Here is a 461,373-nt window from a genome sequence, read left to right as displayed (position 1 = left end):
AATGGCTATGCGTCACCGGTAAATCATCTGCGAGCAACAGACAAGCAGTAATTGCAGCTGCTGCTGATTTTAATTGTATTGAAGGTTTAGGCAATCCATAAACAGAGGCAAGTTTAAGATGTTCGTTGTAATGAAGACTCCAGACAGAGTCTTGTTCTTGAATCGAAAATTGTTGTCCAAGAAGATAAGCGGGTGCAGTAAGATGCTTTGCGACATTAATGATTGAGGTAGGTGGACTAATATCCCCATAAATAAACGGTTTACCAGGGCGGAGTATCCCTGCCTTCTCATAACCAATCGCGTCAAGCGTAGTACCTAAATAATCTTGATGGTCAAAATCAATTGTAGTGACGATAGACAATTCCGCATCAACGATATTAGTAGCATCCAAGCGCCCCCCTAATCCAACTTCAAGAATTACGATATCTAAATCCATTTTTTTGAAATACCACAATGCAGCCAAAGTAGTCATTTCAAAGTAAGTTAGAAGAGTTTCTCCACGAATTTCTTCAATAACACCAAAAGCCTGGCATAAATCATCATCAGAAATGGGAGTTAAATTAACACGAATACGTTCATTAAATTCAATAAGATGAGGTGAGGTATAGGCACCTACTTTATATCCTGCAACATGATAAATTGTCTCAAGAGATGTTACCGTTGAACCTTTTCCATTAGTCCCCGCAACAGTAATAACTGGACAACCTGGAAGTTGCAGGCTTAATTTTTTCGCAACTTCCATAATACGTGTTAAACCGAGTTGTATCTCTTGTGTATTTCTAGTTTCTAAATCATATAACCACTCGTCGATGGATTTCTTTTGAAACGCTGTGAGAGGTCTAATATGAGATAGCTTTGGCAACTGAATCACCTGCGCCTTTGCGCGTTAATTTAGATATCAGCTCTGCAACGACTGGACGGATATCCTTCCGTTCAAGAATCATGTCAATATGTCCATGTTCTAACAAGAACTCACTTCGCTGAAACCCTTCAGGTAATGTTTGTCTTACGGTCTGCTCAATAACCCGTGGACCAGCAAAACCAATTAATGCATTAGGTTCAGCAATGATTACATCACCAAGACTTGCAAAACTTGCAGAAACCCCTCCCATTGTTGGATCAGTCAGAACCACAATAAAAGGCAATCCAAGCTCAGCAAATTTCGCTAGAGCTGCTGAAGTTTTAGCCATTTGCATTAAAGAAAAAAGTCCTTCTTGCATTCGTGCGCCGCCACTTGCGGTAAAGCAAACATAAGGTCTTTGTTCTGCTGTTGCGACTTGAATTGCACGAACAAATTTCTCCCCTACTGTAGCTCCCATGGAGCCCCCCATAAAATTGAATTCAAAAGAACCAACAACTACAGGCTGCTGCAACAAGGTTCCTTTGACAATGATCAAAGCTTCTTTCTCACCAGTTGTTTTTTGAGCTTGTGAAATTCTATCTTTATATTTTTTTGAATCCCTAAATTTTAAGCGGTCTTGTGGTTCCAATGATGCAGCGATTTCTTCTTGACCACCCTCATCGAGAAATTGTTGGATTCGGACACGTGCGGAAATCCTGTGATGGAAGTTACAGGATGGGCAGACCATTAAATTTCTTTCTAATTCAGTGCTATAGAGAACTTCATTGCAACCTGAACATTTAAGCCATAAACCCTCAGGAACTCCTTTCTTTTGAGAAGAGTCTGTACTCACTCTTGAAGGCAATAATTTTTTAAACCAACTCATAATTGGAACCCAATATTATAGAATCACAGTATTATACACAGAAAAAAATATTCTTAAATCCATATCAAGTATGCCGGCTTCTTTTCTTAAAAAATGGATGATGGGTGGCCTATTATCAAGCGTCCATCTTCAAATCGCTCTGAGAAAAACAAAATAACTCAATAATAGAAATAAAAACGAATTGAACAAAAATACAACTCTTTCATTTTAATCAACAAATTTTCCATTTTTTTGAAAAAAAATAGGTATAAGCCTAAAGTTTTTTGCATTGTGTCCGATAACCTTTTTGCGTACGGTGAATTTGCATTTAAAAAGGAATTTACCAAATAACAAACGTCCCAAACCAGGGATTTAGGTCTGAGGAGACTATAATTATGGCTCAAATTATTAATACCAACGTACCGTCGTTACTTGCGCAGCGTAACTTATCTAAATCCAGTAGTGCTATGGCTACTGCGATTCAAAGATTATCATCTGGACTAAAAATTAATAGTGCTAAAGATGATGCTGCAGGATTGGCAATTTCAACAAATATGACCTCACAAATCCGCGGTATGGATCAAGCAGTGAAAAATGCTAATGACGGTATTTCACTCGCTCAGGTAGCTGAAGGTGCGATGCAAGAATCAACTGACCTCTTACAACGCATGAGAGAGTTAGCACTTCAATCTGCAAACGGAACCTATAGCCAAGCAAACCGTGAGGCATTACAAAACGAAGTGAACAACCTTTTGAGTGAGATGGATGATATCGCTCACAACACCCAATTTAACGGCCAAACCATATTGAATGGATCATACACGAATGCTTCTCTTCAAATTGGTGCTAACTCGGGTGAAACAATCACATTTTCGATAAACAGTATTGCATCTGCAGATATAGGCCATATTGCTTATCAAACAGGAAACACAGTAAGCGCCAGTGCTGCAAGTGATATTACTATAGCTCTTGGCTCTAGTGCAGCAGTGAGTATTGGTTCTTCTGCAAACTATGTTGGAGCAGCAAACGGACAAGACAGCTCTTCAGCATATGCCAAAGCAGCTGCGCTGAACGCAGCAGGCATCTCTGGGCTGACAGTAACTGCTTCTACAGCAGGTAGCGCAACTGTAGGTGCAATCGGTGGTGCAGCCGGTGATACTTATAACCTGAGTATTAATGGAGTGAACATCTTTATTAACCAAGACGTATCTACTGCATTAAGCAACAACGCCCTTTTGGACGCAATCAATGCATCTAGCGATCAAACTGGTGTTGTGGCCACACTCAATGGTTCAAGTATGACTTTAACTGCAGCAGATGGAAGAAATATTGCGGTCACAGAGAGTGGTACTGGATTCACTGCAGGTACTAATGGATTAAGCGTCACCGGTGGTTCATTTGCCTCAACTTTACGAGGAAATATCACTATGAGTGCTCCTGAAGCCATTACTGTGGGTGGAACAACAGCAGATATCGGTTTAGCAAGTATTAGTTTGGATACTAGTGGTGTGAATATAATCGATATTACTACTCAAGCTGGCGCAGAAAAAGCCATATTAAGAATTGGTGCTGCCTTGGACAGTATTACCACCAACCGTTCTTCATTAGGTGCTTTGCAAAACCGACTTGATGCAACAGTAACTAACCTGGAAAACGTATCCGATAATATGTCTGCCGCACGTAGCCGTATTCAAGATACTGATTATGCAGCAGAAATGGCTAATTTAACTAAAAACCAAATCCTGCAACAAGCTGGAACAGCGATGTTGGCTCAAGCAAATGCAATGCCACAATCTGTTCTATCCTTGTTAGGATAGTTGTAAAAAAAGAAGTAAAAACCGAAATGCGGCTTTTGCCGCTTTCGGCTTATTTGTATCCCAATGATTAATGGTACCAATCAAGGGAAAGGAGTTAAAAAATGACTATGGAATCGATTCCTCCAGCAAATAATAAATTGCTACAGACAGATTCAGTCAAACTAAAGGATAAAAACATTAGACCTGTGACCAAATGCGCCACATCGGATCTCAATTTGGATACTGATTCGAAGCAAGCTATAGACCATGCCACAGGGCTTCTGCAAACTATAGTCACTGACAAAATCTCGGATAAGATAATTCGCAAAATACCCTCAGACGAATATTTGCATTTACTACACTTGCTTGATGGGATAATAAGTGGTTCTATAGATAAACATGTTTAATGCGATTTATGGATAAAGTAATTTCATAAGAAATTACCCAATAGATAAGGGAATATTATGGGTCTATCAACGCCAGGTATTGGATCAGGTTTAGACATTAAATCAATGGTTGAAGGCCTGGTAAAAGCTGATCTCATGCCATTACAACTAAAACATGATAAAAAATTAAATTCTGTTAATACCGAGTTGTCTGCTTTTGGTCAATTGAAAAGCGCTATATCAACTTTTCAATCAACACTTAATTCTCTATCTTTTATTAGCGAATTTAATCAAATGAATTGCCTAATAAACGAACCTGGATATGTCTCTGCATCCATTACGGGTTCAGGACTGGCAGTTGAAGGATTATATCAAATACAAGTCCAACAATTAGCCCAAGCACAAAGCCTCGCCAGTGGTTATTTCACCAACAGCAGTACTTCAGTAGGTAGTGGCAGTATGACCATTAACTTCGGAACATACAGTAATAATAACACAACGTTCACACAAAATACTGCAGCCTCCCCAGTAACAATTAATATTACCTCAGGAAACGATAGCCTAACTGCAATTTGTGATGCAATTAATGCCACAAATTCAGGTGTAACAGCATCGATTGTACAAGATAGTCTAGGTTCAAGATTAACCTTGACCTCATCAGAAACAGGTGAAAATTACGCGATGCAAATTACAGGCAGCCTCACTGCGCTTAATTATGATCCTACAACAAATAATGTTCCTTTAACCCAGACGATGGCAGCTCAAAATAGTTTAGTAAAAATTAATGGATTACTACTCAATGAGAGCAGCAACCAAATTGAAGGTGCTATAACAGGCGTCACCCTCGATCTACAACAAGCAGATCCAGCAACGACTATCACGTTAACTTTGGAAAAAGATGTCGAGCATGCGAAGGGTTTAATTAATGATTTCGTCAAAAAATATAATGATTTTATGAAATTCATCACCAACTTAACTGGTTTCGATATGGAGACCAGAAAAAAAGGGGTGCTGCAAGGGGACAGTAAACTTAGAGAATTGAAAACCAACCTATATAACTTGGCCACCACCCCATTAACTGCAGTTGGACCAATCCAAAGCCTCGCCGACTTGGGGATTACCACGGATAAGCATGGCTTATTAGAAATCGACCCAGAAATGTTGGATAAGGCTATTGATACCAATTATCAATCAGTAGGTAATCTATTTGCAAAAAAAATTACAGCTACTGATCCAAACATCAAAATCAATTCCATGGATACTGAGGTCGCAGCAGGAGCATATGATGTTGTGTTAGGTGAATATACTCCTGGAGTGAGTATGTCAGGGACTATAGGTGGCATTTTAGCTAATTCAACCGATGGAATTACTCTGAATGGTACAGGCGATTACAGTACCTTATCGATTGATGTGCTTTCAGGACAAGCTGGAAATAGAGGCCAAATTATCATTAGTGATGGTTTGGCCTCGTTGATTGATGGCTATTTGGAGTCCTTAGTGGACGAAGATGGGGAAATTGAAGAAAGAATAGACCGATTAAATAGTCAAGCAAAACAATTAGATGAAATGCAAGAACGCATTAATGATCGGAGTATTACTCTTGAAAAAAGATATTATAAACAATGGAACGCCGTCGATCTCTTAATTTCACAGATGCAAAACACCAGCAATACGCTGACTCAAATTTTGTCGAACCTCCCCAAATTGAATACCAACAAATAAATTGGAGCATGATTAATGAAAAAACCTTATCAACAAGTTATAAATCAATATAAAACAATTGAACTACAGACTCGTATTGATGCTGCTTCCCCCCATGAATTAATTAATTTGTTGTTACAAGGCGCCCGAACTCATATTGCTACGGCACAAGGTAATATTGAACGCAAGGAAATACAAGAAAAGGGAGAGCATATCAGTAAAGCGTTAAGTATCATTGAAGGTTTAAAAAACAGCTTAAACCGTGATCAAGGTGGGGAAATAGCAGATAACTTACTCCAATTATATGGACATATCGAATTTTTGTTATTAAAAGCCAATCTTAATAATGACAAAGAACTGTTAGCACAATCGAATTCATTGCTTGCGCAATTGCATGATGCGTGGCAAAAAGTTAGCCCTGCTCATCCAGAATCGGATTCATCACGCCCGTCTTGACCGACAATCAATCCAGCCAGAAACAGCGTAGAGAAAACAGCCCGAGCACAACAAGGAGCTGTTCGTGTTGTAGCTACGGTATTACGATGGGGAGATACCCCATCGCTATATTGAAGATGACGAGCGCTTCAACTTTTTTCAAACAAGCGCCATTATTCGACATTGAATCAAGGTATGTCTGATCTCATTTCAATTAATTGTCAACTCACTGAAATAATTGAAAAAACTTTATTTTGAAAATCACTACAGATTTGCAATTTTATGCTAGACTTTACCACGAGTGGTTGCAGTATATTCCACGTTTTGTTGTTTAATCATTAATCAAAGGAAGAATATTTAAATGGAACAATTAAAACATACATTTTTAAAATCTACCCTTGCAGTTGCCTTATTCGCATCAAGCTCCGCTTTTGCGGCTGGGGTTACCAGTGGACAACTCGTCATCATTAATGGCCTTGGTAATGTGGACTCCACTTCAGGCAACGCTGGAAGTACGGCTTCAAGTATATCTGTTGTAGTATCAGACAGTACTGGACCATGCTCAACTACTGCAACCGTTGCTTATAATGGTACTGTAACTGTCAAATGGGCTGCTTCAAATACACACAGCTCAACTTCATGTACTGGTATCAGTTCTGTAGCAATAACACCACTTAAAACATCAATTGGAACTGTTTCAACAGTAGTTTATGACTCTGTAACCACAACAACAGTCCCTGCAACTACAGCAACAGCTACAACTTTTACACCTCCAACTACTGCTTATGCTAACTTAGCACTTATTGTCACTGGAACTGGAAATCCGAGTTCTGCTGTTACAGCCTCTGCAACAACATGGGGTGTAGGTGCAGCATCAGCTCCAGTTTTTGACACTGCAAATGGGGCTCTAACGACTGTAGGTGTTCCTGGTGCTTCAGGTACATATGGAGTCAGAGCAGAAGAAATCATGAGACACTTTGCAATTCTACCCTTTCTAGGTTAGCAAATAATTAAAAACACAGATCCTCATATAAATTGTTAGTCAAACGCTGCAGCTCGCTGGCTCAAGAATTTACGAGGATTTGTGTTTTTATGAAACTTCACTGCTTCTCTGTCATCTTAGCGCCGTTTTAATCTTAAGTAACTTTTCCCTTTTTTTCACTAAGGATTATCCTTAATATTCCTCCTTATAAATACCAGGTCCATTTGCCCAATGTTTTTTCTACTTAATTTATTCGCAACAAATAGAGGCTTATTTCATTTTAAAGTTATTTTTTAAAGTGCCGCTATAGAGATCACAATGACCCTAATTGAGATCATTCATGAAGAATATGATATCAATGACCGTCTCAATCGCTTTACTAACATTTAGTCAACTCGCTCTTGCCTACACACGGTACGGTGAGACTTTATGCAATTCACCGGATTATTTCTGCATGAAAATTAAAAATGGCGAAACTTGGGAAAAACTATTTCCGAATGCCGAAGAGCAAGATATGGTACGACGAATTAACCGCATGAATACCTCATTGCGTCCAGGAATGACTATTGCTGTCCCCAAAAACATCGATCGACTCACAATATATGACGTTTCTCCTTTTCCAAGATATATTGAATCTACAGGAGAAAAAGCAATTTATGTGAGTCAAAAAAAATTAGCTTGGGCTGCCTATGATCAAGATGGAGAGCTACTCTGGTGGGGACCAATTTCTTCAGGGATAGGAAAATGTCCTGGAGTTATAGGGGGGTGTAGTACTCCCACCGGCTCATTTCGAATTATTCGCAAACAAGATATAGACTGCGTGTCCACTGTATTTCCAAGAAGAGCTGATGGTAATGACGGCGGGGCTTTAATGCCCTATTGCATGCATTTTTTTAGAGGCTATGCCTTGCATGGAAGTTACGATGTACCTGGTTTCAGAGCAAGTCACGGCTGTGTCAGAATGTTTATTGAAGATGCACGTTGGCTTAACGAAGAGTTTATCGATCTTCCTGGTGATGGCATGAAAGGTACTCGTGTAGTCATTGAGCCCCCTGATGATCCAAACGAACAGTAGACAAATAATGTACAAAATGTTAACATTTTATATGGTGAATTTTATATATTTGTGTGTTAACGTTGCGGGTTGACTTTGTAATTTAAAAAACTGCATTTAGAAGTGACGCGAGGTTTCAACAATCGAACCTACGGAGCTATTCCCAGTTTTTATTCAAAATACATACTTCGCATACTCACAAAGTAAAATTTTAGAGTACGCTATGGTCTAAAAAGTAAGGTGGAGTAAGCCTACCGATGAGCTTCTTTGAATTGAAGAATCCCTCAGTATAATTGACCAAAGTCAGACTCAATCCTTACTTTATGATTGAAGTGGTAGATACAAAATCAATTTCATATCAATGAATTTGGAGAATGATAAAAGCATGGAACAATACAATACACGGTCCGAATCAGTAATTAATTTTGGGATTCAATCGATAATGCCTTGGATGGTATGGGGTTTAGGTTGTTTATTTTATTTTTACGAATGTCTTTTACAAGTATCACCCAGCGTTATGAGTAATGAACTAATGAGGGATTTTGCAGTTACCAGCCAAACATTAGGAATTCTATCGGGTGTCTATTTCTATTCCTATGCCGCAATGCAATTACCTGGTGGTGTATTAATGGACTATTTCGGTCCGCAACGATTATTAACCCTGGCGACTATTGTTTGTGCTGTAAGTACTATTGCCTTTGGCATGACCAATAACTTTTTTATGGCCTGTGTCGCCCGATTGATGATAGGTTTTGGTTCGGCTTTTGCGGCCGTAGGTACCATGAAACTCGCTGCAAATTGGTTTTCTTCACAACGGTTCGCCTTGCTAACAGGTCTAATGGTTACCATAGGAATGTTAGGAGCGATTGGCGGTGAAGCACCTTTAGCATTATTGATTGATGGTTTTGGCTGGCGTCAAAGCATGCTCATTATGGGAACTATTGGTCTTGTTCTTGCGATCCTAATTAGTGTGATTGCTAAGGATACTCCTAAAAATCATGAGATCACTCACCATCATCCTATTGAAGAAGAACCTTTAATACCCAGTTTATTGTCGCTAATCAAAAATAAACAACTTTGGTTAGTTGCTTGCTATGGCGGCCTCATGTACATGGCAACCCCAGTTTTTTGCGGCTTATGGGGTGTTCCCTTCCTGATGACTAAAATGGAGATCACCAAAACGGCTGCTGCAAATTATATTTCATTAGTGTTTATTGGTTGGGCGATTGCCAGCCCCTTATGGGGAATTTTTTCAAATCGTATTGGCTTACGCAAACCACCTATGTACATTGGATGCATCGGTGCACTTATCTGTTCCACGATTTTCATTTTTGCTCCCATTAATAATGAAATCTATATGGAACTGTTATTGTTCGCATTTGGCATATTTTCCGCAGGTTTTTTGCCCGCATTTACTGTAGCAAAAGAATTGTGCAATAAAAAATATGTGGCTACGGGCTTAAGCTTTATGAACATGATGAATATGATAGGTATTGCACTGGCACAACCCCTGATTGGTTTTATTCTTGATCGAATGTGGAAAGGTGAACTGAATGGGAATGTTCGGGTATATCCATTGGAAGCGTACTATACCGGACTTGCTATTCTTCCAATAGGAATGCTTATTGCCTTAATTATTTTACCAAAAATTAAAGAAACTTATTGCCAAAGTGTACATTAATGAAATAATACGACACTTCCTGGAATAAAGTAGCCTGGGCACAGCAAAGCAGTCTTTTATTCATTTTAAAATCCCATCTCCGGTTTCGGGAAAGGGTTAGGATTGAGGTTAATCCTAGTTATTCGCTAATCCGCCCTATTGGGCTCCTTTTTCTCGTGTGAGAAAAAGGATAAGCAAGACTGCTTTGCTACACTCAGATACATTTTTAAAGTAGATTTGATATGGCTAAAAAACTATACATCAAAACCAACGGCTGCCAGATGAATGAATACGATTCAACTAAGATGGCAGAAGTTTTGTTGCAATCACATGGCTTAGTTAAAACGGAGCACGTTGAAGAAGCCGATGTGATATTACTCAACACATGCTCTATTCGTGAAAAAGCACAAGAGAAAGTTTTTTCTCAATTAGGGCAATGGCGTGAATATAAAGCCAAAAATCCTCACGTAGTGATTGGTGTAGGTGGCTGTGTTGCGAGTCAAGAAGGTGAAGACATCATTAAAAGAGCTCCTTTTGTCGATATCGTTTTTGGCCCACAAACATTACACCGACTTCCCGCATTACTCAATGAGCGCGCGGAAAAGAAAAAACCGGTAGTTGATATCAGTTTCCCGGAAATTGAGAAATTTGACCACCTGCCAGCACCAAGAGCTGAAGGTCCAACTGCATTTGTTTCGATTATGGAGGGTTGCAGCAAATACTGCAGCTTCTGTGTTGTCCCCTATACCCGTGGTACTGAAATAAGTCGTCCTTTTGATGATGTACTGGCTGAATGTTATCAATTAGCAACCCAAGGCGTGAGAGAAATCAATTTATTAGGACAAAATGTCAATGATTACCGTGGCATGATGGAAAATGGTGATATCGCTGACTTGGCTCTTTTAATTCATTATCTTGCTGCTATAGAAGGAATAGGGAGAATTCGTTTTACCACGTCACATCCTTTAGCGTTCTCAGATAATTTGATTAATGCTTATGCAGAAGTACCAGAATTGGCGAATCATCTCCATCTACCGGTACAAAGTGGTTCTGATCGTATTTTAGGGTTAATGAAACGCGGTTATACTGCTTTGGAATTTAAATCTAAAATCAGAAAATTGCGTAAGGTACGCCCCGACATTCGTTTATCTACCGACATTATTGTTGGTTTCCCAGGAGAAACAGATAAAGATTTCCAAGACACTATGGATTTGGTTCATGAAATAGGTTTTGATACTTCTTTTAGTTTCATCTATAGCCCAAGACCGGGTACTCCTGCAGCGAATTTGCCAGATGACACGCCGATGGAAGTGAAAAAGCAAAGACTGCAAATATTGCAAAATAGACTACTGCTCAACGCTTCTCGTTACAGCCAATCCATGGTTGGAAGTACACAAAAAATATTAGTTACTGGTCATGCTAAAAAAGATGCCCAGCAACTTTCCGGCCGGACTGAATGCAATCGAGTCGTTAATTTTGACGGTCCAGCTCATTTAATAGGCCAGTTCGTCAATGTGCAAATTAATGATGCATTACCTAATTCATTAAGAGGGCGTCTCATTGAAGTTGAGATTGAAACAATTTGATGATTGAGCATATTCATAGACAATTAAAGGTTCCACGCGAGTACCATAATCAACGAATTGACAGTGTGCTCGCACACTTACTTCCTGATTATTCGCGCTCACAAATCAGCAGTTGGATTAAAAATGGTGCAATAACACTCAATCAGAGATCCTGTAAACCTAAAGACAAAACTTTAGATGGAGATTTGATTGAGATAAATGTTAACTTCACTTTGTTGGATAAGGATTTTAATCAGTGCACCCCGGAAAAAATTCCTTTAAATATTGTTCATGAAGACGAAGACATTTTAGTACTCAACAAACCTGCTAATATGGTCGTTCACCCTGGAGCAGGAAACAAAAATCATACTTTGGTGAATGCCTTGTTACATCATGCCCCATCCTTACAACACTTACCTAGAGCAGGCATCATCCATCGATTAGATAAAGATACAACCGGTCTGTTAATTGTAGCAAAAACGTTACCCGCTCATACTTCTCTAATACGTCAAATGCAAGCCCGGGAGATACAACGTCATTACATTACTTTAGTGCAAGGCCATATTATTTCAGGGGGCATCATTGATACAGGGTTTGGCCGACATCCACGAAATCGATTAAAAATGGCCGTGCAAGAACAAGGAAGACAAGCAATAACTCATTATTCAATAAACAAACAATATCAGGACTTTACCTTACTGGATGTTCAGCTAATGACCGGACGAACTCATCAAATTAGAGTTCATTTATCCTACATCAATCACCCTGTTGTCGGGGATCCGCTGTATGGAGGTCGAATGCGGTTTCCAGCCCATGCAAAAGAACAGTTACGAACTGTACTCCAAGAATTTAAACGACAGGCACTGCATGCGCGTACGCTCTCATTGTATCATCCAAAAACAGAAAATGAGTTGACGTTTACAGCTCCAATACCTGATGACTTTCAATTTCTTCTTAACACATTGGACGAGCATTATGAAGAATAACCTAGCAAATTGGCCAGCGCCAAAGAACATCACTGCTTTAAGCACAACACGTCTATACGGCTATAGCCAGGCCCCCTATGACAGCAATAATATGGGTTTGAATGTGGGGGATAATGAACAGCACGTGTTGCAAAACAGACAACAACTGGTGGAATTGTTGCACCTACCGGGCGAACCCCAATGGTTACATCAAACGCATAGTACGCTTTGTGTTATTGCTGAAGAAGATGCCAATAGAAACGCAGATGCCTCTGTAACCCGCTCCATGAATCATCCTTTAGCAATTCTTACCGCCGATTGTCTGCCGATCATGCTTTGTAACGTACAAGGTACCGAAATAGCCGCAATTCACGCTGGTTGGAAAGGACTAGCTTATGGTATTATTGAAAATACATTGGATAAGATGAACAGCTTGACATCCGATGTACTCGCCTGGATAGGACCATCAATCTGTCAAAAATGTTATGAAGTGGGTGAAGAGGTATACCAAACGTTTACCGATACTTATCCTTTAAGTAGACAAGCATTCAAGCCTGTTAATGGAAAATGGCTCGCTAATTTACCCCTAATCGCTGAAATTATTTTGACTTCAAGGGGTATAAAAGCAGTGTATCAGTCTGAATTATGCACTTTTGAGTTAAAAAATGAGTTGTATTCCTATCGAAGAACATCACAAACAGGTAGAATAGCTACCTTAATCTGGTTTAATGATCAACCTCAGGACTAATAATTATGATAAAACATATCAAGTTCATTATAAGTACCCTGCTTCTTATCTCAGCCTCATTCACTTATGCGGCCAATGAAGCAGCCCCAACGGCAATGCCCAGTTTAGCCCCAGCATTGAAAAACATCATGCCGGCCATTGTAAATGTTGCAGTACAAGGCTATCTGCCTGCAAATACAACACCCCCTGGCACTGATGATGAAGCGCAAAACAACAAAAAACGTCAGCAACCGAATGCCGAAAAAGGACGTAAATTTGAAAGCATAGGTTCTGGTGTCATAGTGGATGCGCAAAACGGGATCATTATTACGAATGATCACGTCATCCGTCATGCAGAGCTGGTCACAATTACGTTGCAAGATGGTCGACGTTTAAAAGCAAAACTGATTGGCAGTGACAGCGAAACTGATTTAGCTATACTAAAAATTAATGCTACCAATTTAAAATCCTTACCTATAGGTGATTCTGATCAGCTGCAAGTGGGTGATTTTGTAGTGGCAATTGGTAATCCTTTTGGTTTAAACAGTTTTGGTAACAGTCAGTCTGCAACATTTGGTATTGTCAGTGCCTTAAAACGCAGTGATTTAAATATCGAAGGTGTAGAAAACTTCATTCAAACTGACGCGGCAATTAACCCAGGTAATTCTGGTGGTGCATTAGTTAACACAAAAGGAGAATTGATTGGGATTAATACTGCAATTCTTTCTCCTTATGGTGGCAATGTGGGAATTGGTTTTGCAATCCCCATTAACATGGCCAAAGATGTTGCCCAACAAATAATCAAATTTGGCTCAATTCATCGAGGTTTAATGGGTATATTTGTTCAACATTTAACCCCAGAGCTTGCTCATTCATTAGGATATCCTGAGGATTTTCAAGGTGCCTTGGTATCACAAGTTAATCCAAACTCCCCTGCTGAACGTGCTGGTTTAAAATCAGGTGATATAATTACCCAAATTAACAACACAAAAATCACACAGGCAACTCAGGTAAAGACTACCATTAGTCTATTACGTGTCGGTTCCAATGTGAAAATGGTTGTTCAGCGGGATGGAAAGACAATCACTCTGGATGCAGTCGTCACTGACATTAAGTCTCATGAACAAAAAATGCAATCAGAGAATCCGTTCCTTTATGGACTGGCATTAAGAAACTTTGAGCAAGAGACCCCTCCTCATGGAAACGTGGTTGGTGTCCAAGTTGTCGGTGCTTCAGAAACAAGTGCAGGATGGCGTGCTGGTTTAAGACCCGGAGACATCATTATCTCTGCAAACAAAGCTCCTGTTAAAGACGTTAAAACGTTGCAACAAATTGCTCAACAGAAAAAACAAGAGTTATTGGTTCAAGTATTACGTGGACCAGGTGCTATGTACTTACTCATCATCTAACTTTCTCAAAGCTAGCCTGGGTGAAGCGCAGCTGAGCCCAGGATTTCACCCTAAGTGCTCCTCAAATAATCTTTCCTGCCCAATAAGCTGATATAGAATGTACCGATTCTATTTGTTCTATTTCTTATGACCTTGTCTCTATTATGGATACAGCGAACAGGCCTAAGCACGTATTTATTCCTTATTCTTTTGTTTTATAATCATTCAATTGCATTATTTCTAATTAAGTGAATTTATGAAATGTAGAGGTAGAAAATATAAAAGCTTAGAGAGAATATGAAAAAAATCCAAAAAAATAGAATAACAGTATTGACAATTTTCCATTAAAACGACAAAATCACGCGTCTTGTGGCTATGTAGCTCAGCCGGTTAGAGCGCGGCACTCATAATGCTGAGGTCGGTGGTTCGAGTCCACCCATAGCCACCATTAAATCAAATAGTTACGTAAAATATGCTTCCCCTTAGTTGGTTAAGAACCAATAAATTAAAATCAACAGCTCCTTTATTTTTCAAATAAAAAATAGTAGTAAATCCCGATTTTCAGGCTTTATTGAGAACTTATAAAACGAGATCAGCATGGGAATGAGTAATGGCCTCCAGACAAAGTACCGTTGACTTTATCATCGATCAAACCGCTAAAGCCGGAAGTGTTTATGCGAAAAAGATGTTTGGTGAATATGCTATTTACTGCGATAACAAGGTCATTGCTTTAGTTTGCGATGATCAATTATTCGTGAAACCGACTCATGCGGGCAAAGCATTTATCAATAACTATGATGAAGGCATTCCCTATCCAGGTGCAAAGCCCTATTTAGCCATCTCAGCAGAGCTATGGGAAGAAAGCGAATGGTTGACTCATCTCTTTAAAATTACAACACTAGAAGTGCCTATGTCGCAAAAGAAGCGCGTCATTAAGAAATAAACTTATAAAATAGAATATTATGAATCCTCGCGAATCACTCCATTTTAAGCCCCTATGTGAACAGGATATCAACCGTCTTTACTCTTGGTTCCAGGAACCTATCATTAATCAATGGTACGCTCGAGGAACAATTTGGTCACTTGAAGCAATAAAAAGGAAATACTTACCGAGAATTCAGGGTCAAGATAATGTTCCTAGTTTTATAATTAACTTAGATAAACAAGCCATAGGCTTTATTCAATATTATTGTTTCAAAGATCATTTCCCTGAAGGTGTTTTGCATCCTAATAATTCCTTATTTGATATCTATCGACTGAATGAATTGGTCGGCTTGGATCTCTTTATTGCCTCAAATGAACATCGCGGTAAAGGATTAGGTAGACACATCTTAGATAGGTTTACAGAGAACCTGGCGAATACTTTTTTTGCTGCTGTCGTTGACCCTGAGATTAATAATTACCAAGCGATTCACTGTTATGAAAAAGCGGGATTTAAGCGCACTGAGTATAGTGAGGATAAACATCATCTGCCTCTGCTGAAAACGTTACGATAAGGGGCGATACATATGAGTATACAACAAACAATCAATCCAGTAATACTGCAAAAAGTCACCCAAATGCTTCAACACTTTTTTATGGCAGAAATTGAAATTGATTCTTTACAGTTTTTAAGTGAACCAGATCGTCGAAATATTGTGTTACGGATTATGCTGAACAGCAACCTGAGCACCATCCCCAAAAGCATCATTTTCAAACAATCATTACCTGAGAAATCAGCGACGGATGACCAAGATGCCTATGCGCGTTTTGCCCGCGACTGGGCCGGACTGGAGTTTGCCAATCAAATTCACCAAAACATGCATAATGTTCCACATTTTTATGGTGGTGATAAAGAACATCGATTTATTCTTATCGAAGATTTAGGAAAACGGCATATCAGTTTAGTTGACACATTAACACTTCCGTATAGAGATAGGGCGATTCTTGCATTAAGACGTTTTATGAAAGCATTAGGAAGCTTCCATGCGGCAGGTTTTGCTAAAACAGCACGCTACGAAGCGATTTTAAGTCAAATTCATGGGAGCGCCGAAACGCATCACGAAGAGTTAGATTTCACTCGTACTGATTTACTCGAGAAACTACGCACAACGACTAAAAATCTCAATCTGACTTTAACAACAGAATGCATCAATGAATCTACTTCACTGATTGAATCATTACTTAAACCGGGTCCATTTACTGTTTTAACTCATGGGGATATTTGTCCCGATAATGTTTTCGACCATGAAGAAACAGGTGATTTACAACTGATTGATTTTGAATGGGCCTTTGTACGCAATGCCCTACTGGATGGTACGTATCTTAGAATGAGCATGCCGACATGTTGGTGTGCTCAAGCGATCCCCGAGGATGTCATATCCCCTCTCGAGATTATTTATCGAGAAGAACTGAAACGAACTATTCCTGCGGCATCAGATGAATTGGCTTATGCTAAAGCGTATACTGAAGCCTGTGGTTTTTGGTTATTACAACAAACACTCCCTTTTCTTAATTCCACTCTAGAAAAAGACAGAGTGGGTCCTTCAGGCCCTACTCCAGAAAACTCATTATGGAATGCCGAAGAAAATTGGGTAAGGCCAAGAGTTGTATCACGTTTGCACGCATTTATTCATGTTGCATCCAGGAATAACTTATTACCTCATTTAAGACAAATGGCAGAGAGCATACTCTTTGAAATTAAAAAACATTGGACTGGTGCAAAACCCTTAGAATTTTATGCGGCCTTTAGAGCATCCGATCAAAAGTTTTACATTAGACTTTTTGAAGCAGGCGATGAAGCGGAAATCTACCAGCTTTTTTATGATACAGTCCACTATGTCAACTGCAAGGATTATACCCAAGAACAACTCGATGCATGGGCCCCTAAAAATCCCAATTTGATTGAATGGCAAAAATCTCTTGCTAAAAACTATACCTTTGTCGCAATTCATATAGAAAGTGGCAAGATTGTTGGATTTTCAGACTTAGAAGAAAATGGTTATCTCAATCGTGGGTATGTGCATAAGGACTATCAAAATCAAGGAATTGGGAAAGCCTTACTCGAGGCTCGTGAGCATAAAGCAATGGCTTTAGGAGTCCGAGAACTCTTCTCTGATGTCAGCATTACAGCGAAACCATTTTTTGATCATCATGGTTACATTACTGAAGCAAGACAAACTAAAGAAATGGGTGGCACAACATTTATAAACTATAGGATGATAAAAAAATTGACGCCAAGAGCCCAATAACAAATAAGCTGGGTAAAAAATACGACTTTCTAAGTGTCGAAACGACTTCAAAGTGGCTCTGTAGTATGAATCAAAAACAAAAATTATTAATAAATGCCTACGTGAGCAGCAATTAATATTATTGTATTCACATAGGTAATTTACATTTATTCATTAACCTCATACTTATAAATTATCAACTAATCATAGATACTTTAGATTGAATTTTTGTTATGTTTAATAAGAAACAAATGGTACCCAATTCTTTAAATTTAATTTTAAAATAGAAGAATAAAACATTATGGAACGGTTAAAATCCTATTTTCTGAAAGACACTACCCTGAGAACCGAAGTCCTTGCGGGGATCACCACTTTTTTAACAATGGTTTACATTGCGTTCATTAACCCAAGCATTCTTCATGATGCTGGGATGGATCAGGGAGCCGTATTTACAGCGACATGCCTTATTACTGCCTTTGCTTGTCTTCTTGCCGGCCTATTTGCCAATACCCCCATCGGCATTGCCCCTGGTATGGCTTTGAATATCTTTTTTTCCTATACAGTAGTACAAGGAATGGGCATACCCTGGGAACAAGCCTTGGCAATTGTGTTTCTCTCAGGCGTTTTATTTTTTTTAATGTCGCTCACCAGTCTGCGACGTCTTTTAATTGAAGCCATTCCCTACAATTTACAAATTGCTATCCTAATAGGGATAAGTCTCTTAATTGCGCTAATTACTCTAGAAAATAATCAAATTATAATCGCGGACAATCATAATTTAATGCGTCTTGGTGAAATCAATCGTCCTGAAACCGGATTATTTTTCTTAGGCTTTCTTCTAATACTCACTCTGGATTTTTTTCAAATACCTGGGGCAATTATCCTCGGCATACTGAGTATTACTGCTTTAAGTTTGTTAATGGGTTTATCTACCTGGCAAGGTTTAATTTCCATGCCCCCTTCCATGCAAGCCACCTTTTTAAAGCTTGATTTTTCTGGCCTCAATACGGTGCTCGCCATAAAAGCCACATTCACCTTTTTTTTAATTGCTGTATTTGATGCCACAGGCACATTAATCGGTTTATTGAATCCGTCCGTATTCAAGCAACAAAAAAATTATGCGAAACGTCTTAGTAACTGTTTAACAGTGGATGCAGCCGCTTCTGCTGTGGCAGGGTTACTGGGTTCAGCAAGTACGTCTCCCTATATTGAATCTGCGGCAGGTATTGAAGCAGGCGGACGAGGTGGTATCACCGCAATCGTCATAGCAATCGGCTTCATCCTCATGCTCTTTTTCTCCCCTTTAGCGCGAATGATCCCTAATTTTGCTGTCGGTCCTGCGCTTCTTTATGTAGCGTGTTGTATGATGAAACACCTCACTGATATGAAATTACAGGATGTGAGTGAAACTGCGCCCTGTATGGTTACAATAATGATGATTCCCTTTACTGCATCAATTGCAGATGGAATTGGTGGAGGGATAATTCTTTATACGCTGTTAAAACTATTAACCCGACAAAAAATTAATTTTTTACTCTTTATATTGAGTATTGTTTTTGTAGTATTCTTCCTGGTCAGTTAAAACAGGTTGAGCTGATTTTCCTGTACATTTTGCAAAAATAATCACAAGGATATTTTTATTATGTCCATGAAATGTTCTGTATTTATCGCTACCAGTGTTGATGGATTTATCTCGCGCCATGATGGCTCTATTGATTGGCTCATGAAAGTTAATTCTGTTGTACCCGAAGGTGAGGATGGTGGTTATAAATCCTTTATCGCGACCGTTGACGGATTGATCATGGGCCGACATTCTTTTGAACAAGTATTATCATTTGATGAATGGCCATATGGAACACTCCCAGTAGTAGTCATGAGTAGTAAGGGAGTAACTATTCCTAAGCACTTACAAAATTACGTTTCTTCATCGTCTGAATCGCCCACTGCCCTCGTTCATCGCTTGGCAAATCAAGGAATGAAACATCTTTATATTGATGGAGGAATCACAATTCAAAAATTCATTGGTGAGCATCTCATTGATGAAATAACCATTACATTGATTCCTGTTTTAATTGGTTCGGGTCGATCATTATTTGGTCCACTGAAAGAGGATGTCGAACTGGAACTTTTGGAGACAAAGAATATTGGCTGCGGTATTGTACAATTGAAATACTCTATTCTTAACACCAACACGTTAGATAATAAAACCTATTCAATTTAAGGTTGTTGACGGAACCGTTTCGTTCGTGTAGAAAAGTTTAGGGCCTGTTTATTATTCCTTTGTCCGAGATAGTAGAATTGTATACAGACCCTACTGAGCTTGCTCTGCCCTATCAGCTCAACTGAATTGTTGTATGTAATCACCAACTCACTCACCTGGAGATTCGCATGACTAAATTTTTCGATAGAAAAACAAGAACCTTATTCATTACCGGAGGAAAAACAAATGAGGCGGACTTATCAGAAAATCCGTTAGTTCAATTACCAGATTCTGATGAAATGCCTGCAGCTCCCGTACTTCGGAGACAAAACGCAGTATTATCACGATTTTTTGAACGACAATACATCAGTTCATCAGGAGAAGAACTCCATGGCAATTTTGATTTAAAGGATCAGAGTAATGCAGATCTCGTAGAAGTGATAGACACGATTTATTGTCCTTAATCCTTTCCCAGAATCGGATAGAGCCTTCTCCAACATTGAGGTAGAAGGCCCCCCCTAAATCAAGTTCGTTTTTTGTTATTATTTAAAGTTTGAATTGTTTTTAAAAGCATATACATTTACCAAACTCTTTGCATATAATGCGTTAAGATGATATTTAAAATGTACAATTAAGTGTTCATTATCATCTTAGCCGTCATTCAATTCTTTATTTAATTAGGATGAAAAAATATGAATAATTCAAGAACGCACGGGCATCAGCAAAACGCACACCAACACAATCACCCATCCACAATACAACAACCACCAACTACAGTAATTGTTACAAATCCCGTACACGCAAACCATCCTAATGGTTTCTTCCCACCTCATCACCATGCTCATCATCCCTACCAACACTCACAACAACATCATCATCAGCATCATCAACACCATGATTCACATACTCATACCCATCACTCTCCCTAGCCAAAATAAGGTCCCGGATAACGTCATACAATCCGGGATTAATAAGTTATTTAATCCCACTTTATTTATTCGAGAGTAAAATAAATGAGTAACTAAGCGTATTTCATTAATTTCTTAACAATTAAGATAATCTTAAAGCAAAATAGAAAAATGCTTCAAAATACCTTCAGTTACTCGCCAAAAAAGCTATGGTAAGTTTATAAATTTAGTTATTATGTTATTCACTTATGATTTTGCGGTTTTTCAATGCGCTCGATAGTAATTATAATTTTAATATTTATTTGCTCTGCGTTAACTCACGCAAACGAAATTAATATTTCCACTACAACGAAGAACGGGAATACTATTTTTTACCTGCAAGCAGGAGCGTTTAATTTAGAAAAAGATGCAAAACAGCGTGAAAAGGAACTGTCTGCCCTTGTTAGTGAACATGTAGAAATTAAGAACCTATCCGATAAAAAACTTTATCTTGTGCAAATAGGCCCTATTAGCGATTACCTTACAGCGCGGGAGCTGCAGAATAAACTGTCCCAAAAGATCATTGCCCAGAAAAATCAACAAAATAACAATCAAGCCCCCTCTCCAATACCAACGAATCAATCTGAAAATGAGAGCGCAGGTGAGCAAACACAAACGCTCCCCCCGAATGGCCAAATATGGAATTTAAGAAACGCAGATATTCGAGCGGTCATCGCTGAAGTATCACGCGTTACTGGAAAAAACTTTGTCATTGATCCTCGAGTTCAAGGAAAAATATCGATTGTATCGTCAACACCAATGAATAATAATGAACTCTATCAGGTTTTTCTTTCAGTTTTACAAGTCTCAGGCTACGCCGCGATACCCAATGGTGCAATCGTTAAAATTATTCCTAATATTGATGCGAAAACTCAATCACCTGATCTTCTGGATGAACTGAGACATCCACCGCGTGGCGATGACATGATGGTCGCGGTTGTGCCCGTTCATTATGTTCCGGCAGAGCAATTAGTGCCTGTTTTGCGTCCGTTAATGCCACAATGGAGCAGTATCTCTGCGTATGCCCCCTCAAACATGCTCATCCTGTCAGGAAGAGCGAACAACATTCATAGTCTTGCAGACATCATCAAACAAGTAGATAACTCGTCTGCAAATGGCATCGACATGGTTCATTTACAACATTCTTTAGCAATGGACATTGCAGCCACTCTAAAAGATTTAGTAAAAACCCAACCCAGTATGGGAGCAGCACGCACTCAATTAACTGTAGCCGCTGATGATCGTTCCAACTCTCTATTAATCAGTGGTTCAAAAACAGATAGGATCCGCATTAGGATGTTAATCTTAAAGCTGGATAAGGAAAGCTCTGCAGGGCTTAACTCCAATACTCAAGTCGTCTATCTGAATTATCTCCGAGCAGAGGACCTGGTGCCAATTCTTGCCGGTATTGCTCAAGCAAATTTCAGCGGTAATGTTGGGACAACCATTGGTACTGTCACTCGACCTGCTTTAGACAGTACTAATCCTGCCTCCAATCTTGTGAGTAATAGTGGTTCTAATCAAAGCCCTAGTTCTAACTCTCCATTTCCAACAGGTGCTTCCCCATTAACATCACCTGGGGCTACCGGAAACACCTCATCAACAACATCACAGAATGAGGGTACTACAAAACCATCAGTACAAATTATTGCTGAGCCCAATACCAATTCCATCATTCTTAATGCACCAGCATCTGTGATACGAATTCTGAAAAAGGTAATTAGCCAACTGGATATTAAACCGGCGCAAATTCTTATTGAGGCATTAGTCGCCGAAATAAATCAAGAGGACGTCAATGACTTAGGCATAGAATGGGGTAGCCAGCAACAAACAGGAAAACCAGGTAGCTTTAGACCTGGATTTGCTATAATTAACAGTAAAACCCGACTTGATGATTTTCAAGCTCAAATATACGCCTTGGCAAGAGAAAATAAAGCGAACATTTTATCAACACCTTCAGTAGTAGTACTTGATAATCGACAAGCTAAAATTTTGGTAGGTAAACAGGTTTCGATTGCATCCACCACCCAACCCGCCAATGCGGGAGGTACAACAAATAATGGCGTACCATTTACTACTTTTGATCGGGTTAACGTTGCATTACATCTTTATGTCAGACCCCAAATTACGCGTGGCGAAGGTATTCAAATGCAAATTGATCAAGGAAATGACACTCTGGATCCGCCGGTTGTTGCTCCGAATACAACTACTCCAACATTTAGAATTAGTAGCATAGTTACTTCAGTTCATGTTGATAGTGGAGACATCGTTGTTTTAGGAGGTTTGACCCAAGACAGTCTGGGTAATGATGATAACCGTATCCCCGTATTAGGCGATATACCCGGTGTAGGTCGCATTTTCAGACGGAATGTAAATTCACGCGAAAAACGTGTGCTGATGGTCTTTATTAAACCCATTATTTTACGTAATGAACGAGATAGTATGCATATGACCAGTGAAAAGTATAATAATGTACGTCAATACGAACTGGATTGGTTGAGATCACAAGATGCATTTGTACAAAGTAATAATGCTACGGTAATGCCTGCTTTAAAACAGGCAGAATTACCTAAACCGTTTAATCGTCCCCCTTTATTAGCAACGAAATAAACTATGGAACATGAAGATAAATCACTGAAAATCCCATACAGTTTTGCAAAAAACCATGGGATTGTTGTTGCCAGTGAAATGAGTGATAACCATGTCCTTGTTTATTATTTACCAAATACCCCTTTGCAAGCACTTGCTGAAATAAAACGATTATTACAATGTGAGTTTACTTTAAAACAAGTCGATGAATCTGCTTTTCAACAACATTTAGCGCATGTCTATCAATCAAAATCATCCATATTAGAAGCGGCCGGCGGTATGGAGGATGATATGGATCTTTCGTTACTAGCAAGCCAACTACCAGTAAGTGAAGATTTATTGGAAAATCAAGATGATGCACCAATAATTCGCTTATTGAATGCATTATTTACTCAAGCAATAAAACAAAAGGCATCTGATATTCATATCGAAACTTATGAAGATCGCGTATTAGTACGTAATCGAATTGACGGTGTGTTACATGAGGTTTTAGAAATTCAACGTGCCATAGCGCCTTTAGTGATTTCTAGAGTTAAAGTTATGGCCAAACTGGATATCGCAGAAAAACGTATTCCACAAGATGGTCGTATTTCACTACGTATTGGTGGACATAATATTGACGTTCGGGTTTCCACCCTTCCCTCTAACCATGGTGAACGTGTTGTTTTAAGAATTCTGGATAAGCAAGCGGCCCAATTGGATTTAAATCTCTTGGGTATGCCTGAACCAACCGTAAAAGCCATGCGACGAATGATCGCTGAGCCGCATGGCATTATTTTAGTTACGGGCCCCACTGGTTCAGGTAAAACTACTTCCTTATATGCCATGTTGACGGAGTTAAATGAGGTCTCACGTAATATTCTAACCATTGAGGATCCTATAGAATATGATCTTGAAGGAATTGGCCAAACTCAGGTCAATACTAAAGTACAAATGACCTTTGCTAAAGGTTTAAGAGCGATTCTCAGACAGGATCCAGATGTGGTCATGATCGGAGAAATTCGTGATTTGGAAACGGCTGAAATTGCAGTTCAGGCAAGTCTGACAGGACACTTAGTACTTTCAACCTTACATACAAACAGTGCTCTAGGCGCATTAACTCGTTTACGTGATATGGGTGTTGAGTCCTTTCTCCTCTCTTCAAGTATTGTTGGGCTTATCGCACAACGACTGGTCAGAAAATTATGTCACCAATGTAAAACCCCACATCAATTAAGAGATGATGAAAAAGAACTGATGGGACTGGCGCCTGATGCAGACACGTCAAACGTTTTTGAACCAAAAGGCTGTGACTTCTGCAATCATCTAGGCTACAAGGGGAGAACTGGGATTTATGAATTGATACCTATTGATGAGACCTTAAGGGGAATGATCCACCGCAATGAACATTTACAGACGATGGAAAATTACCTACGTCCAACTACTCCCAGTATTCGCGATGATGGATTTAAGCGTGTACTCGTCGGAGACACTTCCCTTGCCGAAATTCTTCGGGTAACAACGCAAAGTTAGTCGATACATTTTTGGAAAAATAGATAACATAAACTGAAAAACGTATTTCCTATTTATCAATAGAAAACTCCTATGAAAATCAAAAACTAATGGTTACTATATAGGATATAGATGGCTTCAATACTAAGAACAGGTTTATGGATCTGTTTTTTAAATATTTAGGATATGCTGCCAAATAAACAGGGACTTCTTATGCGGCTTTGGATCAAAGGATTTATTGGTTTTAGTTTATGCTCTTTAGCATCCTGCACTGTCTCGCTGCCACAACAAAGCCAAGTTAAAAATATAAAACCCGTTCCAAATATAGAACATTCCATTAAAAAAAACCTGCAAAAAAAAGCGATTTTTTCCAAAGGAAAATGGCCTACTAGACAATGGTGGTTGGCTTATAATACGCCTGATTTGAATACTTTGATTACAGAAGCGTTAATGAATAACCCTTCAATTCAAGAGGTCAAGAGCCGAGTTACGGTTGCAAAGCAGCAAGCAAGGGTTACGCGATCACTATTATTTCCTTTAATATTTTTTGATGCAGATGAAAACCGACAATATGTAAGCCAAAACGGATTATATCGCGCTTTCAATCGTAGATTTCCTTTGAATGCGACACTTTTAGATCTCTCTCTTTCATTTAATTATGATTTCGATTTTTGGGGAAAAAACCGAAATCTTTTCCGCGCATCGCTGGGAGAAGCAAAGGCTCAAGAAGCGGAAGAAGCAGACGTGGAATTAATAACCAGTACTGCAATCGCTCAAGTTTTTTTTGCATATAAAACCAATCTTATACGAAAAAAATTATTCACGCAGTTAATTGATGTTCGCCAAAAAATTGCAACATTACAAAAATTATTAGTAAAAAAAGGACTTTCTTCAAAAATACCTGCATTAGAAACTTCAGAACAATTGCTTGAAGCCCGAAAATTACTATCGAGCATTAATGATGAACTTTCTGCTAACAAGCACTTAATTAATACCTTAGCGGGACGCAGTCCGGATAATCCCCTATTGATTGACTCAGCGCTTCCCAAATTACCCAAAACGCTAAAAATTCCTCCAATTTTGCCGTTAGATTTCTTAGCCCGCAGACCGGATCTCATGGCGCAAATTTGGCGAGCCAAAGCCTTGGCCTACAAAACAGGGGCAGCTATGGCAGAATATTATCCTAATATAAACCTAATTGGCCTTGTTGGCCTTGAAAGTACCAAATGGAGAAAATTTTTGGATATATCAAGTGGGACAGCAGCCCTTAGACCCGCTCTCGATTTACCTATTTTCACTGCAGGCGCCATACGGGCAAATATCAAAGCAAATAAAGCGCAATTTGATGCAGCAATTGCTGCATACAATAATTTACTTCTATACAGCACTCAAGAAGTTCTTGATGTACTGGCATTTGCCGAAGACATTTATCAACAAAAAAAGGAACAAAATCAAGTGGTTGAGTTTGCAAAACAACGTTATGAGTTAAGTTATTTGCGCCAGAAAAAAGGTTTAGATAGTGTACTTGATGTGTATTTGTTCCAAGAAGATGTGATTCAAAAAAAACTTGTTGATGTGGCTTTACTTTATAACCAATACCTAGCCTCGATCAAATTAACCAAAGCTTTGGGAGGAGGTTACTATCAAAATACCATACCCTTGGTGAAAAACTCATGAACAAAAAGTCCCCTTCTTTTTATTTTACAATCATGGTCATCGCTCTGTTAATTTTCCTTTTTTTGTATTGGCTTTTTGTATGGAGAATCGAAGTCTATACCAATGATGCTTACGTACAGGGAAATCAGGTTTACATCAAATCATTAAAACCAGGATTTGTCACAGGCATTTATACAGATGATAGTTTTCTAGTAAAAAAAGGACAACTTCTCGTTTCATTAAATGAAACAGATTCTCTGATCGCTCTAGAAAAAGCAAAAAAGAAACTTGCCAAAACAGTACGAGATGTATGCCAAGCATTCCATGATGTATTTGTATTGGCTGCAGAAATTGAAGTGAGAAAAGCAATACTCTTAAAAAGCCAGCAAAACCTCAAACATCGTTATGATGTCATTGGTGCCAAAGCGATTTCTTTGGAAGACTATCAAAACGCTCAAGATGATCTTAAAGCCGCGACAGCCGCATTAAAAAGCGCTAAAAACAATTACCAAAAAGCGCTCGCTTTTGTACAAGGAACGTCGATTGCAGAACATCCTTGGGTTCAAGCCGCTGCACAAGAGGTACGTAATGCCTGGGTCCAGCTCTATCGATGTAAAATTTATGCCCCAGTAGATGGACTTGTAGCACAAAGGACGATTCAAGTGGGTATGTGGATTTCACCCAAAGAACCCCTCATGGCCATTATTCCTCTGGATCAAGTATGGGTTAATGCCAACTTTAAGGAGACACAACTCAAAAAAATGCGTATCGGTCAAAGCGTTACTTTTACTTCTGATCTTTATGGATCGAGTGTTGTATACCACGGAACAATTGTTGGTTTACCAGGAGGCGCGGGTAATGTTTTTTCACTATTACCTCCTGAGAATCTCTCTGGTAATTGGATTAAAATCGTACAAAGATTGCCTGTTCGTGTTGCTTTAAATCAAGACGAATTAAAAAAATTTCCATTACGAATTGGTCTTTCCCTAGAGGTTACCGCAAATCTATCCAATCAGAATGGACCTTTGGTACCCACGTCAACTAAGGGTTCACCTCAATACGTCACTGATATTTTCCAAAAAGAAGAAATAGGCAATGAGCATCTTATCGCACATATAATTCAGAGTAATTTAGATCCTAATCTTCAGAAATACGCCAATACCCCGCTGATGATCAATCAAGCTGTCTTAAATGGAACGGAGCGATGATTCTCTATATTTTACTCTTATCATTGGCTGCGGTAATTCTAAATCTGACTTTAACCATAATGGCGGGTCTCTATATTGTCAGTGATCTCGGCGGTAGTCCCTATATGACCTCTTATACTGTCAGTTTCTTTTGTATTGGCAACTTACTCGGGGTGCCGTTAGGCAAACCTGCTGTGACTCGATTAAGCCCCATTCAACTTTATGTGGTATGTCTCAGTCTTACTGCTTTTTTCTCATGGGAATGCGCTACCGCTAGTGATTTTTTTTCTTTTATCTTATTTAGGTTTTTAGAAGGATTTGCTTCAGGACCAATGTTTCTTCTTATTACCTATACACTTATTCCTTTACTTTCAGAGAATAAAGATAATGTCTTTATCGTTTCCTTAGTGTTGATTTGTCTGTCAATCATTCCTGTACTTGGTGCTTCATATGGCGCCTGGATTGCTTACATCTACGATTGGCGATTTCTTTTTTATTCAAACATACCAATTTGCTTGTTTTTTATTGCATATGTTGGTTATGGCTATAGAAAATATCACGAACCAGTAAAGAAAACCTATTTTGACACGCTCGGATATTTTTATTACTGCATCAGCATGGTTTTTATTTTAAGCGCGTTAACAACTGGCCAGGAGTTAGATTGGTTTCGCTCTCCTTTAATCACTTTTTTACTTATTTCTGGTTTTATCAGCTTTATATTTTTTATTTTACGGAGTTGCTCAGCGCAACATCCCGTCATCGACTTAAAATTGCTTAAAAATTTTTATTTTTCCCTTGCTATGATCTATATCATTTTATTTTTTGCACTCTACTTTGGCATGGTGATCTTATTGTCATTATGGTTGAAGCTTTATGTTAATTATACTCCTGATTGGATCGCACTAATTATTGGAACTATGGCATTTTGTGGGTGGATCCCTGTACTCATCAATAAGAAACAATATGACCCATTTTTTCCATTAATCATTGCCTTACTTTTTTTTGCTATTTCGTGCTTCTATACCACCTACTTCAATGTGGAAATTGATTTTAGGCGGATCGCTTTTTCCCGCGTATTAGCCGGTATAGGACTCGCATTGTTTTTATCACCACTGTTTCAGATGACCGTAAACGCCTTTCCTGAGACAAAGCGTGCTGAAAGCATAAGTTTCTTCCACGTCTCAAGATTACTTGGCAGTGGTTTAGGAGTCGCGTTATTTTCTATTTTATGGCACAGACGGGAAGTTTTTTTTCATCTTCGCTTGGGAAGTCGTTTGACTGCGTTTTCCCATGAAACACAACAGTTTTTCGAACGAGCAGAATTTTTTCATCTTCAAGGAAAAAATGCATCTGCTCAATTAAATGCTTATCTTACGCGACAAGCCACTGCTTTGGCATTGGATGATTGTTTTTATCTCATGGGGTGGATGGTTCTTTTTTTATTATTTTTTTTAATTATTATTTTTTTATTACGTACTAGAAGAAGCAGGACTCAAGCAAGCAAAGACAAGCGATTAATATTAGATGAAGGTATTCCATAAAAGAACTGTAGCTTGGGTTAAGCTGCACTAACCCAAGCTAGGTATGAGATGTAACATTTAAAAAACTGCTTATTCCATCCTACGCCAAGTAGTTCCGTGCGGTCCGTCTTCCAACTCAATTCCTCGACTTAAGAGGTCTGCTCTTATTTGATCAGCACGCCCCCAATTTCGATCAGCACGAGCTTGAAGCCGTTCAGCAATTAATTCTTCAATTTCAGTCTTGTCTTCTTCAGCAAACCCAGATTGTAAAAAAGATGCAGGATCTTCTTGTAATAACCCCATGACCCCTGCTAAATGCTTCAATGTAATCGCCAAATTAGGTGAACGACTCTTGTTGACTTCATGGCTAAGTTGAAACAGAACAGAGAGGGCGACGGGCGTATTAAAATCATCATTCATCGCTTGATTAAACTCATTGACCCAATGATTATCTAATTCACCATCGATGAGGTGACTGTCTTTGATGGTCTGGTATAAGCGCGTTAATGCTTTCTTAGCATTGACTAAATTTTCTTCAGAATAATTCAATGAACTGCGATAATGGCTACTTAAAAGGAAATAACGAACCACTTCAGGATGATGTTGGGCTAAAACGTCAGCTATCGTAAAAAAATTACCCAATGATTTAGACATCTTTTCATTATTAACCTGTAGCATGCCTACGTGCAGCCAATAGTTTGCAAAAGGTTTTTCAGTAGCCGCTTCACTTTGTGCGATTTCATTTTCATGATGCGGAAATTGTAAATCCAACCCTCCCCCGTGAATATCAAATTGCTCACCTAATTCACTCATAGCCATAGCAGAACATTCAATATGCCAACCTGGACGTCCTTCACCCCATGGTGAGGGCCAACTTGGTTCACCCTGTTTTGCCTTTTTCCATAAAACGAAATCTAAAGGGGAACGTTTTTCCTTAACAATTTCTACTCGTGCTCCCGCAACTAATCCCTCAAGATCTTTGTGCGATAATTTACCGTAGTCAGCAAACGAATCAACCTGATAGCATACATCGCCATTATCACTGAGGTATGCACTGCCCTTCTCAAGCAACCGCTCGATTAATTGAATGATGCTGCCGATATGTTCCGTGGCACGTGGCTCAACATCCGGAGGTAAAATATTTAGAGCTTGTGTGTCCTCATTCATTGCCGCAATATACTGGGCGGTTAACTCATCGATTGGTATTGCACGTTCATGTGCGCGTGCAATAATTTTATCGTCAATATCAGTAATATTACGTACGTATTTCACATCATAGCCCTGAGAGCGAAGGTATCGAACAATGACGTCAAAAGAAACCATTGAGCGGGCATGGCCTATATGACAACGATCATATACGGTGATACCACAAACATAGAGGCCAATTTTTCCGGGAGAAATGGAAACAAATGGTTCTTTCGTTCTGGTTAGAGAATTATATAAATGCAACATATCAGCCCCTTCATTTAGAATCTGTTGGCAATCCTACGATCTTGGCCCTAATCCCATGACAACATCCTGCGACCACATCCCTCGTAATTCTCAGGATAACCTGGGTTTTTAGGGCTCTAAATCGTCATTTAAACTCACTCTTCTTTGGTCAACAGACTCTACTATTTTGCCCAAGTATCTTTTAAATCAACGACACGATGAAATGCACAAACTCGACCCTCTTTTAAATCATTAACACAATAGTATCCTAAACGCTCAAACTGAAATACTTCTCCTAATTGCTGATTTGCTAGAGCAGGTTCGCAATAGGCTTGTTGTATTTTCAATGAATCATGATTTAAAAATTGAAAGAAATCCTCTTCTCTTCCAGGATTAGGATCGTTAAATAGGCGGTCATACTCGAGTACAGTTACAGGATAAGCATGTGCACATGATACCCAATGAATGACCCCTTTTACTTTTCTATCTTCCGGGTTTTTTCCTAAAGTTTTTTCATCATAGGTACAACGTAATTCGATAATATTGCCCTGTTCATCATGAACAACCTCATGACATTTAATCACATAGGCATGACGTAAGCGCACCTCAGCTCCAGGAGATAGCCGGAAATATTTTTTAGGTGGCTCTTCCATAAAGTCTGAACGCTCAATAAAGACCTCTCGAGAAAAAGGGAGTTCCCTTGCGCCTGCATCTGGATCTTGCTGATTATATGCAGACTTAAGCATTTCTACTTTGCCTTCAGGATAATTTTCTATAACTACTTTTATAGGATCCATAACACACAAAGCACGCTTCGCTGTTCTGTTTAATTCAGCACGAACACATTCCTCAAGTATGGACATATCAATTACGGAGTCGCTACGTGATATCCCTATGACTTCACAAAATTGACGAATTGCGGCAGCAGGATAACCCCGTTTACGCATCCCTCTTATTGTCGGCATACGTGGATCATCCCATCCGGAAACAGCCTTTTTTTCAACCAAGGTGCGTAATTTGCGCTTTGAAGTGACTGTGTGCGATAAATTTAAGCGAGCAAACTCAGTTTGTATCGGCTTTGCAGGTAAAGGTAAATTATCAACACACCAATCATAAAGTGGGCGATGGTCTTGAAACTCCAATGTACATAAAGAATGAGTGATTTTTTCTAGCGCATCAGAAATAGGATGAGCGTAATCATACATAGGGTAAATACACCATTCATCTCCCGTACGTTGATGATGTGCATGTCGAATACGATAGATTACGGGATCACGCATATTTAAGTTACCTGATTGCATATCAATTTTTGCTCTTAATACATGCGTGCCATCAGGAAACTCCCCTGCTTTCATACGAGTAAATAAACCCAAACTTTCTTCGATTGGTCTATTTCTGTAAGGACTTTCGCGTCCGGGCTCTTGCAAAGTTCCTCGATAAGCTCGAATTTCATCCATGCTTAAGCTATCAACATAAGCCAAGTCTTTTTTAATTAATAATACTGCAAAATCATAGAGTTCATGGTAGTAGTCTGAAGAATGCGTCATTGCATACCATTCAAAACCTAGCCAGCGCACGTCTTCAATAATCGCATTGACGTACTCTTCTTCCTCTTTAGTGGGGTTGGTGTCATCGAAACGCAAATAACAAATACCGTTAAACTCCTGAGCCAAACCAAAATTCAAGCATATAGACTTAGCATGACCTACATGCAAATACCCATTTGGCTCAGGAGGGAAACGAGTCACTACAGACTTATGTTTGCCACTCGCCAGTTCATCAGTAATCAGTTGTCTTATAAAATGAGCTCGTTTTTCAGTTATTTCTGTCATTAGATTTTCCACCACAGTTATTAGGGTCTGTTGACCATTCTACTATCCTGGTCAAAATGGCGAATTGATGATAGCCCTACTCACAAAGCCATCATTTTAAATCATCCATGGCATGTCGCATGGAATAAATTAAATCTGCTCCCGCTTGCAATATATCATCATTCGTATTGTAAGCATCCAGAATTCGCGTAATGAGGGCTGCCCCCACAATAACACCATCTGCAAAACTAGCAACCTCTGCAGCCATTTCAGGTGTTTTTATACCAAACCCCACCATTAAAGGAAGTGTGGTTTGTGTTTTTCGGTGTTGGTATTGCGATTTTAAAGATGAAACATCCAGATCCGATCCAGTAACACCCTTTAAAGACACATAGTACAAATATCCTTTGGCATATTGATTAATTAATGCCATTCGCTCATCTGAAGTCGTAGGCGAACACAGAAAGATACTGTATAAACCATATTTTTGCCAGACTTTTGCTACATCTTCACTTTCTTCTGGGGGTAAATCTACCAGAATGGTTCCATCCACACCCACTTCTGCTGCCTGTTGTGCAAAAAGCTCATAACCCAAATGTTCAATCGGATTTAAATAGCCCATTAAAACAATGGGTGTTTCTTGATCTTGTAGTCGAAACTCTTTCACCATGTTCAATACGGTATGGCAATGCACATCTTGAGCAAGTGCACGCTCCATTGCTCTTTGAATAACAGGACCCTCTGCCATGGGGTCAGAAAAAGGAATACCCAATTCTATAATATCAGCTCCGGATCGTACCAACTCATGCATCAGTTGAACCGTGGCCTCTGGATAAGGATCTCCAGCTGTAATATAAGGACTAAGCATTTTTTTGCCTTGAGCTTTAAGGCGCATCAAAGTTTTATCAATTCGATTCATACGGTAATTCCATCAATTTGAGCCACAGTATGCATGTCTTTATCACCTCGACCAGATAAATTCACGATAATGCTTTGTTTCGTTGACATGGTTTTAGCAAGTTTCATTGCATATGCAATTGCATGACTGGATTCCAGAGCAGGGATAATTCCTTCAACCTGCGTTAAAGTACGAAATGCATGCAGTGCTTCATCATCATTAATTGCTTCATAAATGACGCGACCAGTATCTTTTAAGTAGGCATGTTCTGGACCTACACCAGGATAATCAAGACCAGCCGAAACAGAATGAGTATCTTTAATTTGACCGTACTCATCACAGAGTAAATAAGTCCGATTACCATGTAAAACGCCCGGAGCTCCAGCAATTAATGAAGCAGAATGTTGGCCGCTTTCTAAACCCTTACCTCCAGCCTCGACACCATAGATAGCAACGGTTGAGTCATTGAGAAAGGGATAAAATAAACCGATTGCATTAGAGCCACCACCGACACAGGCCACCAAAGCATCGGGTAAATGTCCTGTTTTTTCTAAAAACTGAGCTCGTGCCTCAATGCCAATCACCGCTTGAAAATCCCGGACCATTTGAGGATAAGGATGTGGCCCAGCAACCGTTCCAATAATATAAAAAGTATCATCAATATGACTTACCCAATCACGCATGGCTTCATTTAATGCATCTTTTAATGTTTTTGAACCTGAGGTGACCGGAACAACTTCTGCACCTAACAATTTCATGCGATACACATTCGATGATTGGCGCTTTATATCTTCAGCACCCATGTATACGACACATTCTAAGCCTAATTTAGCAGCTACTGTTGCTGAGGCAACGCCATGTTGACCTGCACCCGTTTCGGCAATGACACGAGTTTTTCCCATACGCTTGGCAAGTAGCGCTTGCCCTACGGTATTATTAATTTTATGTGCCCCAGTATGGTTCAAATCTTCTCGTTTTAAGTAAATTTGGGCGCCACCTATTTCCTTGCTTAAACGTTGTGCATGATAAAGGGGGTTAGGCCGTCCGACATAATCTTTTAATTCAGCATCAAGCTCAGCTAAAAAATCGGGATCTTTTCGATATTTGGCATAAGCCTCTTCCAATTGTTTTAATGCATACATCAAAGTGTCTGCTACAAAAATACCACCATAGGGACCAAAATGCCCGTGCTTATCAGGAAGCTCTTTTTTATTCATGAATCTACCTTCATTAACTTCTCAAAAGTGTTTTTTGGGTGCAGCATAACCCGGGTTCAGAGGACTCATTTTCCAGGTTTCGCCGCCCCAGGCTACTGTACTAATTTCTGCATAAATCGACTCATTTTGCCATGATCTTTGATTCCAGGCGACCTCTCAATACCACTGCACAGATCTACTGCATAAGGGTGACATGATTTAATTGCCTCAAGTACATTAAACTCATCCAATCCACCAGCCAATATATAAGGCTTTTCAACCTTTTTGGGAATAATACTCCAATTAAAAACACATCCACTCCCTCCCCTAACGGTCTCAGAGGGGGTATCCAACAATAAGGCGCGTGCAGCCCCAAAATTTCGAGCTGCCTGATGAATGTGTTCCGCTGAATCAGAATGTATGGCTTTAATAAAAGGTTTCGTAAATTGTTGGCAAAACTCTACAGTTTCATCACCATGAAACTGCAATAATTCGATTGGTAATTCCTCTAGTATTTGATGAACAAAATCTTGCTCAGGATTAACCAAAACAGCAACGGAGTCTACAAATGCAGGAAGATCTGCCAATAATAATTTCGCTTGTTCTATAGAAACACAACGAGCGCTCTTTGAATAAAAAATCAACCCTATAGCATCAACACCCAGATTAATAGCATGTGCGATATCTTCTCTACGCGTCATTCCACACATTTTGACTCGTACACGTGCCAAGTTCAATTATTTCTCCAATAGAAAAGAAGGCCCTGGATTATTCTGTAATATAGAAAATTCCTGAGGATAAGTCACTTGCACTAAATACAATCCATAGGCTGGGGCAGTTTCAGCACCCAATCGTCTATCTTTTGCTTTTAATACCTCATCTACCCATGATACAGGATGTTTTCCTGAGCCTACCGCAATTAATACACCAGCAATATTTCGCACCATATGATGTAAAAAAGCATTGGCAGTAATATCAATGATTACTAAATCACCCATGCGGCTAACCTGTAATTTGTGGATATTCCGCATAGGGGTATTCGACTGACACTCAACGGAACGAAATGAAGTAAAATCATTCTCTCCCAATAACACTTGAGCCGCCTGGTGCATCTGTCGGTGATCTAATTGCCTGTATTGCCAAGTGACATTACTTCGGAATATAGCAGGTCGAATGGCACCATTATAAATGACATAACGATATCTTCTTGCAGTTGCAGAATACCTTGCATGAAACTCTTCCGACAATTCTTTTCCCCACTTAACGCAAATATCTTTAGGCAGAAAAGAGTTTGCACCATGTATCCATGCACGGATGCTGCGAACCTTATCGCAGTCGAAGTGAATTACTTGATTAGTAGCATGTACACCAGTGTCTGTCCTACCTGCACAAACAACAGAAATAGGACTATCTGCTACTTTAGATAAAGCATGTTCTACGGCTTGTTGCACTGTATGCAAGCCTGTTTGTGCTTGCCAGCCATGATACTGGCTACCATCGTACTCAAGCACCAAGGCAATACGCATTGATTATTCCTGATAAAAGGGTCAATTTATAATACAGTATATGTTTTGTCTATACCTTAACATAATTGATTTACAAGTTTATTATTTATTATAGTAATTTATCTTGTTTTATACTCTGATTTTTAATAATCAGGGTATGTTTTATGGTTCGTGCGAATCAATCGATGACCTGTTTCGATCGAATCAACTTCCAACCATTTTATTGATTTATTTCATTCAATTATGATACTTTCTCATGCTGCAATTAATCATTATCAATAATTGTGCATGTCTTTACTATAACGATTATTTAAATTTTGAGACTCATTATGAAATGGAATTTATTTTATCCAGGTATCACCGCTTTATTATTTGTCTGTCATAGCCAATCTTTTTCTAAAAATATTGAAAGCATACAAAATCCACTACCACAATCTATTTTCAATGCTCAAGGTAATTGGTTTTTGGCTCTTGGAGGAGGAGCCCAATTTCCTGAGTTACATTCTCACATGAAAGTAAATAATGGTTCAGAGTTTCCTTCTCCTTATGATTATGATCAATTCTCAATCAATAACGATACTGGGGGAGTTATTGCTGCATCCGCCGGTCGACGTTGGCAGAATAATAATTTCTGGTTTCCCTCCTACTCATTAAGTGTCTTCTGGCAATATTTTTTTAAAACTCAAATCCAAGGTGAAATTACACAATATTCCTTACCCGAATTTACTAACTACTCGTACAACTTGGATTTTACTTCCAATCTTTTATTAGCATCAGGAAAAATTAATCTGTTTCGATACGGGGCATTTTCGCCCTATATTAACGGAGGAATTGGAAGTTCGTTCAACAGAGTCTCTAACTACCGGGAAGAAGCGTTTACTGATGTTACTCCAAAAGTCAGTCCTGGATTTAGGGATTCGAATACCAGTGAATTTGCATATAACGTGGGGGCTGGTATTGATGTGCAATTTTTTCCTCAACTTATTTTTTCAGTAGGCTATGTTTATCAAGATTTAGGCCCTATTTCTTCGGGTCATGGGGTTAATACATGGGCTGAACAATCCTTAAATCCAGGGTCTTATCGAGCAAACGAAGTTTTAGTCACTGCAACTTATCTTTTTGGTGCAGAAAAACCCTTTATAAAATAACAGCCAGTAAAAAATAATGGGATTTTTATTGATAAAACTTCGTTCACAGATGCAGTCTTTGAACTAAACCTATTTTGATTTATAGGATGCTTATTGTCAGGGGCCTTTCCAGGCCGAATCCGCTCAGCAGGCATCCTCCCAAGCATAACGAGGGATTTCCGCTCAATAGCAGGTGGCTATGATGGGAGATCCTTAGTTGCTCTCGTGATAACAACATCAGTTCTAGCTCATAAAATATTCCCGAAAGTATGAGATACTATAGAATCACTCGGGGTGTTATAAAGTAAAATTATCATTATTCTCGTTACTCGAATCCTCATCAATATTTACACGCGGTATTTGCTCTTTAAATGACTTAAAGTTAAATGACCTTTCAGTTTTATGAACATTGTTTCTGTCGTCTATTTTCTTAGAAACTTTACTGAGTTGGTCATCAATATCGGCTCCTGTTGTCCTGTGAATTGCTTCATATAGTTCTCGTGTTACGCTAGATTGACCTCGTGACAATCCAGAAATATGACCTTTGAGTCCGTGCAAATCAGAAAAATGCAGCTCTTGTATGTATTTCAAATTGGCAATGTCATTTTTATGCGTTTTTGGATCGAGATAACTGATAACATCTGAAACAGTTTCCATAACCTTAGTTACTTGTATCGAATCTTTTAATTGATTGATTTGCCTTTCTTTAACTTTAATTTGTTGGGCCAAATCTGCAAGTTGATTTTTTTCTCCCATAGTCGGATCGCGAGGCACCAATATCTGCTTTTCGACTTCCTTCCATGTATCCGGCTCAAGATTAAATTCATCAGGGGCATTGGGATCAATTTCCTGTTTAAATTTAAATGTTTCTGGCTCTAATTCTGTTCTCGTGTATGTTTCGTAAAAGCTACCCTTTAAGGTTCTAACCCGCTCTTGCAAGTCGAGCAACTCCAAATTGAACCTTTCAATCTGCTGTAATTTTGCTCTCATGATATTCCCTCACCATAAAGTATAAAAATCATTCATCCATCCTTTAATTATAGTCCATTCATATTTTGAAATGATTAATTTTTAAACAAGTAAGTTGCGGGGAAAATTTTTTTGTGGTGTCGCCTTGTAAAATTAAAGCCGTAAATCTTCGTTATCCCAGGAGTAGCAAAGAATTTATATGCAGTGGTACGCTGTTCCGATGGGGGTTGCCAGGCTGCGCTCGGGAAGACAACAGCAAAATTAGGATTTCCCTTTGATCTCGTCAATTAAACTTTGTGCTTCTTGTTTTTGAGATTGACTTCCGTGTTCCATGACTTCATTTAAAGAATGCAATGCAGATTCCATATCTTCCATACCTATATAAGTTCTGGCTAGAGCTAACAGTGTATCTAATGCTTTTTTGTTCTTTAAAGAGGACAGATTTTGGGTTCCATCCTCTTTTTGTGGTGGTAAATCGACAGGAACAGAAGGAACAAACTCCACACTATTTCCATCCTCGCTGATTTGCTCTTGAAAATTATTTTCTTTGGCAGCAGGTTTCGTTGTAAGCACATGGTGTAGACCTGATTCAAACTCCAAAAGGTTATCTTCCTGAGTTATATCAGTACCAAAGTTTGTGTCTTCATCTGGAAGGGAAGATGGTTTATTTTCATTTTCAGTCGGGGTAATTTGCAATAATTGCTCATCATCTGCTGTTGTGGATTGAGGTTCAATCGCAAGAGAATTTTTTTCAGCAAACTCATCAACTGGCTCTATATTTAATCCACGCTCAGGGGTGAACTCAGGCTCAGGAGTTAACTCAGGCTCAGGAGTTAACTCAGGCTCAGGAGTTAACTGAGCCTCAGGAGTTAATTGAGGTTCAGGGGTTAACTCAGGCTCAGGAGTTAACTCAGGCTCAGGAGTTAACTCAGGCTCAGGAGTTAACTCAGGCTCAGGAGTTAACTGAGGCTCAGGAGTTAACTGAGGCTCAGGAGTTAACTGAGGCTCAGGAGTTAACTGAGGCTCAGGGGTTGGCTTAGGCTCAGGAGTTAATTGAGGTTCAGGGGTTAACTGAGGCTCAGGAGTTAACTGAGGCTCAGGGGTTGGCTTAGGCTCAGGAGTTAACTGTGACTCAGGAGTTAACTGAGGCTCAGGGGTTAACTTAGTCTCAGGGGTTGGCTTAGGCTCAGGCTTTAACTCAGACTGTTTTAATTTGGTTTCTGGCTTTACTTCCTGTAGTGGTTCTTGCGTCACCATCCCTTCTTTCAGACTCATCATGGGCGGGGTCGAAGAAGATGTTAAGGTAGATCTATCCGTAGCTGAAGGTGAAGCCACTCTTCTTTTTGCTTGCTCCGAGCGTTTAAAATAGAAATAAGCAGCAACACCACCAGCGCCTCCACCAATAAGTAACAACATGAATAAAAGCCAAAACTCGGAGGATGAATTGTTTGCTGAGTGCATGGAACTTGCTTGTCCTGCAGTTGCCATTCGCTCTTTCATCATGGTTTGAATTTGGTTATGCATTATTCGAAGTTCTTTATCACGTTGATCCAATTGTTCTTGCAGCTTTTTATTTTGTGCTTGTAAAAAACTCAATTGTTCTGTCAACAGAGCATTAGACTCTCGTAAGGAATCTACTGCAGCAGTTGTTATTGATATTTCAGCCTTGAGTGTCCTGTTTTGTTCCGGACTTACTTGCTTCGGAGTCACCAAAGACGGAATTGAAGACAGAATATGATCTGGTATAGAAGCTTCGGTCTCAGAAAACTTTGGCACAGGGGGTATTTGAGAGTACTCAACCGTCGCAGCACTGGATGTTTGTCCTGTCATATAGGGTGGAGCCAACACATGATTGATTGTTGTTTTTTCATTCCATGACTTATCATGAGCCATGACTTCAACTGTAGCTAAATTAGCTGGTACCTCGAGGAACTCTTGAGCGGAAGGAATTTTAAGGCGAACACCCGTTTTCAATCCATTTAAATTGCCATCAATAAATGCCCCAGGATTTGCTCCCACAATAGCAAGAACAATTTGCGGTAAAATTGCGTCTGAGGCTTTATATCTTTGAGCAATTTGCCATACATTTTCATTGGACACTGTAGGACCATAAATTGTCTTTTTCTTTTTCCCGCCAGACTCGCCTTGATACTCTCCAGAAGAAGGCGTTGTATTCTGATGATAGTTTGAGAACTTCCTCTGATAAGTTAGACCACTTTGCGCCATAGTACTCGTTAATTTATAACCTGGTGGATCTAACAAAACAGTATAAACTTTAAAGATTTGTCCCTTAGGCCAGTTTAAGTCCACAATAAGCTGCATATAAGGTTCTGTCATCCGTTCGTTGGAATGAACTTGTATAACAAATCCGTGCTTAGTTTGTCTCAAATCGAAAAAAAGAGCACCAACCGCTTCAGAACGCTCAATCCCCAAACTTTGGTAGCTTTGTGGATCAGCAAGCCCCACCCTGATATTTGACAAAGAAATATTGTGGACATCGATTAGCGCAATCTCCGCAAGGAAAGGCTGGCCCAAAGCTGACTCTATTTTCATTTCACCCAAACCGAGTGCGTAAACATATACAGGCACCGTCAATGAAAATAAGGATGAAAATAAAGCAGTTTTTTTCAATCAGAGCTCCATGCCCTTAGCGGGTTGAAGAAGGGAAATTGGTTTTTAAAAAAATTAACATTATTTCCTTATCTATTCAAGCAATTAGAACTTTATTGAACATTTAATGTAGAAATACTTCAATTGTAAATTCCTATTTCTAAATTATCGCCTGTTATCCCTATTTTTCGGCAAAATAGTTGAGTTACTCCTTTAAAATTTCTGACAAAAATGAGCTTCCCATATCAAGAAGAATGATGAATAATAGAATGAATTATTTATTGAGAGTAGGGATAATAAATCATGGAGTTCACTAAAATAAACCCGCTTGCTTTGGGAATCTCTATTAGTATTCCATCAGCAATTGCTTCATTTTTTATGGGTCTAGCAGCATTCGTTTTTTTTGCTGATAAACCCATTGTAGGAATGGTTGGAACTATGTATTTATCCTATAATCCCTCTCTGGCTAATGCTGGCCTAGGCGCAGCCATAGTACTCATTAACACATTCATTAGTAGTTATATTGTTGCATGGATATACAACTTTCTACTGGATTATATTAGATAAGTGTCGTTTCTGGAGTTTTATCCTGGTTGTTTACAATACCATGATAATTGGAGGCTACATAACACTCTTCAATCGAAATAAAATCATACCAGCAAGTTTGCAATAACATTAAAGTCTTGTATCCCATTTCAATATTTGTTGCAATGAGTTGATCTAAAAGCAATTGTAATTGTTCCTGCTGATGTATTGATTGTTTTGCTTTCGGTTTATCTTTACACATTTTGGTAAACATAGTCTGAAACCTCTCTTCTACCATTCTTGGAACCGTAGAATTGCCATCGAAAATACGATGGTCTGCACTGATGGATACTGGCAACATATCTTTGGGTTCGAATGATTGAGTATCTTTTTGCCAAACAAGCTTTCGGTCAACTTCCATTATGGTAAATCTCATGGCCTCGGTTTTGCGAAGAGGAGCCATAGATTGCGTATAGCCAAACACTCCAATATTACTTAGCGTAATATAGGGAGTTCCTGCAAGTGGATATGGATATGTGTTATAGGCATATTCATAAACCATATCTTTCATGAGCTGTTGTACTCGTGGATTTGTTTTTTCTAGCTGTTCGCGTTTTTTATAACAATAAACCATCATAGACACTATAGTTCGAATTTTTGCGGATAATTCATAAAAACTGAGATTATGACAATTTTCAAAAACAATTGTCCCTAAATGATCACCACAACCTGGTAACATAACAACCAGACCAACATAAGCTTCCTTGGTTTGAAAGATTTTTCTAAAACTTAAATAATTTCTGTGATGATCGGATAATGTCATCCACGAACTAACAGCCTGCAACATCAACGTAGTCAAAGTCTCTGAAGCAAATTTTTTATTAAAAAAATCGAGGCAGGAAATATCGATACTAAATTGTCCTGTCATGGTTGGATCACTTGGACCATCCCACTGAGTCATGAAGACTTTTCGAATAGGAGACATTTCCACTTCCCGATTTGATTCGGTATAATTTTGTACTCTTGGTAATACCTCATCCGCAAATTCAATAAAGTTTTTCCAGTTTTCACTTGGCTGGAGATTCACTTTGCTGAGTTGCTGCGTATGTTTTTTATTGAGAGACTCTTTAAAATATATGACCCCTTCGACGCCCAATAAAGCACATACTGAAGACATATATTTGTACTGCATAAAAATATTGGTTATCAATTGTTCTTCCAAATAAGCAATTTTTGGCCTTATTTGGTCAGTGTCTGGCAATCCAATATCACGATATAAATCTGCTTCGCAAACATGGCGATGTTCATCTTCTAGAATTGTTTGGAATACTTTTGGCGCCACACCATATCGATGCAAACTCTCAAAAATTTCTTCGATCCATCCTTCACCAATAAGGTTAAGCAACATAATCGCTACTTTGGGACACGTTTCATTACGTATATAGTTACAAATAATTTCAATCTGCGGACTGTATGGAGGTGGAGAGGCATAAGGCGCACACAGCATGTAAACAATTTTAGTAAATACTAAACCATGAAATATTTCGTCTAGTAATTGTTGACGCATGCGCTGTCTGTATTCCACAGTAGACATTTTGGATTCAAATTTAAGAGGAATTTGAACGGCTAATACTTCGAGCTGTGCTAAAAGTGAGAATGTATAAATATAGAAAAGCTTATCGGATTGAAGCTCAAAAGGTAAACCATCGCAAAATAACTCATTGATCCTATTTTTAATGAGTTGTTTCTCATCCGCAGTAATCTTGTTCCACCCTTCTAAAATCCATTTTTCAGCACCCCAAGATGGTCTAAGTAATTCAGTTAGTTCATCCACGATATTTACCATAAAATCAATGATTTTCCAGTATAGACACAGCAAGCTCATGAGTCAATCATACTTCTTCAGTAAACCTTTTGCGTCATTTATGCTCTCTCTCTTTTTAATTACAACATTTCATCTTAATGAAGAGACATTTTTAATTTATACCAGCTATTCAACCACTTCCCATGACTAGGATAATGATTAATAATGGAATTGGTTATTATGATGAATAAGGTAATTATCATGGCTTTTGGGAAAATAGATCCGGTTTCTTTAGGCGTATCTCTTGGCGTTCTCTCAGGTACATCTACCTTTTTTATGGGATTGATGATTTTGATTTTTAATACCGGGAAGCCCTTTAATGGCACGATGGGGGCAATTTATATAACCTATGATTTTTCTTTTCTCCAATGTTTGCTTGCTGGAGTAGGTGTATCGGTTAGTACCTTCATTGGAAGTTATATCATAGCTTGGGCTTACAATTTATTGAGACACAGGGTTAATAGTTAGCACAAACAGGCTGTGCAAGAAATAATTGGGCTCTAATGAATGATGCGAGCCCCATTAATCCTATTGCATTACCACCCCCTCTAATTCATAATTTATTACCTTGCTTTTCTTCTGGGTAACTATGTCAGCATCTCTAATTGATGGAAAAGTCGTCTCTTCTCTTCGTCGAGATATATTGAAAGAACACGTACGCGAGTTTATAAAAAAAGCACATCGAGCACCTGGCCTTGCTGTCGTTCTTATTGGCAACGATCCTGCTTCTACTGTCTATGTAGCGAACAAACGTAAAGCGTGTGATGAGGTGGGTATTAGCTCACACTCCTTTGACTTACCCGAAGAAACAACTCAAGAAGAATTACTTAAGCTTATCGATGATTTAAACCACTTTGATCACATTGATGGAATTCTCATCCAACTCCCATTACCCAAGCATATTAACGAACGTGTCGTTATTGAACACATCAAACCAGAAAAGGATGTTGATGGCTTCCATCCCTATAATTTAGGACGGCTCGCTCAGCGTAATCCATTACTACGTCCATGTACCCCGCTGGGTGTCATGCACTTATTGAATCATTATCAGATTGACGTTAAACGGAAGCATGCGCTTGTAATCGGCGCATCGAATATTGTTGGTCGGCCTATGAGTTTTGAATTACTCCTGGCAGGAGCAACAGTCACAATTGCCCACAAATTCACCCAACAATTAGAAAAATTGGTACACATCGCTGATCTGGTTATCGTAGCAACAGGGAAAATGGATGTTCTTGATACTGAGTGGCTTCGTAAAGATCACATCATCATCGATGTTGGTATTCATCGATTAGCAGATGGTAGTATTCGCGGCGATGTAGATTTTAAAAGCGCAGTAAACAAAGTTTCATGGATTACACCAGTACCTGGAGGTGTTGGGCCTATGACCATAGTGACATTGCTTGAAAATACACTTAAGGCGGCAACTCTAAGAAATAGTTAGTGTACCAAGCAGGCACTTAATCATTATTTTCCTGGGTTGGCGTCTAAGCCCGGGTTAAAATAATTATTTGTCTAAAATATCCCAATCAAAATCACCACTCAACTCATCAAAATCATCTTTAAATTCTTCTTTTAAACGTTTACGCTCAAGTTTTTCTTCGAGCATACGTCTCACGTTCTTTCGATGATCTGAAGAGTCAATATCATCATCATAATTATAATCAGAGAATGATTGGTCATCATAATCTTCGTGAAGTCCCATAGCTTTCCCCTTTTATACTCTCTCTTAAAAAGAGTATAGTAGACAATCATTAAAAATGTTTTAGGAACCCCATGCTCAGTTATCAACACGGCTATCATGCAGGAAATTTTGCAGATGTAATCAAACATATTGCTTTAACACGTCTTCTGGACTATTTGATTCGTAAAGAAAAACCCCTATTTTATCTTGAAACGCATTCAGGAAAGGGTTTATATGATTTAAAAAACAAACAAGCTGAAAAAACACAAGAATACAAACAGGGTATTGAATTGGTCTGGTCGGAACGAGATTCACTGCCGCCTGTTTTTCAAGACTACATTCAAGTCATTAAGAAACTTAATCCTACTCATGCTTTAAGATCCTATCCCGGTTCGCCTTTTTTAGCCATCAACAAATTACGAGAACACGATAGAATGTATTTTTGCGAGCTTCATCCTAGGGAATTTGAAGCACTGAACCAATTGCATCGATTGAATAAAAAGGTACATTTTAGCAATACTGACGGCATAGTAGCGATGAACGCATTACTTCCTCCGCCAGAAAAGAGAGGACTGATTTTTATTGACCCTTCTTTTGAAGTAAAAGAAGAGTATAAAGAAATTCCTATTGCAATAAAACATGCTTATTCCCGTTTTGCTACAGGAGTGTTTTGTCTTTGGTATCCATTGGTCAATAAAAAATTAACTGATAAACTCAATAGAGGTATGAAAGAAATTAACGCCAAAAATAGTTTACACATTGAGTTCAGTCTGACGTCAAGTTCCATCGAGGGTATGACGGGTTGTGGTCTATGGATAATCAATCCACCTTTTACCTTAGCAGAAGAAATGCAAATAGTATTAAACTCGCTGAAAGTTTATTTTAATCCAGGTGTTTCCTCTTACCTTATTGAGAGCCATACATGACTATTGTACCTATCCCTGCTTTTGCAGATAATTATATTTGGTCGATTGTTGACAAAAGCACAGGCCTATTTGACTGCGTTGATCCCGGTGACGCAGAGCCCGTATTGAAATTTGCTCAGGAAAACCAGCTAAAATTAGGTGCCATCCTAATAACTCACCACCATCAAGATCATATTGGTGGTGTTAGTCAATTACTCAAAGCCTATCACTCATGCACAGTGTACGGTCCCAGTGATCCACGTATTCCCAACATAAATATTACTGTGCAAGAGAATCAAATTATCAACGTGGGAAAATGTGTTTTCAAAATTTTATTCAATCCAGGACATACCTCAAGCCATATTAGCTATTATGAACCTCAGCAAAAATTATTATTCTGCGGCGACACACTCTTTTCAGCGGGTTGTGGGCGTGTTTTTGATGGAACTTTAGAGCAATTGCATCAATCACTAAATTTGTTTAAAAAATTACCTCTCTCTACAAAAATATTTTGTGCCCATGAATATACCCAACAAAATTTGCGCTTTGCACAGACAGTAGAACCTAATAACTCTACGATTCAAAAATACTTGCAAAAGATACAAAACTCACCCAATTCGTGTACCCTTCCGTCAACCTTAGAACAAGAATTGTCAATTAATCCCTTTTTACGTACTGATCATGCAGAAGTGCAAAAATACGCATTAACACATGGTGCGACATCAAAGAGCTCATTGGAAATATTTAGAGTTCTAAGAGAGGAAAAAAATGCTTTTAAATAATTAACCAGAGAGAATTATTTTAGTTCTTAATGAATTAGATGAATGCAAAAAGGGTTTAATCCCGTAACTAATTTTAGTAAACTCGATAGCCAATAACATTCATAGGTAATAGCCATTGAAAAATAAGTTTTTCAAAATAAAAGATTTTTTATTCTGTTTACTCATTTTTTTTGGTATTACTAATGGGCCATTAGCACTCGCAGCGCCAGATGTATGGGAAGTATTGCGCAATGAATTCACCTTAAATCATGAAACGTCCCGAGCCGAGGTGCAAGCGCAAATTAGATGGCTGGTAGCTCATCCGAGCTATCTTCATAAAGTATGTCGTCAATCCGAACCCTACATTTATCATATTATTGTTGAAGTCAAAAAAAGAAAGCTTCCTGGTGAATTAGCCCTGCTCCCCATGATTGAAAGCGCTTTTGACCCTTTTGCATACTCTGGAGCTGGTGCTGCTGGTTTATGGCAATTAATGCCACGTACAGGAGCAGGCTTGGGCTTAAAACAAGATTGGTGGTTTGATGCCCGACGTAGCATCAGCTCATCAACTGATGCTGCATTAAGCTATCTCATGTATCTCAATAAATTCTTTAATGGCAATTGGGTATTAGCCATAGCAGCTTATGATGCCGGAGAAGGAACAATTGATCGGGCGATAAAAAGCACAGGAAATCGCTCAGTGAATTTTTGGGAACTACCTGTTCCAAGTGAAACTCAAATTTATGTTCCACGCCTGTTTGCACTCGCGGAAATCATCAAAAATCCAGGTCAATATCACTTAATATTACCTGAAATCCCCTACCTTCCTTATTTCCAGGAAGTTAATATAGGAAGTCCAATTGATTTGAACCACGCTGCAAAAATGGCGGGTATTAGCTATAGAGAGCTCATTAAATTAAACCCAGGGTTTAATCGTTGGACCACTGATCCCCATAAACCGATTAAATTGCTTATTCCCGCGGAGAAAGTACACCAATTCATTTTAAATCTTGCCAATCTTCCTGAGGAAAAACGGGTCAGCTGGGAAAAACATAGGGTGCAACCGGGGGATAGCCTAGAAAACATTGCGGTTCGATATCACACAACAGTGAGTTTAATAAAACAATTAAATCAGCTAACAACAGATCAAATAAGTCCCAATCAATCCATTTTGATCCCCAGTACTAAAAATGCTCCTGTGGTTATTAAAAAAGAACCCGCTGCTGCGACCATCCCCTTAGAGCATCAAATAGCAGCAGTACGAAATCATCGTGTCATTCACATTGTTCGGGAAAATGATACGTACCAAAAACTGGTAAAAACTTATGGTGTCAGTCCCCAAGATATTCAGACATGGAATAAATTAGCAAGCAATCAACCCTTAAAAAAAGGGCAACAACTGGTGATATGGAAAAAAGTAAATCAACCGATTCAATATATTGTAAAAAAAGGCGATAACCTTAGCGCCATTGCCCAACAACATAAAACCAGCATAGAGCGTATTATCGCATTAAACCCCGGCCTAAAGCGCAATGAACCATTATATTCTGGACAAAAATTATTCGTTGGTTAGTTTTGTCTTAGGAATAACTATGTCGATTTCTTTGGATTTTAGGCTTATATCATTCTGCTCCAGATATAGGCGGATCGTTTTTATGAACTCCATAATTGGACGTAATTAACAATTATTTTTCATTTCTGGTATAAAGCAAGGAGGAGAGCACAAAAACTTGTGTTATAATCAAAGTAATTTATTTTATTGTATTTAAGATCTATGAAATTACTATTTGATTTTTTTCCTATAGTCTTATTTTTTATAGTATACAAATTTTTTGGTATCTATACCGCGACAGCTATTGCCATGATTGCGTCTTTAAGTCAGGTAGCTTTTTACAGATTAAAATTCCAACATTATGAAAAAATGCATTTAATAAGCCTCGCGATCATTATGGTTTTGGGAGGAGCAACACTTTTCTTCCACAATCCCTGGTTTATTAAATGGAAACCAACTGGTATTTATTGGCTCTCAGCACTTGCTTTTTTCAGCTCGGGTTATATCGGAAGTAAACCATTAATCCAAAAAATGATGGAAGCCAATGTAACACTCCCTGGAAAAATCTGGCATAGGCTTAATATGGCATGGGTATTATTTTTCCTTTTAATGGGTGCAGTAAATATTTATGTTGCCTATAACTTCAATACTGATGCCTGGGTTAACTTTAAGTTATTTGGTGGGGTTGGTTTTACTCTGCTTTTTGTGTTAATTCAAGCTTTTTATCTAACAAAACATATGGATGAAACCGGCCTTGAAAAACAATAGGAGCAAGAATGAGACTATTGCTAGTTGAAGATGACGAGTTACTTGGGGATGCGGTCAAAACGGGTTTAACCCAGTTTGGCTATATTGTTGATTGGCTTAAAGATGGTGAAGCCGCTCGTGCCGCTTTAAAATCTGAGTCATTTGAGCTAATTATTTTGGATTTAGGCTTACCTAAACTCTCCGGACTTGCATTATTACAAAGTGTTCGACATGATGGAAATCCTACTCCCATTATTATTCTTACTGCTCGCGAATCAGTCGAAGATCGGGTAAAAGGATTGGATAGTGGAGCAGATGATTACCTGATAAAGCCCTTCGACCTCAATGAACTCAGTGCACGAATCAGAGCTCTGGTCAGACGCTCACAAGGCCGTGCTGATTCAGTTCTGCAATATAGAAATATTACTCTGGATCCGGCTGCTCACTCAGTATTCGTTGATGACGTTTTAGTTAATGTGCCACGCAGAGAGTTCGCACTGTTACAAAAGCTTCTCGAAAACAGCGGCCAAGTTTTATCCCGCGAACAATTGATGCAAAGCATTTATGGTTGGGAAGAAGATGTTGACAGTAATGCATTGGAAGTTCATATTCACAATCTACGTAAAAAGCTCAATGCCAACTTTATCAGGACGATAAGAGGTGTTGGATATATGGCAGAAAAAAATGATGGTATAGCTGTATCGTGAAATCATCTATAAGAAAATTTCTTCTCATAAATCTATTGTTGGCCATTACTATAACGACCACATTAACTGCTATAGGTAACTACTATCTAGATCAAAAAGACATTCAAGATCACTTAGATAGTTTAATGGCCGTCTCTGCTCTTTCATATCAAGCGTTATTAGGCGATGATCTCCATGAACGCCCTCTCTCTAAAATTCAAGAGGCACTTGAAACGATCCCTCAAAAAATTGATACCTACTATCAAAAGCGATTTTTGAATGAAGAACCTCCGGAAAACTACCTCGATAAGTTTAATTTTCAGGTTTGGACCAATGGCGGGAAATTATTGTTGCACTCATCTTCAGCACCCAAAATTCCTTTAACCTCTGAAGTGGATGGGTTTAGTGATAAAAAAATATCAAAACAAGATTGGCGTGTTTTCACTACCTACAATGATAAAGCTGGAATCCGGACTGTTTTAGCCGAGCGTTACGATACACGAAATGAACTGGGTCATCGAATCGCGCAAGATGATCTCTACATCATGCTTTTAACTTTTCCATTATCTGGTTTGCTCATTTGGATTATTATTGGTCGAGGATTAGATAGCCTGGACAAAGTGGCTGAAGAGGTGGCCAACCGAGCCCCCAGCCATCTTGAGCCTGTTGATTTGCACGAGGTACCTGAGGAAATCAAGCCAGTGATTGATGAGTTAAATAAATTGTTCTTTAGACTTAAAGAAGGATTTGAACGCGAAAAACGATTTGCTGCTGATGCAGCACATGAATTACGCACCCCACTTGCTGCACTTAAAACACAAGCACAAGTTGCCTTACATTCTAATGATGTGGAAGAAAAAAACCAGGCATTACAAAAACTGATTGCAAGCGTTAACCGCAGTACCCATATAGTCCAACAATTGCTTACTATGAGTCGGCTTGTACCCGAAGCGGCTCATATGGAAGAAAAGGATGAAGTCAATTTAAGCAGGCTAACCCGCGAAATACTTGCCATGCTTGCACCAGCTGCCGTGGAAAAACAAATTGACCTTGAATTCGAAAGCGATGCTGAAAATTTGACTATTTATGGCAACTCAACTGCGCTGGGAATATTAATTCGTAATCTTGTAGATAACGCGATACGCTACTGTAATGAACATGGTCGGATTATAGTGCGTTTAGCTAAACTGCAGAGTGAAATAATGCTTGAGGTCTGTGATAATGGACCAGGAATTCCTCCAGAATTACAATCGCGTGTTTTTGAACGTTTCTTCCGCGTTCTCGGAAACAAGAGTCCAGGCAGTGGTCTTGGCTTGGCAATAGTTCAACAGATCGCAGAGTTACATGGTGGAAGACTCATGTTGGATACTCCAAAAGAAGGCACCGGTTTAATTGTAAGATTCTTTGTGCCCATACAAGAAAAATAGATTTTTCGTAGACCGGATTAGTAATCCGGGTTTATATGCAAAGTTCCCCGATTACGATAAGCTAATCCCGACTACAAAACACCCAAACTACAATCTGTTACCCAAATTATCGAACCGCCAAAACTTGTAGTGCTTCACGAATTAACTGTTCACAACTTTTAGAGCCATCATTTATTTTATTGACTGCTTTTAAAGCCTCTTGAGGCTTATAGCCTAAAGCCTCTAAAGCACTCACCGCTTCATCTGGTCCATTCATCAGAGGAATCGCTTTACTCAGTGAGTTAGAAACGGTGCCAGAAAACTGTTTTATACTGTCACGCATTTCAACAACCAAACGCTCCGCGGTTTTTTTACCAATCCCGGGCAATTTCATTAAAAAAGAGGCATTTTCCTGTTGAATGCACTGTATAAACTCATTCGGGGTAGTACTAGAAAGTATCGACATAGCGACTTTTGGGCCAATACCATTTACCTTAATTAACGCTCGGAACAACTCTCTTTCTTGTCGCTCTAGAAAACCATATAACAATAAAGCATCCTCACGCACTACAGTATGTATGTGTAATCCTATAGAACCATTAATGCTTTCTAGTTGAAAAAAAGTATTTAGTGAAGTTTCAACATCGTATCCAACGCCATGGACATTAAGAACCAATTTTCCTGGTTGATGTTTATCTATAATCTGCCCATCCAACCAACCAATCATCTCTTCCGTCTCCTCAATCCTCGTCTGCCAATTACAGATGATAAATTATGACGCATATGACTATGACATATCGCTATAGCCAATGCATCCGCAGCATCTTTTTGTGGTGCCTTATTCAATGCAAGAAGACTTACAACCATATGGCTTACCTGAGCTTTTTCTGCAGCCCCATAACCAACCACCATTTGCTTGATTTCACGCGCTGAATACTCACTTACTTTCACCCGATGTGATGCTGCAGCAACCATCGCCACGCCTCGAGCATGCCCTAATTTTAAGGCTGAATTGGGATTTTCATGCATAAATACCTGTTCGATCGCAACCTCGGCTGGTGAATAATGGTCCATTAATTGACAAATACCATCATAGATTTGCAATAATTTTTGACTTAACTCACTCTCTGGATTAGTACGTATACAGCCACTATCGATGTATTCGATTTTACGGTCTGATTCTTTTATCAGACCGTATCCGGTTATCCTTGATCCAGGATCTATCCCTAAAATAATGCTCATTAATTCATTGATTCTAATAATTTTTCTGAAAACTCAGCATTGCTATAGACCTCTTGCACATCATCAAGGTCTTCCAGCATATCAATTAACTTTAGGAGACTTTCTGCCGAATCATCGTCGATAGGAACTAAAGTTTGTGCCCGCATGGTTAAATGCGATTGTTCAATTTCCAGGCCTGCCTCTGTGAGCGCATTTAATACACTATGATAGGCCTCAACAGGAGTAATTACTTCAATTTGTCCTTCATCTACAGAAACATCGCTGGCTCCCGCATCTATGGCAATTTCCATAACCTGTTCTTCGGACTGACCAGATGCCATCAAAATCTCTCCCTGATTGGTAAAGAGATAAGATACCGAACCGTCGGTTCCCAAATTGCCACCATTTTTCGTAAATGCATGACGCACTTCGGAGACAGTTCGATTCTTATTATCAGATAAACAATCGACCAGAACCGCAACTCCGCCAGGTCCATAGCCCTCGTAACGCATGGCAGTCATTGCTTCGCCATCAAGTCCGCCAACACCACGTTTGATAGCGTTATCAATTGTATCTCGCTTCATATTCGCACCAAGCGCTTTTTTAACCGCATCTCTTAATCGCGGATTGGAGGATTCTTCCCCTCCTCCCATACGTGCTGCTACGGTAATTTCACGAATTAATTTAGTAAATATTTTTCCACGTTTTGCGTCTTGAACCCCTTTACGGAATTTAATATTTGCCCACTTACTATGACCTGCCATAATACTACCTCAAACCCTTATTTAATTTTGTATAAATTATACATGCTCTTTTGTTAAAAAGAATAACTTAACTTTCATTTAGGCTCGACATTTTTAACTTTTTTAGACTATAGTAGCCACCAACATTAAGTTTTTAATTTTTGAAATGTAGCCTTGGTGCTTTATTTGCCCCTATCATCCCGAATACATTGTAGTGTTCCCTCGTTGACTTGGGATGACGAATACAAACACCCAAGCTATTCAATGAATCATAAACGCTAAAGGAGATCAACAGTGTATTTGCAAGGATTTGGTAATCATCATCAAACTGAAGCAGTTCCAGGTGCTTTACCCAGTAGCCAAAATTCACCACAACACTGTAACTTAGGGCTTTATGCTGAACAATTAAGTGGAACGGCCTTTACTCGTCCAAGGCAAAATAATTTGCACAGCTGGCTTTATCGAATTCTCCCTTCTGTAGTTCAAGGCAACTATCAAGCCTATGAAATGGAACTGTTTAAACCCTATCATGCAGAACAGTCACCCAATCCTTTACGTTGGTCTCCCATAGATTTATTTAAAGAGGAGGATTTTGATTTTGTAGAAGGAATGTTTCACCTTGCTGGAACTCAGCATGTGAGTACGTATCTTTATCATTGTACTCGATCCATGCAAAACAAATACTTTGCTAATCATGATGGAGAAATGCTTTTTGTTCCCTACTCTGGCGAAATTAATTTACACACTGAATTTGGAAAATTAAATATTTGTCCTGGGATGATAGCCGTCATTCCCCGCGGTGTTAAATTCAAAATGGAGCTTGTCGGTCCTGAGACCAAGGGATACCTTTGTGAAAACAACGGAAATCCACTGACTCTGCCGCAGTTAGGACCTATCGGCGCAAACGGTCTAGCTAACCCTCGACATTTTCAATATCCACTTGCTGCATTTGAACAAGGTATTACTGAAGCCACTCTGATCTGTAAGTATCAAAACAAATTATGGACAGCGAAATGCAATCACTCTCCCCTTAATGTAGTCGCCTGGCATGGTAATTATGCACCCTATTGTTATGACTTGAGTTTATTTAATACAATTAATACGGTAAGCTTTGATCACCCTGATCCAAGTATTTTCACCGTATTAACATCAGAAAGTGATACACCCGGCGTAGCCAATTTAGACTTCGTCATATTCCCTCCTCGATGGATGGTTGCTGAACATACCTTTAGACCGCCTTACTATCATCGTAATTACATGAATGAGCTCATGGGCCTTGTTCGAGGTGAGTATGATGCAAAAAAAGAGGGATTTTCTCCAGGTGGGGTAAGTATCCATAATTGCATGACACCCCATGGGCCGGATCAAATAAGTTATGAAAAGGCTGCAACACAAAAACTTAAACCTGAACTTTATTTAAATACCTTAGCTTTTATGTTTGAAACAAAGGACGTATGGCAAGTTACGGAGCAAGCAATGCGTATTCCTCAGATGCAAAAGGATTATGCAAACTGCTGGCAAGGGCTTAAAGCAAATTTTGAGTCTCCGTAAATCTGGCTGAGAAAAAACGGATTAATCCCCTTAAACGAACTAACTCTCTCCCGTACGCGGGAGAGGCTCTTTAGAACAAATCTTCCTGCGTTAATCCCATTTTTTCCAACAAACCACGCAATGTCTTTAATGCTTCAACTTGAATTTGACGAACGCGTTCTCGTGTTAAATCAATTTCCTTACCCACATCCTCAAGAGTTGCCTTTTCAAAACCCCTCAGGCCAAATCTCCTTGCAATAACCTGCTGTTGATTTTCAGTCAATTTATCCAATAAAGATTCTATATGTAAGCGCAAATTTTCATTGGTCAAGAGTTCTGCAGGATTCACACTGTTTTCATCAGCGATCGTATCCAATAGTGATTTATTTTCATCGAAGCCTATGGGGGTATCTACAGAAGTTACCTTATCGTTTAAGCCCAGCAGCTTTTGCACATCTTCGAGAGGCTTATCAACCATTTCTGCAATTTCTTCGGGTGAAGGCTCATGATCTAATTTTTGCGTGAGTTGCCTTGCCGCCCTAAGATACACATTCAGCTCTTTAACTACATGGATAGGTAAGCGAATTGTTCGGGTTTGATTCATGATAGCACGTTCAATCGTTTGCCTTATCCACCACGTCGCATAAGTGGAAAATCGAAAACCTCGTTTCGGATCAAATTTCTCTACGGACTTCATTAACCCTAAATTCCCTTCTTCAATTAAATCAAGAAGTGGCAAACCGCGATTAAGATAACGACGTGAAATTTTAACGACCAAACGTAAATTGGACTCAATCATTTTTTTCCGAGCAGCAACATCTCCCTTCAAAGCAAGGGTTGCATAATGCACTTCTTCTTCAGCGCTAAGTAAAGGAGAAAATCCGATTTCGCTCAAATACAGTTGAGTCGCATCCATCATTTTGAGAGCATTTTTGCCACGAAAAGTAGGAAATGCGATATCATCAGTAAAATCATGAAGCTCTTCATCTTCATCATCTTTTTCAAGAAGCGAATCAATGTCTTCAGCCATTAAGAGCGATTCATCGTCTGGTTCAGTCCATTCCCCATCCTTAAGTTCCGGTTCTTTAATTGACTCATCGTCTTCGTGCATTCTTTTTCACCTATAGTGTTAGTCATGTTGCGAAATTTATTCCATAACTACATTATACTTCAAAACAAAGATTATTGTTGCTATAACTATAAGCTATCTGTCAACCTTTTTGTAGATAATTCAATGGATTGACAGGTATACCCGATTTTCTGATTTCAAAATGAACACCGGTATATTTACGATCTACAACCCCAACTTCGGCAATAATTTGCCCTGCTTTTACATGTTGTCCTTCGGAAACCATAATTTTTGAGTTATTCCCGTAAGCAGTTAAATAACCGTAATTATGCTTGATAATAATTAAGTTACCATATCCAGCCAGACCACTTCCAGCATAGGCGACTACCCCAGCTGCCGCAGCGATTACCTTCTCTCCTTTTCTAGAAGCAATATTTATGCCTTTTTTACCTTGTTCAGGTACAAAGGAGGTAACCACACGCCCACTCACAGGCCACAACCATCCTGAAGGAGAACGAGCAAATCGGTTTGCAGGGGAATGAATGACATAAGGCCTTGTTGGAAGTCTTAAGGAGTAATGCCTCATTGGAACGTTTCGATGAACTGATTGCCTATGTCTTGGAATTATACCTCGTAAGTTGATTACCTGCCCAACCCTTAATGAGTAGGGGGGGCCGATATGATTCAAGCGTGCCAGAGTTCGGTAATCCGTATCATAACGAAAAGCAATGGAAAAGAGCGTATCTCCATGTTTCACAACATAAACTTTTTGTTGACGCCAGGGATTCCACTTTAACTCAGTAACAGGAGCTAAATTGCTACCACATCCAACTAAGGTGATGACGAGGAAAAGACATAATAATCTTTTGCAAAATGTACCTATCATTGATTACCTCAAACACAATTGTTTTATTCGATGCGGATCCCATTGAGCCAATTGGCTAATTGATCAAACATTTTGTAATTCGTCATGTCCAAATGAAGTGGTGTAATTGAAACATACCCTTCGCTTATTGCATAAAAATCAGTTCCAGGACCCGCATCTGCTTGTGGTCCTGGCAAACCTATCCAGTAAATAGGGCGTCCTCTGGGATCCTGGTCTTTCACAATAGGTTCCGCGCTATGCCGAGTTCCTAAGCGAGTAACTTGCAACCCCTTTAATTGATGTAATGGCCTGTCAGGGACATTAATATTTAAAATAGTTTGTGACGGAAGGCTGTGTTTGCTCAATTTCATCACCAAATGCTTGGCAATAATAGCGGCTGTTTCATAATGTTGTATGTTATCTCCCACCATAGAAATCGCAAGAGCAGGCAAACCTAAATAGCGCCCCTCCACTGCGGCAGCTACAGTGCCGGAATAAAGAGTATCATCCCCTAAGTTAGCACCATCATTTATTCCAGAAACAACCATGTCAAATTGGGTATCTAAAAGACCAGTTATGGCTAAATGTACGCAATCAGTCGGTGTACCCTCAACACTATGATAACCATTGTCTAGTTTTTTGACTTTAATTGGTTGAGACAGGGTCAAAGAGTTACTTGCACCACTTCGATTTCTATCTGGCGCAACCACCTCAACATTCACACACGTTGATAATTCTTTTGCTAGCACATTAATTCCAGGTGCAAAAACCCCATCATCATTACTTATCAATACATTCATTTTTAACTCGTTGGTGATTCAAACCATTTTACTACTGCCAAATGATCCGTTAAGTCACTTTTGTTTTTAGTTAACTCGGCGGCTAAATTGGTATTAGTAGCCTCAGTTTTTAATTGTTCCTGCTGCTTTGCTATAGTTTCCTGCAAAGCCAGTATTTTTTTTCCAAAACCTTGGGGACTGAGCTGTAATTGATAAGCCAATTGGTTCATCCGATTGGCAAGGGCTTCGAGTTGGTCGCAGGTCAAGCCCCGTGGTTGTCTTTGTGGACAACTCTTTATCGCTTGTTGCAATTCATTGGGGTGCGATTTGTAATAATGTTCATTGTTTTGCGAACATGATGTCACTCCTAAAATTACGAATAGCACTGCCAAATATTTATTCATACTCAACCTATTATAAACTACAAAAAAGCGATATTATCATTAGACAACTGCTAACGCCATCTTAAGAGATAACCATGCTTGATTTTAAATTGCTACGTGATCTGCAAACAGGAGAACAATATATTGAAACTTCTCTTTGTGGTAAACCACTCCTTACCACGCCCCAATTAAATAAGGGTACAGCATTTACTAATGAAGAAAGAAAAGAGTTTGGACTTTTAGGTAAGCTTCCTCATCGAGTTGAAACATTGGATGAGCAAGTCAAACGCGCCTACTTACAATATTCGAGTTATACCACACGGTTACAACAAAATATTTATCTAAATAACTTACATGATAAGAATCAGATCCTTTTCTATAAATTAATCAATCGGCATTTAGGTGAAATGCTGCCCGTAATATATACCCCTATAGTTGGAACCGCTGTAAAACGCTTTAGTCATGAGTACAGGCAACCGAGAGGATTGTATATTTCTCACTCAGATAAAAATCAAATCGATGAAATATTAAAAAATCGCTCCAATCCTGAAATTGATGTAATCGTAGTTACCGATGGAGAAGGTGTATTGGGAATTGGGGACCAAGGGATTGGAGGCATGGATATTCCTGTTGCCAAACTGATGGTTTATTGTTTGTGTGGCGGTATTGAGCCGACCCGTACTCTGCCAATTTTTCTTGATGCAGGTACAAACAACCAAGAGCTTCTTAATGATCCCATGTACCTGGGCTGCCGCCACCCACGAATTAATTCAGCAGCATACGATGAATTCATTTCAACCTTTGTTCATGAAATTCACAAACAATTCCCCAATGCCTTTTTACACTGGGAGGATTTTGGTCGAGGCAATGCCCGACGCATTTTGGATAAATTTCAAGATCAACTGTGTACCTTTAATGATGATATTCAAGGTACTGGTGCAGTGACATTAGCTGCTTTATTGGCGGCATGCGATGTAACCGGTTCAAAATTACATGAACAGCGTATTGTGGTATTTGGAGCGGGATCGGCAGGAACAGGGATTAGCGATCAGATTATTGACGCCATGGTTCGCGAAGGACTCAGTCATGAAGAAGCCTATCAGCGTTTTTGGCTCATTGACCGCCAAGGGCTATTGCTCAATACCGACCCTGACCTCACTGAGGCACAGAAATGCTATGCTCGTAACGCCAAAGAAATTGAGGCATGGGCTATCAATGAAAAACAACACCCTTCACTGACTGATACTGTAAGACATGTTAAACCGACTATTCTTATCGGTTGTTCTGCTCAACCCGGAGCATTCTCTCAAGACATCATTGAGACGATGTCGATTAATTGTGAACGCCCTATTATATTTCCATTATCAAATCCTGATGAACGATGCGAAGCGAAACCTGCAGATATTTTAACATGGAGTCAGGGACGGGCATTAATTGCTACAGGGACTGCTTTTCCTGCTGTTGAATACCATAATCGCATGGTACAAATTGCCCAATGCAATAATGCATTGGTTTTTCCGGGAATAGGTTTGGGAGTACTTGCTGTTAATGCAACAAAATTAACAAAAGAAATGATTCTGGCTGCAGCACATGCATTATGTAAATTTGCACCAAGTAAAAAGGAAAGTTATTTACCTTTATTACCTTCGCTGGATGATGCCCAGACTGTTGCTAAGGAAATCGCAGTGGCTGTAGCACGTTGTGCAATCGATTCTGGCCTTGCCCAAAAAAACCATGACGCAGATTTGGAGAAATTGGTAGCAGATATGTTTTGGGAACCAAGATATTTGCCATTTAAATTGAAAAAAATTTGATTCTTGGTGCATAACCAGCCAACATCATCCCTAGTGCAACGAGAGATATCCAAGCTGTAGCAGCTTATTTATAACACGAGATCTCCCGTTGCACTAGTGATGTACATCCCCCTACCCCATTTTCCTCACTTTTTAACCGAATGCATACTCAGGATTTGCAAGAAACTCCATGCTTCTTGGAATTGAAGCGACCCGTAAAGAGGAATTGAGTTGGATAATCCCAAGGCCACCATTGTTTTTACGACCAATGGTTAAATCAATTTTAAGTAATTGGATTACATTCCCATTTTCATATTGATAATTAATCTTTAAAGGAAGGCTTAGTGTCCATGTATTGTCTCTAGTTTCAACAATTTGTATTTTTCCATCTATTTGGCTTGTTGCCCTTAATTTTTTGGTTTTGAATGTTTTCATGTTGCCTGATTTTTCCAAGGAACTTATAAACTCATACCAAGCCTGATCGGTATAGCAAGACTGCAATTTCTTCAATTGTAAATCTATGGCCTCGGAGTCAAAATTAAACGATTTTGTTACAGCATACTGAGCCCAATCCGATATAATGTTATCATTGATTTCAGGAGTTTCAGCAGGAACTTTATAATCACAATCAATAAAGTCTGCTTTCTTTTGTTGTTCCGCTTGAACTTGTTGCGCGTTTTGAACTGGGTCAATGTTCTTATTGGATAAAGGAGTCGCCGCAGTATTTGCGTTAGCGGGATCATTGAGGGTAGCAATAATTCGCGCAATACCAAAATCCCCAGAGGGTTTACGCTCCATGGTTAAATCAACTGTCAAAAATTTAATTACTTTAATTTGTTTGTTTTGATAAACAACTTGTAAAAGTAACTCCATATTCCATTGATTATTCCGAGTTGCAATGATTTTTGTTTGACCACTCACCTTACTGCTCATCCTAAGATTTTGTGATTTGATAGCCTCAATGTTTCCTGATTTATCTAAAGCATTCTTAAAGTGCTGCCAACCTTTTGCTGTATAACAAGACTTTAATTTCTGTAACTGAGTATCTATAGAATCCGAGTTAAAATCAAAAGACTGGATTGCGGCATTTTCCGCCCATTTTTTAACCAGTTCTTCATCGATCTGGGTAATTCCCTCCGGAACTTTGAGATCACAATTGATTACTTCTGGAGTCTGCAGTAGTTCAGAAGTAGTGTTCAAGATAATTTTTGGAACTTGAGTGGCTTGCAAAGGTTTGAGATCTTGCACAGGTTGTATTTTATTAGCCTGTTGCATGGAACCAGCTCGTTGATTAATCGAAGAGATATGCGCATTGGATGCCAAAACTTGAGCATGATTGGATGATGCGGAATTAACGCTCGGAATAACATTCGTTTTTAAAACGACAAGCTCACCACTGTTTTTTCTGCCTATGGTTAAATTTACATTTAATTGAGTCATTTGATTTTTATCATTTTGGTCGACTAGCTGCATGGGGAAACTAATATTCCATTGATTTTTTTTATTTTCGACGAGTTGGCGTTTCGTGTCTCCCTGTTGGCTATCTAAATTTTGAGTTTTTAGTGTTTCGATTTGATCTAAATGTTCTAATGCAACTTTTAATCCAACTGCACCTTGTTCTTTGAAATAGGTGAGTAACTGAGGCAATTTTGTATCGACGAAATCTGATTTAATGGCAAGAAACTGATTTTGAGCCCATTGAAATCCATTAACTTTGGAAGGATTTGCTATCCCCAGAAATTCATCAGAATTTTTATCGATAGAAGCTAAATTTACTGGCTGAGCTTCCACTGATTTCTTATGATTGGGTACCTGATTTTTTTGTACTTCAACTAGAGGTCGAGCATCATTTTGCACTGGTTTTAGACACAACTCAGGCAGATTTAGCACTTTATCGAACTCAGAAAAAGACTTTATTGGAGCACTGGTGAATAAGGAAGTAAGAAACGCAGCAACCGTTTTTTGTATGTTTTCAACATTATCCATTTGCTGAGTAACACTCAAAGAAAATCCTTTCATTGCTTCTCTTATTGTTATTGCCTTTTGAGATAACGCGGCAGCACGTGGTGTTGCGACAATTTGAGCGATGCCGAGTTTAAATGCGTTTCTCCAGCTGATAATTGTGTAAACATTAAGAAAATGCGTCACCTCTTCCTTATCATTTTTATAAAGAACTTTAATGGGTACATTTATTTGCCATTGATTTTCCTGAGTATCAATCAATTGAACTTCCCCATCTAAGGTGCTGCTCACCATTAGATTTTGAGTTTTAATCGAATTAATATTTTTTGAATCGTGTAATGCATTAACGAAACTAGTCCACCCATTTTTAGTGTAGCAAGCTCTTAAATTCTTCAACTGTGTATCAAAAGACTGAGAATCAAAATCAAAAGAATGGAGTACAGCATATTCGGCCCAGCTTACAACCAAGGCTTTATCAATTTTTTGAGTGTCACCAGAAATCCGATAATCACAATTGATTGCAACTGATTGTGGCTTTTTTGTTGTCGTGTTCTTTTTTGGGTGAGTTGTCTCTACTTTTTTTATCCCTGGATGATGTTTGAAATTGGTAGATATGCTTTCAGAGAGAATAGCTGGAGTTTGTGCAGCATATATTGGAACCCAACTTAAATGAAACAATGCGCCACAAACTATAATTTTTTTCATGAGAGAACATCCTTATTATTGTTATTATCCAATTTCTCTTTCTTACTGTCTGATAATTATAGTTAACACTCTGAATCGGACTATTCTAATTAAGAGTGTATTAAATAATACAAAAATTTCAACAGAGCTGAACTCGTCCAAGAAAACCCCAAAAACTCTTGTTGCCACTTGAATGTTGGGAGGCATTGTGAGATAAAAAAATTAGATCAAATTAATCTTTTTATTTCTCTTTGACGGAATTTGGATGTCCAGTGAACATCATTAATTCTTATCAGTTTTTTACAAAATTCACTTTAATTTTTTTAACTGTGGCAGTATTAGGCTCCCAAGAACGGGCATATTTAAGTACAATCATAGTACTTGCAGGATAACTTTTCCCTTTCTGCAATTGAAAAGTAAAATGCATTTGCCCACCAGCCCCAATGAGATTAGTCTGTGGCTTTTCATAAGAACTGTTGCTGAGGATTAATAAATTTTTATCAAAACTAACTACCTTCCATTGAAATCCTGTAGTTGGATTAGCAGGTAACGTCACCACAAAATTAGAATTATTCGCATTCACTTGCATAGTAGAGGTATCATTTGCAAAGCTCATCATCGAACAACTGAGAAGTAATAAACCAAGTACTGTTTTCATTCACCAGCTCCTTTTGAATATTCTACACCTCAGTTTAGCCTATTTTACCCGATTCGGTGATTCTTTTATCTAAAGTAATGCATTGCTTAAAACATGATTCTTGGCTCCAAGGATAAAAGTTAGGCTAACATGCTGAATGATTTTAACTCATTGACTGTATTGATAAAATTAGATACCCTGCGCAAAGATAAATCATCGAGAAGATTTTATGTTAAATTTAATGGGCTGGTATGAAATAAGCGAAATATTAGATTTAAATGATGAAGCAGAGGATGAAAATTACCTCTCAGGAATTATGCAACGAGCGGTAAGTAAGTACCGAGAACGTCCGGGTTTCTTTACTCCATATCAAAATGGCAAAGAGCTTGCAGGCGAATTACTGGCACCGATTTGGTATCCTTTAGCTTCTACAATTGGTGCAGCTCTTATGGCATTTACCGCACTTATAGCCGCGTGTTATTTCGTAGGCTTCCTATTGTATGGACTGGCCTCAATTATAATGATGAGTGCTGAACATCGTAATACAGCATTAGAAGGCATCGCAAACAGCCTCGCTCTTGAAGGTTTAACACTTCTTGGCACTGTCACCGGTGCATTACTGATTGTTCTCAGTATCCCTCATAGCCTTGTTTCCCTCGTTACTCGCTCAACTGTGTCAGTGCTTACCGGAACAACTGATTGTAGTGAAGACAATGATTCATTTCTCATTTATCAATAACAATGGTAAGCCCGGCTAATACTCCGTAGCCAGGGCTCCCCTCCTGCACTTGACTAGAAACCTATTTCATAATTTTCAATATAAATCTTGATCTTAAAGGATAGAAAAGCGATTATTTTATCTTTTGAAATCAGAGTTAGGAGCGCGAGTGGAATACGAAACCATGGAATTTGATGTAATCATCGTCGGAGCAGGACCGGCGGGGTTATCTGCCGCGATTAAACTAAAACAATTGGCTTTAGCCGCTCAAAAAGAATTATCAGTTTGCATTCTAGAAAAAGGAGCTCAAATCGGGTCTCATATTCTTTCCGGAGCAGTTTTAGAGCCTAGAAGTCTTGAAGAGCTTCTTCCAGAAACTTGGCAAGATGCACCTCTAGATACTGCAGTAACTGAAGATTTTTTTTATTTTCTGACTAAAAAAAACGCCTACAAACTTCCAACTCCTAAACCGATGCATAACGAAGGCAACTATATTATTAGCCTGGGGGAGCTTTGCATATTTCTCGCGCAACAGGCAGAATCCCTGGGTTGTGAGATCTATCCTGGATTTGCTGCCGTTCAAGCACTTTATAATGATCAAAATCAAGTGATTGGAGTTGCAACTGGGAGTGTAGGCCTAGACAAAAATAAAGAAAAAACAAATAATTACCAGCCTGGAATGCATTTACTTGCGAAACAAACTTTGCTCGCCGAAGGATGTCGAGGACAGCTTAGCCAAAGCCTAATGTCTCGCTATCACCTTAGGGATAAAGCCAACCCCCAAACTTATGGTCTAGGTATAAAAGAAATCTGGCAGGTCCAACCAGAACAACATAAGCCTGGCAAAGTCATCCATACTGTAGGCTGGCCAATGGATCACGCAACTTATGGTGGTTCATTTCTATATCATTTGTCTAATCATCGTGTTGCCATTGGTTTTGTGGTCGGCTTAGATTATAAAAATCCATGGCTGAGTCCTTTTGCTGAATTTCAGCGATTTAAAACACATCCATTGATACAACCGCTATTAACTGGGGGTGAGCGAATCAGCTATGGTGCGCGAGCACTGATTGAAGGGGGCTGGCAATCACTCCCCAAACTTACTTTTCCTGGTGGCGCATTAATTGGTGATGCAGCGGGGTTCCTTAATGTGCCTAAAATTAAAGGAATCCATACAGCAATGCAATCAGGTATGCTCGCAGCAGAAGCATGCTTTGAGTCATTACAGCAAGATCACCCCGCTCCATTTGAACTTACCAACTATCCCCAGAAAATCAAAAGCTCCTGGCTGGATAAAGAGCTTTATTCGGTACGTAACATAAGACCAGGGTTCAAATACGGCTTGATTCCAGGTTTGCTCAATGCCGCACTGGAAACTTATATTACCCAAGGCCATTCTCCATGGACCTTGAGAAATCATGCTGATTACAACACCTTAATTCCAGCAGGAAAAGCCAAGAAAATTGACTACCCTAAACCTGATGGAGTTCTTACTTTCGATAGGCTTTCATCTGTTTTTTTATCCAACACCTATCATGAGGAAAATCAGCCCTGCCATCTTGTCTTAAAAAAACCTCAATTGGCAATAGAGGTCAATTTAAAAACTTATGCATCACCTGAGAGTCGTTATTGCCCTGCAGGAGTATATGAAATCATTGACGAAGAAAATGGACCCAGGTTACAAATCAATGCTCAAAATTGCATTCATTGTAAAACCTGTGATATCAAAGATCCGCGACAAAATATTGTCTGGCATGCGCCTGAAGGAGGCGGTGGGCCTAATTATTCTGGGATGTAGTGCTGACACAGGTTGGGTTCTAAAACTCAACCTGCATCAAAACTCTATATACTGAACAATGTCACAAAAAAAGTGTCATTTTGATAGTGTTTTTTTCATCATTCTGCATCATAATTCGCCCTTCATAAAAAATGAGTGGCACAGCCTTGGGCTGTTGGCCTTAAATAATATCAATTTTACCGAAGGGAACCCATGTCTAAATTAACGAAAATACTTAAAAAAATACAAACCAATTTAGATAATTATTTAGCTGATCCAACGCAGCTAGACTTATTGGCTGAAAATATTGGACTGTTTGAGGAGATTCCTAACTCCTATTTAAGAAAACTCTACAAAAAAGTATCTGCTTTTGACTTATTGGACAATAACCAGGCTTTATTAACGATGGCGTCCAGCTACATTCATTATGCAATTGCAAAAAAAAATAATAGCCAAAACCTTGATAATCTACTGAATCTTTGTAACAAAGCAAGTGCTTGTTTTCAACGAATTATTAATTCCACCGCAATACTCCCTCCTTCCCTCTTAACTAAAGAACACTCAGAGCATCTGCTGATCGCGAACTTTCAGCTCCATAAGATTAAATTTATTCAAGCTGAGATGCGGCTTTTTTATATATTAAAGAACAACTTACAAAGTTCCAGCTCAGTACGAGAAGATTTAACAGATATTATTGCTGAATATACTCATTTTAACAAAGTTCTGGCTAAGAGATATAAAGATCGGATTCTTCGAGAACAACTTTCAATTGACAGTACACTCCTGGACTCCATTCAGGAAGGGCTTAAATCAGCACGAAATTTACTCGATAGTCCACCGCCACAACAAACAGCAAAACGTTATCACGTTGAAACCGATGATAGTTATGCAGATACAGAAGATTTATCCAATCCAAAGAAGAAAAAGGATCATACCAAGGATCAAAGCAGTGCATCCAGTTCGGAATCAAGACATTTTGAGACTGAAAATACTTCTTTTGATTTGAGTGGCTTGGAACTTTTAAGTACCGCTGCAACTGATATAGCGTCCATGATGGTGGAAGAGGTACATGTTCAGGTGTCAACGATGCAACAACCTAATCTTGCACAGGAAATTCTTTTGCCACAACCTATTTTGGCCCAAAATACGGAAGGCAGTCAGATGTTTTTAACTGAATTCAAAAAATGGGCTGACGCCTATTTCTATTCAAGAACTGAATATTCAGACGGCAAAAGAGCTGAAAAGTCTCTAGCAAAAATTGCTCATTCTTTGCTGTTTGCCGCCATGAATTTGCAGCAAGAAAGTCCAGTGTACAAAGGGAAACAATTTAATCCCGCCATTCAAATGGCAGTCCAGCTATTTTTATTAGCAAGTGGCAAGGATGCAGAAACAGCTCTCGAAGCGACTGAAAAGCTAAGAGGTTTATCAAAAGAATATTCCATTCTTTTAAGGCCATTTGTTCGTTCATTTGTCCATAAGCCATCCCCTGAAAAATTTATTCTTCATTTAAGAATGCAATTTGCTAGTGAAAACCAATCGAGTGTGTCCTTTTTAGGACTAGAACTGCCAGATGTTATTGAAAAACTATTCAAACATTTTGAAACGGTACTCACTGTTGACGACTATGAACGAGTTACACAATGCGCTACCGATTGTTTGATAAAAGCTTATGATAGGCTAGCTGAGCAGAATTCGTTGCCATCTCCTATAAGAAAATAAATGGTTATAAAGTTAGGTGAATCAGTCCCTTGGGTTCATCTAACTTCTTTTCATTCGATCTGGGTAAACAATTTTTAGGATGTTAAGCAGCAAAAATGCCATTGATTATATAATAATCATATTCTCGAACATCTGACTATTGATCCTGTCGATAGGTATAGAACACAAGCTCCTGATTCTCGTTCCCTTTCAAACCAATACATCAGTTCAATAACAGGATTTGTTTGCATGACTACATTTTCCCATGACTTAAAAAACTCTTAACGAATGCTACTTGAGACTCGATTTTAGCCATGCCGTCAAGAATAACATCCGCACATTTTTTCAGTTCCTCATCAAAAAATAAAATTCGTGCTTCATTCAAATAAAACGCCAACTCCTCCAAAACCTTCTCTTTGTCCTTATTTTCTTCTCTATAATCACGCAACACTCTTCTACATAATGAAACATCTAAAGGAACTTCAATATGCACGCATAAATCAATATATTGTCCAGTCTGCTGATGCAAACGACCTAAAGGTGCATCAAAAATAATAAACTCAGTCGGTTTCAATACCTCATGAGTTATAGGGTGCTCAATAGCGTTTCCTGACCTCAATACCTTAAGAACATGAGCAAGTTCACGGTAATTCCATTCTTGATAATCTTGTCCGCGTTGATGCCATTCAACATAATCCTCTGGAACGATTGAAATTGCATCAAACTCATCCCAACTGATGAGAACAGCACCTAAATCCTTTGCCAGAGTTGCAGCGAGTGTTGATTTACCTGCACCGGATACCCCACTAATACCAAGTATCATTACCATAAGTTATCCTCATAGGTTCAATGGCTATTAAAAAGCATCTGCTTATTATATTCTAAATTTGGGGTTAATCTGATATTGGGCATATCGATCATAAAAGCATTTAACTACTCTAAGGACGGCAAAATGTTTGATTCGTTCCATTTACAAGGTGTAGAAGCTTTTAAAAGAGGCGATTATATACAAGCAAAAAAACTATTTCTCCAAGAAATTAATCTAAATCATGAAAGTCCAGAAGCGTATTTTCTTTTAGGTAAAACATGTTTTTTGTCTGCTGAAAAAAACGAGGCGATTTCCTATTTGAACCGATTTTTTGAATTAACTATGAAAGTACAAAATCGGGAAAACTGGTCTGATGCATTTGATCTTCTAGGACAATGTTATGCAGCGAACAACCAGAATGAGGTAGCAATTACATACTACTTTGCTGCGATTGAGAATGACTTTAATTGTGTGTCAGCACGACATAATTTGGGATTGAGCTACATGAAGCTTGCTCAAGATTATCTCAAATCCAATTTTAAAAATTGTTTTATTTTACTTAGGGACGCACAAACTGCACTTATTTCAGTCTTGGAGCGATGTAGCGATAATCCTACGTTTTTACATACTGCCGCAAGTTGGCATGAACTGTATATTCATCTATTAAATCAATCATCAGTTGGAAAGGATACGCAAGAGGAAATCAGCGTGCACTTTATGTGTGCCATTTACTACTATGGTGACGCCCTAGCTCATTGCCCTACAGAGGAATGCGCACTCCAAAAAGTGATTACAGAAAATCTAACTGAATGTTATGTTCAATTTGGTCATCATCTGTTTCAAAGTAAACAATATATAAAAGCACAAGAACTCTATTTCTTAACTCTTCAATTGGATCAAAGTCATATTCCTGCACTCAATCAAGCAGGTATGTGTTTCTTCAAACAAGGGATGTATGCGAAAGCAAGAAATCAGTTTGCCACGGTTCTTGAGCAAACGAGTGACAGAAAGGTTCAAGCTGATGCTTGGTTAAATATAGGGTGCTGTTATCGACTGGAAAAAAATTGGGAGAAAGCGGAGCAATCGCTTCTTAAAGCACGAAGATTGTCTCAAGATGATCTCAGAATTAATGAGGAAGTAGAGAAGCTAAAGCAAGCAAAATCCCAAGGATTGCTCGGAGTAAATACTCAAACTATTTTTCGTATTAAACCAGATAACAATCCCAGCTTGGCCTTTCTTAATACTGATAGCTTTCATTTAAATTAAGAAATCAACTATTTTTTCTGAGCAAACCATGCTATCGCTCCTCTATATCATTTGTTTGTATTCTAAGCATGATGAAAAATAAACAAGGGCGATCAAATTGTAAATAGCATTGATATTATTTTGCTAATATGAAAAAATATAAAGCAATTTAACTTTTATTTATATCAAATGATAGAGTGGTTAAAGCGTTTTTATACCCAAAATCATAACATCACCCTAACCTTAAAAGGTAAAACTTTTAAAAAAACGGATTGTGAACGAATTGGAGGGGGTTCCGAAAAACATGTCTATAAGATTAAAGGCACAAACCTATGCTTTTTTATTCCAAACAAGGGTTGGATTAATTGGGATGAGAAAATTCAAGCGGAAAAACTCCTGCTTGATCAAATCACAGACTTGGGATTAAAAACACAACGATTTGAAATTGCTCCTATCGAAATACAAGAACCCGGCCAGCCAAGCTACACCATTAATGTTCTTGTCACAAAAGATTTTACAAGTCTTTGCCAAGAAGAATCTATTGCCATTTATAACGCCAAAGGGGATCAAAGGGTTATTGGTACACCTCCAGATATTCTTATCTTAAAAGAACGCTTGAAGGATAAGCGTTTTGCACTAAAAATGGTAGAAAATATCCTCAATGAATATGCAACCGCATTCACCTTTTCCTTGCCCATTAGCATTCTGCACTCCTTAGATGATAGCGAGCATTTTTATTTTAAATTACCTCCAGAGCACTCTTCAGAGCCCCCAGTAATAGGCTTTATGTTTTGGGATGTTGTCTCAGATTTTTCAGGAACCAGTTTACCCTATGTACCAACTCTCGAAGAATTGAAATCAGGAACCAGGGACAAATCCAACTTTTTTTATGGTCCTCTCAGAGGATTAAGCTTTTTAGCAAATCACATTGCTTGTACCATGTATGAAATGTCCTCTAAAAAACAGGGAGGTATAGGAGATGGGTTTGATTTTGTAAGAGGAATCGAAGAAGATTTAATGCCGGTATTAAACAATGACGAAACTCTTAAAATCGCCCTAACTCAAGCAAGAAAGAAAGGCATTATTTTATTTACCGAATTCTTAAATGAGTTAACCCATATTGAAAATAAAAATGTAAATCCCGCTGGTTTTGTTCAACTGATGAAGTCAGCTCTCTCACTTGAAGAGCCTGATTTACTCCAGCGTGCGTTCAAGATCTACCCTAATCCTAATGATTTGCCCCAAGAACATATTGAGCAAATTATGGCTGAAGCTAAAAAATATGGAAATTCCAGTAATATTGACTTTTTAACTATCCATCTAGTTTTAGCAAAAGAACAAGCAGAGTTGGAAAAGCTAAATGCAAACTTAGAACGTTTAAAAAGCAATTTTATGCAAAAATATGATGCAAAATTAACCTCCGATAAAAACGCCTGGTGTGGTTTGTATTCATTTTTTGCTACCAGCTATGTTAAGAAGGATATGTCCTTAAAAGATTTGGTTAATCATGCTCAAGGCCATTCCAAACAAGGCAGTGGAAAACGCAGTCAGGAAATAATGAAGAGCATGGGATGGTTGAATGAAGAGAATGAAGTATGCGGTGAGTTAAGGGAATATTTATTGAAAATTTAGAATCTTCATTAACAGTAGATGTAAGAAACGTATTTTTTTAAATCATTTAAAATTGAATAGAGGAGTAAAAGCCATATGACGTAATTCATTCAACCATTGCGCTCTTGGCGTTCCTCCTGGAGCTGTAGTTTCGAACCAATTATATTTGCACCAAAGATAAATATCCAAACTCTTCATTTGGCTAAAATCATTAATCGACTGCAATAAATGCGCGTCTACAGGCAAAATACCCTGATACCCCTCAATCATCCATGCAAATTTTTCTGCCCATTCAGCAAAAGGTCTACTGCATAAGTCTAAAAATGGTTTTGCAATATCGGCGATAAACCAATGATAGACAGGCTCATCAAAGTCAATAAAATGGATTTGCTTGCCGTCGTATAGCACATTCCCGGGTCGATGATCTCCGTGCGTGAGACCAAAATTGACCTTATTCGGCGTAAAGCGTTCAAAGCGTTGGTCAAGGCTATGAAATAAATCCTGAATTGCCTTTTCTTCATCATCAAGGTAACCGGCTGTTTCATTCCACAAGTCCTTCCAGCTTCTAAAATGATGTCCTTTCGCCTGATAAGTTCCCGCAGCACGATGTAAACGCGCCAAAGCTTGTCCCCAGAGAAAGTAGGTATTTTTATCCTCATACCCAAAATGCATGATTGTCCCTGGCACTTCAGAGCATACTTGAGCCCAAAAAAAGAGTTCATCTTGTCTAACGCTTTCAATATAACATCCGTTGTTTGACACGAGAACGTCAGAAACTGGTGCATCATGTTGGAGCAAGTGTTGTTGAAAATCGATGGCAGCGAGCAGTTCCCTTTGTGGTCTAATCTGCTCATGAGTCATGCGCAAATAGAATCTCTTTCCCGCAGATTCAAAACGATAAACACAATTGATTTGATTGTTAATCAGTTGCAGGTTATGAGGTCGATCAACCCATTGCGAAGCCGCTTTAAGTGCTGTTTTACAGCTGATTTTTTTTAGGGTATCTGCCCAAACCATAAACTATATCTCGGTAATTTTATTTAAAAACTCAATCCAACGTCATTCTATTTTCGTCATCGCTTACGCTGTTCTCTTGGGGACGCATATCATGCAAAGCAGTCCTGTACTTTGTTATCGAATCCGATAATTTTTTACTCTTAACGAGCTCTCCCTGTTCAGCCAAGGTTGCGTCGCGAGATACTTTAGAAACTATAGATACAAAAAATTTCACAGCCTCAGCCAAAGCGCGCCATAATGGAGAAGAACTGCCCATTGCCTCATGAGAAAGACTCATTAATTCCTCGTTGTTTTTTTCCACGTTATGGGACGGGTTAAAGCTATCATCACACTGTGCAATAATATGAGTCAACAGATCTAATTTCTTTGGATCCAGACTTTTCAATGCAGCTTCAGCATTATGATCAGCAATTGCATCAAGACGTTTTAATAATTTCTCCATTGCACCTTGAAGCTCTGGTGAATCCGTATGGTTATATAATTTTGTTGCAAATTTAATATAAAGGTTTTGATACGTTTGAACTGCTGCATCTTTAAACGCTTCAGCCGCATTGATTCTCTCATTCTTGTCGATCTTTTCTTTCAACTCATGATAACAATCCAAACGCGCTTTGATTCCCACCGCATGCTCACACTCATCTAGCGAATTAAGAAATGCTCTCATTAATTCTTGTTGTGCTGCTAATTGCTGTGCTGTGAGTAGATTTGGCTCAACAGCACACCATTCAAGTTCTGCAAATAGAGTTTTTGAAACCTTATCTTTCAAACCTTCATCCAATGAGCGATTCATTAACTGCTCAAGACACACCAATTTGCGTTGATGCAACGCAATCGCTTGATCTAAAAAACCCTCTGGGCTTAAATATTGTTGGTAAATTTCTACTAATCGATCTTTAGCGCCCTCATCAGTCTCCTCCATTTTTTGAATTTCCTTAGCCAAGAGAGGCGCAACACCTTTTAAGCGAGAAGCCATTAGATTCTTAACTCGTTCAAAAGGGCTTGCCTTAAGGCTGGTACGGAGTGGACTAACAATCACATTATGATCTCGCTCCGAATTGAGCTCGGGTTCGTACTGCTCAACTTGCTCATCACTTACAATTCCTTCTTCGGATATTTTTCCATCAAAAATGGTCACAAAATCAAGCATACCGCCTCCTGCATACCCCGGTCGTTTAGGATCCGGGCCTGGTGCATGAGCATAGGTGGATTGACCACTATATCGAGCTGCCGCAAGAGAAACACGATCAAGTGCGTGTATTTCAGGATATTTCTCGGGATATTCCCACATGTTAATTTCTTTATTATTCTCATCAAGTCGGTTGCGAGTATTCGCATCATATCCTGAAACCATTAAATTAGGACATGCCGCTAGAAGTTCATCCCAATTGTGCACCTCTTTTATCGTTTTTTTATGGAGCACATGCCAATCTTGATTGCGCTTCAACATACTGCTTGCATCTAAATGCCCACTGACCGCTTGTATATCGATACGTTCCCCATCGGGTCGCTTTATGGCAAAATTAGTAACCAAGCCTCCTTTATTGAATCCTGCACCACTACTGATTCTCTCTAAAAAACCACTTGCAGGAGTACGTCTTGCTTCGGTTGAATTGATATCACTTAAAACCAATTCTTTTTTATAAATAATAAAGCTTGCTATTCCTGTATTTGAATGAAATTGAGTATCCGCTTTAGTATGGGTAGCCATTTGCCCCAAACACGCTACTTGGTAGCCCTCGCCAAGTACCGCTTCAAGCTGTTTTTGAGTTTTCTCAAAGTGGGTTTCTTGACAGTTGATAAGATAAAAATCTGCTCCATCCTGATCGATCTTATCGGCAAGCTCCCTACTGGCTTCAATACCAATAGTATCATTACCACAATTTGCTGTAATTGCTCGATATGTAAATGGCATAATAACTCTCTAATCTTGGAAACTTTTTACTAATACATAGTATTAATATAGCCCACGCACAACGCAATTAAGTGACATTCAAATCAAAAAGAAAAATAATTATACAATAAATAAAATATATCCGAAAAGAAAAACCAATCAACTTGCCCTGTCATCAAGACTTGATAAATACTTATTAAGAGGTAAAAGCTATCCAGTAAATACGACTTGTGCTGAAGGAATTTCCTGATTTGCTTGCTCTCTGTCTCGATAAACAACTACAGCATCAAATAATTGCTCTACCTCTCCCTTTTCAACCCAAAAGTGTTGAAAAGCTAAAGGAAATTTCGTCAACATATCCTTTTTAGAGATTTCTTCAGAATTTTGTATTACTTTTGACATTGCTGTTAATAAGTAAATTTTATCTTTTATTGTCTCATTCTGTGAATCTGGATTTTGCGTTAATCTGATTAATTTCTGACGAATAAGTTCTAACAGATAAGGTTTGGCCTTTTCCAAAGCCATTGCTCGAATCAATGCGCTGTAATCACAACAGGTAAACAGTCTATGATGTCTCGGCTCCATTTCATTGGAATTCTGGGGTATTAAAGTTTCCTCCTGATTTGCAATCGCATCTTGGATGACATCGGGTTTACTCAAATGAAACCATCCTTTGATGGATTTTTTTATTTCATGAGGAATCATACGCCACAAGATATCAACACCAGTAAACACCACCGCCGCTAGGGAAAATACTGTACCTAGAGCAGGAACGATAGGAAAGAGCATCGCAAATACAACTGCCCCTAAAGCGACAGCTAAGAACGATATCACAAACAAGTTATTGAAAGCGGCCTGTAGGTAATGCATTCGTTGAGTGCTGTTTTTGGGAGACTCATAAGCTCTATATGAATTGAGTGCCAACATGACCAACTGATGCCCTAATGATAAGGCTAAGCTACTGAAAAAAAACCAAGGACCTGCTGCAAAGCTAAAACTAAATAATTTGGAAAGCGCAGCACCATAAAGTGATATACTTGCTAATACCGCACACACTGCAGAAGTGAGAAAAAGGGACCATTGATCAAAATTGCGGTTGCTGGTTTTTGCAAGTTGATATCCGTTAATTATCGCATTTACAGTCAACAAAAAACCTATAAAAGGCAATGAGATGTAAAATAAAGGTGATATACGAAACATCGCTGATAATCTTGTATCAGCCATTGTAATAAATAGGGCTATCTCTTGCGTTTCTCTAATGTAGCTAATCGCCTTCTGGAGTTGAGTAACAAACATAAGCCTCCTGATAATTATTATTATTTTTGTACTTGGGAGTCCTACCAAACTCTAAAAATGTAGCCTGATTGTTACCGACAGGATCTTTGGGTACATTTTAGAATATTCAGGTTGTATTGTCCTCTCTCTACATGGGGAGAAGGGACTTTGTTAGGGCGCATGAGGGTGTTGATTACAGCAAATGGACCCTCAACCCTACCCCTCTCCCACACCTGGAAGAGGGATTCTTCTTCACTTAATGACGATTCCTCTACCTCTTTGTCCACAAGCAGGAGAGGAATTTTATTTTATTGCCGCAAATGAGGGAACAAAATCACATCACGGATTGACTGTGAGTTGGTAAACAGCATAATCAAGCGATCAATTCCAATGCCCTCTCCTGCGGTGGGGGGTAAGCCATATTCCAGAGCTTCGATATAATCACTATCAAAATGCATGGCTTCGAGATCACCGGCATCCTTTTCTTCAACTTGCTTACGAAAACGCTCTGCTTGATCTTCTGCATCATTCAACTCAGAAAATCCATTAGCAATTTCTCGGCCTGCAATAAAGAATTCAAAACGGTCAGTGACTTCTGGATCATCATCGCTGCGGCGGGCCAAAGGTGAGATTTCAGTGGGATAACCCGTAATAAAAGTAGGCTGAAATAACTGATGTTCGACTGTTTCCTCAAACAATATAATTTGCAGCTTACCTAGCCCGTCAGTTTCTTTATAAGAAAAACCTTTTTTCTGTAAAATCGCACGACAACTGACGATGCTCTCAAGTTGAGGCGCATCAATTTCAGGATGGTAATGTAAAATTGCCTCTTTTACAGTCATGCGGGTAAATGGTTTATCAAAATCAATAATTTGGCCTTGATATTCAACTTGACGCTTTTCTATTACCGTATCACAGAGATAGCGTAATAATTCTTCAGTAAAATTCATCAAATCCTTATAATCTGCGTAGGCTTGATAAAACTCAACCATGGTAAACTCTGGATTATGACGCGTTGATATACCCTCATTGCGGAAATTACGATTAATTTCATAGACTCGCTCAAAACCGCCGACAACAAGACGTTTTAAATAAAGCTCTGGGGCAATACGCAAATACATGGTCATATCCAATGTATGATGATGCGTAACAAAAGGCCGCGCCATAGCACCGCCTGGAATAGGATGCATCATGGGTGTTTCCACTTCCAGAAAGTAGTTTTTATCCATAAATTGTCTAAACGCTTGAATTAATCGTGAACGCGTTAAAAAAGTAAGACGACTTTCATCATTAGCAATTAAATCAACATAACGTTTGCGATATTTCACTTCTTGATCGGCTAGGCCATGAAACTTATCAGGCAAAGGGCGCAATGATTTCGTTAATAACTCTACACGTTCCGTATGGACTGTAAGCTCTCCTGTATTGGTTTTGAATAACTCACCTTGAACACCAACGATATCGCCTAAATCCCAATGCTTAAATTCTTCATACTGTTCGGGGAGATCATTCGCGCGAATGTATACTTGAATACGTCCAGAAAAATCTTGAATATGGAAGAAACTAGCCTTTCCCATAATGCGCCGTAATACAATACGACCGGCTACAATTACTTTCACATGCTGTTGTGCCAAGGTTTCCTTATCTAATGAATCGTAATGTTTTATAATTTCCTGAGCTAAATTTTCACGACGAAATTGGTTTGGAAAATTAAAACCTTTTGTACGTAACTCAGCCAATTTTTGTTTGCGAATATAATAAACTTCGCTTTCATCGATATGTTCTATTTGCTCATCACTCATGCTGCCCTACTCCTGCCTTTAGACTGGCTTCAATAAATTGATCCAATGCACCATCCAATACTGCCTGGGTGTTGCTCGTTTCAACACCAGTGCGTAGATCTTTAATACGAGATTGATCTAATACGTAAGAACGGATTTGAGATCCCCAACCTATGTCTGATTTACTGGCTTCTAATGCCTGCTGCTCCGCGTTTTTCTTTTGCATTTCCAATTCATATAACTTGGCACGCAGCTGCTTCATTGCCTGATCTTTATTACGATGTTGACTTCGATCATTCTGGCATTGTACTACAATCCCACTGGGAGCATGAGTAATACGCACTGCCGAATCAGTTCGGTTAACATGCTGTCCCCCAGCTCCGGATGCTCTGTAGGTATCGATACGTAAATCAGCCGGATTAATTTCTATATCAATGTCATCATCAATTTCAGGTGAAACAAATACTGCAGCAAAAGAAGTATGTCGCCTGTTTCCCGAATCGAAAGGAGATTTTCGTACTAAACGGTGCACCCCTGTTTCTGTGCGCAACCATCCAAAAGCATACTCGCCCTTGAAATAGATTGTAGCGCTTTTAATACCAGCAACCTCGCCAGGAGAGCATTCAATTAATTCAGTAATAAATCCGTGTTGCTCCCCCCAACGCAGATACATGCGCAATAACATTTCAGCCCAATCCTGGGCTTCGGTTCCACCTGAACCGGATTGAATATCCAAATAAGCATTTGAATTATCCATTTTTCCTGAAAACATACGACGAAACTCAAGATCAGCAACTTTTTGCTCAACAGAGGATAACTCCTCACCAATTTCATTTATCGTTTGTTCATCATTTTCTTCGCGTGCGATCTCAAATAATTCATGGAAATCAATAATGGATTGATTTAATTGAGTTAAAGTAGAAACTACAGCCTCCAGCTGTGTTCTTTCACGTCCTAACGCCTGAGCAACTTCTGGATTATCCCAAACCGAAGACGATTCCAGTTCACGAACAACCTCTTCCAAGCGCTCACTTTTAGCGTCAAAGTCAAAGATACCCCCTAAGCGCTTCTACTCGCTTTTCAAGATCCACCAGATTAAGACTAATTTGGTTTACTTCTAACATAAGTGTCTCTTTAAAAAATAGTGATTGAGTTAATACTCTAATTGTAAGCGCATGTTTCATAGCCGGATTACACGATACAAATCCGGGATACCTGAATAATCCAAGCTACAATTTTGTATAAGCTTAACCCAGTTAAAAATAAGCTTGGGATTTTACCGTGAATGCAATGAAAAAAACAACTTTATGAAGTCTTCATTGCTGTGCGGTAGGCTTGTAAGTTCATTAGTAAATCAGCTTCAGCAGGAGACAAATGGCAACTTTCGACAATTTCATCTCGATTCCCCCCCATTTCCAAGATGCGCAACGCATGACGATAACCCCCATCATTATCTCGTTTATTTTCCAAATCTTGAATTTGATTATCCATGCTGATTAATTGCGTATTAATTTCCTTTAATTGTTTGGAGAATAATAAATCAGCATGAATTAACATGGGGTGATCTTTGGTAATTTCATCGATTGATTTTTGTTGGGTATCTAACTGTTCCTGAAACGCGATTAATTTTTTTCGCTGATTCAATAGATAATTCACTCCTAATGAAAGAATGACTGCATTTAAGCTTAAAAGAAAAATAATCATTTTATATCCTTATTTCCAGAATTCCCGATGACTACGCGGTGAGTTGGCTCACTTAATGCCGGATTCAAAAGACGAGGAACATTTCGATTTAAGGCGATAACGATACTCACCCTGCGATTTGCCGCTCTGCCTTGATCTGTGATGTTGTCTGCAACTGGAAATTGTTCACCATAACCTGTTACTAAAATACGTTCCGTTGAAATGCCAAATGAATTTAAAGTCCGGCCAACAACCGCCGCACGCATGGCTGAAAGTTCCCAGTTTGATGGAAACTGAGGGGTTTCTATAGGGACATTATCAGTATACCCTTCTACAGCAATAATAGAGGATGATTTTTTAATTTTACTTGCCAATCGCATTAACTTAACAAAAGCATCTGGTTTTAAATCTGCCTCACCTGACTCAAACAAAGCTCCTGATTTGATGTCGAGCTCAATCCAGCCCTCCTGGCGGTTAATTTTATAATTGCCATCTTCCAATTCTGATAGCGATTGGCTTAATTCATCTAGACCATCATTATAAAGCCCATGGACTTGTTTGGTTTGTGGTCCGTCTTTTTTATTGTCCGTTGACTTTAGGGCACGGGCCGCATCTTTATTATTAAACGCCGATTTCATCCCCTCCGATAGCGATTTGTATTTTGATATGTTCACCGAAGAAATAGCATACATCACCACAAAAAATGCAAAAAGCAAGGTAATGAAATCTGCATAGGAGACTACCCAACGATGATGGTCGTTATGTGGTTCATTTCTTTTTTTTCTTGATTTCATCTTTCTTGTGCTGGCCAAAGTTATTGAGTTTTAACAACAAGATCCCAGGACTTTCCCCAGAGGCGATCGCGACTAAGCCTTCTACTATCATCTCATCGTAGTGCACCTTATGGGCAATATAACTTTTTAATTTATTCGCCACGGGTAAAAAAATAAGATTAGCCATGCCAACCCCGTATATCGTAGCTACGAATGCAACTGCAATACCTAATCCCAATTCGCTCGGTTCGGCTAAATGACGCATGACTTGGATCAGCCCTAATACTGCTCCCATTATTCCTATAGTTGGGCTGTACCCTCCCATACTTTCAAAAACTTGTGCTGCATGGAGGTCATGATTTTCAATTCGCTCAATCTCATCCTCCAGAACTTGTCGAATAGTGAGTTTATCTACCCCAATAACCAATAACTCCAATCCTTTGCTAATGAGTGGATTTTTTTCAACTTCCAAATGTTCTTCCAAAGAAAGCAAACCCAGTTGACGCGCTTTTCGGGCCAACTCAAACATTTTGTTACGGCAGGATTCAAATTCAAGTTTAGGTGGTTTGATGACCCAAGGTAAAATAGTAAATGCTCTCCTAAAAGTACTCAGTGGTGTTTGTACCATAACCGCACCAATTGTTCCTCCGAGCACGATAAACAATGCAGACAAATTGAGTAATGCCTGCATATTCCCGCCTTCAAACACTTGGCCGATTATAATGGCTAGAAAACTGGTCAACATCCCTAGTAAAGTTAAAACATCCATTCTTTTTTATTCCGGTAAACGAGATTTAATCCGATGTGTTGCCTGGCTAAGAATCTGTGAAACACGTGATTCACTAACGCCGATAACTTCCCCAATTTCTTTTAAATTCAAATCCTGTTCATAGTATAAAGAGAGGACCATTCGCTCCTTATGCGGCAATCCGCGAATAACCTCCGATAAACGACGCATTAAATCACTATGGAATACATTGGCATGAGGCTCAGCATATCCATCTTCGACTTGCAAAACATCATCGGTAACACCCAGATCTTCAAAGCCGTATAAGTGACTACTCACTGAATCTTGTAACATTTCATGGTACTCATCGAGTGAGATGCCAAGCTCAGCTGCAATTTCTGAATCTTTAGCTTCTCTTCCCAAACGATGCTCGAGATATTTTACTGCCTCAGAAATCATTCTTGAATTTCGATAGACAGAACGCGGTACCCAATCATTTCGTCTTACTTCATCAAGCATGTACCCCTTAATTCGAATTCCTGCATAGGTTTCAAATGACGCGCCTTTGGAAGAATCATAATGTTTTGTTGCTTCCAGCAATCCAAGCATTCCCGCTTGTATTAAATCATCCAACTGCACACTTTGAGGCAAACGCCCCAATAAATGATGTGCTATGCGTTTCACCAACAAGGCATGGTTTTTTACCAGCGTTTCTTGGATTTGCTGATTTACTTTGCTATAGGCAGCCAAAGCATCCACAATATTCTCCTTAAAATTCACCTGCAACCAAACGCTCTAAAAAGAAACTGGTATTACCACCCAATAAAGAACTGGGAGGCCATTCAGAGACTTCATCTGCTAACTGCCTTAGTGCCGAAGCAGCAGCAGAATCAGGATAAGCAATTAATACAGGCTTTTGCATTTTTACTGCCCTGTGTATGTGTTCATCAAATGGTACCGCTCCTAAATAGTCTAGCTGAACCTCAAGAAATTGCTCGGAAACTTTGAATAATTTGTTAAATAATTCCCGTCCATCTCGTTCATTTCTCACCATATTGGCCAGTATATGAAAACGAGTCCATTCATAACGCTTACTCATTACTTTAATTAAAGCATAGGCATCAGTTAATGAAGTCGGCTCATCACATACAACGACAATTAATTCTTGGGATGAACGAGTAAAACTTAGAACGGTATCTGAAATCCCCGCAGCGGTATCTATAATCATGTAATCTAAATCATCGGTGAGTTCATTAAATGCATCGATGATTCCGGCGAGCTCTGCTGAGGAGAGTTGAGTCATGAACTCTGTCCCTGAAGCTGCAGGAATGACACTAATGCCATTAGGTCCTGGCAAAATAATGTCACTTAAATGACAGATTCCCTGAATTACATGAGACAAATTATATTTTGTATGCAATCCGAGCATGATATCGATATTGGCCAAGCCTAAATCGGCATCAAGTATCATGACTCTCTTATTAAGCTGAGCCAATCCAACTGCCAGATTGACGGAAACATTACTCTTACCTACACCTCCTTTCCCAGCAGAAACAGCAATTACTTTAATGGGTTTCGCACGTGATAGATTCCTCAGACCTGAAGCTTGGTCACTTATATTCTGCTTTACTTTAGACATGATATTCTCTCCCAGCACCTTGATGTGCTTTTCCAGCATTGTCCGCCTGAAACAATTGTGTTTCCTGCTCCGCAAGCAGCTCAATAAGCTGGTGACGTGTTGCCATTTTAATATCTTCAGGGACACGTTGTCCGTGTGTGAGATAGCTGACCCCCAAACCTGATTCAATGAGTGCACTGAGTGCGCCGCCTACAGCTAATGACTCATCCAGCTTGGTTAAAATGCACTGATCGACTTGATTTGCTTCATAACGTCTTATTGCATCAATTAATACTTGATAATGGCTGGTTGCAGGTAAAACCAAAACTCTCGAAATCGACTGCAAATAAGTACTCAATACATTCATTTGTTTTACAACGCGTTCATCTGCCGGATTCATTCCCGCGGTATCAATCAAAATTAATTTCTTATCGCTTAATTGTCGTAATACTCGCGCCAAAGAGACTTCATCCTGAGCAACACAAACCTTTACCCCCAAAATTTTTCCATACATCATGAGTTGCTCTTGTGCGGCAATTCGATAAGTGTCCATTGTCACAAGCCCTAATTTCTCTGCCCCAAATCTCAGGGTAAATCTCGCCGCAATTTTGGCTAGGGTCGTCGTTTTTCCGACACCAGTTGGTCCAACAAAAGCATAAACGCCACCCTCTTCTATCCTATGGTTATCACGAATGGTTAATTGCTCAGAAATTAAATTTAATATCGCGTCCCATCCTTTTTGCTGATTAGAATCGGGGCGTACGGAACATGCCCACGCGGCAGCGGTCGTATGACTTACGCCAAGATACAAAAGCTTCTGCATCAAAATGGTATGCAAAGGCTCATGGACACCCACATTTCCCCGCAACTGGGCTTCAAGCATGCCTCTTAACGTCTGAATTTCTTGGCGCATATCATCAAGAGGGGTTTGCATTTGAAATTTATTCATCTGGCTCGGTGGCTCAGCAGAAGCAACTGCCGCAGAGGCTGATAGAATTGTTTCATCAAAATCAATTGCCGCAACAACCTCTACCCCGCCCTCTATGTGATGACTGGACAAAATAACGGCATCAGCCCCCAGTGTCTCTTTAATTTGTTTCATAGCGCTGCGTGTGTCGGCCGCAACAAAACGTTTTAATTTCATAAAGCCTCCTGCTTATGAAGAAATTTGCCATTATTCACGCAATGCCTCTATAGAAATTGTAGTCCGATTGTAGGAAAACTGAGAAATTTATACTCTTTAGCGCCGTTTTTCCTGGCCTAGGTCAGTGTTCCATCAGGAAAAAGTGACCATTTCTATCCTACTGTGCCTACTATTCTTATTTGTTTGTTATCAGGAATCTCCTGATACGACAAAACATGAAAGTCATGAGAGATATTACGCACAAATCGTGCCAACACTGCGCGTATACCCGGTTGTACGACCAAAACTGAACTCTCCTGCTTTGCCTGCTGTTGCATTGCTAATTGTGTTAAAGAATGTTGTATCTTATCTGCCATTCCTGGCTCAAAATTTACGCCTCCAGATCCACTACTCTGAATAATGTTTTGCAATAATTGTTCCAACTCGGGTTTTAATGTAATAATAGGCAGCTCTTCATGGATGCCACTGATTTTTTGCGTAATTAATCGTGATAAGGCAATACGTACTTGGCTGATTAAGTACTCTGTATCTTTAGATTTTGGCGCTAGTTCCGCCAGAGTTTCGACTATGGTTCGAATATCAGTTAGAGGAATGTGTTCTACTAACAATCCTTGTAATACTTTACTAACCATGCCTAATGAAAGTCCATCAGGCACCAGCTCTTTTACCAATTTAGGTGAATTTATTGCCAGCTTATCTAAGAGCTGCTGTGTTTCTTCATAACCTAATAGCTGTTGACTGTTTTGCTCTAATATTTGGCTTAGGTGCGTGGCAACCACTGTTGAGGCATCAACTACAGTATACCCCAAAGTATGCGCCTGCTCCTTTTGACTTTCATTTATCCAAACCGCTTCCATGCCAAAAGCTGGGTCATGAGTTTTTATTCCCTCAATTTCGCCAAAAACTTGTCCTGGATTGATAGCCAAACTACGATCCAAATGAATTGAGGCCTCTCCCATTACAACCCCCGCCAAGCTGATTCGATAATGGTTAGGTTTTAAATCCAAATTATCACGTACATGCACAGAAGGAATTAAAAACCCCAGTTCTTGAGATATTTTCTTACGTACCCCTTTTATGCGAGAAAGTAAAACACCGCCTTGTGACTGATCGACTAGAGGGATCAAGCGATACCCTACTTCGAGGCTGATCACATCAACTGGATTCACATCGTCCCATGAGAGCTCCGATGAAATACTCGGACTTTGTATAGCCAGGGATTCATTTTCCTGATTGAGCTGTTCATTGCGTTTTACCTTTTCTTGCTGTTGAAACAAATAAGCAATTCCCGACAAACCTGCAGCAAGTAAAATAAATGCGACATGAGGCATTCCGGGGATAATACCAATCAATCCGATAATTGCCGCTGCAATAATTAACGAACGTGGGTTAGCCAGCAATTGAGAAATTACTGCCTGTCCCATATTTTGCGCACTAGATACTCGCGTAACAATGATGGCTGCGGCAGTTGATAAAACTAAAGAGGGTACTTGCGCAACCAACCCATCTCCGATAGTTAGTAAAATATAATTATGCAGCGCATCAGAAACGTTCATTCCATGTTGAAAAACACCAATAATCAAGCCACCAATAATATTGACAACCAGAATTAAAATCCCAGCTACTGCATCACCACGAACAAATTTGCTAGCTCCATCCATAGAACCATAAAAGTCTGCTTCCTGGGCTACCTCTAATCGACGTTTTATTGCCTGTTCTTGATTGATTAACCCCGCATTCAAATCAGCATCAATAGCCATTTGTTTCCCAGGTAAAGAATCTAAAGTAAACCGAGCACTGACCTCAGATACACGACCCGCACCCTTAGTGACCACAACAAAATTGATGACTACCAAAATAATAAAGACGACAAGGCCAACAGCATAGTTTCCACCAATAACTACTTCACCAAATGATTGAATCACATGCCCTGCAGCATCCGTTCCTTTATAACCATTGAGTAACACCACGCGAGTTGAAGCAACGTTTAACGACAATCGCAACAAGGTCGCAAGCAATATGACGGTTGGAAATACAGCAAAATCGAGAGGTCTTTCGCTGTATATTACCGCTAACAGCACTACAAGAGATAAAGCAATATTAAAAGTAAAAAACACATCCAATAAAAAAGGAGGCAAAGGCAACATCATCATGCCAAGCATCATGACAAGCACTATAGGCGTACCTAAACCTTGACGCAGCCAATATTGAATGTAGTGCAATGCTTTATTCATTCACATTCTCCTCTGCTTTGCGCGCTAATTCGGGCGGAATAGGAACATCCTGTAATACCGTGGGTTTATAATCGTAACGTTCCTTATCTCGCAGTTGAAACACATAGGCTAAAACCTGGGCTACAGCGACATAGAGTCCTCTAGGTATTTCCTTATTTAATTTGGTAGAAAAATAGAGAGCACGTGCTAAGGGTGGCACCGAAATAATGGGAATTTGATGTGATTTTGCAACTTTGCTTATTTGAAAAGCAACTAAGTCTTTGCCCTTTGCCACAACCATGGGTGCCTTATGACTCTTTTCTTTATAGCTAATCGCTACGGCATAATGAGTGGGGTTAGTTAACACCACATGCGCTTTCGATATTTCATTCATCATCCGCCGCCTCGAGATTTCTTGCTGGGCGCGACGAATAGCACTTTTTACCTCAGGCTTACCTTCTGTTTCTTTATATTCATCTCTCAATTCTTGCATTGTCATTTTCATGTTTTTTTGATGCTCATACAGTTGAAAAGGCACATCAAAAGCAGCAATCACAATTAAACTGGCAGTAATTAATACAAAGGACTTCACTACAATCAGGGTACCGCTGCCAATTGCTGTCTCTATGGGAACATGAGCCAAAGCTAACAAGGCGGGTACTTGTGATTTCAATACCACTATGGCTACAACTGCGACTAAAAGAAATTTGAAAAACGATTTAATCATTTCGGCAAAACTTTTCACCGAAACCATTCGTTTAAGCCCTTGAAATGCGTTGAGTCGTGAAAATTTTGGTTGTATCACTTGCCCGCTAAACACCCAGCCGCCCATAAGCAATGGGGCTGCTAAAGTAATCAGAAAAATAACAGCCAATAAGGGTATTAAAGACCAAAATCCCATCTTAGCGAGAAAAAATAAACGTTCTACACTTGTTAGGGGCGTTATGATAACTCGGGTATCGAACTCAAAAGCTTGACGCATCATTGTTGCCATCTGATGGGCCAACTGTTTACCAAAAATAAGAAATCCTACAGCAGTAAAAAGTAAAGTCACTGTGGTGTTGAAGTCTTTTGAGCGAGCAACCTGACCTTTTTTTCGCGCTTCTTTCAGCCGTTTGGCCGAGGGCTGTTCGGTTTTTTCTTGTGCTTGTTCTTGCTCTGCCATCAGTGCAACATCCCTATTATAAAACGCATCCCATCTTTGATAAGATCCCCCATTTGTGCGGCAACACTAGGCAAACCCACCTGAATCACAACCATTCCCATGATCAACGTTATAGGGAATCCTAAAGAAAAAATATTTAATTGTGGTGCTGCACGAGACATAATTCCGAAGGCAAGACTCACGATAAGTAAAGACAATAAAGCCGGAATTGAAATCAATAGGGCCTGTTTAAACATCCAGCCCGAAAATAAAATAACATTCCAAACCATAGATTGCGTCACAGAAAGCTGTCCTATAGGCATGATTTTGAAACTATCCAATAAGGTTTCAAAAACAGTCAAATGACCATTAAGTGCCAAAAAAATTAAGGTCATCATCATAGAATAAAGCTGACTAACTAGTGGAACACTGGCTCTGCTTGCAGGATCCATCATCACTGCAAAACTTAGACCAGCCTGCATTGCAATAATTTGTCCGCCCAAAACAAAAACCTGAAAAACGAGTTGTAAGACAAATCCCATTAACAAACCAAAAAGCAATTCCTGGAGGATGTATCCTAAAAAAATTCCTTTGAAATTCAGAAAAGAAAGTTCTTTAGGAACTAAAAAAGCACAGACACAACTTAAAACAAAAAGGAAAATAACTTTTATGCGCGCGGGTATTAAAGCAGAGGAAAATACGGGTACTGTAAGCAATAAACCGCCAATACGGCCCATTGGCCAAATGGCCTGGCTTATCATCCCGATAATTGTTGGATAATCCAGCTTCATCTTGAATTAGCCTATTAAGTAAGGAATATTGGTAATTAACGAATCCGTGTAATTCACCATCGTTTTCAATAACCAAGGACCAGCAAATACCAGCATCAAAAAGGTAATAAATAATTTGGGTATAAAGCTCAAACTCGTTTCATTAATTTGTGTTGCTGCCTGAAACATAGAAACGAGAACACCAATAATTAAACCAGGAAGAATGAGTACTGTGATCAACAACAGCATTAAATACACACCTTCACTGAATACAGAAACTACAGACTCTGGAGTCATATTATTTCCCTATGGTTTAGGATTCTGTTTACACCACTGCTTTCTCAGCCCCATCCCTAGGTCATCCCGACTGCAACAGGGAATGACGAGGGGTAAGATAGCGCATTGTAAAGAGTCCCATTTCCTTTTAATTTATAACTCTGGACCTAATGCTGCATTAGCTCATAGCAAAACTTGAAGCCAGTGAGCCTAAAATGAGTGTCCAACCATCCACCATAACAAAAAGCATGATCTTAAAGGGTAATGAAATAATTAAAGGCGATAACATCATCATACCCATAGCCATCAGAACACTGGATACCACCATATCAATAATCAAAAAGGGCAAAAATAAAATAAATCCAATTTGAAAGGCTGTTTTTAACTCACTGGTGATAAATGCAGGAATCACCACACTCATGGGTACTTCATTAAGCGTAGCGGGATTTTCTTGAGCGAATTTTTCAAACATGGATAAATCATTTTTGCGTGTTTGATTTAACATAAATTCCCTTAAAGGTACTTGTGCATTGGCCAGCGCCTGAGGAAATTTAATAGTCTCTGCGAGATAAGGTTGTACTGCAGTGTCATTGATTTTATTAAATACAGGTGACATCACAAAATAAGTCATAAATAAGGCAATACCAATTAAAATTTGATTGGTCGGGGTTTGAGCCATCCCTATAGCCTGACGTAAAATGGAAAGCACTATAATTATTCTTGTAAACGCTGTCATTGCCATCAACATCCCAGGCAACACGGTTAACAAGGTCATAAAAATCAAAATTTGGAGGTTCACACTGTAGGTCTGTTCGCCATTGGCACCAGGTTGTACGGTCATTGCGGGCAGGGATAACGGCGCTGCCTGTAAAACCAGTGGGAAGCAACAAAATAAAATAAGCAATAATGTCGCCTGGGTCCAGCGTAGCGGAATACGGGATGTTTTGCCATCATCCCGAGTGTCACGAGAAATAGCCCATTGCAACCCTGTGCTAAAGCGATAAAATCGCGCGCGTCGTTCGAAATGACGGAGACTTTTCTCATGGGAATTACAGAATATTGGATACCAATGGGTAATTAAATTCATTATGTTCATCTTATGATTTCACAACCGATTTAAGCAGAGCCGCAAATGAAGGTTTATTTAAAGTGTCCTCAAATCCTGGTGGCAGCTGTTCGCCAAAATCATGAAGTAATGTGATGTTTCCGGAACCTGAACCAACCAATAAATAACGAGTTCCCACCTTTAATAAGGTGATTTTTTCTTTAGGTCCCAAAATCATACTGGCCATGGATTGAAATCCCTTGGTCGAGCTCATGTGCATACCATGAAATCGCCTCACTACCCAAGACAATACCATGATGAGTAATAAAACCAACAATAGGCCCATCACCACACGTATGAGCTCTCCCTGATTGAGTGCACTTTGCATTATCTTAATCGCTTAATTCGTTCTGCTTGAGTGACAATATCGGTTAATCGCACCCCAAACTTATCATTCACTACAACGACCTCTCCATGCGCAACTAAAGTGCCATTGACTAACACATCAAGCGGGTCACCCGCTAAACGATCCAGGGCAACAATCCCGCCTTGGTTTAATCGAAGCAAATTACGAATGGTCATTTTGGTATGACCAATTTCTACCTTTACAGATACCGGTATATCTAAAATTAAATCCAGTTTATCGCTGTCTGCTTCCTGGGAAAGAGTATTTGCCGGTTTGGGTTGTTCGATTTCTTGAGACATTACTTATCTCCTAATAACTAATGTTTTTTATTATTTTTACTGCACGTTTTTCATTTGCAGCACCTTGAGTTGCCGTAAAACCTGGGATTCCTTCGATATCTAAAGTAACCACTTCTTTCATTTCCATTGGTATAAAATCACCTGCTTGCCATGACATCACTGCCCCTAGAGTGGTTTTTGTTTCAGCCATGACAGAGCTTACCGTTAATTCAACATCCATTAATTCTTCTTTCAGCGATTTAACCCAGTTCGGATCAATTTCATCATCGGGTCTAGAAGCACCAAGTTCCAATTGCTCTTTAATCGGTTCCACCATGGAATACGGTAAAATGAAATAAAAAGTTCCTATTTCTTTGCCAAAATCCATCGAAAATCGTGCAACTAACAACATTTCTTCAGGCTCTGCTATATTGACCAATTGTGGGTTTGTCTCATCATTAAATTTGGAAATATCAAGCTGAATAATTGGCTTCCAGGCCTGTGTCAGGTTGGCAATGAGTTTCTTGGTAATTACATCCATCACACGTAACTCAGTCGCAGTAAAATCGGTTTTGTCTTTTTGAGCAAAAAATTGCGAGCTTCCACCAAAGTAATAGTCGACCAGATCGTAGACAAAAGTACTATCAAAAAGAATAATCCCTTTACCACGTAATGGCTTAAATTTAGAAATACACATTAAGCTCGGATTGGGTAAGCTCTCCATAAAATCTCGGTGTTTGGTAATGAGCAATGGATCTTGTTTAATCTCAAAATCTTTGGCGGTAACGTTGTAGACATCTGCTGCAAATAAGCGCACAGCGCGATCATAAATTCTATCTAATACGGGTAATTTCCCTTTGACAATCCGTTCCTGAGCCGTAAAATTGAGTGTTTTTACATCATTTTCGTCTTTTATCTCTACGGTCTCAAATACTGCCTCAGTAACCTTCTTTTTATTCGCTTTTGTTCTTTTATTGTCGTCTTTTTCATCAGTTACCGCAGGCTCTTCTGAATCTTGATGGAGGTCTTCAGGATGTTCATCCACAGTTTTCAGCAGAGCGTCTATTTCTTCTTGTGATAAAACGTTTTTATCAGCCATATAAGCAATCCATACTAATTTTAAACTTGAATTCACTCATTAAATTCAAGGAACCACCTGATTTTTCTGTTGAATATCTAGGTTATGCAAACTATATGCCATTTATATAAAGTGTTGTCATCGGAGTAGGACAGGCAACTCGGATACAGCGTGGCAGAATTATTCACCGGTCCCATCACCCAAGCCACTGTGGTCATCCCGAGTGACGCTCATCCTCCCAAGCGAAGCCAGGGCTCCCCATGCTGTAGCACAGTATTTTGAGCGATTCCAAGTGGCCCTTGTGATGACGGAGCGCCGGAGAAGCAATCTCTTTAATTTGACAGTCAAAAAATTCATACGCCAATCATTTGACTATGTATTCAAACTTAATGGGAAAAAAATACAAGCAACTTTATTCATTCGTTTGTTGCTGGCATTTCGCTTGTGCCATTCTTCGACAATTATCCTGGCAATCAATTTGATCTGAGTTCAAGCATTGTGAATTAATGCAATCTTGGGCTGTATTATTAAAACACTGCGTCTTGTCATATTTTTGTGCGCCTAAATTGTCTTGAGGGATATCCGCTGCAAAAACTAAAAAAGAAAAGAAAAGTCCGAAAAAGATTAAACATGTTTTCATGATAATTCCTTTTTAATGTGTTCCTAAATGAATTATAGTCTTAGTATAGAATATAATTGAATGAAAAAAAATGCACTGCAAAACAAGAAAGTTGACGAATTATAGCCGTGCTCGCATTAGTCAATCGTTTTGCTTACGTCCAGACAATGAAGAGCAACTAGCTGATTATCTTACTCAAAATCCTCAGCAAAACATTCTCGTACGAGGCTCAGGCTTAAGTTATAACGACAGTTGTTTTAATACTGATGGTATGATTATCGACACCGAGCGTCTGAATCATTTTATCGATTTTAATCCTGAGACCGGGATTGTAGTATGTGAAGGAGGAGTATCACTCCAAGATTTATTTTTAGTACATCCTGATTTCATTCCTCCAGTTCTTCCTGGTACCGTTCATGCTACCGTAGCCGGTGGAATTGCTCATGATGTGCATGGAAAAAACAATCATCAAGCTGGGAGTTTTGGCCATCATCTCCTGGGATTTGATCTACTCATGGGCAATAAAAAACTTCATTGCAGCCGTGAAGAAAACAGCGACTTATTTCATGCTACCATTGCAGGCTTAGGACTCACCGGTGTTATTACTCGAGCCGAACTTCGCCTAAAAAAAGCGCCACGCTTTGTTCATGCAGAACACAAGCAATTTGAATCCATCCGCGCATTAACTGAATATATGGCAACCGAGGGTATTCATCATGACTATCAAGTATCTTGGCTTGATCTTCTGAACTCTACGCCCCGAGCCATTCTTTCTACAGCAGATCATTGTGAACCCATCAACACAAAAAAACCAAACATACATACGGTACCCAAAATTCCATGTTCTCTGATCAGGCGATGGAATATGAAATTGTTTAATCAGCATTTTTTTACCAGTAAAAAAGGTCAAGAAAAACTAGCATTGGAACAATTTAATAATCCACTTGATAAACTCATGCACTGGAATCGACTTTATGGCCCTAGAGGATTGCTTCAATTCCAAGCTGTATTTGATGTCGATCATGCGCCAATTATTTTGGAGCAGTTAATCGAATTAATGCGAATCAATAAAGCCACACCTACTCTCGCAGTCCTCAAGTTGTTTACCCAACCTGGTGAGGGCTTACTCTCATTTTGTAAACCAGGATTTACCTTAGCTGTTGATTTTGGCCATAATCCTCAGGCAACACAAGCAATAGCAGCGATGAATCAGCGAATCACTGAACTCAACGGTCGAATTTACTTGGCTAAGGATATGTTTTTGAATGAAAAACAATTTCATAGCATGTATGAGAATCATCAACAATTTTCTCAGACTTTAGGCCATTATGGCTGTACAATGCACTCTGATCTGGCAAAACGATTAGGGATTATAAAATGACGCAAAGAACTTGGGTGATACTCGGCGCAACCTCCATTATTGCCGAAAAATTTGCACATATTGTTGCTCGCTCGGGGCATCAATTACTCTTGGTAGGACGCCAAAAAAAGCAGCTCCAAATCATTGCCAACGATATGATGCTTCGACATAAAATAAGTTGCGATGTACTTGTTGTGGATCTCTTGGAACAGGTTGATACATTAATTACTTTATTTAAAACAACAGAGAATGAATTGGATTTGTTCATAGCCCACAGTGATTTCACCGATAATGAACATCTTAATGTCGAGACAATAACCCACCTCATCAGACTCAATATTCTAACGACTACCTTAATCATCCATACCTATTTAAATCGTCAGCAAAAAGAACATCATTTACTTTTTTTAAGTTCCGTTGCAGCATGTAGAGGACGTTCTAAAAACAGTCTGTATGGCGCAACTAAAGCAAGTATCGAAGTTTATCTTCAAGGCCTACAACAGGCTGCCAGCAATAATCAGCACATCACCATTGCCCGCTTAGGCTTTATTGACACCAAACAAACCTATGGCCTTCCAGGAATTTTTTATGCGGCACCACCAGAATCATGCGCAAAAGCCTGTTGGAAGGGATTAATGAACGGAAAAAGGATGTTCTATTACCCCTTTTTCTGGCGATTTATTATGGCAATCATCACTCGATTGCCATTCTTTCTTTATAGGAAAATGACTAAGGTATGATGGTATTCTTAATTTGAGTTGATTAACCTCTTCTTTAAGACCCGAATTAATCTGGGTTACTGGATATCAATCTACTTGAGATTGAAGAGAGCTAATTTTGCTATTAAGCGTAAACAGTTGAATTGGTTCGAAGAATAAATTAGATAAACCTAATGATTTTGGGAGTCTCATTTTTCTCAGTGTACTTTCAGTTGCTTCGATTGTCTCAACTAAAGAATTTAATGTTAAATCTTGTTTCGCTTTCGGCACTTATCTTCTGCTCTCTTATTCCAGTATAAGGGGAATAAAATGTTGTTAATTTAATCAACATCCATCATCTATTTTGTATTTTATAAATCAATATATAAATTTGTTACTTAAATCGTGAGATTTTCTGGTTATTTAATGAACAACCTGATTATCTCTATTTATTAACAAATTATCTTGAGATGAACATTTGTGATTATCTTAGAATTTGATTTTTTTGAGTAAACAATCCCTGATGGTTGCCAATGCTGTTAATGACAGCACTGTTAATCTAAAGTTCGTCGGCTTACTTATCTCTATGAATCAATTTTATTTCAAGATTTTTATCATCGGTAAAATGGTCTTTATCAATCCAAAAAATTGTAAAATGTAGATCACTAGAACAATAAGTACCAGTACATTTAACAGACTTTTAATTGATGGAGGCATAGGGATAAAAGTGTCTATTAACCATAACACTACCCCAAAAATAACGATTACGGCAATTAAATTGAGTAGTCCACTCATGACTGTCCTTATTAAGATTGTTTCTTAAAATTATAGCAGAGTTACAAATACTTAGATTTTTGAAGACTGATGACAAAAAATGTGAAGATAATCTGATCTTCGGGATAAGGGCTAAATTCCCCTGATCAACGTGCGCTAATCAAAGCCATCTTACCACCATGCGACACGCAGTAGAAAATCACTGACAGACACCTTATTCGCTTTGAGGGCCTGTTTTTTCCTTCAATAGATCGCGAATTTCAGCTAATAAAGTTTCTTCCCTTGTCGGTGGCGTTTCTTTCTTTTCTTCGTTTTTCCTTAATAAAGAAATCATTTTAATTGCTATAAAAATTGAAAATGAAATGATGGTGAAATCAATCACTGCCTGAAGAAACTCGCCCCATTTCACCACCGCATCACCGACGGTAAACGTTTTATTTGCAACATTGATTCCGCCCAATAATAGGCCTATCAAAGGCATAACAATGCCACTAACTAACGAACTCGTAATTTTGCCAAATGCAGCACCAATAACCACTGCGACAGACAGATCAATTACATTTCCCTTGAGGGCAAATTGTTTAAACTCTTGTAAAAAACGCATGTCAACTCCCTATATATGCTTATTTACAAAAGTAACCTGGATAAAACTCCAGGCTACATCCAATTGATTTATGAATGGCGAACCATTTCTCTAATTTCTTCTATCTTTTTCTCCAAGTCATCCGGAGCAATACCTCCACCTTGGGCCATATCATCCCGGCCACCGCCTTTTCCGCAGAGATGTCTGACCAAAGTGGCCGCAGCAGGAGCTTTGCCTATGATATTTTTACTCACCCCAGCAATCACATTCATTTTATTGTGATCGAGGGTAAATAAAACAATCACAGCAGAATCAAGTCTTGATTTTAATTGATCCAAAGTAGTACGCATGGTTTGACTGTCTGCTCCATCCAATTGTTTCACAAGCAAACTGATTCCATTGATTTTTTCCACCTCGTTTGCCAGATCGGCACCTGATTTTTGTGCTTTCTCACTTTGTAACTTGGTAATTTCCTTTTCCAAACTCTTATTTTCAGAGATGAGTTGCGTGATTTTATCGGGTAGATTATTGGTTGTGGTTTTTAATAAAGAGGCTAATTCGCTTAATAGAAACTGTTGCTCATTAACCCAGCTTAAAGCATAACGACCGGTTACCATCTCGATACGTCGTACCCCACTGGCGATCCCATATTCGGCAACGATTTTAAACAATCCGATATCCCCCGTCCTTCGTGCATGCGTTCCGCCACAAAGTTCTTTAGAGAATTCACCCATGGATAATACACGCACTTTATCGGTATATTTTTCCCCAAAAAGAGCGACCGCGCCGCTTTTTTTAGCAGACTCAATATCCATAATCTGGGTTACCACTTCATTATTTGCACGAATTTGATCATTGACCAATTGTTCAATTGCCTGTATTTGTTCTGCGGTTAATGATTCAAAATGAGAAAAGTCAAAACGCGCACGCTCTGCATCAACTAATGAACCTTTTTGCTGAACTTGTGGCCCAACGACTGTTTTAAGTGCTGCATGCAACAAATGAGTTGCAGTATGATTTAAACGAATTGCCTCTCGACGATCGTTATCGATTTGCGCCTTAACTAACTGATCCAGGGACGCAGTACCTTCGACTACTTCTCCATAATGGACAATGGCTTGGGCTTTCTTTTGAGTGTCGTCGACCCGAAAACTAAAACCTGGTCCTCTGAACAATCCCTTATCGCCAACTTGTCCCCCACTCTCTGCATAAAACGGCGTGTGATCAAGAACTATAGCTCCCTTCATGCCTTCGTTTAAAGTTTTAACCTCTTTTCCATCCTGAACCAAGGCAATAATTTTGGATTCCATCTCTTTTTTCTCATACCCATGAAAATCAGATTGGTAATCCAATGGAGCACTGTTACTGTAATCGACACTAAATTGGCTGGCAGCCTGAGATTGTACGCGCTGCTGTTGCATCAATTGATTAAAACCATCCATATCCACATAGAGACCTTGTTCTCTGGCGATATCAGCAGTTAAATCAACAGGAAAACCATAAGTATCATAGAGCTTAAATGCGATCTCTCCTGATATTTCATGGCCGCCAAGGGAATGCATTTGTTCTTGCAATAATCGTAAACCTTGATCAAGAGTACGAGCGAATTGATTCTCTTCTTGATTAAGAATTTTTTCTATATGGGCCTTGTATTTTATCAATTCAGGATAAGCATCACCCAAGACTTTAATTAAAGGTTCAACTAACCTTGAAAAAAATGGAGTTGGCAAACCTAACTTATTACCATGTCTTATCGCTCTGCGAATTATTCTTCTCAGCACATACCCCCGCCCTTCATTGCCCGGAATTACTCCATCAGCAATTAAAAACGCACAAGAACGAATGTGATCAGCAATCACTTTTAACGAGGTATGGTTTAAATCAGTAATATTTCCAAGTTTTGCCGTAGATTGAATCAAATATTGGAACGTATCCGTTTCATAATTACTGTGTACGCCTTGCACTACTGCGGCGAGTCGCTCGAGCCCCATACCTGTATCCACGGAAGGCTTAGGTAGCGGATGTAGGTTTCCATCCTTATCCCGATTAAACTGCATGAATACCAGGTTCCAAATTTCTATATAGCGATCCCCATCTTCATCGGGGCTTCCTGGAGGCCCCCCTGCGATTTCAGGACCATGATCATAAAAAATTTCAGTGCAAGGACCACAAGGACCAGTATCCCCCATGGACCAAAAATTATCTTTTTCACCACATCGTGAAAAGCGTGTAGCGGAAACCTTCATTTCTTTTAACCAAATATCTTCTGCTTCCTGATCTTCTCTATAGACAGTCACCCACAAACGCTCTTCGGGTAAACGCAGAACTTGGGTTAAAAATTCCCAAGCAAATTTTATAGCTTCGCGCTTGAAATAATCGCCAAAGCTAAAATTGCCCAACATTTCAAAAAATGTATGGTGCCTTGCGGTATAACCCACATTTTCCAAATCATTGTGCTTTCCACCTGCACGCACACACCGTTGTGCTGTAACGGCTCGTTGATAAGAACGCGTTTCAAGTCCTAAAAATAAATCCTTAAATTGCACCATACCTGCATTGGTAAATAATAAAGTAGGATCATTTGCAGGAATTAAAGAGCTGGATTCCACGAGTTGATGACCACGTTGTGTGAAATAATCAAAGAATGCTTTTCTAATTTCAGAACTTTTCATTTTCTAATCAACACCAATTTGAGTTAATTTTAATTTTTAATCATACCCAGGGGTCGCGCGGCGAAACGCTTGATCATCATCCCGAACTCAACCATGAATCTGCACTTGGAGCACCGTATGATGATCGGAGCTCCCGATTATGCTGCGCTAATCCGGGCTACAGAGGCTTTGCTTTCCCCAAGACTACGATTTCATTTTTATTTTTTCAATTCTTTTTTCACTTGAACAATGGTATCCATTCCAAATCCACGATACAGCAAAAAACGCTGTTGTTTTTGCAATTCGTCAAAAGATAAATCAAGTTGTCCTTTATTTTTTTTATGCCAAACATCCAAAGCATAAGTCAACCAATTATCTTCCTCTTGTTGCAAGAATTGCTGAATTAATTCCCTATCAATTCCTTTACTACTCAATTCCTGACTTATTTTTAAAGGTCCATAACCCTGGCGTATACGTGAACGAATGTAAACTTCTACAAAACGTCGATCACTTTGTAAATCCAAGCGTAGACATTCATCCAATGCTTCTTTTACTTCTGTTGCACTATATCCCTTTTGTTTCAATTTATCACAAAGCTCTAGTGCACTGTGCTCGCGCCTGGACAACAGGCGCACAGCACTATCAAAAGCTTTAGTCATCAACAGCCTCAAACTCTTCCGCACTAGCTGAAGCAAGCATAGGTAGCTTTTTCTCTAAAAGCTCAGTACGAATTTGCTGCTCAAGAGTCGCTGCAACTTGAGGATTATCCTTAAGGTATAAGCGCACATTATCTTTGCCTTGGCCAATCTTCTCTCCTTTATAGCTGTACCAAGCCCCAGATTTTTCAATTAGATTGAGTTGAACCCCCAAATTGATAATTTCACTTTCACGAGAAATACCTTCGTTATAGAGAATATCAAATTCCGTCATCTTGAATGGTGGTGCTACTTTATTCTTCACTACTTTAACTCGTGTTTCACTACCTAAGATTTCTTCACCTTTCTTAATTGACCCGATACGGCGAATATCTAAGCGAACAGAAGCATAGAATTTCAGTGCATTACCACCCGTAGTTGTCTCAGGGCTGCCAAACATGACACCAATTTTCATACGAATCTGGTTAATAAAAATGACTAGGGTATTGGATCGTTTAATATTTGCAGTCAGCTTACGTAAAGCCTGTGACATGAGTCGAGCTTGTAAACCAACATGAGAATCCCCCATTTCCCCTTCAATTTCCGCTTTTGGAGTCAACGCAGCAACAGAGTCGACAATAATGACATCAACAGCCGCTGAGCGTACCAACATGTCGGTAATTTCCAGTGCTTGTTCCCCAGTATCTGGCTGAGAAACGAGTAACTCATCCACATTCACACCCAGTTTTTGCGCGTAACTTGGATCTAAAGCATGTTCTGCATCGATAAATGCGGCAGTGCCACCCATTTTTTGGCACTCGGCAATAACTTGTAATGTGAGTGTTGTTTTACCAGAGGACTCTGGTCCATAAATTTCAACAATACGTCCTTTAGGTAATCCGCCAATACCCAATGCAATGTCTAATCCTAAAGATCCTGTTGAAATGGCTTCTATATCTCGAGATACGGTGCTGTCGCCCATACGCATCACTGAGCCTTTACCAAATTGACGTTCAATTTGCGAGAGGGCTGCTGATAATGCTTTTTGTTTATTTTCTTCCATAATATTTTCCAGGTAGTTATGCAAGGGTAAAATTATCACACAGATGGGAACAAGCATCAAATTGATTCAGAGATTTAAAGGAGTTTTTTCACTCAAGCCTGGGCAAAGCATGGTTGACTATAAACTTATTTATTGGTTAAATTTTTATACAGTTTTAGAATAATCCTCAACAAGAATTTAACCAAATAGCACAGCCGATGGCCGAAGACTAAACGGGTATAATCAAGAATAAATAGAGTCCAACTCCAATGTGGGGAGTACTCGACTTCCTATGAGATGCCTGTTTTTTGTATCAAGAGAAGCTTTATCCATTTTTGATGTAAGAAAGCAGGCCTGATAACGCGACTTGGCATGCAGCCAGGCGTATCGCTTGTCGATCTCCGGTAAGTTGTTTTTTTACTACTTTGGGATTCATGTCTTTAGCGGCCCAGCCAAAGCACACCGTCCCCACAGGCTTCTCAAGACTCCCTCCATCTGGTCCTGCAATGCCCGTAACCGATACGGCAACATGCCCTGCGCTGTGCAGTAAGGCACCAGTGGCCATAGCTTGGGCAACAGGCTCACTGACCGCGCCATATTCATCAATTGATTGCTTAGGAACAGACAACAACTCCTCTTTAGCTAAATTACTGTAGGTAACAAATCCGCGTTCAAACCAAACCGAACTTCCGGGAATTTCTGTGAGATAACTTGCAACAAGTCCACCAGTACATGACTCAGCAGTAACTAATTGCCAGTTCTTTTTCTTTAAAATGGCGGCAATTTCTTTGATGAGATTATCATAGGAGCTCATGAGCATACCTAAAGGAACCTGGGTTATGGCTTACGCCTTCACCCAGGTTAAAGACTTAGTGTTGTGTTTGATTTTGAGTGCCACCAGCAGGTTGATTAGAAGCTGGTTGAGTTGTTGTAGTAGTGTTTTCTGTTCCTGCAGTAGGTTGCTTGTTATTTTGCTCACCACATGCAGTTAAAGCGAGTGCTAAAACACCAGTTGCTGCAATTAACGCGAAACGATTCATTTCATTCTCCCTATAAATTTAATATTTTTTTAAATCCCTTTAGATTCTAGCAAATAAATTTAAATTCAACCATGACCTATTGATATTTCAATAAAAAAGTCAAAAACAGTGCCGATATGTATTTTAAAAATTCAAAAAATGAACAATCCACTCAGCAAATACAGTATCATTACAAGGTTGCTGTAGTGATTGTAATCCACGCTCAACTAATTCCATACCGAGTCTGTTTTTACGCAGTTCAATCAAGGCTTGAGAATAGCTTTTACTGAACTCGGGATGACCTTGGACGGTTAATAGGTTGTCCCTAATTTGCAGCATATAGAAGGGACAAAAATCACTTGTGGCCAGAACCTCTGCTTCCGAAGGGAGCGCTACAACCTGGTCCTGATGGCTCACGAGCAGGTTAAGTTGATTAAGGGATGGGGACATCCACGATTTATGTTGTGTCATTTTATTGATGGACATTCCTACCCCCCAGCCCTTGGGCGACTTAATGACTGTACCCCCTAATGCTTTCGCGATGAGCTGATGGCCAAAACAAATCCCTATGACTTTTTTTCTTGACTCATGAAGACGTCGAACAAATTCTTCAAGCGCAGCAATCCAGAGAAAACCATCGTTGACTCCGTGACGACTACCGGTAATCACATAGGCATCTGCAGTGTCGACATCGATTGGCAATTCATCTTGACGAGCATCATAAACTTTAAAGGTTAAATTGGGTTCTGCTTGCCGCAGCAATTTAATATACATCTCTGGGTAAGTGCCATGAATGGCCATTAACCCTTTTTCTACTTCATCGCATTGTAAGATTCCAATATGCATGATATTCCTCAAGGCGCCTCTGCCAATATAATCACTTCATCTATAGAGGATGAGGATCTCCATGAATCGCGGCAGTAAGAATGTTTTTGTATTGCAACGCATCAAAGAGAATTGGATTGCTTTGCGCTGAGGGATCTTCAGTCGCCATAGTCGCAATACGTGCCACATCGCGTGCATCGATGCCAATTTCAACCAGGCTGTGTTCGATGCCAAGTTCACGGCGCAATTGCAGTATCCATTCTAGAAACCCATCAAATCCATTATCAAGCTCTAAGTAAAACGCTAGACGATCTATTTTTTGTTCTATCGCTGAGCGATTGGCTTGCACTACATAAGGCATTAAAATAGCATTTAATCGACCGTGATGTGCATCATATATTGCGCCCAAAGGATGAGCGAGCGCATGCATTGCACCTAACCCTCGCTGGAACGCTGTTGCTCCCATCATTGATGCAACAAGCATTTGTGTCCTGGAATTCAAATCATTTCCATTTTGCATTACTCGAGGCAAATGTTCTTTGATTAACCGGATTCCCTCAAGAGCAATCCCTTCAGCCATTGGATGATAATTGGGGGCTGAATAAGCCTCCAGGCAATGAGATAATGCATCCATACCGGTTGCTGCCGTAATCTTCGGAGGTAAAGCAACCGTTAATTCTGGATCTAAAATAACGATGGAAGGTAACATCTTAGGATGAAAAATAATCTTCTTTCGATGGTGTTGTGTATCGGTTATCACCGAAGCACGCCCAACTTCCGAACCAGTACCTGCTGTGGTTGGCAAGGCAATCACAGGCGCTATACCGGCAACATTCACAAATCGCCAATTATCTCCTATGTCTTCAAAATCCCATAGGGGACGAGTTTGACCAACCATTAAGGCAATTGCTTTCGCAGCATCTAAAGCTGAGCCGCCCCCAAAGGCAATCACTCCATCATGTTGGCCACTTCGATAAGCATCGACACCAGCACCAACCTGTTCACCGGTGGGATTCGCTTTTACATCGGTGAACAAAGCACCATGTAAACCCGCATCGCGACAATCGGCTAATGCTGCTTCAATCATGGGTAATTGTGCAAGGTTGCTGTCCGTGACTAATAGAGGAGATTTGATACCCAGAGTATGGCACGCTTCAGTAAGCTCTCGCACACGCCCCGCCCCTACCCTTATCGAAGTCGGATAATTCCAATTAGCTTTCATTGATAATGTACTCATTCATAGATCCTTTACTGGGGTTGGTTACAATTCTGGTTCTTGGTCCAAATGCTGTCGCATTGTATAAAAACCCTAGTCGTTTGTTTTTAAATGAAAAGATTTAGGCCTGGTCAATGCCTCATATCCTATTGGAGAAAGTGTACATCCACGCCCTGAGTTTTTAACTCCAGTCCAGGCCAACGCAGGATCCAAATAATCACAACGATTCATAAAAAATGTTCCTGTGTGAAGTTGCTCTCCAATGGCGATTCCCTGATCTATATCTTGAGTGAAAACAGCTGCCGTTAAACCGTAGGCGCTGTCATTCATTAACGCAATAGCTTCGTCATCGCTGTCAACGGACATGATGCCCACTACCGGTCCGAATGTTTCTTCCGTCATGATCCGCATTTTATGGGTTACTTCCGTTAAAATTTGGGGCGCCATATAGGCCGATCCAGGCTGATCCATAACAAAGTCTTGGCTATCTATATGAGCTACAGCACCTTGTCCCATGGCCTCGCGAATCTGGGCCCGGACATATTCCGCAGCAGAAGGCCTTACGAGTGGTCCTAAGGTAGTATCCGGATCGTCAGGACGTCCGAGTTTATATTGCCTCACCAATGCTACTGCCTTATTCACAAATTGCTCATAAACCGCTTTGTGGACATAAATACGTTCAATTCCGCAACACGATTGACCTGAATTGAAGAACGCTCCATCCATCAGCGTTTCGACCGCTTTATCAATATCTGCATCAAAACGGACATACCCCGGATCTTTTCCTCCCAGTTCCAAGCCAATACTTAAAAAACGTCCGGCAGTCACTTGTTCCACCATTTCACCACCTGCAACAGAACCTGTAAAAGCAACATGATTGATCGCTGGGTGACGTAATACCTTTTCCGTGTCTGCATGAGTGAGATGCAAGTATTGGAAAACCCCTTCTGGAAGATTTGCTTCGCTAAATGCTTGGGCAAATCGTTCAGCAACAAGCGGTGTTTGTGCTGAGTGTTTTAGTAAGACAACATTTCCCGACATAATAGCTGGGATAATCGCATTCACGGCCGTAAGATAAGGATAGTTCCATGGGGCAATGACTAATGAGAGCCCTAGAGGTTCTCGTTTGATGTAGCGGATAAAGCCTGTTTTTTCAGTTAATCTGATGGGTGACAATGCAGCACTTGCGGCAGCAATCATATATCGAGCACGCTCCTCAAAACCATTAATCTCTCCAGCAGCATAACGAATTGGTCTTCCCATTTGCCAACAGATTTCCCAGGCAATCTCTTCTTTATTAGCAACCAGAGCATCTACCGCAGCGTGACAATAATGCTCACGCTCAGCCAAGGAGGTTTTAGCCCATTGTTTTTTAGCACTTGATGCCCGGTTTAATGCCGATTCGATCGCATCGTCATCAGCAAAGGTTCGCTCGACATAAAGTGAATTGTCTATAGGTGAATAGGTTTTCAATGTATCATTCATGATCTGGAAAATCCGAGTTAAATAATTTCAAAATAGCGATCCAACTCCCAATCGGTAACGTGACGGCGAAATTCACGTTCTTCCCATTCGCGAGAAGCAGCAAAATGCTCAACAAATGGTTCACCAAATAACGTACGGGCAGCTTGCGATTCCCTTAGACGAGCAGCAGCCTCCCAGAGGGTTCGTGGCAATGCGAGCTCCGCTTGATGCTTTTGCGTATAAGAATTACCCTTGATTTCTGGATAGGGCTCCAGTTCATGCTCAATTCCATACAAACCTGAGCCCAAAGCGGCGGCCAAAGCCAAATAAGGATTCGAATCAGCAGAACCTAGGCGATACTCAACGCGCTGTGACTTATCACTTCCCGGGATAACGCGTAATGCCGTGGTACGATTCTCTACCCCCCATGTCGCGTCTGTTGGTGCCCAAAATCCTGGAATGAGTCGAGAAAAGCTGTTCACAGTAGGAGAAACCATAGCTAAAAATTCAGGCATAAGTTTTTGTTGTCCTGCCACAAAATGTCTCTGAATTTTACTCATGTTATATTGCATTGTAGGGTCGAAAAAAGCACTTCCTCTACTACTTTGATGACGTAAGGACAGGTGGATGTGTCCACTTTGTCCGGGATAGTGTGGTGACCATTTAGCCATAAAGGTAGCCATCATATTATTTCGTTGGGCTAAGACCTTCATGAAGGTCTTGAATAATGCGGCCTTATCGCCGGCCTCTGCAACTTTATCTACAGCAATAGCTGCTTCTATTACCCCTGGACCTGTTTCAGCATGCAACCCTTCAATAGGAAAATCCATAATCTCACTCATATTGAGGATTTGATGATATAAGTCCGCATGAACGGTATTACGAATCATTGAGTAACCAAAAAAATCAGGGGTCATGGGTTTTAAATCACGAAAACCTTTGGAGCGTATGCTGTCTGGGGTTTCATCAAACATGAAGAATTCATATTCCAATGCCGCATAAGCGTCAAATCCCATTGAATCTGCTTTATTAATAATTCGACGAAGTAATGCTCGCGGACATAAGTTCTCTGCTTCACCAGAAAATTCAGCCATAAATAGTAGTTGATTCTCTTCAAAAACAAGATCTCGGCATGTCTCTGGCACGATGCGTACTGAAGTGTCGGGATAACCGGTATGCCACCCGGTATATTTTCCATTATCATAGAGTTTATCTTTAGAATCCCAACCCAAGATTACGTCGCAAAAAGAAAAACCATTATCTAAAGCCGAGAAGAATTTATTACGGCTCATATATTTTCCAAGCATCACCCCATCCACATCAAATAAACCAACCTTGACATGAGTGAGATTACGCTCTTCGATAATTTGTTTTGCGGCCTCAACAGACTTGACATCCTTTACAGTCAACATAGCATTTTCCTTTGCCATTCCATGATAAGTAATTGATAATATCCTAGATTCTATTCTTGAGGCTAGGGTTATTTATTGAGGTGTACCGAGACAATCATGCAAAAATAATTACTTCCTTTTTTGTCTCAAGCTCAATTTCTTTTGCTTGATAGACTCATAACCTTAATAAAAATTACATTATGGCAAACCAGTTAATTGCCACGTTTCAGTCACTTAATTTTTTTCTTCATCAAGCGGATTTTGATATCCACACTCTCTTCGTTCGATAGCCTCTACTCTACCTTAAATGATTTTGCTAAAATCGCCCCACTTTCCACTCAAATAAAAAAGCCTTCATGACCACTTCCCATACACCAATGATGCAGCAGTATTTACGCATAAAATCAGAATACCCTGATATGCTCTTGTTTTATCGTATGGGCGATTTTTATGAATTATTTTTTGATGATGCCAAACGTGCATCCCAATTGTTGGATCTTACTTTGACCCATCGAGGCCAATCTGCTGACAAACCAATTCCTATGGCCGGCGTTCCCTATCATGCAGTGGAGAATTATCTAGCAAGATTGATTAAAAAAGGGGAATCAGTAGCAATCTGTGAACAAATAGGGGATCCTGCAACCAGCAAAGGACCCGTTGAACGGCAAGTGACTCGTATCATTACTCCAGGAACAGTGACTGATGAAGCACTTTTAGAGGCTAAAAAAGATAATTTATTGCTGGCAATTCATCAACAAAAGCATCAAATTGGCCTTGCCTGGGTTGAGCTCAGTAGTGGTCGTTTTCATATACTGGAATTAACAGAAACGAATCAGCTTAGTGCCGAGCTAACACGATTACAGCCTGCTGAATTGCTTTTACAGGAGACATCTCCCTTGGAGGAATACTGCCTGAATTTCCCAATTAAACTGAGACCAGGTTGGGAATTTCACATGGATCATGCTAAAAAACTTTTATGTGAGCAATTTGCAGTACATGATCTTAGCGCGTTCGGTGAACAAGATCATCCTACTGCCCTCATTGCCGCAGGTGCTTTGTTATCTTATTTACATACGACCCAAAAACAAGCTCTTCCCCATTTAACAACAATGACACTTGAACATACCCATGATTACTTGCAAATGGATGCCTCAACCCAAAAACATTTAGAATTATTTGAAAACATGAGTGGCAGCCATGAAAACAGTTTGTTATCGTTGTTGGACAAAACCGCATGCTCCATGGGCAGTCGTCTACTCAAGCGTTGGTTAGGAAGGCCGCTCAAACAACACAACCTAATTAAAGCGCGCCAGAATGCCGTACTGGAAATCATGCAATTGCAACAGGGAATGTCACTCTATGAGCTGTTGCGTCAAACTGCTGATGTCGAACGGATTGTCTCGCGTATCGCTTTAAAATCAGCTCGGCCCCGTGATTTGGTTGCGTTAAGACATACACTAGCGTTACTTCCAGAATTGAATTCCGTTCTTGCTCATCACCAAAGCGAGCTCATCGTTGAATTAAAAAGACATATTAAACCGTTACCTGTACTCCAACACCTACTTGCGTCAGCGATTATAGAAAATCCTCCCGTATTGATTCGTGATGGCGGGGTAATCGCTCCAGGTTTTGATGAAGAATTGGATGAACTCAGAATCCTTAGTACACGTGCCAATGATAAGCTCATGTATTTAGAACAAGAAGAAAAACAAAAAACTGGTCTGTCGAGTCTGAAATTTGGCTTCAATAACGTACAAGGATATTACATCGAGCTCTCAAAAAGCCAATCAGAAAAAGCACCTCCTCATTACCACAGAAAGCAAACCTTAAAAAATGTGGAGCGATACATCACCCCAGAGTTAAAACAATTTGAAGAGAAAGTATTGTCAGCACAAGTTAAGGCTTTGGCGCGGGAAAAATGGCTCTATGACAATCTGTTGATCGAAATCCAGAACCAGATACCTGAATTAACGCTTTTAGCACAAGCGCTGGCCAAATTGGATGTATTAGCAACTCTTGCAGAACGGGCTCACAGTTTGAATTGGTGTTGCCCTACCCTGGTACCTGAATCTCAAATTTCTATTGAGGGAGGTCGTCATCCAGTAATCGAACAGTTGCTCCAAGAGCGCTTCATCGCAAATGACCTACAACTCAAACCATCGCAAAATATATTGCTCATTACCGGCCCTAACATGGGCGGTAAATCAACTTACATGCGGCAAACCGCTTTAATTGTACTTTTAGCTCATATTGGCAGTTTCGTACCTGCCAAGTCAGTCACTTTAGGCCCTATCGATAGAATTTTTACCCGTATAGGTGCCAGTGACGATTTAGCCTCCGGTCGTTCAACGTTTATGGTAGAAATGACGGAAACCGCACAAATTTTAAGACAGGCAACTCATGAGAGCCTTGTTTTAATTGATGAAATTGGTCGCGGCACCAGTACTTATGACGGTATGGCTTTGGCTTATGCCAGCTGCGCTTATCTGGCCACGACCATTAGAGCATATACTTTATTTTCTACACATTACTTTGAGTTAACCAATCTTCCCCAACAATGGCCTTGCATTCGGAATGTTCATTTGCAGGCATCCTTGGATACTGGTCGGATTATCTTTTTATATCGAGTCGAACCAGGTCATGCGAATCGAAGTTATGGCCTTGAGGTAGCAGAACTCGCGGGAATACCTGCTGAGGTTTTAACAATCGCTCATGAGCAATTAAATCATATTCAAAATCAGAATCCCTCAGCCCCTCCAATCCACACATCAGTCCAAGTGAAACCCCAATCAGCCATTCTACGCGAACTCGCTCAAATTGATCCGGATCGATTAACTGCAAGAGAGGCTCTTGATTTGATATATCGATTCAAGAGTATGGAAACAGTTGATGCCTAGCCAGTCGCAGTCCTATCATTCCGAGCACAACAAACGCTCTCTTCTAACTCCGGGCCACATCATGGAGAGCCCTCGCTTCGCTCGCGATGACGTCAAACGATTACGGATTATGTCATAGCAATCTGGTGACGCAGGTTGCTCCTTGGCCCAACATTTCCTTAAATACAAAATGCATTATGGAGCTTGATGCTGGGCCAAATGGTGATTAAGATACGATACGAAATTTCAGATTGTAACCTGGTTAAAGATAATACTGTACCCAGGCGAATACTCCGTTTAATGCCTAGCCTTTATATGTCGAATAAGTGTATATTCTTAAAAATGATTCCTATGCAAATTAAGAGGACATTTTCAGTGAAACGAGTATTGAGACTATCGTGAAAAAACTCATTTATCTGATACTTCTCATTACCTGTTTTGCGTTATTTGCTCAAAGCAATGAATCAGTATCAATGACAATTTATGGAGTTTCTGGAAAAGTCGAAGCCAATGTTGAAAAACGTTTGAATGAATTACAAAAATTAAAACCCCTGGCCGAATTCAGCTTAGATGAGTTACAAGAACAGGTCATTCAGGCAATTCAACCTTTTGGTTATTTTAAAGCGGAAGTTAAACTACAAAGACCAAACGCTCATCAGTTGACTGTTATTATTCATCCTGGTCCACAAGTCATGATTTCGCGACTTAAAATTGAACTGCTCGGCGAAGGTTCGCATAACCCCATGTTGCGGGATGCAATGAAAAATATACCACTCGCTCCAGGAGCCCCTCTCTTTACCGAGCAATACGAGCAAACCAAATTAAAACTGCTTGATACGGCAGAAAACCAAGGTTACATGCGTGCAAGCTTTAAAAAAAGTGAAATTTTAATTGATGAAGAAAACTACACAGCAGAAATTACCCTAATTCTTGACACGGGCCCTCTTTTTTATTTTGGGCAAGTGCAATTTAATCCTACATACATTAACCCAGCCTTGTTGCATCGTTTTGTGCCTTTTCATCCTGGACAAGTCTATTCTGGTGATAAAGTACTGCAGTTAAATAATGATTTATCAAATAGCGGATATTTTAGTTCGGTACTTTTAAAGCCTCAAATTACCGAAAACCCGACAGTACCGGTACAAATCTATACCGAGCCGGTATCTAAATACTCTTATACTCTTGGTGCGGGTTATGGAACAGATACGGGCGTTCGTGGACGTGCTGCTTTGCATGTAATACCCGTCAATCGCCAAGGGCATAAATTCAATCTCATGACTCAAGGCTCTTTTGTACAAAACGCAGTACAGGCTCAGTACGTTATTCCTGGGAAAAACCCAATTCAGGATCAATACACACTGACAGGCAATTTTTCAAATTTAAACTACAGTGCGGGATACAGTAATTCGTTCCTCGTCTCACTTGCCCAACAACATCGAATAACCAATTATCAGCGTACTTTATCAATAAACTCGCTTTATGAAGGATTTCATTATGCGTTTCAACCAAATACAAAACAATTTTTACTTTATCCCAAGGCAAGTATTACATGGAGCAAAACTCAAGACCTCCTCTTCTCACCCTCGGGATATAACATCACCATTAATGGTCTTGCTGCGAATCAAATCCTTTTATCAACCATTAACTATGCTCAAGCTTCATTAGACATGAAAGCTGCCATGCGCATCGAACCACTCCGTTTACGCATTTACGGACATGCAATTCAAGGATTTACAGCAATTAATAATATTAACCAGCAGCCTTTATCACTTGCATTACTTTTAGGAGGAACGGATAATTTAAAAGCATTTAGTTTTAACTCAATAGGTCCAAGTAGAATAATTAGTTATGCTGGGTTTGAAATTCAAAAAGAAACCAAAAAAAATTGGTACTTGATTGCATTTTATGATGCAGGAGCGATTTACAATCCAGCTCCTCTAAAAAGTTATTATGATGCAGGCGGTGGTTTAATGTGGGTTTCACCTATAGGTCCAATTAAAGTAGGCTTGGCACAAGCAATTAACGGCCGATGGCAGCGTGATAGCAATGGCCCACGTTTGGTGATCAGCATGGGACCCGACTTATGAAGCGATTCCTGCTAAAAACGCTCCGACTTTTAGTTAAGATGCTTTATATTAGCTGCTTATTAATTATTCTATTTGCGGGGATGGCTTTATTTTTATTAGAAACAAAGTCAGGTATAAGATCCCTAATTCAATTCAGCCATTTATATCTACCAGGCACTCTTAAAGTGCAACACATTGAGGGCAGTTTATTAAATCATTTTGTCTTCAGCGGAGTTGAGTATCAAAATAAATCTTCTCAATTAAAAATAGAACAACTTGACGTTCAATGGCTGCCTCACTCTCTGCGAGAAAGCCAATTCATAAAGGCTCAATGGCATGGCATGCAATGGAACACGGGACAAGATAAAGTGATGGCTAGTACAAAGGGAACAATCATCGCGACTGGGGTCCTACCCAACATGCAAATTAACTTACACTCTAAAGTAAGCCCTACTCCCAATGAGCATTGGCTGATGGATGCAACAATTCGTGGAAGATTCCCATGGAAATGGACATTCGATGGGAAACTGACGCCACCTGACAGGATAACCAGTGGAAATGCTGGTTTATACGCCAATTTATCTGCTCAAGGCCAGACCAGCGCTAAAAATCAGGGGCACTTGCTACTCACGATACATCCCGGTTTTTACCAAACTCCTAATGAGGATACCCTACCTCGTCTTCAATTTAAGGGTGGCTCTCTAAAAATCATTCTTTCACCCGAACAGCTTAAAGGCTCTGGGACTTTGGCCATTGATGACCAAAAAAATTTAAAACTGGAATTTAAACTTCCCAAATTTGCTCTTGATAGCGGCTTACAAGACAACCAACCCATAAGCAGTGAATTATCATTGAATGTAAGCTCATTGGACTTTTTACAAAAAATCAGTCCGGAAATTAATGACTTAAAGGGACAATTGGTTGCCTCATTCAAAGTAAGCGGTACTTTAAAAAGAAGAATTATTGAAAGTCGACTTCTACTCAGTAAAACCAGCCTTTCCTTACCTAAAATAGGACTTCATCTCGATACACTTGAAATGAATGTGCACGGGAAACAAAACTCCTGGGAAGCAATCGGTTCGGCAGTCTCTGCAGGCCATCATTTATCACTTACCGGAAAAGGAAATCTAAGCACCCAATTTAGGGGAAATTTCACTCTAGAAGGTGAAAATTTTCCATTGGTTCAAACCAGCGAATATACAATCCATATTTCCCCAAAACTTAATCTTAATATCACACCAACCAAGCAAATTCTTTCGGGTACCATTTTGGTTCCTTATGCTCAAATTCAACCTCGATCATTCCACAACAGTATTTCGTTACCGGATGACGTGGTTTATAAGCGTAAAGAGAAAGCCTCCCCTGCCTTTACACTAATTAACGACATGGATATTGGTCTTGAAATGGGTAAAGAAGTGGCACTCAATGTTAAGGGATTAAAAGGGAATTTGGATGGAACACTGCATGTAAAACAATCGCAACAGAATTCAATTAATGCCTACGGAGAATTATCCGTTAGAAACGGTACTTATAAGGCTTATGGACAAGATTTAGCGATACAACAGGGACAACTCATTTTTACTGGAGGACCTATTTCTAATCCAAGAATTAACGTTCGTGCAGCAAAAAAAATTAGTACTTCACCCACAAGTTTTTCCAGTTCCAGCCAACTCTTAGACTTTAACAGTACGAACCTGCAAAACATTAATTATGGTGAAACCATGACTTTAGGTGTAGAAGTAACAGGTCGGTTATCCCGTCCGAAAATTCAATTATTTTCTGAGCCTGCTGTTCTTTCTCAAGCAGATATTCTTTCCATGCTTGTTCTAAGGCGACCAGCAAATCAGGCAAATAAGGCTGGAGGACAATTGCTGCTCGCAGCGATATCGTCGATGAACTTAGGAAGCAATACCAACAGCCTCCAACTTTTAGAGCAACTCAAACAAACTGCAGGTATTGATTTTAATGTGCAAACCAATACGAATTACAACCAAATCACCAACACCTCAAGTGACACAACTTCTTTGGTGGTTGGAAAATCGCTCTCAAAACGCCTTTATTTAAGCTACAACATTGGCCTCTCCCAAACGGATACCAATATGTTAACCCTCAGATATTTACTCAACCGATTTTTTAGTATTCAAATAAGCAACAGTGATACCAGCAGTGCCATTGATTTTTTGTATACCTCAAATAAGAAAATTAAAAAACGGAAAGACTGAATTGCTTATCATCCGCCTCATCCTCATCTCCTGAAGTAATCACGTCATCCGATCGTAGCGAGAGATCCCCATCATAAAACCCGCGCTTCGCAAGGAGCTCCATCGCTCGGGAGGGGAAACTTTCGCAAGCCCGAGTGCCACTGCATTTTCACTCAAGCGACAAGAGTTATGTTAAAATACTTCCACTTTTATTTTGGCTCTTCGCTACGAGCTGTACAAAATGAACCAATAACAGGATCAATTCCATGACCGACTACACCATTCCTTTAAGATTGACTCGTTTAAGAAGCAATGCGATGTCGCGTGCTTTAGTTAGAGAAACACGGTTGCATCCTCAGCAATTTATCGCTCCTTTATTTATTAGCGAACTTATTAATGAGCCTCAAGAAATAAGTGCTATGCCTGGTCAATTTCAATTAAGCCTCGATTGCCTTCCTCAGGAAATTGAATTACTTAGTTCTTTAGGTATTCCTGCAGTCCTGCTATTTGGTATTCCTAAATATAAAGATGCTTATGGCAGTGAATCATTCAATGATGAAGGCATCATTCAACAAGCGATAAAAAAAATTCGCACTGTGAATAAAGACATCTTAATCATTACTGATCTTTGTTTTTGTGAGTACACGGATCATGGGCATTGTGGTGTGCTCAATGGCGAATGCATTGATACCGATAAGACATTAACTTTTCTTGCAAAACAAGCTGTTAGTCATGCAAAAGCGGGTGCTGATTGGGTCGCGCCTAGCGGAATGACCGATGGGATGGTCCATGCGATTCGTCATGCTCTAGATGCACAAGGATATCAGCATATCCCTATATTAAGTTACAGTGCGAAATATTGCTCCTGCCTGTATGGACCTTTTAGAGAGGCAGCACAGGGAGCACCAAAATTTGGCAATCGCAAGAGCTACCAAATGGATCCCGCTAATGGCGCTGAAGCTTTAAGAGAAACAGCGTTAGACCTTGAGGAAGGTGCCGATATGATGATGGTTAAACCGGCAGGATTTTACTTGGATGTTATCGCAAAACTAAAGCAACATTTTCCTGAGGTGCCCCTTTGTGCTTATCAAGTAAGTGGTGAATATTCAATGATTAAAATAGCTGCCCAAAACCAACTCATCAATGAAGAACACGCCATCATAGAGAGCTTAACGGCGATAAAACGTGCTGGGGCAGATTTTATCATTTCTTACTTCGCTAAAGATATCGCACGATTAATATCTCAGCATAAATTTTCATAAAAAACTTAACTCTTTGTAAGCCCGTAAATGGCCCAAGACGAATGGTGATAGACACTAAGCGATTTTACGATATACTCTTGGTGCGTTTTTAGATGTAGAAAAGCCGATTGGTTTAGATCAGTACGTTTTCTTTAGACATTGAACAAGATAACACGAACCAATCATTTATAATTAAACGGAGAAAAAGATATAATGAATTTATTATTTAAAGGTTTTTCAGCAATTGCTTTAAGTCTAAGTGCTGTCACAGCTTTTGCAAGTCCAGCTTATCTAGTCACTCACAATAATACCCCTGAAGAATCAAATGCTTATATAGCAGGTGTTCCTTCGGCATACCCAACTGCTGGCAATTCAACACAAAAAGTTTATTGGAATCTCGTAAAATTAGCCTGCTATGGACATACGACTGGCAAACAATGCACCGCAGTAATTAAAATGGCTACCAATACTTCTAATCCAGTTGAAGTAGGCGAGGTTCATATGGATCTTGATTCTGGTGATATTACTCCAAAATATTTATCAAAGAATGGATATACTCTGACCGTAAATGGACCTGGTGAAGCGACCATAAACAAAGGATAATTTTTCCATATACGCCAGGAGGCGGATCTCGCCTCCATCTCGGTACCCACCTATCGATAAAACATGAATTTAAGAAATATAAAGCGAAACGGCCCTGCCCCCAAGATCCATTAGAAATGGTTCGCCGTCTCGACATCCCGACGATTTTAAGACGCCTGATCTCTTGATTTAACATCCATAACGCGGGTAGCACATTAGAGCCTCTCTCTACATATGGAATGATGTTTATGCCTAATAAAATGATTACTGGGCACATTAATTCATAAATAAAAAAGCCACATGAAGTGGCTTTTTACGATTCAGAATATATGAACTATTTATTTTGTTGGTGCTTCAGGCACTTTATCAATAACCCATGTCAATTGAGCACCCACTAGATCAGCAGCAAAATTTCCGCCGTCAATATTTACATTGTATTCAGAAGTTGTTGAAAGAGCCTGGAAGGAATTAACATCTGGTCTAGACCCTGCAAACAAGTGAGTATAGCCTACGTCGACACCAACATTGGGTCGCCATTGATAATGAGCACCCACAGCAACAGCCCAACGATCGACGTCAGGTAAGCGAATATTTCTAAACGTATCATTTGTAGGGGTCTGATCATAACCACCACCCAAACGGAGCATTAATTTGGGGTTCACCCAATAATTGGCACCGAGAGCAACACGCCAAGAATCATGGTAATCTTGTATAACATTACTCTCAATGTTTGCCTGAGTCACATTAAAAAATGGTGGTGCTCCAATATTGGGTACCGCAACATTATTTAATTGAATGTTTTTAAACACACCCCAGCCAGTGTATACAACCGAACCTAATAAAGCCAATTTGTCATTGATGTCTTGATAAGCACTTAATGTAACCACATCTGGGAATTCTTGTGGGTTACTAAATAAGTCATCATTTGTACGGGATGCTGAAGGAGGCAATATTGGAAAAACCAATTCAAAATTATTATTAGCCAATATTCCAGAAAAACGGCTATGTCCATAGAAAACATGGCGCACTCTGGATTGATAATTAAGACCTATCCGGGTGTGATTGTCGTTAAACATTCCCATCGCACCAACATGGAATCCAACGCCCCAAGATGAAGCTTTGTTATAGCTTAAAGAATCAACCTTAGCGGGATCTTCTTGCAGCAGCAAGAACAGAGTCGGCGCACCAATCATTTGATTAAACTTTGCACGAGCCCATTGCAGATCCAGACCAGCTCCCAAAGCAAAATGCTCAGTAAGTCGAGTACCTAATTCTGGCGAAATATTAGTTGTTAAAATTTCGGTATAAGTCGCTGAATAGCGTACTGGGGAATCAGGAGCCCAATCAGTAGCTAATCCAAATGGAGCAGTAACACTTAAACCAAAAGTAGTACGCTCACCTAACGGTAAAGCGTAATGGAATGAAGGAACAAAAGCATCATAACTGCCATCAACTCCTTCAAAATTTTGTACGTATTGAACCACTGGAGGGAAAGGTGGGGGAAGACCCGTGGAAGTAGTAAATGTACTTGAGCCATCCATTTTCAGGGTGGGAAATATGCCGATACCACCGAAAACCACTTGCTGCTCACGAAGTAAAGCTAAACCGGCAGGGTTATACCAACCTGTTGATGCATCGGCTGCTTCAGCTGCAGAACCTGCGGCGTAATTACCAACTGCATATCCAGCCCCTTCTCCGTATAAAGAGAATCCAGCTGCATGAGCTCCACCAGCAGCAGCTAGAACACTGATAACAGCAGCGTTAACTAGTGTTCTTAAAGGTTTGTGCATATTTTTCACTCCTTATTACTCCTTAATTACATACCTCAAAATTTGAATAAAATACGTCCGCTAAAAAGCGAGTGTACCTTGTTTTCAAATCATTAAAAACACCTTCAAAATACTTTTTTCTTATTTAGATTCAACAGCTAATGAATATTAATTCATTGTGAAGCAATTGCGTCCATCATGGTTAATTAATGAGTAATATTGCCCTTGAATTTTGAATTCCTGTTCTGAAGGCTTGTGCTGCTCCTCCCCTCCATGGTAATGTGTATTAATTTTGTGCGGAAATGAATCATGCAACAAATAGTAACCAAATTTGGTGGTACCAGCGTTTCAACTCGTAATACATGGAATAATATCGCCTCCATTACTAAGAAACATATAAATTCTGGGGTACAGCCTGTAATTGTTTGCTCCGCCCTAACGCAAGTTTCCAATAAACTTGAAAAAGCCATAGAGGCTGCTTTGATCAATGAACATCAGAGTATTTTGACTGATATTCGTAATGGACATCTCAATCTTGCGGAACAACTTGAGGTAGATCCTGAGTTAATTGCTAAAGATCTGCTTCAATTAGAACAATGGCTCACAGGTATTGCCTTATTGAAACAAGCTCCCGCCAAGACCCATGCGGAAATTTTAAGTATGGGCGAACTCATGATGACTCGCCTGGGTCATGCGTTTCTCGAAAAGCAAGGAATTCATTGTACATGGTACGATGCTCGTGAACTGTTAACCAGTATCCCATTCCCTGATGGAGGGTCTGCGAATTATCTTTCCGCTCGTTGTGAGAGTGAATATGATCCTGAATTAGCTGAAAAATTTATCTCCTGTGGCGCTCAAGCCATTATCACTCAAGGTTTTTTTGCTGCAAATCCACAAGGTGAAACCGTTTTACTAGGTAGAGGGGGATCGGATACTTCAGCTGCTCTGCTCGCAGGGAAACTTCAAGCTGCATCGTGTGAAATATGGACGGATGTTCCTGGAATATATACAGCTAATCCACATCAACTGCCACAAGCCCGCTTATTAAAGAAATTAAACTACGATGAGGCGCAGGAAATTGCAACTATGGGTGCCAAAGTATTACACCCGAATTGCATTCCTCCTGTTCGTCGAGCCAATATTCCAATGTCCGTGAAATTTACACAAATGCCGGAACATTCGGGAACGCTCATCACCAAAGATATTGATGAAACGGCCCCTCTCATTAAATCCATTCAGATAAAAAACAGTATCCTATTGATCTCTATTGATACCTTACATATGTGGCAACAAGTTGGTTTTTTATCTGATGTATTTACCGCCTTTAAACATCATGGTTTCTCAGTAGACTTACTCTCGTCTTCCGAGTTTAACGTGACTTTATCTCTCGATATCAATAGCAAAATACACGATCGACCAGCGATTAATGCTCTATTAGCAGAATTAAATCAATTCGGTCGCGCGAAACTCATTGAACCCTGTAGCGCAGTAAGTCTCGTTGGTCATCACATCAGAACAGTATTGCCACAACTTGGCCCAGCTTTAGAAGTTTTTGAAGCCAAACAAGTCTATTTAATGTCCCTTGCATCCAATGATTTGAACCTTACGTTTGTTGTTGATGAATCACAGGCAAATCAATTATGCCAAAAGCTGCATCATTTGCTCATCGAAAATAACCCTCAAATTTTTTATTACTCAAAAAGTTGGCATGAAGAGTTTGGAAAACCTACTGTGCGTAGTATTCCATGGTGGGAAAAAGAGCGTGATCATTTATTAACCATTGCTTCACTCAATTCACCTTGCTATGTTTACCATAGCGACACCCAAGCTGCCCGAGCCAAGCAACTACTGGCTTTAAAATCGATTGATACACTTTTTTATGCGATAAAAGCCAATCCTCATCCCTCGATTTTAAAAACTATGGAAAAAGAAGGCATCGGTTTTGAATGTGTTTCTATTCAAGAACTGAATAGAATATTGGAACTCTTTCCGGGCATAGACCGAAAGCGAATTCTATTTACTCCAAATTTTGCACCAAAAACCGAGTATGAGTATGCATTAAGCATCGGTTGTTATGTCACCATAGATAGCTTATATCCCTTGGAGCACTGGCCTGAGCTATTCAAAAACCGTGAAGTCATTATTCGTATCGATCCAGGTACTGGGGCTGGCCATCACAAGCACGTTTCAACAGGAGGCAATGAGTCAAAATTTGGTATTACACAAAGTGATATTGAGCAAGTTGTCGCATTAACCCAAAAAAATCATATCCAAGTAGTGGGATTGCATGCTCATTCAGGAAGCGGCATTCTAACCCCTGAATTGTGGCAACAAACGGCTTTAATGCTCGCGTCTTTAACGGAGCAATTCCCGCACGTTCAATCGATTAATCTAGGTGGAGGATTGGGCGTAGTGGAAAAACCAGGGCAACAACCATTGGATTTTACAAGTTTGGATGCCTTGTTAATGGCGGTAAAGACGCGTTATCCACAAATTAAAATTTGGCTTGAGCCCGGACGATTTTTTGTGGCAGAAAGTGGTGTCATTCTTGCCAAAGTCACTCAATGCAAAGAAAAAGGTAAGGTAAAATTTGTTGGCATCGAAACAGGCATGAACTCCCTAATTCGTCCCTCTTTATATGGTGCTTACCATGAGATAGTGAACTTAAGTAGATTGTATGAAGAAAAAGCCGGATTTTCCCATATAGTTGGTCCAATTTGTGAATCAGGTGACACCCTTGGCTATGACCGATTATTACCCGTGACAGAAGAAGGTGATGTATTATTAATCGCCAACGCGGGAGCTTATGGCCGGTGCATGAGTTCACATTACAATTTGCGCCCGCCAGCACAAGAAATCGTTATTGAATAAGTCTTCCCTCTCCCCATATAGGTTGCACCTGGTACAACGACAACAGCCATTATGATTCAGTGATGTTGGGCCAAGGCCCAGCCTACATGGGAGAAGGTGCCGATCAAGGCGAATGAAGACCACTTACATTCTCTAACAAGAAACATACAGGGATAAAAACAATGTTAGTCGACAGTGATCAACGAATCCAAGCTACGGATCCTTCCTTATCATTTATTGTTCAAGCTCCTGCAGGCTCAGGAAAAACTGAAATTCTCACCCAACGTTATTTGAGACTGTTAAGCACTGTCACTGCCCCAGAACAAATTATCGCGCTCACATTCACCCGTAAAGCCGCAAGCGAAATGCGCGAACGTATTGTGCATGCCTTACGGCAGGCAGCAAATAAAAAAAAGGCCGATACCCCCCATCAACAAAAAACACTTGCGTTCGCTGGAGAGGCGCTTCAACGTGATGCACAATTTCAATGGAATTTATTACAACAGCCGAATCGATTGAAAGTAATTACGATTGACTCTTTATGCCAAAGCATCAATCAAGCAATTCCTCTTTTGGAAAAGCAAATTGCTTATTCACAAATTACGGAAAAAGTAGCGAGTCATTATTTAAATGCAGGACGACGCTGTATTCAATTTGCCCTGGCTACCCCTGAATACCAAAAAGCAATCAAAGTACTCTTGTTGCATGTGGATAACCGCCAAGACCGACTGCTGGAACTCTTTACCACGCTCCTTTCTCAAAGGGATCAATGGCTAGCCCCTTTGTTTCAGGCACGTGCTCAAGAAAAATCGACTTTTGAACGCGCGCTGCAACTGATAGAGCAACACGAGTTAAAGCGATTCAAACAAAGTCTCCCCCCACATCTAAGTGCGGATTTGACTCGATATGCACGTGAATTAGCGCTTATAGAAAACAACCCCAGTTCGCCACGTTACCCTCTCAAAGATTGGTATGATTTTCAACAGACAAATCAAGAAACTGCAGCCGCCTTGAGTAAATTATTGCTGACAGGCGATGGGAATTTACGCAAAAGTTTTGATCACCATGTTGGCTTGCTAAGCACCTCCTGTCCGGCTGAGGAATACAAGCGACTCAAAAATGCAAGTAAAGAATTACTCACTGAGTTAAATGAGTTCCCTGATTTCCTTGAAGCATTAATCCAAGTCAGTAATTTGCCTGCACCAGAATATGATCCCGAGCAATGGGAGGTTCTGCAAGCCCTGTTTTTGTTGCTCCCTATTCTTGTAGGTCATTTGCACGTTTTATTTAGCGAACACAACGAAATTGACTTCACTGCCATCGCTCAACAAGCATTAAATGCCTTAGGTAATGAAGAAAATCCAACTGATTTAGCTTTATATTTGGATCATACTCTTCAACATATTCTGGTTGATGAATTTCAGGATACTTCGATTACCCAATTTGAACTGTTAACTAAACTCGTTTGGGGATGGGAAGAAGGCGATGGAAGAACGCTTTTTATTGTGGGCGATCCCATGCAATCCATCTATCGTTTTCGGCAAGCAGAAGTAGGCTTATTCTTTCGTGCTAAAGAACAAGGTATAGGCCCTGTTACACTCCTGCCTCTAGAGTTAAGCTGTAATTTTCGATCGACACCAACCATTGTTAATTGGGTTAATAATCAGTTCACCCATATTTTCCCTAGGCAAGTCGATATAGAATCTGGAGCTGTTTCATTTCATCCAAGTGTCAATGTCATTCAAAATAAAGAATGCAGCATGGTACAGGCCCTGCAATTTAAAAGTCGAAAACAGGAAGCAAAAAAACTCATAGAAATCATCCAGCACGAGCTGCACACTGATCCTGAGCAAACTATGGCGATTCTTGTGCGGTCAAGAACCCAACTTAGCGAAATTATTCGTCTCTTACGCCAACATCAAATCCCCTATCAAGGCACTGATATTACTTTATTAGCCAATCTAGGCCACTTACGTGATGTTTGGTCATTAACTCATGCTTTATTGACACCCGCTAATCGTCTCTCCTGGCTCGCTGTCCTACATAGTCCCTATTGTGGTTTGTCTTTAAGTGATATTCATGCCATAGCCCAGTTCAATAAAAAAAAATCGATTTACTTTGCTTTATTACATTTAGACAAGATCTCTGGCCTCAGTGAAGAAGGCAGGATTCGCGCGAGTTATTTGATACGCGTCATGCACAAATCACTCAGCCAAAGATATGAAACCCAACTCTCAGCTTGGGTGATCAGAACCTTAAAAGAATTGCATATTGAACACATCCTAAATGCCAATCAACTCAATGATCTCGAACAATTCTGGACCTTGCTTGATCGTTATCAACAAGACGGTCGCTTATCGGATATGAAAGAATTTCTCGCAGAACTGAATAAACTCTATTCACAACAAGCAAATCCTTCACGTTTACACGTGATGACGATTCATAAATCTAAAGGATTGGAGTTTGATACTGTATTTCTTCCTGGTTTAGGGACACAACCCAATCGTGGTGATAATCCGATGTTACGTTGGCTCAATTTACCTACTCAAAAGCATGGAAATTTGTTGCTGATGTCGCCTATCCACGGGGCACATCAAGAGCATTGTGCGTTATATGATTACTTAAGTCAGTTAGATGGAGTAAAAAGTCGTTATGAAGCGCAACGATTACTGTATGTTGCTGTAACACGTGCAAAGTCGCGCTTGTATTTAACGGATCACTCAGAAAAATCGTCTAAAACTTCATTTCGAAATCTTCTAAAAAATATAGAGTTTATTGCAGAAGAGCCCTTATCCAGTATTGAAGAATCAAATCAGTATTTACCCAAAATCGGACGCTTACCCCTCCTTTATTATCAAAATGTAACAACTGAAACCCTTGAAATGCTCGCCCATGCCAAGACCACATCATCCTCTTTATCAACGACTATTCCTCGACTCATCGGTATAGTAACGCACCAATTATTGCAATGGATCTGTGATAATCACCCCAAAACCCTCAGCGAAGTCCCCTGGAGTTTTGCCCGTTATGAATTACGGAAGCTAGGCTTCGATGAGTCAATGCAACATGAAGCCCTAATCAGTATGCAAGAACAAATCGCCCGGATGTTTGAAGATCAAACAGGGTTATGGATCATTAGTAAACATCATCAAGAACAAAACGAATACGAATTATTGGTAGAACAGCAAAATAGACCGATTACCCGGATTATTGATCGTACTTTTGAGGATCAAGGAAAACGCTGGATTATCGACTTCAAGACTGGAAAGGAGGATGAAACCTCATTGATAAAACACCGAGCTCAATTGAATGAGTACGGCTCTTATATATCAAAACAAACACCTTTACCTATCTATTGCGGAATTTATTATCTCCCGAGCAATCATTGGATTAGTTGGCAATATGAGCCTTCTGAACTGCTTATCACAGAGAATATTTCCCCTTAGGGTCTGTTTACAATTCGTTGGATTGAGTCAAAATGGTGTGATTTTAGAGCACAGAAACGCAGCTTACACGAAGAATGTAGGTGTCGTAGCGCATAAAATCAGGCCATTTTGGCCTAGAAAGTAGAATTGTAAACAGACCCACCTCTGCGTTATCATTCCTCTTTTCCATTCAAGTTTAAGCCATGACCACTGAAAATACTGTAATTCACTTACTAGATACTCTAAAAGATCCGTTTCTCGGCCTCACAGGCAAGGAAATGAACTTACAATTTAGCCTTGAAATGGCTGACAATCAGTTGCTCGTCAATCTCACCGCAGGCTTTCCTTGTAATTTGCTTGAAGAAAATTACAAGCCCCTATTTCTTGCAGCCTTACAATCAGCATTTCCTCATCAAGAGATAGTAATTCATGTCAATCAATGGATTAAACCTCACAAAACGCAACTCGTAGGCAAAGGCTTGCGTGGAGTAAAAAATACTATTGCTGTTGCGTCCGGAAAAGGAGGGGTTGGGAAATCGACAATAACCGTTAACTTAGCAACTGCATTAGCTCGGTTAGGTGCGCGGGTTGGCATTTTAGATGCAGACATCTATGGCCCTAGTATGCCTTTAATGCTCGGCGAAACAGAACCGGTACAAGTGAGTGGCGAACATTATCTTCCTGCAAAAGCCCATGGAATAGAGAGTATGTCTATTGGCTATCTAACCGACAGTAATCAAGCGATAATCTGGCGAGGCCCTATGCTTGCCAAATCCCTAATCCAAATGCTGGATATTACCCTTTGGGATAATTTGGATTATTTATTGATAGATTTACCACCTGGTACTGGTGATATCCAACTGACTTTGGTACAAAAAATTCCATTGACTGCAGCAATAGTAGTAACTACCCCACAAAACGTAGCGACACTTGATGCACAAAAAGCAATTCATATGTTTTCTAAGACAGGAATAGATGTTCTTGGTATCATCGAAAATATGTCCACTCATATCTGCAGCCAATGCGGACATCAAGAGTCAATTTTTGGCGCAGGCGGTGCAGAATCACTTTGTAGTACACATCATACGACACTACTGGGACAACTTCCATTAGATGGACGCATTAGACAAAACTGTGACGAAGGCACTCCCACTGCAACTAAAGCCCGTGATGAGTTAACGGATACTTTGATTAAAACAGCAATGAAGAGCGCAATTGAATTGGCCAAAAAACCAATCAATTACGCAGACAAGTTTCCTAAAATTGTTGTTGAGTGATTTCTTCCAGAAAGGGTATACTTGCTCAACTAAAATAGGATTCATAGTAGTATTGTAGCCCGGATTAGCGCAGCGTAATCCAGGTAATTAGCGGCACGAAACCCCGGATTACGCTGCGCTAATCCGGGCTACAGTACGATTAAAGATAAATCAATAATAACAATAAAAATAAATTAGCCATGGAACGATTAATAATAGCAACCTTAAGTATTCTGTATTCCTGTCTGGCTTTAGCCAAATCTCCCTATCAAATTGATTTGATCCTATTTGCACACCCAAATCAAACCACTGGCCTAGCTATCGACGCGCCACTCATTCCAATGGGTACAAACGCGATATCCTTAAAAACTGATACAGACAAATCGGGAAAACCTTACCGATTGTTAGCCCCCTCTTCTTCAAGCTTGCGAGATGAATACTATTTACTCACTCGTAAATCTCACTATCAAGTCTTAGCCCATTATTCATGGAGGCAACCAGCAAATAATCAAAGTAGTGTCGCTTTTCCGATGGTTGAACATAACGGCTGGCAAATGCAAGGGACTTTAAATGTGAAGCAAGCGAGTTATTATTTTTTTGATGCAAAATTCCAAGTATCACCGCCCAATAATCCACAATCGTCCTTTACTATTTCACAAAAACAACGCCTTAAAGAAAATGTTGTGTATTATTTAGATAATGCTCAAATAGGTATGTTAGTTAAGATTCATCAATTGGAGTCATAGAGAAACTTCCCTCCCTCGCTATGCACAGCATAACGGAGGGAGGAGCTTTTGTAAGTGAAGGTCAATGAAATCACAGGTTTCGCTGATCTGCACCACACTACAACACTTATTTGCTCCCAGGAGAAAAAACTCGGTCAAATACCGTTGCACCACCTTCGACTACATGTTTCATCGCGGTATTGACATCAGAGACATTAGGATGAGGCTTGTTTGAAAAAAAGCCTAGAAAACCATTTCCTAGTTGTTTGCTTCTGCCAATCTCATGCAATCCAAATAATGCTGCGGCAGTTAGCGTTAAAGAGGCAAATGGACCTAATCTGGCATAAAAAGGGGACATAAATATATTTCCAAAACTGATTAATGCACCAGTCTTGAGCGTTTTTTCTGGATTTACTTGATCTCTAGGCATACTACACTTCCTTGATACATAATTTGAAAACCAATTATTTAGGGCGATGACTTTTATCACTAGGCATAATTTCATCAAATATCGCGGCACCTCCAACAGCAATATTTGCCAGTGCATTTTGCACCTCTGTACTTTTATCACCAGTGATACCACCGAAAAAAGAGTTCATATTATTTACTCCATTTTGAACTTCTCTTCTTTTTTTGCCTATCTCGTGCGAACCTACCAAAAATGCGGTGGTTACCACAATGGCTGTAGTTAAACCGAACTTTGCATCAAGCCAATACAGTGGCGCTAAAATAGTATTTCCAATTGCGAGTAATGCGCCCGTCTTTCCTGCATCATCCATATTAATTTTAGATTGAGACATATCAACTCCTTATGATAATTATTTTTTAATACAGCCTATTTGAGTGCCAATAAAATTGCAAGCATAAATTTAATACATCATAGTGAGTAATACGAAACCAAATTCATATTGAATTGAGTTAAAGCATATTGTGCATTATAATTTCATATGATAAAAATGGAATCATGAGCTCATAATGTCCAAACCCAACCGAATTATTGATGCGCTCACTTTGTGTCTCAAACAAAAATCCAATAAGGATTTTAAATTTGATAATTCATCTGCTTATGCAGGACTGGCCGACCTCTATGAATACTATGCTCTAGAAAATAAAACGGAACAATTTTTTGAGGCATTGGCTCAATTATGCGCTATCCCTAACGATTATCTCACTGGAGATAATCCAATCCTGGATAATTTTATCGTTCAACTGGAAAAAGTGTTTCACCCCCAAAAAGAGGAAAAATCAGTTACTCGAGCGATCCCTTGGTGGGAGCTCAAACGCTCAGAGTTACTCGCCCTCGCAGAAGCTCATTCGCCTTGTTATGTTTATCACTGCCAAACAGTCAAATCTCAGGCACGAAAATTATTAGCGTTACAAGCAATCGACACGCTATTTTATGCAATCAAGGCCAATCCGCATCCATTAATTTTAAACACATTGGAACAAGAAGGAATTGGCTTTGAATGCGTTTCCATCCAGGAATTAAATCACATACATACTCTATTTCCTCACCTCGATAAAAAGCGAATTTTATTTACTCCAAATTTTGCTCCTAAGAGGGAATATAAAGTAGCCATGAACTTGGGATGCTATGTGACAATCGATAATTTATACCCACTAAGGAATTGGCCTGAGTTATTTAAAAACCGCACGATCATAGTCCGTATTGATCCAGGTGTTGGTGCGGGTCATCACAAACATGTCGTGACTGGAGGCAATGAATCAAAGTTTGGTATCGCGCAAAATGATATCGAACAGCTAAAAATTTTAACCCAGGAAAATAACATCCATGTCATTGGTTTGCATTCCCATTCGGGCAGTGGGATTCTTACTTCAGAACTTTGGGAACATACTGCTCTAGTACTTACCTCATTTCTTCAGCAATTTCCTCAAGTTCAGATCATGAATCTAGGCGGTGGTTTAGGAATCGTTGAAAAACCCGGGCAACAAGCTTTAGACCTCAAAAAACTTGATTCAAGATTACTCGCAATCAAATCAAACTACCCTCATTTGCGATTCTGGATGGAACCTGGACGTTTCTTTGTGGCAGAAAGTGGGATCATTTTGGCTAAGGTGACTCAATGTAAAGAAAAAGGAACAGTGCAATTTATAGGAATTGAAACGGGAATGAATTCTTTAATTAGGCCTTCTTTATATGGAGCTTATCATGAAATTGTTAACCTAAGTCGGCTCTATTCAGAACAATCCAGAATGGCACACATTGTAGGTCCGATTTGTGAATCGGGTGATACACTGGGATATGACCGTTTATTACCTACCACTCATGAAGGAGATATCATTTTAATTGCCAATACCGGAGCCTATGGGCACTGCATGAGCTCTAATTACAATTTAAGGCCACCTGCAGAGGAAATTGTTATGGAAGCATAATATTTTTTATATTGCGTTTACTTCAATTGTTAACTACCCTTTGATGTCCATTGTTTGGCCAAAATGAATTGTATCGAATTAACATGTCCCTTATAATATCAAAAATTTAAAATAGAGAGGGTTCCCCATGCCAAACCAAGGCAAAATTATTAGCGCAGTTAACGTTTGCCTGAAGCAAAAGAAAAATATTGCTATTGTACTGAATAAAAAAGGAATTTGTGCCGCACTTGCTGCTTTATACATCCAATATACGTTACAAAATAAACGAGCCGTATTTTTTGATTTACTCGACAAATTAGCGACCCTCCCGAGTAATTATCTCATCGGTGATGATCCTGCAATTGATAGTTTCATTATCAAAATTGAAAAAACATTCCATATCGAGGAATACAGTAGTCATGAAATCCTGCAATGCGATATTGAAAAAATTTTAAATATTGGCAATAAACCCTTAAAAAATGAATTTAATTTAGGCCTGACAACAACTACAGCACAATGGGAAGAACTATTCAAAAAAATTGGTCGTGAGAATCGATCTTATTTGGTTTTTAGTCAGAATCATGCAATCGCCTTATCTTTTGAAAATGGAAAATTCGTTGTTTACGATCCAAACTACACTAGAAAGATAAAAGAGTTTGAGTCAGTAAATGAATTAATCAAAGAAATTAAAGACTGCTTTCAATATAAAGACGACTCTTTTGGTCTCATTATTCGTACATTTGCCCATCCAAATGCACTACCTGTGCATTACCCTTCGCATAATGAATTGCATCAAATTGCCTTCTCAAGTCAGACCGATACCCGTTCAGGCTTCTTTGCCGCTATGGCAGGAGATGTCGATACACTCAGACATTTATTTACCCAAAATAAAATCGACTACGACACATTAAGTAAAGAATATTTCCGTCCCCAGTTCAATGATCTTTTACTGCAACAGCCTTTGTCGCCGGTCCTAAGACAAGCTATTTTGAAAGGAATTCTTTGCAATTTATATTTTGGAAATCATAAAGAAGCGAAAAAGCTCCTTGAACATTATCTAAAGACATACACGACAACCGAAGATCAACGTGCTTTAAAAGACCAACTGCAGCTATTTCTCGACGCCCAAGTGAAAGAGCACGTTTTGTTAATGAAAAAGGAAACGGATCACCGTTATTTATTGAACGTATTTGATCAATTAAATCTGTCTCAAGAGCCTAAAAATCAAACCGCTTATAATCATCTGCAACTCCTAACTTTTGTGACGCAGGAAGCACAATCCGTTCTAATAAATGAGTTTCTAAATAAGTTATCAGCAGAACAAATCGTAAAACAAATCCAATACGCGGCCATCGTCAACCAACATGATGTTTTGAATTTGTTGATTCCTCAGTTAACAACAGCAAGCATTAATCCCAAATCCTTTCCTTCGATATTGAACAAAGAGATCGTTCAAAATATTGATGCGGTCACTTTGAAAAAACTCCTCGATCATGGTTTTACTGTAGATATTCACGATCCAGATTTGTTTACCTTATGCATGGAACGTAATGATTTAACCATTTTTGAAACGTACGCACGTGCATGGGCGGAACAGGCAAATCAGCCCACACTTTGGAACAACATTGATGCACGTGAATACCATTTGATGGATTTAAACACCGCTCTTGGTTCGACAACGCTACTCCATAGCCTGATTTTCCTAAGGAAAAATGAACATGTAAAAAATGCATGGCGAGATAATATCCCTGTCGAGACGATTAAAAGCGCACTTACCCTTGCTCTATTGAATGGCAATAAGGAAATGAGTGTCTTTCTTCAGGAAAAACTGGAAGCGAAGAAAAGCCATCTCGAGCCAGAAACCCTAGATTTCCTCTATGCCAAAGGATTACAAGAAGAAGACTTATCCATTTTATCCACATTGGTTGAGTTACATTACAACGTTTTGCATCATACCCAAGACATACGAGAGTTATTCTCGTTATGTTATGACTATGATAACTACTCCATTATTGAAAAATGTTTAGCCAATGCAAGCCCCAAGATAAAACAACTCGTTTTAGAGAACAGTTTAAATTGGAGTATCGCACCCGTAATCACGGCATGTGCCGAGCAACAACCTCAATTGTTTAATGACTACCTCCATAATTCAACTACAAGCCCTGGAAAACTGGTTAAACTCAATAGAGTAGTACCCAAAATTCCCGCTGATACGCTTACATTAGAAAAATTAGCCCCTCAAGAACAAAAGAAACTAGTTAAAGGCTTTTTCAAAAATAAGCTTTTTCATCTGGCTAAGTCATTAAGTAACAAAGCAACATGGGAAAAATCAGAACTTGAAGAATTCATTAATGAGTTAATTCTGAATAAAAATGAAAGCGGAATTAAATTACTGCTGCAGCTCTTTCCCAAGTTAAAGGAAAATCCAAAACTTATACCTCTGCTGGCACAAAATAATCTATTAATCGCATTAGACTCCTTATTGGATAAAGAAACCGTGGTGCTTGATCCAGAATTAACGGAGCAAATTTTCACTTCAGCGTTGGCCGCTAACAATAAAAATTTAGTCACTCGATTTTTGAATCAAAGCAGGTTAACTCCCAAAACCCAATTAAAGAAGCCTCTTTTAGAATTATTGAAACAGGCGATAGAAAAAGGCAATGATGCGGTTTTAGAACCATTTATTGAATCAGATCTTAATTTCGGACTGGATTTTAAGGAATTATTTCTGTTTAGTTGCGAACAAAAACAAGGAAAAATAGCCAATCAGCTGCTTGCCCGGGAGATTACCCTCAGCACCAGTGAGCAACAATATGCTGTCCAGCAATTAGCTGGTGAGCAACCCGCTTCTGCTTTGTTTGAAACGGTTTATGCCCAAGGATTTGGTAGGCTTTATGAATTATTTTTAAAAGCCAACGTACCAAACCCTAAAGCCTCCTTATTGAGCTCTATTAAAAATCCGGAACAAGATCCTTCATTCCAGAATACAAAATTGTTTACAAGTCCGGACTATTTGAGTCCTTTAAAACGAGCAGTTAAAGAAAAAAATGAAGCTGTATTCAAAAGCCTATTTATTCAAAGCGACCTCCCAAGTGAACCCGATAAAAGTATTCTAGACCTCTTAAAAGATCCTGTACTCTTTAAAGGCATCGTTCCTTTATTTGAAAAAAAATATGGCTACAAAAAATTAATAACTGAAGCTCTAAAACAAAAGGAATGGGCAGCCCTGGCAAATCTTATTGAAAAGCAAACATCAAGTCATCTGGATGCCGAGCTACAACAACCACTACAAGAACATGGGATGGATATCATTAAAGCCTATGTTGAAAATCTCAGCGCTCATTTTGATAAAATCGACGTTCGCCCGCAGTTGTTTCAACTCCTGGAAAGCACTAATCCTCAAGTACTTGCTCAATTGGCAATCCCGCATCGAGAGTTAATTCAAAAAGCACTTGAAGAAATTGAGCTTCATATGCTGCAAAAACAGTTTGATTTAAACAATGAAATTTACCGTTATACATTTAATTATTTGCCACTCAAGCGAGCACTTGAGGAACTCGGCAAGATATTCGAAGAATGTCAAAAAGTCATTCAAGAGAAAAACATTGAGCTTGATAAAGCCATTGAATCTCCTGAAATAGTGAATCATTTGGCACAGATAAAAATCATCATGGCAGGACAAGATATTGATCCCGATTATCTCGAAGAAAGCCATTCTAATCTGTTGGAAAAACTAATAGAAAATCCTCGATTTAAAGAGGTTTGCCTACTGGAATTCAAACTTTATTGTTTACTCAGACAATTTACAAGGCCACTTTTAGAACAGAGTGAGGAGACTCAAAAAGAATTTAATACAACAGCCGAGTCACTCCAGCATGCTTTGGAAGTAACAAACTTGCCTGTACATTTTGTTCTCCCAGAAATTCTGCGGTATTTACCTCAACCAACAAAAGCAGAAGTATTACCCACTGCAGTTATTGAAGAATCGAACTTAGGCCAAGAAACTCAGACTCCTAAAGCTCCTGCAAAAGCCATACCTGGTTCGCCGCAACCCATGGTGAAAAAAAATACTTCCCCCAATAGGGGAGTTGAACCTAAAGATGGTGGCAAGCAACAGTTAGAACCGTCTCAAACATACCCAAATCGACAACTCAAAACAGGAGAGCCACCTACTCAATCGTTGAGTGCACAATCCAATTTCCATGCTTTGAGAACGCAATGTACTGAAGCCTTAAATTATTACCTGAAACATCGGGATAAAAATTTAAGCTTTTTTTCTTATTTTTTTGATTATTATCGTGGACAAACTCGTGCCCTTCATTACAAGAATTTAATTGCATCGGCGCAAAACGAACAAGAGTTGTATCTTTTAGAATATGCTATTTTAACGAATGAGAATGGAACCCAATTAAAGAAAGATTTGGCAGACCAACTCAAATTTAAAGATGAATATACGGCTCAAGAACAACTCAAAGCACGAATTAAAAAATCCTATTCCTTCACAACGAACGACTTATCTCAATTGGATAACTGGATGGATTCACTCAATCAAAAAATTAATACCGATGAGCAAACGGATACAAGCAGCTTATTTAAAGAGGAGTTAAGCTATTTAGGACAAATACGTAATCAGCAAAAGAGATTGCAGCCTCTGTCATTTTTCCAACCCCAAAAACCCGATTTAATATCTCGATTTTTGCAATGGCTTGAAAGCTGGCTCGGTGCGGACAACTCATCTACTGAGAAAAATAAATTGTCCTTGTAGCATTATTTTAGTCCTCTAGCCCAGATTAGCTAAGTGTAATCCGGGCTACAAGCATCGAGGCTTTATAAGAACTCTATTTTTATCTTTATAAATATTTCCACATTAATAAATTATGTTAGGATTGGCTATTCTCTACCAATTTTCAAAACACGATGCAGGACGCTCTTAAAATACTCTTTCAAAAATATCCTCAAACAGAAGCTCCCTTTATGCACCAACAACTCACTGAATGGAGCAATTCACGTCCATTAGCTGGATTACGAGTAGTCCATCATGTCCCCTTGGTCATGAATACCTTATTAAAAATAGCCTGTTTAGTTGAGGCAGGTGCGAATATAACAGTCACCAATCCCTCGGATTTTTGTTTTGCACAACCGCAGGCAATCTCTTGCCTAAATGAAGCAAAGATTCGTTATGTTGAGGAGCCGCATACCCTTGCTGGAGAAACTTTTGATCTTTATTTTGATTGTGGTGCCCAACTGTATCAATTTCTTGGAAAACCCCAAATTGGAGCAATCGAATTAACCGGCTCAGGAGATCAATTCTATAGCCAACAAGTTCTTGATTTTCCAGTGATCAGTATTGATCGCTCGCTGACAAAACAATTGGAAACAGTTTTTGGATGCGCGGAAAGCAGCCATTTGGCTCTGACTCAATTAACAGGAATTAATCCAGCTGAAACATCATGGGTTATTTTTGGCTTTGGCAAGATTGGACGTGGGCTTGCCTATTTTTGTACTCAAAATAAAGTTCCTGTAGTAGTTGTAGACCCTAATGAGAAACAAAGAAAACTCGCTCAAAGCTTAGGTATCAAAGCACTCGATCCCCAAGACTTCAGCGGGCTGGAACGTGCATTAATCGACGCGAATGTGGTGATTACTGCGACCGGTAAAAAAGCGATTATGAATAATTATCCCCACTCCTGGTTTAGTGGCAAGATACTTGCCAATTTAGGAGTTTATGATGAGTTTGGTCCTCAATTTAGTGATGATGAAGTCTTAAATCATAAAATGCCTGTTAATTTTGTACTTAACGACCCCACGCCCATGAAATATATTGATCCAGAATTTTATATCCATAATCTGGTTGCTTTAACCTTTCTGAGAGAAAAGCTGACTTCTGGAGTTCATGGAATACCCTCAACATTAGATAAAGATATGATTGAACGTTGGTGTGCCTATCACTCATTTCCCTTAGATCTCATTAATATATGGCTGTATGAGTAATATTGAGAGCCTGGTTTGCCCCAAGAGTAACTTCTGGATGGATTCGACACCTCATTCCTTGGAATTACAGCTAATTAAAATCATGCTGTGCAGAACATTTTAATATTTATTTTCAAAATCATTTAATGCAAAGTGCTAATATTATAATCATAGCGAAATTATTTTGAACTGAGCATCTGTGATGTCAAACACCTATATAGAAATTTATGAAGATCATAAATCTTATGAACAGAAAGATACAATCGACGCGTTGATGGACACTTTAAAGCGAATCAATCAGGATGAAATGCAGCAGCAAGAAGGCTGGCTAAAGCCAATATGGCAAGGGTCAAAAGACAAAGTGCTGGGTTTCTTTCAAGGGTTTAAAGCGAAACCACCGTATGCTAAAAGCGAAGTTGTAATCAACAAGGTTATTGATGATTTAAGGGCGTTAAAAACTAGCGAAGAGTATCAAGCCCAAGGGGAAACCGCTAATACTCATTTAGAACTTCTAGGCATTTTAGGCGGACATTTTAAAGAGATTGATCCTAAGAGTAAACTCCATGAATTGTTTAATTACGTCATGTTTCATGAGGGTTCCATTGATTTCTCCTTACGCGAAAGCAGCATTATCGAGCCTTCTCCCCTGGAAATGCTTACTGGCGCAGAAGAGCCATATGAAGAGGAAGAGCAATGGGAACTGCCTGATATCCAAGAATTGCTGAAAACTAAAAATCTTCCTCTCGATATTTTTTCTGTTAGCGAACAAAACACATTAAGCCTAGACAGTGATATTAATGATCATGCCAGATGGGCGTTCCAAAATATTTATTGCTTTTCTTATCCTCAATCCTATCCCGAAGAAGGTGAGATAGCTCGTGTTCATCATGGAATCGAACATGTCAGTCGTGCAGCAATGTATGCCATTGTATTTGCCAATCTTTATCGCAAACATGGTAACCAAGAAGCCGAAAAGTTAAGTGCTAAGGATATCAAATTAATACAAATTGCCTTACTTTTTCATGATGCTGCTCGTGAGGATGAAAATGAAGATCATTGGGATCATGAAAGCGCTGTTTTTTTATACTATTATCTAACAGCGGTATTAGGTGTTGATGCAACAAAAGCTAAATTGATCGCAGAAGCAACCGCAAATAAAGACCCCAGTCCAGAGAAGGGATATTTTGAGCTTTTTGAAGAGGAAGACGGCTCAGTGTCTTGGCAATTTTCTCAAAGTGAGGACGGTCAAATTCCTCCCAAAAATATTTTTCAAAAAATAATTCATGACTGTGATTGCTTGGATATTATCAGAGCACGTAATCAATATAACGCAACCTATCTTGATTTTTATAAAGAAATAGCGAGTAAAGAGGGAAACGAAGTCGCTTTAGAAGAAATGGCAGAACTTGTTATGGAAGCACGAAGTCTTATCTACACTCAAGGAGATGCACGTATTAAGATAAATCTGGAATTGAAAAAGCACTATGAACATGAAGATGCTTACGCCCGTATAAAAGCCGATGTCAATCCAGAGAATTACCCTTTGATTTTTGCATTATATGAGCGTTTGCTCGATGTAAACGACTTAAAGGACATGCAATTAATCGACTTAAGACCTTTTGATGAACAGCTAGGAATGACAGGAGACAACTTAAACGCGGCCTTACGCGAAGGACGCATACTTGCTCGTGGTATTGGTATTCCCAGTGCCAAACCCAAAATTCGACCCGGTAAACCTGTTTCTAGTGATGCAACTTTGGCTGAAAAAGAAATACGCAAAACAATGCGTGCTGAACTTATGAATGTTAAAAGTAGAAAAGCAGAGCCTCATCCCAAACACCATAATCCAATGCGATCCACTTCAATATTGGGTCATGGTAGTGGTGTTTATCCTTCTGCGGGGATGTTAATTTTTAATCCGGATATAGCCAATATCAGCAGAATTTCATCAGAGGATTTTAATAGCGGAAGAGGATCGAAAACCCATTTGGCTCATCTCCAGGAGAAATCATATAGAAAATCTTCTTCTTTATTAGAGCACGAATATCAAGGCCTTCTTAAAAAGATGAAGTTAGGTTTATTTGGCAAGCCAAATGAAATCGGTTCAAATTATGTAGAACTTTTATATGATATAAATCGTTATGATGCTATTTTTTATACTCCTGATCCAACGATAGCGAATAAAATTTGTCATCATGATTATGATCCTGTTCATCCATTCTCTCCTCTTCTACAAGCGATTTACATACAAAAGCAATATGAAAGACAGTACGAATATACAAAGGAGGCCTTTGTTCATACCTATGGAGAAGAAGAGGGTAAGGCGCTTTTCATTCAACGATTTGGTTTAAATAAATCCTTACCCATTTATGAGTATTCTGGGCAGCATAATACCCTTAAACGGGTTGACCCCACCGAATTGACCGAAGAGCGCATCATAGAAATGTGGATTAGCATGTGCTCTGACTTCATGGCAAAGCGCTTGAAGGATGTTGACCAAGAAACACTCTATACGATGAGTGTTGACGACATAAAAGTGTTAAGCATGTATGGGTATAAAAAAACTAATCTTGCCGGTCTAAACCAGTCTGCGGATTTAAATTATCCTGAAGAACTGAGAGAACTAATATCACAAGCCATTGAGAGAGAAAGAGCAAAACTCATTAACGCACATGAAGATCAGTTATTAGAAAATCTTAATAATAATGAACAAGGTGTATTCTCTAAAGAGTTTTTTATTAATTTACAATACAGTGCGAGATTGCAAGATTTAAGTAAAAAACACGTTAAAAACACAATTACACATTTTATTCAATCAATGCCTGAATTATCTTTTAAAGATGATCTTGTTTTTCGACAGGAATATAAATTTTTGGCGGTTGAAAGTTTAGAAAAATTAAGACCTGCGCGAATAGCAAATAACCAATTATTACAAGCCTATTTTCTTTGTAGAAAATACGACTTAGATGACGAAGCAGAGCATATTAGAAATAAAGCCATGGAACTGGCCAACCAACTAATTTTAGATTGGCAGGAAAGTGACCATTTAAGCTTACAGGATGCGTCTAATTTAAAAAAATTTATGACGATAATTAAAGCGGATGAGAAAATTCTAGAGAGAGCTGACGCGTATTTGTTAAAAATTATCGAGAATAAGACAAATAATGTGATTCACAAAAGAAATAATCTATTTGAGTTTACGCAATCCATCTTCAACCTCTCCCGAGCAGAGCTAACGCATCCGGAATGTCTTAAGTTAATCGAAACGGCATACAATCACGTTGGCGAAAAAGTAACTGAATTAGATACTTATAACCTCTGTGCTTTTTTAAACATTGCTTCTTTGTTAGGAAAAAATCCTCAACAAGAATTCTACGATTGGCTAAGCGAGCAAACGTTAATCGATACCGATAACTATAAGATCATCGAGGCCCTTAAAAAGGTTATCGTCTTTGACGATAACAATCTGCATCTATTTAAGGCCTTGTTAGAAAAAATCCATACTAATGATTCACGTTCTAACTATGTCAATCTAGACTATTGGATAGGATGTATGCAGAATTTAAAAAGTATTGTTCTAAATAGAGAATTCTCGGAAAAGCAATTGGAGATTCTCAATGAAAAATATCATAAGGTCATTGTTAAGCTTATAGAAGATAACATAAACAGTGAACATTCAGTCTTTCGTCGTGCATTAAGTGAAAACAGGAACAAATGGATAACGTTAATGAGCGTAGCTGGCGATCTCTCTAGCATTCTAAAAACCAATTTTTTTCCTGTTCCAGAGTGTTTACTGGAATACTTTAATAGCTCGCTAGTTGATCTCACCCATCTTAATTTTGACGATACTCAATTGGATTTAAAAAATTTAGATGTACTTAAAAAACTACATCGTCAATTACCTCAACAAGAAAAACGCCAAGAAGCAATGAGTAAATTGGATGAATGTTTCATCGCTTGGATCAAAGCTGAAGAACTTAAAGAAACAGCATCGCCCCAGCAAGTGCGTTTGGTTTAAAAGATCCCCCTATCTTTAACATGAGTACCTTGCATTATTTAAAATAAATTTACACTTTCCCCATGATGCTATATATTCCGCCTTTTGCTCGCAAATTGAATTAATGAATTTATTAAAATCCACACCCCAATATAGCCCCCAAAGAACAGTTATCTGGTTGGTCGGCGTGTTTTTCTTACTCTTTCAATTTTTCTTGCAATTATCTTCAGGAATTATTATTGGCGCCATAATGCATGAGAAACAATTAACTGCATTCACCGCCGGTCTATTAAGTAGCGCTTTTTACTACGTTTATACTACAATGCAAATTCCGGTTGGGCTTCTTTTTGATCGCTACAATACCCGAACTTTATTGTCCCTAAATGCCCTATTATGTGCTTTAGGCTGCTTTTTATTTTCTTCGGGTTATAACTTATTTGTTTTATTTCTAGGTCGCTTAATTATTGGTGGCGGGTCCTCTTTTGCTTTTGTTGGCATGACTCGAATATTACGCCAGCATTATCCTCTGAAACAATATGCATTTATGATTGGGCTCACAGAAACTCTAGGGTTTACTGTAACGGTGATCAGCATGATTGGAATGGGTTCACAAATAACACGCATTAGCTGGCATTATTTCCTTGCTGCTGCAGGCGTCATTGGTCTTTTAATTGCTTTTTTATGTGCGAATTTTATTCCCAGCAACAAACCGGTCATCAGCAATCATCATCAATATAGAAAACATTTGCTGTTCATGGTAAAAAACAAATTGGTATGGATGAATGGATTATTTGTAGGCTTAGAATTTTCGGTAATTACTGTTTTTGCCGCCATGTGGGCCGTTCCTTTTCTCCAATTAAAATTAGAGTGCTCTATAGAGGCAGCCAGTATTCTCACCTCAATGATTTTGTTAGGAGCTGGTTTAAGCTGTCCCATATATGGCTGGTTGTCCATCCATCTACCTAAGCGCAAACCGCTAATCCATATTTCTTGCTTGTCCACTGCGGTTTTATTCATTCTTGTTCTTTACTTACCCATACATAACATGCTCCTCACAGGGATCTTATTGTTCGCAATCGGACTGTGCTGCGGCGCGTATATGCTTGCGTACACTATTGCCAATGAACTGGCGCCAGAAGAATCTCTATCTGCCTGTACAGGCTTCACGAATACCTTGGCAATGGTCACAGCCCCCCTACTCCAGCCATTAGTCGGTTATTTATTGGATTATTCCAAAGGTGCTACCAACCTTCATGCTTTAGCCGATTATCAATTAACCCTTTTAATCATTCCCGCTGCATTAGTTATTGCCAGTGCTTTATCACACTTTCTTCCAGAGAAAGAGATGTAGCCAAGCTATCTCTTTATTCATACTTCCTATTTAAAATTAATAAAGCCTTAATAATTTAGAGATAAAATAACAATATTTGATCAGTATGTAGTTATTTTATATGGCAGAGTCTAAAAAAGAACCTAAAAGCATTTCTGTTTCCAAACATCCAAAGGAAATCAATTACTTTGTCATTTTTGGCGATAGTCTTTCTGACGGTAAAAACATGGGGGAAAAGGCTACTTTTCTCGGACCATTGGCAAAAAAGTTATGGCTAAAGATAACAGGACTATCTGAGTCACCTAAAGAGCGATTCACTAATGGCTATACTTGGGCTGATGCGATTAAATCAATGGTCATCAGTAAATTTCTCAACGAAGATCGAATAAAAAAGGATCCTTTTGGGAAGTTTAACTTAAATAATGCCGACATCAGTGATGATATTCTTTCTCGGTTAGGCGAAGATCAAGACCATCAAGATGGTTTTTCCTGGCCACACAAAAGACAATACACTAAGAAGGAAGTTAGAGCAGAAATAAACGAGGTGCGACGCAAAAAGCGTGTAGAAGCCAGAGAAGAGGGCCATCTGTTCGGTGCTAATCCAGAAAATTCTCCGAAATCCAATACCATCTCAAGTCAGGACAAAAAAACTGCTCTGGGTGCTACTCCTATTAAAAAAGGACGACCAAAAACCAAGCTACAAGAGTCTTCTGATGATGTTGCTGACCAATTAATAACAGACTCACGTTATCACGATTACGTCCAAGAATATTATTCACTCGATGATGGCCGTGTGGCTCAATATAATGGCCAGAACTTCTTTAGAAACTACAGCCAAGGCGGCTCAACATCATATGATTACAGCTGGAATGACTTGTTTCTTTCACTTCTGTCTCCTATAACTTCAATAAAGCTTTTCTTTACCCGCTTAATTGTATCCAATCTATCGAATCAGGTAGATCAATTCTTGCAAGACAGTGAGAATGAGGAAGCAGTATCTATAGAGCAAAAAAAGAAGACCCTTATTACAGTATTTTCTGGTGCTAACGATTTAATTACGGTTAATTCAGAGCCAACCGAAGAGGCAGCAAAATTGGCTGCTCAAAGCAACATAGATAATATCGAGAGGTTAATCAAAAAAGGCTATACAAATTTTGTTTTGTGTAATTTACCCGATTTGTCCTTAACACCACGCTATCAAAATAAATCAGTTGATGAGCGTAATAACGCTCAAACTGTATCAATTGCATTTAATACGGAATTAGAAAAGAAGCTAGAAAAGTTAAAGGAACGTTATCCCAATTGCTCGATTGATCTTTTTGACATCAAAAGTGTTTTTACTAAAATTTACAACGATGTCCGTGATGATGGTGGTTTAGGATATAGTCAATACTTTAATAAAAGTTGTTTAAAAGAACCTTATTTAGATTATGCAAAAAAGAATAATATTCCAATAATTCCTGGAGGAGTTGCTCCGGGTTACCAACACATGTTTTGGGATGATGTGCATCCAACTGCAACCATGCATGCCTTGTTGATGTCGGAATATTACAAAAGCAAGGAAGGTCTTGCCCAATATAAAATATCAGCCCCAGCGGAACAAAGCGCCAAACTATTATGTAACATCTTTAATCGAAAATATCATGAGAAATTAGAAGAGCTTACTTTTGGACCTTTCAGTTGGTGTAATGAATTTTCTATTAATTATGAAGAGCCCAAAAAAGCGCTTATCTCCATATTACGTTATGCACTTGTTGAACAGAACGATGATGGTGACTGTTTACGTGAAGCAATGGCTGATTTAGGTTGGTGGGCAAATGGCAAACCAAACATGAGTATTCCTGCCCTGGCAGATGCTATGTGGCTTTTGGATCCTGAGTATGCTCGTAGATTAGAAGCGAAATTAGATCCTCACCTAAGAGAACCTAATTCGTACAAAATGATACACGGAGCATTAGGTGGAACACTCGTAGATCAAGAACCTCTGAAAAATAGAGCTCATCCTGAACTGGATTTTGATCCCGAAGTGGACAAAAAATTACAAAAATTGATGGATAAAAAGGCTAATACCAAAGAACCAGAACCAACTTTGTTACAAGCAACTACAACCTCAACTTTAAAACAAAGATCTTTAACGACTGAGGATATTACCACTCTTACTCTGTGATAAATTGGGTATTGGGGTAGCCTGGATTGGCGGCGCACGAGAAACCTGGTTTTTAAATATTTGAATAAACTTCTTAATCCTGGACTCCGCCGCGTGGTGTCCAGGCTACAAAATATACTCAATCAAGCAGTTAACTTAACATTCTTGTTGGTTAGCTCAGAATTTTTTAAAAATGACTGCTGAGTCATAAAACAAAAGCCAGCCCGACTGTCTTTAGAAAAACCTGCCACAGTATGTGATGATGGATCATTACCCTTTAATGTATTAATCAATTTTAAGCTCAGCTTAGGCAAGCCAATCTTTAACATGCACTGATCATTATCTAGAGGTTTTAGTGAAATAAATTGAGACATTTTGACTTTATTGCCTAGAGGATCTAGCCAACCGGCAACTGCGGCACTGGTCGCATCTTTTTCCTTAAGGTTTGCCGAGTAAAATCCATTATCATCATTTAAGCGACAAAACGTAGTGCTGATCTCATGAGTGGCTTTTTGATCATCATTTAATACCAATTTACCAAACCATGCTTTATTTCCGGTAACAAATTGCTCTTTATCATCAATACGAAGATGACCATTGAGCTGGCTAGTCTGTAACACTTGAAATTTTACTCCAGGTCGTAGGACTAAGGTTTCATTGTTGTTTGCTTGCTTTAACATGTCCACTTTAAAATTAAAGCCTTTTTTATCTGCTGCTTTAACGCCAAAGATCCAACTGTCATTGATGGGATTATAGCGGATAAAAGAATAACCAACATGCCAATCAAGTGGTGTTGATTGCTCTATTTTTTCTTTATTTTCATAATAAAAAACCAGCTTGTTCGTTTCTTCATCGATTAAAGCAGCTTGAGTATGAAATTCTGTACCTTGACGCTGCATTTCAAAAAAATATCCGTATTGATCACCACTTTCATTCTTTACCATGCCGGAAAAAGTCCAACTTCCTACATTGGAATCTATGAGTTGTACCTGCTGCTGCACTTCTGATTTTATTTCAGCCGCAAGCACTCCAGTACTTATGGGGAATATGATTAATAATAAAAAACAGCGAATCCAAGCAAACATAATCAGCAATAACCTTTTAACTGTTGATGTAACCACAATGCATCCCAAAAAGCATCATCCAATACAGCGTCTACGGGCAAATAATGCATTGTGTCTGAACAAAAAGATCGACATTTCACTGCATCTTTTTCCGTCATAATAATAAGTGATTTGCAATAATTCAAATCATCTGGCTTAAACTGATAATGATCAGGATAAGAACAGGTGTCGAATTCTATCCCTAATTGCAGCAAAGTGGAATAAAAACGTTGAGGATTACCAATCGCAGCAATCGCTTCCCATTTACCATTTAATGCATGGGGATCAATTTCCTCATCAGTACTTAATTTCTTTATTTTTCCTGGTCTTAATACCATGGAATATGCATTATTCCACTTACCTTCATTCACTACAATAAAATCAACCTGATCTAAGCGCCTAGCAGGTTCCCTTAACGGCCCTGCTGGCAAACAAAACCCGTTACCCAACCCACGAGTTCCATCAATAACCGCTATTTCTATAGCCCGTCCCATACGGTAATGCTGCAGTCCATCATCACTAATAATAATTTGACTTTGATGTTGTTCCAAAAGATATCGAACCGCATCCGTGCGTTTAGGGGCAATCACTACAGGGCATTTGGTTTTTTGTGCTAACAGTAAGGGCTCATCTCCAACCTCCAGTGCAGAATCATTAACCTCTACTTCGTAAGGAAAATGTTTGAGTTTCGCGCCATAACCACGGCTTACGATCCCCACTCTTAATCCTTTTTGTTGTACTCGCTTGGCTAATTCGATAACCAGTGGGGTCTTACCCACTCCCCCAACCGTTATATTTCCAACAACAATGAGTGGAACTGGGCAATCAAACTGACTAAAACGTTGCAAATAAGAGCGTCTTACTGAAGCGAAAACCGAATACACCCAAGAGAATGGCCGTAATACCCATTGCATCGGGTGATCACCATACCATAATTTCTCAAAGAAGAAAGACATCAGACTATTGCAACCTCTTGAACTGTATCTGAGTGTTGTATTCCCTGAAGTTGTGCATAGTACCCTTGTAAATCTAGTAACTCCTGATGAGTACCTTGCTCCACGATGCTTCCATTTTGCATCACTATAATTTTATCTGCATGTTTAATGGTGGATAAGCGATGCGCAATAACTAAAGTCGTACGATTTTTCATGACTTCTTCCAAAGCGATCTGTATGTATCGTTCTGACTCGCTATCCAAAGCAGAGGTTGCTTCATCAAGAATTAAAATAGGAGCATCTTTTAATATAGCCCGTGCAATCGCTATCCTTTGTCGCTGGCCACCAGAAAGTAATACCCCATTCTCTCCAACACGCGTGTCATAACCTTCTGGTAAACGACGGATAAATTCATCAGCAAAAGCCATTTTGGCAGCTTGTATGATTTGTTCACGACTAACATCGGAACGGCCATATGCAATATTATTCGCTAAAGTATCATTAAAAAGTGTTACATTTTGACTCACCAAAGCCATTTGTTGACGTAAACTGCTTAAACTGATTTCATTGATCGGTGTATCATCTAGAGTGATAACACCTTGAGTCACTTCATAAAAACGAGGCAATAAACTGGCTATAGTTGTTTTACCACTTCCTGAATGCCCTACCAATGCAACCGTTTTACCGGCTTCAACAGTGAAGCTCACGTTATGTAATACATTTTCTCCTTGCCTGTATGCATAAGACACCTGTTTAAACTCAAGATCACCGCGTGCTCTTTGTGACAAAACCTTACCTTGCTCTTGCTCTATGGGCAGATCCAGCATATGGAACACACTCTCTGCGCCGGCTAAACCTTTTTGTATTACCGCATTCAACGTAGTTAAGGTTTTCATGGGTTTGATTAGCTGTATCATTGCCGCAATAATTGCTAAAAAAGAGCCTGCAGAAATAATGACTACTGTAGACAATTGAATTGCAGCGGCAATGATTGCTGCTATGCCTATAGCAATGACAATTTGTACGCCAGAGACATTCAGTGCCTTGCTCGCAGCAACCTTCATATCATTTTGACGGGAGCGTTCTATCGCATTACTAAATTTTCCAGATTCATAAGTAATACCTCCAAAAATACGAACTACTTTATAACCCTCAATGGCTTCACTCGCGATTTCCGTCACTTCCCCCATCGTTTTTTGGACTTTATGACTGATTCGTCTAACACGTTTATTGGTGTAGTTGACAATAAAGCCAACAAAAGGGATGGTTAACAGAAACATCAGTGACAATTGCCAGCAGATCACCATCATGACGGTAAGAAAACCAATAATCAAACAGGAATTTTGAACAATATCGGTTAAAGCATCTGCGCTAACCTGTGCTACCTGCTCAACATCATAAAGAATTTTAGAAAGCATTTGTCCAGAGGTTGCCTCATCATAAAAATCAGCAGGTAAATGCAAAATATGATTAAAAACTTTTTCTCTTAATACTTTAACTACAGAGCGGGCAACCCAAGTCATGCAATAACTTCCCAGTGAACTGACAAGCCCCCTCAAAGTAATCCCTATTAAAACGATATAAGGAATTTTCTTGATAAAATCCATATCGACACTAATAAAACTTTTATCAAAAAAGGGCCGCATCATATAGGTGAAACCGGCATCGATAAGGGAATACAACATGTTGGCAAAAACGCCTAATACCAATATGGGCCAGAACGGTTTCACATAAGCTAACAAACGTTTGTATAAAATGCTGGTCTTAACTGAGAGTTTCTTTTTCATGACTCAAATGGTTCAATCGAAAAGTGGGTTATTGTAACTGTTATTACTTGGAAGTGCTAATTTTCCTTCACAGAAAGATAGCGCAGTGATACAGCCATAAAGTTAATAGTATTTCCCTTCTCCCCATGGGGAGAAGGTGCCCGTTAGGGAGGAGGAGGGTATTGATAGTAGCACCCTGTTCCCTACCCCTCCCCCACGAGTGGGAAAGCGGATTTTTAATAACAGTTCGACCGCACGCAGGCTATATTATGGTTGATTAACTGTCACTCCAACGTCATCTTGATCCGAGTATACGCACAATGAAAACCTATTTTTTGCACATTAGAATCTGAAACACTTCCCGGTTCAGTAGTGACTGTCGCCCAAGATAAACCAAGTTGTTTTGCCATATTTAAGCGAGCAATTAATAATTTTTTTTGTAATCCTCTTCCTCGATAGGCAGGCAAAGTGCTGGTCACACCTAAATCACAAAAGTCCCCATGCATGGCAATAGTAGCTCCTGCTACAATCACCTCATTATCGTAGACAGCGAAGGTACTGACTCCCTTAGATTGGGCATAACGAAAAAATTGATCTTCTGCTTCAGGTGCATCAAAACCTAAAGCTATTTTTTTAGCCCATTGCTCCTTTTCATTTGACTTTATTTCTCTGATCGTCAAATTCTCCGCAGCATAATCAAGAGGCTGAAATGACTTTAAATCCAATAACGATACGTTATTTAATTCACTGATACGGTAGCCACGCTGACTTAAACATAGGGTGAGATCATTTCCTACAAAAGGACACAACTCGATATCTACTCGATTATGGTTCAAGGTTTTATAAAAATGTTCGATGCGTTCAATTTCAGTCTGAAAATGGTCTAATTTTGTAGCAAAACCCCATCCAACTACCTGTGATAAATACGAATCAAACCCTGAAAAACAGGCAGCGCCTCCATTGACCTCCAAAATTCTTCCTTGTGGATACTCTTTGGTTACCTCTATGTGGGTTTGTTTGATGCAAGACTCCATCTGTGCTGCCAGATTTTTAGTAATACAGTTCATCTCATATTATTCCTATCAAAGTCAGTATCTGAGTGAAGGCAAAACCCTAAGCAAAACAATTTAAAAGTGGTCTGATTCTTATTGCAATCCGTTTGATAGTTCATATACCAAACCTGGACCTCGATAAATCAGACCAGTGTAGACCTGGATTAGAGAGGCCCCTGCATCCAACTTAGCCTGAGCCTTGTGACAACTGTCAATGCCACCTACTCCGATCAAGGTTATGGCGTCACCTACATACTGTTTCAGCAAACGCAAACATTGGGTTGATAAGTCCCATAAAGGTTCACCACTTAATCCGCCAGTTTCCTCAGCATAAGGCAAATGGGCTACCCCCTTGCGAGAGCAGGTCGTATTCGTCGCAATAATCCCTTCAATACCATAGTTCAAAATCACTTCAGTCATTTGTTTTAATGTTTCTAAATCTTCGTCAGGTGATATTTTAACGACTAAAGGCACATGGCGCTGGAATTTATTGGATAATTTAATCTGTTCCGTCTGTATTTGCGATAACAAATTGGCAAAATATTCTTTCTGCTGTAATTGGCGTAAATCAGGAGTATTGGGCGAGGAAATATTGATGGTTACATAGGAAGCATACTCATATACTTTACCCAAACAATGGATGTAATCCTCGGCAGCATGTTCTAATGGCGTATCTTTATTTTTACCTATATTAATCCCTAAAATTCCTTTATAACGTGCTTTCTTTACATGGCCCACCAAAGCATCTACACCTAGATTATTAAAACCCATGCGGTTAATAATGGCATGAGCCTCTGGCAAACGAAATAATCGCGGCTTAGGATTACCCATTTGTGGTCTTGGTGTCACTGTTCCTAATTCAATAAAAGAAAAACCCAATTTGGCCAATGCATCCAAATGCTCTCCATTTTTATCCAAGCCTGCTGCCAAACCAACAACATGTGGAAATCGCAATCCCAAAGCTTCTATGGGTTTTGATTCTGCCTTTTTAAAACAAAAACGAGGCAGATAATGTAAAGCAGATAAACTAAGAGCATGAGCTCGTTCAGGAGCCATACTAAAAAGCAAAGGACGTAACATTGAATACATACAAAAAACCTTGAATTCCTGGATTTTACTTATCCTCGACGTCCAGCGGTTTGCCGGCGGGATCTAAGAATTACTCACTATCACTGAATCCCTCGGACACGCCGCTGAATGGAGGCAAAAAACGTTCTATAAAAGCAGAGGATACTCTTCATCCAGACTACATTGATTAAATATCACATTTCTGTGCCCAGACCCGTAGCATTGCGTTTTCAGATTTATGCAAATGATAATCTACTTGTCTAATTTCCACACCATAACCCTGTTTTTGCAGTTCCAACAATACTGGACCTAAAAATTCAGAAGTTTTTCCATCCATATCATTTAAAGGAAAAATTCTTACTTCTTTAGCGACTCTGGCTAATTCACGAATTACATTTAAATGAAATGCAACAGTTTGATCTTCCAAATCAGCAAATAAATAATTAGCGCTTAATGCAAAATCAAAAGAAAAATCAGGATAAGGTAAATGATAGTCTGCTGCGCCATAATAGCGTCCTTCGGCCTTGCCTTGCTCGTAATCTGCAAAAAACGTTTTCATGCCATTTTTTCGATGCTCAAGCAATTGTTCTAAACTTCCGCTGCGACTGAAATCGAACTGGTCTTGCTCTCTGCGCACTTCTTCAGCCATTTGTGCAAAAATCATAATCGCTTTAGAGGATAAAGTATCTTTATCCAAAACGAATAAAGGGTCACAGCTTACGGCTTGATGGGCCTCTTGAAATTGTTGGGCGTTTACTGCACTCGGACCACATCCATATTCTAAAATCCTGGAATTCATGTCCTCTTGAGACAAATCGAACATCTCACGATACTCCTCAACACTATGTCCCCAGAGTACTAATTTACGCATGAATGACTCTCCTAAATAATAAATCTGAACGCTGACACTTTGGCTGTAACTACCTCCTAATAATCGGTAGTTTTCCTTTGGCTTAAGATTAGGCGATTTTTTAAATCAGGTAAAGGAACATTTATAATCACTTCTTGCTCAGCAAACCCAATAATAAAAGAAAACAACTTCTCCCTATTTTCTCTATTGTTAATTAAATGATGCCGCTCAATCTCTTAAGAGCCTATTGTATAAAGAACAACTTAAGTGGATACCTCAAATCATTTCTTCAACTTTTTCAATAAGAAAAAAGATCTGAGAAATTCTATTTTCATCTTCAACTTGATTGGGTATAGTTTATCACATTTGTAAAATTCAACAGACTACTGATTGATTAAGAGATGTGAAATAAAGCGTTTGCAACACTCTTATCAATAAGTAGCTACAACAACAGGAAGTCATCTATGTACACAGGACCGAACTATCAACTCGGTGAAACTTACGATATGTTGCGCGACAGTGTTCATCAATTTGCTCGTGCCGAAATTGCCCCACTCGCTGCTGAAATTGACGCAAACAATACCTTTCCCAATCATTTGTGGAGAAAATTAGGTGATATGGGATTATTAGGAATTACCGTCAGCGAAGAATATGGTGGCGCCAATATGGGCTATCTTGCGCATGCGATTGCCATGGAGGAAATCTCTCGTGCATCAGCATCTATAGGTCTGAGTTACGGTGCACACTCCAATTTATGCGTCAACCAAATCTATTTAAATGGTAATCATTCGCAAAAACAAAAATATCTGCCTAAACTTATAAGTGGAGAATATGTTGGTGCTCTGGCTATGAGTGAGTCCAATTCAGGCTCTGATGTAGTCAGCATGCAATTACATGCTCGTCCAGAAGGCAATAAATATATTCTCAACGGCACAAAAATGTGGATCACCAATGGACCCGATGCCGATGTGTTAGTAGTTTATGCCAAGACGGATAAACAGGCTGCAAGTAAAGGAATCACCGCGTTTCTGATTGAAAAAGGAATGCCTGGCTTCAAAACCGCTCAAAAACTCGACAAACTAGGAATGCGTGGTTCAAATACCTGTGAATTGGTATTTGAACAGTGTGAAGTACCTGCAGAGCAGATTTTGGGTGAAGTAAATCAAGGTGTTAAAGTATTAATGAGTGGCCTTGATTATGAACGGACCATTCTGGCTGCAGGACCCGTAGGAATCATGCAAGCCTGTATGGATGTTGTTTTACCTTATGTACATGAACGCAAACAATTTGAACAACCTATAGGTGAATTTCAATTCATCCAAGGCAAATTAGCAGATATGTATACTGACCTAGGCGCTTCAAGAGCGTACTTGTATGCGATTGCCCGAGCTTGTGATCAAGGTATAGTCAGTCGTAAAGATGCGGCAAGTGTTATTTTATACACGGCTGAAAGAGCAACACAAATGGCATTACAAGCAATTCAAATCCTTGGTGGTAATGGATATATCAATGAGTATCCTACAGGACGTTTACTACGTGATGCAAAACTCTATGAAATAGGGGCCGGTACTTCTGAAATCAGAAGAATGCTTATTGGACGAGAACTTTTTAAAGAAACAGCATAAGGAAGAATGAAAATGGAACAGAATGACATAGTAATCGTTGCAGCAAAAAGAACGCCTATGGGAGCCATGTTAGGAAATTTATCGTCTCTTTCAGCTCCAGAGTTAGGGGCAATTGCACACGAAGCAGCGCTATCCCAAGCAGGTATTAGTCCAGCAGAAATCGATGAAGTAATTTCTGGTTGTGTTTTATCAGCCGGAATTGGTCAAGCTCCAGCACGACAAGCGGCAATTAAGGCAGGATTACCCAATTCTTCTGGTGCTACGACTATAAATAAAATGTGCGGTTCAGGAATGAAAGCAGTAATGCTCGCTCATGACTTAATTCGAGCTGGAACTGCACATATTATCCTTGCGAGTGGTATGGAAAGCATGAGCAATGCACCTTATCTATTGAGTAAAGCACGCTCTGGATATCGACTTGGACATGGTGAATTAAAAGATCATATGTTCCTTGATGGATTGGAGGATGCATACGATAAAGGAAAATTAATGGGTGTTTTTGCAGAAGCAACTGCGAGCCATTTTCATTTTAGCAGAGATCAACAAGATGAATTCGCTATTCGCTCCATGAGTAGAGCCCTCCAAGCAATCGAAAAAGGTGCTTTTAAAGAGGAAATCGCCCCAGTAACAATCAGCTCACGCAAAGGTGATGTTACGGTAACTGTAGATGAAGGTCCTGATGCTGCAAAACTGGCAAAAATTGCTCAGTTAAAACCTGCTTTTAAAGCAGATGGCACCGTTACTGCAGCCAATTCAAGTTCGATCTCTGATGGTGCGGCAAGTCTGATTTTAATGAGTGCTGGACAAGCAGAAAAACGGGGCATAAGACCTATTGCCCGTATTGTTGCTCATGCCAGTCATTCGCAAGCACCTGAGTGGTTTACCACAGCACCGGTAGATGCCATTCGCAAAGTGATGAATAAAGCATCTTGGAAACAAAATGATGTCGATCTTTTCGAGATTAATGAAGCCTTTGCAGTAGTTACGATGGCAGCCATGACCCAACTTGAATTAAATCCAGAACAAGTTAATATTCATGGCGGAGCTTGTGCCTTAGGTCACCCTATTGGTGCATCTGGCGCTCGTATCTTGGTGACGCTAATACATGCTTTGAAACATCAAGGAAAAAAACGTGGTGTCGCATCGTTGTGCATTGGTGGTGGCGAAGCAACAGCTATGGCCATTGAATTAATTTAAGAACAAGGTACTGTTCACCACATTTTAAATGTCTTAGCGGAAGAAAGGTCAGATTTGACCGCAAGTAAAGTCAAATGTGATTTGGTGAGCGTATTGAAATGGTAAAAAACAAACTCTCCCCAGTTCCAAATGGGTAGCTGGGGATTTGATATAAAAAGGATGTACATGCTACGACACAGTCTTATCTACCTGATACTCAGTATTTTAGTAGTATTATTTGCAAAATACGCTCATCTCGTTATTGTCTACGTTGATATGTTTTTCACTTACGTTAATTTGAAATTAACACCCATATTCAGCCAAACTGGTTGGGGTCTTGTGATTCGCAAAATTTTAGTTCTTGTCGTGTTACCATTAATTATTACCGCCATTCCAGCACTCATTTATAGACTCATAAAAGGTGGTGACATGCCACACTTTATTGCGATTACTTGGGTTATTTGGACAATCATCGTTTTAAGTGATATTTTGGTACGATAAGGAATCCAGCATGGCAAAATTAATCAGTCAAATTAATACCGGCAGTCAGGAGTTCAAAGCAAACCAAACAGCCATGCAAATTTTGGTGGATGAACTGCACAATCGAATTCAGCAAATTGCGTTAGGTGGTGATGAAAAAGCGCGTGCCCGGCATTTAAAACATGGTAAATTACTCCCAAGAGAACGACTGCAACAATTACTTGATCCTGGGAGTCCTTTTCTTGAACTCTCCCAACTGGCAGCCTACCAGGTGTATGATGATGCGGTTCCTGCGGCAGGAATTATCACTGGAATTGGATGGATCGCAGGCACAGAATGCATTATTGTTGTGAATGACGCCACGGTAAAAGGTGGAACTTACTATCCATTAACCGTCAAAAAACACCTCCGTGCACAAGAAATTGCACAAACAAATCATTTACCCTGCGTTTATTTGGTTGACTCAGGGGGTGCTTACTTACCTCATCAGGATGAAGTGTTTCCTGACCGGGATCATTTTGGTCGAATATTTTTTAATCAAGCACAAATGTCGGCACAAAACATCCCGCAAATTGCTGTGGTTATGGGCTCTTGTACTGCTGGAGGAGCCTACGTACCTGCCATGGCAGATGAGTCCATTATGGTCAAAAATCAAGCCACGATTTTTCTTGGTGGCCCACCTCTTGTCAAAGCAGCAACCGGCGAAATTATTAGTGCCGAAGAACTAGGTGGTGCAGAAGTTCATTGCAGGCATTCAGGAGTAGCCGATCACTATGCGGAACATGATGCCCATGCTCTTCATTTAGCACGAATTGCCATAAGCAATTTAAATCGTAAAAAACCGCAACAATTAAAACGGATAGAAACGATAGAACCTCTTTATGACAGTAAAGAACTTAACGGCATAGTACCTTCTGATCCTAGAAAGCCATTTGATATTCGAGAAATTATTGCACGTATTGTTGATGGCTCTGAATTTGATGAATTTAAAGCACTTTTTGGTACCACATTAGTTTGTGGCTTCGCCCACTTATATGGCTATCCCGTAGGAATTATTGCCAATAACGGCATTCTATTTGGTGAAAGTGCGCTCAAAGGGACTCACTTCATTGAACTGTGTTGCCAACGCAAAATCCCATTGATATTCCTACAAAACATCACAGGCTTTATGGTGGGTTCAAAATATGAAGCATCTGGTATTGCCAAGCATGGCGCAAAGATGGTAACTGCGGTTGCTAATGCTCATGTTCCTAAATTCACCGTCATTGTTGGCGGAAGCTTTGGCGCCGGAAACTATGCCATGTGCGGGCGCGCTTATAACCCTAATTTTCTATGGTCGTGGCCTAACTCTCGCATTTCGGTAATGGGTGGCGAACAGGCTGCTAATGTTTTAGCACAAGTGAATCGAGATAAATTGGCAAAACAAGGAAATAACTGGCCTGTAGAAGAGGAAGAGCGTTTTAAAGAGCAGTTGCGTTCTCAATATGAAACGCAGGGAAATCCTTATTATGCCAGTGCTCGATTATGGGATGATGGAGTTATCGCGCCCCAAGATACACGCAAAATATTAGGACTGGGTCTATCAGCAGCCTTAAATGCCCCTATTGGACCAACACGCTTTGGCGTATTTCGTATGTAAGGAGGACACCACGTGAGCGATTTGTTGTATGAAATACAGGGACACTTGGGTTTAATTACGCTAAATCGAGTGAGTAAACATAATGCGTTTGATAATCTGCTCTTAGGTGAAATGCAACATCAGCTTAATGCTGCAATTGCTGATTCTAAAGTCCGCGTTATAGTACTCAAAGCCAATGGCAAACATTTTTCTGCAGGCGCTGATTTAACGTGGATGCAAAACATGGCTCTTTATAGCGAAGAAGAAAATCAAAAGGATGCCATGGTCCTCGGGAATCTAATGTACACTTTAAATACGTGCCCGAAACCTACTTTAGCGATAGTACATGGCTCCGCTTTTGGTGGAGGTGCAGGTCTTGCCGCAGCATGTGACATAACGATAGCATCTCAATCTGCACGTTTTTGCTTTTCCGAAGTTAAATTAGGCCTGATACCCGCAGTCATAAGCCCTTATGTTGTTCAAGCCATAGGCGAACGCAGTGCAAAAGCACTTTTTATAAGTGCAGAAGTCTTTGATGCGGCTAAAGCATTGTCATTAAATCTGGTACAACACTGTGTTCCCGATGAAAATTTGTTGGAGTTCACACTTAGCTATGCAAATCAAATCAGTAACAATGCACCAGAAGCGGTTCAGGCTTCAAAACAGCTAGCACATTACGTAGCAAATAAAAAAATAAATGAAGATCTTGTTACTTACACCGCTTCATTGATAGCTCAGAAAAGAGTATCAGCTGAAGGACAACAAGGACTCAATGCATTTTTAAAAAAAGAAACACCAAACTGGGGCTAGATGCCATAGCCCTTGTAGTAAAACACCGTCATCCCGAATGTACCGAGGGGTATCCACGCTGTAGCAACGTGTAACGAAGGAAGAGCCTTCGTTACAGTCGGGATGATGGCAGAAGATCCTGGATAACGCTGTGATAATCCAGGTTACAATGCAAAAGCAACCAAGTTTCAAAACACTTGGACTAAAAGTAAAAAATTAATGAGGCACTAATGTTTAATAAAATTCTTATTGCCAACCGCGGTGAAATTGCATGCAGAATCATCAAAACGGCCCGTTCTATGGGGATCCACACGGTAGCTATTTATTCCTCGGTTGATAAAGACAGTCTGCATGTACGTAGTGCTGACAGTGCATATTGTGTAGGCGATGCACCTGCTAAAGAAAGTTATCTGAATATACCCAATATTATCCATATTGCTAAGGAATGTGGCGCTCAGGCCATTCATCCTGGTTACGGTTTTTTGTCCGAAAACCCTGAATTTGCTCGAGCATGTCAAGAGGCAGATATCGTTTTTATTGGTCCCTCAGTAGAGGCCATGGAGGCAATGGCTTCAAAGCAGTTGGCCAAACAATTATTGGAAAACACTAAAGTTCCTCTAACACCGGGTTATCATGGCAGTGCACAAGCAGAAGATATATTGCTTGCTGAAGCTAAAAAAATAGGATTTCCTGTGTTAATCAAAGCAGCGAATGGTGGTGGCGGTAAAGGGATGCGCGCGGTCCATCACGAATCAGAATTTAGCGCAGCCTTAGCTGGTGCAAAACGAGAATCTATGGCAAGTTTTGCCGATGATACCATGATCATTGAAAAGCTGGTTCTTAATCCACGTCATGTCGAATTACAAATCATGGCAGACAACCATGGCAACGTGGTTCATTTGTTTGAACGTGATTGCTCGATTCAACGCAGACATCAGAAGATTATTGAAGAAGCACCAGCACCTAATTTACCCGCTTCTCTACGACAAAAACTTGCTGAAGCAGCTTGCGAAGTGGCACGATCAATAAAATACAGTGGCGCAGGCACAGTTGAATTTTTAGTTGATAGTTCAGGACATTTCTATTTTATGGAAATGAATACCCGCTTACAGGTAGAACATCCCGTAACTGAACTAATTACCGGACTGGATTTGGTCGCTTGGCAATTGAAAATTGCCGCTAATGAACCACTCCCCTTGCCGCAAGATAAAATTGAGGCACATGGCCATGCAATAGAATGTCGCATATATGCTGAAGACCCGCATCATGACTTTATTCCATCAATAGGACAAATCCACTTTTTGCACGAACCTTCCGGAGATGGCATTCGTATTGATACAGGGGTACAAATGTCATCGCAAATTACCATGTACTATGATCCGATGATCGCCAAATTGATTGCATGGGGAGCCAACCGTGATGAAGCGCTACATCGATTAGAGCACGCTTTATCCCATTATTTTATTGGTGGTGTAAAAACAAACATTCCCTTTTTACAAACAATTTGTCAACACCCTAAATTCAGAAAGGTTGAACTGAGTACTGACTTTTTAAGTAAAGAAGAAATAAAACTGCCAACAGCAGATACCGAAATGGCTTTACTCATGGCCGTAAGTTTTGATTATTTAAACACGATAAACGCAATCCAAGATCCTTTGTTACAAGAAACCTTCGCTTGGCAATCACAAATCCGAAGTCACTGGATATGGCACTATAAAGATAAGGATAACTTGCTTGAAACATTGATTACTCCAATCAATAAAAATCAATTTAAAGTACGTTTAAAGGCAGAAGAATATCTGATTCACGGCCATTTAACTGGCAATCAGCTCCGTATTGAAACTAAGGGACAAAATTATCAGGTAATCGTTGAAAATAAAAATCAATCTTTGACCTTGTATACGAGTCAGTGGCAAATTACTATTGATCGGTTTAATTGGGGAACTCTAGGTGCAGAAGTTACTGCTCACAAAGGACAGCTCACAGCACCAATGCCTGCTACTGTAGTCGCCGTTTTAAAAAATATTGGTGAACGTGTTAAAGCCGGTGAACGTTTGATCGTTCTCGAAGCAATGAAAATGGAACATACCATTCATGCCCCTGCTGATGGCATATTATTGGATATATTCTATGATGTAGGTGCCCAAGTGAATGAAGGAGAGGAGTTACTGTCATTAAGTGAAGAGGATTCTTAACTAGAGAAAATTATGGACTATCCGCAAAACGTAACCATTATAGAAGTAGGACCACGTGATGGCCTACAAAATGAGTCATCTTTTGTATCCAGTAAGCACAAGATTGAATTAATCAATTTGTTAAGTGAATCTGGCTTGCAATATATTGAAGTAACAAGTTTTGTCTCTGCAAAGGCAATTCCACAATTAGCGGACCATAATGAAGTATTTCGCGCCATAGATAAAACACCATCCATACACTATTCCGCCCTAGTGCCTAATGAGCAGGGCATGCTCAAAGCATTGGATGCCGGTGTGAAAGAAATTGCCGTATTTACAGCAGCAAGCGAACAATTTAATCAGCGAAACATTAATTGTTCAATTGCTGAAAGTATTTCACGTTTTAAACCAGTCCTTGCTTTAGCAAAAGAAAACAACATCAGGGTACGAGGCTATATTTCCTGTGTCCTAGGTTGTCCTTATGAAGGTAGTGTAGCACCGGCAAAAGTAGCGGAAGTCACTCAAGAATTAATGGATTTGGGTGTAGATGAAATCTCATTAGGGGATACTATAGGTGTAGGAACCCCTCATCAAACTCACTTATTACTCGAGCAAGTACTCAAACTCTTACCACTAAATCAATTAGCAATGCATTTTCATGATACTTATGGTCAGGCCATCGCTAATATTTATACTTCATTACAGCATGGAGTACATCGTTTTGACAGCTCCGTTGCCGGACTCGGCGGCTGTCCCTATGCACGTGGGGCAAGTGGTAATGTAGCCACCGAAGATGTTCTCTATTTAATGCATGGTTTAGGAATAAATACTGGTGTGGATATCTTTAAAATTGTCACTGCAGGCGACACCATCTGTAAGATTTTAGGACGTAAAAATCAATCAAAAGTTGCAAATGCTATGTTAGCCAATCCTTGTATCTAGAGTATCGTCTAGCGGATTTAAGTGCTAACTGTGTACATGATTCAGGTGACTTGTAGCCCAGGTTAGCGCAGCGTAATCCGGGTTTATAGATAAAGATCCGGGATTACGCTGCGCTAACCTGGGCTACAAATCACCCGAGGGATCCCTCAACACTTAGCATACAATCGTTTCAATAAAGAAGAGAGAATGAAAGATGAATGAAACCGTATGGAAGCCCAAACATCCGAAAGAAAGCAAGATGTGGCAGTTTATGGAATTTGCCGCGAACAGGAACAGCCAAATTTTTGCAAATTATCAAGACTTGCATACCTGGTCCATCAAACATCCTGACTCTTTTTGGCCAACGCTTTGCGATTTCTTTCAGGTACAGTTTAACACTGAACCTTATCAGATTCTAAGTCATAAAAGTGAAATGATAAACGCACGTTGGTTTGCTGGAGCTCAATTTAATTTTGCTGAAAAACTCTTATCACGAAAAGACAAACATCCAGCCCTAATTAGTCTTAATGAAGACAATACCAAACACGTGATTAGCTATGAGCAATTATATAATTTGGTAGCCCAATGTGCTGCAGGTTTAAAAGCGGTAGGAGTTACCGCAGGTGATCGAGTCGCTGCGCTGATGCCAAATACCTCACATACAATTATTGCTATGCTTGCTGCCACCTCTTTAGGTGCGATCTGGTCCTCTTGCTCACCCGATTTTGGCGCTCAGGCAGCAATCGATCGACTGGGCCAAATCGATCCCAAAGTGCTCTTTATTTGCGACGGACACCAGTATCAAGGAAAGAAACACAATGGAGCTGAAAAAGTCAAACAACTTAACGATGCCATTAGCTCGCTCAAACAAATTGTAATTTGTCCGAATATAAATGAACCCGTAGATGTCTCTACGTTACCTAAGGCACAATATTGGAATGACTTTCTTCGTCCCGCAAGTCATTGTGAATTTGTTTCTTTGCCCTTTGAACACCCGATTTACATCATGTTCTCGTCAGGAACTACTGGTAAACCCAAATGTATTGTTCACGGAGCCGGTGGAACGCTTCTGCAGCATCTTAAAGAATTAGGATTACATACTGATCTTAGGGATAAGGACAACTTATTTTTTTATACGACGTGCGGTTGGATGATGTGGAATTGGACTGTTTCCGCACTGGCCTTGGGAGCTACGCTCACTTTATATGAGGGCTCCCCTACCTATCCTGAAAGCAATCGTTTATTCAAACTCATTGAAGAAGAGCAAGTTACTGTTTTTGGCACTAGTGCTAAATTCATCTCTTCTGTAGAAAAAGCAGGAGTTAAACCTCAAGATGAGTTTGACTTATCTCATTTGCGCTGCATACTTTCAACAGGCTCCCCTCTTTTACCTAGAAATTATGATTACGTGTATCAACACATCAAAGACGATGTGCAACTCTGCTCTATCTCAGGTGGAACAGATATTATTTCTTGTTTTGCCTTAGGTAACCCGATACTGCCTGTTTATCGAGGTGAGTTACAGTGTCTCGGTCTTGGTATGGCCGTTGATGTTTTTGATGAACAAGGCCATCCTGTTCATGAAGAGCGTGGAGAATTGGTCTGCACCGCGCCCTTCCCCTCCATGCCGGTTGGTTTTTGGAATGATCCTGAAAAAATTGCTTATCAACGGGCTTATTTTGAACGGTTCCCCGGAGTATGGGCACATGGTGATTTTGCAGAGATTACTGCGCATAAGGGTTTAATTATTTATGGGCGATCAGACGCTGTTTTAAATCCTGGAGGAGTACGTATTGGTACCGCTGAAATATACAGGCAGGTGGAAAAAATTAATGAAGTACTTGATAGTGTTGTCATTGGCCAGGACTGGCAAGACGATGTACGTATTGTTTTGTTTGTTAAATTGCGTGATGACATGGAGCTTACTGAGGAATTAATCAACAAAATCCGTTTAACGATTCGTCAAAATGCCTCACCAAGACATGTCCCAGCAAAAATAGTGCAAGTTGCAGATATTCCTCACACGATTAGTGGTAAAATCGTTGAATTAGCTGTCCGACAAGTGGTTCATGGCTTACCAGTAAATAATCTACAGTCCCTGGCCAACCCCCAAGCTTTAGATTATTTTAAAAATCGAGAAGAGTTACAGAAATAAAATAGCCTGAGGGAATACTTGAGAGCCTAGAGCCCGGAGTAGCACAGCGTTATCCGGGAGCTCTTTGCCCCCATCCCGTGAGCAGCGAAGAAGCGCCCATCGTTACCTTGTGCTACTCAGTGGAGCTCCCTCACTGAACTGAGGATGGTAAGGCAGTGCATTAGGATACACAGACAATACTAAAACTTTCATTACAGGGTAAAGAAATCCCTGCTGAAAATAAATTGAACAACGCCCCTGTCTGAGCATCATTAAAATTAAGATAATTTCCCCAGGTCGCTCCTGGCACAACTCCAAAAGTCAATGAAGTCTCACCAGCCAAACCCAGGGAACCGTTAGTAGCCGCTGTTCCATCAGTAAACTCGTTACATGTAGCCAAATTCGCAGTGTACTGATTGCCATCTTCAGCATTGTTCATATCTGCAAAGGCCCAAGCAACGATATCAGTTGCCGTACTGTTTGACAAAATACTTTGAATACCTGTCCAGAACAAACCAAATACCACTTCGTTATTGTCATCTCTGAGATTTGAGTTACTGCCATCAAAAACACCATTTTGATTTACTGTATTAAAAAGCGTTTTTCCATCTGCATATACATACTGTGAACCAGGGACAAGCGGCCAATCGTGTGCATAAGCACCTCCGCAACCGGTTCTCCCATTAACAATAGAACAAGGAGAGCGTGTGGAAGTAACTAACAACGCTTTAAATGACAAGCCCTGAAGTGCTGGATTTCCTGAAGTTAATGCAGCATTTTGGCAAAAAGCATCAGCCCCTGCAATCCCACCTAAACCACCAGTAGTCTGCTGAAAACGGCTGGTTAGAAAAATAACATGCGAGGAAAATACAGAAACAGCATATTCTTCACAGGAATACGTTTTACCCGTGCCATTTAAACATAATCTGATATTTATAGAGCCTATCGGTCCATCTAAAGTAATTTTTGCAGGCGTGGTATCGCTGACTGGAAATAGGACAAACCCATTAGGAGAGGGTGCTTTACCCACAATACGATATCCTGGGGTAAGAATTTTGATTCCGGCCGTAGGATAGGTCTTTCTCGGAGTCGTGGTAGTAATGGATATCGTTGATGAAGCAGGAGGAATTACAGCGATAAAATGTTGTCCTGATCCAGGAATAAAAGCATTGCTTTTGGCTAAAGCTACTTGCTCTGAAAAGAAAAATAATGTCATACCAACAAGTAGTATCCTTTTTATCATACTGAAATTCCTTGATTAAATTGTGACAGAACAAATGAGAGCATTCGCATAGTTATTACCTGTTTTAAGGGTATTAATAATGAGATCATTATTTTTGGCCAATTTCCCTTGCCCCAAATAAAAAAAGCGATAACCGCATTCTAGAGGAATTTTATCTGCAACTTGGTTAAATCGAAGGCCTGCGCCTACTGTAGCTGCGAATGCAGTAGTATTATTATCAGAAAAGCCATTATCGGGAACGGTAAAGGTGGTCAGAGCGATTTCTTTATAATGGCTGGTTTCAATGAAATTGGGGCCAATACCTACATCAATAGCGAGATTGATTTTATCGCTATGAGTTTGCACTAAACTCTTTGCCATAAAAAATAAAGGAATATTTTGTGTCTTATAGGTATAAGAAAGGTTCGTATCTAACTGTTCTTCAATAATGTAACCCTTAGTTGCCGTTGTGCCTAAGAAAAAAACATTCGCCCCGTAAGAAAATTTAAATCGATCATGTTCTGGTCCATCCAAAAAGTAACCCACACCCACAAGACCATTCCCTTGAGAATGACTTTTAACGGTATATCGGTTTCCAACTAAGGTTTTTATATGAATATCTTGGGCTTTTCCTTGAGTTGCATAAAAACCCCCGAGTTCAAGAAGCAAATGACCTTTTGTGTAATCAAAAAAGAAATTATTTGCGGGTCCGCCGGCTGCAAAAGAAGTAGATGAGCTCACAGAGGTCAAAAATATGAGTGCTAATCCTCTGTAGGTGGATTTATTAAAAAGCATCAGACATCCTTGTATTTCTCTATAACTGCCTCATATCGAGTTGCATCCACTCAAACTTAAATACAGTGGATGTCTCAGCGTATTATGATGTTGCAGCAAGTTAATGTTTGTTAAAGATCAACATATTACAATGCAATAAACTCATAAACAACATTTTCCATCGCTCTTTCAAGAATAAGCTAAATCATTCAGCCACTATAATATTGAGAACTCACTACCACCCGCAAAATATGATTAAGATGAGTAAGTTTATACTTTTTTTAAGCGAACAGTTTGTGTATAATGTCGATATGGCGTCGATTTGAAATTCAGCTTGCGGACGCTCAAAAAAGCTTTCTTTTTTGAAAATACGGCTAAAGCGGATATGAACAGCATTTCCTCTAAGTCTTCTGCCCGCACGCATAATCTCAGGTTATAAATAATGATTGAATTAATTGGATTATCTAAATCCTTTTCGGGAAAATCTGTCCTGCGTGACATTAATTTATTTATTCAAGAAGGTGAAATTTTTGGAATTATTGGCAGAAGTGGTGCAGGCAAATCCACCTTATTAAGATGCATTAATCTTCTAGAACGGCCTGATAAAGGCGATGTTTTGATCGATGGGCAGGATCTGACTACTCTTTCGAGAAAAAACTTAGCTTTAGCTCGCCATAAAATGGCCATGATTTTCCAACAATTCAATTTATTGAATTCAAAAAATGTGTACGACAATATTGCGCTCCCTATGCGCATTCAAGGGATAGATGAAGATTCTATTCGTAATAAAATTGACGAATTACTACCCATAGTCGAATTGACGGATAAGAAACTGGCCTATCCGGCACAACTTAGTGGCGGCCAAAAGCAAAGAGTTGCCATCGCTCGCGCTTTAAGTTGCTCCCCTAAAATTCTGCTTTGTGACGAAGCAACTTCTGCATTGGATCCAGAAACAACCGATTCGATTTTGGCATTGCTCAAAAAAATCAATTCACTTTATGGCATCACTATAGTGCTTATTACTCATGAAATGGATGTAGTGAAGCGTATTTGTAACCGATTGGCCGTCATGGTTGATGGTGAGTTGGCCGAAACCACCGCTTTAGCCAATGTATTTAATAAAAAGGACAGCCTGGCGCGAGGCATGCTTTATGCTCAACTTAGTCCTGAGTTACCCGAATGTCTCACGAACAAGCTCGCAGACTACGTGACGGATAAGCCATTACTACGTCTGTTTTTCCAGGGTGAAGAGGCAACAGTACCCTTTATTAGTCAAACAAGCCGCGAATTAAATCTAGACATCAACATCTTACTCGCCAATATCGATCGTTATGACACGGTAACCTGTGGTGTATTAGTAGTTGAATTAACGGCACATCCATTTTTACTCGAAGCATTCATTGAACGCTGTGAACAAGCCAAATTAACTGTGGAGGTTTTAGGTTATGTCCTTCCCGATGGCATATGATTTATTCATCGCAACAGGCGAAACATTGTATATGGTCGTCACCAGCACCGTATTTGCGGTGATACTGGGTTTACCTTTAGGAACTTGGCTTTATTCGTCGAGTCAAATCAAACCCATGCCTAAGGTTCATAAGACATTATCTACCTTCATTAACATGGCGCGGTCGATACCTTTCATTATTCTATTGGTGGCAATTATTCCATTTACTCGACTTATTGTTGGAACCTCAATAGGAATGAATGCCGCGATAGTGCCGCTTACTCTCGGTGCAACTCCCTTTTTTGCCAGACTGGTTGATAACGTTTATCGTAGTTTACCTTCTGGGCTTATTGAAACCGGATATGCGATGGGCGCTAGCACGCGACAAATTATTTTGCATATTTTATTGCCTGAAGCAAAACCTGCTTTAATCCATGCAATTACGGTTACAGCCATTACTTTAGTTAATTATTCTGCAATGGCAGGAACGGTTGGTGCTGGAGGGTTGGGCACTCTGGCAATTAACTATGGTTATCAGCGTTTTGATGCTGGGGTCATGATTTCAACTGTAATCATTTTGATTGTGATGGTTCAACTAACCCAAATGATCGGAGATTACTTAGCAAAGCGTTTTTTACATAATTGATTTAAATCATTTTTGGAGTTTTTCATGCGAATTTTAGCTTATTGTGTTTTATTATTAAGTCTTGTTGCCTGCAACAAGCCCTCACCAAATACTTTAGTCATAGGAACTATTGCTGGGCCAGAAACTGAATTGGTTGAAACAGCAAAAGAAGTAGCTAAGAATAAATACAACTTAAATATAAAAATTGTAACATTCAATGACTACAACCTTCCTAATGAGGCGTTACAGGATGGAAGTTTGGATGCTAATGTCTACCAACATTTACCTTACCTCAATGCCGCTGTTAAAGCGCATGGCTATACGCTTGAGTCGATAGGCAGAACTTTCGTATACCCTATGGGAATTTATTCCAAAAAACACACTTCATTAAAACAATTACCTGAAAAAGCAGTCATTGCCGTACCTAATGATCCCAGCAATGAAATGCGTGCCTTACAGCTGTTAGAAAAAGCGCAGTTGATTACATTGAAAACGACCCATGATAATACTGGCTTAAAAGATATTGCGACCAATCCACATGATCTGCAATTCAAAGAAATGGATGCAGCACAACTGCCGAGAGTCTTGCCTGATGTCGATGCAGCCGTAATCAATACAACATTTGCCCTGCCTGCAGGTTTAAATCCTTCACATGATGCTTTATTTACTGAAGATAAAACCTCACCGTATGCCAATATTATTGCTATTCGGAGCAACTCTCCTAAAAAAGCACAATTGGAGCTCTTTGTTAAAGCATTAAACTCCGAAGAAGTTAAAGAAAAGGCTAAAACTTTATTTGGAGATTCGGCGATTCCTGCTTGGTAAAAACCTATCTAAGCTGGTGTAGCCGATTTTTCTATGCCCTGGGTGATGGTATAAGCTCTAAACCAGGGCATAGAGTTACGATTTATCATAATGTTTGTCTAAAATTCTGACAGCTCGCCTTTTAGATTAAAAGCTTTTAATTCTCTCTTAATGAAAAAGTGTTATACTTTTAAAAAAGATAGCTCTTGAGGTACTTCTCTATGCCTTCATTTAGAAAAGGGTTTTTTAACTTATTAAATTCTCAAAAACTGGTAAAACAGTTTACTCCTGATGAACAAGAAAGGATTTATCAAAAATATCGTGACTCTGTGGGGTTAACTCAAGACCTTACTTTTGGATCCGAAGCTTTCGCCCAACATGCGGAAAAGCGAATTAAAGATCACACCGGCTTTAAAACACAAATCGGGTCCAATAAAGAAGATACTTTAGAGAAATTACTCAAAGATGATGCTCCCAATACTAAAAAAGAAATCAAAGATGAACTCAAAAGTATACTAACCCCACAACCATTTTATACTAAGGCTCAAGAAGTCTATAAAGAATCCATGGAATTTTTTCAACAACGAATGAAACAAGTTCCTGAACTTTCCGTGGAGCAACTGCGGGGCTATCATGAACAAATTACTACAAGAGCTCGAGATGCCTTAAAAGCGCAACAAAAAAAAGAACTGAAAGAATTCCAAGACAAAGCTGAGGGTTTAGCACAGAAAATAGGGGCTGTTGCAAATACGAATGATCCTGAGCAAATAAAAAAAATAAAAGAAAATCTAATTAAGGAATTAGAAAGCTCCCACAAAACACAACTTGATGAATTCAACAAGACTGCTCAAGAAAACCTGACCACCCTCGATAAAGCGTCCGCTCTTGAACGAAAACGAATCATCTTCTCTGGCCAATTGGAAAGTTGGGCGTATCAACTCAGTGCGAGCCAAAAGAATAAAATGCTCGATGAAATGGAACGGGTTCGCGCAGAAAATCGTAAAAAAAGAGGATTATCTGACACAGACGCCCTTACAGGTGCTGACATCAATGTTGGTGAAAATACGATATCTGCCGTAAATCCAGCAGACTTAGATTTTATTATTTCCTTAACTGGAACACAGATCGTACAAAAAAAAGCAGCAAAAGAAGGCGATCCAGGCACCTGGCAAGTGCACATGTCTGCACGAATACTATCCCCCTTTTATTATTTAAGTAATAAGCAAAATCCGAAGGTTGATATGTTGACCATGGCTCAGGCCGTGAGAGCCTCTGGTTTTGACTCAATCACAATGACCATTAATTTTGATGATCCTAAAACTCAAAAGCAAAGGGCCAGACAAGCCTATGAAGCAGCGCTTGAAAGTGGTTTTGATCCAGGCTTACTCCCTGGAGAGGAATCAAAAGGTGATAAAGGATTAAAAGGTATTGTATTAAAGGACGGATCAGGCAAAGAGATTGATCCGAGAACGCTGTTCACCCCTACCGAGCTGGAGCTTCTTCATAAAGAGGCTGCTCAACGTCGTGATAGGCTTAAATCTATCGCTGAAGAGCCTCCTAAACAGCCTTCAACAGAAGTTGCTAAACAATATCGTACTGAAATTGATAAAGGTAGAAATGAAGCGAGAACTAAAGCTGGAAAAACGGCAATTGACAGCGTTGAAGAACAACAACTGGAACAAGATGTAAAAACCACCCTCAGCTCTTAAATAAACAATTAACCTGGTTTTTTGTATGTTTTCAAAAACCAGGTATTTAGTTTTTGTCATCCTCGTCATTAATGTTCAAAAAATTCCACTACTCCTCAAACCTAATTTCTGTTATTTTATTAGATTGACTACGGGTTAGGCTAAGGAGATAGCTATGAATACTCGTGAATTTGATGAAGATGTAAACGAAATGGAAGAGTTTGGCGTCGATACCGTCTTGACCCCAGAAGCAAGCCCATCAACAAAATTGGAACGAAGACGACGCATAGAAGATTTGTTTGAAGAAAAACGCCTGCGCGAAGAACTTTCTGACTTCGGTTAGTAGCGTAACAGATACCTCTGCCTGCCTTAATTCCCTCCCCCACTTGGAGGATAATGCTAGGAGAGCGGTTGCTTTAAGCTACCTGTAACCTCATACGCCTAATAGGCTCCTTCTGCTATTGCCGTCATCCTGAGCATAGCGAAGAATCTCGGTAAACACCATGCTACAGCGTGGTGATCCCTCGCTATACTCAAAATGACGAGGCAAGGAGATAAAGGAAATTTTCTTGTGACACCGACCACCGTAGTCTGAACGCTTGCGGTCAGGAGGGATGGATTACCTCCCTGTTTGCAAGCAACCGACTCTTGATTATCCTAAATGAGCAAAATAAATATCAAACCGCACCGTTTTTCCCTCTACAGCAGCATGAGCAGGGAATAAAGGTTTTATTTTTTGTGGCCATTTTACAACGACCTTTTGTTTCGTACGTTGTAGCGCCAATTGAATAAGTCCCTGTGCATCTTCATCTGGACCAATTAATTGTTGTAATGCTTGCATTTCTTTTTTTACTAATGCTGATTTATTACGCTCCGGATGCATGGGATCAATGTATATAACATCAGGATAGTTTGGCTCATCTAATGAGCTTAAGTACGAATGGGCATCTTCGGCAAGAAATTTCAAATGCAATTGTTGTTGATCTGTATCACTCCTGCGCAACAATCCATCCAATACTAGGGAAGCCATAACCGGATGACGTTCGAGCATCAATACTTCTGCACCAAAACTGGCTAAAATAGCAGAGTCACGCCCCCAACCCGCAGTTGCATCAATAATTTTAAGCCCTGCAGTTGGTTTACAAGCGCGAACTAATCCTTGCTTTTTTCCCTCAGATTTTCTTTTACTCCAAAAAGAAGCACTGAATTCAGCAAAAATAGGAGAGAAACCGGGCATTTTCAATGAAAGCCCTGATTCAGTGACATAGAGACAAGGACTCGCATCTTTCTCTAAATAAAAATTCAATTGTTCTGCAAGAGCTTTTGCTTTATCGAGCAGGCCTTCGTGCTCATAACCTACTGCTGAGATATTGATCATATTGATAACCTAACATTTACATGACCCTGGCCTGGATACTTTTGTAGCCCGGAATAGTGCAGCTTAAACCGTAGTTTTTGCATACAAACCCGGATTACGCTGCGCTAATCCGGGCTAAAGGCGGCCTCGACCCTACATATCATCCGATCTGCAACAATGAAATATCAGCAACTCCTTGCAATAACTCCTGTAGACACGCCAAAAGTGCTAAACGGTTGGCTTTTATTGTTTGATCCTCAACCATGACCATTACTTTATCAAAAAACAGATCGACCGGTTCTTTAAGACTAGCAAGCAATTTCAGCAATGGACCATAGTCAGCAGAACGGTATAAAGGCTCTACAGCGCGTGCCACTTGATCGATGTGAATATATAAAAACTTTTCGGGCCCCTCCTCAAGAAGTTGCTCGTTTACGGGTGACAAAGCGTTTCTTCCTGCTTGGGAAAGTAAATTGTTCACTCGTTTGCATGCAGCGGAAAGAGAAGCGGCTTCGGGCAATTTTACAAATGACTGTAACGCAGCAAGACGCTTATCCAAATCATACAACCAATCATCCTGACGAGCGCGTACTGCATGGATCAAATCAACACTCAAACCCTGACTTTGGTAATAGGATTGCAATCGTTCCAGGATAAAAGATTTCAATTCATTCATTAAATTGGGTTCAACGGATATACGTTTTCCATAATGAACCATAGCTTGCTCAATCAATGTACTTAAATTGAGCTGTGCTGGCGTTGCAATCAATAAACGGACAACAGCCAAAGCATGACGACGCAATTTGAATGGATCTTTTACCCCTGAAGGTCTTTGGCCTATGGCAAAAATACCAACCAAAGTATCGATTCGATCCGCTAAGGATAAAGCGAGGCCCAAATCAGATTCAGGCAGGTTATCTGCAGCGAAACGAGGCATGTATTGTTCATTTAAAGCATGTGCAACAAACTGATCTTCACCATCATTCAGTGCGTAATAATATCCCATTAACCCCTGCAACTCGGGAAACTCACCAACCATTCCAGTCAACAAATCACATTTACTCAGTTGTGCAGCACGTTGCGCTTGTTTGATATTTAAGTGTAAAGCCGGACTTAAATAGGTCATCAGGGCTTCAATACGTAACGCTTTATCCAGTAAGCTCCCTAATTTTGCCTGGAAAACAACCTGTTCTGTACCTGCAATATGCTGGCTTAAAGGCATTTTTTTATCTTGTCTAAAAAAGAACGCCGCATCACTTAGGCGAGCACGCATCACTTTTTCATTTCCTAAAATAACCTGTTTTGGATTGGAACTGGCAATATTAGACACTGTAATAAAATGAGGCAGTAACCTCCCCTTTTGATCCTTAAGTGCAAAACACTTTTGATGCGATTGCATCGAGGCAATTAATGATTCAGCAGGAACTTCGAGGAACTCTTTTTCAAAATTAGCCATCAAAGCTTGGGGCCATTCAACAATTGAAGCCACTTCTTCAAGTAAATCTTCGGGCATGATCGCTGTCGCTTGAACGGATGCAGCTAACTCTTCTACTTGTTTTCTAATCATTTGTTTTCTGATTGCAAAATCAGCAATAACAAAAGCATCTTTCATCTGTGATTCATAGCTTTGTGCTGAATTAATTACAATCGATTGCGGGTGGTGAAAGCGGTGCCCTCTACTGTTGCGAGCGCTCTTAATGCCCAAAATAGAATGCTCAATTACTGTATCGCCGTAAAGCATCACCGCCCAATGAACAGGTCGGGCAAATTCTTCATCCCCTGCTCCCCAGCGCATGGGTTTAGCAATCGGCAAAGCAGCTAGAGATTGACCTATTAGAGCAGGTAATAAATCTTTGGTTTTATTACCCTGGCTTAAGGTTTCATAGACAATCCAATCCCCTTTATCCGTTTCGATTCGCGAAAGTTTGTCTACGTCCACACCACATGACTTCGCAAAACCAAGTAAGGCTGCTGTAGGTTTCCCATCCTTGTCATAAGCCGCAGCGAATGCCGGACCTCGGCGAGTAACACTTTGGCTTTTTTGTTCATCTTGCAAATCAAAAATTGCGATTGCGATCCGTCTCGGTGTGGCAAAACGTTTTACCTCACCATACTCTAATTGTGCTTTATCTAAAGCCGCTAATAACTGATTCGCAAACTCATCAGCTAAAGGCCAAACCGAACCAGAAGGTAACTCTTCACAACCTAATTCAAAAATAAAATCATTGACCATCACACACCTTTTGGTTAAGCATAGGAAAGCCCAAAGCTTCGCGCGCTTGATAATATGCTTGCGCAACAGCTCTTGATAAATGTCTTACGCGTAAAATATAGCGTTGCCGTTCAGTAACGGATATCGCTTTGCGTGCATCCAGTAAATTAAATGAATGTGATGCTTTAATAACCATTTCATAAGCTGGAAGTGGTAATTGTAACGCGATTAACTTTTGTGCCTCAGCCTCATAGTAATCAAATTGTTTAAATAATTCGTCCACATTGGCATGCTCAAAATTATAAGCGGACATCTCTACTTCATTTTGATGAAATACATTACCGTAAGTGATTATGCCATTTGCTGTATTACTCCAAGGAAGATCGAATAGATTATCTACGCCCAGGATATACATGGCCAAACGTTCTAAACCGTACGTCAACTCACCGGTTACAGGCTTACATGCCAGACCGCCGGCTTGTTGAAAATATGTAAATTGGGATACTTCCATTCCGTTTTGCCAAACCTCCCAACCTAGGCCCCAAGCACCTAAAGTTGGTGATTCCCAGTTGTCCTCAACAAAACGAATGTCATCAGTCAAAGGATCCACACCTAGAGCTCGTAATGAGTCCAAATATTTATCCTGTATGTCTAAAGGCGATGGCTTAAGGACCACCTGAAATTGATAATAATGTTGTACCCGGTTTGGATTGTCTCCATAACGGCCATCAGTGGGTCTCCGAGAAGGCTGTACATAAGCCGCAGACCAAGGCTCAGGGCCTATTGCTCGTAAGAAAGTAGCCGGATGAAAAGTACCCGCGCCAACTTCCATATCAAAGGGTTGTAAAATAACACATCCTTGCGCAGCCCAATATTGCTGCAAAGTGAGAATAATATCCTGAAATGTAGATGGTTTTGTCATGAAAATCTCAATGTAAACTGGGTGGAGCGAATTGGGACCTGGGAAATTGGTATGAACAACCCAGGCTAGGGTCTATTTAAATTTTATCTTGTGCCACAATGGCATGATTTATGCCATCCGATACTCACACAACGCCCCTTCATTGGAGCGTAGCGATAGAACTCCAGACCGTAACACCATGTTACACGAGGAGAGCTCTCGCCATACTCGAGATGAAGGGGGCATTTCGATGCTCTAAAATTCACCATTTTAGCTCAATCTAGTAAAATGTAAACAGCCCCTACTTCAGTAGCTACCTACGATTAATTATGAATTACCTGCTGCTTTCTTAATTAACTCTTGTAGTGACTCTTCACTAGCAGCACCTGGTATAAATGAAGGTTCAGAACCTGTTTTAAATTGTCCATTTGGAGTTGAAGCAATTATAAATGCAGGTGTTCCCATCAAGTGTAATTTTTCTGCTAATTCACGGTTTGCATCTAAAATAGCAGTCACTTCTTTGCTTTGCATATCAGTCTTTAATTTCTTCATATCCAAACCTAAAGACTTTGCAGTAGCCATAACGATTTGATCATTTAAGCGCTTGTCAATGCCAATCAAAGCGTTATGCATTTCTTGATATTTACCTTGCATACCAGCAGCCAAAGCAGCTCTGGAAGCCAACTCGGAGCTCTTACCAAAAATTGGGAACTCTTTATAAACAACGCGTAGATCACTGTCTTTCTTGATTAAGCTGTCAATAATAGGTGACATTTTTTTGCAATGGATGCATTGGTAATCAAAGAACTCAACAATAGTGACATTCCCTTTTGGATTTCCAACAATGGTCGTTTTACCTAAAAACAATTGATCGGTATTTTCTTTAATTGCAGATTGTGCTTGCTGCTGCATATTTTGTTGTTGTTTTTGTTGCAGCGCTTGCGAAGCTTCCAAAAGAACTTCTGGATTAGCTACTAAATAGTCATGCACCACTTTTTCAATTTCTTTTTTTTGTGCATCAGACATAGGAGTTGTATTATTGGTATCTGCTGCCATAATTGCAGGTGATACTAAAGATGCTGTCAGCGCTCCTACTGTCAATAAATTTGTAAATTTCACACAGTTCCCCTTATTTAATAGTTAACATAATACCAACAACTTTCCAACCGGCACCCTAGCATCCGCTTCAAGAAAATTCAATAGGGTCCGTTTACAATTCTACTATCTTGGCAAAAATGACATAGTTTCAGTACGCTTACGTCCTTTTGAATTAGGTCACTGTGTCTCGACAGCTAAATTAGCATAGGCTAAAACCAGCCACTTAACACCGTGCTCTCTAAATTTTACTTGGACACGGGTATGTGCGCCACTTCCCTCAACTGCCAAGACCACACCGTGGCCAAACTTAGCATGGGTTACACTTTGTCCCAAAGACAATCCCGAAGTTTCTGCTTCTGGGATCACTGTGGGTTTATTTCGAGAAATAACAGGAGATTGAAATGTCGCTTTCACACGAACTTCATTAAGTAATTCTTGAGGCAGCTCCCTTAAAAAACGTGAAGACCGATGATACTCCTCTCGCCCATATTGCCGTCTTATTTCAGCATAAGACAAGACCAATTTTCGCATAGCGCGCGTCATACCTACATAGCATAGACGGCGTTCTTCTTCTAAACGTCCAGGTTCTTCCAAAGACTGCTTTCCTGGGAACACCCCTTCTTCCATTCCGACTAAAAATACGATAGGGAATTCAAGACCCTTAGCCGCATGTAAGGTCATTAAATGAACATAACGCTCATGTTCTCCCGCCTGCATTTCTCCAGCCTCCAAAGAAGCATGTGCTAAGAATGCATTGATTAAAGGAATTTCTTCATCTTCCTCTTGTTCATAGCGAAATTGTTTTGCTGCATTGATCAGTTCTTGGATATTATCAAGACGGGACTCCGATTTATCGCCTTTGATTTTGCTAAAATGAGCATGCAATCCACTCAGCTGTATCACTACAGATAACTGCTCATCCAACTCCATTGATTGAGTATTTTGTTGCAACTGTTCAATTAATTCGATGAACTTCAATAGTGCAGAACCTGCCCTCTGAGCCATCTCACCCGATTGTAATAAGGTCTTAGCGGCATGCCACAATGAGCATTGTTCTGCTTTCGCATAATGACGCAAATCGTCGAGGGTCTTTTCACCAATACCGCGGGTTGGGAAATTCACTACCCGATCAAAAGCGCTATCATCGTGGGGATTAACCAATAAACGCAAATAAGCTAAAACATCTTTGACTTCAGCGCGATCAAAGAAACGTACCCCACCATAAATACGATAGGCTATCCCCGCTCGTAACAATGCTTCCTCTAAAACCCTGGATTGGGCATTGGAACGATATAAAATAGCAATTTCATCAGCACTCCCCCCCTGATTGATTTCCATCATAATGCGTTCGCAGACAAAGCGCGCTTCTTCCAGCTCATTAAACGCACCGTAGACTAGAATTTTTTCTCCAGTTGCCCCATCCGTCCACAAGTCTTTCCCCATCCTCGAATTATTATGAGTAATAAGTGCATTTGCGGCGTTAAGTATGGTTGCTGTGGAACGATAGTTCTGCTCCAAACGAATAATTTGGGTATTTTTAAAGTCCTGAGAAAATTGCTGAATATTTTCAACTTTAGCGCCACGCCAACCATAAATGGATTGATCATCATCACCCACTGCCATAACAGCTGTATGTTCGCCTGCAAGAAGACGTATCCATGCATACTGAATCGTATTGGTATCTTGAAATTCATCGACTAATATGGCTTGAAAACGTTGGCGGTAATGCTCAAGAATCTCTGGGTTATCGCGTAATAGCTCATGAGTCCGCAATAACAATTCTGCGAAATCAATCACCCCTGCAGTTTGGCATGCTTGTTCATAGGCACTATAAATATTGAGCAAAGTTTTACCGGGTCCGTAAGGCAAAGTATGTACGTGTTGAGGTCGTACTCCTTCATCTTTGCGCCCATTTATATAAGACTGAGCCTGTTTCACTGGCCATTGTTCGGGATCAAGGTTCAATGAGGCAATAACTCGCTTGATTACCCGCGCTTGATCTTCAGAATCAAGAATATGAAATAATTCAGGTAAATTTGCCTCTTGATAATGTCGACGAAGTAAACGATGGCACAACCCATGAAAAGTTCCTACCCATAGTCCCAGTACCGGAGTGCTCAAGATACTATTTAACCTCGCTTTCATTTCGCCGGCAGCCTTATTGGTAAAAGTTACGGCCAAAATTCCATGCGGCGAGATATGCTCTTCTTCAATAAGCCAGGCTATGCGACTGACTAAAACTTTCGTTTTGCCACTTCCTGCCCCAGCCAGGACTAGCGTATTACCAATTGGAGAGGTAACTGCTTCACGTTGTCGCTCATTCAGTCCTTTAAGAATTGCAGCAAGAGTCATAAATAAATCCCAGGAAAAAAAGATGGTGTATTCTATTAAGAGATCCTACTCTCTCGCAAGCGAAAGAAAATAGAAGCTATACTAACTTTAAGTATAAACTTGTTTTATAGGTAAACCTAGAAAAAGCAGTTGTGGTTGAGGTCTCTACCATTAAGTTCCTGCCTACCCCCTGCAACTTGTCCGCGGGACGTAGTGAAAAGCGATCATCGCTGGACCTATTGATAGTAGAGGCTGTTGTAATCTGTTTTTCCAGGTTAAAGTGAATACTTATTGCTTTCAAGCGCGCCACAGCGCAAAATAATGCAATAAAGTAAAACAAACTTCCTAAAGGACTATAATGCACTCACTCTACCCATCGATTAAACCTTATGCGCAACATGAATTAAAAGTTAGTGCACTACACACACTTTACATTGAAGAAACAGGGAATCCTGAAGGATTGCCTGTTGTCGTATTGCATCCGGGCCCTGGTGCCTCATCTGGTGATGGTTATCTTAGACGCTTTTTTGATCCCCAGCATTATCGAATCATAATTTTTGATCAACGCGGCTGTGGACGATCTACACCCCATTTGGAAATTCGTGAAAATACAACCAGTTTATTACTGGATGACATCGATGCCATCCGCGATTTCTTAGGCCTATCCGAATTTGTACTGTCTGGTGGAGGCTGGGGTTCTTTGTTGGCTTTGCTTTACGCGCAAAAATTTCCGCAACAAATTAAAGCGCTGCAACTTCATCAAATTTTTTTAGGAAGGCAACAAGATTTTGATTGGTTTTACAAACACGGAGCGAACCTAGTATATCCTGACTATTGGCAGGAATTTATTAGTAGCGTTCCTGAAAACATGCTGGGGCAAATTCCTAAGTATTATGCCAACTGTTTGCAAGGCCCCAACGAACTGGCGCGTATGAGTGCTGCAAAAGCTTGGGCCTTATGGGAAGCACGTTGCAGCAGTTTGCAACCTCATTTATATGTTATCGATCAATTCAGCGATCCGCATTTTGCCTTGGCTCTTGCAACATTGGAGTCCCATTACATCAACAATCATTTTTTCATCGAAGAAAATCAGGTCATAGCGAATGTCCATAAAATAAGGCATATTCCAACCTATATCGTACACGGCCGTTTTGATTTAATTTCCCCATTGGCTGGTGCCTTCGAGCTTCATCAGGCCATACCAGCATCCAATTTAAGAATAGTACGTGACGCAGGACATTCCGATAGAGAATCAGGTATAATTGATGCCTTAATTTATGCAAGTAAAGAAATTTCCAAACAAGGTCTTGATGCATGTTGATTGTAATTCAAAGGGTGACACACGCCCGAGTTGATATAGAGGGCGAAACTGTCGGCAAAATCGACCAGGGTCTTTTGATTCTGTGCGGTTTTGAACCTGATGATTCAGAGCACAATATCAACAAAATGTTAGATAAATGCATCAACTACCGTATTTTTAGTGACAGCCAGGGTAAGATGAATTTAAGTCTTAGAGAAGTTCAAGGTGGTTTATTATTAGTGCCACAATTCACTTTAATGGCTGAAACTCAAAAAGGATTACGCCCAAGTTTTTCTAATGCAGCACCTCCTGAGCTTGGCCGACAACTGTTTGATACCCTATTGACTCGAGCATCTCAATTATACCCTCAGACTCAAAGTGGATGTTTTGGTGCCGACATGCAGGTTCATTTATGTAATGATGGTCCGGTTACTTTTTTGTTACAGTTCTGACAACCAGGTTTTTCTATAATGCGCTCGATAGAATCGTGCGATCCTGAGCGTAGCGAGGATCTCCTGCTCGACATGGATATCCCCTTCTCGAGATGACGCGATCCGCGACAATTACAAATAAAATATCAGTGATAGTCGGAGTCACTCTAGATTGTTTGCAAGAACATCAAACTCGTGTAACATCTTCCAATAAGTTGAATAATAAAAAAAATCATGCGCTTAATTTCTCTAGTTATCAGTTTGACCAGTAGCCTCGCTTTAACCGGTTGTGTCTGCAAAGGGACTAACCCCGCCGATCCTTTTGAACCTTTTAACCGAAAGGTATATAAGTTTAATACCGTGTTTGACAATGTATTTTTAAAACCTCCAGCCAAAGTATATCGAGCAGTGCTACCTGCACCGGTACGTAAAAGTGTCAATAATTTTTACAACAACCTCGATCTCATTCCTACTGTAGGGAATGATCTTCTCCAAGCTGAAGGAAAATGGGCAATCAGAGACTCATGGCGCTTTATTATCAACTCCTCTTTAGGTGTGGGTGGTTTATTTGATGTGGCGAAAACTTTTGGGTTACCCCCCCATTCAAATGATTTAGGTCTTACCTTAGCTAAATGGGGAGATAAGAATTCGCCCTACCTCGTTATTCCTTTACTGGGTCCCAGTACTCTTAGAGATGGTGCGGGATGGTTATTCCAGTTTGCCTTATACAGTCCCTATGTTTACATTCATGATGATACCGTAGTCTATAGTTTATTAGCTCTACGCTATATCGATTTACGCTCACAACTATTAGATACAGATCGTATAATGGATGAAGCATTAGATAAATATGCCTTTATGAGGGATGCATACCTCCAATACCGTAATCATCTCATTGCAGGTGCTCATGCAGATACTGGTACTCTGTATGTTGATGATAAAAAAGCAGATCAAGAAGCTGCTGCTGAAGTCGGCAGCGACTACGTCGATGAATAATATGTAGCCTGGGTTAGGGGAAGCCGTAACCCAGGCTACCAAACACAGATCTCTTAGTTGAAAATATCGAATCCTGGGGAAAAATCAGGTTTTAGCGCAGGTTGAGCAAATAAAGCTTATCGGTAAGCGGTGTAAAAGATCTAAGTAAGACATATCTTCTCAAGGCAGCGTAAGAAATCACCCGCAATATCGAGTTTTGTTTCAGCTTCTATTTCACGCAAGCAAGTTGGGCTAGTCACATTAATTTCAGTTAAATAATCACCAATCACATCAATGCCGACAAAATATAAACCTTTGCCCCTGAGAGTCGGTCCTATTTGTTCGCAAATCCACCTATCCCTTGGGGTAATAGGTACTACTTCACCACGAGCACCTGCAGCCAAATTACCTCGCAAATCACCTTCCGCTGGAATTCGTGCCAATGCATAGGGAACAGGTTCGCCATTGATTAATAAAATGCGTTTATCACCTAAGTTTTTTATTTCAGGAATGTAACGTTGGGCGATAATGGTTTGAGTTTGATTTTTAGTTAAGACTTCTAAAATAACCGCCAAATTTTTGCCTTGTTCTTCGACATGGAATACAGAGTTCCCTCCCATCCCTTCCAAAGGTTTGAAAATAACTTGTTTGTGCTCCTCCCAAAAAGCTTTCAATCGCTTCATATTTCGCGATACCAGCGTCGTCGGACAGCACTGAGGAAAATTTAGGGTGAAAAACTTCTCGTTCGCATCACGTAAACTTTGGGGTTTGTTCGCAACAAGAACCCCTTCACGTTCTGCGAGTTCTAAAATATAGGTGGTGTAGATGTACTCTATGTTAAAAGGAGGATCTTTGCGCATCAGAATGATATCAAGCTCGCTTAAAGGCATTTCATCTAACACTGTGATCTTGGCCCAATCCTTGCTGAGTACATCGCCAATACTTAAATCATACACTTGGGCAAAAGCGCGCCCTTCCTTGCAAAATAAATCTTCTTGCGTAAATGCAACACAAGACCAACCCATCTCTTGCGCTTTCTTCATCATAGCAAGCGTTGTATCTTTGTAAGGTTTTAGCTGATTTAGCGGATCCAGCAGCACGCCAAGTTTCATTATTCACCCCCAATAGCGGCTATTTCCCTTGCTGCAGCAAGTGCAGCCAATCGTGCAATAACTCCATAAACATAAAAACGATTGGACTCATCTACCTCAGTTAAGTCATCACAAGGCATATTACAGGCTTGAGCAAAAGCCAAGGGTTCAAAATGCATTCCTGGTGCGTTTAAGTTTTCATCGATCCCACGCTCTTTGTGTACTCTGTAAAATCCACCAACCACAAACTGGCCAATCATGTAGACAACAGGTTCAGCTACAGAGCCATTGGGCATGGTTTCAAAAGTATATACCCCTTCTTGGATAATCACTCTGTCTACTTTACGACCGCCTTTGCTGGTCGACATTCGAGTACGTTGTTTTCTATTGAGTTGGCGTACCTCTTCTGCTTCATGCACCATCATCACGCTCATGCCATAGGTACCATTATCGGCTTTAATCACAACAAAAGGTTTCTCTTTTATTCCATATGTTGCATATTTATCACCCATCAAGGTGAGAATTTTATCCACTTCGATTGCTAAACTATCTATCCCCTCCTGTGCCATAAAATCCAAACCTTCAAGCGCACTAAAATAAGGATTAATTAACCAGGAATCCATCCCTACAAATTCAGCAAAGTCTCGAGCAACCTCTTCGTAAAAATTAAAATGACTTGATTTTAATCGTGAGAACCAACCTAATTGTGCTGTAGGCCTTATTTTTTGTTTTATTCCTTGCAAAATTTCAGGAATTCCTTGTGACAGATCATTATTGAGCATGAGAAAGCATGGGTTAAAATCAGTTAACCCCACACGATCTCCTTGACGTTCTATAGGTTCTAATAAGAGACTTTCACCACTCTCAAGAAACACTTCAGTAGGCTCTTTAATTTCAGGATCCAAACTGCCTATACGCACCACGAAACCCGCTTTTACCAAAATAGTCCGCAATACATTGAGACTTGTTAAATAGAACTTATTTCGAGTGTGACTTTCTGGAATAAGCAAGATTCTCGTGCAATCGGGAACATAATCGATAAGCACAGACTGCGCAGCCTGAATACATAAGGGGAGAAATTCTGGATTCAGATTATTAAATCCTGCCGGAAACAGATTAGTATCTACAGGGGCCAGTTTAAATCCTGCATGTCTCAAATCAACAGATGAGGTTAAGGGCGGCGGAGTATCTTTCCACTGATGCCTAAACCAAGATTCAATTGCGGCAATTTGATTTAATACAATTTTTTCCACATGAAACAATGGTCCAGAATGTGCTGTGGTCAAATGAGGAACAGGGATTTCATGAACATTCATGCTTTTTCTTCTCGTTTTATATTTTTGACGATGTTACCGGGGTTAACACAGAAATAAAAGATCTTATTTATTTTCTGTTATTATATAGCACGTTAGATCTTTATGTCTGACCCAATCTTTGATAGCGGGAAATACTGCTAAAAAATGGGTTTGTCAGACTTAAGGGTCAACAAACATTAAAACTCTTGCATCATGTGTAGATAGTGATGCAGGTTATGCAAGAGTGCTATTGATTCACAAAACTAAAGGAACTGATTCATGATCAATGAGCTAGTACAACAATTTTCCACACAAATACAAACTTTTTTATTTATCATGATGCTTATCAATGGCATTTTGCATTTGATTTTTGCTGGTGCAGTAGCCCATGATGCAGGGAACATGAATCGGACAGGACAAAAAACTGTTTTAGTTTCTGCAGCGACCTGGGCATTTGCCACCTTGATAGGTGGTGTGTTCACAGCGACAATTTATTGGTTGCTGCATCATTCCACCTTTACACGACCAACAATAAGAGAGGTTCGTTATGACCAACCCTAAGATCAAAACGATTGATGTACATCAACTAAAAAAATTGATGGAAACTAACCCCAATCTTTGTTTAATTGATGTTCGAGAATTAGACGAGTGGCAAGAGTTTCATATCGCTGGAGCATGGCACATACCTAAAGATACCATTGCATCATGTATTGCTGCGAAAATTCCAAATAAAAATCATCCTATCTATTTGCACTGTAAAGGTGGAGTAAGATCCTTATTTGCCGCTCAAGTTTTAATGGATTTGGGATACCAAGAAGTTTATTCTGTAGATGGGGGTATTATTGACTGGGCAGTCTCAGGTTATCCTATTGAACAACCGAAAAAAATCTCGGAACCGCAATTATAATTCTGTATTGGCTTTTGTCCCTAAATGCTTGACCTTCCCCCCGATGCGTTCGGGGGGACATCCTCGGTATCCAGGAGAGCTGAGCAAAAACACTAGACCGTAGGCAAAAATTTGGTTATGTGACAGGTACAGGAAGATGAACTAGTTACATTGCACTGATACCAGTTCCCTAGCTCCTTCCATATACTCTTTACTCACAGCAGCATCAGAGACAGGATGAATAACCTCACTCGGTGGAAAAAATCCATGGTTTTGCCTGATTTTTTTATCAGCTTCTTTTAATGGTGATTCTTTAGGTTTCTCAATCTTGCCCACTTCAGTGGCTTTTAGGTCTTGTTCTTTGGCTTTCTCAATCTGCTCCAATTTAAGACCTGCTATTTTTTTAACCAAATCTTTTAGTACTGTTTCTACCTTATAATTCTTAATTTTGTGACTTGAGAATACCTGTTTACTTTTGTCCAAATAACCGTTGCTCGAATCCCCACCGACATATACATGTGCATGCATAAAGCCGCTTAAAGCCTCATACATTTCAAGTAAATTTTTGGAGTCTGGGAAGTTTTCTCGATCAAGATTAAGGGAGGTTGTTAATTGATTGTATAAAGTACTGTTCTCCGGAGACAAAAAAAACGAAGTGACAGTGCCTTGATAACTTTCAAAAATTTGATCACGAATATAGAACGCTGCAGCATATAGGACAAGTGTTTTATCATCGCTAGTGGATTGATCAAGACATGCTAAAACTTTAAGTAAGTATTTGCATTGAATTGCTCGTTCAGGATGGCTATAAGACAGAGATTTTAACGCCTGATGTAAATTTTTTTCATCCAATTTATGTCTTTTTACTTCAGTTGCAATACTCTCCCTGATGTATTTTGATAATAAATCATATTCAACATACTTAAAACCCATTTCTGCTCTCCTTAAACTCCATGAATCGGGATTAGTAAAATTTACTTCAACGTGAGCAGTTTAAACTAATTAATAATGCCAGTCATGCATTTTGTTTTTACTACTTAATTAATTTTTATCATTAAAAGTCAATAAGATATCATAAAAAAATTTTTTACCTTGTTTGATATAAAGAATCTTGAACTCAGCCTACTAAAAGGGGATTTAATGAGTTGAGTAAGAACTAAAGCCTCTTTTTGGATTGCTTTTTTAAGCACCGTTGATTAATTTACTCTTTTGCCCTCGTTAGGATGAGTTATGAAAAAATACCTCGGGTCCGTTTTTCTTGTTCTAAATTGTCTTAATAGCTATGCCCAAATCAGTCAACCGAAATTAGTCGTTCAACTGGTAATCGATCAATTACGCGGCGATCTAATTTATCAGCACCAACAACAATTTGGTAACGGTGGATTTAGTTATTTATTAAATCATGCCATTGATTATCACAATACGCATCATCCTCATGCCAACACAACAACCTGTGCTGGACACGCAACAGTGGCAACAGGAAGCTTTCCAGCCTTGCATGGGGTCATTAATAATGAATGGTATGACCGGAAATCACAACAAATGGTTTATTGCATGGAAGACTTGCAAGTCAATATATTAAAAACACCCCATACACATACCGCCACTCCAGGACGTTCTCCTAAGAATCTATATGCCTCAACTTTAAGCGATGAAATAATACTCTCGCAAAAAGGGCGTGTCTTCGGAGTGTCCTTAAAAGATCGTTCAGCAATAACCCTTGCAGGGCATGCCGGCAAAGCCTTTTGGTTTGATACGACTAATGGGGGATTTATTAGCAGTACTTATTACTATTCTCAATACCCTCAATGGGTTAAAGATTGGAACAAAAAATATCATCCTAAAGACTACGATTGGACTCTTGGTCGCTCCAAGGCTGAATATCAAAATGCCAACTCACCAGTTTTCCATCACGAAGATGAGCTTTTTGGTCAAACCTTTCCCCACCGTGTAAGGCACTCACCCATGCCTGAATATTTTAAAGCACTATCTCGAACTCCAAAGGCAGATCAGCTTACTGCAAATTTTGCTGAGCATCTTTTAATTGAGGAACGATTGGGTCAATCTCATGGAAAAACTGATTATTTAGCGATTAGTTTTTCAGGTGTGGATGCAATTGGCCATCAATTTGGCCCTAATAGTCTTGAATCGGAAGACAATTTATTGGAATTAGATAAAACCCTGGCCCATCTTTTTGCTACCATTGATAAACAAGTAGGACTCAACAATACCCTTATAGTGCTTACCGCAGATCATGGTGTAAATGATGGACCAACCTATCTCAAAGCGCATCATTTCAATGAAATTGCTCCAATTGATGTCCCTAAAATGGAGCAATACATTCGTGCTGTACTAAAAAAGCAATATAAGCTTCCAGAACAAACACTGAAATCTATCGTACCTCCTTATATCTATCTCGATCATAAAATAATTAACCAGCATCAGTTGAAACTGAACGAAGTGAAACTTTCTCTAGCACAGGCCTTAACATTAAGGCCTGGGATATTCAAAGCATTTGCATTACCGATTACTGGTATTGAAAAAGATTGGCTTAGCGCTAAAGTAAACAGAATGTATTTTCCAGACCGTTCTGGAGATATTTACCTCGTTCAACCTCCAAATCAGTCCAATGGGGCAAAAAGTAAGGATAGAGTGAGTCATGGTAGCCCTTGGCAATATGACAGTTATGTTCCTTTACTCTTTGTCCACCCCTATTTTAAAACCCAACGTATTTTCCGACCGACCTATACAACGGACATTGCCCCCACTTTATCCGCTGTGCTCATGATCAAAAATCCATCCGCAGCTGTTGGTCAGCCTTTGCAAGAAATAGTATCTTCTTTTAATTAAAATACGGCAAAAAAAGATCCCGGATTACGCTGCGGTAATCCGGGCTACAAAACAACTACTTTCTCATATCAAAAATAATGAAATCATCTAAACTTATATTATAGAATTGATCTGTTTTATGCCCCTGAAAACCAGACGCTTTAACAAGTAGATCCTAATTAAAGATTGAATTTAACACAAAAAACCTTTAGTATTTGCCAAATTTCTAGCGATATTATTATGAATAAACAAGCCATAATTATTGGGATTTCAGGCCCTTCTGCATCAGGTAAAAGTCTCTTAGCAAATACTATTGTTAATGAGCTTGGCTCAGAACAGGTAGTAGTTATTTCTGAAGACGCCTACTACAAAGACAATGGTCATTTGCCTTTCACTGAACGAGAAAGAATAAACTATGACCACCCTGATTCTTTCGATCATGCTTTGCTTTGTGAGCATTTGAGGCAATTAAGGGAAGGCAGACCAGTTGAAATACCGATTTATTCACACTCTAAGCACATGCGCTTGCCTGAAACCAGAACCATTGGTCAACATGCCATCATTATTCTTGAAGGCATTTTACTCTTCAGTGATAAAGAGTTACGAGAAATAATGGATATTCGAATTTTTATGTCTACTCCTTTAGACGTGTGTTTAACCCGCCGTTTGAAAAGAGATGTGGTTGAACGACATCGAACGTTTGAATCGGTAGTACATCAATATGAAACCACCGTACGTCCCATGTACTTACAGTTTATTGAACCATCCAGTCGCTACGCTGACATCATTGTTCCTCGTGGAGGAGAGAACAGGATTGCTATTGAAATGATTCAAGCTAAAATGCGTGAATTGTTAGCATCACACACTAATTAATTGAGGAGAAAATAGTGGGATTTTTAGCGGGTAAAAAAGCACTCATTATTGGTCTTGCAAGCAATAGATCTATTGCTTACGGCATTGCCAAAGCATTTCATGAACAAGGAGCTGAATTAGCGTTTACTTATCAAAATGAACGTTTAAAAGAACGTGTGGAGTCAATGGCAGCCGAATTCAATTCCACTCTAACCTTTCCTTGTGATGTAGCTCACGACGACGAAATTCAAGCTCTTTTTTCCAATCTCCGCAAACAATGGGATCACCTGGATATCCTAATTCATTCAGTGGCTTATGCCCCAGCAGATCAAATTAGTGGCGACTTTGTAGAATCGTGCACTCGCGAAGGTTTTAGAATAGCTCATGATATCAGTGCATACAGTCTCATTGGTCTGGCACAAGCGGCCTTACCGATGATGGAAGGAACTGAAGGTTCTCTTTTAACACTCTCATATTATGGCGCAGAAAAGGCAGTGCCTAACTATAATGTGATGGGTGTCGCTAAAGCAAGCCTTGAAGCTTCTGTACGTTATTTAGCTGCGAGTTTGGGACAAAAAGGCATCCGTATCAATGCCATATCTGCAGGCCCCATCAAAACACTTGCTGCAGCAGGAATTAAAGATTTTCGTAAAATACAAAGTGCTTATGCCAACATTACCCCTCTCCATAGAAACGTTACTATTGAGGAAGTTGGAAATACGGCTGCATTTTTATGCTCTAACTTAGCCTCTGGGATTACAGGCGAAGTAGTTCATGTTGATGCAGGTTATCATGCAGTATCCACTATGAGTGATATCAGTTAATCTTTTTTGACCTCTCCTGAAAAGGGAGAGGTTTTCGTTTTTCAAAAGAACTTGATTTTCACTGGAACACCAAAAATGAGTTAATTTTTAGCTAACATCCGTTCAAATAAGCCCCTGACCTATCGAAATAACATCCTCTTTTATTACTTTCCTTTTTAACCCATATTTATAAGCCGGTCTTTACTGAAATAATTAAAAAGAACTCTTCATGCAGCAGATCACTAGATTGTTACTATTTATTAGAACTTTCGTCATGTGTTCAAACGCAATGAGCGATCCATTTTTTTGGGTAATTAACTCAATTAAATCCCAAAATATCCTCTCCAAAATATCCGAAACGCCTCTACCATCAAGCTCATTCGAAATTCTTGTCTGCATCATTCGTTATCAATTAATCGTAATCCAAATATTTAAATTACCACCACTTGAATCATTTTAAGTCTTATAGTTTAACTGTTGTTCATATAGATGATATAATAAACTTATGCAAACCCAAACACATAGCCCTATATTTTTCAGCGTTGAGCAAGATTAAGTATGAGGAACACTCTATGGCACCGCAACCAATCAGCAAAGAATATCTAGATAAAATGCTTGATGAAATAGGTCATGATACACAGCAAGGAAATAACCTACAGTCTCTCGTCAAAAGATACAATGAAGCATTGTTCGAATTAAGTGAATTAAAAAGAAATCTCGAATGGAAGCTTATACTCGAGCCAGATGCGTTTAAGGCCGCGGAGCAAAAACTGATATTAGCGGGAAAAAATCTAAAATCAGGTCATGTGTTAGACACTAAATCATCCAGTTGGGTGAAACACATGCAAGAATATGACCAAATTGTAGCAAAACTTAAAGAGCATAAAATAGATCAAACGATCAAACAAAAATTCAGCGCCTATTTTAAGGATCCTGATCACAAGAAAAAAGCTGATGAATTCATTGAAGCATACAATAAAAAACTTGAGGTCTTGGAGCAAGAGCGAGAAGAGTGGAAGCACAAAAAAGATAAAAATGGTAATTCGTTATACGATCCAATCATGGAGGCAGAAGTAGAAAAGCAACTTAAAATCGTACAAGCACATGTAATTCAAGCAATGCAAGCTACAACAGCGGCAGAAAAGGCAAAAAAACTGGGCCTAGCTAAGGAAGCACTTGCTGGAGTTGGACTTTCTTTAGCTGGAGCAGGTTTAGGAATGATTATTGCTGGTTCCGGAGGCAGTGTAGTTCCTGTGTGGGGAACCATCACAGCAGGAGTCATAGGAGGCATAGCAGGAGGTATCTATGGAGGAATAAGAGCTTATAGAGGTTATGAGATCGCTAAAGCAAAACTTCAAGCAAGAGTGGATAGGGTTTTGGGAGCAATCACAGAGTACCCTAGCCTTGATGACTCTACGCCTATGAATAAAGGGATAGCACAGCTAAAATCGCAAGATAATTTTGCTTGGCTGTTTGGAGGACCTCGCGAAGCTGACTATAAAAGAATGCATAGGAAATATGTAAAATCTGGCAAAAAAATCGATAAAAACGATAAAGATACAATTGATTTAATGCTACAAAGCAAATTTGCAGAGAGCAGAGGTGCTTATTTCCTTATGTTGGAGGATATGATTCGTGAGAATGCGGCGGATGCAGCCTTGCAAGTCGCTGCTGGCCTTACTCCAGCCCCCCCATTCGATCCCTATACCGCACTGCTCATATCATCACAATTCACTATTATGTGTACTGCTCAGATAGGAACGGCTCGTGCCATGGCAAATCTGGCGCCAATCGAGGGAATGCCATCGGGACATGTACCCGTGGGTAATAACAAAGAGCTAATGCATAAAGCAGCCGCAGGGTTAGCTTCTAATGCTGAATGCTTAATTTCACTCGCGCACCAGATCACTATTTGCACAAATATAGAACAAGAGATACGAATTGAGATGCTGGCTGATGTTCATGCTGCGTTAGCATACACCATAGAAACCTATGATGAATTGGTGTCCAAACACAATTTACCTTTACAAAAGGACTTGGTCGAAGCACTAAAAACGGGTATATCAGCAGATATTAAAAACAAAGGATTAAAAATAACAGTCGAAAGTGAAGAAATTACAGCGTCAGGCAACCAAAGTAAACAAGAAAAAAAGGTATATAATGCAGGAGCTGCAACGCTTAAATATCTAAGAAGTGAAGCCCTGCAAAACCCATCATCTTCATTTCATCATCTGAAACCACCCAAAATCATGGAGAGGCCGAAGTTAGAAAAAGCGCTTGAGGGGGCAGATTATTTCATGAATGTTACAGCCGGACCTGCGTTAGGAATTTACGCAGTAAGCACCACGACATTTAGCCCATATGTACTTAATCCCGAATCACCTCAAACTATTGAATTGGGACAAACAGGAACAACTGCAGCAGGACTCTCAGTAGGAATAACTTTGGGCGTATTAGCTTTGGCATGCGGTGTGGGATCAGCAGTATGTGGTGTTAAAGCAGAGAAAGAAAGTGCAAAAATTTGCATACTTGGAGATGTAGCTGAACGACGTCGTATTATTCATAGCAAGCTCCATAACTCTGAGCGAGGAAGTGCTGCATTATCGCAACGTACAGATGATGAGCTTCGCAATCTGCTTGATAATCCGAAACAGCAACTCTTATTACTGAAAACCCAATCGGTAGGTTTAGCAGTACAAAGTGAATCGGCGCAGAGAGTTCAAGAATTATCTAAAACAGAACGGATATCACACCTAAGAAATGTAGGAATGTGGAAGGGCAAGGGACGCGAGTTGCATCGGCCCATAACCCCTGGCCGTCAGAAATATATTCTTGATGTGATGAATGGCGGCTTACAATGTATCGTCGATCTACCAATTAAGCTGAAGCATGAAATAGATGCCCTTGATAGAAAGAATCCCAAATTACATTCACAAGAGAAACACAAAGAAAAGATCAAAAAACTTCTTAAAGCAACTGAGAGTGATATTGGACTAATGAAGCAAATTGTTGAATCACTTCATGGGTTACCTGACGGCACAGACCCTGAATTGATTAACAAGCTTAATGAGGTACTGTTTCAATTACTCGCCTTATCGGAACATGCGCAAAAAGAATATCCGCCACATCAGTTGGATGTGTACTCAGAAGGCCAAGAAGTCCATTATAGAAATAAACCTAGTGTAGCTGATTTTAAAATCATGGAATTTTATGATTTGATTGAGGAATTTAAAGCGAATATACCGGAAGGGCCAAAGGACTTAAGAGGAAAGGCAATGGATAAGCTAGGACTATAATGTAACCATTAATAAGTGTTAGCATATTGAACTCTCTGGTAAAATTAAGTTATCTTTCCATGGTTCAATAGACTAACTCAAGGAGATAAAACAATGAAGCCTGCGATAAAGAAAACGAGTCTAGGTACTCCTGAAGAAATGATTTCAGCAATAGTCGAATACTGCAGGAAAGGACATAAGTGGGGCGTAAAGGCGATTCTTAAAAACATTAAAGAAGATGAACGTGGCGCGCTATTAAATCAACGTGATCGTTTTGGTGATACCGCACTAACAGCCGCTGCTGCTGGTGGTCACCATAGTTTGGTACAATATTTATTGGAGATCCCAGGGGTTAATCCAAATGTAACGACCGAAGGCACAGGATTTACTCCTCTAATAGTGGCTGCCGCTAAAGGATATGGCAATATGGTGGATACCTTGATTAAAAAACCAACGGTCAAACTGGAAATTAAAGATATAAATGGACTGACGGCCGCAGAAGAAGCGGAATACGCGAACCATTTAGATATCTCAAATACAATAATGAATAAAATGACACCGTGACTCGCATCTGAACGTGAGAATAGTACGCACGTAGGTCCTTAGCATCAAGTAAACCGAGCGTGTATCAAGACTCATTCTGGATTAGGACTAAGTCTAATCCAGTACCTAATCTTTTAGTTGCCAATAAATGTTTAAGAAGTATGTTGAAATCGTGTTAGAACGTTGCATCGAGCTTTCCAGCGATACATAGAGGCCAGTCGTTCAGCCCATCCTATATATTCAAGCAAATACTTTATAAAACAATTAAAACGACTAAAAAACAGTCGCTAATTATTTTTGACCTGCTTTCGGGGAGGAAGGCTCTAAATCTTCAACCTCTAATGCGGTATCCTTTGGACCTAAATTATTTTTTTGGGCATCTAGTTCTTCAGGGAGATCCGCAGCGCCAACGCGAGTGTTCAAAAGAGTCTCTAATTCCACTGGCTTATCTAGTGAATCGGATTGATTTTTGAGTTCCTTCTCTGCTTCTGATGCTTCCGCTTCTGATTTGATTCTATCCCACTTACCCATAATACTCTCAAAAAAAAATCACCTAGGGTAATTATAGTTCAAGCGTAATGAAGTGAAGGGTGAAACTGATTACTCAATTTCCCCCATATTTTTATAAACTGCATCCAATGCTTTTAATGACTCAAGCAAAGACTTCATTTTAGCCAAAGGCCAACTGTTAGGCCCATCGCTCAAGGCCTTATCTGGATCAGGATGAGTTTCCATAAACAACCCTGAAATTCCTGCAGCTACTGCAGCACGTGCAAGCACAGGAACAAACTCACGTTGTCCACCAGAAACGCCATTATTTCCCCCAGGTAGCTGCACTGAATGCGTTGCATCATAAACAACAGGACATCCTGTTTCGCGCATAATCGCTAATGAACGCATATCTGAAACCAAATTATTGTATCCAAAACTCACACCACGCTCACACGCCATAATCTGTTCATTACCACATGCTTGCGCTTTAGCAATCACATGCTTCATTTCCCAAGGAGCTAAAAACTGCCCTTTTTTGATATTCACCGGCTTATTCATTGACGCTACTTTTTGAATAAAATTGGTTTGTCTGCATAAAAACGCTGGGGTTTGTAATACGTCAACAACACTAGAGACTTCCAATAAAGGCGTATCTTCATGAACATCAGTTAACACAGGAACACCTACCTGCGTTTTTACCTTTTCCAATATCGCCAATCCCTTTTCAAAACCAGGCCCTCTATAACTGGATATAGAAGAACGGTTTGCCTTATCAAATGAAGACTTATAGATAAAAGGAATCTGTAACTGGCTACATATTTCTTTTAAATATCCAGCTGTTTCCAGCGCTAACGCTTCACTCTCAATGACACAAGGTCCAGCAATTAAAAATAAAGGCTTATCTAAACCTACTTCAAATCCGCATAATTTCATTTTTAATTTTTTCCTTGATGTTTCTCGCGAGCAGCAAGTACAAACTGTTTAAAAAGCGGATGGCTTGCTCTCGGAGTTGATGTAAATTCTGGATGAAACTGACAAGCTAAGAACCAAGGATGGTCTGATAACTCCACCATTTCGACTAAAGAATTATCTGCTGAGCGTCCAGAGATAATTAATCCATGATTCACGAGACTTTCCACATATTTATTATTTACTTCATAACGATGGCGATGACGCTCGATTATTTGTGGTTTTCCATAGACCTTACGCGCTAGGGTGCCTTCTTCCAATTGACATAATTGGGCTCCCAAACGCATCGTACCGCCTAAGTCACCATGTTCATCACGAAGTTGTTTTGAACCATCTACATCCATCCACTCACTGATTAATCCAAGCACAGGATGGGCAGTATTTTTATTAAATTCGGTGGAATTTGCCTCTTTTAGGCCAACAACATTTCTGGCAAATTCAATGACTGCAGTTTGCATTCCCAAACAAATTCCCAAGAAAGGAACGTGATGCTCTCGAGCATATTGGATTGCTTTGATTTTACCTTCCACACCACGTTCCCCAAATCCCCCAGGAACAAGAATCGCGTCAATACCTTCCAAAATTGAAGAACCATGCTTTTCGATCAATTCAGCATCTAAATAGACGATATCCACTTTAGTCTGAGTATGAAGCCCAGCATGCAACAACGCTTCATTAATTGATTTATATGCATCATTCAATTCAATATACTTACCAACCATGGCAATTTTTACAGTCATGGTTTGGGTGGCTTGCATCGCCACGACGCGGTCCCATTCGCTTAAATCAGCGGGTTTGGCATCCAGCCCTAATTTCTTGACAACGATGTCATCAAGTCCATGCTCATGCAATATTCTTGGAATTTGATAAATACTTGGCGCATCCTCAAGAGGAATAACTCCCTCTTTCTCCACATTAGTAAACAGAGCAATTTTAGCTCGATCAGACATAGGTAATGCTTTTTCTGAGCGACAAATCAAAATATCAGGTTGGATACCTATAGAACGTAATTCCTTTACTGAGTGCTGTGTTGGTTTTGTTTTCGTCTCGCCTGAAGTAGCAATATAGGGCACTAATGTCAGATGGATAAATAAGGTTCTTTGCGACCCTAATTCAATACGCATTTGACGAATGGCTTCGAGAAAAGGTAATGATTCAATATCCCCAACGGTTCCACCAATTTCAACCATTGCCACATCAAAACCATCAGCACCTAATTTGATGCATCGCTTGATCTCATTGGTTATATGAGGAATAACCTGAACAGTCCCGCCTAAATAATCGCCCTTTCTTTCTTTTTTAATGACGGTTTCATAAATTTTTCCAGAGGTAAAATTATTACGTTTTGTCATCGTTGTATTTACAAAACGTTCGTAATGACCTAAATCCAGATCGGTTTCTGCACCATCATTGGTTACAAAAACTTCACCATGTTGGAATGGGCTCATGGTTCCTGGATCCACATTAATATAAGGATCAAGTTTAATCAATGTTACTTTAAGACCCCGTGCCTCAAGAACAGCAGCGAGAGACGCAGCTGCAATACCTTTACCTAAGGAAGAGACCACACCACCTGTAATAAAAATAAAATTTGTCATAATTGACCTTGTATCCTGCTAATTAAGTACTGTTCAATAGAGAAAAAAATTGGTGTATGTAGGGTGGATTACGGCTGGGCCTAATCCAGGCTACAAATCAATCAGGACCTAACTTATTGCCAATAAATGTCCCATCTTCTCTTTTTTAGTTTTTAAATATCTATGACTTTCCTTAGTAGGTTCTATTTCTAAAGGCACTCTTTCCATAACCTTTATTCCATAACGTTCGACAGCGGCAATTTTTGATGGGTTATTCGTTAGTAACCTTATTGCGTCAATACCAAAATATTTCAGCATTTGATAGGCAATAGCATAATCCCTACTGTCAACAGGAAGACCCAGTTGATGATTGGCATCAACGGTATCCCAACCTTGCTCCTGCAAGGCATAAGCTTTTAGTTTATTTGCTAAACCAATTCCTCGCCCTTCTTGGCGCAAATAGATCAAAACGCCTCCCTCAGCTGCAATTTGAGATAGAGACTGTTCTAATTGTTTGCCACAATCACACTTACAAGAACCAAAAATATCGCCAGTAATACATTCAGAGTGAATACGCACTAAAGGCACACGATTGGCAAATACAGGTGGCTTGACCAAAGCAAAATGCTCCGCACAATCCAGTTCATTTGCAAACACAGTCATATTAAAATCACCTTTGTTTTGCAAAGGAATACGAGTTGAAGCAGCCGCTTCGATTAATGCTTCATGACGGATTCGGTATTCGATTAAATCTTTGATTGTAACCAGAGGGATATTATGTTTTTGAGAAAACAAAACCAATTCATCGCGTCGACTCATGGTGCCATCTTCATTGATAATTTCACAAATCACTGCGGCAGGAGTTAAACCAGCAAGCTTTGCCAAATCAACACTGCCCTCTGTTTGTCCCGCTCGTTCCAACACGCCTTTCTTCTTAGCCCTTAAAGGAAAAACATGCCCAGGAGAAATAACATCCTTTGGCCCGCTTTCCGGACTAATGGCTACTTTAATTGTCTGAGCCCTATCTTTAGCAGAAATACCCGTAGATACACCTTCTGCCGCCTCTATGGATACAGTAAATGCAGTACCATAAGGCGATTTATTATTTTGCGCCATCATGGGTAATTGTAATTTATCAATCAGTTCATCAGCCATAGACAAGCAGATCAACCCACAACCATGACGAGACATGAAATTAATTGCCTCTGGAGTTGCATATTCTGCCGCAACGACCAGATCTCCTTCATTTTCCCTATCCTCATCATCCATTAAAATAACCATTTTACCGGCTTTGAGTGTTTCCACTGCATGTTCTATTGTTGCTAATGAATACTTCATAACGCGACCTCATTTGATCCAGTGTTCATTTTATCTTCCTGCCAATCCAGACATGCTATCATATTGTCGCCCATAGCATGCCAAGAAATTGTATGCGCTCGGTTAAAAATCCCACTCTGCTGGTATGCTGAAACTGCATTGTGCTCCAAGATACTTGGAACTATATATAAATAAGTTCGATGAACTAATCCTTCTTGATGGAGTGCGGTAAAAAGAGCCCCTCCTGCTTCTACCCAAACATCATGAAATCCCAATTCTCCCAAGTGGCTTATTATAGCACTTAAATTCATAGTTCCATCCTTTGTAGGAATAAAATGCAAAGTACTATTGGGATAAGAAACTTCTCGATCATTGCTATGATATACATGACAATGAGCAGCTGTTGAAAAAATTTGTGAGTTTTTATCAAGGCATAACTGCCTGTCGATAATTGCAACTGGTTTTGCTTGCTCTTCCTGGCCGATACGCACATTCATCTTGGGATTATCCAGTTGCACTGTTCGAGCAGTTGTAAGAATCACATCAGCCGCCGCGCGCATTCGATGCGTGAACTCCCCGCACAAACTATTGGACAAAATAACCCGTTCCCCTTCTGTGCGACCGATTTTGCCATTTAATGTATGTGCTATTTTCACTGTTACTCTTGGCTTTTGCGTCAATGTCCAATAGGAATAACTTTTATAAAATTCAGTAATCTCATCAACAGGATAGTGCGTCACTTTTATTCCATGAGCACGTAGTTTTTCCGTAGAATTATTTTTAGCTACAACTGGGTTAGGATCCAAATAGGCAAAAACAACTTCTTCTACTCCATACTGAATGATTGCATCGACACAAGGCGGCGTTCTTCCCCAATGATTACAAGGCTCGAGAGAAATATATAGACTGACCCCTGGCATTTTAGGAGGAATCTGTGATAACAATAATTGTTCTGCATGAGGTGTCCCTGCACCTTGATGACATGCTTGTGCTATAATAGTTCCATTTTGCACAGCAACAGCGCCAACACAAGGATTAGGGGCGCAATGGCCTTGACCAAGACGGGCCTGTTCAAGCGTTGCGAGCAAAAACTTTTTGTGCATTGTTTTAGTACCTTTCTAAGATGCATGGTAACCGCTCATGCATCTAATAGCCGTTTTCCCAAGGACAAACGACGGGATAACGAGAGGAGATGAGTAGTTACGATGCGTGAATGATAACAAATTATTCAATTTTTGAGTAGCCTAATGATTAAATTGAAAATTAAGAAAAACATCTTTTGGATTGTGTTAGCAACTCTTCTTGCCCAGCCTGCTTTCGCTGAGGGACTGTCTCCATACTCAACAAGCGAACTGGAACAATTAGAAAAAGAGTTCGTCCAGCAGATCAATCAATCAGAAAGTGTGGAGCGAAATCCACTAGCCAGCCAGTACATTAATCGTATTGGAAAAAATCTTGCACGTGCTGGACATATTAAATCACCTGATTTCTTTATAGTAAAATCAAATGAAATCAATGCATTCGCAGGTCCTGGTGGGCATATAGGTATCAATTCTCAACTCATTTTAACTACTGATAGTGAAAGTGAACTTGCGGGGGTAATGGCCCATGAGATCGCACACGTGCGTTTGCATCACCTTTACAGAGCTATCGAACATCAAAAACAAATGCGTATTCCGATGCTCGCTTCTTTACTGGCATCGGCTGCTTTAGGGATTATCAATCCTACTGTGGGCATGGCTGGAATGATGGGATCTTTATCAGGATTTTCTCAAGATAACATCAACTTTACCCGCTCTAAGGAAAAAGAAGCAGATAGAATTGGCATCGATATGCTGATTAAAGCAGGATATAACCCTCATAGTATGGCTGCTTTCTTTAAAAAAATGCAGGAAAATTCTCGCTATTATTATACTGCGAATGTCCCTGCTATTCTGCGTACCCATCCTCTGGACGGAGACAGAATAGCCGAAGCAGAAAACCGAACTGCACAATTTTCACACAAACAATTCGCCGACTCCTCTGATTATCCCTTAGTCAAAGAATTAATTCGTACTTCTGTAACCCGTGAACCTAAAACATTACTCGATTATTATGAGCATCAATGCAACAAAAAAACTCCTGCCTATGCTTGCCAATATGGTCATGCGCTGAGCTTAATTAATACAAATAATTATGCAAAGGCCGCTGCGTTATTGGGTCCTTTGTTAGCGCAAAATAATAATCTTTATTTTCAAATTGCTATGGCACAGACTGAAACAGGGTTATCCCAGCATAAAGCGGCCCTCTCTCGACTGGAAGAAATACAAAAAAATTACCCAGATAATTATGCAGCCTTGATGGCTTATGCTCAGGGTTTATTGGCAGCAAATCAAAATGAAAAAGCAACAAGTATCCTACTTAAAGGAAGCAGAAAGTACAAACAAGATCTTCCTTTATGCCGAGAATTAGCCCGCGCACAAGCGCAATCGCAGCAAAAAAGTTATGCTTATTTTACGCAAGCTCAATGTTTACTTCTTGAAGGACAAAAAAGAGCGGCGGTCGCCCAACTTAAAGTTGCTCGTGATCTTGCCAAAAAAGATCCTTATTTAACAGCAAGGATTTCTGCCAAAATTGATGAAATTGTGAATTAAAACAACCCTCACCCTAACCCTCTCCTACTAGTGAGAGAGGGGATTACTTAACCTGATTCCCTTCCCCAATTGGGAAGGAAAAAGGGATTAACTAACCTTTAGTCGCAACGACTCCCTTCTCCCCTTGGGGAGAAGGTGCCCAAAGGGCGGATGAGGGTCTTAGGTAAAATTTTTGCGAAGAGAACTAATCTCGAAAATTTTCATACTGCAATGGCAATTTGATATCTGATTTTTTTAAAAGCGCAATAACTTCTTGTAAATCATCACGTTTTTTACCAGTAACACGAATTTTATCCCCTTGAATAGAAGCTTGAACCTTAGTCTTGGAATCTTTAATATGTTTGACGATATCCTTAGCTGTTGGCTGATCTATTCCTTGTTTAAAGGTCATATTCAAGGAGTAAAATTTTCCACTATGCACCGGCTCCTCTTCCATATCTACACCAGAGGCATCCACATTACGTTTACTGCAATGATTTCGGAACAAATCCTCTAATTGCCTGACTTGAAAGTCTGATTCGGCGCGTAATGTCACCGTGAGTTCTTTAAGTTCTATACTTGACTCTACCCCTCGAAAATCAAAGCGAGTACCCATTTCGCGCACCGCATTATCAACCGCATTACGTAATTCAACCATATTAGTTTCAGAGACAATATCAAAAGAAGGCATAATCAACTCATTCAAGTTAAAAAATATAATTTAACAAAAAAAAAAAGGTTAAACCACCGTTCCCTTGATTGATCTCATCCTGTTGCATATTCATGTAAAGCATGTTATCAAATAAAAATGGATCAAAAATATTCTATTTAGTTACCAATCGCACAATAACCTCTAGTTGTTCTATCTCAAGGAGTGAGAAGTATGACAAAGGAAAAGAAGGAGCAGTATACCTCATATCAACCCCAGCATCATCGTTCTCGTTTTTGGATTCATTCAGAATCCTGTTATACAGAAGAAGAATTAGCCCAAAGAGAATGGATCCTTAAAACGCGCGCCAATTCAGGGATCCATTCTGATTACTTGGCCAATCCAAGTTCATGGTTTGCTGATGATTCACAAGCCTTAATTAATGTATATGAACGTTCCTGGTTTTACTCTAATGCATATAAGACGCGTCACGCCTTGACACGAGATGATTTTCACGTCCAGCCAATTGATAGTCAGCGCTTACAATGGCCGGCGTTGTATGAGTTAATGCAAAAAACTGGGGATTATTTATTATTAAGAAATCAGGAACTTCCCCAAGATCATTTAAATCAACCCATTAATTTCTTCTTACTGGATTTGAATCATATATTGAAAGGAGTCAGTCAAAACCCAAATGCCAAACAAACCAGGGAACAATTGGAGCGTGTCACTCGTTACGTTCGTACTATTGAAAAGAACATTTCGCCTTTTTCAGGTTCTGATCGGTTATTTTTAGCCAATTTCCGCAGCACTATTGATGATGAAATTCACCCCCAATTAACCCATCGAATTGAGTCGCAGCTATTAAGAGATCGTCTTGGTGAATTATCAAAAACCATCGAGCAATTGTCCACTGAGCGCAACAGAATATTACATTTTGCTCTAAATACTAATCAGGTGAATCCTCACCCTTATAGGTTCGCAATTGATCAACCCAGCGATCTGAAAGCCTATCCAACACAAGCCGCAAAAGAGTGCAGTAAAAGCACTACTGCCATCGTAGAAAATCCTACGCCTGTATTGCAATTAACTGGTAATCAACTTAAAGATTGTCCAGATTTCCACTTAATCAATATGCAAGAAGAAGTACTCGATCATTATGCCACAGCGATGACGGATCTCAATGAACTGGAGCAGTTTCAAAAAGTAATTACCCAGACCATGGATTTATTGGGACAAGCTGGTGAAGTGTATACAGTTTTTCAGTTTAAGGAACAGTTATCCTCCCTTCTGAGCCAAATTGAATACTTTATTGATGAATCATCTGTTCACATTGAAGAAATAATCCGTGCCAATACGCATGCCTATCATAAAGCAATTCAAGAAGAGCAAAATTTATCTATAGTAAAAAAATTATTCACATCAGAAAAAGAAAAATTAAATACATTCATAGGGAATCAAGATACTTTAGCTCATTTTCCCTCGACAACAGCCGAACTTGCAAAAACAAATCAAGCGCTCAAACAACAAGTCAATCAAGTGATTGGCCATTTAAACGGGCCTAAAATAAAAGGCTCTGATTTTGCAACGCTTGCTGGACAAGCTCAAGAATTAAATACATTAATGGATTCGATGCATCGCTGGATCACATTTCAGTATAAACTCAAAGGTCTAGAACCGCCTCAAAAACCCGAGAGGTTGGAATTACTGCCTCAACAGAGGTCCCAGAAAAAATCCACTCCGCAAACGAGGTCATGCCCATCATTTTTTGATAGGAATAAAAAAATATCTGCTGTTGATGATTATCAACAACCTAACGTATTTTATGAAACACATAAATCCCAACAACTGCCCTCAGCACAAACTCAAGCACTCGCTCCTTGTGCAGAAAATCAAGACACTGGTGTTTGTCCGGTACTGAGTCATGAGCATAATAATGCCGGAGTCTATATAGCATGCATTGTTTTGATTCCCATTGGATTAATCGCCCTTTATTTACTCTATCAATCTCTAAATAAGTCCGAGGCCAAAGTGAAAATTCTAGGAAGCAAAGAGGACTATGAGGCCATAAAAACGGAGGTAGACGATCTGATTGTAGAAATTCAAAAACACCAAAATCAAGACGATGCTTATGCAGAGAGTCTCTTTGAAGTGTATACTGATTCATACGCTCAGTTAGCTGAACAAGCCCAAGAGGGAATTTATGATATAGAAGAATTAAAGGAACTCCTTCAAGACTTGGAGAATTTCTATGATGAGCACTGTTCAGAATCAACGGTAATTCACTTCACCTAACCGTTGCCAATATGGGCCGACGTGGGGTTCGGCTCATACTTTTAGCGACTATCTCCCAAAAAATAATAGGACTTGAATATAACTAAAATAAAGTTTGATGTACTGTGAGCTCACTAGAGCTATAATTAAAGCTGCTTCATGTTTAATACGTCTTCATGCCTTTTTATAGTAAGAAGGCGAAACTTTATCTGTAGCGAGTTTGTTGTGACATCATTTAGAAGTAATTTTAAACCCTTACTCAGATTAGCGATTCCACTGATTCTCACTGGATTATTGCAATCTTCAATTTATTTTTTTGTTACTATTTTTTTAGCTCATGTCAGCCAAGACGCATTAGCGGCAGGTTCACTGGTTGCTTGGCTTTTTGGTACATTTAGCGTCATTATTTTGGGTATCTTAAATTCAATTAATGTTTTGGTAGCGCATCAATATGGAGCGCAAAATAAGCATGGAATTTCTTTGGTTTTTCGAGATGGGTTCTGGCTGGCATGTATTTTGACCCTTCCCGCATGTTACTTTTTTTGGCATATTGCCCCACTGCTCCGTTATCTTGGGCAAAATCAAGCATTAGTTAATCTGACAGAATCTTATTTACATGCATTGACCTGGGGATTATTCCCTAATTTCATCACTGTGGTACTGATGGAGTTTGTTATAGGACTTGGCAAAACACGACCTGCATTACTCTTTAGCACCCTCAATGTTTCCTTAAATATTCTATTTAGTTTCGTACTGATTTTTGGAAAATTGGGTTTGCCCACTCTGGGCGTTGCTGGTGCTGGTTGGGGATCAACTATAGGTTTCTGGATAACTGCATTATTTTTCACTGGGTTTATTTTTATAAATAAAGAATATAAACCCTATACTCGTCTTCTCTTTACGTACCTTAAACCATTTTACTGCATGGAACTGCTAAAAATTGGTGCTCCTCTAGGGATAATGTATTGTGTGGAAATTGGCTTTTTCTTTGTCTTGATTTTAATTGTAGGTTCTCTTGGAAATCAATTATTGGCCGCAAATCAAATCACCTTACAATACTTATGCATATTGATATCCATCATTTTTTCCATAGCACAAGCAATCACTGTTCGCATAGGGCATTTACTGGGAGAAGGTGATACAAACTCTGCAAAGAACGCAGGTTATGCCGGTACTCTTGCCTCCATTACTTTGATGCTTGTTGCAGCGCTTATTTATTGGTTTTTCCCTGAGTTACTTATTGGAATTGATTTTGATACACACGATCCCCACAATCAGGGAGTAGTGCATTTTGCCATCCAACTTCTCGCAATTAGTGCAATTTTTCAAATATTCGAATCAGCCCGTATCTCGCTATTTGGTGCTTTACGTGCTCTAAAAGACACCCGCTATACACTGGCCATCTCCATGATCAGTTTTTGGGGAATCGCTCTGCCTATCGGTTACTTATGTGCAATTCCTCTTCGATGGGGAGCTGTCGGTCTTTGGTGGGGCATGACTTTGGCTGCTTTGGGTAGTGCTGTCTTGCTCTACAGGCGGTTTAATTTTAAAATCCGCCATTATCGAACCAATGGATGATATCTTGAAACGCGCAGCTTTGCTCTGCTTTTTTTTAGCATGCACTATGTTTTCATTTTCGGCACCAGCTTTAGGCAAGCCTGACCTAAAATCTTATAAGTTTACTTTTTCGAAAAAAGAACATTTTAAGGTATCTTTTGCCGATTATCCTAAAGGCCAAGAAAAATTCTTTGAGCTTGAATTCAAAAATGGCGCCACACTTCCTCATGAGATTAATACTCCCCTGCACGGATTAAAAATATCGGGTAACAATCATAGCGATGATCTATTCATGTATGCGTATAAAAAAGTGAAGGGATTAAAACCCAATACAACGTACCATGTCCGTTTTAATTTGGAATTTGCCTCTAATGCCACCGAAGGTTCTATGGGAACGGGCGGCTCACCTGGTGATTCAGTCTTCGTAAAAATTGGTGCTGTATCTAATGAACCCAAACGTTACCTAGATAGCGCAAATGATTACCGAATCGATTTGGACAAAGGAAATCAAGCCTTTGATGGAAAAGACATGATTACGATTGGTACTATTGGCACAGACACAGAAAACTCCATGTACCGACTAAAAACCTTACCCTATTTACCTGATGAAGAAATGCAAAGCAAACTTGATCACTATACAGTGATTACTAACAATAAAGGTGAGGCATGGCTAATTCTGGGTACTGACTCTGGATTTGAAAGTACGACTACCCTTTTTTATACCAATCTCTCCGTAACATTCAGAGAGCTGGTTAGAGAATCAAAATAACCTTTCTTAAAGTATCATGTAGCCGTATTAGCGTAGCGTAAATTCGGGAATCAAATCTTAATCCCGGATTACGACTTCGTCTAATCCGGGCTTCATATCATGCCATCAGTGAAAATAAACTTTGTATAATAGAAATAGACCTATGATTAAAGTAATTACCCCTGTAGTGATCAATAGTCCGGATTTATCGATTACTTTATTCCAAATTTGATACACAGTATCTGGACAATAGAGCCTAAATAAGCCGCCAATTAGTGTTAACCAAGCAAAAATCGTAACAATAACAGGCCAACCCATTACCCAAACGTTATGACTAATAACCATTAATAAACCAATGATTAAAGTTAATATGCCAACAACTAACATTACAGCACGTTGCCCCATTAATTCTCTCATTGCGGTGACTACAATTTCACGTCTTGTTAGTAAAAGCAGGCTCACAATTACCAAATACCAACCTAATACAGCAGCTAGAAAATTGGTATTCATAACAATCTCCTGAAAACAATTCTCCTCTATAAATTATAGTTTAAAATACCCCTCAATCACGTGGTGAAATAAGTAAAAAACGCTAAACTTATATATATAAGGTTTGGCTCAAAGGATTCTTAGATGAACACGCAATTCACCGCAAATGTATACTGCAAAGAAGAAAGAATCGCGACCCAAACTGGAACTGATATCGACCAGCTTTATGCTTGGATGCTCATTCAAGTCAATGGCTATTTTGGTGACATTCGCGGTGAAATTATTGATAACAAGACTCATAAAACCATCAGAACATTTCGCAAAGCACCTATAGAATAATGCTACCCGCTCCCTGTTTAATTGAAAATTATCCACTAAACGAATTAAAAGAGATAAAAAGAATTATTGACTAAGATCAAGAAGCTCATACAATGAATCCTTTTACTCTAAGGACAGCCATGAGTGCTCGTGGAACAACATCCTCATTTAATCTATTTTGGTTGCTCAACTACATTTCAATTGCATCAGTTTCGGCAGCAATTATCACCCCGGCTTTACCGAAAATCCAGGCCGAGTATATTTTAGGCCCAGGAGCCGTTGAATGGATCGTCTCCGCGTTTTTGATTGGCTATGTGGTAGGTCAATTAATCTATGGCCCGCTCGCTAACCGATTCGGGCGTTTAAAAGCGCTACGCACAGGGCTAGTCATTAATCTATTCGGGATTGTTATTTGTTTGCTTGCTTTGATACAAGGGAGCTATTGGTTGCTTGTCAGTGGACGTTTAATTACCGCTTTAGGTTCTGCCAGTGGCCTTGCATGTACCTTCATGCTAATTAATGAATGGTTACCTGAGTCACAACGCAAAACGGCTATGGCCTACTCGGTGTTGTCTTTTGCACTGGGGATTGGAATCGCTGTAGTGGTTGGTGGATTAATTACTGAATATCTTCACTGGCAAGGATGCTTTTGGATTTTACTCATGCATGGCGTCATCATGCTTTGGGGCACTTGTGTATTTAGCGAAACATTAATGCATCCTAAATCGATACATGTCTTGACGATTATGCGTGATTATTATGCCGCCCTATCTTCTGCAAAACTGGTTATTTTTTCATTAGTGGTGGGTTGTTGTTCTGCAATATCTTATTGCTTTTCTGCTGCAGGACCTCAAATCGCAGAGGAGTTATTGAAACTTTCAGCAGCAGAATATGGCTATTGGAATATACTCAACATTATGGGCATGCTCTTTGGCGGATTATTTTCCAAACAATTACTGTCTCGTTTCTCAGCAAATCAGCTCATTACGATTGGTTTTCTTGGCGTTGCCCTGGGGATAGTTAATTTATTGATGATGTGGCATTTTGAGAGTCAATCGACGTTATGGTTTTTCCTGATTACATCCAGTTTATATTTGTTCAGTAGTTTCCTCTTTTCAGGAGGTTCATTTGTAGCTTCTAATGCATTAAAGGATAAAGCCAGTGCTGCCGCCATGATGAGTTTTGTCAACATGTGTTTTGCAACGCTCAGTGTCATTTTAATGGGCTATCTAATGATCAATCCTTTATTAAGTTTTATTATTATTTTAAGTATTGTTTGGTTACTTGTTGTCGGACTATTGATGATAAAGGGTTTGATGATAAATAATTCGTTGATGTTATCTGGAGATTCAGAGTAAATATCTACGCCTCATAGCGTGGAATAGGAGGCAATCCATGTCAGGAAGCCATATACCTCAAACACTGCAAAATTTTTTAAATTTGAGCAACACCAAACCCGCTGTTTTTGTGCCTGAGGAAGTTCGTGATCTTGCAGAAAAAACAGCGGAAGCTTTTGCCCTGCCTAAATTATTTGTACCCTTGATCAGTAACCTGGTGCTGCAAATGGCTGATCGGGTGATACCAACACGAATTTATCATCCGGCTCCCCAAAAAAAATTACCTTTAGTTATTTATTTTCATGGAGGTGGACATCTCTCGGGAAGTATCGATACCCATGATGCTCTTTGTCGCCGCATTGCGGTTACCAGCCAAACTGTAGTTCTTTCTGTGGGTTATCGATTAGCTCCAGAATTTCCATACCCAGCTGGGTTGCAGGATTGTATTGCAGTGTTTGAACGAAAGGCTGAATTACTAAAAGCATTTCCAGTAAAAACCGAACAGGTGTTCTTAGCAGGTGATAGTGCCGGAGGAAATTTAGCACTATCGGTCTGCCATCAAATGAAAAAGCAGGGCGATGCTTCGATTAAAGGATTAGTGTTGATTTATCCTTCTACTGATTTCTCTATGAACTATGATTCATATCAAAGGAATGGAGAAGGTTTTTTGCTCACACGAGAAAAAATTAAATGGTATTTTGATAATTATTTTAGAAATGGAGGGGATCGCATTGAAGCATCCCCCATGTATTTCCAACATTTAGAATTATTGCCACCTTGTTATATCGCAGCAGCAGAATATGATCCTTTGTTTGATGAAGCAGTTGCGTTTGCAAAAAAAATAGAAAACTTGGGGGTTTCTGTAATCCTTGAAGAATTTAAGGGAATGATTCATGTCTTTGCACAACTTGAAATATTTGTCCCTGATCAGATTTTTCGATTAATTCAATCTATAGAACATTTTATCAAGTCTCATTCTATTGATTAGCCCACCCTCATTCTGAGCGTAGCGACGGATCTTCTTGATGTAGCGCCATAGTCTAATTGGAGGATCCTTGATACGCTCGGGATGAACGTGAAAATTCTGGATTATACTGCGCTCTTCTGGATCATTATAACTTCACTTAAAAAGTATCAAATCCCTCATACTCTTTCCAAGTCAACTGTTCATAGGTACATTCTTCGACAACAGCCAGTTGCGGCCCTTCCTTTAGCCATGCGTAAAATAGTTCAAGGTTTTCAACAGAACCACAAGCAAAAACCTCCACACGCCCATCATCAAGATTTCGTGCCCAACCGGTAATTCCCAGTTTTATTGCTTCTTTTTGTGCCGAGGCGCGATACCACACTCCCTGAACTTTTCCAGAGATAAAACATTTCATACATGCTTGATTCAACATATTCATTTTCTGATTGGTTTTTGCATCAATAAAGTTTATCTTATTTTAAGCTCTGCTTACAGTTCGCCAAATTGATCCAAAATAGCAGCTTTGTAAGCAGGCTCTAAGAAAAAGGAGATTAAAATGGCTATATGGTTTAAAGAAATTTCTCTCGAGTCTCTAAATCAGTTTGGTAAAAATACCATGTCCGAGTTTCTGGGCATTCAATTTATTGAAATAGGTGATAATTTTTTAAAAGCAACCATGCCAGTCAATGAGCGTACCAAACAGCCCATAGGCATTCTTCACGGTGGTGCCAATGTCGCCTTATCGGAAACAGTAGCCAGCACTGCAGCAAATGCAGTGATCGATATAAGTCAATTTTTTTGTGTCGGTTTAGAAATTAATGCCAATCATGTTCACTCCGTGAAACAAGGCCTTGTTACTGCCATCACCTCCCCTATCCATATAGGACGCTCCACTCATGTTTGGGAAGTTAAGATTTTTAATGAAGAACAAAAACTAACATGTATTTCGAGAATGACTGCGTCCGTAATCAATCACCCCAGAGAGTAAGCATTACCTAAAAGAGTCCAAATATTTTTTCAGGAGTGTGATACACTAAACTGTTTTTTATTTATTCATAACTGTTTATGAAACCCAATCAGACGCTTAAAAATCGTGGTGCTCTTAGTAATCCAGATGGCCGGTTCGAGGCTGAAACTCGAGAGTCTTTCGCGGATGGTTGGGATATTGAAGAAGAGATTCTTCCTCCTCTGGAAACTTTTTTATTGCCCGAACAGGCCAAATCAATAATCAGTCGTAATGAATCCCCTGATCTAGGCTTTGAACAGTCGATTAATCCCTATCGAGGGTGTGAGCATGGTTGTATTTATTGTTACGCCAGACCCAGCCATTCTTATGTTAATTTATCGCCGGGAATCGATTTTGAAACCAAAATTTTTTACAAAGTAGATGCTGCCAAGCTTCTAGAAAAAGAAATTAATAAATCAAATTACACGTGTAAGCCTATTGTGCTAGGGGCAAATACCGATCCGTATCAACCTGCAGAAGCGAAACTGGAAATCACTCGAACTCTTTTAAAAGTATTAGCGGACTACCATCACCCCGTAATTATTATTACCAAAAATGCACTTATAGAACGTGATTTAGATATCTTGTCCGATATGGGGAAACAAAATTTGGCTAAAGTTGCAATAAGTATTACCTCGCTTTCCACCGATTTAAAGCGGATTATGGAGCCCAGAACTACTACACCGTCAGGAAGATTAAGAATCATAAAACACTTAACTGAGAGTGGGATACCTACTCGTGTTTTGGTTGCTCCTGTTATTCCGATGATCAATGACATGGAAATAGAAAAAATCTTGCGCGCTGCGGCGGACTCTGGAGCCAAGCATGCCGATTATGTGTTGATTCGCTTGCCTCATGAAGTAAAAGAATTATTTAAAGAATGGCTTGCGCAACACTTTCCTCAACGCGCCGAACATGTGATGAGCCTTATTCGGCAAATGCGCGGGGGCAAAGAATATGATGCACGGTTTGGCAGCCGCATGCGTGGTGAAGGAGAATATGCCACTCTTTTAAATACTCGATTTCAGCTTGCTTGTAAAAAATTTCGCTTAAATGTTGACCCTGATCCCTATTTAACACGGAGTAAGTTTTGTAAAAAAGAGGATTTAACCAACAAACAATTAAATTTATGGGAAGATGAATGGTAAGTGTTCAAAACATGTTGGCGGAATAATCCATCACGACTCCTTTTTGAATTTTTTTCAATCACTTAGTATAAAACAATGTATTTTTTGGTGAAAACTTATGCAAAATAAAAAATAAACTCTATACTTAAGCTGAGTGAAAAAAAAAAGTAAAACCAAGGAGGATGTAATGAGTAAAAGTTCATGCATTTCAAAAGTGTTAAGTACAGGTATTTTTGTCGGTTCAATATTTTTCGCCGTAGGTTATACATCCATTGCCAGTGCAGCTCAAGGCTGCGGACATGGATATCATAGGAATATGTATAATCAATGTGTATTAAATCGTCCAGGACCATATGCTACACCAGCGCCATATCATCGCGGTTGCTGGAGAAATGCATGGGGTCAATTACGTTGCAGATAATCCAATCTCAGATTGGCCTTACCTTTTTAGGTAAGGCCATTGACTCAGAAACTAATTTATTTTACTTCTTTTTATTCGAATGAGATTCTACCTTAGATTTCTCCTGAGCATGTTTCATTTTATCAGGATGAGCAGAATGTTGTTGATCGTGACGACGTGCATCTTGAGACTCATTTTTAAATTTATTATGTTTTGACATGTTACTTTCTCCTTTGCGATTAAAATTCCATCCATAGAATTTAAACTTAGTTCGCATTCTTTGAAAAAGCAAATTATTGTACTATTTAATCTCAAGCGATATGTATCATCGTTATTTAACGCGCAACTTAACCCACAAATTCAGTGGTTGTAATTTAAAAAGTAAGTTAAAGTAACTTCAATGAAACCTTATTTAAACATGGACTGTTCATGACTCCTGAAATAAATGACATTTTAAGGAAAATAAAAGAACAAAAACCTTTTGTATTGACCATTACCAATTATTTTCCTATGGGTTATGTAGCAAGCGGTATACGCAGTGTTGGCGGCTTTCCAATAATGTGTAGTGCCGAAGAAGAAGTCGAGGAGCTACTGAAAATATCGAAAGCAGTGGTAATCAATCTGGGCAAATTAGATAACGCTTTTGTCAAACTGAGTAACCACATCTGTAAAACAGCAAATCAAATGAATATTCCCATCATTTTAGATCCAGTGGGAGCGGGAGCAACCCGATACCGAACTGATGTTGCAACCAATCTGATTAAAAAACATCAAATTTCTATTATTCGTGGCTATCCAAATGAAATTGCGAGTTTGCTGACTGGCGAACTCGTCATCCACGATAATAATCATCTGATCGAAGACAAAACAATAATTGAACAAGCTAAGTCCTTATCAAAAAAACATAAGCTTGTAGTCGTCGTCAGCGGGAAAAGACATTGGGTTGTCAACTCCAATCAGATGGATCAATTTAATTTTGATTCAGCTATGGTGCAAAAAGTAGCGGGGATAGGCAATTTACTTTCAGCGATTATTAGTGTTTTTAATTCGGTAGTCCAAGATCCTTTTTGGGCTGCCAAAAATGCGGTACATTTTTATGCCGACTGCGTTGGCCCAACATCTTCTAGTGCATCCGGTCCAGCATCATTGATTATTGGGATAATCGATAAAATCTACATTAATGCAACAAAAGCACAGCTGTTTACTTAAATGAATTAATAGGATGTAGCTTGGACTTTGGTCCAAGAAGCTACATATTATCTAAGCTTGTAGCGTCGAATGAGTACCGAGAAGCAGATACTACAAAACTACTTGGCAAATACCATAAAAGCAAATATTCCCTGGTCTACCAGAACTTGAAAATGACGCCAAGATTGATGTCGTGCAATTTGGGCGAAGGTTTCAATTTCTTCAGGATAATCATTAGCTCGCGGATGTTCCATACGAACGATAATTTCATCGCCATCGATTTCAGGATTACTTTCTAACATTCGCGATTGCAAAGCATCCAGCCATTCATCACGCGTTTGATTCGGTTTGCGTACCCCATCCACCATTAACAAAAAACCATTGGGGTTGAGTTTCTGTTTACAGACTGCAATAAATCGTTCTTTTTCATCCAGCGATAAATGATGAACCGCATAACTGGTATAAATGACATCAACCGAAGCGGTTAAACGCGGGAGTGCGGAAGTCATATTATCTGCAATAAACTCTTTTTCACAATGAAGGGACGCTAATGTGTTTTCTGCCATTTTTAAAACATTTTGTGCTGCATCAATTCCAATATATTTTTTTATGGAAGTTGCAGCAAGCACGGGTAGAACGGTACTACTATCCCCGCACCCCACATCCACAAAGCAAAAAGTTCGGTTTCCTACATGTGTTGAGAGAAATTTTTGCAATGCCTGCAACATCTCACGATGATATAAAGTATTATTTTTCAGAGCACTTTGGTATCGTTGCCAATTTTCATTAAAGTACTCACTCGCAGTAGTCATAACTTATGGCCCTAATTTTTTTGGTCAACAAATAATAGCAACTCTCATCGATCAGGTATACTTAAACGATGAGAGGCATAACCGTCGCAGATTGCACAAAATAGAACTAAATGATAAAATTTGCACCACTTAGAAAATACATAGGCCATATATGAACTATTTTTTTTCACTGCTTTTAGCTTTATTTTTTTCCGCAAGTTGCCTTGCTGGGCCTATATCTGAAGTCAGTTTGCGCGATAAAATTGGCCAAATGCTTCTTATTGGTTTTGACGGAAAAAAAATTAATGCAAAATCGCCAATAGTCAAAACAATTGAAGAAAATAATATTGGAGGCGTGATTTTATTCGACTACAACTATCATACAAACACCTTTGATAAAAATATTGAAAGTCCGGAACAAGTAAAAAAACTGAATCATGAACTGCAATACTATGCGGAGCAAGGTAATTTGCAACATCATCGAATGCAATTACCTCTTCTGATTTCCGTGGATTATGAAGGGGGACAGGTAAATCGCCTCGGTGAGCAATATGGATTTCCTCCAACCTTATCTGCTGCAGAAGTGGGTAAAAGAGGCATAAAGGAGGCTGAGTCTACCGCGAAATCTATGAGTCAAACTCTAAAAAAAACGGAATTTAATTTAGATTTTGCCCCGGAACTGGATGTCAACGTCAATCAAGACAATCCAGTGATTGGGAAAAAAGATCGAAGCTTCTCCAGCGATCCCAAACAGGTTACCCGCTTTGCACGTATTTACACCCATCATTTCCTCAATCAAAGAATTCAATGTGCTTATAAACACTTTCCAGGTCATGGGAGTTCCACTAAAGACTCACACCTGGGCTTTGTGGATGTTACAGAAACCTGGCACCCTTATGAGTTAGAGCCTTTTACACGCCTGATCAACTCTGATGAAACATGCGGTGTCGTGATGACCGCACATATTGTGAATCGACAACTTGATCGATCTGGACTGCCAGCCACTCTATCTCATAAAATATTAACTGACCTGCTGCGCAATCAACTCCATTTTAAAGGCGTCATTATTACAGATGACATGCAAATGAAAGCCATTAGCGAGAATTATGGTCTTGAACAGGCTTTAGTACTGGCCATCAATGCTGGCGCAGATATGCTGATATTTGGAAACAATTTATCTGTTCCAGAACAAAATCCAGCCCAAGTTATTGACATCATTGAAGCTAAAGTCCAATCGGGTGAAATCAGTCAACAACGAATCAATGAAGCCTATCAACATATAGTGACTTTAAAAAAATCGTTATAGGTTTGACGCAATCTAGCCTGAATGCAGCCCTCATCAAAAACGCTTCATTCAGGCTTTAAATCAATTTTTACCCTACCCGGTTAAATTGAATGGATACATCCACATCCATACCCGGTGAAACAGTGAGCTTGCCTTTTGCGCTGCCTGAAGTTTTTGAAAAAATGCCGCTCAGGTTACCGTATTCTGTTTTGATAGTTACCATTCCATTAACACAAATTCCCTTCAGTTGCGTGGTATTATGGTCTGGGCACACGAGACTTCCTGAGCGTTTATCAGCCGTTACTTCTATGTTTAAATTACCCTCTTTATCGACAGCACTGACTGTTCCTGCTCCATTATAAACACATTCTCCGATTAACCAATTAGTCGCCTTGCCTGAACCAGACCAATTTCCGGGAATATCATCACACGAATTTGAGCCCGAATTAAAAGTAAAATCAGCATGCGCCAGGTGTGCAAAAGACAGTGCGGCAACTGTAAATCCTATGAGTAATTTTTGTTTCATGGTTTTTCCTTATGAGTAGCCTAATACAAACACAACATGTTTGTGACTGGTTAAATTCGGAACCATTATTACGTTATAGAATTACAAGTGCAATCGAAAAGAAACAGTATGAGAAAATAAATCCCAAATTACCTAAGAGGCTCCAGAACAATTCCTAAGCCTAACTTGCTCATTCTGCTGATTTCTTTGTTAGCCATTAGCAATTTGATTACGAGGTGAAGAGCATTCATACACAAATAAATGTATGGGTTTAGTTTGCTTGTGAATGACTGGAATTATTTTATGATGCGATAATGCAGCGACTGATTGGCACTGATTAAAAAATCGCTCCGCACATTGTTTTGTCTCTCTAAAATCAATATAGGTTATTTTGTTAATTTTTCCTCTGGATAATGAATTTAAAAAAGCCTCTCCCCAATATTGATATTGATTGATATCACCGCAAGGAATTGCATACACAGGCTCATTGGGCATAAAGAAATTCAATGCTGCAGCATTAGTATAATAACCCGTAACGATAGGTTGTTCTTCCTTTATCATTTCAAGTGAGTGAATCGCTTTGTTGAGTACTGTATAAGCCCTGCCTTTTTTCAAATAGTAAGCGATGGGCCATGAATTAATAACAATCATAATAATACTAAGGGACAGAAAAAATGGATAAATTATCATGAAAAAACGTTGATAATTATATTGGGTAATGAGGTAACCCGTGATCAGCGCGAGGTTCATTCCCAGCGGAGTCAAGTAAACCACTCGCGCATCGCCTCCCAATAAAGTCGCTGTAATCCAAAAACCCAGGCCAGCAACCAACACCGCATAAGACAATTCCAAAATCGCATTCTTGGTTCTATTTTTATTCTTTTGATACTTAAACCACCCCAATGCAGCCAATACTAGGAAAACGGAGTAATTAATCACCAATGCCCCTATAAGTTCAACGAGACAATGAACGATCGTCGTATTGGTTTGGGTTTGACTGTGAAAATTTAATAAATAAGTAATTGATATCCAATGATGATTGATATTCCAATAAATTACAGGAGAAACCATCAGAATAATGATGAAACTCGCCAGGTAAAAATGCATGCTTTTAAAGAGTTGTCGCTGTTGTGAAAAAACAACATACAGCAACAATCCGATTACGCTAACAACCGCAGTATATTTAGATAAAATCATGGCACCAATAAACAAGGCACACAGATAAAGATCAAGAATTCGTTTGTGGGAAATATAACGAGCAAAATAATAGAAGGACACGACAGTAAATAAATTTAATGGAGCATCGTATAAAACGCGAACAAAAATACTTTCCGTGGTCGTGGGCAAAGCGACCCAGATCAAGGCACTAATTAATCCTGTTCGCTGATCATGCAAAAGACAACCTGTCTTGTATACATAATAGGCGCCCCCAATCAAGCATAAAAAACCGACAATGTTGATAGAAAAGAAAGTATTGCCAAACAGGGCTTGAGAAATATGGAAAAAATAAGCAATCATGGGTGGGCCATCAAAATAGGACCAAGCCAGGTGTTTTCCCCAAGCGTAATAATAAAAGCTCGTAATGGTCGGAACTATGAAAAAAGTTGCTAGAAACAAAAATCCGATATAAGTAATCAGAAAGGGCTTTGTTGCTTTTTCATTCCACATAAATCACCAAGTTCCTTTTGCTCCGGGGTCTGTTTACCTTTCTACTATTTTGGCTATTTCAGCTCAAGCTAGCAAAATCGGCACAAACCGTATCTTTATATTATTGGACTGGATAATATCACAATAAGCATTTAATAAACACTAAAAACAATAGGTTATCGAGTACCAGTCACCTTTTTGGCATGGGGAATGGTTTCCGCAGGATTGGGTAAAATTTCCACAACATGAGCCAACCATTTTTTATTATTGGCGCGAATAAGAGTATTGGTGCGTCCATAAATAGAATCATTTAAATTGCAATTGATTAACGACGCTAGTGTTTCGTCGCATCGGACTTTATAATAATTTCGATTCTGGGTGAGCGTTTGAATTTGATATTTGGTTAACAGTTTGCCAAAAGGAGTATCCGTATGCAGTACTTCTGCGATCATGCTCTTGGGTAATTCATTGAAATTCATTGTAATAAACGCGAGCTCGACAACCATGGCCTCTTTTTTTGTTTGTGCCACATTGGGCTCATTCCGTTCTTTATTGCTATCAATCAGCATGACAATCGAGCGGCGATAAGTATTACTCTCTGGATCCTGACTTGCAACAATTGTTTTTATAATTGCATGACGGCCATAATACTTCTCGATACTTGGTGTCATTAAAGGCTGAGTTAATAGTTTACTGTAAGGGCTGGGCAATTGAGCAGAACTGACTTTCCTACCTAGTTTATTTATCTCCGCCAGTTTATTGATTTCGACTTGAATTTTATTGGATTCAGGAGCGCCATTAACGACTATGGCTTTGAACAATAACATCATGGCCAAAAATGGAAAGAAAAGAACAAGTTTTTTAATCATCTTGATTATTAGTATCATGTACACTCAGCTTAGTTTGAATTTTAGAGATGTTTTCAGTGCGATGATATAAGAGGTTGAGGTAAAGGATCAATCGTGCTTCAAGAGGTAATATCGGGTTCACTAAAAAATGAGGGATACGGTCTAAGGTAAAAATCCGCAGCTCAAGGCTGCGGATTTAGAAATTACATGGTAAAGCAATGGACGCGTTCTTCTTCTGTATCTTCTTCTTCCTCTTGCTTGTCCTCATTCACCACTTCTTTCTGCTCTGTTGACTCTACGTCTTCTTTTTGTTCAGGTGATGCTGGATTAGTGTTCTCTTCCAGTTCTTCTTCCTCATTTAAATTAAGTCTATCAAGAACATTTAACATGGATGCCAATGCCATTGTTAACCTTAACTCTGCTGGTGCTGGTATGGTATGGAAATGACCATTTGGGCAAATAAAATGAATATGGCCCTGAGGACAAAGAAAACCAGGTACTGTTCTAGGAGCAAAACCAAAAAAGGAATTTGTATTTCTTGGTTGTTCATTTTGCTCTGGGTTTTGTTGTTGTGCCTCTTCAGACTCAAGTCCTTGTTGTAAGCTTTCTTGTTCTAAAATTTCTTGCGAGTTATCTAAACTCTCCTGCTCTTCTTCGGTACTTTCCTGTGAGCTGTGCAAATCTTTTTCTTCTTCAGTCTTTCTCTCAACTTTAGGTGAGCCTGGTGGTGTGTGAGGCATATCATTGCTCCTTAAGAATTAAAATAATTACAATTCCGATAAAAGTAAACCCTTGAAAAGAAGCTCGTTTTGTCACTGCTCTGTCTTTTCAGGAGGCAAGTTTACATTTAATTTACAAATTTTGGTAGGCCAAATAAACAATTATATTTATTTTTCGCACTATTATTTAGAAGGGTCAATTGGAGTCAATGTTATTGATTTTTAAATATAAATTGTATTATAAATGAGCAAATTATTTTGACCCAACAAGCAATTTAGGCTATAGCTTAGGTAGTGGATGATCAATACCCGTTCCAATTTGAACTGGTTATTAAAACTGAGTAACCATGATGAACTCTCAATACCTTGATAAATATGTAGTCACACAGATGGTTATAGGCTTAGTCATTCTTCTGCTCACACCATTGATGTCTGTTCATAGTCTGATATTGCAGATCATTGGTTCAGTATTTTTTATTATCGGTTTTTTGATCCTAATCATTGCGGCAAAACAATTAGGAGCAGCTTTAACACCGGTTGTCACCCCAAAACAAAACACTCAGCTCGTTACCTCAGGAATTTACGGTATCGTTAGGCACCCAATCTATGCAGGAGTCATTGCAATGGCTATTGGCTGGTCTGTATTCTGGGGCGCACTACTCTCTTTCATTACTTCATTAATTTTAATCATTTTTTTCGATTTCAAAGCAAAAAAAGAAGAAATGTTATTAAGCAAAAAATATTCTGAATATGAACAATACAAGTCAAAGGTAAAGAAAAAAATAATTCCCTTTATTTATTAAGCGAGTCATAAATTTATTTGAATCCTTTAATTATGGAGATATATTTAAAATAACCCATGTCAAAATAGAGTCTAAGGTGGTTTTTTTTGATTTTATCATCCCCGCCAAGTCGGGAATGCAAATCCAATATAACTGAATATCAGTCTAAAACAAAAAATGACCAAACTCGACAAAATAGAATAAAGAGATCATTCATGAATGCATACCAACAATTAGAACAACATTTTAAAAAATATTATGACTTTGAAAATCTGGCGGCAATTGTCTCCTGGGATGAAGCCTCTATGATGCCAGCTGGTGGTGGTAAAGCACGAGCAGAAGCTTTAGCCACCTTAAGTGCTGTTCAACATGATTGGCTAACCCATAAAAAAGTAGGCGACTTAATCAAACAAGCCAAGGAAATTGATCATTTAACAACCTGGCAGCAAAGAAATCTTTATTGGATGGAGAAAGAATATCTGCAAGCAACCTGTATCCCAGTACATTTAGTCGAAGAATTTACTAATGAATCGTTAATCTGCGGCCAGGCATGGCGCGAATTACGTGCAAACAATGACTGGAAATCATTTAAGCCTTATCTGGAAAAATTATTTCAAAAAATAAAAACCATTGCAGAAATTAAATCACAAACATTTAATAAATCGCCTCTGGATGTTTTGATTGATGAGTATTCGCCAGATTTAGATTGTAAAACGATTACACCTATCTTTAATTTACTAAAACATGAACTACCCAAGCTAATTCCCCAAATTATTGAAAAGCAAAAGGATCGGCAGATAAAAGCAATCACAGGAGATTTTCCACTAGAAAAGCAAAAGCAGCTTGGAATGGAAATAATGGCGCGTCTGGGTTTTGATTTTAATCACGGAAGGCTGGATGTGAGCCATCATCCGTTTTGTGGCGGCATCTCTAGTGATGTTCGCATTACAACCCGCTACAAAGAACATGAGTTTTTATCATCATTAATGGCAATTACCCATGAAACCGGACATGCACTCTACGAACAAGGTTTACCTAAAGAATGGAGTATTCAACCTGTTGGGCATTCTTTAGGGATGGCTGTTCATGAGAGTCAATCCTTATTTATTGAAATGCAGATTTGCAGAAGTTTGGAATACATCCATTTCTTGGTACCAATAGCACAAAAATATTTTAAGGATGTAGCCAATATAACGGAAGAAAATATTCTTTATCATGATACTAAAGTAGCGCCTGGTTTAATTCGTGTTGATGCAGATGAAGTAACTTATCCCTTACATGTGATACTTCGATATGAAATCGAGCAACAACTCTTTGCTTCCGAAATTACTATTGCAGACCTGCCAGAGGTGTGGGATTCATCCATGCAGAAGTATTTAGGATTATCTACAAAAGGTGATGATAAAAACGGAGTGATGCAAGATGTTCATTGGCCTTCAGGAATTTTTGGATACTTTCCAGCCTATACTTTTGGAGCATTAATTGCTGCTCAATTATTCTCAGCAGTAAAAAAATCACTTCCTGATATTAAAGAACAGCTCAAACAAGGGGATTTTAAATCGTTGTTACTTTGGTTAAGAACGCATATTCATGAAAAAGGACGGTTATTGCCTTATCAAGAACTTTTACGCGAAGCAACAGGCGAAAAATTAAATCCCGATTATTATTTTGCCCACATTAAAGAGCGCTATTTATAGGAAGATAACTCCACTTCGCGATTAAAATGAGGTGATTTTAAAGCAGCAAACATGGATTACGAGCATACCGAGGGTTCTCCACTCGCAATACCGTGCTGTAAGATAGAGCTCCCTCGCTCCACTTGGGATAACGGCTAGCCATTTTTAGGTTTCTTTTCAAATGATCACCCCCCCTATAGGCTGAGGCAAAACTTAAACCAACGCACGCTACAAATCGCGTCGTTGTCATTCTCGCCAGGCCGGAATGACCAACGATTTTTCAACAAACTCGCTTTTAGCCTGAAAAAGAATAATTAAACGAGTTCATGATTTTTGGTGCGCTGTACCAACTTTATAAACTGTTGTAACTCACAAGAATTTCCACCACAAGCAGGAATCGCAACAGGATGGCCATTATAAGTAATTTTTACAAGATAATAATTCGCATCACGTTCATACAGTGAGAAATTAAGATTTGAAGCATATGGTGGTGCATTCTCCAAAGGAGACCCCAAAAAACTCAATGCACTGGCAATTGTCGTATCATGAGCAGACAATAATACATATTTAAGTTTGGCGTTTTTCTCACTACCCCCTTTGAGATAATTAGCAATGTTTGTCATGAGTTTGCCGCTGTAGGCAGTTGCTACTTGTTGCGGCCTTTCTTGAGCCATAAAAGCCCAATTACTGGCAGCAATAATCGTTTCAATATCCTCAGTACTCAGCCCAACAGGCATTGGCGCATTATGTATTTGATGTATGTATAAGGCATCACCGAGTAATTGAAGATCATTCAAGCTACCAATTTGTGCACCTATAAATGCGCTCCAAAGAGGATATTTATCTTTGAGCTCATCATTTTTTTGCTGCCACTCTTTGGTTGAGTATACATACTGCTCCATTAACTTTTCCCGTTCCGCAGGACTTACTTGCTGGAGAATTACCTCGTCATATTTAGCGGGTGCGCTAAAAATAGGTATAGGCTGAACACCATAAGGTAAAGCAGGAATGGAAGAGTCCGTATTCGGACCAGTTCCAGGAGGGTATAATCCCATTAATAAAGACTGAGCGCTCATAAGCGTTCGATCATAACCAGTAGACCGAATATAAAGGGTCCCTTGCTCATAGTGATCGGGTAATAAGTGGGCTTGTTCCACATATCTTCGACGAAACTCGACCCCCAGCTTATATTCTTGCCGCATGCCTTCAGCTGTTAACTGACCTGGTCCCTCTCGCCATTGATAATTTACTGCAGGGAGTGGAATAATGGGTGTTCTATCCCCATGCCGAATAATATCAACAGCAAAAACAAGTGTATCATCAGCGAATAGGAGCGACGGTACACTCAATAGCAATAAAAAGCTGAGGCGTAATTTATAACCCATTTATTTGTAACTCCTTGTAAGAATTTATTAATTTTCTAGCGAACGCTGTCATCTGGTAATAATTATTTCAAACTTGTGAGTTGGCCTTGCCCTAATACACCAAGTCGCTGTTTTGTTGGGCCAAGGCCCAACCTACGCGCTCGATATCACAAACAAGGAGGGATAACGATTGTCACCAGCCCAAGTTTTATATTTGCACTATGATGAGTATGACGACAAAAATCAAGACTTTTCTAAAACTTGGTTTCATAAGGCTCTATAGAGAATTGTAGGTTGGGCCTTGGCCCAACCTAGTGCTTAATCTCTACTGCGGGAACTAATGAATTTAAATACGAAGATCATCGATAAAGACATGATTCATTAAAGGATTCTACACTCGGAACTCTTTTTGGGTTTATCCCTATCTTCTCCACTATAAATAGGTAAAGGTTTTTCATTCAATTTATCGTGATTTAATAGAGTGACGGTCATATTGACTCGGTCTACCGAGCCATCAGGATTTTTCGCCCCAGATGCATAATCAATAGTATCAACATTTTTCCAACCTGTTACTTTTTGGATAAAATCATCACCACTTTTTAATACAACAAAAATCTGCCTATCGGGATCTATAAGGTGATATTTATCTTCTTCTCTGTAGATGATATAAGCATGATCGAACTCATTGTCCAAATTAACTAACATCAATTCGCCTGATTGCAGTCGATCTTTCAAGGAAGAAAAAAATTCTTGGCGGGTTCCCTTGTAAACTGTTTGATAATCATCCTCAATATAGTCCTCCATGGGATCATTTGCACCTTCTCGATAACTTGGTATTTCCCTAGGTTCCGCATTTTCAAGCAACAGACGAGCCCCTTCCAGAGCGCACCATTGACAATTTCCCTCATTCTTTGGAACTCCATTTTTAATGGGATTTATTCGCCTAAGTTTTTGCAATTTCTCTTGCATGGTACTACCCATCACTCTGATTAACCTAAGAGAATTATAGTACAATTTTTAATCAGTAAATTATGGGGCAAATAAATGGGGATTGCATTAACTGCTTGATTGACAACCCCTTTCCAACCATCTAGAGTTTAAATACATAAGGGATGGAGATACAGCATGAAGCTTGTTAAGCATCTTGTTTTTATGACTCTGCTAATGAGTAGTCTCTTTGCTCACAGTAATCCAATCACGATAGGCATTTTAAAATTTGCTCCACCTTTCTCATCAGTAGACAGCCATAATCATTATTTTGGATTTGCTGTTGATCTCATGAGGGAGATATGCAAACGCATTGATACACCCTGTATCTACAAAGCAACCGATTTTGATACCCAATTAAACGATCTGCAGGCAGGCGTTATCGACGTTACCTTTTTAGTAAGTCCATTAACCGATACCGAGTCAGAACATTATCAATTCAGTATGCCTTACATAACCAGTAAGGGACAATTTGTATCACTAAAAAGCTCAGACATTCATTCAATAGATGATATTAAAAACAAAAAAATTGGCGTACTGCAAGCGACCTTGCTTCAATACAGTGTTCTACCTCAATATACTTCCCAAGAAAATATTAAAGTGTATCCCAAAGTTACGGTATTAATCTCTGCACTCAATAAACATGACATTGACGTCGCATTAATGAATGCAAATGTTGCCAAATACCTACTCAACAATATCCTGAAAGGTTTTCAACTGGTAGGAAAACCTATCACTGTAGGAAACGGATATGGAATCATTTCGCTTAAAAAAAATGCCGCGATCATTACGAAAATAAATGAGGCCTTATTACAAATAGAAGCCGATGGAACCTATTTAACTCTTTATCGTAAATATTTTGGTGGTTACATTAAAGAGATATTACCTGACTGAGGTAAACGCTCCTGCAAAATAAGAATTAAGGGAGCTGCTTTATTGGCAAAGTGATGATAAATTCACTGCCCTTTCCTGCATCACTATGAATTGAAATTGTTCCATGATGTTCTTGAACAATGCTATAGGAAATGGATAGACCTAAACCAGTCCCCTGACCAACCGGTTTCGTAGTAAAAAAAGGCTCAAAGATCCTGGCCATTGTTTCTTTAGTCATACCAGTACCTGTGTCACGAATACGAATCAAAACGTGCTCATGTTCCTTGCTTGTAGTAATCGTAATGACGCCCTGATCAGGGATTGCCTGCGCTGCATTGATAAGAATATTCATAAACACCTGATTGATTTTCCCAGGGAAACATTCTATTTGAGGAATATCCCCATAGTTTTTCTTGATGGTAATACGATCACGAAATGAATTATTTAATAAGGCCAAGGTGGAGTCGATATTTTCGTGAATATTAATCCGTTTCAATGCGCCTTCATCAAGCCGAGAGAAAGTACGTAAGTCTTTTACAATATTTGCTGTGCGCCTCGCCCCCTCCTCAATGCCATTAAGTAAATTATGAGTTTCTTGCAAAGTAAAAGACAGATCGATTTCTTTTTTATATTTTGAAATCTCGATTAATTTATCTTTTATTGTGTCAGGGGTAATTTCTGCATATTGATTTAGTAATTGTATAATTTCCTCAATATCATTTTTCAAGGGGCCAATATTGGCAGAAATAAAATTAACTGGATTGTTAATTTCATGTGCGATTCCAGCAGTTAGTACGCCCAAGGAAGACATTTTTTCTGCTTGGATTAATTGAGTTTCCGCCTGTTTCAACGTGTCTAATGCATGATTTAGCTGAATATTTTTTTCATTTAAATCCTGCGTGCGTTGCGCTACACGCGATTCCAGCTCAATATTAGCTTGCAGTAGTTCGCTTTGTGCTCTTCTTCGCTCTGTAATCACAGCAGATAAAACTAAAGTAGTAAAAAATATCACCGCCACAAACGCTTGCAAGAATAATAAGCTGGTTGAAATATTAGTCATATAAAATTCTTTATAACCATGTATTTCAAGCCAAATAACAGAAATTGATATAAAAAACGCGATGAGTGTTGCAAAGCGAGTACTGAAGCGCACAGCGGACCAAACTCCAAAAGGAAGCAAGATGTAGGCTAAAGGATAATGCAACATATAGATTAAGCTAATCGTAAGACCTAACAAAACGATCAAAATAATAAACTCAAGGAATTGCGCTAAATGAAAGGTGAATTTTTTTTGGTACCAGGTCATGATAAGCGGGGTCATCACAATAATACCTACAGCATCACCTATCCACCAAACGAACCAATTTTTTAAAACTAAATCGGGCTCAATAAAACCAAACACAACAAGTGCGATTATTCCCAAAGTACAACTCGTAAGGGATACAAGGAAATCGCCACCGAATGTAAACACTAAAATATCGCGAACGGTATAGAACGGAGTTTTGGTATGAGTATAGAATTGAATGAATTTTCCAGCCCAAACTGCCTGTAGTCCAGCACCAAAACCAATTATGGTGGATGCAATCCAGTTTTGCCATGACATGAGATTACCTAACACAGCAGTTACAATGGTCTCGGAAACTACTATTCCAAACACAACATTATTTCCATACCATAGTACCATCGCTAAAGCGATACCCGACGGAAGCCAGAGTGGCGTTACCAATGTGTTTGGAATGACCCAAATATTACTTGCAAAACCGCCCAATGTATAAAGAAAGCCCGTGACTAGATTCTGGTAGCAGAACCGCCAAGTTTTTATTGGATTGAGGCTCATGTTTTCTTTCCAAGTACTCGATAAAGCCTGATCTTTTCATCCTTGCCTCGAATCATTTGTGGCTCTAACTCTTCAACTAGAATTTCATCAGAAATAGGCTTATAAGTTGTTTCACTAATCAACAAGGTATTGGGTTTATCTTTGGTAAGCTCTTCTATGCGGGATGCAATATTCACGGTATCACCAATAGCGGTATATTCCATATGCTCACTGGTCCCTATATTTCCAGTAATGACCTCTCCCGTGTTGATACCAATTCCGATAGTAATATCATGGCCTATTTCATGACGATACGTGTCATTGAACTCTTTTAGGGCATCGATCATCATTAATCCTGCTGATACAGCATTTAACTGATTATCGATATGTGACACAGGCGCGCCAAATAAAGCCAAGATTCCATCACCAATCAATTTATTAATACAACCATGATTCTCTCGTATTCTTTGAGTCATTAACTCAAAATAAGCATTAAGAAATTCCACAGTTTTAACAGAACCCAATCTATCCGATAATGAGGTAAATTGGCGTATGTCAGCAAACATGACTGAAATGATGCGGTATTCACCGCGAATGAGCGAATCCTCCCCCTGATCATTTAAAATTTCATCGACTATATTTTTAGGTACATATTTTTGAAATAACTCCATAATTCGCTTTTGATATAATACTTCATGATTCAGTTTTTCAATCAAAGACAACCGCTCTTCCTCAAGGTTTAACATTTTCAATCCAGTATCAATATTAATCTTTAACTCAACTGGATCCCATGGCTTGGTAATATAACGAAATACCCGACCAGTATTAATCGCTTTAATAATTGCCTCAATGTCAGTAAAACCGGTTAAAATCATTCGAATGGTATTGGGATATTCAGGAATAATTGACTCTAAAAATTGCACCCCCGTCATTTCTGGCATTCTTTGGTCAGTAATCACAATTTGAATGTTCTTGTGACGCATAATCTCCATCCCCTCGCGTCCAGAGGTCGCAGTATACACGTTGAAATGGCGGCGAAAAGTAGCGACAAAGGCGGTCAGATTATTCGCTTCATCATCAACATAAAGGATATTGCACTTTTGTTTATCCATAATCGCTCTTTTCTAGAAGCAAATTAAAACCCTATAGATATTTATAGTCTATAGGGACTCACTTTGGCCAGTTTTCGAGAGGTGAGGTAAACGAAGTCTTAACTAACCTTTTATATTACTTATAAGGCGCCTTCGTAAAGAAAGGGTAAAATTTGTCCAACAGGTCCATATCTGACGCAAATTTAGGTAAAATTTTAATACTAAATACAATTTAGAGGCTTTCTAATATGACTAAATCCGTGGTTTTTAGCGTAGACGATGACGAAAAGAGGCAGAAGATCCTTGCATACTACAGACAATTTATGAATCAACAAAATGCCGAGGATCAATCTTATACTTCTTTAGCAGAATTTAAAAACAGTCAACATTATCAAGACCTGTCCGAAGAAGAAAAAGAGAATCTTGAACAATATGAAGGAAAAGATGTAATTGTCTTGGTATTTGAAACTCCAGAACAAGCCATAGAATTCATTCGACAAATACAAAAGAAAGGACTCATCAGTGCAGAACAGGCGGAAGAGCTAACGACAAGCCTGCAAGAGCTCGAGCCATACAGACCAGGAATGTAATGAGTATCTCTGAGATACTCTTACAGATGCAAATCGATCCAATCTTTAAATCGTTTTAAACGATCCATTTGAAAATCCGGTCTATCAAGGGAATGATATTGTTCAGGATATATGATTAATTGTGTCGGTATATTTTGTGATCTTAGGGCTTGGTATAATTGTTCAGAACCAATACATGGCATATTAAAATCCAAACTGGCGCACATGAATAAAGTTGGCGTTTTAATTTTATCCGCTTTCATTAATGGATAACTTAATTTCAAATAAGTTTGCACATTGAGCCAAGGCTTGCCCAATTCGGCTTCATATTCTAATGTATATTGATCCACGCCATAATTCCCCAGGATATTCCCGGTCCCTGCCCCACTAATTGCGGCTTTAAAGCGTTGTGTACTGGCAATAACATAATCAGTAAGCATCCCACCATAACTCCAGCCACCCACCGCCAATTTATTAGGATCGACAATACCTTGCTTAATCACGTAATCGACTGCAGCTAAAACATCTTTGACATCTAAGTTGCCCCAATCTGCATGAATTGCTCTGGAAAAATCATATCCCCTGCCGGAACTTCCTCGTGGGTTGGGGGCTATAATTGCATATCCCTGGGCAGCGAGCCATTGCCAGTCAAAATTAAATTCATGGCTAAATTGATAAACTGGCCCACCATGTAAATTTAAAACAGCAGGATAATGATGCCCTGGTTTGTAGTTTGCTGGTTTTAGCAATAAACCTTCAATCACTGTTCCATCAGCACTTTTAAATTCAATATCATCTGCCGGCAAAAATTTTACTTGCTCTAAAAGTTTTTGATTATGATGAGTGAGTGGTCTTAATCTATTTTCTACTGCAAAGAGCTCTGGTGGATGTTGATCATCCGAGGAGACAACGACGATGCGTCGATCTGCTATGGAAAAATTACTATCAACACGCAATCCATGAGTTAGTGCTTTAACAACTCCCGTACGGACATTAATCTCACTTAGATGAATATTTCTACTTATTTCAATTAATGCAAAGATAGTTTTACCATCTTCAGACCACTTAGGTTTGGTAAACCAACGATCCACAGGAGCAATAATTTGTTCCTGTGGACTCCTCAATCCAACAACAGCTACTTGTGTAGGGGCATAAATGTGGGAGTGGTTACTATTACTCAAATAAGCGATTTCAGCGCTATCGGGGCTCCATGCGGGAGCAGACTCCCATTCTGGATCCATTTCTGCTCCAGGAGATTTGGTGAGCTGTTTGGCTTTGCTTTCCGGTTTTGTAGGGATTACAAACACATCCGAGTTGAAATTTCTATCGGGGTCTGTTCCTCTTTGTGACACAAAAGCAATGTATTTTCCATCAGGAGACCACGCTGGAGCCCATTCATCATAGGGCCCTGGAGTCAATAATTCAATGTGTTTACTGTGGATTGCGATACGATAAAGATGCGTTCTTTTCTCACCAAGATATCCTTCTCTATCTTTTTTAAAGAGATATCGAGTAATGACTATCGGTTTGTTTTTAGATTCTTTTTCACCGTTTACTTTATGCCCAATAAATGCGATATTTTGGGAATCTGGCGCCCAAGTAAAATCGCTCACATCATACTGGTTATTCGTTAATTTAATTATTTCGCCGCTTTTTCTATTTAGTAATCTCAAATTTTTAGAATCACCCCTCTCTGATAAAAAGGCAATCCATAGACCATCAGGGCTCCATTTCGGTGAATAACTGTTTTCCTTTTTATTATTCGTGAGTTGCTTTGATACACTTCCGTCATACGATACCAACCAGATATTATGGATTGCCTCTGTTTGACTAACATTTTCTTCAACAGTGTAGACAACCCATTTTCCATCTTTCGATAAGTCGGGTTCGTTGACCGTCTTAATTCGCATGAAATCGCTTAAAAGCGGCAACCTTTGTTCAGCCCACCCTTTCTCAAAAAAAATAATTAGGAGCAACAATAGAGAGTGCTGGAGGCACCTACGGATTTTTTTCAAATCATATTTCCTCAAAAAAGTACTTCTTTAAAGATTAGTACGTCACCAAGACATCGCAACACAATTAGCTTTGTTGAAAACAATCCTCGGTTCTTATTACCGCGAAAGCAGGAATGATCTATAAAAGGAGTATATCTCACGCCTAGCAAGCTATTTTTCCAATAACGCCACAGAAGTTAGAAGTCATTCAAAGTATCATATAATCTTTATCTTATATATGAGTCAATGTCCTATTTTATAAAAGCTTTTTGCATGCATCTCTGACGCGATAACAAAATAAAAAGGTTTTTTTTCTCTTAACATCTTGAACTAAGACCGATTTAAATTAATACCCCCAAAAAATGAAGGTTTACCCAAACAAACAAAAACAAAAATAACTCATAAAGTATTTTTTTTAATCAAACCAAGCTAAACTTAATTAGGTGGAGTATTAAAAGGAGCTTTTTATGAGCAAGATATTAGGTGTACTCTTAATAGGATTATTCATGAGTATGAGTCCGATCGCGTTGGCCTATAATGGATGGCATCACCACGGATATCACCACGGATATCACCATGGTTATCATCATGGTCACCATGGTTATCATCATGGTCACCATGGTTATCATCATAGATATTATCCGGTCAGGTATCATCACCATGGTTATCATCATCACTATCGTCATCATGGCTATCATCATGGATACTATAGATGGTAAAGTATTCAAAAAATCGAAGGTGTTGATAAAATAAATCATCACATTACTGAATCGATAAGTATTCAGTAATGTGATTACCCCAGCTAAAATATTTTGTGGTAGCTCTAGCACTGTTTCTTACCTTCTGCTTTCTCAAAAAAAATTTTTTATTACCCAACAGCTCACTATGTGATAACAATAATGACAAAAATAGAACAACAATGTAAAATAAAGACCAAAATTGATTGATTTATGTCAAATTTTTACAGGATTTTATGTCCACCAAGGCCTGAATGACACAGAAAATTAAGGAAGCGATTCATGAGAGCAGTACGAGAATTACGTAAAAACCACCCTCACCTTCAGTACTCTATATTAAAGGAAGTACATCTGGACAATAAACCGAGTTTGATAGCCGGTATTTTTTCTGGCGATCGCTTCCGTCATCGCAGTATGGGCTTAACCTTAGACCATATTACAGATCAAAAGAAGTTTGAAGAATTGCAATCTCATGCATCGAATAATTTAAAATTATGGGAAAAAGATAAAGTAGAGCCCCCGCAAAAAGTGGAGGTAGTGCATCAGGATTTTGGAGACGCAACCCTGGAGGTAACTAAAAAGCATGGAAAAATATATCCTGTCCTCAATATGGCTAATTCGTTATTTCCTGGAGGAGCTGTTCTAGAAGGAGGAAGTGCCCAAGAAGAAAATATGTGGCATCGTTCAACTTGTGCGCGTTCATTACTCAACAAAGGAGTTTATTATGATAAGGCAAAAAAATGTTTTCTCTATGATGAGAACACCCGAAAGCTTTTAAACGCTCAAGCACAAATGAGTCCTGAAGAGCTGGAATCTTTAAGCATAAGACGCGGTGTAAAAACTCCTGAGGCCTTTAAAGTTTTTATGGATGATCAACCCCAGATTTGTTTTCGAGGCACAGAAATTTTGGTTCCCATGGAGCTGGAAGAGGAGTTTACATCAAAGAAAACATTAACTCCTGACACTAAATTGAGCTACGCATTCCTTCCAAAAGACAAAATATTCCCTTTTTATGAAATCAGATCAGCTGCTCCTGAGCTCATAGGTAAAAAAATCGACTTTAATAATAAAGAATTTTTAAAGGAATATATACACGATTTAAGCCGTCGAATAGGTGCTCAGCTCGATACTTTGATACTTAAAGGCAAAACTGATGCAGTCTTAGGTGCATGGGGATGTGGAAGTTTCAGAAATAATCCTGAGATTGTTGCTCAGATATATCGTGATGAAATTGCAAAGCGAGCAGAACATTTTCAACACATTGTATTCCCAATAATCGATAAAGAACATGAAGCAAACTTCGAAATCTTTAAAAAACATTTAGATGGTCTTGAGCTCGGACATTTAGCAAACAAATCAAGTGTGAAGGCAGCAGCGCAGGCTTTGCGTAATCCCTATAGTCTCTATGCCTCAAGAGATAAGAAACCGGCACCACATGAGGAAGTCTCTAAGACTCCTTCACCCTAACCATTCGCCCTTTTAATTGGTTTGGTGGAACACATCATAGGCTATTCGCTGCATGCGTCAATCGATTCATTGTGTCTCGTGAAGGATTTCCGCATGCAAGGGAATGACCAGGATGCAGTTCACTATCTGCTCCTTATGAACGTTAACCGCTCTTTAATTAAAGCGACAATCCAATGTTTTTTGCAAAAATAAACCACTAATTAAGCACTTAATGAATATTTAAAAAACACCCTCATCTTAAAATTATCAAAGTGAACACAAATAATTTATTTTTCATTAAACAAATCAAAATTTATTTGGTATGATCTTTTTTAAAGCACAAAGACCATATGCAGGTCTTTTTTATTTAATTTATTTCAGTATCATCTGGGTATTTCTACTATGCAATCACGATTAGCACAACCTATGCTAAGAAAACTAGCGACTTTTAATAAAAGTGTATTGTCCTCTCTGAACAAAACACATGGCTCCCTATTTTCGCCTTTGTCTCATAAGCTGGATACAACTTATCCAAGATTATCGCCAACTGAAATAAATGAAGGTATTGCTCAATTGCATGACAGTCTCTCATCAGATAAGAACTTTATTTTTAGAGGAACCGAAGGAACTCAAGAAGTTCTTGAGGCGATGACTACTGATTATCTGGGCATGTCTTCCGTGCAAAGAAAAAAAGCACCAAGCCATGATCTGGTTGATTATCTCGTAAGCAATAACAGTAGATATTTCTTTTCTACCTCTCCCTGTAAATACACGGTAAGACCTTATGCGGCAGGAATATCAATTATCCCGTGTAAAGGTTATATATGGGTATTGGGATTGCCCAAAGTGTACACAATCCCGCAAAAGCATTTGTTCTTAAATGAAGAAATGTTTGATAGTTATTCAAGAAGACAAATTCAACAATTAGAAAAAGACGAAAAATATCATCCCATCAAGGAAACAGCAGCGAGTAATAACGAAATCACGGTGATCATTGGTGCTCGCAAAGAGGATAATTGGGCATTCAAAGTTTCTGAAGATGTAGCAAAAATAATTCAAGTCAGGGGACCTGGTCGTTTGTTAGGTAAATTTATGTCTTCAGATGAAATTGTACATGTCCAAGACTGGACAAATCCTGAGTTCAAAAAAAGAGTATGGTCTCTTGAAGTAGTTTTTTCGGAAGGAGTTAACGCGAAGCATTTTGATAAAATGAATTTCAGAGCTCGAGAACTCGGATTAATAACGAGCGATGAACGGTTACTGACACTAGAAGATGCTAGTAGTGTAGTCGACTCCCAGGAATTAGATAATCTTAATGCGAACTATTGTACAAATGAGACTCATCGGGTATTAAAAGTTCATAAAGACATTCCTTTAGGACACAAGGAACCACTACTTGAGTACATAATAGCTGAAATTAGAAGTAAAAAATTAGAAGCAATTGAACACAGAGATTGCCCCTATACTTTATAGATAGTGATTTAGCCTTCGTCTAAATTGCGTACAGTCATTAAGCGGCCGCGGCACCATAAATGAACTCTCTTCAGTAGAATATCATGAGGCGGCCCTTGTGCAAGGGTGATACAAGTCACTAGGTGAAGCAAAAAAGGCTGAGTTTTTCTAAAAAAGCAATCATAACTTTAAAAATAAAAATAGCACTTATTGAGCAATAAAAGATCCTACACAATTTTTCATTTCATGAAATTTTTCAAAACAACCCTCAATCGCTTGTTTATAAAAGATACAAAACGAATTCTATGTACTATGATCATAATATAACATATAGATCGCTAACTAACCATCATGGAGGATATTTTAGCTCGTCAATATCATAGGAGCATCTACTATGCGCTCAAGATTAGCACAAGGAGCGAAAAAACTTGCTTTTAATCAAGGCGTTTTATCTTCTCTAGGATCGCGCAGCTCACTATTTGGCAAGCTGGATATGACCTACCCCTTGTTATCATCAACTCAAAGAGATGAGGGAATTGAGCAATTACATAACAGCCTTCCTACAGCTCCTGACTTAACTTTTAGAGGAACTGAAGGCGTTAAAGAGGTTGTTGAGGCGATGTCTACTGATTCTCTGGGTTTTTCTTCAGTACAAAAAGAAAAAATACCCAGCACTGATATTGTGGACTATACCGAAAGCAATGAAAGTAGCTGCTTTTTTTCGAGTAGCCCTTGTAGACACACAGTAAAACCCTATGCCGCTGGCATATCATTCATTCCCTCTCAAGGCTTCATTTGGGTCATTGGCTTACCTAAAATGTATACAATTCCACATAAGCATTTCTTTCTCAATCCAGAAATGTTTGAAATTCATGCTCAACGAAAAAATCAACCCACAGGTGCGCCTCGAGAAGAAGCATATAAACCTATAACAGGAACATCAGCGAATAATAATGAGTTAACCATTATCGTTGGACTTGGTGCAGATGGAAAATGGGCGTACAAAGTTTCTGAAGATGTAATGAAATTAATTCAAGTAAAAGGACCAGGTAAAATCTTGGCGAGATTTATGTCTTCAGATCAGATTGTACATGCCCAAGAATGGAGTAACCCTGGGTTTAAAAAAAGAGTATGGTCCTTAGAGGTAGTATTCTCAGTAGGTGAAGCGATGAGAGATTTCGATGGAATGAATGCAAGGGCTCGAGAATTTGGCTCACTCGGAAAAGATGAGCGCCTATTAACTTTTTTAGATGGGTGCAGTGTAGTAGATTCTGAGGAGTTAGAGGAATTAAATGCCAATTACAGCACAACTGAAACTCACCGCATAATAAAAGTCCATAAAGATATTCCTATAGGGGATAAAGCCAATCTTATTAAGTGCATAACCGAAGAAATTAGGAGTGAAAAAAAATTAGAGGAACTGCCGGCAACAGACCGCTCACACACTATATGAGTCGATTTATAATCAAAACGCCCTTCTCCTCGCGGGAAGAACCGATCAGATAAGGCAGATAATGGAAATTCATCCCGCTTCCATTGAAACATAGATTTTTTTAGCCAGTGCCAAAGCCAATTCATCTTGCCACGGCTTGGTTATGATTTGCATGCCTATAGGAAGTTGTTGTCGATTCGTGCCGCATGGAACGACAACTACAGGACACTCAGTTAAAGTAATACTTGCTGTATAACGAATAAGTGCCCAAATCGCATTGGGCTCAAGTGTTTTTCCATGGGGTAATGCACACTGGGGCGACACAGGGCATAATAATGCATCATAAGCTTGAAACAATTGCAAAAATTTAATTTTATATTCATCCCACTTTGTCCATAACTTTAAATATTGATCGAGAGTCATGGGCTTGTCTGGCAGCTGAGTCAACCATGCTTGTACTTGATGGGAGACTTCTTGCGTGCCGACTACCTGGAGAAGATTATTTAAACCTTGCCCAGCATCGGCTTGAAACAATTGTGTCGCGATAGCAATTCCTTCCTCAAAAAGCGCTGTTCCTATTACGTCAATCTGCATCCCATCTAGGGCAAGTTGTTGGCATAGTCCTTCGATTGCGCTGGGTATTGCCGGATCCAGATCAGAAAAATGGTGATCGACCAGATAAGCGATACGAATATTTTTTCTAAGCTTTATTTTTTTAGATGGCTTAAGTCGTTCAGCATAAGGGTCAAGACCATCTCCTCCTTGAATTGCGTGGAATAATATTTCTAAATCATCAATATTGTGGGTCATCGGAGCAATTCGACTGGTCAAAGCCACCCAACCACGTTTTGGCACCACACATCCTGTTTGCGGTAAACGTCCCAATGAGGGACGTAAAGCAAATACACCACAACAATGAGCCGGATACCTGGCCCCACCCCCATGATCGCCAGCTATTCCCATCGGCGAGGCATGGCTTGCAATGAGCGCCGCCTCCCCTCCACTACTCCCGCCACTTGAATAATTTGGGTTCAGAGGATGATTTGTACGTCCATAAATCAAATTATCGGTTTCTAATGAGAGACCTAATTCTGGCGTATTGGTCAAACCTAAAAAAATACTTCCCCTTCTCATTAAACGAGATATAACTGTAGTTTCCTGATGGCATAAAGTATTGATTAAGCCTTTTGTGCCAAACGTAACGATATGGTTTCGAACAGCATATAAATCTTTCGCTGTAAAAGGGATACCAAATAATTCATCGGGTATAAAGTGAGCGTCTTTGAGCTTTTGATCCGCCTCAAAAGCAGCTCGACGGGCGGCAGTAAAATCAGTTTGCACTAAAGCATTTATTTTTGGATTTACTCTTTCTATTTTTCGAATAAAAGATTCAACCAGCTCTGCAACCGTCAATTCACGACGGCGAATTAATTTTGCTAATATCTTAACTGAGAGCTGATTTAACTCTGACATATTTTTCATCCAATCGTTACTTTAGAGTTATATGCTCTGCCCATTATAGAAAAAGTGCTCCCCAAGAGATGGTACTATTTTTAGAGTCAAAACTGAAATCAGACTATTTTTTCATCCTCAAATGGATTGTCCTATTGAGATTGGCTCTTCTTAAATGAATTAAAGAAGAGCCATGTTGGATTATCGAACAAGAACATAGCGGCCATTTTCCAGTACATAGTGATGGCCATTATGATAAACAACATGCTTATTATGGTAACTCGCTGGATGGCCAGTTACAACGCCAACCCCTGTATCAACTACCCTTCCAACCCCGTTACCTATAAATGCACCTGTATCAGCCACATAACCTACCCCAGTCCCTACCACACGCGCAGTGTAACCCACGCCAGCTCCTACGGTTGAATTGCTGTATTGGCTTACATTATTCATGGTATTACAACCAACCAAGCTTAAAGACATGAGCAAAGTTGACGAGATTATTATTCGTTTCATAGTTCACTCCTAGACTCTGACACATAATGACCACCATACACAATGATCATTACTTGTATATATAGTTTATAAATAGAGCATTTGTTAGGGGTTTTCAGAAATATTTCTGTTGATTTGTTTGAGCAAAATTCGGAATTTGAATTCTTAGCATGTATTAGGTAATCAGGATGCATCTATAAAAAATAGGCAATATTCACAAGAGTTTTTACAATAAAAACTTTATAGATATTGCCTAGCAAATTAACTTATCGATTTCGGCTACTGTCTGATTCTATTTAGAACGTTTGTTCATAAGCCGCAGGGCTGTTCTCTTCGAAATTTCTAAAGTTTTCTTCCGCTTCATTTTTCTTTTCGATATTAAAACAATCCTTTCTCTCTGCAGGATCTTTAATGCGCTCACAATTATTGTTTGCATAAGAATTTGGATTGACTTCATCTGCCGCAAACGCGTTGAATGAAAATAATGCCATAATAAGAACTAATTTTTTCATCATTGCCTCATGTATTTATTTTTGATTGGCAAGGTAATCATACCTAATTCATACAACAAAATATAGGTAAGCAGGGCAATATAGAGGAACTCAAAGAGCTAAAGTACCGGATGAAGCAAATTTCGTTGCTTCCAGCTGAGGTTATTGGGGCACACAAAACAGATTGTCAGCAAATTGCGTGCCCAGAAAGTTAAGAACTACACTCAAGAAAAATTAAACGGAAAGAGGACGAAACGCTGAATCCAGCGCCTCACGATACTGGGTTACTTGTTTCTGTTGAGACTCATCTATTACTATTTGCTCCCCCGCGGTTACTAGTGCATAAGGTAAAGGTTTGATCGCTGCCGCCAAAAAAACGAATTGGTTAGCATCACAATCTTTAAATAGCGGATTGTCCTTTCCTAGCCCATCCACCGCGTCTAGTATCGGCTTTATTTGATTTGCTAGTTTGTCGATCTGGTCTATCGCTTTAGTTGAATAATGATACAGACCATATCCACCACCCAATAAGAGAGGTAAACCAATAATCAAAGGCACAACCGACGCAATAGAAGCTAAAACCAATACGAATCCTGTGACCACAGCGAATACAGACAATGCCGTGTTAAAACCACTATCAGCGGTAGATAATAATTGATGATTAAATGCCGAAATCTTTTCAATAAATTGAGTCAAACCTTCCTTCTTGTCTGCAAAGGAAATACCGTTGTAAATGCTCTGATTATGACTTTGTTTCCCTTGTATCGCAGCAAGATGGTATAACATCTTGTCAATAATATGGGCTAGATCGGAAATCTTCCCTTTCCGAACATAGGTCATTACCAAATTTTGAAGTGTTTTCGACCAATGCGGTTGGGTATTATTAAACTCTCGTGCATACAAGGTCAGCTGTTCGGTAAATTGGATAGGTAAGTCCCCTCCAATATCCAGATTAGTGGTACAAAAAAAACCACTATATTCTGGTAAACCGCCAACAAAAGTTTTACTTTTTACTGTCAAAGTATTTAGTAAACTGACATACATGTAAAATTTAGCGAAATGATCAGTCTTTTGATTTTCAATCAGTTCACATAATGAAGACAATTGGCTCGATGGCATTATTTTTCTCAGGCTGTAAAAAAATGGTAATCGTACCATAAGATAAGATAAAAGATAACCTATCAAACGATATTGAATTGTATAAAATATACAATTAAGAACCAATCGCTACAGAGTACATTACACCTTAACACCATAGTCATTTCAGCCACTTCTTCGGTTTATAACTTGACCCCATAAGGGTCTCGGTCTTCCCTTTATAATCGCATGATTGAATCTTGTTGTTCATTGATCTCAGGCTGGATTGACACATAAAAATCATTGTGATTTTTTTTTAATCAAATTATTATATTTAGTTCAATCATAAACGACTAATTTACTGCCATGACCCGACTTAGTATTGAGAAAAATAATAATCTACCGATTAAAATTGCCCTTATGGGAGGCTCAGGTTCTGGTAAAACACAGCTTTGTACTGCCTTGGAAGGTAAAGAATATCATCCCGATTTTTTCCCTTCGATGGGCATGGAGTTTTCAAGATTTAATAATATATTTGATTATGAGATTTGCACGATTCCTGGAGCTCTGAGGTATAAATTGAGTGGATTTATACAAGGGTTAATACCTAATACCGTAAAAAATTCAGACATTATCATCATATGCATAGATCCCTCCGAGAGGGATTCATTTAAAGAGGCTTGGTACTATGCTCGAGAGATCCGCAAAGTAGATACGAAAGCCCCCATCGTGATTGCCTTCACGCAACTGGATAAAAACTTGCGATGGAGGGTAGCAGATGAAGAAATTGACCGATTTAAGCTTTATTATGGAATTACAAACGACACTATTGGTACGAGTGCCGCCCAAGGCGAAGAGGGCATTAAGGAATTGCGTGCGCTCACCCTTGCGCTCAAAAAGAAGTTACGTGGTGATCCGGCAGAACCTGACACAATGCTCACTTTAAACGATGTCCTACTGAACATTGAAAATTTTTGTCAAATGGCGAAAGCTGGCTTAAGCGAATTAATGCAACACCATGAGAAATATCTTAAAAAACGCTCACCTCTTGCCAAACTTCCCCCAAAACTACAAAAGGCATGTTTGCCGGTACAAAATTTAATAGTTCAATTAGAAAAAGCAAAAGACATTCCCAAGCATCTATGCCAGGTTTCTGAAATAGAAAAGAAAAACGCCCTGCTTGACGCATATCAGCAAGCAGTCGGTTATTTTGTGGAAAAAGTGAATAAAAATGTATTAAAAGTAAAGCCGCCTCAACATATCCTGAATGTGATACTACGACTGCTCCGCGCCCCCTTTATTGGTTTTCGTATGTATAATGATCATGAGCTGAAAGAACTACGCCGATTTGAGCAACAAACCAGCCTGAAAGAAGCGTTACAAGGTATGAAAACAAGTAAAGGTCCTTAGTTTTACCTTTTGTTGCAATGGGAGCTAATAAAAGCATCCTGAACAACTAAATTTAGTCTTATCGAGATAACAATGAGCTCTAATAAGACATTTAGTATAAGAATTCCGCTCGCATTCTCCCCCATTTGAACCAATATTGGAAGTTTTCAATTTTTATAAATTAGATTCAGGACCAGAACGAGGCTCTTCTTGACGCGTATCTGCCTCCTTAGCTTGCTGAAGTCTTTCTTTAACATTCCGAAAACTATCTGAAAATACAAGTTTTTTTAATTCTTTTTTAGTCACCTTTAAAGTTGCATCGGTTTCTTTTGTCATCTTTGATTTGTATTTTTCAAAGAAATTTTTCACCCAGTCAATTAATCCTAACTCTATTAGGCCAGGACGACTCGCTTCAATAGTCTTAGTATGATTTTCTAAATGAAAGAGTGTCGCTTTCGGTTCTCTTAAGCCAGCAGTTTTAATAATAAGAAGCATATTTTCTGCAGCATTTTTCCGGGCTTCATAGGCTTTTAGTAACCTTGGATTTTTTTCAGGTTCGTCGACGGGATTTTTATCTAAAAAGTTTAAATAAGATTCGATTTTTTGCTGTACCTGTTGTAAAGACTCGTCAACAGGTAATCCTGATAAAACCTCTTGTACTGAAACTTGGCGCTCCTTACAAATTGGTTTAAAAAAGTCCTGAATATAATTATCTAGAACAGTATTATCCTTAAACTCCTCAGCTTTATAACACAAAAGCATAAGCTGCTCTTCTACCATTCTCTTATGGTCATTGGCTACTCTAATTGATTTTAACATCGCGATTTTGCCATTTAGTTTATCTTGAATCGTTTTTTCTATCTCTTGTATTTGGGCCGAGAGCGCTTCGCCTGGAGGCGTTCCAATTTGCTCTTTCAGTGTTTTTAAATTTTCTCTTAGCTTCGGTAACTCCTCATTTAATGAACGTTCCATGTCTTCTAATTCGACCAAAGTATGTTGAATATTTTCAACTACTTTCTCGAGGTAATTAGTAAGTATATTTCCTGCTGCACGTATTTGTGGAACATTTTCTTTGATTAGATGCTCAACAGCATGGGTAAATACTTGTTGATGAGACGTTTTCTTTTTAATCAACTCCTCCATTTCTTGATTCTTTTCCATACTAGTTATAGCTTCGACTACGTCCTGTGCCGCATTCTTTTCATAAGGCTCTGCAAGTGCCTCTTTAATTTTAACTGCTACCATTTGGCGAATGTCAGCTAGAGGGAGATCTTTATTGGCATCTTGTTTCTTTAACGATGCCTCATTGCTTAATAGGGTTGTTGCTCCAGCCACCATTTGCGTCATATAGTACTGCGCTTCTGAACCAAAGGGAAAAGATGAGGTTCCAAGCTGAAGCCTTATTATGTCATCAATAGTGAGGTCTGTTTCTGCAAGTAAACTCGCCATTAAAGGTGTGACCTCGTCAGCACCTAAGTCCACTCCACCATTTAATGGTACATACCTATCATTCAATAACCGCCCTAGATTTGCTGCTACTTCATAATTTCCCTCTCTTAAGGCATTAATATAATCTTGTGGCTTAAACGTTATTTGAGCCTGTAGTTGGGCATGAAAATTTTCTGCAATTGCTTTGGATACCTCATCTCCTTTTTCTCCCAGCTCATCTGCCCTAGGTGCTTTATGTCCATCAGCAGCCACGAGAGAAATAGGCTCTGTACCCACTTCAGCTACAACCACAGCAGAATTACCCACCGCCCCCTTTCCTCCTGCATAAGCTTTGTTTATTAAAGCTTCTGCAATGTCATCTGGACCGCAATTAGGATTCTCTGCGATAAATTTCCTTAAAGTCTGGGCAATATCAGTCGTCGTTAACGCTGGGGTTTTAAAATGTTTATTCTTTGAAGAAATCCCACGGGTTGCTGCAATTGCAAAAACCCTGTCACCTTCTTGTAACGGAATTACATCACGGGTGATATCGGCATCATGTATCAGTCCATCCTTTTCTAGGGCTCTGTCTCCTATAGAATGAGTAACTCCTATTGCCCGCCTGGTTCCATCCTTATTTTTATGTAATTCATTAAGCTGCTTTTGGTAACGTACTTTTCCATTCGCACCAATAATGACAAAAAAAGCAAGGCTGTCGCCAACATTACTGGTCACCCCATGCAGTTGATTTGTCTGCGGATCCTTCCATGCAACCAGTGAGGCTAAGGTTGCACCAACTGCTTGTTTGTTACCGTGAACTTCTTGCATTATTCTAGTCGTTTTTTTTAACGCATACTCTTGCTCGGGAGCAGAGATGATATTAAATCCAGGCATCCTCTCACCAGACACGTTATCTTCTTGATATTTCTGAGGTGTCATCTTTGGGGGCTTACCCTCTACCCCTTGGATTTTTGCAAGACCGATAGCACCGTTTCGTTTTTTGGTATCACCGTCTGTTGCAAAATTATAACCTTCAATTTTAATCTGCGACATCTCAAGTTCCCAAAATATGATCACTTAATGTAAATATAGGCCATCAAATTGCTATATCAAATGTATGCAAATCTTTGTTCTTTAATTATGGATTTGAGCCACTCCGAATAGTGCTTACTCATTGAGGTTTGGATATTGAAACCTGCGACATCTTGAAATATAAGGAAATAAAGGCTTACCAGCTCATTCTATACGCGTTCTTGTTATACTCCGCCCCACGCACAGGTCGTGGAGCGAAGCAATTCGGTGCAGAATCAGACTGATTTTTTAGAAACAGCTTCCTAACTACCTAATTCGGTTTTTAGATACGCTGAGAAGTACTATTTTGCTGAACTTGTGTTGAATCCGTGGAAAGATATTCTGGCAGAATGTGAGAATCTGCTTTACTTAATTTATCATGGCTGCCGCCAAATACTGTCATGGTACTGCTACCCGGTTTGGTTGTTTTTTCCAAGGCAATGAGTTTCATCAATTGTTCATTCAGTGACATTTCTGAGTCTAATAATTCCTGTTCTTCTGGGGTAGGTAAAGACGAAGGATCTACTCCACGAATTTCAGGTTCATTGCGCAGTTCGCCGTAATAGTCCAAACCCATTCCAACAATAAATGCGTTAGCAGGCACTTCAAATCCCACATATTCAGGTCTGTATCCGTTCACTCTTTTTTGTACTTTATCAACAAGAACGATTAAAGAAACTTTTTTTGCCCCAAAGCTTTCTAAAAGCCCCCTAATTTTTAAATAGGTATTTCCCGTGTCACATACATCATCTACTACAAAAACAGTTCTTCCACCTAATGGAATTTTTGGCTTGGAGCCGATTTTTAGCTCCCCAGGAGCCATTTTATTCTCATAGCTACTCGCTTGCATCGTTGTATAGGAATATTTATAACCGCGATTATTTAATTCGTTTTGGAAAAGAGCGGCAAAAGGAAGTGCTCCATCCATCAAACTGATAAAGACCGGATCAGCATCAGGATATTCTTTAATAATTCGCTCTGCCAGGAGTTCCGTGCGTTGTTTGATGCCACTCTGTGTCAGCGCCTCCCCTTTTCCATCAAATTTATCTTCATCAATTTCTCGGATAGGAAGAGCTTTGGACCAGACTCTTTGGGCTACTTTATTTTTTAACTCCTGAATTTCCTGTAACTGCTTCAGAATTACTTCTTTCACAACGAACCTCCAATGTTTGATATTAAAATTTTCGAACGGATTGTCTTTGAGGTAAATGAAAAAAGCAATGAATAAACATTGCCTAGGGCGAAACAATCAAATAAGAATTTAAAAAGAATTAGGGATGACGCTCATCCCTAATATGTAGTTTTGATAAACAGCTTACTTATGCTCAAAAGTTACCATAGAATAAGTTTCAGCTGTATAGTACGGCTCTTGATCCACTGCATATTCTTTGGCTAACTCTGCGGCTGTTTTATGATCAATGCACTTTATTCCCAGTTCGGTGCAAAGAGAAACAATTTCACTGGGTTCAAAAAATGTTTTAAAAGGAGATTTTTTAGTGGCGAACTCATCTAAAGTTTTTTCTAAACATTGTTCTTTAGCGGATGAGTCTAATTGCTTTGCCCCTGTTTGCATCAAAGTATGCATGTAATCGAAGGTAATTACCAGATGACTAAACTTACTGGATAAATCGTGTAAAATTCTAACGACTTCTTCTTTTTCGAGATAGAACGTATTACCTTCCCATAAAATTAAAGTAGGCTTGGTGAAATCGATATCATGTTTCCCTAACTCTACGATGAGATCACCTTTAACATAATCTAAACCAATATAAGTGGCATTTTTGTTAATATATTGCTCCGCGTAGATCTGCTCTTTGCATTTTAATATTTGCGGCTGATCAATTTCAAAAAAACGCACACCGAATTGTTGCGTATATTTTAATTTGCGCACAGGTAAGGTATCAAAGCCACTACCTAAAATAATCACCTGCTTTACTTCTTTGTTTTTCACAGCATCGGCTACGGTTTGCCTAAAAAAACGGGTTCTGGTAGCCAGGGGCAACCACATTCTTTTATCGAGTCTTTGCTCTGCCTCTTCTTTAACTTGTTCATTAACGAAGCTTTGCATCAGAGGATCTTTGAACAAATCTTTTTCTCTAACGCCTTGTTTTTGCGTTAATTCTGGCCAATTTTCTTTGGATTTAGCCTGATTCTTCCAGTAATTCGCGAGTAGGGAGGTCGTAGCAACATTGTGCTCTTTTAAAATTTTTTCCTGCATAAAAGGAACTCTCTCATTTTAATAATTCATCTACGATCTGTCTCACACCTGAATAATAGGCGGCATGATCGGCGTCTAAATATACAATATTATCGGTTACTTCTCTACTCATACGCAATTGATCACTCAAGAGTAGTGCTTGGTCATATCGGCAAACCAAACTGCGTTTAGGAATACCAGCAAAATGTTTGCCAATACGGGCTGGCTCAATAAATGGCCTTAAAGGTTGATTTTGCAATTTAGAAACCGCATGGTGCATCTCGTCTCTACTGCAGCGATTGAAAAAAACATGGGCTAAAGCAGGTGACCGTTTAAGGCGAATTTCCTGTAATAGTTCATCAATAATTAAAAAAGGGGTAAGGTTCCGTGATTCAGATTCTTGTGCTATTGAAAACAGCGATTTCTGGTCTTGTGGAACATAGCCCGCGACAAAAATGAGTTCACGAATCGCGTTTGGAATTATTTCGGCAAGCTCTGAAATAACGAAACCCGCCATACTATGCCCAACAAGGATCACTTGCTCTTGTTGATACTGAATTAATTGAAGCACATCATTAACATAATCAACAAGGCCTATGCAGCTGCTTACTTGCTTTTTTAGACCATGGCCAGGCAAATCAGGTGTCAATACTTTATGCCCATTTAGGGAAAGCCCCTCTGCAATACGTTTCCAGCACCAAGAAGCATGCCATGCACCGTGAATTAAAATAAAGGTTTGAGAGTTTTGCATAAAAAAATACAGTTTCACTACGAATCAATTCTATGAGTTATTTTAAGAAAATTGAGACATGAAGTAAAAGTCCTATAATTGAAAAACAGCCGAATTGACTTTTTGCCGAATGAACACACAAACTGCGTTTTCTAAAGAGGTGCTTAGATTAATTAAGTCAATACCGCGAGGTAAAGTGGTGACTTATGGAGATATTGCCAGACTGGCAGGTCACCCACAAGGAGCACGAGGTGTTGGATGGCTTCTTCATTCCTGTACTCAGAGTCATAACCTTCCCTGGCAACGGGTGCTGAAATCGGGAGGAAAACTGTCATTTCCTGCCGATAGCCCCCTCTATTTGCTGCAGCAAGACCTGTTGGAAAAAGAAGACATTATCATTGCCGATGGTCGAGTTGATTTAAAAACATACTCTTGGGATGGTAAACCCTAGCTGGCATTTTTTAATTTGGTAGGAAGCCTTAATATTTGGATAGAAAACTCCGAACACTCTACCTGAAAGTCAAAAACTACCACCCAAAACGATCATAACCGGATCCTTTCCTGCGCTGCCCTTCCTAAATTGTATATTATTTTCACATTATTGACTGTCTAATCATTTAAGCAGAAATGACATAGCCACTGTCTTGAAATAACCATTCAAGACAGTGGCTATTTACTGCTCTTTGCGATCCCGCGGGAGGTAGAGATAATCTACAGCCATTGATCACAAAAGGCCTCGACAAACTTAAGGTTTTTGCCAAATAAGGGCGCCAGTATGTCTGTTCAGACAAGTAATATAAGTTTTTGTTCCTTTACGATCTTTAGAAAAAATAAAAACGTAATCACCTGCAATTTGCCATGATAATATCTTCGCATGAAATGGAGCATTCCATAAACGTACTCCAGCATAAGTATAGGCAGTAACATGATCTTCACTATCAAATGTTGAAATAACTATCACCGAATCAGGAGTGAGTTTCATTCGCTCTTGCTGGAAATCATAATCTTCTACCGGAGCAGCCAAAGCGTGATCCTCTACTGGAGCAGCCGAAACTTGAGTGATTAAGGAGGCGGAAAATAAAAAGCCCAGTAACATCATTCGAAACAATTTCATATTAAAACCTCTTGAATGTAAATAAAGGGATACGCTTTGTGGTCAACTGTTCCATAAACGTATAAGACAATTCAATTCGAGTATCGAAAGAATCCAACGAAAAATACAATTATTCTCCATTCTTGTAAATAGATTGACTTTACTGACAATTTAATTGTCTGCAAACGATGAACGTTGTATTCCAACCCTATTGGTTTTAATTCATTAAAATGATGCAAAGCAATCGTGGATTCCTGCTGACGCAGGAATGACACGTTTGTTCTGGGACTATGAGTTTTGGAGCAATCTTATTAGGCCACCTAAAATGATGAATTAAGATTATAAAGTGATTTCAGGGATAATGATTTTATCTGCGCCCTCGCTGTCCGTTGAGATAGGCTGAAATAACAGTTGATTTGAGTTTGCCTGAGAATACATTTTAGGTTCAGGGGGTAAATAATTTCCAGGATTAGCAAAATAACGAGTTATTTCCGTAACGAGTTTCTCATTTAATGATTGATTTTCCTCTTCAGATAAAACGATATTTAAACCTCTATCGAGCCGTTTCGCGGGAATAATATCGATATAATTATCGTTCACAATATGTGCAAGCGCCTCAATTTTGCAATTATTCTTCAATAAAATATCGATGGCTTTTTGAATGTTCGGATGTGCAGAACATTTCTCCATGAAAAGACGCAATTGATCAAGTGCTTCTATAGAATCTGCAACATGAGTTAATTGTATGTTCAACTCCTCTAGTTGTAGATCCTGTTGATTTACAAGCTGCAAAATCAGTGTATTCAATTGATTTTTAATTGCCTGAAGAATCACAGGATATTCCTTCTTATCCGGATCCATTAATTGACAAAGTACGTCATGTATTAAAAAAAGTAATGCTAATTTTTGAGTCAAATGACTCACTGTTTGAGGATCACTCAACTGCAATTGTCGAATTGTGGTATCAATTGCTTGCTTACCTAAACGTGACTGCGATAATGCAGGAAGCACATTAAATAGACCAGCTAAAGTCTTCCTATCCCTCATGTATCGATTGAGTAACTCAATCATAGTGGAATAATGGGCAAAATACTCCTCCTGATTTTCAGGAAACTTCCCTTCTATGGCATCATTAAAGACCTCATTAGCCCAATTGACAAATTGCTGTTGGAGCGAATTGTGCCAAGAGTAATGTGGAGCCAATTGTTTCGCCAATGCATTGAACTGAGTAATGCAGAAATATTGTTTATTAAACAATTGCACAAATTGCGGTAATTGTGCGTACCAAACTTTAGGTTCCATCTGCAATTGTTTTTCTAATTCCTGACGCATTACTTTGATTATTTCAGGATCAGAGTCTTTGCTTTCCATCGCTAATAACGCAGTAATATTTTGTTTCAAAAGCCCTATTTGGGTACATGCTAAAGCCTGACTCTGCGTCAATTGCAGCGGAGTTACCTGAGCCAGCATTTGAAAGCGTCTTTGCCAAAGAGTAGGCAATGAAGGATAGTGCTTTCTAAAAGGAGCGGTGAGCTGTTGATGATGTAAGATCAGACGAATACAGGCATCAGCATCGTATTCTTCATATAAATTAAAACGCAACAGATCGAAAATAAATGAGCTCTTAATATTTTTTACAATGGTAGGAAGCATCGTTTTGAAGCGTTCATATTCTTCGGCGCTTGCAGCAGAACGTAATTCATTAAACTGATTCAGCCATATCTTCAATGTTGCTTTTCTTGATTGTCTATTTTCTTCTTCTGTTGCTTGTTCCTTTTGCCTAACGAGATCATCAAGGGGTTGCTCTATCCATTCTTTTAAGTCTGCCGCAGTGATCTGTTGTGTCTTTTTCTTTTTAGCTGGGGTTGCAAGAACGGTTTCATCTGTATCTTCTCGAACTGCGTTTAAAGCCTCTTGAAAAACAGTTAAAAGGTGTTCCGGTTTCATTCTTTGTGTTTTATCCGGATGAAGTGCACTTCTGAGTGCATCCACTAATTGTTGCTCTAGTCTTGGATCAAAATCCATCTCACTGAAGATACCTGTAAAATCGGGATTTTTTGTCTCTTCAAGTGCATTGATACTTTCTCGCTTGGGGGCACCTGCTAACTCAGCGATACAGACAAATAATGCATATAAGTCACTTTGGATATCATAGTTCATAGGCTTTCCATCTCGATTAGCAAGCCACATATCAGTATCCCAGGCCATTCGATTGCCATAACTTTGTAAGGTAGAGTATGGCTCATCTTTTTTAATTGTTTTGGCTAAGCCCATGTCAATCACCGTGACCGTCCATGCACTATGCCCATTCTCTTCCTCTTTATTGAGTTGAGCCATAATGTTTTCTGTTTTTAGATCACAATGAATTATCGTTCGGCCCTTGTGTTTTCCGGCAGTCACCGTTCGATGAATTTGTTTGGGAACCTCTTCGATTAACGTACAAGCAAGACTTAAAAATTCCTCGCCAGAGAGTTGATCCCTATAAAAATCAAGAGTACGTCCAGGAGCGCGATTCATATGCAAGTAAGAAAATTGTTCCGTTTTGACCAGGCTGTAGTGTATTCCTAGAGTTGGATGCTGACTTCCTAGATATTGTTCTCTATTCGCCACGCGAACATACCAGTTCGGTTTATTCGGTTTATCACTCAGCTCTCTTTGATCCGCATGCATCTGTTTTATTACATAGGAGCCTGATTCATCAAAATAACCGCCGTCTTCTTGAGGAACGATGGACTTGATCACTGGAAAAACATTGCCGAAACTGCCTCTATCTTCAGAGCTCGGTTCAAAAACATCTAAACGTCGTGATGGGGCATCAGAGCGTACTAGTGGTTCGGCAACGAATTGAAGAACTGGGAGAGTGAGCACATAACGTGATGCTTCTCCAGTTGTTGTGGGTAAAGAATAGACGTTATAAGCTTCTAATAACCCTGGATTAGCCCCATGGACTGAATTCATCAATGCCACAACAACAGGAATATTTTCAGGTAAAGTGGGATTAAGGTAATGGATAGGATTAGCCATGGTTTATTTCACTCAATACGGTATATAAAAACAAATAATGTGTTACATTATAACACAATGATCGTTTTTAGTCCATTTTATTGACAAACTACTTGAACATTGCATCCTATTATTGACGTTAATCCCTTAGAATTGGGTCAAAGCTCATTCAGGTTAAGGAAAATAGACCCTCTCCACCTTATTGCCAAGCTGAATGTATGTCATTCTTGTGCAAGAATGACATACAATTTTTCAACAGCCCCTGAGAAAGGGGCCGAGGGAAATTTACCTCATACCGGATCGGACATTTACTCATGAGATAATTGTGGAGGAGTTCTTTCAAGAGCAGTTATTTCATCGGAGTCCTTTGCCTCTTTTGACTTTGGCTGGAATAACAGGTGAGTCAAACGCTCCTCAGCATGAATTTTAGGCTCAGGAGGAAAGTATCTCCCAGGCATGGCAAAATACCGAGTCATTTCGGCAAAAAGCTTCTCATTTCGTGTTGAGAATTCTTGCAATAATCGATTTGCTTCTTCTGAGAAAACGATATCTAAACCTCTATCAAGTCGTTTCGCGTCACTGATTTTTATATAATTATCGTTCACAATGTTTGCAAGTGCTTCGATTTTAAAGTTATGTTTTAATAACGTTTCGATGGCCTTCTGAATGTTCGGGTATGTAGAACACTTATCCATGAAAAGACGCAATTGATTGAGCGCTTTTAAAGAATTGGATATATTTCCTAATTGGTTTACCAACTCCCCTTTTGGCGGATCTTGTTGATTAAGTTGGTGGATAATTGCCATCAATTGGGCACTATTCGTCTGCATAATCAAATCATATTCTTTTTTATCCCTATCGATTAATTGATAAAACACATCATGTATTAAAAAAAGTAATGCTAATTTTTGAGTCAGATTAATAACCGTTTGGGTATCACTTAATTTAAGTTGTCGAATTGCAATATCAATTGACTCCTCACCTAAAATTGACTGTGATAAATCAGGAAGCGCATTAAATAGACCCGTTAAAGTTTCTCTATCCTGCGAACACCTATCGAGTAGCGCAATCATGGAGTGGTAATGGGAAAAATAACCCTGAATTTCAGGAAATTTTCCTTGTATGGCATGATTAAAGATCTCATGAGTCCAATCGATAAATTGCTGTTGAAAATCCTTTTTCCAAGAGCAATGCGGAATCAATTGATTGGCCAATGCGTTGGACTGAGTGATACAGTCATATTGATGATTAAAAAGTTCCACAAATTGGGGTAATTGTTGGTACCAAACTGTAGGAACCAACTGCAATTGCTTTTCTAATTCCTGACGCATTACTTTGATTATTTCAGGATCAGACTCTTTGCTCTCCAAAGCTAATAACGCAGTAATATTTTGTTTCAAAAGCCCTATTTGGGTACAAGCTAAAGCCTGTCTCTGCGTCAATTGGAGTGGAATTACTCGAGCCAGCATTTGGAAGCGTTTTTGCCAAAGAACAGGTAAGGTTGGATAATCTTTTCTTAAAGGAGCAGTAAGTTGCTCATGGCGTAAGATCAGACGAATGCAGGCATCAGCATCGTATTCTTCATATAAATTAAAACGTAACAGATCGAAAATAAATGGGCTTTTAATATCTTTTGTGACCTTAGGAAGCATCTTTTTGAATCGTTCGTATTCTTCGGGGCTTGCGGCAGAACGTAATTCATTAAACTGATTGAGCCATTTTTTTAGAGTTATTTTTCTTGGCTGTCTATTATATTCCTCTACGGCTTGTTCTTTTTGCTTGGCTATCTCTTCAAGTGGTCGCTCGATACATTGTTTTAAGTCTTCAGCAGTTATTTGATCCGTTTTTCTCTTTTTGGCTGGTGTGGCAAAGTGGGTTTCTTCTGCATTTTCTCGAACTGTATTTAAAGCCTCTTGAAAAACGGTTAAGGCTTGTTCCGGTTTCATTCGTTGCATTTTATCAGGATGGAGTGTGCTTCTGAGTGTCGCTGTTAACTGCTCAGATATTTTAGGATCGAAGCCCATATTACCAAAGATGCCTACAAAATCAGGGTCTTGAGTCATTTCAAGACCTCTCTCAAGCGCCATTTTTTTATGCTCTTCTGCGGTCAACTTTTCAATCGATTCTTCGGTTGATTCCTCAGTTATTTCTGTTCCATCTCGACTTGGCGCGCCAGCTAGCTCACTGATGCAAACAAATAATGCATATAAATCACTTTGAATATCATAGCTCTTATGCGTTCCATTCAAACTCGCAAGAAACATGTTTCTATCCCATGCCATTCGATTACCATGGTTCCGTAAGGTAGAGTATGGCTCATCTTTTTTAATTGTTTTGGCTAACCCCATATCAATCACCGTGACCGTCCAGTCACTATACCCACTCTCTCCATTTTTATTGAGTTGAGCCATGATGTTGTCTGGTTTTAGATCACAATGAATCATCGTTCGGCCTTCGTGTTTGCCGGAAGAAACTATTCGATGAATTTGTTTGGGAACTTCTTCGATTAACGTACAAGCAAGACTTAGAAACTCCTCACCAGAAAGTTGATCGATATAAAAATCAAGAGTGCGTCCAGGAGCACGATTCATATGCAAGTAAGAACATGGTTCCGTTTTGACTAAGCTGTAGTGTATTCCTAAGGTTGGATGCTGGCTTCCTAGATATTGTTCTCTGTTCGCCACGCGAACATACATATTGGGTTTGTTCGGTTTATCACTTAATCGATTTTGATGAGCTTGCATCTGCTTTATTACATACGCGCCTGATTCATCAAAATAACCGCCGTCTCCTTGTGGAATGATGGATTTGATCACCGGAAAAACATTGCCAAAACAGCCCTTATCGTCAGAACTCGGTTCAAAAACATCCAGACGTCTTGGTGGTGCATCAGAGCGTAATGATGGATCGGCAATGAATTGAAGAATGGGTAAGGTGAGCACATAACGTAATGCTTCGCCAGTTGTTGTGGGTAAAGAATAGACGTTATAAGCTTCTAATAACCCTGGATTAGCTCCATGGACTGAATTCATCAGTGCGACAACAACAGGAATATTTTCAGGTAAAGTGGGATTAAGGTAGTGAATGGGATTAGCCATGGTCTAAACACTCAACACGGTATATAAAAATAAACAATGTGTTATATTGTAACATAATGGTCTTTTTTAATCCATGTTATTAACTCATCATTTGTTTATTCGAGGCTATTTATCGTATTGATGAGCCTTTTTTTATGATGTTCCTAGTTTGATAAAGGAGTGTTAAGAATGTCCTTAAGCCCCTAGTTCACCTTGATTTTTTCTTGAAAAAGTCTTTTACATGAATCATGGAATCAGATCAAAGAAAAGCTTAATATAGAGATTTACACATTGATTTTCGAGGGAATGATGAAAGAACTAATTGAGGCTATGGTATCTAACCCGGATGAATTTATCCGCTTAATTTCAGAAAAACCGGGTGGTTTTTCTCTAGAATATGCAGCTTATTTAGATTCTATTGACCCTTTAAACAGTGTGCATGAATTATTTGAGTTTGAGGATTTGACACCTTTTGCGGGCCATTCTTTGGGACCTGTATTCAAACCCGCTGTGAAAGAAATTGAGCGCATTAATAAGTTGCAAGCAACTCAGTTACATGAAGGACATTTTCCCGGAACTCGCGAACATGGAGGTAATTGGTTTGATTGTGATATTGATGAGGATGCAATCAATGCAATGCAGGAAATTTTAGGCTTTTCTGAGCCTTGCGAATTTCTCTATACCCAGGAAGGCTTATCCTCTAATCTGGGTCGATTGGTGGATACTTTTTACCGACCCACATTAGTTGATTGGCAATCAGGAAAAACGGGGTTTTGTCACTTGGGAAAAGAATTTTTTTCCGATCAAGCAGTCATTGAATCGGTCTTAAAACGAGGGATACAAACGGCTAAGAATTATGGGGTGTTTGCTGATCCGAAACAGGTTCCCAGTTCCACATCCCTGACCCTAAAAATCCTTCCTGATGAAAAAGGACTCTATAGCGAAGAGGCCGTTATTCATTTTGTAAAAAATCATGCCGCACAAATCCAAATACTACACTTATCGGATATAGTATTTAGTACGGGGCAGCGTCTTGATATCAAACATATTTTAACCGAATTAAAGGATACGATAGAGCAATACCATATTATTGTTGGCTTGGATTTAGCACATACAGTAGGAAATAGAACTTTAAATCTTCGCGAATTACCCGTCACTTACGCGGTGGGTTGTGGTTATAAGCATCTTTGTGGCTCAGCAGGCAGTGGCTTTGGCATTTATGTTAATAAGAATACAGACTTGGAAAAATATCCCCCCATCCAAGGATGGAAAGCAGCAGCTTCCGACAAAGTTTTTGACTTAATTGATGGTTACGACTCTAAGATCATGATGCAAAAAGGGGCCTGGGCTTTCAGATGCAGCAATCCCTCACCTGTTGCCCTTGCACCAGTAAAAACCTATATCAAAACAATGAGTCAGGTGGGTTGGAATAAATTAAACGCCAAATCTGAATGCCTAACTCGTTATATGCACGCTTTAATACAACACCATTTAGGCGATAAAATTGAGTGGATTACCCCTGACGATCCAAAAAAAAGAGGAGCCATGTTGGTTTTTCGTGTTAAGGAATTGAGTGAGGTCAAACAAATAGAAACTTTATTAAAAAAGGCAAGTGACTTGGGAGCGTTTGAAATAGACGTCCGCCCTCCGAACAATATTCGCGTTACGGCACATTATGGATATACCCAGTTTACTGATATTCATAAAATGGTTTCGCGCCTCGAACAGGTTATTCATCTGTTGCTGGAACAAAAAAAGCTAGAAACTTTAACTTTAACCTCAATAAAGCAACGCAGGCAAAGTGGTTTTTTTGAGCAACAAATTGGAGAAATAGCCCCTTCTGGCCAGCAGCACGATCAAGCAAATAATGGAGTTTTTAACCTATAGTTATATTCCCCCTGCGGTGTGAAGAAGATGGACTTGGCGTGTGACATGTTGCAACCTACAGTTTAAAAAATAAGGTTTTGCACACTTGGTTAGCCCCTGAAAATGGGAAGGCGTGCCCTATTTTAGCACAAGGCACCGACACGTCGGTGCCCTATCTTCAGTGTGTTTTACCTTTTCTACGTGTTACATTGTTTACTTAGATTCATTTTTACCATGGTTTCATTTTCATCAGATAAGGAGATAGTTCAAAGATTCCTGGCTTGTCTTCAGGCTCAACTTCCATACCAGAAATATCTTTGTTTTGATTCGCTACATCGTGCACAAGATGCTTATTTTTATCAGTTGGTTTTGGCTCCATTGACAAAGGGGTCGGCGCAAAATCTTTAGTTTCCTTGTGCTCACCCTTCGTTTGGAATTTCGGGCTTGGTGTGGGCAGTAAATTATGAGCCAACTGCTGGATAAATTCGTCATATATCTTTAATGTAGGCAAACTAATGCGAAGTGAAACTATATTTCCTTCTTCATCTTCAGTCATGTTGAGGCAATCATCGGATAAATGATGTTTTTCTTTAAATGCATTGAATTCATTTAGAATAGCCTTCATGAATTTCTTCAACTCTTCCCTTTGTTCTTCAGATAATGAATTGGGATCACACTGTAAATTAATAGTCAGAGTCAACGACTTTCGGTCATTATCAATAACCAATAACCCTTTAGCAACTAACTCAGCAATGACGCCCGGATCAAAACTTTTTTCATCTGAATGAGACTCTGGATCAAGCTCTTCACTCTCTTCCGTTGATCGAAACTCACCTAATAATTCTTCCGTATCATCAACTAAGTGGTCTGACTTGATCAGAGGTTTATCATGACCATAGCCAGATTTTTCTTCTGAGGTATTGTCAGAGCCACCTCCCTCACCGCCACCGCCTCCACCGCCCCCATGTCCGAAACATCGAGGGGTTGGAGCGGTTTCTTTAAAACATATCCGACAACGTATCTTTGCCGATTCAGCAGCAGCCTCTTTCTTTTCGGCTTCCTTATTTAACTGTTGCAAAGCTAATCCTGTAGAAGAGGTTTGTGGGTCGCCTGTTGTTCCAGAGGCTGGTTGATGTTCGTCTTTTTTCATGAGGAATATCCAATTCAAATTTATCAATAATGGAACAATTGTATATAAAAATAGAATCTATCTGCGTGTGCGCTATAGGGTTTTACGATTTTTTTACGAGAAATAAATTCCCCCCAAAAAAAGATAATTTACCGCATAAAGAACGTTTTACAATCAAGTTATTTTGGGGCGCTCTACCCAATGGATCAGCTTTTGGCATTAACTTGTTCTTCAAAAAACGATTAAAACGTTTCTACGTTCTGCGCAAATTAGATAACACTTGATTAATTTAAGATCTATTGATAAGATTTGGCACAAGAAATCGGCTGGTGTAGCTAATCTTTGAGTCTTCCTGAGTTACATCGTTTTCGAAAGATTTTGCTGAAGGCTCCTCAATAATTTTTTTTAAAACTACTTCATAAGTATTCTTATGTTTTGAGGAGCCTTTACCATGTTTTTTAATCGTCATGACCAAAATATCCATAGCTCATCTGTACAATCTAAAAAATTAAATGCACTCCATTCCATGCTGTCGTCAGCATTGGACTGGTCTGATTTTATCCTATTGAGCACGATGTTCTTAGAGGAAAAGATCGGCGATACAATAAAAAATGAATTGCATGCGATTCAAGTCATGTACTTAACAAATCAAAAGACCGACGCAATACAATTGATAGTACAAATTTGCCGAGATCACAATGAAATATCTGATGATGAACGCTCTTTGATCCAATCCCAAGTTTCAACATTGACCGATAATCCACTGGCTCTGGATAGTAGACGCTACTTCGAAACCCGATTTGCTTTAAAATTATGGAACAGCCTTAGCGAAGCAGAATTTGCAACCATCACAAAACTTTCAGAACTAATTAATGAGATTGATCCAACAATTGACATACCTAAAATCGTGCAATCCCTTGATGATGCTGAACTCGTCGTTGATCGTATGGAGCAATGCGAACATGTGGCAGAAATAGCCGAAAAAGATAAATCAATCAAGAACCATTCTGCGTTATATAAAGTTAAAGATCGAGGAAGGAATCGATTCGATACTAAAGCAGAAAAAGTATATAGTAGTAATCCGGGAATTATGAAGACCTTAGCGTATAATCCTTTCGATGAGGTGATCCCCGCCACTGCGAATCGACTTGCAGATTTAGCGCTTATTAATGAAAATGTCGAACATGGTTATTCAAAATCACATCCTCATGTTCCTTTTGTCAATTCCTTATCAGGTCATACTATTATTTTTATTATAGTTTTAGAACGTTACTTAATTCAGCATAAATCAGACCCCAAAACGCTACTTCAAGCCGATGCCGATAATCTCATCAAAGCATTTATTGCATTCACATGGAAAAGAGGATTTCATAGTTTTGCGGAAATGGTAGCGATTTTAGATGATCCGAGCATTCAAAATATCATTGCTGCACACCGCATTGATATCAATTTACCACTCGATGAATCGATTTTATCATCCACTTATAAAAAAGCAGCGGAATATGCTTATCAAGTGCATTTAAAAAGAAATTGCAATCAAGAAATTCTATCCCAAGATACGAATAAATTAAGTCGTTTAAACTGGAGTTTCGATTAAGACATCTACAAATGTCATAACATTCAAGAGGTTCTAAAATAGTGCTTTAGAGAAAGGATTATACTTTTTTAATGGCCCCTGATTAGAACAATATAATTCATCAGAATTTGACCGATATAGACCGAATAATTGTTCTATTTTGTAGACCATGTAAATGACTTGGACAGCAAGTCACACATCAAGTAACGGCGCCAGATCTAATGAGGAGCTGAAAATGCAGTTCCTCGATTTTTTTAAAATTGCTTATAACACAAAAGAAAGCAGGGCTTAATAATGAATTAGAAAAGACACTGCTGAAGGCTCCATCCATGGGCAATGACAATTGCTCACTGTCCTTAATCCTAGACAGCGATCCCCAATAAGGAACCAATACCAGCACTCACAATCATCGCAAGCGTCCCCCAAACCACCACACGCACCGCTCCGGATACTACGGGCGCTTCACCAACCTTTGCAGCCACTGCCCCGAGTAATGCTAAAAAAAGAACCGCCATCACTGATATGATTAGAATAAGATGATTTTGGGGAGCAATAAAAATCATGAATAATGGTAATAATGAACCCACAGTAAAACTGCACGCGGAAAATAATGCCGCTTGAAGAGGGCGTGCACTCGAAACTTCAGTAATACCAAGCTCATCGCGAGCATGGGTGCCTAATGCATCCTTAGCCATCAATTGCTTAACAACTTCTTTTGCAAGCCCAGGTTCTAGTCCCCGATTGATATAGATACTAGTGAGCTCCTGGATTTCATCAGGCAAACTTGACTCAAGTTCTTTTTTTTCACGTTTTAGGGCAGACTTTTCGGTATCTGCCTGAGAACTTACCGAGATATACTCACCCGCAGCCATCGACATCGCACCAGCAATTAATCCGGCAAACCCCGCGATAAGAATTCCATGATATGGCGTGTGCGCAGCAGCAACACCAATCAATAAGCTTGCAGTAGATATTATACCGTCGTTGGCACCCAATACGGCAGCACGTAACCAACCAACGCGTTCAATTCGATGATATTCTTTATGTTGCATACAGCAAAGCTCCTATAAAAAAGTCTTGGTCAATATGCCGGCAAGTTATTCTCCTGGCATATCTGATTTGTGTTTATAGGTTGCATGCTCAGGAATATCAGTAGCGGAGTAAACGCTAATGATTTTAAACGGTTTGTTTGCATTCAGATTAATAAAATTATGGGGTATCCCTTGAGGGATAAAGATCATATCCCCTGCTCTAACCGTTGATTTTTTACCATTGAGCACTGATTTAGCCTGACCTTCTACAACAAAGATGACCTGATCAAATTTATGGGTTTCCATCCCAATCTCATTTTTGGGATTTGTTTTAGGGGTGATATTCATAAAAACAACTTGAGCATCCTTGCCGGTCACAAAGGCCAGCTTCCAGTTTTCATTCTTTTTTGCCATCTCAAAAATTTTGGGTGTAATCGCTGCATTGAGTTTATTATCAACTGTGTTTTCTTCGGAACCAGCAAATGAGGATGTTGCAATTGCAGTGGATAACAATACTATAGATATAAAAAATCCCTTTATTTTCATAATGCTCTCCATAATAGATAGATTTTCAGAAGCGTTTCAATATCGTTAAGAATGAGAATCGGCCAATCAACTGTAACGCATCAATATATTTAGTTTAGCATATTGATTGAATGGGACATGAAGCCAGAAATCAAGAGAAAGAAAAGCACTGAGTTGACTGGGCAAATTCAATCTTGCAACAATTGCGCTAAGGGTCCAATTTGTTTTTTAGCACTTCAACACTCAACTGCATTTTATAGTGTGGTACTGGATGCCATGATGCTATAAATTCCCCAATGATTTCAAAACCCGCTTTTTTATAAACATGAACCGCTCGCTCATTAGAGATTTCTGGATCAATCAGTACTGTTTTCGCATCAGAAAGCGGACCCAAAATAAATTCATGAATCATCTGCACAGACAATCCCTTACCGATATAATCCAATCTGCAAATGAATAAATCGAGTGTCATTGCGCCATCAGGATATTCCTCTGATTGCTCCACTTCAGAAGTAATTAAATAAGCAAAAGGAATTTCTTTATCATAGGCTATCCAATGAGTAGCCCAGGGGTTACCATGATTTAAGAATTGACCAAGGTCTTTGATGGTATTGTTTAACCCCTCTCCATGAAGCCATTCATTAATATGCGGTTGATGAATCCAATTTAGAACAAGCTCATGTTGTGATTTATCCACTGGTTTAAAACAAAAGCGAGCCTTATGTGTGGTGATGTTACTCATTCAACTACGTCCAAGATAAATAAAAAATGGTGAAATTATATCACTTATCTTGCCGCTATGGATTAACCCATTTTCCAATGAAATCATTTGCTATCAGTGACAAAATTCACATGCCCCCTACCCGATTGAAATTGCAAAGCAGCTGGAAAAGTCCAAGTTAAGCGAGTGCTTAACTCTTGAAACAAAGAGAGCATCTCTTTAAAGTTGTATTTTAAATACATCTTTATTATAATCATCATCAATAACCTAATCAAAGGAGCCCACCATGTCAGCAACTCATAAACCTGCTCAAACCATCAGTGATAAAGTTGCCTTTGGACTTGTTAAATTTTTCCGCTTTTTTGCTGATACCTTTTTTCAAAAACGATATGGAAATCGAGCAATAGTCCTTGAAACAGTTGCCGCGGTACCTGGCATGGTTGGCGCTGCATTACTGCACTTGCGTTGCTTAAGAAAAATCAAAAATGATGAGGGGTGGATTAAAACGTTGTTGGATGAAGCAGAAAATGAGCGAATGCATTTGATTACTTTTATGTATATTGCCCAACCTAATTGGTTTGAACGAGTTATTATTTTCATAGCACAAGCTATTTTCGTCGTTTTATATTTGTTGATGTATATTCTTTCCTCAAAAACAGCCCATCGCTTCGTGGGTTATCTTGAAGAAGAGGCTGTTGTCAGCTATACCCATTATTTGCAAGAATTAGATGATGGTCGTATTGAAAATTGCCAGGCTCCAGATATTGCTAAAAAATACTGGGACTTAGCTGATGATGCGCGATTACGTGATGTGCTATTGGCGGTACGTATTGATGAAGAAGAGCATCGTGATGTAAACCATCAGTTAGCGGATAAATTGGCGAACGAGCGTACCCTTTTGACCGAGCTACATTCAGAGCTTACAGATACTAAGAGCAGCAACCCCTAAGAGACTTATGGATAAGCAAAAATATGAGGTGCATCATGAGGGCAGAATACGGCGACTTAAAGTGTTACAAGCACATCGAAATTGATAGCCATGGAAAATTGAAATTTTTCTTGAAAAAACACAGCACTAAAGAAGGAACTTGGGGGCAACTCACCCTGCACGAGGGAACAATTGATTTTTTATTCCTCAACGGCCAGGGACAAGAACTATCACGCACTCGAATCAGCAAAGAACATCCCCACTTACTCATCCCCCCTGCTGCATGGCATAAAATTATCCCTGTCAGCGAACCTTTTAAGGCAAATCTTGAGTTTTATTGTATGCCTCAGCGATATTTCAATAAAAAATACGGTTTAGGGGCAGCACACAGTGATTTAGTGTATGTCTATCAGACTTATTTGCGTCATTTGCACGCCGCATCCATTCTTGATGTAGGCTGTGGCTCAGGAAGAAATTTATTGTACTTAGCCAATATGGGCCATAGGGTAACTGGGATTGATCATAATCCCTCAGCTTTGGAAAGCCTTGAGGATATCGCCCATAAGGAGACATTGTCCGGGGTCAATACGCGACTCCATGACTTAAATCAACCGCTGAATCTTGAACCAGAACATTATGATCTAGTACTTTCTACGGTTACTCTGCAATTTTTAAACCCCCAGCGCATTCCTGAATTACTCAGCGAACTTCAAAAAACCACGAAGAGGAAAGGATATCATTTTTTAGTATTTCCTGTTCATTCAGAACTTTATTCAATGCCAGAGTTTTTCACCTTTCTGCCGCAAAAAGAAGCCCTCTATCATGTCTATCAAGACAGTGGCTGGTCGATACTTGAATATCAAGAATCCGTAGGTCATTTGCATAAACAAGATGAGCTGGGAAGACCATTATCAGGGATGTTTGCTCTTTTGCTCGCCCAAAGAATCACATAATAATTTATTTAATATTCAAGAAAACAGACAGTTCATTGGGGTTGTGCAAAACATCAGCCAAAGTATAACGCTCTAAGGTCTTCATGAACACAGCTTGGGCTTCGTGCAAGATACCCTTTAATTTACATACAGGAGCAATACAGCAGTTGGCCTTTTCTTTATTAAAACAAGGGACCAAATCAAAATGGGGCTCTAATTGAAAAACGAGTTGGCCTAAATTAATCGCTTCAGGCTGGGTAGCCATTAAAATACCACCATTCTTACCGCGGATGGTTTTGATCAGTCCAAGCTTGGCTAAATTGTGAATGATTTTAATCAGATGATTGTTCGAAATGCCATAGGCCTCTGTGATGTCTTTAATCGTGCATGAATCTTTTCTAAGAGCGATATAAATTAAGGCTCGTAATGAGTAATCCGTAAATTGTGTCAGTTGCATCATTAATTCCAAATTGTGAGTTGACTCTGATTATTTCTTTTTATAAGATGTATTGCAAATACATCTTTAAGGAGTATACCATGACTGAGTCGTTATTTGAGGGTTTGGGAGGCCATAACGCAGTAAATACTGCTGTTGATATTTTCTATCGTAAAATGTTACGGGATGAGCGTGTGAGTCATTTTTTTGATGACATTGATATGGAACAACAAATATTAAAACAAAAAGGATTTTTAACCATGGTGTTTGGAGGCCCCAATCACTACAGCGGGAAAAGCATGCGCGAAGGACATGCTCATTTAATCAAACGTGGATTAAATGATACACACGTGGATATTGTTATCGAACATTTGGGTGCAACCCTCAAAGAATTAGGCGCAGCAGAAAAAGATATTGAACAAGTGGCATCTATTGCCAATAGTGTTCGCAATGAAGTATTGGGGCGCCCATGAGTATTATAGACTTCAACAATCAATCTTATCCCTTAGGACCTAAGGAAAATGTTTTACAATGCCTTCTGCGACATGGTGTGCATTATCCTAACTCATGTCAGGCGGGTATTTGCCAGTCCTGTCTGATTAAAGCTAAAGACGGTGTGGTCGATCCATCATGGCAAGAAGGATTACCAGAAACGCTTCAATCGCAAGGCTATTTTCTTGCCTGTCTGGCTAAACCTGAAACCGCACTTCAGGTCGTTGCGCCTGAACATGCTGAATGCGAGGTAACTGCGCGATTAATTGAACTTAAACCACTTAACTACAATGTGATGCAAGTTAAACTTGGGGTGGATGATTTAAACTATTGGATACCCGGACAATATCTTAATTTGATTAATCCCGAAGGCACCATGCGCAGCTATTCAATCGCCAACATCCCCATACAGGAGGGATTTATTGAGTTACACATTAAAATCCATCCAAGCGGAAGAATGGGACAATGGCTTGTGAATAAGGCAACAAAGCATCCAGAAGTTAAACTTAGAGGACCTTTTGGCCGTTGTTTTTACCATAATCCCGACCATTTAGTGTTTGACATGTTATTGGCAGGAACCGGAACAGGATTGGCACCGCTCATTGCCATTACCAAAAGCGCGCTCAGTCTAAACCATCAAGGAGGCATCGCTTTAGTCCATGGCGGTCTTACTGATGAGGACATTTATTACCAAGATGAGTTGGAAGCTTTATCAAGAGCATTTAATTCTTTCATCTATGACCCTTGTGTCCTACAAAGCCAGGGACGTTATCCTGAGGGATTAATTGAGCGCAGAGCCTTAACACACATTAATAATGCTCCTAATACTCGAGTGTATGTTTGCGGCCCTAAAGAAACAACCAATAAACTTAAAACCAGTATCTTTCTAACAGGAGTTCCTTCCAAACATATTTTTAGTGATCCATTTCTTTAAATGGAAATCATTTTCTATGCTCAATACTCCTAATCGAAGCAGCCCTTTATGGATTTGAAAAAAATTTAAAGCGCGTTTAATTAAAACTAAGTTGCATGTCTTTGTGAGGAATGCCAGCATCTTGGTATTCATTACTACAAACCACAAAGCCCAATTTTTCATAAAATGGAATGGCATAGACTTGAGCTCCAAGCTTTGCCTTCTTAACCTGACGATTTTGGCGCAGGTCCTCTATTATAAAGTTCATCAGCAGCTGGCCCAGTCCTTTTTTTTGGTGGGTCTCCAAAATGGCCACGCGCTCAATTTTAGCAAAATCCTCAACGTAACGGACACGTGCAGTGCCCACAGGCAACTGATTGAAAAACAAAAGATAATGATCGCTAGTAGGATCCAGTCCGTCGACTTCTTCATTAACGGGGATTTTCTGCCCTTCCACAAATACTTGATATCGGATAGCAAGGCAAATTTGAACCTCTGTTGCAGCAATTTTTTTTACCGAAATCTCGCCGTGTTTCATAGTCATAATCTTTCTTGAGGCTCTATTTCTAAGGAAAATTAAGTTTAATTGCTGCTTCCCTCAGGTGTCAATCACATTCGCGACGAAACGCTGTGCATAGATGGGGGATCTCATCCATAACACCTGCAGTCATGTTTCCATTAAGTGCAACCTATCGAAGATTGATAGATTAAGGGGCATTTAAAAACTACAAGATAACTGAAACAAATGCATTGCCAGTATCCAAGGAATTATGTTAATTAGTACTTATTACTTACGGATTTTGGGTAATTGCTTTTGAGGAGGGAGTTCTATGGATAGACGTTTTTTTTTGATTACTTTAGGTACTATGCTCACTGCAACAGTAATCGCTGCGCCAATTAGTTCTATTGTTACGTTAAGTGGTGGAGGCAATGTTGCTCCCGCAACGAGCTTGTCGCTCTCCCTGAGCGGGCTGATACCCGGAGTAAACTATAATGTAGTTTGTTATATCGATACCCAAAATCCTTTTCAATATATTCTATTGGGTAGTACTCTAGCTGACTCAACAAGCACGATTACCTCATATAGCCTGAATGGTAATTATGTCATGCAGGATCAATTACAAGTAGGGCAGAATTTGGTAGTGATTAATGGAACATTTAATAGCCCCTCGAGTAGTACTATTAATTTTACTAATTTGGATCAAACAAATTCATTTAATCTGAATAATTGCTTTGGTATTCCCCAAAAAGTTCCGTCACCCAGCACTATTGGAGACGGGTTATGAAAAAAGTATTGATACCCGCTTTAAGTTTGCTAGCACAGATTTTTTCGACAAATTTGCAGGCAGCAAATGCCCCCATCCAACAAATTGATATTGCAAATTTACTGGCCAATAATGTGGGTGGTTCTGGTGGCGCTACTGAAACAGCGGTGAATGTCGCGTTTTCGAATGGTGGCGCTTTACCCTGTTATACAACCACACTTGCCTATCAGGGAGCAACATCCATCCGCGCGGGCATAGGCCAAACTTGCCAAGCGCCGATAACGAGCATTACTCTTACCCCAATTGCCAATTCGAATGGCTTAGGGACTATATATGAAACACCACTCTATCCCGTTATGGTGGATAGTAGGTATTATTCAACCCAGATTACTATTAGTCAGAATACAGCACCAACCTTTGACCCTAATAATGGGAATATTTTATTGCTGGGCACACTGCAGACTACAGTAGTAAACCATTTAGGACGGCCTGAACCCTAAAGACTTACTATGACTTAAACTATGGAAAACCTAATATTACGCCATTTAAACCAAGATAGGCTTAAGGCACTGATTACTCGCTTTTGGGCTCTGGGTTTAAAAATTGGTTTAAATCTTAGTCTAAAAGAGGATTGCACGCTGCATAGACTAAGATTTATTTAGGCTTATTCTTAAATTACTTAAGAGTAGGTCCTTCTTTTGGTTGTTCATCCGTGATCTCTTCTATTTTAGGACCTTTTTTCTTGACATTAGGTAACGATTCAATTGTTTCGGTTATATGTTTACAAAGAGACGCTACATCATTAATTGGAATATCACTTGGAACATGAGAAAATACGTGTGTTTCGCCTTCAATTTCATACTTGCTGTTTAGCATTTCTAACAAACCCGATTTGGCTATGTATTTTGCCTCATGCATTGTAATGACTCTAGACCCTTCGGGGGTGAGCCCCATGAGTTGATTTCTTTTGTTCACTTGTTCATATTCTTCCTTAAGATAAGTATCGTGCTCAGCAAAACCGACTTTAATCGAACATACTCTTTGTTTGTATCCAGGGTTTTCAATACTTACTTCATATAGAGGATTATTTATAGAGGTCCATTTACACAATACGTTACCCGGAACAGTTAATATATGAACCGCTCTTACATCTTGCATTTCCAAACCAACATAGGTTTTACCAAAATTTCGAATCATTGTAATTTCCGAATTATGGGCTGCCGTCTCCATCACATTAGTCAAGCCTTGAAACTCTCCTGCTTGCTCCCGCTCTTCAATTTCAAAACGTTTGCTATAGCGTTCGTAAAGTTCTTCATGAGTTGCTACCAGTTCTTTGGGATTGATAAAGAAAGGAGGCAAATTGGTTTCAGTTATCGCCCCAGTGCTTGGGACTATGGTACTGCTGCTTGCATAAGTCCCCCCAGTCACTAATGAAGGTGTAAATGAAGCAAATACAGCAGAGTTATTACGAATTACGTGCTCGGGGATGTTGTAATGAGACTCTTTTTTGCTGGACTGAGGACAAACAAACCTTTCTTTCCTTAAGATATCGGTTACCTCAGAAATACTCATCCCCCTATAAAGAGACGAACGGCCTTGATTATTTTGTTCCAAATGCAGCACAAAGTTCTTGAATGTACTGGTTTCAGAATTTACTTTATAGATTTTTCCAAAATCATGTAAAACAGAACCACCTCTGGAGTTAATACAATTTAATACCGTTTTGGTAAAGCCCTGTTGATGATGGGAATGTGCAAGAAAACTTAATCGCCTCATAATAATAATTCCAATCAAGATTGTGTGTTTAATTATAGCTAATTAAACGCAATTTGATCTAAAAGTTTATTTTTAATTCAAAGAATCGGATTGCTCCCGAAAATCTGAGACATGAAGGGCAACTTTTATCAAAAATATTGATTGATGCGATCAAGGGATTAAAATTGAGGCTGTCGTGATCTACATCATCTTTCTGGTGTTACCAAACAATCAAAAAGAACAATTAATTGACCATCTGATTTTAAAATAATATGATTGTTTGCCATTTTTATTCAATAAACCTAAGAAATGCCATTAATTACCTTATATGAATTAGAAAGCACCTATTACCCCAAATTCATTCAAGCACTTCGACGTGATATGAAAACAAGTAGCTACAGTGACCAGGTGAATCATCAAGTATTAAGTGTAGCCATTGGTTTATTGAGCGAACCTGGCAAATATACGGCCCTCAGCTTAGAGCACATCATGATAGGCACCCTGAATATGGCAATAGTTCTGCAAATTTCCAAATATGGTTCTATTGCTCCAGAAAATATAGGGGAGAATCTTTATAACAATTACGTTCGTGAGAGCACTTGTTGGTTTATGGGTTACAACAAGGCTTTAAAAAATATCAAGGAATTATCCGATGAGGACGCTTTGAGATTAGCAATCCCCGTCATTGAGCGGGCTGCTAAGGGGTGCTTGTACATTACCCCCTGCTTCCCTCACACCTTAAATCTATTTTTCGAATATTGCATGCAGCTTCATAAAGATTTTATTCCTCCAGCTTTACCTACTGGCAATACATTTCATAAATGGAACCAAAACCAATTTTTGAGTTTTAACACAAGCTATTCCTCCTCTTTATTGAGTCAATCTTTATTTGCTGTGAAAGCCAACCGATTGCCCATAGAGCATCTTCCCAGCGATTTACAGAATGAATTAAACCTGTTGGTTGAAGAAGATGATGTAGGTGATGTGGATGATGCGAACACCACTTCACATTCATGTTGCACGATTAGTTAAACATCAATAAAGAATTGCTCTATGGCCCTTTTTTTCATCCTAAATTTGATCATATAGATTTAATTTGGTACAATAAAATCAATTTCGAGTAGGCTTCAGGATCCAACCTGAATCGAAACTTGAAATACAACGACTTATCTTCTCCCCCAAGGATCGCTGGAGAACTGATTATTCTAGTTTTAATGAATAAACGGGTTTGTCGCTGAGGTAGAGTTCAGGAATAAATAAATTCAGGTTTGTTTACTCCTCAAGATTTTAATTCAGTGATAAAACGACCCGTTTTAATCCATCAAGTCTTTACTTTATCTCCTACTAAAACTAATTCAGCTGCTCGTGAAGCAGTAATTTTTAATTTTTTTAAGGAGTATTGACCATGGCAATAATGAAACATGAATCAATAAAACCATCCCCTACGCTAGAAGGAATGAGTAGTGCTTGGCTCACCATTCGCGTTGCAACTAATGATGTATACCAATACAAGATGGGGTTCAAAAAAATTTCAGCTGTTGATGATATTTATGTTTCTATTGAGGAGTTTAGTAAAAATCCATATCTGTCCATTGAAGAGGCGATTAATGAACAGTCCAAAATCAGCCCGGTTTTATTTACTAAACAAATGGAACGTACGAGTGCCTGTGGTAAGGAAAATACTTCTGTATCCTATTCTGAGTATCTTGCGACTTACATAGTAGAGGTCCAGCTTCCATCACCAATTGTGAACAGTGCAAAGAAAAAGGAGCGTACAGTTTATGAAAACGCATTTGAATTACCCCAAGGCTGCCAAATTCAATCCAATCAGATAAACCGTATGGTACTTGATGTATTGGGATTAGAACGCCATTTAATTGTTTGTCTTAACAAAACAAGTAAACATTTGGAACGACATGAAATTGGTCTTTTCAAAGAAAATGACACCTGGTTTTATCGCTTCCCCGGAGAAGATCAAGCCCATATATTACCTAATGTATTTGAGGAATTTTATGAACAATACCTCTATGACAGTTTAGATCGGTATGCAAGGAGGTTACTCAATCGTGAACCTCAATGGCTCGATCTATGTGGGGGAAAATATGGAGAATCGGCTATGACACTAACCCTGGAGATATTTAAGTCAATCGCTTCTGCAGGGCATATTCCCAAAGATTTCGGACTGGATTATCATTTTCCCCTGGTATTAAACTGGAACTCTGATCCTACCAATCTGGCAATGATGTTAATACAAGGTTCCATGCAGTCAGAATCTAACTTATCCAAATTACCAGCGGATCTAATCAATAGAATTTTTGCAGATTCTGTTGATAAAAAACCAGAGGAGGTGAGCACTTACATCAACAAAGTCAATGAATCCGTTAAGAATAGCTATAATGCCAGTATTGCCCCGCAACTGATTTGCAAAGGAAACTGGAACAATCCTCCAAGCCTCCGTATTTGTTGTCCTAATGATCCAACACTGATTGAGAAATTTTATCAATCGAGCCTGCAGTCTTTCCACCACATGGTGAATCTTGATACGAAAAATCATCAAATGATCATCAAAAGCTCCAAAAGCCTCGGCGATCAGGGTGTTTATTTAGCCAATGAGGGACAAGAACTGGCTATTGCTTTTGCATCCCAGGCAGAACGGGACAGCTGGGCTAAATTAATGGGTTTTCAACATGATTACTACAATCAAGGAATTGGAATATGGGACGATCACCCTCAATGTATCTACTTTACGAGCCGGTTTTTCCTGATGCAGGAATTAAAACAATACATTCAGGAAAAAAGTCAAAAAGCGGAAGCCATGGTGCATGCACTGGATGCCCTCCCAGCAGAACCTAGTAGCATTCTTACGAAATTCAGTTTGTTTGTGCAGCACTTTTACAGTAATGAACAAGAGGAAATGAAATCAAACCTAAGATGCTACAATAAGCAAATTTTAGCAGCAAAACTACTAATTGATGTTTTAAATAATAAAAGTGATGTTGACGTGTTGAGGAATAAATACCCTGATTATGTTTCAATCATAGAAAAAGATGAAGTGCTTCATGGTATTCTGGCGCAAATTGAGGAGAGCAGTCCCACGCCACAACCAATTTCATATGGAAATTCACATTGATCGAGTTTTAATTCAGCCATATTAATCGATAATATGGCTGACTCGATATTATCAACAGCGTTTAGGGCTTCACTTTATCGATCTCAATTTAACTGAATATGCCAAGGTCTAGATATCAGGCAATTCACTGCCAGTTCATGTTGCATCCGCAGAGTGCAACACTTTCATTTTTTAAAAATTCTAAGATTGAAATCAAGTCAATTAGTGAATACACTAACTTTTTCAATTTTTATAAAGGACTATCAATGGGTTGCAAATCATTTAAGACCATTTTATCGCTCTCCATTTTTGCTACCTCTGCGTTCGCAGGGACTATGGGATCAGCGCCTAATTCTCAAGGTTTTTTTATTGGGGTAGGTGGAAATTACAACTCCCTAAGGATTCATCAGAATTCATGGGGTTTAGGGATTTCAAGCTTATATATTGACGGCGTGTACAATTCTACGGGAATTGCCCAAGGTAATGCCGCCCCATTTATAAACTGGAGCCAAAACTTATCACCAGAGGTTCAAACTGGATATTTAAGAAACTATAATGATAGCGTTTATTATGGGATTAAATTTACTTATCAATATCTTGGAGCAGTGGTAACGAATCGTGATCTTTACCTGCCTCAAACTGGGGTGCTCACCAGCGCATCAGGTGCCAAGAGCCCAATGTTTGGCTATGCAATTGCTGATTCTGTTGAAACAACCATTAACCACGATATGAATTTATTCGCTTTAATTGGTAAAAAGTTTGACAATAAAAGCATATACTTAGGTGCAGGTCCTTCATTAATCAGTTTGCAATCACAAAATTACAACTCCATAGGTTATGCCATTGTCAATGGTGAAACGCTCAATGTAACCGGTTTGGTAAACTATGGTTCGCCTACCATGTGGGCATGGGGTGGTGGTGCTCAAATTGGAATGAACTATTTTCTTACTCCTTCATGGTTTATCGATGCATCGTATACTTTTTCAGCTTTGGAAGGTCGCGTAAGTCGGCATGAACAATCATTTGCTAATACCTCAATAATGAATGGTGATACCCTATTGACAACAGGAATATTGGCAACAAAAGACACTTTTAAAACGACGCTTTTGCAATCCATTAATATATCCATTAACAGATTGTTTGATTTTTAGGTTTCTGGTGTTGATGCAATAAGCAGGCCTCATTAAAAACAAAAAGCGAGTTCGCTTTGACCTTTTTAATAATTATTTAATCAGGTCTGCTTATAAATAACTCCAGATACTTTTTATGTCTCAACCAATTCAGACAGTATGAACATCAATGTGAACAGTAAAGCGAGGCCGATTAATAGGGGGAATTTAACACGCTACACCCCCTTATTTTATCGTCGTTTTACGCATCATCCAATTTGTCCTTAAGCACTTTGCCTCAATCGCTAGTTCGTTTTTAGGTAATTAATAAGTCCTTAATGTAAGTAATTTATAATAAAAGAGTATTCCCTATAAACCTACGCATGACTACCTTGCGTTAGGTAACAATAATGTCCGGCACACTATCCTCAAATCAAAAAAATCCCCCATTAATGTTAACTTAATAAACTAAATGTATAATTAAAGAATGTAAAGTTCAACAATTGTCCTTGCGGGCTCAATTTAGAGAGTACATTTATGTTTAGTAAATTAGTAGAACAACGACTTCAAAGCGTCTTAAATGAGTCTAATCGAGATGAGTTTAATGCTGTTATTGCCGACTCCTCTAAAATTGAAACACCAGAAGAGGAACTTCAATTCCTCCTATCTTATCTCAATGCTAAGATTGGAGAGGATAAAAAAAATACAATTGTAAAACTCATGGGTGAGCTCTTGAGTAGCTATTTAATCTTTACCAAACCCTCCAGAGAATATTGCGAAAAATTAGACAAACGATTGGAAGGGTATCAATCGATAGTTGGTAATAGTCCAGTTTATACGAAGCAGCTGCAAGAGATGAGGACGAATTTGTCCCAACAAATACAGCTAAAGAATACATCCGAATTCAAATCAACACTTTTGAAAAATATGAGTCTGAATGCGTGTATTCTGATTACTTGGGCTTTGCTGGCAAAAAATAAATCTCTAGAAGGCGACTACATTGATTTAATGATTGAAAAATTAAAAAAAGTCTCGCCTTTAGATTTACAGAAAAATCCTGCTCTACGCCAAAATTATCTCACTTTAATCAAGGAATTAAAAAAAGCAACATCAGCAAATCCTCTTTCCATCTTAGAAAAATTAGCTCGTCCCGTAGTGTTGATGCAAATTGGAGATATAGCCCAGGAACAAGTTGAAAGTAATAATAAAAACATAAGCGCAATTGAAAAAGAAATAAGAAACATAGAAATACCGGTGGATATCAAAATTAATTTAGGGATTCTTAAAAATTACGGTAAAGAGGTCCAGGAACTTGAAACAGAATTAAAAGAAATTGAACAACTTTTATTAGAGGAAAAACAAAAGGAGGAAGTCCACCTTAAATATTTTGACCAAGCAGAAAAAATATATTCTGGAGGGGACTTAAGTAATGTTAAAAAATTAGGCGAAATCTTGGTTCAAATGAGCTTAGATGCAGTGAAATTAAGTCAGTCAAGATATCAAGCGATTAATAGCCGCATTGTAGAATTTTCTAAACGAGTTGCACACCTGAGTTTGCAGGCAGAGAGTGAACATAAGGCAGTAAATAACCAATATCAAGCAATTGAAAAAAAATATCGAGAATTTTATTCCGATCAAGAAAGCGCTCTAGCCCAATTAGAAATTATAAAAGCACAAAACAATGAAAGACTTAAATTTTTAAAAGACAAGAAATTGCTCGATGATTCGCAAGATATAGACGGTGCTATAAAAATATTTGATGAGATAGAACAGGTTAATGAAGCTTTTAAAAAAGCTGCAGTTCAATTTGGGAAAGAGTTAGATTCTTTTTACTCATCACAGGATCTGGAACAAAAAAGGCAAAAAATAGCCAAGCTTTCGGATGAACTGGATAAGCTCTCTAAGCAATTCCAGATGCAAGATACTTTAGTGGGTTTAAAAAAACATTTGGAGAACTTGAGTCAGCAAGTCAATTCAAGCATTAAGAAAAATAAACAAACTCAACTTAGTTCCACTCAGGATGGTGAATTTGCAAAAAGTGAACAACAACAAATCGAACAAGAAGTGGAAACGCTTGGTGAAGAAATAAAAAGTTTACGAATGGGACAGAATAGAAATTGGGAGCATCTGATATCATATCTAAATGATCAAAACAATCAAATAGAGAATAAAACGAAAGCTATCAAGTCTGCTTCAATAAATAATCAGAGGCGGATAGATAGCCTGAGTACTTCTATCTTTTGGTATGGTTTACCGATTATTCGCTTCTTTTTTGCTGATAGATTAAAAGACAGACAAGCTGAACAAGCCACTCTGATCGCTGAGAATGACGAATTAGCCAAGTTAAGCTCTAGCTTGCAAGGTATAAAAAGTATAGGAGAGGAGATTGCTGCCAGCAAAAATCAGGTCACCACTTTTGATTCCCTTACAAAGGCTTACGAGCAAATGGACACTTTGTTGAAGAAACTTCAATCAAAGTCACTGTCTCAGTACGCTCCTGAACTTTATGATGTTGCTCAATCCCTCTATGTTACTGTGAATAGGCAAATAGAAGAGCTTACAGAGAAAAGCAATGAACTTTCAAGTCAGGCAGTAATAAAGAAAGCTGCCGTAGAGGCTTTTACCAAGGAGGTGGCTGGACTTCAGGAAAAAATAGACTGGTTAGAAAGTCACAAAGAAAAAACATTCACAGATCTGCTCATTGAAGAGCATGGGAAGGAAAAAGAAGGTATTGATCTAACTCAAATGCAAAACAAGCAATTTCTCCTACAACTCCAATCAAGTGCTAAAACAGGTAACTTAGACCAAATTAAGCAAATTATGGAACACTGTATTCATCTTGATGCCCCAGACTCTAGCGGAAATAATGCCTTACATTTTGCCGCTCACCAAGGGGAAGTGGGAGCTGCCAGCTTGTTGTTAGGCAGAGAAGAGCCATGGCACTCTAAAAATAAAGACGGTAATACCCCCTTGCATTTTGCCGCTTCAGGGGAAAAACCTGAAATGGTTGGCATGTTGTTAGATAAGCTCAGCGATAAGGACAGTAATTTTAAAAATAAAAAAGGGAATACTCCTTTACATGTAGCTGTTTCAAAAGGAAATCTTGAAATTCTTAACCTATTGCTCAGTGACTTAAAAACTAAAAAGCTGGAGTGGAATGTTCCTAACGCTTCCGGGCATACCCCTTTAGATTCAGCCGTTTTACAGGGAAAAGCAACGGTTGTTAATTTATTAATAGACGATTTAATAGAGAGAAACGCTCATACCCAGGCTACGGCTCAATTTAATACTCTGTTGTTCCTCGCCTATAAAAGATACTCTGAGGCTAAAGAACCTAATAGAAGAGAGAAAAGAGACAGTTTTGAAATCATTATTCAAAAGTTAAAAGAACAACGGCCTCAATTTGATTTAAGCAAACAGGATAGTGCTGGAAATAATTTTTTTCACCTAGCTGCAAAGAGTGGAGATATTAAGCAAATTCAAGAGCTATCTAATCAGGAAAAAAGTAGCCTAAGCAAACTCATGAGTAATCCAATTGATTTTTTTGTGAGTAACCCAATCAATAAGGAAAATGCAGAGGGTAAGACACCACTGCAATTAGCATTAGAGAATAATCATCTTGATGCAGTTCGCTCATTAATTCGTTCTGGAGCAAAGATTGACAAACCAACTTTTGCAACCGAAAAGGGACAACTGTTTCTTGCGGAAGTTTCACCTGAAGAGGATCAGCAAATATACACCAGGCTCGTAAAAGAGGGATTAATCACCTCTCGAACCGAGAAGGAAGAAGGCACATCACCCTTGGCAGAGCAGACTTCGACAGTAGATGCCAATGCGGAGTTGGCAGAGGATATAGATGCCCCCTACTCCCAAGAGAGGTTAGAAGAGGAACGATTAGCAGAGGAGAAATCAGCAAGAGAAAGGGAAGTAAGCGTTCAAAACAAAATAAAAAATTTTGGTTTAATGGATTTTAATGAAAAAAAAGTAAGGGATGAATTGCTAGGAGAAATAAAAGCTGCCCCACTCCAGGATAAACCGCGCCTGGCTAATATCAAAGATAAAAGTGGAAATACTCTCTTACACGTTTTAATTAATAATAAGGAAGAAACAGCTGTAAAAGAGATTTGTAAATACGCGGATGTCTATATTAAAGACAGGAGCAATAAATGTGCTCTCACATTAGCAAAAGAAGCTTTGCATGAAGAAAGTGGTTCTATTAAGGCGGTTTTTGGGAGTCTGGCAGGTAAAAAAATTGAGGACTCTAAAGAGGCAAAAATTTATAAAGCCGTAGAAGAAAAAGCACGCAAACAGGATTTAGTCCAACTCAAGTCACTGAAAATAATGTCTCAAATGCATTTAGTAATACAGCAATTATTACCAAAACATAAGTCTCAAATATTAGCACTTAAAATAAAAAAAGCAGATTTAGGTGACCTGGAGGTGATGAACAAGAGAGTTCGAGAACGCTCCGATGAAATTTTTGTTGGCATGCAGAGGACGAAACACAAAACGGAGTATAGGATTATACACCCCCTCGAATCTCAGAGAGTAGTTGAACTACAAAAAGAGATGGTGGGATTAATTGAGATATTAAAGGAAGATATAGCGACTATGAAAGATCAATTAAACTCCCTCCGAGATGCTGAGAAATACCAATGGCACTCCAGGGAGCAGGACACCCACTTACATCAAGACATAAAACAAGGCCAAATCAATATCTGGAATCAAAGACGTAACGCAAAAGCGTTAGCGGAAAATATTAATAAACCGAGTGGTGGTTATCCCCCTTTGCATTTAGCGATACTCTACGCAAATTCTGGCGATTCTCAGGAAGAGCAAGAGACAAGCTTACAAATGGCTAAGTTTCTGATTGAAAAAGGTGCCGATATTAATGCTCAAAATACTAAGGGAGAAACAGCATTACATTTACTGGCCCAAAGAAGCGACCCGGCAGCACTGGAAATAGTGAAGTTACTCAAAGCACGTCAGCTCCAAACTAATGCAGTCGATAGTGCCCTAGAGGTAGCAAGACGAGAAAACAACCAGAATTTTCTTAATCTGTTCCCAACTAAATGTGAAGAAATGCTCAAAAGGATTACATTTTTCGCATCATCGGAGCAGGTTTCATCAAGGAATAAAACTGAAAAGGAACCAGTATGTGTAGATAAGACCTATCTGTTTAAACAAATGAGAAAGAAAAAACAAGAGCAAAAACAAGGGGAAAAACAAGATCATGAGGAAGAGACGAAAAAACTGTCCGGTTAAAACCAGTTTTTAACCGGGGGCAAAAGGAGTGGTTAGTAACCAATAAATAGCAGCAAAGAATTACATTTTAAATTGGGTACCAAGATTGGTACCCAGAATATCTCAACAGAATTAAAAGATAATCTTGACTTAACTACTGACGTTGAGGTGAATCATACACACGAGCTTTTGATTACTTCAATTGATCCAATCGATAACAAACCACATCATTTAATTTCAAAAATCGCTTACATCCCTTTATTGATATGGCGTTTAAAAATAAATGGATTTCATTTGATTCAACTAATTTTCATTCGAAAACATAATTCAGTGTATTGCAAAAAGCAATATAGGGCGAGATAAATCGATAATAAGCAGTTCATAGGAAAATAAATCGTTAAAATCAATAAAAAACAAAATGCATCTCATCAGATACAAAATTGCCAGTTGATAGGTATAATGCGTGACATTTTAGATTCACCACTTGGTCATTAACACTTAGGGAAATAGTACATGAAGCATCGATTCATCCTTAATCGGCAATTTTATTTCTCTTCCAACTTACCTTAAGGATTATGATGAACTTACACCATAAAATCGCGGAAAAATACTTAACCGTCATTAAAAAATCACTCACAGGTTCTTTAGACACATCTCAACCAGAACACTGGCAATTTAATATTGCTACAACAAAAGCGTTTAAATCATTTATGACTAATGGACAAGTTAGGACGCTCATTGGTCCAAAACGATTAGATAATATAGAACAGTCAATTAAATACATTACAAGTAATCATGTAAGAGGTGATATTGTTGAAGCCGGATGTTGGCGAGGTGGTGCTTTATTGTATTTAAAAGCGTGTCTGAATGTTTATGAAGAACCCAACACAGCCTCACGGAATGTTTGGGGTGCAGATCTATTCCCAGAGTCAAGCCAACTCGTTACTTCTTATTCTAAATTAATACGCTTTAAGGGCTTATTAAAAATTAGAAAATTGCTTCCAAAGAAATCCCAACAGCGTTTAGCTAATCATATTATGGAAGCCTTCCCTAATGAACAATACGACAAAACAACCTTAAACAAGATCTTTGCTCTGGCCAATTCATTAACCTATATAAAAAGAGAATCCTTAATATCTACTTCACATCACGATCTTATCGAAGCATTTAAACGGTATGATCTTTATGATGAGTCAATAAAATTAATGCCTGGTTGGTTTAAAAATACCTTACCCGTAATGAAAGATAAAATTGAACGTATTGCGCTTTTACGTATTGATGCTGATTTTTATCAATCAACATTGGACGTACTCAACGCTTTATACCCAAAGTTATCGCAAAATGGTATTTGCATTATTGATGATTATGGAGGCTTTACTGAATGCCAGCGAGCAGTGGACGAGTACCGTCAACAACATCAAATTACTGAACCCCTCGAATCAGTTGACGGCACTTGTTATTACTGGATCGTTAAGAATCCCATCCAACAATGAAGTGAGTACCTTGCCTGGCCCAAGCTCAATAAAATCCAAATACCCTAAAGTCAGGCAATATTCGATGCTTTGATGCCAAAATACAGGCCGCACTAACTGTTGACTCAATAATTGAGGCATGTCGATAGAACAATCAACATGGGCTCGTCCAGTAGCATTGAGTATGATGGGATATCGGGGCAGGTGAAACTGAAATTGTTTGAGATAGGAATAAAAAGTTTCGGCAGCAGCTTGCATCAAAGGAGAATGGAATGCACCACTAACCTTTAAGGGAATAAAACGTCCTTCGACAAATAATTTGGAACTGGCATCGACCGATTCCTTTGTTCCTGAAATCACGGTTTGCATTGGAGAATTATAATTAGCAATCACTAAGGGCAACTGGTTTTCTTTGATAATCGTCTCAATTTGAGCCGCACTCATTCCAACTATTGCCGCCATAGCTCCCTCTCGAGCCTCATTCATCAATTCTGCACGTCGCTGAACGATTCTCAGTCCAGTAGCAAAATCAAAAACTTCGGCCACATAAAGTGCGGCATACTCACCTAAACTATGTCCCAGTACCATATCCACTTTTAATTCAGCTTTTCCAGCAAGCCATGCCATTATGGAAATACAATAAATGAGTGGTTGGGTATATAAAGTTTGATTCATCACTTCACTGAATACCGCCTGTTCCAGGTCATAACCAAGTATCTGATTGGCTTCGGCAACAACATCGGGAAATAATTTAAATAACTCTTGTCCCATTCCTTTAAATTGTGAACCTTGGCCGGGAAATAATAATACACTCATAACTCACCTAAAATTTAATAAGCCTTTAGTTTTTCTAGAACGAAAGTCAATAAACTCATCGCGATCTTCAATGTTTAGATAAATATTCATTTTTTTTACTTCAACAAAAGGTTGTCCCAAATCATGGTGATAACGATGTCCTGGATAGACAAGCACTTCATCGGGAATCACTTTTTTAAGATAGTTCAGGGAATCAAACATGATGCCTGCATCCCCACCTTTACTATGACAAAAACCACAACCTTCATTAAATAAAGTATCACCCGTAAAGAGCGCGTTATCGATTTGAAAACAAAGCCCCCCAAAAGTGTGGCCGGGTGTTTGATGGATAATAATGCTAGGAAAACGCTCAATAGTAATTGTGTTTTGTACAGGATAAATCGGCTTAAGGTTATGGCACTGGAATTCATAATAGGCAATCTCTGTACTGCTCATATACACAGGACACTGGTAAGATTTGGCAAAATAATTTGCCAAATGCGAATGATCTAAATGATGATGCGTTAATAATATCGCAATGACCCTTAAATTATTTTGGGTTACAAAATCCTGAAATTTCTTTTTTTCCCATGAAGGATCAATAAAAATACAGGTATTATGTTCCGTATCCACAACAACGGGGCAATAATTTATAAATTTAAATCGTTGTGTTTTAATCACTTCAATGTACATCATGAACTCGTATAAAATTAAAATCAGGGTGATACGCCATTTGATAATGATACTTATCAAAACAAATGAGCTGATTTTTTTTGACTGCTAAAACAATGGGCTTGGCCGTAAATAACCGAGAAATCAGATCCTCATCTGCTTCAAGACTAACACATGGATTTTTAGCAAAATAAAGAACTGGAGATACCATCAGTTCACCGGTGATGCGATGCGTATCAAATAGGTTAAAATAATAAGTTAAGTGCGCTTCATCTCGAGTCTTATGTAACGTAATGCGATTTCGTGCGCACCATAGCTCTAATTTTTTCACATCAAAAAATGGTGCTACATCGTCAAAAGGCAATTTTAAATCAACATTTAAAATAAAATGGTCGACACAATGTTCAACCAGAGCACTACTTTCCCATAAGACTAAACTGGCATCCCTTTTTGCACATAAAGTAACATAAGAAATCGCTGAATCTAAATAATGAATAGAGTGCCCCAGAGTCCGACCTTCTGCCGTAAAATCGCCGACAACTATTTGTTTCTCCAAACGCAATTCAGCCTCAAGCGATCGAAGCTCGAGATGATTTTTTTCCGAAAACTTAATCATCATGGACCCCAATCGCCTTCTCCATATTCTGGCGACGCATTTGAATGTTCCAAACGGCCCCCGTTACCATTTGATACTCATTGTGTAACAAGGGTTTAATTTTCAAATGTGCTTTTTCCAATTCATGCCAGGGCAAGGCGGGAAAGAAATGGTGTTCCACATGATAACCAAAATTTAAAAATAAATAATGTTGCAACCATCGTGGAAACCAGGTACTACGTGTTGTTAGAGCATGTTCTTTTAATGTAGGTCGATGTTGCGTGGGTTCCAAACCTAAATGCTGTGGTGTTGACAACGTTTCCCAAAGCACCCCATACAACAAAATCGCTGGAAAGAGATTTTTAAACGTTAAAAAGCTTGGGAAACACCACTTCAAGAGTACATAAGTAAAAAACAAAAAGAGTACTGAGAACAAACATTGTCGGAACATCATTCGCGATAGTTTTTTTTGTTTTAAGAGCTTCAGTGGATAAGTCCAATAAACGAGATGCAAAAAAAACACATTTAAAGGGATAAACGTTCTCCACCCTACATGAAAGATCCAGGGTAGCTTCTTACTTATTTTTGCTTGTTTCAATAATTCGAATACAGGATCTTTATCAATATGCCCGGTCCATTTGTGATGCTCTTCATGAATGATTTTCCATGGGTAGAAAGGCATGCAACAAAAAATGCTGTTGTAATGACCAAGGACCACATTAAACCAGGATTTACTGGATAATGTGTTATGGCCACACTCATGGAGTAAAATGAAATTATGGAGAAATAAAATCGCCAGGCAAACTTCCCCTATGCAATAAAAAAATAAGCTGTTCTTCCCTAAAAAAACAACAGCAGCATAAACCAACACCATATCGGCAATCAGAAAACCAAGACTTTTGGTCAATCGCCGTTTAAAGTTCAATGACTTTCTCACTTCAGTGTATTCTTCGTTACTTAACATAAAACCGCTTCCTTTTTCTTTTCAATAATATTTATAAGTTGTGATATAGAAACCTTTTCAAGTAATACGGTAGGTGAAATGCTGATCTCTAACTCCGATTTAATTTGTTCTGCCAAATGTATTGCCGCTAATGAATCAAAACCATAATCGGTTAATGATTTATTTAAATCTAAATTTGCGGTAGAGCAATTTACATGTCTGGCTAACAGTGTCAATAATTCATTCTCTATACCTGCAATTTTAGGTAAAATCAACGGAGTTTCCTTTTGAGGAATCAACGCTTCCTGAATCTGTTCCTCGTAACTAAGTCGTGTTTTTAATTTGGCAATAAAGATCGATTGATTGATTTCTTTGGGCATCGCATAGGCATCGACTGCAAACCCCATTTCGAGGAGTAGCTTTTGCCAGGTGTGGGCATGGAGCAAAGCACTCGCGGAAATACGGTATTCATCTTTTGGGGAATGCCATTGTTTAAATAAGCCAAAAGTAAATGCAAGGAATAAACTGTTTTCAGTTGCTTCATTGATAATAAGCACTCCCTCATCACGAAGCAAAGGAATAAGATTCATCAGACATTGACGAATATCATCTGCAGTATGCAATACATTACTTGCAATAATGAGATCAAATTGTTGGCTCATCGCAGGTTTATTGATATCTAAAGTACAGGTTTCTACACCACCATACTCAGAGAAATTGTCTTTAGCCTGGGCAACGAATTGAGGGTTGATGTCACTAAAAGTGTAATGAATCTGATTGGCGCATTGAGTTAATACTGCTTCCGTAGTAGCGCCAGTCCCCCCTCCCAATTCAAGAACATCAATTCGTTGATGTCGTGTAGCAGCGAGTTCTTTAACTATGGAAGCAATGGCTTGATTGTAATGGCTTGCCAAAAGGTTTTTTTGATAAATAGCACGGACCAAATCATCTCGCCCAAAAGGAAACAGGACTTGATGTATGGTTTTTTGACCTGTGACCACCTCAGTAAACTGTGCAGCACACACGGTGAGCAACTGAACAAAAGGTTTGATTTGAGGGTATTTTTTAATTAATTGCACATGGTCTTGCAGCAATTCAGCTTGAGATTTAACTTGACTTTTATTTTCATGAACATGTTTCTGTTCAAAATCTTTTAGGCGGTTCATTAATGCAAAATAGTATTTTTCATAATCCTTGCATACTCCTTGCCCCAAATAATTTTGACTCCAAACAACACCATGGGTCAGTAAATGATGCTTCATTAAATGAAAACAGAAATGTTCTAACTCATCTAATCCCTGATTAAACAGGAGCAATTCTTCAGTCTCCTGAGCCAAAGCATCCGAACAAATCGGCATCATTGCTTTAACTGATTCTGAAACGTTGAAAAAACTCAGGTTCGATTGGTCCGAGCACCTTGCTAATTGCAGTGAGTAAGCTCCTTGTTCTGCTGTGATGGGTGAAATACCGGAAACACACATCAGTTGATTTGCCGCTTCATCTTCTTGCTGCCAAAATCCCCAATGAACCAGTTTTATTTTCTCGGAATGCAATGCATTAATTAATGCATCAGCATAAAAGCATGTTGCTGAATAAGCACCCCTGTTTTTATTTTGTGTATAAACTTGCACTGAGGATGTCATTACAATGTGCTTCACTTCATGGCGACGACACGCATTGATCAAATGATAAGTTCCTAACACCTTAGCCCCCATCTGCATCAAATAGTCTTCATAGCTTAATAAAGTGATCGGCGATTCTGCATAAGAAGCGCCCAAATGATAAAGACAATCTATGACTCCATAGTTTTGAATCACTTCGTCAATGAAAGACGCCACTTCATCGCCAACAGTACAATCTACTCTTCGCCAGTGCAGTATTCCTTCTGTTCTTGGCAGCGTGTTACGACTGGCTATAAAGAGCGCTCGCGGTTGACGCTCAATAAACTCGGGGACCAAGTATCTTCCTACTTGGCCATCTCCACCAATAAGCACAATCACTTCATGACTCGGTGTCGAATGGCTTAAAGACAGATTCAGTGCTTTAAGCTGTCGATGCCAAACGCCATCATCTGCTAAAACTAATGGATAAGCCTGACCTTGATAGGACACAGTAAACGCTTGAGGGATAAGGGTATTGCCCGCAAGGTCAATGCATTCAATAAACCAGGATGGGTATTCCTTTTTTAAGGATTGAGCTAAACCATGAATGCTTGCTGCATAGGGATTAATCGTCGATTGCTTTAGTCCATAGGCATTATTACTGAATACATAGAGTTTTAAGGGTTTTTCGCCATAAGCCAGTTCGTCCAATTTTTTAATGCAATTTAAAAAGCCAGCCATCCCATAGCGTTGAGAAGAAAGCAAGGAATCAGGATTGATCTCTTCGTCACACATCCCTGCAAAGTAATAAATCAATTCGCAAGGGTGTTCTTTCAACCAGTGCATCCCCTGCTCTACTGAATCGGTGTCATCGACAAATACAAAATAAATAAAACCTTTATAACCTGTTTGTTGCACTGCCTTTTTTACTGATGGTTCTTGCGCCCTTGTCAAAAAAACAGCGACATACTGATAATTATCAAGCTCAAGAAAGGCAACCTTTTTCTTCCTCCAAATGGGTTTATAACATTCTATAGACCTTAGGTCTTTATTGATTGATTTTCGCTTCTCTTGCTCTTCAAACCAACAATAATGAGTGGCAAAAGGATAAACAGGCAAAGCCAGGGGAATGGCATTAATTCCTTTATAAATGCGTTGCCAGTTAATCAGTTGCCCCCCTTGATAGGCATAGGCAAGCTTATTCAAATAATCTTTTAATTGATTGGGTAACTGCTGGAATTCAAGAAGAGTTTCTTTGCTTAAAGTATGACTATATTGAGGGGCTATTGACCCAGAACCATATTTTAATTGCTCTATCAAATCATCAAGGTTTTCCACAATAAAGAACTTACGACAAGCAAAATCAGCTCGTCCTACATTCAGGGTAAAGCTTAATTGAGTCAGGCTTATGTTATTGTTCAAAGCACATAAATAATCCAAAAGTTGCTCTGTCTTTTTTTCTAGAGCAGCTTCTGTCTTTGCAGATAATTTGATTGGAATATAAGATAAATTAGGCAGTTGTTGTGGCAAAGGCATTTTGCGCGCTAAAACACAATGACCATTACTGCCACCAAAACCAAAACTATTAATAGCGATCGTCGATAACAAAGCGGGTTCGGCCTGACTGGCAATATGGAATGGACTCTCTGCAAGTCGAATGAATGGATTAACTTCCTGAAAATTTACCTGCGGTGGAATCATTTGATGTTTGAGCATCAACAACCCTTTAATCACACCGGCAAGTCCTGCAACAGGTTCTGTATGGCCAATATTGCTCTTTACTGAACCAATATAAAGTGGTTTTACTCGTGATGAGAACAACTCATTCAAGACTGAAAATTCAATAGGATCACCTAGATGAGTTGCAGTAGCATGTGCTTCAAAATAATCTATTTCATCAATCGATATTCCATGCTGATATACTTGGGATAGCAATTGTTTTTGCGCTGCAGGATTAGGTGCGGTCAATGATTGTGAATGCCCGCCGTGATTGACTTGAATTGCTTTTATATTGGCTTCGATACGTAACTCTTGCCTGACAGCCAAATCTTCCTCCACTAACCAAACACCAGCCAAACCCTCTCCTTTCACATAACCATTGGCTTGAGCATCAAAAGGGCGACATTCATTCGTTGGAGAAAGAACATTTAACTGGGCGGTTAATTCAAGTGTTTTTACATCGCAAAGCAAACTAACACCAAGAACAAGAGCGGACTCGCATTCACCGTGCTTAATGGCCTGTACTGCACGATTCAAAGCGGAGAAACTGCTCGAACATGCGGTATCAATGGTTTCACTTGGCCCATGGAAATCAAAAAACTGTGAAATTCGATTTGCAGCAAAAGTCTTGGCACAACCTGTAATTTGATAAAGACTACTTAACTGACTGCGATCCAATAAGCGCGCATAGTCATCAAATTGAATGGCAACAAACACACCGATGCGTTGACCTTTCAAAGAGAGCGGTGAAACTCCTGCTTGCTCGAATATATGCCAGGAAAGCTCTAATAACTTTCGTTGCTGCGGATCCATATATTTTGCTTGCTCAAAATTCAGATCAAAGAACGCAAAATCAAAATCTGCAAAATGGTTTATAAAGCCCATCTTAATCGAGTTATTCTTCTTATGATCAAAACGCGTCTGCAGAGGCATCTGGGTACAATCTTTCCCTGCTAATAAAGCGTGCCAGTAGTCTTCTGGGGTAGGACATTGAGCAAAAGAACAATAATAACCACAAATAACAACATTTGATAAGGTTGGCTCCAGGGCATTTAATGGGGAAGAAGCAGAAATTCTTTTTGTAATTGCTCTCCCCTCATCAACATCCTGCCCCCCCAACTTGTTCGCGGGGTTGTTCGCCAAATCCACAGTGCTCACTTCATCACTGGATTCCGCAGACAAACCATGCAACGTCGGTTTGATTGAGGAGTGAGTCGTTACATAGTCCTCTAATTTTCCTATCGTCTGGAATTCAAAAAATTGATTGGGATTTATTTGCATATCATAGTGCTTGCTTATTGCCTCCGTTAATTCAGTGAGGGTCAATGAATTAAATCCCAATTGATAGAAAGTCTGCTCCGATTTAATGTGCTGAGCTGAAATCCCTAAGATTGATTCGATGAGTTCATGTAATGAGTGATCCTTATTCCTGGAAAGCCCTTGCTGTAATTTCTGCAGAGGAACATGAAAACATTCTTGCGTTAAATAGTGATGAAATTGCTTGGGGCTCCCCTGAAACGGTATGTACTCACCTGCCGGGAGCGTTAATAACTGCCGGCAAATAAGGTTTAAATCATCTACCCTTAACGGCTCTAAACCTTGATTGTCCTTACTCCATGTTAACCAGTTCAACTCATCCGTTGACTGAGTTGACCCGGTCACTACAAAGGGTAAGTAAACATACACATGCTCTTTACAGTGGGCATTTAATGCAAGCAAAGAAGCGTTATAAATTGCATAATCTACTTGCTTGCTAAATCCAGCTAAAGCAGACAAGGAGGAAATACTAATTAACTTTTGGGGATGATGGTATTGAATGAATTGGCTTAAATGAAAATGCAGTCGTTTTCGTTGTGCTACTTCATTTGCGCTGTTACCAGGCATAATCCCAAGACAATTAATTATGACATCATAAGAAGACTTAGCAGGATAAGGAGCTGAAAAATCATGTTGGATGTAATGAACTTGTCCTTTTAAAGAATCGAGCATTTGTTGACGTTTCGGATCAAGACCACTTCGTCCAATAATGTCAAACTGAGAAATACCAGCACCAATTAAAGTCTGACAGAATTGATAGCCAATAGAACCCAACCCTCCTAATACAACAACTCGCCCTCCATGCAATAAAGGTAATGATTGATTATTCGTTTTAATTAAGTTTAATGCAAAAGTAGATCTGGTCTTGTCATACTGAATCATTCGATGGTCGAACTGATGTGCTTCGTTACTTACGATATTCACCACCTCAGTACTTGATAAACTCGTTAAATGAGGAATCAAAATATTCTTATGATAATGCTTGAGCAGCTTGGGCATGGACATCATGAATGCATGTAACTCCATCCAATGACTCTGGCATTGATGAATAAAAATAAATTGAACTTCTGGATTTTCAGAGATACATTGATTGAGTAATCCAATAAGGCGATCCAATCCCTTGTCTGCTAGCGCATCAAAAATTGCTACTTTATTGAACAAAGCGCCGGTCGTTACTGGGTTAAAAAACATTGGCCGAGAACCATTATCTAATTGACAAATCTCATCAAACTTAGCGATCGGCTCCAACGCGCAAAGCTCCATATCCAACTGAAAGCAATAGGGCATCATTTTTTCTGAATGTGAGAACCAATAATTCTGTTTTTTATATTGTGTTTTGGACCTTACACAAAGATTATGGGAGAAATTTTGTAAAATTAAATGCGCATTACTCCCACCTGCACCAAAACTACTCAAGCCAGCGAAACGAAGTGTTTGCTGAGGTAAGAATTCAGTACATATTTTAATTGGTACGTCATCGATATTTAATCTTGGATTTAAGGGCAAAGCATGAATTGAAGGAGCTAATGCTTGAGCTTGGAATTGCACAATGAGTTTAGCAATTCCGGCCATGCCAGCAGCAGATTCCAAATGCCCCAAATTACTTTTTATAGATCCTACATACAATGGATTCTCAAGAGAACGGTTACCAAATAGTTCCTTTAGTGCAGCAAGTTCAATAGGGTCCCCTAAAGAGGTTCCGGTTCCATGTGCTTCAATATAATCGATTTGATCGGGTCTAATTTTTGCGTTAGTCAAAGCGTGTTGAATCACTTTCACTTGTGCTTGAGCATTAGGTACGGTAAATCCGCTACTCTGACCTCCATGATTCAGCGCTAACCCCTTAATTAACGCATAGATGGAATCACCCTCTTCGAGTGCCTTTGTTGCTTTCTTTAAAAGAAGAACAACAACTCCTTCCCCGGGTACGTAACCATCGGCATATTCCTGAAATGGTGCGCTTCTACCTGTTGAAGATAAGAATTTATTTTGTACCAAGGATGCCAATTTATAGGGATGAGAACAGAGATTGACGCCACCAACTAACATGGCATCTACTTCATCATTAGCCAAATAACGACATGCTAAATCAATGGCAGTCAATGAAGAAGAACACATGGAATCGAGAGAAAAACTGGGGCCTGTTAAATTCAGCGTATAAGAAACACGATTTGCAATACTTGCGCCTAAAGATTGTGGGCGCTTTATGTCGGGGTCTTGCTGACCTTGTTCCACTCCATAATTTTGATACAGATGAAACATTGATGCAGCAACAACACCAATTTTTTTCTCTTTAATGTGTGCGTAACCTGCATCTTCGAGACAATGCCAAGCATTGGCCAAAAATAAGCGTTCTTGCGGATCGATTAATTCAGCTTCTCGTGGCGAGATATTAAAAAATAAAGGGTCAAAACCAGCAATATCTTCCAAATACCCACCCCAGGGATAAGGAGTATAATGCCACTTCCTCGTTACTTTCCTAATTGAACTTTTGGCCGTTTTCAAGTTATTCCAAAGCTCTTCCAAATTTTCAGCATCAGGTAATTGTAATGAAATTCCGATAATCGCTATGTCTTGCTCAGCGACTTCAGGGTACTCTAAAAGACGTAGTTCATGTCGAACGCGGTGATCCATCTCCTTATTTAGAGAAGATCCTTCAGTGCATTCAGGAAGAGGATTGTTTGGTTTGATGTCTGGGCCATAAGGGGTGGGTGGCTCAGATTGAGGTAATTGATTGAATCGATAATCATTCGATTTGACGATTTGATGAGCTAACAAAGAAGAATTAGCAATCACTACATGAGGAACATGAGCGCTCAATGCCCGTTCTAATAAAACAAAAGCATCCGGTGTTTCTAAAGGTAACGTTCCATATTCTTCTTTTAGTTTTTGTAATTGACGCGGGTTGATTTCCATCCCCCCTTCGGACCAATAAGGCCAACTGATACTGATAAATCGGGAGTGATGCTTTCCAGCGAGACGTGCTTGTTCTTGTTCGCAAGCATAGGCATTTAAACCAGCATTGGCCGCGGCATAAATACTTTGTCCAAGATTACCAATATCCGCTGATAAAGAAGAATAAATACAATAAAAATCCAGTGAATGATGTTGTAATGCATGGTGAATGGCACGCAAACCCTCCAATTTAGAACGCAGTGTTTTCTCAATATCTTCTGGTCGAATATTCATTAGCAGAGAATCATGTTTTTCGCCTGCTAAATAAAACAAACCATCTATATGGAACTTATGGGTGTTGAAAAACTGATTGACTGCTTCAACATCGCTTACGTCCAATTGGTAATAGGTCACACGCGCATCAGGAACAATGGGTTCACTGCGACCAATCACATCAATGTGGGCTTGATATTGCTCAATCAAATAATGAGTGAGTAAACGACCTAATCCGCCATTACCCCCGACAATTAAATAACTTCCCCCTTGTTTAATACACGAATGGATCAATGGAGAATCGAGTTTGATATAACTTTTGGCATAAAATTGGTCTTTTTGAAGATAAACACATTCATTTCTATTTGGCAAATAACCAACCGGATCCTTAACACACGCGTCACTAACTAAAATCGAATAATTGAGATGAGGATATTCTTTAACGAGACATGAAAAAAAAGCAGCGACCGATTGCACTAAATTCGGACGTTTCAAAGATAAACTGATAACAACGAGAGGTAAGGTATCTTGCGACCCACGGACAAATTTGGAAAAAGTTTCTGCGAGTTGATTTAAAATAGTTTGCAAATCAAGCTCAGTTTGATGATAGCGGGTATCGTAAATTATCCAGGCTGCTTTTGCTTTGTCCTGCAAAAACTCAAGTGCCTGATCATAGTTAAACCGATCATGAATAACCAGTACTTGCTTGTGATTGCTACTCCGATTTATGTGAGTTCTTGTTGGAACATAAAGTGCGTAATCCGCATTTTTTAAAGAAGTTTCCCGGTTGGAAAATGCTGCAGAAGCGCCATGAGAATCAATATATGCGGTTAATTTTTCTAAAGTATTTTGTTCAAACAATAAAGTAGGATAGAGCTCCAAATTAAATTGCTTTTCCAATACATCGACTAAAGCAATTAAACTACTGGAATCAAATCCCAAATCAAAAAAAGAAACATGTGGCGGTAAAACTGCAGGCGCGTCCTGTAAATTATTCTTTATTAGCGCTTTAATTTTTTCCTGAGTATCTCCGGAAACAATTTGCTGCGAGTCCAGAGGATTCTGAATGACTTGCTGTGCAAACTGCTTGCGCTGAAATCGCTTATTCGTTAATCCTTCAAGAGCCACTACCAAATCTCCATCAGGTGTCAATAAATGAATGCGGCATTTAATTAACGACTCATGGTGAGTTGGTATCACTTCAGCCTTAACGACTAAAGTAGGCGTGATCACTCGCGCAAATACATGCACCCGATCAATTCCTAAAGGTAAATAACTTACATCAGGCCCCGCATGCGACACTTCATCAAAATGCAAGGCGGCTATAGCAAAGGTAGCACCATCCAATAAGGCCGGGTGTAAATAAAAACGCGATAAATAAGGATGGGCCTTGGCGCTCAGCGTCAATTTCATCGCAATTGTTGACGCATTGATTTGTGTGGTTCCACTAACCTGCATAAATTCACCATGCTCAATCAATGAAGCACGCGCTAAACGGTACAGCGTACTCATTGAATGAGTTGGTGTCTCAGCAGTTTGCAATGCAATCGATTCAGGTAAATTGGGTCTTTTAAATGCGATGGCTGCTTTAAAATGGATAATTTTCTTATCATTTTCTTGATGATAAATTTCCACAATTTGGGATTGTGAATCATAAACAACAGACAAAATAATCGTTTCCCCCGCGAGCACTTTGGCTGCATGAGGATAAGTGACTTGGGTGAGCTCGAAGTACTCAGATTCAAAACAGCGAGCAATAATATCCAAATAAGCGATACCCGGTAGCACGCGGATCCCATCAATGCGGTGATCGGCAACCAGATAATTATCAGCTGTTAATTTAATTTTAAATACATTCGACATCAAAAAATTCATCCATTGTTGCTGAATACGGCTCTTCATGTCGCAAAACGACAGAATCTTGTTGCATCATACTCGAGAGAACGACATGAGCATTTGTTCCACCAAAACCAAAGGCACTGACTCCAAAATAATGGGTTTGATGAGGCTCTAAAAATTGCGGTTCATCCAATAAACATAATGGTGAGTTGGCAAAATCGTAACGAGGATTGGGCGTCACTGGTTCCGGTTGAGGCAGCAAACAATGATGGTAAGCGCATAAGGCGGCTTTTATAAACCCTGCCATTCCTGCAGCACTCAAATTATGACCAATATTTGCTTTCACACCACCCACCACACATTTTTTATAAGATGTCCCCAAAACCTGAGTTAATGCTTGCAACTCCATAGGATCGCCTAATTCTGTGCCAGTCGCATGCATTTCAACGTAATCTAAATTTTGTGCTGTTAATCCCGCATTATCTAATGCCTTTTGAATTACTTTTTGCTGGGCTTTTGGATTGGGCGTAGTATAACCCATGGTATTCCCATCATTATTCACCGCGATTCCTTCAATAACACAATAAATCTTATTTCCATCAGCTAACGCATGTTCCAAAGGTTTTAAAACAACAAACCCGCCTCCCTCGCTTAATACGATTCCATTAGCACGAACATCAAAAGGACGACACTTAAAATCAGGGGATAACGCTTTGGCTGCATCCATTAAAGCAAAAGGCCTTGTATTGATTAAACCATCAATGCCTCCGACCAAAGCAAGTTCAATATCTCCTGATTTCAATGCAGAAACTGCATGATTTAGAGCCACTAAAGAAGAGGAACACGCTGTATCAACCACTTCAGCAGTTCCACTTAAATCAAAAAAATGATTGATATGAGCGGCAATAAAATTTTGTCCCTGACCAATGATCGTAAACTGATTAATTTCGTGATCCGCACTCAAATCAGCACGAGTTCCCACAAATACACCAGCATTCATTCCTTTAATTGTTTCTTGGGTCAACCCAGCATCAATCATTGCTTTTTGGCTTAATGCCAATGCACGAGTCACTAAGGGGTTAACTTGGTGTTGATGTTTTTCCGAAAACCCAAAATCAAGCGCAGTTCCCCAAGCACTCTCATGAATAAAACCGCCCTGAACAGAAGCATACTCATTTCGATCGACTCGCTCCTTAGGAATTGGAGTAACCGAAATGGTACCTTGCAGTAAATTATTCCAAAATTCCTGCACATTATGAGCACCAGGAAATTGACATGCCATGCCAATAACTGCGATTTTTTTCGTGTTCTTTTTTGGATCTGGCTCAGGTTGACTCAATGGTTCTAGGGGCTGTTGACATTCCCTTCCCAACCCTACGCCTCGTGGGGTGTCGACAGGGTCCTTGGATTCCACAGACACGCCGCGCAGCGTAGGCGAGATAAGATTAATCGGGGAATTATCAACCACCGCCAGTGCTAATCCATTTATTTTCTGGACATGTGAGGTTAACCGAGAAAGTGAATGATGTTCAATAATCACTTCGGCAGGAAGCATTAAGCCCATTACGGCTTCGATCTTTTTTAATAAAGTCATTAACAGAACGGAATCCACTCCATATTCGGCAAAACTCTTCTCCAATTCAACCTCATCTTCAGTGATACCAATTACCTCCATGAGGATCATTTTTAAAGTATCTGAAATAGTTCCTTGTATCGATGCGCGCTGATCAGTGGGAGGTGTTGCTGGAGAGTGCTTATTCTTACTCGGCATAATGACAGCAGAAACGGTTTCGTTTTCTAATAAAGTGGAGAGTAAAGCAAGCGCCTCATGAGTTTTATAACTTCCAAGTTGGCTGCGTTGATAACTGCTACTGGCCTCTGCATTTTTACTAAACTCACTCCATGCGGGCCAAGCAATGCTTAATGCTTGTCCAGCATGCGCTTGGGCAAAAGCATTTAAATAAGAATTACTCAATGCATAATCAACTACCCCTGTTGCCAGCTCTGGGAGAACACTGGATACCGACGAAAAGAGGACTAATTGGTCCATACCATAAGGACTTACTGCCGACCATAAGGCTTCAAGCCCAGCTCGTTTAGGATGGAACATCCGGATAAAATCATTTTGGGTAAGCTCTGCAAACGACTTGGTTTGCGTTGGGGTTACTCCAGCACAATGAAAAATCCAGCCAAAACGGTCTTTTTCATTCATGACTACTTTTAAAAATGAAACAAATAATTCCTTTTGAGCTAAATCGCCAATATAGTAATAAACCACACACCCTTGTTTTCTTAATTGGTTAATTAGTTGTATGGTTTTCCCTGCCTTACAAGACGAATGCAGGTAATGTTCCCATAAAGTTTCTTGTGGCAATGGGCTGATTCCAGTGAGAATTAATTTGCGTACGCCACGAATAGCCAACCATTTTGCAACCTCAGCACCAATACCACTAGTACCACCAGTAATTAAGTATACTTTCTCAGCGTCAATTGAGGCTAAAGCTGATCTTTTATATTCTTTTGTTTGCAATACTTGAATGAATCGTTGTCCTTGAACATATCGAGCCTTATGAAAATGAAGGCTTAATTGGCTTAATTCCTGTTGAATCAGTTTCGTAGTCAGAGGTTGCTGGTCAAGCACTAATGAGCCGGTTTTTAAGCCTATAGTTTGAACATTCATACAGTGTAAAAAATAACTGATAACCTCCAAGTCAGGCGATTGCTTGTTATTAATTTGTAAAATACTTCCCGTTTTTGCACTCAGAACAACCTGTTGTAAAAGGCGCAAATGCTCAACTAACTCTAACTCATCATTGCAGCAATCCAGAAGAATAAAATCATGATTCAACAAGTCAATGATTTGTTTTGGTGTAACTGTTCTCCCCTCTTGCGTGAAATACCAGTCGTTTTCATTTTTCGATGTATAAATGATGTGGATTGCGTTCTGCGGCAAAATGTTTTTTATCTCGGCAGCATTACTTTGAGTACTGAGTACAATCCATTGACGAGTTATGTCATTATCAATGCGTATCTCGTGCTGCTGCCAAACATATTCATACAATGTGTCTGAAATCGGTTTTTTTTCAAGATCATGAAAATAACGCCTACTTTGAAATACCGTTCGCGGTAATGGGCTAACTCGAGGCTTAATCGGACTCTCATAACTTTTTAAAATCACATGGGCGTTACTCCCGCCTGCACCAAAGCTGGACACACCGGCATAATAACACTGGTCTTTGGGATGCAGGGACCAAGTCGATGGTGTTTGACATAAAACTAAGGAGTCTGGTAATCGAATATTAGGATTCAATGTATTGGCATGAAGGCTTGCATAAAGCTTTTTCTGTTGCATTTGCGCAATCACCTTAAGGACGCCAGCCAGTCCGGCAGCAGCTTCCATATGCCCATAATTTGATTTTAATGAGCCAATAAAACAAGGGGTGTCGCGCTGAGAAAATACTTTGTTCAAACCCTTAATTTCGATAGGATCCCCCAATTGCGTCCCTGTACCATGACACTCTAAATAACCTATATCTTCAGGGTGTAAGCCGGCTTGTGATAATGCTTTTTTAATCACTTCTGCCTGGGCATTAGCATTGGGAACAGTATATCCAGAGCTGGTGCCATTATGCGCAATGCTGCTGCCTTTAATCACTGCATGGATACGATCACCCTCGTTAATTGCTGCGTGTAACGGTTTAATTAAAATACTGACCACTCCCTCACTTGGAACATAGCCATCTGCCTGTGCTCCAAAACTGGCACAATGTCCTTGCGCTGATAACATATTTCGATGCAACAGTTCTTGATATTTATAATCATGACTGATGAGATTAACCCCTCCTACCAATGCCATCGATGCATCTTGGGTATTGATGGCTTGAATGGCTAAATGCAATGCAGTTAATGAAGAAGAACACATACTGTCGAGGGTTAGACTTGGTCCTGTAAAATTGAGAACACTGGAAATGCGGTTTGCAATACTCGCCGCAGTTGAATTCGCGAGGATGGTTTTTTGCTCTCTTAAACTTTTTTCAAAACCCGCCAATTGATAAAAATTATTCATCGCGCCAATGAACACCCCCACAGAACGAGCTTGATTATCGAGCTGGATCCCAGCATCCTCGAAGCAATGCCAGGCATTTTGCAACATAAGGCGTTCTTGTGGGCACATAATTAATGCATCATGGGGTGCAATATTAAAAAATAACGCATCAAAATCGTTCGCATGTTCAAGCAAGGCCCCATAACCGTAACTGCGATCGCCAATTGCTTGCACGCAATTTTTACCTGCTTCCAGGACGTCAATAAATGATGGAAAATCGGGGGCTTGTGGAAAGTTTACGGCCATGCCAATGATTGCTATGTCTGATGCAACCATCAACGGTTCGTATTTATCGACATCGCCGGACGGAGCATGATCGTGGTGAACACTGCTGTTACCAAAATATTCAATTAACTCATCAAACGTTGTATGTTCAAATAAAAGAGTTTTCGGTTGACTGCCAAAATGAATTTCGAGATCGAAAATAATATCCATGGCTAATAAAGAATCTAATCCCAGCTTACTGAATTGCCCAATTTTTTGTAATTCATCAGAGGTCATGTTCAAGCGATGGGAAAAAACCGAAAAAACTAATTCGCGAGTCGATTCTCTGCCTGTAACAATTTGTATCTGCTCACGTTCTGTTACTTGTTCGCCAACCGTAGAGACTGTTCCGCCAAGCTGCTGAACTTTAGCTGAAAGCCTGTCCTTGTCCAGATGTTGGGTCACGACATGTGCCTTGAGTTCTTCAAGAACAACGCATAGAGCTCCATGTTCATCAAAAATTTGAATATCAAAGCAGAGTGCTCCGACTTTTTGCGTGCACACCAAAGCATGGCGTGACAGCCTTTTGAGAAGTACAACTCTTTTAGCGCTAACCGGTAACGAAAGGGGCTGTTGCTGATATAAAGTAAAGTAACCCACGGTTTGCAGTGCTGCATCCAAGAGGTAAGGGTTGAGCAAAAACTCATTAAAATCTTTGTTACACTCTAGATGTGCAAATACCCGGTCCTCAGATGCCAAAAGGTGGGTGATATTTCTTAAATCAGGTCCATATTGAATCCCTGCTTGTTCAAAACAGCGATAATATTCGATACAGTCGATTGAATTGGGGCACTTTTTAAAATCGTTGAGGTCAAAAGGAGAGATTTTTTCATCTTTTGCAATTTCAGTACTAAAAAAAGAGCTTTCTTCATAAAACAATTCCACGACATTGGCAGTCTTGCTCCTATGGATATTCATCCTGCGATGCAAGGCGGGCAATGTTCTTAACCAACGAACATTTACACAATAAAGTGGCAGCTCATCAAGAAAATGCTGAGTTAATGCAAGGCTCACAACCCCAGGTAAAATCGCTTGATGATTGACTTGATGTTGGCTGAAATAGGTCCTCTCTGCTGATAAGGTGTAGTCATTTGTCGTTTGCCAATAACAATGAATTTTTTTAAAAGGATGTACTGGAAATTTGCGCTGATTGTCACTAGCAAATCGTTGGATCACGATATGTGCATTGGTACCAGAAAAACCAAATGAACTGACTGCAGCAAGCGATTTATCTTTTGGCCACGGGCTTAACTCTTTGACTGGATAGAAAGGGGTACTCGCAAAATCGATTTGTGGATTTTCACGCTCACAATGAATTGTTGCTGGAATTTTTTGAAAATAACTGCATAAAACACTTTTGATAAAACCGCAAATTCCAGCAGCATGTACGGTATGGCCAATGTTGGATTTGATGCTTCCCAAGCCACAGGATTTTTTACTTTGTTCTTTTCCTTGGGTGGCAAATAATCGCTGTAAGGCACTCACTTCAATGGGATCACCCAGTTCTGTACCCGTTCCATGGGTTTCAATATAAGCAAGATCTTCTGTAGATAAACCATAAGAAGTATAGATCTGCCGCATCAGTTCGGTTTGTGCCAAACCATTTGGTGCTGTAATTCCATTCGATTGCCCATCTTGATTCACCCCACTGGCCTTGATCACTGCATAAATGGGATCTTGGTCTTTCAGCGCTTGAGCTAAAGGTTTCAAATAAACACAGGCCACTGCTTCACCAGGAATAAACCCATTCGCTTTATCACTGAATGTTTGGCATGCATGATCCGAGGAAAGCATTTTGGCATGATGCGCTTGCTGCAGAAACTCATCACTGGTCATAATGAATACTCCGCCTGCTAAAGCAGTGGTGCACTCTCCATTTTTAATGGCTTGGCAGGCTTGATGTAGGGCAACCAAAGAAGAAGAACATGCTGTATCTACAGTAATTGCCGGTCCCGTCAAATTAAAGGTATAAGAAACACGTCCTGCGATCACTGAGGGAGCATTTCCCCAAAAACTTTGGGGGATAGGTTGTTCCAGACTGTGAGCCAAATAATTATTTTGGCTTGCACCCACAAAAACACCGCAGAATTTATCAGGGAGTTCCATTGGTGAATAACCCGCATCAATTAAAGCACCCGCTGCAGTTTGTAACAATAAGCGTTGTTGTGGATCCATCGCTTGTGCTTCAATTTTGGGGATGTGGAAATAATCGGGATCAAAGGCAAAAACATCCTCCAACCACCCGGCATGATTGGGCTCTCGCAGGTGTTTTCTACCGCGCTTCTCTAATGGGGTGATCGCATCAAATCCTTCGCATAAGGAGTTCCATAATTCCTCAATTGATTCTGCTTGAGGAAATTTTCCTGCCATACCAATTACAGCAATATCCAGAGTAGACCTCCTTCCATATTCTACTGGCGAGGTAAATTGCTTCGTCGATGCGGTGCTCGAATCCTGATGTACTTGTGTGTACACTCCGGTTCTCCACTCCGCGTCTTCTCGCACTTCACTCCCCTCAGCGCGTGTGGAAAGAGGTCTATTGTTGTTCTTTGCTGATTCATTGCTTGTCAGCTCAACCCCCTCCATGATGACGTGCCAATTTCCTTGTGCATCAAAAACGGCAGCGTTCTGATCTGTAATATGTAAAGCGCTGCATTGCTGAGGCTGCACGCGGAGCAAAACCCGTTTTATTGCTTTAGGTAACCCAGGACGAGGATTTTTAGCAAAAAAAGGATCGTTGCGATAAATAAATGAATGCAACATACTGCCTAAAACGGCAGGAAAGCTCGCCTTAGGATCCAGGCTCGCAGAAAATGAATCGTCAGAATCATTATAGTGTTCAATAATTCGATAACACTCACCTAAATAATGCAATGAATCACTCTGGTAAAAATCATTCATCACTAACTGTTTGTGGTTGTCCATTGTGCGGGGAAATTCATGGTATGACTTAAATTGATAGTGATTTTGTACTACCAATTCCTTATTACCATGCTTATCAATTTGCGCAATGAAACATTCTTGAGTTATTGGATCGATCTCCAAATGCAAATTGATCTCTTGATCTTTTTCAGCAATTATTATTTTTTTTAATTCAATATCCGTTAATTCCACTATGGGTGAAGTCGCCGCTAAAGGACTTAATGCGGCATAAATCATCATCAGTAAATTATCTAATGGAAACACATAATGACCATCAATTTGATGTGCCAGCCAGTAGGGATTGCTTTGAGGACTGTAGGTATACCGACGCCGATGCTTAGTCATCAATCAACTCCCCTGTAAATAAATCGACTGCCTGTTTTTGAATAACAACAGGTTCTACCCCTTTTAATTCGGCACAAACAAACGTTGCCAAACGATGTAGCGTGGGATAATCAAAAATAACTGCAGTACGTAATGATAAATTGAATGTTTTATTGATATTGGCAACCAAACTGACCCCGGTAATCGAATCGAGGCCAATTTCTGCCAAAGGACGGTCAACTTCAAGATGCTGCCCCTTGGGTAAATGAAGTGCCGAAATTACAAATTCAGAAATTTTCTGAGTAATCGCTAAAAGATCATGGAGCCCTTCTCCCCCAGTCTGGAACAACGAGGTCCGAAGGACGGATAAGGGACTGCTCCTTTGAAATTCTTGCTCACTAGGTGCTTCATTATAGCGAGAGTGACAACAAAAAACGTTTTGCGCTTTTTCTTGCTTCAGCAAATCTGCCTCGAACACCTTAAAACCTGATGCAGTTAATTTGTGCAGCCAAAGATGCTGGCTTAATAAAGGAGAGGCATTTAATCGCTGCGCGTCGCGCGCTTGCCACCAGCCATCAAATAAACCAAAAATAAAATTCAAATAAGCCTGTTCTTGCACTGCCTCATTCAACAAAAACACACCCTGAGGCTTGAGAATACGCTGCAATTCCTTGAGGGTTAGATCTAAATCATTGGCTAGATGGAGTACATTAGAAGCCAGAATAACGTCAAAAGAACCATCAGCTAATTCGGCTAAATGATTCATATCCAAATGTTCGCATTGCAAATTAAAGCGCACTTTGGCTTGTAATTTTTTTCCTTGATTTAAGAAAAATGAAGAAACATCCGTATAGTAATAATCAACCTGCTCATAGTGATTCAGCACATCCATTAAGGTTTCCGTAGTTGCACCCACACCAGCACCGAGCTCAAGGATTTTCACTGGTGTGTTGGTTGTACGAAGAAACTCACCTAAATACTTTGCAATCTGCTGATTACATTTCCTTGATTCAGGGCTTTTAGCGTAAAGAGCAAACAATAACTTAAGCCCTTCTTCTGAAAAAACAATCTCTGCAGGCGCCTTATCACCCGTTAATATTGATTCATAGTTCAAAAAACAAAGGTAAGCTAGGCGATAATAAGCTTCATAGTCAGAGTCTTGTTGACAACAAGCCTCAAGCAATTGATTCGATAATTCATCATGAGAACGAGGAGGTAAATCATTTAAATGCTCTACCAACCGTGCATACTTAGGCATCACCTTGTTTGCAAAAACTTGTTTTTCCCGTAAATCATGAACCAAATGAGCAACAAATTGATTCACTCCCTCTAATCCTTTTTTTAAAGGGATAACCGCTATGGCTTTGGGATTAGTTCTAATAGAATGAAACCCACTGGATTCCGCCGGCAAGTCACGGGAAGCAGAGGGTTGAGAGCAATTCGATACACTTTTATGTTGAATTGCAAACTGCACGTACTGACTATTTAAACCGATTTGCAGCGCCTCAAGTGCTTGTTCTGTCGTCAAAGGAATAAAACCTAAACTGCGCGCTCTTTTAAGGTAAAAAGAATCAGTAACGGCACCCACTTCTTGCCAAATGCTCCAATTAATGATCTTAACGGGTAATGCCGTTTCATTCTCCAAGCGCAGACAATAGGCATCAAGCGCATTACTTGCCGCCGCATAATTTGCTTGACCTGCAAGACAAGCACTACTCTGCATGGAAGAAAAAATCACAGCGGCGTTGACTTGAGTGTGTTGAAGCAACTGATAAATGAAATGGGCACTGAATAATTTGGCATCCACCACACTGCGAAATTGTTGCCAGGTCATGGAGTCAACTGTGCTGTCATGCAAATGCATCACCAAATTAAACACAGCATCGATGACTGGATATTTCACTTGCAGATACTTAATCAGCAAAGCACATTCTGCTTCTCGGGTGAAATCGGTTTGAATAAACTCAATCTGCGTGCCGTACGCCTGTAAGAATGCACGTTCCTCTTCATCTAGAGGGCTACGTCCTACAAGAATCACTTGCGCTTGATAAGATTTCATCAAGAATTGCGCCAACTGACGCCCAATTCCTCCCATGCCACCCAAAATCAAATAAGTCCCTTGGTTTATGAGAAAATCATGCGCGTCACAATCCGTAGCTAAATCCAAAGTATTTAACCAATACTGTTTATTTTGATAGTAAATGGTTTGATGTGGCCCTTCATAAACTCGTTCCACCACCGATAATTCTAAAGGGATGTCGATGATGAAGTGTTTGAATTGCCAATGGGGTATTTCTTTAGCTAAAGAACCCAACAAACCAGTCACCATGGCAACTTGCGGATGGTGGGCTTCAGCAACATAAGAGTACCAATCAATATGAATCTCTTTTGTAAACAGGGGCATACTTAATGCACTCTTTAATACATCAAATAAAGGCTTGATAAACTGGAGTAGATCATGATTAAAAAGACTGGACCCTAAATGAAAATCGGGTATCAGCGGATAGATAATAAGGTAATCCAGCTCAGGATGGGCAGCTAAAAATAATTGCAACTCATTGGGATCAAAGTGATCCAGACTGTAGCTCAAAATCTTATTGTTTGTTTCAAGCTGGATCCTCATCTGCTCTATTGTTGCAGCGAAATATTCTGCATGAATAATTAAGATATTTTTTTGGTTGAGAGGTTGATGTTTCATTTCGGCATCAACGTTCAATTTCTTAGGTACATAGATCAAGTGATTCTCTTGATTTTTAAACCATATTTTTTTGCGTTCGAATGGATAGGCTGGGGTCGCATGCACACCCAATACGTCATTAGAATTAAGTTCATGGGTAAATACCGCCTCACCCGCCAGATAAGCTTGTGCCATGGACTGGTACCGATCAGCAATATAGGGGGCTGTAGATGACTTGAGCCAATTTTGCATGTGTTCAATCAATTGGGGTTGATTATGCCATTGAAATAAGACCCGATAACGGTGGTGTACTCGTCTTTTTTGTAAGGTAAAACAGAAACTGTGTGGCTCAAAATGATCGGTTTTTTGCAACCAATCAATATAATTTTTTACCAAAGCCTTCAAACTTGCCTCATTGGCTGCAGAAAGAGGAATTAACGGCACAAAAGTAGTGGTCCTTTGTGGTTGGACTGCATCTCCTTGTTCTAAAACGACATGCGCGTTGACCCCACCAAAACCGAAAGAACTCACTGCCGCACAACGCGGAATGAATTCGCCTTTGCTTTGTTTTTCTGGCCATGGATGCGTTTCTTGACTAATCGATAGTCCTGATTGCTGCAGAACCAGATAAGGATTAATTGCAGACAAATTCGCTTGCCCAGGAATCATTTGATGGTGGAACATCAACAAAATTTTGATTAATCCCGCCAATCCTGAAGCAGGTTCCAAATGGCCAATATTCCCTTTAACCGAACCCACCTCAATGGCTACATTTTTATCGGCAACAAAATTCTTTAAACCTTCCAACTCAATCGGATCACCTAATGGAGTTCCCGTTCCATGAGCTTCAATATAACTAATACGCGATATATCAATTGAGTTATAAACTTGCTCATACAGTTGTTGCTGGGCTTTTGAACTGGGTGATGTCAGTGTATTGGCTTTACCCGTATGATTGGCACCACTGCCAAGAACTCGTGCATAAATTGTATTATTTTGTGCCTGTGCTAACGATTGCTTCTGAAGAAGAATAACAATAATTCCTTCTCCTCTAATGTATCCATCGGCATGTTTATCAAATGGCTTGCACGCGCTTGTAGGAGACAACATCCCTGATTGATTAAATGCATTAAAAAACTCATCGTCCAGTAACAAATTGACGCCACATACTATCGCTTGATCAATCTCTCCTTGTTTGATCGCTTTCACGGCGCGATCCAGAGCATATAAACTGCTAGAACATGCGGTATCTACTGCTTCACTCGGTCCAGTCAAATCAAAATAATGAGATATTCTATTCGCCAGCAAACTGTGTACTGTGGCAACTGGAATGTAGGGATTATTAATTTGGTAACGGGTCAATAACTTGGCATAATCAAAAGTTGACGCGCCTACATAAACACCAGTGGCAGATCCTTTTAATTGTAATGGATTAATTCCGCCCATTTCTAAAGCATGCCATACCTCTTGCAATAATAATCTTTGCTGAGGATCCATCACCATTGCTTCAAGCGGAGAAAGATTAAAAAATGAGGCATCGAATGCATCGACCCCCTCAATAAATGCTCCAGGATGTTGTTGCATGTAGTGCAACCGATTCGCTGGCGTTTGACTAAAAACATTTCCTTGATTTAACAACAATTGCCAAAAATCATTCAAATCCTTACATCCTGGCAATAATGCGCTGTAACCGATAATGACCGGGTAATTTTCCTGAATCTTATGATCATGCCCTTGCTGACGTCCCGCGACTTGTTCGCGGGATCCAGTAATCTCACCATCTTGCTGGATCTCGCGAACAAATCCTGCGCCGCTTGGGCAAGTTAAGTCGTGAGATATCGCTTTGGGGACTTGTTGTTCATAGAATTCAATAAACTCAGAAACCGTCTTATAACCAAAAAATGTTGCGGGAGTAATTGCTAAATCATGAGCATCATTCAAATGGTTTGCCAATTCAGTCAATAAAATCGAGTTAAAACCAAGATCACCAAAAGATGAGGTCACATCAAAATGATCTTCAAGCTCCAATACTTTTTTAATGGTGTTGATTACAAAAAGTTTAAATTCCATATGTGCTTCAGACCTGTATTGTTTCGCTGATTGCGAATGATTTAATGACGCTAAAATGAGTTCTGGATCACCTTGATGCGCAATAATTTGCGGCCAAGGTAAAGCGGATAAAGTCTCCAATATACGACATCCAGCAGTATTGCTAATGGCTTGCATGCCCCACTCTTTTTGCATGCGCGCTAAAACCGAATCACTAACCTGCATCCCTCCTTGCGCCCAAAAAGGCAAATTAATACTGCAGGTAAACCCTGTACGTTCACCTTTGATGCGCATTGATTCACGTAACACAGTAAAACCATCTAAAAATCCATTAGCAGCCGCATAAATCGATTGTCCAATATTGCCTAATATCGAGGAGTAGGATGACAACAAAAGAAAATGATCCAGGTGATACTCCTTTGTTGCGTGATCTAAATTCAAGGTACCGGTTACTTTTGCCGCCAAAGCACTTTGAATTGATTCAGCTGATTGATTAAGGATTAAACTATCTTGCTGAATCCCTGCTGCCTGAATACAGCCATTCAAGCTTCCTCCTTGTTCTAAAACAAAATGAGCAATGACAGAATGCAGTGTTTCATAGTCACTGATATCAACTTGTTTGTAGCTTAAGTTGTTTTGCTGTATCCAGTGCTTATCTTCTGCTGATAGATAACGTCGACCAAGAAGTAACACGCGAGCTTGATATTGAGTGAGCAGATACTGGGCTATGATTTTGGGAATCGCCCCCATTCCTCCTGCAATGACATACACACCCGATTTTTTAAATAATAAGCGCGTACTGTTCTTCTCTGGGGTGACTGCATGATAATATTGGGTATGAAAAAAGCCTCCCTGATTTACTTTAACCCAAGTAGGCAATTGGCTTTGTGCAATCAGCGGCAACAATTGACTACGAAACTCCCAAGGCAAAAGAACGACACTGTAGTACAATTCAGGAAATTCGAGCCGTGCTGTACGTAAATAAGCATGAACTCCTTGTGCGTAAACTGCAGTATCTCCAAAATCATCAAAACACAGAATCAGGTTTAATTTTTTTCTTGACTGTAAAGCGTACTGTATATTTTGCAGTAGATTAATGAATTGCGGTGAGCCTTGCACTTGCTTCACCAGAATTATGGAACATTCTGCGTCTGTGCCTGGTCTATCAGTGACTTGCAACCATTCAAAAGTTCTGTCCTTTGCTTTCTCACAATAAATACGCTGCCAGAATGGCTTAAAATAATGAACTGGTATTTTTTGCGGAAGAATTTGCTGTTTATGAATAGGAATCATACTAAAGCCGGCAATGTGACTGACCAAATGATGTTTTTCATCAAAAATAGAAATGTCATAACGTGGAGAAAATTTTCGTTGGGATTTGTCTTCAACAACGACATAAAGTTTAGAGGTCCACACGTGAAATAAATTCAACGCCTCAATTCCATGGGGTATATATACCTGCTCTTCAGGTAACCCTTCTTGTAAGACAGAAACACATTGCAAAACACTATCAAACAATCGCGGATCCAATGTGGGATCCTCAAGAGATTCTGAGAGAGTTAATACAGCAATTGCTTTATTTTTATCTGGATTAATCCGAATTGTTTGTACGCATTGAAATGCTTTGCCATGATACCAATTGTTTTGGCGAAATTGAGCATACATCTCCTCAACGGAACAATCATGAGTACACTGAACAGTAAATGGCGCATAGTCCTTAATAACAGCCCGCTCATCTAAAGAGTAATAAATGCTGCTCGAATGCACTAGCTCCCCTGATAACTCACACACTGTGTGGCTCTTTTCAGGTTTAAATAGAATCTTAAATGAACTGTTGTCCGCTTGATGATCCGCGAAAATGGGATGAAGCCATTTTATGTTACGAATGCTGATATTGGATCTCTTGTTTTTATAACGCCCATACGCTTGATAACAAAAATAAATATGGGCAGCACCAGGCAATATCGGACGTTGATGTAATCGGTGTTGCTCAAAATAATACGCTTGAGTTTCCAGAGACAAGGGGTATTCGTGAATAGCCCCTGAATCAGTACGAGGAACGATCCAATGTCGCTGCTTTTTAAATGAATGCTGTTTTGTATTAGGCTCAGGAATAATGGGATAGTCTTGTAAAATAACATGTGCATTGGAGCCACCTGCACCAAAAGAACTTAGCGCACTAAAACGAAATCCTTTATTGTGTCCCCAAACCGTATTTTTTTCCGGGATAATAAATTGTGTTTTTTCAAAATGACAATGCTCATTCAACGGCCAGGCATTAACTGCGGCAAAAATTGCTTCATGCTGATATTGTAATAAAATTCGCACCAACCCTGCTAAACCAGCACATGCTTCACTGTGGCCAATATTACTCTTAATCGAACCAATAAATACTTTATTTTGATAAACATCACTCAATGCTTTAATTTCGATTGGATCACCTAAAACAGTTCCTGTTCCATGAGCTTCAATATATTTGATTTGCGATGGATTAATTTCTGCTTTTTGCAAGGCCGAAAGGATTACTTGTTTTTGCGCTTCGGGGTTTGGCACGGTATATCCCTGCATTTTGCCACCGGAGTTCAGTGCAGTCGATTTAATTACTCCATAAATTTTATCGCCTTCGGCAACCGCGTCACTTAATTTTTTAATACATAAAGCTACCACCCCTTCGGCGTAAACAAACCCATCTGCATTTTGAGAAAAAGTGGCATTGATGTTTTGTGCTGAAAGCATATGCAAATCAGAGAGCTCTACCATTTGTCGTGGATGTACAATTAAATTGACCCCACCAACGACGGCCATGTTCGATTCACCAGTCAATAGACTTTGACACGCTAAATGAAGTGCTGATAATGAAGAAGAACACGCGGTATCCACCGCCATACTGGGTCCGTGTAGATTAAAACTGTAGGAAATGCGGTTTGCGGCTGACCAATAAGCACAAGAAGAATTAGCATGTTTTTGGGTGGTCCAATCCTCATTCAACCACGCATAATAAGCACCACTAATGCCGACAAATACTGCAATTTGATTGTCAGACGTAATGGGAAAAGCATTCGCATCGGCCAGAGCCGAATAAGCATTTTGCAACAGCAAACGTTCCTGCGGATCCATAAAAGCCGCTTCACGTGGAGACAATTTAAAAAAAGCGGCATCAAAGCAATCAATGTCATTTAAAAAGCTACCGCTGTAGGCAAATGAGTCATGCGCCCAACGTGATTTAGGAATCGGCCCAAATGCTGTCTTGCCCTGTTGCAGCATGGAAATGAAATCATCGGATCCGGTATGCGGAAGCTGATAACTTAAACCGACTATGGCAATATCTGTTTCCCAATTATAATGTTCTAAATCAGGATTCACTTTATCAGGAATTTCAGAGTGTTCATGAGTGAATCGTTGAACCAATGCATTGACTGTATCTACCGCAAATAATTCAGCAATACCTAATTCAGGATATTGGGGTTTTAATTTTTGATATAAATCACTCAAACTTAATGAGTCAAATCCAAGATCAGATAATCGGTCATCTAATTGAATTGTTTCACTATCCAAATAAAGTGTTTGTGCCAATTGCTCGATAATCCATTTCTGATTGTTTGTCGAATGAATTGGGGATTGCTGTTCTTCGACCGGTGGCTTGTTTACTGGAGCCATAGATACCTTCGATAAGGGAATTAACAAACTGGATTGTTTGTTTATCTTGCCCTGTCGCCTTATTTTGGTATCGAGGACAATTTGTTCCGCTGATGAAAAATTTAAACATGAACTTTGATATTCAATTTCGCTTGATTGCATGGTTTGTAATACAGATATCCATTGTTCGGCACTTAATAAGGGTGAATTTATTTGGCGTACCTGTTGGTCTTTTGCATTCCACCATCCATCAAACAAGCCAAAAACAGCAGTGGTAAAAGGGGTCTTTTCCACTAACTCATTCAATAATAAATGTCCCCCATCAACCAAGCATTCACTCAAGCTGTTCAGGGAATTTAAAATATCGCTCGTTGCATGAATAGCATTGGTCGCAATGACACAATCAAATTGATGATAAAATTCATGCTGAGCATCCATGTGCTCCATATTAAAGATTCGAAACTCCATGGAGTGTTCGTACTCAGAAAAATAACGCTTTGCTTTATTAACCAATGCAGGTGAAATATCCGTGAAATAATAGACATAGGATTGACCCTGCAAGGCTGCTAAAATCGCCCGAGTCGAAGCGCCGCTCCCAGCACCTACTTCAAGAATCTTTAGTGTTCTTTGCGCCGACATACAGTACTTTCTCAGTTTGCTTGCCAGAATCTGATTGGCGTGATCTGCAACTGGATGATGCTCATAAAAACCTTGGACTAACTCTGTATTTCCCTGAGGAAAAATAACCTGCTGCGGCAATAGCTTCCCTGATAATAGGTCATTATAGTGTTCACATACTGCTGCAAATAATTGAAGACGGGACGCATAATCCCCTTCTTTTAAATCAGCTTCATAGCTGTTTTTTAGTGCTTCAAGTTGCTTGAGATCTTGGGCAATAAAAATAAAGTCATTCTCCAATTGAATAAAATACATTTTTTGCCAGATCTGAAGTAACTCGCGAACCAACAGTTGCAAATGTTTTTGAAAAGGAGCCAGAAAGGTCGCAATGCAACAACCATGTATGGGAAAAGACTGATTGATCTGCAGCAAGAGACTGAGTGCAACAAATCCGTCCAGGCTCTTATTTTTGTTGATCGCTACCTTCGCAATCAGCTCGCTCTTTTTTGCAGTTCCGGTAATTAAAGCAAAAGGCGTATTGCTGGCGATTTGCAGTTCAAAAAGGGTCATCAGTTGAGTAAACGATAAAGGAGCCAGATGATTATTCACCATATACTGTGAATAATCAGCAGAGGTTGCCAAACCAATGCCTTCGATCACGCCTAATACGCTGACAAAACAAGGAAGACTTTTTTGTTGCGCCGATAAATAACTTTTAAAAGCCGCCTCAAAGCTGTATCTCGTAGCCCCTAAATTAGGGTAATAGGCTTGGATGGATGTAACGACATACAGGTTGTTGGCGTACTGAGATAATTCTTCAGCAACTAACCAATTGTTGCGCTGAACGACTTGCATCAATGTAGTGGATAATGAGTTCTCACTTTGCTTCATCCACCATTCGTCATCTCGTGCAACAGCTAAATGGAAAATACCCGATATTTTCTGTATAGAAGCTATTTGTTTTAGACGGGTTAGAAGCGCTTCATCGTTATCCGGATCATAGTCCTGATAAATCATCTCAGCTTGTTGTAACTGGATTTTTACCGCTTCATTCAATTGCTTATAGGGTTTGCGGCCTAGCACATAAATTTGTGCCTTGTAGTGTTCTTGGAGATAGGCGCCCAGTTTTAAGCCGATTCCACCAGCGCCGCCAACCAGAACATAGATTCCTCGGTATTCTAAGCCTTTATTCAGCAGCTTAGGAAATTGTAAAGTGACTCTATCATATTGATAAAATTTTCCTTGAAAATCAATCACTTTAATGTGAAGTGGACTGATTTCTAAATTAATCGCTTTTACAAAATGAGTGACTAATTGGACTTCTTCAGAAGAATAAAGCTTATCCAGCTGCAGGTAAATCACGCGTTGTTTTTTAACTTGAACACCACAGGTTATCGTGATTTGACGTATCGCTTCCAATACATAATGGATTGGATTTCTATCCGGATAATCAATCGTGATCCAGACATCTTGCCTCAATAGCTCATTTAAGGAAAACTGAGTCCAATCAACCTGATTCAGGTGAGACAATTCATGATGATTGATGGATTTCACTGTAGTTTGTAATGTATCGAATTGTCTTTCTAAAGGGTGTTCTCTGGTTTTGTAATGACTCCCCTCTGCTACGTCCCGCGGCTTGTTGGCGGGATCGAGGGGTCTAGAAAAAACACTGGATTCCGCCAACAAGCTGCGGGAGCTAGATGAGGAGTGAGCTGTTATCGCTTTCTTAAAATAGGGTTTGCGCTCAAAAGGCATCGCTCCTAGATAACGTTGAAAATCGATAACACAACCCATAAGCCATAACTGAAGAACTACCTCATCACTTAATGTCAAAGCATCGAGTTTGCTCGTTTGATCCAGATCAATACAGATACGTTGCCCTTCATTAAAATGAACAATACATTGATCAGAAACACTGCTCTGTGAATCGCAAGGTAAGCTCAATATCGGTTTATAATAAGCACTTAATAAAATAAATAAGTTAGCTTGAGAAATTGTGGTGACCCGCTCAATTAATCTGTTCTTAAAAAGGTCGATAAAAACAGAATCCCGCTTTAATAAGGATAGAAGCTCTTCTGGCAAGAGCAGTTGCCGCTCAAGCAAAGCAATGAGCTCAACCAAGGCAGCAGGAAAACGGTTGAGTAATTCTTTTTTTACAGTGCTTAATTCCCATTTATTAATCACACGAACTCTTGCCCACAAAAGAATAATTATCATGTGATGATTTTTAATTCCTTCATCTGGCAGGAGCGCTACATCACCTTGTTCAAACAAGGCGATTAATTCGCGATTGAGTAAATTTTGCAAAAGCGCTTTAAATGTATATTGATGCAGGTAAAGCGCCACACTTTCAGCAATAAGTCGATCCACCTCAGAGGGGTCGATTACCAAACCATCAATAAGTTCGCATACATACTCATCTAAATCACTTAATGCTGGATATTGTTCACCATTTAATATTAAATGTGTTTGCATCTTGTGATTGGCGTGCAACGCAAGAGAAACAGCATGTCCATAAGCCTCAATACATCGAATATCAGGTAAAAAATCATAAATCAGATTCATCCAATATTCCGGCAACCGTTCAGAAAAAGCATGCTGCATGTAGGGTCTTAGGTAAACGGAGCCCTGTGCACAACAACCAGGAAGCGTAATCAAGTCATGATGCAATGACACCCAATTAATGGTCTCATCCTGATCATTGAGCCATCCTGCCTGGCGAAAAGCAGTATGGTGCTCCTGGGTATAAATTGAGTTTAATGCCAAATGATACTTTTGCTTCTGTAGAAGATAATCCTCAGCGCGCGTCACGAGTGATTCCAAATCTTCTTTGGTCGCTGCGCTCAGCAATAAAGGTAATTTAAAGGGCTCTTCTGTACGAATCGGTGAGCGCTCAGGAACTGTTTGCAAAATCGCATGCGCATTGGCCCCACCAAACCCAAAAGAACTTACCGCAATTTGCGAATGATGATAATCAATTGATTCTGTATTGATCCTTAAAATTCCTGGTAATAAAACATGCGCTGCGTCAGAGAGTACGTGAGGAGGAATTTGTCGATTTTTTAAAATAAGAAGACACTTAGCCACACCTAATAAACCGGCACCAGCTTCCATATGCCCTAAATTTCCTTTAATCGAGCCTACAAAGCAACCAGGATAATTGCGGCTTAAGGCCTCAAGCTCGATAGGATCGCCAAGATTTGTCCCCGTTCCATGAGCTTCAACATATCCTACATCAAGATTCAAACATTGCTTTTTCGCCAAACGAATGAGTTTTGATTGTGCGGTCACACTGGGAGCAGTCATCGTGCTTGTGGTTCCATTGTGATTACAACTAATTCCTGCCACAGCAGCTAAAATGGGAAGATTTAATGAATCAGCCTTTGCTTTTGAAGTAACGAGCAAAGTAACCATACCTTCCAAAGGTAAATACCCATCTGCTTGCATCGAAAAAGTATGACACCAACCACTTCTCGAGAGCATTCCTGCTTTTTTGAAACTTTGATGCCTTAAAGTACTGTTGATGTAATTCACACCAATAACAAAAGCAAAATCATTTTGACCATACTTGATACTGTCGCACGCATCTTTTAAGGCAACTAGAGAGCTGGCACATGCTGCATTAATACTTTTACTCTCGCCAGTAAAGTTAAAGCAGTGCGAAACCCGATTGGCAACACTGGCCTCACAATTATTCAAAAAGAAGCAACTGTCACTTTCCACCATAGTTCTTGCATAGGTATGCAAGTTATCAACAGTCATTACGCCTGCATAGACACCCGTAGTTGCCTGTTGCAACTCCCGTTGCGTCAGGCCGACCTGTTCCAGACAAGTATGTACTCCATACAAAGACAATTTCTGTTGAGGATCGATGTGAGCGATGTCTTTTGGGGTGAGATTAAATAATTCTGGAGCAAAGAAGTCCCAATCAGAGAATAAATTGGCATAGGTCAGCTCATTTTCACTATGCCACATTCTCGAGCTATCTACAGCACAACGTGTTTTTTTACCGGCAACTAAAAATTGCCACAAAGCTTCCTCATTTTCTATGTGGGGAAGTCTTAAGCTTAATCCTATCAATACAGGAGTCGTATCTTCAAGAGTAAGAGTCTTGTTTGAAACTCGCGTTAATTCCTGGTCCATTCTGTTCATCTAACCTGTCTGATGAATGTGCAAAAAAGGAGGGAATATAGTCCGTTTTAAACCCCAGTTGATAAGTCTTTAAATGAGACATGAATTGTTTGTCCGTAAGCAAATTCATCGCTGCTTTTACAAACATTAGAGCAATATAATAACGCCCTTCATCTGTGTTTTTATCAATTTTTAACTGAAATGGATTAAATTGATTAAAAGGTGGTAAGTTACTTAAGATACTTTGATCAATTTTAAAATCATAATTTGTATTGAGCCCAAGTGAACAAATAGCATAGCGCAAATAAACATAAGCTTTAGTGATTTGGTAAGAAGCTTCATCGAGTGCACTAATTCGCCCTTTTTTGTAAGCAATATGGAGAAAAGCCTCTTCTAACGCGTTTAAACGTAAAAAATTCGCGATTGTTGCCACATCAAACAGCGGATTACCGACTCGAGCAAATTCCCAGTCAATTAACGAAAATTGCTTCTCTTCTGTTTGAAATAAAATATTCCAGGGATTCATGTCGTAATGACACAAACTGGCTTTAGGATTGAGACTTAACAAATAATCTAAATCATTAAATAGAGAGATGACCAAGGAAAAATCTTCGAACTGAGCATTAGTTTGAGCAAGATCGTTAACCCTTGACTTTAATTGCAGAAATTTATCGCTTTCTATGCTCACTTTTCTTTGAGGTACTTTGATTGCATGTAATGCACTAATCACTGAACCAAGTGATGCCAATCTATCCAATGATTTATCCAATGGCCAACGGGGATCATTCGCTACAAATTCAAATATAGCTACTTTTTGTGCTGCATTAAAGTAAATCATTCGTGGACCAATGCCCATACTCGATGCCGCCTCTGCGGCATACAATTCCACCCATCCTTGAGCACTTCCCTCTTCTAATATTTTAATCACATACTTCTGATGATACGCTTCTACTAAAAAATTCTGACAGAAAGGCGATAACCCCCCGTTCAGTGGCTTTATAGCACCTACATTCCAGGGAAGAAATGACTGCACAACTGACTTTAAACGAGTAGCAATCGCTTCGGAGTTACTTATTGATTCCACAGTACTCTCAGAGATCAGTTCCTTAGGTTTCACAATCTGGTCATCTACAAATAAGCGCCAACTACGACAGACTAGACGAAGAGTTTGAATTTCATCCCTACGGAGATATTTTAAAATTCCTCCCATGATAAAATAAGGAACTTGCAGCGCTCCAAAATTAAAATCTTTGGCCGGCTTAGCCAAATGATCTGATAAGCCGGTATTGAGTTGTCGCTTAAATTGATAATCATTAACGGTTTGCATCGCTTGTTTGATGAGCATCACGCTGATGTAAAACTTGCCTATATCGCTTCCTTTATCAATTTTTCCATCACTGGGCTGATATTCATTAAATGCCGGAATTGATCCAACATCAACATGACTCACACTTAAGGGATCCTTTATATTGGCTGCAAAACAAATTGCAAATCGCAATAAAGCAATTTGTTGCATGCGCACATAATGCACATATTCTTCACTGCTTGGTTCATGCCCCAAATAATGAGTCAAAAGAGATTTGGCTGCGGGAGCCTTTAAACGTAATGTGGCAACTACAGTCGCTAAATCCAAGAAAGGATCATTCAATCCGGCACATTCCCAATCGATAAAATAGAAATTATCTGGAGTTGCCAGTAGGTTGTTGGGATTGACATCATTGTGACAATAATGAGTTTGTTTTACCAAAGAGGTTAAACCGTCCAGTTGCATCAAGGCGTATTGCTGCAAGAAAAATAGAGGGGAAGCTTTAGCATAAGTGTTTAAGGTCTCTCTACGTTCAGTGATTAAGGTGGAGTTTTCAATTTCCGCTCGCTTTTTGAAAGGAGGCCCTGAGTGTATTAGCGCAAATTTTTTTGCAATAAGTTTCAGCTGCTCATCATCAAGTTTTCCAGTAATTGAAGGATCATTTTCTACATAACGCATGATCACAACACCTGAAGAAAAATCAAAATACTCTACTCCAGGAGCTACTTTGCTGTGCGCGAAAATAATAGATGCAAGTATTTCACGGGCTCGCCCTTCCTTATGTCTTATATGACGCAATACAAAACGTTCATCCCCCACTTGTACTAAATAACTGTTGGCCCAGGGAGAAAATCCTTCTGTTAAACGCTTTATTGTGATCGGCGATTGGGGGATTACCGGCAGAAAAGCTTCGATATGAGGACGCAGCTCAGAGACATCAGTTGAGTCTTGTGCGTCAATAAATAATTCAGAACCCTCATGGGTCAATAATTCTCTCCAGCTTTGATTGACGAAACTTAGTTTCTTTTTATCTTCTGGAGGAACATAACGAACTATCTTTTGAACAACACTTAAGGGTAAAGAAATATCAAAAAATTTCATGAGCATAACTAAGCGGTTGCCTTAACTGAAAGCATATTATCCAAATAAAGGCCTAAAATCAAATGACAAAATAAAGAGGAACTAAGATTTTCATAAATATAAGGTTCTTTTACAAATCTCGAATTCGTATCCGAATCATTGCTCCAGCAAAACCAGGATCAGACAATCAGTCATAATATGAGTCATGAGGTCAATAAGCTTGAGTAAGTTCCATTTTGGAACTCACTGCGCATCCAATTCAATCGACTCCATTCAAGCCTTATCGAGATTAAAAAATAACGAGTCGCTTTTAGTGCGCCAGTGCGTTTGAGATTATTTTTTTAACCAAGTCATTCAGATTGCTGGTTGATATAGCGATGGGCACGCCACAATTTATTAATCAACATGAACTTTTTTAAATTGAGTTCATGAGTTAAACGACTTTTTGCTTTAATTTGTCATGCGGGAGAATACCATTTTCAACATTATATTGGCTTCTAAAGTTTAATATTGCAAAGCAATGTATCGTGCGCCATTGGAAAATTCATTTCTTCGGGACATTGACGACTTCAAAAAAAGTAATATTACAGCAAGCGTAGGTCGGGCGCTTCGCCCGACATTTAATTGACTCATGCTGTATTGATTATAGGTTCCGTGAATAAAGTTTATCTAACCATTTTGATTTGTGGGTATGATGAAGAAAAGTGTCGGGCGAAGCGCCCGACTACGCTTGCTAATTGTTTGTTTTGGTGTTTGAATTAGTTTTATTTTCATCCAAAGGTTGTGTGCATTTGCATCGAGCATTTCCGTGTTCATCGCAATAACAACCGCACCCTTTTCCGGGGCAGTCAATTTCATCTGAAGACTTTGCACCCGTACAGTTGTCTACGTTGCAATCATCGGCAAACAAAATGGATGGAGAGAAGGTTGTGAAACAAATGGATGAAAAAAGTAACAATGATTTAATAAGGTTGTTCATAAATAATACTCCTTTCCTTAATCCTTAAGTCAGAAGATACAGATTGCCGTTCGAAGATCAGATACGTCCGTTAACAAGTATAGTATATTTTTTCAACATTGATTTCATTGGTCAAAGCACTTTCGAGATGCAAGTGACTTTGCAGCAAACAAGAGTGGATGATCGTCTTAACCAATTAACCTATTGATTTTATTTAAAATTATAGCAAATGTAGGTCGGGCGCTTCGCCCGACATTTCATTAACTCATGTGGTATTGATTATGGATTCCGTAAAGAGGATTTATCTAACCATTTTGATTTGAGGGTATGATTAAGAAAATTGAAGTGTCGGGCGAAGCGCTCGACCTACGCTTGCTAATCCCATTTGTTCCACATATTTCTTGGTTATATGTAAAAATCTGTTGGATTGAATCGGCTTTAATGGAGTTGATTTACCCGTATTACGACTTCGTCTAATACAACCTACACTTGCTAAAAATTCACAGTAGTACCTATTACCCTCCGGCAAAAGGGTTATTCGCAATTACTTGGGGTTGTACCGTCATTGAAACAACATATTCTGCCTCTAATTGGATATGATATTCTAAACCAGCATGCAATAAGACAAGATTATTTTGGGCATCTTCACACATTAATTCTCTTAGGTCTTGATTATGAACTAGGGCGACCGCTCTCTCTCGAGCAAAATCTAATGGTGATTTGATAAAAAAAGCATTTGCATCTATTCCGATACCGTCACCATATTCTTGATTAAACACTTCTTCCCTGGCCATAAAGAAATTTAATGGAATAAAAATTGGTTTACCCTTAAAGTCATAAAGTTGCCGATCAGCCGCTCGCATACAATAATAAGGAATTGAAGCAGATGCCGCTTCTTTTAATAACTCTTGGTCATAATTATTCTCGTCAGAATAAATAACAGCCTTAGGTAAAGGCATCACGGGCAAATATCTTGATATCTTATCTTCACATTTTTCTTCCTTATCCCCTTTTTCTTCCTTGTGTGATTGAATCTTATCATACAGACTTAAATCATCTCGATATGTCTGTAAACCTTCTTTTAACTTCTTGTCAGCATATTCTTTAAATAAGTCATAAGAAAAGTTTTGGCTACAATACTGAATATTTTGTCGTCCAAAATCTTGGGTGGCAAAAGGGAGCATCCGAATACACATTTCCCTTACTTTTTCTTGATCAAACCATTTTAAAAAATCCTTATCCTCGGTGATAACATTTAAACCGTGACGATAGCCAGCCATAAAAGACTCTTGATCAACGACAAAGGAAGTTAATTGTTGTGTATCGGTATCGTAATAGTATGCACGATTTTTTGCCGTAAACTCTCTTGCTCCTTCAATTTTATTATTGATATCACTGTGATAATAATAGGTCTCACAATTCATTGAAAATGGTGAGATTGCTCCTGTTAATGGCCCTTGTAGTGGCTGAAAAAGAAAAGAACATCCCGCAAAGGTTGGCGTTATAAGCGGATTGAAAATACATTCTGCATCAATAATAGTCGGTTTTTTTCGAGAAATAATCAAATTTTCATGATGAAAATCAGAGCCAGAAACTGATTGAATTAATAGAGTAGTCATTCCCATGATGTATGAAAATTGTTGTGCTTCTTTTTCTGTTCTCAAAATACAAGAAGAACTCTCGTCCAGAGCAGCTAAAGATAATGCTTCGCTAAACTTAGTCCGCCCTGCTTTGGTGGCCATATCATAGTCCAGGTGCGATTGTGAAGGTAAAAATTCAATGTAACCATAGTGCTGTGTAACAGATTCAGAGGCTGGATCGTCGATTCTTGGCAGTATTAAATAAGTTGGAATAGGCTCCAGGGCTCGCCTATTAAATATTTCGGCCAAACTCTCATGTCCCTCATAGCTTGCATCTAGGTCTTTCAACTTGTTCAGATCACCGACCAGCATTGCATCTGCTTGGACAGAGGTTGGTTTATAAACAATTTTAAGTTCTTTTTCGTCCTTATCTCGAAACGTCAAAAAATAAACTTGTTGGCCTTGCTTATGCATATCGCTACCGCTTGGCGTAATACCAACTAGTTTTGGCTCTTTCATATGACTTAAAAATCCTTTTTCCAGCACTGGGAAATCATGTTCAATCCGTTGAAGCATTTTTTCGATATTTCTTATTGCATCTTGTTGAATTTGACGAAGCGATTGTTCCATTTGAGGATACTGAGTAAAGTATTCAGCAAAATCATGGCGCTGAGCATAATATTTTTTAAGTTCTTCTTTTAAAAAAGAATCAAAATATACATCTTCCTCGCGTTCAGTCATTGGCTTTTTTTCCGTCCGACGACTTAATGCGATCTCTCTCATTAGTTTGTTTGTAGTTCTATAATCAGCATCAGCAGGGATTCCGTATTCCTGTTCACGATATTGCTTTAAGTCATATTCAATGAACGATACTATTTGTTGATCCATCACTATCGCTAAATGTTCAAGGATCAGACTTAAAGACTTTTTATCAATATTAAATATTTTTGACTGAGGCTCAAAAAATTGCAGGGTATATGCCTTTAAAGTTTTTTCATCTTTAACAAAATAGTTTTCGAGTTGTTGAACCAAATCTCTTAACAAAACAGCATATGCACTAACGTGCCTCGCATTCGGTGCAAAAGCCTCTATTTCATCAAGTTTTTTCGATTCAAATAGAATTCTGGCTCTCATAACGACCTCAATTTAAACATTCTTATTACATTATAGACATACGACTCAGAAGATTGAGCCCTACTAAGCCCTTATTGAACCCTGATTTACCCTGCAAATTTTTTTTAACCAAGTCACTTAGGTCTCGGGTTGTTGTGGTGATGGGCGCGCCACTATTTATTAATCAACATGAACTTCTTTAAATTTAGTTCATGAATTAAATGAATTTTTTTATTAATTTGTTATGCGGGAGAGTACCATTTTAAACATTAAACTGGCTTCAAAATTTTAATATTGCAAAGCTGTATCGTGCGCCATTGGAAAATTCATTTCTTCGGGACATTGACGACCTCAAAAAAACTAATATTACAGAAATAGAAATTAGATTGAACCAAATTGGCAGCATCTTCAGTGAGATAAATATTCTACCAATAAAGAGCATCTTTTGAATTAATTTCAAGGTGCTCAAAGTGATCCAGCAAGCCTAAGCAAGCGTAGGTCTGCGAGGATATTAATAAAAAATTATTAATTTTTTTACTGAGACAATGGTTGCATTGCCAATGGATGGTCAAAATCAGCTTTATTCATTAAAGTGGTAACCTGAAACCCCTCTAAATCTTCGTAGGGATATGGCTTCATTAAGCAATTCAATTGTGCTATATCGCAGTGAGAGTTATCCAACCAAATGGCTTGAGCTTCTTCATCTAAAATAACTGGCATTCGATGATGTACTGACAACATTAATGGGTTTGCATCATTAGTAATCAAACAACAGGAATAAATCACCTGATCTTCATGCTGCCAGATATCCCAAAGAGCAGCTACGGCCAGCAAATCATGATTCTTTTTTTGAAAAAAATAAGGTTGTTTTACCCCACCCTCTTGGTGCCATTCATAAAAACCACTCATAGGCATTAAACAACGCTTGGATTTCATCGGCTGACGAAAGGCCGGTTTTTCAAAGAGGGTTTCGGCGCGCGCATTGATAAGACTTCCTATCTTTTTTCGGTCTGTTGTCCAAGATGGAATAAGTCCCCAGCGCAACAATACACTTTGAATTTCATGAGCATTCGTTTCTACAAGACATACCACCTCTGCTCCTGGAGCAATATTAAATCGAGGAGTAATTTCAATCGCATTGGTGAGATTAAATTGATATTTTAACTTGTCATAAGACGCCACATAAGCAAATCGACCACACATCACGTTCTCAACTGTTTTTTTAAAGTGTAGTACCGTTTCATTGCTCTTGTGCATTGATATGAAAACAGCTTGGTAAAAGATGCATCATCCAATTAAGGTCTAACTCCCATAAGAAGTTTGACAGGCTATAAACAGACTTATCCACAGAAAATGTGAATAACTTAAATGAAAATGCGGGGATTCAAAAATGATATAAATCAAGCACAACAAGGATTTTTATATCTTGCTGATTAATCATTCATTATTTGGGAAAATAAGATATCCACAGACCAGGGACAAGGAAAATATTCTTAGACATAGGTATGTTATACAAATAAAAAATAAAAAAACAGTCTTGACTCGCACTATTTTTACTTTTTATTTTGACCGGCTGCTTGATTACGCTTTGTGCTTAAAAAATAATTCTTCTCGGAGAAAGTAAAAAAATAAAATCATCTCAGTTCAGAAGTAGCAAGCGTAGGTCGGGCGAAGCGCCCGACCTACGCTTGCTGAGAAAGTATGGTCTGACGACTATTAATTGTCCCACTCCTTCCACCATTGATTTTGAGGATAGAACGTCTACATTCCAGTAAATACGAGGGTGTTCCACTAGTTCCCTTTGTTCCACGTATTGTTTAGTTGGATGTAAAAATCTGTTAGATTGAATCAACTTTAATGGAGATGATTTTCCCGTATTACGACTTCGTCTAATACGGTCTACGCTTGCTATTCAGAGTTAAGCGATAAAACAAAAACATGTGCGCTGATGACTGAGGCAATTAATGATGCGATCTATAAAGTTAATTTAACCATAGAAAATGAAATATCTAATCTAAAATACATATATATTGGGGAAATTATCAAAAAATTATCTTAATCGTGTCATGTAATTCATTTTGCCGTAATTAGTTCGGTTCTAATTTATTTTTAGAGCTTTGCTCACTTGCATGGTCTTTATCCGCGTCATCCTTAGTCTTGTTCCAAATAGATAAACCATGTAACGGTGAGGATTTTTTTTCCATAGATGTATCCTGCATCGTGAGGCTGGATTTGATAGCATGTTGATAGAGTTTATAACTTTTTAGAGCATTATATAAATTTGCAACATGCCGATTAAAGCCCGCCCCACATGCTCCAGATAATAAATGATCAATATCTTCTACGAAATTACATCGACGTCCCGTTACTTCTGAATAGCTGCTGATGGGACCGTTTTTGGAGGTCAGAAAAATAAGTGGATTTTTTTCTACTTTTTTTAATTGATCGAGATGCGTTTTAAATGCGGCGAGAGGTTCATGCAATTCAGCCGTAAGTTTATCCTGATCAGCACTCAATAGCGTATTTTCGAGAATTTGCGAAGCCACGACAAGCTTACCCATCAGATTTAAAGTAATCTCACTTACCCCATCAGCATATTCTTGTAACCCAGCAAAAATATCGCTACTTTCAAATGCACTGCGGACGACTTGATGAGTTAGAAGGTGGGTAATATCTTTTTCGCTGAATAAGTTCAAGGCCAATTCCTGCTCCAAAACTTTTTCATTAGAGGACTCCAGGGGTTCTTTATTTTTAAAATCTCGAAATACACCCGCAAGTTCAGATGGGTTTTGGAAATCCGTAAACACCCAGTCCCCAGAAATGAATTCGGCGATTTGATTAATATCGTAGGCATATCCACTTTCAGAAACAAACAGGTTCTCTTCAGGGATATCGATCAAATCTGCTTTATTTTTAACTGCGACAGTCTTTCCCATTTTCTCATTACCTTCGCTCGTCAAGGACCGAGTCAATTCAAGTGAGTAAAAATTAATTATACAACAACTTGCATCAACTAATTTAGCTGGTATCTTTTTAATGAATTTAGAGTGCAGGGGTAATCGTTCTTTCTCGAGGAAGGAGCAATTGTAACCATCCCCAAATAGTTGTATTCCTGATTAGAGTTCTCCAAGCAAGCATAGGCCGGGCGCTTGGCCCGACATTTCATTAACTGATGTGGTATTGATTATAGATTCCGTGAAGAGAGTTCATCTAACCATTTTGATTTGAGAATTTCATGAAGAAAAGGGAGGTGTCGGGCGAAGCGCCCGACCTACGCTTGCTTACAAATCCCATTTAAGATTTATCGAGATTTAAAAAATAACGAGTCGATTTAAGTTCACCGGTTCGTTTAAGAATATTTTTTTTAACTAAGTCATTTAAATCTCTGGTTGTTGTAGCGATGGGAGCGCCTGTTATATTCATATAGTTTTTAGCACTTAAACCACGTACAAATCCATCAGGCCCAGCATGAAATAAACTTAATAAGACCTTTTCTTGTCTTGGATTAATTTTCCCTTCCGCTCCCCTTAAAATTACAGATTTCTTAATAATAAAATCAATATACAAATAAGTATTTTGTTGCGCTTCTAGAGCGATGTGAGCAAACCATATTAACCAAGATGTTAAGTCTAAAGTTTTACTTGCTAAACCTAATTGTTGATAATATTCCTTTCTCTTTTTTAATAATATTTTTGCCAATACTGTCATAACTGGTTTTGAAAATCCTTGAGCCAAGGCTTTTTCTGCTATAGCTCGCCCTATTCTTCCATTTCCATCTTCAAAAGGATGGATACTTTCAAACCATAAATGAGCTATTCCTGCTCGGGTTAATGTGGGTAAAGGGGCTGAACCGGTGAGAGAACTTCGTTCAAACCAATTAATAAATTGATCCATTTCGGCCGGAACATGTTTTGAGGGAGGTGCTTCAAAATGGATTTTTCGATCATAATCAGGACCAGAAACAATTTGCATTGCTGCTTCGTGCTTGCGATATTGACCTATATTTTCTAAATGATGGGTATTACCTATTAAAAATTGATGCCATTCAAATAGAACCTGTTGTGTTAGCGGACTAGGAATCGTTTGATATAAGTTAACCATCATTTTAGCGATCCCACGCTCTGCCATGCTCGCTCTAGGAGCTTCTGTAGACAACCCTAACTCTTTTTTTATGGAGGATTGAACGCTATCTCTGTTTAAATGCTCACCTTCAATTTCAGAGCTATCCAAAGCATCAGTACACATCAAATCGATAAATAAATTTTGCTTACCTTCTTGAGAAATATGTTGTGAGGAACCAATAATAATCCCAGCACTCTCAGTAAAAGACTGCTCATACACAACTAATTTATCTGACTCCCAAGTAAAATTAGGCCAATTCTCAAGCTGCCAATTCCATTTCATGATTAATAATCTCTCTTTTTATTAATCAAAATATAGCATAATTATGATTAATAAAATATGGTTTTATTAATCATAACTACTTTTATTAACAATAATTTTCAGAAACATCAAAAAGGCAATTGAGACGATATAGAAGAACAATAACTCTTTCTTAGATACTGGAATGATAAACACATTAATTAAATTAATATTTAACCAAGGTTGTTATTACTATCTTTGTCAGGATTCGATACAGGGGTTTTTATTCCATTTATAATGCGTACATAATAATCATCATTATATTCACCATTTTCAATTTTACTTACAAATTGAGCTCTAGTCATCGACTCGCCAGTCTTTACTTTATCCATTAAGGCCTTTACAGCTTCTTTATTGTAAATTTTCTATGCAATTTATGGGTAATCCCAGCATGCTCAAAATCAAATACAAATTTAAAACCTAATTTCTCCATAACTCGCAATGATTGATAATTATTGTATGCGGTGAAACATATAGTGCTAGCCAAATCCAAGTGCTTTTCAGCATAATCCAATGATGCTTGTCCCATTTCAAATGCCAGCCCTTTTCCCCAGCAGTTTTGAGCTATTTGATAAGTTAACTCAACTTCTTCTTTGTTATCGAATACAAATATTTTTAATCCCCCTCTCCCAACAAAGGAGGAAGTTTCTTTGTCATACCACATCCAGGGAGCAAAACCATATTGATTGTAATGCGTCATATCCGACTCCAAACGATGCAACGCTTCGGTCTCATTGTATGAAACACCATAACATTCAATAAACTCTGGATTTGCAAGCATTTTTGCATAGTCTTCGTGACATGCTAATTGTGGAATAAATGCAATAAGACGAGGTGTTTCAATGATTGGTTTATTAACTCCAAAATGCAAAAAAGCGTTCTTGCCGATATTCTGACAAAATTCGCTCTTGGCATTGGCATAATCAATCGTATTATCATAAATTTTGGCTAGATTAAGTTTTAGTGCTTCATAGTCCTTAGCAATGCTGGGATAAACACGCAAATAATCGCGAAACAATAGATGCTGTGCATACCAAGAAGATGGATAAGTAACCAAATGAATCTGATGAGTTCGCTCACCATGTTCATTTTCTTTTTGGAAATAACGCCGATGTGGAAAAACTGTTTCAAAAACTTGATTATATCGATAGCCTAATGATTCAATTTTTTGGATATCTTCAGACTTAAATTCATTCAAACACTTAACACCAATTAAAATATCAATCACGGGTTTTGCATAAATGCCAGAAATAGCTGTACTGCCAATATGCTCAACATGGGTGATATTCCTGATACCCAATTGCAATAACTGTTGTTTTTCAATTTCAAATGCGGCATTCCACGCAGGATTATGAGGAAGTAAAGTAATCATAAGCTTTTGTGTTTAATAATATCCAATATTCGGCTATCTTAACATATGTCTTAAAAGTGTATTAAAAATACCCATCATACCAAGGAAAAAAATGATTGCCATAAAAAGACTAGACGACTTGTATGTAAATGAATTGTCATCCTATCTCAATCATTATCAAGAAACGACTATGTTCATTAGGAACAATTTATACCACTCGGGAATTGCCTATCACGATGCGCCGTTTCATGGAGAATATTATGGGTCCTTTGAGAACAACCAACTTAATGGTGTTTTAGCTCATTATTGGAATGGTAATGTGATGATGCAGGCAGATAATTTTTCTGCCTTATCCGCATTAGTAGATGAATTTGAGCTTAAAAGAACAAGACCCATTGCCGGAATACTTGGTGAAGACTCTCAAGCAAATTTTGTCATTGATAAGCTGAACATAGAATCGTCACTATTTGCTATTAATTATAAGGAAAAGTTGTTCGTACTTAATCTTGAACAAATGATTATACCCCAAGCAATTCATTCATATAGCTGCACACTCAAAACTGTGCAAGAGTGTGACATGGATGTCATCAAAGAATGGCTTATCGCTTATCATATTGAAGCACTTGGAGACGATGCTGATAATCCCAAACTTGAAGAATCGATTATTGATGAAATTCAAGATAAACAACTTAGCCAAAATCGATGGGTTTTATTTATAAATAATGCCCCTGTTTCACTATGTGGATTTAATGCCAATCTACCTGATATTGTACAACTCGGCCCTGTATATACCCCTCCGTCTTTAAGAAATAAAGGATTTGCCAGAATTGCTGTGTATCTGTCCTTAAAACAAGCTGCTGTCCAACATGTTAAAAGAGCAATTTTGTTCTCCAATAATAATTCCGCTATAAGCGCTTACCAATCACTTGGTTTTCACCAAATTGGAAAATATCGACTGGCCTTGTTAAAACAAAGTATTGTGGGGTCATGATATAATATTCAGCGAAACAAAATGCCCACTAAGTTAAATGATTTTACCAAGCAAACCTTCTGCCCAAAAAAACATATAAGTTCATTTGCATTCATTTAATATACATAAGAAAAAATCATTCCATTCCAATACTGACTTGATAATCTGATGGCAACACAACTGAAGAGTCAGTTTAACTCTGACGAAACCACTAGGTCTTGTGATATGCCATCTTCTTCCCTAATTCCATGGCAAAGCGTTTAGCAGGGAAACCCTACCAGGAGATGTCTTTACGGTTTTATACCCGAGGAGTGCTTTAAGCATATCATCATTAATAGCCAGGTAAATCAACCGATGTTTCGGTGATCTTTTTTGCATAACCCAATTGGGATGAACAGTCTCTTTGGGGCTAATCCTCCCTTCTTCTAGGAGCTAGCATGCAACAACAGGAACCAGCACAACTTGAAATTCAACATTTACTCTTTGAGCTAAATTGTTGTGTGAATGATTTAAGCCGTCACCGACTTCAAATCAACACCCATGATATTCAGCAGGCTGAGTTAAGTTTTTATAAATTGGAATCTCTGATTTCTTTTGTCAAACAGTTCGATACCCAACGAATTGCTTGTTAACGAAGAAATTCTATTTTAATCATACCCCACCACGGGAGCGAACTCCCTTGAGGGATTGCTCCCTTCACATAAGGAGATAATCCCATGGACACCCCTTCAATTTATGTCGCTTGTTTAGCTTCTTATAATAATGGCATTTTGCATGGTGTTTGGATAGATGCTACGCAAAGCGAAGATGACATCATGGAAGAAATGTGGAAAATGCTGAATAACAGCACTGAACCTGATGCTGAAGAATATGCCATACACGATTATGAAGGATTCGGCAGCATCAATATTCATGAGTATGAAGCAATAGGTAATATTGTTGAATATGCATCCTTTATTAAAGAACACGAAGAGCTGGGCTTAGCCCTTATTTGTTACTACTCAGTAGATGAGGCGCAAACTTTGTTGGATAATTTCCACGACTGTTTCGATTCAGAGGTTGATTTTGCTGAACAGTTATTTGATGAGTGTTATGCCCATCAATTACCGGACAATTTATTATGTTATTCTGATTATGAGGCTTTTGCTCGTGATCTTTTCATTAGTAATTATTGCTCGGTGGATGTTAATGGACAAACTTATGTTTTGTCTTCTTACTGAGCCTCTTGAAGGGGCTCTTATCAAAGTTATTTCAGAATTTTCCAAGCCAGCAAGAATAAAAAAAACAATCATTTTTCGGGCATACTAATACTATTAGAAATAACGGATAACATATCAACTTGAAATTAAAACAGTTTTCTAATTACAATGACCAAAAAAATTACTGATATCAATATCACAAAAAAATAATTCTATGTTTATAGTCCTAGGGCGTGATTTTAAAATTTTAGCCACAATATAATACGTACTACAGTTAGCCCCCAGAACCATGACAGCTGTTTTATCATAACGTTTAGTAATTCCTCAAACTTTTGACTCGAGTAAAAAAAGGCCAATGTGATAATTTACCTTAAAGAACATCTATTGATTTATTGAGGCAATTGAATTTAGAGATAAATACAGAATAAAGCGATAACAAAGAATTACATTTTAAATATGGTACCAAAATTGGTACCAAGAATATCTCGGCATAATCAAAAGACATTCTTAACTTACTGATTTTACTAATGCCGCTGATGTGAATCGAACACACGACCTTTTGATTACGAATTAGAAAATTAGGGTTTTTATCCATTTCGACACGCTATGATTTTCTTTTAATTTCCTTTTAATTACTTGTAGTTAAAGGCTTATTAAGTTATAAGTTCTTTTAATGAATTTGACCTCATTCTTCGACACATATTCGACACGTTTCGACACGCAAAATTAAAATTGAGAGAACAGGATGCGAATTAACAAAACCAATATTGAAAACTTAGATATCCCCAAACCTATCAAAGCGGGCCAAAGTGCACAAAAGAAATATTACGATGATAACCTCAAAGGTTTTGGCGTTCGTGTCACCTCTGGAGGCACTAAAGCGTTCTTTGTCGAAAAACTCATTAATAGAAAACTTAATAGGATAACCATTGGTCGTTATCCTGAAATAAGTCCCGATATGGCGCGAAAGAAAGCGACAGAGCTACTCGGTCAAATTGCTATGGGTAAAGATCCTGTTGCTGAGAAAAGAGCGCAATCTATGCGCGAAATTACTTTAAACGAAGTCTTTCAAGAGTACTTACAAACCCGTAAAACCTTAAAATCTAAAACAATCAATAACTACACTCATATGATTGATAAAGCATTTCCTACCTGGAAAAATAAGCCTATGTTATCGTTTACTAAAGATCACATTAGTAAACATCATGAAAAACTAGGAACAGAACATGGTGAAGCTTATGCCAACCTTGCTATGCGAGTTTTGCGTGCCCTCTTCAATTTTGCTGCTGGTCAATATGAAGATGCCCAAGGCAAATCACTCATTATGGAAAACCCTGTAAGACGCCTGTCACAAACTCGCGCATGGTATCGAGTAGAACGTCGTCAAACCTATATCAAATCTCATGAGTTAAAAGCATGGTATGCAGGACTGAAAACAACCCAAAATGAAGTTCTACGAGATTATTTATTACTCATTCTACTGACTGGATTGAGAAGACAAGAGGCAGCCACTCTAAAATGGTCAGACGTAGATTTAACTGCCAAGTCATTTACATTAGTTAAAACTAAGAATAGTGAGCCCCATACCCTCCCCCTTTCTGATTTTCTCTACAATTTATTAGTAAATCGTAAAAAGAGTCAGATGAATGACTATGTATTCCCGGGAGCCGGAGCAGCAGGACACATCATCGAACCACGAAAACTCATGGCACAAGTAACTAAAGTTTCAGGAGTACAGTTTACTGTTCATGATTTAAGGCGGACGTTCATAACCATAGCTGAAAGTCTGGACATTCCGGCTTATGCGCTAAAGAGACTAATGAATCATAAAATGAGTAATGATGTAACTGCAGGGTACATTATTGTAGATGTTGAACGCTTGAGAAAGCCAATGCAACTCATTACTGATTATATTCTAAAGTGCATGGAAGTGATTGAGTCTGCGGACGTAATCAATATACAAACTGCAAGTAAAGATCAGATAAAAAAGCCTTTCTAATTTTGGACCGCAGTGCGGTCCGAATTGAGAATAAATCTATAACAAAGTATTTAAGATTCGGAACGCATTGCGTTCCATATTTCCAATTTGGCAGACAGTGTCCGCCAAATTAATGAGTTTTCAGCTAACAAGTAATCATTTACAACTGAATAAGTAAATATTAATAATTTTTTGTCTGGATGACGTTCTTATTGGGCAAAAGGCAAGTGCCTCGTATTGTCCATCAAAATTAGTTTGTTTTTCATCGTAAAGTTAAACTAAAAGTTTATATAAATGATTAAAAATAAACTCATAAACCTTTATCATAAATATTTGATTGATAAACTTAAGATTATTTCCCAATCCATTGATTCATGGTTTTTTCTAACAAACCTATAGATTCCAATTGTTTCTGTTTAGGCATTTTACGAATATTTAAAAGCTTCCATTGCACTGCAGGTAGATATTGAATCTGTTCACTACATGCTAGAGTCCAATCAGGATCACCCTTTTTAAATGATATTAGAAAATCATAATCCTGCTGAGTAAAATTATCTTTAAGTCCTTGAATCATTTTTTCTGGTATTGCTATTAGGTCTTCAAGAGTGACTGGTTCAAAAGTCATCCCTTTAAATTCACTGTGAAAAACTTGCGATATATCTTTCCAGCGTGGGTTCATAATTTCTGAGATAGGTCTCTTATGACTTAAAAGATAAGTTAAAAATCCATTAAACAGCTCTCGATCAATGTCTTGATTTTCTAATAACAACTTGATATCAAAAAGATCTCTGGGGTGTTGGCGATCTAAGGCTGCACATAATTTACCACCATAAAGATCGGGTAAAGAAACTACTTTCATTGATGCAAAACCAAACTCCTCCTCTACCGAAGCAACAACATCAAGCTCAATAGGTGGTAAAAGCGTTCCTCTAGCTACTGGTGAAACCTCTATCTTGACTTGAACTCCCTTATTTTGCGAAGAGCGATCTCCAACAATAATTCGCATTTCATCCGGTTTATTATCTTGTAAAACCGCAAACAATCCAGGAACTGTATTAATATTTGCCGTAATAGCTGCTAATGCCTTACGAACATTAGCTAAAGCCAAATCACGTGGTTCAAGAGGTAAATAAGCCAAATCAATGTCTACCGATAGTCTTGGAAAATCACGCACAAACAAATTAATGGCAGTTCCACCCTTTAAAGCAAAGCACGCTTCTTTTTCAACAATAGGGATCAATCGGATAAGCAGCAAAACCTGCTTGTAATAAATGGATTGTTTATTCATATTCTAATCGCTACTTATAAATTGTTCTGGAACAGTGATTTGATATTGTTTTTCTAATTTACCATTAAGGACTATTTGACGCTTCCCCGCCCCAAGATTAATGACCGATTCATTTAACCGTTTAACCCATGGATGTTTATAGAAATGGCCAAGAAATAAAAATAAACGGTTCGTTTGGATAGATCCACTTTTGCTTAAAATAGTTTCAATTTTTCGGGGACTTAAATTGACTAAACCTTGGAAAAGCTCTGCAGCATGTTCAAATGACAAAATAGAAGGTACAGCCTCAAGAACCTCAAATGCTGCTAACTCCTGATTACTAGCTTTCAATTTTATACCATCTATATCTACAGTAATTAAATCATTATTATCAATGGCATTTAACTTAGATGTTTTAATGATTTGCCAGTGAGGTGTTGGATTATCAGAAGCAACTAATTCTGGAAAGGTCTTAAACCACTTGGGTAAAATCGTTTTTCCTTGAACATTTAACCAAATGGATTCTGTTTCCAATTGTAGATAATGCGACTTACCTTGCTGAGCTAAACTTGATAAACCAGCCAAATGAATCATTGATTGGTTTTGATTTTGCAGACAATAAACGGCATTTTGCCACTCGGGTTTACGTCCTGAACGATAATAAACACCTGCACCTAATTTCACCAACCATTGGCTTTGACAATACTTTCTTGTTAATTGAGGCGTAATTCCATGACTCGATAACCAAGACTGCACCAAGATTTCACCTGGGTTGATATTATTCAGAAGCCAGTTTATTTTTGATGACATAGATACACTTAAAGTTTAACTATATTAATAAAATTAAACTATACGAAAAATCTTCTGTCAATGTTTACAATGAATTTGGTACACAGTGTGTGCCAAATTTATGAAGCAATTACTAATGAAAAGATAATCTGAAGTAAAACATTAACCTCGTTTTCTTATCATCAAATTGGGACGTACTTAATATTTTTTTCCTAAATTTATATGTTAAAAAAACAACATTGCAAAGCAATGTATATTGCGCCCTTAGAAAATTCTTTTCTCGGGAAAAATTTAAAATCGAATATGGAGTTCAATTCAAAATCTCTATTGGGTCGTACGGGAGAGTTCAGTAGTCAAGTAATCCTTGACCACTAATAGCAATTTATAAAAAATTAAATTCTGAACTACATCAATTTGAAATTTTAATTAAACTAAAATAAACATTCCGGAACTTCCGGATACTTCATCTAGTACTAGTATTGGAGATTTATGGGGGAAAACTGGATTATTAAATTTGGCACGCAATGCGTTCCAAATTGCTGAGAAGAGAAATTGCCCTCTTCAAACAAATGAAAATCACATTTGAACAACATATTAATAATTTTGAGTGGTACAAGTGGAACTAAGGGGACAACTTGATTTTACTGAGCTATCGGTGTTCCACGTTCAAAATTTGAGATGGTACAAGTGGGACATTATATAGAGCATATCTATATTTTTATTGAACTCGTAATAACCTCATTCAGTGATTATCTTTAGGGTAATTCTGTCTGTTCCTATTTTACGGTTAAACCTGCTTTTTACAACAACCTCAGCATTTGCGGGTATTTGTGTAGAGCTCGTCAAATAAGATTTCGTTGCATCGGAATATTGCCACTTTACACCAAGTCGGGTTAATGCTTCTCTAGAGATAGCTGTAAAACCACCCTCAGCAGCAAACATGGGTTTGCCAGTAATTCGATTTATTCTAGCTTTTGCATACAAACCATAACCTATTTTGAGCAACTTTCCTTCTCTGGATAATTCTTTTAATGCTCTGCCAACTTGATCATAATCACTTAATTTTTCAAAATCAGAGCGTAAAAAAACCTGCCGTTTAGATCGGCCGATCTTTTTCTCAATTTTACTTCTAAGTGATGCGCGTGACATTGCTCTATTTCCGATAGTTTCTTACAACACAAGTATAGCAAAAATACGACACTTCATCTGATATGACATTTCTGCACGTAGGTCTTTGTGATTGAAAAAAATTTAGGGAACATGTGGTACAAGTGGGACGGTAGGGTTATTTAGTTACATTTTCATTGAATTTGTTTTCAATTGTTGACTTTAATTTTTAAACCACGTAATAATCTATTCGTTGTTTTAAATAGCTTTATGAAAATGGCTATAAAGCTACATGGAATTTAGGATAGGTGGAAAAGTACCAGTATTACTGGAATTTTCAATGATGGATTTATGGAAAAAGCCTCTTTGGCGGTATTTTATTGCCGATTGAAAATTCTTTTAATGACGAGGTATTACTATGTCTAGAAAAAATGTATCCCGCTTGCAACTCATCAACGAATTTGAATCAGCTCCAAACTCTACCCTTTTTAATCAAAATACACTCGCCGCAGTTTTAGATTGCTCCGCACAATTATTAGAACGAAACCGTTGGGCTGGTCAGGGTGTGCCTTATATTAAAATAGGTCGTACGGTTCGATATCGCAAATCAGATATTCTTAATTATCTTCAACAACAATGCACTTATAACGTCCTTCAAGATGCTGTTTAGCAGTTCTTTGATTAAGTCTTGTGATTGATTGGAAGATGGTGGAACACCTTCCTGTGAACGTTGTTGGAGAAATAGAAAATGAATTCAAATCAAATATATCATGTCGATTTTAAACAGTCTAAACGTATTAAATCGTTTCCATATGCAGGTGGCTTGTTTCAATTAACCTCTGATGGGGTGATTTTTATCGGTAAGGATAAAGATAATAACGAGTTACCACCTCGATGGATATGCTCTTCTTTATATGTGGTCGCTAAAACTCGTGATGCTCATAGTGGCGAATGGGGTCGATTGCTCGAATGGGTCGATGACGATGGAGTGAAACATCAATGGGCTATGCCTTTAGCTTTATTACAAGGAGACTCTAGTGATGTTAGACGTGAACTGGCACGATTGGGATTGACTATCTCACCCAGTAAAACAGCTCGTGATTTGTTAGCTTCTTACATACAAGTTTTTCCTGTTGAAGAGCGAGCTCGTTGTGTAGATAAATTAGGTTGGTATAAAGAAGTATTTGTTACCGCTACTGAAGCAATCGGCCAATGCGATGACCAAATCGTTTTTCAAAATGCCAATAGTCTTGAACCTGCATTGTCTGTAGCTGGTACGGTTGATGATTGGCGAAATTCTATTGCACGGTTAGCCGATGGAAATTCGCGTTTAGTATTTGCTATTTCTACTTCATTTGCACCAAGCCTTGCCAAACTTGTTGGGGAAGATTCAGGCGGTTTTCATTTTAGAGGTGCTTCATCCTCTGGTAAAACAACAGCTTTAAAGGTGGCTGCTTCTGTTTGGGGTAAGCCAGACGGTTACATTCGTTTGTGGCGAAGTACTGCAAACGGTTTGGAAGGATTGGCAGCTCTTCATAATGATGGTGTATTAATATTAGATGAACTTAGCCAAATGGATCCCAAAGAAGCTGGTGAGTGTGCTTACCTGCTTGCCAATGGTCAAGGGAAAACACGAGCTTCTCGGTGTGGTACTGCAAGACAATCCATGCGTTGGTCACTACTCTTTTTATCCGCTGGCGAGGAGTCATTAACTTCGTTAATGGCCAAAGCTGGTCAGCGATGCAATGCAGGTCAAGAAATTCGCTTGGCAGATATTGAAGCCGATGCAGGTGCCCAGATGGGATTATTTGAACAGTTACATGATCATATAAATCCAGCCTCCATGTCACTCGCGTTAAAAGAGGCTGCCAATCAATATCATGGAACAGCTGGAATTGCATGGCTTCATAAAATTGTTAATCATCGCACTGAACTGATCCCCCTACTCACCAATAAAATCCAGCAATTTGTAACTAAGGTCACCAAGCCTGAGCATTCTGGTCAAATTCAACGCGTAGCCAGACGCTTTGCTTTAGTTGCCATGGCTGGGGAAATAGCGAGTCATTTCGAATTAACTGGATGGAAACGAGGCACAGCATGCCAAGCAGCGGAAAAGTGTTTTGATGTTTGGCTAGAGGATTTTGGAGAAAATGGTAATCGAGAAGATCGAGCCATACTATCTCAAGTTCGTGCATTCTTTGAAAAAGAAGGAGCAAGTCGGTTTGAAAGCGAAAATCATCCCAATAGTGAACGACTTTATAACCGAGCTGGATTTTTTCGAACGGATAACGAAGGTTTTCGTATTTTTATGGTTTTATCTGAAGTTTACAGGAAGGAGATTTGCCAAGGGTTTGAGCCTAAAATGGTTAACAACGTGCTTATTAATGCTGGCTGGATAGTCCCAGGTAATGACGGCAAAGCCTCTCAAAAACGAAGGATTAAAGGAGTTGGCATTCCTAGGTGTTATGTTTTTACTGAAAAAGTATGGTCTGACGACTATTAATTGTCCCACTCGTTCCACCATTAATCTTGATGGTGGAACGACTCAATCCCAGTAATTATAAGAGTTTCCCACTTGTCCCATTTGTACCACTGAATATTCAGTCCAATGTTTTTTAACTTTAATTGTAATTATTGGATTGACGAATAATAGGTATATAATTTTCTTCATGTAGCAACAAGGTTTTCAAAACTAACACTTTAACCTAAGAAAAAAGCATAACATCGCCAGTAATTTAGGCATTAGCAGCTCACTATAAGATTGCTACATTTATTTCATTTACTGCTAAAATATAGTCAATAAAATATTAACTAAAATAAAACATCATATATCTAGTCATTCAAATGAACATTGATCTCTGTATTAGGGCATCACCCAATACAAATTATGATGCTAGCATGGAGCGCTGATGAAAGAAATGGAAAAATTGAAGGCTATCAAACTAAATGTGGTCCTTTTAAAAAAAGGATTACAAATAAATGAACCCCATACCTTTATCTCTGACTATAACAAATACAATGAAATAGATTTTGATAAAAAAAATTTAACTGCAATCCTCTATAAAAAATTAGGAACAGCTAAACAAGCAGATTGGGTAAAAGATTTTAATAATAAAATTGGAGGCGTAGATTTATCACTAATTATGCCTACGAATCAAAGTCATGGAGTATCGTTATTTATTAAAATTAAATCTCGTATTTTTGCTTTAAATTGGGGAGTCATGGCTCGTCATAACATTATCCCAACCTGTATAGACAAAAAATTTGGAATTTATACAGTTAATAAATTAATTTGCGATAACACGGACACTAAGGTTAAAAGTGCCCAAAGCCGAGTACATGAGACTAATCCGCTGAATAAACAAAGACAATATGGCGCCACAGTTAGCAATGATCAATTATATATCTCGATGGAGGATAATGAGATTATCAGAGAAATAGTAGCTACAAATAAGGGATCAATGGATTTTCGTAGACTTATAGGTAAGTATAGTTCTCTTAATATTCAATTTCTTTTTAGATCTACAGAAATACCATGCTTACAACACTTACCTCAAAAACTTGAGAAATTATATGAAATTTATAAGTCAGTTAATCATGATGATATTAAAAAAATGTTCAAAGGTCTATGTCCAGTAGAAGATGGTTTCCTTCAAGAACTATTCGTTCAATTAGAACATAAATTAGTTTTGGGAGGACAAGATTTTTTCTTGTTTGAGCCCGAGATCGATTTTGATTTTAGCGAAGCCGAACGATTTAAATTCATATTAGCAAACTCTGAATTTGAGAGTGATGAGTTTTTTCTAAGCACATATTTAAAACTCAGAGTAAAACCTCAAAAAGCTGATCTCGAAAATGATATTGTTTGTATTCTTGATGAAGAAGGAAAGACAATAAAGCAATGGCCTATTATTGAATGCCTATACGGAGAAATTGAATTTAATGGATCTAACTATATTCTTTCACATGGTGAATGGTTTGAGATCGCAAAAGACAAATATGAAAGAATTAACAATAAAATAAACTCTATAATTGATAAAGAATTCATTGTTTCGGACTTAGTAAAAGAAAATACACATAATGAAATTGTAAAATTTCAACAAAGTAATCCAGGGAAAAAGATACCGAAAGAGCGAATCTTTAATAAATTACTATCAAAGGAACTAAATGGACATTTATTTGATGAAATCCATAAACAAATATATCTATATGAAGATAGATTTGAGGTTTGCGATGTTCTCTTACCCCAAGAAAAAAAGTTCATACATGTAAAGTTTAATTCAGGAGCCAATGCACTCAGTCATCTTTTTAATCAAGGTTTTGTATCTGCTCGAGCATACGCTAGCTTCCCAGAAAAATATGTTATTGCTGTAAATCATCATATTCAGGAAGCTGATAACCATATTGATCTATCTTATAAAAACAGTTTTATACATTATTTAATCATAAATGACAAAACTGTAGATAGACTGACTTTTTTTTCAAAAATGGTTTTGGAAGATAAAGTGAGAAATCTTGAAATAATCGGATTTAAAATTAAGTTATCCTGGATAAAATTATACGATAAATAATATGACACTTTAAAATTTTAGGATATTCTAAAAATTACTGCTAATTTGATGAATGTAGAGTTGTGCCTTTCAAGTTTCTAGAGAATAAAAAAACCAATACATTACACACGTATAATCCAGAGATAATTTCGATGTTACAACAAATCACCCTACCTATTTTTGGGGTAGAATTATTTATTTGATTTCTTTTGTATTACATTTTTAAATTCAATTACATCTCTACTAACAGCTTCCAATTTTGATTTTTGTTGATTCAATAGATCTAATTGATATTTCATACTGTTATTTATATCCATTAATTTATTCGAAATAATATTCTTTTTGTCATTAGATAGCATTTTTGTAGAGGGTTCACATATTTCCCCAAGCTCTTGTAAAGAATTTTTTAGCTGCTCTACAGTAATAGATAGCTTTTTATTAGATTCAAGAGCATCGTCTAACTGAGTTTGAAGATTATTTGCTTTTGCACTAAATTTTCCCAAAGCTCCCTCGTAGGACACTTGGTCAGATTTCCAAACAACATAAGTGTAAGCACCAGTCAAAGCTGTGAGCATTAATATGAACAACGCAATTGGAACAATCACTGCCCATAACATTCCATTAGTCATTTTATTAATAAGCTCTTTAAACATTGACTTTAGATCCTTTCAAATCTTCGACACATATTCGACACGTGAAATTTAAATTCTTAAACCCATTTGTAACCCATTGATTTTACAATGCCGCTGCGCAGAATCGAACTGCGGACCTTTTGATTACGAATCAACTGCTCTACCGACTGAGCTACAGCGGCTTAAGGAAAAGTATACTTAAGTTGAATGATGATGCAACTGTGCGTATCGTTTGAGACTAATATTTTTTTAAAAAAGCAATGGATTAGATTCTATTTCATGGGTTTGATCTTCTTTTGATATTCAAACTAAGGTTTGTCTTGTAATAATTTTTATTAATTTAGCGAAAAAATATTCAAAGAGATAAAAAATGATTTATAATGTCGTCCTAATTAATTTTTTCTATCCTTTTACTAAAAAATTTAGTGTAAATAGAAAAAATTTAGTTTTAAATTATTAAAGATGAATATAACATAGCGTCACCCAAAAACATGACAACCTGTGAGAAACAAACAGTCCGTGAAAAAGAGCAAGATAGCAATAGATAAACCCATTAAAGACAGTGGTTACAGCCGAAGATTGAAAGACCGCCATGTGCAACTTATAGCCTTGGGGGGAATTATCGGTTCGGGTTATTTTTTAGGCACGGGTGAAGTAATTAACCTGGTTGGTCCTGCTGTATTTTTAGCTTATATCCTGGGCGGATTGATTATTTTTCTAACCATGCTTTGCATGGGTGAGCTTGCGGTAGCAATTCCTATCTCAGGTTCCTTTGTTACCTATACTGCTGATTTTATTTCCCCATCCGTTGCTTGTGGCGTAGGATGGTCTTATTGGATCAGTTGGGTGGCGTACATCCCTGCCGAATGCGTTGCAGGGGGCATAATCATGGAGATGTTTACGGGGGTAAATGGTTATGTATGGGCTGTTTGCTTTGGTTTACTTATAACGTACATCAATCTTGCTAAAGTCGATACATTCGGGGAAATCGAATTTTGGCTTGCTTTAATCAAAATCTTAGCTTTATTAGGCTTTGTTATTTTAGCCATTCTAATTTTCCTTGGCCTCATCCATGGCCCAGAATCGGGTGGGTTTATTGGCTCCAAATACATCTTTGGTGATGGAGGTCTGCTTCCCAATGGGACCATGTCCTTATTGACCGCCATGGTTCTTTTGTTGGTCAACTACCAAGGTTCCGAAATTATTGGCCTTGCTGCTGGGGAATCAGAAAATCCGGCGCGTATGATCCCTCACGCCATTCGAAATGTAACGTTAAGAATTCTTTTTATCTACATCATCCCCGTATTTTGTCTGGTCTTAATTTTTCCTTGGCAAAAAGCAGGGTTATCCAACTCTGTATTTGCTGATGCACTAAACTTTTACAATCTAAAATGGGCTGGTGCTGTGACCAGCTTTGTGACCCTAAGTGCGACTTTATCTTGTGCTAATTCCGGATTTTATGGCACCGTGCGGGCATTAAATGCCTTGGCACGTGATGGTATGGCACCCCACACTTTTGCTAAATTCAATCATAATTCAGTACCCCAAAATGCGGTCATCGCAACCTTAATTTTCATCTGGATTCTTTTAGGTGTAGGCTACTTTTTTGGACAAACAAAACTTTATATCGCCCTACTTCTAGTATCCGGATTTACCGGCACATTGGCATGGATTTCTTTATGCACATCACAAATTCGCTTTAGAAATCGTCTATATCAAGCGGGATACACTACCGAAAACCTGCGCTATGTGACTCCCTATTCACCCTATACCGGCATTTTGGCAATTGTACTCATGCTCATTGCTTTGTTTTTCTTGGTATTGAATAAAGACCCCACCTATAAACTTGCTTTCTATATAGGCATGGTGAGCTTTATAGTTCCCATCATAATCTACAAGATTTTTGACTTATCGAAGAAAAGGAAAAAAGCGCTCCACGTTAAAACTCGTGTTAAGTTTCAGGATCTTTTTCCTCCAGTTTAAACGGTGGCTTGATGTGGTGAAGCACCTGTCTCTCACTTACATCTCGCTCAACGCCCCCCTAACGACTTATTCCCGGTTAACCCCGGGATTCGTGTTTTAAGGTTCTCTCCCGAATATCGAGAACAGCGCTGTGCTGGACTCGCTTTTCAGGGTGTAGAGAAGCTTAAAATGAAAGATGGCAGAGGCCAGGACAGCGTGTTCGTTTAGGGGGTTACCGCAAATCCAGCCCAAACTGGCAGTGAAATTCAAGAAGAAAACCCCTGCCCATAATTCAATATCTCTGAAGTAGGGATAGGCGTAGGCAGTGAATCACCTGGATAATTGGAAAAAAAGCTCATACCTTGAGTTGACATCATACTGGATAAAAAATTCAAGATTTCCGCAGGATTGTCGCGATGTTTTTTTATGGTTTGATAAATCTGATTTTCAAAATTGAGATTTTTTAAGCCCGTTAAAGTGTTCAGAATTTCTAATTTTTTAATAATTTTTTGCTCTTTCTTCATATCAAAATGACATGTTTTAATCAATTCAACAGCATCACTTATCCCCAATAAACTGCTTTCAAAGAGAAGTTTATTCACATAATGACCTTGGGGATGCCTGAAAATTCCGGACAATTCGCCCTTAGCCTCGAAACCAGCCAGTTTCATTCCTTCGGCTGTTTGACTATCTCCTTCTAAAAGTGCCACTTCTATCCGCTTAATCCCTTTATCAACTTGGTCTTTTTTAATACTCTTCAAAAAACTAGCCAGAGTTTCTGGGTGACCTAACGGTTCCATAATTAAAAAATCAATTTCTGCACTATGCTGCAAACGTTTGTATTGACTGTAGGGAGCAAGGTGGCACATACCGATGATTTCATCATTATGTTCATAAACGTATAAATCACCACTCCCCAGAAACTCGGAAAAATCAGAGAAATAATCTTCACTGGATTTTGCTTTAAGCCCAAGACTTTGCTGTTTCCTCTGATATAAGTCATAGCTCTTTTGAAAATCAACGCTTTTCGCTTTACGTAAATTGCAGTCAATACATTGATGTTGTGGTGAGTGAATTGAATCTAAAGGTTTTACTTGCGGTTTATTGATGAATTGCACCATGAAATGTTCTGCAACGAACCATTTGTCTTGATGCGTCCCTTCATAACGTCGAAACCAATCATCATAAATGGCTTCTAACTCAAATCCTGCCTTTTGATATATGTGCTGTGCTGCCGGGTTATCTCCCTCAACACTCAATTGGATACGTATAATTTGCGGTTGTTTTTTAATTTCCTCTATAATAGCGTTTAGCATAACTTGTGCATGTCCTTTACCACGGTACCGTTCACTGATCGCAAAGGAATTAATTTCCACCACATGCTGAGAATCCCCCGAAAAAGGGGTTAATCGACAAATACCAATAATATTTTGTTCATTATCTTCGTAAACATATAAAGTGCTTTTTTGTACCATATTTACAAAATCATTATCTAATTCATGCACAGAGCCATAGGCCATAAATGGATTAACACTGGTTTGCATGTAAATTGCTTTCCATGCAGCAAAATCTTCGGAGGTTGCTTTTCTTAACATATGAATTATCCAATTCAAAATTTGGAAAATATTTTAACACGAACCAACTTATGTGAGCCTTAATTGATCAGCCATGGTTAAAAAGTAAAATGTCTTTGTTTTCTCTTAGACCAAAATAATAAGACCTACATAGGAAATGCTGAGAAGAAAAATAAGCAACCGCAAAAAAACGATATCCTTACCGGCACCAATCATAGCTCAAAAAGGATAGATACTTGCTAGTAACGAAATAATGATGGCCCTTCAGGCTCAAAACTCAGGGCTCCGCGTGATTTACTAAGACTTCAAACTAATTTGTAACTAATGCAACTTTTCTCCATCAGGAACTTTGGGGTCGGTTGTTATGAGACATATCGCTCCATTGGCATCAGAGAATCCAACTAATAAAAATTGCGAAGTAAAGCCCGCTATATTTTTTTCACCTAAATTGACGCAGCCAACCACAGAGCGACCTAATAAGGTTTCTGGCGTATAGTGAACGGTAACTTGGGCAGAGGTTTGTAATATGCCGATGTCCTTACCGAAATCCACCCAAACCTTATAAGCAGGTTTCTTTGCACGAGGAAATTCTTCAACCTTAACCACCGTACCAGAGCGTAAATCTATTTTGGCAAAATCATCATAAGAAACAATCATCATCAACACCTCTTCTTCAACCAATGAATACAATAAAACAAACGATACGCATCAACCCATTAAGATATTGGCACTGCGCTGTTTGTATTTAATTCAGGAACTAAGCTTTTCAACAAAATGAATAACTCGTCATCCTGATTTTCTTCACATGCTGAATGCAACAAGCGCATTGTTTGGATTAGTTCGTCCCAATTTAGCTCTCGGAATTTTGCCTTAAATAATTTTTCATGTTCGGTTGGCGCCAATTGTTCTGATTCGTGGAACAGCTCTTCAAATAGCTTCTCTCCTGGACGTAATCCCGTGTATTCAATCATGATGTCCTTTCCAGGCTCCTTCCCTGCCAAACGAATCATTTGTTCTGCCAGGTAGCTGATTTTAACAGGTTCGCCCATATCCAAAACAAAAATTTCACCACCTTTTCCGTTAACCATGGCTTGCAAAATTAACTGGCATGCTTCCGGTATGGTCATAAAATATCGTTGCATATCAGGATGAGTGACTTTGATCGGGCCTCCGCTCAGTAATTGTTTTTGAAATAATGGCACGACACTTCCCGCTGAGCCCAAAACGTTTCCGAAACGGACCGTAATGAATTGAGTCTTAGACCTACCATCTAAGTTCTGACAATAGATTTCAGCCACACGCTTGGTAGTTCCCATAATATTGGTCGGATTGACTGCTTTGTCCGTGGAAATCAAAATAAATTTTCCAACATTTACCGATACACTAGCCTTAGCAACAACCTGGGTTCCGAGCACGTTGTTCATTACCGCAACACGTATTTGATTTTGCAAAAGCGGTACATGCTTATAAGCCGCAGCATGAAAAACGATTTCGGGTTGAAAATTCACAAAGAAATGATTTACTGCTACTTCATCAGTAACACTCATCAACATGAATTCTATAGAAATATCTGGAAAGTTTTGTTTTAATTCCAGTTCAATTTGATACAGATTGAATTCACAGTTTTCAATAATTGCCAAACTCTTGGGCTTAAGGGCTAAAATTTGTCGGCATAACTCTGATCCTATGGAGCCTCCCCCGCCAGTAACTAATACTCGTTTTCCAGCAATGCCTGCGGTTAACTTATCCCATTGCAAGTGGACTTGTTCCCTGCCCAACAGATCTTCTATGTTAACCGGTCTTAATGCATTAACCTCCACTCTTCCAGAAGCTAAAGCATTAAGGCTTGGAAGTGTGCTAAAAGGTGTTTTACTCTCTTCACAACACGTTACAATACGTCGCATTACTGAAGAGCTTGCTGAGGGAATCGCAATAAAAATCAAATCAATTGCATACTCGTTGACGCGCTGAGTAATTTGACTCGTAGTTCCTAAAACAGGTACTCCATGAACTTCCAACCCCCGTTTTGCCAGGTTATCATCAATAAAACCTACTGGAATATATTGCTTGGACCGCTTTAAATCGCGGGCAAGACTTTCACCAGCCATCCCCGCACCAATAATAAGCACTCGTTTCAATTCAACTGCTTTATTACTGCTAGCCTGCTTGTCCCAATAAATCCTCCGCAACATTCTGCAGCTGCACAAAATAGTAATTAAAATCATGCAATATAAGGGAAATACCGAACGGGGAACTTCGTGAAGCATTGAGACTAAATACAAAACAGGAATTCCCAAGATCGTAGCAGTCAACGTGGCCTTTAAAATTCTCACTACATCATTTAAAGAAAAAAAGCGCCATAAGCCACGGTATGTTTTAAAATAGAAAAAACAGGCAACCTGGATTGCTGTCAATAAGGTTAAACCAATAACTGAATGATTCGAAGTCACTATTTTGGGAAACGGCTGCATGTTATAACGCAACCAATATGCAGCATACCATGCTACCGGAATAGCGAGTAAATCACACAAAAGAACAGGTAATTTTTTATACAGTTTTTGCAAAAATACTGACATCTTTTGTATCATAGGAGAATCCTTCACTCATTTTTATTACTAGCGAAATAGTACACTATATTTCCGCATATATCATGTCAAAAAATAGAACCCACTGGAAAACCTTAGGTAAAAAGGGTACTTTATTGTTTGATTCTTATAAATAGCTAGCAAATTTCTGCCAGGACGATTAAACCTGTTTGCTGAATACGATCCCAAAATTGTTCTCAACGGCCTTTGGCTGATATCAACCCGCTCTTAAATACAGAATTGTTGAATTAGCCTGACTCTTCCACCCATCCCTGATTGGCAGAGGCGCTGTTTAATAAGAGTCTTGCAAGCTACATCGGCAACGAGTAACTCAGGGTGTTGTAAATTTTTCTAACACGGATCAAGTCAAACCAGGAAAATACAAACTGGGCGTGTTATAGACAATTTAGCAACCCGAAAACAGCTTTTTGTGTCAACACACTTTGTAACACATGCAAGAACATTGAGTAAAGCGCGCGAGCAAGTTAAATGGATGGTCAAAGAGGGATTCTCCCTCTGCAAATCATAGTTACTTGCATCGATGGTGTCTGTAGTGGTGAGAGCACACTGTTTATATCAGGGCTTGCTTTTGTGGTTTTTGGACTCACGCCGAGATGAGCATATGGCGCCGTTTTCGCCGAGCTTCTTCATCGACATGAAGTCAATTCGGTGAAATTTTGGGCTCTTGAAGATTATTATCTATCGTCATCTGCTCTTCAAGTTGCGATTTGAGATTGAGAAAATCTTTTGTTCTCACTATAAATAATTCCGTCATGGCAGCCAAATTGCAAGCAACGTGCGGCTGTGCTGCCTCCACCCAGCTGCCAATGGTCGCGGCTCCGGCTTTGAATATTGCAAAATCAACCGACAACTTAGAATCAACGCTAAACCAATTTTCCTTCTCTTTAGTAGTCCAATTATAGAATTGTCTCAATGACTTCTGCTGTGAGGTAAACTTGGGCACGGGATCAAATGGTTCATCAGAGCAGTATTCATCAATAATATGCATCGGCAGCAATTTTTGTGCCCCACCAACACACACTCGCCATTGATGATCATTGAAATAATTATTATTCCCTGGCGCATTCATCGAATCTACTAGCTTTTGCAGCTTTTTAATAATGATATTTGCAAAATCAAAATGTTTTTCAGTGATTTTTTTTTCATCAAGCCTATAAATTACTCCCTCTGAATCTACTTTGTTGTATTGAGAAAGCAATTGCAGTAATACCTGTTGACCTTGCTCATTTTCAGGGAGGCAATCGAGCATCATCGTCCACATATGTTTATCGAGCGCCCAAAGTGCATATTCAAAACCACTAATAAACTCAAACGTACGACCAGAGCAATCCGTTACTTGGTCCCTTTTAACCATTAAACGGTAGTCTTTCTTTAACATCTCTTTAACCGCATCATACTCCCCGCGCACTACGTGATGTATGAATTTTTGCACTGTTTTACGTTGTTCCAATAACGGTTCAAAAAAAGTGCTATACCCCTTTGATACCATGGACAATCTTATCAAATTAGGGGTAGTTAAATGAGATGCTGTTTCAATCGCCATATCTTTCGGCAATTGACCAAGAAATTCAAATTTGTTATCGATATCGTTCAAATTATTAGTGCTGGTTGATTCATAAGGGAAGTAATTATACCTGAATTAATTGAAAATTAAAAGTACAGAATGAATCAAAAAGATCCAAACAGAAAGAAGGCTCTTACCCTTATCATACACTAATGCAAGGTCACACCCGACAAAACTAGCTCTTTTTTGATGGAAAAATAATTTCATAAACTTCATAACGGTAAATCGAACCAGGACTACTACTCTCATAGGTTGTACTGAGTTTATAGGGATATTTGTCCAACCGTGTTTTCAAACAGGCGTCACTCGGTGTATAGATAATTTTTCCGTGTTTCGTAAGTGAAGTTAAAATGATAATTCGGGGCTTCTTTTGCCAAATTCGTTCACAAAAATCCTGATACATATCCTGGGAAGAATGGTGGGTCATTTCTAAATTATTAAGGCAATAGGAATCAATAAAGTTGAGCGGACTGGCATAAGGGATCAATCCACTGTCGCCCAAAACAACCCAATCCCCAGTAGAAGCATGGTTATTTAACCAATCTACCAGCTTCTTGCGTAACAATTCTCCTCGAACCGGATTTTGACTGAAATAGCGATAATCTGCCAAACTCATTTTGGGAATTAAAAGAAACAAAATGACCAAAGTACTCAAATAAAAAACTAATCTGAAAGTAGAATCCCTTTTTCGTCGGAAAGCATATACGAGGGTGCTAATTCCTTGAACTACTAAAGGAAGGAGCAAGGCAAAAGCAGGTAAAAAAAGCCGATTTTCAAAAGCTACAACAGGATCCGAATCGGCCAACATAATGAGATAGACAAGACTAGGCAGCCACAAAAAATAATGGCGTTTATCTTTAGCCTGAATACAAGCTGGCAAAGCGAAAAGAGCTAGAGGCCAAATCAATTTAAGGTAGTGGCGATCCAAAGCAAAAGTAAACGCTTGCGATAATCCCTTACAATACACTGAATTGGGAAATAGATATCCAAAATAAATGACACGCCAAAAAAAATAAGGGCCATAAAATAAAACCAGCGCAATACAAAAGAGCAAAACCCCAACTTGATAGCGCTTTATTTCCTCCTTTGGTCTATCCCAATAGATTAAAATAAAAAATAAAACCATGAATGCGGGTGCTTCTGGCCGCGTCATTCCAGCAAGTGCAAGCAAAATCCCTGCACCAATGAAATAAGCATTTATTGCGGCTCCGCGTGGGTTGGGTGCAAATCGATACCCTATACCTTTGAAACAACAATAGACGGTTCCGCATAAGAGAGCTTCGTATACCGTGGCTTCCAAACCACTGGTAGCCCATATAATTTGCCCTTTATAGAGTAACACCCCAAAACAAGGCAAAAGTGATTCACGTGGTGAAAACCAAAATCGACTGATTGAATAAATGAAATAGCAGGTCATAATAAGACCTATTAATCCTGCCATTTTTAAAACAACCACAGGATTACCTTTGAATAGAAGCGTTAAAGCCCCTAAGGCCACAAAGCTAAAATTGGAATAACCTTCTACAGGAGGAGCATGCAAATTCCATAAAAGCCCCTCTCCTGCAGCCCAATGTTTGGCATAACGTAATGAGATAAACATATCATCAATGGTAAAGGGCCAGATTGCTTGTATTTGTAGAACCAATAGATAAAAAAACAATACAATAAAAATGCTGTCATACCATTGAAACCCACGTTTCATTGGGCTAAAGCCATAAAGGTCAAGACGACAAAACACCAAAGATTAATTCGTGACAATCGATCACTTAAAAAAACAATAACAGGATCATCATTTTCAATATCTTGCGTTGCCAGCCAGCCAAAACGCCACAAGGCAATTGCTGCAAAGGGAACTGTTAACATAAAATAAAATGACTCATCACGAGCATAGATAATATAAAAAACATAGGTAATAAAACTGCTAAATCCTATTGCTACAATCAGCCAATGAAGGACTAAAGGATTATATTTCTTCAACACCTTGCGAGTAGCATGCTTTAATCCTAGTTGCATCTCCATTCGCCGTTTATTTAAAGCAATAAAGAGACTAAGTAAGGTTGCTGCTCCAATTAACCAGGTAGAAATCGGTAATCCAATACCCAAAGTTCCGGCTAATACACGCAGCATAAATCCTGCGGCGATACAAAGCACGTCAACGATAGGAATCAGCTTGAATAGATGGTTATAGGCGACATTAATTACTAAATAAATGCAAAGAATAATAGCCAGTTTCTTCGAAATCAGCCAGCCCAAAGTTAGTCCAGTCAATAGCAATAAAAACAACATGAAAATCGCTTCAGATACAGAAACTTTCTCACTTGCTAAAGGCCTATGTCGTTTGTGAGGATGCAAGCTGTCTTCGGATCTGTCTTCAATATCATTATAAACATAAACAGCACTTGAAATTAGGCAAAAAGCGAGAGAAGCCAGTAACGCCGGAATAAAATATCCAGGAGTAGGTGTATAACAAAACCCAAGCATCACAAAGACTGCTTTAGACCAGTGAGACACTCGAAGAAGCAGAAACAAATGTTTCAGCCTTTCCGTGAAACTCACATTTTTCACATCATTCATCGATTCACTCACCTTATCTATTCCTGTAAAATGCAGCCAGGGCGAAGTAACGCCTAAGCGCCCTTCACCCTGATCATAACAAAGGATCTCCGAACGTTACACGATACGCAGCGTGGAAAAACTTCGCTATGCGGGATGACGAGCCAATGTCCTTCACACCACATACAATAACTATAGTCATTAAGCTTAAAAGTATCATAATCCTGAAAAAATGCATCATTTCAATAGGTTAATTGGTAAATAAAATGAAAACTTTCAATATATTGAAACAATTTAGTAAAAAATAGCCAAATAACATTGCAATTATACAATTACGAAGTAAGATAAAATATACAAAAAAGGAATTTACGCGTATCACGCAAAAAGAATGCCAATGGACGGGGGATATCATGCACTTTATTCTTGCACCTGGATGTATCGCTAAGTTTGACCATTTACGTAAGAACTACGAAGCAGCACGACATGTTGATTTGAATGCAAAGCCTTCAATGATTGGGACACCCGTTTTTTTTGGTGGGACTGATGTGGTCAGCCGTAGTAAACAAGTTGCCTTTTTAGAAAAGGTCAAAGCGGTGCTTAAAGTTCATTTACTCCATGAAGAAGACATCAAAACCCCTCTGCAACGACAAGCATACATTATTGCAGAACGCTTTATGATTGCAGCCTGTTTGTTTGTGCAATCTCAAATTGGAAGTTCAAAACGAAATTCTGCTTTATACCGAATCATCGAAGACAATTTGGGAGTAACTACTGAGAACTTCATCGATGATGAAGATAAGGAAGCATGTTATTTGACCGCAGAGCGACTCCTTAAAACGCCAAGTGCCTTTGAGCACGCCAATATAGCATTGGGAAAAGATGGGCATAAACCCTTTACTGAAAAAGAATGGAATGAGTTTGCTGAATTTTTAAAAGAAATGTGCCATAAAAAAGAAGTTCCGGACCAAGTCAAAAACTTTCCTGTTATCTCACTTACCCAGCCCTTATTTGGAGCAGCTTTTTCTTATGTGGGAGCTACTGTAGGTGTCGTCTTGGCCGAGGGAGTCAGTAATTCTACAACAGCAATATCACCTAGAGTTCAATTAACCGCTCTGGTCGGGAGTACTCTATTAATTTTTAGTCCTGCTGGAACAACTGGTGTCGCTCTTTTTGCCCCTGTAATTGCCACAAGGCTCCTTACTTCATTTTGTACTATTAGTTTGGCCCATCTCATGGGAACAGCAGCAGGATATTTAGGGCAAGGAGTAGGCATCGGTATCGGATTTCCTTTTGATGCCGCATACAATTTACTTTGGTCTGTTTGCTCGCTAATAAGCAGTTATTACAGCAAAATACCAGAGCTTGCTCCTATAGATGGAATACGTATTGCTGACGGTGCAACAATTATTGCGGGTATCCCGGTTCAATTAGTCCCTGAAAATGCAATTCCCGAAGGGTGTACTAAAAAAATCCTTGAAATAACTGAACAGGGTGAAATTCGCATTGAAGGTGAAGAAGTAAAAGAATCCCAAAAACCAATGCAAATTCCTCCTGAAGTTATTGAGGAATTAAAGAAACAATTAGCAAGTCGTACACAAACACAAGAAACACCAGAGATTAAGCAAGAATCCGAACAAGGAATTAAAAACGAGGAAGTCGAATCGGATACCTTTAGCCTGGTATAAGTAATTTCAATAGAAGTATGAATAGACTGGGTGCATCTGCACCCAGAAAAGCAGTTTAAGGACGATTATCAATTTCTTTGCGTTGGCTAGGCATGAAGTCCTTTCTGTCAAGCCCCATTGCTACAGCTAAAGCTCCAGCAACATAAATCGAAGAATAGGTACCAATCACAATACCAATGATCAACGCCAGAGAAAATCCATGGATTGCTTCACCTCCATAGATAAACAGTGCAAGCACAACAAAAAGCGTCAATGTTGAAGTCATAATAGTTCGAGATAGGGTTTGGTTTATCGAAATATTCATAATTTCGATTGATGTAGCACGACGTACCTTTACAAAATTCTCACGCACTCTATCGAAAACCACGATGGTATCATTTAAAGAGTAACCTATTACTGCCAATAAACCTGCCAGTGCTTTCAAATCAAATTCAATACCAAAAAAAGCAAAGATACCTAATATCAATACTGGATCATGGACTAGTGCCACAGCAGAGCTCACTGCAAGTCGGTACTCAAAGCGCATGGCGATATATATCATTGTCGCCAGTAAGGAAACAACAACCGCCAGGGCTCCTTTAGTTGCTAGTTCCTGCCCTACTTGTGGACCGACAAAATCGACTCTTTGTTTTACAGCACCTGGAAGAGCGCTCATCACTTGGTCTACAAGACGTGCCTGCTCTTTATCTTCCCGAGGGGCAATACTGATCAGTACGTCTTTAGAGGTTCCATAACTCACAACTTGAGCTTCTTTGAATCCTGCCTTACTCAAACTTTCTCGAATCGAGGGCAAGTCGGCCGCGGAAGAATAAGAAACTTCAATTTGGGTTCCGCCTGTAAAATCAAGCCCCCACTTTAAGCCATGAATTGCTAAAGCACCTATAGAAACCACAAAGATCAATATGGAGAATATCGCCGTCCAACGACGAGCACCCATAAAGTCCACATTTGAATTTGGATTAAAAAATTCCATCTGAGCCCCGCCTTAAATACCAATAGATAATTTCTTAACAGCTCTACCACCATAATACCAATTTACAATGGCCCGGGTATAAGTAATGCCTGTTAACATGGAGGTGATTAACCCTAAAGAAAGAGTTACAGCAAATCCGCGTACAGGTCCTGTACCCACAGCAAATAAAATGATGGCTACGATTAATGTAGTTACGTTCGCATCAAGAATAGTAGCAAATGCGCGCTCGTATCCTGCATAAATTGCGGCTTGCGGTGATAATCCATGACGCAGCTCCTCTCGAATACGTTCATAAATCAATACGTTCGCATCGACAGCCATCCCCACTGTCAATACAATTCCCGCGATACCCGGCAAAGTTAATGTGGCATCGATCACGGACAATAAAGCACAAAGCAATACCAGATTAAGTAACAATGCAATATCGGCGATGAGTCCAAAAAATCGATAATAGACCAGCATCAAGATCAGAATTAAGCCCATTCCCACTTGTAAAGAAACAATACCTCTACGAATATTTTCTTTACCTAAAGTAGGACCGACAGTACGCTCTTCGATAGGATAGATGGCAGCAGGTAAAGCTCCGGCTCTGAGCAATAAAGCCAAGTTACTTGCTTCTTTGCTATCAGCGAGTCCAGTAATCTGGAAATTGTTTCCTAAAGCATTTTGGATCACTGGAGCACTAATCACACGCTCCTCTCTATGGGTAATCCTTTTCTCCTCTCCATTGACCGTTTGTATGCTATTTTTTGTTTCAACATAAACAATAGCCATCCGTTTGCCAATATTCTCGCGAGTCACTTTGGTAAACAGACTTTCACCCCCCCCACCAAGTTGTATTTGTACTGCTGGAGTTGCTGTTTGCTGATCAAAACTAGAAACTGCTGAAGTAATTGAATCACCACTCAATACCACTTGTCTCTTTAACAAAATAGGACGGCCATCCATCATGAGTAATTTATCATTGACAGGGATAGCACCTGTTTGCTTCGCAATTTGTGGGTCGTTATCCTGATCCACTAAGTAAAATTGTAAGGTTGCTGTTCCGCCAAGGATTTGTTTTGCACGGGCCGCATCTTGAATTCCAGGTAAGTCAACAGCAACACGGGTTGCTCCTTGTTGCTGAACGACCGCTTCACCAACACCTAACTCATTAACTCGGTTGCGTAAAATACTCATTGTTTGCTCAATTGTATTTTGACGCATGGTGTTTAATTCGACCGGTGTAATCGAGGCTATAAATTCATTATCGGTTTTACTTTTTGCGAAAACAAGATCAGGAATTTTTTCCTTTAAACCGGTATAGGCATTATTCATAGATTCACTATCACGGAAATGTAAACTAACCCCTTTATCTGCAATATAACGAATACCTGTATAACGAATACCAAGATCTCGCAATTCTTGGCTGATGTTTTTCATGATCCCTTCATAACGGCGGCTAATCACACTGTCGACATCAACTTCTAACAGAAAGTGCACTCCTCCCCGTAAATCCAACCCTTGCTTCATAGGTGCAGCACGAATAGAGTCCAACCAACTGGGTGTAGAAGGAGCCAAATTCAGCGCTACAGTATATTGGGAGCCTAAAGCATTCTTAATGGCATCGCGAGCTAATAACTGGGAATCAGTAGACGAAAAAACGACTTCAATCGCTTCGCTTTGAACGATGATTGATTTAAAAGGTAGTTTATCTTTTTGTAAGAGCGCTTCTACCTGATTCTTTAATTCATCATAATCTACAGGCGTTTCAGACGAAATTTGTACTACAGGATTTTCTGTATACAAATTGGGTATGGCGTAAATAAACCCAACAACTGCAATAATTACCAGCATTAGGTTTTTCCATAGAGGATATTTATTTTGCATTTCCGTGTGTCCCTATGACTTTATTTAAAGCGATTTTAAAGTACCTTTGGGCAATACAGTGCTTACTGCGCCTCTTTGTATATTAATCTCAACACCTTCTGCAAGACTGATCTTGATGTATTGGTCATCCAGACTAACTACTTTAGCTAAGATACCACCTGAGGTAACGATTTCATCGCCCTTCTTTAAACGGCTTATTAATTCACGATGTTCTTTTGCTCTTTTATTTTGAGGTCTTATCAGCATAAAGTAGAACAACACAAAAATAGCAGCGATCATAACGAGCGAAAAAGTTCCATCTGCTTGAGGCGCTGCTGTAGTCCCCGCTGCAGCCAGAGCATCGCTAATAAAAAAACTCATACTGTCTCCTTTAATCTACTATTGATAACCGCGTGACATCATATAGTGAATTGCCCTTAAGGTAAATGAATCTATGAGGAAATTAAAACAGTTTTTCATAATTTAAATGGGGGCTGCTTTATGTCCCAGATTGTTATAGAGGTGATTTCTTGTGAGATAAAAGAACAAAGGCAACTATGCTGCCCTCATCTTACGCCCAAGGGCAAATAACACAGCCTGGCGGTTTTTATCTAAATACCTGTAAAATATTAGATTCAATGATGCTCTGGTTTTTGTAATCAACATTAGGAACTACTACAGCTCTGCTAAAAAATCTTCCGAAAAGCTCTATTTTGAGTTTTTTATCCTTCTTTGATAAATATTGACCCGTTTCACAAGAGTTATTTGGAATTTCTTCCCAGCCTCTTTCTTTTTCTCCTTCGAATGCTTCTTGATTTTGCTTTGTTTTCTCTATCCCTGCGATGTTTATATGTTGAGTCGCATCAAGAAAAATCGACTCTGCTACTTCATAAGGTAGTTCGATCCCATTAATTTCAATTAACTTAGTGCTTATATAGAAAAGATAATGGGCATGTTTTTTTAATTCCAAACAGTATTTTATAAATGTGATATCCTCAGCGATACAATGCTCTAGCCTAGTAATTAGCTGTTTCTTTGTCATACTATTTTTAATAGGAAGATGATCTTCAGCATAATATTTAAGAAGATAAAGATTTTCATGACTTAAGCATTGATCAATTTGGGGACTGTGGCTGTCTTGTTGGCAGGATTTCATTAACTGATATAGGGAACACAATACAAGATATAACAAGAAAAGAAAAATAATTCCGGCAAATGCCACACCTATACCTTCTGGAAGAATGTAGTAGATCATCGCCTCTGAACAATATTCATTATGCAATTGGATGCACTCACCGGGACGTATATCATCGTGAAGACTGCATTCATCAGCAATCGAATAGTTGGGATCCATGAGGCTTCCATTGAGTTCATAACAGGTAGAACCTCTACCATTATAGGTACTCACAATTAAATTTTTCCAAAGATCTTCAAGCTGTGATCTGTTTGCACATCGAGTAACAAAATCATGTATCAAATAGCTACTACCTCCTCCCCAAGCCCCACTTAAAAGAGTTGTAGTTGCTACCTTTTTGATACTGGATTTTTGAGCACTCGTTAATTTAGGCTCCGCATTAATAAGCTCAATACAACGATTCAGATCTCTTTGACGGAAGTCCAGTTCAGTTAATAAAGTTTCATATTTTCCAATAGGCTCTATTTCAGGATAATTAGGCTTATCTCCGATTAGGGTTTGAATCTCATCATTCTCTTCCTTTTCGCTGGCGATTAGGGGTTGATCTTCTAGATCAAATTCATCGTTAGCTTTATTCTTTCCTTTAGAAAATAGTCCAAACATTTATTTCCTTGTTGTTATTTTAAATATTCATTGGTGCTTTTTTGTATTTATCGTATCGAGTTGAGGTACTTCTTTTCAGTGAAAAGCAACAGCCAGGCTAAGCTGGCTTTCACGCTATAATTTCAGTTCAGTATGTTCCACTTCCTTTGACGAAGAGACTTTTCCTTTTTCATCAAGCTTGGAAAATATTGACAGTACAGGGGCGCAGTCATACGAGGGAATTACTGTACTGCTGGGAATCAATCCCTCTTGTTTTAAGGCTTCCCAAAATTTAGGATTGATTGGTTCGAGAGCATATTTCAAAGATGCTTTAAGTTCTTCTGAGGTTCTTGCACCAACAACGACTTTCTCAACTTGCGGATGCATGTGTACAAATTGCATTGCAGCATGCGGCAGATCGACTTGAAATTGCGTGCATATCGATTTTATTTTTTCTAGTTTTTCCATCTGTTCCTGATTTGCTTTTTCATAGCGAAAAAAATGATTATCCTTTTGACCGCTTAAAAGTCCCCCACCATACGGGGCCGCAATATACAGTTTGATATTTTTTTCTTTACAAAGAGGGAATAATTCATCCAACGCAGAGAAATTAAGTAAATTATAACAACCAGCCAGCATAATGCGATCGATTTGAAAGCGACCATCTTTAATAAGTTTCATGCAAATTTCAACATCGTTTGAACCAATACCGGCAATTTCAACTTTTTTCTGATCTTTCAGTGTACTAAACGCGAGGTAACCCTCTTGCATAAATGTTTCGTAATGGGTGTGGTGTTTTTCGCCGTGAGTTCCTTTATCAAGATCATGTAAATACAATGCGTGCACATTCGATACCCGCATCCGCAATTGGCTTTGACTGAATGATTTTTCGATCCCCTCTTTGCTGTAGTCAAAAATCTGCGAAAAACCACTGGAATTAGTAAAACCATTGCTGCTTTCTGATTTTTTATTCGGATCAATAATGCGACCTACTTTAGTAGAAATCTTTACTCGAGCGCGATCTTCCTCCGATAAACAGAGCAAAGCAACACCTAAGACATTTTCTTGAGCACCATTCCCATAATGAGGGGCGCAATCAATTTCCTCAATACCATTTTGTACGGCAAAGGTCACTGTTTCTATCATTTTAAAAATTGGAACTTCAGCACTTCCCCAATGAGCAAATCCAAGGACAAGTTTGTGACGAGGCATAACAAAACTCTCATATTAGATAAAGGATGGGGCAGTATCTAATGTTAAAAATAACTCGTCAAGCTGAAATGGGCTAAATATTTGATTGCAAACAATAAGATACTTGAAGAAAAAGTTCTGATTTTTAAAACGGAACAATGGGGTCGTAACTTCAAGTCGAAACTAAAAAGATAACACGTGCAACAAGCGTTGGGGGCTGAAAAGCCGAGCGTCAAAACCCTAAGCTTTACCTGGATATTGATTGTGAACTGACAGGTTAAGCATCGATGTACGGCAATCGGATCAGACTTGATTGATACAGAGGGTAAGGTGCGAAACAATCGATTCTGACTCCATTATTTTTTTTGGGCACCACAGCCAGTAATGAATCCGCCTTAATAAAACCATCATCATGGCTAGTCGCTGCATCAACTATCATCAATGTTTTCATTAACCACATAATTAAGTATTATTGCATCCTATTTTTTTTCAAGGCAATAATGGTATGAAACTCAGTGATTTAAAAGCAATGGTGGAACTCTCAGAGCTCATGTATGAGCAAGTTGATAAATCTTCATTTAAAGAACTAACAGAATTTATGGGAACTTTCAGTAAAATTTATTCTCTATTTCAAACTAGAGAACGCTATAAACTGGATCATAGTGTTATTTCAACTGAGCTCAAGGCTTTTTTTGATGACAATGATTCTGAACTTGATCTATTAAGCCGAAAGACTTTAGCTTTGGCTGATTCTATAGACAATGAGTTTAAAAAATTTCGCTCATCTGAGAACTCTTCTCTAGTTGGACAATTTTTTTCATTCTTTGTGCAATCTGATTCTAATCGCAAAGTATCGTCAAGCAGTATCTATAATACTGGAATGAGTCAAACAACAAGTAGCACTTCAGTTACCCTGGATAGCATTCTAAAGAGATACAAAACAAAAGATAAAAATGTAGCCCTCAGAAGAGCAGCTCACCAAGGAAGTGTTGCGCATGTCGAGTTGCTAATTAATCACTTTGGGGCCGATATTAACCACAAAAGTAGTAATGGTTTTACGGCTTTGGACTGGGCTTTCTACAATAATCAGATGGAGCCACAAGGCGTTTTTAATACATTATGCTGGCTAGGGGCAGATCAGTCAACGCTTAGGCCTCTTCTTGAAAAATATGTACGCGATGATGAGTCTGAATTTCCTGCAAAGGATATTGCCCTTGCAAGAGCCATGGAACAAGAAAATCAAAAAGATATCCGCATATTAGTCGATAAGTACAAAGCAGACTTGGAAAAAGCCCAGGAAATTTTGGATGCTAAACCCAAATCTCCAAGCTTCATCTAATTAAAGTACTCGTTTAGGAGCAAATCGCGGTAAGATTCAAGTTTCATGATTACATTTAAATATCAAGGGCTTGCCAACTAGGCATTTGCCCGGAGTTTTGGTTAAGTTTCGTTTTAGGAGAATAGGGAGTGAAAAGTATGATTCCAGATCAATCCAATTTTAAATGTGGGTTAAGCACTATCGCATTACTTACATTTCTGACATTAGTAAGCAATCATGCTGCTGCAAACACTGTCGTGTCTTTAGGACAAATGGCCTCAAACATTACTGGATCATTTGCCAATTTGGCTAAATTAATTACTGCGGGTGCTTACTTGGCGGGCTTGGGTTTCTCTATTGGAGCGATTATGAAGTTCAAACAGCACAAAGATAACCCAACTCAAATTCCAATTGGAACGCCAATTGCTCTGGTCTTTATTTCCGCTGCTTTATTATTTCTCCCTTCCATTCTCGGTGTAACCGAAACAACCATGTTTGGAGCGAGTGGCGGTGAAACTGCCGGACCTAATGGAATTATTTTTGGCAGTCAATAAGACAGGTTGTTGTGTCTACCTGTTGCGGAGATTGAGTAAGGTAGATGCGATGTCCCATTTTTAAGAAAAAAACTTTTGTAAAATATTAGGGAAGTTCATTAAAGGAGATTAGCCATTCTAATCAACTGAACTTCCCAACTGAAGTAATCCACTGAAGAAGTAAGGGCATGCATTATGTTGCTTTCGAATTAGTTGCTTTGCCTAGCCGATTAAAAGTTTAGGAAAAAATTTAAGGAAACTATATTGGCTAAAAAATCTGGAACACCAAAACGTCTAATATACTGATTCATATAACCCATTTCAGTATTTAGCCAAGGATTTATTTTATAACCTACTCCAACAAAATATCGGTTTTGATCAAAGCCACTGCTGTTTGTTCCTACAAAATTATTCTTGTGAAGAAAAACTTCATCACTCGTAACAAAACTCATTTTATTAAAATGCTTCAAAGGAACTGAAATTTTTATCAGTTGTCTCAAACGATAGGCTGTCTTGGGATTATTTTCTAAAAAGCGCTGTTCTGCACGAGTTCTACTGGTAAACGTTAGATATTGATTCGTTTTAATCCATAACAATTGTTGCCAAATACGATCTTCCTCAAATGGATTAGGTGTGTTTGGTTTCCCAGTATAAATCCAGGCATATCCAATCCAGATACTCAAATTATCAGTTAATGCATAGCCTAATCCCGGACGTAATAAAATCTGAGAAAAACGACTGCTATCATCCCCTAAGCGCTCTTGATCTTCCAACCAATATCTTAGACGACTTAAAAATTTGTTATCACTGTGAGAATTACCAATTGCGGTAATATTGATCCAAGTTTGAAAATCCCGTTCTAGAGCACAATTCGCCACTGTAGACCAAGAGAAAATTAACATTCCAATTAAAAAACAAGATAAAATACTCTTTCTTTGCATGTATGCTCTTAATATAAAAGAAACTATTCTAATTGACGACGCTTCATTTGGAAATAATTGTGAGTCTATGCGATCTTTAGACTTGTAAATTTTGCCAATTTCTTGCTGACGTGAAATGCTGAGGAGAGGCGACACGACAAAGCTTTAACAAACCGCGTTCAGGGTGGTGGTCGTCTCCACCCCATCACCTCGAATATTTTTTTAAAGAATGAGGCATCCTCTCCTGTGGTGCGCTTTTTTATCCTCCACTGCCATGGCATTGGATTGATCCACATTTTCGAGGCAATTGGTAAAGGAATCGAGATGGGACAGGTTTTGATAGGCTAGGTGCTGAACATCTTGTATTAGCAAACTTAATTTCTCATGAAGCAATCGTTTTGCTGCTGGAAGATCATCAAGCTTTTCATCATATAAATCCATGAAATCTTTTTTTACCTGGTCATTCTGCACATTAATTGATTTTGGAGATTTGTCCAAAAGGTAGGTTTTTACTAATTTATTCATGCTTACGACATATTTATAATATCCCTCGATTTGAAGTAATTTATAGGAATCTAATAAAAAATCATACAGCTCATCTATATAGACCGTAGCAAAAATTACTTTTAACTTTTTTTTATCATCTTGCTTAATTGCTTTTTCCAAATGGTGGCATATACAGCCGTGAGATCTAATGCACATACGGATCCTTGTTATCGATATGCAGCAAATATATTAAAAATGCCCATGCTGTGCAAATAATATTAGCGGCATCCTAAATATTACACGCAGACTGAATGAAGACATGCAGGCATAATCAGCTCGCACGTCAAAAAAAGATCATCAAATGCCAGGAGCTTGCCCCCTGAAACAGTGCAATCACTCGTTTAAATGGTTTAATTTCTACCTATTGGGTTGTAGCAACAAGTAAATTCAAACGGCTGAGGCTCGACATGCCTCTTTAAATGTAAATAATAGCCTTCCTGTTTAAGTAATGTATTCATATTAAGTAAATTATCAACTTCATATAAATAATCGCGATGCGGGGACTCCCAGTCAGCAATTTGTATTAATGCTTTTTGTTTCGCCTCAAATTCATGAGCAGCCACTACAAAAACATTTTTGTGTAATTCGGTAAACTGCTTCTTATCGTAACCGCCCAAGTTGACGAAAAATAATTTATTATCACCCTCTTCGGAGGGCTCCTGTGAAATCTGAATGCTATGCCCATCTGCATACTTTAAAATACCCCAAGCGTCTATATGCAAACTTTTGGGGATGCCCCACCAGCTTTTTTTAAGAGCATCATAGGTATATTCAATCGAGTGAGCGACTATGAAGCGGAGATCATGGAGTTCGATTAAAGAATTAGGGTGGGAACCACCAATATATACTACAAATAAATTCATTATTTGGTTTATCCTATTTGAAGCAACAGCTTTTAGAGTTTTTCTAGATTTCAGCATTAAAAATGGTCTCCCCTCAGGTGCTCAATGCTCACCTTAAGGAACAAACCGCTGTAAAGTCCAGGTTTCATGAATGCGTTTTGCATTTATTGAATCCGACAACCGATGTTCATTGAGTTGATAAAATTTTATCAGTTCAGGAATTATCCTATAACCCACGTATTCACGAGGCCTTTCTGGGAGATCTTTTTTATTTTGCTCTTTTAATGCAACCAACTCTTCATCTAAGTCCTGTTGTTTATTTATCAACTGTCCGGACTTCGTACCATAAACTAAAAAACGCAACCTTCGCTCTTGATCATATGTCTCCCAGTTTTTTAAATTTTCTTGTTCGCTTACCGGACTTACTTTTCCAAAAACAGTAACTTGTCTTTGGGTCCTCGGTAACATAAAAGTGAAAGAAACATAGGGATTAACTGAAATATGTGCTACTTTCGCACTACCCAGCTGGGTAAAAAAAAGTAACCCATGTTCGTTTATTTCACGAATCGCTACTGTACGGCTTCTTGGGAACCCATGTTCATCTACTGTCGCTAAAACACCCATATTAAAGGGTAGATCTTCTTTCTCGACCCAAACCTTCATTAATCGTAACAACCAACTAGAATCAACTTGTTCAGGTAACTCTTGTAGACACCAGTCTCTGTCGGTGAATTGCATTTTTTATATCACTTTATTCAACTCAGATGCGTTCGATTATAGTACTAATTTTAGTAATCATCATCATGGGATTTGTAACTCATTGTGATATTCCTATGGTTCATGAACACCATAGATTTAGAAACCCCCTTAAACTGTGCACAAGCCTTAGCGTTCTCAACTGTTTAAACAAAGATAATGAGCTATTTTTTCTATTATCTCTTTCCTTGCTTACCCTTTTTACGTCGTTCATGAAAAACATAGTATAAACCCGGTAAAACCAATAAGGTCAAAAAGGTTGAGGAGATAATACCGCCAATGACCACCGTAGCAAGAGGCCTTTGGACCTCAGCCCCAGTTCCCGTCGCAAGCGCCATGGGCACAAAACCCAATGAGGCGACCAAAGCCGTCATTAATACAGGTCTTAGACGCGCCAACGACCCTTGCAACACCGCATCTTTTAGATAGAATTTCTTCTCTTCATGGAGTTTATTGATAAAGGTTATCATGACTAGACCATTGAGTACCGCAACGCCCGATAAGGCAATGAACCCAACACCCGCAGAAATAGATAAGGGAATCCCGCGTAACCACAAAGCAAAAATACCACCAGTTAGTGCGAGAGGTATTCCTGTAAAAACCAACAGTGCATCCATTACTCTCCCAAAACTCATAAAGAGCAATAAGAAAATGCCCAATAACGTGATCGGGACTACGATTTGTAATCGCTGTGAGGCGGATTGAAGCTGTTCAAACTGACCACCCCAGGCTACCCAATAGCCGGAAGGTATTTTAACGTTTTCATCAATGCGACGTTTAGCGTCGTTCACAAATGAACTTAAATCCCGATTTCTAACGTTTGAAGTAACCACCACCCGTCGTTTTCCAATCTCGCGACTGATTTGGTTTGGGCTTTCACTACGAACTAATGAGGCGACTTCACTTATAGGAATAAAGTGCTGCTCTCCATCCTTGGCAAGAGGTAGCGGTATAAATATTTGGCGCAACACGTTCGGATCAGTTCGCAACGATTCAGGCAGACGAACTACAATATCAAAACGCTTATCCCCCTCAAAAAGCTCCCCACCCTTCTTGCCCCCCGTGGCAATCACTATTGCATCTTGAACCGTACTTATTTGTAACCCATAACGCGCCAGGGAGTCACGATTAATTTCAATGGTTAAGAGAGGCAATCCACTGACTTGCTCGACCTTGACATCAGCCGCTCCTGGTATTTGTTTTAATTGAGCACTAATCGCCTCCGCTGTTTTTAACAAGGTATCCATATCATCACCGAAGACTTTTACTGCCACATCACTACGAACTCCTGAAATAAGTTCATTAAAGCGCATTTGAATAGGTTGGGTAAATTCATAATTATTCCCTGGAATTTGTTTTAGCGCGCTTTCCATTTCTTGTACTAATTCCTGCTTCGTTTTTTTAGGATTAGGCCAGTCATTACGCGGCTTTAAAATAATGAACGTATCAGCCACATTCGGAGGCATAGGATCAGTAGCCACCTCTGCAGTCCCTAACTTGGAAAAAACAGTTTTTACCTCAGGGAACTCTCTGACTCGTTTTTCGACCAAATCCTGCATCGTAATTGCCTGGGTCAAACTGGTTCCAGGAATTCGCATCGCATGCATGGCAATGTCTCCTTCATCAAGGCTTGGAATAAACTCACCACCTAAACGAAAGGCAATTAATAAACTGATAACCACTAAACCTAGAGCCACACCAATGATCGTTTTTCGCGCATGAAAACAACGTCGCAATACTTTGCCATAACCTATAGAAAGATGATGCACTAAAGCATTTTCCTTTTCTTGCAGGTGTCCGCGTAAAAAAATAGCTACAGCTGCAGGTACAAAAGTTAATGCAAACAGCATCGAGGCTAATAGCGCAATAATTACGGTTTCTGCCATCGGTAAAAACATTTTTCCTTCAACACCAGTCAGGGTAAGTATCGGTAAATAAACCACCGTAATAATAAACACACCAAAAATACTGGGTCTAATTACTTCCGTCGTGGCATGCGAAATGACTTTTAACCGCTCTTCCAAATTTAAAATACGATGCAGTGCATGCTGTTGTTCTCCCAAATGCTTAATACAATTTTCAACAATAATGACCGCGCCATCCACAATTAAACCAAAATCCAAGGCTCCCAAACTCATTAAATTCGCGCTGATTTGATTGCTCACCATGCCAGTAATAGTTAATAGCATCGACAAGGGAATCACCATAGCAGTAATAAGCGCTGCTCGAATGTTTCCCAAAAATAGAAATAAGATGATGCACACCAAGAGCGCGCCTTCCAAAAGGTTCTTGGTCACCGTATGAATGGTGGCATTAACCAATAAAGTACGGTTATATACGGTAACGGCCTCAACCCCCTCGGGAAGCGATTTATTAATTTCCTTCATTTTGGCAGCAACGCGCTGAGAAACCGTTCGACTATTTTCACCCATCAACATAAAGACCGTACCAAGCACTACTTCTTTACTGTTCTCAGTTGCAGCACCGGTTCGTAACTCCTTGCCTAAAGCAACATCAGCCACATCACGAATTCGAACTGGGGTGCCTTCAAAACTGGCAATAACAATATTTTCAATATCGGAAATATTTTGTACCTGCCCCGGCACCCTGATTAAATATTGCTCGCCATTCGTTTCAATATAACCCGCACCGACGTTCGCATTATTACGTTTTAATGCTTCAACCACACTATCCAGACTTAGACGGTAACGCACCAACTTCATCGGGTCCGGTGTAATATGAAATTGTTTTTCATAACCGCCAATGGTATTGACTTCGGCAACCCCCTCCACATTTCGTAATTGAGGTTTAATAATCCAATCTTGTATGGAACGAAGCTCGGTTGGATTATACTGCTGGGTTTTTGGCACATTAGGCTTATTGGTGACGATGTACATAAAAATTTCACCAAGACCTGTTGAGATGGGCCCTAGGGTGGTTTCGGCGTCTGGAGGTAATTTATCTTTTACTTCTTGTAAGCGCTCATTAATCAACTGGCGGGCAAAATAAATATTAGTTCCATCTTTAAACACCACTGTAACTTGTGATAATCCATAGCGCGACAAAGAACGGGTATAATCCAAATTGGGCAAACCACTCATGGCCAATTCAATTGGGAAGGTAATACGTTGTTCCACCTCATACGGAGAATATCCAGAGGCTTGGGTATTAATCTGTACCTGAACGTTGGTAATATCAGGCACAGCATCAATAGGAAGACGTTGAAAGTTATAAATACCCAAAATGGCAATAATCAGGGTAAATAAAAGCACAAACCAGCGATGTTTTAAAGAAAAGCGAATAATGTGTTCCAGCATTTCTATTCCTTAGTCCTCATGGCTTGCACCTTCTTTACCAAGCTCTGCTTTCATAAAAAAGCTGTTTTTACTCACATAACGCTGTCCTGCATCAAGCCCTGAGATCACCTCGACCCATTGGTCATCTTTTTCTCCTAAAATAACTGGGGTTGCTTCAAAATAATCCCCTTCTTGAACAAAGACTACATCCACATTATTAAGACTTTGTAGGGCAGAAATTAATACCGCCACTGGCGCTTTTTTTTCTTTGATAATTACAGAACCATTCACATACATACCGGGCAGCCAGATATGATTGTCATTCGATAAAACAGCTCGAGCCAGAGTAGTTTGACTGTCCTCTATTCCTAAAGGCGCTATATAAGAAATACTCGCTGTAGATTCAGGCGCTCCCCCATCTCCAGTCACAATGACTTCCATGCCTTGTTTGACAAGAGGCGCTTCTTTGCGATACAGGGTGAAGTCAGCCCAGACAGTAGCCAAGTTAGCCACCTCATAAATGGGTTTGGTATTTTGCGCAAGCTCTCCATTGGTCGCATATTTTTGTATAATGGTTCCGGTGATCGGGGCTGTGATGGTATAGTTTTGCAGACTTTCATTACTTTCAATAATCGCCAATACCTCTCCTTTAGTGACTTCTTCACCGAGATTTTTGGTTAATGACTTGATAATGCCCGAATACCGAGCATAGATGGGCGCCAAAGTATCACGATTAGGGACGATTTTCCCGACCACTTTTAATTGAGTTTTTATGGTCTGACTTTGCGCTGTTGCTACTTCAATATCAGCCGACTTCAGAATATCTGGCACAATTTTTACGCGCCCCTCATAAGTTGCGTAATGCCATTGATATTGCTTGCCGTCAAACGCCAATTGAATACTGACATCAAAAGAATGAGGTTCTTGGACAATTTGATTGCTTTGCAAAAAATCCTCAATCTGCTTAAAGGTAATTTCTTCCTTTTTTCCATTAAATCGAGTCAGTTGAACGGTTAATCGGGCCGCCTCAGGGGAAATAAGCGCACCATCCCTGTAAAGAAAAGCTCGAAAATGGGGTGGCATTGCTCTTTCAAAAATTAATAACTCTAAAGCAATGCTGCTTTCTTTAAACAATCGACCACCCTGAGGGCCTTTAGCAATCTCTTCCTGATGCTCCTCTTTTTCTGCAACAGAGGATTCTTCTGAAGCCCAGAGAGAAAAGCAATTGAATCCTAATAGAAAAATAATCAGTGATAGGGTAGAAAAAACTGATTTTAGTGGTCTCATTTACTCTCCTTAGAAGGATGCAATCCTAATAGCGCTGTCAGTTGAATCAACGACTTATGATAATCGGCATGGGCCTGTTGGTAGTGCCGCTCTTCTTCATACAAGGTATTGAGGGCTGTGGATAATTCAATATAGCTGTAACGCCCCATCTGATAACCATCTTGGGCTAATTTGATGGATTTTTTCGCCAAAGGCAATAAAGAATCCGTAACTAAATTGGCCTCATAATTACTTTGTTTGGCTTGTAAAAAAACGGTATAGATATTTTGACGCACATCAAGACGTGTACCTTGTAGTTCGTGAGCAGTCTGCGTGTATTGCGCCTCTGCTGTCATGATTTTCCCTTGATTGCGGTTATAAACGGGAACCTCTGCAAATGCAGACGCCACTACAGCATTACTACCATCATCAGAAAAATGACGTCCCCCCAATTGAATATTTAAATCGGGCCACACCGATTTTTTAGTCGCGGTGATTGTTGCTCGTTTGGCCTGTAACTGGAGTTGCATTTGGATCAACTGCGGGCTTTGTGGTAGTTTTTTTAATAAATCAGACCATCTCAAGGTTAGTCCTGGCAAACCTTTATCAATCAAAGGGCGGTCCACTCTTAGACCGTCACCTAATAAACGAGCAAGTTTTGCTCGTTGCGCTAAAGCATCTCGCTCTGCTTTTCGTTCCTGAATTTTTGCATCTCCTAATCGGACTTGTGCTAGCCGTAAATCCAGTTCCGCGCCAGCACCGGCTTTAACTCGTCGCTGAATCGCTGAAACAATATTTTGATTTAAGCGAGTCAATTTTTTAGTAACCTGATACCATTGCCCAGCATAAAGAGCATCAACGTAAGTCACTCCAACTGTCATGTAAAGCATTGCTTTCTGAACATTAATCTGTGCTAAAGAGGCTAAATAGTCCGCATAGGTTGCGGTTTTTAAATACTTGAGACGACCACCTAAAGGGATAGGTTGAGTTATTGAAGCAGTGGTTTCTGCAGCTTCATAACCTGAATAACTGCCCGAACCACCAAAGTTTTCACCCGTTAGAGCCAGTTGGGGATTAGGGTACAATCCACTTTGTATGAAAGCCCCTCTCATGGCTTGGGCTTTATCTATTTCTGCCTGCAGTTCGGGATTATTACGATAAGCGATGGCCAGTGCCTGCTTAAAAGTAAGTGGGGTAGCAGCCTGTACTCCATTAAAAACGAATGGCATTAAGACTGCTGCGATTAATCTTAAAAAATAATACATCCCTGCCCTTATAAGATTCTTTTTTTGAAACTATTTTTAAATCTACCTTAATTTTCATCAACAGAGAATTGATTTGGTATAAATCCGTTATTTGATATGCTTAATTTATAGATGTTATCCCAGTCAATCTAATCACCATAAACCATGGAGTGGCGTCAGCATTATCTAGACCTAAGTTCAATAAAGTCTGAGTTTTATCCTCGATAACATCAATCAAGCCTCCTACTCTTTGAGGGCTGTTCCCCAAGAAGCCTCATTCAATGAATTGAGTCCCTGAGCAAGATAATAAATCGAGCGAAATCCTGCCTGCTCTAATAACAGTACAGCCCTCTGGCTTCTTTGGCCTGACTGACAATAAACAAGAATGGGACCTGAGAGATCAAGCTCATCAAGGCGCGCAGAGAGCTCATCCAAGGGAATTAATTTTCCACCTAGATTTTTATGATGGTGTTCCTCAGCGGTTCGTACATCCAACAAAAATAACCGCGGGTTTTCTTGCAGAAAATTGGACAAATTTTTACCGGAGATTGCAACAGCGTGGATCGCCTCTGAAGACAGACACAATCCAAAAGCGTTTTCGTCTAGAGTATGGCCGTAGACACAAAAGGGACATTCTTTATTTTTGCTCAGATGGATATTTTTTATTTCCATTGTCAGTAAGTTGATGCAAAGCAATCGATTTAATAATGAAGTACCACTAGCGGTAATCCATTTAATTATTTCAGTCGCTTGCACAATCCCTAACAATCCAGGCAAGGTACCGATAACACCACCATTTTGACAATTGACGGTAGTATCAGGAATGACTGGAAACAAACAATGCAAACATGGATTTTGTTGTCCGTAAAACAAAGAGCAATGTCCTTGGAATTGATAAGCACTGGCATAAACATAGGGCTTTTCTAAACGATAACACATATCGTGCACAAGATAACGCGTATAAAAGTTATCGGAACAATCCGCCACAAGATCATAGTGAGTGATGATTTCTTCTGCATTATGAGCCGTTAATCGAAAGTCATACGCATGAACCTTAATTTTTGAGTTGAGCGTATTTAACCTCATCTTTGCTACAGCAGCTTTGGCTTGGCCAACCTCTTTTTCTTGGTAAAGAATTTGCCGATGAAGATTACTTTCGTCGATGAAATCACCATCGATTATCCCTATCGTTCCCACTCCTGCACCAGCGAGATAAGGAAGCAGTGTAGCTCCAATGCCTCCTGCACCAAGACATAATACCCTTGCCGCTTGCAGCTTTTGTTGTCCATGAAGGCCGATTTCTTCTAATTTAATTTGCTGAGAATAACGTTCTAACTCAGATAAAACCGTCATATTGGGTTCCTTAACCTAGATTTTGCCGCAACATAATTAGCAATAATGTCTATCATTCAACAAAACTCAACAGTTGCTGCGTCGCTCTGTGGGGATCATCCGCTTGCGTAATTGCAGAAATCAGAGCGATACCATGAACTCCTGTAGCAACTACATCGGGCATACGCTCAATAGTGATCCCCCCTATTGCAACCAAAGGATAATTTAAAGTGCGTTGCCAGCGATGTAAGCGCTCAATCCCTTGGGCTAAAAAAGGCATTTCTTTGCTGGTCGTTGGATAAATGGGGCCAATCGCAATATATGAAGGACAAATCGCATGGGCTCGTGCCACCTCATAATAACAATGAGTGCTTACTCCGAGTAACAATCCCTGATTTCTGATTGCATCTAAATCTGCAGTATCTAAATCTGATTGCCCTAAATGCACTGCTTCTGCATTCAACTTTAAAGCCATGTCCCAATAATCATTAATAAATAACGTAGCACCATACTTTTTAGCCAAAGCAATACTTTGCTTCATCTCCTCTTCCAGAATTTTACTTTTTTCTTTAATTCGCAACTGAATGGTTTTTACCCCAAGTTTCAAAAGCATTTCGACCCAGGAGAAGCGATCAACCACAGGATAAAGACCTAATCGATGACATGGTTGAAATGGTTGGGGCGCCTCATACAATGGTTTGGATGAAAGATAAGGCAGGTCCATTTCATTCTCTGGGAACCCCCCATAATATAAACTGGTCCCTGCCAGACGGGCTGCTTGGTGTGCGTACATTTTTGCGATGATTAGTGCATCTTCGACTGAGTACCCCAGAACCAATGCCCCAGTAATTGCCGCGGATAAAACTGATCGAAGTTCCGGATATTTTGCATCAGAGAAGCGATTTTTCGTCAGCCAAAATGAAGTAAGCCCATTTGTCCAATAATCATGTTCCCATGAAGTTTCTTGCAGATGCCGCCCCAATAGAAAAATACTTTTAGCCCCCAGGGTTAATAATTCATGAGCCGCTTCCTGCATGGCTTGATGGGTCATGATCGCACGCTTTAAAATCAATTCGGCCTCAAGGGTATTCAAGACCAAAACATCTGCAAAAGAGAGCCCTGCAGTTAAATCATCCGCATCTTTATCACGATGCTGAGAAGGTAAAGTAAAATCTAAAACTACAGGCCCAGAATAATTGTTTAGGATTTCTAGGTCTTCGCGAGAAATGGATTCGCTTATTTTAATTGCCTTGGGATAATTGGATCCATTGAATAGCTGTTGTTGCATTTCAAGACCCAATCCACGCACTGTTTGCTGATCGATTTCACTACCAGTATTGCTCCACACTGTGTTCATCATAGAACCTCCTGATGCCAAAAAGGTGTATCGATTAAAGGGGTACAGGATTGGGCGGTAATCCGCTCCGGCATAAGACCTGCCTCGAAAGCACTTCGTCCAGCAATAACTGCATGTGAAAAAGCTTCCGCCATGGCTATAGGATGAATCGCTGAAGCAACCGCACTATTCAGTAACACCCCATCAAAACCTAACTCCAAAATCCGTGTCGCATGCGATGGCTTACCAATCCCCGCATCGACAATCAAGGTTACATCCGTTAATCGATGACGTAATGTCTCCAACGCAAAAGGATTGAGTAATCCTTTTCCTGAACCAATAGGTGCCGCCCACGGCATCAAAATCCTACAACCACAATCCATGAGACGTTGGCATAAAACTAAGTCATCAGTACAATATGGAAAGACCTCAAATCCTCGTTTTACTAATTCATTCGCTGCACGCAATAACTCAAAGGGATCCGGCTGCAGACTCAAGTCATCACCAATCACTTCCAATTTAATCCATGAAGTATTAAAAAGTTCACGCGCCATTTCAGCAGTAGTAATCGCAGTCTGTGCATCACGACAACCCGCAGTATTGGGCAGTAAACAACAATTCAAAGACTGAATGGTTTGCCAAAATAAATCGCTACCTGTACCACTGGCCAGTTGTCGTTTCAGAGAAACGGTAATTACCTCTGTTTTGGAGGCCCTTACCGCATCGGTCATTACCTCAAGTGATGGATAACCCGCAGTACCCAAAAGCAACCGACTTGTTAAAAGCTTATCTGCTAAATGCCACATGATTACCCTCCTTGCATTGGCACGATGAGATCAATACGATCTCCCTCGTACAAGGTCGTCTCCGCAAACATTGATTTGGGGATAAACTGATTATTAATTGCGATTGCCACATGTGCAGCAATATCGTTCTGCCGTTCAAGAATGGCCTGTAGTGTAGTGGATGCATCTACAGTTAGTGGTTCATCATTTATGTAAATGATCATCAATAAGCCTCCCAGAGCTCAGGATAATAAATGTCTTTTTGATTGCTCCTTAGTCCACGTAGAATTTCTTCTACCAATGCCGGCGCGATTAAAAATCCATGACGATAAAGTCCATTTACCGCAATCAGTTGCTTTGCATATTTTATTCGCGGCTGATGATGCACTAACGTGGGACGACAGTGCGTCACCGTTTTAATGATTCGTGCTTCAGCAAACCCTCGGTGGACATAGTAAGCAGCTGTTAATAGTTCAAGCGTCGTCCGTACTGAAATTGGACTGGAGTCTTCTGTCTCCAATTCGCTGGCCCCGATAAGGTAATAAGAGTTCGGACGCGGAGCAATATAAATGGTATATCTTGGATGCAAAAAGCGTATTGGCCTTTGTAATTGCACGTCTGGTGCATGAAGCCAAATCAGTTCTCCACGAAGCCCACGTAAATTTGCAAAAGTGCTTTTTGCTCCTAGGCCTCTGCAATCAAAAACAAAATCAAATAAATAAGTGGTATTTCCTGTTTCTACTTTACCGGAGTGGATGTAAGAAACATAAGTTTGGTCCCGCCAAAGGACTCCTTGTTGGTAAAGATGTTTTTTGAGTGCCAGCAATAAACTCTGATTATCAAGTTGCGCTTCTTTGGGGAAATAATACCCTGCATGGAAATGATCCAGCTCGGGTTCAAGCTGCCTCAGAGAATCTTGAGTGAGCACTTGATAACCTGAGTCACTTAATTTACTCACAATCCGTGTACTGAACTGCTGCCATTCTGCTTTATCTCGAGGGTGGTGCACCACAAGAGAACCTTTTTGACGAAAATATACCGGTTCCGTTAATTGATGCAAAACAGACTTCCATAATGCATCAACTGATTCCATTCCCAACTTGAAAATTACATGTTCCGCTTTATCAAGCTCAGACCAAGGTGCCAATAAACCTGCAGCGGCGTAGCTGCAATTATTGAACGCGCTTTCTGCCTCAAATAGGGTTACCTGCCATCCCTCCTTGTGTAAACGCAAAGCCAGCAAACACCCCATGATCCCAGCACCAACAACAGCAACATTTTTCATTTCATTAAAATCACTCAAAAAGAACATAGCGTAGGTTGAGCCTTGCCCCAAGAAAAAACAACAAGATGATTAGCAAATACTGCTTGAACCTTCTTAAGTGGGGCCAAGGCCTAACCGACAATTATTAACCCACACAACATGCAATAGGCTCTAGATCAGAATGAGGCATCTTCGGCAGTAGCTCGTTGGTATAACACGAATGCACTGAGAAAGAGTCATCAATTACTCCTAAATGCTTGCCAAAACGCCCTACCTTATTCCAATCACGTTCTACATTCAAAAGCGTGCGCGAGAAAAAGGGCAAGCTTCGAATGAAAATCGTATGATACATAGGCGTTCGTAACTGAGGCTTTGTTTTACATAACAGTTCGTAAGCTTCATCTGGATTTTCGGTAGTAAACGCTGCGCCGCGTTGGGTGGCTTTGAGAAAACCTTTAATGGTTTCAGGATTTTTTAGCATCCTTTCAGGCACAATAAACTGAATGGAGCAAAAACAGCAGCAACCTAGACCGGCTAGCTGATCCAGGCGTAAAAATACTGTTTCACCACGGAGATGCTCCAATTCAACTTTTTGAAAATTAATAAAACCAATGCCGGTATCAATTAGGTCACGACAAATTGCATCAGTCACATTCATGCCAATACGCACTGTTTCATAACTGGCCGAATCAATACCAGCTAATTGTGCCAAATTATCAATAATGATTTTGCCGAATTCACCAATATACCCTACCCGTTTACCGACAATATCTTGGAATGAATTAATGCCACTGGACTTCAATGCGATGAGCCCGGTCGGAGGTTCATCCAATAGCGTTCCAATTGATGTCACAGGATAACCCTTCGCACGAGCGGCTAAAGTATGAATCATGGCTTTAACACCAAAATCAACATGCCCCATACCTACAATTTCAGTCACATCACTGGGATCACTAGGCTCCAAAATTGCAAGTTTTATGCCTTCCTGTTGGTAATAACCTAATGAATGAGCAACAAAAATTGGGGTATGGTATGGGTTTGCATACCAATTCAGTAATAAAGTTGTTCTTGTAGATAATGCGCTCATACCATAGCTCCTTATATTGATTGATAAAATAAAGGATGGCTAAAGATATCGCGTAAAGACTCAATTGAAGAAGTTAACCTTCATTAGAACTGTTCGGAATCACTGGCAAAAAAGCTCGTTCACCAAGGCAGGTCATTCAAAAGCTTAACTGTGCTCAAATGAAATTCAGTTTTAAGGCGTTCTTACGCTGGTATGAACCAGATCAAGTTCAACGGGTATTTCTCAGACGTTTATCACGACACCCCGCGCCATCAATTGTTGGTAATGCTAGCTGTTATGGAAAAAACTGTCAAACTTTATAAACGGCTAGAAGGTAATAATACCCTCATCCGCCCTAAGGGCACCTTCTCTCCATGGGGAGAAGGAAAACTCATTTAAATTCCCCTCTCCCATTTCGGGAGAGGGGCAGGGGTGAAGGTAAAATTTATTTATGATTCTGCACATAAAACACATTATGCTGAATCAAAAATCGCTGACACAATAAAGGAGTATGCTGCAGTAAGTGATGAAGATATGCACAGGTGAATTGCTGGGAACACGTGGGGCAAACGCATTCGGCATCAATAAGCTCAAATTTCATTTGTGTTTTTGGATCCATTAAATCGACATCCCCTGCACGACTATAAACCTTTCCTTGCAATGCGGCTCGGGCTGGTTCGTCCGTCTCAATAAATTCGATACCCTGATCGTGCAAGCGCCGTATTAATTCGGCGTCAAAATTGCCCATGATATAACGTGGCAGGTGCGTCCAACGATTTAATTGTTCCCAATCCAACTCGTTCATAACATGAAAATAAACGCCATGCGTCCTAACCACTGCATGTTCCTTGAGATCATCTGCATGTATAAAAGGAACAATCGCATCATTCCAGTTATCCCAAATTTGTGGAAAATCTTGGGTGATGTGTTGGGGTAAAATCACTGCATTGGGTTTTAAATGCTGAATCAACGAGATCAAATCTCCCAAATTAAGTTTTATTCTAGAACCATCATAGGGAGATTTTAGCGTAAAGATTCCTTCTTTATTTGCCACAAGTGATGCGGCATTCAGGACGATAACATCAGGCCAAACGAGATAATGTGACAAATCAGATATTTTTTTAAGCACATCTTGACCCGGTTTATACAACAGACTCTCTAAAGAGAAAGATGCCGCGGTTACTTTTGCCTCTTGCCAATTTGCCGTGGTAAGACACAAACCTGCTTCCGAAGTTAAAACGGGTAAAAAATTCTGTGCTGCTGCCAACATTCCTGATCTCCTGATTAAGCTAACTGTCTTCATCGTGAGTGCAGCGCCGGCTCTCCCCCATTGTGACACTGCGCTACAGGATGGAGCTCCCTCGCCATGCTGGGGATGACGAGCAGCTGCACTCAGTTTTTGGGTAGACAGTTCGCGGATTTATAGCAATAAACTGGTATCACCATAACTAAAGAATCTGTATTTTTTTTCAATTGCTTCTTGATAAAGCATCATCGTCTGTTTATGACCAATAAAAGCGGAAACCAGCATTAATAAAGTCGATTCAGGTAAGTGAAAATTGGTCATTAATCCATCACAAATCTTAAACTCATATCCTGGGTAAATAAAGATGTCTGTATCCCTACTGCATGGAGTGAGTACTCCATTCTGGACCGCACTCTCAAGACTTCGCATAGCAGTTGTGCCGACTGCAATCACCCTATTTCCTGCAGCCTTTGTAGCATGTACCGCAGCACATAATTCAGGACTTATTGTAAATCGCTCGCTATGCATTTTATGATCTTTGATGTTATCGCAACGAACCGGTCTGAATGTCCCAGCCCCAACATGCAAAGTAAGATAAGCTACTGCAACACCTCGTGAATGTAAGCTGGCTAATACGGATTCATCGAAATGCAAACCCGCGGTTGGTGCCGCTACAGAGCCTTCATGTTTTGCATACACTGTTTGATAACGGTCTTGATCCAGATGTTCATCATTTCGGGTAATGTAGGGAGGTAAGGGAATGTGCCCTATCCCATTTAATAACTTCAAGACATCCATATCCGCTTTGCAAGTGAATAAATCATCCTGCCTATCAAGAACTTCAATTTCTTTATTTTGTTCCAGCTTAATAATTGAGCCCGCTTTCAATGACTTGCTGGCTTTAATATGAGCTAGAAAAGTGAACTCACCCGTAATTCGCTCGACTAATAACTCAACCTTCCCTCCAGTCGTTTTTTGGCCATGAAGACGGGCTGGGATAACTTTGGAGTCATTCATTACCAATAAATCACCCGGGTTTAAAAAATCTGCGATTTCACGAAATTGGTAATGACCGTAGTCACCTTTTTGACGATCATAAATTAAAAGGCGCGAATCACTACGATTTGGCAAAGGATACTGGGCAATTAATTCTGAAGGTAAATCGAAGTAAAAATCCTGTTTATTCATAAAGCAACCTGAAAAATAAATTGCCGGCATTATACACGAAATACCCTCATTCATCATCCCCACTGAATGCAATTCCTAACAAAATTACATGTGAATTAAAAAGTTTTATTTTGCCTAATCTTTTTTTGGCAATGTCGGATCGACATTAGGGGTCGGTGTTGTATCTTTTATTAATCGTTTGGCACTATAGAGCCATTGAAGCCTTTGCTGTGATTCCATAATTTTCTCTGGCGAAACTTGTTCGATTAATTTATTAAGCTCCCCTTTGTTTTTAGGGGATATGGTTGAACTTTCGACAATATTTCGTGCTTTTTCTATATCGTCTTCTTTAGGTGCTTTTAATACCAAAGATTCAAATTTCTCGATCATTTGTGAATAGCTGGCATGAGCATCTGTTTTTGGAGTATGTGACAAACGGGGATTTCTACTTAATAATACTTTTTGGGCACGCGTTTCCCTTAAGGTCTCTCCCATTTGATCTCTGGCTCGTTGCATTTCTGATTTTTGGTTTTTTAATACTTCTCTTAAATTGAGGGGTTGTTCGTAGCGATGTATATGCTTCTGCAAATTTTCTTGTATTTTTTCGAGACAATTATAGCGAGGCGTTTGAATCCGTTCTTTAGCCTGCTCAAAATCACGCTTAGCCTGTATCCAGTCCTCTTCAGTCAATTGATTAGGATCCTTGTCTTTAGGAAGCAGAGCATAAGAACCATTATCGGTTTGCACAAGAAATTTTGCATCCTCATGTTTCATACTAAAACGGGCTTGTGAATAATCAAACACTTGTTCTAATTTATCATTGAGAAGGATTTTCTTGTTGTTCATTACGTTCAACGCGGAAACCAAACCTCGTTCACGTAATTTCAAGCCTTCCATTTCAGGGTCCAATTGTCCAGGGATGCTCTGATGCTCTCGTATTTTGGCTCGGGTTTGTTCCAAAGCGAAGCGAAATAATTGTTCATAGTTCGTTGTTGTTTGGTTCAGATGAACTTTATGAAAACTCAGTTCATGTTCAATCGTTTTAATCTGTCTACTAAGACGTCTTTTTTCAACTTCATGAATCTGGGGATCATCAGAAACGGTGCTTTTATAGAGTTCTTCCTGCGCTTTATACCGTTTGAGATCGTCTACCAAAATCGATATTCTTTGTGCAGAAAAAGCGGTAGGGTCTCCTTGCGGGTGCTTGAAAATAGGCAGTTGCAAATACGCATCCAGTATATCGATATGGGTATGAAGTGCCTCATGGTAAGCGTCCATACGTCGCCCTTCCTCTTCGAGAGCCGCTAATTCCTCTTCAACCTGCTCTAATTGCCGTTCCAATTCATCCAGTTTTTCATCTAAAACTTTAATGGTTTCAACGTAATGAGCGATCATATCTTCTATCATTTGAAGTGGAGTGCGATCAAAAGTGGTTTCTTGACTCTGTTCGTGTTTACCCTTTGGAAGATGTTTGTCGATTTCAAGACGAATCAGCTGATCTACATTTTTAGCCAGTTCTTCTCGCTCTGCAATAATTCCCATGAGAAGAAAAATCAAGTGTCGCTGTTGGCTGAGCATTGCTTCTGTATTACGTTCCCTGATTGATTCAATTCGAGCCTCTTCTTTCATAATTTCTCGAGCAATCATGGTTAATGTCACATTACCGCCAGTTGTTTTTAGAAACTCAAATACCTCCGCGGCATTTTTTAACCCAAAATATGACAAAAATTGAGTCGCCAAATAAGAATTTGTTCCGATATTATTAGGTTGATTGTGTTTTTCTATATCTGCAAACCATTGCTCCATCCGGTCTGAAATATTTTTTTGTTCTGTAAGGCTTAAATTTTGCCATATTGGAGTGGCGGCTTCTGTTGCAGAAAGGACCGAATTCTTAGAAATCACTTTGATACTCCAATAAAGCACCTTTGTTTAAATTATAGGCTATTTATGGAGAGAGAAGGCTGCTTATACACCGCAAGCACGTTTAAAGCTACGTATGAATCTAATTCAGAGGATACGAATTAAGTGGTCTGTCTCTATTAGGGTTTTTGGGTTCAGGCACATCGAACCCAAAAACCTACCTCCCACTTTGAATTAACTCGTTGCTAGCAACCAGAAGGATATGTATTTCAAGGTGTAGTAAATGAATTGAGCGATGCAGATTCGAACAGAGATCTTTCATCAGGAAAACTGGGTTTCGCAGCAAGCACCGGATTATAGTGACCTGGTTCTCTATCATCCTTCGAACCAAGTCCGGATTGCTCGCTAGGCTCGTCGCTGGTTAACTTTGTATAGGGGGATGCATTGAGTTTCCATGGTTCACTTTCTGTAGCAGTCGAAGATTTTGAAGGGAACAGCTTTGCAGCAAATTTACTGCCCTGACCCGCCAAACCGCCAATGAGTAAAAATGGAGACCAAAGCACAGCACCTACAGATTTTATGACTCCCATAAAACTTAGTCCATCCTCATTCACAACACGCGATTTAATCATCGTGAATACGTTTTTATCACTGTTATAGCATTCTTTAGCGCTGGAACTTAGATAAGCACATCCCAAAATTGCATAGAAAGCCAGTGCTCCAATGCCAAGAGTCCCAAGAGTCCCAAGAGTGCCGACAGTCAATGCCATTGCACCTGTGGCACTTGCTCCAGTAAATCCAGCAGCTGTCAGTGATGTGGCAGCTAATCCAACCGCACCTAGAGTAAGTTTGAGAATTAAAGCAAGAACGAAAATGGGCGCAACGACAAAAGCAAGGATGAGAAATGCTCCCGATCCCCAGCCTGGACCTGTGGAATAACTCTGACGATAGCTGTAACCTCTTCTGCGGGGAAATATTTCAACCGCTGTTTGGGGAAGTACTCGAACCGGAGAAACAGGTGGATAAAGGGGTGTATGAACGTGAACTGTGGGATTAGTGGAAGAGGGATTATGGTGGTGATGATGATGACGCGAATCTACATTAACTTGAGAACCTACACCGCTATAACCAGTATGTTGATCATGACCATGATATTTACCGTACACTTCAGTCTCCTTTATTATTATTAAAATCCGAACTACCGGTGGCAAGTATAAAAAAGAAAACTTAAGGTTTTATTAAGAAAATGCAGCTTTCTTTACAAAATATTTACATTTCTTTACAAAAGATCAGAGAATGATTAACAAAAAGACAGACAACACCCAAATGATGCTGGATGTTACATAGGGATGCTGGTAGCTCTTAAAGGTTTTTCTTCGGGAAAGAAAATCAAGAACGAGTACCGGAACTACCGAAAGAAAAGTCAACATGAACACAAGTACCACTTGCAGTGCCCAATTCTGAAAAGGCATAATTTGTACTAAATAATTGAGAATATCATGCAGCATTTCACGCAGATAATAGATCGCCCATAAAACCCATAAATCAAAAGAAAAGATTAACCAGGAAGCAACAAAGAGAGGGATTATTAACTTAGCCCCTTTAATGGCAAAAATTTTCTTAATGGTTTTGATGAATTCTTCTGAAAAAAACACCAAAATCGAACCAAATAGAACAAGTAGAGTGAGCGTCAATAACATTTATTAGCTCCTTTTCTCAATATCTTCCAGTGCTTCCCAACGCGCATAAAATTGGGTTAATAAAGCTTCATCTTCAGCCAACCCCTGATTGATCTTTGCAATGACCTGAGCTTCTTGTTGGTAAAATTTGGGATCCGCCATTTGTAGCTGCAATTCAGCTATTTTTTCTTCCAGTTGCTCAATTTTCTGTGGCAACTGAGCGAGCTCGCGTTGCTCATTAAAACTTAATTTATTGGTTGCTACAGTGCGTTTTACAACGGGTGCCTTGACTCCCTGTTCGCGCTGTTCCTGTTTCTTATGCATTTTATAGTCATCGTATCCACCAACAAATTCATTGAACTGCCCTGCTTCTTCATACACTAGGACACTGGTCACCACCTCATTGATAAATGCCCTATCATGACTAATCAATATTAAAGTTCCGGGATAATCAACTAACATATCCTCAAGAAGCTCCAAAGTTTCAATATCCAAATCATTGGTCGGTTCATCCATCACCAACAGATTAACGGGTTTAGCAAACAGCTTGGCTAACAATAACCTGTTTCTCTCTCCGCCGGAAAGCACAGAAACCGGCTGATTAAATCGTTCCGGTGAAAATAAAAATTCGCGTAGATAGCTGGCAACATGTTTTTGTTTACCATTTATTGTTACATAATCTGCACCATCACCGACATTAAACATGACGGTTTGATCTTCACGCAAGTGCCGACGCAGTTGATCAAAGTAGGCAACACTTAAAGAAGTACCCAACTTGATCTGTCCGGAATCAGGCTGTAATTCTCCAAGCAATAGGCGTACTAAAGTCGTTTTACCACATCCATTAGGGCCAATTATTCCAAACTTATCCCCTCGAGTGAGTAATAAGGAGAAGTCACGTAAAATTGTTTTATCCCCTAGTGTATAATTCACCTGATTGGCTTCGATCACTACCGAGCCCGAACGAGTGACGTCTAGTGAAAAGGACTTAACTTTACCTAATTGATTACGTCGTGCCTTATATTCTTCTCGTAGAGCCTTTAATGCGCGAACCCGACCTTCATTACGTGTGCGTCGCGCTTTGATACCCGTACGAATCCAGGCCTCTTCCTCAGCCAACTTTTTATCAAATAAATCATTTTGCTTTTGTTCGCTCAGACGAATCGATTCTCTTCTATCGAGATAGGTTTCATAATCACAATCATGCTGATAGAGCTTGCCTCTATCGATTTCCACAATTCGATTGGATACCTGGCTTAAAAACTCTCTATCATGGGTAACCAACAACACAGTACCCTTGAAACTTTTCAAGTAAGACTCCAACCATTCGATTGCTTCTATATCCAAATGGTTTGTTGGTTCATCTAAAAGTAATAAATCGGGCGTTGCAATTAATGCAGCCCCCAATAAGACACGACGTTTCATACCCCCTGAGAGATTATTCATCCGTTCGTGGGTAGCAATGCCTAAACGACTGGCCATAGTTTCGATTTGTGGCAACTTGTCCCACGCATGTAAATTATCCATCTGTTGCTGACATGCGGCCAATTTTTCCAAGTCACCCAATTGGGAAAGTTCATTAAAACGTGATAAAACTTCGCCTACTTCACCAAGACTTCTCACTAGGAAATGATAGACAGACTCTTCTCCGGTAATTGGAACTTCCTGGGTCAAACCAGCAACGCGCAAACCAGAAAGTTGATTGATTTGACCACTATCTGGGGTCAATTCACCTTGCAAAAGTTTTAGAAGCGTGGATTTACCCGCTCCATTTCGCCCGACTAATGCGATGCGATCGTGGGGTTGGATCTGCCAATCGGCATTATCTAATAACTGATTTCCCGCAATATTGAGGGACACTCCATGAAGGGAAATAATACTCATACACGAACTCTGACTATAAAGTTACAGCCTGAACAAAGCAAAACGAAAACCGAGTTTTGCCGTCATTGGATGACGAGGTTTTTGCTTTCGCTTCACCCAGACTACAATACTAATATTAGACTACTTTTTAAATGAATTTATTTTGAAGATAAAACCATTATACCGTCCATCTCGACCTGAGCACCACGGGGTAATGCAGAGACACCTATTGCCGCTCTTGCGGGGTAAGGTGCAGCAAAGTAACGACTCATTGCCTCATTAATTAACGGAAAATGGCGTAAATCGGTGAGGTAAACATTCAATTTCGCTATATGTGCCAAGCTACCACCAGCCGCTTCACAAACAGCTGACAAATTTTCTAATACTTGAGTGATTTGCAGTTTAATGTCCTCACTGCAGAGTTGCATGGTCACAGGATCCAGTGGTATTTGTCCTGATAGATAGACTGTATCACCACATCGAATGGCTTGTGAATAGGTTCCAATCGCTTCGGGAGCCAATTTTGTATTTATAGGTCGCATTAATTATCCCCTTGTTTCTTTCTATAAAGACGCATCACCACTTTATTTGCTCGCAACCTTCGCATGACCCGAGCCAGATGCGTTCTATCAACAACACTGATTGAGAAGGTAACCGCATTATGCCGACCATCACGTGGATCGACATTGATATTACCTATATTGGAGCCTGACTCAGCAATAGCAGTTGCCAGCGCAGCTAAAACGCCACGCTCATTAATCACATCAACAGTAATATCAACCCAATATTCTCCCTCAACTTGTTCATCCCAACGTAAGGCAACAAATTGCTCTGGACTGGTTCGCGAATTTTTTAAAGTGGCGCAATCACTGCTATGAACAATAATTCCCCGGCCTTGTTGGAATTTACCAACAATATTATCGCCAGGAATAGGTTGACAGCACTCGCCAAAATGAACCACCATTCCCTCAGTGCCTTTAATTGCCAAGGGTCGTGTTTTAATTCCCTTGTCTAACTCATTAGAGTCTTGGGTGACTACCAATCTTTTGGCAATTACCATCGCCATTTGGTTGCCTATACCAATCGCATAGAGCAAATCATCGATTGTTTTATAATGCAAGTCACTCAATAGCGCTTGCAATGATTCGGGGGGTATTTTGGCGTAATCGCTGGATAGTTCATTTAATGATTGCTCAAGTAGACGTTTTCCTAAACTAATTGATTCGGTATTTTGTTGGCTTTTCAGAAAATGGCGGATATTAGAGCGCGCTTTACCGGTAACTACAAAATTTAACCACGCTGGGTTAGGATGTGCGCCGGCCGCAGTCACAATCTCAACGGTCTGCCCATTGGATAAAGGAATGCTGAGGGGAACTAATTTTCTGTTGACTTTCGCTGCCACGCAACTATTACCTACTCCAGAGTGCACTGAATAGGCAAAATCAACGGGTGTCGCCCCCTTAGGTAATTCCATAATATGGCCTTTAGGGGTAAAAACGTATACCTCATCCGGGAATAAATCAATTTTGACGTTTTCAATAAACTCCAACGAACTACCTGTGCTGCGTTGCATTTCCAAGAGGCTTTGTACCCATTCTCGTGCTCGCAGTTGCGCTTCATTGACTTCAAGGCCAGATGATTTGTAAATCCAATGTGCAGCCACCCCATTATCAGCAACTTTATCCATATCACGAGTGCGAATTTGCACTTCCAGAGGAACGCCAAAAGGCCCAAATAAAGTGGTATGCAAGGATTGGTACCCATTTGCTTTAGGAATACCGATATAATCCTTGAACCGTTGTGGAACAGGTTTGTAGGTACAATGTAAAGCACCTAAAATGCGGTAACAGGAATCAATGTCTTCAGTGATTACACGGAAGGCAAAAACATCGGTAATCTCAGTAAATGAGGCTTTCTTCTGGCGCATTTTTTTGTAAATGCTGTATAAATGCTTTTGTCTACCGAAGACTTGTTCATAAGGAATATTTAATTGAGCTAGGGCCAACTGCAAATCACGTTCAATCGTCTGCGTTAACTCACGCCGATTACCACGAGATTTTTCCACTGCCGATTTAATCGCTCGATAACGCATAGGATATAAAGCTTGAAATCCTAAATCCTCAAGACCAACATAAATGGAGTGCATTCCTAAACGGTTCGCGATGGGCGCGTAAATTTCTAGGGTTTCGATGGCAATTCGCCGACGTTTTGCATAAGGCATCGCACCAAGAGTTTTCATATTATGCAAACGATCAGCCAGTTTAACAATAATGACGCGGATGTCTTTAACCATAGCCAAGACCATCTTACGAAAATTTTCGGCCTGAGCCTCAGCTTTTGATTCGAATTTTATTTTGGTTAGCTTGGTAACACCATCAACAAGAGAGGTAATTTCTTCGCCGAATTGGTGGGTTAAATCCTCTTTACTCACGGAAGTATCTTCAACAACATCGTGGAGTAAAGTCGCCATGATTGTTTGATAATCCAGGCGCATTCGAGCAAGAATTAGGGCTGCTGCGACGGGATGAGTAATATAGGGCTCGCCGGAACGACGCATCTGACCTTGGTGTGCTTTTTCAGCGACCAAGTAGGCTTGATAACATTTTTCTATTTGCGACTGCTCAAGATAGCATTTCAGCTCTTCATCGAGCTCCTTAAAGTAGCTCACGCAGTACTCCCTAGTATCTAACATGACCGTACCCCTTTACCCCTAAATTCACACCATTTAAGACGCCTCGAATCAATCATGATCCCTCATGATTCATTACCTAGGTGAAGTGAAACGGAACCCGGAACATTTTAGTCACCTAAAAGCCTGGGTTCCGTTTCACTTCACCCAAGCCAAATGATTTTGTTATCTAAAAATTATTCTTTATCCAAAATTTCAGGGGTAATCAAACCTTCAGCTATTTCACGCAAAGCCACAACGGTAGGTTTATCATTTTCCCATTCAACCATAGGTTGATCGCCTCGAACTGCAATTTGGCGCGCACGCTTAGTAGCCACCATAACCAGTTCAAATCGATTCGCAACATTTTTCAAACAATCTTCAACGGTAACTCGCGCCATAATTCATTCTCCAGTAGCAAAACATCGCATTTTACTGCGATGACATCAGGAAAGAAAGCAATTTTGATTGTTTATTTATCTGCCGCTCAATACGTAAGCGGTTTGCAATAACAATCGCCTGCAATTCCATCGCCGCCTTTTCAAAATTATCATTAACGATTAAGTAATCAAACTCGGGATAATGGCTCAATTCATCTTGCGCTTTTTTCATCCGATCACTAATCACTTCATCCTTATCTTGCCGTCGATCTAACAATCGTTGTTTTAATATATCTAAAGATGGCGGTACTATAAAAATACTTACCGCATTTGGAAAAGAACGTCTAATCTGTTCCGCTCCTTGCCAGTCTATATCCAACACAACATCGATACCATTTTGCAAACGGTCGGTTATTTGCTTCATCGATGTGCCATACAAATGATTAAAGACACGGGCGTGCTCTAAAAAAGCACTCTCATCAATCATACGTATAAATTCATTTTCATCAATAAAAAAGTAATTTACCCCATGCTGTTCTCCAGGTCGCATGGCTCGCGTCGTATGCGAAATGGATACCTCAATATCCGCAAGGGACTCCACTAACTTTTTGACTAAACTTGTTTTGCCTCCCCCAGAAGGTGCTGCAACAATAAATAAATTACCCGAATAATCACCCACAATAATACTCACTCAATGTTTTGAATTTGCTCACGCATTTGTTCAATTAAAACTTTCATTTGCACTGCACTCTGAGTTAAATCCACAGAGTCAGACTTTGAACTTAGCGTATTCGCCTCCCTATTTAATTCTTGCATCAAAAAATCAAGACGTCTGCCTGCTATTTTATCGCAATTTAACGTCCGACTCACTTCATCAAGATGAGTCGTTAATCTATCGAGTTCCTCACTCACATCAATACGAGTCAAAATTAAAGCAATTTCCTGTTCTACTCGTGAATCCTGAACTTCCATCTTCACTGAGTGCAGTCGGGTCAATAACTTATCTTTCACTTGCTCTGCTTGTGTTGATATTATGGAGCGAGCATGCTTAATTTCCCGACCCAATTCACTTAACCGTGCCTCCACGTGCGCTTTTAATGCAGCCCCCTCAGTAGACCGCATCTGCTTTAATTGCTCAATCGCTTCGTTAAATAAGGACAGTGCGCTTTCTGCAAGAGCATCTACATCAGGGACACTGGCTTGTACTACACCAGGCCAAGAAAGAACACGACTCACCCCTAAATCGTTCGGCAAATGGTGTGAAAGGGAAAGTTTCTCCCCTAAATTCACTAATGCATTTACCATGCCTATATTTATAAGCATAGACTGATTATCAGCACTTGTGTCTTGATATTTCAGCTGACACTCCAATTTCCCTCGATTTATCTTATCTCGCAATAAAGAGCGTAATTGTGGTTCTATAAATCGGAACGATTCAGGCAAACGAAATGAAACATCAAGATAACGATGATTCACTGACTTGATTTCCCAACAAAAATGACCCTCTTCAATCTGTTTTTGCACTCGTGAGAAAGCCGTCATACTTTGAAGCATTGTACATACCAATGAATAAACCTTGCGCGAATATACCCCAATTTCAAGCAATTGGAAAATAAAACATACTCCATAGAGAATACCAATTTAACAAAATCGAATAAAATTTCCATCTAATTCAGAAATATAAGTTCAATTCCCTAGCCGCGCTAAGTTGATCGTGCCACTTTACTTCACTCGTGACCTCAAAATGTAAAGCTAAAGCTTGTTGCCTTCGCAAAATGGGTCATAAAGATAATTTTTAGGAGCGTCAGATGAATTGAAATAGTGTTTTAGCGATGCCTGTGTTGTGCTTTACATTCAATGACTAGCAGGAATCATACTTATGGCTCCGTTGCAATAACCTGTGAATATTAACAAATCGCGCAAAGTAAGTACCCGAGTTAAGCAATTCAACTCGGGACTAAAAATTATTGACTAGATGATGATGGCCTGACTGCTTCGGATGGCTGATTTTGAGACAACAACTCACTCATTTTTTCATTCATCCAACTCATCAGCGTCACCGCAGACATCACGCGCAGACCTCGCGGCACCGCCCCTTTGAAGAATATAGAAGCACCCTGGGTTGCATAGAGACTTTGGGTAGTCTTGAAAAAACCAGCTGGGTTTGTAGCAACGGAGGACTGTTGGACTGTTTTCACCACATCAAACTGTTGTGAAGCCAATGTTGCGCCTACTCCGGCGACTATCCCGGCTAGCAGCGATGCCAGGTAATCATTTGGATAGTGCTCTTTTATTTGGTTTTTCAATGCCGGGGTCACCGCCAGAAAAAATGTAGAAAACATTCCTTCTCTCAGCATCGTTGCCATCATTCCGGTATAAAGACGAGACAAGCCCCCTTGTTTCACCAAGTCAGCTCCTGCTGAGAAGAACCTCTTCTTTTGATGGGTCATCACCATTTCTGTAGGACAACTTATCAGCGCAGAACCTACCCCGGCAGCAAAAGCGCTCACCAGTCTTTGACGATCAGACAACTCATATTGATTGCCGAAAAACCAATTCTGGAAAAAACGATTCAAACTGACTTGCACTGCAGTTATGGGGACCATGCTGGCCGCATTTGGCAAAATACCGCGATACAATACTTGTGGATTTAGCGTGAACGACTCTCCTCGTTGCATTCGCGTTTTTATCGACCACAACGGATGATCGACCAACACTTCAAAAGCACCTGTAACGCTTCCAGAGAGGATGCTTTGGAACACACTGAGATTTTTTTTCTTTTCTTTAGGGGGCATGCCTTCTTTATGGGACTCAAATTTAGCTTGGGTCATAATATTCTCCAATAGTTGATTTAAATCAATTCATTATCTGCTTGTCCCACCTCCCTAGAGAGGCGCAGATAATGAAAGACCGCCCTAGGGAAAGGAAGGCAAGAAAATCACTAAAGAAGAAATAAAATTTTGAGAATCAACTAAATCGCAGACAAACAGCGTGCCCGCAGATAAATCTGCAAAACGTGCCACACTGATTTCAGGACTACGATAGTTCATAATGGATTTTTATTTGAAAATTGGATTTCGAACATAGCACGATGAACTATTGTTATTCAAGATGTTTTTAAAAATTTTTTTGTGGCAAAATCGACCTATATGTTTATAAATTTTTCCATCGTTTTAACATGCTTTTTTTATTTTCAGAAAACATGAAACATCGTAATAATAAACCAATAATCACTTCTTTATTTATATCACGCTACTTTAGGATGCAACTCAGGAAGTTAAGCGCTATAATTCTCAATTTTTCGAGGATTATCCAATGCGCCCAAGTAACCGTGAAGCCAATGAACTACGCCCTGTTAAATTAACTAGAAATTATACAAAGCACGCCGAGGGTTCTGTCCTTGTTGAGTTTGGGCAAACCAAAGTATTGTGTAATGCCTCAGTAATCGATGGAGTTCCCCGTTTTATTAAAGGAAAAAACCAAGGTTGGGTTACCGCTGAATATGGCATGCTGCCACGTGCGACACACAGTCGTACAGAACGCGAAGCAAGCAAAGGAAAACAAGGCGGTAGGACTATGGAAATCCAACGCCTCATTGGCCGCTCTTTGAGAGCTTGTGTTGATTTAAAATTTTTAGGTGAAAATACAATAACCCTAGATTGCGATGTGATTCAAGCAGATGGAGGTACAAGGACAGCAGCCATTACTGGCGCTTGTGTCGCGATGAGAGACGCAATCAATTGGATGGTTGAGCGAGAAAAAATACGTAAAATGCCTGCATTTCATTATATTGCCGCGGTTTCTGTAGGACTTTATCGAGGCCAAGCCGTACTCGACTTGGATTATGCAGAAGATGTCCTGGCTGAAACCGATATGAATATTGTGATGAACGAAGCAGGACATTTCATTGAAGTTCAAGGAACTGCGGAAGACAGACATTTTAACCGCGATGAATTAAACACGATGCTTGCACTGGCTGAGCAGGGTATACCGCAATTAATTGACTTACAGAAAAATGCTTAAGTGTCTGATGCCTAGCCCGTATTAGCGCAGCGTAATACGGGGTATGTCCTTAAACCCGGATTAAGACTTTATTTAATCCGGGCGACTCTTCCTTTGTCATCGTAAACGTTCTTGAGAATCCGTCAGGGTCTTAAAATATGTTTTTATCAATAGCCACTTCTCGTGCCGTGTGTGTGGAAATAATATTTTTTTTCACCAGCTCCGTTAAATGCTGATCCAAAGTTTGCATTCCTTTACCTTGGCCTGTTTGGATGGAAGAATACATTTGAGCCACTTTATCCTCGCGAATTAAGTTTCGAATTGCGCCAGTACAAATCATAATTTCCAAAGCAGCAACGCGCCCACCCCCATTTTTTTTCAATAGGGTTTGCGCGACTACCGCTTGCAATGATTCTGACAACATGGAACGTACCATGGATTTTTCTTCGGCGGGAAACACATCAATAATCCGGTTAATGGTTTTAGTTGCCGAATTAGTATGCAAGGTACCAAACACCAAGTGTCCTGTCTCAGCAGCAGTCATGGCTAAGCGTATCGTTTCCAAATCACGCAATTCCCCCACCAGAATCACATCAGGATCCTCACGCAGAGCAGAACGCAAAGCAGCGTTAAAACTGAGTGTATCTCGATGAACCTCGCGCTGATTGAGTAAGCACTTTTTACTTTGATGCACAAATTCTATTGGATCCTCAACAGTTAAAATATGATCATAACGGCTGGAGTTAATGTAATCGATCATGGCGGCCAAAGTAGTACTTTTTCCTGACCCAGTCGGACCAGTAATGAGAACTAATCCTTTAGGGTAACTGGACATTTCCTCGAAAATAGAGGGCAATCCCAAATCGCTCATACTCAAAATTTCAGAGGGAATAGTACGAAAAACAGCTGCTGCACCACGTAATTGATGAAATACGTTCACCCTAAAGCGAGCCAAATTGGGTATTTCAAAGGAAAAATCGGTCTCCAAACTCTCTTCAAACTCTTTCCTTTGCCTATCATTCATCACATCATAGATAATTTTTATTACTTCCTTGTGCTCCATGGCCGGCAAATTAATTTTACGTAAATCTCCATCCACACGAATTAAGGGAGGCAATCCTGCAGAGATATGTAAGTCCGAAGATTTATTTTTTACTGAAAACGCTAATAATTCTGCTATATCCATTGTTTGGTTCATCCTGATTATTTAACAATAACAGATTGGGGCATAGTGCATTGATCGATAAATCACTCATTGATCTTAATTAAATAATTCAACAAGTCAATTTTCTAAATTTTAATAAGAGGCATGTTTAGAGATTGCTCGCTTTGCTTGGGATGAGTCGCCCAGCAAACCAAGAAACACTCGGCAAACAGCGTTTCTTTTGCTATTGTTGAGTTTTTCCAAATGCATTTGAATGATCATGAGTCTTCAACAAAGTCTAAATCAAATCCAACAATTAATCACAGAAACCGAACTGGAATGTGGAAGAAAACCAGGAAGTGTTTTATTGCTCGCTGTGAGTAAACAACAAAGTATTGAGTCGATTCGCGAATTATTTCAGCTTGGGATCACTCATTTTGGAGAAAGTTATTTTCAAGAGGCCCAATCAAAAATCAATGCTTTAAAAAATATACCCATATGTTGGCATTTTATTGGCCCTATTCAAAGCAATAAAACAAAAGGCATTGCTACTTTATTTCACTGGGTCCACAGTATCAGCCGTCTTAAAATTGCTAATTATCTCAATGAACATCGCCCTAGCACTTTAGAACCACTCAATATTTGTTTACAGATTAATCTGGTAAATGAAAAAACAAAATCTGGAATTCCTTCGGAGCAGGCTGCTGAACTCGCTTTGGCAGTAAGCCAACTTCCGCATCTCAAGCTAAGAGGCTTGATGACTATTCCCCCACCGCACAAAGAGATGCAAGCACAATATGATTTATTTATTCAGCTCAATCAACTCATGCATTCACTTAATCAAGAACTTAGTCTAGACATGGATACTTTATCCATGGGAATGAGTCATGATTTTGTCCCTGCAATTAAAGCAGGCGCCACCATAGTCCGAGTCGGCGAAGCATTATTTGGTGAGCGACAAAAATCAGGCAACACGATATAATCTTGTAAAATCAGTTGCTTCAGGGGAAAAATATGTCAGGTCTTATCGCAGTGACACTTTTTGTTATTTCTTTATTTTTTTCACTGGTTATCTTCAGTTTATGGATTCGTATTGCCTTACGGTATTTGCGTGTTAGCGCACTTCATCCAGTAAACCAACTCGTTTATAAAATGACAAATCCGATAGTCAATCCAATACAAGTTCTAGCAAAACAACCCTATAAACCAGGCCAAAAATATGATATCCCTGCGTTCATTACCTTATTTTTGGTTGAATTATTAAAAATCATCTGCATTAGCCTTCTTGCCCTACAAGGCTTAATTCCGATTGGATTTATATTGCTTTATATCATTGCAGACTTAATCCTTCAGCCTTGCGACATTCTATTTTTTGCCATCCTCATTCGCGTCATCATGAGTTTTGTCAATCCCAATTGGCAAGGTCCAATTGCAGACCTCTTACGTTTGCTGACCGAACCTTTGTTAAAACTCGGTAGAAAGATTGTTCCTGACATTTCTGGTTTTGATTTTTCTCCTTTCATCATCATAGTCTTATTAAAAATTATCACCCTATTTATTAGGGCAAACCTACCCTGGAGATTATTATAAAAGCAACTATACTTATTTTTAGGCAGAGGATTATCAGGATTAAATTATGAAATTGACCTACCTCAGCAGTACTGGATTTGCATTGATCATTTTACCTTTTAGTTTATTTGCTGATACACAATCCTATTATTGTCCCCAAAATCACGGATACATTAATATCGGTATGACGCCCGATGAAGTGATTGCAGCCTGTGGCCAACCAGTGAGTCAACAAGAATCAAATCAACCGGTACTCCAAAAAATTCCCGTGCAACAACTTATTTACAATAACATGGGAACGAGTACTGCTTTTTATGGAGTATGGAATGTACCTACAGGGAGCGGCGGGGTTCAGCTTGAGATTGATATTGTGAACCAAAAAGTACGCTCTATTAAAATGAATGGTTCAGACAGTAATTCCGTTTCGGTCTGCCAAGGCGCGAACATTCAGGCTGGCGATCCCGTCCAAAAAGTATATTATGCGTGCGGCTCCCCTTCTATAGTAAATAATTCGTTTATTAATGAAGTGGTACCTACAGCAGAGAAACCTCAAATTTGGATCTATCAACCGGGGGAGTATCAACCTTCCGTATCCATGACTTTTGTTAATGGGAAACTGCAATCCATTCAATAATTCTATTTTGAACAAATCACAGTTCAATACTATGGTAAATTAAAAAAATAAGATACACTCTCAGGATTTTGGCGTAGAGATACATCATTCCTGATGTACCTTTTTTCTTTGATATTTATTGAGGTAAGACTCGACATGACTGCAAGCATAGATGAAATCACTATTGCATATGATGAAAATGGGACAGAAACAGTTAAAGAGCTGGATAAGAAAGTATTAAGCAAAGGAGCCTGGACTACTATTATGTTTAAATACCAGGATTGGGATAACGCACAAAATGATTTCGGTCCAGTTAAATTTTCAATTCGCCGTTATCAAAAACGTAATAATCAATACTGGCAAAAATCTAAATTTAACATTTCCAGTGCAGAACAAGCACAAAAAATTATCGATATCCTCAATGATTGGTTGAAATAGTTTGCCTGCTACACCATTTTTTATGATTGGACATAAAAAAAATACTCTTCCAACCTCCTGATTATCGTTCAATATACCTCAGAACAATTTCTTTGTAAGTCATTATAAATAAACTATTTTTATAATTTACCCATCATATTAGCCCTTGAATTATGGATGTTTTTTGTCCACCTCAAACATTATTATGCCCATAAAAAAAACCCAGAGATCTAATTTTGTTCGATTTATTCATATTTGTTAAGGTTGAGTTAATTTTTGATCCGTATAATGGGGATTAAATTTAACAACTAAGACAAGATATAACTATGCAGACTAAAACAGAAACTCCTAATATAAAAAGTGGGCAACCAACTGTAACTGCACCGGTAGTTGCACCAAGAAAATTATACAATTTTTCAAACTTGCAAAATATGCCATGGATAGCACCGATGGACCTTATTAAAGCCAGAATGTCTAATGATGGGAATTACACTCCATCCTTTTGGCAGAATCCTGTGTTTTCCTCAATGATGAAAGGAATTTATAATCCAGCAATTATGCAAAGTCCTGTATTTACCTCAATGATGCAAAATATGTGGGATATAGCAACCAAAAGCGCAAGTACTCCTTGGTTTCCGCCAATGCAGACATTAAGACAAAAATTACAAACACCAAAAATCGATACACCAGTAGTACCGGTAACAAAACCAGTAGTAGCAGCTCCAACACCAGTTTCGGTTACGCCACCACCAGGGAAAAAGGGCGGTTCCTTTCCTGCATGGATCCCTTCTTTAGAGCAGGTACACCAAGGTTTCTGGGGTGGATTGAATTTCACAACCGTTGCACTGGTTACAAGCGGTGCTATTGTATCGGTTCAAAGTCCGATAAAAACTATATTAGTTAATTTAACCAAGGAAAGAACCATGCTACCCCCATCTGCATTTCAGGGTGGGAAATTGGGTATTGTTAGAGCATTGTATGCTGGAACTTCAGCTTCTCTTTCAGGTTCATTAATAAGAACAGGTTACGTTACTGGTGCTAAAGGCGGCAGCAAACCTGTAGAGGAAGCAATTATTAAAGATGAGAGCGGTAAAGAAGAAGTTATAAAATACGGTACTGCGAGTATAGGGCTTATCACGGCAATGGCACTAGGTGATATTCTGGTAACGCAAATACCTGAATCAATGTCTACACTGCAAAAAGCAGGGATTCTACCTAAAAATTTCACATGGAAGACTGTTCCCAATGCATGGAACTTGATGATGGGTGGCTTTGCTCCAAGGTATGTTTCAGGAATGGTTAATTTTGGTGCGTTATGTGTTCTTGAAGAGGTCATAGCGAAAAATTTACCAGACCATAAAGGGAAGCATTTTACCGCTGGGATGGTGAGTGGTATGTCTGCTGCGTTTTTTGCTTATCCATTTACCGTATTTAAAGATTACACCTTGGTTAGATCTTCAGTGACACCAGAGGGCAAGCTAAAAAGTGCAAGCTCACTTAAATTAACAAAAGAGTTATTTTTTGCCTTTATAAGTAGTCCCGGAGCTTCAGCCAAATCGTTTGGAGAAATGGCTCTAAAACAAGTTCCAATTCGAATGGGCTTAACCGGGGTCATATTTGCTCTAGTTGCTGGTGTTGGTGAGGCTATGGGTCAAGAACCCCTAAAGAAAGTGGTTCCAGAGCAATATCAACCATCACCAGGAAGATCCAGACATGGCCTGTTTGCTACTAAAGCTGAAACAGGTCCTCGAATTGAAGAGATTCATGAGGATACTGATGAGCAGACAAAGACACAAACTCCAGGGTCTGGTCCGGGTAATTCAACAAAAAATTAAGTAACAAATCCACGAAACAAACCATTTTATTATTATAAAATGGTTTGTTCTGCAAGAAAATAGTGTATCATAGTGTTGCGATGTGTAATTTTAAATCACACATTGCAATATTTACTTATTAAAGGATGAAATATGATGTCACGCAATTTTCTTGGATTTTTTGCTAAACCTGTCAAAGCAGTTTGTGAAACGACTCTTTATACCATGGGAGCAACGGCATTAGGTGCCGGTATTTATCGAGCTGGAACTTTTGTTAATGAGCAATTTAAACCGCAACAAAACATTCTGAGACCTCAGACAAGGAATCAATCTGAGTCTGATCACCGTGATAGTTCACATCAATCTGAGATAAAAATCGGAATTTAAATATAATTAGGGATGGTGTAGTCAAATTCAATTGACAAACACCACTCCAATACATTTAACCAAAAGCTGATACACTCTTTAGACCCATTCAAGACCTGGATGAGAACGCTCAAAGTATTTTTGAACCATTGCGTCTGAAACCAAATCCAAACGTGCTGGATGCCATTGAGGATTTTTATCTTTATCAATCAATAAAGCCCTAACCCCTTCATAAAAATCATGATCATGCATAAAATGACTCACCATGTCATAGTCCATTTGTAAGCATTGCGCTAAAGATAACCCTTTTGCCTTTTGTAATTGGGCCAAAGTCACTTTAAGACTCAATGGAGATTTTTGGGCCAAGGTATTATCAACCGCCTCGGCCCATACCGTATTAGCACTTTGTAACGATCCTCGAATCATTTCAATTGTGGGATGCGCAAAACACACATCAATCAAAGGTTTAATTTGGCTGATCTCTTCATTAGAGGCCACAAAAGAAAAACGCTGTAAACATTGATTGACCTGGTCAAATGCATCCGCCGACAAATCTTCATTCATCAAGGCGTCAAATAAGGCAGGCATTTGTTCTGATGATACTATTTTTTTAACCAGTCCGGTTTTTACCGCATCATGAGCACCTAAACGATTACCGGTTAAACCCAAATAAGTACCTAAATAACCTGGGCATCGTGCTAATAAATAGCTCGCGCCGATATCCGGAAAAAAACCGATGCCCGTCTCAGGCATAGCAAATACAAAACGTTCACTGGCTATTGGGTGACTGCCATGCATGGAAATTCCCACGCCGCCCCCCATAACAATTCCATCAATTAGAGAAATATAGGGTTTGCCAAAATGATGAATAAAATGATTTAAACGATATTCGTGCCAAAAAAATTGCATTTGTTCTGCATCATTGACTTGGCCAGAAAAATATAAAGAACGTATATCCCCTCCAGCACAAAATGCATTCCCAGGAGCTGCCCGCACAATCACCGCATGAATCGACTCATCCTCTCTCCAAAGACTTAATTGTCTTTGCATATTCAGAATCATATTTAAAGTAAGTGCATTCAGAGCCTTGGGCCTGTTTAATGTGATGACACCCAATGATCCTTCCTGGTTAAAAAGTACTTCGTCAGTCATAATTATTTTCCTTTGAACTGAGCCGCTCGTTTATCGAGAAATGCGCTAACACCCTCTTGTTTGTCTTCAGAAGCACAGACTTTAGCAAAGTGAATGGCTTCCAGATGCAAGGCATCAGTCAAAGACAAATCATAACCATGATCAATAACTTCCATAACCCCCGCTACAGCAAGTGGAGCCATACTTAAAATTCCCTGCAATAAACTTTTCCCTTGCACTAAGACCATTTCTGGTTCAACGACGTCACTCACTAAACCCCAATTTAATGCGGTTTCTGCGTTGATAAATCGTCCAGTCAAGCACAAATCTAAAGCACGTCCCTTGCCAATTAAACGCGCTAAGCGTTGGGTGCCGCCATAACCAGGGATAACGCCTAGTTTCACTTCAGGCTGACCGAATTGTGCTTTTGTTGAAGCGATTCTTATTGTGGCAGAAATAGCTAATTCGCACCCCCCTCCAAATGCAAATCCGTTCACAGCAGCTAATGATGGCTTGCCTAAAGTTTCCAAAAGTCGAAATACTTCCTGTCCTCGACAAGCAAACTCATAACCTGTTTGTGCAGTACATTCTGCCAATCGGTTAATATCCGCACCAGCGCAAAATGCTTTACCATTTCCAGTAATCATTAATGCCTTAACTTTGGGGTTTGTTTTTGCATAATGGAATGCTTCTTCTAATGCATCTAATACTTCTGAACTTAAAGCATTTAACTTTTCTGGTCTGTTTAAAGTTAAAGTTAAAATTCCTTGATTATCTAAATCTTGTTCTATCAAATTCATTCGTTGACTCCTTTTCTATAGAAAGATATCGTACCTCAAGCATTGCAGTCTGGGTACGTTGAGACGACCTTTGTCATCCAGACTTTAAACAGACACATCAGCACAAAAAGTGTTCTTCATCCAAAGTTGCTTTAGCAACAATTTCTCTCATGATTTCATTGGTGCCTTCAAGAATTTGATGGACTCTTAAGTCCCTAAATATTCGCTCGATCTGATAATCACGTAAATATCCATAGCCACCATGGATTTGCATCGCCTTATCACAAATATGGAAAGCAACATCTGTAGCCAAGCGTTTCGCCATGGCACAATACAAAGGGACATTAGGATCATTTTTATCCATAGCGCTTGCTGCTCGGTAAACCATTAAACGTGCTGCTTCATAATCAGTTAACATATCGGCAAAATAAAAACGCAATGCCTGCATTTCAGTAAGTGGTTTGCCAAATTGTTTCCGCTCATGCATGTAGCTTTGAGTCAAGCGCAAACAAGCAAGCGCCCCCCCCAATGAACACGAAGCGATATTAATCCGCCCCCCATTTAATGCATTCAATGCAATTTTAAATCCCATCCCTTCATCACCCACGCGATTGGCGACAGGTACACGGCAATTTTCAAAAAAAACCATACTGGTAGGTTGACTATGCCAACCCATTTTTTTCTCCAATTTGCCGAAATTTAAACCCGGTGTATTTTTTTCAATTAATAAACAGCTTATTCCGTGATGGGATGAATCACCAGTTCGAACCATACATAAGTAGACATCACTGACTGAACCTCCTGAAATAAAAGCTTTAGAACCATTCAGCACATAATAATCTCCATCTCTTACTGCCTTAGTTTTCAGAGACGCAGCATCCGAACCGGATTCAGGTTCAGTCAAACAATAACTGCCAATGAGTTCCATGGAGGTTAATTTAGGCCCCCATTTCATTCGCAATTCAGAATGAGCATAGCGATCAATTAAAGAAGTCACCATGTTATGAATCGAGAGATAGGCGCTGGTACTCACACACCCTGTTGCCAGTTGCTCAAACAATAATGCAGAGTCCAAACGGGTTAATTGAGCTCCACCAATATCCTCCCTGGCCATCATCCCAGCCATTCCTAGTGCAGCAGCTTCACGTAAAACATCTACAGGGAAATAACTCTCATCATCCCAACTATCAGCCATGGGAGCCAATTTGGTCCGTGCAAAATCAGCAGCCATCTCACGAATAGCTATATGTTCTTCTGTGAATTCAAAATCCATAAACTGTCCTTAGAAAATTCATTTAAATGTATTATTATTGCCAATTTTTACCATCGATGAAAGAGATATGCTTCGAAAATTATCCAGAGCATTTTATGAACGTGATACCATTATGGTTGCCAAAGAACTTTTAGGCAAATATCTTATTCATAATCCATTTGGAGTGGAGTATGTTGGACGGATTGTCGAAGTTGAAGCATACCTTGGAGCGCATGATCTGGCATCCCATTCCTCAAAAGGCCTTACCCAAAGAACTAAAGTCATGTTTGGACCGGCAGGTTATGCTTATATCTATCTAATCTATGGGATGTATTACTGTACTAATGTCGTCACAGAAACTGAAGGTAGCGGTTCTGCCATTTTGCTGCGTGCTATTGAACCCATTAAAAACATTCAAGGAAAAACACAAGGCCCTGGGTTGCTTTCAAAAGCGATGCATATCGATAAAGCACTAAACCAGCATGATCTAACCAGCGATACTTTTTATATTGCCGAAGAAGAGCAGCAACAAGAGTTTACTATTGTAGAAAAACCTAGAATTGGTGTTCATTATGCAAAAGATTGGGCAGAAAAATTACTGCGCTTTTATATAAAAGATAATGCTTTTATTTCCAAACCATGATGATATGATTGCAACCGTTTAGCGCTCATGAAAAGAATAAGAATAATCACATGGAAACTCTGGCGGCACCTATAACTCGCAATCAAAATTCGCTTGCTGTACTCAAAGAGTACTTTGGTTTCGATTCGTTTAGAACACCTCAGGAAGACATTATTAACGATGTTATTGCTGGACACGATGTTCTTGTTTTGATGCCCACCGGCGGTGGAAAATCTCTTTGTTACCAGATCCCAGCCATAGTAAGGCCAGGAGTAGGCATCGTTGTTTCGCCATTAATTGCTTTAATGGAGGATCAGGTAACTGCTTTAAGATTACAAGGAATTCGCGCTGCTTATTATAATTCCTCGTTAACCAGTGAAGAGGCGAAAAATGTATTGATGCAATTACATCAGAATGAATTGGATTTATTGTACATTGCTCCTGAGCGCCTCATTAACACTTCGTTTTTAGAACGATTAAAAGAATGTCATATTGCACTTTTTGCGATTGACGAAGCGCATTGCATCTCTCAGTGGGGTCATGATTTTCGCCCTGAGTATGCAGCTCTAGGTGTTTTAAAAACCCATTTTCCTAATATCCCAATTATTGCGTTAACTGCAACTGCGGACAAACAAACACGTCAGGATATTGTTAAACAATTAAATTATACCCCTAAAAAATACATTGCCTCATTTAATAGACCGAATATTCATTATAAAGTTGTTCATAAAACCAATGCCGTCAGGCAATTAAATCAGTTTTTACAAACAGTGGAACAACAATCGGGAATTATTTACTGCGGAACCCGTACGGGCGTCGAAAATCTTGCAAAGAAATTACAAGAAATGGGGTTTAAAGCGCGTGCTTATCATGCCGGACTTCCGCACAAAGAACGCCGAGAAGTACAAGTGTTATTCCGGTATGATCGTATTGACATCGTTGTTGCTACGATTGCTTTTGGGATGGGGATTGATAAACCTAATGTTCGTTTTGTCGTTCATCACGATCTCCCTAAAAATATTGAGGGATACTATCAAGAAACCGGACGTGCGGGACGTGATGGCTTACCTGCACAAGCACTTTTACTCTATGATGCAGCAGATAGTGCTCGATTGCGCTCCTGGATTATAAACAATCCGCTGGAGGAACAAAGACGCGTAGAAACCAATAAGCTCAACCACATGCTTGCTTTCGCTGAAGCTGCGCATTGTCGTCGCCAAATTTTATTGCGTTATTTTGATGAAGTGTGTGATACAGAATGCCAATATTGTGATGTATGTGATAATCCACCAACAACCTCTGATGCAACAGAAGATGCACAAAAACTCTTGTCTTGTATTTATCGTTTACGGCAAAATTATGGTTTAACCCATACCATAGATGTATTACGTGGCAGTTCTTCGGATAAAATAAAACAATACGGTCATGAACAGCTCAGTACTTTTGGGATTGGTAAAGATAAGTCAGCCCAATACTGGAAACAACTCGCCTGGCAACTTATTCATAAAGAATATTGTGTACAGGATATCAACCAATTTAATGTTCTTAAATTAACTCCTAAAGCAATTCCTTTACTAAGGGGTGAAGAAAAAATATCATTGACCCTGGCCAATACCGATATAAAAAGCAATAAAAAGAAAACCAAAGAACGACGATCAATTCAGACAGCAAACAGCCCGCTGTTTGAACTGCTTCGAATTTTAAGACGTAAACTGGCCGATGAAGAGAACAAACCACCTTTTATGATCTTCAGCGATGCAACCCTCCATGCAATGGCAGAGGCCAAACCTCAAAACCTGGAAGAGTTACTCGCGGTACCTGGCGTAGGTCAACACAAACTGGCACATTATGGAAGCCAGTTCCTAAACGCATTGAACGAATATATTGAATAGGATATCCTAACCTTATTGGCTTATTATTGGCCATTTTTGCTGTACTACAATACGTACTCGAAGGGGGAAATTTCGCGCACGATGCGCCAAATACTGCCGTTCTCTCATATAGGCTAAGCACTAATACAAGGACTAGTAATTATGGGGCTAAAAGAAATAATCACTGCGGTAGAAAAAGAGGTCGGCCTATTTTCACAAAAATATAAAACCATAGAAGGAGGTCATACCTACACGATTCCATTTTCTCAAAAACCTGCCCAACAACTCCTGACTTCATTAGGAGGGATGAAGGAGCCAAGCGCCATACTGTCAAGCATTACACCAGCGATTCACACTTCGGGTAACGCAGATGTTACGATAAATGGTTTTACTCCTAAAACAGCCGATAAAAAATTAATAATCACTGGAAAACGTCTTGATCACCTGCTGCAAAGCGGCAAAATATATGTCAATACAGCGCTTTTTCCTGCGGGTTTGTACCCAAAAGTCCTCTATGAAAAGCTGGCCGGAAAGAACAAAGAGGCGTTGCCGTCAGAAACTCATGGAATTCACTGGGAAAATCTTGCGGTGGGAGTGTGTCATGTCCAAGAAATTGATTTGCTCGTTGATACCATTATGAGCAGTCACAAAAGAGCCCATAGCACAGTTCGTACGGGAAAAATCGAGGAGAATAATCCGAGCTTGCTTTTGCTTTCAAGTCCTCGCTTGAATCTCAGCGATGGACTTGACGATCATATGGATAAAGAAACTCAGATTCGTTTTATCGAAGGCATGTTCTACAACCTTTTTGATGCGGTACAAAAAGAAGGACGCCAATACATCGCAATGCCTGCCGCCGGTTTGGGCGCGCACGGTGGGAAACCTGAAATGTATTTTGCGGCCTTAATGAAAGCAGCCAAAGCATTTCCTAAATTAAATATCATTTATCATCCCAATGATCATGAAAAATCCTTTGATAAGGCATTAAAAAAAGCCAAGCTGGAGAATGTAGTTAAAACCACTAAAAATGTAATTTTTATTGCAGAGAGACTCAACCAACTGGGTAATCCTTGTGCCCTGCACATACCCGCAGATAGCGACGTTATTTATGGATTATCTGATATAGGAGGACCATGGAAATCGCCTCCTTCTAAAAGGCATCTTTTGTTTTTAAATAAAAAAAATGAAACCAGTCAAACTTACATAGGCGCCCTCTCAACTGCACCATTAAATAGTTTTGGCGTGAATCCACAAGCGTACGCAACAATTATCGAGCGAAATTTAGGAAATTCTCTCGATACCCGATTAGGCAAAGAGATTAAAGAGACTGTCTCCATTCAGCTTACCACACAGCAACCGCCCTCCATTTTAGAACATGGAATCGAGTCCCCTATTCAAGTACAAACTGGGAACCAAGCAAAAAGCAATGCGGACATTACTGGAGAACAGCCCAATAAAATTTCCATAAAACCAATTGATGAGCATGAGGTTCTCCCCCCCATAAAAGGATCTATTGCTTCCGATCCCATTCCAGAGCCACCAAAATCCTCTGAACGCACAGCAATTGAAGAACATCCCTCTTCAAAACCTGTAGTTCCAGAGCAATTTCTTCAACGCACTTCCGGCTTACCCACTAAAAATTCATGTGATCCAACCAGAATCATTTCTTCCCCAGCTCAAAATGGCCTCTTCTCCCCACCGAAGGAATCGGTACAACCTAAAACTCAATCAGCAACTTCCTCTTTGAGCGAGCAGCAGCTGCATGAAATTAATCAAACCATTGATCAGTTAACCTTGGAAATCGAAAGTTGTTGGCCTTATCCCAACAAGGATTTAAAACAAATCAAAATCGACGCTCTAAGTGCATTAATAACTCATGCGGAGACGATGAGTATTTCCAATGCGATTGCAGCAATTAAAGAAGAATTTCCAAGAGTTGCTGAAGGAACTTTGAGTACACGCACCGCTGCTTTATTGGTTCGACTGGAACACTCCACTAAAAGTTTGGAAATACATTAGAATGATTATTTGCAGGTCAGGCCAAGGCCCGACCAGCGTCTGCCGGTTTTGTCAATGAATTATCTCAGCAAGACAGGATGCAGGTTACGCGTAAGCTGCCTTTAACTACGGTAATATCAGCTCGCCTTGGGCATTAAAACGGAATCGATTTTGATCCCAGCCTTGTCCAAAAAGTCTGAGCACTGAGCTGTAATAACTATCCGCAGTCAACTCCACTGCTTCAATACGTTGTCTTTGTATTGCGAGCTCAGGCGGATTATTTGCAAATAAGGGTAACAGAGCAGCAGTGAAACCTATAGGTCCTTTGCCTTGGGTTTTACCACTGACAATATCAATTTTTTCTGGAGGATACCCCAATTGTTGTGTCAAATTAATAATAGGTAAAAAATGTTTTGTTAATTCTGCTGCTTGCGGCGCATCCTGAGCTAACATTCCTACCCATAGATAGACCCGAATTGCATTATAACTGCCCACATTAGGGGACTGCAAATCAGGCTGCCAACCACTATTCTTTTTCCAAATAGCCCAATCCGGTGCAAACCCTTTAGGAGAAGTTTCTAATAACAAACGTCTGCTATTACGTCCAATAACACTCCATTTACTATTTAATTTGGCAAATCGAGCAAATAACTGCGGAGGTAAATAACTTGGATTAACTCGCCAAGTTTTTTTAAAATTAAATCCAAATTGGCCTGGAAGTACCATGAGTCCAAATCCTGGAATTTGAGCTACTTCCTCTTTGAGAATACGTTTGAGAAGTTTTTTACCTAAGGCATCATAGCGCTTATTTTTCCACAAACGTCCCGCTTCAAGTAAATCATAAGCAATCCATAAGTCCGAATCAGCCGCCGAATTAGTGTCTAAAACGGTCCATTTCTTATTGGAATTTTGTCCCCATTCCCATGCAGGTAGCCGTTGTGTTAAATCACCCGCAGCAAGATTGATTTCAGTCCAATGTAATAATTTGTCAAACATAGGTTGATCATCGGCAACCAAAGCAAAAAATAATCCATAACTCTGCCCTTCGGATGTTGTTTTTCTTTCTGGAAGTTGTGGATCAATGACTCGACCATCCACGCTGATGTAATACTGCTTAAATTTATCCCAAATCGGCCATTGCACATTTGCAATGACATTTGAAATAGACATCGTAGATAGGAGCCATAACAATAAAAATTTTTTAATTTTTGATTTAAAAATCACGTTTTATCCTGTTGACTACCATTTAAACGACGACGATTAATGACTGCTAAACCATTCCAAATCAAAAAAGTCACTAATATCGCAGCCAAAAGAGACAACAGCGCCAAATTGATAGGATGTTTTTGCAATGAAAACCAAAAACGCTCCACCCATGGTATATAACCGAGATGATAGGTCTTGCCTACTCTGAAACTATCAATTCCAGAATGACGAATTACGGCGAGCGAACCAAAGACTTTATCAACATTTTTATTGTTAGATAGAGCATTATTGAGTAATTCAAAGCCCTGCTGATTTTCTGCCAATAGAACAATAATACTGCGCTTATTGTTAAAGGGGGATTGAATGCCGAGAATTGCTGCCAAAGAACCCATGGCACTAATCGTAGTTTTACTCTCAGCTATGCTGAAAGCAGTCTCGCGATGTATCTCAGGCATCGCATTGTTATTTAGCGGTTTTTTAATCCAATCCTGTGTTTGATTGATCAACAAATTGAGATCTCTATTATTTTTAAGCTCTTTGGGTATCGACCCGATAATTAAAACATCTGCATCTTTATTTTGAACCTGAGACCAATCATCTGTCAAAGTCATCGAGAGAACAGGATAACCTGTTGCTGCACCAATATTGCCCATAACATTCATTAAGGTGCTTAGCGCTTCAGGCTGTGATTGCGGATCAATGTACACTATGGTCTGCGAGAGATCAGCCAGGATACTGAAAGGATAGCCTGAACTCATAAAAGCATTTAAATTAGGCATGGTGATGAAATGAGAATAATTAGATAAATTCAAAGTGGAAGAACGATCAATAAGCGCTGAATTGTTAATAACCTGATAGGTAATGCATTGCTCATTTTGCATTCCTCCAGCAATTTGAGTCCCATATGCAAAATCAAAAGTGAATTGGTTGTGTGCTCCTAAATGGGCTGGAATATAGAGTGTTTGACTTGTTTCAGCCATATTATCAGCAAAAGGATGCTCCTGATGCGACTCCAACTGATAACTTTTTACAAAAGAACCATTCAAGCTAATATTCAATTGTGACATGCTGGCAGCTGGGGGAATTGAGTACCGGTACTTTAAACGTAAATTAATGCCTCTGCCTTGATTAACAAACAAATCAGGAGGCACATTAAATCGAAGTGAAACGGGATAAGGGCTAAATCCTTTTGTTTGCAATTGTCCTTCAAATTCCTCTAATTTTGCAAAACTTACTGGTTTATTCGTAGGAATCCAGTTGGGCGCGTCATAAGGCTGGCGATGCTCAAGCATTTTTACGTTATCAACCGTAACGCGCGGTCCTCTAAAAAGCACGTTACCTTGTACTATGCCCTCTATGGCAGCCAATAAATCGCGTTCATCGCGCCCAGAAATCAACAGCAATTTGATATAAGGATTATTGGGATGACTTATCATTTCGACAGTAGGGGCATTTACAGTCTTATAGTCTTTCAAGAAATCAGGTTTTTGTTGGTTTGTGAATAATACTACAGCATTCCTTGTAGGGAGTTGATTCACTAAGACAGGAAAAGACGCTCCACGCCATAATGCCTTACTGCCGAACCATGAAGTTAAAATTGCTGCGGCTCGTTGTTGCATCAAGCTGGGTTGGTTAGTAAACACGATAGGAAGATTTAATGGATTACTATCTAATGGATCAAAGAAAGGTTCTGGAAAATGGGATAGATCATTTTTCACGAGTAATGTTTGAAAGGTCAATTCAAGAGAGCTGAGTTTATCAATATCTAACCATATTGAGCTGTGTGCTGGATTCTCACAAATTGATTTGTAGTGGCCAATCAACTCCAGTCTCAGGCGATTGAAATCACTGATATAACGGGGATCTATAGGGATATCGACAGAATTTAATTTACCCAGTTGTTCGTCACTAATTGTAATAACATTGGCCAATTCATCATTTAAATATATTTTGAGTTGCGATAATAAAGGAGTAAGCGCCGGCGAAGGAATAAACTGCAGATGTAATACCGCTTGAGATATCAGCTCATCTTTACGCACCGTGAACTCAATATTTTTTCCAGTAGTAAAATTGCCTAGAGTAAAATTACCTTGCTGCTGATTTAAATTGTTAAAATATAAATGGACTGTACGTGTTGGCGTATTGGCGGTAGTTGATAATATGGGCTGCGCTGCTTGCATGGAATTTGCTGATGCCGCAGAGGCAGCTTGCGTAGGAATACTAGCCCCCGCGATGCTCAGTAAAGCAATCCAGATTATTTTTTTTATCATTATCTCATCCATTAGTTTTTGTATTTTATTCCAATAACCCATGCTTAAGGATAGTTCTTTAATTTAGGCCTGTGGGGGAGGAATGTTCCCATCCAAATAATTGCATTAGTAAAGTTTATGAGCATCTTACGAACTCTAGCTGGTGTATATTCTATGATATCGTAATAACTACGCAAGTCCAGAACAAATACATCACGCATACTTTTCAACGGCTTATCCTGACCAAACTCTTCCTGCCATAATGTCCAAACATCTGCGCGAGCAAATGTACACTGGATGAAATCGATATTTTGTCTCAGGGAGAACTCATGTAATTGAATTCCTGCATTATGATGAAAGGTATAAGCAATAGTTCCTGGGAAAGCAAATTCATCATCACCACGTCTGAGTAACAGGGTTATCTCATCACCAGTTTGAAACAAACCTTCAGTTTGCATATGTATTCCGACCCCTTTATCAGAATAATTGCGCAGAGTACATTGATACACATGACCATCAGCTCGCATAATTGCTGCTGGCATAACAAATGTTACTCGAGGTGCTCTCCGTCTTTGCCTGGCTTCAATACTGACACCCAATGCTCCCCCCAGAATAGCAATGTTATATACAGACCAGATGGAAGTAATAAGCACCGCAAGAATTGTTGCGGCAGGATCAACTGACACACGAAAGGCGGCCGCGATTAAACCTACAATATTAACACATAACAAGACGATATAGGGCCGTGCTGTCATCCAATCGACATGCTCTTCTACATTGATATCCCCTTTGGGCGTCACGTTAAACTTTCCTTTACGTGGGTTAATTAGAGCCACGGTGGTAGGGACAGCGATGTACCAGGCCATTACCGTTTCATAAATTTCATTCCATAAAAAATGACGGAATCGTCCTTGAATGCGATCATTTGTTAAAACTGCATGGACGATATGAGGTATGGCATAAAGCAAAATCATCACCCCAGATGCATAGACTACGTAAGCATTCAAAACCAAAAATGCCGCAGGGGTAATGAAGAAAATTAAACGGGGAACCCCAGAAAGAAAATGCAACATCGCATTAAAATAACAAAGACGCTGTCCTAGCGATAATCCTTTACCTAATAAAGGATTGTCCATACGTAAAATTTGTACCATGCCACGTGCCCAACGGATACGTTGGGCAACATGGTTTGCAAGGCTTTCTGTTGCCAAGCCGGCTGCCAAAGGGATACGAATATAAGCTGAGTTATAGCCAAGACGTTGAAGTCGCAATGAGGTATGAGCATCTTCAGTAACGCTTTCTACTGCCAAACCACCAATTTTTTCTAAAGCAGAACGTCGCATGAGACCGCTTGAACCACAAAAATAAGTTGCATTCCAGGTATCGTTTCCATCCTGTACTACACCATAAAATAACGAACTTTCATTTGGGGTTTTTCGAAAGGATTTCAAATTACGTTCGAATGGATCAGGTGAGAAAAAATGATGCGGCGTTTGTAAAATAGCGAGATTAGGATCTTTTAAAAACCACCCGACAGTTAACTGCAAAAAAGGATGGGTAATGACATAATCACAATCAAAAATTGCCACTAAGTCGCCACTTGTACGTTTTAAAGCGTAATTAATGTTGCCTGCTTTTGCATGTTCGTGGGTAGGACGTGCTATATAGTGTACCCCTACTTCCTCAGCAAATGCTTTGAATGCAGGACGATTGCCATCATCCAAAATATAGATGTTCAACTTTTCCTTTGGCCAATCTAGGCCTAAAGCGGAATAAACTCCTGGTTTTAATATACTCAAATCTTCATTGTAAGTAGTGATCATGATATCGACACTAGGCCACAAAGAATGATCAGAAGGCAATGGCACAGGCTTACGATGTAATGGCCAAATACTTTGAAAATATCCTAATATCATAACCAGCCAAATATAGGTTTCTGCAAAGATAAGCAAGCTTCCGAATATTGTGCTAGGTACATCATCCCATACTAAAGTATAGGCATAACGCCACCATAGATAACGACAAGAAACAATTACAGAAAGAACAACCAACATAATGGTACATATATGTCCAGGCGCTTTACGAATGCTCATCGCCATCACCCAGAGCAGGACGACAAAGATAAATTGAGCAATGGGTTTAAAAGGCTGGGTAATACAAATCAACAACACTATGGCTGAAAAAATACTCAGTATGATAAACAAAATACGCCGTCCAATTCTGCTGGTGCGTGCAAAATTCATAGCCGTTTTTTTCGCTACTCGGTTGCTTTCTATCTTAGAGGGTAGCTTTTCTATCCAGGAATAATAATAATTAAGGCCACGCTGTAAAAAATGGGTCTTTATTTTGCGTTCTGAATAGAAAAAAATAAGCCATAAACCTTGAATTAAATAACGAACGATATCTCCGGGGCGTGGATGTTTTCTTGAAATATGAGGAAACCATAAATGATGGTTATTACGTACCCATTGCCAACTGGGAGACTCTAACCTTAAAAAAGTCCAACTGGTTATTTGAAATAAAATAATACTTATCGTAGTGAACAGCGAGGTATCATGCTGATGAAAATGATAATAAGTTTTCTCAATTTTTTTATATCCATCATGTGATAAGAGCAAATATAAGATTTTACTCATTATGCATCCCTAGAGTGATTGCTCATACACCAATTGGCCAATTCACTGATATCATTGGCAATAAGACTATGAGCATGAAATTCGCCAATTGGCTTTTTGGCAGCAAGTGACTCTGCGATTGCTTCATCACTATGCAGTATTATTGGTAAAAAATTGGGTAATACCCGCTGCCACAATTGAAACAAGTCTTTTTGTAATGGCTTAGCAGGTGAATAATGATTAATTAAAAAATAACAATGCTTGGGAATTTTTTGCTGATGCAAACGAGTATGACAATTAATGTCTGGGGTTAACAACAACAATACAAAATCGGCGCTATCCAAGCCCTGCTGGGTCAATAATGTATCGTCAGATGGCAGATCAAGCAAAATCCAGCGGCACTCATTCTTAGCCAATACATTCTCTATATTTTTTTGCCAAAAAAATGGATTTTTCTGAAGTTTATTTTCCAATTCAGCACGGTCCGCTTGAGTTATTTTCCCAAAAGGCAAATAACTCAACTGATGGTTATAAGAGTGGGTACTTTCTTTCCAGTCATGGTTCTCCAGATAGGAACGCACCCACCCCTCTTTGTGTTCAAATGGCATATTAAAATGCAAGCGCAACAAATTGTCTGTTGTAAAATCAATTACGAGTACCGATTCATTCAACTGTTGTAAAGCCCAAGCCAACCCAGCAGCAATCGAAGTCACACCTACTCCACCGCGGAGTCCTTGTAGTGCAATTACTGGCATGCTTTTGTCCTATGTTATCTTTTTGAGCTTGTGTCACTAAATTCTTTTAATATATACCACCGTTCAATTATTTCGGTAATAATTTGTTGTTTTGAAATATCTACATAACCTAACCGAGGTAAAGAATATATTCGACTCAGTACGAGCAAATCATCCTGAAGCCTAAGAGATCTCAGTCCATGAAGATCTGATATCTGATTCTTCATGTTATACCTTCTACAAACTGTGTATAAATTGGATTCACCCATTTAAAACATAGCTTGCTTTAGCAAAAAAATCAATTTTATCTCTAGGGTAACGTTCTGATTCATCAGCTGATTTTTTTTTATCAATAATGCCTCGGAATTCAGCTTGAAATGGAAAAATACCTGCTTTTCTTAACCATTTTTTGGTGAAGCGGCCAATGCGGCCTGCCTTTTGTCAATAAGTTCCTGCGCAGCAACAATAATTGGATTTTCTTGGATGTTTTCATCGGGATGATTTAGCTGGCGAAACTCTGTATATTTCTTTAATTCTTGTTCTCGCATATAAAGCTCAAATTCTTTGTAAAACGCTTTTCCACCCTCCTCCCCAAGAATCTCAATAAATTGTTCATATAAACCTGTTTTGGGGTTGCTGTAAAAACAAATATCTAAAAATTTCTTTTGGTAAATATTCGAAAACTGATAGGGTTCGCCCACAAACTCGGGTATTTGTTTAAATAAGATATCGCCCCCCTTTGCCTGAGGTTCATTTTTTGCTTGAGCCAAAAGCTCAATCACCCCCTGACGTTTTTCCACTGGGACAATGATGGATCGAATCGCCGCAAATTTTTTGTTTTCACCATTTAAAAAAGGAGCCCCACCTACCCGCGCACCACGTTCAGCAAGGGATAACTTCATACTTCCATCCGCCATATTTTTTAAAGTAGCAAGTACACTATGCCCGGTAAAACCAGTTGCCTGAAAGGCCATATCTTCACGATCCAAGCGACTTAATATATCAAATGCTGTGGAGTCCGATTGAAGTTTACTTAATGCAAACAATAGTTTTTCAAACCGCTCAGAATATTCTGGATGTTTCTCCTGGATAAAACTCTTTAAATACTCATGAAGAACCGCTACTCCTTCATCGAATAAACCGGAACCAAATTTGACCTCTGCATTAGGAAATTGAAGAACCTGGTTGAGTTTTTCTCCGCCAAAGATGAAATAAAGCCGGCGTCGAAGGGCATACTCGCTATAGTCAATCTGGTATGCTTCAAAAAAACGTGTTACGGATTCTTGAGGAAGTGCATTCAAGTATCCAATGGAAATCACGGTTTGACCTTTATTGTTTTTGGCCAAAACATCTGCCTTTGCCGCCATAAGCACCGTTATTGCTACTGAATTTTGACATTCAATAGCTGACAATAAGGCCGTATTACCTTGATCATTTCGTGCTTCAATCAACTGCATTTTTATCTTTGGCTGAGAGCTAACTAAACGCAGCATTTCCCCTAATCCATCATTTTGCTTAAGCCTAATTGCTGTATGTAGGGGGGATTCCCCTTGACTATTTTTTTCTAAAATCAAGGCTGGGTTGTGAGCGAGTAGGTATTCCATCGCATTTCCTAAATACCCTTTAGCCACTAACAAATGAAAAGCAGTATTTCCCTCTTCATCGCGGGCATCCAATGCGCAACCCTTTTGGTGGAAAAGCTCGACGAGTTTACCAAAGTTCACTTCAGCAGCTACTAATAAAGGAGTCTTCCCTTTCGCATTTTTATCTTCTGGTGAAAATAAACCTCGAGCAATGAGATGTTTCACAAGAGAAGTATTGCGGTATTTTATGGCCACAAAAAATAGGTTGTCTCCTTCACTGTCCTTATCATGTATCAAAGTAGGATCTTGATTTAGAAAATAATCAACGACTGATGCATGCCCCATACTTGCTGCCAACAGCATGGGGGTCATTTTATGTTCATTGGTCGCGGATAGAGAAGCGCCATGATCAACTGCCCATTGTACCGTTGCTAAATCCCCTCGTTTTACTGCATCAAACAAAGCCAGTTCCTGTTCCAGTGCCGTGCTATGAGTGACCAGCAAATCGCCTATATCGAATCGCTTTGCTTCCAATGCGAATTGGAACGCTGTTTTACCTTGCTTATTGTGACGATCGGCAGGAACATCTCGTGTCAAAAGATACTTCACGCAATCGGCATGTCCATTGCGAGCCGCCACCATTAAGGCATTCTCCCCCTTGTCATTAACAACCATGAGATCAACACGCTCTTTATCCAAAAATTTAAGTGTGTCTAATTGTCCCTGTTCAGCGGCAAGAAAAACTGCATTCTCCCCCTGCTTGTTTTTTTGATGCAGATTCCCACCTTTTGCAAGCAAGTATTCTATAGTTTTTGAATTCCCTCTCCCTGCGGCAATCATCAGAGGAGTATTGCCCTGATTATCGGTGACTTCGATTGCGAATTGTACAGGAAATAATCGAATTACATCCAATCGATCGTTGTATGCAGCAAAATGGACGCCGGACCAACCATTTTTAGTTTGATGACGAAGTAACAATTCAGGGACTCTGGTGATCCCCAAAAGAATTGTCAAGGCGGTCGCATCCAATGCGCTCGCAACCATTGTTATTTTATTAAGCCCTTCTCTACGAAAGCCAACTGGCGATACTTTCTTTAATTCTTCATAATTTTTTTCAACAACCAACCTAGTTGAGTTACTTAATTGAGGATTAGATTCTAACAAAGCCTTGGCTTTTGATGATGAATAGATATGCGAACATTCAAGAGGAGTGAACCCATTGTCATTAGGAGTACTCCAAATGGGGCTCTTCAGTTCCTCAGCCCTATTGATAAGTAGTTGTAGCATTTCAGGTTGATCGTAGATTGCAGCAAGATGTGCGAGCGTATTGCCCTCTTCATCAAACATGAGAAAATTCTCGTCTTCTAAATTGGATATTATTTTTTTAAATTGCCCCAGATTCCCCTGCTTTATCGCAGTTTTTAATTGTTCATCAATCATTGAACACATCCGAATCTATCTTTCTATAAAGAAAAGTATAGTTGGTATGAAAAGAATCTACATAAAATAGAAGTGATTAGACTGCAGGCTGTTTGTTACAGGATGAAAAAAACACCGTCTTTACCAAAGAAATGAAGCAAAGACGATATTTTATCAATTTTCATAAATCGCGCCCCTAGATTATCCATTTTGATAACGAACTAACTCACGTAAAAGCGCAGTAGCATATGAGCCTGCAGGCAAACTAAAAGCCAGTTCAGCGGTATTTTCCTTAATGAGACAAGTAAACTGTTCTACATGCAAGATATTTGCACGCCAATCTTCCTCCAAACCATACTGTGCTAACCCTGTTATCCATGGCTGCCAATCATGATATATTTCGTTAACTAAATGCAACGCCTCATCCTTTACTTTATGTTTGCTTTTCCCAGGTAAAGGACTTGCGGGTGAAATATCTTTATTTTTAATCCTTTGTAATAGTCCATTGTCTACATTATCAATAACAAAAATACTGTTGGATCCTTGAAGCTGCATCACATCGCCAGGCAAGGGTATATTCCAACATCGCTCCATAATACGACGCGATAAAATTAAATTATAAATCCATGAACGTGCGGCAGAGCAATACATTCCTCTTAGAAATCGATCCTTAACTTTATGGCCATGAACAAGCATTTCTTCTGCTTTGATTAAATTACCTGCATCTCGACCAAATCGTTGCTCGCCAAAATAATTAGGAACCCCATGTTCTTTAATGCGTTCGATACGCTCTAACAAGTCCTCTTGGTGGGAAATTTCGCGCAAGCGGACAAGAAAATGATTTCCCGTCAGAAAGCCTGGCCTTAATTTTTTATGATGACGAATGCACTCTAAAACACGCCAACCAGGTCCTGCAACTTGCGCAATTCCTGGAATTTCCTCACCAGGAGCATGGATACTCAACCATTGTGTGGTTAATGCTTGCCTGTCTTTTAATCCCGCATAGCCAATTGACTTGATTGGCTTTTTCAATAGTCTTGCTACTGATTTAACTACTTCTAGGGTTGTTAACCCTTTTTTCTCAATTTTAAGAAGAATATGTTCCCCTGTTCCAGTAAATGGGCTATCAAAAAATTCGTTTACCTGAAAATCTTCAGGGGTAAATTTAAAATAAGCCGTAGATTTTGGTAATCCATAAGCATATAACCAATCGAGAGAATACATTAATCAACCTTTTCTAAATCCATAAATACTTTTATCAAAAAATTGATAAAAAACTATATAATTCAAATAATTTTAAGTGCATACTTAAAAATAATTTGTAAAATCTATATTAATTGTTACTAAATGGATAGATTAACAATGAATGCAACCTTTCCACCAATACGCAAAGCAGTATTTCCCGTTGCCGGTCTAGGAACTCGATTTTTACCGGCTACAAAAACAGCTCCCAAAGAAATGCTCACTGTAGTTAATAAACCATTGATTCAATATGCGGTTGAAGAGGCTTATGCAGCAGGCATTCGGCAAATGATTTTCGTAACCTGCCATAACAAACGCGCTATTGAAGACCATTTTGATTTAGCCTATCAACTAGAGAATGAACTGCGCCTCCATGATAAAAATGAATTATTATCCATTGTACAATCAGTAACACCTCCTGACATGGAATGTTTTTATGTACGCCAGGCAAAACCCCTAGGATTAGGAAATGCGGTTTTATGTGTTGAAAAAATCGTTTGCAATGAAGCGTTTGCTGTCATTCTTGCGGATGATTTAATGTCGAGCACGACGCCGGTGATTCAACAATTAACGAACATGTATGAGCAATATGGTCATAGTATTGTTGCGGTAGAAAGTATCCCTCAGGAATTAACAGAATGTTATGGTATTATTCAAGGTGCAGAGTGGGATAAGAACCTTTTAAGTATTCATCATTTAGAGGAAAAACCTAAACCGCATCTTGCTGCATCAAATATTGCCATTGTAGGTCGTTATGTTCTTACCCCAGGTATTTTTGAAGAAATCAGAAAATTACCTCATGTGGAGCATAAAGAAATTCAATTGACTGATGCAATTAATGGTTTGCTAAAAAAAGAAACCGTATTGGCTCTACCCTATGATGGAAAACGCTACGACTGCGGCAGCGTTCTCGGTTTTCTTAAAGCAAATGTAGCTTTAGGAAGAGAGCATCCAACTGAGGGAGAAAAATTTTCCAAATGGCTTTTAGCATAGACAGGGCTTGTTTACTTTTCGTTAACTTGAACCCAAATGGCTTGATTTTCGAATACCGAAGCGTAGCAAACACCCCATTAGTGAGCATCGGAGAATAATCAAGACCGTCTGGCCAAGTTATTAGAAAGGGAAACTGTCCCCTAATTTTTGATTGAGAACTATATATATGGAACAGCTTACAAAAAAGAATACCTGGAAAAAACTCGAAAAACTCGCCAAAACATACGTTCGTCATACTCCAGAAATAAAAAATCATTTTATATCCAATGACGATATTACTCTGGATTACGGCGGGCAACATGTTAACTCCCAGATTATGGATTCACTTCTTGAGCTTGCCAATGAATGTAATCTGCATGAACACATTAATGCCATGATGAGTGGAAAATCCATTAACAACACAGAAAATAGGCCAGTCTTACATACAGCTCTTCGTGCCCCAGAAAATAAAGCCATATGGGTTAACGAACACAACGTTATTCCTGAGGTAGTTAACGTGCGTAACACGATGAAGGATATCTCCCAAAAAATTAGAAACGGAGAATGGCTAGGTTATTCCGGAAAACCTGTTACTGATATCGTTAATATAGGGATTGGTGGTTCCATGCTTGGCCCTTTCTTTTGTATTAATGCATTAAGTGATTACGTCACTGACAAATTAGGCTTTCATTTTATCTCCGATATTGACCCGAATGCATTTTCACGCGCTACTGCGAAACTCAATCCCGAGACTACCCTATTTATTATTTCCTCGAAATCGTTTACCACTCCAGAAACCTTATCTCATTTCCAAAAAGCTTTGTCGTGGATTAACCAGGATCAATATTTCAATCATCATTTTATTGCAATCACGTCACAGGTTAAAAAAGCACAAGAAATGGGTTTTGAAACAATTCTCCCCATCTGGGATTGGGTTGGAGGGCGTTACTCATTCTGCTCAGCGATTAATTTAATTTCCTGTATTGCCGTTGGTTTTGAGCATTTTTCAGAAATCCTCAACGGAGCATACAGTATGGATGTGCATTTTTGCACGGAACATTTTGAAAAAAACCTACCTGTTGTTATGGCACTATTAGGTATATGGAATATTAATTTTTTAAACATTAATAACTTACTGGTTATGACTTATTCCCAAGATTTACAACACTTTGTTCCTTATCTCCAGCAACTGGACATGGAAAGTAATGGAAAGTCCATAAACAAACAAGGCCGTAGAGTCGATTATGCAACAGGTCCCATTATCTGGGGTGGACTGGGTAATCACGCGCAACACAGTTACTATCAGTTGTTATGCCAAGGAACTCATAAAATTGCAGCTGATCTAATTTGTCTTCGTAGTTTTGATGATGATGTAATCAATAAAATATGTCGTGCCCACAAGGAAGTTTTAACAAAAGGTGGAAATCAAAGTGAGAATCCTCACAGTTATATTGCTGGAGAAATACCCGTAAATCTTCTCTGTTTGAACGATTGCACTCCAAGAACCCTGGGATCATTGATTGCTTTATATGAGCATAAAATTTTTGTTCAAGGCGTGATTTGGAATATTAATTCATTTGATCAGCCTGGGGTTGAGAGTTCTAAAGAAATCATTCGACAAAATAATTGGATTACCTAATGTCTAGAGGCAGATTCGGTTTATTATTGTTTAGCTTAATAGCTTTCAAAGCTGTTGCTGACGATTTTAACCCGAAACAGATGTTATTAGATCAAGTCATTTGGGGCGAAACCTATTATCGCGATGATTTTGTTAAGAATTCACTGGAGCGATTACAATTAATCGCTCCCAATGATCCCGAGGTGCTTGCAGCCCGAATTAGGCTTGCAATAAGACAAAAAAATTTGGTTTTAGCGCAAGAATTGCTTGATGAGTTAAAACAAAAAGCACCTAATTCAGAAGCTTACAAACAGGCTAGTATGAGTTTATTTCTGACTCAGCCTATGGCCAAACAAAAACTCCAGCAAGCAAGAATAATGGCTCTGTCCGGGCATCTGGATGCTGCAAAAGCTCAATACGATGCGCTGTTCCATGGTGATTTCCCTACCCTAGAATTAAGTTCTGAATATTGGCGGCTTGTTTCCTACATTCCTACAGAGCGTCAAAATGCATTCAACCATTTGCAAACACTCTATAATTTTTTAAATCTTCATAAAATTTATTCTAACAACAGCAGTCAAGATAATTGGACTTATGGACTCAAAGAAAGGCTTTCAGGGTTATGGGTAGCCAGTGGAGATGCCGCATTTCGAACGGGTAATATGGATTTGGCGCAAAAAAAATATCAGCAGGCCATCCTTCTGGATCACACAAATTATTATGCCTGGGTTGGAATTGGTGAGGTGGCATTTGCTCGTAAAAACTTTGTTGAGGCTGAAAAAGCATACAAACAAGCTTTGCTCGTGAGTCCTGGTAAAAGTAGCGCTGTTTATGGACTTTTAGGCGTCTATAAACATCAATCCTTGAAGAAAGCACTGGATTACCTCAATGGTTTACCTGAGGATTTGAAAATTAAATTTAATGATGCGCGACGCAGTTTAGAAAGTTCCATACTCCAAGAGCAAGCAGATCAATTTGTCAAAAAAAATCAATGGGATAGAGCAATCGAAAAGTACAGCCAGGCAGAAAACCTGGATCCCAATGATGTATGGTTAACTTATCACTTCGCATTAGCATTGAATCATGTAGGCAAATTTAAAGAAGCAAACGAGCTGTTTCAGAAGTTGCTCTCAAAACAAAAAAAAGACCCAACTGGAGCATATGCTTATGCGCTTTACCTATCAAGTATAGACAAGCTACAACAAGCACTGGACCAACTTCATAGCATTCCGAAAAAACAATGGAATGAAGGCATGCGTCAAATGGCACAACGTCTGACTACCGAATTGATTTTACAACATGCACAAAAATTGCGAGATGCTGGAGATAAACAAGCTGCAATCGCCTATTTAATGCATCAAACCCAAACTACACCCATCAAACTAACCTTAGCTGATTGGGCTTTTAATGATGGGGTATTTACCGCAGCCCTAAATTATTATCAAGACGTCAAAACCAATGAACCACTGAATACTGATGCTAACTTGGGAGTTATTGAATCGCTTATTGCTATGGGAAACAAGAAAAAAGCGCATCAATTGCTGGAAGAACAGCAAAAAATAAAATTAACCTACAATTATAATATGCAAAGAAGGTTAGCAAATGCGTGGAATGCTGTAGGCTATCCACAAAAAGCATTACCCATTTTTACTCAGCTGAAGCGAGACAATGTCAATGCGCCTCCCAGTCAAGATAGCGCCCTCATATTTCGTGATGCGGCACGTTTAGAGACCGAACTACGTATGCCTAAACTGGCACAAGAAGATTACAAAAAAGCAATGGTTGAAAGTGATATTACATCGGTTTGGCCTGCCAGCAATGATTATTATACTTTATTGACCCGCAATCAAGCAGGAGACGATTGGCTTAAACGCAGCATTAGGTCCGATGCAGGCCTGCTTTATCAACAACAAGAAACACGCATTACAATCGATCAAGATTACTGGCGGCTCACTGGTAACGCTGGAACCTCTGATTTACGCGCAGAAGATACCATAGCACAAGCAGATTGGGGCTACGCAAACGGACGCGCATTTTTTAGAACGGATACGGTTAGTTTGGGTGCAGGAAGTTTTTCTACAGTGAATGGGCTGTATTTTAGTGACTTTGGGACGTGTAATATTAACGGCTGCTCCACCGGCATAGCGCAAAAAACAAACGGAGTCAGCTTTGATGGAGGATGGCAAAATCGGGTTTGGGGATATGATGTGGGCGCCACCCCCATAGGATTCCCTGTGACTAATTTCATTGGTGGTATCAATTACAACGGTGAAATAAATCATATTGGCTGGACAATCACAGCGTCACAACGGCCGATGACTAACTCGTTACTTTCTTTTGCTGGTGCAAAAGATCCGAATACAGGAGTTGTATGGGGAGGAGTTGTCGCAACAGGCCTGACCTTATCACTAAGTTATGATCGGGGTGAAGCAAACGGTTTTTGGGCTAATATCATTGGCAGTGAATTAACTGGGAAAAATGTACCGTCAAATCAGCGCATTCTTCTTATCGACGGTTATTATTACAAGCTCATCAATGAAGACAATCGCCGTTTTATCGTTGGACTCAACAATATGGTTTGGCACTATGATAAAAACCTTTACGGTTTTAATCTTGGGCAAGCAGGATATTTTAGCCCAGATTTCTACTTGTCATTCACCATTCCAATTGATTACCGCAAAAGAACAGCAAACTGGTCTTATGAATTAGGTGGCACTGTAACATGGTCGTATGATACTACTAAAAATCTGTTGGCATACCCATTACCCAATCTAATTCCAAATTTTAACAGTTCACAAAACTCCATTCAAACTGGTGGTAATGGTACGGGCTATGGTTATTCTTTGCTTGCATTGATAGAACGTCGACTTGGTTCACATTTTGTAGTCGGGGGAATGGTAGATATTCAACGCTCAACAGACTATACTCCGAGCCATCTCTCTCTGTTCCTTCGTTACTCATTTGAAGGATGGATGGGGGATATGGACATGCCTATTATCCCCTTAATACCCTATTCTAATTTCAGATAAAGTAACTACATCTGAGGTCATTTTCCGAAATCGCGCTAAATTTCTGCCTGCAAAATTATAAGCATACGTCTACGTCAAAGAAAAACGATGATCATAGAAAATCACTCAGGATAAGGCACCCAATTGCTGTCACCTTTTAATAAAATATAAAATTTGCCTTGATATTTCATTACAGTAACCCCATCATTCGATGAAACAAAGGCTGTTTGGGGTAAATTTTTAGTTATTGCTTCTAAATTAACATGATCCTGATTAAAGAACTTTCCATCAGCCAAGCGAGCCATTAATTCTGAAACAGCTAAATAGCTACTCGGTTCATTTATTTGTACTGGGGCTGGCTTTGCTTTCAAACCGATAAATTTAATTCCAACAGGAATGTGCGTAATACTCGGGCTGGGGATATCACGTAAGCCTGGCATTTGTAATTTATCACCCACAAGGTTGGCTCCATGTTCGGGAATAAAGACAACCACTGCTTTGCGACCTGCTTTCTCTAATGCAGTAAAGAAGTTCATTGTTTGATCTAAAAGTTTTTGTGCACGCGGTGCATAAGGTGCAGGTGTATTATCGCCAATATAAGTATTGCCATCATGGAGAGAAATTTCATTGTAATAGGTAACACTGCGTTTTTGTTCTGACGTATCTCTTTGTTTAAGCCAGCGGTCGAGTAATTGCCCATCATCTGAAAGCAATTTTCCATCAAATGAAACCAGATCAGGAGTAATACCTGATCTTGCTAGCATTGATACATCGTCTAATCCACCATATTTTTTAATCTCTCCGATAAAATCACCAAATAATCCCTCGTGGTCAAGCATAAACTCCGGAGAAAATCCAAGTTTAGCCAGGTTATCCAAAATATAACAATAAGGAGGTACAGGCTTATAAAGATCACTATGGGGTGTTTGGCCGCAGCTGGCACGCAATAATCGAATCGCTGCAGGACCACTGTATGATGCGGCTGAATTGAACTGATTGAACAAAATATCAAATTTGCTCCATATGGGATGATTTCTTAAATGAGACGCATCGATATCTGCCCAGGCAAGAGAACAAATTTGAATAAACATAATATCAAAAGGCTGTGCGTCAGCAGAGAGAGCGCTGGGAAAAATAGTATGTAAACCTTTTTGCTGCTCATAAAATTGATTCAGATAAGCATTGAGATTCTCATTGGTTGGCGGCAAGTTACTGTTCAGCTCCATTTCACTTGAATTAGTCTCCACCTTAGTTTGTTGATTATTAGCAACCATTTTGTTTTGTACGGGTAGAAGATTAATCGATGGGCCCATTAACGTGATGATGTTTAACCAAGTGAGAGCAATCACTGTAAATGTGGTTATTCGAATCCATTGCGAAAGAAACAGATATGCCACTAATAATACAAAAGCGATACCTATGAGCTCCCAATTAATAAAGCGATTGACTAACTCAAGAAGATAGCCAGAGTTAAAAGCAAAAAGATTAGTGCCTTGGCTCGTAATGGTACTTATTCCAGGCAGCCAGGTATCATGATAAAACACCACAAAACCTATAGGAATGGCGATCCAGTTACGACAACGATGAAGAAAATTTGAGGGCAAAGGAAAAAGTAAAAAAGCTAAAAAAACTAAATTAATAAAAGGATGAAAGTTTAAATATCCAGCCCACAAAAGAGCAAATTTCACCAAAAAATAATAGTTCCAGCCATCAATATCTCGCCACACGACATAAGTTTTTTGTTGTATTTGAACTGTGTCTGTCATTATTATTTCTTGTCCGCAATAATCAATATGGTTTCATAATCGTGTGCATCAATACCCTACCAATACCGAAAGAAGAATTGATTTTTCAATTTTCAGTGTAACAGGATACATAATATATTCAATGTATTATATTCATTTTTCAGAACCGATTTCTTCTCGTTTCTTGACATCAGCCTATGCATCTTGGTATTTTGTAGAAAATTCAAATTATAAGACAATATGTTTAAAAATAAATCCATTGCTATCATTGGGGCAGGTCATTTGGGTAGTGCTTTGGCACGGGGGCTCATTAAAAGTGGTCATCCAGCACGCTCGATAACATTCAGTAATCGTGATCCCAGCAAAGCCGAACGTTTGGTTAAAGAATTAGGTGTTCTATCGGCAAAAACCAATACCCAAGCGATTGTGAATGCAGAGATTCTTATTCTTGCTGTAAAACCTCAATTTATGCAGGATGTATGTAGGGAAATTGCTCCCAGCATCCAACAAAAACAACCTTTAATTATTTCTTTGGCGGGCGTAATCGACATCCAAAGCATGAAGAAATGGCTTAATAACAAAGATCTAGCGATTACTCGGGTCATGACCAATACTCCAATCGAGTTTTGTAAAGGAACCTGCGCATTGTTTGCATGTCCTTCCGTTACTCCTGAGCAACAGCGATTGGTTGAAACTCTTTTTAATGCAGTGGGACATACATTTTGGGTGAATCAAGAATCCATGATCGACTCACTTACAGCACCCGTTGGTTGTGCACCAGCCTATGTTTTTCTTTTCCTCGAGGCATTACAAGAGGCAGCAAAAAGTAGAGGAATTCCTGAGGCGCTTTCGGAACAAATTGCCTTAGAATCGGTACTAGGTGCCGCTGAGTTAGCCAAAAATTCTGGGCGTTCTTTTGCTGAATTACGCGCAGGTGTAACTACTCCGCATGGTGTGACGGCTCATTCTTTAGAAAAACTGTCGTTTACTGATTTTTTTGACCTCTTTAAGCAAATCTTTGCAGCCGCTGAAGAACGTATCGAACAAATAACCCAATCATTAAATACTGATGTATAAAATGAGCAGGTGTAATTTGGGTCTCCCGTACTGGTGAAACTCGGTTTATCTAAGCGTAGGCTTTCCTTGGCCCGACAACCTTTTAAGAGTTAACCTAAAAATGGTTTAATACTTTTCTGGTTCAGTTGATATCCGATCTAAAGTAGCTTCGGAGTAACTATTGTTGGGCCAAGGGCCCAACCTGCTTTTGAAAACATGAACAGTAACTCTCAAATCTAGCCAAGATTGGATACAGGGCGGACCCAAGGTTTTAATTTAGTTAACTTGGTTGGCAACTTGCTGATACTGCGCTGTGCTTCAACTCTGCTTTTATACTCCCCAATGGTGAGTATGTACCAAATGCCTTTTGCATTCGTAAAATGTCTTATTTTGACATCTTGGGCAAGTAGTTGATTGTTCTGCTGAAAACGTTCTATGTCTGCTTTATTGTGGCTGGCAGCAACTTGTATCGCATACAGATTCGTATTATTTTTCGAACTGGGAGCTTGAGATGGTTCTGCTTTATTTTGTTTTGCTGTTGGAATCTCAACTATTTTTGATTCGCGCGTGAGATCTGATTCAGGGCTCTCGCGTTTAAATTCAGATTCGGGAACTCGAGCTTCTTGTTCCGCTGGATTATTTATTTGCAATTTAGGAATCACAACCACCTTATCCACAATTGCCACTGTCTCACTGGGTGTTTCATCGCTTAATTCATCTAAATCTTGTTTTTTGGGTAACGAGGCATATACCAATTGTCGAGTTGAAGAATCCTGCCAAGAAGCAATTTGACTGACTAACACTTCAGGTTGTGCTTGCTGCTTCACGGCACTTGCACTGCTCATTTTCTGTAATGATGAAAGATCGTAGTTTTGAGCAAAGTAAAAACCCACAAACCCTGCAATTAAAGCGACGCTCACGGCGATACCTGCTTGTTTTACCCATTTCAGTGGTTCTTTTTTCTTGTGTGTCGCACATTTAAAGACAAATGCTTCGAGATTGCTGTTTATTTTTGCTACATTACCTTTGGTCAACTGATAAAATTGCTTAAACTGAGCATCTGTTAATGGTTTACTGATCAAATGTGCCGCCATAGCACGTTGTAAAACATAGGTTCTTGTTTCACTTTCATTCAATGAACCCAATTCTATAGTATGTACTAAATTTTCAAAAAACGAAGCGACTAAATTGTTCAGAGTTGCTACGATTGAATAATCCGATATAAGACAAAGATGGAAAAAACTAAAATTCTCCTGGTTCTTTATCGCTAACATTGCTTCTTTAATTAAAGTCTCTGGTAAATGTTGCGCATCATCAATTAAGAGCAGTACATGAGCTTTACGTTCATTAATTTGAGCTACTAATGCACTCATGTCTGTATGTTCATCATGATTAAGATGCAGCTGAGTTGCAATCTCGCGAATGATGCTTTCTCTATTGCAAGGTGCCTTAACCGTCATAGATACTGGTTTAATTTGTTGATCTAAATTACTTTGCAACAAAGTATTAAAAGAAGTTTTACCGCCCTCTTTCTCAGATAAAACGGTAATGAGCACATTGTTAAAAAGAACCAAATGATTAATGAAGTCAATCTTAGCGAGCCAAGCCCCCGGTTTAAACAATACTCTTGGTTGAATTACAGCCGCCACTTCAGACTGAATCATTCCCTCTTTCATTTTTATTCTCCTCTTACAGCTGCAACAAGTGCATTATACAAACAATCCTCAGTGATTCCAGACTCAAGATAACAATCACCAGGTTTTTTAAGTACCACAAACCTTAAGCAGTTATTTTTAATTTTTTTATCTGATTGCATCAATTCGATGAGTTTTTTCAAGTCGACTGAACTTGGAATTTTATGTGGTAACTGTGCTTGATGCAGAATTTGCTCTACTTGGTCCACCAATTGTTTATCAACTAAATGCATTTTATGCGACAAAACGGTGGCACAATATAAACCGATTGCCACCGCTTCACCATGCAGCCATTGTTTATACTGAGTATAAGTTTCCAATGCGTGTGCAAAAGTATGACCAAGGTTCAGTAAGGCTCGCTGTCCTGCTTCTCGTTCATCAACTTCAACGAACTGGGCTTTAATACGGCAACACTCAGCAATTAATTGAGGTAACTGGGGGCTCTCAGCCGTCAGCCCCTGCTGAAGGGTTTCACTTAAAAATTGGAAGAAATTACCCCCTGCAAGTAGCGCATATTTGATCATTTCGGCTAAGCCCGCACGAAACTCTCTTTCAGGAAGAGTGTTTAATGTAGCCAAATCAATAATCACTGCTTGAGGTTGATAAAAACTACCAATCATATTTTTACCTAAGGCATGATTAATTCCCGTTTTTCCACCAATAGAAGCATCAATCTGGGCCAGTAAGGTAGTGGGGATTTGAACAAATTTAACCCCGCGTTGGTAAGTTGATGCCGCAAATCCAGTGATATCACCAACTACCCCTCCACCTAAGGCGATGAGTGTCGTGTCTCTATGATGTTTGTGTTGGATTAAGGCATCGTAGATAGAAAATAAAGTGTGCTGATTTTTATATTGCTCTCCATCTTTTAAAATCAACACATCACACTGAATATCCGCAAAAGCAGCCTGCACCTGTTTTAAGTAGAAAGGAGCTATCGTTTGGTTAGTAACAATTAGAATCTGTGACGACTTAACTATGGTTCGCAGAAAATCTAGGTTTTGCAAACCATTGCGACAAATAATGATAGAATATTGATGTTCACTTAAAGAAACATCAACGTGCTCATAAACCTCAAAGTTCGCCATAAATATATTTTATTATATTATTTGCAACTGCTTTGACTGTTAATTTATCTGTTTCAAAACTAACATCAGCCAATTCATTATAGAATGGCTCGCGCTCGTCTCTCAATAATTCCAATCTTCCTTCAAGATCATTCGTCTGCAGCAAAGGACGTTTTGTATCGCGCTTTGTTCTTTCGAACTGTTGTTGTAATGAGGTTTTAAGATAAATTACGGTTCCACGCCCTGCTAATGCATTTCTGTTTTCAGGAGTGATGACAACTCCACCACCAGTTGCCAAGACAATGTTAGTCTTTTGAGTTAATTCTTCAATAACTTTCTGTTCACGCCGTCTGAATCCCTCTTCACCCTCAATATCAAATATCCAAGAAATATCCGCACCAGCACGTTCTTCAATCACTTCATCTGAATCAAAAAATTCTAACTTGAGCTCCTTTGCCAAAGCACGACCTATAGTGCTTTTACCTGCACCCATGGGTCCGATGAGAAAAATATTTCGTACTTTAACTATGCTCATTTTTTATTACATACCTCTTTAACTGAAATGTCATTAATTAAAGATCGAGTCCGAAATAACTTCCCATTTTAGCATGAAACTAAAATACGATCAGTGGCCAAAGTGGGGGATATTTGGGGCTCAATCCTAACTGTATTTTTCGCAGTTAGAAATTCCCGCTCATTATTCTACAACAAATGAGCATATTTTATAACTATTTACTCTGAATCATTTATATTATATCACTTCTTGATGTACTTTTATGGAGTAAGTACATCATAAAACTAATTTAAATTGGAAAAAACCTATAATCTGAACCCTTTTTACGTGGATATAAGCCTGCCCCTGAACTGAGCTGGAAAAAACATGGTCTCAGCTAATCTATAACATCGAACTAAAACAGCACACATTCTGCTCAAAATTTAATCCACAAAGTGGAGGATGCACAGTTCGCGTCCATGAGACTGCGCGGTTGCACGCCGTCAGTCTGAAGCATAAAACCAGTTTAAGCTGGTTTATTCAGCCCCGCGTTACATAACATTTACAAATTAGTTCTTAGATCAAAAATTGCCCAACAAATGCTGGGCTTAACAACCCAGCCTGAATTTGCTTATGCTGAATGAAAACCTGGTGTAGCTCAAAACATTCATTCTAAATGGCGCATAAACGCAACAAAACGAGCACATTAACGCTGTGCTAATCAACTTTATTTTTCATCGAAACGAATCGGTTTTCTACCTTCAATTGTTGTAATCGATAATGAATTGGTTATTATTTTTGGTGTAATAAAAATAAGTAATTCATCGTTTTTAAGAGCAATTTGGGTGTTTTTAAATAAATTTCCGACGACAGGCAACTGACCAAAAAAAGGTACCCTGGTAATCGTTTTGCTCTTGTCTTGCTGATAGATTCCCCCCAATACTATGGTCTGTCCATTACTGACAAGAACATTAGTCTGAATTTCCTTAGTCAAAATAGCAGGCACACCGTTAAATAATTGGGGTGAGGCCGTATCCTGATTAATTTTTAACTCCATAAGTATTTTACTATCAGGAGTAATTTGCGGAGTAACCTTTAAACTTAATACCGCTTTTTTGAACGCTACCGCAGTCGCACCACTTGAGGTGGCTTCCTGATAAGGTATCTCCTGTCCTGAATCAATGACTGCAGGCTGTTGATTCGCGGTAATAAGTCTCGGACTGGATATCAATTCAGCAAGCCCTTCACTTTCCAAAGCGGATAACTCAAGATCAAGTAAAATATTATCGCCAAGCTGAGCCAATGCAATACCAACGGAGGCAGGGACTGCTCCCGTCACAGGTGCTGCAACCAAATCTAAGTTTAATCGGTCTGTAAACGGTACGACATTTGCAGGAGCAACCCCCTGCTCCAGTTGGTTCGCTCCAGCTAAAGTACCACTTAAATGAGGCGGTTTGGAAACACCCCAACGTATTCCCAAGTCTTGCGCAAAATCTTTAGTGACTTCGACAATACGTGCCTCAATAAGTACTTGTTTAACAGGCACATCCAACTGTTTTATCAAATCCCTGACCTCATCGATTTTGGTTCCGCTGTCTTGAATCCAGATGGTATTTGTTCGTGTATCAACACTTACTTTACCCTTTTCAGATAGGAGTGAGTTTTGTTTGTCTTTAATTAAAATCGCAAGATCAGTAGCTTTTGCATAATTAATCTGAATCAGTTCAGAACGCACCGGTTCAAGTTTCTGAATAATATGCTGGCTTTTAAGCTCTTCTGCCTACATTTTATCGAAAGAAGCTTTATAATCGATCAACATCACATTACCTGTCTGACGCTTAGCGAGTCCTTGCGTGGTTAAAATAATATCTAAAGCCTGATCCCAGGGAATGTTATTTAGTCTTAGAGTGATATTTCCCTGAACTTTATCGCTTACGACGATATTAATTCCAGTAAAATCAGCCAATAACTGTAACACAGCGCGTATGCTGATATTCTGAAAATTCAAAGAAATTCTTCTTCCGGAAAATACCTTCTTCTTTAATTTAGCCTGTTGCGCTTCTTCTTGAGTTAAGGGAAAGACATCAATCATGAATTGTTTATTAATTTGATAAACATATTGACCAAAATTACCCTTATTAGACAAAATCATGTGCGCGTTTTTACCGGCTTGCTGAAAAGCAACCAGTTGTACTGGGCTGCGGAAATCGGAAACATCAAAACGTTTCCTTAGATTCTGTGGAATATTTGTATTTAAAAATTTGACAAGAATTTCTTTACCATGTTCTTCGACCTCAATTGGAACGCTGCTATTGGAAACATTAACTATTGCACGGCCGCCTTGTCTCTCAATCCCACGAAAGTCAAAATGATTGATTTCATAACTTGTCTTGACCGGTTTATTGGTGATTAAAATTTCTTTAGGAGGTTGAAATAACTCGTTGCTTTTGCCATTCAAAATCAGTGTATAAACTTTTCCAGAAATCGAACCGGAATAAGGTACAGGGAAATTTAAATCCAATATAGCTCGAACACGCGACCCCACAGCTACAATGGTATAGGTATTTAGTGAACCTAATTTGATTTCTTTCGTCCTCTGCTCTGGAGATAATTGCAGGTTGGAATCAATGAAATCTAGAACGATACGTGCCGGCTTTTGCGTCACAAAACTTGCAGGTTCTTGCTTTAGAGGTTTCGCAAATTGGAAATCCAAACGCAACTTTTCCTCAGGCAAAGGAATTACCTTTACCGATTCAAGAGGATTATTTTGGGCAAAAGCCATCATACATAAGCTCATGCCAATAAAAATGAATAAAGCAGTTATTCTCCGCACTTTTGCTCCTACTTCCCGGTATATAATTCAATCGTGGTTCTACGTTTCTCCCACTTTCCTGAGGTTTGTGTTGTTTCTATTAATTGAATTGAATCATTTTTAATGGACACAATACGACCATAATTCTGCCCTATATAATTCCCAATTCGAACATGAGTAATATCTGAGCTTGGTAATTTAATCAATGCCCACAATTCATTTCCCTGTTTTAAAGTTCCTACAAATTTCAAGGCATCCAATGGATAAGCCTCCAAAGGCTCTTTACGTCTGTTTTTATCTGGGGCATTTAAATCAACTTGTTCTTTTTTTTGAGTTATGGGCTTAAATGGATTTCGTCGGTCACCATTATCAGGGAATTTAAACGTCGGTAAAGGTGAAAATGTAGGAATTGGTGCTACCTCCCGTGTTTTTCTGTGTTTCACTTCATTGATGTATTGCCTCAAATCATCATTATCACTGGAGCAAGCAACCAGTAATAAACAACAAATAAACCCCATCATTTTGGGTAGATAACCAATCCTTTGTCTTCGGCTCATCATTGTGTGCGATATCGATATATTTTGGCAGTAATGCTCATTACCAACTCATCTTCCGAGACTGTTTTATGATCCTTGGAAGACACCCCTTCAATAGTAAAATCATGTAACGTTACAATTCGATTCATTTCAGCCACTCGACTTATAAACATAGCCAATTGAAAATAAGTTCCTACAACTGAAATTTTTATAGGTAATTCAACATAAAAATCATGCATTACTTCTGGTTGTGGAGCAAATAACTCAAACCTTAATCCTGAGGCCACCCCTGTTTTAGAAATTTCTTCCAGCAAGCCAGGCATCTCATTTTTTTCAGGAAGCTGCTTGAGCATTAGCACAAAACGCTCACTCATAATCTGCAGTTGTTCACGAAAGGCCGGTAAATTATATAATTGCCGTTGCTTGTTTTCAAAATCTGTTTTTAAAGTTGCTTCTTGACCCTCCAATTTACTGTACTGAGTGAAATTATCTTGAATGATCAACCAATATCCTAAAGCAATAATTAGAAAACTAACACCCAAAAGAACACAGATTTTGACCACCAATGGCCATTGTCCAACATTTTCCAGAGTTAATTCATTGAGGTTGACGTTGTTCATAATATAATTCCAATCTGGAATTGAGGGGCTAGTACAAAAGTTAATTTAAATTCATTTTCAGTAGATTGCTGTTTCTCTTTATCCTTATCTTTATCGTTTTCTTCCCTCTTGATTTCACTAAGTACAGGATTATGGAGCCAATCATCATTTTCTATGTTTCTCATTAATATGGAAACAAATGTATTCGACTCCGTATATCCTGTGACTGAAATGATATCATTTTTGCCCTCCACCTGAGTAAGATAGACTCCAGATGGCGTGATTTTAATTAGCTCATCAAATAGATGAACCATTAATGTTCGAGTAGATTGTAAATGCTGCACTATCGACATTCTAGAAATGAGCATTTCTCTAGTTTTTTCCAAATTTTTAATTTCTTTTAATTGTGCATCCATCGCATTAATTTCTTTTTGAAGCATTTGATTACGCGTAATTTGATTACTCACTAAGCCGGAAGCATAGGAGTTAATTAAAAATACAATGAACGCAGCAGCTACAATGCACACAAGCAGCATGATCGTAAACAGTTTTTTTTCCTGCTCCCGCTTTAATTCTCGCCAGGGAAGAAGGTTAATCTGCGTCATATAGCCTCACCTAATATTCCTCAATGCCAGGCCACAAGCGACCATAAGTGATGGGGCATCATTATTAATCGCATCCAAATTCATCATTTTACCTGGAGTCATATAAGAAAATGGATTCGCAATGGTTGTACTCATTCCTAATCGCTCTTGAACTAATGAAACCAAGCCTGGAAGTTTGGCTAATCCTCCAGCCAACAGTATATGATCCACATCCCCATCTTGGCTGGTAGAATAAAAAAACTGCAAGGTACGCTTGATTTGCAATAATATATCCTCTTTAAAAGGTTCTAAAACTTCCTTTTCATAGTCTTCAGGTAATTCTCCATTCTCTTTTGCTAATGTCGCTTGTTCTAAAGTCATTTTATAATGTTCCGCTATCGACTCGATTAATTGTTTACCCCCAAATTTTTCCTCCCTGGAGTACACTAACTTCATTCCCTGTAATACAAATAAGTGGGTATAACTCGCCCCCACATCAATGATCGCTATTGTTTTATCTTGTCCTGATGCAGGTAAATCTTTCGCAATCTGTTGCGCCGCTCGTTCGACAGCATAAGACTCAACGTCAATGACTATTGCATCTAAGCCGGCACGAACCGCAGTCTCAACACGCTGATTCACATTTTCCGCTCGTGATGCAACAATAAGAACATCCAACATATGCGGATTTTTTTCAGAGTGGCCTAAAATTTCAAAATCAAGGTTGATTTCGTCGATGGGATAGGGAATGTATTTATCAGCCTCAGTAACAATTAGTTCCTCCATTTCCTCATCATTTAAACCCTCATTGATTTGTATTACCTTGCTAATTATTGCAGCATCAGGAACGGCTAACGCAACCTGCTTACATGGGGTATTCAAGCGATCAATTACTTTCTTAATACAGCGGGAAACCACATCAATATCCTTAATTGTATTCCCATCCATGGCATTCGAGGGTAATACTTCACGTCCGTAGTTTTCCACAACAAGGTCACCTTCTTGCCCTGAAATTTCCAATACTTTAACCGACGTTGATGTAATGTCTATTCCGAGAATTGAACGATGTTTGGGCTGAAACAATTTGAGCATGTTTCTTATTCCCTTGAATCTTCCATGCATTCAAAAAAACTCCTTTAGGATCATTTATTGATGTTAACGTAAGCTCTTAAAAAATTACACTGTTTTCTGCTTCATTCACTGATAAATAAGTGATTAGATTTTGTCATTTTCACCATTGCACTATAACAACTTGCACTGCTCAAAAACATTTAATATAGTGAAAGACCAACTTGTAAGGGGATTTCACATTTATGCTTTAAAAGGAGATTTGCATGACTCGATTAGAAGAACTCATTTATTCACTCGCAACAGTTATAGTTCGTTATCACGACAGCCAAGCCGTTAAAGAGAAACTTGTTTCTGCAGTTGAACCCACAGCACTCAGAAAAAAATCTCACGAACGCGCAATGGAAATAATTCAAGATACCAAGACTGACTATTTTCCATACCTGCAAGGCAAGATCTCTGCGTGCACAAAGTCCTATCATGATCGAGAGGATTTTCTTTTATTTATTTTAAATGAAACCCGCTTTCTTAAAGAACAGCTCGATAGAAAAACTCCTTTTGAAGAAATAGAATTACAAACGTTTCACGAACACTTAACGCAATTATTCATCGACTTTCGACAATTATTAAATCTAAAAAATGGAGTGGCGTATTCAGTAACCTCAAACAACACCAAAGGCTCTAAAATGCCGGATTTGTCTGGTTTGTTAAATGCTCGTATGGTTGGTGGCAAATATTGTAATTCCGGTCAATTACTGATTGAGGAAGTATTGTTTGTACTGCATATGACCCCAGAGGACTCTAACGCGGAACTGAAACAAATTGCTTCAAACATTTGTTTAGAATTTCAGACCCAATTAGAGAATCAAAGAGAAAAATTGAAGAGAGCGAATGAAGACTCAGAAAAGGAAACTCATAAATTAGAATTAGACAAACTAAAATCTTCAACAGAGATACAAAAATCTGAGTCAGAAGCCCAACAATTAGAAATTGAAAAGTTAAAAGAATCATTGGAGAGGCAAAAATCTGAATCAGCAGCCCAAATATTGGAGCTACAAGAAACAAATAAAAAACAACTAGTCAGTATTGATCAATTGACACAAGAACTAGAAAAAACCAAAACAGAATTACAAAAAACTCAAACAGAAGCGCTAATGAGACGTTATCCCACCTATAGTCCTATATTTGGTCTTACCGGATTACAAATGCTTCCAAGACAAGGAACAATTCCGCAAACAGGAACAAATCGGTTTTTTCCATCTATTCAGCCTACGCATTCTCCATCACAAACTCCATCAACAGATCAAGAGTTAGAGGAAAGTCGTCATGGTAGTACAATAGAGTAAAGATAAAAAAATCATCGTCATTTGCTGACTTGTTTATACAACTCACTATGTTTCATTGAATTTTTTCTGCAAAATTCAGTGAAACAAAAAAAACAGTGCAGAATTTCCCTATTTTTTGCACAAAACTCGCAATCTTACAGAGAATCACTGTATAATATCCGCCTAATTTCATTAAAAACGCATGACTCTATGAAAATGGCATACTTCTGGCGTAAAGGTCTATGGGCGCTGATGAGCCTGTTTTTTATTTTAATCGTAGCAGGTAGTTTCTTATATCTCTACCTTGAAAGCCAACTCCCCAATGTCGATTCCTTAAAGACAGTACAACTGCAAGTACCTTTACAAATCTTCAGTAAAGAAGGTTTACTGATTCAGGAATATGGTGAAAAGAAACGAATTCCTGTCACCTATGATGAAATACCACCCATGCTGATTCATGCTTTGATTGCCACCGAAGATCAACGTTTTTTTGAACATCCTGGTGTCGATATTTTGGGCCTTGGCCGTGCCGCTGTGCGCATGGTGAAAACAGGAACAAAATCACAAGGCGGTAGTACCATTACCATGCAAGTGGCACGTAATTTTTTCTTAAGCCGCAAAAAGACGTTCCTACGCAAATTTAATGAGATTATGCTTGCTATAAAAATAGATAGGGAGTTAAGTAAAGAAAAAATTCTCGAACTCTATTTGAATCGAATCTATTTAGGAAATCGTGCCTATGGAGTTGGTGCCGCAGCAATGGTGTATTTTGGCAAGTCACTCAAGGAATTAAATCTCGCAGAATTAGCGATGATTGCGGGTCTTCCTCAAGCCCCTTCAACACAAAACCCCATTGCAAATCCGCTTGCTGCCAAAAAGCGTCGCGATCACGTATTAGAGCGTTTGTTGGAAGAACATTACATTAATGAAGAACAATATCAGAATGCCATCAATCAACCGATTACTGCCAGATATCATGGCACTCATATTGAAGTAAAAGCGCCTTATGTTGCTGAAATGATTCGTCAATCGCTGTATGACAATTTTGGGCCGGATGCCTATACTAAAGGCTACAAAGTGTACACCACTATCGATGGCAAACTACAAAACACGGCCAATGATGTAGTTGAAAAAAATTTAATAGCCTACGATCATCGTCATGGTTATCGGGGACCTGTTGCTACTATTGGGGAAAATGACAGTAAGTCCTTGCATTCAATCCAAAAGAATTTGGAAAAATATCCAGAACTTAATCACCTGATACCTGCCGTTGTTACTGAAGTTCGGGAAAAAGAAGCTACCGCCACATTACAAAGTGGCCGAACTGTTCTTATCCCTTGGGCCGGTATGTCTTGGGCCAGACCAGCACTTAAAAATGGTTGGGTAGGAAAAGCGCCATCCAAGGCCATGCAAGTTGTCGCTGTAGGCGATATCATTTACGTACATTCGACCAAAGACCATTGGGAATTAGCGCAAATTCCTGAAGCTGAATCAGCGATGGTAGCACTTAATCCTAAAAATGGTGCTATTGAAGTTCTTGTTGGCGGATTCAACTTCCAAAAAAGCAAATTTAACCGTGCCACGCAATCAAGCAGACAACCCGGATCCAGCTTTAAACCTTTTGTCTATGCCGCAGCGTTAAATAACGGTTATACCCTGGCAACATTGATAAACGACGCACCTATTGTTGTTGATGATCCAAGCCAACCCAACCTATGGCGTCCTCATAATGTGAATCTGAAATTCAATGGGCCTACACGATTGAAAAAAGCTTTAGTTCAATCTAAAAATTTGGTATCCATACGTATTCTTGATGACATAGGCATCAATTACACCATCGATTTTTTAACTCGATTTGGATTTAACAAGAAAACGCTTCCGAAAGGTCTTTCTCTCGCATTAGGTAGTTTATCCGTTAGCCCTATGGAACTGACTGCCGCCTATGCGATCTTCGCAAATGGTGGTTATAAAGTTGAGCCCTACCTTATCGATCATATTACTGATACGGATGGTAAAATTTTACTGCAAGCCAAACCAACCGTTGTTTGCAATAATTGTACTAATGTAGATCATTCCACGCTGGCGCCTCGCGTCATTCCTGAGGACATTACCTTTTTAATGAACACTGCATTAAAAGACGTGATTCAACATGGTACCGCGCGTGCGGCTCGAGTGCTCAATCGTCAAGATATAGCTGGTAAAACCGGCACAACCAATGATCAAGTAGATGCCTGGTTTGCTGGGTTTAATGCCGATCTTGTTGTAACCACCTGGATCGGTTTTGATAATCCCAAATCCTTACATGAATACGCTGCAGGACTTGCTCTGCCATTATGGATAGACTTTATGAAAGTTGCTTTGAAAGGGAAACCTGAGAGTGAAATGAAACAGCCCGAGAATGTAGTCGCTGTTCGCATCGATCCGAATAGCGGCTTACTGGCTCGTCCTAATCAGGCTAATGGAATTATCGAGTATTTTCGTAATAAAGAAGTTCCTGCGGAAGAAGATCCAACTCCCGTTTATAATGCGAGTAATGATCAACAACAACTTCCAACGAGCGAAGACAGTTTGTTCTAATCAATTCATGTAACCCTAGATGCTTTCAACACTTAATCCGAACTTCGACGTACCGCGGCTTGTCCGCGGTATTCAGATATTGTTGCTGTGTCATTTGTGGGATGAAAATTCTTTAGGTGCAAGCCACGATATGTCGAAAACCTGTGTCGACTTCTGGAGAAAATACAGTTACCAGCACTGATGCATAAGGAAGGTTCTTAATAATTCGCTAGATTGAGTGACAAGGTTTTGATTATCGAGCACCGCACCAAAGTATGTGTGCATCGAATACAGAACATCTTGGCCTTGCGGCCAAGATTGCAGAATGATAAACAAGCTTTTATCGACCAGCTAATGCAATCGCAGCAGGTGTATACTCATAACCTAAGTCACGCGCAACCGCATCAAAAGTAATCTTCCCTTGATGGACGTTCAAGCCATTGAGTAAATGCTTATCATTTAATAAAGCAAGCTTCACGCCTTTGGTTACGATGCTCAACACAAAAGGTAATGTTGCATTATTTAAAGCAAAAGTCGATGTTCTAGGGACTGCACCAGGCATATTTGCAACACAATAATGAACTACATTATCAACAACATAGGTAGGTTCTTGATGTGTTGTGGGGCGACTTGTCTCAAAACAACCACCTTGATCGATGGCTACATCCACTAATACCGAACCAGGTCGCATTGATTTAAGCATGGAGCGAGTCACTAATTTAGGAGCAGCCGCGCCAGGTACCAATACCGCACCAATCACTAAGTCAGCACTGGCCACATATTTTTCTATAGCATCAGCTGTAGAATACACCGTATTGAGCTTAGAACCAAATTGGAAATCTAATTCGTTTAAACGTTGTAAAGAACGATCCAATACGGTAACTCTTGCCTCCATACCCATAGCCATGCGCACTGCATTCGTCCCGACTACACCCCCACCAATCACCACAACGTTTCCGGCGGCGACTCCAGGAACGCCACCTAGTAAAATACCACTGCCACCTTGAGCCATCTCCAAGCAATGTGCCCCAGCTTGAATGGACATCCGCCCTGCAACTTGTGACATTGGAGCCAGTAATGGTAAACCACCACCCTCTTCTGTTACTGTTTCATAAGCAATTGCAGTGACACCAGATTCTTTAAGCATACGTGCTTGATGAGGATCTGGGGCCAAATGCAAATAAGTAAATAATGTTTGACCTTCACGTAGACGCTTGCACTCAATGGGTTGTGGTTCTTTTACTTTGACGATGAGATCCGCTCTTGAAAACACTTCATCCGCGCTGTCAACAACCTCTGCTCCGGCATGTCGATAATCATCATCGGAAATACCAATCCCCAATCCAGCACCCTTCTCAACTATAGCAGAGCTTCCCACTCTTATAATTTCTCTGATACTAGAAGGAACAAGACCTACACGATTCTCTTGAGGTTTAATTTCTTTTGGAACACCTACTAACATACTTTCTCCCTCTAACGGTTTTTTAATTGTGCAATTAACTGTGGCACGAGTTCAAATAAATCACCAACCAAACCATAGTCAGCAATTTGAAAAATAGGGGCATCTTCATCCTTATTAATTGCTACTATAATCTTGGAATCTTTCATCCCTGCCAAATGCTGGACAGCTCCTGAAATTCCTACAGCAATATAGAGCATTGGTGCAACGATCCTTCCGGTTTGCCCCACCTGATAATCATTAGGAACAAATCCCGCATCAACAGCAGCACGGGATGCTCCCACAGCAGCACCAAGAACATCGGCTAACTCTTCAATCAATTGAAACTTTTCAGCGCTTTGCAGTCCTCTTCCACCTGAGATGACAATTTTAGCACTGCCTAAATCAGGACGTTCCGATTTACTGAGTTCATGTTTAACGAATTGGCTCCCTTTTGCAATACATTCTTTATCAATTTGTTCCATGCAACAGCTTGTTTGACTCTCTGTAATAGGATTAAACGCCGTAGAGCGAATCGTAAGAACTTTGATAGGATCTAGGACATGTACTGTTTCTATCGCATTACCGGCATAGATTGGATGTTCAAAAGTATCTTTATCAATAATTTTACTGACCTCAGAAACTTGAGCCACATCTAATAGTGCTGCAATACGTGGTGCAATATTTTTACCAAAAGTACTTGCTGGCATTAATATAGCTTTAAATGAATGTGCAAAAGAAAGAACTAACTCACTGATTTGTTCTGCTACAGGATGCTCATAACATGGTTTATCAAGGCACCAAACCGCATGTGCCCCTGCAAGAGTTGCAGCTTGTTCAGCGACGTTCCTGCATTGATGTCCAATAACAAGTAAGGTGGGATCATCACCCAATTCTAATGCCGCAGCTAAAGTATTACGGGTAGATGGGTGTATGGTTTGGTTATCATGTTCAACGAGTATTAAAGTGCTCATCACGTCCCCTTATTAAAGCACTTTGGCTTCATGCTGTAATTTATCCAATAACTCAGTCACTGATTCAACTCTCACTCCAGCACTGCGCACTGCAGGTGCTGTAACTTTTAATATCTCAACATGTTTTTTAAGTGACAATCCAAGGCTATCCAATTCTAAAACATCCAAAGGTTTCTTTTTGGCTTTCATAATATTGGGTAGGCTGGCATATCGTGGCTCATTTAAACGTAAATCCGTACTCACTACAGCCGGCAAATCGACGCTGATTGTTTCGAGTCCGCCATCAATCTCACGAGTTACCTCAAGGTGATCTGCATGTGCTTCAATTTTGGAAGCATAGGTAGCCTGCGACCAATTTAACAGAGCAGCTAACATTTGTGGGGTTTGATTATTATCCCCATCAATAGCTTGTTTACCCATCAATACTAAATCAGGCTTTTCATCATCGACAATCTTTTTCAGTATTTTTGCAATATTAAGGCTTTCCAATGACTCCTGGGTTTGAACCAATATTCCTTTATCTACCCCTAAAGCCAAAGCATGTCTTAAAGTTTCCTGTGAGCTGTCGCCGCCGATACTTACTGCAATCACTTCGGTCGCCCAATTTTTTTCGCGCAAACGCAAGGCTTCCTCTACGGCTATTTCATCAAATGGATTCATGGCCATTTTAATATTTTGTGTTTCAACTCCGGAATGGTCCGACTTGACCCGAATTTTCACATAAGGATCGATTACACGCTTCACTGCCACGAGAATTTTCATAATTCCTCACTGGATAATCAAAACAATCGCATCTTGCCAGAGATACTGTGCCAAATTCAAGTGGGTATTTCTAATTAAGCTGAATTTGATCCCTTTATCGTTGCTGAGATAACGATTAAAAGTTGCGTCTACTGGCGGTATAAATAGATTCATTATAAAAAATTTAGGACTTACTTAAAGCAGGCTGCATCTCAAAATTATCTTGCAGCAGTCTAATTACACGTTCTGCTCTATCCACAGCTAAAGCAGTTTTTCCTCCCTCAGTATACACATTAGGTTTTTTTTTAACTTTCTCTAATGCCTCATGTGCTTTCGCTATTTTTTGTTCAACCAGTAAGTCATCATCTTTATCTAATACACGCATAGTCAGCAAAAACGAGTCTAGGGCTCGATACTTCTCTCCTCCGGCCCTCCAATTTCTAAAAAATTGTTGTTCCAACAATCCAAGATAGGATTCGATAGGTGCTGCGATCATTTTTAATTGCGGTGTTTTGAAGTTATCACTGATACTTTGATTTTGGCTGGCAAGAATTAATTCCCGACATAAGTTTTCATCTGCCATGGTGCGCTCGAATTGATCTTCAGCAGCAGAAATGAGTGGGGTTAAAAGACTAGAACCTATATGCAAACTCATCTCATAACACTGACGTGATGCCCAAAAGGTCATTTCAACGAGGCGTACCAATAAAGTTGTCGTAGCCGTAGCCGAAACCATAGTAATTTGTTGCAAGGTACTGCCAACACTTTGTAATTCTTTTGAATTGCTACTCTCCATATATTGTCCGCTCTTCAATAAAGCAAAGTAAAGTGCGTAAACAGCAAATAGTTCTTCAGCAAAAACAAAGGTACCAAAACTGATAAAAACCATAGGTAAAAATGAAATTAACGCCCGTATGCCCTTAGGTTTTATCTTACCTACTTCATCAAAATAACCCGTAGATTGATCGAACAAACCTAAAAGTCCCACGTATAAATTACGTTCAGTAAATGTTCTGGAAGAATTTTTTAAGTGTTCTAACCATTTTTTAAGATCTTCTCGACTTGAAATGTCTTCAAATTTAAGCGGTTTAAAATCCTGGGGGAACATTAATTTCTCATAACAAAGACTTAATGTTTTAAAACAAGCGCCATCATTACGATTTTCAGATAAATTCTTCTCGAGCCATTTAGCTTCCGCACAAAATTTTGACAAAAGATCCGGATGAAAATACAAAGACAAATTTTTATAATTTTTTTTGATTTTTGTTTTTTCTGGGCCCTCGTTTAGCAATAGTTTATTAATTAACTTAATAAAATCAGCATCCAGACGTAAAAGGGCCTCTTGATTCAAATCACTGATATAACATTTGTTTTCTTCATCAAAACTGGCATAAACAAGAACCAGAGTTTTTAATTCAGTCTCTATAGTCATAACCTCTCCCTAGATTGGCTAGGATCGATACCGGTAAAAACTCAGTCAACTTCGAGATCTGAGATCCCGAGTTATCAAACAGTACAATCCATTTTTTTAAACCAATTTTTCCGTTTAAGATATTCTGTAAAAAAGCCAACAACCAACAGAGTAATATAAAATGCGCTCATCACATCACTCAAATAATGAAAACATAGCAAGACTCTGGATGCGACAACGAATAGCGCAATAACAAGTAAAACATAAAAATATCGAGAAAAGACTGTACCCAGACCCGCTGCCAAACTAATAACTGTCGTTGTATGTCCTGAAGGTAAAGACCAATAGTTTGAACTTAATTTAAACCAATAAAATCCAAACTCATTGCTTGAAAATAATAAGTCAGGACGAGCTCGGCTTAATGTAACTTTTAAAATCAAACAAACCAAATTGGCTAAAAACACACAACCTAACAAATACCAAGATCGCGCCTCATATACAGCATTCACTTGAATGTATCGGAAATACAATCCAGCAATAAAAAACAAAATAATATAGGCAACCCATTTTCCTAAAGCAGTCAGTAGTTCTAAAAATGGCAGCTTCGTTCCAAGAGCTGATTGATAAAAGTAAGTTGCCAAAGGTTTATCTACAAAATGATAGGCCAAAATAACAAAAATTGCATAAATAAAAATAACCCAAGGTTTTTTCATAACATGAAATAACGTTTCAAATTGTGTCATCAATCAATCCTTATTTTTATGATTCACGTAAATACCAAGGTATTGTAATCACAATCATGCGGGGATCGCGCTCTAAAAATAGTAAAGCTCGTAACCCTGGCGCATGAATATTATGTAATAAGTACTCATACCATTTAGGTTCTACTAACTCAGGTATGATAAGAGCAATCAGTCTATTTTTCCTCTCTTTTCTTACTTTATTCACAAAATTTAATAAGGGTTTATAAATACGACGATAAGGTGATTTAATGATTTCCAGTTTGGGAATCCCCTTATCCATCCTTTTGGCAGGTATTTCAATTTTTTCATGCCAAAGCTGCTGCAAGCGATCGACATCATCATATCCTGCATCAATATAAACAGCCGTAATATCATCTGAGAGCAACATTCCAAATTGAATTGCTTTTTCTGCAATTAAATCAACACCATGAATTGGAATAATGACAACAGGAGGTTTTAGAGAAAGAGAATCTATTTTGATTGGATTTTCAATTTCATGCGCGATTCGTTCGTAATGATGTTTAATCCGGTGCATTAATAAAGCAAGCACAGGGGCAAGAACAACAATTATCCAAGCACCCTGGGTAAATTTTGTAACAATAATAATAAAAAGTGCAATGCCAGTAACTACAGCGCCCAATGCATTGATGACTAATTTATAACGTACTTTTCGATTTTCCTGACGTAACCAATAGACTACCATCCCAGTTTGGGAAAAAAGAAAGGCACTAAAAGCACCTACAGCAAATAATGGAATCAGATTATTCGTAATTCCTTTAAAAGCAATCAGAATGATTCCAGAAAAAATGGCCAAAATAATAATTCCGACTGAGAACACCAAACGTCTACCCCGTTCAGCAAAAAAATGAGGTAAATAATTATCCTCAGCAAGGAATCGACATACCCTTGGAAAAGCTGAAAAACTGGTTTGCGCTGAATAGGCAAGAACAGTAAAAATACTGGCAATCGAAATATAGTAAAAAACACCCTTGCCTGTAGACGCCTCAACGAGTTGCGACAGTATGGTTCGATACCCAGGTTTATTCTGATCCATGGCTACAATATGATAAGCTGGGCAAAGATAGCCAATGATGATTAAAAATAGCGCGAGTGTGCCAACAATTAGAGTCAATGTCCATTGTGCATTTCGAATCGTCGGTTTACGAAATAACGGCACCGCATTACTGACTGCTTCTACTCCGGTCATCGCGGTTAAGCCATTAGCAAAAGCCGTTAGCAACATCCATAAGGTTAATGTTTCGGTTAAGTTTGTTTGATTTTGTGTTATGTCATTTAGAGGTTGTGGATGACCTCCATGAGTCCAAACATCGGCTAATCCTACAAACAGCGCGATTAACATGCACAATATAAAAATAAATACTGGAGCAACTAAAAGTCTTCCCGTTTCACGGATTCCACGTAAATTGATTACCGTCAGCATGAGTAAAATGACAAGACATAAGGTCAGTGTATAAGGTTGCAAAGCAGGAATTGCCGAAACTATAGCACCAACGCCGGCTGATATACCAACGGTAACGTTTAATAAGTAATCAAGTATCAAGGAAATCGCAGCTCCAACTCCATATTTTTTACCTAAATTGTCACTGGCAACAATATAAGCCCCTCCTCCTTGGGGATATGCCGCTGTTGTTTGCAAATAGGAAAAATACAAAGACATAAGCACAAGAACGACTAACAGGCAAATAGTAAAAAAATGCTGCAACCCGATTACCCCTGCCGGTAATAGAACGGCTAGTGCCGCTTCGGGACCATAAGCTGTTGAAGACAATGCATCTAATCCAAGGGCTGGAACCCCAGTGAACACCGACAGCTCTTGCCTTTTCCTGGATCTTAAAGAGAGCGGTTTCCCCAAGATTTTATCAATTATAGACATGTCCCTATGACCTCATAATTTTTCATCTATTGTAGCTATTCAAAAAAACTTAATAAAGAGATCTTCATCCATGCAATCCGCTTGGATTTATTCATAAAATGCCCGAAAAAATGGCCTCATTGATTTTGTTGTCAATGATTAAAAAACACCATAATTCAACTTCAAATTTTATTCAGGTAATGACTAGGCTGTAACCGAATAGTCACCCATTTCGAACCAGCCGAGGAGTAGTAGAAAAAATAAAAATTGCGGCTAAAGTTGCTGACGATAAAACTCGCTTGCATTGGTTAATAAAATTTTTTTAGCCATGTGATCATCAAATGCATCCACTATAAGCTTAATGTCTTCCTGTTTAAAGGGCTGTGGCGCTCGTGTTGAGGGAAGATCAGTACCAAACATCAAAGCGTCAGGATTAATCGAAGCGATCATTTTTAAAACTTTAGCCACATCAAAATCAACTCGCCCAAATCCAGATGCTTTGACTTTGACTCCTTGCTCTACAAGCCTAAATAAATCAGAAAGTCCTTTTTTGGAGAGCCCTATATGGTCAATACTCAAAGCAGGTAAGCGAAGTAGGCTATCGGTTAATCCAGTAAGCTCTGTAGAATCGATGTATAATTCAACATGCCAGTGAGCAATCTCATACACTCGATGCGCCATCTCCCTTAAATGTTCGATTGTTTCTGAACCCCCACGTTTTAGATTAAATCGTATGCCGCGAATCCCTTGTTGATTTAATTCAATAATTTGTTCATCGCTTACTGACGCAGGTAATTGGGTCACTCCAACAAAATTTGGACCTAAGTTTTGCAAAGCATCAACGAGATAGGTTTGGTCAAACGCTTGAAAAGAGCCCGATACGACCGCCCCCCCAACAATATGCAACGGATTTGCAATTTGAAGGTAATCAGTCACAGTAAATGCATGAGGCAGGTAGGATTGGTTAGCAACCAAGGGAAAACGATAATCGATAATATGAAAATGTGCATCAAATACATTGATCATTGATGTTCTATTTTGGGAGTATCTTTATTTTAGTTTAACCTTTTGTACATAATAGTCTAGATGCTTTGTAGCTCAGAGCGAACTCATCACCAAGTCCTGGCTTCTGCAATGACACGCGCGCACTACGCAAAACGTTTAACAAAAACGTCTTCTGCAACAGGAACCTGCACTGGCACTTGAGGTTTCGCTTTTTCAGCAAAGAATCGATGCTTTTTCGTATCGGAATTCATCGAGGTCAAGGAATCTTCTTTGAAGGTCTCTATGAAACTCGGAGTATCCCTATATCCCCCTAAGCAGTATCTATCCCATTGACCGTCTAACTCCATCTCAATAAAACAATGCTCCGAGTTACCAATAATAGAAACAGGAACTGTAGGATGCAAGCGTTTCATTTCCTCTTTAAAGGCAATAGCCCTTAAACGGCAACTTCCAACAGCCAATTCCCTTGCTTCATCAAGATATTCATTGCCATTATGAACTTGGGCGTTCCGTAATTTTCCATTATCTTTGCCAAACTTAAGGTACTTCATTAATAGACGATGAATCTCTTGATGTTCTGGATGAGCGGTTAATGTATTAAAAACAGGATGTGCTCGATACTGCTTGGGCATGCGCAACAAAAAATTGATTTTGGCGTCCTTTGGCTCTGTGGTTGCTTTTAGTAAGCGAATGTAGTGCAAACGATTTTCTTTAGAATACTTTATTTCAAAATCATCTTTTTTTAATCCGTCAATGGCAATATCTAACAAAGTCTCACCAGGATGCACCGAAGGCAATGGCTGCCAATTAGAAGTCAAACTTAATCTTTTTTTTCCTTTCAAGAGAACGAGATTTTCTTCATTCCTCCTTTTTTTGATAAGTTCTTCACTTAATCCATCGGGGTGAAATTCATAATCACAACCCGCCAGGTTTTCAGTGGCATTCATTCCCACTAATTCGAAATAATGAAATGGAGAGGATGGGTTTTCGTTAATCACCAAATCGGAATAGACTTCATCACGGTAATACTTGGTGGATGGTGTAAAACTCAGTAAATCAACGGGTTTAAATATTGGCTTTCTATGGCGTGGTTGCGTCACAAAAGCTTTAGTGTCAACACCACTTTGATAAGTTTTATGCTTTATATCGTTTAACGTCGCAATTCGCTTTTTCAGTTCTTGCAATTTAAGTTGTTCCTTTTCATCCTGAGTATTGGCGAGTTCAATATCAATGAGTGCAAGCTTCGTTTGATTCAAATGATACTCATCTTGTTTCGATGAAAATATTGACGCAACATCTAGATGAGTTTCAATAGATTGATGATCATCTGCTAGTTCTTGACACACTTTATAATCAAGAAAGTGGACTTGAGCTGTATTCAGCTGCTGAGACTCTGCTTGCTTCAGCACAGCAGCTCGAGTTGCCGGTTTCAATTTAGAAGCCAGCAAGTCATCAAAATCCTCTCCATTAATCGCACTTTTTAAGGACTCTTTGTTCATTTTGACTAATTGGCCATTTTCCCAGGTGTATAAAGCATGCCCTTTAGCAAGTAATTGGTTCATATACCCTAGCAACTGTGCGCGCTTTTCTGATGGCCAACTGGAAAAAGACCAATCCGAAAAAACATAAATCTGCCCGGTAGGCACTGGTTCTTGGACTAATTCTTCTGGAACTTCTTCTTGAGATGTGATTGAAGGATGCGTTTTTAGCCTCTCTACTGCGTCCCGGATATCCCCATCAAAAATACCCTGAGTACGTGCAAATGCACGGACGTTGGTATAGGAAGTTGACGGAAACCATTCCCCTAAAAAACCTGTCTTTTTTTGCAAGGTAGGCAGTAAGGTTGCAATAAGCTCTAGAGCAATATCAACCTGTAACTCAACAGAATAGCCTTGATATTTAGGATTACGAAAAGGCAAAAGAAGTATTTTCAAATCACTCGCTTTTTCTCTATCCGTCTGATTGATCCACCATTTGGACTCAATGCGCTGAATCTCCTTATCCACAGTTGCTAGTAAGGTGCTCATCAACTTTTTACCTGATGCGGGTAAAATTTGTAATTTAAATGGAGGGAGCAATTGTTCTTGTGCGGCAACCAAGTCTTCAAAATCATCGAACTGATCGGGTGCTTCTTTTTCAGGTCGCTTTTTACTTTGTGTTGCTTCACGAAGACCTGCTTCCAAAGTTTTTGGTAAAACATATCGTCCTCTGTTTACCAGATCGGGATTAACTTGATTTAACACTTGCATTACGTTGCTTGAACAAAAGGTTGCATCCGAAGGAGCAAGGTGTTCTCTGTCGTGTTGATCCTGCTGATTTGACCATTGAAACAACGATTTGAGCACGTCCCAGAAACTGGTTCGGCTTTTTCCTTGCTCATGAAATCGTTGTGTTACTTTAACCTGTTGCTGATAAGCACTTAAAAATTGTTGCCGTTGTTTCGTGTCGGTATGCTTAAATACCAAAAGGCTTGAATTCACCACCGGAAGAATTTCTGCCTGTCCTGAGGCACGCCAAAATACAAGCACTAACTGAATCAGTCTCTCTTTATTCTCTTTGGATGCCGCGAGGAATTGTTCAATCAATCGATCAGGATCCTCACTTCCAGTCATCTTAGCAGCCAATTGCCTCATCCACGTGGTACCGCGTGCAAGCGCTTCCTTGATTTGGATTGAGGTGAACTCCTTATCACAATACTTTAGGAGGAGTGTGGTTAATTCCTCTATGCTTTTTTCTTGCAGTTTTGCACTAAAAGTTTCAGTGGGTACTGATAGTTGTCGTTCGTAATTATGACAAATGACCCCGTATTTATTTTTAGCGGTACAAACAAACACGGTAACCACTTCTCTATGTCCATGCTTGTTGCCCGGGGTGGTTATTGATTGAGCGGCCTGTTTTAAACGTACAAAAGGTTTACTGCTATTTGAGACCACAAACACAATATCGCCTGGCTCAATAGCGCAATCGTGCATCACTAACATGACCGCTCTCCTAAGATTTAATTATCAGTGATAGTGATGATGAGAGCCATAACCCGGAGTTGACACTATTACTTCAGATCGATGGTGATGATGGTGGTGGTGATGCCCATCGTCACAGGTGGCGCTGGTTATGATTAATGACGAGAGAATCGCGAGTAAGTCATCATCGCCGGCCTGCTCTAATCCTTTGCTAATTTCCTCAATTTTACTCGGTTCAAAATCCAGCTCTTTGAGTCGAGAAGCTAAATCTCCTGGTTTAGAAAAAGTATGGATACCCACTTCCGCTGCATGTGCTCTGAGTAAAGGTAAATATGTCTCTTTTTTAGCTTGTAAATCTGATGAGCTAGGTGATGTCCCTTTAATCATTTTATATCTTTTTACAACGTCATCAATGTATTGAACTGCATCCTGATTGTCTTTCAGTTGACCCTCATGACTTTTTTGAATTAAGCCTTCATATCGAGCTTGAAAATCATATTTGTTACCTAAGGCATTTTTCACTTCCGGCGTTAATTTTTTTAACGTTGGCATTTTGTCTCCTAGACTAGTTAAATTTCGGACAGGATATTATCACGGGCAGATCAAGCAATCAACTTTCTGACCTCAATTTAATCAGTAACTTAAGGAACCTATTTGAAGCATGCGAATTCGAAAATTGATTTAAACATTAGAAATATAAAGTAAGATGAATATTTTGATCTCGTTCCATACTTGTTATTGAAAGCCACTATTCGATAGAATCGGAATATCTTTATTACAGGTTTTATTTAATGATAGAATTTACTTTGATCCAAAAGATATGTATCTGGGCTCTTCCCATTCTACTCGCCATCACCCTGCATGAAGCGGCTCATGCTTATGTCGCCTATCGTTGTGGTGACACCACGGCAAAAATGTTTGGTCGTTTAAGTTTAAATCCGCTGCGACATATTGATCCAATAGGTACGGTATTTATACCTTTATTGGTTGGTATTTTAACTCAATTTAACTTTGTCATTGGTTACGCAAAACCTGTCCCTATCAATTGGAGCCAATTTCGTCATCCTCGCCGCGATATGATCCTGGTAACACTTGCCGGACCTTTTTCTAACCTTTTGATGGCATTTTTATGGGCTGCCTGTGATAAAATCGCCCTAATCTTGAACCCCAATACCTCGATGGCAGTACTCTTTCTTTATGCTACCGCACAAGCCGGTGTATTCATTAATTTGATTTTAGCTGCATTAAATATTCTCCCTATCCCACCACTTGATGGCAGTCGAGTAGTGATGAGTCTTTTACCTCCCAGACAAGCAATTGCCTATGCAAAAATTGAACCTTACGGTTTTTTTATCTTAATCCTTTTAGTATTTACTGGGGTTCTTGGTATGATATTGACCCCTCTGATTAATCTGGGACTCATCACCTTAAGTGCCATTTTTCAAATATGAATGGATAGTAGACAAAATGAGATAGAGGCAGTGTGGTAATACCCACATCCCTACACACTGTTTTTCAACGAATGAACAAAATGAAGAGCTACTTTTTTTGATGCGGAGTATGCAATGACTATCAATATTCTTGCTGATGCCTCTCTTCCGGGGTTGGAGCAAGCCTTTCCCAAACCTTTTCATTTAACGAAATATCATCATCCTGAGGAAATTCATCAATTACTTGTTGGGAAAGAGGTGCTCTTATGCCGTGCTACGCTAAGAGTAAACCAATCGTTATTAAAAAATCATTCGGTGCGTTATGTTGCTACAGCGACCAGCGGTACGGATCATCTCGATCGTCTTTGGCTTAATTCCCAAAACATTCAAATAATCGATGCCAAAGGCTCTAATGCACGAGCGGTTGCTGATTATGTCGTTGCATGTCTTGCCCTATTAAAACAGCAACATCTGATACATGGAAATACTGCCGGTATTATTGGTCTTGGAAAGGTAGGTTCTCAAGTTGCTGCTCGTTTTCAGGCAGCGGGTTTTCGCGTGTTAAGTTATGATCCACCTAAAGCAGCACGTGAGCGCTTTCACAGTTGCAGTTTAGAAGACTTATATCAGGTTGACCTCTTATGCATCCATGCGGAATTACACCATACTCCACCCTATCCAAGTGCCAATTTAATCGATCTGAATTTTTTTAAGCACTTAAAACCAGGCTGCATCATTATCAATGCGGCACGTGGTGGAATTGTCAATGAAGAGGAACTCCTTCGCGCCTCAAAACCACTTATTTATTGTACTGATGTATACCTCAACGAGCCTGAGATAGACAAACGCATTATTGATAAAGCCACCATTTGTACCCCTCATATCGCGGGCCACAGCCTCGAAGCAAAATATGCTGCGGTTTCTATGGTCAGCTCAACATTACATCAATTAGCAGGACTACCTCTTCCACAATTTGCAGCACCTGAATTACCTCCCCGCTTAAATTTGAAAAAAAATGAACTATGGTTCGAATCGATATTAAATATCTATAACCCTCTCAGAGAAACATTATTCTTAAAACAAGCCTTAGATCAAAAAAGCGCCTTTTTAGATTTACGGAAACAGCATCAAATGCGTCATGATTTTTCTCGTTATCCTATACCATCGAGTATGGACCATGAAACCAAATTATTGCTTGGAAAGTAAAAAATAAGCCAATTAATCTCTCAAATATTGACTTGATGGATACGGATAAATCTAAAAACTGTCCATTGTAAATTATGAAATCAAATGATACTCTTTTTGCGATTTTTAAAAAACAAAGGAGTATGTGTTATGTCTTTAGGAATTAAATTATCTACTTTTGCAGCAGCGTTAGTTCTGGCTGGGTCTGCTTTTGCAATTGATGCAGGTTGCCCTGATCTGAGTGCTCTTCAGGCAGAAGGAATCTCCATGTCTGAGCAAATTGGTAATGACTATTACATCGGTTATTCAATGAGTAACTTCGGCTCACCCTCTGAATGGGGTTTTGCTATCGGACCAGTACAAGCTGATTCAAGTGAAGATGCTGTAGATGCTTCAAATCAAATTCTAGATAATATGACTACTCCTGGATTTCCTTTGGAACTCGATGAAAATGTATTAGTTTGTTTATATGATACAGGCAATCCTTATGTTTATTCTATTGCTGTTAGAGGTTATGGAATTAGTCCAATGAAGTTAAAGCAATACTTGTTAAAAGCCCACAAGTAAAATACCAACCGGTACCTCTCCAGGTTCGATAGGTCAATTCAACCTGGAGTAAATTGGAAATAATTGGATTTAACAAGGAGTATACTATGTCTTTAAGAGCAAAATTAACCACTTTAGCAACTGCTTTGGTTCTTAGCGGATCTGCTTGTGGAGAAGAAGCAGTTTGCCCTAAACTCAATGAAATTCAGTCAGTAGGAATCGAAATGGCTTCCCAACTGGCTTATAATTATTTTATTGGTTATTCAATCAATAATTACAACACCGCTTCAAGCTGGGGATTTGCTATTGGCCCTGTAGAAGCAGAATCTGAAGAAGAAACTATCGAAATAACTAACGACATTTTAGACCAGTTGACTGCGCAAGGAATTCCCGAGCATGGTAAAAATGGTGAGTTAGTTTGCTTCTACGAAACAGGTGATCCCAATCTTTTTGCAATCGCAATTAAAGACTATGTAGATATGTCACCAATGAAGTTTAAGCAATACATCCACAAACACTAAGAAAATGTAGATGGGTTTTGTAGCCTGGATTAGCGCAGCGTAATCCGGCTACAAAGTAACCAGGCCACAGCGGTTCATTTATTTCTCGATTAATCTTTTCACTACATCCTGATCCGAAAAAGTATGTTTTACCTTACCAATTTGCTGATAAGCCTCATGCCCTTTTCCTGCAATCAAAATGACATCATGCTCATCTGCCTCATTTAAGGCATATGCAATTGCTTCTTCACGATTAAGGACTTGAATGACATTCGATGGGTTTGAAATTCCATCTGCTATCTCATTGACTATCTCTTGTGGATCCTCAGTGCGGGGATTATCACTGGTAATTATGATTTGATCTGCAAGTTTACTCGCAACCTTGCCCATCACCGGTCTCTTGGTTTTATCCCGATCGCCGCCACAACCAAAGACAACCCACAAACGTCCTTTTTTTAATTGATTTAAGGTAGTCAAAGCATTCTCCAAAGCATCTGGAGTATGTGCGTAATCCACAAGTACATAAGGTGCATTCGCAACAATTTCCATGCGGCCTGGGGCAGCTTTTAATTGCGCCATAACGTCAATTATTTGTGCAGGTGGATAATCTGAAGCTAATAAGCTACTCCATATGGCTAAACTATTATAAATATTAAATTGCCCTAGCGCTTTAATCCTTAATTGATGCTGTCCCCAAGGAGAATTCACTTCAATTTGAGTACCATGAATATCCATAGACCAATTTACCGCTTTTACATCACAATCGTGTTGAATTCCATAAGTCAACTTTTTAACATGTGGCCTGAGCGCCGATGCCATTGTTTGTTGATAGGCATCATCTTGATTAATTATCGCCCATTGCAATGACTCTCTAGCAAATAACAGTGCTTTTGCCATTGCATAGTTTTCCATGTTGAGATGAAAGTCTAAATGATCCAGGGTTAGATTGGTAAATACAGCCTGATTAAACTCAATAGCATCGACACGATGTTGTGCCAACGCATGAGAAGACACTTCCATACAAACTTGTCTTATACCTTGATTTTTGTATTGGTTTAATAATTTTTGCAAACAAAGGGAATCAGGTGTTGTGTTATCCAGCAGCTGAAGTTCGTTTACATTACCTTGACCAATAGTGCCAATATATGCAGCTCCCTGCCCCAGTAAATGATGGGCCTGAGCTAACTGATAAGCAATCGTGGTTTTACCATTAGTTCCGGTTACCCCAGTGATGGACAGAAAACGCCCCGGATCCTCATAAAACAATTTTGCAATCATTGCGAGTTGTGTCGCTAATTCAGGAACAGGAATACAGGGGATTGTCTCAGGTAAAACGCAACCCTCGGGAAAATGGGCAGGATCATAGGCAATCGCAACTGCACCTGCTGACACTGCTTTGTCTATAAATAATCGGCCATCAGCGGCTGCCCCAGGATAAGCAATAAATAAATCACCTGGCTGGATGCGACGGCTGTCATTTTCAAGCCCAGTAATAATACAATCCGATTTTTTATGAGGCATCCATGGTTTTAATAATTGTGAAAGTTTCATCACTATTCCTAATCGTTCTAAAGTCGCCTACGTTTCAATCTTATCCTAAGATCCCATTACCCAACCAACTCATCAGTAGGTATATTAAATAATCGCAAGGCTCCCGACATGACTTTAGCAAACAAAGGAGCGGCAACTGCTGCTGCATAATACCCCTTACGGGACGGTTCATGAATGATTACAACGACAACAAACTTGGGTTTTGAAACTGGAGCAATACCTATAAAACTCGCAGTATATCTTCTATCTTTGTAACCGTCTTTTCCTGCTACACGCGCTGTTCCTGTTTTACCTGCTACTCGATAACCTGGTACCCTTGCTGCTTTTCCGGTACCATCTTTACCCAAAACAGCCTCCATCATGGAAAGAACCTGCTGTGCTGTCTGCGGTTTTATTACCTGGACACCTGGAGTGGGTGGATCATTATGCAGTAACGTGACTGGAATTAATTTCCCTTGATTTGCAAAAACCATATTGGCTTTCGCGAGCTGCAACGCAGTAACCGACAATCCGTAACCAAAACTCAAAGTGGCTAACACAAAAGGATTCGCATCTTTTACACTCACAATGCCCCCTTCACTTTCGCCTGGATAAGTACTTTCAGTTCTTTGTCCAAAACCACATCGTTGCAGCAAGCCAATCAATTGTTCTGGGGGACTGGCTAAAACCATTTTCGTTACCCCAACGTTACTCGAGTGCTGCAAAATACCCGTCACATCCAGAACACCGTAATTATGGATATCTCGGACGGTGTGACCGTGAACAATCATCCAACTGGGATTCGTGTCAATAATTGTTGTTGGTGAAAACAAACCTGTTTCCAAAGCACTGGCAATACTAAAGGTCTTAATCACCGATCCAGGTTCAAATGTATCCGTGACAGCTCTATTCCTGTAAGTATCTTTATCGTAACGTCCACGTGAATTAGGGTTATAAGAAGGAACATTAGCCATCGCTAAAATCTCACCGTTTTCTGTATCAACAACGACTACAGAACCCGATTTTGCGGCGAATTCTTCAACGGTTTTGTTTAATTCACTGTATGCCAAATATTGTAATCGTCGATCAATACTTAAAGCCATATCACGTCCAGGACGTGGTTCTTTGATGACTCCTAACTCTTCGATAATTCGGCCTAAGCGGTCTTTAATGACTCTTTTTTTTCCAACAACACCTTTCAACCAATCTTGATACGCAAGCTCTATTCCCTCTAAGCCTTGATCATCTACATTAGTGAATCCAATCAATTGGGAGATGCTATCTGAGTCAGGATAATAACGTTTGAATTCTTTCTGAAAATTAACACCAGGGATTTTTAAGGTCTTTATTTTTTTAGCTAAAGGAGGGGGTAATTGTCTTTGTAAGTAGAGAAATTCCAATTCTTTATTTTCTGCATCTACTATTTTTTTGCTTAATTGTTTGGGAGTCAAATTCAAGTATTCAGCCAAAGACATAAATTGTTCTTTGTCAGGTGAAAATTCTTTAGGATTCACCCAGACAGATTCCACCGGTGTACTAATTGCCAATGGAGTACCATTCCTATCCATGATCATTCCTCTATGGGCAGGAATATCTACTACTCGTAAGCTACGCGCATTACCTTGACCTTGTAGAAATTGTCGATGAAGTACCGTTAAATCAACCATACGCCAAATCAAAACGAGCAAAAGCAGAGAAAAAAAGGAAGATACTACAATCAGTCTATTTAAATGAGTTGAGTTTTTCATGGATATTTATCCATCTGTAGCCTAGGTAAGTTAACCGCATCTTCATTAAGTTAAATGAAATCCCGCCCTCCCCATAGAGAGAGATAAAGCTGGGGATTGCCACCATACTCCCCTCATCGCCCTGACAGGCACCTTCTCCCAGGAAGGGAGAAGGGAAATTTCCATTAACTCGATGAAGTGCAGTCCTAAACCCCAGGTTTTATTGCACTAAAATTCCCGGGTTACGCCCAGGCTACGTTTTTCAAAACAAAAAGCCAATGGTACTCGTTTAAAACAAAAACTTCTACTGCTGTGCCTGTAACCAGTAAGTATTTTTAGCGGTTGGTAAAACCATTTGTAATTTTTCGGTAGCCAATTCCTCTACTCGCGCGGGGGTGGCCAGGCTGGCCTGCTCCAGAAGCAACTGTCCCCATTGCAACTGCAAATAGTGTGTTAATTGTTCCTGTTGCTCCACTTTGTTTAAAGTCACACGATATGAATTGGTACTGTATACCACCGCCAAAGCACTCACTAATACAGCAATTAATAATATAATCAGCATGTATAATGATTTCGACATTTGCATATCTGCCAGTTGACCATTAAATATAGTCCCTTGATTGATTACTCTCGCTGCAGCATTCATGCTAATTTCTCCCCTATTCTCAATACAGCACTTCGAGCCCTGACGTTCTCTTTTACTTCACTTTCTTGCGGCATAATCGCCTTACCTACTCTTTTAAAATTTGTTATTAATTCCTCATGACGGATGGGTACTTCGGGAGGTGGTTTTTCCCCTTGTTCCTTATCACGCATAAATTGTTTCACTATGCGATCTTCAAGAGAATGAAAGCTAATCACTGCCAATCGACCTTTGGGTGCCAATACATTGATGCACTGCTCCAAACAACTCTTTAAATCGTTGAGCTCTTGATTGATATGAATTCGGATCGCCTGGAACACACGAGTTGCGGGATGCTTATGCTTTTCCCATTTTGGATTTGCTTCCTTCACAATTTCCGCTAATTGCAAGGTTGTAGAAATAGGAGCAATGCTTCGAGCAGCCACAATCGCCTTAGCAATACGGCCTGCAAAACGTTCTTCTCCGTATAACCTGAACACGGAAGCCATTTCTTCTGCCTCTGCCTCATTAACAAATCGAGCAGCACTCATAGGTTGAGATAGGTCCATACGCATATCCAACGGACCTTGCTGCATGAAGCTAAATCCTCTTTCAGGATTATCCAGCTGCGGTGAAGACACCCCTAGGTCCAACAAAATGCCATCCACTTTTCCCAACACGTCTGCTTCGCGAGCAAATTCCTCAATTCGTGCAAATGAGCCTTGGAATATATGGAACCTCTTATCTTGACCAAAATGATCCGTGGCATACGCAATGGCATCTAGGTCTTTATCTATGGCATACAAACGACCTTGCTCATTTAAATGACGTAAAATTTCTCGACTATGGCCACCTCGACCAAAGGTACCATCAAAATAGATGCCACCACTTTTAATGGCCAAGCCTTTTATTGACTCATGAAGTAATACTGATTGATGCATTGCCATTTAATTGTTTCCATTACAAAGAAAACGTTTTCATTTCATCAGGTAACCCACCAGTTCCAGAGCTTTCCTCAGCCAACCACTGTTCACGCCGGGTTTCCCAAAGATCCTTATTCCAAACTTCAAATTTATTTCCTTGGCCTATCATCACCACATCTTTTTCCAACTGTGCATAAGTTCTTAAAACTGTAGGTAACAACACCCTTCCATTTGCATCGAGCTCAACATCGGTCGCATGACCAATCAATAAACGCTGAATTCTTCGTGCTGCTGCATTAAAACTGGGTAATTTCTGCAAATTATCTTCAATTATTTGCCATTGAGTCGCCGTGTAGAGCAGCAAACATGTTTCCTCGGTATCGATAGTCACCACCAAAGGGGTTTTTTCTTCAGCACCCAACGCAGAACGATAACGCGTAGGGATAGCTAAGCGCCCTTTAGTATCAATGGTGATGGCATTTATTCCACGGAACATGGCTTTCATTTATGTGGAAGTTTTTACCCTCCACAATTCTCCACTTTTTTATTATTTTACCCCACTTTTATACACTATAGAAACACATTTCTCCATGCGTCAAGATAAAAACCCACTTTTTAATTAATTTATTTGGGAATTACAAAATTGATGAACAAAAACAGGGCTTTGTATGGAATTTTTGATCAAAACCAGTTGAATTAAGGTGCAGTAGAGACCACGGGATTGAATACACTTTTAAAGCTTCTGTAATTGACTTATTTAAAGCAAATATCTCTGGACAAATGTAAAGACAAACCGCAAAGATTCAACACGATTCATTGAACAAGCACTTATGACTCACGTGAATTAATTGTGGTCATCATGGCAAGTTTATATCCAAACTAAAAAGAAGATAGGATATAATAAGATTAAGATTTTAAAAAAACTACTTTTTAAAGCCGGAGCAAAAAAGTGAGTCAAAACCCAAGCTTAACACAAGTTCAACTCCTAATAGAAAATCTCAAAAAAACATGGAAATCTATTGCTGACTGTAACCCATATCAAGACACTTCAAAGATGGAGCGTGTTAATGACCGAATTGGGTCAATCAGAGTGGTAACTAATGACATAACACAGAAAGCTTTTTGGGATGAACAACAAGAGTTATACAAAACTTTGTTACCCGAATTTAACCGATTAAAACAACAGTTCAGTCACGCATTAAACAATTTATTGCAAGTAGATAATAAGGTGCATAAACAACAATTCGAGAGAGCAGTAAAAAACTATTATCAAGGTTTAAAAGCGCTTAAGTTTTGTCAACTCATAATGGCTGATTCTTTATCTCACCCTAATCGATTACAAGGAGAGAAATTTCCTGAACGAATCAAGTTTTTAAATGAGCAATATGAGTTTTTGAAGCAGGAAATAGAATCATATAAAACAAATATTTGTTTGCTGGGTGACAAAAAGATTGGAAATTCGCTTAGTAAGCATAATGAAATCTCGCTTAAATCAATTGCTTCATTATATGAAGATGCATACACACAATCTTGGGGTGATTGGGCATGGATAAAAAAATATTTTCGAAACAGCGACAGAGCTCAAGAAATTGAATTTTTAAATCAACTATCGAAACAGGTGGATTGTGATGAGCTCATTCAGGTCCAAGCAGCTGCTCTGGTTCATAATAAAATTCTTGATTCAGAATTTTTTGGTAGCAGAAGTCAGCTTGGCAAACTATTAGGAAAATTTTTAAAAGAAAAAGAACACCCTGAAGGTGAATATGACAATTTAGCCGATTTTCTTGAGCGGCATAAAGACATTAAAAATGTAATGCCGGAAAGTTTAAAACTCTATTTTAAAGAAAATCAAGAAAAACGCAGTGAGAACACCGTTTCTAAGTTTTCATTTTGATAATTAATCCGGCTTTTCAGGTGGTCACTTAGGACAATTTGCTCAATTATAAGTTCTAATTTAAGGGTAATTGCTGCACGGTTATTTTTGAGTCACCTAATTAGGGTAAGTCCCCTTAATTAATTGTTCATCAGCGCAGCTAATCTTATGCCTTGCAGAACCAAATCAGGGACGAGATGGTCATACAACTCCTGTTTTTCAAATAAAGAAGCAAATCCACCGGTAGCTAATACCAACGCTTTTTCTGTCCCAAAGGCTTCCTGTTTCAGACGTTGAATCAATTCTCGGCATGCACCAATCGCACCGTAAAAAACACCAGACTGAATACTTTCTATTGTTGAACGCCCAACTGCGTTTTCAATTTTTATTATTTCCACGGCAGGCAGCTTCGCCGTATTTTTTGATAAAGCATCTACTGAGAGTCTAACCCCTGGCAAAATAGCCCCTCCCATATAGGCTTTTTGAGCAGTAATGACACAAAAAGTAGTTGCGGTACCAAAATCTATCACAATCACGTTTTGATTGGGATAGGCATGCGTCGCAGCAATTGCATTAGCAATGCGGTCAGCCCCCACTTCTATAGGGTTACGATATTTGATATTCAACCCTGTTTTAACCCCCGCTTGTAACAAAAAGGGCTCTAAAGAAAAATATTTAACACATGCTGCGCGTAGTGAATAATCAACTTGGGGAACTACAGAACAGATGCCAATTTGTCTAATGCCTTCAGGAGAGCAATTATTCTCCCTTAATACACTTTTTAGAAAAATTCCCAGTTCATCTGATGTAGTGACTTTCGATGTATGGCGAAAACGAAGCTTTATTTCTTCTCCATCAAAGACGCCACCATAGATATGAGAATTTCCAACATCAATACAAAGAATCATAATGCCACATTTCTGTTTTTAAAAAATAGGATAGTAAATTGTGATTCTCTGATTAGCAAGGTGTTATTTGAAAAAACGACTACTGGGTCTGTTGACACATCGTCATCATGCCCATCCCAAATGCAACGAGGGTCTCCTCGCTTTAGTGCTGTGTGACTTGGAGAGCCCTCGTTGTACTTGGGATGATGGGAGTAAGTGGAAATAAAGGGAAGTAGAATGCTTAGCAGACCCTATAAAAAAAGCCCTGCTTATGCAGGGCAGTTGTGGAGATTGATATGTTTTTATTAACGTCAATTTGACACAAGCTGAAAACGCTTTCTGCTGTCAAACGGATTAGTATGGTTTAACAATCACTGTAGTACCAATATCAGCAAAGTCTTCGTTTAACCATTTTGCTGCGCTCGGTAAAACCCGGATACAACCATGACTTGCGTTGTAGTTGGGTACTTCATATGCCGCATGGATGGAGTAACCACCATGGAAATGCATGCAATAAGGCATTCTTGCGCCACCATGTGTTTCCAAGGGATAAATACTGGAAGTACAATCTTCCCCTTTTTTAGAATAAATACTATAAGTTCCGGTGACAGTACGGCATGGTTTACCTGCATCCTCGCAGAAATCTTTACCCCCGGAAGCACTACCTGTATTAACCCTGTTGCCATCTCTATCGTAAGCTGCCCAGGCAGTGGCTTTAGGATCGAATACGATCACCTTTTTCCCGGTTGCAGGTCTTTTCATAGGAAAATAATTGGATCCCTTATGGTCAGATTGCATGCTCATTGTGTAATGTGTATACCCCGCATCATCAACGATAGGCACTGATCTATCCATGGAAGCACAGGATGTAGCTAAAGCACATACTGGAACTAACACTAGATATTTTTTCACTTTATTTCTCCCTCTTTTTTTCTTCGTTATCGGGAGATTTAAAAATAGGTTTAGGGGTTTTTATAAATTTTTTTTACATTATGCTTTTTTTGTGAGCTTTAAGCTTATTAAATGATTATTTTTGGGGTTGTTTTGGGAGCATATAGCGAATCGCACGCATTAACTGTTTATCAGTACACTCAAAGCATCCTCCCCTGGGGGGCATTGCATTGTAACCCTCATTAGTATGCTCAAAAAGTACTTTCATTCCTTGTTTTAAACGCTCTTTCCAATCCGCCTCCTCGCCAATTCTTGGTGCCCCTAAGGAAATTAAGGGTTTACTTGCATGGCAATTAGCACAAAAATGCTGATAAATTTGTTGCCCTTGATTTTTCGCACCACTAATTGATTTTAAAAATTCTTGAGGATGATGACTGTCTGCATGAACAGGAAATTGAATCATCAATAAAGCTACAGCATAAATGCTAAAACGTATCATCATGTAGTACTCCTGAAAATTGGCATAGTATTTGCTAACTACAACAAGTTACTCAAAGAGGGATTTTTTGTGAAAAAATGCATACTAAGTGTTTTACTATTTTTTGCAAGCACCGCATTGTATTCAGAGGCAATACAGTCGCCTGAACTATTAACAAATAAAATAGAACAACATATTCGTAACGAACTTTCTTCATATAAAGAAGGAAAAATTCAGGTCATAGCAGATAAAATTGATTCCCGTTTAAACCTTAAGGCCTGTGCTGAAGATCACCTAGTCGTGTTTAATCCTTATCAGTCTCCTATCTTGAATACGAGCACTATGGGTATTAAATGCCAAGAAAATGACAATCGCTGGTCTTTGTATGTCCCGGTTAAAATCACCGTATTAAAAACAATTTATGTGGCAAAGCGCGCGCTTATCAAAGGAACCCGAATTAGTCGTGATGATATTTATGAAACAGAAATGGATGTACAAAAACTAAATCATGGATATTATACTGAAAAAGATCTCCTAATAGGACAAATTTGCAAAACAAATATTCCGCCAAACACTCCACTGAATCCACATAATGTTGAGGCAGCAAAATTGATTAACAAAGGTGAACGTGTTTCTATTGTTGTTAATGACAACAATTTAACGATCAGTATGGATGGGGTTGCTATTGAAGAAGGCTCACTGGGCGAAACCATTAAAGTGCGCAACCTATCTTCAAAAAAAATTATTGAAGCCCAGATCTCAGGTCCAAAGAAAGTTAATGTTATTATTTGACGAAATGAGTTAACGTCATCACCAGCCTAGCGAGGGATCTCCAACGTTAGCAGGGAGTTACGACGGAATGACAGTAACAATGAAAACAGCTTCTAATTAAAAATTTACTAAAGATTTTTAAAAAAGAGCCGATACATATAGAAGTCAAACGTGATTGAGGATAAATTATGTTTAATCAAATCAGTGATGCAGCTCCTGTAAAAACTCTAGATTCAGACAATCGTCTAAAAACGAAACATCAAGATCAAATTAAACGTTTGATCGAAGACCCCTCATCACTTGTCAGTATCAGTGATACCTCAAAACAATTAGAAGCTATAAAAAATTCTCTTAAAGATGCTCCTGAAATTAATGAAGCTCGTGTCTTATATTTTAAATCAGAAATTGCACTTGGAAACTATCAAATTGATAGTGACAAAATTGCCATGAAAATGTTAAATGTAGAACCTGCTTAATTTCTAAGGGCAATTATATGGATAATAAGATCAGCATTTTAAGTAATCATTTGGAACAAGAAATTAATTGGGTAGAGTCACTCAATTCATTATTGGCTGAAGAAAAGGAAATATTATCATCTCGTCAATTCGATAGACTTGAAGAGTTTGCAAATAAAAAACAGGAATTATCCAATAAATTGGAAGAAAGCGCCAAACAACGCATGCAGCTTATTCATCATAATAATCCCAATGAGCCCATGAGTCCGGCTTTATCAGAATTTCTAAAAAACTGTAGTGCTGACGAAGCAGCGCTCATCAATCAATTAAATTCGAAACTTGGTGAAATTCTTTCTCGTTGTCGTGAATTAAATGCCGTTAATGGACAAATAATTACCAATAATCTCTATATCCGTCAAGAAATTGTCAATACCCTGTCGGGAAATAAAGGAAATGCGATCAGTGTTTACACTGCCAACGGAAACATACAATCATCTCAAGAAAATACTCATCATCAAGAAGCCTAGATAGAGAATCTATTCAATTGATGCAAAAACACTTTTAATGACTGTATCCCAAATCCTTTGTAACTTGGATTAGCGTGTCTAATCCAAGTTACAAACCACTAATTGATTACCGCATGCGCAGTGCGCCATCCAGACGTATCACTTCTCCATTAATCATTTGATTTTCAATAATATGTGCCACTAATGAAGCAAATTCATCGGGCCTTCCAAAACGTTTGGGGAAGGTCATAGTTGCTACTAAATTTTCTTGTACCTCTTGCGGCATATTCAGTAACATGGGTGTGGCGATTAATCCAGGAGCAATCGTATTGATACGAATCCCCCACTGAGCTAACTCACGTGCTGCTGGAAGTGTCATAGCAACGACCCCCCCCTTAGACGCACTATATGCCGCTTGCCCAATTTGTCCTTCAAATGCAGCGATAGAGGCTGTATTAATAATGACGCCACGTTCCTGTGAATCACTGTCCAACTCTAAACGAGTCATCGCATGCGCTGCCACGCGCATGACATTAAACGTTCCTACAAGATTTATATCAATCACCTGTTTAAAGGCAGCCAATGGCATAGCCCCCTCTTTTCCAACAATCCGCTTTGCTGGAGCAACTCCTGCACAATTAATGCAAACTCTTGGAGTTCCTAATTGTTCTATTGTTTGTTGCATTGCTTTTTCCACCGATTCATCACTGGTTACATCACAAGTGATAAATAAATCAGCTTCATTTTGGGCATCTTCCTGTTTATCCCATGCTACAACTCGCATCCCACGCTTCTGTAAGTAGTGTACCGATGCTTTCCCCATACCGGATGCACCACCGGTAATTAATGCGATTTGATTTTTAAAATTCACTATGACTCTCCATGATTTGTAGTCTGTTTGAAGCGCAACGCCTCTCCGCTATTCGGAGGATAGCCATAAACCTCCACCCTGAAGCACCGTGTTACAGGGGAGATCCAGGCTACGCTCGGATGTCGAGGAGTCGCTACGAGATACCCAGGTTATTACTAAAAAAATTCCTTACTCAGTTGTTTGAACTCAGGAGTACCGGCCTTTTTTAACCATTCAAAAAATACCATTTCGGAGGTAATTAAATGAACCCCTTCATTTTTCATTCGTTTCAATCCGTATTTCATATTTTGCTCGCCACGACAGCTGACAGCATCAACAACAACAAAAACTTCAAATCCTGCTTCTCGCATTTCCAATGCAGTTTGTAATACACAAACGTGAGTCTCAATACCAATAAGGATTAATTGTTTTTTATGCAACTGCTTCAGTCGTTCAACATAGGTGGGTTCACCCATACAGGAAAAAGATACTTTATCAACACACTCTCGAGGATCAAAATACTGTTGAAATTGTTTTAAAGTGGAACCAAGGCCTTGTGGATATTGTTCGCTTACTAAAATTGGAACACTCAGCCGTTGAGCCAACTTTAAAAGCCATTCACATCGCGCGATAAATAATTCATGATTTAATACAGCTGGTGTTAATTTTTCTTGCACATCAACCAACAGTAAGAGTGAATCCTCTTTATTAAGTAACATCCTTATTCTCCTTAGCAGATAAATTCTAGTATCTTAGCCAAGACATTAGAATTTTAAACCAAACCGGTTGGCGATCTTTAAATATAAATTCTTATAAAAACTTATAGCCTGGATTGGTGAGGGTACAACCCAGGCCATAAGCAGATGAGTAGAGAAGATTTTCTGTTAAATCCTAAACACCAGCAATATCTATGGTTCTCATTTTTACATCCATTTGCTTGTTACCACGTTGGATAGTAACGGTGACTTGCTCCCCTACTTTTATTTCAGTCAGCATATTATACAAAACATCATAGTTAGGCACTGCATGTCCATTAAGTGCGACAATAATATCACCTAATACAATACGACCCCAAGCATCTCGGTGAGTCGCTCTTAGATGTGCCTTAGCTGCGGGAGTATTTGGTATAATGTCAGCGATTAATATTCCTTTACGTATACCTAATTGACGGGCAATACTGGGCGGAACACTTTGTATGCCGATACCAGACAACACGACTCGACCATTTTTAATGATTTGAGTCACAATTCGATCAATATCTTCAGCAGGTACAGCAAAACCAATTCCAGCAGACGTGCCCGAATGAGAAAAGATCATTGTATTCATTCCAATTAACTGTCCAGCACTATTCAATAATGGACCACCAGAGTTGCCTGGATTGATTGGTGTATCTGTTTGGATCATATTGCGAATGGTTACCCCGCCAATCCCAGGAACTTTTCTGCCCAAAGCAGAAATGACTCCTTTAGATAGGCTGTGATCAAGACCAAAAGGGTTGCCGATTGCAATCGCTTTTTGTCCGACCATGAGATCATTAAGACGTACGACCTCAAATGGCTTAAATTCTTTAAGTAAAGCCAAAGCCTGTGGTGATTCGATTTTGAGTACTGCAATGTCTTTACGAGGCTCTGATCCAACGACCTTCGCAGGTACCGTCAATTTGCCCAACGAAATAGCCAGTTTGTCAGCTCCTTTGATCACGTGATAATTAGTCACTATGTACCCATTATTATTCCAGACTATCCCTGATCCTGCCCCATCTGGTACTTCCATTTTACGAGCAGCAGCTCTATTTGTAACGGTTGCTAGTCTATGAACATAAACCACTTTAGGTGATGCTTCATGAAAAACTTTCACTGTGTTTTGTTCATCAGGAAGAAGGGAGTTCAAATCAGCACTATGTCCTGGTAAAGCCAGAAGAGAACATAGCATAAAAGTACTAAACCATAAAAAACGATGTCTTGCCATTCAATATATCTCCACCAATTAACTCCAAATCTTGCATTCTCCTCAATGCAAGTGAATTGTAATATATACCAACAAAAATGTCACTAAATGACTTAGAAGAATAATTTTCATGCAAATGTCATTGATCGCGCTTTTGCTGACTCTTTCTCTTCTTCCTCACCCTGGACGGTCTCAGGTGGTTGATTTTGCTGGACGGCACTTTGTTTCTTTTGTTTATCCTCTTTAGGTGTCACATTTTCTTTTTTCTCAGGCGCTGAATCATTGATCTCACGTTGGGTTTTATCGACTTCAGCACGTGCAATATGTTCTACTCGTGTTTGAACTAAAGAGATTCCAGGTGTTACTGATACCCCAAAATATTGCATCAGAAATTGTATGGGGATCATAAACATATCTTTAAACGTCATTGTTGATGCTTCCATGCTCTTGACGGCTACAATTTCAGTATCATCAATATGACGCAAATAGACTTTTTCTAATAAAGCAGAATGTTGTTTGTAAACGTTATCCAAACTGGCATTACGTGTCTTTTCCTGATTCAAGAGATATCTTTGAAAATCAGTATGAGCGTCCCATAAAGATGCTCTTCTTTCTTGCAACTGCTTGAGCTCGCTCTCATAAAATGCGATTTTATGATCGATTTCTTCCCTTAATCGATCACAAGCGCCTTTACGATCGGCGGAGATTTCTCCACTGACTATTGAGCCAGACTCTCTCACAATGGTCTGGGCGTAACGTTCAATCAACTCGGTTTTTTTACGTAAAATCTCATCGATTTGCGAATCAATGTACCTAATCGCTTCTTTATTTGCTCCAAGAACTTGGTAGTGAGAATCAAAGCGTTTCTCGTTTTGCATTTGCTCCCGCATCTGTTCCAGCTCTTTGAACTCTTGAGACAATGCTCTCATTTGTGCGTCATCGTTTAATTGTTTGTCTCGGCTTAACAAGATTTGTCGGATAAATGCAGCCAAAACCACAACTGTTCCTAATACTGCTGCACAGATAAGCGCTATACTGACCGGCTCCATAGTCCACTCCTTGGATTAAGACAAATGAATCAATTGAGTATGTATTTCAATAGCAAAATAGTGACTAAAGTCTTGAAAAGAGTCGATTGATGGCCACTGCTCAGGTTGACTCGACATTCGACTCATCGCGGCTGAAAAGATTGAAATGTAATTTTCTTTGATAAAAGGTTTGATTTCAGTCAAGTTAGAAAAATTCTTAACCAGGGCTGTGGCATTTTCTTCCAGATGAGATAATTCGACTTTTTCAATCACATCGACCAAATCATCCTGGCCCTCTAGGCTTTCTTTAATCCAATTCAGTAAGGCCATACGCGGTTTAATCAGCAGTAATTGATGACTTTTTTCTATCGAGGGTTCCATTAACAGAATATGATTATGCAATTCAAATTTAAAACAACAAAGAAAATCCAGAAAATTGGTTTCTATTGCATGACGTGCTTTATCGCCTAACCAGCGACCAATTTCATGGCGAAACATTTTTGAAAAATATTTTTCTATTTCATTTAAAGTTGCATCATCTGAATTTTGTTTTTGCAGGACATAAGCTGTATTATCAATTTGCAATAATCGAAGATCCGGTAATTTAGTCTCAGGCAACTGTGAGGTAAGAAATGATAAAAAAACAGCCGTAGGTTTTAATACCGCTATTTCGTGTTGGCTATGGCGCATATCTCTCTCCTTGATTTCCCTAAATCCCTCACCAACAGATTTACTGCGCTCACTGTAATGATTCAGTTTGTAAGCTTTTTAAGACTTTTACTCGAGTATTTTGACCTTTTCCTGAAAAATCTTTAAAAAACTCCCATCGTCAATGCATTAAGTGCATTCGCGACAATCTTTAGCAAATGATTCAGCTTGATTTTTACTCATCCTGAGTACACCAGGTACCCTATTAACGATAGACTATATATCGACACTTAGCGAATCGATTTTAATTTTTTTATTATTAACTCAGGTCATGAATTATTAACTTCACTCATTGACCTCGGCCATTACTTTTTTTACAGTACGCCAATAATAAAGTATCAAAGAATCACAGCGTGGATAAGCAAAATTTATACAAACAATTTAGTCAGCCCTTATTGCAGTGGTTTGCCCTTAATGGACGTCAAAATCTGCCTTGGCAACTCCCCCGTACGCCCTACAGAGTTTGGATTTCTGAAATTATGCTGCAGCAAACTCAAGTACAGACAGTTATTCCTTATTTCGAACGTTTTATGCAACGATTTCCAAACCTGAGTGATTTGGCCCGAGCAAATGAAGATGAAGTACTTTCTTTATGGTCAGGACTTGGATATTACAGTCGTGCAAGAAACCTTCATCAGACGGCAAAAATAATAATGCAACAACATCATGGCGTTGTTCCTGATGATTATCAGTTATTAAAAGAACTCCCTGGAATCGGTCCGTCTACTGCAGCAGCCATCTTATCACAAGCTTTTAATCAACCCGTTGCTATTCTTGATGGCAATGTAAAACGAGTTTTAACTCGTTTTTTCATGATTAAAGGCTACCCAGAACAAGCTCAAGTAAAAAAAACGCTGTGGGATTTAGCGAACTCATGCATGCCCAATGAAAACTGTGCCAATTACACTCAAGCCATTATGGATTTAGGTGCATTATGTTGTACCTCTAAAAATCCAAATTGCACTCATTGTCCGTTACAAAATAGTTGTCTCGCTTTGAAATTTAAGGAACAGCACTTATACCCCACGAAAAAAATAAAAAAACCCATACCCATTCAATGCCAACAATTTCTGGTTTTGTATAACGAGCAAGGGCATATTTATTTGGAAAAAAGACCTCCTACCGGATTATGGGGAGGATTATGGTGTTTACCCAGTTTGGATGAAGAGGATTGCCCTCTTGATTTCATTCGTCTTAACTATGACTTATCAGGAGAGACACTACAACATCTCATTACTTTTAAACACCGCTTTAGTCATTTTCATTTGGAAATCAATGCCATCAGTATCAAAACCAAAATCCTGGGTAACAAATTGGCTGAACAACAAGGTCAATGGTTTGAAAAAGAACGAATTGACTCGTTAGGCTTGGCACAACCTACTAGCAAAATATTGTCTTCTCACTACAACATGTTTATGTAAAGCTCATAATGGATATAATAGGGGCTTTCCGTTGGATGCTCCTTGTATGAAAGAATTTATTCAATCCAGTTCGTCTTTAACTCCTTTGGTTAATTATATCAAAGAAAAAGGAGTTTCTTTAAAAAGTTCACCAGCGAAAGAAAAAGCATCCGTAAGAAGCGCAGAAGAACTTTCTGATGAACAACAAAAATTCAAAGCCAATAGAGCGGCAACAATAATCCAGCGCAGTTATCGTGCCTATAAAATGAAACAAAAAATAAGAAATAATCCTTATAGTTCTTATTTATCCATGATGGATCGAATGGAAGTACAAAGAATCCCTGCGAACATTCTATTTGGAAGACATATAGCTGAAATTAGATCAACCTCAAAAAATCAAATCAAAAATCCTTATATCTACTCCGATGCACGATATCATCGAGATGATGATTTGTCTGGAATTTTGTTGGACAGTTTAATCGATTCCTTCAAAATTGATGAACCATCACGCTCCACTCATGATTATGTTCCTGTAACTTTGCTCGATAATACCCCTGTTGAAGACATTATCAGCCGTTATTTTCCCCAAGCGACGCAAAAAACAAAACCACAGCCCCGAGTGATTAAAGATACGAACCACTCCATTGCATTAATTGCCATACCTCATAGCTTTTATAGAGCAGATGAAATAAAAGGAATTTTGAGTATTTGTGGTCTGGTTGCAAGTCCTTGGGAAATTGCGATTAATGTGAAGGTACCACCATTTCCTCTAATTGAACCAGAACAACTCCCTGCTCTCAATAATCTACCCACAACGAAAGAGGCTTTATTAAAAAGTAAACTTTTTAATAAACTTCTTTTAATTGCTGAAAGTGGAAAACATTCAACGAATAAATTGGCGGCGGGGCTTAGGAATCTTTTAATAGACCTTCCTGAATTAAATCAAAAGGCCATACAACGCATCGCAATAATGCTGCAAGTAAGCTGTTTTTTTTATGATAATAATTATCCTCAATTCGCATTTTGTCTTTATACAATTATCCACGAAATCAGTCTTTGTTTATTAGAGCCAAAAGAGACGCTTGATTTGGAAAAAGACTTTTCTCGATTTATGCAAGAAACAGAAAAACTACTGTTACAGACATTGGATCTAAAAAAGGAACATTTGGCACAGACTACTTTTTTCGCCTCACTGGCCATGTCAGGAACTAATGCATATGTCATTGCCATGCATCTGGCGCAAAAAATGAAAACAGAGCAAAACAAAAAACCTAAAATTAAAATTTATGGCACCAATTATTATGAATTTGAGTTCATTACCGAAGGAACTCAAAATTCTGATGCGGATGTTTTTATCGTGTGCACTGGACCCACTGTCACAGAGAAAGGTCTTATTCCAGGAGTAGATATTAATCGGCTAATTAACCAAGAGGTAATCAGTAAAAAACGAACAAAACCTGTTACTGTTATCATCGACGCGACCTCAACATTATATAAAAATTTGCGTTTAAATCCCGAAGTTCAATCGCTTGTTAAAGCAGGGAAACTCTCGTTAATCATTCATGAAAGCATTCAAAAATTTGGACTCCTCCATACAGATCAACCTCAATGTGGAAAGGTCTATGGTTTATGTTCTAAAGGGAGCTATGCAGAAGAAGTACTTCAAGAATTACAGCGCAATGCCCAGAATGATTTTAATAATCATGTCGATTTGCGAATCGGAGCGTATATCAGCAATACCTGTTGTCACATATTAGAAGAAATAAAACGGCAGCATTTTGCTAATGGAGCACTTTTAAGGAATATATTGATTCAAGGCAAGCTGATAGAGGAAGGAGTGATTAGCCATCCTTATATGCTGTCTAATCCCGATGAACTGTATTTTGTAAGTTTTGATCCAGAAAAATCAAAACGACTTGAAGAATCAACTCTAAAATTTATTGAGCATAGAGACAGTTTCGGACATTTTTGTACTACCCGATCGATTATCAGTGACTTTGTAGACTCTGATGAACTAATGCAAACACGTATTAGTGTAGATGCCTCAGATACCATAGATTGCTTAATCCAAACATCGCAACTTTTTTTGGCAAGCTGTTATAAGACCGAAGAACTATTGGACATTCTCCTTGAAAATGCCAGAAAGTCTGATTTGCTATCGTTTGATGAGCAAATTATTTCGCTTGGATTAATTAATGTTTTGGTTGCCGACATGCCAAGTGGTTCGCCCATGATTAAAAATCAAGCTGAAGTCTTTGCTTCGATAAGTTGTGTATTGGAACGCTGTTTTTTATTAAAAGGCCGTCAATACACTGCAAATGCACATTGTTATTTAGAGGAATTACAAAAAGAAATTATTAGCAGGTATCAACCCCAATATCGGCACAATTTCATCCAGTCGATTCACACGCTTTATCGTCAAGGTACTCCATTAGATGCCCATGTTCTGGAACAATTAAAGTTAAGCAATGAGCAACTAATCGATTTACCAAAGAATACATTCTCTTTTTTCAATTCCTATACAGCAGTAGTAGAAAAACCTGCGCTTCACCATGAGAAGCCACAAAGTTGTGATTTTTGAACACGCCAAATGAGTAGTTAACAAAACGGCTTTTCCTGCTCTATCGAGCGAACAGCTCCCTTAGCTGCAAGGAAGCTGGGAAATTTAACTTAATGAACCCCCACTAGCCAATATGCGAACAGCCTCTTTGGCATCAGGTTGTCCCAAATTTGCGGCGGCATTAATCCAAAACCAAGCTTTCTTACGGTCTTCAACTACTCCTTTACCGTAATAGTACATATAACCCACAGCATATTGAGCATCAGGTTGGCCTCTCTCAGCGATTGGTTTTAGGCGGATAAAAGCCTTGCGGTAATTTTCGACTCTGAAACTATCAATCCCTTCACGTAAATTGATTGCATTTGTAGTAGCACAGGCAACAAGATTAGAAATAAAAATTACAACGATTAATAAATGTAATAAACGTCTCATAAAATTTCTATTCCCCTTGTAAAGGCTTAGCCACTGGTTCAAAGATTAATTCATTTTTGGGTAAACTTAAACTCTCTAATGTACCATTACGTTCAACTAAAATCCCAGAGGCCATAATTCGCTTAATCACTGCACCGCCAGGGATAGTATCACCTAATTTGTACGTTTTTTCCTCTCCGGTTGCAGAACGAATAATTACTTGGGAATTATTAAGCTTATTTGCAAATAAAATTCCTACTAAAGTGACATTCAGCATGGATTTTTTAATACTGGATAAATTATTAGAAACATACACACCAAATAATGATGAATGTAAAATTGCATCGAAGGAATTCTGCTGGGGTATCATCGGCAATTCTTTAGAATCATCTGGAGCGGCTTCCATCTTTATGGGAGAAAAAATCAATTGGGTGTATTCGGCTATAATGAGTATGGAAAAAAGTGAGATAAAGGCAATAATAATCCATTGTGCGTATTTTGCTGAAAATAAAGCATGAAGATCAAATTTCATTATCAAAACGCTCCTGAAGCCTAAACTTACACCGCACTCTGGCTACCACATACATTACCTAGAGGAAAAGTCTCCTCCAATGTCCCGTGTGACTCGATCAGGGGCATCGGGTAAGGATTAAAAACCTTAAACTTAATAGCAATGACTCTGCCTACAACCCCACAAAGTAGAACTTGCCTATCTATAGAACCCCCTCTAGAATATCCTACATAAACCACTCTGAAAAGATCACTCTTTCATAAATAGACCTCTTTCCAAACTCGCTCAGGGGAGTGAAGTGCGTCAGCTTCAATAACGTTTGGAAAAAGGCCTCAGAGGATTCGACATAAAAAATTTATAGCCTTTAAGGATAGTCCAATGAAAAAGAATCACTTTGAAACTCGAGCCATTCATGCAGGTCAGAAACCTTGCCCAAGTACTGGGGCGGTTATGACACCTATTTATGCCACATCAACCTACAAACAAATTGCTCCTGGGGAACATTTGGGCTATGAGTACTCACGAACACATAACCCTACTCGTGACGCCTATGAAGGATGCATTGCCAGTTTGGAGTCAGGTCAACGTGGTTTTGCTTTTGCCTCTGGAATGGCAGCCATTAACACCATTGTTGACTTGTTAGACGCAGGAGATCATGTTGTCGCCATGGATGATCTTTATGGAGGCACCTTTCGATTATTTGACAAGGTTAAAACCCGCACATCAGGATTATCCTTTTCTTTTGTAGACATGTCTCATATTCACAATATAGAAGCAGCAATTACTCCAAAAACGCGCATGCTCTGGGTAGAAACCCCCTCCAATCCTATGTTGAAACTGGCCAACTTACGCGAAATAGCTAAAATAGCAAAACGTCATAATCTTATAGCTGTCGCAGACAATACTTTTGCGACCCCCTGGATTCAAAGACCTATCGAGCTAGGATTTGATATAGTGCTTCATTCTGCAACCAAATACCTTAATGGTCATTCGGATGTAGTCAGTGGGGTTGTGGTTGTTGGAGATAATCCAAATTTAGCTGACAAAATTGCTTTTCTACAAAATTCTTGTGGTGGTGTAGCAGGTCCTTTTGACAGCTTTCTGGTTTTAAGAAGCTTAAAAACCTTGTCGTTACGTATGGAACGACATTGCGAGAATGCGAACCATCTGGCAAACTGGCTAAATAGTCAATCCAAAGTAAAAAAAGTAATCTATCCAGGCCTTAAAAGTCATCCCCAACATGATTTAGCTAGAGAACAAATGCATGGATTCGGTGGTATGATTTCCATGGTAATTGATGGGGGCATTGATGCCGCCAAAAGATTTCTTGCTCGCTGCGAATTGTTTACATTAGCCGAGAGTCTTGGCGGAGTAGAAAGCTTAATTGAGCATCCAGCAATTATGACCCATGCCTCTATACCTCCAGAAAAACGTAAAGCCTTAGGAATAGAAGATGGTTTTATTCGGCTCTCAGTAGGCATAGAGCATGTAGAAGATTTACAAGCTGATTTGGAGTATGCACTTGCATATTAAACTTAATACAATTGTGTAGCCTGGGTACTGCGCAGCGAAACTCCTCGGGTTCCGCTGCACAGCACACAGGCTACAATAGGATATGGGAACAATAGATGCAAACCTTACAATCTATAATTGAACATGCTTTTGACCAACGTCAAACGCTATCCATTGATACTGCCTCTCAAGAACTGATTACTGCAGTGAATGAAGTACTTTCTTGCCTCGATAGTGGCCAATACCGTGTTGCAGAGAAAATTAATGAGCAATGGGTAGTTCATCAATGGATAAAAAAAGCAGTTCTTTTATCTTTTAAACTTTATCCAAATCAAGTGATTGATTCAGGTTTTTGTCAGTTTTATGACAAAGTTCCCCTCAAATACAGTAACTATACAGAAGAACAATTTAAACAAACTGGAGTTCGCGTAGTACCTCACGCTATGGTGCGTAAAGGGGCATACATTGCGAAAAACTGTGTTTTAATGCCCTCTTATGTCAATGTGGGCGCATACATTGATGAAGGAGTTATGGTCGATACATGGGCAACTGTAGGTTCTTGTGCGCAAATTGGTAAAAACGTACATTTATCAGGTGGAGTAGGTATTGGCGGCGTTCTGGAGCCCTTGCAGGCTAATCCAACAATAATTGAAGACAACTGCTTCATTGGTGCTCGTTCAGAAGTAGTCGAAGGAGTGATTGTCGAACGAAATTCAGTCTTATCTATGGGAGTATATTTAGGGCAAAGCACTAAAATATATAATCGCCTGACTGGAGAAATTACTTATGGTCGTATTCCCGCGGGTTCCGTTGTCGTTGCAGGAAGTTTACCCAGTGAAGATAAAAGCTACAGCTTGTATTGTGCGGTCATTGTCAAACAAGTCGATGAAAAGACAAGAGCAAAAGTAAGCATTAATGAATTATTGAGAGCAGGATAAAATGACTGAATCAGTAACACCTCATTTCAAGGACTTACAAGAAATTTTAGCCAAACTTGTTAGCTTTCCATCGATTACACCGGAAGATGCAGGCTGTCAGGAGTTTATGATCCAATTTTTAGAACACATTGGATTTTCTTGCCAGCGTATGAATAAAGGCCCTGTTTCCAATTTCTTTGCGTTGTATGGTGAATCAGGCCCCCTCCTGGTTTTTGCGGGCCATACTGATGTGGTTCCTGTGGGTGAACTGACAAAATGGTCATCCAATCCTTTTGTGGTAGAAAATAAAAATGGGATGCTTTTTGGTCGTGGTGTTGCGGATATGAAGGGAAGCCTTGCCTGCATGCTGCTTATGGCTCAACGATTTGTTACAACATATCCTAAATTTAGAGGAAGATTGGGCTTTCTCATTACCAGCGGTGAGGAAGGTGATGATTACGATATGGGCACGCCTTATGTCATGCAGCGTCTAAAAGATCAAGACATTCATATTGATTATTGCATTGTAGGTGAACCTTCAAGTACACATAAAGTAGGGGATGTGCTTAAAATTGGCAGACGTGGTTCCTTAAGTGCAAAAATTGCCCTGCACGGGAAACAAGGTCATGTTGCCTACCCGCACTTGGCAGATAATCCAATACATAAAATTAGTCCTGTACTCGCGAAACTGACGACAACACTCTGGGATCAGGGTAACCCTCATTTTCCACCTACATCCATGCAAATTACTCATCTGCAATCTGGAGGTCATGCTCCCAATATAATTCCTGGAGAACTGGTTTTACACCTCAATTTTAGATACTCAACCGAGCAAACCCATAGCCTGTTACAAGAGAAAGTTGCAACGACTTTTCAAGAACACGATCTGAACCCCACTATTGACTGGCGTCTCAGTGGCGAGCCTTTCTTAACCGCTCAAGGGGCACTACTGGACTGCTGTAAAGAGGCCATTGTCGAGCTTACAAAAAACGCACCTGAACTTTCCACCAGTGGAGGGACATCTGATGGTCGTTTCATTGCCCCCTATGGTGTTGAAGTAGTAGAACTAGGACCCGTTAATGCCACCATTCATCAAGTGAATGAATGTGTTTCCTTAAGTGATTTACATCAATTAGAAGCTTTATATTTTTCTATTTGTGAAAAATTGTTAGTTAATTCAGTACAGTAGGCTATACTTTTTTTAGAATCTATTGAATTCATTCCACTTTTTACAGTTTTGTAGCCCGGGGGCAGCGCAGCGAACCCCGGGTAAATGGATTCCTGGGTTTCGCTTCGCTGCACCCAGGCAACGATTTATAGGACAGTATCAAGGAGAGACGGATATGAACGGTTGCAAATTAAACCCTTTGGCTCTAGGCCTTGCATTTGGAGTTCTATGGGGTGTGTCTATTTTGTTGATGGGCTTGCTTGCATATTATTATACGTATGGGCATGCTTTTGTAGTCGCTGTAGGTTCTTTATATCCCGGATATGCTCCCTCAATTAAAGGAAGTATCATGGGAGGTGTTATAGGTTTTATTGATGCCTTCATCATGGGTTTTATTATTGCCTGGTTGTACAATGTATTTAATTGTTGCAAATGTGTATGTTGTGACAAAAAGGCTAAAGAAGGGAAATAAGACTTCATGTAGCCTGGGCTTTACCCAGGCTACATGACCTAATTTGAATTGATTTTAGTTTACAACATGCCAAGTACCATCTGGCTGGCGACATGCACTACCACGTAATGTTTGCGGTCTTCCATCGATAATTGCCTTAGTGTAATACTCGCGACAAGGTAAATGTTCACGATAATACGTACGAGTGGGCTGAACGGTATATCTATTTCCAGTATCTGGGTTTGACCAGGTTACAGCCTTACCGGTTGGTGCTGTTTCTAAGGCACGTTGCATTTCCATTCTATCCACTTTATCCATAGTCTTTCCAATTTGACCACCGATGTAAGCTCCAGCAATAGCACCACCTGCTGTTGCAGCCAATTTAGCTGCTGGGCCCCCACCAAATTGGCTGCCAATTAATCCGCCAATAACCCCACCAGAGAGAGTACCTACGTCTTGATTATTCATTGGTGCACATCCAACCAACAACAAAGACAATGATGCAATAGCTATTTTTTTCATCACATATCACCCAATTTAAAGGATTAGAAAATCGGTTCCAATTCTAGCATCACGTTCAGTTATTATCCATACCTCTAGAAAATCTATGCTCTATAAGCCGAATCCCGAAGACGCACTCTGCTGTTACATTAAAAAAACTCGCTTCTCCCATTTGTGGGAGAGGCGCCGGGATGAGGGTTCATTAGCCATAATCCAACACCCTTATCCGCCCTATCGGGCACCTTCGCCCCAAGTGTGGAGTAGGAACTTTGGTTCACATAATCGCAATATCGCTGTACTGCATCGGCCACACGATACGTCAGGTTACCTAAACGTGACGTACTCGCTCAGAGATCTGACATAACAATTCGTACCCTGAGGTTCCAGCTGCTTGTGCGATTCGCTCAACTAAAACATGCTTCCCCCAAAGCTCAACAGGTGCTCCAGGTTTCACTTCTGGATGGTTCGTTAAATCCACAGCAAGCATATCCATTGAGACACGCCCTACAATAGGAACTTCTTTACCCTGAACCCAAACAGGAGTATTCGCTGCGATATGTCGTGGATAACCATCACCATAACCGGCAGCAACAATACCAATAATTGAAGCTTTTTCACTTTTCCAAATACCACCATAACCGACCTGCGCTAATGGCGGATTATGATGAACTGCACTGATTGCAGAAACAAAACGCATTACAGGCAGTAATCCCAGATCAAGCGCGGTCTGATGAGCAAATGGAGATACGCCATAAAGCATGATACCCGGTCTGACCACATCAGCATGAGTTTGAGGAAAAGAAATAATAGCGGCTGAATTAGCGATACTGCGTTGGCTAAATCCAGCAACAGAAATGCTCTCAAATAAAGCAATTTGCTGAAAGTTTTCTACACGTTCTGGCTCATCCGCACAGGCTAGGTGAGTCATCAAGCCAATATCGTGATCCACCCATGGGCAAGCTTTCAATGCATCCATCACTCCTTGCAACTCATGGACTTTAAAACCCAAACGATGCATACCCGTATTTACTTTGATCCATAATTTAACAGGCGTATCGAGTGGCGTATTTAAAAGCCACTGAATTTGATGAGGTTGATGAATGACGCAACCAAATTGGTGTTGTGCTACCACCCTAAATTCATCAGGACTAAAGACTCCCTGGAACAGAATGCAATGGGTACGAATTCCTATTTTTCGTAGAACCATAGCCTCCTCAATACATGCCACCCCAAAAGCATCTACGTGTCCTTCCAATATGGGTGCTACAACATGCACACCGCAGCCATAGGCATTGGCCTTGACCATCGCAATTATTTTTTTGCCAGGAGCCAAACGTCTTATTCGTGCTAAATTATGGTG

At 39.2% G+C, this 461,373-nt stretch carries 366 protein-coding genes, 2 tRNA genes, 2 pseudogenes and 1 riboswitch (2 of these 371 only partly in view); of the genes and pseudogenes, 156 read left to right on the top strand and 214 right to left on the bottom strand.

Translation table 11 applies throughout. The features are described from left to right. A protein-coding gene (gene folC, locus OQJ13_RS15455; RefSeq protein ID WP_265711743.1) for a bifunctional tetrahydrofolate synthase/dihydrofolate synthase crosses the window boundary here: on the bottom strand, nucleotides 1-862 show its 5' portion. Its footprint begins 449 nt before the window's first position; only the first 862 of its 1,311 coding nucleotides appear in the window; it begins with the start codon at nucleotides 860-862; the stop codon falls past the left edge of the window. Then, complete coding sequence (gene accD / locus OQJ13_RS15450; RefSeq protein WP_265711742.1) at nucleotides 840-1,727, bottom strand: acetyl-CoA carboxylase, carboxyltransferase subunit beta; 888 nt, start codon at nucleotides 1,725-1,727, stop codon at nucleotides 840-842. Before accD ends, folC begins: the two co-directional genes overlap by 23 nt. Nucleotides 1,728-2,101: 374 nt before the next feature. On the opposite strand from accD, the gene OQJ13_RS15445 reads away from it, so the two are divergent. The 24 genes from OQJ13_RS15445 to OQJ13_RS15330 all read left to right on the top strand — a co-directional run bounded on the left by OQJ13_RS15445 (nucleotide 2,102) and on the right by OQJ13_RS15330 (nucleotide 29,185). After that, on the top strand, nucleotides 2,102-3,523 hold the full coding sequence (locus OQJ13_RS15445) for a flagellin (RefSeq protein ID WP_265711741.1): 1,422 nt from the start codon (nucleotides 2,102-2,104) through the stop codon (nucleotides 3,521-3,523). A gap of 101 nt (nucleotides 3,524-3,624) precedes the next feature. Then, nucleotides 3,625-3,909, top strand: a complete 285-nt coding sequence (locus OQJ13_RS15440) for a flagellar protein FlaG (protein ID WP_028381883.1) — start codon at nucleotides 3,625-3,627, stop codon at nucleotides 3,907-3,909. A 57-nt stretch (nucleotides 3,910-3,966) separates the two neighbouring features. Continuing rightward, on the top strand, nucleotides 3,967-5,610 hold the full coding sequence (fliD, locus tag OQJ13_RS15435) for a flagellar filament capping protein FliD (RefSeq protein WP_265711740.1): 1,644 nt from the start codon (nucleotides 3,967-3,969) through the stop codon (nucleotides 5,608-5,610). Between the two features lie 15 nt (nucleotides 5,611-5,625). Then, entirely contained in the window at nucleotides 5,626-6,045 is a 420-nt protein-coding gene (gene fliS / locus OQJ13_RS15430; protein ID WP_265711739.1) for a flagellar export chaperone FliS, read from the top strand. A 340-nt stretch (nucleotides 6,046-6,385) separates the two neighbouring features. Continuing rightward, a complete protein-coding gene (locus OQJ13_RS15425; RefSeq protein WP_265711738.1) occupies nucleotides 6,386-7,027 on the top strand; it encodes a hypothetical protein in 642 nt (213 codons plus the stop codon). A gap of 319 nt (nucleotides 7,028-7,346) precedes the next feature. Beyond that, nucleotides 7,347-8,081, top strand: coding sequence for a L,D-transpeptidase (locus OQJ13_RS15420; RefSeq protein WP_416209916.1), 735 nt, complete (start codon nucleotides 7,347-7,349; stop codon nucleotides 8,079-8,081). 364 nt (nucleotides 8,082-8,445) lie between these two features. Next, nucleotides 8,446-9,741 (top strand): MFS transporter, encoded by a 1,296-nt coding sequence (locus OQJ13_RS15415; RefSeq protein WP_265711737.1) that lies wholly within the window; start codon nucleotides 8,446-8,448, stop codon nucleotides 9,739-9,741. A gap of 221 nt (nucleotides 9,742-9,962) precedes the next feature. Further along, nucleotides 9,963-11,306 carry a tRNA (N6-isopentenyl adenosine(37)-C2)-methylthiotransferase MiaB gene (gene miaB / locus OQJ13_RS15410; protein ID WP_265711736.1) on the top strand — a complete coding sequence of 448 codons (1,344 nt, stop codon included), beginning with the start codon at nucleotides 9,963-9,965 and terminating at the stop codon, nucleotides 11,304-11,306. Next, nucleotides 11,306-12,271 carry a 23S rRNA pseudouridine(1911/1915/1917) synthase RluD gene (rluD, locus tag OQJ13_RS15405; RefSeq protein ID WP_265711735.1) on the top strand — a complete coding sequence of 322 codons (966 nt, stop codon included), beginning with the start codon at nucleotides 11,306-11,308 and terminating at the stop codon, nucleotides 12,269-12,271. The genes miaB and rluD overlap by 1 nt, the downstream gene beginning before the upstream one ends. Continuing rightward, nucleotides 12,261-12,998 (top strand): peptidoglycan editing factor PgeF, encoded by a 738-nt coding sequence (pgeF, locus tag OQJ13_RS15400; protein ID WP_265711734.1) that lies wholly within the window; start codon nucleotides 12,261-12,263, stop codon nucleotides 12,996-12,998. Before rluD ends, pgeF begins: the two co-directional genes overlap by 11 nt. A gap of 5 nt (nucleotides 12,999-13,003) precedes the next feature. After that, nucleotides 13,004-14,386: a Do family serine endopeptidase gene (locus OQJ13_RS15395; protein WP_265711733.1), complete on the top strand. Its 1,383-nt coding sequence runs from the start codon at nucleotides 13,004-13,006 to the stop codon at nucleotides 14,384-14,386. Between the two features lie 350 nt (nucleotides 14,387-14,736). Next, nucleotides 14,737-14,813: transfer RNA gene (locus OQJ13_RS15390), tRNA-Met, on the top strand. A 162-nt stretch (nucleotides 14,814-14,975) separates the two neighbouring features. After that, nucleotides 14,976-15,308, top strand: coding sequence for a TfoX/Sxy family protein (locus OQJ13_RS15385; protein ID WP_028381893.1), 333 nt, complete (start codon nucleotides 14,976-14,978; stop codon nucleotides 15,306-15,308). Between the two features lie 19 nt (nucleotides 15,309-15,327). Next, nucleotides 15,328-15,861, top strand: a complete 534-nt coding sequence (locus tag OQJ13_RS15380; RefSeq protein ID WP_265711732.1) for a GNAT family N-acetyltransferase — start codon at nucleotides 15,328-15,330, stop codon at nucleotides 15,859-15,861. 12 nt (nucleotides 15,862-15,873) lie between these two features. Next, nucleotides 15,874-17,595 carry a GNAT family N-acetyltransferase gene (locus OQJ13_RS15375; protein ID WP_265711731.1) on the top strand — a complete coding sequence of 574 codons (1,722 nt, stop codon included), beginning with the start codon at nucleotides 15,874-15,876 and terminating at the stop codon, nucleotides 17,593-17,595. A gap of 280 nt (nucleotides 17,596-17,875) precedes the next feature. Then, nucleotides 17,876-19,156: an NCS2 family permease gene (locus OQJ13_RS15370; protein WP_265711730.1), complete on the top strand. Its 1,281-nt coding sequence runs from the start codon at nucleotides 17,876-17,878 to the stop codon at nucleotides 19,154-19,156. 60 nt (nucleotides 19,157-19,216) lie between these two features. Further along, nucleotides 19,217-19,795: a dihydrofolate reductase family protein gene (locus tag OQJ13_RS15365; RefSeq protein WP_265711729.1), complete on the top strand. Its 579-nt coding sequence runs from the start codon at nucleotides 19,217-19,219 to the stop codon at nucleotides 19,793-19,795. Nucleotides 19,796-19,962: 167 nt separating this feature from the next. Next, nucleotides 19,963-20,238, top strand: coding sequence for a hypothetical protein (locus OQJ13_RS15360; protein WP_265711728.1), 276 nt, complete (start codon nucleotides 19,963-19,965; stop codon nucleotides 20,236-20,238). 228 nt (nucleotides 20,239-20,466) lie between these two features. Continuing rightward, nucleotides 20,467-20,703: a hypothetical protein gene (locus OQJ13_RS15355; RefSeq protein WP_265711726.1), complete on the top strand. Its 237-nt coding sequence runs from the start codon at nucleotides 20,467-20,469 to the stop codon at nucleotides 20,701-20,703. A 246-nt stretch (nucleotides 20,704-20,949) separates the two neighbouring features. Beyond that, nucleotides 20,950-23,331: a GspD family T2SS secretin variant LspD gene (gene lspD / locus OQJ13_RS15350; RefSeq protein ID WP_265711725.1), complete on the top strand. Its 2,382-nt coding sequence runs from the start codon at nucleotides 20,950-20,952 to the stop codon at nucleotides 23,329-23,331. Between the two features lie 3 nt (nucleotides 23,332-23,334). After that, nucleotides 23,335-24,822 carry a GspE family T2SS ATPase variant LspE gene (lspE, locus tag OQJ13_RS15345; protein ID WP_265711724.1) on the top strand — a complete coding sequence of 496 codons (1,488 nt, stop codon included), beginning with the start codon at nucleotides 23,335-23,337 and terminating at the stop codon, nucleotides 24,820-24,822. Between the two features lie 192 nt (nucleotides 24,823-25,014). After that, nucleotides 25,015-26,478 carry an efflux transporter outer membrane subunit gene (locus OQJ13_RS15340; protein ID WP_265711723.1) on the top strand — a complete coding sequence of 488 codons (1,464 nt, stop codon included), beginning with the start codon at nucleotides 25,015-25,017 and terminating at the stop codon, nucleotides 26,476-26,478. After that, on the top strand, nucleotides 26,475-27,665 hold the full coding sequence (locus OQJ13_RS15335; RefSeq protein ID WP_265711722.1) for an efflux RND transporter periplasmic adaptor subunit: 1,191 nt from the start codon (nucleotides 26,475-26,477) through the stop codon (nucleotides 27,663-27,665). The genes OQJ13_RS15340 and OQJ13_RS15335 overlap by 4 nt, the downstream gene beginning before the upstream one ends. Beyond that, nucleotides 27,662-29,185, top strand: coding sequence for an MFS transporter (locus OQJ13_RS15330; RefSeq protein ID WP_265711721.1), 1,524 nt, complete (start codon nucleotides 27,662-27,664; stop codon nucleotides 29,183-29,185). The genes OQJ13_RS15335 and OQJ13_RS15330 overlap by 4 nt, the downstream gene beginning before the upstream one ends. Nucleotides 29,186-29,254: 69 nt before the next feature. On the opposite strand, the gene cysS is transcribed toward OQJ13_RS15330, so the two are convergent. The 6 genes from cysS to truA all read right to left on the bottom strand — a co-directional run bounded on the left by cysS (nucleotide 29,255) and on the right by truA (nucleotide 36,026). After that, nucleotides 29,255-30,616, bottom strand: a complete 1,362-nt coding sequence (gene cysS, locus OQJ13_RS15325; protein ID WP_265711719.1) for a cysteine--tRNA ligase — start codon at nucleotides 30,614-30,616, stop codon at nucleotides 29,255-29,257. Between the two features lie 161 nt (nucleotides 30,617-30,777). Next, nucleotides 30,778-32,427 (bottom strand): glutamine--tRNA ligase/YqeY domain fusion protein, encoded by a 1,650-nt coding sequence (locus tag OQJ13_RS15320; RefSeq protein ID WP_265711718.1) that lies wholly within the window; start codon nucleotides 32,425-32,427, stop codon nucleotides 30,778-30,780. Between the two features lie 91 nt (nucleotides 32,428-32,518). Next, the gene (gene trpA, locus OQJ13_RS15315; RefSeq protein WP_265711717.1) at nucleotides 32,519-33,325 is read right to left on the bottom strand and encodes a tryptophan synthase subunit alpha; all 807 of its coding nucleotides are present in this window, start codon (nucleotides 33,323-33,325) and stop codon (nucleotides 32,519-32,521) included. After that, entirely contained in the window at nucleotides 33,322-34,521 is a 1,200-nt protein-coding gene (gene trpB / locus OQJ13_RS15310; protein WP_265711716.1) for a tryptophan synthase subunit beta, read from the bottom strand. Before trpB ends, trpA begins: the two co-directional genes overlap by 4 nt. Nucleotides 34,522-34,613: 92 nt before the next feature. Then, entirely contained in the window at nucleotides 34,614-35,237 is a 624-nt protein-coding gene (locus OQJ13_RS15305) for a phosphoribosylanthranilate isomerase (RefSeq protein WP_265711714.1), read from the bottom strand. Next, nucleotides 35,238-36,026, bottom strand: coding sequence for a tRNA pseudouridine(38-40) synthase TruA (gene truA, locus OQJ13_RS15300; RefSeq protein ID WP_265711713.1), 789 nt, complete (start codon nucleotides 36,024-36,026; stop codon nucleotides 35,238-35,240). It abuts the gene before it with no gap. Between the two features lie 308 nt (nucleotides 36,027-36,334). Between truA and OQJ13_RS15295 the strand changes: the two genes are divergently transcribed. Beyond that, nucleotides 36,335-37,153, top strand: coding sequence for an outer membrane protein (locus tag OQJ13_RS15295; protein ID WP_265711712.1), 819 nt, complete (start codon nucleotides 36,335-36,337; stop codon nucleotides 37,151-37,153). Nucleotides 37,154-37,429: 276 nt separating this feature from the next. On the opposite strand, the gene OQJ13_RS15290 is transcribed toward OQJ13_RS15295, so the two are convergent. Both OQJ13_RS15290 and OQJ13_RS15285 read right to left on the bottom strand, forming a co-directional pair. Further along, complete coding sequence (locus tag OQJ13_RS15290) at nucleotides 37,430-38,122, bottom strand: hypothetical protein (protein ID WP_265711711.1); 693 nt, start codon at nucleotides 38,120-38,122, stop codon at nucleotides 37,430-37,432. A 240-nt stretch (nucleotides 38,123-38,362) separates the two neighbouring features. Continuing rightward, nucleotides 38,363-40,732, bottom strand: coding sequence for a FimV/HubP family polar landmark protein (locus OQJ13_RS15285; protein ID WP_265711710.1), 2,370 nt, complete (start codon nucleotides 40,730-40,732; stop codon nucleotides 38,363-38,365). A 282-nt stretch (nucleotides 40,733-41,014) separates the two neighbouring features. On the opposite strand from OQJ13_RS15285, the gene OQJ13_RS15280 reads away from it, so the two are divergent. Beyond that, a complete protein-coding gene (locus OQJ13_RS15280; protein ID WP_028381911.1) occupies nucleotides 41,015-41,278 on the top strand; it encodes a hypothetical protein in 264 nt (87 codons plus the stop codon). Here OQJ13_RS15280 and OQJ13_RS15275 read toward each other — a convergent pair. After that, nucleotides 41,271-43,121, bottom strand: a complete 1,851-nt coding sequence (locus OQJ13_RS15275) for a 2-oxo acid dehydrogenase subunit E2 (protein WP_265711709.1) — start codon at nucleotides 43,119-43,121, stop codon at nucleotides 41,271-41,273. The genes OQJ13_RS15280 and OQJ13_RS15275 overlap by 8 nt on opposite strands. A gap of 159 nt (nucleotides 43,122-43,280) precedes the next feature. Here OQJ13_RS15275 and OQJ13_RS15270 point away from each other — a divergent pair, with 159 nt between their 5' ends. Together OQJ13_RS15270 and folD are read left to right on the top strand one after the other, a co-directional pair. Beyond that, nucleotides 43,281-43,568 (top strand): hypothetical protein, encoded by a 288-nt coding sequence (locus OQJ13_RS15270; RefSeq protein WP_265711708.1) that lies wholly within the window; start codon nucleotides 43,281-43,283, stop codon nucleotides 43,566-43,568. A gap of 121 nt (nucleotides 43,569-43,689) precedes the next feature. Then, a complete protein-coding gene (gene folD / locus OQJ13_RS15265; RefSeq protein ID WP_265711707.1) occupies nucleotides 43,690-44,544 on the top strand; it encodes a bifunctional methylenetetrahydrofolate dehydrogenase/methenyltetrahydrofolate cyclohydrolase FolD in 855 nt (284 codons plus the stop codon). Between the two features lie 63 nt (nucleotides 44,545-44,607). Here folD and OQJ13_RS15260 read toward each other — a convergent pair whose 3' ends face one another. Next, the gene (locus tag OQJ13_RS15260) at nucleotides 44,608-44,805 is read right to left on the bottom strand and encodes a PA3496 family putative envelope integrity protein (protein WP_028381915.1); all 198 of its coding nucleotides are present in this window, start codon (nucleotides 44,803-44,805) and stop codon (nucleotides 44,608-44,610) included. A gap of 71 nt (nucleotides 44,806-44,876) precedes the next feature. On the opposite strand from OQJ13_RS15260, the gene OQJ13_RS15255 reads away from it, so the two are divergent. The 6 genes from OQJ13_RS15255 to OQJ13_RS15230 all read left to right on the top strand — a co-directional run bounded on the left by OQJ13_RS15255 (nucleotide 44,877) and on the right by OQJ13_RS15230 (nucleotide 50,862). Continuing rightward, entirely contained in the window at nucleotides 44,877-45,710 is an 834-nt protein-coding gene (locus OQJ13_RS15255; RefSeq protein WP_265711705.1) for a 23S rRNA (adenine(2030)-N(6))-methyltransferase RlmJ, read from the top strand. Beyond that, nucleotides 45,707-46,471 carry a hydroxyacylglutathione hydrolase gene (gene gloB, locus OQJ13_RS15250; protein WP_265711704.1) on the top strand — a complete coding sequence of 255 codons (765 nt, stop codon included), beginning with the start codon at nucleotides 45,707-45,709 and terminating at the stop codon, nucleotides 46,469-46,471. Before OQJ13_RS15255 ends, gloB begins: the two co-directional genes overlap by 4 nt. A 115-nt stretch (nucleotides 46,472-46,586) precedes the next feature. Continuing rightward, on the top strand, nucleotides 46,587-48,023 hold the full coding sequence (locus tag OQJ13_RS15245; protein ID WP_265711703.1) for a lytic transglycosylase: 1,437 nt from the start codon (nucleotides 46,587-46,589) through the stop codon (nucleotides 48,021-48,023). A 201-nt stretch (nucleotides 48,024-48,224) separates the two neighbouring features. Then, nucleotides 48,225-48,770, top strand: a complete 546-nt coding sequence (locus tag OQJ13_RS15240) for a septation protein A (protein WP_028381919.1) — start codon at nucleotides 48,225-48,227, stop codon at nucleotides 48,768-48,770. A gap of 8 nt (nucleotides 48,771-48,778) precedes the next feature. Next, nucleotides 48,779-49,456: a response regulator gene (locus tag OQJ13_RS15235; RefSeq protein WP_028381920.1), complete on the top strand. Its 678-nt coding sequence runs from the start codon at nucleotides 48,779-48,781 to the stop codon at nucleotides 49,454-49,456. Further along, complete coding sequence (locus tag OQJ13_RS15230) at nucleotides 49,453-50,862, top strand: ATP-binding protein (RefSeq protein ID WP_265711702.1); 1,410 nt, start codon at nucleotides 49,453-49,455, stop codon at nucleotides 50,860-50,862. Before OQJ13_RS15235 ends, OQJ13_RS15230 begins: the two co-directional genes overlap by 4 nt. A 106-nt stretch (nucleotides 50,863-50,968) precedes the next feature. Here the strand turns inward: OQJ13_RS15230 and ruvA are convergent, their stop codons facing one another. The 3 genes from ruvA to OQJ13_RS15215 are packed head-to-tail and all read right to left on the bottom strand — an operon-like array spanning nucleotide 50,969 to nucleotide 52,826. Continuing rightward, nucleotides 50,969-51,568: a Holliday junction branch migration protein RuvA gene (ruvA, locus tag OQJ13_RS15225; RefSeq protein ID WP_265711700.1), complete on the bottom strand. Its 600-nt coding sequence runs from the start codon at nucleotides 51,566-51,568 to the stop codon at nucleotides 50,969-50,971. Next, nucleotides 51,565-52,083 carry a crossover junction endodeoxyribonuclease RuvC gene (gene ruvC, locus OQJ13_RS15220; RefSeq protein WP_265711699.1) on the bottom strand — a complete coding sequence of 173 codons (519 nt, stop codon included), beginning with the start codon at nucleotides 52,081-52,083 and terminating at the stop codon, nucleotides 51,565-51,567. Before ruvC ends, ruvA begins: the two co-directional genes overlap by 4 nt. Further along, complete coding sequence (locus OQJ13_RS15215) at nucleotides 52,083-52,826, bottom strand: YebC/PmpR family DNA-binding transcriptional regulator (RefSeq protein WP_028381923.1); 744 nt, start codon at nucleotides 52,824-52,826, stop codon at nucleotides 52,083-52,085. Before OQJ13_RS15215 ends, ruvC begins: the two co-directional genes overlap by 1 nt. A 273-nt stretch (nucleotides 52,827-53,099) precedes the next feature. On the opposite strand from OQJ13_RS15215, the gene hmgA reads away from it, so the two are divergent. Then, nucleotides 53,100-54,356: a homogentisate 1,2-dioxygenase gene (gene hmgA / locus OQJ13_RS15210; RefSeq protein ID WP_265711698.1), complete on the top strand. Its 1,257-nt coding sequence runs from the start codon at nucleotides 53,100-53,102 to the stop codon at nucleotides 54,354-54,356. 70 nt (nucleotides 54,357-54,426) lie between these two features. Here hmgA and rpoS read toward each other — a convergent pair whose 3' ends face one another. From rpoS to OQJ13_RS15190, 4 genes are all read right to left on the bottom strand, one after another. Next, a complete protein-coding gene (gene rpoS / locus OQJ13_RS15205) occupies nucleotides 54,427-55,446 on the bottom strand; it encodes an RNA polymerase sigma factor RpoS (RefSeq protein ID WP_028381925.1) in 1,020 nt (339 codons plus the stop codon). Between the two features lie 100 nt (nucleotides 55,447-55,546). Beyond that, nucleotides 55,547-56,290: a peptidoglycan DD-metalloendopeptidase family protein gene (locus tag OQJ13_RS15200; RefSeq protein WP_265711697.1), complete on the bottom strand. Its 744-nt coding sequence runs from the start codon at nucleotides 56,288-56,290 to the stop codon at nucleotides 55,547-55,549. A gap of 23 nt (nucleotides 56,291-56,313) precedes the next feature. Continuing rightward, nucleotides 56,314-57,069, bottom strand: coding sequence for a 5'/3'-nucleotidase SurE (gene surE / locus OQJ13_RS15195; protein WP_265711696.1), 756 nt, complete (start codon nucleotides 57,067-57,069; stop codon nucleotides 56,314-56,316). Between the two features lie 2 nt (nucleotides 57,070-57,071). Beyond that, complete coding sequence (locus tag OQJ13_RS15190) at nucleotides 57,072-57,452, bottom strand: hypothetical protein (protein ID WP_265711695.1); 381 nt, start codon at nucleotides 57,450-57,452, stop codon at nucleotides 57,072-57,074. Nucleotides 57,453-57,526: 74 nt separating this feature from the next. Here OQJ13_RS15190 and OQJ13_RS15185 point away from each other — a divergent pair, with 74 nt between their 5' ends. After that, nucleotides 57,527-59,245: an NAD-dependent malic enzyme gene (locus OQJ13_RS15185; RefSeq protein ID WP_265711694.1), complete on the top strand. Its 1,719-nt coding sequence runs from the start codon at nucleotides 57,527-57,529 to the stop codon at nucleotides 59,243-59,245. 132 nt (nucleotides 59,246-59,377) lie between these two features. Here OQJ13_RS15185 and OQJ13_RS15180 read toward each other — a convergent pair whose 3' ends face one another. Both OQJ13_RS15180 and OQJ13_RS15175 read right to left on the bottom strand, forming a co-directional pair. After that, nucleotides 59,378-61,891 (bottom strand): DotI/IcmL family type IV secretion protein, encoded by a 2,514-nt coding sequence (locus tag OQJ13_RS15180; RefSeq protein ID WP_265711693.1) that lies wholly within the window; start codon nucleotides 61,889-61,891, stop codon nucleotides 59,378-59,380. 271 nt (nucleotides 61,892-62,162) lie between these two features. Next, nucleotides 62,163-62,528 (bottom strand): protease inhibitor I42 family protein, encoded by a 366-nt coding sequence (locus tag OQJ13_RS15175; RefSeq protein ID WP_265711692.1) that lies wholly within the window; start codon nucleotides 62,526-62,528, stop codon nucleotides 62,163-62,165. Between the two features lie 208 nt (nucleotides 62,529-62,736). Here OQJ13_RS15175 and OQJ13_RS15170 point away from each other — a divergent pair, with 208 nt between their 5' ends. From OQJ13_RS15170 to OQJ13_RS15160, 3 genes are all read left to right on the top strand, one after another. Continuing rightward, nucleotides 62,737-63,246: a hypothetical protein gene (locus OQJ13_RS15170; protein WP_265711691.1), complete on the top strand. Its 510-nt coding sequence runs from the start codon at nucleotides 62,737-62,739 to the stop codon at nucleotides 63,244-63,246. Nucleotides 63,247-63,394: 148 nt separating this feature from the next. After that, a complete protein-coding gene (locus OQJ13_RS15165) occupies nucleotides 63,395-65,023 on the top strand; it encodes an electron transfer flavoprotein-ubiquinone oxidoreductase (RefSeq protein WP_416209915.1) in 1,629 nt (542 codons plus the stop codon). Nucleotides 65,024-65,215: 192 nt separating this feature from the next. Then, nucleotides 65,216-66,721, top strand: coding sequence for a hypothetical protein (locus OQJ13_RS15160; protein ID WP_265711690.1), 1,506 nt, complete (start codon nucleotides 65,216-65,218; stop codon nucleotides 66,719-66,721). A 232-nt stretch (nucleotides 66,722-66,953) separates the two neighbouring features. Here OQJ13_RS15160 and OQJ13_RS15155 read toward each other — a convergent pair whose 3' ends face one another. Next, nucleotides 66,954-67,529, bottom strand: coding sequence for an AAA family ATPase (locus tag OQJ13_RS15155; RefSeq protein ID WP_265711689.1), 576 nt, complete (start codon nucleotides 67,527-67,529; stop codon nucleotides 66,954-66,956). A 123-nt stretch (nucleotides 67,530-67,652) separates the two neighbouring features. Between OQJ13_RS15155 and OQJ13_RS15150 the strand changes: the two genes are divergently transcribed. After that, the gene (locus OQJ13_RS15150; RefSeq protein ID WP_265711688.1) at nucleotides 67,653-68,774 is read left to right on the top strand and encodes a tetratricopeptide repeat protein; all 1,122 of its coding nucleotides are present in this window, start codon (nucleotides 67,653-67,655) and stop codon (nucleotides 68,772-68,774) included. A 168-nt stretch (nucleotides 68,775-68,942) separates the two neighbouring features. Then, complete coding sequence (locus OQJ13_RS15145; RefSeq protein WP_265711687.1) at nucleotides 68,943-70,385, top strand: hypothetical protein; 1,443 nt, start codon at nucleotides 68,943-68,945, stop codon at nucleotides 70,383-70,385. 42 nt (nucleotides 70,386-70,427) lie between these two features. On the opposite strand, the gene OQJ13_RS15140 is transcribed toward OQJ13_RS15145, so the two are convergent. The 20 genes from OQJ13_RS15140 to OQJ13_RS15045 all read right to left on the bottom strand — a co-directional run bounded on the left by OQJ13_RS15140 (nucleotide 70,428) and on the right by OQJ13_RS15045 (nucleotide 90,123). Beyond that, nucleotides 70,428-71,381, bottom strand: coding sequence for a phosphotransferase enzyme family protein (locus OQJ13_RS15140; RefSeq protein WP_265711686.1), 954 nt, complete (start codon nucleotides 71,379-71,381; stop codon nucleotides 70,428-70,430). Between the two features lie 31 nt (nucleotides 71,382-71,412). Beyond that, a complete protein-coding gene (locus OQJ13_RS15135) occupies nucleotides 71,413-73,293 on the bottom strand; it encodes a hypothetical protein (RefSeq protein ID WP_265711685.1) in 1,881 nt (626 codons plus the stop codon). Between the two features lie 189 nt (nucleotides 73,294-73,482). After that, the gene (locus OQJ13_RS15130) at nucleotides 73,483-74,568 is read right to left on the bottom strand and encodes a hypothetical protein (protein WP_265711684.1); all 1,086 of its coding nucleotides are present in this window, start codon (nucleotides 74,566-74,568) and stop codon (nucleotides 73,483-73,485) included. A 287-nt stretch (nucleotides 74,569-74,855) separates the two neighbouring features. Beyond that, nucleotides 74,856-76,349: a lysine--tRNA ligase gene (gene lysS / locus OQJ13_RS15125; RefSeq protein WP_265711683.1), complete on the bottom strand. Its 1,494-nt coding sequence runs from the start codon at nucleotides 76,347-76,349 to the stop codon at nucleotides 74,856-74,858. Then, nucleotides 76,342-77,452, bottom strand: a protein-coding gene (gene prfB, locus OQJ13_RS15120) for a peptide chain release factor 2 (RefSeq protein ID WP_265711682.1) whose coding sequence is annotated in 2 segments (ribosomal slippage) — nucleotides 76,342-77,376 and nucleotides 77,378-77,452 — 1,110 coding nt in all. Because the reading frame shifts where the segments join, the coding sequence is not laid out codon by codon here. Before prfB ends, lysS begins: the two co-directional genes overlap by 8 nt. Nucleotides 77,453-77,633: 181 nt before the next feature. Continuing rightward, nucleotides 77,634-78,032, bottom strand: coding sequence for a DUF2802 domain-containing protein (locus OQJ13_RS15115; protein WP_265711680.1), 399 nt, complete (start codon nucleotides 78,030-78,032; stop codon nucleotides 77,634-77,636). Then, nucleotides 78,029-78,805: a flagellar motor protein MotB gene (locus OQJ13_RS15110; RefSeq protein ID WP_265711679.1), complete on the bottom strand. Its 777-nt coding sequence runs from the start codon at nucleotides 78,803-78,805 to the stop codon at nucleotides 78,029-78,031. Before OQJ13_RS15110 ends, OQJ13_RS15115 begins: the two co-directional genes overlap by 4 nt. Beyond that, nucleotides 78,780-79,553 carry a flagellar motor protein gene (locus OQJ13_RS15105; protein WP_265711677.1) on the bottom strand — a complete coding sequence of 258 codons (774 nt, stop codon included), beginning with the start codon at nucleotides 79,551-79,553 and terminating at the stop codon, nucleotides 78,780-78,782. Before OQJ13_RS15105 ends, OQJ13_RS15110 begins: the two co-directional genes overlap by 26 nt. A 6-nt stretch (nucleotides 79,554-79,559) precedes the next feature. Next, a complete protein-coding gene (locus tag OQJ13_RS15100; protein ID WP_265711676.1) occupies nucleotides 79,560-80,270 on the bottom strand; it encodes an RNA polymerase sigma factor FliA in 711 nt (236 codons plus the stop codon). A 10-nt stretch (nucleotides 80,271-80,280) separates the two neighbouring features. Next, complete coding sequence (locus OQJ13_RS15095) at nucleotides 80,281-81,150, bottom strand: MinD/ParA family protein (RefSeq protein ID WP_265711675.1); 870 nt, start codon at nucleotides 81,148-81,150, stop codon at nucleotides 80,281-80,283. Continuing rightward, nucleotides 81,143-82,273 (bottom strand): flagellar biosynthesis protein FlhF, encoded by a 1,131-nt coding sequence (gene flhF / locus OQJ13_RS15090; protein WP_265711674.1) that lies wholly within the window; start codon nucleotides 82,271-82,273, stop codon nucleotides 81,143-81,145. The genes OQJ13_RS15095 and flhF overlap by 8 nt, the downstream gene beginning before the upstream one ends. Before the next feature lie 152 nt (nucleotides 82,274-82,425). After that, the gene (gene flhA, locus OQJ13_RS15085) at nucleotides 82,426-84,507 is read right to left on the bottom strand and encodes a flagellar biosynthesis protein FlhA (RefSeq protein ID WP_265711673.1); all 2,082 of its coding nucleotides are present in this window, start codon (nucleotides 84,505-84,507) and stop codon (nucleotides 82,426-82,428) included. Then, the gene (gene flhB, locus OQJ13_RS15080; RefSeq protein WP_265711672.1) at nucleotides 84,500-85,651 is read right to left on the bottom strand and encodes a flagellar biosynthesis protein FlhB; all 1,152 of its coding nucleotides are present in this window, start codon (nucleotides 85,649-85,651) and stop codon (nucleotides 84,500-84,502) included. The genes flhA and flhB overlap by 8 nt, the downstream gene beginning before the upstream one ends. Next, a complete protein-coding gene (gene fliR, locus OQJ13_RS15075) occupies nucleotides 85,651-86,421 on the bottom strand; it encodes a flagellar biosynthetic protein FliR (RefSeq protein WP_265711671.1) in 771 nt (256 codons plus the stop codon). Before fliR ends, flhB begins: the two co-directional genes overlap by 1 nt. A 6-nt stretch (nucleotides 86,422-86,427) precedes the next feature. Continuing rightward, nucleotides 86,428-86,697: a flagellar biosynthesis protein FliQ gene (gene fliQ, locus OQJ13_RS15070; protein WP_265711670.1), complete on the bottom strand. Its 270-nt coding sequence runs from the start codon at nucleotides 86,695-86,697 to the stop codon at nucleotides 86,428-86,430. Between the two features lie 157 nt (nucleotides 86,698-86,854). Then, complete coding sequence (fliP, locus tag OQJ13_RS15065) at nucleotides 86,855-87,517, bottom strand: flagellar type III secretion system pore protein FliP (RefSeq protein WP_416209928.1); 663 nt, start codon at nucleotides 87,515-87,517, stop codon at nucleotides 86,855-86,857. Between the two features lie 256 nt (nucleotides 87,518-87,773). Further along, complete coding sequence (gene fliO / locus OQJ13_RS15060; protein WP_265711668.1) at nucleotides 87,774-88,109, bottom strand: flagellar biosynthetic protein FliO; 336 nt, start codon at nucleotides 88,107-88,109, stop codon at nucleotides 87,774-87,776. Continuing rightward, a complete protein-coding gene (fliN, locus tag OQJ13_RS15055) occupies nucleotides 88,109-88,426 on the bottom strand; it encodes a flagellar motor switch protein FliN (protein WP_265711666.1) in 318 nt (105 codons plus the stop codon). Before fliN ends, fliO begins: the two co-directional genes overlap by 1 nt. A gap of 10 nt (nucleotides 88,427-88,436) precedes the next feature. Next, entirely contained in the window at nucleotides 88,437-89,504 is a 1,068-nt protein-coding gene (gene fliM, locus OQJ13_RS15050) for a flagellar motor switch protein FliM (RefSeq protein ID WP_265711665.1), read from the bottom strand. A 391-nt stretch (nucleotides 89,505-89,895) separates the two neighbouring features. Continuing rightward, nucleotides 89,896-90,123, bottom strand: coding sequence for a hypothetical protein (locus OQJ13_RS15045; RefSeq protein ID WP_265711664.1), 228 nt, complete (start codon nucleotides 90,121-90,123; stop codon nucleotides 89,896-89,898). A gap of 70 nt (nucleotides 90,124-90,193) precedes the next feature. Here OQJ13_RS15045 and OQJ13_RS15040 point away from each other — a divergent pair, with 70 nt between their 5' ends. Next, nucleotides 90,194-91,483, top strand: a complete 1,290-nt coding sequence (locus OQJ13_RS15040) for an FAD-binding oxidoreductase (protein WP_265711662.1) — start codon at nucleotides 90,194-90,196, stop codon at nucleotides 91,481-91,483. Continuing rightward, on the top strand, nucleotides 91,480-92,202 hold the full coding sequence (locus OQJ13_RS15035) for an SDR family NAD(P)-dependent oxidoreductase (RefSeq protein WP_265711661.1): 723 nt from the start codon (nucleotides 91,480-91,482) through the stop codon (nucleotides 92,200-92,202). The genes OQJ13_RS15040 and OQJ13_RS15035 overlap by 4 nt, the downstream gene beginning before the upstream one ends. A 555-nt stretch (nucleotides 92,203-92,757) precedes the next feature. Here the strand turns inward: OQJ13_RS15035 and OQJ13_RS15030 are convergent. From OQJ13_RS15030 to OQJ13_RS14980, 11 genes are all read right to left on the bottom strand, one after another. Continuing rightward, nucleotides 92,758-92,955 carry a Thivi_2564 family membrane protein gene (locus tag OQJ13_RS15030; protein ID WP_265711659.1) on the bottom strand — a complete coding sequence of 66 codons (198 nt, stop codon included), beginning with the start codon at nucleotides 92,953-92,955 and terminating at the stop codon, nucleotides 92,758-92,760. 193 nt (nucleotides 92,956-93,148) lie between these two features. Further along, nucleotides 93,149-93,538, bottom strand: coding sequence for a large-conductance mechanosensitive channel protein MscL (mscL, locus tag OQJ13_RS15025; RefSeq protein WP_265702447.1), 390 nt, complete (start codon nucleotides 93,536-93,538; stop codon nucleotides 93,149-93,151). Between the two features lie 68 nt (nucleotides 93,539-93,606). Further along, nucleotides 93,607-96,189: an alanine--tRNA ligase gene (gene alaS, locus OQJ13_RS15020; RefSeq protein ID WP_265711658.1), complete on the bottom strand. Its 2,583-nt coding sequence runs from the start codon at nucleotides 96,187-96,189 to the stop codon at nucleotides 93,607-93,609. A 197-nt stretch (nucleotides 96,190-96,386) separates the two neighbouring features. Continuing rightward, a complete protein-coding gene (gene recX / locus OQJ13_RS15015) occupies nucleotides 96,387-96,827 on the bottom strand; it encodes a recombination regulator RecX (RefSeq protein WP_265711657.1) in 441 nt (146 codons plus the stop codon). Then, a complete protein-coding gene (gene recA, locus OQJ13_RS15010; RefSeq protein WP_028381962.1) occupies nucleotides 96,820-97,866 on the bottom strand; it encodes a recombinase RecA in 1,047 nt (348 codons plus the stop codon). The genes recX and recA overlap by 8 nt, the downstream gene beginning before the upstream one ends. 304 nt (nucleotides 97,867-98,170) lie before the next feature. Next, the gene (locus OQJ13_RS15005; RefSeq protein WP_265711656.1) at nucleotides 98,171-98,659 is read right to left on the bottom strand and encodes a CinA family protein; all 489 of its coding nucleotides are present in this window, start codon (nucleotides 98,657-98,659) and stop codon (nucleotides 98,171-98,173) included. 55 nt (nucleotides 98,660-98,714) lie between these two features. Beyond that, nucleotides 98,715-98,885 carry a hypothetical protein gene (locus OQJ13_RS15000; protein ID WP_265711655.1) on the bottom strand — a complete coding sequence of 57 codons (171 nt, stop codon included), beginning with the start codon at nucleotides 98,883-98,885 and terminating at the stop codon, nucleotides 98,715-98,717. 123 nt (nucleotides 98,886-99,008) lie between these two features. Next, complete coding sequence (locus OQJ13_RS14995) at nucleotides 99,009-99,710, bottom strand: glutamine amidotransferase-related protein (protein WP_265711654.1); 702 nt, start codon at nucleotides 99,708-99,710, stop codon at nucleotides 99,009-99,011. Between the two features lie 40 nt (nucleotides 99,711-99,750). After that, complete coding sequence (locus OQJ13_RS14990; protein ID WP_265711653.1) at nucleotides 99,751-100,926, bottom strand: iron-containing alcohol dehydrogenase; 1,176 nt, start codon at nucleotides 100,924-100,926, stop codon at nucleotides 99,751-99,753. A 72-nt stretch (nucleotides 100,927-100,998) separates the two neighbouring features. Further along, entirely contained in the window at nucleotides 100,999-102,390 is a 1,392-nt protein-coding gene (locus OQJ13_RS14985) for an aldehyde dehydrogenase family protein (RefSeq protein ID WP_265711652.1), read from the bottom strand. Between the two features lie 17 nt (nucleotides 102,391-102,407). Further along, complete coding sequence (locus OQJ13_RS14980) at nucleotides 102,408-103,781, bottom strand: glutamine synthetase family protein (RefSeq protein ID WP_265711651.1); 1,374 nt, start codon at nucleotides 103,779-103,781, stop codon at nucleotides 102,408-102,410. Between the two features lie 335 nt (nucleotides 103,782-104,116). Here OQJ13_RS14980 and mutS point away from each other — a divergent pair, with 335 nt between their 5' ends. The 5 genes from mutS to OQJ13_RS14955 all read left to right on the top strand — a co-directional run bounded on the left by mutS (nucleotide 104,117) and on the right by OQJ13_RS14955 (nucleotide 112,747). Next, nucleotides 104,117-106,657 carry a DNA mismatch repair protein MutS gene (gene mutS / locus OQJ13_RS14975; RefSeq protein ID WP_265711650.1) on the top strand — a complete coding sequence of 847 codons (2,541 nt, stop codon included), beginning with the start codon at nucleotides 104,117-104,119 and terminating at the stop codon, nucleotides 106,655-106,657. A gap of 377 nt (nucleotides 106,658-107,034) precedes the next feature. Further along, nucleotides 107,035-108,723, top strand: a complete 1,689-nt coding sequence (locus OQJ13_RS14970; protein WP_265711649.1) for an autotransporter assembly complex protein TamA — start codon at nucleotides 107,035-107,037, stop codon at nucleotides 108,721-108,723. Continuing rightward, nucleotides 108,720-110,924 (top strand): translocation/assembly module TamB domain-containing protein, encoded by a 2,205-nt coding sequence (locus OQJ13_RS14965; RefSeq protein ID WP_265711648.1) that lies wholly within the window; start codon nucleotides 108,720-108,722, stop codon nucleotides 110,922-110,924. The genes OQJ13_RS14970 and OQJ13_RS14965 overlap by 4 nt, the downstream gene beginning before the upstream one ends. A gap of 245 nt (nucleotides 110,925-111,169) precedes the next feature. After that, nucleotides 111,170-112,165, top strand: coding sequence for a porphobilinogen synthase (gene hemB, locus OQJ13_RS14960; protein WP_265711647.1), 996 nt, complete (start codon nucleotides 111,170-111,172; stop codon nucleotides 112,163-112,165). Nucleotides 112,166-112,357: 192 nt separating this feature from the next. Beyond that, nucleotides 112,358-112,747, top strand: coding sequence for a hypothetical protein (locus OQJ13_RS14955; protein ID WP_028381973.1), 390 nt, complete (start codon nucleotides 112,358-112,360; stop codon nucleotides 112,745-112,747). Between the two features lie 317 nt (nucleotides 112,748-113,064). Here the strand turns inward: OQJ13_RS14955 and OQJ13_RS14950 are convergent, their stop codons facing one another. Further along, nucleotides 113,065-114,525, bottom strand: coding sequence for an OmpP1/FadL family transporter (locus OQJ13_RS14950; protein WP_265711646.1), 1,461 nt, complete (start codon nucleotides 114,523-114,525; stop codon nucleotides 113,065-113,067). A gap of 279 nt (nucleotides 114,526-114,804) precedes the next feature. Between OQJ13_RS14950 and OQJ13_RS14945 the strand changes: the two genes are divergently transcribed. The 4 genes from OQJ13_RS14945 (at nucleotide 114,805) to OQJ13_RS14930 (ending at nucleotide 122,772) form a co-directional block, all read left to right on the top strand. Further along, complete coding sequence (locus OQJ13_RS14945; RefSeq protein ID WP_265711645.1) at nucleotides 114,805-117,366, top strand: bifunctional aspartate kinase/diaminopimelate decarboxylase; 2,562 nt, start codon at nucleotides 114,805-114,807, stop codon at nucleotides 117,364-117,366. 161 nt (nucleotides 117,367-117,527) lie between these two features. Next, nucleotides 117,528-120,791 carry a UvrD-helicase domain-containing protein gene (locus tag OQJ13_RS14940; RefSeq protein WP_265711644.1) on the top strand — a complete coding sequence of 1,088 codons (3,264 nt, stop codon included), beginning with the start codon at nucleotides 117,528-117,530 and terminating at the stop codon, nucleotides 120,789-120,791. Between the two features lie 182 nt (nucleotides 120,792-120,973). Next, nucleotides 120,974-122,047 carry an iron-sulfur cluster carrier protein ApbC gene (gene apbC, locus OQJ13_RS14935; protein ID WP_265711642.1) on the top strand — a complete coding sequence of 358 codons (1,074 nt, stop codon included), beginning with the start codon at nucleotides 120,974-120,976 and terminating at the stop codon, nucleotides 122,045-122,047. Nucleotides 122,048-122,226: 179 nt separating this feature from the next. Then, on the top strand, nucleotides 122,227-122,772 hold the full coding sequence (locus tag OQJ13_RS14930) for a CsiV family protein (protein WP_265711641.1): 546 nt from the start codon (nucleotides 122,227-122,229) through the stop codon (nucleotides 122,770-122,772). 106 nt (nucleotides 122,773-122,878) lie between these two features. Here OQJ13_RS14930 and OQJ13_RS14925 read toward each other — a convergent pair whose 3' ends face one another. Next, nucleotides 122,879-123,181, bottom strand: coding sequence for a hypothetical protein (locus tag OQJ13_RS14925; RefSeq protein WP_265711640.1), 303 nt, complete (start codon nucleotides 123,179-123,181; stop codon nucleotides 122,879-122,881). A 34-nt stretch (nucleotides 123,182-123,215) separates the two neighbouring features. Then, nucleotides 123,216-123,551, bottom strand: a complete 336-nt coding sequence (locus tag OQJ13_RS14920) for a hypothetical protein (RefSeq protein ID WP_265711639.1) — start codon at nucleotides 123,549-123,551, stop codon at nucleotides 123,216-123,218. A gap of 454 nt (nucleotides 123,552-124,005) precedes the next feature. On the opposite strand from OQJ13_RS14920, the pseudogene lysA reads away from it, so the two are divergent. The 6 genes and pseudogenes from lysA to OQJ13_RS14890 all read left to right on the top strand — a co-directional run. Next, a pseudogene (gene lysA / locus OQJ13_RS14915) lies at nucleotides 124,006-125,145 on the top strand (diaminopimelate decarboxylase); the annotation flags it as partial. A gap of 127 nt (nucleotides 125,146-125,272) precedes the next feature. Continuing rightward, nucleotides 125,273-129,889, top strand: coding sequence for a hypothetical protein (locus tag OQJ13_RS14910; RefSeq protein ID WP_265711638.1), 4,617 nt, complete (start codon nucleotides 125,273-125,275; stop codon nucleotides 129,887-129,889). A 152-nt stretch (nucleotides 129,890-130,041) separates the two neighbouring features. Then, complete coding sequence (locus OQJ13_RS14905) at nucleotides 130,042-131,115, top strand: saccharopine dehydrogenase NADP-binding domain-containing protein (protein WP_416209914.1); 1,074 nt, start codon at nucleotides 130,042-130,044, stop codon at nucleotides 131,113-131,115. 181 nt (nucleotides 131,116-131,296) lie between these two features. After that, nucleotides 131,297-135,112: a SidE phosphodiesterase domain-containing protein gene (locus OQJ13_RS14900; protein WP_265711635.1), complete on the top strand. Its 3,816-nt coding sequence runs from the start codon at nucleotides 131,297-131,299 to the stop codon at nucleotides 135,110-135,112. Between the two features lie 103 nt (nucleotides 135,113-135,215). Continuing rightward, entirely contained in the window at nucleotides 135,216-136,442 is a 1,227-nt protein-coding gene (locus OQJ13_RS14895) for an MFS transporter (protein WP_265711633.1), read from the top strand. A gap of 100 nt (nucleotides 136,443-136,542) precedes the next feature. Beyond that, entirely contained in the window at nucleotides 136,543-138,588 is a 2,046-nt protein-coding gene (locus tag OQJ13_RS14890) for an SGNH/GDSL hydrolase family protein (protein WP_265711632.1), read from the top strand. A gap of 122 nt (nucleotides 138,589-138,710) precedes the next feature. Here the strand turns inward: OQJ13_RS14890 and OQJ13_RS14885 are convergent, their stop codons facing one another. From OQJ13_RS14885 to OQJ13_RS14860, 6 genes are all read right to left on the bottom strand, one after another. Beyond that, entirely contained in the window at nucleotides 138,711-139,652 is a 942-nt protein-coding gene (locus OQJ13_RS14885) for a hypothetical protein (protein WP_265711630.1), read from the bottom strand. 2 nt (nucleotides 139,653-139,654) lie between these two features. Further along, a complete protein-coding gene (gene lpxK / locus OQJ13_RS14880) occupies nucleotides 139,655-140,626 on the bottom strand; it encodes a tetraacyldisaccharide 4'-kinase (RefSeq protein ID WP_265711628.1) in 972 nt (323 codons plus the stop codon). Then, on the bottom strand, nucleotides 140,626-142,392 hold the full coding sequence (gene msbA, locus OQJ13_RS14875; RefSeq protein WP_265711626.1) for a lipid A export permease/ATP-binding protein MsbA: 1,767 nt from the start codon (nucleotides 142,390-142,392) through the stop codon (nucleotides 140,626-140,628). The genes lpxK and msbA overlap by 1 nt, the downstream gene beginning before the upstream one ends. A gap of 263 nt (nucleotides 142,393-142,655) precedes the next feature. Then, on the bottom strand, nucleotides 142,656-143,438 hold the full coding sequence (locus OQJ13_RS14870) for a GNAT family N-acetyltransferase (RefSeq protein ID WP_265711625.1): 783 nt from the start codon (nucleotides 143,436-143,438) through the stop codon (nucleotides 142,656-142,658). 78 nt (nucleotides 143,439-143,516) lie between these two features. Next, nucleotides 143,517-144,512, bottom strand: a complete 996-nt coding sequence (locus tag OQJ13_RS14865) for a quinone-dependent dihydroorotate dehydrogenase (RefSeq protein ID WP_265711624.1) — start codon at nucleotides 144,510-144,512, stop codon at nucleotides 143,517-143,519. Nucleotides 144,513-144,678: 166 nt separating this feature from the next. After that, entirely contained in the window at nucleotides 144,679-145,362 is a 684-nt protein-coding gene (locus OQJ13_RS14860; protein ID WP_265711622.1) for a hypothetical protein, read from the bottom strand. Nucleotides 145,363-145,805: 443 nt separating this feature from the next. Here OQJ13_RS14860 and OQJ13_RS14855 point away from each other — a divergent pair, with 443 nt between their 5' ends. From OQJ13_RS14855 to OQJ13_RS14820, 8 genes are all read left to right on the top strand, one after another. After that, entirely contained in the window at nucleotides 145,806-146,966 is a 1,161-nt protein-coding gene (locus OQJ13_RS14855; protein WP_265711620.1) for an isovaleryl-CoA dehydrogenase, read from the top strand. 12 nt (nucleotides 146,967-146,978) lie between these two features. Further along, nucleotides 146,979-148,163, top strand: a complete 1,185-nt coding sequence (locus tag OQJ13_RS14850; RefSeq protein ID WP_265711619.1) for an acetyl-CoA C-acyltransferase — start codon at nucleotides 146,979-146,981, stop codon at nucleotides 148,161-148,163. Nucleotides 148,164-148,328: 165 nt separating this feature from the next. Beyond that, nucleotides 148,329-148,643, top strand: a complete 315-nt coding sequence (locus OQJ13_RS14845; RefSeq protein ID WP_265711618.1) for a hypothetical protein — start codon at nucleotides 148,329-148,331, stop codon at nucleotides 148,641-148,643. Between the two features lie 10 nt (nucleotides 148,644-148,653). Beyond that, a complete protein-coding gene (locus OQJ13_RS14840; RefSeq protein ID WP_265711617.1) occupies nucleotides 148,654-150,261 on the top strand; it encodes a carboxyl transferase domain-containing protein in 1,608 nt (535 codons plus the stop codon). Nucleotides 150,262-150,273: 12 nt separating this feature from the next. Beyond that, entirely contained in the window at nucleotides 150,274-151,050 is a 777-nt protein-coding gene (locus OQJ13_RS14835; protein WP_265711616.1) for an enoyl-CoA hydratase-related protein, read from the top strand. Between the two features lie 209 nt (nucleotides 151,051-151,259). After that, nucleotides 151,260-153,224, top strand: coding sequence for an acetyl-CoA carboxylase biotin carboxylase subunit (locus OQJ13_RS14830; RefSeq protein WP_265711615.1), 1,965 nt, complete (start codon nucleotides 151,260-151,262; stop codon nucleotides 153,222-153,224). A 12-nt stretch (nucleotides 153,225-153,236) separates the two neighbouring features. Continuing rightward, entirely contained in the window at nucleotides 153,237-154,145 is a 909-nt protein-coding gene (locus OQJ13_RS14825; protein ID WP_265711614.1) for a hydroxymethylglutaryl-CoA lyase, read from the top strand. Nucleotides 154,146-154,338: 193 nt separating this feature from the next. Next, entirely contained in the window at nucleotides 154,339-156,279 is a 1,941-nt protein-coding gene (locus tag OQJ13_RS14820) for an acetoacetate--CoA ligase (RefSeq protein WP_265711612.1), read from the top strand. 160 nt (nucleotides 156,280-156,439) lie between these two features. Here the strand turns inward: OQJ13_RS14820 and OQJ13_RS14815 are convergent, their stop codons facing one another. After that, on the bottom strand, nucleotides 156,440-157,501 hold the full coding sequence (locus OQJ13_RS14815; RefSeq protein WP_265711611.1) for a DUF1554 domain-containing protein: 1,062 nt from the start codon (nucleotides 157,499-157,501) through the stop codon (nucleotides 156,440-156,442). A 15-nt stretch (nucleotides 157,502-157,516) separates the two neighbouring features. Then, nucleotides 157,517-158,275 carry a hypothetical protein gene (locus OQJ13_RS14810; protein WP_265711610.1) on the bottom strand — a complete coding sequence of 253 codons (759 nt, stop codon included), beginning with the start codon at nucleotides 158,273-158,275 and terminating at the stop codon, nucleotides 157,517-157,519. Between the two features lie 421 nt (nucleotides 158,276-158,696). Here OQJ13_RS14810 and OQJ13_RS14805 point away from each other — a divergent pair, with 421 nt between their 5' ends. The 5 genes from OQJ13_RS14805 to OQJ13_RS14785 all read left to right on the top strand — a co-directional run bounded on the left by OQJ13_RS14805 (nucleotide 158,697) and on the right by OQJ13_RS14785 (nucleotide 163,161). After that, nucleotides 158,697-159,722, top strand: a complete 1,026-nt coding sequence (locus OQJ13_RS14805; RefSeq protein WP_265711609.1) for a methionine ABC transporter ATP-binding protein — start codon at nucleotides 158,697-158,699, stop codon at nucleotides 159,720-159,722. Then, nucleotides 159,700-160,347, top strand: coding sequence for a methionine ABC transporter permease (locus OQJ13_RS14800; protein WP_265711608.1), 648 nt, complete (start codon nucleotides 159,700-159,702; stop codon nucleotides 160,345-160,347). The genes OQJ13_RS14805 and OQJ13_RS14800 overlap by 23 nt, the downstream gene beginning before the upstream one ends. 24 nt (nucleotides 160,348-160,371) lie before the next feature. Continuing rightward, nucleotides 160,372-161,151: a MetQ/NlpA family ABC transporter substrate-binding protein gene (locus tag OQJ13_RS14795; protein WP_265711607.1), complete on the top strand. Its 780-nt coding sequence runs from the start codon at nucleotides 160,372-160,374 to the stop codon at nucleotides 161,149-161,151. 200 nt (nucleotides 161,152-161,351) lie between these two features. Beyond that, nucleotides 161,352-162,839, top strand: coding sequence for a hypothetical protein (locus tag OQJ13_RS14790; protein WP_265711605.1), 1,488 nt, complete (start codon nucleotides 161,352-161,354; stop codon nucleotides 162,837-162,839). A 154-nt stretch (nucleotides 162,840-162,993) separates the two neighbouring features. Further along, entirely contained in the window at nucleotides 162,994-163,161 is a 168-nt protein-coding gene (locus OQJ13_RS14785; RefSeq protein WP_265711604.1) for a PA3496 family putative envelope integrity protein, read from the top strand. Between the two features lie 309 nt (nucleotides 163,162-163,470). Here OQJ13_RS14785 and OQJ13_RS14780 read toward each other — a convergent pair whose 3' ends face one another. The 5 genes from OQJ13_RS14780 to uvrD all read right to left on the bottom strand — a co-directional run bounded on the left by OQJ13_RS14780 (nucleotide 163,471) and on the right by uvrD (nucleotide 170,738). After that, a complete protein-coding gene (locus tag OQJ13_RS14780) occupies nucleotides 163,471-164,196 on the bottom strand; it encodes a class I SAM-dependent methyltransferase (protein ID WP_265711602.1) in 726 nt (241 codons plus the stop codon). Nucleotides 164,197-164,335: 139 nt separating this feature from the next. Continuing rightward, nucleotides 164,336-166,408 carry a glycine--tRNA ligase subunit beta gene (gene glyS, locus OQJ13_RS14775; protein WP_265711600.1) on the bottom strand — a complete coding sequence of 691 codons (2,073 nt, stop codon included), beginning with the start codon at nucleotides 166,406-166,408 and terminating at the stop codon, nucleotides 164,336-164,338. Next, nucleotides 166,398-167,309: a glycine--tRNA ligase subunit alpha gene (glyQ, locus tag OQJ13_RS14770; protein WP_028382007.1), complete on the bottom strand. Its 912-nt coding sequence runs from the start codon at nucleotides 167,307-167,309 to the stop codon at nucleotides 166,398-166,400. Before glyQ ends, glyS begins: the two co-directional genes overlap by 11 nt. Nucleotides 167,310-167,615: 306 nt before the next feature. After that, complete coding sequence (locus OQJ13_RS14765; protein ID WP_265702506.1) at nucleotides 167,616-168,407, bottom strand: DsbA family protein; 792 nt, start codon at nucleotides 168,405-168,407, stop codon at nucleotides 167,616-167,618. Between the two features lie 156 nt (nucleotides 168,408-168,563). Then, a complete protein-coding gene (uvrD, locus tag OQJ13_RS14760) occupies nucleotides 168,564-170,738 on the bottom strand; it encodes a DNA helicase II (protein WP_265711597.1) in 2,175 nt (724 codons plus the stop codon). Between the two features lie 337 nt (nucleotides 170,739-171,075). On the opposite strand from uvrD, the gene pip reads away from it, so the two are divergent. The 3 genes from pip (at nucleotide 171,076) to OQJ13_RS14745 (ending at nucleotide 173,444) form a co-directional block, all read left to right on the top strand. Further along, the gene (pip, locus tag OQJ13_RS14755; RefSeq protein WP_265711596.1) at nucleotides 171,076-172,038 is read left to right on the top strand and encodes a prolyl aminopeptidase; all 963 of its coding nucleotides are present in this window, start codon (nucleotides 171,076-171,078) and stop codon (nucleotides 172,036-172,038) included. Then, nucleotides 172,032-172,469 (top strand): D-aminoacyl-tRNA deacylase, encoded by a 438-nt coding sequence (gene dtd / locus OQJ13_RS14750; RefSeq protein ID WP_265711595.1) that lies wholly within the window; start codon nucleotides 172,032-172,034, stop codon nucleotides 172,467-172,469. The genes pip and dtd overlap by 7 nt, the downstream gene beginning before the upstream one ends. 213 nt (nucleotides 172,470-172,682) lie before the next feature. After that, nucleotides 172,683-173,444 carry a VacJ family lipoprotein gene (locus OQJ13_RS14745; protein WP_265711594.1) on the top strand — a complete coding sequence of 254 codons (762 nt, stop codon included), beginning with the start codon at nucleotides 172,683-172,685 and terminating at the stop codon, nucleotides 173,442-173,444. A 140-nt stretch (nucleotides 173,445-173,584) separates the two neighbouring features. On the opposite strand, the gene gshB is transcribed toward OQJ13_RS14745, so the two are convergent. Both gshB and gshA read right to left on the bottom strand, forming a co-directional pair. Continuing rightward, nucleotides 173,585-174,535, bottom strand: a complete 951-nt coding sequence (gshB, locus tag OQJ13_RS14740) for a glutathione synthase (RefSeq protein WP_265711593.1) — start codon at nucleotides 174,533-174,535, stop codon at nucleotides 173,585-173,587. Beyond that, entirely contained in the window at nucleotides 174,535-175,830 is a 1,296-nt protein-coding gene (gshA, locus tag OQJ13_RS14735; RefSeq protein WP_265711592.1) for a glutamate--cysteine ligase, read from the bottom strand. The genes gshB and gshA overlap by 1 nt, the downstream gene beginning before the upstream one ends. A 258-nt stretch (nucleotides 175,831-176,088) precedes the next feature. On the opposite strand from gshA, the gene OQJ13_RS14730 reads away from it, so the two are divergent. Then, complete coding sequence (locus OQJ13_RS14730) at nucleotides 176,089-176,370, top strand: hypothetical protein (RefSeq protein ID WP_028382015.1); 282 nt, start codon at nucleotides 176,089-176,091, stop codon at nucleotides 176,368-176,370. Further along, nucleotides 176,357-176,716: a rhodanese-like domain-containing protein gene (locus OQJ13_RS14725; RefSeq protein WP_265711590.1), complete on the top strand. Its 360-nt coding sequence runs from the start codon at nucleotides 176,357-176,359 to the stop codon at nucleotides 176,714-176,716. The genes OQJ13_RS14730 and OQJ13_RS14725 overlap by 14 nt, the downstream gene beginning before the upstream one ends. Before the next feature lie 141 nt (nucleotides 176,717-176,857). Here OQJ13_RS14725 and OQJ13_RS14720 read toward each other — a convergent pair whose 3' ends face one another. After that, entirely contained in the window at nucleotides 176,858-177,628 is a 771-nt protein-coding gene (locus OQJ13_RS14720) for a hypothetical protein (protein ID WP_265711589.1), read from the bottom strand. Between the two features lie 297 nt (nucleotides 177,629-177,925). Between OQJ13_RS14720 and OQJ13_RS14715 the strand changes: the two genes are divergently transcribed. The 5 genes from OQJ13_RS14715 (at nucleotide 177,926) to OQJ13_RS14695 (ending at nucleotide 185,018) form a co-directional block, all read left to right on the top strand. Then, nucleotides 177,926-179,545: an alkaline phosphatase family protein gene (locus OQJ13_RS14715; RefSeq protein ID WP_265711588.1), complete on the top strand. Its 1,620-nt coding sequence runs from the start codon at nucleotides 177,926-177,928 to the stop codon at nucleotides 179,543-179,545. Between the two features lie 219 nt (nucleotides 179,546-179,764). Further along, a complete protein-coding gene (gene udk / locus OQJ13_RS14710) occupies nucleotides 179,765-180,397 on the top strand; it encodes a uridine kinase (RefSeq protein ID WP_265711587.1) in 633 nt (210 codons plus the stop codon). Between the two features lie 14 nt (nucleotides 180,398-180,411). Beyond that, nucleotides 180,412-181,200: an enoyl-ACP reductase FabI gene (locus OQJ13_RS14705; protein WP_028382020.1), complete on the top strand. Its 789-nt coding sequence runs from the start codon at nucleotides 180,412-180,414 to the stop codon at nucleotides 181,198-181,200. A gap of 551 nt (nucleotides 181,201-181,751) precedes the next feature. Then, the gene (locus tag OQJ13_RS14700; RefSeq protein WP_265711586.1) at nucleotides 181,752-184,475 is read left to right on the top strand and encodes a hypothetical protein; all 2,724 of its coding nucleotides are present in this window, start codon (nucleotides 181,752-181,754) and stop codon (nucleotides 184,473-184,475) included. 93 nt (nucleotides 184,476-184,568) lie between these two features. Further along, nucleotides 184,569-185,018, top strand: coding sequence for an ankyrin repeat domain-containing protein (locus OQJ13_RS14695; protein WP_265711585.1), 450 nt, complete (start codon nucleotides 184,569-184,571; stop codon nucleotides 185,016-185,018). A 270-nt stretch (nucleotides 185,019-185,288) separates the two neighbouring features. Here OQJ13_RS14695 and OQJ13_RS14690 read toward each other — a convergent pair whose 3' ends face one another. The 5 genes from OQJ13_RS14690 to ribD form a co-directional block, all read right to left on the bottom strand. Beyond that, nucleotides 185,289-185,528, bottom strand: a complete 240-nt coding sequence (locus OQJ13_RS14690; protein ID WP_265711584.1) for a hypothetical protein — start codon at nucleotides 185,526-185,528, stop codon at nucleotides 185,289-185,291. Between the two features lie 69 nt (nucleotides 185,529-185,597). Further along, complete coding sequence (kdsA, locus tag OQJ13_RS14685; protein ID WP_265711583.1) at nucleotides 185,598-186,422, bottom strand: 3-deoxy-8-phosphooctulonate synthase; 825 nt, start codon at nucleotides 186,420-186,422, stop codon at nucleotides 185,598-185,600. 2 nt (nucleotides 186,423-186,424) lie between these two features. Then, a complete protein-coding gene (locus tag OQJ13_RS14680; RefSeq protein WP_265711582.1) occupies nucleotides 186,425-188,056 on the bottom strand; it encodes a CTP synthase in 1,632 nt (543 codons plus the stop codon). A gap of 108 nt (nucleotides 188,057-188,164) precedes the next feature. Next, complete coding sequence (gene ribB / locus OQJ13_RS14675) at nucleotides 188,165-189,373, bottom strand: 3,4-dihydroxy-2-butanone-4-phosphate synthase (protein ID WP_265711581.1); 1,209 nt, start codon at nucleotides 189,371-189,373, stop codon at nucleotides 188,165-188,167. Further along, the gene (gene ribD, locus OQJ13_RS14670; protein ID WP_265711580.1) at nucleotides 189,370-190,455 is read right to left on the bottom strand and encodes a bifunctional diaminohydroxyphosphoribosylaminopyrimidine deaminase/5-amino-6-(5-phosphoribosylamino)uracil reductase RibD; all 1,086 of its coding nucleotides are present in this window, start codon (nucleotides 190,453-190,455) and stop codon (nucleotides 189,370-189,372) included. Before ribD ends, ribB begins: the two co-directional genes overlap by 4 nt. Before the next feature lie 144 nt (nucleotides 190,456-190,599). On the opposite strand from ribD, the gene OQJ13_RS14665 reads away from it, so the two are divergent. Further along, complete coding sequence (locus OQJ13_RS14665) at nucleotides 190,600-191,985, top strand: M48 family metalloprotease (protein ID WP_265711579.1); 1,386 nt, start codon at nucleotides 190,600-190,602, stop codon at nucleotides 191,983-191,985. A 184-nt stretch (nucleotides 191,986-192,169) separates the two neighbouring features. Here OQJ13_RS14665 and OQJ13_RS14660 read toward each other — a convergent pair whose 3' ends face one another. Beyond that, a complete protein-coding gene (locus OQJ13_RS14660) occupies nucleotides 192,170-192,655 on the bottom strand; it encodes a YajQ family cyclic di-GMP-binding protein (protein ID WP_265711578.1) in 486 nt (161 codons plus the stop codon). 192 nt (nucleotides 192,656-192,847) lie between these two features. On the opposite strand from OQJ13_RS14660, the gene OQJ13_RS14655 reads away from it, so the two are divergent. The 3 genes from OQJ13_RS14655 to OQJ13_RS14645 all read left to right on the top strand — a co-directional run bounded on the left by OQJ13_RS14655 (nucleotide 192,848) and on the right by OQJ13_RS14645 (nucleotide 197,213). Further along, nucleotides 192,848-194,908 (top strand): hypothetical protein, encoded by a 2,061-nt coding sequence (locus OQJ13_RS14655; protein ID WP_265711577.1) that lies wholly within the window; start codon nucleotides 192,848-192,850, stop codon nucleotides 194,906-194,908. 204 nt (nucleotides 194,909-195,112) lie between these two features. Then, on the top strand, nucleotides 195,113-196,465 hold the full coding sequence (locus OQJ13_RS14650) for an MATE family efflux transporter (RefSeq protein ID WP_265711576.1): 1,353 nt from the start codon (nucleotides 195,113-195,115) through the stop codon (nucleotides 196,463-196,465). A 46-nt stretch (nucleotides 196,466-196,511) separates the two neighbouring features. Next, complete coding sequence (locus OQJ13_RS14645) at nucleotides 196,512-197,213, top strand: hypothetical protein (protein ID WP_265711575.1); 702 nt, start codon at nucleotides 196,512-196,514, stop codon at nucleotides 197,211-197,213. A 105-nt stretch (nucleotides 197,214-197,318) separates the two neighbouring features. On the opposite strand, the gene OQJ13_RS14640 is transcribed toward OQJ13_RS14645, so the two are convergent. Further along, complete coding sequence (locus OQJ13_RS14640; RefSeq protein WP_265711573.1) at nucleotides 197,319-197,702, bottom strand: DUF308 domain-containing protein; 384 nt, start codon at nucleotides 197,700-197,702, stop codon at nucleotides 197,319-197,321. 123 nt (nucleotides 197,703-197,825) lie between these two features. On the opposite strand from OQJ13_RS14640, the gene OQJ13_RS14635 reads away from it, so the two are divergent. The 3 genes from OQJ13_RS14635 to OQJ13_RS14625 all read left to right on the top strand — a co-directional run bounded on the left by OQJ13_RS14635 (nucleotide 197,826) and on the right by OQJ13_RS14625 (nucleotide 200,324). Beyond that, on the top strand, nucleotides 197,826-198,020 hold the full coding sequence (locus tag OQJ13_RS14635) for a hypothetical protein (RefSeq protein WP_028382033.1): 195 nt from the start codon (nucleotides 197,826-197,828) through the stop codon (nucleotides 198,018-198,020). A gap of 119 nt (nucleotides 198,021-198,139) precedes the next feature. Beyond that, complete coding sequence (locus tag OQJ13_RS14630; RefSeq protein ID WP_265711955.1) at nucleotides 198,140-199,357, top strand: MFS transporter; 1,218 nt, start codon at nucleotides 198,140-198,142, stop codon at nucleotides 199,355-199,357. Nucleotides 199,358-199,394: 37 nt separating this feature from the next. Then, on the top strand, nucleotides 199,395-200,324 hold the full coding sequence (locus OQJ13_RS14625) for an alpha/beta hydrolase (RefSeq protein WP_265711572.1): 930 nt from the start codon (nucleotides 199,395-199,397) through the stop codon (nucleotides 200,322-200,324). Nucleotides 200,325-200,460: 136 nt separating this feature from the next. Here the strand turns inward: OQJ13_RS14625 and OQJ13_RS14620 are convergent, their stop codons facing one another. After that, on the bottom strand, nucleotides 200,461-200,736 hold the full coding sequence (locus tag OQJ13_RS14620; protein ID WP_265711571.1) for an acylphosphatase: 276 nt from the start codon (nucleotides 200,734-200,736) through the stop codon (nucleotides 200,461-200,463). A 123-nt stretch (nucleotides 200,737-200,859) separates the two neighbouring features. Between OQJ13_RS14620 and OQJ13_RS14615 the strand changes: the two genes are divergently transcribed. The 3 genes from OQJ13_RS14615 to OQJ13_RS14605 all read left to right on the top strand — a co-directional run bounded on the left by OQJ13_RS14615 (nucleotide 200,860) and on the right by OQJ13_RS14605 (nucleotide 202,857). Then, nucleotides 200,860-201,291 (top strand): hotdog fold thioesterase, encoded by a 432-nt coding sequence (locus OQJ13_RS14615; RefSeq protein ID WP_265711569.1) that lies wholly within the window; start codon nucleotides 200,860-200,862, stop codon nucleotides 201,289-201,291. A 77-nt stretch (nucleotides 201,292-201,368) separates the two neighbouring features. Next, on the top strand, nucleotides 201,369-202,457 hold the full coding sequence (locus OQJ13_RS14610; protein WP_265711568.1) for a PA0069 family radical SAM protein: 1,089 nt from the start codon (nucleotides 201,369-201,371) through the stop codon (nucleotides 202,455-202,457). Nucleotides 202,458-202,623: 166 nt separating this feature from the next. Further along, a complete protein-coding gene (locus OQJ13_RS14605; RefSeq protein ID WP_265711567.1) occupies nucleotides 202,624-202,857 on the top strand; it encodes a GCG_CRPN prefix-to-repeats domain-containing protein in 234 nt (77 codons plus the stop codon). Between the two features lie 61 nt (nucleotides 202,858-202,918). Here the strand turns inward: OQJ13_RS14605 and OQJ13_RS14600 are convergent, their stop codons facing one another. Next, nucleotides 202,919-203,056, bottom strand: a complete 138-nt coding sequence (locus OQJ13_RS14600; protein ID WP_164715639.1) for a hypothetical protein — start codon at nucleotides 203,054-203,056, stop codon at nucleotides 202,919-202,921. A gap of 209 nt (nucleotides 203,057-203,265) precedes the next feature. On the opposite strand from OQJ13_RS14600, the gene OQJ13_RS14595 reads away from it, so the two are divergent. After that, a complete protein-coding gene (locus OQJ13_RS14595; protein ID WP_265711566.1) occupies nucleotides 203,266-204,045 on the top strand; it encodes a hydroxyethylthiazole kinase in 780 nt (259 codons plus the stop codon). A 98-nt stretch (nucleotides 204,046-204,143) separates the two neighbouring features. Here OQJ13_RS14595 and OQJ13_RS14590 read toward each other — a convergent pair whose 3' ends face one another. Then, nucleotides 204,144-204,836 (bottom strand): class I SAM-dependent methyltransferase, encoded by a 693-nt coding sequence (locus OQJ13_RS14590; RefSeq protein ID WP_265711565.1) that lies wholly within the window; start codon nucleotides 204,834-204,836, stop codon nucleotides 204,144-204,146. A 151-nt stretch (nucleotides 204,837-204,987) separates the two neighbouring features. Between OQJ13_RS14590 and OQJ13_RS14585 the strand changes: the two genes are divergently transcribed. After that, the gene (locus OQJ13_RS14585; RefSeq protein WP_265711564.1) at nucleotides 204,988-206,121 is read left to right on the top strand and encodes a glycoside hydrolase family 3 protein; all 1,134 of its coding nucleotides are present in this window, start codon (nucleotides 204,988-204,990) and stop codon (nucleotides 206,119-206,121) included. Between the two features lie 67 nt (nucleotides 206,122-206,188). Here the strand turns inward: OQJ13_RS14585 and OQJ13_RS14580 are convergent, their stop codons facing one another. The 4 genes from OQJ13_RS14580 to OQJ13_RS14565 all read right to left on the bottom strand — a co-directional run bounded on the left by OQJ13_RS14580 (nucleotide 206,189) and on the right by OQJ13_RS14565 (nucleotide 209,840). Further along, nucleotides 206,189-206,626, bottom strand: a complete 438-nt coding sequence (locus OQJ13_RS14580; RefSeq protein ID WP_265711563.1) for a hypothetical protein — start codon at nucleotides 206,624-206,626, stop codon at nucleotides 206,189-206,191. 189 nt (nucleotides 206,627-206,815) lie between these two features. Continuing rightward, nucleotides 206,816-208,273, bottom strand: coding sequence for a glycosyltransferase family 39 protein (locus tag OQJ13_RS14575; RefSeq protein ID WP_265711562.1), 1,458 nt, complete (start codon nucleotides 208,271-208,273; stop codon nucleotides 206,816-206,818). A 155-nt stretch (nucleotides 208,274-208,428) separates the two neighbouring features. After that, complete coding sequence (locus OQJ13_RS14570) at nucleotides 208,429-209,139, bottom strand: hypothetical protein (protein WP_265711561.1); 711 nt, start codon at nucleotides 209,137-209,139, stop codon at nucleotides 208,429-208,431. 164 nt (nucleotides 209,140-209,303) lie between these two features. Then, complete coding sequence (locus OQJ13_RS14565) at nucleotides 209,304-209,840, bottom strand: hypothetical protein (protein WP_265711560.1); 537 nt, start codon at nucleotides 209,838-209,840, stop codon at nucleotides 209,304-209,306. Nucleotides 209,841-210,166: 326 nt separating this feature from the next. Here OQJ13_RS14565 and OQJ13_RS14560 point away from each other — a divergent pair, with 326 nt between their 5' ends. Together OQJ13_RS14560 and OQJ13_RS14555 are read left to right on the top strand one after the other, a co-directional pair. Continuing rightward, nucleotides 210,167-210,622, top strand: coding sequence for a methyltransferase family protein (locus OQJ13_RS14560; RefSeq protein ID WP_265711559.1), 456 nt, complete (start codon nucleotides 210,167-210,169; stop codon nucleotides 210,620-210,622). 194 nt (nucleotides 210,623-210,816) lie between these two features. After that, nucleotides 210,817-212,298 carry a carboxypeptidase M32 gene (locus OQJ13_RS14555; RefSeq protein ID WP_265711558.1) on the top strand — a complete coding sequence of 494 codons (1,482 nt, stop codon included), beginning with the start codon at nucleotides 210,817-210,819 and terminating at the stop codon, nucleotides 212,296-212,298. Between the two features lie 293 nt (nucleotides 212,299-212,591). Here OQJ13_RS14555 and OQJ13_RS14550 read toward each other — a convergent pair whose 3' ends face one another. Together OQJ13_RS14550 and OQJ13_RS14545 are read right to left on the bottom strand one after the other, a co-directional pair. Further along, nucleotides 212,592-213,662, bottom strand: a complete 1,071-nt coding sequence (locus OQJ13_RS14550) for a histidine phosphatase family protein (RefSeq protein WP_265711557.1) — start codon at nucleotides 213,660-213,662, stop codon at nucleotides 212,592-212,594. A gap of 360 nt (nucleotides 213,663-214,022) precedes the next feature. Beyond that, nucleotides 214,023-214,610, bottom strand: a complete 588-nt coding sequence (locus tag OQJ13_RS14545; RefSeq protein WP_265711556.1) for a hypothetical protein — start codon at nucleotides 214,608-214,610, stop codon at nucleotides 214,023-214,025. A 156-nt stretch (nucleotides 214,611-214,766) separates the two neighbouring features. Between OQJ13_RS14545 and OQJ13_RS14540 the strand changes: the two genes are divergently transcribed. Continuing rightward, complete coding sequence (locus OQJ13_RS14540; RefSeq protein WP_265711555.1) at nucleotides 214,767-215,522, top strand: transporter substrate-binding domain-containing protein; 756 nt, start codon at nucleotides 214,767-214,769, stop codon at nucleotides 215,520-215,522. Between the two features lie 25 nt (nucleotides 215,523-215,547). Here OQJ13_RS14540 and OQJ13_RS14535 read toward each other — a convergent pair whose 3' ends face one another. Further along, nucleotides 215,548-217,338: an MASE1 domain-containing protein gene (locus tag OQJ13_RS14535; protein ID WP_265711553.1), complete on the bottom strand. Its 1,791-nt coding sequence runs from the start codon at nucleotides 217,336-217,338 to the stop codon at nucleotides 215,548-215,550. Beyond that, nucleotides 217,335-218,429, bottom strand: a complete 1,095-nt coding sequence (locus OQJ13_RS14530; RefSeq protein ID WP_265711552.1) for an adenylate/guanylate cyclase domain-containing protein — start codon at nucleotides 218,427-218,429, stop codon at nucleotides 217,335-217,337. Before OQJ13_RS14530 ends, OQJ13_RS14535 begins: the two co-directional genes overlap by 4 nt. A gap of 227 nt (nucleotides 218,430-218,656) precedes the next feature. Here OQJ13_RS14530 and OQJ13_RS14525 point away from each other — a divergent pair, with 227 nt between their 5' ends. After that, a complete protein-coding gene (locus OQJ13_RS14525; RefSeq protein WP_265711550.1) occupies nucleotides 218,657-218,998 on the top strand; it encodes a hypothetical protein in 342 nt (113 codons plus the stop codon). Between the two features lie 20 nt (nucleotides 218,999-219,018). Here OQJ13_RS14525 and OQJ13_RS14520 read toward each other — a convergent pair whose 3' ends face one another. Beyond that, nucleotides 219,019-220,887: a S9 family peptidase gene (locus OQJ13_RS14520; protein ID WP_265711549.1), complete on the bottom strand. Its 1,869-nt coding sequence runs from the start codon at nucleotides 220,885-220,887 to the stop codon at nucleotides 219,019-219,021. A gap of 584 nt (nucleotides 220,888-221,471) precedes the next feature. Then, the gene (locus tag OQJ13_RS14515; protein ID WP_265711548.1) at nucleotides 221,472-221,801 is read right to left on the bottom strand and encodes a hypothetical protein; all 330 of its coding nucleotides are present in this window, start codon (nucleotides 221,799-221,801) and stop codon (nucleotides 221,472-221,474) included. A 189-nt stretch (nucleotides 221,802-221,990) separates the two neighbouring features. On the opposite strand from OQJ13_RS14515, the gene OQJ13_RS14510 reads away from it, so the two are divergent. The 3 genes from OQJ13_RS14510 to OQJ13_RS14500 all read left to right on the top strand — a co-directional run bounded on the left by OQJ13_RS14510 (nucleotide 221,991) and on the right by OQJ13_RS14500 (nucleotide 226,059). Further along, entirely contained in the window at nucleotides 221,991-223,175 is a 1,185-nt protein-coding gene (locus OQJ13_RS14510; protein ID WP_265711547.1) for a TIGR02452 family protein, read from the top strand. A 381-nt stretch (nucleotides 223,176-223,556) separates the two neighbouring features. Then, nucleotides 223,557-224,627, top strand: coding sequence for a hypothetical protein (locus OQJ13_RS14505; protein WP_265711546.1), 1,071 nt, complete (start codon nucleotides 223,557-223,559; stop codon nucleotides 224,625-224,627). A 373-nt stretch (nucleotides 224,628-225,000) separates the two neighbouring features. Beyond that, complete coding sequence (locus tag OQJ13_RS14500) at nucleotides 225,001-226,059, top strand: hypothetical protein (protein ID WP_265711545.1); 1,059 nt, start codon at nucleotides 225,001-225,003, stop codon at nucleotides 226,057-226,059. Between the two features lie 69 nt (nucleotides 226,060-226,128). On the opposite strand, the gene OQJ13_RS14495 is transcribed toward OQJ13_RS14500, so the two are convergent. The 4 genes from OQJ13_RS14495 to OQJ13_RS14480 all read right to left on the bottom strand — a co-directional run bounded on the left by OQJ13_RS14495 (nucleotide 226,129) and on the right by OQJ13_RS14480 (nucleotide 229,595). Continuing rightward, a complete protein-coding gene (locus tag OQJ13_RS14495) occupies nucleotides 226,129-227,511 on the bottom strand; it encodes an amidase (protein WP_265711544.1) in 1,383 nt (460 codons plus the stop codon). Nucleotides 227,512-227,691: 180 nt separating this feature from the next. Next, the gene (locus tag OQJ13_RS14490; protein ID WP_265711543.1) at nucleotides 227,692-228,006 is read right to left on the bottom strand and encodes a hypothetical protein; all 315 of its coding nucleotides are present in this window, start codon (nucleotides 228,004-228,006) and stop codon (nucleotides 227,692-227,694) included. 275 nt (nucleotides 228,007-228,281) lie between these two features. Beyond that, nucleotides 228,282-228,500, bottom strand: a complete 219-nt coding sequence (locus OQJ13_RS14485) for a hypothetical protein (protein ID WP_265711542.1) — start codon at nucleotides 228,498-228,500, stop codon at nucleotides 228,282-228,284. A gap of 210 nt (nucleotides 228,501-228,710) precedes the next feature. Next, nucleotides 228,711-229,595, bottom strand: a complete 885-nt coding sequence (locus tag OQJ13_RS14480; RefSeq protein WP_265711540.1) for a hypothetical protein — start codon at nucleotides 229,593-229,595, stop codon at nucleotides 228,711-228,713. A 324-nt stretch (nucleotides 229,596-229,919) separates the two neighbouring features. Between OQJ13_RS14480 and OQJ13_RS14475 the strand changes: the two genes are divergently transcribed. Next, entirely contained in the window at nucleotides 229,920-230,963 is a 1,044-nt protein-coding gene (locus tag OQJ13_RS14475) for a GTPase domain-containing protein (RefSeq protein WP_265711539.1), read from the top strand. 153 nt (nucleotides 230,964-231,116) lie between these two features. Here OQJ13_RS14475 and OQJ13_RS14470 read toward each other — a convergent pair whose 3' ends face one another. From OQJ13_RS14470 to OQJ13_RS14455, 4 genes are all read right to left on the bottom strand, one after another. After that, entirely contained in the window at nucleotides 231,117-233,423 is a 2,307-nt protein-coding gene (locus tag OQJ13_RS14470; protein WP_265711538.1) for a hypothetical protein, read from the bottom strand. A 301-nt stretch (nucleotides 233,424-233,724) separates the two neighbouring features. Continuing rightward, complete coding sequence (locus tag OQJ13_RS14465) at nucleotides 233,725-234,594, bottom strand: phosphoribosyltransferase (RefSeq protein ID WP_265711537.1); 870 nt, start codon at nucleotides 234,592-234,594, stop codon at nucleotides 233,725-233,727. A 162-nt stretch (nucleotides 234,595-234,756) separates the two neighbouring features. Further along, nucleotides 234,757-235,659: a class I SAM-dependent methyltransferase gene (locus OQJ13_RS14460; protein ID WP_265711535.1), complete on the bottom strand. Its 903-nt coding sequence runs from the start codon at nucleotides 235,657-235,659 to the stop codon at nucleotides 234,757-234,759. A gap of 13 nt (nucleotides 235,660-235,672) precedes the next feature. Further along, on the bottom strand, nucleotides 235,673-236,389 hold the full coding sequence (locus OQJ13_RS14455; RefSeq protein WP_265711534.1) for an alpha/beta hydrolase: 717 nt from the start codon (nucleotides 236,387-236,389) through the stop codon (nucleotides 235,673-235,675). Between the two features lie 109 nt (nucleotides 236,390-236,498). On the opposite strand from OQJ13_RS14455, the gene OQJ13_RS14450 reads away from it, so the two are divergent. Continuing rightward, nucleotides 236,499-236,819 carry an MGMT family protein gene (locus OQJ13_RS14450; protein WP_265711533.1) on the top strand — a complete coding sequence of 107 codons (321 nt, stop codon included), beginning with the start codon at nucleotides 236,499-236,501 and terminating at the stop codon, nucleotides 236,817-236,819. Nucleotides 236,820-237,113: 294 nt separating this feature from the next. Here the strand turns inward: OQJ13_RS14450 and OQJ13_RS14445 are convergent, their stop codons facing one another. The 3 genes from OQJ13_RS14445 to OQJ13_RS14435 all read right to left on the bottom strand — a co-directional run bounded on the left by OQJ13_RS14445 (nucleotide 237,114) and on the right by OQJ13_RS14435 (nucleotide 243,562). Further along, nucleotides 237,114-237,482 carry a hypothetical protein gene (locus tag OQJ13_RS14445; RefSeq protein WP_265711532.1) on the bottom strand — a complete coding sequence of 123 codons (369 nt, stop codon included), beginning with the start codon at nucleotides 237,480-237,482 and terminating at the stop codon, nucleotides 237,114-237,116. A gap of 318 nt (nucleotides 237,483-237,800) precedes the next feature. Then, nucleotides 237,801-240,485, bottom strand: a complete 2,685-nt coding sequence (locus OQJ13_RS14440) for a protein kinase domain-containing protein (RefSeq protein WP_265711531.1) — start codon at nucleotides 240,483-240,485, stop codon at nucleotides 237,801-237,803. 287 nt (nucleotides 240,486-240,772) lie between these two features. Beyond that, nucleotides 240,773-243,562, bottom strand: coding sequence for a protein kinase domain-containing protein (locus OQJ13_RS14435; protein WP_265711530.1), 2,790 nt, complete (start codon nucleotides 243,560-243,562; stop codon nucleotides 240,773-240,775). Nucleotides 243,563-243,847: 285 nt separating this feature from the next. On the opposite strand from OQJ13_RS14435, the gene OQJ13_RS14430 reads away from it, so the two are divergent. Continuing rightward, nucleotides 243,848-245,428, top strand: coding sequence for an aminotransferase class V-fold PLP-dependent enzyme (locus OQJ13_RS14430; RefSeq protein WP_265711529.1), 1,581 nt, complete (start codon nucleotides 243,848-243,850; stop codon nucleotides 245,426-245,428). A gap of 208 nt (nucleotides 245,429-245,636) precedes the next feature. On the opposite strand, the gene OQJ13_RS14425 is transcribed toward OQJ13_RS14430, so the two are convergent. Then, nucleotides 245,637-246,557 carry a hypothetical protein gene (locus tag OQJ13_RS14425; RefSeq protein WP_265711528.1) on the bottom strand — a complete coding sequence of 307 codons (921 nt, stop codon included), beginning with the start codon at nucleotides 246,555-246,557 and terminating at the stop codon, nucleotides 245,637-245,639. Nucleotides 246,558-246,987: 430 nt separating this feature from the next. Here OQJ13_RS14425 and OQJ13_RS14420 point away from each other — a divergent pair, with 430 nt between their 5' ends. Then, nucleotides 246,988-248,133, top strand: a complete 1,146-nt coding sequence (locus OQJ13_RS14420; RefSeq protein WP_265711527.1) for a hypothetical protein — start codon at nucleotides 246,988-246,990, stop codon at nucleotides 248,131-248,133. A gap of 341 nt (nucleotides 248,134-248,474) precedes the next feature. Here OQJ13_RS14420 and OQJ13_RS14415 read toward each other — a convergent pair whose 3' ends face one another. From OQJ13_RS14415 to OQJ13_RS14405, 3 genes are all read right to left on the bottom strand, one after another. Further along, nucleotides 248,475-249,164 carry a VIT1/CCC1 transporter family protein gene (locus tag OQJ13_RS14415; protein ID WP_265711526.1) on the bottom strand — a complete coding sequence of 230 codons (690 nt, stop codon included), beginning with the start codon at nucleotides 249,162-249,164 and terminating at the stop codon, nucleotides 248,475-248,477. Nucleotides 249,165-249,209: 45 nt separating this feature from the next. Next, nucleotides 249,210-249,689, bottom strand: a complete 480-nt coding sequence (locus OQJ13_RS14410) for a cupin domain-containing protein (protein ID WP_265711525.1) — start codon at nucleotides 249,687-249,689, stop codon at nucleotides 249,210-249,212. Nucleotides 249,690-249,876: 187 nt separating this feature from the next. Beyond that, a complete protein-coding gene (locus OQJ13_RS14405; RefSeq protein WP_265711524.1) occupies nucleotides 249,877-250,410 on the bottom strand; it encodes a GNAT family N-acetyltransferase in 534 nt (177 codons plus the stop codon). Between the two features lie 265 nt (nucleotides 250,411-250,675). Between OQJ13_RS14405 and OQJ13_RS14400 the strand changes: the two genes are divergently transcribed. Both OQJ13_RS14400 and tehB read left to right on the top strand, forming a co-directional pair. Further along, entirely contained in the window at nucleotides 250,676-251,338 is a 663-nt protein-coding gene (locus OQJ13_RS14400) for an alternative oxidase (RefSeq protein WP_265711523.1), read from the top strand. Nucleotides 251,339-251,373: 35 nt separating this feature from the next. After that, the gene (gene tehB, locus OQJ13_RS14395; protein ID WP_265711522.1) at nucleotides 251,374-252,270 is read left to right on the top strand and encodes an SAM-dependent methyltransferase TehB; all 897 of its coding nucleotides are present in this window, start codon (nucleotides 251,374-251,376) and stop codon (nucleotides 252,268-252,270) included. Nucleotides 252,271-252,274: 4 nt separating this feature from the next. On the opposite strand, the gene OQJ13_RS14390 is transcribed toward tehB, so the two are convergent. After that, nucleotides 252,275-252,706 (bottom strand): Rrf2 family transcriptional regulator, encoded by a 432-nt coding sequence (locus OQJ13_RS14390; RefSeq protein WP_265711954.1) that lies wholly within the window; start codon nucleotides 252,704-252,706, stop codon nucleotides 252,275-252,277. Between the two features lie 80 nt (nucleotides 252,707-252,786). On the opposite strand from OQJ13_RS14390, the gene OQJ13_RS14385 reads away from it, so the two are divergent. Both OQJ13_RS14385 and OQJ13_RS14380 read left to right on the top strand, forming a co-directional pair. Then, nucleotides 252,787-253,158, top strand: a complete 372-nt coding sequence (locus OQJ13_RS14385) for a group I truncated hemoglobin (protein WP_265711521.1) — start codon at nucleotides 252,787-252,789, stop codon at nucleotides 253,156-253,158. After that, nucleotides 253,155-254,111, top strand: a complete 957-nt coding sequence (locus OQJ13_RS14380; RefSeq protein ID WP_265711520.1) for an FAD-binding oxidoreductase — start codon at nucleotides 253,155-253,157, stop codon at nucleotides 254,109-254,111. The genes OQJ13_RS14385 and OQJ13_RS14380 overlap by 4 nt, the downstream gene beginning before the upstream one ends. 76 nt (nucleotides 254,112-254,187) lie before the next feature. On the opposite strand, the gene OQJ13_RS14375 is transcribed toward OQJ13_RS14380, so the two are convergent. Then, complete coding sequence (locus OQJ13_RS14375; RefSeq protein WP_265711519.1) at nucleotides 254,188-254,628, bottom strand: GNAT family N-acetyltransferase; 441 nt, start codon at nucleotides 254,626-254,628, stop codon at nucleotides 254,188-254,190. Nucleotides 254,629-254,920: 292 nt separating this feature from the next. Between OQJ13_RS14375 and OQJ13_RS14370 the strand changes: the two genes are divergently transcribed. Together OQJ13_RS14370 and OQJ13_RS14365 are read left to right on the top strand one after the other, a co-directional pair. Next, nucleotides 254,921-255,376 (top strand): hypothetical protein, encoded by a 456-nt coding sequence (locus OQJ13_RS14370; protein ID WP_058387556.1) that lies wholly within the window; start codon nucleotides 254,921-254,923, stop codon nucleotides 255,374-255,376. Next, complete coding sequence (locus tag OQJ13_RS14365; RefSeq protein WP_265711518.1) at nucleotides 255,373-255,855, top strand: hypothetical protein; 483 nt, start codon at nucleotides 255,373-255,375, stop codon at nucleotides 255,853-255,855. The genes OQJ13_RS14370 and OQJ13_RS14365 overlap by 4 nt, the downstream gene beginning before the upstream one ends. A gap of 175 nt (nucleotides 255,856-256,030) precedes the next feature. On the opposite strand, the gene OQJ13_RS14360 is transcribed toward OQJ13_RS14365, so the two are convergent. Further along, nucleotides 256,031-257,131, bottom strand: a complete 1,101-nt coding sequence (locus OQJ13_RS14360; protein ID WP_265711517.1) for a hypothetical protein — start codon at nucleotides 257,129-257,131, stop codon at nucleotides 256,031-256,033. Between the two features lie 288 nt (nucleotides 257,132-257,419). Between OQJ13_RS14360 and OQJ13_RS14355 the strand changes: the two genes are divergently transcribed. The 5 genes from OQJ13_RS14355 to OQJ13_RS14335 all read left to right on the top strand — a co-directional run bounded on the left by OQJ13_RS14355 (nucleotide 257,420) and on the right by OQJ13_RS14335 (nucleotide 268,065). Next, a complete protein-coding gene (locus OQJ13_RS14355) occupies nucleotides 257,420-258,142 on the top strand; it encodes a hypothetical protein (RefSeq protein ID WP_265711515.1) in 723 nt (240 codons plus the stop codon). A 373-nt stretch (nucleotides 258,143-258,515) separates the two neighbouring features. After that, a complete protein-coding gene (locus OQJ13_RS14350; protein WP_265711514.1) occupies nucleotides 258,516-260,240 on the top strand; it encodes a hypothetical protein in 1,725 nt (574 codons plus the stop codon). 245 nt (nucleotides 260,241-260,485) lie between these two features. Further along, nucleotides 260,486-261,370 (top strand): outer membrane protein, encoded by an 885-nt coding sequence (locus OQJ13_RS14345; RefSeq protein WP_265711513.1) that lies wholly within the window; start codon nucleotides 260,486-260,488, stop codon nucleotides 261,368-261,370. A 495-nt stretch (nucleotides 261,371-261,865) separates the two neighbouring features. After that, the gene (locus OQJ13_RS14340; protein ID WP_265711512.1) at nucleotides 261,866-266,593 is read left to right on the top strand and encodes an ankyrin repeat domain-containing protein; all 4,728 of its coding nucleotides are present in this window, start codon (nucleotides 261,866-261,868) and stop codon (nucleotides 266,591-266,593) included. Between the two features lie 554 nt (nucleotides 266,594-267,147). Further along, nucleotides 267,148-268,065 (top strand): TylF/MycF/NovP-related O-methyltransferase, encoded by a 918-nt coding sequence (locus OQJ13_RS14335; protein ID WP_265711511.1) that lies wholly within the window; start codon nucleotides 267,148-267,150, stop codon nucleotides 268,063-268,065. Here OQJ13_RS14335 and fabD read toward each other — a convergent pair. The 15 genes from fabD to OQJ13_RS14260 all read right to left on the bottom strand — a co-directional run bounded on the left by fabD (nucleotide 268,012) and on the right by OQJ13_RS14260 (nucleotide 313,250). Then, on the bottom strand, nucleotides 268,012-268,860 hold the full coding sequence (gene fabD, locus OQJ13_RS14330; RefSeq protein WP_265711510.1) for an ACP S-malonyltransferase: 849 nt from the start codon (nucleotides 268,858-268,860) through the stop codon (nucleotides 268,012-268,014). The genes OQJ13_RS14335 and fabD overlap by 54 nt on opposite strands. A 3-nt stretch (nucleotides 268,861-268,863) precedes the next feature. After that, nucleotides 268,864-269,535: an MBL fold metallo-hydrolase gene (locus OQJ13_RS14325; RefSeq protein WP_265711509.1), complete on the bottom strand. Its 672-nt coding sequence runs from the start codon at nucleotides 269,533-269,535 to the stop codon at nucleotides 268,864-268,866. Next, the gene (locus OQJ13_RS14320) at nucleotides 269,522-270,130 is read right to left on the bottom strand and encodes a hypothetical protein (RefSeq protein WP_265711508.1); all 609 of its coding nucleotides are present in this window, start codon (nucleotides 270,128-270,130) and stop codon (nucleotides 269,522-269,524) included. Before OQJ13_RS14320 ends, OQJ13_RS14325 begins: the two co-directional genes overlap by 14 nt. After that, nucleotides 270,120-271,070 (bottom strand): fatty acid desaturase family protein, encoded by a 951-nt coding sequence (locus tag OQJ13_RS14315; RefSeq protein ID WP_265711507.1) that lies wholly within the window; start codon nucleotides 271,068-271,070, stop codon nucleotides 270,120-270,122. Before OQJ13_RS14315 ends, OQJ13_RS14320 begins: the two co-directional genes overlap by 11 nt. Beyond that, a complete protein-coding gene (locus OQJ13_RS14310) occupies nucleotides 271,064-280,717 on the bottom strand; it encodes a beta-ketoacyl synthase N-terminal-like domain-containing protein (protein ID WP_265711506.1) in 9,654 nt (3,217 codons plus the stop codon). Before OQJ13_RS14310 ends, OQJ13_RS14315 begins: the two co-directional genes overlap by 7 nt. Beyond that, a complete protein-coding gene (locus OQJ13_RS14305) occupies nucleotides 280,701-288,329 on the bottom strand; it encodes a beta-ketoacyl synthase N-terminal-like domain-containing protein (RefSeq protein ID WP_265711505.1) in 7,629 nt (2,542 codons plus the stop codon). Before OQJ13_RS14305 ends, OQJ13_RS14310 begins: the two co-directional genes overlap by 17 nt. Beyond that, on the bottom strand, nucleotides 288,322-301,440 hold the full coding sequence (locus OQJ13_RS14300; RefSeq protein ID WP_265711504.1) for an SDR family NAD(P)-dependent oxidoreductase: 13,119 nt from the start codon (nucleotides 301,438-301,440) through the stop codon (nucleotides 288,322-288,324). The genes OQJ13_RS14305 and OQJ13_RS14300 overlap by 8 nt, the downstream gene beginning before the upstream one ends. Next, complete coding sequence (locus OQJ13_RS14295) at nucleotides 301,385-303,832, bottom strand: phosphotransferase (RefSeq protein ID WP_265711503.1); 2,448 nt, start codon at nucleotides 303,830-303,832, stop codon at nucleotides 301,385-301,387. The genes OQJ13_RS14300 and OQJ13_RS14295 overlap by 56 nt, the downstream gene beginning before the upstream one ends. A 642-nt stretch (nucleotides 303,833-304,474) precedes the next feature. Beyond that, entirely contained in the window at nucleotides 304,475-304,663 is a 189-nt protein-coding gene (locus tag OQJ13_RS14290; protein WP_265711502.1) for a hypothetical protein, read from the bottom strand. A gap of 615 nt (nucleotides 304,664-305,278) precedes the next feature. After that, complete coding sequence (locus OQJ13_RS14285; RefSeq protein WP_265711501.1) at nucleotides 305,279-307,477, bottom strand: DUF4135 domain-containing protein; 2,199 nt, start codon at nucleotides 307,475-307,477, stop codon at nucleotides 305,279-305,281. 513 nt (nucleotides 307,478-307,990) lie between these two features. Beyond that, complete coding sequence (locus OQJ13_RS14280; RefSeq protein ID WP_322783762.1) at nucleotides 307,991-308,659, bottom strand: SOS response-associated peptidase; 669 nt, start codon at nucleotides 308,657-308,659, stop codon at nucleotides 307,991-307,993. Between the two features lie 884 nt (nucleotides 308,660-309,543). Then, on the bottom strand, nucleotides 309,544-310,392 hold the full coding sequence (locus OQJ13_RS14275) for a hypothetical protein (protein ID WP_265711499.1): 849 nt from the start codon (nucleotides 310,390-310,392) through the stop codon (nucleotides 309,544-309,546). A gap of 358 nt (nucleotides 310,393-310,750) precedes the next feature. Next, on the bottom strand, nucleotides 310,751-311,860 hold the full coding sequence (locus tag OQJ13_RS14270) for a Fic family protein (protein ID WP_265711498.1): 1,110 nt from the start codon (nucleotides 311,858-311,860) through the stop codon (nucleotides 310,751-310,753). Between the two features lie 191 nt (nucleotides 311,861-312,051). Beyond that, nucleotides 312,052-312,210 carry a hypothetical protein gene (locus OQJ13_RS14265; RefSeq protein ID WP_265711497.1) on the bottom strand — a complete coding sequence of 53 codons (159 nt, stop codon included), beginning with the start codon at nucleotides 312,208-312,210 and terminating at the stop codon, nucleotides 312,052-312,054. 8 nt (nucleotides 312,211-312,218) lie between these two features. Beyond that, a complete protein-coding gene (locus OQJ13_RS14260; protein ID WP_265711496.1) occupies nucleotides 312,219-313,250 on the bottom strand; it encodes a bifunctional GrpB family protein/GNAT family N-acetyltransferase in 1,032 nt (343 codons plus the stop codon). A 91-nt stretch (nucleotides 313,251-313,341) separates the two neighbouring features. Between OQJ13_RS14260 and OQJ13_RS14255 the strand changes: the two genes are divergently transcribed. The 4 genes from OQJ13_RS14255 (at nucleotide 313,342) to OQJ13_RS14240 (ending at nucleotide 317,397) form a co-directional block, all read left to right on the top strand. Then, a complete protein-coding gene (locus OQJ13_RS14255; RefSeq protein WP_265711495.1) occupies nucleotides 313,342-314,220 on the top strand; it encodes a GNAT family N-acetyltransferase in 879 nt (292 codons plus the stop codon). Nucleotides 314,221-314,636: 416 nt separating this feature from the next. After that, the gene (locus OQJ13_RS14250; protein ID WP_265711494.1) at nucleotides 314,637-314,831 is read left to right on the top strand and encodes a hypothetical protein; all 195 of its coding nucleotides are present in this window, start codon (nucleotides 314,637-314,639) and stop codon (nucleotides 314,829-314,831) included. 84 nt (nucleotides 314,832-314,915) lie between these two features. Further along, nucleotides 314,916-315,419 carry an antirestriction protein ArdA gene (locus OQJ13_RS14245; RefSeq protein WP_265711493.1) on the top strand — a complete coding sequence of 168 codons (504 nt, stop codon included), beginning with the start codon at nucleotides 314,916-314,918 and terminating at the stop codon, nucleotides 315,417-315,419. A gap of 724 nt (nucleotides 315,420-316,143) precedes the next feature. Then, nucleotides 316,144-317,397, top strand: coding sequence for a tyrosine-type recombinase/integrase (locus OQJ13_RS14240; RefSeq protein ID WP_265711492.1), 1,254 nt, complete (start codon nucleotides 316,144-316,146; stop codon nucleotides 317,395-317,397). A gap of 331 nt (nucleotides 317,398-317,728) precedes the next feature. Here the strand turns inward: OQJ13_RS14240 and OQJ13_RS14235 are convergent, their stop codons facing one another. From OQJ13_RS14235 to OQJ13_RS14225, 3 genes are all read right to left on the bottom strand, one after another. After that, on the bottom strand, nucleotides 317,729-318,664 hold the full coding sequence (locus OQJ13_RS14235; protein ID WP_265711491.1) for a nucleotidyl transferase AbiEii/AbiGii toxin family protein: 936 nt from the start codon (nucleotides 318,662-318,664) through the stop codon (nucleotides 317,729-317,731). A 3-nt stretch (nucleotides 318,665-318,667) separates the two neighbouring features. After that, complete coding sequence (locus tag OQJ13_RS14230; RefSeq protein WP_265711490.1) at nucleotides 318,668-319,453, bottom strand: type IV toxin-antitoxin system AbiEi family antitoxin; 786 nt, start codon at nucleotides 319,451-319,453, stop codon at nucleotides 318,668-318,670. A gap of 717 nt (nucleotides 319,454-320,170) precedes the next feature. Further along, nucleotides 320,171-320,581: a DUF6088 family protein gene (locus OQJ13_RS14225; protein WP_265711489.1), complete on the bottom strand. Its 411-nt coding sequence runs from the start codon at nucleotides 320,579-320,581 to the stop codon at nucleotides 320,171-320,173. Between the two features lie 376 nt (nucleotides 320,582-320,957). Between OQJ13_RS14225 and OQJ13_RS14220 the strand changes: the two genes are divergently transcribed. From OQJ13_RS14220 to OQJ13_RS14210, 3 genes are all read left to right on the top strand, one after another. Beyond that, the gene (locus OQJ13_RS14220; protein ID WP_265711488.1) at nucleotides 320,958-321,209 is read left to right on the top strand and encodes a helix-turn-helix transcriptional regulator; all 252 of its coding nucleotides are present in this window, start codon (nucleotides 320,958-320,960) and stop codon (nucleotides 321,207-321,209) included. Between the two features lie 78 nt (nucleotides 321,210-321,287). Beyond that, nucleotides 321,288-323,042 carry a DUF927 domain-containing protein gene (locus OQJ13_RS14215; RefSeq protein ID WP_265711487.1) on the top strand — a complete coding sequence of 585 codons (1,755 nt, stop codon included), beginning with the start codon at nucleotides 321,288-321,290 and terminating at the stop codon, nucleotides 323,040-323,042. A gap of 406 nt (nucleotides 323,043-323,448) precedes the next feature. Further along, nucleotides 323,449-325,110: a DUF6119 family protein gene (locus tag OQJ13_RS14210; RefSeq protein WP_265711486.1), complete on the top strand. Its 1,662-nt coding sequence runs from the start codon at nucleotides 323,449-323,451 to the stop codon at nucleotides 325,108-325,110. Between the two features lie 170 nt (nucleotides 325,111-325,280). Here OQJ13_RS14210 and OQJ13_RS14205 read toward each other — a convergent pair whose 3' ends face one another. Together OQJ13_RS14205 and OQJ13_RS14200 are read right to left on the bottom strand one after the other, a co-directional pair. Continuing rightward, nucleotides 325,281-325,742, bottom strand: a complete 462-nt coding sequence (locus OQJ13_RS14205; RefSeq protein WP_265711485.1) for a hypothetical protein — start codon at nucleotides 325,740-325,742, stop codon at nucleotides 325,281-325,283. Nucleotides 325,743-325,830: 88 nt separating this feature from the next. Next, nucleotides 325,831-325,903: transfer RNA gene (locus tag OQJ13_RS14200), tRNA-Thr, on the bottom strand. Between the two features lie 337 nt (nucleotides 325,904-326,240). Here OQJ13_RS14200 and OQJ13_RS14195 point away from each other — a divergent pair. Further along, nucleotides 326,241-327,704: an amino acid permease gene (locus tag OQJ13_RS14195; RefSeq protein WP_028382114.1), complete on the top strand. Its 1,464-nt coding sequence runs from the start codon at nucleotides 326,241-326,243 to the stop codon at nucleotides 327,702-327,704. Nucleotides 327,705-327,949: 245 nt separating this feature from the next. Here the strand turns inward: OQJ13_RS14195 and OQJ13_RS14190 are convergent, their stop codons facing one another. The 6 genes from OQJ13_RS14190 to OQJ13_RS14165 form a co-directional block, all read right to left on the bottom strand. Beyond that, entirely contained in the window at nucleotides 327,950-329,278 is a 1,329-nt protein-coding gene (locus OQJ13_RS14190) for a GNAT family N-acetyltransferase (protein ID WP_265711484.1), read from the bottom strand. 300 nt (nucleotides 329,279-329,578) lie between these two features. Next, complete coding sequence (locus tag OQJ13_RS14185) at nucleotides 329,579-329,914, bottom strand: tRNA-binding protein (protein ID WP_322783761.1); 336 nt, start codon at nucleotides 329,912-329,914, stop codon at nucleotides 329,579-329,581. Between the two features lie 59 nt (nucleotides 329,915-329,973). Then, nucleotides 329,974-331,845 (bottom strand): polysaccharide biosynthesis protein, encoded by a 1,872-nt coding sequence (locus OQJ13_RS14180; RefSeq protein ID WP_265711482.1) that lies wholly within the window; start codon nucleotides 331,843-331,845, stop codon nucleotides 329,974-329,976. 658 nt (nucleotides 331,846-332,503) lie between these two features. Further along, on the bottom strand, nucleotides 332,504-333,457 hold the full coding sequence (locus OQJ13_RS14175; RefSeq protein WP_322783746.1) for an F-box protein: 954 nt from the start codon (nucleotides 333,455-333,457) through the stop codon (nucleotides 332,504-332,506). 145 nt (nucleotides 333,458-333,602) lie between these two features. Next, nucleotides 333,603-335,129, bottom strand: coding sequence for a protein LphB (locus OQJ13_RS14170; RefSeq protein WP_265711481.1), 1,527 nt, complete (start codon nucleotides 335,127-335,129; stop codon nucleotides 333,603-333,605). Then, a complete protein-coding gene (locus OQJ13_RS14165; protein WP_265711480.1) occupies nucleotides 335,126-336,001 on the bottom strand; it encodes a decaprenyl-phosphate phosphoribosyltransferase in 876 nt (291 codons plus the stop codon). The genes OQJ13_RS14170 and OQJ13_RS14165 overlap by 4 nt, the downstream gene beginning before the upstream one ends. 389 nt (nucleotides 336,002-336,390) lie before the next feature. On the opposite strand from OQJ13_RS14165, the gene OQJ13_RS14160 reads away from it, so the two are divergent. After that, nucleotides 336,391-337,665 (top strand): hypothetical protein, encoded by a 1,275-nt coding sequence (locus OQJ13_RS14160; protein ID WP_265711479.1) that lies wholly within the window; start codon nucleotides 336,391-336,393, stop codon nucleotides 337,663-337,665. Nucleotides 337,666-337,720: 55 nt separating this feature from the next. On the opposite strand, the gene secF is transcribed toward OQJ13_RS14160, so the two are convergent. The 6 genes from secF to OQJ13_RS14130 form a co-directional block, all read right to left on the bottom strand. Further along, on the bottom strand, nucleotides 337,721-338,638 hold the full coding sequence (secF, locus tag OQJ13_RS14155; RefSeq protein WP_265711478.1) for a protein translocase subunit SecF: 918 nt from the start codon (nucleotides 338,636-338,638) through the stop codon (nucleotides 337,721-337,723). Nucleotides 338,639-338,650: 12 nt separating this feature from the next. Further along, nucleotides 338,651-340,507 carry a protein translocase subunit SecD gene (secD, locus tag OQJ13_RS14150; protein WP_265711477.1) on the bottom strand — a complete coding sequence of 619 codons (1,857 nt, stop codon included), beginning with the start codon at nucleotides 340,505-340,507 and terminating at the stop codon, nucleotides 338,651-338,653. A 24-nt stretch (nucleotides 340,508-340,531) separates the two neighbouring features. Beyond that, nucleotides 340,532-340,867 carry a preprotein translocase subunit YajC gene (yajC, locus tag OQJ13_RS14145; protein ID WP_058387535.1) on the bottom strand — a complete coding sequence of 112 codons (336 nt, stop codon included), beginning with the start codon at nucleotides 340,865-340,867 and terminating at the stop codon, nucleotides 340,532-340,534. Nucleotides 340,868-341,093: 226 nt separating this feature from the next. Next, complete coding sequence (locus tag OQJ13_RS14140; RefSeq protein ID WP_265711476.1) at nucleotides 341,094-342,284, bottom strand: hypothetical protein; 1,191 nt, start codon at nucleotides 342,282-342,284, stop codon at nucleotides 341,094-341,096. Nucleotides 342,285-342,398: 114 nt separating this feature from the next. Next, nucleotides 342,399-343,475: an aldo/keto reductase gene (locus OQJ13_RS14135; protein WP_265711475.1), complete on the bottom strand. Its 1,077-nt coding sequence runs from the start codon at nucleotides 343,473-343,475 to the stop codon at nucleotides 342,399-342,401. 256 nt (nucleotides 343,476-343,731) lie between these two features. After that, nucleotides 343,732-343,905, bottom strand: a complete 174-nt coding sequence (locus OQJ13_RS14130; protein WP_265711474.1) for a hypothetical protein — start codon at nucleotides 343,903-343,905, stop codon at nucleotides 343,732-343,734. A 54-nt stretch (nucleotides 343,906-343,959) separates the two neighbouring features. Here OQJ13_RS14130 and OQJ13_RS14125 point away from each other — a divergent pair, with 54 nt between their 5' ends. Continuing rightward, the gene (locus tag OQJ13_RS14125) at nucleotides 343,960-344,793 is read left to right on the top strand and encodes an ankyrin repeat domain-containing protein (RefSeq protein WP_265711473.1); all 834 of its coding nucleotides are present in this window, start codon (nucleotides 343,960-343,962) and stop codon (nucleotides 344,791-344,793) included. 137 nt (nucleotides 344,794-344,930) lie between these two features. Next, nucleotides 344,931-345,326, top strand: a complete 396-nt coding sequence (locus tag OQJ13_RS14120) for a type IV secretion protein IcmD (protein ID WP_265711952.1) — start codon at nucleotides 344,931-344,933, stop codon at nucleotides 345,324-345,326. A 209-nt stretch (nucleotides 345,327-345,535) separates the two neighbouring features. On the opposite strand, the gene OQJ13_RS14115 is transcribed toward OQJ13_RS14120, so the two are convergent. The 26 genes from OQJ13_RS14115 to OQJ13_RS13990 form a co-directional block, all read right to left on the bottom strand. After that, nucleotides 345,536-346,246 (bottom strand): DUF2490 domain-containing protein, encoded by a 711-nt coding sequence (locus OQJ13_RS14115; RefSeq protein WP_265711471.1) that lies wholly within the window; start codon nucleotides 346,244-346,246, stop codon nucleotides 345,536-345,538. 201 nt (nucleotides 346,247-346,447) lie between these two features. After that, the gene (locus tag OQJ13_RS14110) at nucleotides 346,448-346,927 is read right to left on the bottom strand and encodes a hypothetical protein (protein WP_265711470.1); all 480 of its coding nucleotides are present in this window, start codon (nucleotides 346,925-346,927) and stop codon (nucleotides 346,448-346,450) included. Nucleotides 346,928-347,121: 194 nt separating this feature from the next. Beyond that, nucleotides 347,122-347,634, bottom strand: a complete 513-nt coding sequence (locus tag OQJ13_RS14105) for a DUF1543 domain-containing protein (RefSeq protein ID WP_265711469.1) — start codon at nucleotides 347,632-347,634, stop codon at nucleotides 347,122-347,124. 93 nt (nucleotides 347,635-347,727) lie between these two features. Further along, a complete protein-coding gene (locus OQJ13_RS14100; RefSeq protein ID WP_265711468.1) occupies nucleotides 347,728-348,351 on the bottom strand; it encodes a pyridoxamine 5'-phosphate oxidase family protein in 624 nt (207 codons plus the stop codon). A gap of 194 nt (nucleotides 348,352-348,545) precedes the next feature. Then, nucleotides 348,546-351,686: an efflux RND transporter permease subunit gene (locus tag OQJ13_RS14095; protein ID WP_265711467.1), complete on the bottom strand. Its 3,141-nt coding sequence runs from the start codon at nucleotides 351,684-351,686 to the stop codon at nucleotides 348,546-348,548. Nucleotides 351,687-351,695: 9 nt separating this feature from the next. Beyond that, nucleotides 351,696-352,952 carry an efflux RND transporter periplasmic adaptor subunit gene (locus OQJ13_RS14090; RefSeq protein ID WP_265711466.1) on the bottom strand — a complete coding sequence of 419 codons (1,257 nt, stop codon included), beginning with the start codon at nucleotides 352,950-352,952 and terminating at the stop codon, nucleotides 351,696-351,698. Then, entirely contained in the window at nucleotides 352,949-354,160 is a 1,212-nt protein-coding gene (locus OQJ13_RS14085) for a TolC family protein (protein WP_416209913.1), read from the bottom strand. Before OQJ13_RS14085 ends, OQJ13_RS14090 begins: the two co-directional genes overlap by 4 nt. Before the next feature lie 258 nt (nucleotides 354,161-354,418). Beyond that, a complete protein-coding gene (locus OQJ13_RS14080; protein ID WP_265711464.1) occupies nucleotides 354,419-355,528 on the bottom strand; it encodes a HesA/MoeB/ThiF family protein in 1,110 nt (369 codons plus the stop codon). Nucleotides 355,529-355,580: 52 nt separating this feature from the next. Further along, nucleotides 355,581-356,867, bottom strand: coding sequence for a thiamine phosphate synthase (gene thiE / locus OQJ13_RS14075; RefSeq protein ID WP_265711463.1), 1,287 nt, complete (start codon nucleotides 356,865-356,867; stop codon nucleotides 355,581-355,583). Continuing rightward, a complete protein-coding gene (locus tag OQJ13_RS14070; RefSeq protein WP_265711462.1) occupies nucleotides 356,864-357,649 on the bottom strand; it encodes a thiazole synthase in 786 nt (261 codons plus the stop codon). Before OQJ13_RS14070 ends, thiE begins: the two co-directional genes overlap by 4 nt. A gap of 2 nt (nucleotides 357,650-357,651) precedes the next feature. Beyond that, nucleotides 357,652-357,852: a sulfur carrier protein ThiS gene (thiS, locus tag OQJ13_RS14065; RefSeq protein ID WP_265711461.1), complete on the bottom strand. Its 201-nt coding sequence runs from the start codon at nucleotides 357,850-357,852 to the stop codon at nucleotides 357,652-357,654. After that, nucleotides 357,852-358,913, bottom strand: a complete 1,062-nt coding sequence (gene thiO, locus OQJ13_RS14060; protein WP_265711951.1) for a glycine oxidase ThiO — start codon at nucleotides 358,911-358,913, stop codon at nucleotides 357,852-357,854. Before thiO ends, thiS begins: the two co-directional genes overlap by 1 nt. A 124-nt stretch (nucleotides 358,914-359,037) precedes the next feature. Beyond that, the gene (locus OQJ13_RS14055; protein WP_265711460.1) at nucleotides 359,038-359,979 is read right to left on the bottom strand and encodes an ABC transporter substrate-binding protein; all 942 of its coding nucleotides are present in this window, start codon (nucleotides 359,977-359,979) and stop codon (nucleotides 359,038-359,040) included. Between the two features lie 162 nt (nucleotides 359,980-360,141). After that, nucleotides 360,142-360,235, bottom strand: a riboswitch (TPP riboswitch). 168 nt (nucleotides 360,236-360,403) lie between these two features. Beyond that, nucleotides 360,404-361,228, bottom strand: a complete 825-nt coding sequence (locus tag OQJ13_RS14050) for a queuine tRNA-ribosyltransferase (RefSeq protein WP_265711459.1) — start codon at nucleotides 361,226-361,228, stop codon at nucleotides 360,404-360,406. Nucleotides 361,229-361,378: 150 nt separating this feature from the next. After that, nucleotides 361,379-362,392, bottom strand: coding sequence for a tRNA preQ1(34) S-adenosylmethionine ribosyltransferase-isomerase QueA (queA, locus tag OQJ13_RS14045; protein ID WP_265711458.1), 1,014 nt, complete (start codon nucleotides 362,390-362,392; stop codon nucleotides 361,379-361,381). A gap of 114 nt (nucleotides 362,393-362,506) precedes the next feature. Then, the gene (locus tag OQJ13_RS14040; RefSeq protein WP_265711456.1) at nucleotides 362,507-364,273 is read right to left on the bottom strand and encodes a hypothetical protein; all 1,767 of its coding nucleotides are present in this window, start codon (nucleotides 364,271-364,273) and stop codon (nucleotides 362,507-362,509) included. 227 nt (nucleotides 364,274-364,500) lie between these two features. Next, complete coding sequence (locus OQJ13_RS14035; RefSeq protein ID WP_265711455.1) at nucleotides 364,501-365,397, bottom strand: hypothetical protein; 897 nt, start codon at nucleotides 365,395-365,397, stop codon at nucleotides 364,501-364,503. 123 nt (nucleotides 365,398-365,520) lie between these two features. Beyond that, complete coding sequence (locus tag OQJ13_RS14030; RefSeq protein WP_265711454.1) at nucleotides 365,521-365,931, bottom strand: hypothetical protein; 411 nt, start codon at nucleotides 365,929-365,931, stop codon at nucleotides 365,521-365,523. A gap of 3 nt (nucleotides 365,932-365,934) precedes the next feature. Then, on the bottom strand, nucleotides 365,935-367,794 hold the full coding sequence (locus tag OQJ13_RS14025) for an ATP-binding cassette domain-containing protein (protein WP_265711453.1): 1,860 nt from the start codon (nucleotides 367,792-367,794) through the stop codon (nucleotides 365,935-365,937). A gap of 137 nt (nucleotides 367,795-367,931) precedes the next feature. Then, the gene (locus tag OQJ13_RS14020; protein WP_265711452.1) at nucleotides 367,932-368,315 is read right to left on the bottom strand and encodes a RidA family protein; all 384 of its coding nucleotides are present in this window, start codon (nucleotides 368,313-368,315) and stop codon (nucleotides 367,932-367,934) included. Then, entirely contained in the window at nucleotides 368,315-370,465 is a 2,151-nt protein-coding gene (gene spoT, locus OQJ13_RS14015) for a bifunctional GTP diphosphokinase/guanosine-3',5'-bis pyrophosphate 3'-pyrophosphohydrolase (protein WP_416209912.1), read from the bottom strand. Before spoT ends, OQJ13_RS14020 begins: the two co-directional genes overlap by 1 nt. Nucleotides 370,466-370,638: 173 nt before the next feature. Further along, a complete protein-coding gene (rpoZ, locus tag OQJ13_RS14010; RefSeq protein WP_010653170.1) occupies nucleotides 370,639-370,842 on the bottom strand; it encodes a DNA-directed RNA polymerase subunit omega in 204 nt (67 codons plus the stop codon). Between the two features lie 31 nt (nucleotides 370,843-370,873). Then, the gene (gmk, locus tag OQJ13_RS14005) at nucleotides 370,874-371,503 is read right to left on the bottom strand and encodes a guanylate kinase (RefSeq protein WP_265711950.1); all 630 of its coding nucleotides are present in this window, start codon (nucleotides 371,501-371,503) and stop codon (nucleotides 370,874-370,876) included. 5 nt (nucleotides 371,504-371,508) lie between these two features. Further along, nucleotides 371,509-372,375, bottom strand: coding sequence for a YicC/YloC family endoribonuclease (locus OQJ13_RS14000; RefSeq protein WP_265711450.1), 867 nt, complete (start codon nucleotides 372,373-372,375; stop codon nucleotides 371,509-371,511). Nucleotides 372,376-372,785: 410 nt separating this feature from the next. Continuing rightward, entirely contained in the window at nucleotides 372,786-373,652 is an 867-nt protein-coding gene (locus OQJ13_RS13995; RefSeq protein WP_265711449.1) for an MC/SLC25 family protein, read from the bottom strand. 84 nt (nucleotides 373,653-373,736) lie between these two features. Then, nucleotides 373,737-373,871 (bottom strand): hypothetical protein, encoded by a 135-nt coding sequence (locus tag OQJ13_RS13990; RefSeq protein WP_265711448.1) that lies wholly within the window; start codon nucleotides 373,869-373,871, stop codon nucleotides 373,737-373,739. A 265-nt stretch (nucleotides 373,872-374,136) separates the two neighbouring features. On the opposite strand from OQJ13_RS13990, the gene rph reads away from it, so the two are divergent. Further along, nucleotides 374,137-374,844: a ribonuclease PH gene (gene rph / locus OQJ13_RS13985; RefSeq protein ID WP_265711447.1), complete on the top strand. Its 708-nt coding sequence runs from the start codon at nucleotides 374,137-374,139 to the stop codon at nucleotides 374,842-374,844. Between the two features lie 130 nt (nucleotides 374,845-374,974). Here rph and OQJ13_RS13980 read toward each other — a convergent pair whose 3' ends face one another. Beyond that, nucleotides 374,975-376,009, bottom strand: coding sequence for a type IV pilus twitching motility protein PilT (locus tag OQJ13_RS13980; protein ID WP_265711446.1), 1,035 nt, complete (start codon nucleotides 376,007-376,009; stop codon nucleotides 374,975-374,977). Between the two features lie 238 nt (nucleotides 376,010-376,247). On the opposite strand from OQJ13_RS13980, the gene OQJ13_RS13975 reads away from it, so the two are divergent. The 6 genes from OQJ13_RS13975 (at nucleotide 376,248) to OQJ13_RS13950 (ending at nucleotide 380,767) form a co-directional block, all read left to right on the top strand. Continuing rightward, on the top strand, nucleotides 376,248-376,949 hold the full coding sequence (locus OQJ13_RS13975) for a YggS family pyridoxal phosphate-dependent enzyme (protein WP_265711445.1): 702 nt from the start codon (nucleotides 376,248-376,250) through the stop codon (nucleotides 376,947-376,949). Nucleotides 376,950-376,981: 32 nt separating this feature from the next. Continuing rightward, a complete protein-coding gene (locus tag OQJ13_RS13970; protein WP_265711444.1) occupies nucleotides 376,982-377,557 on the top strand; it encodes a YggT family protein in 576 nt (191 codons plus the stop codon). 46 nt (nucleotides 377,558-377,603) lie between these two features. Then, on the top strand, nucleotides 377,604-378,170 hold the full coding sequence (locus tag OQJ13_RS13965) for a DUF2845 domain-containing protein (RefSeq protein WP_265711443.1): 567 nt from the start codon (nucleotides 377,604-377,606) through the stop codon (nucleotides 378,168-378,170). A gap of 135 nt (nucleotides 378,171-378,305) precedes the next feature. After that, nucleotides 378,306-378,587 (top strand): hypothetical protein, encoded by a 282-nt coding sequence (locus OQJ13_RS13960; protein ID WP_265711441.1) that lies wholly within the window; start codon nucleotides 378,306-378,308, stop codon nucleotides 378,585-378,587. 305 nt (nucleotides 378,588-378,892) lie between these two features. Beyond that, on the top strand, nucleotides 378,893-380,401 hold the full coding sequence (locus OQJ13_RS13955; RefSeq protein ID WP_265711440.1) for a hypothetical protein: 1,509 nt from the start codon (nucleotides 378,893-378,895) through the stop codon (nucleotides 380,399-380,401). A 132-nt stretch (nucleotides 380,402-380,533) separates the two neighbouring features. Next, nucleotides 380,534-380,767, top strand: coding sequence for a hypothetical protein (locus tag OQJ13_RS13950; RefSeq protein ID WP_265711439.1), 234 nt, complete (start codon nucleotides 380,534-380,536; stop codon nucleotides 380,765-380,767). A 78-nt stretch (nucleotides 380,768-380,845) separates the two neighbouring features. Here OQJ13_RS13950 and OQJ13_RS13945 read toward each other — a convergent pair whose 3' ends face one another. The 3 genes from OQJ13_RS13945 to OQJ13_RS13935 all read right to left on the bottom strand — a co-directional run bounded on the left by OQJ13_RS13945 (nucleotide 380,846) and on the right by OQJ13_RS13935 (nucleotide 383,929). Continuing rightward, nucleotides 380,846-381,898 carry an enoyl-CoA hydratase/isomerase family protein gene (locus tag OQJ13_RS13945; RefSeq protein ID WP_265711438.1) on the bottom strand — a complete coding sequence of 351 codons (1,053 nt, stop codon included), beginning with the start codon at nucleotides 381,896-381,898 and terminating at the stop codon, nucleotides 380,846-380,848. Between the two features lie 2 nt (nucleotides 381,899-381,900). After that, nucleotides 381,901-382,677: an enoyl-CoA hydratase/isomerase family protein gene (locus OQJ13_RS13940; RefSeq protein WP_265711437.1), complete on the bottom strand. Its 777-nt coding sequence runs from the start codon at nucleotides 382,675-382,677 to the stop codon at nucleotides 381,901-381,903. A 97-nt stretch (nucleotides 382,678-382,774) separates the two neighbouring features. Beyond that, the gene (locus OQJ13_RS13935; protein WP_265711436.1) at nucleotides 382,775-383,929 is read right to left on the bottom strand and encodes an acyl-CoA dehydrogenase family protein; all 1,155 of its coding nucleotides are present in this window, start codon (nucleotides 383,927-383,929) and stop codon (nucleotides 382,775-382,777) included. Between the two features lie 67 nt (nucleotides 383,930-383,996). Between OQJ13_RS13935 and OQJ13_RS13930 the strand changes: the two genes are divergently transcribed. The 3 genes from OQJ13_RS13930 to OQJ13_RS13920 all read left to right on the top strand — a co-directional run bounded on the left by OQJ13_RS13930 (nucleotide 383,997) and on the right by OQJ13_RS13920 (nucleotide 388,420). Then, on the top strand, nucleotides 383,997-384,551 hold the full coding sequence (locus OQJ13_RS13930) for a DNA-3-methyladenine glycosylase (protein ID WP_265711435.1): 555 nt from the start codon (nucleotides 383,997-383,999) through the stop codon (nucleotides 384,549-384,551). A 50-nt stretch (nucleotides 384,552-384,601) separates the two neighbouring features. Further along, nucleotides 384,602-386,422: a DNA helicase RecQ gene (gene recQ / locus OQJ13_RS13925; RefSeq protein WP_265711434.1), complete on the top strand. Its 1,821-nt coding sequence runs from the start codon at nucleotides 384,602-384,604 to the stop codon at nucleotides 386,420-386,422. Nucleotides 386,423-386,563: 141 nt separating this feature from the next. Continuing rightward, a complete protein-coding gene (locus OQJ13_RS13920; protein WP_265711433.1) occupies nucleotides 386,564-388,420 on the top strand; it encodes a hypothetical protein in 1,857 nt (618 codons plus the stop codon). Between the two features lie 105 nt (nucleotides 388,421-388,525). Here the strand turns inward: OQJ13_RS13920 and bcsZ are convergent, their stop codons facing one another. From bcsZ to truD, 7 genes are all read right to left on the bottom strand, one after another. Then, a complete protein-coding gene (gene bcsZ / locus OQJ13_RS13915) occupies nucleotides 388,526-389,623 on the bottom strand; it encodes a cellulose synthase complex periplasmic endoglucanase BcsZ (protein WP_265711432.1) in 1,098 nt (365 codons plus the stop codon). Then, nucleotides 389,620-391,875 carry a cellulose biosynthesis cyclic di-GMP-binding regulatory protein BcsB gene (gene bcsB / locus OQJ13_RS13910; RefSeq protein ID WP_265711431.1) on the bottom strand — a complete coding sequence of 752 codons (2,256 nt, stop codon included), beginning with the start codon at nucleotides 391,873-391,875 and terminating at the stop codon, nucleotides 389,620-389,622. Before bcsB ends, bcsZ begins: the two co-directional genes overlap by 4 nt. A 44-nt stretch (nucleotides 391,876-391,919) precedes the next feature. Beyond that, entirely contained in the window at nucleotides 391,920-394,490 is a 2,571-nt protein-coding gene (bcsA, locus tag OQJ13_RS13905) for a UDP-forming cellulose synthase catalytic subunit (protein ID WP_265711430.1), read from the bottom strand. Continuing rightward, on the bottom strand, nucleotides 394,490-395,224 hold the full coding sequence (bcsQ, locus tag OQJ13_RS13900) for a cellulose biosynthesis protein BcsQ (protein WP_265711429.1): 735 nt from the start codon (nucleotides 395,222-395,224) through the stop codon (nucleotides 394,490-394,492). The genes bcsA and bcsQ overlap by 1 nt, the downstream gene beginning before the upstream one ends. Before the next feature lie 14 nt (nucleotides 395,225-395,238). Continuing rightward, nucleotides 395,239-395,430: a cellulose biosynthesis protein BcsR gene (gene bcsR / locus OQJ13_RS13895; RefSeq protein ID WP_265711427.1), complete on the bottom strand. Its 192-nt coding sequence runs from the start codon at nucleotides 395,428-395,430 to the stop codon at nucleotides 395,239-395,241. Between the two features lie 171 nt (nucleotides 395,431-395,601). Beyond that, nucleotides 395,602-398,226, bottom strand: coding sequence for an ankyrin repeat domain-containing protein (locus tag OQJ13_RS13890; RefSeq protein WP_265711426.1), 2,625 nt, complete (start codon nucleotides 398,224-398,226; stop codon nucleotides 395,602-395,604). Between the two features lie 180 nt (nucleotides 398,227-398,406). Continuing rightward, nucleotides 398,407-399,429 carry a tRNA pseudouridine(13) synthase TruD gene (truD, locus tag OQJ13_RS13885; protein ID WP_265711425.1) on the bottom strand — a complete coding sequence of 341 codons (1,023 nt, stop codon included), beginning with the start codon at nucleotides 399,427-399,429 and terminating at the stop codon, nucleotides 398,407-398,409. 138 nt (nucleotides 399,430-399,567) lie between these two features. On the opposite strand from truD, the gene galU reads away from it, so the two are divergent. The 3 genes from galU (at nucleotide 399,568) to bcsC (ending at nucleotide 405,066) form a co-directional block, all read left to right on the top strand. Continuing rightward, nucleotides 399,568-400,440 carry a UTP--glucose-1-phosphate uridylyltransferase GalU gene (gene galU, locus OQJ13_RS13880; protein ID WP_265711424.1) on the top strand — a complete coding sequence of 291 codons (873 nt, stop codon included), beginning with the start codon at nucleotides 399,568-399,570 and terminating at the stop codon, nucleotides 400,438-400,440. A gap of 166 nt (nucleotides 400,441-400,606) precedes the next feature. Further along, the gene (gene pgi / locus OQJ13_RS13875; protein WP_265711423.1) at nucleotides 400,607-402,058 is read left to right on the top strand and encodes a glucose-6-phosphate isomerase; all 1,452 of its coding nucleotides are present in this window, start codon (nucleotides 400,607-400,609) and stop codon (nucleotides 402,056-402,058) included. Beyond that, nucleotides 402,058-405,066 carry a cellulose synthase complex outer membrane protein BcsC gene (gene bcsC / locus OQJ13_RS13870; RefSeq protein WP_265711422.1) on the top strand — a complete coding sequence of 1,003 codons (3,009 nt, stop codon included), beginning with the start codon at nucleotides 402,058-402,060 and terminating at the stop codon, nucleotides 405,064-405,066. The genes pgi and bcsC overlap by 1 nt, the downstream gene beginning before the upstream one ends. Before the next feature lie 101 nt (nucleotides 405,067-405,167). Here bcsC and bcsG read toward each other — a convergent pair whose 3' ends face one another. Further along, a complete protein-coding gene (gene bcsG / locus OQJ13_RS13865) occupies nucleotides 405,168-406,811 on the bottom strand; it encodes a cellulose biosynthesis protein BcsG (protein WP_265711421.1) in 1,644 nt (547 codons plus the stop codon). A 219-nt stretch (nucleotides 406,812-407,030) separates the two neighbouring features. Here bcsG and proC point away from each other — a divergent pair, with 219 nt between their 5' ends. Next, nucleotides 407,031-407,867, top strand: coding sequence for a pyrroline-5-carboxylate reductase (proC, locus tag OQJ13_RS13860; RefSeq protein WP_265711420.1), 837 nt, complete (start codon nucleotides 407,031-407,033; stop codon nucleotides 407,865-407,867). A gap of 215 nt (nucleotides 407,868-408,082) precedes the next feature. On the opposite strand, the gene OQJ13_RS13855 is transcribed toward proC, so the two are convergent. The 8 genes and pseudogenes from OQJ13_RS13855 to OQJ13_RS13815 all read right to left on the bottom strand — a co-directional run bounded on the left by OQJ13_RS13855 (nucleotide 408,083) and on the right by OQJ13_RS13815 (nucleotide 416,723). Then, nucleotides 408,083-409,522, bottom strand: coding sequence for an SPOR domain-containing protein (locus tag OQJ13_RS13855; protein WP_265711419.1), 1,440 nt, complete (start codon nucleotides 409,520-409,522; stop codon nucleotides 408,083-408,085). 2 nt (nucleotides 409,523-409,524) lie between these two features. After that, nucleotides 409,525-410,628, bottom strand: a complete 1,104-nt coding sequence (gene aroB / locus OQJ13_RS13850; protein WP_265711418.1) for a 3-dehydroquinate synthase — start codon at nucleotides 410,626-410,628, stop codon at nucleotides 409,525-409,527. Further along, the gene (aroK, locus tag OQJ13_RS13845) at nucleotides 410,615-411,142 is read right to left on the bottom strand and encodes a shikimate kinase AroK (protein ID WP_010653139.1); all 528 of its coding nucleotides are present in this window, start codon (nucleotides 411,140-411,142) and stop codon (nucleotides 410,615-410,617) included. The genes aroB and aroK overlap by 14 nt, the downstream gene beginning before the upstream one ends. Nucleotides 411,143-411,827: 685 nt before the next feature. Continuing rightward, nucleotides 411,828-413,933, bottom strand: a pseudogene (locus OQJ13_RS17030) (type IV pilus secretin PilQ). Between the two features lie 8 nt (nucleotides 413,934-413,941). Beyond that, entirely contained in the window at nucleotides 413,942-414,472 is a 531-nt protein-coding gene (locus OQJ13_RS13830) for a pilus assembly protein PilP (protein ID WP_265711416.1), read from the bottom strand. Beyond that, nucleotides 414,469-415,068 (bottom strand): type 4a pilus biogenesis protein PilO, encoded by a 600-nt coding sequence (locus OQJ13_RS13825; RefSeq protein ID WP_265711415.1) that lies wholly within the window; start codon nucleotides 415,066-415,068, stop codon nucleotides 414,469-414,471. The genes OQJ13_RS13830 and OQJ13_RS13825 overlap by 4 nt, the downstream gene beginning before the upstream one ends. Further along, nucleotides 415,065-415,652: a PilN domain-containing protein gene (locus tag OQJ13_RS13820; RefSeq protein ID WP_265711413.1), complete on the bottom strand. Its 588-nt coding sequence runs from the start codon at nucleotides 415,650-415,652 to the stop codon at nucleotides 415,065-415,067. The genes OQJ13_RS13825 and OQJ13_RS13820 overlap by 4 nt, the downstream gene beginning before the upstream one ends. A 6-nt stretch (nucleotides 415,653-415,658) precedes the next feature. After that, the gene (locus OQJ13_RS13815; RefSeq protein ID WP_265711412.1) at nucleotides 415,659-416,723 is read right to left on the bottom strand and encodes a pilus assembly protein PilM; all 1,065 of its coding nucleotides are present in this window, start codon (nucleotides 416,721-416,723) and stop codon (nucleotides 415,659-415,661) included. Nucleotides 416,724-416,965: 242 nt separating this feature from the next. On the opposite strand from OQJ13_RS13815, the gene OQJ13_RS13810 reads away from it, so the two are divergent. Both OQJ13_RS13810 and OQJ13_RS13805 read left to right on the top strand, forming a co-directional pair. Continuing rightward, nucleotides 416,966-418,045 (top strand): hypothetical protein, encoded by a 1,080-nt coding sequence (locus OQJ13_RS13810; RefSeq protein ID WP_265711411.1) that lies wholly within the window; start codon nucleotides 416,966-416,968, stop codon nucleotides 418,043-418,045. 189 nt (nucleotides 418,046-418,234) lie between these two features. Beyond that, nucleotides 418,235-420,601 (top strand): penicillin-binding protein 1A, encoded by a 2,367-nt coding sequence (locus OQJ13_RS13805; protein WP_265711410.1) that lies wholly within the window; start codon nucleotides 418,235-418,237, stop codon nucleotides 420,599-420,601. A 319-nt stretch (nucleotides 420,602-420,920) separates the two neighbouring features. On the opposite strand, the gene ald is transcribed toward OQJ13_RS13805, so the two are convergent. The 9 genes from ald to OQJ13_RS13760 form a co-directional block, all read right to left on the bottom strand. After that, complete coding sequence (ald, locus tag OQJ13_RS13800) at nucleotides 420,921-422,042, bottom strand: alanine dehydrogenase (protein ID WP_265711409.1); 1,122 nt, start codon at nucleotides 422,040-422,042, stop codon at nucleotides 420,921-420,923. Between the two features lie 11 nt (nucleotides 422,043-422,053). Continuing rightward, nucleotides 422,054-422,992, bottom strand: a complete 939-nt coding sequence (locus OQJ13_RS13795) for an electron transfer flavoprotein subunit alpha/FixB family protein (RefSeq protein ID WP_265711408.1) — start codon at nucleotides 422,990-422,992, stop codon at nucleotides 422,054-422,056. 12 nt (nucleotides 422,993-423,004) lie between these two features. Continuing rightward, nucleotides 423,005-423,754, bottom strand: a complete 750-nt coding sequence (locus tag OQJ13_RS13790; RefSeq protein WP_265711407.1) for an electron transfer flavoprotein subunit beta/FixA family protein — start codon at nucleotides 423,752-423,754, stop codon at nucleotides 423,005-423,007. Nucleotides 423,755-423,917: 163 nt separating this feature from the next. Then, nucleotides 423,918-425,165: a J domain-containing protein gene (locus OQJ13_RS13785; RefSeq protein ID WP_265711406.1), complete on the bottom strand. Its 1,248-nt coding sequence runs from the start codon at nucleotides 425,163-425,165 to the stop codon at nucleotides 423,918-423,920. Nucleotides 425,166-425,239: 74 nt separating this feature from the next. Then, nucleotides 425,240-425,887, bottom strand: a complete 648-nt coding sequence (locus OQJ13_RS13780; RefSeq protein ID WP_265711405.1) for a phosphatase PAP2 family protein — start codon at nucleotides 425,885-425,887, stop codon at nucleotides 425,240-425,242. A gap of 16 nt (nucleotides 425,888-425,903) precedes the next feature. Further along, entirely contained in the window at nucleotides 425,904-427,781 is a 1,878-nt protein-coding gene (locus OQJ13_RS13775) for an APC family permease (RefSeq protein ID WP_265711404.1), read from the bottom strand. 252 nt (nucleotides 427,782-428,033) lie between these two features. Further along, a complete protein-coding gene (locus OQJ13_RS13770; RefSeq protein WP_265711403.1) occupies nucleotides 428,034-428,786 on the bottom strand; it encodes an amidohydrolase family protein in 753 nt (250 codons plus the stop codon). 122 nt (nucleotides 428,787-428,908) lie between these two features. Then, on the bottom strand, nucleotides 428,909-431,746 hold the full coding sequence (locus OQJ13_RS13765) for a hypothetical protein (protein WP_265711402.1): 2,838 nt from the start codon (nucleotides 431,744-431,746) through the stop codon (nucleotides 428,909-428,911). Between the two features lie 24 nt (nucleotides 431,747-431,770). Then, a complete protein-coding gene (locus OQJ13_RS13760) occupies nucleotides 431,771-432,277 on the bottom strand; it encodes a coiled coil protein (protein WP_265711401.1) in 507 nt (168 codons plus the stop codon). Nucleotides 432,278-432,516: 239 nt separating this feature from the next. Here OQJ13_RS13760 and OQJ13_RS13755 point away from each other — a divergent pair, with 239 nt between their 5' ends. The 4 genes from OQJ13_RS13755 to OQJ13_RS13740 all read left to right on the top strand — a co-directional run bounded on the left by OQJ13_RS13755 (nucleotide 432,517) and on the right by OQJ13_RS13740 (nucleotide 435,407). Beyond that, nucleotides 432,517-433,176, top strand: a complete 660-nt coding sequence (locus OQJ13_RS13755) for a site-2 protease family protein (protein WP_265711400.1) — start codon at nucleotides 432,517-432,519, stop codon at nucleotides 433,174-433,176. A 120-nt stretch (nucleotides 433,177-433,296) separates the two neighbouring features. Next, the gene (locus tag OQJ13_RS13750; protein ID WP_265711948.1) at nucleotides 433,297-434,361 is read left to right on the top strand and encodes a 4-phosphoerythronate dehydrogenase; all 1,065 of its coding nucleotides are present in this window, start codon (nucleotides 433,297-433,299) and stop codon (nucleotides 434,359-434,361) included. 129 nt (nucleotides 434,362-434,490) lie between these two features. Then, on the top strand, nucleotides 434,491-434,907 hold the full coding sequence (locus OQJ13_RS13745; protein ID WP_265711399.1) for a DUF4949 domain-containing protein: 417 nt from the start codon (nucleotides 434,491-434,493) through the stop codon (nucleotides 434,905-434,907). Nucleotides 434,908-434,993: 86 nt separating this feature from the next. Next, nucleotides 434,994-435,407, top strand: coding sequence for a DUF4949 domain-containing protein (locus tag OQJ13_RS13740; RefSeq protein WP_265711398.1), 414 nt, complete (start codon nucleotides 434,994-434,996; stop codon nucleotides 435,405-435,407). A gap of 78 nt (nucleotides 435,408-435,485) precedes the next feature. On the opposite strand, the gene OQJ13_RS13735 is transcribed toward OQJ13_RS13740, so the two are convergent. The 5 genes from OQJ13_RS13735 to mraZ form a co-directional block, all read right to left on the bottom strand. Further along, nucleotides 435,486-436,937: a UDP-N-acetylmuramoyl-L-alanyl-D-glutamate--2,6-diaminopimelate ligase gene (locus tag OQJ13_RS13735; RefSeq protein WP_265711397.1), complete on the bottom strand. Its 1,452-nt coding sequence runs from the start codon at nucleotides 436,935-436,937 to the stop codon at nucleotides 435,486-435,488. A gap of 56 nt (nucleotides 436,938-436,993) precedes the next feature. Further along, entirely contained in the window at nucleotides 436,994-438,664 is a 1,671-nt protein-coding gene (locus OQJ13_RS13730; protein WP_265711396.1) for a peptidoglycan D,D-transpeptidase FtsI family protein, read from the bottom strand. Nucleotides 438,665-438,947: 283 nt separating this feature from the next. Continuing rightward, nucleotides 438,948-439,289, bottom strand: a complete 342-nt coding sequence (ftsL, locus tag OQJ13_RS13725) for a cell division protein FtsL (RefSeq protein WP_265711395.1) — start codon at nucleotides 439,287-439,289, stop codon at nucleotides 438,948-438,950. Further along, nucleotides 439,286-440,212 carry a 16S rRNA (cytosine(1402)-N(4))-methyltransferase RsmH gene (rsmH, locus tag OQJ13_RS13720; RefSeq protein ID WP_265711394.1) on the bottom strand — a complete coding sequence of 309 codons (927 nt, stop codon included), beginning with the start codon at nucleotides 440,210-440,212 and terminating at the stop codon, nucleotides 439,286-439,288. Before rsmH ends, ftsL begins: the two co-directional genes overlap by 4 nt. A 13-nt stretch (nucleotides 440,213-440,225) precedes the next feature. Next, nucleotides 440,226-440,684: a division/cell wall cluster transcriptional repressor MraZ gene (gene mraZ / locus OQJ13_RS13715; protein WP_265711393.1), complete on the bottom strand. Its 459-nt coding sequence runs from the start codon at nucleotides 440,682-440,684 to the stop codon at nucleotides 440,226-440,228. 453 nt (nucleotides 440,685-441,137) lie between these two features. Here mraZ and OQJ13_RS13710 point away from each other — a divergent pair, with 453 nt between their 5' ends. Then, nucleotides 441,138-442,082 (top strand): hypothetical protein, encoded by a 945-nt coding sequence (locus OQJ13_RS13710; RefSeq protein ID WP_265711392.1) that lies wholly within the window; start codon nucleotides 441,138-441,140, stop codon nucleotides 442,080-442,082. 119 nt (nucleotides 442,083-442,201) lie between these two features. On the opposite strand, the gene OQJ13_RS13705 is transcribed toward OQJ13_RS13710, so the two are convergent. The 3 genes from OQJ13_RS13705 to OQJ13_RS13695 all read right to left on the bottom strand — a co-directional run bounded on the left by OQJ13_RS13705 (nucleotide 442,202) and on the right by OQJ13_RS13695 (nucleotide 444,302). Next, entirely contained in the window at nucleotides 442,202-442,969 is a 768-nt protein-coding gene (locus tag OQJ13_RS13705) for a type III pantothenate kinase (protein ID WP_265711391.1), read from the bottom strand. 333 nt (nucleotides 442,970-443,302) lie between these two features. Continuing rightward, on the bottom strand, nucleotides 443,303-443,860 hold the full coding sequence (locus OQJ13_RS13700; protein WP_265711390.1) for a L,D-transpeptidase: 558 nt from the start codon (nucleotides 443,858-443,860) through the stop codon (nucleotides 443,303-443,305). Between the two features lie 115 nt (nucleotides 443,861-443,975). After that, a complete protein-coding gene (locus OQJ13_RS13695) occupies nucleotides 443,976-444,302 on the bottom strand; it encodes a c-type cytochrome (protein WP_416209927.1) in 327 nt (108 codons plus the stop codon). A 105-nt stretch (nucleotides 444,303-444,407) separates the two neighbouring features. Here OQJ13_RS13695 and flgA point away from each other — a divergent pair, with 105 nt between their 5' ends. From flgA to OQJ13_RS13680, 3 genes are all read left to right on the top strand, one after another. Beyond that, nucleotides 444,408-445,109 carry a flagellar basal body P-ring formation chaperone FlgA gene (gene flgA / locus OQJ13_RS13690; protein WP_265711388.1) on the top strand — a complete coding sequence of 234 codons (702 nt, stop codon included), beginning with the start codon at nucleotides 444,408-444,410 and terminating at the stop codon, nucleotides 445,107-445,109. Nucleotides 445,110-445,276: 167 nt separating this feature from the next. After that, the gene (gene flgM, locus OQJ13_RS13685; RefSeq protein WP_265711387.1) at nucleotides 445,277-445,564 is read left to right on the top strand and encodes a flagellar biosynthesis anti-sigma factor FlgM; all 288 of its coding nucleotides are present in this window, start codon (nucleotides 445,277-445,279) and stop codon (nucleotides 445,562-445,564) included. A gap of 17 nt (nucleotides 445,565-445,581) precedes the next feature. After that, nucleotides 445,582-446,070, top strand: a complete 489-nt coding sequence (locus OQJ13_RS13680; protein WP_265711385.1) for a flagella synthesis protein FlgN — start codon at nucleotides 445,582-445,584, stop codon at nucleotides 446,068-446,070. A gap of 106 nt (nucleotides 446,071-446,176) precedes the next feature. On the opposite strand, the gene OQJ13_RS13675 is transcribed toward OQJ13_RS13680, so the two are convergent. From OQJ13_RS13675 to OQJ13_RS13655, 5 genes are all read right to left on the bottom strand, one after another. Then, on the bottom strand, nucleotides 446,177-446,920 hold the full coding sequence (locus OQJ13_RS13675) for an SDR family NAD(P)-dependent oxidoreductase (RefSeq protein WP_265711384.1): 744 nt from the start codon (nucleotides 446,918-446,920) through the stop codon (nucleotides 446,177-446,179). Between the two features lie 155 nt (nucleotides 446,921-447,075). Continuing rightward, a complete protein-coding gene (locus OQJ13_RS13670) occupies nucleotides 447,076-447,618 on the bottom strand; it encodes a hydrolase (RefSeq protein ID WP_265711383.1) in 543 nt (180 codons plus the stop codon). A gap of 172 nt (nucleotides 447,619-447,790) precedes the next feature. Further along, nucleotides 447,791-448,867 carry a S1C family serine protease gene (locus OQJ13_RS13665; RefSeq protein WP_265711382.1) on the bottom strand — a complete coding sequence of 359 codons (1,077 nt, stop codon included), beginning with the start codon at nucleotides 448,865-448,867 and terminating at the stop codon, nucleotides 447,791-447,793. A gap of 107 nt (nucleotides 448,868-448,974) precedes the next feature. Next, nucleotides 448,975-449,895, bottom strand: a complete 921-nt coding sequence (locus OQJ13_RS13660; RefSeq protein WP_265711381.1) for a hypothetical protein — start codon at nucleotides 449,893-449,895, stop codon at nucleotides 448,975-448,977. 15 nt (nucleotides 449,896-449,910) lie between these two features. Then, nucleotides 449,911-450,564 carry a hypothetical protein gene (locus OQJ13_RS13655; protein ID WP_265711380.1) on the bottom strand — a complete coding sequence of 218 codons (654 nt, stop codon included), beginning with the start codon at nucleotides 450,562-450,564 and terminating at the stop codon, nucleotides 449,911-449,913. Between the two features lie 371 nt (nucleotides 450,565-450,935). Here OQJ13_RS13655 and mutY point away from each other — a divergent pair, with 371 nt between their 5' ends. After that, entirely contained in the window at nucleotides 450,936-452,003 is a 1,068-nt protein-coding gene (gene mutY / locus OQJ13_RS13650) for an A/G-specific adenine glycosylase (RefSeq protein ID WP_265711379.1), read from the top strand. 46 nt (nucleotides 452,004-452,049) lie between these two features. Continuing rightward, nucleotides 452,050-454,563: a hypothetical protein gene (locus tag OQJ13_RS13645; RefSeq protein ID WP_265711378.1), complete on the top strand. Its 2,514-nt coding sequence runs from the start codon at nucleotides 452,050-452,052 to the stop codon at nucleotides 454,561-454,563. Nucleotides 454,564-454,647: 84 nt separating this feature from the next. Here OQJ13_RS13645 and OQJ13_RS13640 read toward each other — a convergent pair whose 3' ends face one another. Then, entirely contained in the window at nucleotides 454,648-454,974 is a 327-nt protein-coding gene (locus tag OQJ13_RS13640) for a sel1 repeat family protein (RefSeq protein ID WP_265711377.1), read from the bottom strand. Nucleotides 454,975-454,981: 7 nt separating this feature from the next. Continuing rightward, nucleotides 454,982-455,485, bottom strand: a complete 504-nt coding sequence (locus tag OQJ13_RS13635; RefSeq protein ID WP_265711375.1) for a type II secretion system protein N — start codon at nucleotides 455,483-455,485, stop codon at nucleotides 454,982-454,984. 357 nt (nucleotides 455,486-455,842) lie between these two features. Here OQJ13_RS13635 and OQJ13_RS13630 point away from each other — a divergent pair, with 357 nt between their 5' ends. The 4 genes from OQJ13_RS13630 to OQJ13_RS13615 all read left to right on the top strand — a co-directional run bounded on the left by OQJ13_RS13630 (nucleotide 455,843) and on the right by OQJ13_RS13615 (nucleotide 459,533). Next, nucleotides 455,843-456,997, top strand: coding sequence for a trans-sulfuration enzyme family protein (locus tag OQJ13_RS13630; RefSeq protein WP_265711374.1), 1,155 nt, complete (start codon nucleotides 455,843-455,845; stop codon nucleotides 456,995-456,997). A gap of 95 nt (nucleotides 456,998-457,092) precedes the next feature. Then, entirely contained in the window at nucleotides 457,093-457,914 is an 822-nt protein-coding gene (gene dapD, locus OQJ13_RS13625) for a 2,3,4,5-tetrahydropyridine-2,6-dicarboxylate N-succinyltransferase (RefSeq protein ID WP_265711373.1), read from the top strand. 1 nt (nucleotide 457,915) lies between these two features. Beyond that, nucleotides 457,916-459,082 carry a succinyl-diaminopimelate desuccinylase gene (dapE, locus tag OQJ13_RS13620; RefSeq protein WP_265711372.1) on the top strand — a complete coding sequence of 389 codons (1,167 nt, stop codon included), beginning with the start codon at nucleotides 457,916-457,918 and terminating at the stop codon, nucleotides 459,080-459,082. A gap of 154 nt (nucleotides 459,083-459,236) precedes the next feature. Then, nucleotides 459,237-459,533, top strand: coding sequence for a bacteriophage holin (locus OQJ13_RS13615; RefSeq protein WP_265711371.1), 297 nt, complete (start codon nucleotides 459,237-459,239; stop codon nucleotides 459,531-459,533). A gap of 54 nt (nucleotides 459,534-459,587) precedes the next feature. Here the strand turns inward: OQJ13_RS13615 and OQJ13_RS13610 are convergent, their stop codons facing one another. After that, complete coding sequence (locus OQJ13_RS13610) at nucleotides 459,588-460,034, bottom strand: RT0821/Lpp0805 family surface protein (protein WP_028382226.1); 447 nt, start codon at nucleotides 460,032-460,034, stop codon at nucleotides 459,588-459,590. 307 nt (nucleotides 460,035-460,341) lie between these two features. Continuing rightward, nucleotides 460,342-461,373, bottom strand: the 3' portion of a protein-coding gene (alr, locus tag OQJ13_RS13605) for an alanine racemase (RefSeq protein WP_265711369.1). It continues 42 nt past the right edge of the window; 1,032 of the gene's 1,074 nt are visible here — the last part of the coding sequence; the start codon falls outside the window, past its right edge; it ends in the stop codon at nucleotides 460,342-460,344.

This window comes from Legionella sp. PATHC035 (assembly GCF_026191115.1).
Lineage (GTDB): Bacteria > Pseudomonadota > Gammaproteobacteria > Legionellales > Legionellaceae > Legionella.
Note: the sequence above shows the minus strand (reverse complement) of the source record. Positions and strands in the feature narration are given on the sequence as shown.

Bases quoted from the DNA above. Each gene is read 5' to 3' on its own strand.
- accD (WP_265711742.1), bottom strand. From the start codon at position 1,727: ATGAGTTGGTTTAAAAAATTATTGCCTTCAAGAGTGAGTACAGACTCT.
- OQJ13_RS15445 (WP_265711741.1), top strand. From the start codon at position 2,102: ATGGCTCAAATTATTAATACCAACGTACCGTCGTTACTTGCGCAGCGT.
- OQJ13_RS15440 (WP_028381883.1), top strand. From the start codon at position 3,625: ATGACTATGGAATCGATTCCTCCAGCAAATAATAAATTGCTACAGACA.
- fliD (WP_265711740.1), top strand. From the start codon at position 3,967: ATGGGTCTATCAACGCCAGGTATTGGATCAGGTTTAGACATTAAATCA.
- fliS (WP_265711739.1), top strand. From the start codon at position 5,626: ATGAAAAAACCTTATCAACAAGTTATAAATCAATATAAAACAATTGAA.
- OQJ13_RS15425 (WP_265711738.1), top strand. From the start codon at position 6,386: ATGGAACAATTAAAACATACATTTTTAAAATCTACCCTTGCAGTTGCC.
- OQJ13_RS15420 (WP_416209916.1), top strand. From the start codon at position 7,347: ATGAAGAATATGATATCAATGACCGTCTCAATCGCTTTACTAACATTT.
- OQJ13_RS15415 (WP_265711737.1), top strand. From the start codon at position 8,446: ATGGAACAATACAATACACGGTCCGAATCAGTAATTAATTTTGGGATT.
- miaB (WP_265711736.1), top strand. From the start codon at position 9,963: ATGGCTAAAAAACTATACATCAAAACCAACGGCTGCCAGATGAATGAA.
- rluD (WP_265711735.1), top strand. From the start codon at position 11,306: ATGATTGAGCATATTCATAGACAATTAAAGGTTCCACGCGAGTACCAT.
- pgeF (WP_265711734.1), top strand. From the start codon at position 12,261: ATGAAGAATAACCTAGCAAATTGGCCAGCGCCAAAGAACATCACTGCT.
- OQJ13_RS15395 (WP_265711733.1), top strand. From the start codon at position 13,004: ATGATAAAACATATCAAGTTCATTATAAGTACCCTGCTTCTTATCTCA.
- OQJ13_RS15385 (WP_028381893.1), top strand. From the start codon at position 14,976: ATGGCCTCCAGACAAAGTACCGTTGACTTTATCATCGATCAAACCGCT.
- OQJ13_RS15380 (WP_265711732.1), top strand. From the start codon at position 15,328: ATGAATCCTCGCGAATCACTCCATTTTAAGCCCCTATGTGAACAGGAT.
- OQJ13_RS15375 (WP_265711731.1), top strand. From the start codon at position 15,874: ATGAGTATACAACAAACAATCAATCCAGTAATACTGCAAAAAGTCACC.
- OQJ13_RS15370 (WP_265711730.1), top strand. From the start codon at position 17,876: ATGGAACGGTTAAAATCCTATTTTCTGAAAGACACTACCCTGAGAACC.
- OQJ13_RS15365 (WP_265711729.1), top strand. From the start codon at position 19,217: ATGTCCATGAAATGTTCTGTATTTATCGCTACCAGTGTTGATGGATTT.
- OQJ13_RS15360 (WP_265711728.1), top strand. From the start codon at position 19,963: ATGACTAAATTTTTCGATAGAAAAACAAGAACCTTATTCATTACCGGA.
- OQJ13_RS15355 (WP_265711726.1), top strand. From the start codon at position 20,467: ATGAATAATTCAAGAACGCACGGGCATCAGCAAAACGCACACCAACAC.
- lspD (WP_265711725.1), top strand. From the start codon at position 20,950: ATGCGCTCGATAGTAATTATAATTTTAATATTTATTTGCTCTGCGTTA.
- lspE (WP_265711724.1), top strand. From the start codon at position 23,335: ATGGAACATGAAGATAAATCACTGAAAATCCCATACAGTTTTGCAAAA.
- OQJ13_RS15340 (WP_265711723.1), top strand. From the start codon at position 25,015: ATGCGGCTTTGGATCAAAGGATTTATTGGTTTTAGTTTATGCTCTTTA.
- OQJ13_RS15335 (WP_265711722.1), top strand. From the start codon at position 26,475: ATGAACAAAAAGTCCCCTTCTTTTTATTTTACAATCATGGTCATCGCT.
- OQJ13_RS15330 (WP_265711721.1), top strand. From the start codon at position 27,662: ATGATTCTCTATATTTTACTCTTATCATTGGCTGCGGTAATTCTAAAT.
- cysS (WP_265711719.1), bottom strand. From the start codon at position 30,616: ATGTTGCATTTATATAATTCTCTAACCAGAACGAAAGAACCATTTGTT.
- OQJ13_RS15320 (WP_265711718.1), bottom strand. From the start codon at position 32,427: ATGACAGAAATAACTGAAAAACGAGCTCATTTTATAAGACAACTGATT.
- trpA (WP_265711717.1), bottom strand. From the start codon at position 33,325: ATGAATCGAATTGATAAAACTTTGATGCGCCTTAAAGCTCAAGGCAAA.
- trpB (WP_265711716.1), bottom strand. From the start codon at position 34,521: ATGAATAAAAAAGAGCTTCCTGATAAGCACGGGCATTTTGGTCCCTAT.
- truA (WP_265711713.1), bottom strand. From the start codon at position 36,026: ATGCGTATTGCCTTGGTGCTTGAGTACGATGGTAGCCAGTATCATGGC.
- OQJ13_RS15295 (WP_265711712.1), top strand. From the start codon at position 36,335: ATGAAATGGAATTTATTTTATCCAGGTATCACCGCTTTATTATTTGTC.
- OQJ13_RS15290 (WP_265711711.1), bottom strand. From the start codon at position 38,122: ATGAGAGCAAAATTACAGCAGATTGAAAGGTTCAATTTGGAGTTGCTC.
- OQJ13_RS15280 (WP_028381911.1), top strand. From the start codon at position 41,015: ATGGAGTTCACTAAAATAAACCCGCTTGCTTTGGGAATCTCTATTAGT.
- OQJ13_RS15275 (WP_265711709.1), bottom strand. From the start codon at position 43,121: ATGAGCTTGCTGTGTCTATACTGGAAAATCATTGATTTTATGGTAAAT.
- OQJ13_RS15270 (WP_265711708.1), top strand. From the start codon at position 43,281: ATGATGAATAAGGTAATTATCATGGCTTTTGGGAAAATAGATCCGGTT.
- folD (WP_265711707.1), top strand. From the start codon at position 43,690: ATGTCAGCATCTCTAATTGATGGAAAAGTCGTCTCTTCTCTTCGTCGA.
- OQJ13_RS15260 (WP_028381915.1), bottom strand. From the start codon at position 44,805: ATGGGACTTCACGAAGATTATGATGACCAATCATTCTCTGATTATAAT.
- OQJ13_RS15255 (WP_265711705.1), top strand. From the start codon at position 44,877: ATGCTCAGTTATCAACACGGCTATCATGCAGGAAATTTTGCAGATGTA.
- gloB (WP_265711704.1), top strand. From the start codon at position 45,707: ATGACTATTGTACCTATCCCTGCTTTTGCAGATAATTATATTTGGTCG.
- OQJ13_RS15240 (WP_028381919.1), top strand. From the start codon at position 48,225: ATGAAATTACTATTTGATTTTTTTCCTATAGTCTTATTTTTTATAGTA.
- OQJ13_RS15235 (WP_028381920.1), top strand. From the start codon at position 48,779: ATGAGACTATTGCTAGTTGAAGATGACGAGTTACTTGGGGATGCGGTC.
- ruvA (WP_265711700.1), bottom strand. From the start codon at position 51,568: ATGATTGGTTGGTTGGATGGGCAGATTATAGATAAACATCAACCAGGA.
- ruvC (WP_265711699.1), bottom strand. From the start codon at position 52,083: ATGAGCATTATTTTAGGGATAGATCCTGGATCAAGGATAACCGGATAC.
- OQJ13_RS15215 (WP_028381923.1), bottom strand. From the start codon at position 52,826: ATGGCAGGTCATAGTAAGTGGGCAAATATTAAATTCCGTAAAGGGGTT.
- rpoS (WP_028381925.1), bottom strand. From the start codon at position 55,446: ATGCACGAAGACGATGAGTCAATTAAAGAACCGGAACTTAAGGATGGG.
- OQJ13_RS15200 (WP_265711697.1), bottom strand. From the start codon at position 56,290: ATGATAGGTACATTTTGCAAAAGATTATTATGTCTTTTCCTCGTCATC.
- surE (WP_265711696.1), bottom strand. From the start codon at position 57,069: ATGAATGTATTGATAAGTAATGATGATGGGGTTTTTGCACCTGGAATT.
- OQJ13_RS15190 (WP_265711695.1), bottom strand. From the start codon at position 57,452: ATGAATAAATATTTGGCAGTGCTATTCGTAATTTTAGGAGTGACATCA.
- OQJ13_RS15185 (WP_265711694.1), top strand. From the start codon at position 57,527: ATGCTTGATTTTAAATTGCTACGTGATCTGCAAACAGGAGAACAATAT.
- OQJ13_RS15180 (WP_265711693.1), bottom strand. From the start codon at position 61,891: ATGAAAAAAATTATAGTTTGTGGCGCATTGTTTCATTTAAGTTGGGTT.
- OQJ13_RS15175 (WP_265711692.1), bottom strand. From the start codon at position 62,528: ATGAAAACAGTACTTGGTTTATTACTTCTCAGTTGTTCGATGATGAGC.
- OQJ13_RS15170 (WP_265711691.1), top strand. From the start codon at position 62,737: ATGTTAAATTTAATGGGCTGGTATGAAATAAGCGAAATATTAGATTTA.
- OQJ13_RS15160 (WP_265711690.1), top strand. From the start codon at position 65,216: ATGTCTAAATTAACGAAAATACTTAAAAAAATACAAACCAATTTAGAT.
- OQJ13_RS15155 (WP_265711689.1), bottom strand. From the start codon at position 67,529: ATGGTAATGATACTTGGTATTAGTGGGGTATCCGGTGCAGGTAAATCA.
- OQJ13_RS15150 (WP_265711688.1), top strand. From the start codon at position 67,653: ATGTTTGATTCGTTCCATTTACAAGGTGTAGAAGCTTTTAAAAGAGGC.
- OQJ13_RS15145 (WP_265711687.1), top strand. From the start codon at position 68,943: ATGATAGAGTGGTTAAAGCGTTTTTATACCCAAAATCATAACATCACC.
- OQJ13_RS15140 (WP_265711686.1), bottom strand. From the start codon at position 71,381: ATGGTTTGGGCAGATACCCTAAAAAAAATCAGCTGTAAAACAGCACTT.
- OQJ13_RS15135 (WP_265711685.1), bottom strand. From the start codon at position 73,293: ATGCCATTTACATATCGAGCAATTACAGCAAATTGTGGTAATGATACT.
- OQJ13_RS15130 (WP_265711684.1), bottom strand. From the start codon at position 74,568: ATGTTTGTTACTCAACTCCAGAAGGCGATTAGCTACATTAGAGAAACG.
- lysS (WP_265711683.1), bottom strand. From the start codon at position 76,349: ATGAGTGATGAGCAAATAGAACATATCGATGAAAGCGAAGTTTATTAT.
- OQJ13_RS15115 (WP_265711680.1), bottom strand. From the start codon at position 78,032: ATGATTATTTTTCTTTTAAGCTTAAATGCAGTCATTCTTTCATTAGGA.
- OQJ13_RS15110 (WP_265711679.1), bottom strand. From the start codon at position 78,805: ATGAAATCAAGAAAAAAAAGAAATGAACCACATAACGACCATCATCGT.
- OQJ13_RS15105 (WP_265711677.1), bottom strand. From the start codon at position 79,553: ATGGATGTTTTAACTTTACTAGGGATGTTGACCAGTTTTCTAGCCATT.
- OQJ13_RS15095 (WP_265711675.1), bottom strand. From the start codon at position 81,150: ATGTCTAAAGTAAAGCAGAATATAAGTGACCAAGCTTCAGGTCTGAGG.
- flhF (WP_265711674.1), bottom strand. From the start codon at position 82,273: ATGAAATTAAAACGTTTTGTTGCGGCCGACACACGCAGCGCTATGAAA.
- flhA (WP_265711673.1), bottom strand. From the start codon at position 84,507: ATGAATAAAGCATTGCACTACATTCAATATTGGCTGCGTCAAGGTTTA.
- flhB (WP_265711672.1), bottom strand. From the start codon at position 85,651: ATGGCAGAGCAAGAACAAGCACAAGAAAAAACCGAACAGCCCTCGGCC.
- fliR (WP_265711671.1), bottom strand. From the start codon at position 86,421: ATGAAGCTGGATTATCCAACAATTATCGGGATGATAAGCCAGGCCATT.
- fliQ (WP_265711670.1), bottom strand. From the start codon at position 86,697: ATGACTCCAGAGTCTGTAGTTTCTGTATTCAGTGAAGGTGTGTATTTA.
- fliP (WP_416209928.1), bottom strand. From the start codon at position 87,517: ATGACCGTACAACCTGGTGCCAATGGCGAACAGACCTACAGTGTGAAC.
- fliO (WP_265711668.1), bottom strand. From the start codon at position 88,109: ATGCAAAGTGCACTCAATCAGGGAGAGCTCATACGTGTGGTGATGGGC.
- fliN (WP_265711666.1), bottom strand. From the start codon at position 88,426: ATGTCTCAAGAAATCGAACAACCCAAACCGGCAAATACTCTTTCCCAG.
- fliM (WP_265711665.1), bottom strand. From the start codon at position 89,504: ATGGCTGATAAAAACGTTTTATCACAAGAAGAAATAGACGCTCTGCTG.
- OQJ13_RS15045 (WP_265711664.1), bottom strand. From the start codon at position 90,123: ATGAAAACATGTTTAATCTTTTTCGGACTTTTCTTTTCTTTTTTAGTT.
- OQJ13_RS15040 (WP_265711662.1), top strand. From the start codon at position 90,194: ATGCACTGCAAAACAAGAAAGTTGACGAATTATAGCCGTGCTCGCATT.
- OQJ13_RS15035 (WP_265711661.1), top strand. From the start codon at position 91,480: ATGACGCAAAGAACTTGGGTGATACTCGGCGCAACCTCCATTATTGCC.
- OQJ13_RS15030 (WP_265711659.1), bottom strand. From the start codon at position 92,955: ATGAGTGGACTACTCAATTTAATTGCCGTAATCGTTATTTTTGGGGTA.
- mscL (WP_265702447.1), bottom strand. From the start codon at position 93,538: ATGCGTTTTTTACAAGAGTTTAAACAATTTGCCCTCAAGGGAAATGTA.
- alaS (WP_265711658.1), bottom strand. From the start codon at position 96,189: ATGAAAAGTTCTGAAATTAGAAAAGCATTCTTTGATTATTTCACACAA.
- recX (WP_265711657.1), bottom strand. From the start codon at position 96,827: ATGACTAAAGCTTTTGATAGTGCTGTGCGCCTGTTGTCCAGGCGCGAG.
- recA (WP_028381962.1), bottom strand. From the start codon at position 97,866: ATGGAAGAAAATAAACAAAAAGCATTATCAGCAGCCCTCTCGCAAATT.
- OQJ13_RS15005 (WP_265711656.1), bottom strand. From the start codon at position 98,659: ATGAGCTCCTATGATAATCTCATCAAAGAAATTGCCGCCATTTTAAAG.
- OQJ13_RS15000 (WP_265711655.1), bottom strand. From the start codon at position 98,885: ATGAATCGTTTCGCGTTAATTGCAGCAACTGGTGTTTTAGCACTCGCT.
- OQJ13_RS14995 (WP_265711654.1), bottom strand. From the start codon at position 99,710: ATGCATATTGGAATCTTACAATGCGATGAAGTAGAAAAAGGGTTAATG.
- OQJ13_RS14990 (WP_265711653.1), bottom strand. From the start codon at position 100,926: ATGAGTACATTATCAATGAAAGCTAATTGGAATTATCCGACTTCGATA.
- OQJ13_RS14985 (WP_265711652.1), bottom strand. From the start codon at position 102,390: ATGAATGATACATTGAAAACCTATTCACCTATAGACAATTCACTTTAT.
- OQJ13_RS14980 (WP_265711651.1), bottom strand. From the start codon at position 103,781: ATGTTGACTGTAAAGGATGTCAAGTCTGTTGAGGCCGCAAAACAAATT.
- mutS (WP_265711650.1), top strand. From the start codon at position 104,117: ATGACCACTTCCCATACACCAATGATGCAGCAGTATTTACGCATAAAA.
- OQJ13_RS14965 (WP_265711648.1), top strand. From the start codon at position 108,720: ATGAAGCGATTCCTGCTAAAAACGCTCCGACTTTTAGTTAAGATGCTT.
- hemB (WP_265711647.1), top strand. From the start codon at position 111,170: ATGACCGACTACACCATTCCTTTAAGATTGACTCGTTTAAGAAGCAAT.
- OQJ13_RS14955 (WP_028381973.1), top strand. From the start codon at position 112,358: ATGAATTTATTATTTAAAGGTTTTTCAGCAATTGCTTTAAGTCTAAGT.
- OQJ13_RS14945 (WP_265711645.1), top strand. From the start codon at position 114,805: ATGCAACAAATAGTAACCAAATTTGGTGGTACCAGCGTTTCAACTCGT.
- OQJ13_RS14940 (WP_265711644.1), top strand. From the start codon at position 117,528: ATGTTAGTCGACAGTGATCAACGAATCCAAGCTACGGATCCTTCCTTA.
- apbC (WP_265711642.1), top strand. From the start codon at position 120,974: ATGACCACTGAAAATACTGTAATTCACTTACTAGATACTCTAAAAGAT.
- OQJ13_RS14930 (WP_265711641.1), top strand. From the start codon at position 122,227: ATGGAACGATTAATAATAGCAACCTTAAGTATTCTGTATTCCTGTCTG.
- OQJ13_RS14925 (WP_265711640.1), bottom strand. From the start codon at position 123,181: ATGCCTAGAGATCAAGTAAATCCAGAAAAAACGCTCAAGACTGGTGCA.
- OQJ13_RS14920 (WP_265711639.1), bottom strand. From the start codon at position 123,551: ATGTCTCAATCTAAAATTAATATGGATGATGCAGGAAAGACGGGCGCA.
- OQJ13_RS14910 (WP_265711638.1), top strand. From the start codon at position 125,273: ATGCCAAACCAAGGCAAAATTATTAGCGCAGTTAACGTTTGCCTGAAG.
- OQJ13_RS14905 (WP_416209914.1), top strand. From the start codon at position 130,042: ATGCAGGACGCTCTTAAAATACTCTTTCAAAAATATCCTCAAACAGAA.
- OQJ13_RS14900 (WP_265711635.1), top strand. From the start codon at position 131,297: ATGTCAAACACCTATATAGAAATTTATGAAGATCATAAATCTTATGAA.
- OQJ13_RS14895 (WP_265711633.1), top strand. From the start codon at position 135,216: ATGAATTTATTAAAATCCACACCCCAATATAGCCCCCAAAGAACAGTT.
- OQJ13_RS14890 (WP_265711632.1), top strand. From the start codon at position 136,543: ATGGCAGAGTCTAAAAAAGAACCTAAAAGCATTTCTGTTTCCAAACAT.
- OQJ13_RS14885 (WP_265711630.1), bottom strand. From the start codon at position 139,652: ATGTTTGCTTGGATTCGCTGTTTTTTATTATTAATCATATTCCCCATA.
- lpxK (WP_265711628.1), bottom strand. From the start codon at position 140,626: ATGTCTTTCTTCTTTGAGAAATTATGGTATGGTGATCACCCGATGCAA.
- msbA (WP_265711626.1), bottom strand. From the start codon at position 142,392: ATGAAAAAGAAACTCTCAGTTAAGACCAGCATTTTATACAAACGTTTG.
- OQJ13_RS14870 (WP_265711625.1), bottom strand. From the start codon at position 143,438: ATGAACTGTATTACTAAAAATCTGGCAGCACAGATGGAGTCTTGCATC.
- OQJ13_RS14865 (WP_265711624.1), bottom strand. From the start codon at position 144,512: ATGTATTCAATGTTACGTCCTTTGCTTTTTAGTATGGCTCCTGAACGA.
- OQJ13_RS14860 (WP_265711622.1), bottom strand. From the start codon at position 145,362: ATGCGTAAATTAGTACTCTGGGGACATAGTGTTGAGGAGTATCGTGAG.
- OQJ13_RS14855 (WP_265711620.1), top strand. From the start codon at position 145,806: ATGTACACAGGACCGAACTATCAACTCGGTGAAACTTACGATATGTTG.
- OQJ13_RS14850 (WP_265711619.1), top strand. From the start codon at position 146,979: ATGGAACAGAATGACATAGTAATCGTTGCAGCAAAAAGAACGCCTATG.
- OQJ13_RS14845 (WP_265711618.1), top strand. From the start codon at position 148,329: ATGCTACGACACAGTCTTATCTACCTGATACTCAGTATTTTAGTAGTA.
- OQJ13_RS14840 (WP_265711617.1), top strand. From the start codon at position 148,654: ATGGCAAAATTAATCAGTCAAATTAATACCGGCAGTCAGGAGTTCAAA.
- OQJ13_RS14830 (WP_265711615.1), top strand. From the start codon at position 151,260: ATGTTTAATAAAATTCTTATTGCCAACCGCGGTGAAATTGCATGCAGA.
- OQJ13_RS14825 (WP_265711614.1), top strand. From the start codon at position 153,237: ATGGACTATCCGCAAAACGTAACCATTATAGAAGTAGGACCACGTGAT.
- OQJ13_RS14820 (WP_265711612.1), top strand. From the start codon at position 154,339: ATGAATGAAACCGTATGGAAGCCCAAACATCCGAAAGAAAGCAAGATG.
- OQJ13_RS14815 (WP_265711611.1), bottom strand. From the start codon at position 157,501: ATGATAAAAAGGATACTACTTGTTGGTATGACATTATTTTTCTTTTCA.
- OQJ13_RS14810 (WP_265711610.1), bottom strand. From the start codon at position 158,275: ATGCTTTTTAATAAATCCACCTACAGAGGATTAGCACTCATATTTTTG.
- OQJ13_RS14805 (WP_265711609.1), top strand. From the start codon at position 158,697: ATGATTGAATTAATTGGATTATCTAAATCCTTTTCGGGAAAATCTGTC.
- OQJ13_RS14800 (WP_265711608.1), top strand. From the start codon at position 159,700: ATGTCCTTCCCGATGGCATATGATTTATTCATCGCAACAGGCGAAACA.
- OQJ13_RS14795 (WP_265711607.1), top strand. From the start codon at position 160,372: ATGCGAATTTTAGCTTATTGTGTTTTATTATTAAGTCTTGTTGCCTGC.
- OQJ13_RS14790 (WP_265711605.1), top strand. From the start codon at position 161,352: ATGCCTTCATTTAGAAAAGGGTTTTTTAACTTATTAAATTCTCAAAAA.
- OQJ13_RS14785 (WP_265711604.1), top strand. From the start codon at position 162,994: ATGAATACTCGTGAATTTGATGAAGATGTAAACGAAATGGAAGAGTTT.
- OQJ13_RS14780 (WP_265711602.1), bottom strand. From the start codon at position 164,196: ATGATCAATATCTCAGCAGTAGGTTATGAGCACGAAGGCCTGCTCGAT.
- glyS (WP_265711600.1), bottom strand. From the start codon at position 166,408: ATGGTCAATGATTTTATTTTTGAATTAGGTTGTGAAGAGTTACCTTCT.
- glyQ (WP_028382007.1), bottom strand. From the start codon at position 167,309: ATGACAAAACCATCTACATTTCAGGATATTATTCTCACTTTGCAGCAA.
- uvrD (WP_265711597.1), bottom strand. From the start codon at position 170,738: ATGACTCTTGCTGCAATTCTTAAAGGACTGAATGAGCGACAACGTGAA.
- pip (WP_265711596.1), top strand. From the start codon at position 171,076: ATGCACTCACTCTACCCATCGATTAAACCTTATGCGCAACATGAATTA.
- dtd (WP_265711595.1), top strand. From the start codon at position 172,032: ATGTTGATTGTAATTCAAAGGGTGACACACGCCCGAGTTGATATAGAG.
- OQJ13_RS14745 (WP_265711594.1), top strand. From the start codon at position 172,683: ATGCGCTTAATTTCTCTAGTTATCAGTTTGACCAGTAGCCTCGCTTTA.
- gshB (WP_265711593.1), bottom strand. From the start codon at position 174,535: ATGAAACTTGGCGTGCTGCTGGATCCGCTAAATCAGCTAAAACCTTAC.
- gshA (WP_265711592.1), bottom strand. From the start codon at position 175,830: ATGAATGTTCATGAAATCCCTGTTCCTCATTTGACCACAGCACATTCT.
- OQJ13_RS14730 (WP_028382015.1), top strand. From the start codon at position 176,089: ATGATCAATGAGCTAGTACAACAATTTTCCACACAAATACAAACTTTT.
- OQJ13_RS14725 (WP_265711590.1), top strand. From the start codon at position 176,357: ATGACCAACCCTAAGATCAAAACGATTGATGTACATCAACTAAAAAAA.
- OQJ13_RS14720 (WP_265711589.1), bottom strand. From the start codon at position 177,628: ATGGGTTTTAAGTATGTTGAATATGATTTATTATCAAAATACATCAGG.
- OQJ13_RS14715 (WP_265711588.1), top strand. From the start codon at position 177,926: ATGAAAAAATACCTCGGGTCCGTTTTTCTTGTTCTAAATTGTCTTAAT.
- udk (WP_265711587.1), top strand. From the start codon at position 179,765: ATGAATAAACAAGCCATAATTATTGGGATTTCAGGCCCTTCTGCATCA.
- OQJ13_RS14700 (WP_265711586.1), top strand. From the start codon at position 181,752: ATGGCACCGCAACCAATCAGCAAAGAATATCTAGATAAAATGCTTGAT.
- OQJ13_RS14695 (WP_265711585.1), top strand. From the start codon at position 184,569: ATGAAGCCTGCGATAAAGAAAACGAGTCTAGGTACTCCTGAAGAAATG.
- OQJ13_RS14690 (WP_265711584.1), bottom strand. From the start codon at position 185,528: ATGGGTAAGTGGGATAGAATCAAATCAGAAGCGGAAGCATCAGAAGCA.
- kdsA (WP_265711583.1), bottom strand. From the start codon at position 186,422: ATGAAATTATGCGGATTTGAAGTAGGTTTAGATAAGCCTTTATTTTTA.
- OQJ13_RS14680 (WP_265711582.1), bottom strand. From the start codon at position 188,056: ATGACAAATTTTATTTTTATTACAGGTGGTGTGGTCTCTTCCTTAGGT.
- ribB (WP_265711581.1), bottom strand. From the start codon at position 189,373: ATGAAGTATTCATTAGCAACAATAGAACATGCAGTGGAAACACTCAAA.
- ribD (WP_265711580.1), bottom strand. From the start codon at position 190,455: ATGCACAAAAAGTTTTTGCTCGCAACGCTTGAACAGGCCCGTCTTGGT.
- OQJ13_RS14665 (WP_265711579.1), top strand. From the start codon at position 190,600: ATGATTAAATTGAAAATTAAGAAAAACATCTTTTGGATTGTGTTAGCA.
- OQJ13_RS14660 (WP_265711578.1), bottom strand. From the start codon at position 192,655: ATGCCTTCTTTTGATATTGTCTCTGAAACTAATATGGTTGAATTACGT.
- OQJ13_RS14655 (WP_265711577.1), top strand. From the start codon at position 192,848: ATGACAAAGGAAAAGAAGGAGCAGTATACCTCATATCAACCCCAGCAT.
- OQJ13_RS14645 (WP_265711575.1), top strand. From the start codon at position 196,512: ATGTTTTCATTTTCGGCACCAGCTTTAGGCAAGCCTGACCTAAAATCT.
- OQJ13_RS14640 (WP_265711573.1), bottom strand. From the start codon at position 197,702: ATGAATACCAATTTTCTAGCTGCTGTATTAGGTTGGTATTTGGTAATT.
- OQJ13_RS14635 (WP_028382033.1), top strand. From the start codon at position 197,826: ATGAACACGCAATTCACCGCAAATGTATACTGCAAAGAAGAAAGAATC.
- OQJ13_RS14630 (WP_265711955.1), top strand. From the start codon at position 198,140: ATGAGTGCTCGTGGAACAACATCCTCATTTAATCTATTTTGGTTGCTC.
- OQJ13_RS14625 (WP_265711572.1), top strand. From the start codon at position 199,395: ATGTCAGGAAGCCATATACCTCAAACACTGCAAAATTTTTTAAATTTG.
- OQJ13_RS14620 (WP_265711571.1), bottom strand. From the start codon at position 200,736: ATGTTGAATCAAGCATGTATGAAATGTTTTATCTCTGGAAAAGTTCAG.
- OQJ13_RS14615 (WP_265711569.1), top strand. From the start codon at position 200,860: ATGGCTATATGGTTTAAAGAAATTTCTCTCGAGTCTCTAAATCAGTTT.
- OQJ13_RS14610 (WP_265711568.1), top strand. From the start codon at position 201,369: ATGAAACCCAATCAGACGCTTAAAAATCGTGGTGCTCTTAGTAATCCA.
- OQJ13_RS14605 (WP_265711567.1), top strand. From the start codon at position 202,624: ATGAGTAAAAGTTCATGCATTTCAAAAGTGTTAAGTACAGGTATTTTT.
- OQJ13_RS14600 (WP_164715639.1), bottom strand. From the start codon at position 203,056: ATGTCAAAACATAATAAATTTAAAAATGAGTCTCAAGATGCACGTCGT.
- OQJ13_RS14595 (WP_265711566.1), top strand. From the start codon at position 203,266: ATGACTCCTGAAATAAATGACATTTTAAGGAAAATAAAAGAACAAAAA.
- OQJ13_RS14590 (WP_265711565.1), bottom strand. From the start codon at position 204,836: ATGACTACTGCGAGTGAGTACTTTAATGAAAATTGGCAACGATACCAA.
- OQJ13_RS14585 (WP_265711564.1), top strand. From the start codon at position 204,988: ATGAACTATTTTTTTTCACTGCTTTTAGCTTTATTTTTTTCCGCAAGT.
- OQJ13_RS14580 (WP_265711563.1), bottom strand. From the start codon at position 206,626: ATGAAACAAAAATTACTCATAGGATTTACAGTTGCCGCACTGTCTTTT.
- OQJ13_RS14575 (WP_265711562.1), bottom strand. From the start codon at position 208,273: ATGTGGAATGAAAAAGCAACAAAGCCCTTTCTGATTACTTATATCGGA.
- OQJ13_RS14570 (WP_265711561.1), bottom strand. From the start codon at position 209,139: ATGATACTAATAATCAAGATGATTAAAAAACTTGTTCTTTTCTTTCCA.
- OQJ13_RS14565 (WP_265711560.1), bottom strand. From the start codon at position 209,840: ATGCCTCACACACCACCAGGCTCACCTAAAGTTGAGAGAAAGACTGAA.
- OQJ13_RS14560 (WP_265711559.1), top strand. From the start codon at position 210,167: ATGATGAACTCTCAATACCTTGATAAATATGTAGTCACACAGATGGTT.
- OQJ13_RS14555 (WP_265711558.1), top strand. From the start codon at position 210,817: ATGAATGCATACCAACAATTAGAACAACATTTTAAAAAATATTATGAC.
- OQJ13_RS14550 (WP_265711557.1), bottom strand. From the start codon at position 213,662: ATGGGTTATAAATTACGCCTCAGCTTTTTATTGCTATTGAGTGTACCG.
- OQJ13_RS14545 (WP_265711556.1), bottom strand. From the start codon at position 214,610: ATGCAAGAGAAATTGCAAAAACTTAGGCGAATAAATCCCATTAAAAAT.
- OQJ13_RS14540 (WP_265711555.1), top strand. From the start codon at position 214,767: ATGAAGCTTGTTAAGCATCTTGTTTTTATGACTCTGCTAATGAGTAGT.
- OQJ13_RS14535 (WP_265711553.1), bottom strand. From the start codon at position 217,338: ATGAGCCTCAATCCAATAAAAACTTGGCGGTTCTGCTACCAGAATCTA.
- OQJ13_RS14530 (WP_265711552.1), bottom strand. From the start codon at position 218,429: ATGGATAAACAAAAGTGCAATATCCTTTATGTTGATGATGAAGCGAAT.
- OQJ13_RS14525 (WP_265711550.1), top strand. From the start codon at position 218,657: ATGACTAAATCCGTGGTTTTTAGCGTAGACGATGACGAAAAGAGGCAG.
- OQJ13_RS14520 (WP_265711549.1), bottom strand. From the start codon at position 220,887: ATGCGAATTAAGACGGTCAACGAACCCGACTTATCGAAAGATGGAAAA.
- OQJ13_RS14510 (WP_265711547.1), top strand. From the start codon at position 221,991: ATGAGAGCAGTACGAGAATTACGTAAAAACCACCCTCACCTTCAGTAC.
- OQJ13_RS14505 (WP_265711546.1), top strand. From the start codon at position 223,557: ATGCAATCACGATTAGCACAACCTATGCTAAGAAAACTAGCGACTTTT.
- OQJ13_RS14500 (WP_265711545.1), top strand. From the start codon at position 225,001: ATGCGCTCAAGATTAGCACAAGGAGCGAAAAAACTTGCTTTTAATCAA.
- OQJ13_RS14495 (WP_265711544.1), bottom strand. From the start codon at position 227,511: ATGTCAGAGTTAAATCAGCTCTCAGTTAAGATATTAGCAAAATTAATT.
- OQJ13_RS14490 (WP_265711543.1), bottom strand. From the start codon at position 228,006: ATGAAACGAATAATAATCTCGTCAACTTTGCTCATGTCTTTAAGCTTG.
- OQJ13_RS14485 (WP_265711542.1), bottom strand. From the start codon at position 228,500: ATGATGAAAAAATTAGTTCTTATTATGGCATTATTTTCATTCAACGCG.
- OQJ13_RS14480 (WP_265711540.1), bottom strand. From the start codon at position 229,595: ATGCCATCGAGCCAATTGTCTTCATTATGTGAACTGATTGAAAATCAA.
- OQJ13_RS14475 (WP_265711539.1), top strand. From the start codon at position 229,920: ATGACCCGACTTAGTATTGAGAAAAATAATAATCTACCGATTAAAATT.
- OQJ13_RS14470 (WP_265711538.1), bottom strand. From the start codon at position 233,423: ATGTCGCAGATTAAAATTGAAGGTTATAATTTTGCAACAGACGGTGAT.
- OQJ13_RS14460 (WP_265711535.1), bottom strand. From the start codon at position 235,659: ATGCAGGAAAAAATTTTAAAAGAGCACAATGTTGCTACGACCTCCCTA.
- OQJ13_RS14455 (WP_265711534.1), bottom strand. From the start codon at position 236,389: ATGCAAAACTCTCAAACCTTTATTTTAATTCACGGTGCATGGCATGCT.
- OQJ13_RS14450 (WP_265711533.1), top strand. From the start codon at position 236,499: ATGAACACACAAACTGCGTTTTCTAAAGAGGTGCTTAGATTAATTAAG.
- OQJ13_RS14445 (WP_265711532.1), bottom strand. From the start codon at position 237,482: ATGAAATTGTTTCGAATGATGTTACTGGGCTTTTTATTTTCCGCCTCC.
- OQJ13_RS14440 (WP_265711531.1), bottom strand. From the start codon at position 240,485: ATGGCTAATCCTATCCATTACCTTAATCCCACTTTACCTGAAAATATT.
- OQJ13_RS14435 (WP_265711530.1), bottom strand. From the start codon at position 243,562: ATGGCTAATCCCATTCACTACCTTAATCCCACTTTACCTGAAAATATT.
- OQJ13_RS14430 (WP_265711529.1), top strand. From the start codon at position 243,848: ATGATGAAAGAACTAATTGAGGCTATGGTATCTAACCCGGATGAATTT.
- OQJ13_RS14425 (WP_265711528.1), bottom strand. From the start codon at position 246,557: ATGAAAAAAGACGAACATCAACCAGCCTCTGGAACAACAGGCGACCCA.
- OQJ13_RS14420 (WP_265711527.1), top strand. From the start codon at position 246,988: ATGTTTTTTAATCGTCATGACCAAAATATCCATAGCTCATCTGTACAA.
- OQJ13_RS14415 (WP_265711526.1), bottom strand. From the start codon at position 249,164: ATGCAACATAAAGAATATCATCGAATTGAACGCGTTGGTTGGTTACGT.
- OQJ13_RS14410 (WP_265711525.1), bottom strand. From the start codon at position 249,689: ATGAAAATAAAGGGATTTTTTATATCTATAGTATTGTTATCCACTGCA.
- OQJ13_RS14405 (WP_265711524.1), bottom strand. From the start codon at position 250,410: ATGAGTAACATCACCACACATAAGGCTCGCTTTTGTTTTAAACCAGTG.
- OQJ13_RS14400 (WP_265711523.1), top strand. From the start codon at position 250,676: ATGTCAGCAACTCATAAACCTGCTCAAACCATCAGTGATAAAGTTGCC.
- tehB (WP_265711522.1), top strand. From the start codon at position 251,374: ATGAGGGCAGAATACGGCGACTTAAAGTGTTACAAGCACATCGAAATT.
- OQJ13_RS14390 (WP_265711954.1), bottom strand. From the start codon at position 252,706: ATGCAACTGACACAATTTACGGATTACTCATTACGAGCCTTAATTTAT.
- OQJ13_RS14385 (WP_265711521.1), top strand. From the start codon at position 252,787: ATGACTGAGTCGTTATTTGAGGGTTTGGGAGGCCATAACGCAGTAAAT.
- OQJ13_RS14380 (WP_265711520.1), top strand. From the start codon at position 253,155: ATGAGTATTATAGACTTCAACAATCAATCTTATCCCTTAGGACCTAAG.
- OQJ13_RS14375 (WP_265711519.1), bottom strand. From the start codon at position 254,628: ATGAAACACGGCGAGATTTCGGTAAAAAAAATTGCTGCAACAGAGGTT.
- OQJ13_RS14370 (WP_058387556.1), top strand. From the start codon at position 254,921: ATGGATAGACGTTTTTTTTTGATTACTTTAGGTACTATGCTCACTGCA.
- OQJ13_RS14365 (WP_265711518.1), top strand. From the start codon at position 255,373: ATGAAAAAAGTATTGATACCCGCTTTAAGTTTGCTAGCACAGATTTTT.
- OQJ13_RS14360 (WP_265711517.1), bottom strand. From the start codon at position 257,131: ATGAGGCGATTAAGTTTTCTTGCACATTCCCATCATCAACAGGGCTTT.
- OQJ13_RS14355 (WP_265711515.1), top strand. From the start codon at position 257,420: ATGCCATTAATTACCTTATATGAATTAGAAAGCACCTATTACCCCAAA.
- OQJ13_RS14350 (WP_265711514.1), top strand. From the start codon at position 258,516: ATGGCAATAATGAAACATGAATCAATAAAACCATCCCCTACGCTAGAA.
- OQJ13_RS14345 (WP_265711513.1), top strand. From the start codon at position 260,486: ATGGGTTGCAAATCATTTAAGACCATTTTATCGCTCTCCATTTTTGCT.
- OQJ13_RS14340 (WP_265711512.1), top strand. From the start codon at position 261,866: ATGTTTAGTAAATTAGTAGAACAACGACTTCAAAGCGTCTTAAATGAG.
- OQJ13_RS14335 (WP_265711511.1), top strand. From the start codon at position 267,148: ATGATGAACTTACACCATAAAATCGCGGAAAAATACTTAACCGTCATT.
- fabD (WP_265711510.1), bottom strand. From the start codon at position 268,860: ATGAGTGTATTATTATTTCCCGGCCAAGGTTCACAATTTAAAGGAATG.
- OQJ13_RS14325 (WP_265711509.1), bottom strand. From the start codon at position 269,535: ATGATGTACATTGAAGTGATTAAAACACAACGATTTAAATTTATAAAT.
- OQJ13_RS14320 (WP_265711508.1), bottom strand. From the start codon at position 270,130: ATGATGATTAAGTTTTCGGAAAAAAATCATCTCGAGCTTCGATCGCTT.
- OQJ13_RS14315 (WP_265711507.1), bottom strand. From the start codon at position 271,070: ATGTTAAGTAACGAAGAATACACTGAAGTGAGAAAGTCATTGAACTTT.
- OQJ13_RS14310 (WP_265711506.1), bottom strand. From the start codon at position 280,717: ATGTCGAATGTATTTAAAATTAAATTAACAGCTGATAATTATCTGGTT.
- OQJ13_RS14305 (WP_265711505.1), bottom strand. From the start codon at position 288,329: ATGACTAAGCATCGGCGTCGGTATACCTACAGTCCTCAAAGCAATCCC.
- OQJ13_RS14300 (WP_265711504.1), bottom strand. From the start codon at position 301,440: ATGAACAGAATGGACCAGGAATTAACGCGAGTTTCAAACAAGACTCTT.
- OQJ13_RS14295 (WP_265711503.1), bottom strand. From the start codon at position 303,832: ATGCTCATGAAATTTTTTGATATTTCTTTACCCTTAAGTGTTGTTCAA.
- OQJ13_RS14290 (WP_265711502.1), bottom strand. From the start codon at position 304,663: ATGAAATTGACTGCCCCGGAAAAGGGTGCGGTTGTTATTGCGATGAAC.
- OQJ13_RS14285 (WP_265711501.1), bottom strand. From the start codon at position 307,477: ATGAGAGCCAGAATTCTATTTGAATCGAAAAAACTTGATGAAATAGAG.
- OQJ13_RS14280 (WP_322783762.1), bottom strand. From the start codon at position 308,659: ATGTGTGGTCGATTTGCTTATGTGGCGTCTTATGACAAGTTAAAATAT.
- OQJ13_RS14275 (WP_265711499.1), bottom strand. From the start codon at position 310,392: ATGGGAAAGACTGTCGCAGTTAAAAATAAAGCAGATTTGATCGATATC.
- OQJ13_RS14270 (WP_265711498.1), bottom strand. From the start codon at position 311,860: ATGAAATGGAATTGGCAGCTTGAGAATTGGCCTAATTTTACTTGGGAG.
- OQJ13_RS14265 (WP_265711497.1), bottom strand. From the start codon at position 312,210: ATGGATAAAGTAAAGACTGGCGAGTCGATGACTAGAGCTCAATTTGTA.
- OQJ13_RS14260 (WP_265711496.1), bottom strand. From the start codon at position 313,250: ATGATTACTTTACTTCCTCATAATCCTGCGTGGAATGCCGCATTTGAA.
- OQJ13_RS14255 (WP_265711495.1), top strand. From the start codon at position 313,342: ATGATTGCCATAAAAAGACTAGACGACTTGTATGTAAATGAATTGTCA.
- OQJ13_RS14250 (WP_265711494.1), top strand. From the start codon at position 314,637: ATGCAACAACAGGAACCAGCACAACTTGAAATTCAACATTTACTCTTT.
- OQJ13_RS14245 (WP_265711493.1), top strand. From the start codon at position 314,916: ATGGACACCCCTTCAATTTATGTCGCTTGTTTAGCTTCTTATAATAAT.
- OQJ13_RS14240 (WP_265711492.1), top strand. From the start codon at position 316,144: ATGCGAATTAACAAAACCAATATTGAAAACTTAGATATCCCCAAACCT.
- OQJ13_RS14235 (WP_265711491.1), bottom strand. From the start codon at position 318,664: ATGAATAAACAATCCATTTATTACAAGCAGGTTTTGCTGCTTATCCGA.
- OQJ13_RS14230 (WP_265711490.1), bottom strand. From the start codon at position 319,453: ATGTCATCAAAAATAAACTGGCTTCTGAATAATATCAACCCAGGTGAA.
- OQJ13_RS14225 (WP_265711489.1), bottom strand. From the start codon at position 320,581: ATGTCACGCGCATCACTTAGAAGTAAAATTGAGAAAAAGATCGGCCGA.
- OQJ13_RS14220 (WP_265711488.1), top strand. From the start codon at position 320,958: ATGTCTAGAAAAAATGTATCCCGCTTGCAACTCATCAACGAATTTGAA.
- OQJ13_RS14215 (WP_265711487.1), top strand. From the start codon at position 321,288: ATGAATTCAAATCAAATATATCATGTCGATTTTAAACAGTCTAAACGT.
- OQJ13_RS14210 (WP_265711486.1), top strand. From the start codon at position 323,449: ATGAAAGAAATGGAAAAATTGAAGGCTATCAAACTAAATGTGGTCCTT.
- OQJ13_RS14205 (WP_265711485.1), bottom strand. From the start codon at position 325,742: ATGTTTAAAGAGCTTATTAATAAAATGACTAATGGAATGTTATGGGCA.
- OQJ13_RS14190 (WP_265711484.1), bottom strand. From the start codon at position 329,278: ATGTTAAGAAAAGCAACCTCCGAAGATTTTGCTGCATGGAAAGCAATT.
- OQJ13_RS14185 (WP_322783761.1), bottom strand. From the start codon at position 329,914: ATGATTGTTTCTTATGATGATTTTGCCAAAATAGATTTACGCTCTGGT.
- OQJ13_RS14180 (WP_265711482.1), bottom strand. From the start codon at position 331,845: ATGATACAAAAGATGTCAGTATTTTTGCAAAAACTGTATAAAAAATTA.
- OQJ13_RS14170 (WP_265711481.1), bottom strand. From the start codon at position 335,129: ATGAAACGTGGGTTTCAATGGTATGACAGCATTTTTATTGTATTGTTT.
- OQJ13_RS14165 (WP_265711480.1), bottom strand. From the start codon at position 336,001: ATGAATGATGTGAAAAATGTGAGTTTCACGGAAAGGCTGAAACATTTG.
- OQJ13_RS14160 (WP_265711479.1), top strand. From the start codon at position 336,391: ATGCACTTTATTCTTGCACCTGGATGTATCGCTAAGTTTGACCATTTA.
- secF (WP_265711478.1), bottom strand. From the start codon at position 338,638: ATGGAATTTTTTAATCCAAATTCAAATGTGGACTTTATGGGTGCTCGT.
- secD (WP_265711477.1), bottom strand. From the start codon at position 340,507: ATGCAAAATAAATATCCTCTATGGAAAAACCTAATGCTGGTAATTATT.
- yajC (WP_058387535.1), bottom strand. From the start codon at position 340,867: ATGAGTTTTTTTATTAGCGATGCTCTGGCTGCAGCGGGGACTACAGCA.
- OQJ13_RS14140 (WP_265711476.1), bottom strand. From the start codon at position 342,284: ATGTTTGGACTATTTTCTAAAGGAAAGAATAAAGCTAACGATGAATTT.
- OQJ13_RS14135 (WP_265711475.1), bottom strand. From the start codon at position 343,475: ATGCCTCGTCACAAACTTGTCCTTGGATTTGCTCATTGGGGAAGTGCT.
- OQJ13_RS14130 (WP_265711474.1), bottom strand. From the start codon at position 343,905: ATGAAAACATTGATGATAGTTGATGCAGCGACTAGCCATGATGATGGT.
- OQJ13_RS14125 (WP_265711473.1), top strand. From the start codon at position 343,960: ATGAAACTCAGTGATTTAAAAGCAATGGTGGAACTCTCAGAGCTCATG.
- OQJ13_RS14120 (WP_265711952.1), top strand. From the start codon at position 344,931: ATGATTCCAGATCAATCCAATTTTAAATGTGGGTTAAGCACTATCGCA.
- OQJ13_RS14115 (WP_265711471.1), bottom strand. From the start codon at position 346,246: ATGCAAAGAAAGAGTATTTTATCTTGTTTTTTAATTGGAATGTTAATT.
- OQJ13_RS14110 (WP_265711470.1), bottom strand. From the start codon at position 346,927: ATGTGCATTAGATCTCACGGCTGTATATGCCACCATTTGGAAAAAGCA.
- OQJ13_RS14105 (WP_265711469.1), bottom strand. From the start codon at position 347,634: ATGAATTTATTTGTAGTATATATTGGTGGTTCCCACCCTAATTCTTTA.
- OQJ13_RS14100 (WP_265711468.1), bottom strand. From the start codon at position 348,351: ATGCAATTCACCGACAGAGACTGGTGTCTACAAGAGTTACCTGAACAA.
- OQJ13_RS14095 (WP_265711467.1), bottom strand. From the start codon at position 351,686: ATGCTGGAACACATTATTCGCTTTTCTTTAAAACATCGCTGGTTTGTG.
- OQJ13_RS14090 (WP_265711466.1), bottom strand. From the start codon at position 352,952: ATGAGACCACTAAAATCAGTTTTTTCTACCCTATCACTGATTATTTTT.
- OQJ13_RS14085 (WP_416209913.1), bottom strand. From the start codon at position 354,160: ATGCCATTCGTTTTTAATGGAGTACAGGCTGCTACCCCACTTACTTTT.
- OQJ13_RS14080 (WP_265711464.1), bottom strand. From the start codon at position 355,528: ATGACGGTTTTATCTGAGTTAGAACGTTATTCTCAGCAAATTAAATTA.
- thiE (WP_265711463.1), bottom strand. From the start codon at position 356,867: ATGATGAACACAGTGTGGAGCAATACTGGTAGTGAAATCGATCAGCAA.
- OQJ13_RS14070 (WP_265711462.1), bottom strand. From the start codon at position 357,649: ATGTGGCATTTAGCAGATAAGCTTTTAACAAGTCGGTTGCTTTTGGGT.
- thiS (WP_265711461.1), bottom strand. From the start codon at position 357,852: ATGATCATTTACATAAATGATGAACCACTAACTGTAGATGCATCCACT.
- thiO (WP_265711951.1), bottom strand. From the start codon at position 358,913: ATGAAAAATGTTGCTGTTGTTGGTGCTGGGATCATGGGGTGTTTGCTG.
- OQJ13_RS14055 (WP_265711460.1), bottom strand. From the start codon at position 359,979: ATGAGCGCATTATCTACAAGAACAACTTTATTACTGAATTGGTATGCA.
- OQJ13_RS14050 (WP_265711459.1), bottom strand. From the start codon at position 361,228: ATGTTGGCAGCAGCACAGAATTTTTTACCCGTTTTAACTTCGGAAGCA.
- queA (WP_265711458.1), bottom strand. From the start codon at position 362,392: ATGAATAAACAGGATTTTTACTTCGATTTACCTTCAGAATTAATTGCC.
- OQJ13_RS14030 (WP_265711454.1), bottom strand. From the start codon at position 365,931: ATGTTATTGACGCTCACTCTACTTGTTCTATTTGGTTCGATTTTGGTG.
- OQJ13_RS14025 (WP_265711453.1), bottom strand. From the start codon at position 367,794: ATGAGTATTATTTCCCTTCATGGAGTGTCCCTCAATATTGCGGGAAAT.
- OQJ13_RS14020 (WP_265711452.1), bottom strand. From the start codon at position 368,315: ATGCGACCTATAAATACAAAATTGGCTCCCGAAGCGATTGGAACCTAT.
- spoT (WP_416209912.1), bottom strand. From the start codon at position 370,465: ATGTTAGATACTAGGGAGTACTGCGTGAGCTACTTTAAGGAGCTCGAT.
- rpoZ (WP_010653170.1), bottom strand. From the start codon at position 370,842: ATGGCGCGAGTTACCGTTGAAGATTGTTTGAAAAATGTTGCGAATCGA.
- OQJ13_RS14000 (WP_265711450.1), bottom strand. From the start codon at position 372,375: ATGCTTCAAAGTATGACGGCTTTCTCACGAGTGCAAAAACAGATTGAA.
- OQJ13_RS13995 (WP_265711449.1), bottom strand. From the start codon at position 373,652: ATGACCCAAGCTAAATTTGAGTCCCATAAAGAAGGCATGCCCCCTAAA.
- OQJ13_RS13990 (WP_265711448.1), bottom strand. From the start codon at position 373,871: ATGAACTATCGTAGTCCTGAAATCAGTGTGGCACGTTTTGCAGATTTA.
- rph (WP_265711447.1), top strand. From the start codon at position 374,137: ATGCGCCCAAGTAACCGTGAAGCCAATGAACTACGCCCTGTTAAATTA.
- OQJ13_RS13980 (WP_265711446.1), bottom strand. From the start codon at position 376,009: ATGGATATAGCAGAATTATTAGCGTTTTCAGTAAAAAATAAATCTTCG.
- OQJ13_RS13975 (WP_265711445.1), top strand. From the start codon at position 376,248: ATGAGTCTTCAACAAAGTCTAAATCAAATCCAACAATTAATCACAGAA.
- OQJ13_RS13970 (WP_265711444.1), top strand. From the start codon at position 376,982: ATGTCAGGTCTTATCGCAGTGACACTTTTTGTTATTTCTTTATTTTTT.
- OQJ13_RS13965 (WP_265711443.1), top strand. From the start codon at position 377,604: ATGAAATTGACCTACCTCAGCAGTACTGGATTTGCATTGATCATTTTA.
- OQJ13_RS13960 (WP_265711441.1), top strand. From the start codon at position 378,306: ATGACTGCAAGCATAGATGAAATCACTATTGCATATGATGAAAATGGG.
- OQJ13_RS13955 (WP_265711440.1), top strand. From the start codon at position 378,893: ATGCAGACTAAAACAGAAACTCCTAATATAAAAAGTGGGCAACCAACT.
- OQJ13_RS13950 (WP_265711439.1), top strand. From the start codon at position 380,534: ATGATGTCACGCAATTTTCTTGGATTTTTTGCTAAACCTGTCAAAGCA.
- OQJ13_RS13945 (WP_265711438.1), bottom strand. From the start codon at position 381,898: ATGACTGACGAAGTACTTTTTAACCAGGAAGGATCATTGGGTGTCATC.
- OQJ13_RS13940 (WP_265711437.1), bottom strand. From the start codon at position 382,677: ATGAATTTGATAGAACAAGATTTAGATAATCAAGGAATTTTAACTTTA.
- OQJ13_RS13935 (WP_265711436.1), bottom strand. From the start codon at position 383,929: ATGGATTTTGAATTCACAGAAGAACATATAGCTATTCGTGAGATGGCT.
- OQJ13_RS13930 (WP_265711435.1), top strand. From the start codon at position 383,997: ATGCTTCGAAAATTATCCAGAGCATTTTATGAACGTGATACCATTATG.
- recQ (WP_265711434.1), top strand. From the start codon at position 384,602: ATGGAAACTCTGGCGGCACCTATAACTCGCAATCAAAATTCGCTTGCT.
- OQJ13_RS13920 (WP_265711433.1), top strand. From the start codon at position 386,564: ATGGGGCTAAAAGAAATAATCACTGCGGTAGAAAAAGAGGTCGGCCTA.
- bcsB (WP_265711431.1), bottom strand. From the start codon at position 391,875: ATGATAAAAAAAATAATCTGGATTGCTTTACTGAGCATCGCGGGGGCT.
- bcsA (WP_265711430.1), bottom strand. From the start codon at position 394,490: ATGAGTAAAATCTTATATTTGCTCTTATCACATGATGGATATAAAAAA.
- bcsQ (WP_265711429.1), bottom strand. From the start codon at position 395,224: ATGCCAGTAATTGCACTACAAGGACTCCGCGGTGGAGTAGGTGTGACT.
- bcsR (WP_265711427.1), bottom strand. From the start codon at position 395,430: ATGAAGAATCAGATATCAGATCTTCATGGACTGAGATCTCTTAGGCTT.
- OQJ13_RS13890 (WP_265711426.1), bottom strand. From the start codon at position 398,226: ATGATTGATGAACAATTAAAAACTGCGATAAAGCAGGGGAATCTGGGG.
- truD (WP_265711425.1), bottom strand. From the start codon at position 399,429: ATGTATTCTCTCGATTGGTTATATGCTTATGGATTACCAAAATCTACG.
- galU (WP_265711424.1), top strand. From the start codon at position 399,568: ATGAATGCAACCTTTCCACCAATACGCAAAGCAGTATTTCCCGTTGCC.
- pgi (WP_265711423.1), top strand. From the start codon at position 400,607: ATGGAACAGCTTACAAAAAAGAATACCTGGAAAAAACTCGAAAAACTC.
- bcsC (WP_265711422.1), top strand. From the start codon at position 402,058: ATGTCTAGAGGCAGATTCGGTTTATTATTGTTTAGCTTAATAGCTTTC.
- bcsG (WP_265711421.1), bottom strand. From the start codon at position 406,811: ATGACAGACACAGTTCAAATACAACAAAAAACTTATGTCGTGTGGCGA.
- proC (WP_265711420.1), top strand. From the start codon at position 407,031: ATGTTTAAAAATAAATCCATTGCTATCATTGGGGCAGGTCATTTGGGT.
- OQJ13_RS13855 (WP_265711419.1), bottom strand. From the start codon at position 409,522: ATGAAAGAGGGAATGATTCAGTCTGAAGTGGCGGCTGTAATTCAACCA.
- aroB (WP_265711418.1), bottom strand. From the start codon at position 410,628: ATGGCGAACTTTGAGGTTTATGAGCACGTTGATGTTTCTTTAAGTGAA.
- aroK (WP_010653139.1), bottom strand. From the start codon at position 411,142: ATGAGCATAGTTAAAGTACGAAATATTTTTCTCATCGGACCCATGGGT.
- OQJ13_RS13830 (WP_265711416.1), bottom strand. From the start codon at position 414,472: ATGATGAGCCGAAGACAAAGGATTGGTTATCTACCCAAAATGATGGGG.
- OQJ13_RS13825 (WP_265711415.1), bottom strand. From the start codon at position 415,068: ATGAACAACGTCAACCTCAATGAATTAACTCTGGAAAATGTTGGACAA.
- OQJ13_RS13820 (WP_265711413.1), bottom strand. From the start codon at position 415,652: ATGACGCAGATTAACCTTCTTCCCTGGCGAGAATTAAAGCGGGAGCAG.
- OQJ13_RS13815 (WP_265711412.1), bottom strand. From the start codon at position 416,723: ATGCTCAAATTGTTTCAGCCCAAACATCGTTCAATTCTCGGAATAGAC.
- OQJ13_RS13810 (WP_265711411.1), top strand. From the start codon at position 416,966: ATGACTCGATTAGAAGAACTCATTTATTCACTCGCAACAGTTATAGTT.
- OQJ13_RS13805 (WP_265711410.1), top strand. From the start codon at position 418,235: ATGAAAATGGCATACTTCTGGCGTAAAGGTCTATGGGCGCTGATGAGC.
- ald (WP_265711409.1), bottom strand. From the start codon at position 422,042: ATGTTAGTAGGTGTTCCAAAAGAAATTAAACCTCAAGAGAATCGTGTA.
- OQJ13_RS13795 (WP_265711408.1), bottom strand. From the start codon at position 422,992: ATGAGCACTTTAATACTCGTTGAACATGATAACCAAACCATACACCCA.
- OQJ13_RS13790 (WP_265711407.1), bottom strand. From the start codon at position 423,754: ATGAAAATTCTCGTGGCAGTGAAGCGTGTAATCGATCCTTATGTGAAA.
- OQJ13_RS13785 (WP_265711406.1), bottom strand. From the start codon at position 425,165: ATGACTATAGAGACTGAATTAAAAACTCTGGTTCTTGTTTATGCCAGT.
- OQJ13_RS13780 (WP_265711405.1), bottom strand. From the start codon at position 425,887: ATGACACAATTTGAAACGTTATTTCATGTTATGAAAAAACCTTGGGTT.
- OQJ13_RS13775 (WP_265711404.1), bottom strand. From the start codon at position 427,781: ATGTCTATAATTGATAAAATCTTGGGGAAACCGCTCTCTTTAAGATCC.
- OQJ13_RS13770 (WP_265711403.1), bottom strand. From the start codon at position 428,786: ATGATCAATGTATTTGATGCACATTTTCATATTATCGATTATCGTTTT.
- OQJ13_RS13765 (WP_265711402.1), bottom strand. From the start codon at position 431,746: ATGTTAGTGATGCACGATTGCGCTATTGAGCCAGGCGATATTGTGTTT.
- OQJ13_RS13760 (WP_265711401.1), bottom strand. From the start codon at position 432,277: ATGCCAACGTTAAAAAAATTAACGCCGGAAGTGAAAAATGCCTTAGGT.
- OQJ13_RS13755 (WP_265711400.1), top strand. From the start codon at position 432,517: ATGATAGAATTTACTTTGATCCAAAAGATATGTATCTGGGCTCTTCCC.
- OQJ13_RS13745 (WP_265711399.1), top strand. From the start codon at position 434,491: ATGTCTTTAGGAATTAAATTATCTACTTTTGCAGCAGCGTTAGTTCTG.
- OQJ13_RS13740 (WP_265711398.1), top strand. From the start codon at position 434,994: ATGTCTTTAAGAGCAAAATTAACCACTTTAGCAACTGCTTTGGTTCTT.
- OQJ13_RS13735 (WP_265711397.1), bottom strand. From the start codon at position 436,937: ATGAAACTTTCACAATTATTAAAACCATGGATGCCTCATAAAAAATCG.
- OQJ13_RS13730 (WP_265711396.1), bottom strand. From the start codon at position 438,664: ATGAAAAACTCAACTCATTTAAATAGACTGATTGTAGTATCTTCCTTT.
- ftsL (WP_265711395.1), bottom strand. From the start codon at position 439,289: ATGAATGCTGCAGCGAGAGTAATCAATCAAGGGACTATATTTAATGGT.
- rsmH (WP_265711394.1), bottom strand. From the start codon at position 440,212: ATGGCAATGCATCAATCAGTATTACTTCATGAGTCAATAAAAGGCTTG.
- mraZ (WP_265711393.1), bottom strand. From the start codon at position 440,684: ATGTTCCGTGGAATAAATGCCATCACCATTGATACTAAAGGGCGCTTA.
- OQJ13_RS13705 (WP_265711391.1), bottom strand. From the start codon at position 442,969: ATGATTCTTTGTATTGATGTTGGAAATTCTCATATCTATGGTGGCGTC.
- OQJ13_RS13695 (WP_416209927.1), bottom strand. From the start codon at position 444,302: ATGATTCAATTTCCTGTTCATGCAGACAGTCATCATCCTCAAGAATTT.
- flgM (WP_265711387.1), top strand. From the start codon at position 445,277: ATGTTTAATCAAATCAGTGATGCAGCTCCTGTAAAAACTCTAGATTCA.
- OQJ13_RS13680 (WP_265711385.1), top strand. From the start codon at position 445,582: ATGGATAATAAGATCAGCATTTTAAGTAATCATTTGGAACAAGAAATT.
- OQJ13_RS13670 (WP_265711383.1), bottom strand. From the start codon at position 447,618: ATGTTACTTAATAAAGAGGATTCACTCTTACTGTTGGTTGATGTGCAA.
- OQJ13_RS13665 (WP_265711382.1), bottom strand. From the start codon at position 448,867: ATGGCAAGACATCGTTTTTTATGGTTTAGTACTTTTATGCTATGTTCT.
- OQJ13_RS13660 (WP_265711381.1), bottom strand. From the start codon at position 449,895: ATGGAGCCGGTCAGTATAGCGCTTATCTGTGCAGCAGTATTAGGAACA.
- OQJ13_RS13655 (WP_265711380.1), bottom strand. From the start codon at position 450,564: ATGCGCCATAGCCAACACGAAATAGCGGTATTAAAACCTACGGCTGTT.
- OQJ13_RS13645 (WP_265711378.1), top strand. From the start codon at position 452,050: ATGAAAGAATTTATTCAATCCAGTTCGTCTTTAACTCCTTTGGTTAAT.
- OQJ13_RS13640 (WP_265711377.1), bottom strand. From the start codon at position 454,974: ATGAGACGTTTATTACATTTATTAATCGTTGTAATTTTTATTTCTAAT.
- OQJ13_RS13635 (WP_265711375.1), bottom strand. From the start codon at position 455,485: ATGAAATTTGATCTTCATGCTTTATTTTCAGCAAAATACGCACAATGG.
- OQJ13_RS13630 (WP_265711374.1), top strand. From the start codon at position 455,843: ATGAAAAAGAATCACTTTGAAACTCGAGCCATTCATGCAGGTCAGAAA.
- dapD (WP_265711373.1), top strand. From the start codon at position 457,093: ATGCAAACCTTACAATCTATAATTGAACATGCTTTTGACCAACGTCAA.
- dapE (WP_265711372.1), top strand. From the start codon at position 457,916: ATGACTGAATCAGTAACACCTCATTTCAAGGACTTACAAGAAATTTTA.
- OQJ13_RS13615 (WP_265711371.1), top strand. From the start codon at position 459,237: ATGAACGGTTGCAAATTAAACCCTTTGGCTCTAGGCCTTGCATTTGGA.
- OQJ13_RS13610 (WP_028382226.1), bottom strand. From the start codon at position 460,034: ATGAAAAAAATAGCTATTGCATCATTGTCTTTGTTGTTGGTTGGATGT.